This window comes from Streptomyces sp. NPDC048353, assembly GCF_055587165.1.
This window is the reverse complement of record NZ_JBVJGU010000005.1, coordinates 111,242-564,684: the sequence shown is the minus strand read 5'-3', so window position 1 is coordinate 564,684 and position 453,443 is coordinate 111,242. Positions and strand designations below refer to the sequence as shown.

The following is a 453,443-nucleotide window of genomic DNA, read 5'->3' as shown; positions in this document are numbered from 1 at the left end:
ACGTCACCTGATCGAGGACATGAGGGGGCTCGACATGCTCGACAACCCCGACTCAGTCACAGCAGAGGAATAGGACGAGATGAACGGAACGATCACCAAGCGTTGCGGATGCCGTGATCCGAAGACCGACAAGCAGCTCGGCGCAGCGTGCAAGAAGCTGGCGCAGCGAACGCACGGGGTTTGGAGCCTGGTTCAGGAACTGCCGCCACGCGAGGACGGCACCCGACGCCGCTTCCGTCGCAGCGGGTACAAGACCAAGGGCGACGCCCAGACGGACATCAACGCGCTTGCGGCGCTGCTCGACATCGCCGACAAGAAGTCCGACCCCGAGGGCCGCCGCCGCATCGCCGACTTGCTCGAAACGGTGTCGGCGAGCGGCGAGGACATCCCGGACTACGACGAGACGAAGCGGCGTTTCGCGACCGGGCAGTCTCTGACTCAGCACATGACGGTTGCCGAGTGGCTCGACGCGTGGCTCGCCGGTAAGAAGGCGCTCCGTAAGAGCGGTGAGACCCGGTACGAGGTCGACATCAGGTGCCACCTGAAACCGAGGATTGGGCACATCCGTCTCGACCGCCTCACGGTGCAGCACCTCGACGAGATGTTCGCCGGGATCGCCGAGACGAACGCCGACATTCATGACGCGAACATGCAGCGCCGCGCGGCGCTCGACGAGCTGAAAACGATCCCGTGGAAGGGAGTGGAGAACCGCGGCCGACGGAAGTTCCTCAAGGACGCCATTGCGGCGATGCCGCCGTTCCGCCGGATCACCGGACCGTCGACTCAGAAGCACGTGCGCGACACGCTGCGGGCTGCGCTGAACACCGCCATCGCACGCGGGGCGATCACCTTCAACCCCGCTTCGTACGTCGAACTCACCTCGGCCAAGCGGCCCAAGGCCATGGTGTGGACGCCCGAGCGGGTCGACGCATGGGTGCGGACCGGCGAGCGCCCCTCGGCGGTCATGGTCTGGACACCGGAGCAGGCCGGACAGTTCCTCGACTTCCTCGCCGAGTCGAAGCACCGACTGCTGCCGCTGTTCCACCTGATCACGTTCCGGGGTCTGCGGCGCGGCGAGGCGTGCGGCGTCCGGTGGGCCGATTACTCGACAGCAAGCCGCACGATGACCATTGCCACACAGCTCGTACAGGACGGATGGGAGGTCGTAGAGAGCCTGCCCAAGACCGACAGCGGCGAGCGCGTGTTCTCGATCGACGAGTACACCGCCGAGGTGCTCGAAGCGCACCGGACCAAGCAGGCCGCCGAGCGCTGCCAGTGGGGGCCCGCGTGGATCGAGTCGGGTCGGATGTTCACCCAGGAGGACGGGGAGCGGATTCACCCCGGTTGGCTGACCGACCAGTTCGAGAGGCTCGTCGACCTGTCTGGGTTGCCGCCGATCCGGCTGCACGATCTGCGGCACGTCGCCGCCTCGCTCATGCTCGCCGCCGGCGTCGACGTCAAGATTGTGTCCGAGACCCTCGGACACAGCGACAGCCGGATCACCCGAGACATCTATCAGTCGGTCATGCCCAAGGCCGCCGCCGAGGCCGCCGAGGCGACCGCCGCCATGGTCCCGCGCGGGGCGGCTCGACTGCCCGCGCAAAGGGCGGTCGAGCAGGCAAACGAGCAGGATGGCCTCACGACGGCCTCACATGAGGGTGCGAAGATCATCGCGTTCCGCCCCCGTCTCGTCGGGGCATAAGAAAAACCCCAGGTCACGGCGAGTGAGTCCTAGGGTTCCTCTAGAGCCGCCTTCGGGATTCGAACCCGAGACCTACGCATTACGAGTGCGTTGCTCTGGCCAACTGAGCTAAGGCGGCATGCCGTGCTTTCCCATGGTGGGCGCAGCGGCCTCGCCAAGTCTACACAGTTTCGAGGGGTGCTCCGACCACCCCTATGAGCAGCGCTTTCCGTCCTCGGGGGCGGTGCCTTCCAGGAGGTAGGTGTTGATCGCGGTGTCGATGCAGTCGCTGCCGCGGCCGTAGGCGGTGTGGCCGTCGCCGTCGTAGGTCAGCAGCGTGCCCGAGGCGAGCTGGTCGGCCAGGGAGCGGGCCCACTTGTAGGGGGTGGCCGGGTCGCGGGTGGTGCCGACGACGACGATCGGAGGGGCGCCGGCGGCGGTGATGCGGTGGGGGCGGCCGGTGGCGGGGGTGGGCCAGTAGGTGCAGTTCAGGGCGGCCCAGGCGAGGCCCTCGCCGAACACCGGGGAGGCCTTCTCGAAGGACGGCACCGCCCCCTCGACTGCGGCGGGGCCGGTGAAGGAGGCCGGGAGGTCGAGGCAGTTCACGGCGGCGTTGGCGAACATCAGGTTCGCGTACGAACCGTCCGGCTCGCGTTCGTAGTAGCTGTCGGCCAGGGCCAGGAGGCCCGAGCCCTCGCCGCCGACGGCCTTCGTGAGGGCCTCGCGCAGGATCGGCCAGGCGCCCTCGTCGTACATCGCGGCGATCACGCCGGTCGTGGCCAGCGACTCCCCGAGGCGGCGACTCTCCCCGGTCGGCAGCGGCTTGGCGTCGACCGTGCGGAAGAACGTCTTGAGCTTCTCGGTGGCGGCGGCGACCGACGTGGTGCCGAGCGGGCAGTCGGGCTTCGCGACGCAGTCCGCGGCGAAGGACCGGAAGGCGGTCTCGAAGCCCGCGGTCTGGTCGCGGTTGAGGTCGACGGCGGGCAGGGAGGGGTCCATCGCCCCGTCCAGGACCAGCCGCCCGGCGCGGTCCGGGAACAGCTCGGCGTAGGTGGCGCCGAGGAACGTGCCGTACGACGCCCCCACATAGGTCAGCTTCCGGTCGCCTACGGCGGCTCGCACGATGTCCATGTCCCGGGCCGTCTCGACCGTGGAGACGTGCGGCAGGACCTTCCCCGAGCGCTTCTCGCAGCCTTCCGCGAACCCCTTGAAGGAGGCTTCGAGCGCGGCCGTCTCCCGGGCGTCGTCCGGCGTCTGGTCGACCTGGGTGTACGCGTCCATCTGCGGACCGGTCAGGCACTCGATCGGCTCGCTGCGGGCGACCCCGCGCGGGTCGACGGCGACGATGTCGTACCGGGCGCGGATGGGGGCCGGGTACCCGATGCCCGCGTAGCCCTGGAGGTAGCCGACGGCGGAGCCGCCGGGTCCGCCGGGGTTGACCAGCAGCGAGCCGAGCCGCTTGCCGGGGCCGGTGGCCTTGACCCGGGAGACGGCGAGCTTGATCTCCGCGCCGTCCGGTTCGGCGTAGTCGAGGGGGGCGCGGAACGTGGCGCACTCGAACTTCGGGACTCCGCACGCGCGCCACACCGGCTTCTGGGCGTAGAACCGCTCCAGGCCGGCGACCGACGCCCTGCGGTCCGGCGCCGAGCCGGGCGCGGCCGCGTCGCTTCCGCCGGTGCAGCCGGAGAGGATCAGCGCGGCGGCCGTGAGGGCCGTGGCGGAGGTGAGGAGGAAACGCCTGGAGTCCATGCCCGGAGCGTATCCATATATATACGGAGCGTGTCCAATCGGGTCCGTTCCCTGTGGATAACCCGCCGTCCGGGATTCCGCGTCGCTTCCGCGTCTCCAAGCAGGTGCGCGGGGCGCGAAGGCCGGTGCGCGGGGCTCGGGCGCGGCTCAGTCGCGCAGCGACATCGTCATCGCCTCCACCGCGAGCAGCGGGGCCACATTGCGCTCCAGGGCGTCCCGGCAGGCCAGCACCGCCTCGATCCGGCGGAGGGTCCGCTCGGGCGTGGTGTCGCGGGCGATCCGCTCCACCGCGTCGCGTACGTCCTGGTTGGCCAGCGGCGTCCTGGCGCGCAGTTGGAGGGTCAGTACATCGCGGTAGAAGGCCGTGAGGTCGGTGAGGGCGAGATCGAGGCTGTCGCGCTGGGTTCGCGTCTTGCGCCGCTTCTGGCGCTCCTCCAGCTCCCTCATCGCGCCCGCCGTGCCGCGCGGCATCCGGGAGCCCTGTCCGCCGCCGAGGGCGGCCTTCAGCTCCTCGGTCTCCTTGGCGTCGACCTCCTCGGCGACCTCCTTGGCGTCCTCGCCGGCCGCGTCGATCAGCTCCTGGGCGGCCTTGAGGCAGCCGCCGACGTCCCCGACGCGCAGCGGCAGCTTGAGGACGACGGCGCGGCGGGCCCGAGCACGCTCGTCGGTGGCCAGCCGGCGGGCGCGGTCGATGTGGCCCTGGGTGGCCTGGGCGGCGGCCTGCGCCGCGGCCGGTTCGACGCCGTCGCGGCGGACGAGGATGTCGGCGACGGCCTCCACCGGCGGGGTGCGCAGGGTCAGATGGCGGCAGCGGGAGCGGATGGTCGGCAGGACGTCCTCCAGGGAGGGCGCGCAGAGCAGCCAGACCGTGCGCGGGGCGGGCTCCTCGACCGCCTTCAGGATGACGTTGCCCGCGCCCTCGGTGAGGCGGTCGGCGTCCTCCAGGACGATCACTTGCCAGCGGCCGCCCGCCGGCGAGAGCTGCGCGCGGCGGACCAGCTCACGGGTCTCCTTCACGCCGATGGAGAGCAGGTCCGTGCGGACGACCTCGACATCGGCGTGGGTCCCGACGAGCGCGGTGTGGCAGCCGTCGCAGAATCCGCATCCCGGGGCCCCGCCCAGGGCCCGGTCGGGGCTGACGCACTGCAACGCGGCGGCGAAGGCCCGCGCGGCCGTCGCCCGGCCGGACCCGGGCGGGCCGGTGAACAGCCACGCGTGGGTCATCTTGGACGCCTCGGGGTCCGGTCCGCCGGCGGCATGGGTGGTCACGAGCGCGTCGGCGTCCCGCGCGGCGGCGGCGAGCTGCTCCTCGACCTTCGCCTGTCCGACCAGGTCGTCCCATACGGCCATGTGCCCTCCTCAGGTACGCCCTCCATTGTGGAGCACCTGACTGACACCGGGCCCCGCCCGCCGACGGGGCGGGCACGGCACGGAGCGACGGACGCGACACGACACGACGAAGGGGACACGACGGACGCGACACGACGGAGGGGAGGGACGGAGCAGCTCCGTCCCTCCCCTCCGGACACGACACCCCCTAGCGGCGGCGCCTGCCGTCGTCCTCCTCGTCGTGCGGGCCGAGCAGCTCGTCCGCCAGCGTCGGCAGGTCGTCGAGCGGGGTTTCCTCCGCCCAGTCCGAGCGGCGGCGCGGGCGCCCCTGCTCGTCGAGCTGCGGCAGCTCGCGCGTCCGGTCGTTCGCGCCCTGCGCGCCGGCCGAGGGCTCCGCGGGCCGCTCGTCACGGAAGAACCCCGGCGGCACCCGGTCGGCCGGACCGGAGTCGCGTACGGGCGGCAGGACGGCGGTCTCGTCGGCGTCGCGTACGGGCGGGAGCACGGCGGTCTCGTCGGCTTCCCGCACCGGCCGCAGGACCGTCGTCTGCTCCTCGGGCCGGACGTCCTCCGGCTCCGGGCGCACGATCGGCGTGGGGACGGTGATCTCGTTCGGCGAGATCCTCGGCACGGTCTGCGTGACCTCGTCGGGCCGCACGTCACCGGAGGGAGCGGCGTCGGCGGGGGCGGCGTCGGCCGGGCGCGCCCCGGCACCGGAACGGGCGCCACCGACCCGCGGGTCCTCGGGCTTCACGATCGGCGTCGGCACCGTGACCTCGTTCGGCGACACCTCGGCGGCCTCCGCCGCCTCGGCCCGCCGAGCGGCCTCGCGAGCCGCCTCTTCCTTCCGGGCCGCCTCGGCCTCACGCGCCGCCTTCTCCCGGGCGGCGTCCTGCTCCGCGGCGGCGGCACGCGCGGCCTCGCGCGCGGCGGCCTCCTGGGCCGCCTTCTCGGCAGCGGCCTCTTGTGCCGCCTTCCGCGCGACGGCCTGGGCGGCGGCCTCCCGTGCGGCCTTCTCCGCCTCCTCAGCGGCGGCCTTGCGCGCCGCCTCCTCGGCGGCCTTCGCTGCGGCGGCCTCCGCGAGACGCCGGGCCTCCTCGGCCCTGACCAGCGCCTCCTCGGCCTTGCGCTGCTTCTCGCGGCGGCGCTCCTCGGCCTCCTCGCGCAGCCGGGCCTCTTCCTCGGCCTGCCTGCGGCGGCGCTCCTCCTCCTCGCGGCGGGCCTTCTCCTCGGCCTCGCGCCGCCTGCGCTCCTCCTCGGCGGCCAGCCTGGCCTCCTCGGCCCGCTGGCGTGCCTCGGCCGCCTGCCGTTCGGCCTCGCGCTGCCGCGCCTCTTCCTCCTCGCGGCGCTTGCGCTCCTCCTCCTCGGCACGGAGCCGGGCGAGCTGCTCCTGGCGCTCGCGCTCCAGACGCTCCTCCTCCGCCTTGCGCGCGGCCTCTTCCTCGGCCCTGCGCCTGGCCTCCTCCTCGGCCTTCCGGCGCGCCTCCTCCTGGGCCTTCACCTCGGCCTCGGACAGCGGCAGCATCCGGTCGAGGCGGTGGCGTACGACGGTGGTGACGGCCTCGGGCTCCTGGCCGGCGTCGACGACGAGGTACCGGCCCGGGTCGCCCGCGGCCAGCGCGAGGAAACCGGCCCGCACGCGCGCGTGGAACTCCGGCGGCTCCGACTCGAGCCGGTCCGGCGCCTCGGTGAACCGTTCCCTCGCGGTCTCGGGCGCGACATCGAGCAGCACCGTCAGGTGCGGTACGAGACCACCGGTCGCCCAGCGGTTGATGCGGGCGATCTCGGTCGGCGACAGATCGCGGCCGGCGCCCTGGTAGGCGACGGACGAGTCGATGTAGCGGTCGGAGATGACCACCGCGCCCCGCTCCAGGGCGGGCTTGACCAGCGAGTCGACGTGCTCGGCGCGGTCGGCCGCGTACAGCAGCGCCTCCGCGCGGTTCGAGAGGCCGGCCGAGGAGACGTCGAGCAGGATCGACCGCAGCCGCTTGCCGATGGGGGTCGCGCCGGGCTCGCGGGTGACGACGACCTCGTGGCCCTTGGCCCGGATCCACTCCGCGAGCGCCTCGGCCTGGGTGGACTTGCCGGCTCCGTCGCCGCCCTCCAGGGCGATGAAGAAGCCGTTCGCGGCGGGGGCCTGCACGGGGTCGGCGCCGCGCAGCGCGTCCCGCAGGTCGCGGCGGAGCGGGACGCCGGCCCGGTCGTCGGTCTTGGCGAGGACCAGGGCCGCGACCGGCAGCAGCAGCGCGCCGACGAGCATCAGGGTGAAGGCGGCGCCGCCGTGCGCGAAGACGAAGTCGCCGGAGGCGAGCCGGTGCGGTCCGATCGCGGCGGCGAGCAGGGGTGCGGCGAGGGCGCCGACGGCCATGGCGACCCGGACGACCGCCTGGAGGTGCTCGGTGATCCGGGGGCGGCGGGCGTCCTCGGTCTCCTGGTCGACGAGGGTGTGGCCGGTGTGGGCGGCGACACCGCTCGTGTATCCGACGAGGACGGCGAGGAACAGCACGGTCGCCGTGTCCGGCACGAGGCCCATCGCGAGCAGCGCGATCCCGGTGACGGTGATCGCGAGGGCGAGGAGGCGACGGCGGGACAGCGCGGGGAGGACGGAGCCGCCCGTGCGGATGCCGACGGCGGTGGCGCCGCTGAGCGCGAGGATCAGCAGCGCGAAGGTGACGGGTCCTGCGCCGAGGTCGTGGGCGTGCAGGACGGCGACGGCCGCGGCGGCGGTGACGGCTCCGGCGACGGTGGCGCAGGCGAGGACGAGCAGCGGCAGGGCGCCCGTGCGTCCCTTCTCCGCGGCGGAGCGCCGCAGGCCTTCCAGGGGCGAACGGGGCCGCGGGGTCTGTCCGCCGGGCAGCTCCATGGCGTACAGGACGGAGACGGAGGCGGCGAACAGGCCGGCGGCGACGTACGCGCCGAGGGCGGCCTGGTGTGCCGAGAACCACTCGATGCCGGTGGCCAGCAGGTTCCCGATCAGGGTCGCGACGAGCAGTACGGCGGCGGCCGCCGGGACCGCGAGGAATCCGGTGCGCAGGGTGAGCCGGCGCAGCGCGTCGAGGTGGTCGGGCAGCGGCCGGACGGCGGCGCCCTCCGGCGGCGGGGCGGGCAGCAGCGCGGGGGCCGCGCCCTCCCGGGCGATGGTCCACAGGCGCTCGGCCGCGCCGGCGACGAAGACGGTCCCGAGGAGGAACCACAGCGCCTTGTCCGGTGTCCAGACGATCCACAGCGGGGCGACGACGAGCAGCGCGAGGCGCACCCCGTCGGCGCCGATCATGGTCCAGCGCCGGTCGAGCGGGCCGGCGGGCGCGGTCAGCGCGGTGAGCGGACCGAGGAGTACGGCGCCGAAGAGCACCGCCGCGAGCAGTCTCGCGCCGACCACCGCGGCGACGGCGAACGCGGCGCCCCGGTATCCGCCGCCGAGGGCCCCTTCGGAGACCGCGGCCTGATACCCCAACAGCACCAGCACGAGGAGGGCGAGGGCGTCGCCTGTGCCCCCGACCAACTGCGCGTTCCACAAGCGGCGCAGGGGCTGATGGCGAAGAAGGGCGCGTACGGCACGCTCGCGGGAGTCCGCGACAAGGGCGACGTCGGAGTCTGGCTGCTCTGCTCGCGTCATCCGTCCACCCTATCCGGACGCCTTCACTCCCTGTGTCCCCCGCCCGAACAAACGTCGGAGAGGAGCTGAAGGGAGCCGGACGCCCACGAAACCGGCACCATGCACGGTGCACCGCGTACCCGACGCCCGGCGCCCGAATCCCGACGACCGGCAGCCGCTCGTACAGATCTCCGGGAACGCCGAAGGGGCGGAGGCATTTCGCCCCGCCCCTTCGTCATGCGTACCGCTATGTCCCGCCCGCGGCGCTACTCCGGCTTCGCCGCCGCCGTCTTCTTCGTGGCGGCCTTCTTCGCCGTGGCCGTCTTGGCCGTCGTCGTCTTCTTCGCCGCGGTCGTCGTCTTCTTGGCCGCGGTCTTCTTCGCCGTGGTCGCCTTCTTCGCGGGAGCCGCCTTCTTGGCCGGCGCCTTCTTGGCGGTCTTCTTCGCCGGGCCCTTGGCCCGCTTCTCCGCGAGCAGCTCGAACCCGCGCTCCGGCGTGATCGTCTCCACGCTGTCCCCGGTCCGCAGGGTCGCGTTCGTCTCGCCGTCGGTGACGTACGGGCCGAAGCGCCCGTCCTTCACGACGACCGGCTTCTCGCTGACCGGGTCGACGCCCAGCTCCTTGAGCGGCGGCTTGGCCGCGGCCCGGCCACGCTGCTTGGGCTGCGCGTAGATCGCGAGCGCCTCCTCCAGCGTGATCGTGAAGAGCTGCTCCTCGTCCGTCAGTGACCGCGAGTCCGTGCCCTTCTTCAGGTACGGGCCGTAGCGGCCGTTCTGCGCCGTGATCTCGACGCCCTCCGCGTCCGTGCCCACCACGCGCGGCAGGGACATCAGCTTGAGCGCGTCCTCCAGGGTCACCGTGTCCAGCGCCATGGACTTGAAGAGCGAGGCGGTCCGCGGCTTCACCGCGTTCTTGCCGGTCTTCGGGGTGTCCTCGGGAAGGATCTCGGTGACGTACGGGCCGTACCGCCCGTCCTTGGCGACGATCTGGTTCCCGCTGACCGGGTCGACGCCGAGTTCGAAGTCACCGCTCGGCTTGGCGAACAGCTCCTCCGCGTAGGCGACGGTCAGCTCGTCAGGAGCCAGGTCCTCCGGAACGTCCGCGCGCTGATGGCCCTCGGAGTCCTTCTCACCGCGCTCGACGTACGGACCGTACCGGCCGACCCGCAGCATGACGCCGTCGCCGACCGGGAAGGAGGAGATCTCCCGGGCGTCGATCGCGCCGAGGTCGGTCACCAGCTCCTTCAGACCGCCGAGGTGGTCACCGTCGCCGTTCCCGGCGTCGGCGGCGCCCCCGGACGCGGCCGCCTGGCCGCCCTCGCCGAAGTAGAAGCGCTTCAGCCACGGCACGGCCTGGGCCTCGCCCCGGGCGATCCGGTCGAGGTCGTCCTCCATCCGGGCCGTGAAGTCGTAGTCGACGAGCCGGCCGAAGTGCTTCTCCAGCAGGTTGACGACGGCGAAGCTGAGGAAGGACGGCACCAGGGCCGTGCCCTTCTTGAAGACGTACCCGCGGTCCAGGATCGTGCCGATGATCGACGCGTACGTCGACGGGCGGCCGATCTCGCGCTCTTCCAGCTCCTTGACCAGCGAGGCCTCGGTGTAGCGGGCCGGCGGCTTCGTCGCGTGGCCGTCGACGGTGATCTCCTCGGCGGACAGCGCGTCGCCCTCGGCGACCTGCGGCAGCCGGCGCTCGCGGTCGTCCAGCTCCGCGTTGGGGTCGTCGGCGCCCTCGACGTACGCCTTCATGAAGCCGTGGAAGGTGATCGTCTTGCCGGAGGCGCTGAACTCCACGTCCCGGCCGTCGGCGGCCCGGCCGCCGATCTTCACGGTGACGGAGTTGCCGGTCGCGTCCTTCATCTGGGAGGCGACGGTCCGCTTCCAGATCAGCTCGTAGAGCCGGAACTGGTCGCCGGTCAGGCCGGTCTCCGCCGGAGTGCGGAAACGATCACCCGAGGGGCGGATCGCTTCGTGCGCCTCCTGCGCGTTCTTGACCTTGCCGGCGTAGACGCGGGGCTTCTCCGGCAGGTAGTCGGCGCCGTACAGCTGCGTGACCTGCGCCCGGGCCGCCGCGACGGCGGTGTCCGAGAGGATCGTGGAGTCCGTACGCATGTACGTGATGAAGCCGTTCTCGTACAGCTTCTGGGCGACCTGCATGGTCGCCTTCGCGCCGAAGCCCAGCTTGCGGCTCGCCTCCTGCTGGAGGGTGGTCGTCCGGAACGGGGCGTACGGGGAGCGGCGGTACGGCTTGGACTCGACCGAGCGGACGCCGAACGCGGTGTCGGCGAGCGCGGCGGCGAGCGCCCGGGCGTTCTGCTCGTCGAGGTGGAGCACCTGCTCGGACTTCAGCCGGCCGTCGGCGCCGAAGTCACGGCCCTGTGCGACGCGGCGGCCGTCGACCGTCGCCAGGCGGGCGACCAGGGACGACGGGTCGGACGGGTCACCGGCGCGGCCGGTGGAGAAGGTGCCGGTGAGGTCCCAGTACTCGGCGGAGCGGAAGGCGATGCGCTCGCGCTCCCGCTCGACGACGAGACGGGTGGCGACGGACTGGACGCGGCCGGCGGAGAGGCCGCGCATGACCTTCTTCCACAGGACCGGCGAGACCTCGTAGCCGTAGAGCCGGTCGAGGATGCGGCGGGTCTCCTGCGCGTCGACCATGCGCTTGTTCAGCTCGCGCGGGTTGGCGACGGCGGCCTGGATCGCGTCCTTGGTGATCTCGTGGAAGACCATCCGGTGGACCGGGACCTTGGGCTTCAGGACCTCGAGGAGGTGCCACGCGATGGCTTCGCCCTCGCGGTCCTCATCAGTGGCGAGGAAGAGTTCGTCGACCCCGGCCAGCTGCTCCTTGAGCTTCCTGACCTGGGCCTTCTTGTCGGCGTTGACGACGTAGATCGGCTGGAAGTCGTGTTCCACGTCGACGCCGAGGCGGCGCACCTCGCCGGTGTACTGGTCCGGCACCTCGGCGGCGCCGCTGGGGAGGTCGCGGATGTGCCCGACGCTCGCCTCGACGACGTATCCGGGGCCGAGGTAGCCCTTGATCGTCTTCGCCTTGGCAGGCGACTCGACGATGACGAGTCGGCGGCCGCCCTGTGCGGTCTCGCTGGTCGGGGACAACTTCGCTCTTCTCTCCGGTCGACGCTCGGTGGCACGTACGCATGTACGGCACTGGCCCTGGCACACACGGCAGCTGCACGTCACGGTGACGCTGACGCTGTCGTCGCTGCGGAGTGTGACGGTACAACCCGCCCCCGTGTCAAACGGCGAAAGCCCGCAACGGCCACTCGAACGGTAACCCGACTCCTGGCATTCCTGCCGCCCGGACCTCCGGCCGGGCGGGGCGGGGCGCGCTCAGAGGCGGCCGAAGCACCAGACGCCGAGAAGAAGGAAGACGACTCCGAAGAGGGTGGTGAGGACGGCGGCCGTGCCCGGCGCGACCCCGTGCGCCACCGGCTCGCGGCTCAGCACCCGCGCCCCCGTCCACAGCATCAGCGCGGCCCCGAACAGCGCGAACGCCGTTCCGGCGAAGATCGCAGGCCCGCTCTCCATGGTCCGTACCCCGTTCGTCCGTCATGCCCCGGTCATCCCTGGGCAGAGGCTGGCACCTTCCGGCGTCGCGGGCGCGAATTCCGGGTGAACGACGCGGGCTCGGGTGTCGGGGTTCACGAAGATGGCCGGTACTGAACGAATGCGCGACGGGGGCGGGCTCTCTCCTCGCCGTGCCCGCACCCTCGCGGCGGCGGGGCGGATCGGCGCTCGTACGCGACGGCCGCCGTGCCGCCGGTCGCGGAGGCGGAAGCCGCTCGGGCGGCGTCGCGGGGGGAGGGGGACGCGTCGCCGGCGACGCCGGGCTCCCGGTGGGGCAAGGCGCTGAGGAGCGGCGGGAGCACCCGCCCGACCAGCGGCTTTCCGCCGCGCGGAGGCGGCATCGCGCAGTCGGGCGGGGCCCGGCGGCTGCCCGCTCCCCCGCCCACGGCGGACCGGACGTCGGACGGGAAGCGGAACGTCCGGCCGCACGCATCGGCGCCCCCGCTGCCGGTTGCGGGCCGCGGGCCGCCCTGCCGCGGGCGGCCGCGTCGTACGGAATTCCCGGGTCAAGGCCCGTCAGGCGCCGCCGCCCTCGCCGACGGGCAGCAGGAAGCCCTCCTCCACCAGGAGCCGGATCGCCTGGGGCGTCCGGTCCCGGAGCAGCACCGGGTCCTCGCCGGTCAACTGCCCGATCGCGTCCAGGATCCGGCCGGCGCTGAGCGATCCGTCGCAGACTCCCGCGAAGCCGGCCGCGACGTGGTCCACCCTGGTGGCGCGCCGCATGCCGCGGTTCTGCCGCAGCACCACGTGCTCGGGGTCTTCGGCGCCGGGCAGGCCGACCTGCTCCTGGACGACCTCGGGCGCGAGGACGAAGTGCTCGGCGAGCAGCGCCGCGTCGTCGTGGGTCCGCAGGTACTCCTGGCGTTCGAAGTGAGCGCGTACGGTCTCGCCGAGCGGCTGCTCGACCGGGTGCGGCCACTCCTCGACGACGATCGACGGCTCGACCGCGCCGGACGCGACGGCGGCGTTCCTGCGCAGGGTGATCCAGCCGAAGCCGACGGCCTTCGTCCCGCGGGCCTCGAACTCGTCCAGCCACGCCTCGTACCGCTCGGTGTACCGCCGCGGGTCCTCGCGGTGGTCGCCACTGTCCCGCAGCCACAGCTCGGCGTACTGCGTGATGTCCTGGACCTCGCGCTGCACGATCCACGCGTCGCAGCCGCGCGGCACCCAGGAACGCAGCCGGTCCTGCCATTCCTCGCCTTCCACGTGCTGCCAGTTGGCGAGGAACTGGGCGCACCCCCCGTCGTTGAGCCGCTCGCCGGCCTCCCGCACGAGCGTCCGGCACAGGTCGTCTCCTCCCATCCCGCCGTCGCGGTAGGTCAGCCGGGCGCCCGGGGAGATGACGAACGGCGGGTTGGAGACGATCAGGTCGTACGTGTCGCCGTCGACGGGCTCGAAGAGGGAGCCGGGGAGCAGTTCGGCCTCGCGGGCCCCGGAGAGGGCGAGCGTGAGCCGGGTGAAGTCGAGGGCGCGGGGGTTGAGGTCGGTCGCTGTCACCAGGGTGGCGTGCTGGGAGGCGTGCAGGGCCTGGATTCCGGAGCCGGTGCCGAGGTCGAGCGCGGAGGCCACGGGCGTACGGACGGTGATGCCCGCGAGGGTCGTGGAGGCGCCGCCGACGCCGAGGACGACTCCTTCGTCCTTGCTGCCGATGCCGCCGGCGCCGCCGACCGCGCAGCCCAGGTCGGAGACGATGAACCAGTCCTGGCCCTCGGGCCCGCCGTACGGCCGTACGTCGACGGTCGCCCGGACCTGACCGGCCGTCTCCGATGCCTCTCCGCTCGCCCCGGTGGCCCCGGGCACGGCCGGCCGGCCGGTCCTGTCGGTCTCCTCGATCCAGCCGTCGGCCAGGGCTTCCTTCAGCGGCAGCGCGGCGGCGGCGCGCTCGGCGGGGACGGTGCCCTGGAGCAGGAAGAGGCAAACGAGCGTCTCCAGCGGGGAGTCGCCGCGGGTGGCGCGCAGCGCGGGCACGGTCTCGCTGCGGGCGAGGGCGCTGTAGGCGGGGGCGCCGAGGAGCTCGAGCAGCCCGTCGGCGGTGAAGTCGGCGGCGAGCAGCGCCTCGCGCAGTCGGGCGGCGTGCGCGGGCACCGGAAGGCTGGTGGTCAGGCTGGTCGTACTCACCCGACCATTGTGACCGCCGCCACCGACAATCCCCGCCGAGACCCCGCACGCGCGCGTGGCGCTCCCCCGAACCCCCACCCGGGCGCCCACGCGCGCCACATGCGCGCCGAACGCACCGGGTGGCAGCGCCTGCTCTACTCCGCGCTCTTGCTCGCCGTCGAGGACGGCTTGGCGGTCGTGGCCGCCGTCGCGGCCGGCTTCGAGGGCTGCGAGCCCGGCTTCGCGGCCGGAGCCGAGGGCTTCGCCTTCTGGCAGCCGGGCTGCTTGGCCATCGCCGTGCCCAGCTCGCCGCCCTGCAGCTTCGCCAGCGCGTCCTGGTCCATCTTCTCGATCTTCTTCAGACCGTCGGCGATGCCCTGCAGGCCGTCCGCGAACTTCTGCTGGTTGTTCGGGTCGAGCGCGTCGACCTGCTTCTTCAGTCCCTCGTACGCCACCGCGGTCGCGTTGAGTTCCTTGATCGCGTCCTGCTGGACCTTCTCGCCGTTGTCGACGGGCGGCACGCCGGCGCCTTCGACGGCCTTGGCGAGCGCCCGGTCGGCGTCGGCGATGTCCTGGAACGCCTTCGAGTCGGCGGCCTGGATGTCGGCGGGCTTGCCGTCCGCGGCCGTCGAGATGATCAGCTGCTGGGCGTCGGCCCGCTTCTGGATCTGGGGCTTCGCCTGGTCGCAGACCGTCTTGGCCCAGTCGTTTACCTTGTCGCCGTCGTCGCTGCACCCGGACAGCGCGAGCACCAGTACCGCGCCGCCGGACAGTGCGGCCGCAAGCTTCTTGTTCACCGGATCGGTCCCTTCCAAGGCTCTCGGCCCCGGAACATACACGCCAAGCGGGCGACATCCACCTTTCGTGGGACCGGTTCATCCCTTATTGCAGCCTTTTGCACCAAGGGAGACACGCCTCACGTCTCCACAAGAAACGGCGGACGGCGCGTCAGAACACGCCGCCCGCCCTCTTCTTGAGCAGGCGTTACGGAACGACCGGCGCGTTCGAAGGGGTGTCCGACCGGTCCCCGGCGTTGTCTCCGTCACCCATGACCACCGAACGCCGCTTGGAGACGTAGACGGCACCGATGATGACGACGATCGCGAGGCCGGCGATCAGGGTCCGCACCCCGGCGCTCGCGTCATCGCCGAAGCTGAACTGCACCACGGCGGGCGCGATCAGCAGGGCGACCAGGTTCATCACCTTCAGGAGCGGGTTGATCGCCGGACCGGCGGTGTCCTTGAACGGGTCGCCGACGGTGTCGCCGATCACGGTGGCGGCGTGGGCGTCACTGCCCTTGCCGCCGTGGTGGCCGTCCTCGACGAGCTTCTTGGCGTTGTCCCAGGCCCCACCGGAGTTGGCGAGGAAGACGGCCATCAGCGCGCCCGTACCGATGGCTCCGGCGAGGTACGCGCCGAGCGCGCCGACACCGAGCGAGAAGCCGACCGCGATCGGTGCCAGGACCGCGAGCAGTCCGGGCGTGGCGAGTTCGCGCAGCGCGTCCTTGGTGCAGATGTCGACGACGCGTCCGTACTCCGGCTGTTCGGTGTGGTTCATGATCCCGGGGTGCTCGCGGAACTGCCGCCGCACCTCGAAGACGACCGCTCCCGCGGACCGCGACACGGCGTTGATCGCGAGGCCGGAGAAGAGGAAGACGACCGCCGCGCCGAGGATCAGCCCGAAGAGGTTGTTGGGCTGGGAGATGTCCATCGAGAGGTTCATCTCCGTGCCCCTGGCCCCGACCTCGGCGACCGCCGTGGCGATCGCGTCGCGGTACGAGCCGAAGAGCGCCGCCGCCGCCAACACGGCGGTGGCGATGGCGATGCCCTTCGTGATCGCCTTGGTGGTGTTGCCGACGGCGTCGAGGTCGGTGAGGACCTGCGCGCCCGCGCCCTGGACGTCGCCGGACATCTCCGCGATGCCCTGGGCGTTGTCGGAGACCGGGCCGAAGGTGTCCATGGCGACGATCACGCCGACGGTGGTGAGCAGCCCGGTGCCGGCCAGGGCGACCGCGAAGAGGGCCAGCATGATGGAGGTGCCGCCGAGCAGGAACGCGCCGTAGACGCCGAGGCCGATGAGCAGGGCGGTGTAGACGGCGGACTCCAGGCCGATGGAGACGCCGGCGAGGACGACGGTGGCGGGGCCGGTCAGCGAGGACTTGCCGATGTCCCTGACGGGGCGTCGGGAGGTCTCGGTGAAGTAGCCGGTGAGCTGCTGGATGAGCGCGGCCATGACGATGCCGATGGCGACGGCGACCAGGGCGAGGATCCGCGGGTCGCCCGCGTGAGCCGCGATCCCGGGCTCGGTGACCCCCTTGAGGTCGGCGTAGGAGGACGGCAGGTAGGCGAAGACGGCGACGGCGACGAGCGCCAGGGAGATCACCGCGGAGATGAAGAAACCGCGGTTGATGGCGCTCATTCCGCTGCGGTCGGCGCGCCGCGGGGCGACCGCGAAGATGCCGATCATCGCGGTGACCACGCCGATCGCCGGGACGATCAGCGGAAAGGCGAGGCCGAGGTCGCCGAAGGCCGCCTTTCCGAGGATGAGGGCGGCGACCAGCGTCACCGCGTACGACTCGAAGAGGTCGGCGGCCATGCCGGCGCAGTCGCCGACGTTGTCGCCCACGTTGTCGGCGATGGTGGCGGCGTTGCGGGGGTCGTCCTCGGGGATGCCCTGCTCGACCTTGCCGACGAGGTCGGCGCCGACGTCGGCGGCCTTGGTGAAGATGCCGCCGCCGACTCGCATGAACATGGCGATGAGGGCGGCGCCCAGGCCGAAGCCCTCGAGGACCTTGGGGGCGTCGGCGGCGTAGACGAGGACGACGCAGGAGGCACCGAGCAGGCCGAGGCCGACGGTGAACATGCCGACCACTCCGCCGGTACGGAAAGCGATCTTCATCGCTTTGTGCGAGACGGTCGTCAGATCCTTTTCCGGTTCACCCGGAGCGGGGGTCGCCTCGCGCGCGGCGGCGGCGACGCGCACATTGGCCCGTACGGCGAGCCGCATACCGATGTATCCGGTGGTCGCGGAGAAAAGCGCACCCACCAGGAAGAAGAGGGAACGCCCGGATCGCTGCGACCAGTCGTCGGCCGGGAGCAGCATCAGCAGGAAGAACACGACGACCGCGAAGATCGCCAAAGTGCGCAACTGCCGTGCGAGATAGGCATTCGCGCCTTCCTGTACGGCGGCCGCGATCTTCTTCATCGCGTCGGTGCCCTCCCCGGCGGCGAGCACCTGACGGACCAGCAGCTGGGCGACGAGCAGAGCCGCGAGCGCGACGGCCGCGACGACGATCACGATCGTCCGGTTCCCGTCGGTGAGTACCGCCGCGGCGAGAGAAGTGGGGTGTCCGGCCAGTTCTGGGTTGAAGAGCCCCGCCATTCGTCCTCCTTGACGTTGCGAGCTCAAGATGTGGACGGATTGTAGGGAGCGGAACCTGATCAAAACAGGGCGCCGCAAATGGAATTCCCCATTGCCTCACTCTTCCCCACCGGAAGCAGTAATGGGGCAAAAGCATGAACACATGATCCATGATCTAGAGAAATGAAAAGAGGCCCTGCTCAGCAGGGCCTCTTTTTCGGTTCTCGCCGCTTCTCACGGCCTCTCGCCTGGTCTCGCCCCTTCAGGGGAGCACAGCCGCCGAGGCCGTCGGCCAGCTCATGCGGATCACTCCGCCCTGCTCCCCGGCGCTCACCTCGACGTCGTCGACGAGCCCGCGGATTACCGCGAGGCCCATCTCGTCCTCGCCGTCCGGGTCGTCGAACTCCTCGACCGGAGCCGCGGCCCGCGCGCCGGGGACACCGGCGGCGTCCGCCGCCGCCACCCCCGCGCCCGGCACCTCGTCGCCGACCTCGATGGAGAAGCTCTTCTCCTCCTCGGTCAGCACGACCCGGACCGGGGTGGTGACGCCATGGCCGCGGTGCAGCCCGACCGCACGGGAGCACGCCTCGCCGACGGCGAGTCTGACCTCGTCGAGGACCGCCTCGTCGACACCGGCCCGGCGCGCCACCGCGGCCGCCACCAGGCGGGCCGTGCGGACATGCTCGGGCTGGGCGCTGAAGCGGAGTTCAACGGTGGCCATACGGTCCCCCTAAGAACGGTGGGCGGGCAACTCGGAGGACCGGGCCTGGCGGGCCCGGCTCTCCTTCGACCTTCTTCCGACCTCAGTCGGTGGCGTTGACGGCCTCGTCGACCGTGGTGTGGATGGGGAACACCTTGGTCAGGCCGGTGATCCGGAAAATCTTGAGAATGCGCTCCTGGTTGCAGACCAGGCGCAGCGAGCCCTCATGCGCGCGCACGCGCTTCAGGCCACCCACCAGCACGCCGAGACCGGTCGAGTCGAGGAAGTCCACGCCCTCCATGTCGACGACCAGGTGGTAGCTGCCGTCGTTCACCAACTCGACCAACTGCTCGCGCAGCTTGGGCGCGGTATACACATCAATCTCGCCACCGACCTCGACGACCGTACGGTCGCCGCTCGGGCCGGACACATTGCGAGTCGACAGGGACAGGTCCACGGATCCTCCAGCACCTTGCTATCGGGCGTTCGCCCCTCGGGTCTCCCGGGCGGAGTCGGGGGACGGATCGCCAGCCGCGATGGCATTCAATCACTTACCAGCAGCCATGCACGACGCCTTGGGAGCATTGTCCGTCACGCCAGTGACACACTCGGTGCCGATGGCCAAGAATCACCGCCCCAGTGGACCCGCCGAAAGCACGGGCAGTCGCCCGTCCCCCGGCGTGGTCCTCGACCGGCTCACCCAGGGCGAGAGCCGGGCAGCGCGCATCACTCATACGGAGCACCTGCCCGCTCGGGCGGGTCGGCATGCCGTCTGGCCGCATCGCATCCGTACGGAAGTGATCAGCGCCATCCAGGCGGCCGGCATCGAGCATCCCTGGGCCCACCAGGCGGAGGCCGCCGAGCGGGCCCTGGACGGCGAATCCGTGGTGATCGCCACCGGCACGGCGTCCGGGAAGTCACTTGCCTATCTCACCCCGGTCCTCTCCACCCTCCTGGACGGCTCGGAGGCCGCCAACGGGCGCGGCACGACCGCCCTCTACCTCGCCCCCACGAAGGCCCTCGCCGCCGACCAGCGGCGCGCCGTACGCGAGCTGGCCGCCCCGCTGGGCAACCGGATCCGGCCCGCCGTCTACGACGGCGACACGCCGGTCGAGGAGCGCGAGTGGGTCCGTCAGTACGCGAACTACGTGCTGACCAACCCCGACATGCTCCACCGGGGCATACTCCCGGCCCATCCGCGCTGGTCCTCCTTCCTGCGCTCCCTGCGCTATGTCGTGATCGACGAGTGCCACACCTACCGGGGCGTCTTCGGCTCCCACGTCGCCCAGGTGCTGCGCCGCCTGCGCCGGGTCTGCGCCCGCTACGGCGCGGACCCCGTCTTCCTCCTGGCCTCCGCCACCTCGGCCGAGCCCGCCGTGGCGGCCGGCCGGCTCACCGGCCTGCCGGTCTCGGAGGTCTCCGACGACGCCTCCCCGCGCGGCGAGCTGGTCTTCGCCCTCTGGGAGCCGCCGCTGACGGAACTCCACGGCGAGCAGGGCGCCCCGGTCCGCCGCACGGCCACCGCCGAGACGGCCGACCTGCTGACCGACCTCGCCGTGCAGGGCGTCCGCTCCGTCGCCTTCGTGCGCTCCCGGCGCGGCGCGGAGCTGATCTCGGTCATCGCCCAGGAACGCCTCGCCGAGGTCGACCGCTCCCTGGCCCGCCGGGTGGCCGCCTACCGGGGCGGCTACCTGCCCGAGGAGCGCCGGGCCCTGGAGCGGGCCCTGCACTCCGGCGAGCTCCTGGGCCTGGCCGCCACGACCGCCCTGGAACTCGGCGTGGACGTCTCCGGCCTCGACGCCGTCCTCATCGCCGGCTATCCCGGCACCCGCGCCTCGCTGTGGCAGCAGGCGGGCCGGGCCGGGCGCTCCGGCCAGGGCGCCCTGGCCATCCTGATCGCCCGCGACGACCCGCTGGACACCTTCCTGGTCCACCACCCCGAGGCGCTCTTCCGCCAGCCGGTCGAGTCGACCGTCCTGGACCCCGACAACCCCTACGTGCTCGCCCCCCATCTGTGCGCGGCCGCGGCGGAGCTTCCGCTGACCGACCCCGACCTGGCGCTCTTCGGCCCGGCCGCCCCGGACCTGCTGCCCCAGCTGGAGGCCGCCGGGCTGCTGCGGCGGCGTGCCGGCGGCTGGTACTGGACCCGTCGGGAGCGGGCCGCCGACCTGACCGACATCCGGGGCGGGGGCGGCAGCCCGGTGCAGATCGTGGAGGCCGCCACCGGCCGCCTCCTCGGCACGGTCGACGAGGCCGCCTCCCACACGGCCGTCCACGACGGCGCCGTCCACCTCCACCAAGGCCGCACCTATCTGGTGAAGCACCTGGACCTGAAGGACTCGGTCGCCCTGGTCGAGGAGGCCTCCCCGCCGTACTCCACGACCGCCCGCGACACCACCGCCATCTCCGTCCTGGAGACCGACACCGAGATCCCGTGGGGCGCGGGCCGGCTCTGCTACGGCTCCGTCGAGGTCACCAATCAGGTCGTCTCCTTCCTGCGCCGCCGTCTCAGGACCGGTGAGGTGCTCGGCGAGACCAAGCTCGATCTGCCGCCCCGCACCCTGCGCACCCGGGCCGTGTGGTGGACGGTCACCGAGGACCAGCTCGACGCCGCCCGCATCCATCCGGAGATCCTCGGCGGCGCCCTGCACGCCGCCGAACACGCCTCCATCGGCATGCTTCCGCTCTTCGCCACCTGCGACCGCTGGGACATCGGCGGAGTGTCGATCCCGCTCCACCCCGACACGCTGCTGCCGACCGTCTTCGTCTACGACGGCCATCCGGGTGGCGCGGGCTTCGCCGAGCGGGCCTTCCACACGGCGCGGGAGTGGCTGACGGCCACCCGCGAGGCGATCGCCTCCTGCGAGTGCGAGGCCGGCTGCCCGTCCTGCATCCAGTCCCCCAAGTGCGGCAACGGCAACGACCCGCTCAACAAGCGTGGCGCCGTCCGGCTCCTCACGGAACTGCTGCGGGAAGCCCCGGCAGCGCCCCCGGAGGCCCCGCCCGCGCCCTGACAGCCGGGGCGTACGGCCCCAGGCGCACCGCCGCCGTCACGTCCGCGACATCGCCCCGCACGGAACAGCGCACGAGGGAGGCGCCCTGTGCGCCCGCCACCCGGCCCGCGGCGGCGCAGGCGGCCTCCTCGCCCCACAGCGCCCTGTCGGCCGCCGCGAGGGCCGCCAGGTCGGCGGCCCCACCCGCCCGGTGCCGGGCCGACACGGCCTGCCCCAGGGCCAGCACGGCCCCGAACACCACACACAGGACGCAGGCCGCGAACGCGGTCCACACCGTCGCCATCCCCCGGTCGCCGGAGAGGCCGGATCGGGGTGGTGGGACCAGGCCGGGACGGGCGGCTCGTCGGCGTGGCGCCGGCGCCAGGCCGTTCACGACACTCCCGTCCCGGGCGTGTCGCCGAGCCTGTCCTCGGCGAGCGCCGCGGCCCCGGCCCGCAGGGTGAGACCCATCCCGCCCGGCCCGGGGGCGGGCGCCCGCACGGTCACCCGCCACAGCTCCCCGGAGCGCTCCACGGCCACCGTGGCGCCCTCAGGGGCGGCTGCCCGGGCGGCCGCCTCGGCTGCCGTCACCGGCTCCGAGCGGGCCACCGCCCGCGCTCCCGCCCGCGCCGCGTCCACGCACTGGATCTGTGCGGCGGCCGCGGCGAGCGCCCAGACCAGGGCCATGGTGAAGGCCACCAGCGCGGGCAGGGCCAGCGCCGCCTCGACCGTCACCGATCCCCGGTCCTGCGTGGAGCTCCGCGCCGGCACGCGTCCCCGGCGCCCCCTTGCGGACGTCCGGTCAGAACGGCGCATCGAGTGCCTTCCCGATGACCGACTCCAGTGCACCGGAGACCGATCCGCTCGTCACGATCTTGTACAGCACGGCGGCGAAGGCGGCGGCCGCGATCGTTCCCATCGCGTACTCGGACGTGGTCATCCCCGCGTCGGACCGGGCGGTCATACGCGCCCGCCACCAGGTGCGCAGGACCACCAGACCGCGTGCGCTCTTTCCGTTCCTCATGTCAACCCCCATATTTTTTGCTTGCGTTGCGCGTGTTCGATGCGTTGCGTGTGTTCGGCGTGTTCGGCGGGCTGGGTGGGTGCGTACGGTGTGCCGGGTGCCGCCTGCGGGCCGTCCGGCGGCGCGCCCTTCAGCTCCGCAGCAGGCCGGTCGCGAGGCCGACCACGACCGGGGCCACCCCCACCGCCAGGAAGGCGGGCAGGAAGCAGAGCCCCACGGGCGCGGTGATCAGCACCTGGGCCCGCTGGGCCCGGGCGGCTGCTCGCCGGGCGTGTTCGGCCCGCAGGCCGGCCGCGTGCCGTGCGATCGCGTCGGCGGCGGGCGCCCCGGAGGAACCGGCCCGTTCCAGAGCGCGGGCGAGCCCATCGGCGCCGGGTATCGCACCGAACCTCCGCCACACCTCGGCCGGTTCGCCGCCGAGGCGCAGCTCGGCCGCCGTACGGGCCAGCCGGTCGCCCACCGGCCCGCCCAGTGACCGGCCGACGGCCTCGGCCGCCTCTCCCGGGCCCGCTCCGGCGGAGGTGCAGGCCGCCAGCAGATCTGCGGCGAGCGGCAGTTGCCGGGCCGCCTCCTCGTCTTCGCCCGTACTCGCGGCGCGGCGCGCCGACCATTTCCGCACTCCGAAGCCCGCCCCGGCCGCCACCAGGCAGCCGACGACACCGCCGAAGAGGGCGTAGCCGACGGCGGCCGCCATGAGCGGTACGACCCAGGTGCGCACCCACGGCGAGCGGAGACCCGCGCCTCGCGGCCGGCCGCCGTCCGCCCCGGGCCCCAGCAGGGCGGCGAGCCGCTTCCGCGCCCGGCGCTCGCGGCGCCGCTCGGCCATCCCGCCGGCCGCCGCGGCGAGGGCGCCGGCCATCAGGCCCGCCATCCCCAGCCTGTGGACGAACTCCTCCGAGAACCCGGCCCCCGTCAACAGACCCGAGACGCCCGTCACGTGCCTTCACCTCCTCGTACGATCCGTGCGGCCCAGCCGAGACCGGCCGCTTCCAGGGCCCCGCCCACCGCGAGGCAGCCAAGGCCCACGGGCGTGTGCAGCAGGACATGCAGTGGCCGGGCGCCCAGTGCCGTGCCGAGCGCGAGGCCGACGAGCGGCAGGACGGCGAGGACCGTCACCGTCGCCCAGGCGCCGGCCAGTTGGGCCTTCATCCGCTCACGCTGGTCCCGGCGTTCCCGTAAGGCGGCCTCCAGCCGGTCCAGACCCGCCGCGAGACCGGCGCCGCCGTCGACGGCCACCTGCCAGCAGGCCGCCATCCCGGCGAGTCCGTCCGCCCCGTCCTGCCGGGCCGCGTGGCGCAGCGCCTCGGGCACGTCCCCGCCGAACCGGGCCGCCGCGAGCAGCGCTGCCTCCTCGCGGGGTCCCAGCGTCCCGGCGGCCCGCGCCTCGCCGAGGGCGAAGACGAGCGCCTGTGCGGGCTGCCGGCCGGCTCTCAGCTCACCGGCGACCGCCCCGCACAGTGCCACCGCTCCGTCGGCGCGCTCCTGGCGCCGTCTGCGCAGCCCTGCCGCGCGCAGTCTCCGGCCCACCAGCGGCACCGCCACGGCCCCGGCCGCCAGGGGCAGCGGCGACTCCCCGAGGAGTGCGATCGCGGCCGCCACAGGCAGACAGAGCCACTCGCGCCGGTCCCGCACCAGCCGCCGGCAGCGGGCCCCGAGCGTGCCCCACGGCACCGGGTCGAAGCGCAGAGCTCCGGTCGCCTCATCGGCCTCCTCCCTCGCCGTGCTCAGGCCCGCGAGCAACGCGGCCGCCCTGCGCCGGCCCCGCTCCCGCTCGGCGAGCCCCCAGAGCACACTCCCGGCGCAGAGGATGGCGGCTACCTGCGCCAGAACCCACGGCTCCCTCACCACCGTTCACCCCCGAGCAGCGACCGGAGCCGCCCCCAGCCCCGCTCCCGCTCGAACCCGTCCGCGTCCCAGCGCAGCGCGGGGACCGTCACCACCAGGCCCTCCCGGTTGCGTTCGAGAACGTGCACCTCGGCGATCCGCCGCCGGCCCGCCCGGTCCCGTACGAGATGGATCACCACCGAGAGCCCGGCGCCCAACTGGCTGTGCAGTGCCGCTCGGTCGAGCCCGGCCGCTGTCCCCAGGGCCTCAAGACGGGCCGGGACGTCCGCCGCCGTGTTGGCGTGGACGGTCCCGCAGCCGCCCTCGTGCCCGGTGTTCAGCGCGGCCAGCAGATCGACCGCCTCCCCGCCCCGGACCTCTCCGACCACGAGCCGGTCGGGCCGCATTCGCAGCGCCTGCCGGACCAGATCCCGCAAGGTGACCAGTCCGGCACCCTCCTGGTTCGCCGGCCGCGCCTCCAGGCGCACCACGTGCGGGTGGTCGGGGCGCAGCTCTGCCGAGTCCTCGGCGAGCACGATGCGCTCCCCCGGGCCGACCAGGCCGAGGAGGGTGGAGAGCAGCGTCGTCTTCCCCGATCCCGTGCCGCCACTGATCAGATACGAGACCCTGGCCTCGATCAGTGCCCGCAGGACGCGCTCCCCGCCGGGCGGGACGGTGCCCGCCGTCGTCAGCTCGGCCACGGAGAAGGCGCGTGGCCGCACGACCCGGAGCGACAGGCACGTCGAGCCGACCGCGACCGGGGGCAGTACGGCGTGCATGCGGGTGCCGTCCGGTAGCCGGGCGTCCACCCAGGGCCGGGCGTCGTCCAGGCGTCGGCCGGCCACCGCCGCGAGGCGTTGTGCCAGGCGGCGTACCGCCGCCGGGTCGGCGAAGGAGACGCCCGTGAGTTCGAGCCCGGCGCCCCGGTCGACCCAGACCCGGTCCGGTGCCGACACCAGGACGTCGGTCACCTCCGGATCGGCGAGGAGCGGCTCCAGCGGTCCCGTACCGACCAGCTCGCACCGCAGCGCCTCGGCCGCTCCCAGGACTTCGGTGTCGCCGAGGAGCCGCCCCTGGGCCCGCAGCGCGGCCGCGACCCGCGCCGGGGTCGGCTCGGCTCCGCTCTCGGCGAGCCGCTGCCGGACGGCGTCCAGCAGACCGGCGCCGCTCGTGGGCGTGCCCCGGCCGCTCACGACACGCCCTCCGCCGTCAGGACCCGCTCCCAGAAGTCGGCGCAGAAGCGGCCCAGCGGTCCGCGGGCCTCGCCGCCCGGCGGGGAGCCGGTGTCGAGGGCGGCCGCGAGGTCCGGGTCGTGCGGGAGCTCCCCGGCGAGCGGCAGTCGTAGGGCGTCCGCGATCCAGGCGGCGTCGAGTCCGGCCGCGTACGGCCCGCGGGTGACCACGCGGAGGTCCCGCAGCACCATGCCGGTCAGGGCGGCGACCCGGTGGGCCGCGGCGACGGCCCGCAGCTCCCCTGGCACGACCAGCAGACCGAGGTCGACCTGGGCCAGCGCCTCGGTCACCGCCTCGTCGAGCCTGCGGGGCAGGTCGACGACGACCACCCCGCCGCGTCGGCGGGCGGCGGCCAGGACGGAGCGCATCGCCTCGGGCGGCACGAGGACGGAATCGCCGCGATCCCAGCTCAGTACCCTCAGCCCGCGCACCGACGGCAGCGACTCCTCCAGGGCGCCGCCGGCCACCCGTCCCTTCGAGGCGGCGAAGTCGGGCCAGCGCCGGCCCTCCGTCCGCTCGCCGCCGAGCAGGACGTCGAGGCCGCCGCCGAGCGGGTCGCCGTCGACGAGCAGCGCGCGCCGCCCCGTCCTCGCGGCCGCCAGGGCGAGAGCGCAGGCGAGTGTGGACGCACCGGCGCCGCCGCGCCCGCCGATGACGCCGATGGTCAGCGCCTGCCTGCCGGCCCCTTCGACTCCGTCGGCGATCCGGTCGACCAGCCAGCTCTCCCCGTCGGGCAGCCGCAGGACGCACTCGGCGCCCAGCTCGACGGCCCGCCGCCAGACACGGGGGTCGTCCTGGTCCCTGCCGACCAGGATCACGCCCGGGCGGCGCGCGGCGGTGCGGCAGCGGTCCGCCGAGTCGTCGCCGACGAGGACGAGCGGGGCGTCGGACCAGCCCGCGCGCCGCTCCGGCACCGTGTGGTGCACCTCGGGGTCGGCTCCCGCTGCGGCGCACAGCCGCAGCAGGTCGTCGAGCAGCGCGAGGTCCTCGGTCACGATCAGCGGCCCGGGCCGCCGGCCCTCGTCGGAGGTCCCGCCACCGTCGTCCGGGCTCCGCGACGCCCTTATGGCCCGCGAGGTCCTCGATGTCCGGTACGCGATGGATCCCGTCACGGCCCACTCCCCCTGTCGGTGGGATCCCGTCCGCGTCGGTGGCGCGAACGGGATCGATCAGTGATTCCGGGTGTCCGTGGACTTCCCGGCAGGAATCACCGTGGGGCAGTTCCGGAAATCATGGGGATCTCGCTCAAAAACTGTGGATAACTCCGCCCCTGTGAATAACTCCGTCGCCCTCCTCGGGGCTTCCCGGAGAGCAGCGCCTCGATTACATTGAGTGACGAGGCCAGGGCATGACTGCTGCACGGCCGAGGGCCGACGCAAGGAGGAAAGAATGATCACTCGAGGGACGGAAACGCGTCCGGACATGCGACGACCCCCGCCGGGGGGGAGAGCGGGGGTCGTCTCTCCGGACCGACTCGGGGGGGGAGGAGCCGGACCGGGTTAGCACGGTCGCGAACGATCCGTGACTTCCATGGTGTACCCGAGAGCCTTCTCAGGCAAACCCACACGCCGGAGCGTACGCCGAATGGCGGGCACCTATGCTCGGGCTCGTGGAAAACCACTCGTTGCCGCGCACAGCCGCCTTCTTTGACCTGGACAAGACGGTCATTGCGAAGTCGTCGACGCTGACCTTCAGCAAGTCCTTCTACCAAGGCGGACTGATCAACCGCCGCGCCGTCCTGCGGACGGCCTACATCCAGTTCGTCTACCTCGTGGGCGGCGCCGACCACGACCAGATGGAGCGGATGCGCGAATATCTTTCGGCGCTCTGCAAAGGCTGGAACGTCTCGCAGGTCAAGGAACTTGTCGCCGAGACCCTGCACGATCTGATCGACCCGCTGATCTACGACGAGGCGGCCTCCCTCATCGAGGAGCATCACGCGGCGGGGCGGGACGTCGTGATCGTCTCGACCTCCGGTGCCGAGGTCGTGGAGCCGATCGGCGAGCTGCTCGGCGCCGACCGGGTGGTGGCCACCCGGATGGTCGTCGGCGACGACGGCTGCTTCACCGGCGAGGTGGAGTACTACGCCTACGGACCCACCAAGGCGGAAGCGATCCGTGAGCTCGCGGAGTCGGAGGGGTACGACCTCTCGCGTTGTTTCGCCTACAGCGATTCGGCGACCGACGTTCCCATGCTCGAGGCCGTCGGCCACCCGTACGCGGTCAATCCGGACCGGACGCTGCGCCGGGAGTGCACCGCCCGGGACTGGCCGGTGCTGGCCTTCGAGAAGCCCGTGCGGCTCAAGCAGCGGCTGCCCGGGTTCCGCATGCCGCCTAGGCCGGCGCTCGTCGCCGCCGCGGCGGTGGGCGCGGCGGCCGCGACCGCCGGACTCGTCTGGTACGCCAGCCGGCGGCGGCAGGCCGCTCTTGCCGATCACTTTGCCCGAATTTGAGCCGATAGTAAAGAAGTGCGGGCCAGCACTTTCCCTTCCACCCCGACAGGAGTAGAAAGGAATCAGGCCCGCGAGACCTAGGACATCCGAGAGGATCACCTGTTGAGCAAGAAGGCCCCACGGACCCAGCACTGAAGTCGAGCACCCACGCGACGTCGACCCGTCGATTACGGGCCAGCCGCACCAGGCGCAGGGCAAAGCACCCCGCCTGATGGGCACATATCGAGGACGCTTGGTAACCCGGCCGACGTGCCAGCGGCGGTACCCGACGGGTACCGCCGCAACCCTTTCCAGGGGAGCCCGCCTCAGCGCCGGCCCGGAGAAGTGCGCAGAGGCCGGCCGGTCAGGCGGCGCCGCGCTGGAGCGCCTCGCAGACCGCCGTGGATTCCCGGACCCCCAGCTCGACCGCGCGCCCGCAGTGGGCGATCCACGCGGCCATGCCCTCCGGGGTGCCGGAGAGATACCCCTCGAAGGCCGCGACATAGGCCGCGCGCCCCTGCTCCGCGTGCCCCACCTCGGCCGGGCAGATCGACTTCGGGTCCAGGCCGCTGCCGATCAGCACGATCCGCTCGGCCGCGCGCGCGATCAGCCCGTTGTACGTGGTGAAGGGGCGCAGCGCGAGGAGTTCGCCGTGCACCACGGCCGCCGTCACCAGGGCCGGAGCCGTACCGCCCGCGATAATCAGCTCCGAGAGCCCGTCGAGCCGCCCCGCGACCTCCGCGGGTTCCGGCAGCGGCGCCTCGATCAGCGGTTCGTCGACGGTCTCACCGGCCTGTCGCGGCCTGCCGACGGAGTCGGCCACCCCACCCGGGCCGCCGCCACCCGGGCCACCCCCGTCCGCATCGAGACCGTCCGCACCAGACCCGCCCGCGTCGCCCGCGGCGACCAGGTGGAGCCGGGCCAGCACCCGCAGCGGGGACTGGCGCCAGATGGAGAGCAGCTGACCGGCCTCGGAGCCCAGGCGCAGGGCCGCGCCCACCGTGCGCGCCTCGGCGTCGCCGCTGAAGTCGGTGCGTCGCCGGACCTCTTCGAGGGCCCAGTCGGCACCCGACAGCGCGGCCGAGCCGCGCGCCCCGCGCAGCGCCGCTTCGGAGGTGATCTCGTGGCTGCGGCGCCGCATCACGCGGTGGCCGTAGACGCGGTCCACGGCCTTGCGTACGGAGTCCACCGAATCGGCGACGCCCGGCAGGGAACCGAGGGCGGCCAGGGGGTCAGAGGCGTACGTACTCATAGGTAGCGAGGCTACGCGCCCGGGGCGCCCACCCCACGTTCGAGTGGTCTTCTTCACGCCTCTTGACCACGTGCCGCGATCATGCCACTACGCTAGGTGAACATGAAGATCGCTTTCGTAGGGAAGGGCGGCAGCGGCAAGACGACGCTGTCCTCGCTCTTCATCCGCCATCTCGCCGCCAATGAAGCCCATGTCGTCGCGGTGGACGCCGACATCAACCAACATCTCGGGGCCGCGCTCGGGCTCGACGAGGCCGAGGCCGAGGCGCTGCCCGCGATGGGCGCGCACCTCCCCTTGATCAAGGAGTATCTGCGCGGCTCCAACCCGCGGATCGCCTCCACCGACACGATGATCAAGACCACCCCGCCCGGCGAGGGCTCGCGGCTGCTGCGGGTCCACGAGGACAACCCCGTCTACGACGCCTGCGCCCGGACCGTCCGTCTCGACGACGGCGACATCCGGCTGATGGCGACCGGCCCGTTCACCGAGTCGGACCTCGGGGTGGCCTGCTACCACTCCAAGGTCGGGGCGGTCGAGCTGTGCCTGAACCATCTGGTCGACGGGCAGGACGAGTACGTCGTCGTCGACATGACGGCGGGCTCCGACTCGTTCGCCTCGGGGATGTTCACCCGCTTCGACATGACCTTCCTGGTGGCCGAGCCGACCCGCAAGGGCGTCTCGGTCTACCGCCAGTACAAGGAGTACGCGCGTGACTTCGGGGTCGCGCTCAAGGTCGTCGGCAACAAGGTGCAGGGCATGGACGACGTCGACTTCCTGCGCTCTGAGGTGGGCGACGACCTGCTGGTGACGGTCGGGCACTCGGACTGGGTCCGTGCGATGGAGAAGGGCCGCCCGGCCCGCTTCGAGCTGTTGGAGGCGGACAACCGGATGGCGCTCCAGGCCCTCCAGGACGCGGCGGACGACTCGTACGGCCACCGCGACTGGGAGCGTTACACCCGCCAGATGGTCCACTTCCACCTGAAGAACGCGGAGAGCTGGGGCAACGAGAAGACCGGGGCCGACCTGGCGGCGCAGGTCGACCCCGGTTTCGTGCTGAGCGAGGCCCTCCGCGCCGCTCAGCCCGTCTGATACCCCCGCCGGGCGCCCGCGGAGTCCCGCAGGCCGCCCCGCGGTGCGTTCCGTCAACTGTCGCGCTTCGCGTTCCGTCAGCCGGCGAGCTTGACGTCCGCCAGCCGGCGTCCCGTCAGCTGTCGTGCTTGGCGTTCTGCTTGACGTCCTGCTGTGCGTTCTGCTTCGCCGGGGGAACCGGCTGGGGGGCCAGGAAGGTCGCCCAGCCGCCCGGCGGGGCCTCGCCGACCTTCAGGGTCCGCATCTTCGCGAGCACCGCCGGGTCCTGGGCGTCGAGCCAGTCCGCCAGCTGGCGGAAGGACACGCACTTCACGTCCTTCTTGACGCAGACGGTGGAGATCGTCTCCTCGATGGCACGCATGTACGTGCCGCCGTTCCACGACTCGAAGTGGTTGCCGATGATCAGCGGCGCCCGGTTGCCCTGGTACGAGCGGTTGAACGCCTGCACCAGGCCGTCCCGCATCTGGTTGCCCCAGAACTGGTGCTTGGCCGGGTCGCCCTGGGTCGTACCCGACTGGTTGACCAGGAAGTTGTAGTCCATGGCCAGGGTCTGGAACGCGCGTCCCGGGACCGGGACCAGCTGCATCGACAGGTCCCACAGGCCGTTGTCCTTCTCCGGCCAGATCTGGTCGTTCACGCCGCTGGTGTCGTAGCGGAAGCCCAGCTGGCTCGCCGCCTGGACGAAGTTCTTCCGGCCCTCCAGGCACGGCGTACGGGCGCCGACCAGCTCCTTGTCGTAGTCGAAGGGAAGCGGCTGCTCGGCCTTCAGGCCGGAGTTGGTCTTCCAGTTCTTCACGAACGACTTGGCCTGGCTGATCTCGCTCTTCCAGTCGTCCACGGACCAGTTGCCGACACCGCTCTCCGGGCCGCAGAAGTGGCCGTTGAAGTGCGTGCCGATCTCGTTGCCCTCCTGCCAGGCGCCGCGCAGCTCGCGGACGGTGGCACGGATGCCCTCGGTGTCGTTGAAGCCGATGTCCGAGCGCCCGGCGGAGTGCTGCGGCGGGTCGTAGAGCTTGCTCTTCTCCTCCGGCAGCAGGTACACGCCGCTCAGGAAGTACGTCATGGTCGCGTTGTACTTCTTGCCGACCTTGCGGAAGTGCGAGAAGAGCTTCTGGCTGTCCTCACCGGCGCCGTCCCACGAGAACACCACGAACTGCGGGGGCTTCTGACCGGGCTTCATCCGCTGCCAGGTGGGCTGGTGGGGCTGGGCGCCGGTGAAGGCGGTGGAGCCGTCGCCGATCAGGCGCACCGCGCTCTCGGGAGCCGCGGCCTGGCCCTTCCGTGCGCCCGGGGCGCCGCTCGGGCCGGTCTCGCCCGAACCCGAACATCCGGCGAGGCCGGTGATCAGGGCGGTGGCGAGGGCGCCGACGGCGAGCGTCCTCCTGTGGACAGTGGTCCTTCTCCCGGCGGTCCTGCTCCCGGCGGCGTTCATCCGCCCCACCTCTCCTCGGTTCCGTGCGAGCGTCGTCTGCGAGCGACGTCAACGTCGCACCACCGCCGCCGGAGAGATGAAACGACAAGCGGAGCAATGTCGGCTCACCACTCGAACCGGTGAAACATTGCCCTGTTTGCCCCGAAAATCATGCCGCAGTCTTTACTCTCCATTACGATCCATTTACCGAGCGTTGGCACTCACTTCGAGCGCCGACGAACGACATCCCGCCACTGCACGCCGTGACCCACGGCCGCGACCCACACGTTCGTCCCGCACGAGCCGCGACCGCGCCGCCCCGGAGGAGACGGGAAGATGACCCTCCGCACACCCGACCGCACCACTGACCGCACCCCCGACCGCGCCTCCGAGCACGGTCCCGACCACCACGACGCAGGCCGCGACCCCGACGGCACCACGCCCCGGACCCGCTTCCGACGACCGCACAGCCCGCCGGGCGGCGGCCGCCGCTTCCGCGTCGCGGGCGCCGACCTCTCCGCCTCGATCGCCGTGTTCCTGATCGCGCTGCCCCTCTCCCTGGGCATCGCGCTCGCCACCGGAGCACCCCTCCAGGCCGGGCTCGTCGCCGCCGCCGTCGGCGGCCTGATCGCCGGCTGGATCGGCGGCGCGCCGCTCCAGGTCAGCGGACCCGCCGCGGGCCTCACCGTCGTCACCGCCGAACTCATCCAGATCTACGGCTGGCGCACCACCTGCGCCATCACCGTCCTCGCCGGCCTCGCCCAACTCGGGCTGGCCGCCCTGCGCGTGGCACGCTCCGCGCTCGCCGTCTCACCCGCGATCGTGCACGGCATGCTCGCCGGCATCGGCGTCACCATCGCCGTCGCCCAACTCCACATCGTGCTCGGCGGCAGCCCCCAGAGCTCCGTCCTGGACAACGTCATCGGCCTGCCCGACCAGTTCGCCGACGTCCACCCGGCGGCGCTCACCATCAGCGCGCTCACCATCGCCGTCCTGCTGATCTGGCCACGGCTGCCCGGCAACGCCGGACGCGTGCTGCGGAAGATCCCCGCCGCGCTCGCCGCGGTCGCCGCCGCCACGGCCACCGCCGCGCTCGCCGGGCTCGCCGTCCCCCGCGTCGACCTGCCCTCCTGGCGCACCCACGCCCTCCCCGAACTGCCCGTGGGCCCCGTCCTGGGCATCGCCGCGGGCGTGCTCACCATCACGCTGGTCACCAGCGTGCAGTCACTGCTCTCGGCCGTCGCCGTCGACAAGCTCGTCGCCGCCCGCGCCGACCACGGCCACGGCGTGCCGCGCTCCCGCCTCGACCGCGAACTCGCCGGCCAGGGAGCGGCGAACATGGTCTCCGGGGCGCTCGGCGGACTGCCGGTCGCCGGAGTCGCCGTCCGCAGCGCCGCCAACGTCTCGGCCGGTGCCGTCAGCCGCGACTCCACGATGCTGCACGGCCTGTGGATCGTGCTCGCCTCGCTCCTCCTCGTCCCCGTCCTCGACCTGATCCCGCTGCCCGCGCTCGCCGCGCTCGTCATGGTCGTCGGCATCCAGATGGTCAACATCACCCACATCCGCAGCGTCACCCGGCACCGCGAAGTCCTGGTCTACGCCGTGACCGTGAGCGGCGTGGGACTCATCGGCATCCTCGAAGGGGTCGCCCTCGGCATCGCCGTGGCCATCGCCGTCGCCATGGGCCGCCTCGCCAAGACCCGCGTCACCGGCGAGGAGAAGGACAGCGGCCACTTCGTACGCGTACGAGGACAGTTGACGTTCCTCGCCGTCCCCCGGCTCAGCCGGGTGCTGCACCAGATGCCCCGGGGCAGCCACGTCGTCGTCGAGCTGGACGGATCGTTCATGGACCACGCCGCCTACGAGACGCTGCACGACTGGCAGGCCGGCCACGTCCGCGGCGGCGGCACGGTGGAGATCACCGGCCCCCGCGGGGTCAAGATCACCGAACCCACCTCCGAGGCCCACGCCTGCTGCCGCCCCTGGACGCCCTGGCGCAACCACCACTGCGACGAACACCCGGCGGACACGGACGCGACCCCCCGCGCGCGGGGACATCACCTGGCGAGCGGCATCGGCAAGTTCCAGCGCAACACCGCACCCCTCGTACGCGACGAGCTGGCCCGCCTCGCCCGGGAGGGACAGCAGCCGTCCCAGCTCTTCCTCACCTGCGCCGACTCCCGCCTCGTCACCAGCATGATCACCTCCAGCGGGCCGGGCGACCTCTTCACCGTGCGGAACGTCGGCAACCTCGTCCCGCTGCCCGGCGAGGAGAGCGGGGACGACTCGGTGGCGGCCGCGATCGAGTACGCGGTGGAGGTCCTGCGCGTCGGATCGATCACCGTGTGCGGGCACTCCGGCTGCGGGGCGATGCAGGCCCTCCTCACCAGCCGGCCGGACGGCCCGTCGACCCCCCTGCGGCGCTGGCTGCGCCACGGCCTGCCCAGCCTGGAGCGGATGAGGAACCGCGGCCGGGCCTGGGCCAGGATCTCCGGACGGCTGCCCGCCGACGCCGTCGAACAGCTCTGCCTGACCAACGTGGTCCAGCAGCTTGAGCACCTGCGGGCGTACGAACCGGTGGCACGGCGCCTGGCCGACGGGACCCTCACCCTGCACGGGATGTACTTCCACGTCGGCGAGGCCCAGGCCTATCTGCTGGCCGACTCGGACGAACCCCACGGCTACGACCCCGTCTTCGACCGGGTCCTCCCCACCGCCGCCCTGGAGGCGCGCGCGTCCTGAGCCAGGGTCTCCCGTCCCGGCGCACGCGCGTCCTGAACCATCCCCCGCTCCCGGCCGTGAGAGTGGGTGGCCCCTTCTTCCCGCCGCCCGGGGAGGAGGGGCCACCGCACGCCCGCGCCGCCGCCCAATAGGTCTAAACCAATTTTCTGAAGACCCTTGTCACCCGGGCTTCTGACTGATGAGCTAGGACGCGGGACACATAGGCACATAGGACGCCCTGGGAAAGGGAGATGTCGTGAGCAACGAAAGCCTGGCCAACCTGCTCAAGGAAGAGCGGCGGTTCGCGCCGCCGACCGAGCTGGCCGCGCACGCCAACGTGACGGCGGAGGCGTACGAGCAGGCCGCGGCGGACAGGCTTGGCTTCTGGGCCGAGCAGGCGAGGCGGCTCACCTGGGCCACCGAGCCGACCGAGACCCTCGACTGGTCGAACCCGCCCTTCGCCAAGTGGTTCGCCGACGGCGAGCTGAACGTGGCGTACAACTGCGTCGACCGCCATGTCGAGGCCGGGAACGGCGACCGGGTCGCCATCCACTTCGAAGGCGAGCCCGGCGACAGCCGCGCCATCACCTACGCCGAGCTGAAGGACGAGGTCTCCCGGGCCGCCAACGCCCTGACCGAGCTGGGCGTACGCAAGGGGGACCGGGTCGCCGTCTACCTCCCGATGATCCCCGAGGCCGCCGTCACCCTGCTGGCCTGCGCCCGCATCGGCGCCGCCCACTCGGTGGTCTTCGGCGGCTTCTCGGCCGACGCCGTGGCCTCCCGCATCCAGGACGCCGACGCCAAGCTGGTCGTCACCGCCGACGGCGGCTACCGCCGCGGCAAGCCGTCCGCGCTGAAGCCCGCGATCGACGAGGCCGTCGCCAAGTGCCCGCAGGTCGAACACGTCCTCGTGGTCCGCCGCACCGGCCAGGACACCGCCTTCACCGAAGGCCGCGACGTGTGGTGGGACGACATCGTCGCCCGCCAGTCCGCCGAGCACACCCCGGAGGCCTTCGAGGCCGAGCAGCCGCTCTTCATCCTCTACACCTCCGGGACGACCGGGAAGCCGAAGGGCATCCTGCACACCTCCGGCGGATACCTCACCCAGGCCGCGTACACCCACCACGCCGTCTTCGACCTCAAGCCGGAGACCGACGTCTACTGGTGCACCGCCGACATCGGCTGGGTGACCGGACACTCGTACATCGTCTACGGCCCGCTGGCCAACGGCGCGACCCAGGTCATGTACGAGGGCACGCCCGACACCCCGCACCAGGGCCGGTTCTGGGAGATCGTCCAGAAGTACGGCGTGACGATCCTCTACACCGCCCCGACCGCGATCCGTACGTTCATGAAGTGGGGAGACGACATCCCCGCCAAGTTCGACCTCTCCAGCCTCCGGGTGCTTGGCTCGGTCGGCGAGCCGATCAACCCCGAGGCCTGGATCTGGTACCGCGAGCACATCGGCGCCGGCAAGACCCCGATCGTCGACACCTGGTGGCAGACCGAGACCGGCGCGATGATGATCTCGCCGCTGCCGGGCGTCACGGAGACCAAGCCCGGTTCCGCCCAGCGGCCCCTCCCCGGCATCGCCGCGACGGTCGTCGACGACGAGGCCAACGAGGTGCCCGACGGCGGTGGCGGCTATCTCGTCCTCACCGAGCCGTGGCCGTCGATGCTGCGCACCATCTGGGGCGACGACCAGCGGTTCATCGACACGTACTGGTCGCGCTTCGAGGGCAAGTACTTCGCCGGCGACGGCGCGAAGCGGGACGACGACGGCGACATCTGGCTGCTCGGCCGGGTCGACGACGTCATGCTCGTCTCCGGTCACAACATCTCCACCACGGAGGTCGAGTCGGCCCTCGTCTCGCACCCGTCCGTCGCCGAGGCGGCGGTGGTCGGGGCCGCGGACGAGACGACCGGGCAGTCGATCGTCGCCTTCGTCATCCTGCGCGGGACGGCCAGCGAGGACGACACTCTCGTCGCGGAGCTGCGCAACCACGTCGGCGCGACGCTCGGACCGATCGCCAAGCCCAAGCGGATCCTTCCGGTCCAGGAGCTGCCGAAGACCCGGTCCGGCAAGATCATGCGGCGGCTGCTGCGGGACGTGGCGGAGAACCGCGAGCTGGGAGACGTCACGACGCTGACGGACTCGTCGGTCATGTCGCTCATCCAGACCCAGCTGCCCGGCGCCGCCAGCGAGGACTGAGCCACCCGGCTCCCCCGAGCACCACACCCGCGCCCGCCCCGGACCGGGGCGGGCGCGCGCACGTACACGCCCCGCACGCACGCCACCGCGCCGCGCGCCCCGCCTGCCCGGCCGGGCGGGCCGCTCGCCCTACAGTGAAGATCACCGGACATCCCCGCGCCGTGGGGTGGGTAGGGTGAGGAAAGCGTCGTCGACGCGACAGGAATGACCTAGGTGCGCCGGGAAGTCTGGTCGGCATGTGGTTCGTGCTGCCCACCCGACCGGAGGTCCCCCCGTGCCCGCACCCGCCCCCGGCGACCGCAAGTTCCTCGGCCTGCTGCCGCTCCCCGAGCGGCGGATCGTGACCGACGCGCTGCGCGCCGAGACCGTCGGCGGCGTGCTGCTGCTCATCGCCGCCGTCGCCGCGCTCGTCTGGGCCAACAGCCCGCTCGCCGACAGCTACGAGTCCGTACGCGACTTCCACGTGGGCCCCGCCGCCCTCGGCCTCGACCTCTCGCTCCAGCACTGGGCCGCCGACGGCCTCCTCGCGATCTTCTTCTTCGTCGCCGGCATCGAGCTCAAGCGCGAACTCGTCGCCGGCGAGCTGCGCGACCCCAAGGCCGCCGCGCTCCCCGTGATCGCCGCGCTCTGCGGCATGGCCGCACCGGCCCTCGTCTACGCCCTGACGAACGCCGTCGGAGGCGGCTCGATGGCCGGCTGGGCCGTCCCCACCGCCACCGACATCGCCTTCGCACTCGCCGTCCTCGCCGTCATCGGCACCTCCCTCCCGTCCGCGCTCCGGGCGTTCCTGCTGACCCTCGCCGTCGTCGACGACCTCTTCGCGATCCTGATCATCGCGATCTTCTTCACCAGCGACCTGAACTACGCCGCCCTCGCAGGCGCCTTCGCCGGTCTCGTCGTCTTCTGGGTGCTGCTGCGCACGGGCGTGCGCGGCTGGTACGTCTACGTCCCGCTGGCGCTGGTCGTCTGGGGCCTGATGTACAACAGCGGCATCCACGCCACCATCGCCGGCGTCGCCATGGGCCTCATGCTGCGCTGCACCCGCCGGGAGGGCGAGGAGCACTCCCCCGGCGAGCACGTCGAGCACCTGATCCGTCCGCTCTCGGCAGGCCTGGCCGTTCCGCTGTTCGCCCTGCTCTCGGCCGGTGTAGCGGTCACCGGCAAGTCGATCGGCGACGTCTTCACCCAGCCCGTGACCCTCGGCATCGTCCTCGGCCTGGTGGCCGGCAAGACGCTCGGCATCTTCGGCGGCACCTGGCTCGCCGCCCGCTTCACCCGCGCCCGGCTCAACAGCGACCTCGCCTGGCCCGACGTCTTCGCCGTCGCCTCCCTCGCCGGCATCGGCTTCACCGTCGCCCTCCTCATCGGCGAGCTGTCCTTCGAGGGCGACACGCAGCTGACGAACGAGGTGAAGGCCGCCGTCCTGATCGGCTCGCTGATCGCGGCCGTCTGCGCGACGGTTCTGCTCAAGCTGCGGGTACGGAGGTACGAGGCGCTGCTCGCCGACGAGGAGCGCGACGAAGACGAGGACGGCATCCCGGATGTGTACGAAGAGGACAATCCGGAGTACCACCTCCGGATGGCCGCCATCCACGAACGGAAGGCAGCCGAACATCGCGAGAAGGCGCGACGGGCGGGGGCACCGCGCGATGACGCCGACCGTCCGGCATGATCTGAGGTCGGACCCGTCAAGAGAAAAGGGAGCAGCGATGAGCGACCCGGTCAACGGAGCCGAGCGCAGCCTCGGCCAGCTGGTCGCCTCGGCGACCGCCGAGATGTCCGCGCTGGTGCACGACGAGATCGCCCTGGCCAAGGCCGAACTCCGACAGGACGTCAAGCGCGGCGCGATCGGCAGCGCCGCCGGCGGGACAGCGGCCACGGTCCTGCTGTTCTCGCTGCCGATGCTGAGCTTCGCGCTCGCGTACGGCATCCACGCGTGGAGCGGCTGGCACCTCTCGGTCTGCTTCCTGCTCTCCTTCGCCGCGAACGTGCTGCTCGCGGGGCTGCTCGGGCTGATCGCCTACGGCAAGTTCAAGAAGGTCAAGCCGCCGGAGAAGTCCATCGCCTCGGCGAAGCAGACGGCCGCGATCCTGCAGAACGCGAAGCCGCACCCCCGCCCGGAGCGGGCGGCGCTGCCGGGGACGGTCCAGGACAAGGCCGTCGTTGTGGGACGCTCGTCTGCATGACCGCCCCCGAGAGCAGCGCCGGCAACGGCAACGGCAGCAGCACCGGCAGTCCCGTACGGATCGACGGGCCCTGGACCCACCGCGACGTGGCCGCCAACGGCGCGCGCTTCCACATCGCGGAGATGGGCGACGGGCCGCTGGTGCTGCTGCTGCACGGCTTCCCGCAGTTCTGGTGGACCTGGCGCCACCAGCTGCCGGCGCTCGCCGACGCCGGATTCCGCGCCGTGGCGATGGACCTGCGGGGGGTGGGCGGCAGCGACCGTACGCCGAGGGGTTACGACCCCGCCAACCTGGCGCTCGACGTCACGGGGGTCATCCGCTCGCTCGGTGAGCCGGACGCCGCCCTGGTCGGGCACGACCTCGGCGGCTACCTCGCGTGGACGGCGGCGGTCATGCGGCCGAAGCTGGTGCGGCGGCTCGCCGTCTCCTCGATGCCGCACCCGCGCCGCTGGCGCTCCGCGATGCTCTCCGACTTCGCGCAGTCCCGGGCGGGCTCGTACGTCTGGGGCTTCCAGCGCCCCTGGCTGCCGGAGCGTCAGCTGGTGGCGGACGAGGGTGCCTTGGTGGGCCGGCTGATCCAGGACTGGTCGGGCCCGGGGCTGCCGGACGAGGAGGCGATCGAGGTGTACCGGCGGGCGATGTGCATCCCGTCGACGGCGCACTGCTCGATCGAGCCGTACCGGTGGATGGTGCGTTCGCTGGCGCGGCCCGACGGCATCCAGTTCAACCGGCGTATGAAGCGCCCGGTGCGGGTACCGACCTTGCACCTGCACGGTTCGACGGACCCGGCGATGCGGACGCGCAGCGCGGCGGGATCCGGCGAGTACGTGGAGGCGCCCTACCGCTGGCGGCTCTTCGACGGGCTGGGTCACTTCCCGCACGAGGAGGACCCGGTGGCGTTCTCGACGGAGCTCGTCAACTGGCTGAAGGACCCCGAGCCGGACCGCTGAACCGGCCGCGAGGACGGGCATCGCCCGCCTCCCGCCCGTACGAACGAAGTCACGCCTCCCGAACAGCCATGTGCCGGGCGCATACTCCAATTGGCGGGCCCCGGGGCGATTACCGACCTTGGGCCCCGGGCAAACGTCGGGGTATGGGCTGGACGCACGACTACGGTGACACAGCACGCAACCGACGCTCGGCCGCTGGGCCGGGCTCTCTGGAGAGGGGTGGCCCGCAGGACCAGGGTCACTCCCATGCCGCGCGGGAGGAGATCGGCATCCCGCGCATCCTGCGCCGCCGGGCCCGTTGGGTCTCGGCTCGGCTCCGTCACACGCGCGACTGAGCGCGGACGCGCCAGGGCCGTGGGCGGCCGGCCGTTCACCGGATCGTTCCGGCCGCCCACGCCCCTGACCGTACGTCCCCCTGAGGCTCCGACGCCGTCATCGGCTCCGACGCGGGCTTCGCCTCCGGCTTCGGCTTCGCTAGAGCGCGCAGCCCTCGCTGTCCACCTGCTGGTTCGCGGCCTGGCCACGGATGATGTCCTCGCGGATCTCGTCGACCGTCAGGGCGTAGCCGGTGTTGGCGTCGTCGAGGGACCGGGCGAAGATCACGCCCGACACCTCGCCGTCGGCGGTGAGCAGCGGGCCGCCGGAGTTGCCCTGACGGACCGTCGCGTAGAGCGAGTACACGTCCCTGCGCACCTCGCCACGGTGGTAGATGTCGGGCCCCTTGGCGCTGATGCGGCCCCGGACGCGTGCCGAGCGGACGTCGTACGAGCCGTTCTCCGGGAAGCCGGCGACGATGGCGTTGTCCCCGCTGCGGGCGTCCTCGGCGGCGAAGCGGAGGGGCTGGGCGTCCAGTTCCGGCACGTCCAGGACGGCGATGTCCCGCTCCCAGTCGTAGAGCACGACCTTCGCGTCGTACAGCCGGCCCTCGCCCCCGATCTGGACGGTGGGCTCGTCGACGCCGCCGACGACGTGGGCGTTGGTCATGACGCGGCGGTCGGAGAAGACGAAGCCGGTGCCTTCGAGGACCTTGCCGCAGCTCGGTGCCGTACCGACGACCTTGACGATCGACCGCTGGACGCGGGCGGCGACCGGGCTGCCCGCGAGCGCCGGGTCCGGGGGCCGGACCTCGGTGATGGGCTCGTTGGCGAAGGGGCTGAAGACCTGCGGGAAGCCGTTCTGGGAGAGCGTGGAGGTGAAGTCGGTGAACCACGTGGACGCCTGATCGGGCATCACGCGCTCCACGCCGAGCAGCACCTTGGAGCTGCGGACCTCCTTGCCCAGGGTGGGCATCGAGGTCCGGGCGAGCGCCGAGCCGAGGAGCCAGGCGACGAGCAGCATCGCGACGACGTTGACCAGCGCGCCGCCGGTGGCGTCGAGGGCGCGCGCGGGCGACCAGGTGATGTGCCGGCGCAGCTTGTTGCCCAGGTGGGTGGTGAAGGCCTGGCCGATCGAGGCCAGGACGATGACCACGATCACGAAGACGACGGTCGCGGTGGTGCCGACCTCGGAGTTGTCCGTCAGCTGCTTCCAGATGACGGGCACCAGGAAGACGGCGACGAGACCGCCGCCGAGGAAGCCGATCACGGACAGGATGCCGACCACGAAGCCCTGGCGATAACCGATGATCGCGAACCACACGGCGGCGAGCAGTAGCAGGATGTCCAGCACGTTCACCGTCAGTAGCCTCGCAGATTCGTCTTCGGTCGCCTGGGTCAGCCTGTCATGAGCGCCAGTCGAGCGGGACCTGCTTGGCCCGGTCCCACGGTCTCTCCCAGCCGGCGAAGTGGAGGATCCGGTCGATGACTCCGGCCGTGAATCCCCAGACCAGAGCCGATTCGACCAGGAACGCGGGGCCCTTGTGGCCGCTGGGGTGGACGGTGGTCGCGCGGTTGGCCGGGTCCGTGAGATCCGCCACGGGGACGGTGAAGACCCGGGCGGTCTCGGCGGGGTCGACCACGCCGACGGGGCTGGGGGCGCGCCACCAGCCGAGGACGGGGGTGACGACGAACCGGCTCACCGGGATGTAGAGCTGGGGCAGCACGCCGAAGATCTGGACGCCGGAGGGGTCGAGTCCGGTCTCCTCCTCGGCCTCCCGCAGGGCGGCCCGCAGCAGGCCGCCGTCGGCCGGGGGGCCGTCCTCGGGGTCGAGGGCGCCGCCGGGGAAGGAAGGCTGCCCGGCGTGCGAGCGGAGCGTCCCGGCCCGCTCCATCAGCAGCAGCTCGGGTCCGCGTTCGCCCTCGCCGAAGAGGACGAGGACGGCGGACTGGCGTCCCGCGCCGTCGGCGGGCGGCAGGAAGCGGCTGAGCTGCTCGGGCTCGACCGTGCGGGCCGCCCGCTCCACCGGGGCGAGCCAGCCGGGCAGCCCGGCCCTGCTGAGCAGTCCGCCGGTCCCGACGCCGTGGGTCGGATCGGCCGCCGTCTCTTCGTCAGTGCGCGTCATAGGCACCCCCGTGTTCCCAACGCGATCGGAGCATGGCTTCGTTCCCTCCGGGCCGGGTCAGGCGTCCGCCCCGGGGGCGACGCCGGCGGCGGGCGGGGCGGGACGGCCCGGATAGTCCGGAGGCGGGTTCAGCCGCTGGCCGGGGAAGCCGCCCTTCTCGTACTTCAGGAGCTTCTCCGCCTTCTCCGGGTCGGTTTCCCCCTCGCCGTACGCCGGGCAGAGCGGGGCGATCGGGCAGGCGCCGCAGGCGGGCTTGCGGGCGTGGCAGATCCGGCGGCCGTGGAAGATCACCCGGTGCGAGAGCATCGTCCACTCGCTCTTGGGGAAGATCTCGGCGACCTCGGCCTCGATCTTGACCGGGTCGTCGCTCTCGGTCCACTTCCAGCGGCGGGCGAGCCGCATGAAGTGGGTGTCGACGGTGATGCCGGGCACGCCGAAGGCGTTGCCGAGGACGACGAAGGCGGTCTTGCGGCCCACACCGGCCAGCTTGACGAGGTCGTCGAGCCGGCCGGGGACCTCGCCGCCGAAGTCGTCCCGGAGGGCGGTGGCCAGGCCCATGATCGACTTGGTCTTCGCACGGAAGAAGCCGGTGGGCCGGATCAGCTCCTCGATCTCCTCGGGGGCGGCGGCGGCGAGGTCCTCGGGCGTGGGATAGCGGGCGAAGAGGGCGGGGGTGGTCTGGTTGACCCTCAGGTCGGTGGTCTGGGCGGAGAGGACCGTGGCGACCAGCAGCTCGAAGGGGTTGCGGAAGTCCAGCTCGGGATGGGCGTACGGAAAGACGTCGGCCAGCTCCCGGTTGATCTTCCGGGCCCGCCGCACCATGCCGAGCCGGGTCTCCGCCTTCGGGGGCGCGGTCCTCTTGGCGGGCGGGGCGCTCTTCGACGTGGCCGCGGGGGTCTTCTCGCCGGGCGGTGCGGACTTCTTGGCGGGCGCGGCCTTCTTCGTGGCCGCAGCGGGCTTCTTCGAAGCCTTCACCGCCCCCTTTTGCGGGCGGTTTGTCGCATTTGCCCGATTGGGCACACCCTGTTCGCCCACAGCGGAATCACCCTTGGCGGACACTCTCCCAGCCCCCTTGGCCTGCGCTCTCACCGGCGAGTTGGACACCCGGCCAGCCTAAGGGCCACCACCGACATCCGCCCTGGGCACGGCCGATCACGACCCAATCGGGCCCCTGACGTACGGGCGGGGCGTTCGGTACGTCAAACTTGTTGTGATTGATCGCACTGTTTTGTGCGTCCGGCATCATGGGATCAAGATCCCCTGAGCAGGTCGACATAGGAGAGAATTCGTGGACGACGTTCTGCGGCGCGCCCCGCTCTTCGCGGCGCTCGATGACGAGCAGGCCGCGGAGCTGCGCGCCTCGATGAGTGAAGCGACGCTCGCCCGTGGCGACGCGCTGTTCCACGAGGGGGACCCCGGCGACCGCCTGTACGTGGTCACGGACGGCAAGGTGAAGCTCCACCGCACCTCGCCCGACGGCCGGGAGAACATGCTGGCCGTCCTCGGCCCCGGCGAGCTGATCGGCGAGCTGTCCCTCTTCGACCCGGGCCCGCGCACCGCCACCGCGACGGCGCTGACCGAGGTCAAGCTGCTCGGCCTCGGCCACGGCGACCTCCAGCCCTGGCTGAACGCCCGCCCCGAGGTGGCCACCGCCCTGCTGCGCGCGGTCGCCCGCCGGCTGCGCAAGACCAACGACCAGATGTCCGACCTGGTCTTCTCGGACGTCCCGGGCCGTGTCGCCCGCGCGCTCCTCGACCTGTCGCGCCGCTTCGGCGTGCAGTCGGAGGAGGGCATCCACGTCGTCCACGACCTGACCCAGGAGGAGCTGGCCCAGCTGGTCGGCGCCTCCCGCGAGACGGTCAACAAGGCGCTCGCGGACTTCGCCCAGCGCGGCTGGCTGCGCCTGGAGGCGCGTGCCGTGATCCTGCTGGACGTGGAGCGCCTCGCGAAGCGCTCGCGGTAAGCACCCCCGTACGCACGCGAAGGGCCGCCCCGGTCGCACCGGGGCGGCCCTTCGCGCGTTCCGGCGAGGACCCGACCGCGGGTGGATCCGCGGCCGGGCCTCGAACGGTCCCGCGAACGGGCCCGGGAGGACCGGGCCCGTGGCGGTCTACCGCTTGGTGCCGTCCACGATCAGCGGGTTCCCGCTCGCGCCGCCGCACGGCACCGCGTACACCGGGTTCTTCGACGAGGCCTCCCGGTACGCCTCGATGCACTGGTTCATCAGGACCTTGTCGGTCAGCGAGTCGTTGAGGATCTTGTTGGCGCGCGCGATGCCCTCGGCCTCGATGCGGCGCCGGTCGGCCTCGGCCTTGGCCGTGCGGGCGGCCTCGGTGGCCCGCTCGGTGGCCTGCTGCTGCTGGATCTTGCGGTCGATCTGCCCCTGCAGGGCGTCGGACGGCTTCACGTTGCGCAGGTTGACCGTGGTGACGGCGATACCGCGGGGCGCCAGCCGCTCCTTGATCAGGTCGCCGATCTCGGCGTTGATCTTCTCGCGGTCACTGGCGTAGCCCTGCTCGCTCGTGTGGCGCGCGAAGACGTTGCGGACGATCTCCCGGCTGTCCGGGTAGACCAGCCGCTGCTGGATGGCGTCCTCGCTGCCGGCGAGCCGGTACAGCTCCACCGCCTTGGCCGGGGTCACCGCCCACTTCACCGTCACCTCGGCGTACATGACACCGCCCTGCGAGGAGCGGACCTCGACCACGTCCTTGTCGGAGAGGTTGAGGTCGACCGGGCGGGTCGAGAAGGTCGTGACGTCGGTGAACGGGGACTTGACGTGCATCCCGGACGTCATCGGAGAGCCGACCTTGCCGAAGGCGACCGGCACGCCGACCTCGTACGCGCTGATGATGTAGAGCATCGATGCCAGCAGCGAGAAGACCCCGGCGACGAGGGCGCCGAGGGCGCCCAGCTTCAGCCCCGTCGTGCCCTGCGCGCGCCCGACGAAATAGAGCACCACCGCGGTGATGAGCAGCAGGATGGATATGACGAACACAGGTGAACCCCCCGAGAGCTACGGCCAAACGTAAGCGGAGCGTAAAGCACGAACGGAAGATCGTTCTCGGGTGTGCGGGGAAGCGCCTGCCGGCCGTCAGATCAGACCGTGCTCGCCGAGGTATTCGAGCTGCGCCCGTACGGAGAGCTCGGCCGCGGGCCACAGGGAACGGTCCACATCGGCGTAGACGTGCGCGACGACCTCCGCCGGGGTCGTATGGCCGTTCTCGACCGCCGTCTCGACCTGCGCGAGGCGATGGGCGCGGTGGGCGAGATAGAACTCCACCGCCCCCTGGGCGTCCTGGAGCACCGGCCCGTGGCCCGGCAGGACCGTGTGGACCCCGTCGTCCACGGTGAGCGAGCGCAGCCGGCGCAGCGAGTCCAGGTAGTCGCCGAGCCGCCCGTCGGGGTGCGCGACGATGGTGGTGCCCCGCCCGAGGATGGTGTCCCCCGTCAGGACGGCCCGGTCGGCGGGCAGATGGAACGAGAGCGAGTCCGACGTGTGGCCCGGCGTCGGCACCACGCGCAGCTCCAGGCCGCCGACGTCGATCACGTCCCGGGCCCCGAGCCCCTCGTCGCCCAGCCGCAGCGCCGGGTCGAGCGCGCGGACCCGCGTCCCGGTCAGCTCGGCGAACCGGCCCGCGCCCTCCGCGTGGTCCGGGTGGCCGTGGGTGAGCAGCGTCAGCGCGACCCGCTTGCCGAGCCGCTCCGCCGTCCGCACGACGTGCCGCAGATGGCCGTCGTCGAGCGGCCCGGGGTCGATGACGACGGCGAGGTCGGAGTCCGGCTCGGAGACGATCCAGGTGTTGGTGCCGTCCAGGGTCATCGCGGAGGGGTTCGGCGCGAGGACGTTGTGGGCGCGGGCCGTCGCCTGCCCGGAGAGGACCCCTCCCCTCGGCTGGCCCGGCAGCGCCGCCGCGTCCGTCATCGGCCGCTTCCCCCGCTCGGGATGTGCTTGGTGAACTCGTCGTGCCCCGGCCAGCTCAGGACCACCTCGTCGCCCGCGAGGCGCGCCTGCGCGAGGACGGGGGCCAGGTCCTGCCCCTCGGCCGCGGCCAGGGCCTCCGCGGCCGTGGCGAAACGTTCCAGAGCCCGCAGGGTGGAGATCGTCGGCGGCATCATCATCAGCTCGCCGCGGTCGTACCCCGCCGCCGCGTCGGCCGGGCGGATCCACACGGTCCGGTCCGCCTCGGTGGAGGCGTTGCGCGTACGCTGCCCGGCCGGCAGCACGGCCACGAAGAACCAGGTGTCATAGCGCCGGGGCTCGAACTCCGGCGTGATCCAGCGCGCCCACGCACCCAGCAGATCCGACCGCAGCACCAGGCCGCGCCGGTCGAGGAAGTCGGCGAAGGACAGCTCGCGGGCGACCAGCGCCGCACGGTCCTTCTCCCAGTCGTCGCCGGTCGTGTCGCCGACGACGGTCTGCGCGGTCCCGCCGGCGAGCAGCACGCCCGCCTCCTCGTACGTCTCCCGGACGGCCGCGCAGACGATCGCCTGCGCCTCCCGCGGGTCCGTGACGCCGAGGCGGACGGCCCAGGTCTCCAGGGACGGCCCGGCCCAGCGGACCGGGTGCTCGTCGCGCGGATCGACCCCGCCGCCGGGATAGGCGTACGCGCCGCCCGCGAAGGCCATGGAGGCGCGCCGCCGCAGCATGTGGACGCTCGGGCCCTGACCCCGTTCCCGCCCCTGCTCCTGGTCGTGCCCCTGGCCGGGGGCCTGCTCCGGGCCCGCGGCGCCGTCGCGCAGCAGCATGACGGTGGCGGCCCGCCTGGGGGCGGCGGGGACGAGCTCGCCCGCCGCGAGAGCGCGGATGCGGTCGGGCCATTCCGGGGGGTACCACTGACCATTCGCCATGGCCGGATGGTATGCCGGGCGCCCGGGATGCACGAGAGCCGATCCCCCCGGGCGGGGGGACCGGCTCCCTGGCGGTGTCCCGACGTCCCGGCGTACCGGGACGTACACGGTGGTACGGGCGGTGTGTCAGTCCTGGAGTTCCACCTGGACCTCGACCTCGACCGGGGCGTCCAGCGGCAGGACGGCCACGCCGACCGCGCTGCGCGCGTGCACGCCCTTCTCGCCGAGGACCGCGCCGAGCAGCTCGCTGGCGCCGTTGATCACGCCCGGCTGCCCGGTGAAGTCGGCGGCGGAGGCGACGAAGCCCACGACCTTCACGACCCGCTTGATCCGGTCCAGGTCACCGGCGACCGACTTCACGGCGGCGAGCGCGTTCAGCGCGCAGGTGGCCGCGAGCTCCTTGGCCTCGTCGGCGGTGACCTCGGCGCCGACCTTGCCGGTCACCGGAAGCTTGCCGTCCACCATCGGGAGCTGGCCCGAGGTGTAGACGTAGGCGCCGGACCGCACGGCCGGCTGGTACGCGGCCAGCGGCGGGACGACCTCGGGCAGGGTCAGGCCCAGCTCGGCCAGCTTGGCCTCCACGGCCCCGCTCACGGCTTCGCCCGCTTCAGGTAGGCCACGAGCTGCTCGGGGTTGTTCGGCCCGGGCACGACCTGGACGAGCTCCCAGCCGTCCTCGCCCCAGGTGTCCAGAATCTGCTTCGTCGCGTGCACCAGAAGCGGCACAGTCGCGTACTCCCACTTGGTCATGGGGCCGACTGTATCGGCTGCCCCGCCGGACCCCTCCTCCCGGCGCCTCCCGGCACCCCCCGAGCCGGGCCGCGTGCGGCGCGCGGGGCGGGGTACCCGGGCCCCATGACCCGCCCAATCCGCCCCGTGCGCGCCCGGGGCGCAGTGCCAGTGGTTAGGCTCGACGGCGTGAGCAGGCTCCAGGTCGTCAGCGGCAAGGGTGGTACCGGTAAGACGACGGTCGCCGCCGCCCTCGCGCTCGCCCTCGCGACGGAGGGCAAGCGGACCCTCCTCGTGGAGGTCGAAGGCAGGCAGGGCATCGCACAGCTCTTCGAGACGGAGGCCCTTCCGTACGAGGAGCGCAAGATCGCCGTCGCCCCGGGCGGTGGTGAGGTCTTCGCGCTCGCCATCGACGCCGAGCGCGCGCTCCTCGACTACCTCCAGATGTTCTACAAACTGGGCAGCGCCGGGCGGGCCTTGAAGAAGCTGGGCGCGATCGACTTCGCGACGACGATCGCCCCGGGCGTACGGGACGTGCTGCTGACCGGCAAGGCCTGCGAGGCGGTCCGCCGCCGCGAGAAGCACGGTGGCCACACCTACGACCATGTCGTCATGGACGCGCCCCCGACCGGCCGGATCACCCGCTTCCTCAACGTCAACGACGAGGTGGCGGGGCTGGCCAGGATCGGCCCGATACACAACCAGGCGCAGGCCGTGATGCGGGTCCTGAAGTCGCCCGAGACGGCGGTGCACCTGGTCACGCTCCTGGAGGAGATGCCGGTCCAGGAGACCGCGGACGGCATCGCGGAGCTGCGGTCGGCCGACCTGCCGGTGGGCAACGTCATCGTGAACATGGTCCGCCCGCACGTCCTCGACGAGGCGGCGGTACGGGCGGCCTCCGGGGACCACCGGGACGCGGTCGCGAGGACCCTGGCCGAGGCGGGCGTCAGCGGCGGTACGGAGCTGGTCGGGCCCCTCCTTGAGCAGGCGGCGCAGCACGCGCAGCGCGTGGAGCTGGAGCGGGAGCAGCGGGCGGTCCTGCGCCGGCTCGACGTACCGGCGTACGAACTGCCCTTCCTGGGGGACGGAGGGGACATCGCGGGCCTGTACCGGCTGGCGAAGGAACTGCGGAAGCAAGGGGCGGGCGCGTGACGGAGACCGCGAGCACGGATGCCGCGAGCAGGGAGACCGCGGGCACGGATGCGGCGTGGACCGGTGCCGCGTGGACCGGCGCCGTGCCGTCGAACGGTCTCGACGCGGCCCCCGCCCTGGCCCTGGACCCGCTCATCGACGACCCGGGCACCCGGATCATCGTCTGTTGCGGCGCCGGCGGTGTGGGCAAGACGACGACCGCGGCGGCCCTCGGCGTACGGGCGGCCGAGCGGGGCCGGAAGGTCGTCGTCCTGACGATCGATCCGGCGCGGCGACTCGCCCAGTCGATGGGGATCGACTCGCTCGACAACATCCCGCGGAGGGTCGACGGCATCGAGGGGCCGGGCGCCGGGGAGCTGCACGCCATGATGCTGGACATGAAGCGGACCTTCGACGAGATCGTCGAGGCGCACGCGGACGCCGAGCGGGCGCGGGCGATCCTGGAGAACCCCTTCTACCAGTCCCTGTCGGCCGGTTTCGCCGGCACGCAGGAGTACATGGCGATGGAGAAGCTCGGGCAGCTGCGGGCCAGGGACGAGTGGGATTTGATCGTCGTCGACACCCCGCCGTCGCGCTCCGCGCTCGATTTCCTGGACGCGCCGAAGCGGCTGGGGTCCTTCCTGGACGGGAAGTTCATCAAGCTCCTCATCGCGCCCGCGAAGATGGGCGGCCGGGCGGGGATGAAGTTCCTCAATGTCGGCATGTCGATGATGACCGGGACGCTGGGGAAGCTGCTGGGGGGTCAGTTCCTGAAGGATGTGCAGACGTTCGTGTCGGCCATGGACACGATGTTCGGCGGCTTCCGGACCCGGGCGGACGCGACGTACAAGCTGCTTCAGGCGCCGGGGACGGCGTTCCTGGTGGTGGCGACGCCGGAGCGGGACGCGCTGCGGGAGGCGGCGTACTTCGTGGAGCGGCTGGCCGCGGAGGAGATGCCGCTGGCCGGGCTCGTCCTCAATCGCGTCCACGGCAGCGGTGCCGCCCGGCTGTCGGCCGAGCGGGCACGGGCCGCCGCGGAAAATCTTGAGGAGGGGCGCATTGTGGATCAGGGGGCAGGGAAGGCTGATGTTCGTGGCTCCCGGGTCAACTCCCCCGAGCCGTCGACCATCGCCACCGCCGCCGCACCTCCGCACGACGAGCACGACGAACGCAGCGAGCACGACGAGCAGCGTGACAAGCGCGACGAGTACGTCAGGCCCGACGAGCAGGGTGGGCCCGACGGTGATCAGCATGTGGCTGCCCCCACAGCCGACCTCGCGGCCGACCCCACGGCCGCGCGCGGCTCCGGCCGTCCCGGCGACCCCGAGAGCTTCGGGAACCCCGACGCCGAGGACCTCCGGCAGCTGACGGCGGGACTTCTCCGTCTGCACGCCGAGCGGATGCAGGTGCTCGCGCGTGAGCAGCGCACGCGGGACCGTTTCACGACGCTCCACCCGGAGGTGGCGGTCGCCGAGGTGGCGGCCCTGCCCGGCGACGTACACGATCTCGCTGGGCTGCGGGCCATCGGCGCTCGGCTCACGGCGGGACGTGTTCCTCCCGGCTGAGCCTTCTGAACGCCCGGATCACCTTCGTCCGGTACGCCTCCGTCCGGTACGTGTCCGTCCGGATCGGCTTCGTCCGGATCGGCTTTGTCCGGGTCGCTTCTCGTTCGCCGGGGGCGGTCAGCCCACCGCCGCGTACGCCTCGTACGTCGCGTCGTCCTCCATCGCCACGGGCAGCAGGCCCGCTCCGCGCTCGTATTCCGTGCGTGCGGTCTCGAGCAGTCGCCGCCACGAGGTGACGGTCGGCCGCCGGCGCAGCAGGGCGCGTCGCTCGCGCTCCGTCATGCCGCCCCACACGCCGAACTCCACGCGGTTGTCGAGGGCGTCGGCCAGGCACTCGGTCCGCACCGGGCATCCGGTGCACACCGCCTTCGCCCTGTTCTGTGCCGCGCCTTGCACGAAAAGTTCATCCGGATCGGTAGTGCGGCAGGCCGCCTGCGCACTCCAGTCAGCTACCCAGCCCATACCGGCGCCGTCCTCTCCCGAATCGAGGCTCCCCCACGGCGGTAGCGGCATATTCACCGCTGCCAGTTGGTGACGTTACGGAAGGTGGGCACAGCGCAACACCCCCTTCGGGCCCAATCTTGAATGGCCCGAACGGACTATGCGTACGCGGCAGATCACCCAGAGGAGTGACCCGAGGACATGCGGCTCCAAAGCGGCAGACCGGTACAGTTCATGCTTCTGTGCCGTGACCACAAGGGACGTCGGGTGACGCACAGGGCGGAACCGGGCACGGCTTCCCACGCTCGGGTTCGTGGGGAGGCGCCGCGCCGACGTCAGGTCCGGGTCTTGTCGTGCACCGCGCCGCCGTGACAGTCGAGAGCAGCTTAGGCCAACGCCTGTGCGCCTGTCCGGCGATTCGGAACCTCCGCGAGGTGTCGCGGCGACCCTCACGCGACCCCCTCCCGGCCCTCACCCGGCCTCCACCGGAGCCGGTGCGCCCCTCGGGCCGGATTCCTCACCGATGGGGGACCCCAAGGGCGCTTCGGGGGGATTTGACCCGTTCTTTGCGCCCTTTCCGCAGGCCGTGGACGCCCCCGCCGCCGCCGTCTCACCCTTCTCGCCGCCGTTCGAGTGTCACGGTCTGGTACTCGAACGCTCCGAGAGGCCCCGCTCCCGCTGAACGCCGCCATCGACGGATTAGGCTGCCCCCATGGCAAAGAAGCGCTCCGGCGGAGGTCTGACCGGGACCCAGCAGGCCGCCAAGTTCCTTGGTGTCAGTGTGCTCTCCGGAGCCGTCTTGGCGGGCATCGCCCTGCCCGCGGCCGGGGCACTGGGCCTGGCCGCCAAGGGCACGGTCGAGGGATTCGACGAGATCCCCTCCAACCTGAAGACCCCGCCCCTGAGTCAGCGCACCACGATCCTCGACTCCGAGGGCGGCGCCATCGCCACCGTGTACTCGCGCGACCGCAAGGTCGTGCCGCTGGAGAAGGTCTCCCCGTACATGCAGAAGGCGATCGTCGCGATCGAGGACTCGCGGTTCTACGAACACGGCGCGGTCGACCTCAAGGGCGTGCTGCGCGCGATCAACCGCAACGCCCAGTCGGGCGGCGTGGCCCAGGGCGCGTCCACGCTCACCCAGCAGTACGTCAAGAACGTCTTCGTGGAGGAGGCCGGCGACGACCCCGAGAAGGTCGCCCAGGCCACCCAGCAGACCATCGGCCGCAAGGTGCGCGAACTGAAGTACGCGATCCAGGTCGAGGAGGAGCTGGGGAAGAAGAAGATCCTCGAGAACTACCTCAACATCACCTTCTTCGGGCAGCAGGCCTACGGCGTCGAGGCGGCCTCCCAGCGGTACTTCTCCAAGCCCGCCGCGGACCTCAAGCTGGAGGAGGCCGCCATGATGGCCGGCCTCGTCCAGTCCCCGAGCCGCTACGACCCGGTCAACGACGTCCAGGAGGCCACCAAGCGGCGCAACATCGTGCTGCAGCGCATGGCCGACGTGAAGGACATCAGCCAGGCGGAGGCGGACCGGGCCATGGCCGCCCCGATCAAGCTGAAGGTGAAGGCGCCGAAGAACGGCTGCATCACCGCGGTCGACGGCGCCGGCTTCTTCTGCGACTACGTCCGCAAGACGATCCTGAACGACCCGGTCTTCGGCAAGACGTCCGAGGAACGGCAGAAGCTGTGGAACCTCGGCGGTCTGACGGTCCGGACCACGCTCGACCCGCGCGCGCAGGAGGCGGCGAACGAGGCCGCCGTCGCCAAGATCTACGAGGACGACAAGGTCGCCGCCTCGGTGGTCCAGGTCCAGCCGGGCACCGGCAAGATCCTGTCGATGGGTCAGTCCCGCCCGTACGGACTCGACCAGAAGCAGCACCAGACGACGCTCAACCTGGCCGTCGGCAGCAAGATGGGCGGCACGACCTACGGCTTCCAGGTCGGTTCGACCTTCAAGCCGATCACGGCCGCGGCGGCCCTGGAGAAGGGGCTGAGCCCGGCACAGTCCTTCGCGACGCCGTGGAAGATCACGCTGCCGATGAGCTCGTACAACACCTGCGCGGGCGGCCCGGCGGGCAGCGGCGACTGGGTCCTGCAGAACGAGCTGGAGTCCGAGGCCGGCAGCTGGGACATGACGAGCGCGCTCGGCAAGTCCATCAACACGTACTTCGCGAAGCTGGAGCAGCTGACCGGCCTCTGCGAGACGATCGAGATGGCGAAGAAGATGGGGTACGAGCGTGAGCTCGGCAAGAAGCTCAAGGAACTTCCGTCGATCACCCTCGGCGGCCAGGAGGCCACCCCGCTCGACATGGCGGCCGTCTACGCCACCTTCGCCAACCGGGGCCAGTACTGCACCCCGGTCGCCATCGAGTCGATCACGACGGCGACCGGCCAGAAGCTGAAGGTGCCGCGCAGCGAGTGCTCGCGGGCGATGAGCGAGCGGACGGCCGACACCGTCAACCAGATGCTGAAGGGCGTCGTCGAGGACGGCACCGGTACGAAGGCCGGCCTGAGCGACCGCGACAACGCCGGCAAGACGGGTACGACCAACGACCGCAAGGACGCCTGGTTCGTCGGCTACACCCCGAACCTGTCCACGGCGGTCTGGGTCGGTGACGACGTCGGCGAGAAGACGTCGATGTTCGACATCACCATCGGCGGCGAGGTCTACGACAAGGTCTGCGGTGGCTGTCTGCCGGGACCGATCTGGAAGATCGCGATGACCGGGGCGCTCAGCGCCTCCGAGACGCCGCAGTTCGCGCCGATCTCCGTACCGCGTGGCGAGAAGCCCGAGGACAAGGAGAAGGACAAGGGCCGCCAGCGTCCGGGCGGCAACAACAAGCCGGGCGGCGACGGCCGGGGCGACGACGACACCTTCCCGGGCATCACCATCCCGCCGGACCTGTTCGGCGGTGGCGGTAACGGTGGCGGCCGGGGCAATGGCAACGGTGGCGGCGGACGGTAGCCGACAGGTGTAGGGACATGAAGAAGGGCGCCCCCTCAGGGGGCGCCCTTCTCCTGTGCGGTGGGGCGTGCCGGCTGCCGGATGGGGAGCGCTGGTCAGCCCGCGAGGAGCTTCTTGACGGTGGCGGCGACACGGCCGCCCTCGGCCCGCCCGGCGACCTGCGGGTTCACGATCTTCATGACGGCACCCATCGCGCGCGGCCCCTCGGCGCCCGCGCCCTTCGCCTCGGCGACGGCGGCGGCGACGATCTTCTCCAGCTCGTCGTCGCCGAGCTGCTGCGGCAGGTACGCGTCCAGGAGGACGCCCTCCGCCTTCTCGCGCTCGGCGGACTCGGCCCGACCACCCTGGGCGAAGGCGTCCGCGGCCTCGCGGCGCTTCTTCGCCTCCTTGGCGATCACCTTCTGCACCTCGTCGTCGGAGAGCTCGCGCTTGGTCTTGCCCGCGACCTCTTCCTTGGTGATCGCGGAGAGGGTGAGCCGCAGCGTCGAGGAGCGCAGCTCGTCGCGCTCCCTGATGGCGGCGTTGAGGTCGTCCTGCAGCTTGGCCTTGAGCGTGGTCATGGGGCCAAGTGTGTCAGGTGGGACGCGTCGCCCGCCCCCGCATTACGCCCAGCGGCCTGGCCACACCGCTTCCCGCCCCGTCCCCCGGCCCTGCTGCCGCCTGTCGCGGCCGCGGGTGCCCCCTCCCCCGGCCCGGCTGCCGTCCGACTGCCGCCCGTGCGGCGACCGGAGCGGCCCGGTCTGCGACCATGGGGGGATGCGCGCACGGTACGGGATCCCCCTGAAGATCACGGCAGGCCTCACGGCGACGGCCGCGGCCGGAATCGTCTACGCGGCGGGCTTCGAGGCCCGCTCGTTCCGCCTGCGACGGGTGACCATCCCCGTACTCCCTCCGGGGATGCGGGATCTGCGGGTCCTTCAGGTCTCGGACATCCACATGGTGTGCGGTCAGCGCAAGAAGCGGGCGTGGCTGCAGTCGCTGGCGGGGCTGCGCCCCGACTTCGTCGTGAACACCGGCGACAACCTCTCCGACACGGAGGCGGTGCCGGAGGTCGTGGACGCGCTGGGGCCCCTGATGGAGTTCCCGGGGGTGTACGTCTTCGGCTCCAACGACTACTACGGCCCCCGGCTGCGCAATCCCGCCCGCTATCTCCTGGAGAAGACGCAGGGCCGGCACGGGCTGAACGGCAACGCCCCGGTGGTCGGCGCCGTCCACAACCCGTGGGAGGGCATGCGGGACGCCTTCGACGCGGCGGGCTGGGTGAACCTGACCAACACCCGCGGCCGGCTCAAGCTGCCCGACCTGGAGCTGGCCTTCACCGGCCTGGACGACCCGCACATCAAGCGGGACCGTTACGAGCGGGTGGCGGGCGGGCCCGACGCCTCGGCCGACTTCTCGCTGGCCGTGGTGCACGCGCCGTACCTGCGCACGCTCGACGCCTTCACGGCGGACGGGTACGAACTGATCCTGGCGGGGCACACGCACGGCGGGCAGCTGTGCATCCCCTTCTACGGAGCGCTGGTGACCAACTGCGACCTGGACACGGACCGGGTCAAGGGCCTCTCGACGCACACGGTCGAGGAGCGGACCTCCTTCCTCCACGTCTCGGCGGGATGCGGCACCAACCGGTTCACCCCGGTCCGCTTCGCCTGTCCGCCGGAGGCGACACTGCTGACGCTGACGGCGCGCGCCTGACCGGCTCGCCCCTCTACGGCGGCCCCGGGGGAGCCTTCCGCACCTTGATCGCTCCGGCTGCGGCGGCGGGGTGGTGATCGACCCTGTCCTGGGCAGCGCCCTGGTGGCCTGGACTCTCCGGACCACGTCCGACCTGCGGTCCGGCCCCGCGAAAACCGGATTTCGTCTCAGGGCGCGGGTGGGCTAAAGTAATCGATGTCGCCGCGACGTGAAGAACCGAGCAGTGACATCGGGGTGTAGCGCAGCTTGGCAGCGCGCTTCGTTCGGGACGAAGAGGTCGTGGGTTCAAATCCCGCCACCCCGACAGCCGAAACACCAGGTGAGGCACCTACGGATCTCCGTAGGTGCCTCACCTGTTTCCGTCTCCGTTCCCCTCCGCACGTCGCTCACTACGACCCCGCCTCGTAGGATCATCAGCCATGTCGGACACGAGCGGGGAACTCAGCTGGCTTCAGCACTGGTACAAAGCCCAGTGCGACGGTGACTGGGAACACGAATGGGGCGTGCGCATCGCGACGCTCGACAACCCTGGCTGGACCGTCCGCATCGATCTCGCGGAGACGTCTCTGGCCGGCCGGCCCCGCGCCCGCACCGACGTCCGGCGCAGCGACTCCGACTGGATCATGGTGCAGGTGTCGGATGACGCCTTCCAGGCGTCCTGCGGTCCTCTCAACCTCGGCGAAGTACTGCGTCTGTTCCGTGACTGGGCCACCTGACTGACGACCAGTCATGGAGTCATGCCCGTCTGGGCGTCCGCTCGGGGCGGGATCTTTCGGGGCTCCGTCCGTGGAGGGGCGGTGTCGGTTGTCGCGAGATCGTTTCAAGGTCGGTCGGAGGGTGCCTCGGGAGCGGGGCGGTGATCGGGTCGCTCTACTCTGGAGTGTTCCTGTCAGGTGGGCTGACCGACGAAAGGCTGGGTCTCAGGTGCTGGTCGCGGACCGATATCGGCTTCAGATGTGTATCGGGCGTGGCGGTATGGGCGAGGTGTGGCAGGCCACCGACGAGGTGCTCGGGCGTTCCGTCGCCGTGAAGTTGATGCTCGGGCACGAGGTCGACCCGTCGGCGGGCGACCGGTTCCGGCTGGAGGCGCAGACCGCCGCGCGGCTCAGTCATCCGCATGTGGTGGGGGTCTTCGACTTCGGTACGTGGGACGGAAAGCTGTTCCTCGTCATGGAGTTGGTCGACGGGCCGAGCCTCGCCTCCGACGCGGGCGCGCCCTCCGTACTGCCGCCGGAGCGGGTCGCCGTCGTCGCCGCGCACGCCGCCGCCGGGCTCGCCGCGGCGCACCGGGAGGGTGTGGTGCACCGGGACATCAAGCCCGGGAACCTCCTCGTCGACGCCGGCGGGGCCGTGAAACTCGCCGACTTCGGTATCGCCCGGTTCGTCGACGATCCGTCGGGGGCACTGACCACCACGGGGCAGATCGTCGGCACCGGCCTCTATCTCGCCCCGGAGCGCGCGCTCGGACAGCCCGCCTCGTCGGCGTCCGACGTGTACTCGCTCGGCTGCGTGCTGTACCAACTCCTCACCGGGCGGCCCCCGTTCCAGGGCGACACGGCGACGGCCCTGCTGTACCAGCACATCGACACGCCGCCTGCTCCGCCCCGGCAGCTCGGCGTGGGGCTGCCGGCCGCGTTCGAGGCGTACCTCCTGTCGATGCTGGCCAAGCAGCCGGAGCAGCGGCCCGCCGCCCGGGACATCGCCGACTGGTTCGCCTCCGGTGCCTGGCGCGAGCACCCCCAGCCCCACCCTCAGCCCCACGTCCGCCGTTCCCCTCAGCACCCGGGGCAGCGCGCGCATCAGCCGGCTCCCCGGACCGCGCAACAGGCGAGACCCGCGGCCGGAGCGCCGTCCCGGCGCCAGGCCCCTCGGCGCGGTGAGGGCGGGCTCGCCGAGCTCTCCCGGCGTCGGCCGCGCAAGACGGCCGCGGTCGCCGGGAGCATCGCCTTCGTCGTCTTCCTGCTCATCGGCATGGCGTGGCTGTCGCCGGACGACAGCAAGGCGGACACCCCGGTGGCCGACCCGACGGTCACCGCACCCCGATGACGCGCCCCGGTCCTCCTCGGTGACCCACTGACCCGAACGGGGGCCTCCCGCTGGCCCGGACGGGCGGTTTCCGGTCCTCTGAAGACATGGACACCAGGCAGATAGCACGGGCCGCCGTACCCGCCGCCGTCGCGCTCGTCCTCGGGGGCGGCGGGCCGATCGCCACCGCCGCCGATCACCCGGCCCCGCAGCCCGCCCCCGCCGGGGTCCGGTCCGGCACGGACGCCGATGTCGTCGACGAGTCGGGCCCGTCCGGAGTGGCGCTCGGCCTCGGCGCCGGCGCGCTGGCCGCCGCGGTCGCCACCACCGTCGTACGCCACCGCGGGATCAGAGGCGTCCTGAGCCGGTCAGCCCCGCCACCACCCCCAGCAGGGCCAGGAGCAGGCAGATCCCGAGATTGACCTTCCGGTAGTGGAGGAACACCGCCGCGAACTCCCTGAGGGTCGCGGTCGGCCAGAAGTAGGCGGCGGTGGGGGATCCGACCACCTGGCCGTTCACCCCCGCCCGACGGGCCATCAGAGCGGCGCGGAAGGCGTGGAAGTTGTTGGTGACGATCACGCATTCCGCGTCCGGGGCCAGCTCGTCCATCAGACGCTTGCTGAAGAGCATGTTCTCCTCGGTCGTCCGTGAGCGCTCCTCCCGGACGATCCGGTCCGCGGGGAAGCCCCGCTCCACCAGATAGTCCGCCATCGCGTGGGACTCCGGCACGCCCTCGTCCTCCCCCTGCCCGCCCGAGACGATCAGCACCGGTGGCTGCCCGCCACGGGCGGCCAGGGCGTCGTACACCTGGCGGCCCCGCTCCAGCCGGCCGGCGAGCAGCGGGGGAACGCGCGTCCCCCCGATCAGGCCGGAACCGAGGACGAGGACGAAGCCGGCGTCGCGGCGCACCCGCATGCGCCCGTAGAGGTAGGAGTACCCGATGAAGCAGGCGAAGAGGAAGGAGATGTACCCGAGGACCACGACGGTCGTCCCGACGGCGACGCCGAGGGGCTTGGAGCGCGTGATCAGGGCGGCGATCACCAGGCCTATCAGGGCGAACATGCCCAGGCCGGCGAGGAGCGAGAGGAGGTTGGAGGGGTGCCTGCCCTCCTTGCGGACCATCTTCACGCCGTTCGCGCACAGCAGTCCGGCGAGGACGACCGGGCCGAGGCAGAAGGTCAGCAGCACGACGATCATGACCGTCTCGGCCACGCCCTGCGGCGCCGCGTCGATCTCGGTGAGCAGGCCGAGGCAGAGGAAGGCGACGGCGAGGCCGAGGTACACGGCGTTGCCGAAGCGCCGCCGGTCGCGGAGCACGCCGACGCCGAAGAGCAGCAGGAAGACGGCGGCGACGACGAATGCGGTCATGTCGGAATCGTAGACAGCGGCTCCGACAACGCCGCTACCCCGACCGGCCGTTCCGAAGCCGGGACGGCACATCCGACGGAGTTATCCACAGGTTGCGGAGGGGCCGGACCGTTTGTCGGCGGGGCGGAGCATCATGGGTGCCATGACTGAGAGCAACGAGTTCGCCGAGATCCCCCGCTGGGAGCAGCGTTTCCGGGCGTCGCGCGTGTCCCTGCCCGAGTGGGCGGAGGAGGCACCGGACCGTTCGCTGTTCGTGTCCAACGCGACGGGGACGTACGAGCTGTACGCCTGGGACCGGGCGCGCGGCACGCAGCGGCAGGTCACGGACCGGCCGAACGGGACGACGGACGGTGCGCTGTCCCCGGACGGCCGGTGGATCTGGTGGTTCTCGGACAAGGACGGGGACGAGTTCGGCGTATGGATGCGCCAGCCCTTCGAAGGTGGCGCGGACGAGCCCGCGGTGCCGGGGCTCGCGCCCGCCTATCCGGCGGGTCTGGCGATCGGCCGGGACGGCACGATCGTGGTGGGCAGCTCCACGGACGAGGAGGGCTCGACGATCCATCTGGTGCGCGGCGGGGCGGAGCCGGTGGAGATCTACCGGCACCGCGAGTCCGCGGGCGTGGGGGATCTGTCGCACGACGGGACGCTGATCGCCGTCGAGCACACGGAGCACGGCGACGCCATGCACTGCGCGCTGCGCGTCCTGCGGGCCGACGACGCGTCGGTCCTGGCCGAGCTGGACGACACCAGGGGCGGCACGGTGGAGCTGGGCCTGGCGGTCCTGGGCTTCGCGCCGGTGGACGGCGACACCCGGCTGCTGGTGGGGCACCAGCGTCGGGGCCGGTGGGAGCCGCTGCTGTGGGACGTGGCGACGGGCGAGGAGCGGGACCTGCGTCTCGACCTGCCGGGGGACGTGTCGGCGGAGTGGTATCCGGACGGCTCGGGACTGCTGGTCGCGCACAGCTACGAGGCGCGGAGCGAGCTGTGGCGGTACGACATCGCGACGGGCGCGCTGGTCCGGGTGGAGACCCCGGCCGGGTCGGTGTCGGGGGCCACGGCCCGCCCGGACGGCAGTGTGGAGTACCTCTGGTCGTCGGCGGCCCGCCCGCCGGTGGTGCGCTCGACGGAGGGCGGCGTCGTCCTGGACCCGCCCGGCCCGAAGGCTCCGGAGTCGGTGCCGGTGGAGGACGTGTGGGTGGAGGGCCCCGGCGGCCGTGTCCACGCCCTCGTCCAGCGGCCCGCGGACGGCGAGGGGCCCTTCCCGACCGTGTTCGAGGTGCACGGAGGTCCGGCCTGGCACGACAGCGACGCCTTCGCCGCGGGGCCGGCGGCATGGCTGGACCACGGGTATGCGGTGGTCCGGGTCAACTACCGGGGTTCGACCGGCTACGGCCGGGAGTGGACGGACGCGCTGAAGCACCGGGTCGGGCTGATCGAGCTGGAGGACATCGCCGCGGTCCGTGAGTGGGCGGTGGCGTCGGGGCTGGCGGACCCGGCGAAGCTGGTCCTGTCGGGCGGCTCGTGGGGCGGCTATCTGACGCTGCTGGGGCTCGGCACCCAGCCGGACTCCTGGTCGCTGGGGCTGGCGGCCGTCCCCGTCGCCGACTACGTGACGGCGTACGCGGACGAGATGGAGGCCCTGAAGGCGCTGGACCGCACGCTCTTCGGGGGTTCGCCGGAGGAGGTGCCGGACCGGTTCGAGGCCTCGTCCCCGCTGACGTACGTCGACAAGGTGACGGCCCCCGTGTACATCTCGGCGGGCGTCAACGACCCGCGGTGCCCGATCCGCCAGATCGACAACTACGTGGACCGGCTGGCGGCGCGCGGCGCGGTCCACGAGGTGTACCGGTACGACGCGGGGCACGGCTCCCTGGTGGTGGAGGAGCGGATCAAGCAGGTGCGCCTGGAGCTGGCCTTCGCCGCGCGTCACCTGGGGACCCGGCCGGTCGGGGGGTGAGGTGGCTGCGTACCGTGGAGGGGTGTATCGGTTCCTGAGAACGCCCCGCTGGTGGGGGATCAACGTCTTCGTCCTGCTGGCGATCCCGTTCTGCCTGTTCATGGGCGTGTGGCAGCTGGGCAAGTTCGAGGATCGCGTCGACACGCACCAGGAGGCGGAGCAGGCCCCGGATCCGGGCACGCTGAGGACCGAGCCGCTGGAGCGGCTGCTGCCGGTGGACAAGGAGACCTCGGGCCGGCACGCGGAGGCGAGCGGCCGGTACGCCGAGCAGTTCCTGGTGCCGGACCGCGACCTGGACGGCCGCAGCGGCAGCTATGTCCTGACGATGCTGAAGACGGACGGCGGCAAGTCCCTGCCGGTGGTACGGGGCTGGCTGCCGGCCGGCGCCAAGGCACCGGCCCCGCCGTCGGGTGAGGTCACGGTGGTGGGCGCGCTCCAGGCGTCCGAGAGCGCGGGCACCAAGGGCGTGCACGCGGCGGGCGGGCTGCCGGAGGGGCAGCTCGGCATGATCAGCGCGGGAGCCCTGGTCAACGTGGTCACAGACGATGTCTACGACGCGTGGGTGACCCTCGCCGACCCCCCCGCCGGCCTGACCCCGGTGCCGGCGGCGGTCGCGGCGGGCACGTCCCTGGACCTGAAGGCCTTCCAGAACCTCGGGTACACCGCGGAGTGGTTCGTCTTCGCGGGGTTCGTGATCTTCATGTGGTTCCGCCTGCTGCGCCGCGAGGCGGAGGCCCAGCGGGACGAGCAGCTGGGACTGGTCTAGCGGAGCCCCGGGGCACGGACCGCCGCCGGACGGCTCGGCGCGGTCCGTGCCGGGCCCCCGCCAGGCCCTCGCCGGGGCCCGGCTGCGGGAGAAGCCCGCGCCTGGTGCGTCCGTGGGGCTGGGAGGGCGTCAGGAGGCGTCGAGGACGCCGGTGCGGTAGATGGTGCCCGCGCAGGCGTTGGGGATGGTCGCCGCGGCGGACGGGCCTCCGGCCTCGGCCGTGTGGCTGACCGCGACGCTGCCTTCGAGCGGGGTGCCGTCCTCGGCGCCGAGCTGTGTGGACGCCGCGTTGTTGGCGCTGTCCGTGCCCGTCGAGCCGGTGGCCCCGGTCGAGGTCCCGCCGGCGTCGGTCGGAGGGGTCGGCTCCGGCGAGTTGCCCGAGGTGGGGCAGGTCTCGGCGGGGACCCAGGCGAACTTCACCTCGTAGGCGTTGTCCGGCTGCAGGACCAGCGAGGACGCCTCCTGTGAGGGGTCGGGCAGCCCGCTCGCCGCGTCGCCTGCCGCATGGGCGACGACCGTGATCTTGGAGCGGTCGGCCGCTCCCCTGGTCTCGAAGTCGACGCTGCCGGCGCCGCTGACCACGCAGTCGGTGCCGGAGATGTTGGCGATGCGGAAGGTGCCGTAGACCTTGCCGTCCGCGTCGGGCGCGCCGGCCTGGACCGAGCTGACGCCGAGCTGGCCGGCGTCGCAGACCCGGGAGGGGTCCACCTGGGCGTCGGCGACCGGCGGGGAGCCGGGGGTCGTGTCGCCCGCCTCTCCGGTGGCCGATTCCTCGGGGGTCCCGGTCCCGGCGGCCTCGCCCTGGCTGGGGCTCGCGGTCCCGGCCGGGGGGTTCGCGCCCTTCTCGCCGCCCTCGACGCCGGTCTCGGTGCCCGTGCCGCCTTGGGCCTGTTCGCCGTGTCCGGCGTTGACGGCCTGGTCGGAGGCGGTGCCGCCGGAGTTGGCGACGTGCACGAACGCCGGGACGGCCGTACCGATCAGCACCACGGCGGCGGCGATGCCGACGACGGCCTGCCGCTTGCGGGCGCGCCGCGCGGGCACCGCCCGGCGTAGGTGGTCGAGGGCGCCGTCGGTGGGTTCGATGTCGGCGACGGCGCTCTGGAGCAGCCGCCGCAGCGCGTGTTCCTCGCCTCCGAAGGGGTCGTCGCCCCTCAGGAGGTCGTCGGCCTGCGCCATGTCGGGCCCGTCGTTCACAATCCCGTGTCCCATATCGTCGCGATCACCGTCGGGCAGCCCGCGCGCACCACCGGGCTCCGGACCGCCCCGTGCCGGGCCTTCGGAACCCGGACCGTCGGCACGCAGGCCTTCGGAACCCGGGCCTTCGGGACCCGGGCCGCCGGAGTGCGCGTCGCCGGGGCGCGTGTCCTCAGGGGGCGTGGCGCCGGTGCTCATGCCGTGGCCTCCATCGCGACGCGCAGGGCCGCGATGCCGCGCGAACCGTACGCCTTCACCGACCCCAGCGATATCCCCAGCGTCTCGGCGACCTGGGCCTCCGTCATGTCGGCGAAGTACCGCAGGACCAGCACCTCGCGCTGCCGCCGCTGGAGGCCCCGCATGGCCTTGATGAGCGCGTCGCGCTCCAGCTGGTCGTACGCCCCTTCCTCGGCGCTCGCCATGTCCGGCATCGGCTTGGACAGCAGCTTGAGTCCGAGGATGCGGCGGCGCAGCGCGGAGCGGGAGAGGTTGACGACCGTCTGGCGGAGGTAGGCGAGGGTCTTCTCGGGGTCGCGGACGCGGTTGCGCGCCGAGTGGACGCGGATGAACGCCTCCTGGACCACGTCCTCGCAGGAGGCGGTGTCGTCGAGGAGCAGCGCGGCGAGGCCGAGCAACGAGCGGTAATGGGCGCGGTAGGTCTCCGTCAGATGGTCGACGGTGGTCCCTGCGGCCACATCGTCAGCGCCGTCGCGCGGCGCGGGGATGCCGATCACTCCGGTCGTCCGGCCTCGGGTGGGCATGGGAGCGATCACCGGCATGCCGCCGGCCGGCCGCGGCCGCCGGAGCGGACGCACGACCGTGCCGCGCACGGGGACGACGACCGTGCCCCGGGCCGGAACGACCGCCGCGCCACGGAGCGGGACGACCCCTGCGATGTCGAGTAGCTCTGCCACGCCTGTTGGACACGCTTCCCCCCGTCAGGGTTGTACGCGTACGCCACCGTTTTCGACGGTGTGCCGTTTGCCGTCATGCGCACCCGTTCTTCCCCAATGCCCCGATTTCGCAGCACGTTCGCAGCGCGTTCGCAGTGCGCTCGCGGGACGCCGTAGGGGCGCACGCAGAGACGCGTCCCGCCCGACCGCGGTTGCGGCAGGGGGGAAAGGCAATCCTCGAACATCGCATCGTCCCAGTTCAAGAGCGTTGTGCTGACGCCTTGATCACAGGACGTTCACAGATTCTACGAAAACGCGCGGTCACCCGACGCCGATTTCCGGACGGTCTCGGGTCTCGTGGTCATCTTGGCGGATCACCGCTTCGGCGATCTGCAGCGCGTTCAGGGCCGTGCCCTTGCGGAGGTTGTCCCCGCAGACGAAGAACTCCAGCGCCCGCTCGTCGTCCATCGAGCGGCGCACCCGCCCCACCCAGGTGGGGTCGGTGCCCACGACGTCGGCGGGGGTGGGGAAGTCGCCCGCGGCCGGATCGTCGTACAGCACCACACCCGGCGAGGTCGCGAGGATCTCGTGGGCGCGCGCGACGGTGACGGGGCGTTCGAAGCGGGCGTGGACCGAGACCGAGTGGGCGGTCACCACCGGTACGCGCACACAGGTCGCGGCGACCGGAAGCCCGGCGAGGCCGAGGATCTTGCGGGTCTCCTGGCGGATGCACAGCTCCTCGGAGGACCAGCCGTCCTCCGCCGGGACGCCCGACCAGGGCACCACGTTGAGCGCGACGGGCCCGGGGAAGGGCCCGGTGTCGTCGCCGACGGCACGCCGTACGTCGCCGGGGTGGTGGCCCAGCTCCGTCCCGGCCACCAGCGACAGCTGCTCCCGCAGGGCGGCGACGCCGGCCTGCCCGCCCTCGCTGGCGGCCTGGTGGGCGGTCACCACCAGCTCGGCGACCCCGAACTCGGCGTGCAGGGCGCCCACGGCGACGATCAGCGCCAGCGTCGAGCAGCCGGGGCTCGCGACGATGCCGCGGGGCCGTACCCGTATCGCGTGCGGGTTGATCTCCGGCACCACGAGCGGAACGTCCGGGTCCGCCCGGAACGCGGCCGAGGTGTCGACGACCACCGCGCCCTTGGCCGCGGCGATCGGCGCCCACCGCGCCGCCACGTCCTCGGGTACGAGGAAGAGCGCGAGGTCAGCGCCGTCCAGGGCCTCCTCGCAGAGCGGGAGGACCTCGGTCTCCTCCCCGCGCACGGCCGGCCGCAAGCCGGCCGAGCGGGGGGAGGCGACGAGGCGGATCTCGCCCCAGACATCGGCGCGCTGCGACAGCGACTGCAGCAGCACGGCGCCGGCCGCGCCGGTCGCCCCGACGACGACGAGCGTCGGTTTGCCGCTCATCGGCCGGTCACCGCTCGCGCACGCGTCGATCGCCCGTCGGCGCGTGGAGCGACGCGTGCACCGGGGCACGCGCCGGCCCGTGAACCGGCAGGTGGACCGACGAGCGGGCGAGGAGGCGGACGGCCGGGGTCACCGTCACCGGTGCGTCACCGACCGGTGCCGCCGTAGACGACGGCCTCGTCCGAGTCGCTGTCCAGCCCGAAGGCGGTGTGGACGGCCGTGACGGCCTCGTTCACGTCGTCCGCGCGCGTGACGACCGAGATGCGGATCTCGGAGGTCGAGATCAGCTCGATGTTCACGCCCGCGTCGGACAGCGCCTGGAAGAAGGAGGCGGTGACGCCGGGGTTGGTCTTCATGCCCGCGCCGACCAGGGAGATCTTGCCGATCTGGTCGTCGTAGCGCAGCGACTCGAAGCCGATCGCGCCCTTCGCCTTCTCCAGGGCGTCGATGGCCTTGCGGCCCTCGGCCTTGGGAAGGGTGAAGGAGATGTCCGTGAGGCCGGTGGAGGCGGCGGACACGTTCTGGACGATCATGTCGATGTTGATCTCGGCGTCGGCGACCGCCCGGAAGATGGCCGCGGCCTCGCCCGGCTTGTCCGGCACGCCGACGACGGTGATCTTCGCCTCGGAGGTGTCGTGGGCGACGCCCGAGATGATGGCCTGCTCCACCTTGCGGTCCCCTTGCGGCTCGTTGCTGACCCATGTGCCCTGAAGCCCTGAGAAGGACGAGCGGACGTGGATCGGGATGTTGTAACGGCGTGCGTACTCGACGCAGCGGTGCAGCAGCACCTTGGAGCCGGAGGCGGCGAGCTCCAGCATGTCCTCGAAGGAGATCCAGTCGATCTTCTTCGCCTTCTTGACCACGCGCGGGTCGGCCGTGAACACACCGTCGACGTCGGTGTAGATCTCGCAGACCTCGGCGTCGAGGGCGGCGGCCAGCGCCACGGCGGTGGTATCGGATCCGCCGCGCCCCAGGGTGGTGATGTCCTTCTTGTCCTGGGACACGCCCTGGAAGCCGGCGACGATCGCGATGTTGCCCTCGTCGAGGGCGGTGCGGATCCGGCCCGGCGTGACATCGATGATGCGCGCTTTGTTGTGGACCGAGTCGGTGATGACACCGGCCTGGCTGCCCGTGAACGACTGGGCCTCGTGGCCCAGGTTCTTGATCGCCATGGCCAGCAGGGCCATGGAGATCCGCTCTCCGGCGGTCAGCAGCATGTCGAATTCGCGCCCGGCAGGGATCGGGGATACCTGCTCGGCGAGATCGATCAACTCGTCCGTCGTGTCGCCCATCGCGGAAACCACGACGACCACTTGGTGGCCGTTCTTCTTGGCGTCCACGATTCGCTTGGCGACGCGCTTGATGCCTTCGGCATCGGCAACGGAGGAGCCTCCGTACTTCTGCACGACAAGGCCCACGTGCGCTCCTCGTTCAGTGTCTGCCGCAGTCATCACTGCGGTCGGCTCAGTCTAACGAGCAGCCCGGAATCGCCGACCGTATATCACATCCTGAGATGTCCCGCTCAGGTAGTGATCACGGCCCTCGGCCCGGGCCGCCCGTGGACGACTCCCTGCCCCGGCGTCGGCCCGCTACGCGGACTTGTGGGCGGGGTCACAGACCGGACAGCCCCGGGCCGGGCCGGAATCCCGGCCCCGGAAGCCGGCCGAGGGCGGTAAGCGCGGTACGCGGGTGTCGCGCGGCTATTTCTTCACCACGCGCACGCCGATGCCGAGCGGGCCGCCGATCTCCGCCGCCATGACCCGGCCCGCCTCCTCCGCGAGGTCGTCCTCCGTGATGTCCTCGTCCGTGTCGAGGCCGTCCAGCTCGGCCAGCGGCTGGTCGAGGCGGACGTGGGAGACGAGGGACTGGAGGGCGCGCAGGGTGCCGGAGGCCGTCGGTCCCCAGTTGGAGAAGTACGAGAACTGCCACCACCACAGCGCCTCGCTGGTCCGGCCCGCGCGGTAGTGCGCCAGGCCGTGCCGCAGGTCGGTGACGATGTCGGCGAGGTTGTCGGAGATCCGGCAGGGCACGGGCGCCTTGCGGGGCTCGTACGGGTCGAAGACCTCGGAGAAGACGTCCACCGGCTCCAGGAGCATCGCGAACCGCATGCGCAGGTCGTCGACGTCCACGTCCGGGCCCGTGTCCGGCTCGTACGCCTCGTCCGGGACGATGTCCTCGTGCGCGCCGAGCCGCCCGCCCGCGAGCAGCAGCTGCGAGATCTCCAGGAGCAGGAAGGGGACGGCGCTGTCGGGCTCGTCCCCCTTGGCCACTTCCGTCGTGGCCACGATGAAGGACTCGATCGAGTCGGCGATCTGGACCGCGAAGTCGTCCGGGTCCTGCGTGATGGAGTGCAGCGTGGCGTCAGACATCGAGGGTGCCTCCCTTGAGCTCACGGACGAGCGCGGGGGCCGTGTCGGCCCGGTCGTCATACATCTAGCAGGCGCCGCCCCTCGAAGGCACGGCCCAGGGTGACCTCGTCGGCGTACTCCAGGTCGCCGCCGACCGGCAGGCCGCTCGCGAGGCGCGTGACCTTCAGTCCCATGGGCTTGATCATCCGCGCCAGGTACGTCGCGGTGGCCTCGCCCTCCAGGTTCGGGTCGGTCGCCAGGATCAGCTCGGTGACCGTGCCGTCCGCGAGCCGCGTGAGCAGCTCCCGGATGCGCAGGTCGTCCGGGCCGACGCCCTCGATCGGGCTGATCGCGCCGCCGAGCACGTGGTACCGCCCACGGAACTCGCGCGTCCGCTCGATCGCCACGACGTCCTTCGGCTCCTCGACCACACAGATGACCGTCAGGTCCCGGCGCGGGTCGCGGCAGATGTTGCACTGCTCCTGCTGTGCCACGTTGCCGCAGATCGCGCAGAACCGGACCTTCTCCTTCACTTCGAGCAGCGCGTGCGCCAGCCGGCGCACGTCGGTCGGCTCGGCCTGGAGGATGTGGAAGGCGATCCGCTGCGCGCTCTTGGGACCGACGCCGGGCAGCCTGCCCAGTTCGTCGATGAGGTCCTGAACCACGCCTTCGTACAACGGAACGCCCTTCTCGGGTCTGCTTGATTCTTACGGTAGTAGCTGCCGGGTCGGCTTAGAAGTCCGGGGCACGCATCGGAACGTCCGGCGCGGCGGTCCGGCGCGGGGACCGAGAGGCGTACGGGGTCGCCGCAGGGGCCCGCGGGGGCCGTCGCCGGGGACGTGCAGGGCCTCGTACGACGCGGTGCGTACGAGGCCCTGAGGCCCTGGGGATCCGACGCGGGACCCTGGGAGAACCCGGCGGGACGGCCGGCTCCGGACCGCGAGGGCGGGCCGGGGGCGGCTCAGAAGCCGAGGCCCGGCATGCCGCCGAGGCCCTGCGTGAGCGGGCCCAGCTTGGCCTGCTGCAGCTCCTGGGCGTTGTCGTTGGCGGCCTTGACCGCGGCCACGACGAGGTCGGCCAGGGTCTCGGTGTCCTCCGGGTCGACGGCCTTGGGGTCGATCACCAGGCCGCGCAGCTCGCCGGAGCCGGTCACCGTCGCCGTGACGAGGCCACCGCCCGCCTGCCCCTCGACCTCGGTCGCGGCGAGCTCCTCCTGAGCGCGCGCGAGGTCCTGCTGCATCTTCTGGGCCTGCTGGAGGAGCTGCTGCATGTTGGGCTGGCCACCACCGGGAATCACGGTCACTCCTGGCATTTCGCCGGATACGCGGGGCATCCGGACGGCTGACGTTCGGTAGGCCGAGCCTACGTGGTCCCCGCCCGTGACGCGGACACAACTCTTTCGAGTGAGAAACTGCGGGCTCCTCTACCTGATCAAGACGCTCTTGCGGGCGGAAATCCCGGGATTCCGGGCCCACAGCCCACCATTCGGCGGTAGGAAGGGCAGGCACCACGTGCACCGCACGTCACAGAAGGACACGAGCGTCGCCGAGCTGAACAGAGGAGTCCCGCGGTGAGCCAGCAGCCGGAGATGCAGCCGCCGCAGCCGCCGCCGGGGCAGCACGGGCAGCAGGGCCAGGAGCGGGTGGGACGACAACCAGAGGGGTCCGCCGCGTCCCGCGATCTGCTCGGGGCGCCCTTCCCGCTCGGCGACTGGGGCGAGCCCGCCGAGCGGCTGGACGAGCTGTACCGCTGGGTCGAGTCCCACGCCCTGCGCACGGCCGAGTGGTACCTCTCGGACCGCGTCCGCAAGCGCCGCTGCGCCCGCGCCCTGCGGATCGGTACGGCGCTGGGCGTGATCGCGGGCGCGGCGCTGCCGCTGCTCGACCTGACCGGGCTCGCGGCGCACGGGGTGGCCGGCTGGGGCTATCTGTCCCTGCTTCTCGCGGCGGCCTGCCTGGCCTGCGACCGCTACTTCGGACTCACGTCCGGCTGGATAAGGGACGTGGCGACGGCCCAGGCGGTGCAGCGCAGACTCCAGATGCTGCAGTTCGACTGGGCGTCGGAGAACGTACGCGAGGTCCTCGGGCCGACGGAGGGGACGGCGAGCGAGGCCGCGGAACGGTGCCTGGGGGTGCTGCGGCGCTTCTCCGAGGACGTGACGGAGCTGGTCCGGGCGGAGACGGTGGACTGGATGGTGGAGTTCCGCTCCGGCCCCGCGCCGCTGGCCCTCCAGTCGGTCGGCACGACACCGCCCCGCCAGGAGACCGGCCCCCCGGCGCCCCGCTTCCCGCTGCCCCCGGGCACCCGCCCGAACATGCCGCGCCAGCGCCCGCCCGAGCCGCGCTGAGCAGGGGGCGGGCGGGCCGAGCGCGCCGGGCTGGGACCCGGACACGCCTCGGCCGTGCGCCCCTGCCCGACCGGCCCTCGGTCATGTCCGGAAAGTCCCGCCCGGGGAGCGGATAGTGCGGGGCGGCGGGTCAGCTGAGGACGATCATGGATCCCTGGCCGAGGCTCCGCGTCGCCGCCGCGTGGAGCCCCAGCCACACATGGCGCTCCCGGGCGAACGGGCTGTCGTCGTACGCGATGGGTCCCGCCGGTTCCTCCAGCGAGGTCGGCCGCTCCGGCGGCAGCGGCGGGGCCGGCGGGTTGGCCGGGTCGATCCCGATCGCCGGCGCGACGAACTGCAGCTCGCGCAGCAGCCCCTGCGAGGACCCGAGCGGGCCGCCGCCCTCCAGGAGCTCGTCGTTGGAGAGCGGAGCCGGGAAGTCCACGGGGACGTACGCACCGGCGTGGTCGTAGTGCCAGACGAGGTGGGACTGCTGCGCGGTCGCCTCGAACATCTCCAGGAGCTGTTCGTAGTCCCCGCCCAGTTCGCCGACGGGCTCGACCGGGAGGCCGCAGATCTGCAGCAGATAGGCGCGGCGGAGGAAGTGGAGGGCGTCGTAGTCGAATCCGGCGACCGGCGCCACGTCGCCGGAGAGCCCCGGCATGTAGGCGAACACGGGGACGGTGGGCAGCCCTGACGCGGTGAGGGCCGCGTCGTAGACGGCGATCTCTTCGGCGAAGGGGTTGTCGGGGCTGTGGCACAGCACGTCGACAAGGGGGACCAGCCACAGGTCACAGGCCAAGGGAGGCTCGCTCTCCGTCAGTTGCAGGGACGGCCAGGGTAATCGGCGCCGGGCACGTCGCACACCCGCTGGTGACCTGCCCGCCGACGCCCCCGGTCAACCCGCCCGGCCGCGGACGCGCTCCGGCGGACGACCGGTCAGCGGCCCGCCTGGCGGTCCAGGCGGTCCGCCCACTCCAGCGACTGCGCGTTGTACGCCCGTACGACCGCGACCGCCGCCTCCGCGTCCCCCAGGGTGATCGCGTCGACGAGGTCCACGTGTCCGCTCCACAGCCAGCCGGGCCGGTCCTCGTCGGAGCGCAGGTAGGGAACGGAGAACACCCAGGACTGGACCCGCAGCCGGTGCAGGAAGTCGGCGATGTAGTCGTTCGCGGAGACCAGCCGGCCCAGCTCGCGCCAGTAGCGGATGTCGTAGCCGATGAGGACGTCCAGGTCGCCGGCGCGGGCCGCGCGGGCCGCCGCCTCGCCCCGGCGCCGCACGGAGACGAGGGCGACGCCGATGCCGACGTCGGGAACGGCGGCCGTGAACGGGGCCGGGGCGGGGGCGTGGCGGCGGAAGATGCCGTCGACGACGAGCATGCGGGCTTCGACCATGCCGCGGTAGTCGTCGACCGAGAACTGGTGGACGCGGAACCCGCGGTGCTGGTCGGAGTCGAGGAGACCCTGCGCGGACAGGTCGACCAAGGCTTCGCGCACCGGAGTCGCCGAGACTCCGTACTGCTCGGCGATCTGCTTGACCGTGAACTCCTGGCCGGGCTGCAGACGCCCTGCGAGGACTTCGTCACGGAGCGCGTCCGCGATCTGCCGCCGGAGGGTGTTGCGGGTGACAGCTCCGCTCGCGGCCATGATCGTCGGCCCCCTCCGTCCGGCTTCGGACACCCTAGACCAGAGGGAGGGGGACCCCGTCCGTCAGACGGTGTGCTCGTCCGCCACGCTGAGGGCCGCGTCCAGGGCGGCGAGCCCCTCCTTCGCCTCGGCCTCGGAGACGTTGCAGGCGGGGACGGCGTGCGTGCGGTTCATGTTGACGAAGGGCCACAGGCCGTTCTTCTTGGCCGCCGCTCCGAAGGCCGCCATGGGGGCGTTGGCCTCGCCCGTCGCGTTGTACGGGACGAGGGGCTCGCGCGTCTCCCTGTTCCTGACGAGGTCGAGCGCCCAGAAGACGCCCAGGCCGCGCACCTCGCCGACGGACGGGTGGCGCTCGGCGAGCTCGCGCAGGCCGGGGCCGAGGACGGTCTCCCCGATGTGGGCGGCGTGCTCGACGACCTTCTCGTCCTCCATCACCTGGAGGGTCGCGACGGCGGCGGCGCAGGCGAGCGGGTGCCCGGAGTAGGTGAGTCCGCCCGGGTAGGGCCGCTTGTCGAACGTCGCGGCGATCTCGGCGCTGATCGCGACGCCGCCGAGGGGTACGTAACCGGAGTTCACGCCCTTGGCGAAGGTCAGCAGGTCGGGCACGACGTCGAAGTGGTCGGCGGCGAACCACGCGCCGGTGCGGCCGAAGCCGGCCATGACCTCGTCCAGGACGAAGACAATGCCGTATTTGTCGCAGATCGCGCGGACGCCCGCGAGGTAGCCGGGCGGCGGGGTCATGATGCCGGCGGTGCCGGGGACGGTCTCCAGGATGATCGCCGCGATGGTGGCCGGGCCCTCGAAGGCGATGGTGTCCTCGAGGTGGGCGAGGGCGCGCTCGCACTCCTGGGCCTCGGTCTCGGCGTAGAACGGCGAGCGGTAGAGGAACGGCGCCCAGAAGCGGACGACGCCCGACGAGCCGGTGTCGGAGGCCCAGCGGCGCGGGTCGCCGGTGAGGTTGATCGCGGTGGAGGTCGCGCCGTGGTACGAGCGGAAAGCCGAGAGCACCTTGTGGCGGCCCGTGTGCAGACGGGCCATCCGGACGGCGTTCTCGACGGCCTCGGCGCCGCCGTTGGTGAAGAAGATCTTGTCCAGGTCGCCGGGGGTGCGCTCGGCGATGAGGCGTGCGGCCTCCGAGCGGACGTCGATGGCGAAGGCGGGCGCGAAGGTGGTGAGCTTCGCGGCCTGCTCCTGGATCGCGGCGACGACCCGGGGGTGCTGGTAGCCGATGTTGGTGTAGACGAGGCCGCTGGTGAAGTCGAGGTAGCGGTTTCCGTCGTAGTCCCAGAAGTACGAACCCTCGGCGCCGGCGACGGCGAGCGGATCGATCAGGCCCTGGGCGGACCAGGAGTGGAACACGTGCGCACGGTCGGCGGCCTTCACGGCCGCGCCGGCCTGGGGGTCGGGTTCGACATGAGGGGTCATGGGCCCAGGGTAAGGAAGCGCTGGTCGGAGCGGCCATGACCATCTTGTCCACCGAGACCGACCGGGACGCGACACCTTGTGAGGGGGCGCGGGGTGGCGGCGAGCGGGGGGGCGCGGGGTGGCGGCGAGCGGGGGGGCGCGGGGACGGGTCCGGCGCGGCCCAGCTCGAGCACATTGACAGAATGCTGTCATCGTGACAGTCTTCTGTCATAAGGCACGGTACCGACTTCCGCAGGAGGCCCGAGATGCCCCGCACCGTCCACCTCGCCGTCTACGACACCCTCGCCGACTGGGAGACGGGTCACGCCACGGCCTGGCTCGCCCGCACCGGCCACGAGATCCGCACCGTCGGCCCCTCCACCGAGCCGGTCACCACCCTCGGCGGTCTGCGCGTCACCCCCGACCTGGCGCTCGACGACCTGCGGCCGGAGGACAGCGCGCTGCTGATCCTCCCGGGCGCCGACCTCTGGGACACCGGCGACGCCCTCGCCCCCTTCGCGGCCAAGGCCCGCGCGCTCCTCGACTCCGGCACACCGGTCGCGGCGATCTGCGGGGCCACCGCCGGCCTCGCCCGCGAGGGACTCCTCGACGACCGCGCCCACACGAGCGCCATCTCCTTCTACCTCGCGGCCACCGGCTACCGGGGCACCGCGCACTACGTCGACACGGACGCCGTGACCGACAAGGGCGGCGACGGCGCCGGCGACCTGATCACGGCCGGGCCCACCGAACCGGTGGCGTTCGCCCGCGAAGTCCTGGCGATGATGGGCGCTTTCGACGGCGAGAGGCTCGACGCGTGGTACCGCCTCTTCCACGACTCGGACCCCGCCGCCTACGAGACGCTCACCGCGGAGCAGCCGTGAGCCGGGAGCAGCAGGACGCGCTGTCGCGGACCGCGCTCGGGGTGTTCCGGCTGAACGGCCAGTTCCTCGCCGTATCGGAGAGGCTGGCCGAGCCGGCCGGCCTCACGGCGGCCTGGTGGCAGGTCCTGGGAGCGGTGCTCCCGGAGCCGCTGCCGGTCGCCGGGATCGCCCGGACCATGGGCATCACGCGACAGAGCGTGCAGCGGATCGCGGACCTGCTGGTGGGCCGGGGACTCGCGGCGTACGAGCCGAACCCGGCCCACCGCCGGGCCAAGCTCCTGGCCCCGACGCCCGAGGGCCGGGAGGCGATCCGCCGTATCGACCCGGGGCACGCGGAGCTGGCCGCCCTGCTCTCGCGCGAACTGGGCGGCCAGGACGCCTTCGCGGAGACGGTACGGGTGCTGGACCGGCTGTCGGCGGCGCTGGAGGCGGTCAGCGCGAGCCGCCCGCCCCTTCCTCCGGAGGGGGCAGAGCCGACGCCACGTACGCCATCGCCCGGGTGAACTCCGGGTCGGTCAGCCGCCGCGCCATCTCCTCCTCGTCGACGTCCTCGATGTGGGTCTGGATCCACCACAGGTTTCCGAACGGGTCGCGGACCCGGCCGACCTTGTCGCCGAAGAAGAGGTGCGTCACCTCGGTGACCGAGGTCCCGCCCGCTTCGACGGCCCGTCGGTGGACCGCCTCCGCGTCCTCCACGTACAGCCGCACGAAGGCGGGCGTCGGGCCCCAGCCCGGCGGGCTGTCGAAGGCCATGAGCCGGCCGTTCCCGATGCGCAGTTCGGCGTGCCCGATCGATCCGTCCTCCAGGACGAACCGGCCCAGCTCCTCGGCGTCGAAGGCGCGCCGCAGATAGTCGATGAGCCCGGCGGTGTCGTCGGTGATGACCCACGGGGTGATGGTGGTGTAGCCGTCCGGGACGGCCTTGGTCTCGGTCATGTCCCCGACGTTAGGCGGGCAATAGGTCAGCTCCCGACCTCTTGGCCGCCCGATCCGCAGGCGGATCCGGAGACAGGAGGAGGAGGGGGCGGGTGATCCGCTCCCTCCTCCTCGCCACACCCCCGCGCGGCCGGGCGGGCCGCAGGCGCGGGGCGTCAGCAGTACAGGTTCGCGCCCGTCGGCACGCCCAGGATCTGGGTGAACTGCTGGTACTTGCTCACCCGGCTCTGGACCTGCGCGGGGTTCTTGCCGTCGCACTCCAGCGCGCCGTTGATGGAGCGGATCGTCTGACCGAATCCGGCGCCGTTGACCATCGCCTGATGGCCGGTCATCGTGCCCGGGCCGTTCTGGGTGTTCCAGTACCAGAGGCCGGTCTTCCAGGCGACGGCCGACTCGCGCTCGACGCGGTACGGGTTGTTGAGCAGGTCGATGCCGAGGGCGTCACCCGCGGCCTTGTAGTTGAAGTTCCAGGAGAGCTGGATGGGTCCGCGGCCGTAGTACGCGGCCTGGCCGGCGGGGCAGCCGTAGGGCTGGTTGCGGTCGCAGTAGTGCGGGTAGTTGGCGGTGTTCTGCTCGACGATATGGACCAGGCCACCGGTCTCGTGGTTGACGTTGGCGAGGAAGGCGGCGGCCTCCTGCCGCTTCACGGTGTCGCTGCCGGTGTTGGAGAAGCCGGGGTAGGCGCTGAGGGCGGCCGTCAGGCCGCTGTACGTGTAGAAGGAGTTCCGGTTCGGGAACATCTGGTTGAACTGGGCCTCGCTGACGACGAATCCGGAGGTCGGAGGCGGGGTCGTACCGCCGCCGCAGGCGCCCTCGTCGCGCCAGACGTCGGAGGTGCCGGGGCGTTCGTTCTGGGTCCACCACTTGGCGTACCAGTTGCGACCGTTGTAGGAGGCGGTCATTCCGCCGGTGTAGACGCTGGAGGAGTTCCAGCCGGCCACGCAGGCGGGGGCCGCGCCTGCCGACGCGGCGGGGAGGAAGACGGCCAGTCCGACGGCCGTACAGAGAGCGGACACGAGTATGAGCAGGCGTCGCAGCATGCGCTCGTCCTTCCGTGGGGAAGGCCCAGCGAACCCGCTTTGGTCTGGACCTGTCAAGGTCTAGACCAACATTCGTGCCAACATTCGTGACACTCGTACCGCCGGCTCTCACCGCTGGAGCACGCGCTCCAACAGGCCGGTCAGCTGCGCCCGTTCGGCCGGGGACAGCGGCTCCATCAGCTCGTCCTGGATTCCGGCGAGGACCCGGTCGAGGCGCCGCAGGTGCTCACCGCCGCACGCGGTCAGCGTGACGACGTTGCGTCGGCGGTCGTCGGGGTCGGGAGTGCGCTCGACATGGCCGCGCTCGGCGAGCTCGTTGATGACCGCGACGAGGTCGCTGCGGTAGATGCCGGTGCGACGGCTCAGGCCGGCCTGGCTGGTCGCCCCGAACTCGTCCAGCGAGACGAGCACCGTGTAGTGCCACTTACGGGCGTCCTGCTCGGCCAGACCGGCACAGACCAGGCGGTCCGCCCGCGCGGCGGTCAACGCGAGGAGACGGCTCGGCAGCGCGCGGAGCCGGGCGGGGGTCCGCCGCTCGTCCTCGCCGGGGGCGCCGTCCGCGGCGTCGGGGTTCATGCCCGCAGATTACCCCTGGCGTTAGGGGGCCGAACGATGGATCGGACGGCGGGAAGTCCCAGGAGGAGACCTCGCCCCGCGACCCCTTGAACGAGTTCGAAACCACGGTCCGCGTGCGTGGAGAGGACTGTTAGGCTCCGGCTCACCTGCGGTGGGGGCACGGCAGGGCAGTCCGGGGAGGGATCAGTGGTTCGTCATACCCTGACGCGGGGCGCGTTCGCCGCCGCGATGGGCATCGCGCTGACGATCGGCGGCGCGCTGCCGTCGGCGACGGTCGCGCGAGCGGAAGAGGCACCGTCCGCGGGGCCGGGAGCGCCCGCCGCCGCGGCAACGGACACGACCGAAGAGGTCGTCGTCCCGGCGGCCTTCAAGACCACGCCGCGCGGCGGAACGCCGTACCTGGCGGAACGGTCCCGCTACCGCGAAGCCGACGCGGCGGGCGCAGAAGGCGTGTTCCACACCGAGGAGGGCCTGGCGGGCACTCAGTGGACGCGTTACGCGGACGGGAAGACCGTCCCGGTCACGCTGCCCGACACGCCGTGGACAGCCGTCCAGGGGACCGGCTCCGACGTGCTCGCCTATCTGCGCGCGGGCGAGGTGGAACTCCGTCACGCCGACGGCACCGTGCGGACCGTCGCCCTCCCGGACGGGCTGGACGGGGGCGTCCGGGTCTTCGGTTCCACGGTCGTCGCCCACAAGATGGTCGCCAAGCCGGACGGCACCGGGCGGACCGCCACGGAGACGCACCTGCTCTCCGTGCGCCCCGACGGGACGACCCTGGACCTGCCCGTCACCGACGCGGCGGGCGACGGCTTCCTCGGAGTCCCCTACGCCGCCGACGACACCCACGTCCTCATGACGACGTACGCTCCGGGCCAGGCCGTCCAGCCGGCCCTCGTCTCCAAGGAGACGGGCCGCGTCACCCGGATCGGAGCACCGCTGCCCACCGGGGCCTACCCGATGGCGCTCTCGCCCCGCCACGTCGCCCTGCGATCCGCCGACGGCACCATCCTGCTCCTCCCGCGCTCCGACCTCGCCGCGCCGCCCGTCCCGGTGGACCTCGGCCCCGCCCTGGCCGAGTCCCAGCAGGTCGCCGTGGTCGGCGAGCAGCTCGTCTACCGCGACACCCTGGGCCGGGTCTACCGACAGCCGATCGCCGGAGGCGCAGCCGTCGAACTCGTCGCACGGTCCACACAGGCCCTTTCGACGGGGCCCGACGGCACCGCCGTGGTCATCGGCGGCAGCGGCTCGACCGACTGGGGAGTGCGCCGCATCACGGCCGACGCCGAGGGCAGGCCCGTCGCGGCCCTGGTGAAGAGGTTCACGCCGCTCACCGCGCGCATCCGGGGCATCGCCGTCACGCAGGGCCGGCTGGCCGTCGTCGACGACAGCGCTTCCGCCGCCGGGAAGGCCGGCGCACACGTCCGCACGGTGAGCGCGGCCGGAATCGGCGAGCGCGCCCGCTTCGCGGGGCAGTTGCCCGCCTGTGCCGCGGACGACACGGCCTGTGCCCGCCTCATCGGCCTCGGCGACGGGCGCTTCGCGCGCTTCTCGGCTCACGACCAGGCCTTCGACACCTACGCGGTCGCCGGGCCGGGCCGAAGCACCGTGGCCACCGGGGAGAAGGGCAGCGTCCTCACCGACGCGTCACCCCACCAGCTCCTGCACACCATCCCCGGCCCCACCGGCGAGAACGCCGTCACCGACCTGACTGCGAACACGCTCCGGAAATACCCCCCGGGAGCCACCGCTCTGCACGGCTCCGCCAACTGGGCGGCCTCCACCACCGACAAGGGCACCGTCGTCCGGCGATTCGTTCTGGACGCCGACGCGATAGCCTCCTACCCGGGCATCCTTCCCTGCGTCGCGCAGGAGCTCCAGGTGGTCGGCCGCTGGATGTACTGGCTGTGCGGACCGAACGGTCCGGCGGGCGTCCGCGACATGTGGACGGGCGCATCGCGCCCTGTCCCGTCCGGCGAGGCCCTGCTGGGCGACGGTTACGTCGTCACCCACGACAAGACCGCCGGAAAGCTCGTCCTCACCGGCGTCGACTCGTCCCGGGCCGTCAGCCGGGTCATCGGCGACCTGCCGGACACCGGCGTCTCCCAGCGCCACATCCGCTGGACCGTGGACCGCTTCGGCGGCGGGGCGGCGTACGTCGACGCCGCCGAGCGGGTCCGTCTCGTCCCGGCGGGCATCGCCACCCAGCCGTTGTCGGTCGTCGACGGAAGGGGCGCCGACGCGGTCGACGCCACCGCCGCCGCCCCGATGCTCACCACGCTCACCCTCAGCAAGCCCGTCGCGTCGTGGAACCTCAGCATCCGGCACAACGCCACCGGCGAGGTCACCGCCCTCGCGGCCGGCGGGGAGGCCCGCGAACGCATCGACATCCGGTGGAACGGCCGGGACGCCGCCGAGAACCCGATGCGGAACGGGGCGTACACCTGGACGTTCACCGCCCGGCCCGTCGACGGCGTGGGCGCCGACTTCTCGACGAGCGGCCACACGGTCCTGCGCAACGCCACTCCCACCGCCTCCGAGACCTTCACGGGCGTCACTCCGGTGCGCGTCATGGACACCCGGACCGGTCTCGGTGTCACGAAGGCCAAGATCGGCGCCCGGGGCACCGCCACCCTGACCATCGGGGGCAAGGGCGGCGTGCCGGCCACGGGGGTCACCGCCGTCGTCATGAACGTGACCGCGACGAACACCACCGCGTCCACCTACATCACCGCGTACCCGTACGGCACCACCCGGACGAGCGCCTCCCATCTCAACGTGCCGGCCGGCCGGACCGTACCGAACCTGGTCGTCGTGCCGGTCAGGGACGGCAAGGTCACCTTCTACAACCACGCGGGGACCGCGGACCTCGTCGCCGACGTCCAGGGGTACTACACCCCGGATTCCGGCGACCTCTTCCGCCCCCTGACGCCCGCGCGGCTCCTCGACACCCGCGGCGGCCTCGGCGCGGCGAAGGGCAAGCTGCCGGGCCACAGCACCCTGGCGCTCACCGTCGAAGGCAGGGGCGGCGTGCCCGCCGGGACGCGGTCGGTGGTCCTGAACGTGACCGCCGCCGGCCCGACGTCCTCGACCGTCGTGTCGGTGGTGCCGCAGGACCACACGGTCGACTGGTGGGGACCGTCACTGCTGAACACGACGGCGGGCCGCACGGTGTCGAACGTGGTCGTCGCCCCCGTGGTCAACGGCAAGGTCTACCTCTACAACCACGCCGGCGCGGTCGACCTGATCGCCGACGTGCAGGGCTACTACACGGACGCCGCCCACGGTTCGCGGTTCGAGCCGCTGGCCCCTTCCCGGGTCCTGGACACCCGCGCCGGGACCGGGGCGGCCAAGGCCAAGGTCGGTCCCGGGGGGACCGTCCAGCTCACGGTCGCCGGCAAGGCCGGGGTCTCGGCGGTCGACGTCACGGCCGTCGTGCTCAACGTGACCGCGACCAACACCACGGCGTCCACGTTCATCACCGCGTACCCCTACGGCACCACCCGCACCAGCGCGTCGAACGTCAACGTGCCGGCCGGGGAGACCGTGTCCAATCTGGTGGTCGTTCCCGTCGTGGACGGCAAGGTCACCTTCTCCAACCATGCCGGGAGCGTCGACCTCGTCGCCGACGTCCAGGGGTACTTCGCCCGGTGACCCGGGCCCGGGCCGGAGGGCGCACACGCCCGGCTGGCCCGGTGTCCCGGCCCCGGGGCACCGGAGGCGTCGAGCGCGGTCGGAGGCGCGGGGGGTTCTCAGACCAGGAGCACCAGGCGGCCGGGGCGGTGGCCCGCCTCGACGCGGCGGTGGGCCTCGGCCGCGAGTTCCAGGGGCATCACGTCCGCCACCCGGGTGATCAGGCCGCGGGAGGCCACGAGTTCCAGGATCTCCTTGAGCCGGGGCGCGTCCGGCGCCCCGTGGACCGCCGTCACCGAGATGCCCCGCTCCGCGGTCGGCATCCGTTCGGGCGAGGCCGAGATGAAGACGCCGCCGTCCTTCAGGACCGGCAGCACCGGTGCGCCGATCAGGGCCGCGTCGAAGACGCCGTCCACCCGGTCGGGGGCGGCCTCCAGCAGCTGGGCGAGCACGTCCTGAGGCTCCCCGCGGCGGACGATGTGGTCGGCGCCGAGGACCCGCAGCTCGGCCTCGTCGCCCTCGTTCGCGACCACGAGCACCCGGTAACCGGCGGCGGCCGCGTGCTGCACCGCGAACCGGCCGACCACCCCGCCCGCGCCCGTGACCAGCACGATCGAGCCGGTGGGGAGGCGCAGCATGTCGACGGCCTGCTGGGCGGTGAGCGCGGAGAGCGGCACCGAGGCCGCGGTGGTGAAGTCGACCTCGTCGGGCACCGGGGCCAGCCAGGCCGGTTCGACCTGGATGATCTCGGCGTAGCTGCCCGCGCCGGTGCGCTCCTCCGCCCAGGGCACGAAACCGGCCACACGGGTCCCGACCGGCATGCCGGGGGCGGGGTCCATCAGGGTGCCCGCGAAGTCGGAGCCCAGGACGAACGGCGGCGCCAGGTCGCCCAGGCCCGCGGCGTACTGGCCGGCGCGGATCCGCAGGTCCGCCTGGTGCACCCCGGCGGCCTTCACCCGCACCCGTACCCGCCCCGGGGCGTCGGCGACCTCCGGCTCGGGCCGGCGGGCGATCTGCAGCACCTCGGGACCGCCGTAGGCGGTCACTTCGACGACACGCATGGGGTTCCTCTCCGACGGGGCCCCCTCGTGGCCATTACACCCACGCCCCCGGCCCCCAGCAACATCAGTGCCGCCACCTGAAGGAAGGGAGAACTCCTGATGGCGTCCCGCGACACCGCCCCCGGCCTCGCACACGCGTCCGTACCGTCGCGGGCATGGAGTGGATAACCGCCGAGAACGTCGTCGCCGTGGTCACCGCCCTCATCGGTGTCCTCGTCTCGGCGGGTGTCGTGGCCTACGAACGCTTCATGCAGCGGGGCAGGCGGCTCGGCTACCGCGTCCAGCTCAACACGCCCCTGCGCGACGGCGACCAGACCGTGGGGGACATGACCGTCCGGGTCGGCGAGGTCGGCGGCACCGACGGCTCCACGCTCGTCCTGCTCCGGATCGAGAACGACGGCCTGCGCGACATCCACCACGCGGACTACGAGCGGTCCGACGGCTTCGAGGGGCTGCGGGTCACCTTCGACGACAAGACCGTGCAGGCCGTCGTCGCCACCGTCCCCCAGCCCTTCGAGCGGGTCCGGCGCCACCTGGAGGCGGAGCCGCGGCTGCGCAAGGAGGGCAACGCGGTCCTGATGCCCAAGGTGTCCCTCGGCCGCAAGCAGTACTTCAAGCTGCTGGTCCTGCTCTCCGGACGGGTGGACCTGGACGAGATCGAGCTGACCGGCACGCTCCGGGAGACCGACATCCACCGCAACCACAGCAGGAGCGTCGACGACCGGACGCCGACGTTCAGCCCGGCGGCCCGCAACATCGCCCTCGTCCTCGCGGCCTGTGTGGTCACCCTCGCCACGATCATCGTCCGCAACGAGACCCCGCCGCCGATCGGCTGCGCCCGGGGCACGCTCACGGTCACCGGCTCGACGGCGTTCGCCCCCGTGGTGCGGGAGGTGGCGAAGGAGTACGAGAAGGACTGCGAGGGCGCCACCGTCCTGGTCGACGCGCACGGCTCGACGGCGGGCATCCGGGAGCTGGCGGCGGCCGGGGCCGCGAGCGGCAAGCGCTCCCCCGCCGTCGTCGCGCTCTCCGACGGGCGGGGGCCCGGCGGCTATCCGCGGCTGCGGGAGAACAGGGTCGCTGTCTCCCTCTTCACCCTCGTCGTCCACGACGGGACGGCCGTCGACAACCTGTCGATCGAGGACGTCCGCCGCCTCTACCGGGGCGAGATCACCGACTGGAGCCGGCTGGACGGGGGCTCCAGCCGGCGGGTCCTGCTGGTCAGCAGGGACGCCAACTCCGGTACGCGCGAGGTCTTCCAGCGCCGGGTATTGGGCCGCAACGAGCCCGCGAACTCCTCGCGCGACTGCGCGACCTCGGACGACCCGGAGGCGAAGGTCCTGCGCTGCGAACTCGACAGCACCGAGCAGGTGCTGGCGACCGTGGCCCGGCTTCCCGGCGCCATCGGATACACCGAACTCCGCGCCTCCGACGGCCGGAAGGGCCTGCACCGGGTCGCCATCGACGGCCGCGTCCCCGACGTGGAGGAGATCGGCGCGTCGACGTACCCGTACCGGGAGATCGAGTACGCGTACACCTGGGGGCAGCCGGCCGCCGACTCGCTGACCTCGAGCTTCCTCGCCTATCTGAGCCGCGGCGGCGGCCAGGACGTCGTCCGCGCCCACGGCCACCTGCCGTGCGCGACGCCTCAGGGCCTGCGGGTCTGCGGGGAAGGCTGAGCGGCGGGGCGAGAACCGGTGGGGGGCCGTCTGGCATCCTCTGTCGACGTGGATCCATTGAACCCGGAAGACCCCGCCGGCATCGGCCCGTTCCGTCTGCTCGGCCGCCTGGGCGTCGGCGGGATGGGGCGGGTGTTCCTGGCGCGCTCGTCCGGCGGCCGCACGGTCGCGGTGAAGGTCGTGCACGCGGAGCTGGCCGCGCAGGAGGAGTTCCGGCGCCGGTTCGCCCGTGAGGTCGCCGCCCTGGAGCGGGTCGGCGGGACCGGGACGACGCCCGTGCTGGCTTCGGACACGACGGCCGAATCGCCGTGGGTGGCCGTCGGCTACGTCCCCGGGCCGTCGCTGCGGGCCGTGGTGGCCGAGGAGTTCGGGCCGCTTCCGGCCGCGACCGTGCGCACCCTCGCCGCCGGGCTCGCCCGGGGCCTCACCCACGTCCACGACGCGGGCCTCGTCCACCGCGACCTCAAGCCGTCCAACGTCCTGCTCACCGTCGACGGCCCGCAGATCATCGACTTCGGCATCGCCCGCGCCGTCGAGACGGTCACCGACGGCGGCCTGACCAGCACCGGCGCGGTGGTCGGCTCGCCCGGCTTCATGTCACCGGAGCAGGTCAGGGGCGAGAAGCTGACCCCGGCATCGGACGTCTTCTGCCTCGGCTCGGTCCTCGTCTACGCGGCGACGGGACACTCCCCGTTCGGTACGGCGGACAGCGGCGTCCACGCCACGATGTTCCGCATCGCCCACGACGAGCCCGACCTGACCGGTCTCCCGGCCGAACTGGCCGGCCTGGTCCGCTCCTGCCTCGCCAAGGACCCGGCCGAGCGGCCCTCGGCCGCCGAGCTGGTGGAGACGGTCGACGTCGTCGACCCGTGGCTGCCGGCGGAGGTGCTCGCCCGCCTCGGGCGGCACGCCGCCCGGGTCCTGGAGGTGGAGGCCGTCACCGCGGGCGGCGGCACGGAGGGCAGCACATCCGGAGCCGGCCCATCCGCCGACCGCACCTCGGGAGACGGCCGGGGGACGGCCGGGTCCGGGACGACCGGGGCCGGGCCCGGCGACCCGACGCCTCCTCCCGCCCCGCGGGCGCCCGAGCGGCGGCGGCGCGGCCGCCTGATCGCCGCGGGCACGGCCCTCGCCGTCGCCGCGGCGGCGACGGTGACCTACGTCGTCTGGCCGGGCCGGGACACCGGTGGGGACGGGCGGAAGAACCCCACCGGCGGGCAGTCCGGTGACGCGTCGGCCCGCCCGGCGGGGATCGTGCCGGCGGCGTTCCTGGGCGCCTGGGAGGGGGTCCAGCGCGGTTCGGCCGACCACCCCCGCGAGACCGCCCGGATCGAGATCGGCCAGGGGGCCGCGGGCTCCAAGAGCGCCGTCTACGTCCAGGTCGGCGAGGAGCGCCTGTGCATGGGCCGTTCGCGGCTCGTCTCCGCCGACGAGGACAAGGTCGTCCTCGGCGAGTCCGACGTCACCACGAGCGTCCCCGACCAGCGGTGCACCCCCGCCGCGCACCAGACCCTGACGCTGCGCTCCCCCGACGTCGTGGAGTGGTCGTCCGGCACGGTGAAGGCCACCTTCCGCAAGGCCCGCACCGGCACGGACATCGTGCCGGAGCGACTCGTGGGCCGGTGGAAGATGGAGAACGACCCGCTGATCTACGGCGAGAACCGCGACCGCTACAGCGACGAGGTGACCGTCACCCAGGGCCCCGTCGGCGCCACCGTCTTCCGCCGCGTCCACGTCTATCCCCGCCTCGACGACGAGGGCAACCCGAGGCCCGACTCGGTCAGCTGCACCTTCACCTCGATCCTCGCCGGCTCCGGCACGCCCCTGATCATCGGCCCCGGCACCACCGTGGCCGACGCCTCGGACAGCGACTGCGAGGACGCCGGGACCGCCGGCTATCTGACCGTGGACCGCTTCAAGGGCCGGGACCGCCTGCTGGTCTTCCCGATGCTGGACGGCGAGCCGGGCGAGTACTACCGCGGCTAGCGCCGTTCATGTGGGCCGGGCCGGATCAGGGGGAGGCCCTGGAAAGGCACCCGCCTCCGTGCGGAGGCGGGCGCTCCCGGCCGGTCGTCAGGCGCCGAGGAGTTCCAGGACCGCCCGGACGGAGTCGAGGACGGGCTGGCCGATCGCCCCGGCCGTGGCGGCGATGCCCGCGACGGTCATGAGGGCGCGGCGCCGGTCCTCCGGTGGCGCGTCCGCCGCGGGGGCGGCGAGGGCCGGGAGCGTCTCGTCGATGGAGTGCGCGGTCGCGGGCGGGACGGCGGCCCGCAGCTCCTGGAGGAGCTGGAGCAACTCCCGTACGGCGGCTTCGAGCGCGGGCGAGGAGGCCTGCGCGCCGACCGTCCCCGACTGGTGGTTGACCATGCCGGTGTTGTTCGTCCCGCCGTGCATGTTGACGGTGTTGCCGTAGTAGTAGTTGCTCTCGCTCATGCGCCGGCCATCCCTACGTTGCCCGTTCCGCCGTACATGTTGACGTTGTCGCCGAAGTAGTAGTTGCTGGGGGTGATCGTCAGCGTCTCCACCCGTACCTGGAACTCCGTCTCCGGGTTCTCGATGGCGTGCGCGATGGAGTGCACGAGCCGGCGCAGGTGCTCGGGGTCCTTGGCGGTGACCAGCGCGGTCGACGGGCCGGACGTCTCGACGGCCAGGACGAAATGGGACTGCGCGGTCAGGACGGTGACCATCTCCACGAGGGAGTAGACCAGGGCCGCGGCGGCGAGGAGCCAGACCCAGGTGAGGACGGACTCGGCGGTCTCCTGGCTGCCCATCGTCGCCAGCCCGCCGAGAAGGGTGAGGACGAGCGCCACCGCGAGCGTGAGCGCCACCCGCTTCACGAACCGCACGACGGCTTCCTTGCGGCGCGGGTGCAGCGTGAAGGTGTAGACGCGGGCGATGTTCTGGAGCGGATAGGCCGCCCCGCCCACCCATAACAGCCGATTGCTGATGACGATGTCGATGCCGTTCGTCCACGGCTCCGGTCCGGCGGCGGGCGCGTGCGCCGGCGGAGGCGGCGACGACGGCTGTGGGGGCGTCGCCGCCCCGATCGTGTGATCCATGATTCCCCCTCGTCGGTGAAGCCCCATTAAGGCCCCGGCGCCCCCGCGATCACAAGTTGAATTCGCGCCTCAAGGCCGCTGACCTGCGGGCTCGTTGACGCCGGGCACCACGGGGGGCGCCTGTCCGGACGGGCGAGGGCCCGCACCCCCGGGTACGGGGTGCGGGCCCTCGGCGCGCGGTGTGCGCGGGTGCGGCGGGAGGCCGCGGGTGCCGCTACAGGAACGAGTTGATCTCGATCGTCTCGGTGCGGCCGGGGCCGACGCCGATCGCGGAGATCGGGGCGCCCGACATCTCCTCCAGGGCCTTCACGTACGCCTGCGCGTTCTTCGGCAGGTCGGCGAAGGTCTTGGCCTTGGTGATGTCCTCGGACCAGCCCGGCAGCATTTCGTAGACCGGCTTCGCGTGGTGGAAGTCGGTCTGCGAGTACGGCAGCTCCTCGACGCGCTTCCCGTCGATCTCGTACGCGACGCAGACCGGGATCTGCTCCCAGCCCGTCAGCACGTCGAGCTTGGTGAGGAAGAAGTCGGTCAGGCCGTTGACGCGGGTGGCGTACCGGGCGATGACCGCGTCGAACCAGCCGCAGCGACGGTCACGGCCGGTGGTGACACCGCGCTCGCCGCCGATGCGGCGCAGCGCCTCGCCGTCCTCGTCGAACAGCTCCGTCGGGAACGGGCCGGCGCCGACACGGGTGGTGTACGCCTTGAGGATGCCGATGACCCGGCTGATCTTCGTCGGGCCCACGCCGGCGCCGGTGCACGCGCCGCCCGCGGTCGGGTTCGAGGAGGTGACGAAGGGGTACGTGCCGTGGTCGACGTCCAGGAGGGTGCCCTGGCCGCCCTCGAAGAGCACGACCTTGTCGTCGTCCAGCGCCTGGTTCAGGATCAGGGTGGTGTCGGCGACGTACGGCCGGATCTGCTCCGCGTACTGGAGCATCTCCTCGACGATCTGCGCGGCGTCGATGGCGCGGCGGTTGTAGAGCTTGGCGAGGAGCTGGTTCTTCCCCTCGAGCGCCGCCTCGACCTTCTGGACGAGGATCGACTCGTCGTAGAGGTCCTGGACCCGGATGCCGACGCGGTTGATCTTGTCGGCGTAGGTCGGGCCGATGCCCCGGCCGGTGGTGCCGATCTTGCGCTTCCCGAGGAAGCGTTCCGTCACCTTGTCGAGGGTGACGTTGTACGGCGTGATGAGATGCGCGTTACCACTGATGAGGAGCTTGGACGTATCGACGCCACGTTCGTTCAGCCCGCTCAGCTCGGAGAGCAGGACCGCCGGGTCGACGACGACACCGTTTCCGATCACCGGGGTGCACCCCGGGGAGAGGATTCCGGAAGGGAGAAGATGCAGCGCGTACTTCTGGTCGCCTACGACGACGGTGTGGCCGGCATTGTTGCCGCCCTGGTAACGCACCACATAGTCAACGGATCCACCGAGGAGGTCGGTGGCCTTTCCCTTGCCCTCGTCACCCCACTGAGCACCGAGCAGCACAAGTGCGGGCACAGGCGTACACCCCTTCCGGGCGGGGCATGTCAAGGTCAGCGGGCGTCCGCCGCCTCACCGGTGTGCCCCGGAATAGACGAAGCCCCTGGCGCAATAGCGCAAGGGGCTCTTGCACAAAGATGCTACCCGAGGAAGGACCGAGGTGTCGGCTCACGACCAGCTGCTGGTGGTCATCGACCCGGTCGCCCGCCGGAATGACGGCGAGTCCGTACGGATCGCGAAAGATGTGCTGTGTGCGGGAGCGGAGGCGAAGATCTGCCTTCCGGACAGCCCGGAGGAATTCTCCCGGGCCCTGGCGCGGCGCGGATCGCGCCGCCCCGTGGTGGTGGGTGACGACCGCGCCCTGCTACGCACGGTGACCTTGCTGCACCGGGAGCGTGAGCTCGCCGACGGGGAGCTGTCGTTCGTTCCGATCGGCGCTCCGGGTTCCCTCGAAGTCACGCACGCCCTCGGCGTGCCGCAGAGCGCGGTGGCCGCCGCCCGCGCGGTCCTGGACGGGGCGGTACGGCGCCTGGACCTGCTGGTCGACGACAGCGACGGGGTGGTCCTCGGCGACCTGTGCGTCCCGGCGGCGGCGGGTGGTCCCGCGGGCGTCGTGCCGCCCACCGTCTGGGGCACCTGCCGCTCGCTGGTCCGCACCCTGGTCGGGCCGGCCCCCGCGCCGGCGGTGGTCCGCACCCACCGGCTCCGGGTGGAGGCGGACGGGGTGCTGCTCAGCGATGTGAGCGCGCCGGTGGAGGGGGTGACGGTCCGCTCCCTCGGCGGTATGGCGGATGTCACGCTCCTCCTGCCGTCGGCGCCCTCGTTCCACACGACCGCCCGGGTGCTCACGGTCTCGGGTCCGGACTTCCGCTACCGCGCCGACTCGGTGGTGGCGGGACCCGTACGACGCCGGACCTGGACGGTCCTGCCGGGGGCGTGGGGGCTGACGCTGCCGAAGGAGGCGCGGAAGCCGCAGAACGCCCGGAGCTGACTCGGGACGAGCCGGGCCGGGGCGGGCCGGGGCGGGCCCGTGCGGGGCCTGTCCAGCGCCTTCCCGGCCCGCCCACTGCCCGACCCGTCACCTCCCCGGCCCGCCGACTGCCCGGCCCGCCGACTGACCGGCCCGCCCGCTCACACCTCCACGAGCAGCTCGTCGAAGCCGCGGATCACGTAGCCGGGCTTCCAGCGGGGTTCCGCCGCGAGCCGGAGGCCCGGGGCGCGGCGCAGCAGCTCGCCGAAGACCGCCGACAGTTCGAGCCGGGCGAGCGGGGCGCCCAGGCAGTAGTGGATCCCGGCGCCGAAGGTGAGGTGCGGGTTGTCGGCGCGGGAGAGGTCGAGGACGTCCGCCGTCGGGCCGAAGCGGGCCGGGTCGCGGTTGGCCGAGCCGAAGAGGAGGGCGACCTCCGAGCCGCGCGGGATGACCCGGCCGCCGATCTCGATGTCGTCGAGGACCCAGCGCTCGAACATCTGGAGCGGGGTGTCGTACCGCAGAAGTTCTTCCACAGCTGTGGACAACTTTCCGGGTTCCGGACGGACGTCCTCGCGCAGCAGCGTCCACCAGCCGTTGACCGTGGTGTTCACGGTGGCCTCGTGGCCGGCGTTCAGGAGCAGCACACAGGTGGAGATCATCTCCTGTTCCGTGAGGTCCTCGACCCCGATGAGCGCGGAGATCAGGTCCTCCCCCGGAGTCTTCCGGCGCCGCCGGATCAGCTCCCGCAGATAGTCGGAGAACTCGATCGAGGCCCGTACCGCCCGGTCCGCGGTCTCCGGGGACGGGTTCAGCTCGAACATCCCGCAGATGTCGGCCGACCAGGGGCGGAGCCGGTTCCGTTCCTCGTCCTCCTCCGGGATGCCCAGCATCTCGGCGATGACCGCGACCGGCAGCGGCTCCGCCACCTCGGCGAGCAGGTCCCCGCCGCCCCGGGAGACGAGCCCCGCCACCAGGTCCGCGGCCAGCCGCCCCACCATCGGCGCCAGGTTCTCCACCGTCCTCGGGGTGAACGCCTTGGAGACCAGCCGCCGGATCCGCGTGTGGTCCTGCCCCTCCAGGTCGAGAAGTCCCTGGTCGTTGAGGGTGTGGAACGGCTCGTGCGCGGCCGGGGGCGCCTCGCGGCCGAACTCCTCGTGGGTGAAGCGGTGGGTGTACGTCCGGCCGAGGCGCCGGTCCCGCAGCAGCGCCGACACGTCCGCGTAGTGGGGGATCAGCCACTGCCGGGTCGGCTCGAACCAGTGGGCCCGGCCTCGGGCCCGCAGCTCGGTGTAGGCGGGGTAGGGATCGGCGACGAACTCGGGCGACCACGGGTCGAAGGCAACGTCCATGACCGGACGCTACCCACCGCGTCCGCGCCCGGCTATCCGCCCACCCGCACCAGTCTCGCCTCGTACGCGAAGACCGCCGCCTGCGTCCGGTCGCGCAGGCCCAGCTTCACCAGGATCCGGCTCACATGCGTCTTGATCGTCGACTCGGCGACCACCAGATGGTCCGCGATCTCCGCGTTGGAGAGCCCCTGCGCGATCAGCACCAGGACCTCCGTCTCCCGCTCGGTCAACTCTCCCACCTGCGACAACGCCGGCTGCCTGGGCGTCTCGGCCGCCTTCGCGAACTCGGTGATCAGCCGCTTGGTGACGGTCGGCGCCAGCAGCGCCTCGCCGGCCGCCACCACCCGTACCCCGTCCGCCAGCTGCCGCGCGGAGGCGTCCTTCAGCAGGAAGCCGGAGGCCCCGGCGCGCAGCGCCTGGTAGACGTACTCGTCGAGGTCGAAGGTGGTCAGGACCAGCACCTTCGCGTCGGCGTCGGCGGCCACGATCTCGCGGGTGGCGTCGATGCCGTTCATCTCCGGCATCCGGATGTCCATGAGGACCACGTCGGGGTGGAGCGCCGCGACCTGGGCGACCGCCTCGCGGCCGTTGACGGCCTCGCCGACGACCTCGATGTCCGGCATCGCGCCGAGCAGCACGGAGAAGCCCTCGCGGACCATCATCTGGTCGTCGACGATCAGTACGCGGATCACTGTTCGGCCTCCTCGCGCGCCACCGGGATGAACGCCGTGACCTCGTAGCCGCCGTCCTCGGCCGGCTCGGCGGTCATCTCCCCGTTCAGCATGGTCACACGCTCCCGCATGCCGGTGATGCCGTGGCCGGCTCCCGGCGAGGGGTTCACCGGTCCGCGCGCGGGGCCGTTGACGATCCGCAGACCGAGCCCGCCGAGGACGTAGCTGACCTCGACCTTCGCCTCGGCGCCCGGCGCGTGCCGCAGGACGTTGCTCAGCGCCTCCTGGATGATCCGGTACGCGGACAGCTCGACCCCCTGGGGGAGTTCGCGTATCGCGCCGGTCACCGTCTTGCGCACGTCGAGCCCGGCGTCGCGGACGTTGGCGACCAGCCCCTCCAGGTCGGCGAGGGTGGGCTGCGGGGCGTCGGGGGCTTCGTAGTCCTCGGCCCGTACGACCCCGAGGACGCGCCGCAGCTCGGTGAGGGCCGCCACCGCGTTCTCGCGGATCGTGACGAAGGCCTGCTCCAGCTCCGGCGGCGGGTTCTCCACCCGGTAGGGGGCAGCCTCCGCCTGGATGGCGACCACCGACATGTGGTGGGCGACCACGTCGTGCAGCTCGCGGGCGATGGTCGTGCGCTCTTCGAGGAGGGTGCGGCGGGAGCGCTCGTGGGCGGTCACGGTCTGCTGCGCGGTGACCTCCTGTTCGGCCTGGCGGCGGACCTGGACGACGGTGACGACCAGCAGGGAGAGCGCGGCGACGAAGAGGAGCGGCGGTGCGTCGGTGGTGTACTCGGACCGCATGAAGAACTCGGCGAAGACCGCGTATCCGCAGGTCATCAGCCACATCCAGGCGGCGGTGCGGGGCCGGGTGCGGGCGGCGACCACCGTCATGACGGCGACGTGCGCGGCGAACATGTTCGCCGTCCAGGGCCAGCCGTCGCCGAAGCCGTCGGCGAAGCCCATGAACGGCGTGACCAGCAGCGACGCCCAGAAGGCGAGGACCGGGCGGACGAGCGTCATCAGCACGATCAGCGCCGGCACGAAGGCATACACCGTCATGATCGGCGGGGCGGAGCCCTCGGCCACCGCCGCGCCGATCAGGAAGACGACGAAGGCACAGCCCGCGACCAGCGCGTGCGGGGTCCACGCCAAGCGGGCGCGCATCCGGTCCGGGAGCCGCCGCCCGAGCCGCCCGTCCGCCGGGCTCGGCAGGAGCGGGCGGTAGGCGAAGGCGTGGCGGAAGAGGTCCTCGCGCAGCCCACCGAGCGCGCCCTGGGCCAGGCGGAACTCGGGGCTGCGGCTCTGTTCACGGGTCTGGGTCACGCCGTCCACGGTAGGCGGGCCGGGGGGCGCGGTCGTCACCAGGAATGGGGATCCTTCCGCGTCCCCCCTGAGTACTACCGGGGACTAGGGCGTGTCCGGAAAGTCCCGCCTGGCCCTGCGGGCGGACGGCGCTGCTCTCCGGACAGGGCCTAGGCGCGGAACGCGGCCGCGTGCTCCTTCGCCCAGGCGGCGAAGGTGCGGGCCGGGCGGCCGGTGACCTTCTCGACGGTGCCGGAGACGGTGCGGCCCGCCTCCGGGGTGTTGCCGTACACCTCGCGCAGGAAGTCGATCACCTGATCCGGCAGGCCCTCCTGCCGCCACCGGGAGACGGCCTGCTCCTCGGTCAGCTCGACCAGGCGGGCCTCCCGCCCGCGGGCGGCGCCGAGCGCCGCGACCTTGTCGTGGAGGGTGAGGACCTCGGGTCCGGTGACGACGTAGGACCGGCCGCCGTGGCCCTCCTCGGTCAGGGCCACCGCCGTGACCGCGCCGATGTCGGCCTCGTGGACCATGGCGCTGAGCCGGTCGGCGAAGGGCTCGCGGACCTCGTCGTCGGTCCGGATGCCGGGCGCCCACTCCAGGGCGTTGGACATGAACTCGACGGGCATCACCACCGTCCAGTCGAGGTCCTCGGCCGCCGTGACCGCCCGCTCCATCGGCGTGACCTCCCCGCCGTGCAGGACGGTCACCCGGCGTACGCCCGCCTTCCTCGCCAGCTCCAGGAGGCGCGGGCCGGTCTCCAGCGGGGTGAAGGCCGCCCCCGCGAAGGTGATGAGGTGCAGGCCGGTGACGTCCGTCAGGGCGTCGGTGAGCGAGTCGGGGTCGGCCAGGTCGCCGACGACGATCCCGACGGCCGCGGGCAGCACGGCCCGGGCCTTCGCCGCGTCCCGGGTCAGGGCGCGGACGGTGTGGCCGCGGGCGAGGAGTTCGGCGACGACATGGCGGCCGACGGTACCGGTGGCGCCGGTGACCAGGACGGTCCGGGGGCCGTCGCCGGCGGCGCCGTCGGCCGCCGGGCTCGTGGCGGGGCGGGCCGGCGGGATGTGCGTCGGGCCGTGGGGGAGGCTGTTGCTCTGGCTCTTCGTCATGCTCCGACGGTAGGAGGGCTTGCGGACATCTTCTGTCCGCAAGGTCGTTCCGTCCCTCGGCCGTCAGAACGCCAGCTGGGCGATCTCCTCCGCCACCACCGCGCACGCGTCCGCGGCCGGGTCGATCAGCGGGAAGTGGCCGACGTCCTGGAGCAGGGTGAACCCGACCGTCTCCCCCGCCTTCGCCGCCGCCTCGACGTACGCCTCGGCCACCGCCTGCGGCACGACGACGTCATCCCGGCCCTGGACGACGGTGGTCGCGATCCCGGTCGGCAGCAGCAGCGCGGGATCGGCGTACCGTGCGCGTACGTCGAATTCCCCTTCGCCGCCCATGAGTTGGGTGACGGCGTCACCGCAGACCCCGAGTTCGACCGCCCGGTCGAAGTGGGCGATCGGGGCCAGTGCCACCACTCCGCGGAGCGGCGGCGCGGCCGGCAACCGCCAGGGCGAGTCCGCCGGGACGACGTGCCGGGAGGCGGCCCACAGGGCGAGATGGCCGCCCGCGGAGTGTCCGGTGAGCACGATCCGCCGCGCGTCGGCCTGCGGCAGGTGTGCGGCGGCGAGCCGCGGTACGGCGTCGAGGGCGGCGGCCACGTCGTCGAAGGTCTCCGGCCAGCGCCCGGCGACCGGGCTCGTACCGCCCTGTCGGGGGATGTCACTGCCGCGCCGGTACTCGACGTTGGCGACGGCGAAGCCCCGGCGGGCCAGGAAGTCCGCGAAGGGGGTCAGGTGCCGCCGGTCGTACGCCGCCCGCCACGCCCCGCCGTGCAGTGCGACGACGAGCGGCGCCCGCTGCCGGCCGTCGCGGGGGGCGTAGAAGTCGACGACCTGGTCGGGGTGTTCGCCGTAGGCGGCGGACGCGTCGGGGGCGACGGCCGGGTGCGAGAAGGCCGATGCTTCTTCGGCGGCGTCGCGCGCGGCGGGGTCCGGCATGCTGTTCCAACCTCTCGGGGACGGGGCCGAATCGGCCTGACCTGCGGGGACCGTACCAGGACCGGGGCCCCCGCAGATCAGGCGTTCATCGGACCGCGGACCCTCAGCCGGCGGGCACGTCCGCGGGGATGTCCGCGAGGACCTCGGCCAGGACCCGTGCCGCCCGCTCCACGTCGGCGAACCCGACGTACAGCGGGGTGAACCCGAACCGCAGCACGTCCGGTCGGCGCAGGTCGCCGACCACCCCGCGCCGGATGCACTCCGCCATGACGGCGGGCGCCTCGGCGCAGCGCAGGGCGACCTGGCTGCCGCGCTCGGCGTGCGGTGCGGGGGTGAGCGACTCGACCCGGCCGGCCGGGACGTAGGCCCGCACGCACTCCAGGAAGAAGTCCGTCAGGGCGAGGGACTTGGCCCGCACGGCGTCGACGGAGACCCCCTCCCACACGTCCAGCGCCGCTTCGAGCGCCAGCATGGAGAGGATGTCCGGCGTGCCGACCCGGCCGCGGCGCGCGCCGTCGGCCGGCCGGTAGCCGGGGGTCATCCCGAACGGGTCGGCGTGCGAGTTCCAGCCGGGCAGCGGCGAGTCGAAGGCGGCCTGGTGGCGCTCGGCGACGTACAGGTAGGCGGGCGAACCGGGCCCGCCGTTGAGGTACTTGTACGTACAGCCGACGGCCAGGTCGACTCCGTGCGCGTCCAGGCCGACGGGCAGGGCACCCGCGCTGTGGCACAGGTCCCAGACGGCGAGGGCGCCCGCCGCGTGCAGCGCCGCCGTGATGCCGGGCAGGTCCTGAAGACGACCGGTGCGGAAGTCGACGTGGTTGACGAGCGCGGCGCTGGTGCGCGGGCCCGCCGCGTCCGCCATGTCGGCGGGGTCCACGACGACGAGCCTGCGGCCGGTCATCCGGGCCGCCGACTCGGCGATGTACCCGTCGGTGGGGAACGTGGTCGCGTCGACGAGGAGCTCGTCCCGGTCGTCACCGGCCAGCCGGACGGCTCCGACCACGGCCTTGAAGACGTTCACGCTCGTCGAGTCGCCGACGACGACCTGACCCGGGGCGGCGCCGACGAGCGGCGCCAGCCGGTCGCCGATCCGCTCGGGCGCGGTCCACCAGCCGCTCTCGTCCCAGGACCGGATGCGCAGCTCGCCCCACTCGCGAGTGAGGACGTCGGCCATCCGGGCGGGGACGTGGGCGGGCAGGGCGCCCAGCGAGTTCCCGTCGAGGTAGATGACCTCGTCGAGGGCGAACTTCTCGCGCAGCTTGCCCAGTTCGTCCTCGGCGTCGTGCCGCAGCGCCACCTCGCCCAGGGCCACGGAGGCCTGGGCCGCCGGGGCGGCGGGGGCCGTCCGTGCGGTCTCAGACATGGCTGCGCGCCGTCCACAGCTCGGGGAACACGTTCTTCTGGGCCCGCTTCTCCAGCCAGGCCACGCCCGCGGAGCCGCCGGTGCCGGTCTTGGAGCCCATGGCCCGCCGGGTCGCCACGAGATGGTCGTTGCGCCAGCGCCAGACCAGCTCGGCGACGTCGCTCAACGCCTCGCCGAGGCGGACGAGTTCGCCGTTCTGGTCGGGCTCGGCGTAGATCCCGGCCCAGACCTTCTCGATCTCGGGCACCGACTCGTACCTCTTCGAGAGGTCGCGGCCGAGGACGGCGTCCGGCACGGGCAGCCCGCGCCGGGCCAGCAGCCTGAGCACCTCGTCGTACAGGCTCGGCTCCTGGAGCGCCTTCTCCAGCTCCGCGTGGACACGGGGCGCGCCGCGGTGCGGCACGAGCATGGACGCGGACTTCTCGCCGAGCAGGAACTCCATCCGCCGGTACATCGCCGACTGGAAGCCGGAGCCCTCGCCGAGGGCGCCGCGGTAGGCGTTGAACTGGGCGGGGGTGAGCTGGGCGAGCGGCCGCCAGGAGTGGTTCAGGGCCTCCAGCTCGCGCACGGAGCGCTTGAGCGCGTCCATCGCCACGGGCACGCGGTCCTCGCGCAGCGCACGGCCCGCGGTCTCCCACTCGTGGACGATGACGGTGAACCACAGCTCCATGACCTGGGTGGTGACCAGGAAGACCATCTCGCCCGGGTCGTCGGAGCGGAGGTGCTGGAGGTGGGTGAGGACGTCCGCCTGGACATAGTCCTCGTACGGCGTGGTGCCCGCGAAGTCGAGGTTCGGGTCATCGACCGAACCGGCTCCAGAGGCATCGGGGAAGGTGGACATTTCTGTCTCCTCGATACGTATTACCGGGTAGCGGTCCGCTCCTTCCGTGTGGCAGTGGAGCCCCGGTCCCCTCGGGTCCGCGTGCGACGTCGCGCGCGTCCCCTCCGCATCATGACACGATCGGACCGCTGATGTAGCTCCCGTCTTCGTCATACGGAAACGCGTTCGACTTGCAGCCGTGGAGCCCCTTGATCTGCTGCATCATGACGGGCGCGGGTCTGCCGGGGCCGGGGCAGCCCATGTGGGTACGGAGGCCGATTTCGTGGCCGACCTCGTGGTTGATGATGAGGTGGCGGTAGTCGGCGGGCGGGCCGGCGAAGGTCGGGGAGCCCAGCAGCCAGCGCTTGAGGTTGACCACGACACCGGTCGTGGTCTCGCAGTTCAGCTCTCCGCGGGTGTTCAGGCCGCCCGCGAGGCAGAGCTTGTCGGCGGTGGCGGGGGTGGCGATCCGGATGACGAAGTCGGCGTCGTCGGTGACCAGCTGGAACCGGCCGCGGCCGTGGGCGGCCCAGCCGCGCGGGTGGGCGAGGATCTCCTGGATCTGGGCGGCGGCCTCGCGGGCGGAGAGGTCGATGCCGTCCTCGACCTGGACGCGGTAGCGGCGCAGTGTTCCGCCGGTGCCGACGGCGTCGCCGGAGGCCCGGGCGGTGGTGAAGGTGCCGGCTCCGGTGGTGGGGACCTTCGGCTTTCCGGGCGTGGGTTTCGGCTGGGGCTTGGGCGGCGGGGAGGGCTTGGGCGGGGGCTTGGGGGTGGTCTTCGCCGTCGGCGGCGCGGGCCGGGGGGCGGTGGTCGTGCTGGGCGGGTCCTGCGGCGGGGCCGCGGTGGCGGTGGGCTGGTCGCCGCCGTAGTGGGCGAGGGCGGCGCCGCCGCCGAGGGAGAGGACGACGAGCCCGAGGGCGAGCAGGATCAGCCGGCCGACGGGCCGCCGCCCGGCCCGGCCCCGGCCTCGTCGACGGCCCCGTGTTCGTCGCCGACCTGCCGCGGGTGCGGCGGCTCGTGTGCCCAAGACAGACTTCTCCCCTGCGTGTGCCGGAGTGGGGGGAGAGGGTGGGGCCTCTGCGCCGGCGGCTTGGTCCTACGGTCCACAGGATCGTAACCGCCGCTTCGAACGCGCCTCGAACGGTCATGAGCGGTCATGAGCGGATGGCCGGTTTCGACCGCCCGACCGCTGTGGGCTCGGTTCGCCTCCGGGGCCCGGGAGTCGGGCTCACGCGGCCGAGCGCCGTCGCCGCCTCCCCGGGTGCCTATGGGCGAGTGAGCCGAAGGGGCCGTCGGGGGAACGCGGCCGAGCGCCGTCGCCCCCTCCCGGGTGCCTATGGCGAGTGAGCCGAAGGGGCCGTCGGGGGAACGCGGCCGAGCGCCCTCGCCGCCTCCCCGGGTGCCTATGGCGAGTGAGCCGAAGGGGCCGTCGGGGGAACACGGCCGAGCGCGCGCAGCTCCCGAGGAACGAGGGAGCGAGCACGTACGGCCGTGTGAGTCCGACTCATAGGCCCCGGAGGCGAACCGAGCCCCAAAAAAAGGGGGCCCTCAGCCCAGGGTGTCGGCGGCCGTTTGGGAGGAGTCGCGCAGGAATGTCGAGCAGCGCTCGTACTCGTCCTTCTCGCCGATGTCGCCGGCCGCGCGTGCGAGGGCGTGCAGGGCCCGGAGGAAGCCGCGGTTCGGCTCGTGTTCCCAGGGGACGGGGCCGTGGCCCTTCCAGCCGCTGCGGCGCAGTGCGTCGAGGCCTCGGTGGTAGCCGGTGCGGGCGTAGGCGTAGGACTCGACGACTCGGCCGCCGTCGTAGGCCTCGTCGGCGAGTTGAGCCCAGGCCAGCGAGGAGGTGGGGTACTTCGCGGCGACGTCCGCCGGCGCCGTGCCGTTCGCGAGCAGTTCGCGCGGTTCGGGGTCGTCGGGCAGGTGGGTGGGCGGCGGTCCGCCCAGCAGGTTCTCGTGGAGTGCCATGGCCCCAGTCTGCCTCAGCCGGGACCTTCGCCGGCTGCCGGATCCGTCCCGGTCCTCTTGCGTTCTCCGGGTTCGAGCGGGGGTGCCGTGACCCCGCAGTGGACCCGGCAGCCGGGGTGGCAGGCGGCGGTGGGTTCGGGGGTGCGGACGGTCGCCCAGGCGAGCACGGCGCCGGCGACGAGGATGCCCGCGCACATGGGCATCGCCCGGCGGAACGTCTCTCCGAACTCTGTCGCCGAGAGGTAGGCCTCCGGGCCCATGCCTGCCAGTGCGGGCAGTGCCGCCACGGCGAGCAGGCCGGCCGCTCGGGCGGCGGCGTTGTTGATTCCGCTGGCGAGGCCTGCCCGGGAGACGTCGACGGAGGCCAGGACGGTCGCGGTCAGTGGGGCGACGAGTGCGGTCATGCCGAGGCCGAGGACGAGGAGCGCGGGCAGGACGTCGCGTAGGTAGGAGGCGTCCTCTCCGACGCGCAGCATCAGCAGCATGCCGGCGGCGCAGAGCAGGGGGCCGACGGTGAGCGGGATGCGTGGCCCGATGCGTTCGCCGAGTTCGCCCGATTTCGCGGAGAGCAGCAGCATGAGGACCGTGGTGGGGAGGAGTGCGGTGCCGGCGCCGAGCGCGCTGTAGCCGGAGACCACTTGGAGTTGGAGGGCGGCGAGGAAGAAGAAGCCGCCGAATGCCGCGTAGACGCACAGCGTTACGAGGTTGACGACGGTGAACTGCCGGGACGCGAAGATCGAGGGCGGCACCATGGGGGCGTCGCGCCGGCGTTCCACCGTGACGAATCCGGCTCCGACCGCGATCCCGAGCGCTCCGGCCCACCACGCTTCGGCGATCAGTGCGTAGGTGACGAGGGCGAGCGCGGCGGCGCCGAGGAAGGCGCCGGTCATGTCGAAGCGGCCGTGGGCGGTTTCGTCCCGTGATTCGGGGACGTGCCGGAGCGCCACCGGTACGCAGAGTGCGGCGAGCGGCACGTTCAGGAGGAAGACCCATCGCCAGCCGGGGCCGTCGACCAGCCAGCCGCCGACGAAGGGGCCGATGGCTGCCCCGACGCCGCCGAATCCGGACCACAGGCCGACCGCGCGGGCCCGGTCGTCCTTGTGGAAGCTGGCCTGGATCAGGGCGAGCGACCCGGGGGTGAGCAGGGCGCCGCCGATGCCTTGGAGCGCGCGGGCGCCGATCAGGACGCCGGCGTTGGGTGCGAGTCCGCACATCAGTGAGGCGATCGCGAACCACACCACCCCGATGACGAACACTTTCCGCCGTCCGTAGCGGTCGCCGAGTGCTCCGCCGAGGAGGATGAGGGCGGCGAGGGTCAGCATGTAGGCGTTGACGGTCCACTGGAGGGCGGCCATGTCCGCGCCGAAGTCCGCTCCGATGTGGGGCAGGGCGACGTTGACGACCGTGGAGTCGAGCAGCGCCATCCCGGAGCCGAGAACGGTGGTGAGCACGATCCATCGCCCGGTTCCCGAGGCGAGCCTGATGTCCTCCATGCCTGCATGCTGCCCCGAACGCGAGGGCCCCGCCCGCCGGACGGCGGACGGGGCCCGAGGGCGGGCGGGCGGTTCAGTGCCCGGCCGGACGGCTCAGCGCGTGAAGTTGAAGTACTTCCACGGGCCGTAGACCGTGGCGTTCACGTTGTCGCCGGCGGCGCCGTCGATGTAGGCGGATCGGACGCGGAAGCTCATCCCGGCCGCTCCGTCGCCGTCGAGGGTGACGTACGACTTGCCGTCGGAGGCGAGCCGGAAGTACTCCGAGCCGCCGTCGCGCCAGGCGCCGGCGTAGTAGTACTGCAGGTCGAGACGGGTGTGGCGGCCCTGGTAGGCGTTGTGCCACGTCGTGATCAGCGCGTCGGCCGACTGGCGGTAGGTCTGGTGCCAGACGTTGCCGAGCTTGGTCCACTTGTAGTGGCGGGAGAGCGCGGTGGTGACGCCCGCCCGGGTGTAGACGCCGGCCTTGGCCGAGGCGTAGGCGTTGCGCGCGTCACCGGCGAAGACCGCGGTGACGGTGGTGTCGCGGTTCATCCACATCGTGGCGGACAGCTTGCCCGCGGCGTTGACCGTGCCGCGCTTGAGGAGCCGCTTGGGCTCTACGCCCCACGGGTCGGCCCAGATCTCCACGGTGCGGTTCTTGTACGTCGGGCCGAGGGTGGCCGTGTACGTCACGTGGGTGCCGTAGTTGACGGTCAGGCCGTTGCGGTCGAGCTTGAGCGCGGTCGCGGTGTGCGCCACCTTGACGAGGGCCGTGCCGGAGGCGGCGGCGAGCTCCTTGCTTCCGGCGTACGTCACCTTGTAGGTGACGTTTCCGGAGGCGGTCGGGGTGTCGGTGAACGAGAACGACCCGTTCGCGGCGAGCGGCTTGGTGCCGAGGGCCTTGCCCTGCGGCGCCTCGACGTCGAAGCGGCTCACGGTGACGGACGAGCCGGTGGGCACTCCGAGCGCGGCGGTGACCGAGCCGGTCACGGTGAGCGCCTTGGCGCGCGCCGCGGTCGCCGGGGCCTTGACCGTGACGACCGGCAGGGCCTTCGTCGAGTCGTCGTAGACCCGCAGGGTCCGCGCGCCGTAGGTGTTCTCGGAGACCGCGAACAGCTTGCCGGCGTCCGGAGACCAGGCGAGGGCGCCGGGCACCAGGGTGTCGGCGCCGCTGCTGTTGCCCGTGTTCGGGAAGTCGTACTGCCGCACCGGCTTGGCCTTGCCCGGCTTGAAGACGTGGACGTCCGGGTCGTACCAGGAGGACGTGCCGCCCGCGATGCTTCCGTCGGGCGCGATGGCCACGGAGTTCGGGTAGGTGTTGCTGGCGTACTGGATCTCCTCGGACAGGTCCGAGGTGGAGAACGCCGGGTGGTGGTACGGCGCGCCGCTGGACGTGATGACCTGCTTGCCGTCCGGTGTGACGTCCAGCTCCTGGAGGCCGCCGTTGACGCTCTTGCTGGCCTTCACGGCCGGGACGCCGCTCGACACGTCGTAGACGGCCAGGGTCGTCGGCGACGAGTCCTTGTCCCCGACGGCCAGGACGTTGGGCGCCGCCGGGTCGGAGCCGAGGAGCAGCGTGCCGCCGCCGAACCACAGGTCGCCCTGGACCTGGTCGAGGACGACGACCGGCTCGGCGCCGGTCAGGTCGAGCGAGCCGACCTTGGCCCCTTCGTACGCGAACCAGAGCTTGCCGCCGGCCTGGGCGAGGGCGCCCTGCACGTCGGCGCCCACGGCGTACGACACGGCCTGTGCGGTCTGCGTGTCGACGGAGACGATCGTGTCCTTGCCGGCCACGGCCGCGTAGACGCGGGAGGAGTCGGCGGAGAGTTCGAGACTCCGGATGCCCGGCAGGTCGGCGACGGTCGTGAGGACCGTGCCGGCGTAGTCGGTCACGACCAGCTTGCCGCTGGTCGGATCGCTGATGAAGATCTTCTGGTGGACGCCGTCCACCACCATGTCGCCTATGGACGACACCGGCAGGGCCTTGGCGCTGTCGGCGCCGGCCGTCCCCGCCGTACCCGCGACGATCGCCGCGGAGCTGAAGAGAACCGCGAGCGATGTCGCGGCGGAAAGAGTGCGCTTGCGCACGATGATGTGACCCCCCAATGGTCGCCGGCCCCGTTACGTCAGGGGCCGGTGAGCGAAGAGTAGATCACCGTGCCGACAGCCCGCCTCCCGGTATCGGATCACCGGGCGGAGGGTGTCCCGGAGAGGGCGCCGGGCCGGCCGTGGTCGGGGCCGGGGCCCAGGTCAGCGGGTCCGGAGCCGTCCCGCCGCCCGCACCAGGGCGTCCACGCCCCGTTCCGCCTTGGCGCGGGGACAGCCGACGTTGAGCCGTACGAAGCCCGGGGTGCCGTAGACCCCGCCCGGCATCACCGCGACCTTCTCCGTGCCGATCAGCTCGCGCTGGAGCGCGTCCTCGTCGATGCCGAGCGGCCGCAGGTCGATCCACGCCAGATAACCGGCCTGCGGGGGCGTCCACTCCACCTCCGGCAGACCCTCGGCCAGCCTCCGGGCCACCATCCGCATGGTTCCGGCCAGATACGTCCGCAGCTCGTCCAGCCACGGCGCGCCCCGCCGGTAGGCGGCGATGTGCGCGGTCAGCGACAGCACGGCCGGTGAGGCGAGGCCCTCGCCCGTCTCCATCCGCCGGACGAACGCCTCCCGCTCCTCCGGGTCGCCGATGATCCCGTACGAACCGGTCAGTGCGGGGAAGTTGAACGCCTTGGTCGCCGAGGTCACCACGGCCCACCGGCGGCCGCGTCCCGCCTCGGCGAACCGGCTCCAGGGCAGATGGCGCCGGCCCTCGGCCACCAGGTCGGCGTGGATCTCGTCGCTGACGACGGCGGTGCCGTGGCGCTCGGCGAGGGCGGCGAACCGGGCCAGTTCGTCCTCCCGCCAGACCCTTCCGGTCGGGTTGTGCGGCGAGCAGAGCAGCAGCATCCGGCTGTCCGGGCGGGCCAGCTCCGCCTCCAGCGCCTCCTCGTCGCCGACCGGTACGCCCCGCAGCTCCCGCCCGAGCCCGGTGACGGCCTTGCGGAAGCCGTCGTAGGTGGGGCTGTGGACGACGATGCCGTCGCCGGGGGCGGTCCACATCCGCAGCAGCTGGGAGAGCTGGCTGAGCACCGAGGGCGCGTACACCAGCCGGGAGATGTCGAGCGGGGTGTCGTACCGGGAGACGGACCACTCCCGTACGGCCTCCCGGAACTCGCCGAGGCGCCAGTCGGTGTAGCCGAAGACGCCGTGGTCCACCCGCGCGCGCAGGGCGTCGAGGACGGCCGGCGGGGAGGGGAAGTCCATGTCCGAGATGGTGAAGGGCAGCAGCTCGCCGACGCCGAAGCGGTCCGCGACGCCGTCCCACTGGACGGACCACGTACCGCGCCGATCCGTCACCCGGTCGAAGTCGAACACCACGCACGCCTCATTTCCCGGTACGACGACGGATCCGGCGCCCTGTCCCGGTACGGCGACGGGCCCGGCTCCACTGTCGTGGTGCCGGGCCCGTCGCACAACCGTGCCTACTTCAGCTTCGTGCCGGTCGAGCGCAGCGCCGCGCACGCCTCGGCCACGCGGGTGGCCATGCCCGCCTCGGCGAGCTTGCCCCAGGTCCGCGGGTCGTAGGTGGACTTCTTGCCCACCTCGCCGTCGACCTTGAGCACACCGTCGTAGTTCTTCAGCACGTGGTCGGCGACCGGACGCGTGAAGGCGTACTGGGTGTCGGTGTCCAGGTTCATCTTCACGACGCCGTTCTCCAGCGCGGTGGCGATCTCCTCGGCGGTGGAGCCGGAGCCGCCGTGGAAGACGAAGTCGAACGGGGATGCCTTGCCGAACTTCTCGGCGACGCCCGCCTGCAGGTCCTTCAGCAGTTCGGGACGGAGCACGACGTTGCCCGGCTTGTAGACGCCGTGGACGTTGCCGAAGGAGGCGGCCAGGAGGTACCGGCCCTTCTCCCCGAGGCCGAGCGCCTCGGCGGTACGGATGGCGTCGTCGACGGTGGTGTACAGCTCGTCGTTGATCTCGTGGGTGACGCCGTCCTCCTCGCCACCGGTCGGGGTGATCTCGACCTCAAGGATGATCTTGGCGGCGACGGCCTTCGCCAGCAGCTCCTGGCCGATGGCCAGGTTGTCGGCGAGGGTCTCGGCGGAGCCGTCCCACATGTGGGACTGGAACAGCGGGTTGCGGCCGGCCTTGACGCGCTCGGCGGAGATGTCGAGCAGCGGGCGGACGTAGCCGTCCAGCTTGTCCTTCGGGCAGTGGTCGGTGTGCAGCGCGACCGTGATGTCGTACTTCGCGGCGACGATGTGCGCGAACTCGGCCAGGGCGACGGCGCCCGTGACCATGTCCTTGTTGTGCTGGCCACCCAGGAACTCGGCGCCACCGGTCGAAATCTGGATGATGCCGTCGCTCTCGGCCTCCGCGAAACCGCGCAGCGCAGCGTGCAAGGTCTGGGACGAGGTCACGTTGATGGCCGGGTAGGCGAACTTGCCTGCCTTCGCCCGGTCGAGCATCTCGTTGTAGACCTCGGGGGTTGCGATGGGCATTCGTCCGCTCCTTGTGATGTGCGGGTGGGTGCGTTACTTGAACCCTGACCTGGGGCGACGTCATCGTCGGGGCCCATCTTTCCAGACTCTTGTCCGAAGGCCATGACGAAGGGGTGGAGCGTTTCACGTGAAACACTCCACCCCTGCGTAAAGCCCCAGGTCAGACGCGCTTATCGAGCGCCCGGGGGCATAAGTCACGACTTCGCGTCGGTCAGCCGAGCCCGAGGTCGCCCAGGTGGTAGCCGGTGAGGTACGACAGCCCCGCCTCGGCGATCGCCCCGGCGGCGCCCCGGTCCACGATCGTGGCCACGGCGACGACCTCGCCGCCCGCCTCGCGCACCGCCTCGACGGCGGTCAGCGGCGAGCCGCCCGTGGTGGAGGTGTCCTCGACGACCAGGCAGCGCCGGCCCTTGACGTCCGTGCCCTCGATGCGGCGCTGCATGCCGTGGGCCTTCTGGGCCTTGCGCACGACGAAGGCGTCCAGGCGCTGCCCCCGCGCGGCGGAGGCGTGCAGCATCGAGGTGGCCACCGGGTCGGCGCCCAGCGTCAGCCCGCCCACGCAGTCGAAGTCCAGATCGGCGGTGAGATCGAGCATGACCTGACCGACCATCGGCGCGGCCTCGCCGTCCAGGGTGATTCGGCGCAGGTCGATGTAGTAGTCGGCTTCCAGCCCCGAGGAGAGGGTCACCTTGCCGTGCACCACGGCCTTGTCCTTGATCTGCTGGAGCAGGTCAGCACGTACGTCAGTCATGCCCACGAGCTTAGGGCCACACGAAAGGCCCTCAAGCCGCCCGCTCAGAGCCGTCGCCACGCGAAGGTCGCCGAGATCTCCAGGGGATCGATGGGGGTGACGTACCGGGGGTGGGTGTTGAGGCCGTTGGGCGGGCCGGACTGCGGCTCCACACAGACCGCCTCCTTCTGCTCGTCGTAGACGACGACCCACGGGGTGCGGCTGGTCACCTTCAGCTCCAGCCGCTCCGGCCAGGTGAGGGTGACGTCGACGCCGTCGGGCATGCCGAAGCAGTCGTCCCACGGGCCGGGCGCGGGGCCGATGCGCCGGCCGGTGGGGAGATGGTCCGGACCGCGCTCCTCCTGCCAGTCGGGGGTGAAGTCGACCCGGACGTCCTCGCCGCCGTCGCCGAGGTTCCGCAGGAACCAGGGGTGCCAGCCGGCCTGGGCCGGGAAGGAGTTCCCGATCGTCTCGACGCCGAGGGTGAGGGTGAGACTGTCCTCGGTCAGCTCGAAGAGCTGGGTGACCCGCCCGGTGTACGGCCAGGGCTCGGCGAGGTCGTACGCGAAGGCGGCCTCGCGCTCGCCGGCGCGGGCGGTCCGCCAGGCCGTGTCGCGGCCGGTGCCGTGGATGGCGTGCGGGGGCGCGTTGAGGGGCAGCTGGTGGCTGGTCGCCCCGTCCTGGAAGCGCCCGTTCGCGGTGCGGCCGCACCAGGGCACCATCGGGAAGCACCCGTACCGCTCCCCTTGGCGCAGCAGCTCGGTGCCGCCGATGCGCAGGCTTTCGATCCGGCAGCCGTTGTCGGGGTCGATGGTCAACTCGGCGTCGCCCGCCGTCAGTCGCGTCTGCTTGCTCACGCCCCCGACCCTATGCCGGGATCAGCGGCGACGGCGCAGGGCACGGCCGACGACGACCGCGGAGGCGATCGCGAGCGCGGCGGCGGGGGCGATCCAGCGCAGGGTGGCGCCGGCGGAGCCGGCGTCGGGGGCGGGGACGGGGGCGTACCGGCCGCGCGGCGGGGCGTGGTCGACCTCCTCGGCGCTGCGGCCGATCATGGTCCGGCGGGCGTGGGCGGCCTCGGCGGCAGGGGGCTCGGCGGGGTACTCGACCGGGGCGTCCTCGAAGTCGTCGCCCAGCACGGGATCGAGGGAGGGCGGCGGGACGGGGGTGTCGTAGAGGGACGGGCGGTGCGGTTCCTCGACGCCGTCGTCGACACCGTCGCTGTCGGTGTCGGCGTCGTCCTCCCCGTCGTGCCGGTCCTCGGGGCCCTCCGCCTCGGATCGGGCCTCCCGGCCCTCCGCGTCGGTGTCCGTGTCCGCTTCGTCGGGTGCGGCGTCGGCACGGAGATGGGCGACGGCGGCTGCGGCCAGGTTCTCCGCGAGCCGGTCGAGCAGCCGGGCGCCGGCCGAGGCGTGGGACTCGTCGGACAGCTCGGAGAGGCGGCCGTCCGCGGTCAGCGCCCCGCTGAAGGAGAGCGACGTGCCGTCCGTCACCGGGGTGAGCGTGAGGGTGAGGGAGAGCGTCGCCGAGCCCTTCCCGCGCACCTCCGTGCCCTCGCCTTCGGCGGAGAGGACCCCGTCGCGTTCGGCGAGCCGGAGCGCGCCCCGGTAGGTGATCGTGTGGCCGCCGGCGCGGACTTTGAGGCGGCCCGCGAGGGGGCCCGCCTCCGCGTCGGCGTCCTGCTGGAAGCCGGGGACGCAGCGCGCCACCCGGGCCGGGTCCCGCAGCGTCTCGCGGAGGACCTCGGCCGGAACCGGAACGAACACCTCATGCTCCATGGACACCGAGCCTACTCAGCCCTGGTCGCCCCGTCGCCTGTTTCGGCGGCCACGGCACGCCGCCCGCCCGCCCGGACGCGCCTCGACCGTCCCGCGCCGCCGCCCGCCGGCCGCCCCCGGACCGGTCCGCTCAGCCGCCGTAGCGCGGGTGCACGAGGGTCGACGGGGGCAGGTCGCCGCAGCGGGTCCGCTCCACCCTGCGGGCCTCCGCGGCCAGGCCGCCCGCCGTGACGGACCGGAGGCGGGGTGCGTCGGGGGCGAGTCCGAGGTCGGGCGGGTACGGGCCCGGGGCGGCGAGGAGGTATCCCCGGTGGACCGCCCGGGCCGGGTGGGTGCCGGGGCCGCGGTCGGGGCCTCCGGTGAAGCCGCCGCTCCCGCTCGCGCCGTAGGGGCGGACGGCGAAGCCGGCCGCGCGGAGCGTGGCCTCGACGGTCCAGAAGGTGCGGGGGCGGGCCGTGGCCGGGCCCGCGTGGACGACGAGCCGTCCGCCGTCGGCGAGGACGCGGGCCGCGAGGCCGTAGAACTCCTCCGAGTAGAGCTTGGTGCTGGAGGTGATCCCGGGGTCGGGGAGGTCCAGGACGATCACGTCGTACCGCTTTCCGGCGCCGGGGCCCGGGCCCGCCCCCGTCTCGCGCAGCCAGCGGAAGGCGTCGGCGTGGACCACCCGCACCCGGGGGTCGCGCAGGGCGTGTCCGTTGAGGGTGGTGAGCTGGGGGTCGGTGCGGGCGAGGCGGACGACGCCGGGGTCGAGCGCGACCACGGTGACCGAGCGGACCCCGCGGTACCGCAGCACCTCGCGCGCGGCGAGCCCGTCACCGCCGCCGATGACCAGCACGCGCGCGTGCGGCCCGTTCATCGCCGGGTGCACCAGGGACTCGTGGGGGCCGTCCTGGCCCTGCCCGCCGCCCCGGGGCCGTCCGTCCAGGTACAGCACCTGCGGTCCGCCCCGCTCCCCGGTCAGCACGACCTCCTGCATCCCGGTGCGGACGGCTACCCGCACGCCGTCGCCGTACACCGCGCGTCTGGCCGCCCGTTCGAAGTCGTCGACGAGGACGGTCGCGGTGGCGAGGACGGTGAGGACGGTGAGGTTCGCGCCGATCAGGAGCGCCCGGGACCGGGGGGTGAGATCGCGCCGGAACATCCACAGCACGAGGCCGCCGCCCGCCACGGCGTTCACCGCGCCGGTGACCAGGGCGCCGGTGAGCTGACCCAGCCAGGGCAGCAGCAGGAAGGGGAAGGCGAGCCCGCCCACCAGCGCGCCGACGTAGTCGGCGGCGAAGAGGTCGGCGACCGTCCCTGCGGCGTCGTCCTTCTCCCGCGCGCCGGGCGCCCGCGCCGACTCGGCCCGCTGGATCAGCGACATCAGCAGCGGGATCTCGGCGCCGATGAGCACCCCGATGGCGAGCGAGAACGCCACCAGGACGTACCGGGCCTCGCCGAACCAGGCGAACGCGGCGTACAGCACGAGCGCGGAGCAGCCGCCGATCAGCGCGAGGCCGGCCTCGACCAGGCCGAAGCCGACCGCCGCGCGACAGCGCAGCCGCTTGGCGAGCAGCGACCCCAGGCCCATCGCGAAGACCATCACGGACAGCACGACGGACGCCTGGGTGACCGAGTCGCCGATCAGATACGAGGCGAGCGCGACCAGTTCCAGTTCGTAGACGAGTCCGCAGGCCGCGCAGACGAAGACCACCGCGAGGACCGGATACCGCACCGCACCCGGCCGAAGGGGAGGCCGCGTCACCCTCGTGGGAGGCATGGTGACAGGCGGATCGATCATGCACGTAACGCTACGTCACACCTGTGTCGCCACCTGTCACCCACACGAGTGCACCTGACGCACCCAGGGGGCGCATCAGAGTGCGGCAGGCATACGTACGCCGATCCGGGTCCGGGTGACGACCAGCTGTCCTTCCTGGGGGTACGCGTGCCAGGTGCGCCACCGCACCTGGCCCTCGTGGCGCTGCGCCAGCATCGCCGTGAAGGCGTGCGGCGAGCCGGGGAACGTCCCCGCGAGGCCGTTGGGGTGGTCGGCGACGAGGGCGAGCAGCTCCTGGGCGCGGCCCGCGAAGGAGCCGTGCGACAGCGTCTCGACGCGCGCCGCGAATTCGTAATCCCATTCGCCCACCCGCTTGGAGACGCCCAGCGGCAGCGGCGTACTGCTGCCGGGCATACAGGCCACCGTCTCCGAGCAGCTGCGTCCCTCTTCTTCGAGAAGGACCTGATGGGAGGCGCCGAGGAGGCGCAACTGCACTGTGGCTCCGGCCAGTTCGAGATCGAGGACGGCGAGGGCGGGCAGCGGTTCGCGCCCCAGCGCCCACGCCAGGTCGGCCGCGCGCGTGTCGGTGTAGGAGGTCTTCAGGGTCGTGAGCATGGGTCGGCTCCGCAAACACGGTTTGACGGGTGGGCCGGGGGCGCCCCGGAGAGGGTTCAACGGAAGGGGGGGATCGCCGACTCGGGTCCACACACGGTCCGAGGGCTGGATGTTCTCAACAGCGAGGGAATCATGAACTGCGGGAAGCTCACAGCGTTTTTACCCAACTTGACGTGGTTTCCATCCCCTCGGGGGCCCCACGGTTCAACTGTTCAAGACGAATCGACAGCGCGCCTTCAACAAGAAGGCGTCTGGGGGACGTTGGTCCCACCAGACGCCCGGGCCCCTCGGGGCCCCTTCCGGCCGGTCAGTCGCCTCCGCCGCCCCCGCCGCAGCCGCTCCCGCAGGAGGAGCCGCACGAGGAGCCGCCGCCGTCGGAGCCGCCGCCCTCCCACCAGCTGTGCCGCCGGCCCCGCGACCGGCTCCGGCTCCGCCCGCCGAGTCCGGACAGCACGCCCAGTCCGAGGAGGAGGACCACACCCGCGATCAGCAGTACTTCCATTCGTTTCACCCCCGTGTATCCGATGTGGAGGGGGGATGCCCTTCCCCGTTCGCGCTCAAAGCGCACTTGAGGAACTCCAGAGCTTCGGCCCAGGATGGCTGCCATGACACGACCGTTGCTCAACCGCCGGCTCGCCGAGTTCGGGACGACGATCTTCGCCGAGATGTCCGCGCTGGCCGTCAGGACCGGGGCGATCAACCTGGGACAGGGCTTCCCCGACACCGACGGCCCCGAGGAGATCCGGGAGGCCGCGGTGCGGGCGCTGCGCGACGGGCGCGGCAACCAGTACCCGCCGGGGCCGGGCGTGCCCGAGCTGCGGAGCGCCGTCGCCGAGCACCAGCTCCGGCGGTACGGACTGGAGTACGACCCCGACGCGGAGGTGCTGGTCACCGCGGGCGCGACCGAGGCGATCGCCGCCGCGCTGCTCGCGCTCGTGGAGCCGGGCGACGAGGTGATCGCCCTGGAGCCGTACTACGACTCGTACGCCGCCTGCATCGCGATGGCCGGCGGGACGCGGGTGCCGGTCACCCTCCGCCCCTCGGAGGGGCGCTTCGTCCTCGACCTGGACGAGCTGCGGGCCGCCGTCACCGACCGGACCCGGCTGATCCTCCTCAACACCCCGCACAACCCGACCGGCACCGTCCTCACGCGCGCCGAACTCGCCGCGGTGGCCGAACTGGCGGTCGAACGCGATCTGCTCGTCGTCACCGACGAGGTCTACGAACACCTGGTCTTCGACGACGCCGAGCACGTGCCGATCGCGAGCCTTCCCGGCATGCGGGAGCGCACGGTCACCATCGGCTCGGCCGGGAAGACCTACTCCTTCACCGGCTGGAAGGTCGGCTGGGTCACCGCGACCCCGGCGCTGACCACCGCCGTCCGGTCCGCCAAGCAGTACCTCACCTTCGTCGCCTCCGGCCCCTTCCAGTACGCGATCGCCGAGGCGCTGCGCCTGCCCGACAGCTTCCTCGACGGTCTGCGCGCCGATCTGCTCGCCAAGCGGAACCTGCTCTCCGACGGCCTCGCGGGCGCCGGCTTCGACGTCTACCGCCCGGCCGGCACCTACTTCGTCACCGCCGACATCCGCCCCCTCGGCGCGACCGACGGCATCGCCTTCTGCCGCACCCTCCCCGAACGCGCGGGCGTGGTCGCCATCCCGACGGCCGTCTTCTACGACCACCGCGACGCGGGCGCCCCCTTCGTCCGCTTCGCCTTCTGCAAAGAGCGCCCGGTCCTCGAGGAGGCGGTGTCCCGCCTGAAGGCGCTGGGGGGCTGAGCGGTCGCCGGCGGCGGCGCCGGCAAGCCTTCGTCAGCGGGCGTTCGCCGTGGTCTCCGGCCGGGGGAGCTCGTCGAGATCGAGCGTGAAGGTGCGACCGTCGGCCAGGGGGATGGGGAGCTTGCCCGTGCCGTACTTATAGGTGTGAGCCGCGATGTAACCGGTGTCGGTCGGCTCGGTGTGAAGGACGACTTCCTGGGCGTAGGGATCCACCACGAGGTAGATCGGGATGCCGTAACGGCCGTACTTCGCGGTGCAGTCGTCGTAGTCCTTGCGTGCGGACGAGGTCGAGACGACCTCGGAGATCAGCAGGACGTCCTCGAAGCTGTAGCGCTTGCCCGCACGGCGCGCATCCTCGCGGAGGATGGCCAGATCGGGGGCGGAGTTCTCGTCGGCGGGGAAGTCGATGTAGACGTCCGAGGTGACCTTCGCATGGCGTCCGAGGGCGTGAGCGGAGTCGATCTGCAGCGATCTGATGGTGCTGGAGTGCTCTTCACTCTGCGGGGTCATGATCACCTTTCCGTCGGCCCCGAACAGAACCGTGTATCCCCTGGGGAACTCGGTGTGCACGATCGCGTCGACACTCATGGACGGCTCCTTCCCGTGTGCCGTCAGGATACGGCGGGCAGGCCGAGGCATCGAGCTGGTCGGGCGGCCCGTCTGAAGGCGCTGGGGGGCTGAGCCGGGAATCTTTCACCCGGGTGGGCCGTCGTGCGCGCGCGCCCCCTCCGTGGGGCGGTGATTGTCGGGTAGACCGATTTGTCGGGCCGACCTGATTCCCGCGCGCACGGAGGTGCACCCTGTCCGCCGAGACTCTCGACCGCCCGGCGTCCGCCGGTGTCCGCAGGAGCGTCCCGCGCTCGCGGACGGCCCTGCACCGGGCCGTTCCCGCGCTCGGGCTCTTCGCCGCCGCACGGCTCACCGGGATGCTCGTCCTGGCCCTCGGCGCCTGGCACACCGGACGCTCGCCGCGCGCGCTGCTCGCGAAGTCCTGGGACTCCGACTGGTACGTCCGGATCGCCGCCCACGGCTACGGCCGGACGCTGCACTGGCCCGACGGCGTGGTCCAGTCCGACATGGCGTTCTTCCCGCTCTATCCGGGGCTCGTCCGCGCCGTCACCGCCGTCCTGCCGGTCACCGGCGGCACCGCGGGCCTGCTGCTGTCCTGGCTCGCCGCGGGGGCCGCCGCCTGCGGCGTCTATCTGGTGGGCGAGCGGCTGTACGGGCGGCGCACCGGCGTCGTCCTGGTGCTGCTCTGGGGGCTGCTGCCCCACTCGATCGTGCTGACCATGGCGTACACCGAGCCGCTGATGACCGCCTTCGCCGCCTGGGCGCTGTACGCCCTGCTCACCCGCCGCTGGCTGTGGGCGGGCACGCTCGCGACCCTGGCCGGGCTCTCCCGGCCCAACGGGATCGCCGTCGCGGCGGCCGTCCTCGCGGCGGCGGCGTACGAGCTGTGGCGGCGGCGCGGGCGGGTGGACGCGGCGGTCTGGGCGGCCGCGGCCCTGGCGCCGGCCGGCTGGCTCTCGTACCTGCTGTGGGTCGGTGCCCGCCGCGGCGATCCGCTCGGCGGCTACTTCGCCGTCCAGTCCGGCTGGACCTCGCGCTTCGACTTCGGCGAGGGCGCCCTGCGGTTCGTACGGGAGATGCTGAAGGGGCCCACGCAGTTCGGCTTCGCGATGGCGCTGGTGATCACGGCGGCCGGTGTGGTGCTCTTCGCGCTGCTCGCGGTGGTGGAGCGGCCGCCGCTGCCCGTCCTCGTCTACACGGGCGTGCTGGTGCTCATCGCCGTCGGCGGCTCCGGCTTCTTCGAGTCCAAGCCGCGCTTCCTGGTCCCCGCGTTCCCGCTGCTGATCCCACCGGCCCTGGCACTGACGAGAGCCCGGCCGAGGGCCGCGATCGTGCTGATCACGGCCCTGGCCGGGCTCTCGTTCGGCTACGGCGTCTATCTGCTGACGCTCGCAAACATGGCGCTCTGAGTCCGCGGCGGGCCCTCGGGCCCGAAGCCCCGCGCGCGGGCCCCTCGGCGTCCGGCGGGGGTCCTACTCGGACTCGCCGGACTCCTTGTCCTCGGGGGCCTCCAGGCCGAACTGCTCCACGAGCCACTTGTCGAACTCGATGGACGCGCGGACCCAGCTGACCGTGGACGACACGAAGTGCTCCAGGGCGACGCCGGTGCCGATCAGCATCTGCACCTCGCCGATGAGCCGGAGGGTGGCGGAGCCGTCCTCCTCCTCGTGCAGGTGGGTGTAGACCTTGGGCCACAGGGTGCGGCGGTTCCAGTCGTCGATCGCGTCGAGGATCCTGACGCGGTCGTCGGCCGAGTGCGGACGGTCGTAGAACGTCCGCACGGAGAAGACCTGCTGCTCGTCCTCGCCGCGGAACATGAAGTACGTACGGAATTCCTCCCACGGCGCCGCGAGGTCACCCTCGTCGTCGACGACGTACTTCAGCTCCATCTGGTCGAGGAGCTGCTTGACCAGGTCCTGGTCGGGGACGACGGGGCCCGCCGGTCCTGCGGCCTGAGGCTGGGGCTGGCCCCCGAAATTCGGAATCGAGGACGGGTCGATGCTCACCGTGAATATCCCTTCGTACGGTTTGCCGCCATCCTCTCCCATGGCGGGCGGTCCGTGGCAAGCCCCGCCTCCCGCGATCCGCTGCGGGCTGACAAGATCTGCTCCCCCTGGCGGAGAGGCGGAGCCGGCCGCGGCCGGCCGGCCCGGGCCCCGGCCGCCCCCGTGCGGACCGTGTCAGCGGGCCGGTCCCACGATCAGACCGTCCTCGAAGCGGTCGACGCGGACCGTGTCGCCGTCCGTGATCTCGCCGGCGAGGATCTCCTTGGCGAGCCGGTCGCCGATCGCCGTCTGGATCAGCCGGCGCAGCGGACGGGCGCCGTAGGCCGGATCGTTGCCCTCGTCGGCCAGCCACTCCAGCGCCGCAGGGGTGACGTCCAGCGTGAGCCGGCGCTCGGCGAGCCGCTTGGCGAGCCGGTCGATCTGGAGCTGCGCGATCCGGCCCAGCTCGGCCTTGTCCAGGGCGGAGAAGACCACCAGGTCGTCGAGCCGGTTGAGGAACTCCGGCTTGAAGGAGGCCCGTACGACCTCCATGACCTGCTGCTTCTTCTCCTCGGCGGAGGTCAGCGGCTCCACCAGGTACTGGCTGCCCAGGTTGGAGGTGAGGATCAGGATGGTGTTGCGGAAGTCCACCGTCCGGCCCTGGCCGTCGGTGAGGCGGCCGTCGTCGAGGACCTGGAGCAGGATGTCGAAGACCTCCGGGTGCGCCTTCTCCACCTCGTCGAGCAGGACCACGCTGTACGGGCGGCGGCGCACCGCCTCGGTGAGCTGGCCGCCCTCCTCGTAGCCGACGTAGCCGGGGGGCGCGCCGACCAGCCGGGCCACGCTGTGCTTCTCGCCGTACTCCGACATGTCGATGCGGACCATGGCCCGCTCGTCGTCGAAGAGGAAGTCCGCGAGCGCCTTGGCCAGCTCGGTCTTGCCGACGCCGGTGGGGCCGAGGAAGAGGAAGGAGCCGGTGGGCCGGTCCGGGTCGGCGATCCCGGCGCGGGTGCGGCGCACGGCGTCGGAGACGGCCCGCACGGCCTCGGTCTGGCCGATCAGGCGCCGCCCCAGCTCGTCCTCCATCCGGAGCAGCTTCTGCGTCTCGCCCTCCAGGAGGCGGCCGGCCGGGATGCCGGTCCAGGAGCCGACCACGTCGGCGATGTCGTCGGGGCCGACCTCCTCCTTGACCATGGTGTCCTTGGCGGCCTCCTGCTCGGCCTCGCTGGCCTCCTCCAGCTCCCGCTCCACGGACGGGATCTCGCCGTACAGCAGCTTGGAGGCGGTGTCGAAGTCGCCGTCGCGCTGGGCGCGCTCGGCCTGGCCGCGCAGCTCGTCGAGCTTCTCCTTCAGCTCGCCGACGCGGTTGAGGCCCTGCTTCTCCTTCTCCCAGCGGGCGGTCAGCCCGCGCAGCTCCTCCTCCTTGTCGGCGAGGTCGCGGCGCAGCTTCTCCAGGCGCTGGACGGAGGCGGGGTCGCTCTCGTTCTTCAGCGCCAGCTCCTCCATGCGCAGCCGGTCCACGGCGCGCTGGAGCTCGTCGATCTCCACGGGCGAGGAGTCGATCTCCATCCGGAGCCGGGAGGCGGCCTCGTCGACGAGGTCGATGGCCTTGTCCGGCAGGAAGCGGGAGGTGATGTACCGGTCGGAGAGGGTGGCGGCGGCGACGAGGGCGGAGTCGGCGATCTGGACCTTGTGGTGGGCCTCGTACCGGCCCTTGAGGCCGCGCAGGATCGCGATGGTGTCCTCGACGGAGGGCTCGGCGACGAGGACCTGCTGGAAGCGGCGCTCCAGGGCGGGGTCCTTCTCGATCCGCTCGCGGTACTCGTCGAGGGTCGTCGCGCCGACCATGCGCAGCTCGCCGCGGGCCAGCATCGGCTTGAGCATGTTGCCGGCGTCCATGGCGGAGTCGCCGCCGGCGCCCGCGCCGACGACGGTGTGCAGCTCGTCGATGAAGGTGATGATCTGGCCGTCGCTCTCCTTGATCTCGGAGAGGACGGTCTTCAGGCGCTCCTCGAACTCGCCGCGGTACTTGGCGCCGGCGACCATCGCGCCGAGGTCGAGGGAGACCAGACGCTTGTTCCGCAGGGACTCGGGGACGTCGCCCTTGACGATCCGCTGGGCCAGGCCCTCGACGACGGCGGTCTTGCCGACGCCGGGCTCGCCGATGAGGACGGGGTTGTTCTTGGTCCGGCGCGAGAGCACCTGGACGACGCGCCGGATCTCCTGGTCACGCCCGATGACGGGGTCCAGCTTCCCTTCCCGCGCGGCCGCCGTGAAGTCCGTGCCGAACTTCTCCAGCGCCTTGTACTGACCCTCCGGGTCCGGTGTGGTCACCCGGCGCCCTCCCCTGCTCTTCTCGAACGCGTCCAGGAGGCTCGTGGCACTCGCCCCCTGCTGGGCGAGGAGTTCGCCCGCCTGACCGCCCTTCGCCGCGATCCCGATCAGCAGGTGCTCGGTGGACAGGTAGTCGTCCCCGAGCTCCTTGGCGCGCCGGTCGGCGTCGGCGACGACGGCGAGCAGCTCGCGGTTGGGCTGCGGCGGCGCGACCGTGGATCCGGTCACGCTGGGCTGGGCGGCGAGGAGCCGCTCCGCACCGGACCGTACAGCGGCCTGATCGGCGTCGACGGCGGCGAGGAGGTCGGTGATGTTCTCGTTGTCCTGGCCCGCCAGGAGCGCCAGGAGAAGGTGCGCGGGGGTCAGATCGGGATGCCCCTCGGACACCGCGCGGCTGGTGGCCGCGTTGAGGGCGTCCCGGCTCTTGTTGGTCAGTTCGGCGTCCACGTGCGGTCTCTCCTCCTGTCAAACCGTGCTGCCATCACGCATGACTCGTACAGCGTACACAAAGTTGAGTCTATTCCGCTCAAGGATAGGCTTCGCGGCATGGCGACTGACCCGAGGAACCCGGACGACTCGTACCTCAGCTTCTGGCGGGAGTACCACATGTGCACCCTCACCACGCCGCGCGCCGACGGCACCCCGCACGTCGTGGCGGTGGGCGTGACGTACGACCCCGAGGGCGGCGAGAAGGGCATCGCCCGGGTGATCACCAACAAGCACAGCCGCAAGGTGGCCAACGTCCTGGCGGCGGGCCCCGAGGGCGCGCGGGTCGCGGTCTGCCAGGTGGACAAGGGGCGCTGGGCGACCCTGGAGGGCGTGGCCCGGATCCGCACGGAGCCGGAGGTCGTCGCGGACGCGGTGGACCGTTACGCCACGCGCTACGGCCGGGTCCCGGCGCCGAACCCGGACCGGGTGGTCATCGAGATCGCGCTGACCCGCGCGATGGGCCGCGCCTGACACCGGGACCGGGCCCCGGGCGGGGGCGGGGGAACCGCGCCCGGGCAGCACAACGGCGCCATCGCGTTTCAGGTCCGCGATGGCGCCGCTGTGTGGGGGAAGCACCTGAGCGATCTACAACGACGGGGGAATCGCTCAGGCACTGCGGGGGGTGGCGGTGATGGTCTCGGGCTCGAGCAGCTGGTGGTCCCGCTGATCGAGATTGACGAAAATCATGCCGTACCGGATGGCACAGCGGACCGGTTGCGGGGCGCCACGCGGCCTCCGCAGGCACCGGTAGGCGCGGACGTCCTCGTCCTGCTCACGAGCGACGACGATCGGTTCTCCGAAGAGGGTGACCATCAACGAATCACCACGGTGGGGAATGGCCGTGACGAGATCGATGAAATGCCACCCGGATCGATAGGCCGAGGCCATCTCCCGCCGGAAGACCCGGTCGTCCGGCGGCACGGTCATGCGTCCGCGCCCGCCGGGAGGGAGTCCCACGTCGGCTCGCGCTCGACGGTCTTGACGGAGTCCCACGTGGGCTCCCCCTTGGCCGTCGGCGCGAAGTCCCACGTGGGCTCACCCGCGACCGTCGGCGTGGAGTCCCACGTCGGTTCGCCCGGGGCGGCGACAACGTTGTTCGCGGGCGGCGTGTCCCACGTCGGCTCGCCGTCGAGGGCGAGAGCGCCGAGGGCAGCCGCAGCAGCGAAAGCTATGGCGCCAAGTGCACGAACCATCCTGGTCATGGCCGATCTCCACCTCTTTTGATCATTACCTCCTCCCCCGCGAATAAGACGATGGCTCACTCCGAACCCTTCCACCAGCGATGCCAGGCATCATGTTCCTGTAATTCAGGACCCTGAGGGGGGTGCAAATGGAGCCGAAGCAGGGTGATACCGACACACGGCACGGTCCGGGCGAGCTGTGCGACGCCGGAAAACGTCTCTACGCGACCGCGCTGAGAGCCGGCAGGATCGCCCGCGCGGAGGTGGAACCGGTCCCCTGCCTGATCGAACTGTCGCTGCTGCACCCCGACCCGGACGACACGCAGTGGCTGCGGCCCATCCCGCCGTCCATCGCGCTGAACAAGCTCATACACCCCATCGAGCGGGAGATCCAGCAGCGCCGGCAGCTGGCCATCTCGCTGGCGGACACGTTCGAGCCATTCATGACGATCAACGCGCCGGACCCGTCGGCGACCCAGGCGATCACCGTCCTGGAGGGCCTCAGCCTCATCAATGCCACGCTCGACCGGGTCATCAACGAGTGCGGCGAGGAGCTGCTCACCATCCAGCCGGGCAGCGGGCGCAAGCCCGAGGTGGTGCAGGCGGGGCTGCGCCGGGTGGAGCCCCTGCTCGACCGCGGGATCCGCATGCGCACCCTCTACCAGCACACCGCGCGCCACCACTCGGCCACCATGGGGTACGTCGAGCGGATCGCGCCGTACGGGCTGGAGGTGCGCACCCTCGAGGAGATCATCGACCGGCTGATCATCGTCGACCGCAAGGTCGCCTTCGTGCCCGCCCGCTCGGACCGCCGGGTGGCGCTGGAACTGCGCCACGAAGGGCTGGTGCAGTACCTCGTCGGCGTCTTCGACCAGTTCTGGCTGCACGGCGTGCCGTGGGAGGACGAGATCCCCTACAGCCCGTCCGTGGACGGCATCGGGGGCGTCCAGCGCTCCATCGCCAAGCTCCTCGTCGAAGGCCATGTCGACGAGGCCATCGCGCGCCGCCTCGGGATGAACGTGCGCACCTGCCGCGCCCACATCGCCAAGCTCGCCGCCGCCCTGGGCAGCGGCAGCCGGGCCCAGCTGGGCTTCCTCATCGCCCAGTCCGGCATCCTCGAACAGGACGGCTGATCGTGTACGTACGGATCGACCTGGACGGCCCGGCGGGCACGCTGCGGGTGTCCGGCCACGGGCTGCCCACCGTCGAGGTGGTCCGGGCGCCCGGGACCGGGGTGAACGCCCTCGTCCCCATCGGCACCCGGGACCGGCGCGCGCTGACGCTCACCGTCGACGGCCGGCCCGCCGGGATCCGGCCGGCCCGGGGCCGTCTGCTGCGCCGGTCCTACCGCGTCGACGCGAAGGTCGCCGGCGCGCGGTACCGCCTGATCCCCTGCTCGCACGTGGACAGCCGGCTGCTGCGCGGCGGCCGCCGGCTGGGCACCCTGGAGTCCTCGGGCGACGGCCGGGTCGACACCGACTGGACGGCCCCGGCGGAGCTCCGCCCCCAGGACATCGCCGTGGGCACCGCCCTCGCCGCCGCCTTCGGCACCGGCGCGGCGCCCGCGTGGGAGACGGTCGGCGACATCGTGAGCGAACTGATCCCGTAAGGGGCGAGGGGCGGCGCGGAGGGGTCCGTACGCCCCCTGGCACGCGCGAGGCCCCTCCCGCGCCGGAACACCGGTACGGAAGGGGCCTGTGGGAAGCTACGCGGCCTGCGGGGCAGTGTGGCCTACGGGGCCGCCGGGGTCACTCGCCGCGCTTGGGGCGCCAGACCACCAGCGCGCTCGCCTGCTGGACGTCCTGGTACGGCACCAGGTCACGGCGGTACGACGCGTGCACCTGCGCCTCGCGCTGCCGCATCGCCATCGCCGCGCCGTCCACGGCCGCCGACAGCTCGGCCACCCGGGACTGGAGCGCCGCGACCTGGTTCTCCAGCTCGATGATGCGCTTGATACCCGCCAGGTTGATGCCCTCGTCCTGCGACAACTGCTGGACGGTGCGCAGCAGTTCGATGTCACGGGCCGAGTAGCGCCGGCCGCGCCCGGCCGTCCGGTCCGGGGAGACCAGACCGAGGCGGTCGTACTGCCGAAGGGTCTGCGGGTGCAGCCCGGAGAGCTGGGCGGCCACCGAGATGACGTACACCGGTGTCTCGTCGGTCAGTTCGTACGGGTTGCGGCTGCGCCCCGGTCGGATGTCCATCGCGTCAAGCTCCCTTCGCGGCCTGGAAGAGTTCTGCTCTGGGGTCCTCGCCCGCCGTCGCCTCGCGGTACGTCTCGAGGGCTTCGCGGGCCTTGTCGTCCAGTTCCTGGGGCACCGCGACCTCCACCGTCACCAGCAGGTCGCCCCGGGTGCCGTCCTTGCGGACCGCGCCCTTGCCGCGGGCGCGCATGGTCCGGCCGTTGGGCGTGCCGGCGGGCAGCTTCAGCGTCACCGCGGGGCCGCCGAGGGTCGGTACCTTGATCTCGCCGCCGAGCGCCGCCTCGTGGAAGCTGACGGGCACGGTGACGGTGAGGTTGTCGTCCTTGCGGCCGAAGACCGGGTGGGCGTCGACGTGGACGACGACGTAGAGGTCGCCGTTCGGCCCGCCCCGCTCGCCGGGCGCGCCCTTGCCGCGCAGCCGGATCCGCTGGCCGTCGGAGACACCGGCGGGGATGCGGACCTGCATGGTGCGGGAGGACTTGGCCCGCCCGCTGCCCTTGCAGACCTCGCAGGGGGTCTCGGCGATGAGGCCGCGCCCCTTGCAGTCCACGCAGGGGTCGGTGAGCGAGAACGAGCCGCTGCCGCCGCGGGAGACCTGACCGGTGCCGACGCAGGTCGGGCAGACCCGCGGGGTGCCGTTCTTGTCGCCGGTGCCCGAACAGGCCTTGCAGGGCTGCTGGGAAGACATCCGCAGGGGCACGGTGGCCCCGTCGACCGCCTCGGTGAAGCTGAGCGTCACCTCGGACTCGATGTCCTGGCCGCGGCGCGGCTGCGTGCGCGTCCCCGCGCCGCCGCCCGCGCCCCGGTTGAACAGTCCGCCGAAGACGTCGCCCAGGCCGCCGCCGAAGCCGCCGGCACCGGCGCCGGCCGGGCCCTGGGCGCCCCCGAAGAGGTCGCCCAGGTCGAAGTTGAACGTTCCGCCCGCCCCGCCCGGTCCGGCACGGAAGCCTCCGTTGCCGAACAGGGCGCGGGCGTCGTCGTACTCCTTGCGCTTCTTGGGGTCGCCGAGGACGTCGTTCGCCTCGGAGATCTCCTTGAAGCGCTCCTCCGCCTTGGTGTCGCCCGTGTTGGCGTCCGGGTGGTTCTCGCGGGCGAGCTTCCGGTACGCCTTCTTGATCTCGGCGTCGGTGGCGTCCTTGGGGACGCCGAGAACCTTGTAGTAGTCCTTCTCGACGAAGTCCTTCGTGCTCATCGACGTCCCTCCTCCCGGACGATCTTCGCGCTAGCCCCGGGGGCGTGTGACCCGACTCGGGTCACACGGTCTCCTCGGGGCCACCGCTCTCCTCGTCTGCCGACTTCTCTTCCTTCGCGGCCGGCGTCGCCCCGGGCTGGGGCTCGGCCACCGCCACGCGCGCGGGCCGGATGGTCCGCTCGCCGATTCGGTACCCCGGCTGCAGGATCGCCACGCAGGTCGTCTCGGTGACGTCCGGCGCGTACGAGTGCATGAGGGCCTCGTGGATCGTCGGGTCGAAGGGCTCGCCCTCCTTGCCGAACTGCTGGAGTCCCATCTTGGCGACGACGGTCTCCAGCGATTCGGCCACCGACTTGAACCCGCCCACGAGCTCGCCGTGGTCGCGGGCCCTGCCGACGTCGTCGAGCACGGGCAGGAGCTCGCCCAGGAGGCTCGCGACGGCGATCTCCTTGACCGTGACCCGGTCCCGCTCCACGCGGCGGCGGTAGTTCTGGTACTCGGCCTGGAGCCGCTGGAGGTCCGCGGTGCGCTCACCGAGCGCGCTGCGGAGCTGGTCCAGCTGGGCCGTCAGACCGGCTGTCTGCGCTGCGTCCCCGGCCGGGGCCGCCGAGCCCTCCTCCTGGGAGGGGGCCTCGGCGGCTTCGGCGGCGTCGTCGGATTCGGCGCCGGAGGGGACGTCGGGCTTCTCCTCGAAGCCCGGGGTCTCCTCCGTCATCAGGCAGCGCCGCCCTTCGGCTTCTCGTCGTCGACGATCTCGGCGTCGACGACGTCGTCGTCGGCCTTGGCGTCGGCGCCCGGGGCCTCGCCGCCCGCGGCCTGCGCGGCCTGGGCGTCGGCGTACATCGCCTGGCCGAGCTTCTGGGAGACGGCCGCGACCTTCTCGGTGGCCGTACGGATCTCCGCGGTGTCCTCGCCCTTGAGCTTCTCCTTCAGCTCGGCGACGGCGGTCTCGACCTCGGTCTTGACCTCACCGGGGACCTTGTCCTCGTTGTCCTTGAGGAACTTCTCCGTCTGGTAGACGAGCTGCTCGCCCTGGTTGCGGGACTCGGCGGCCTCGCGACGACGGTGGTCCTCGTCCGCGTACTGCTCGGCCTCCTGGCGCATCCGGTCGACCTCGTCCTTCGGCAGCGAGGAGCCGCCGGTGACGGTCATCTTCTGCTCCTTGCCCGTGCCCAGGTCCTTCGCGGTCACGTGCATGATGCCGTTGGCGTCGATGTCGAAGGCGACCTCGATCTGCGGGACGCCACGCGGCGCCGGCGGCAGACCGGTCAGCTCGAACATCCCGAGCTTCTTGTTGTACGCCGCGATCTCGCGCTCGCCCTGGTAGACCTGGATCTGCACGGACGGCTGGTTGTCCTCGGCCGTGGTGAAGATCTCGGACCGCTTGGTCGGGATCGTGGTGTTGCGCTCGATGAGCTTGGTCATGATGCCGCCCTTGGTCTCGATACCAAGCGACAGCGGGGTGACGTCGAGGAGCAGGACGTCCTTGACCTCGCCCTTGAGGACACCGGCCTGCAGGGCGGCGCCGATGGCGACGACCTCGTCGGGGTTCACACCCTTGTTGGCCTCCTGACCGCCGGTCAGCTCCTTGACGAGCTCGGCGACGGCGGGCATACGGGTGGAGCCACCGACCAGGACGACGTGGTCGATCTCGGAGAGCTGGATGCCCGCGTCCTTGATGACGTTGTGGAACGGGGTCTTGCAGCGCTCGAGCAGGTCGGCCGTGAGCTGCTGGAACTGCGCCCGGGTGAGCTTCTCCTCCAGGTGCAGCGGGCCCTCGGCGGAGGCCGTGATGTACGGCAGGTTGATCGACGTCTCCGTGGAGGACGACAGCTCGATCTTCGCCTTCTCCGCGGCCTCGCGGAGACGCTGGAGAGCCATCTTGTCCTTGGCCAGGTCGACGCCGTGGCCGTTGGCGAACTGCTTCACCAGGTAGTCGACGACGCGCTGGTCCCAGTCGTCGCCACCGAGGTGGTTGTCACCGTTGGTGGCCTTCACCTCGACGACGCCGTCGCCGATCTCCAGGAGGGACACGTCGAAGGTGCCGCCACCGAGGTCGAAGACGAGGATCGTCTGGTCGTCCTTGTCCAGGCCGTAGGCCAGGGCGGCCGCGGTCGGCTCGTTGACGATGCGCAGGACGTTGAGGCCCGCGATCTCACCGGCCTCCTTCGTCGCCTGACGCTCCGAGTCGTTGAAGTAGGCCGGGACGGTGATGACCGCGTCGACGACCTTCTCGCCCAGGTAGGACTCGGCGTCGCGCTTCAGCTTCTGCAGGATGAAGGCGCTCATCTGCTGCGGGTTGAAGCTCTTGCCGTCGATGTCGATCTTCCAGTCGGTGCCCATGTGGCGCTTGACCGACCGGATGGTCCTGTCGACGTTCGTGACCGCCTGGCGCTTGGCCACCTCGCCGACGAGCACCTCGCCGTTCTTGGCGAAGGCGACGACGGACGGCGTGGTCCTGGCGCCCTCGGCGTTGGTGATGACGGTGGGCTCGCCGCCTTCGAGAACGCTGACGACGGAGTTAGTCGTGCCCAGGTCGATGCCGACCGCACGTGCCATTTCGATTCCTCCAGCTGACTGACTTGAGTGGATCTGGCTCAAGGATGCACGACCGGTTCTCTCGCGTCAACAGACCTGAGTCGTGTCGGCTCAACTCTTCGCGCTGCCTTCGGCTCAAAGAGGCCCCACCGACCGCCCCTCGGGCGCGTCGCTCCCCCGGCTCGGACACCCCTCCGTGAGAGAGTCCGATACCTCACGAATATCCCACGAAAGGGTGTGGTGGGGGCATGACGGCCAAGCGCGCACTCGACCTCATGGGCGGACTCACCCTTCTGCTGCTCCTGTCCCCCCTCTTCACCCTCGTCGCGCTGTCGCTCGCCGCGCGGGCGGGCGGGGGTGCCGCCGCGCGGCCGGACGAGGGAGGGGCGCAGGGGGCCGACGGGACGGGAGTCCTGCGCCGCCGCACGATGGCCGGCCGCGACGGCAGGACGTTCCGGATACTGACCTTCCGCACCCCCGGGCCGCTCGCCGCGCTCCCGCTGCTGCTCCACGTGGTCCGCGGGGAGATGTCCCTGGTCGGCCCGTGCCCTCTGGTCCCCGCCCACCGCGAGTGCGCGGGCGAGACCCGCCGCCGGCTCTCCGTACGCCCCGGCCTCACCGGCCTGTGGCAGATCAGCGACCGCTCCGACCTGCCCTGGGAGGAGCGGGAGCTGCTCGACCTCCACTATGTGGACCATCACTGGCTGGGGATGGATCTCGCCATCCTGGCGCGTACGCTTCCAGCAGTCCGCAGACGTCGCGCGGCGACCGGAGAGGCCCCGCCGGCAAGGCTTGCCTGAGCGACACAGATCACCGCGGGCGCCGCTACAGCGGGGCGCCCCGAAGCGGTAATCTCAGCACGGACTGAATAAGTTACCGCTTAGTAGTGCCACACTCGGCAGTGTCGGCACTCCGCCTCGCAGGCCCGCCCGAGGAGCCCCAAATGCAACTCGCCGCGATCGTCGTGTCGATCGTCATCACGGTGGTGGCCGTCGCGCTGTTCGGGCGCGCCATCGCGCAGATCTACCGCTTCGTGAAGCTCGGCCAGCCCGTGCCCGCGGGCACGCGCACCGGCGACCCCACGCAGCGCACCGTCACCCTGGTCAAGGAGTTCCTCGGCCACACCCGTATGAACCGCTGGGGCATCGTCGGCGTCGCGCACTGGTTCGTGGCGGTGGGCTTCTTCTCCCTGCTGCTCACCATCGTCAACGCCTTCGGCCAGCTGTTCCAGGCCGACTGGCTGATCCCGTTCATCGGCGACTGGCTGCCGTACGAGATCTTCACCGAGTTCCTCGGTCTGATGACGGTCCTCGGCATCCTGACCCTGATCGTGATCCGGCAGCTGAACCGGCCGGGCGGGGCGGGCCGCAAGTCCCGTTTCGCGGGCTCGAAGACCGGCCAGGCGTACTTCGTCGAGGCCGTCATCCTCATCGTCGGCGTCTGCATCATGACGCTGCGCGCCCTGGAGGGCGTCCAGCACCACGTGACGAGCTGGGAGCCCGGCTTCTTCGCCTCGTACCCGCTGATCGCCGCCCTCGACGGGCTGAGCCTGGGCACGATCCAGCACCTCACCTACTTCTTCGCGGCGCTGAAGATCGTCACGTCCTTCACCTGGATGATCACGGTCTCGCTGAACACCAACATGGGTGTCGCCTGGCACCGCTTCCTCGGCTTCCCGAACATCTGGTTCAAGCGGAACTCCGACGGCTCCACCGCCCTCGGCCCGCTGCTGCCGATGACGACCGCCGGCAAGGAGATCGACTGGGAGGACCCGGCCGAGGACGCCGTCTTCGGTGTCTCCCAGGTCGAGCAGTTCTCCTGGAAGGGCATCCTCGACTTCTCCACCTGCACCGAGTGCGGCCGCTGCCAGTCGCAGTGCCCCGCCTGGAACACCGGCAAGCCGCTCTCCCCCAAGCTCCTGATCATGGCCCTGCGCGACCACGCGCACGCCAAGGCGCCGTACCTCCTCGCGGGCGGCGGCAAGGACATGGAGGGCAACGAGCAGGCGTCCGAGGAGCAGCTCAAGGACGTCCCCGCCGCCGCCCTCGCGGAGGCCGAGCGTCCGCTGATCGGCACCGCCGAGGAGAACGGCGTCATCGACCCGGACGTCCTGTGGTCCTGCACCACCTGCGGCGCCTGCGTCGAGCAGTGCCCGGTCGACATCGAGCACATCGACCACATCGTCGACATGCGCCGCTACCAGGTGATGATCGAGTCCGCCTTCCCCTCGGAGGCCGGCACGATGCTGAAGAACCTGGAGAAGAAGGGCAACCCCTGGGGCCTGGCGAAGAAGCAGCGCGTCGAGTGGACCAAGGAGGTCGACTTCGAGGTCCCGATCGTCGGCAAGGACGTCGAGGACCTCACCGAGGTCGACTACCTCTACTGGGTCGGCTGCGCCGGCGCCCTGGAGGACCGGGCCAAGAAGACCACCAAGGCCTTCGCCGAACTGCTGCACATGGCGGGCGTCAAGTTCGCGATCATGGGCGGCGAGGAGAAGTGCACCGGTGACTCGCCCCGCCGCCTGGGCAACGAGCCGCTCTTCCAGCAGCTCGGCCAGGAGAACGTCGCGATGCTGAACATGGCGTTCGGCGAGGACGACGACGACCCGGAGACGAAGAAGCCGAAGTCGGCGAAGAAGATCGTCGCCACCTGCCCGCACTGCTTCAACACGATCGCGAACGAGTACCCGCAGCTGGGCGGCGAGTTCGAGGTCATCCACCACACGCAGCTGCTCCAGCACCTCATCGACGAGGGCAAGCTGATCCCGGTGACGCCGGTCGACGGGCTCATCACCTACCACGACCCCTGCTACCTGGGCCGCCACAACAAGGTCTACACGCCCCCGCGCGAGATCATGTCGGCCGTCCCGGGCCTGCGCCAGCAGGAGATGCACCGCCACAAGGAGCGCGGCTTCTGCTGCGGCGCCGGCGGCGCGCGGATGTGGATGGAGGAGCGGATCGGCAAGCGCATCAACAACGAGCGCGTCGACGAGGCCCTGTCCCTCAACCCGGACATCGTCTCCACCGCCTGCCCGTTCTGCCTGGTCATGCTGACCGACTCGGTCAACGGCAAGAAGAACGACGGCAAGGCGAAGGAGTCCGTCCAGGTCGTGGACGTGGCCCAGTTGCTGCTCGACTCGGTGAAGAAGCCGGTGGAACAGCTCCCGGCCGAGCCGGAGCCGGAGCCCGAGCCGGCGCAGTAGCCCCGGCGCCGTACGTCTGGAGAGGACCGTCCCGCGAGCGAGCGGGGCGGTCCTCTCGTACGTACGGGCGGTGCTCCTTCCGTACGGGCGGGCCGCCCGTCTCCCGCGCCCCTGAGGCCCCCTGAGGCCCCCTAGGGGATGTCACAGCTCAGTGGCAAGGTCGGTGCTGATTGAGCCCCGCGGGGCGGGAGCGGGTACGTTCGATGACGTGGCTGGATTCAGGAACGGACGCGGCCGGGACAACCGCCCCCCGCAACAACGACCGCAGCAGGCGCCGAACGGGTACCAGGCGGCCCCGCCGCCGTACCCGCAGCAGCAGTGGCCCCCGCAGGGTCAGGGCGGACAGCAGTACGGGCAGCAGCCGTACGGGCAGCAGTACGGGGAGCCGGAGTACTTCGGCGACCCGCACGCGCAGCACCCGCAGCACGCCCAGCAGCCGCACGCGGGCACGGCGGACAACCCGGGCCACACGCGGGCGTTCAGCATCCACGACGACCCGTACGGCGACAGCGCCACCTACCAGGCGGGCGCGGCCCCCGGCCCCACGGGCCCCCGGCTGCCCTGGAAGGCCCTGCTGAGCGGCATCGTCCTGCGCCCCGCGCCGACGTTCCTGCAGATGCGGGACTACCCCGTCTGGGGCCCCGCGCTCGTCGTGACCTTCCTCTACGGCCTGCTCGCGATCTTCGGCTTCGACCAGGCGCGCGAAGAGGCCATCAACGCGACCCTGTCGACGGCGATCCCGTACGTCCTGATGACCGGCGTCGGCTTCGTCATCGGCGGACTGATCCTGGGCGTCGTCACGCACACCCTCGCCCGCCAGCTCGGCGGGGACGGCTCCTGGCAGCCGACCGTCGGCCTGTCGATGCTGATCATGTCGATCACGGACGCGCCCCGACTGCTCTTCGCGATCTTCCTGGGCGGCGAGAACGGCCTCGTCCAGGTCCTCGGCTGGGTCACCTGGCTGGCCGCCGGCGCCCTCCTCACGGCGATGGTGAGCCGCTCCCACGACCTGCCGTGGCCGAAGGCGCTGGGCGCCTCGGCGATCCAGCTGGTGGCGCTGCTGTCGATCATCAAGCTGGGCACGCTGTAAGCCGCGTACGAGAAGAGGGGCCCCGCCGTGGAGAACGGCGGGGCCCCTCTTCTCGTACGGCCGGGGAAGCCGCCTCAGGCGTCGAGGACCTGGCCCGCGCGCCGGACGACGGGCGGCTCGACCGACCAGGGGAAGTTGATCCACTCGTCGGTCTTCTTCCACACGTACTCGCACTTCACCAGGGAGTGCGACTTCTCGTAGACGACCGCGGAGCGGACCTCGGCGACGTGGTCGACGCAGAAGTCGTGGACGAGCTTGAGCGTCTTGCCGGTGTCGGCGACGTCGTCGGCGATCAGGACCTTCTTGTCGGAGAAGTCGATCGCGTTGGGGACGGGCGCCAGCATGACCGGCATCTCCAGGGTGGTCCCCACGCCGGTGTAGAACTCCACGTTCACGAGGTGGATGTTCTTGCAGTCCAGCGCGTAGGCCAGGCCGCCGGCGACGAAGACGCCGCCGCGGGCGATGGAGAGCACGACGTCGGGCTCGTAACCGTCGTCGGCGATGGTCTGCGCGAGCTCACGGACGGCGCGCCCGAAGCCCTCGTACGTCAGGTTCTCGCGTACCTCACTCATGACGACCGCCCCTCACACCTGGGTCCGATGGAAGTTCAGGAAGGAACGGGAGGCCGTCGGCCCCCGCTGTCCCTGGTAGCGCGAGCCGTAGCGCTCGCTGCCGTACGGGAACTCGGCGGGCGAGCTCAACCGGAACATGCACAGCTGGCCGATCTTCATCCCCGGCCACAGCTTGATCGGCAGGGTGGCGAGGTTCGACAACTCCAGGGTCACGTGCCCGGAGAAGCCGGGGTCGATGAACCCGGCGGTGGAGTGCGTGACGAGCCCGAGCCGCCCCAGGGAGCTCTTGCCCTCCAGGCGCGACGCGATGTCGTCGGGCAGGGTGATGACCTCGTAGGTCGACGCGAGCACGAACTCGCCGGGGTGCAGGATGAACGCCTCGTCCCCCTCCGGCTCCACCTGACGGGTCAGGTCGTGCTGCTCGACGGCGGGGTCGATGTGGGGGTGGCGGTGGTTCTCGAACACCCGGAAGAAGCGGTCAAGCCGCACGTCGATGCTCGAGGGCTGCACCATGGATTCGTCGTACGGGTCGATGCGTACCCGCCCGGCATCGATCTCGGCCCGGATGTCCTTGTCTGAGAGAAGCACGCCCCCACGATACGCAGAGGGCGCGGACCTGCCCCAATCGGGCAGGGACCCGCGCCCGGCGACCTCTCAGCGCTGCCCGAGCTCCACGGGCACCGCATGCCGCAACCGCGCACATCGCGGACACCGAACCAGCCGCCCGGGCCCGATCCGCGCGGCCCCGAGCTGCTGCAGCGGGAACGAGGCGGTACTGAACACATGCCCTTCGGCACAACGGACGACGGTGCGCTCCATCGAACCCATCAAGTCCCTTCCCCGACAAGTGGTGGACGAGACAGCCACATTAGGGGATGAACAGGACACGACTCCAGGCGGCACTCCGCAGGGGACGGCTACGTCGCGGGGGCGGGCATGGGGTACAGTGTCCGAGTCTGCGGTACCGATCTTCGGACCGCTGCGCGGATGTAGTTTAATGGTAGAACATGAGCTTCCCAAGCTTATAGCGCGGGTTCGATTCCCGTCATCCGCTCCATAGCAAAGCCCCAGGTCAGAGACCCGGGGCTTTTGTGTTGTCCAGACCTATCTAGGGCTCGCGTGCCAGATTCGTGCCAGATGCCTTGGCGCGTAGCGCCTGCACGCGGGCGTTGATCCCGGCCGCCACCTCGCGCTGCCGCTCCAGGTTCGAGTGCTGGTAGATCATGGCCGCCTTCTCCGAGGACTGGCCGGCGCGGACCATCGTGTCCTTGAGCGTCGCCCCGGACTGCGTCGAGAGCGTGTGGCCGGTGTGCCGGCGGTCGTAGAAGGTGAACCCCTCCGGCAGACCGGCCGCCTAACGCGCCTTCTTCCACTTCCGACCGAACGTCGTACGCAGGAAGGGGGCACCCCGCTCCCCCACGAAGAGCAGCCCGTCCGGCTTCTGCTCGGCGTAGAGGTACATGTGGGTCTTGAGGTCCTTCGCCATGAAGGCCGGCAGGACGATGAACCTCTTGCCCGCCTCGCTCTTGGTGTCGCCGGGCGCACGGCGGCCGGTGTTGAGCTCGGGCTCGGCGCGGCGGACCCACACGCCGACGTTGGCGAGGTCGACGTCCGAGCGCCGAAGCCCCGCCTGTTCCTCCGGCCGGGCCTGGCCGTACGCGGCGATGTAGACCATGAGGCGCCAGCGCGGGCCCATGGCCTTGGCGACGGCGTCGACCTGGTCGACAGTGGCAGTGGGCCGCTCGGCCGGGGTCTCCTTGCCCGCACCGGGAATGCGGCACGGGTTTCGCCGGATCAGCTCGTCGTCCGTGGCTGTCTCCAGGATCGCCTTGAGCAGACGGTAGGACTTCGCGACGGTCGTCGAACCCGTCGCCTTGAGTCGTCCCGCTCACCAGGTTCGGACGCGAGGCGGGGTGATCTCGTCCAGATCGACGGTCCCGAAGGTGGGGAGAAGGTGCAGCCGGAGCAGTCGTCGGTACAGCTCTTCTGTGGTCTCCTCCAGGTCGCGTTCCTCGACCCACTGGAGCGCGTACTCGGCGAAGTTCACGGCCCCGGCGTCCGGGTCCCGCCAGTCACCTTTATTGATCTCGGTCTGCTTCTCGGCGAGCCAGTCATCCGCGTCCCTCATGGTCGCGAAGGTGTTGGGCGCCGGACGCATGACGCCGTCAGGCCCCGCATACCGCGCCTGGAACCGGCCCGAGGGCAGCTTGCGGATGGCTCCGAACCGGCGCCGCCGCCCACGACTGTTGGCCATCAGGCAGCCCTCCCGAAGCGCGAGCGGACACGGGGCCGGGCGGGCTCGACGGTGTTGGCCGCGATGTACTCCTGTACGGCACTCTCCGGGATGCGCACGTGGGTCCCGACCTTCACGTACCGGATGCGCCGCTCAGCGACGAGGCGCCGGGGGAACCGGACGCTGGTGCCCAGCAGTTCGGCGACCTGGACGACAGACAGGTATCGATCACTCATCTCGTTCCCCCATGAGTTCTTCGCGGGCGATCTCGCGGTTGTGTTGGATGTCGCGGCGGATGTTGGCGGCGAGCCAGGACTCTCCCGGGGTGGCCCCGTGGCCTGCGTAGCTCCAGTGGGAGACGACGAGGACGGTGGCTTCGGGGTGTTCGTCGGGGTCGGGCAGGCCGAGGGCGGTGCGTTGCTGGGCGGCGCGGTAGTCGGCGCGGACCTGGCGTAAGGCGCCGAGGGTGGTGGAGTAGCGGCGGGATTTGGTGGAGAAGTGGCCACGGAAGCCGAGCATGTGGGCCCAGGCCCTCAGCCGTCGGTCCGGGTAGGCCGACGCCGTCATCGAGGACATGCACACCATCGCCGACGCGCTCACCACGGCATAGCCGAGGGGCAGCCAAGGGACCTGTTACAGGTTTCTCTACCTCATCAAGGCACCCACCGCGCACGGCGCGGTAGCGCGGCCCGTCGCCCGGGCCTGCGCTCCTGTCTACGCCCCGCTCCAGCCCGGCCGCCGGCCGCACGCCTAACAGCTCGGGTTGATGAGCAGCCAAAGCAGGCCTTCAAGCACGGCAACCGTCACATGGCACGCGTAGCCACGAGCACTGCCGACTGCGGCCAAGACGGGCGACCAAAGAGTGGCCAGCGGCGAGGGAAGGGTGGCCTCTTGCGCGCGGCCAGCCGACTGCCGGGCCTGACTAGGGCGGGGCGCCGTACCCTCGCCGTCACGGATGACGAGAGCGTGAGGCGACGACCGCACCACCGGGAAGGGGCGGGCGGGGAGCAGCTGCTGCCGCGATGTGGCGAAGGCCGGTGTGGTCGCTCCGCGTCGGTACCAGTATCACCGTGGCTGATGAGCGTGTCGCCTCGGCGCCAAGATCTGCGCCCGCTCCACTGCATCGCCGATTTCGACCCCTTGTGACGGCCCATCTGCCACGATGCTGAAAGCTGGTTGGGAGGAAAGTGTGAAGTCTCAGGAATCGCGCGTTTCGATCGAGTTGGTTGAACACCCCGCGTACTACCCCGAGGAGGCTTGGGACCTCGACCTTGCCCACCTCGATATGTTCACCGAAGAGGTGATGGAGGAGCTGGCAACCATCTCGTGGGCCGAGGGCAATGAGTACCCCAACTTCAACGCCGTCTCCGCGAAGACCAACCAGCTCAACTGGGGTGCCTCCGGATCCTTCACGGAGATCTTGATGCAGGTTTCCGTGGGCGCGGCGGGGGGTGCTGGCGGGACAGCTATCCACGCAGCGATCAAAATGGTCTACGAGAAGCTCAAGAGCCGATCGCAGGGGGAGTCCTGGAGCAACATTCCATCGGCAGATGAGGCCGCTAGGTTGGCGAAATCCCGGCTGCATCAGCACTACGGAGTGGCGGTCGACAAGCTGCGCATAACGGGCTCGAACGTGGACGCTGACGCGGAGCGCTACGAGATCGATTTCGTCCATGAGGACGGCAGAAAGTTCGGTGCAACAGTCGGCGCGATCAAGGGAATCCCCTCCTGCACCATCGTGCGGATGGAGTCCGCTGAGGCAGTGTTGCGCCCGCTGCCGGATCCGCAGAGCCAGGGAACCTGATCTACAAGTCTGTTCACCTCCGTTCGATGTGGGAGGTGGTGCGCGGCCGGCGCTGGCAGGTCACCCCCTGGCCATCGACGAAGCCCGGCCGTCGGTTAGGTCCCGGACGAGTCTCCGGGCCGCCCCCAGACAGGCCGGGGATGCAACCATTCCCTTCAGAGCTGGAACCCCCGGAAGCCGACCGCGCGCTTGAGACCATAGAGGCCGGCACTGACAACGGCCCTGTTCCGTGGCTGGCCGTTGAGCGGTGACTGTCTAGCTCCGGGACAACGCCGACGAACAGCGGCGGACGAGCGCGAACGTCTGCAGACCATCAACGCAGGTTAGAGGCGCACCGGCCCCAGGCCGAGCTCCGACCCGAGGCGCTTCGGGGCGAAGAGGTCGCCGTGCCATTTCCGTGCCAGGTGGGACGGGGAACCACGGATATCGATGGGTGCCGAGAAGGGACGCACGGCTCGACTCGGCACCCGTTTCCGCAGCTCACAGCGCATATCGGCCGTCAAAGATCGGTGATTCCCGAGCTTATAGCGGGGGTTCGATTCCTGTCATCCGCTCGTGAACGAAGGCCCTGGTCAGAGACCAGGGCCTTCGTCGTTGCTCCACGGGAAAATCCCGTGCCGGTTCGGTGCGCGTCTCACTAGCGTGAGCCCGTGAGCGAAGAAACGTGGGCGGGAGTGCGGGAGCGGGTGCTTCGGCTTGCCGAACACCCCAGAGCAGACCAGATCTTCGGGGCACGGGGGCATGGCTTTCGCCTCAGTCCAGTCCTGAGCGAGGAACAGATCCGAGCACTGGAAGCGGACCTGGGCGTCAGTCTGCCAGCGCAGTATCGGAGTTTCCTGCTCCGCGTCGGAAGAGGGGGAGCAGGCCCCGACTACGGCCTGATGACACCGACCATAAGCGACGGTAGGTGGCAGTGGCTCGGCATCGGGCTTGCCTTCCCCGCACAGCCGACCACCGCCGAGTTCGCCGGACGCCCCTTCGTGGCCGAGGCGCTGCGAAGCGAGCTCACCGCGATCGAGACACAGGAGCCCTCGGCGGACGCCTTCGCGACCGACGAGGAGTTCGGTCGCGCGTACGCGGCCTGGAATGCCCGTTACGAGGAGCTGTACGACGCGCAGGAGGCGGGCGCGGTGTTCCTCAGCGAGCAGGGATGCGGCTACACGTCGCTGATGGTGATGACAGGCCCGCACCGAGGTGCCATCTGGGAGGATCTGAGACCGATGGACCGAGGGATCGAGCCGACCGGGCATGACTTCGCGCACTGGTATCGAAATTGGCTTGAGATCACCGAGCAACGGCTCGGGACCTGACATGGGGGAGACGATGCAGTACTGCGAACGCCATGAAATGCACAACTGCGCAGACTGCGCTCCGCGCGTACCTCACGGCAGCGCACCCACCACCAATGAATGGGACGGCTGGCCGGCAGCCGCGATCATCATCCACGCCAGTGGCAAGGCGCACCTTCCGGGCTGCATGCACATCGTCCCGGCCGACATCCGGCCACCCCGCTACGGCTGGGTGCCCACCCCCTCACCCGGAGTATGGCGTCGTCTCACTCCCTCAAGCCCGCTCCGCGCCACCCAAGGCAACACTGGGCGGACGGCTGTGAGCCGCTGCGAGAGCTGCGACGCGACGCAATAGGGGCACCCCTTTGGTGCGCGGACCTCGGCCGGCAGTGCCCTGCCCTTTCCACCGGACCGGCTGTCCGGTGGAGGGGGCGGCCGAGCGATCACCCAATGCACCCCGGGCCCATGTACGCCAGACCGGAGCTCGGTGACAACGGGTTCCTCTTCGTACGCCTTCTGACCTCGCTGCGAATCCGACGCATCTGGCAGTACCGCGCCGTCCCGGCCTTGTCAGGGGCTGCTTAGCGTCCTCAATGGCGTTCTCCGGCCCTGACTGCCCCTGGCTTCCACCCGCCGCCGCGGACCCATGCGGTCGGTCCGGCCTGGCCGATGGAAACCGATGGTTGACGTACTAATCGTCCTCGCCGAAGCCGTACTGGATGTTCTCCTGCTTGCAAGACGGGCAGACGATGTAGGCGTGTGAGTTGTTGCCGTCTTCGTTAGGGAGGTAGCTCGCTTCGCGCGAGAGTGGCGACTGACACCACCGACACGTGCGACCGCCGCCGTTCTTGCCACGGTTCGGCGGGTCAACGAGCGTGCCGCCTTCATCGAAGTAGACCCGCCACCCGAAGCAACTGTCGTTGTGGCATTCGTACCGGCCCGAAAGCTCTCCTGAGTCGGCCCACAAGTCTTCCCCACAGTCGGGACACGACCGCCCCGAGCCGCCGCCGATGCTGCCCGACAACTTGTCGAAGAAGCCCATGGTCGCCCTCCCCTGGACGCCGCTCGTGCGGCGTTATCGCCCTTGCGCAGCATCTTGCCAGCTGGTGACTTCGGTGTCTGTGGACTCCGCCAGGGGACAGGGGCACGTGCCCCATCCGTGCCCTTCAAGGCGGTGAACAGCGGTCATCACGGGTGCGGGCGGGACCTCTCGGCAGACCCAGCAAAGGGGCTTGTCCGCAGGTCAGAGGCCATATGGGAGGCAAGAGCGGCAGTGATTCCCAGACTTATAGCGCGCGTTCGATTCCCGTCATCCGCTCGTGAACGAAGCCCCAGGTCGGCGACCTGGGGCTTTGTCGTGTGGTCCGCCGACGAGTTCCGGTCCCGCAGGGGGCGCCCCGCTGTTGAGGCACATCGGGTCGGCCGGGTCGGGGCAGAGGACTCGGCCACAGCGCATCGGGAGCGGCGGCCCCGCCCGGAAACCCTTGCGCCGGAATCCGCTCGTCCGGCCGCACGGCGGAGTAGGCTGAGGTTACCGGAAGTAACTCGTACACCCGCCGCCACGCGGACGTCGTTTCCGGCGATCAAGACACTGGGCCGCTCCGCGGAGCGGCCCGGGAATGGGTCCGCGATCATGACCGTCATCGCTCCGCCCGTCCCGGCACGTCTGACCCTGACGCCGGAGACCACCCTCGCCGGCTTGTTGGACGGCGCCTGGTGGCCCCGCTCACACGATCTCTCAGTCGAGCTTCCCTCGTTGGTCGACGCGGTGCAGGACCGCTTCGGGCGCATCACGCGCGTCACGGTGAACCCCGCCCGCTGGCCCGTCGTCCCCCACAAGGTTCCTGTCACCGGGCACACCGTGCACGTGGGCTGGTTCGCCGAACAGGATCCCGACAAGATGATCCTGCTCTCCTACGCCGTCGGCCGCTGCGACCTGCTGGTGATCCCGCCCGGGACCGAACCCGCCGCGGCAGCCCGGCTCATGACCGCTGCCGCCACCCCCGGCGGCGTCCTCACCGCCGGCGTGCTGATGTCCGGCGAAGCCGCGGCCGCCCGCCGCACGCGGGACGCCCGAAGCCGCGAGGACTCCTGGGAGACCGACGGCGGGGCCGCCCCGCCGGTCCTCCGGCACCCGGTCGTCGGGGCACGGATGATCTCCGTGCCGGGAAACGTGCGGAGGTGACGACGTGGAGATCCTGATCACGCTCGCGGCGGGAGCCCTCCTGATCGTGCTCGGCCTGTTCCTGATCCACCGGCTCAACGCCCAGCACGACGCGCGCATCGCGGCCCACCGCTTCAGCGCCCCCTTCCCGGCCGTCGCCCGGCCGCCCGGCCATAGCCCCCGCAGTGCGTCGGGACAGGCACCCACCGGCCGCAGGCGCACGGGCATCCGGCTCTGACCCAGAACCACTCCTCCGACCGAAGGCCGCGGGCGGGGCGCCCGGGACGACCCGCCCGACGGCCCGCTCCGCCTCGGCACCAACCGGCCCGGAGTCGTACGATGGAACCAGGATCAAGCACTCTCACGTGCGGCGATCCGGAAGGGCGGCCCTGGCGGAGTGAATACGCCGGGGCCGTTGTGACGACTGCCGCCGTGAGGTTCCCGCATCCGCGAACCGAGGCACACCGTGGTCCTCTCCCTGTCCTGCTGATCGTCGCGGTCGCGCTGATCATCATCGGCGCGACCGTCGACGGGATGCTGTATCTGGCATCCATCGGCACGCTCCTCCTCATCGCGGGCATCCTCCACCTCGCCGTGAGGTCGGTACCGCACCGCCGACGCACGGCGCACTGAACCCCTTTCCCGACCACGGGCCGTCCGGGCCCGAAAGCCACGCGTGGCCGGGCCGACGGGTGTCGCACGGCCACACCCTTTATCCGCTCCTGTGCGAAGCCCCGGGTCCTCGACCCGGGGCTTCGCCGTCGTCCGGACCTCTCGGGCCGTCACCGGGCCGCGTGACGGCGGGTGGAGCGGGGAGGGCACAGGGCCAGGCGGAAAAGGCCCGCCACGAACACCGCGATGCCGATGAGAGAGACCGCTACCTCGTCCTCGGCGGGCAGGACGTCGTCGGTACCGATCGAGGGGCTCCGTTTCACCAGCGCCTTGTCGTGGGCGACCCGTACGCCCTGCCAGGAGGGCGTCGCCTCCAGCCGGACAGGGCCGTGCCGGGCAGCACCGCCGTGTGCCCGCGTCCGGCAGGAGTTGGGGGCGAGCGCGGGATGTCCGCTTCGGCCATGACGGATCCGCCCGTCTGCGGATGGGACCGCCGTGGACCGTCGCGGCCCCCGCCTGTGCGGGTGAACGGGCCGCGGGCGGGACGACCGCCCCGTCATGTCACGGTGTCTCAGGACTCTCGTGGACCCACCCGTAGCCCCACGCATGTCAGCGCAAGACATGGAATCCTCTTCCCTATGAGGCCGAACGTCGCCGACCCGGACGCACGCCGGAGTGCCGGGAACACGTCGCGCGCCGCCTCTCACACGGGTGCCGGTTCCGGGGAACGGGAGGAACCGGGTTGCCGAAGTCGTCTCCGCGGCCTGTCGAGGACCGCGGTCTTCGTTCCTGGATGCGTCCTCACCACGGGCCGGCCTTGGTCCGACGGAGTTTCCACGGGCCACCGCGCGGGACGCCCGAGGCGTCGAAGACGCCTGGGAGGCCGATGGCGGGGCCCCGCCCCCGCGTCCCGTCCCCGCCCGGTCGTCGACGCACCGGATGCCCGACCCCGCCCCCTCGGACGACTCCTCCGATCGAAGGCCGCGGACGGGGCGACCGGCACGACCCCGCCCGGCATCCTCCCGCACCGTCCCGAAAGGAACACGCCGTCTTGGAATCCACCGAGAACGAGAGCCTGCCGCAGGCAGGACACGCCGAAGTCCGCGTCGTCGCAGCCACCCCCGAGGCCGCCCGCGCCGTCGCCGAAGTAATCCGCCGGTGCTTCGCCGGCACGGAGCAGCGCAGCTACCCGATCCCCGGCGGTGGCACACGGCTCCACCTCACCGTCGACACCGAGACCACTGCCGAGCCGGCCCGCTCCTGGCTCGACACCAGCCGGCCTTCCACCGGTACCGGCCCGCACGCCGAGGAACCTTAACGGTCGGCCGCACCGCGCGACGCAGCCTCGGTGGCGTTCCACGAGCGGCAGAGACACCTAGCCGCAGGTCAGCAGTGTGATGCTCGAACCGGGGGACCGCTTCCTCTGCTTCACCGACGGTCTGATCGAGGAGCACGAGAGCGGGCAGGAGCAGTTCGGCGAGGACCAGCTCATCGGCTGGGTGAACCAGTTGGAGAAGGAGGACCGAGGCGTCCGCACAGTGGCACGGGACCTGTCCCACACGCTCAAGCGGGCACGCGGCGAAGCCACCTCGGACGACGCCACTCTCGTTCTGGTCGAGTGGCGTGGCTGATCCGCCGTCGTGCCACAACGTGCCAGTAGGGGCGGTCAGCAGCGGACGACAAGGGAGCCGAGCAGGCGGCGAAGAAGCGGCTTCGGGCTAGCGTTTCCGCAGGTCAGAACGTCGGTGTCCGGACCTGTTGGGGGGCAGGTGGCGGTGGGCCTCAAGGCGACAGGGGCGGTGGGCCGGCCGTGGGGTGACCCGTGCTGCGTACGGCCTGGGTCTGGGCCAGTTCGCGCACCGTGGCCATGTCGCTGAAGGGGAGCAGCTTCTCGCCGACGATCTGGTGTGGTTCGCTGCCCTTGCCGGCGATCAGGACCGTGTCGTCGGGGCCCGCCGCGGACAAGGCGAAGGCGATCGCCTGGCGCCGGTCGGTGTAGCGCCGGAAGGGGGTGCCGGTCGCCGTGAGGCCGGGGGCGACCTGGTCCAGGATGGCCTCGGGGTCCTCGTTGCGGGGGTTGTCCGAGGTCAGGACACAGAGGTCGGAATGGGTCCCGGCGATCCGGCCCATCTCGGCTCGTTTGGTGGTGTCGCGGTCTCCGCCGCAGCCGAAGACCGTGATCACCCGGCCGCGGACGAAGCCCCGGATGGCGGCCAGGACCTTGTCCAAGGAGTCCGGCGAGTGGGCGTAGTCCACGATCACCGACGTGCCCAGCGGGGTTCGGAAGCGTTCCATCCGGCCCGGGACGGGCAGCATCCGGGCGAGCGCGTCGACCAGCGGGCCCAGCTCGTGCCCCAGCACGTGGCAGGCTGCCACCGCGGCCAGCGCGTTGGCCACCGAGAACCGGCCGGGGACGGGGATCGAGGCCGGGTAGGCGTGTCCGTCGTGGTGGAGGGCGAACCGCGTGCCCGAGGCACTCACCACGAGGTCGGTGGCCCGGTAGTCAGCCGGGCGATCAAGGGCGTACGTGGTCACGGCACCCGGCATCATCGACACGATGGACGCGCCCACCGGGTCGTCGGCATTCACCACCGCGCGTCGGCACAGGCCCTGGAAGAGCCGCAGTTTGGCGTCCCTGTAGTCCGCCATCGTCCCGTGGTCGTCCAGATGGTCCTGCGTCAGGTTGGTGAAGACCCCGACGTCGATGAACGTACGGTTCACCCGGTGCGTCAGCAGCGCCATCGACGTGGCCTCCAGCACCACGCCGGCCGCCCCACGGTCGCGCATGAACCCCAGGAGGTACTGCAGGTCGGGGGATTCCGGCGTGGTCAGCACCGAGGGCGGCATGGGGATCGGTTCGTCGCCGATCCTGCTTCCGGCGGTGCCGATCACCCCCACCCTGGCGCCCTCGGCGATCCGCAGGACGGACTCGACCATGTACGAGACGGAGGTCTTCCCGTTGGTGCCGGTGATCGCCACCATCTCCATCTGTCGCCCGGGCTCGCCGTAGTAACGGGAGGTGACCACCGCGGCGGCCGTCCTCGCGTCGGGTACCCGGACGACGCAGGTGCCCGCGGGCCATACCCCAGCCGGCAGGGCGGGTGCGCTGCTGTCGACGAGCACGGCGGCGGCGCCCCGGGCCAGGGCGGGCGAGACGGAGCCGGGGCCGCCCTCCCGGTGTCCGGGTACGGCGATGAAGAGCGAGCCCGGCGTCACCCGGTCGGCGTCGAAGGTGGTTCCCGCGGTGATCGACGTCGTGTCCGGATCACCTTGGAGAATGTGGTGCTCCTGCCCGGCCAGCAATGCGCTCAGCTTCACAATGATCCCTTCGAGGGGGCTCGGGCCCGGGCGTGCGGCCGTAGCCAGGCGGCAGTGCCGGCGGCATGCCGGGAAACTGCTGTGGTGATGTGGAGCGGAGGAGGCGGAGGCGCGATGCGCTAGCCGTGGCCAGCGGAGGAGCCGGAGGCGTGATGCGCTAGCCGTGGCCGTGCAGGGCGGTACGGCGCGTCTTGGGCGCTGCGGCGAGGGCCGCGCCGGTCGGGTCGACAGCGGTCGGAACCCCGGCGGCCGGGCGCATCTCGGAGGCGGCCTGCTGCAGGCACTGCCTCGAGGAACGTGTGCGACCCATGGGCCGAGTGTACGGCCCGCCCAGCGGCCCGAGGACCGCCTCTGCCTGCGCAGGAAGGCCACCGGCCCGTCACGGCGGCGGCCGGCCGAAACCCTCTTCGGCCACGCCGGCCGGTGTCGAGTGCTGCCTCCTCGGTCGGTGGGGGCTCAGCGACGGGTCGTCGCAACCTCCGGGTTCGTCCCGTCATCCGCTCGTGAACGAAGGCCCTGGTCACAAGACCAGGGCCTTCGTCGTTGTCCGGGGTGCTCCGGGCGTCGCCCGCCGGGGCCGGCCGGGGGCGGTCAGAACTCCAGCACCTCGCGGTCGAGCGGATAGCGCGCGTGGTGGGGGCCGTCGTACGGGGAGGGTGTGATCGGGAGGACGCCGGTCGGCTGGGTGCCCAGGTTGTCGTCCCAGAGGCGGGGTTCGACCTGTCCGACGACGCGGAACTTCCGGAAGGTGAACGGCGGGCTGTCGGTCGGGAAGAACTCGGGCGTGGTCATCACCTGGAAGTGCAGGTGCGGCGTGGTCGAGTTGCCGCTGTTGCCGATCAGACCGAGGACCCGGCCGGGTTCGACGTGGTCGCCTTCCCGGACCTTGAGCGAGCCGGGCGCCAGGTGGGCGTAGAGCAGGTAGCGGCCGGGCGCGACCTCCACGGTGACGTGGTTGCCGACGGTCTGCTCGATCGGCGGGACCGGCGGCGTGACGGGCGGCGTGTTGTCCGGGATGCCGTCCTGGACCTCCACCACCCTGCCGCCGGCCGCCGCCACGACGGGCTGCCGGTAGCTCAGGTAGCTGGTGAGCCGCGCGGGGTCGCCCTCCCAGGTCTGGCCCTGCTCGCCGACCCGGTACCAGTCGATCGCGAAGCGCTGCGGCACGTAGAAGCGGCCGTTGATCGGACCGAGGCCGCGCCGGTGGTGGGTGTTGCCGCAGCACGACTCGCTGGAGTACCAGGTGCCGGGACGGACCGGCGCGTCCAGGTTCAGCGGCGCGGTGCGGTCGGTCGGGGTGATCTGGACCGTCTCCTCGAACGGGGAGGAGCCGGAGGCGGTGAGGACGGCGCCCGAGAGGTGGTGCTCGAGGACCTTGGGCACCCGCCGGTCCTGGTCGAGGACCAGGTCGAGCCAGACGACCCACTGCTGGGAGCCCGGGATGACGGTCGGCGTCGGCCCCGGGGGCGCCGGCGTGTACCCGTCCGCACCCGGCAGCGGGTCGCCCACCGGGTTGGCGGCATCGGCCAGCGCCTGCCCGCTCAGCGCGCCCACGACCCGGTGCGTGCGGGCGTCCCGGACCTCGACCCGGTCCAGCCGCACCCGTGCGCTGCTGGGCAGCGCGTTCGTGGTGAGCAGTTCGTACGAGAGGTGCGTCTTGCCGTCCGTGGCGCGGAACGGCGCCGGTTTGGTCAGCACGGCCGCCGTCAACGGCGTGAACTGGGGGCCGGGCGACGGTGTGGTCGGGCCGGTTCCGTATCCGGGTGCCGTCGAGGCCGTCAGCATGCCGACCGCGAGCACGGCGGCGGCGAGCCCGAGACGTAGCGGGCCGCGGCCGGTGCGGTTGCGAGGGTGGCGCTCTGCCATGGTGCTCTTCCAGTCGTCGGGTCCGGGACCGTGAAGGGCACCGGCACGCCCCACGCCGAGGCGCAGGCCCATGTAATCCGGGCGAGCGACGCTCCCGGCGGACGGCGCCGGAGCCGGGCGCCGAACTACACCCGTCCAGCCGCACCGGACCGCGGAGCGGAAGCCGGCACGTGCCCCGTCCGTGCCCTCCAGGGCGGTGAGCGGCGGTCACCACGGGTGTGGGCAGAGCCTCCCGGAAGGACGTGCGAAGAGACGTGTCCGCAGGTCAGAGGCGTGTCAGTTCCGGGTGGTGTCGTCGGCCGTCTCGTCGGTGTTCTCGGTCGCGCGGGCCTTCTCGCGCATCTTGCGCACCAGGTCCGCCTTCCGGTCGGCGGCGTTCTGGCGGTCGAGGTTGCGGTGCGGGCCGTTGTTCTGGCGTTCGGCGCGGGACAGCTTCTTGCGCTGGCCGCCGCCCTGGCCGACGGGGTTGTTGATGTTCTTGCTGTCGGTCACGGGTTCTCCCGGTGGTGAGGTGCGGTGTTCTGCCGATGTCGTGGCGCCGGGGACGGGCGCGGCGACGTCCCAGGGCGTCAGCCGCGGTCCGTCACGCTCTCACTCGTCGATCGGCGTCCGGAAGAACATGACAACGACGGTACCCGCTTCCGTAGGCCCCGCATGCCCGGCGTCTCGTGCCGGGCGCGGGCGACGCGGCCGGCGGGGGCGGGGGTCGGAGCCCGACCGCGCGTGACTTGATCGACGCCGGAACACGGCCGCCGTCAGGCCCCTCGGGACCCGGGCGGAGGCGTTTCCACGTGCGAGGGGTACGGGCGACGGCCGGGACGTGTGACCGCGGTGTGACCCTTTGCGTAACACCCGGGGGGCCGGGGCGGATCGAGGCCGGGGTGATCATATGATCGCAGTCGATCGACACGGGGGATTCACGATGGCAATGGATCACGAACCGGGACTGAACCTCGCTCAGGCGGGCGGCGGTGACACGGACTTCGCCTCGACACCGGCGCAGAAGAAGGCGGCCGCCGGAACCGTCGAGACCGAGTTGGAGCCGAACACCAAGAAGGCCGCCGAGCACGCGGACGAGGCCACCGGTGCCGCGCGGAAGGGCTTCGACGGGTGGGAGACGGCCGCCGGGCTGAAGACCGTCGAGGACACCTGGAACAGGCAGGTGAAGACCCTGATGAACCGACTGGCCGCGGAGAAGAACGCGTTGCGCGGTGCGTCCGGGCTCTTCGCCGGCAATGACATCGGTGTGGGCGACCAGTTGCTCGCCCAGTCGAAGCTGAACACCCTCTAGGCGCCCGGATGCCCACCTACCACGAGATCATGACCACCGACCTCGGCCTCCTGACCACCGCCGCCTCCCAGTGGGAGGCGATGGCCGGGGAGTTGCACAAGGTCGAGAACCGCTACCGCGACACCGTCCAGAAGATCTCCATGGGCCCCGCCTGGACCGGCGTCAGCGCCGGCGTCGCGGAGGCCGACTTCGCCGCCACGCGGTACGAGTACTCCGCCGCCCAGAGCCAGGCGAAGGCGATCGCAAGCCTCCTGCGGGACGCCCACGAGAAGCTCACCGACCTCAAGAAGAAGCTGGAGAGCGCCCGCGACGACGCGAAGGCCGCCGGCATGACCGTCTCCGCCGAGGGGCGCGTCGCGTTCGACTGGTCGGCGCTCACGCCCGCCGAGCGCAGCGCGTACCGGCACGACGTCGACGGCAAGAAGGCCGTCCAGGACTCCGTCGCCTCCTGGCAGAAGCACATCGACGACCGGGTGCGGGCCGCGACCGAGGCCGACACCTCCGTGAAGACCGCCCTCGCCGCCGCCGTCGTCGACAGCAACAAGGACGCCTTCGGCAAGGGCGCCGACGGCACCCTGAACGGCTTCAACGCCCACGCCGAGGGCGACCTGGCGAAGGCCGGCGCGCCCTCGGACGACAAGGCGACGACCAAGACCGACGGCTGGAAGTCCGAGGGCAAGGCCTCGGCCACCGGGCCCGGCGCCGAGTTCAAGGTCACCGGCCCCGCCTACGGCAAGGAAGCCTCGGTCAAGGCGGCCGCCGACCTCTTCCACCTCAAGGCGGAAGGGACGACGACCAACGGGGACTGGAAGCTCTCCGGGATCGCCGACGCCTACGGAGGCGCCCGGGCCACCGCCAACTTCGGCTTCACCGAAGCGGGCCTCAACGCCAAGGCCGAGGCGTCCGCCGGGCTCCGGGGGCTCGCCGAGGGGCGCGCCGAGTACGGCCCCTACGTCGGTGCCTACGGACGCGCCGAGGGCTTCGCCGGCGCCGAGGCGAGCGCCGGTCTCAAGGCGGGCAAGGACGGTGTCGTCGTCAACGCGAAGGCGTTCGCCGGGGCGAAGGCCTCCGTCGCCGGCGGCGCCGAGGTCGCCGGCATCGGCTTCGGCGCCACCGCCGAGGGCTGGGCCGGACCCGGCGCCGAAGCCAAGTGGGGCTACGAGAAGAACGACGAAGGCGTGTACAAGTTCGGCGGCAAGGTGGGGCTCTCCCCCGCCCTCGGCGGCTCCGTGGGCCTCGAGTTCACCGTCGACCCGGACAAGGTGGGCAAGAGCGTCGGCGACGCCGCCGACGCGGTGGGCGGCGCGGTCGGGGACGGGGTCGACGCCCTCGGGGACGCCGCCGGCTCCGTGAAGAACACCGTCGGCGGCTGGCTGCCCTGATGTACTTCCCCTGGAAGGAGGGCCTCCGATGCCCCTGACACTGCCGGTCCCGATCGAGTTCCGGCTGCCCGACGGCTGGCAGCCGGCCGCGCCCCCCGAGGGCCTCGACGCCCCGGACGTGGCCTTCGCGGCGGCGTACCCGCACCCGGACCGCGGGTTCACCGCCAACATCACCGTCGCCGGCGAGGTTCCGCCGGAGGCGGCGGCCCTGTCCGATCTCGCCGACGAGTCCGCGCGGCGACTGAGCGCGTTCGTGGATCCGGTCGCCGTGGCCCGGCGCCAGGAGGTCGGGTCCCCGGACGCGCCCGCCCTGACGCAGCTGCTGACCTTCCCGGCCGTCGTCGGCGAGGTCCGGCTCGACCTCGTCCAGTCCCAGGTGTTCCTCACCTTCCCGGACGCGCACGATCCGCGCAGGCGGGCGGTGATCCGGCTGGTCCTGACCGCCACGGCGGACCAGCACGACGAGGTCGTCGGCGACTTCCGGGAGTTCGTGCGCAGCGTGCGGCCGGACACCGGGGCGGAGGCGTAGCGATGGGCTTCCTGGACGGTTACTTCGGCACCCGGCACCCGGGCCCGGGCGTCGCCCGGCGTTCCCCGCTGGAGGTGCGGTCGGCGCTGCTGGCGCTCAACGGGCCCGGCGTCCCCTTCGTCGTCCGCAACGGGACACCGAAGGAGGGCGACCTGGTGGCCGAGTGCCGCCTCCCCGAGCTGCGCGTACGCCTCTGGACCCGGATGCGTCTGGACGCGGCCAAGGGCGAGGTGCGGGCCGTCGACGAGCAGTGGGAGGTCTCGCTGACCGAACACGTCCTCGGCCAGCGCAGCCGCGGGCCCGCGAACGCCGTGTACCGGGTGTGGGGGAAGGAGACGGGGCCCGACGGGCGCGAGCGCAGGGTCGAGACGTTCCGTTTCGAGACCCGGCAGATGAAGGACCCCCTGCGCCAGACGGTCCTCGACGCGGGCTGGACCTGGCGCGGAGTGCTCTTCCGGCTCTGAGGGGCGCGGAGCCCGGGGGCCGGGCGCGGGCGCGGAGTCCAGGGGCCGAGTCCCCCGAAGTGCGCGCCCGCGCGGCCCTGTTCGTCTCCGTTCGCCTCCGTTCGTCAGCGTCGCGCGGGCCGCCACACGTCCGGGTGGTTACTGACCGTCACACGGCTTCCGGGCGTTCCGCGGCCCGCCGACCCGCCAGAGTTGATCAATGATCATCGAGCCGGCGCAGAGCCCGCACTCCTCCGACGAGACCTCCTCCTCGCCCCTCCCCGACCCCTCGCCCGGCCCCTCCCGCCGCACCCTGATCGCCGGGGCCGGTGCGGTGGCCGGGGCCGGGATCGTCCCCCTCGCCGTGGAGGCGTCCGGAGCCGCACCCGCAGCGGCCCCGGGAGCGGCGCCGGGAGCGGCCGGCGGTGCGGAGTGGGCGGCGTGTCTGACGGTCGCCCGCGCCATCCTCGTACGGGACGAGGCGGACGAGCCGCTCGTGCCCCGGTACGCCGACATCCTGCTGCGGGACGGGCTGCCCCGGTCCCGCCGTACCAAGAGCGTGCTCGTGGTCGGTGCCGGGCCCGCCGGGCTCACCGCCGCGCACCTGCTGCGCCAGGCCGGGCACCGGGTCACCGTCATCGAGGCCAACGGCAACCGGGTCGGCGGGCGGATCAAGACGTTCCGCGCCGGTGGGCACGAGCGGTCCGAGCCTCCCTTCGCCGACGCCCGCCAGTACGCCGAGGCCGGCGCGATGCGCATCCCCGACAGCCACCCCCTCGTCACCGGGCTCATCGACGGCCTCGGCCTCCGGCGCCGGCGCTTCCACCTCGTCGACGTCGACGGGAGCGGCCGCCCCGCGTACCGCACCTGGATCCTGGTCAACGGCATCCGCGTCCGCCGCGCCGACTACGCCCGCGACCCGCGCGCCGTCAACCGCTCCTTCGGCGTGCCCGCGCGCCACGAGACGGTCCCCGCCGCGCGGATCCTGCGCGACGCGTTCGCGCCCGTACGCCGGGAGATCGAGGGCAAGGAGGGCAAGGCCCTCGTCGAGGGCTGGGCCCGTGTCGTCCAGCGGTACGGCCACATGTCCATGTACCGCTTCCTCAGCGACGAGGCGAAGCTCGACGAGCGGACGGTCGACCTGATCGGCACCGTCGAGAACCTCACCTCCCGGCTCCATCTCGCCTTCATCCACAGCTTCATCGGCGCCTCGCTGATCAGCCCGGACACCGCCTTCTTCGAACTCCCCGACGGCACCGGCACCTTGGTCGACGCGCTCTACGAGCGGGTCGAGGACCTCGTACGGCTCGACCGGCGCGCCACCCGGATCACCCACGGGAACGGCACGGTCACCGTCGACACCGTCTCGGAGGGCCGCGGGCCGCGCGGTGTCGAGCGGGAGAGGTTCACCGGCGACACCGCGATCATCACCGTCCCCTTCTCGGGGCTGCGCCACATCCCCGTCACCCCCGCCCTGTCGTACGGGAAGCGGCGGGCCGTCACGGAGCTGCACTACGACGCCGCCACGAAGGTGCTCCTGGAGTTCAGCCGCCGCTGGTGGGAGTTCGACGAGGCCGACTGGAAGCGCGAGCTGGAGGCCGTACGGCCCGGGCTGCACCGGGAGTACCGGCTCGGCCGGACGCCGGACGACGGGAGCCTGCTGGGCGCCCACCCGTCCGTCCCCCGGGGCCACATCTCCGGCGCGCAGCGCGCCCACTACGCCGCCGCCCGGCACATCGCCCGCGACCAGCCCGAGGCGGCGCACGTCGTCGGCGGCGGTTCGGCGACCGACAACCCCAACCGCTTCATGTTCCAGCCGTCCCACCCCGTCGAGGGCAGCCCGGGCGGCGTCGTCCTCGCCTCCTACAGCTGGTCCGACGACGCCCTGAAGTGGGACGCCTTCGACGACGCGGAGCGCTACCCGCGCGCGCTGGCCGGTCTGCAGGAGGTCTACGGGCAGCGGATCGAGGTCTTCTACACCGGCGTCGGCCGCACCCAGTCCTGGATGCGCGACCCGTACGCCTACGGCGAGGCGTCCGTCCTCCTCCCCGGCCAGCACACCGAGCTGTTCCCGCACATCCGTGAGCCCGAGGGCGGCCTGCACTTCGCCGGCTGCCACACGTCGGTGAAGCCGGCGTGGATCGAGGGGGCGCTGGAGTCGGCGGTACGGACCGCCCTGGAGGTCCATCTGAAGGACTGACCGGCCCCGGGTGCGGGCGGCCCGGGCGGCTTCACCGGTACACGCCGCCCGGTGCCGGTACACAATGAAGGTGTGGCATACGTAGCCGTGACCGCGCTCAGCCACGACGGGCTGGTGCGCGAGCACAACGAGGACAGCCTGGCCGTCGGGCCGTGGATCCTGTGCGGGACCGTGACCGAGACGCCCCAGACCTTCGTCTTCCCGCTCGGCAGGCCGCTCGTCGTCGCCGTCGCCGACGGCCTCGGCGGGCAGCCCGCCGGCGAGGTGGCCAGCGCGCTGGTCGTCCGCCGGCTCTCCTGGCTCGGGCACGCGCTGGACGGCGAGGAAGCGGTCCGCGACGCGCTGGAGCTGTGCAACCGCGCGGTGTACGAGGCCGCCGGCGACGATCCGGGGCTGTTCACCATGGGGACCACCGTCGCCGGCGTGGTCGTCCTGGAGGACTCCCTGCTGTCGTTCAACGTCGGCGACAGCAAGGTGTACGACGCGACCGGCACGGCGCTGCGCCAGCTCAGCGTGGACGACAGCCCGCCGCCCGCCCCCGGGCAGCGCATCACGGCCGTGGTGACCCAGACCCTCGGCGGCGGCCCTGACCCCGCCCCCGTCACCCCGCACGTCTCCGCCGCCCCGCTCTCCGTCGGCGACCGGCGCCTGGTGTGCAGCGACGGGCTGACCGACCCCGTACCGGACGAGGAGATCGCCGCGCTGCTGCGGGTGCACGACGACGGCCGGGCCGCGTACGAGCTGTGGAAGGCGGCCATCGACGCCGGAGGGCCCGACAACATCACGCTCGCGCTGGTACGCGTCGGGGCATAACGCCGGGGTGGCGCCGCCGGGGGTATCCGCGTCAACGGCGGGCGTCACTCGATAGGTTGAGGGTGCACCGCTTGAGAGCGCACCGCTTGCGTGTGCGCCCCTTCCCTGATCCCCAGCGCGAGGAATCCGACGGATGGACGAGCCCGGCCTGCCGATCGAGCGTTTCGAGGAACACCGCGGGCATCTGCGGGCGGTGGCCTACCGGATGCTCGGCTCGCTCGCCGAGGCCGAGGACGCGCTGCAGGAGGCCTGGCTGCGCGTCGGTCGCGCAGACGCCGGCCAGGTCGAGAACGTCGGCGGCTGGCTGACCACGATCGTCGGGCGGGTCTGCCTCAACCTGCTCCGTTCGCGCGCGCAGCGGCGGGAGGAGCCGCTCGACCCCTACCAGCCGCCGGGCGCCTCCGGCCCCCTGGGGTCCGCCCCGGACGGGAGCAGCGGGGAGGGCGCCGATCCCGAGCAGGAGGCGCTGCTGGCCGACTCGGTCGGCCTCGCGCTCCTGGTGGTCCTGGACACCCTCACCCCCGCCGAGCGGCTGTCGTTCGTCCTCCACGACATGTTCGCCGTGCCGTTCGACGAGATCGCGCCGATGATCGAGCGGACCCCGGCCGCGACCCGCCAGCTCGCCAGCCGCGCCCGCCGTCGCGTCAAGGGCGCCGCCCCGAAGCCCGGGACGGACGGGAGGCGGCAGCGGCGGCTGGTCGAGGCGTTCCTGGCCGCCACCCGGGGCGGGGATTTCGACGCGCTGCTCCGGCTGCTGCACCCGGATGTCGTCCTGCGGGCCGACCGGTTCGTCGTCCCGAGCCCCGAGCCGATCGTCGTCGAGGGCGCCCGGACGGTGGCCCAGGGCGCGATGGCGGCCATGGGACGGGCGCGGTTCACGGGGCCGGCCCTGGTCGACGGTCTCCTCGGGCTGGCGATGGCCCGCGACGGCCGGCTGGCCCTGGTTCTCCGCTTCACGACGGCCGACGGTCTCATCACGGAGATCGACATCGTCGCCGACCCGGCGGCCCTGCCGGGACTCGACCTCGCCGTGCCGGGTCCCGACGCGCTGCCCGCTCCCGACGCGTTCGACGACTGATCCGCCGCCCCGCCCGGGGGTGCGAGAGCGGACCACCGGGGCCCCGTGCCCGATCGGATAAGAATATGGACATACCGGTCGGGCAGCCCTTCTGAAAGCGGTAAGATCCGCGCGAATCGATGCGGAGATCGGTCTCCTCCTCAGCAGGGACCGCCCGACCTTCCGAGCGCTCGCTCCCGCCGTACCGAAACCGGACCGCCGGATCACGCATCCTCCTCATCGACGTATTCACCGTTTCCACACAGGGGGAACCATTCGATGAACGTCCCGCGCCCGCCCCGCGTCTCTCTCGTCGTCCCCGTCTACAACGCCATGCCGTACCTGGAGCAGACGCTGGCCTCCGTCGCCCAGCAGACCATCGGCATGGACGCCCTGGAGGTCGTCGCGGTCGACGACGGGAGCACGGACGGCAGCGGCAAGGTCCTGGACGAGTGGGCGAAGCGGTACCCCGGACAGGTGAAGGTCATCCACCAGGAGGCCTCCGGAGGGCCGAGCCGGCCGCGGAACGTCGGGCTCGACCACGCCGAGGGGACGTACGTCTTCTTCCTCGACGGCGACGACTGCCTGGGGCCGGAGGCCCTGGAGCGGCTCGTGGCGATGGCCGAGAAGAACGACTCGGACATCGTCCTCGGCAAGCTCGTCGGGGTGAACCGGCGCGTGCCCAAGCAGGTCTTCGCCAAGAACGTCGACAAGGCGGACCTGTCGAAGGGCGACATCTACTACACCCTCATGCCGTTCAAGCTGTTCCGGCGCGAGGTCATCGAGAAGAACGGCCTCCGGTTCCCCGAGCACATGCGGATCAGCGAGGACCAGCACTTCGTCGCGCGCGCCTATCTGCACAGCACGGTGATCTCCGTCGTCGGCGACTACGCCTGCTACTACGTCGTCAAGCGCGGCGACGACGGCAACATCACCGCGCACGGCATCGACCTCGACGTCTCCCTGCGCCAGGCGGCCGAGATGGTCGAGCTGGTCACCGGCCTGACCGAACCCGGGCCGCTGCGGGACCACCTGGTCTGCCGTCATGTGCGGGTGGAGATGCTGCGCCGCTTCGACGCGGAGTTCGTCGCCGCCGACGCGAGCGAGCGGGCGGCGCTGGTCGAACTGGCCCGGCCGTACGCGCGGGAGTGGGTCACCCCGGCCGTCCTCGCGAAGCTGAGCGTCGCCGAGCGGCTGGTCGCCCACTGCCTGCGCGAGGGGCTCGTCGAGGAGCTGGCCGAGGTGGTCGCCTGGGACCTCGCGGGCCGGCCGGGCAAGACGCTGGTCCGGGGCGGCCGGGTGTACGCGGCTCCGCCGTTCCCGTCCGCCGACTCACCGGAGTACGAACGGCTCTGCGACATCACCGCCGCGACGGTGGGCGCCAGCCCGCGCCGCTGGGTGGACCGCCTCGCCTGGAAGGGCACCGTCCTCGATCTCTCGGGCTACGCCTACCTCGACCAGGTGGACACCGACGACCTGGTCACCGAGGTGGTGTTCCGCGAAAAGGGCGGCGACGGCCGGGAGTTCTCCGCACGGGCCGAACAGGTGCCCTCGCCCCACCTGACGGTCAGCCGCGGCAAGGAGACGTACGACTACGGCCGCGCCCGCTTCCGGGCCTCCGTCGATCTGGCGACCCTCGCCGACGGCGCCGCGCTCCCGAACGGCGACTGGCACGTCTCGCTGCGCTGCACCGCCCACGGGGTCACGGCGCACGGCGGGCTCGGGGCGGCGCTCAGCGGCCGGATCTCACGCCGGGCGGACGAGCACGCGCTGTCGCTGCCGGGCAAGGGGAAGCGTCTGCGCACCGCCCGTGTCGGGCCGCGCGACGGGCAGTTGGTGCTGCGGCTGCGGGCGGCCCCGTCGGCGGTGTCCGCCTATGCGGTGAGCTTCGGCTGGAAGGCCGCGCGGGCGGTACGGGCCCGCGTCCACTGGAGGTAGCCCGCCGGTGTCAGGGGGATGCCAGGGTGGTGTGGACCAGGGTGAGGATGTCGTCGTCCGTCAGGCCGAGGCCCTTCGCCTCCGACACCACGTCGCGGACGCGTTCGACCAGCCGGGCCCGGTCGGGGACCGAGGCGCCGGGGACGATCACGGCGCCGCGGCCGCGGCGGAGTTCGATCAGGCCCTCTTCGCGCAGCCGCTGGTAGCCCCGCAGGACGGTGTGGACGTTGACGCCGAGGGAGTCGGCGAGTTCCCGGGCGGCCGGGAGGCGTTCGCCGGCGGTGGCGGTGCCGTCGGCGAGGGCGCCGCGGACGCAGGCGGCGACCTGGTCGCCCAGGGGGACGGCGGAGGCGGGGTCGACCCGGAACAGCATGGTCAGAGCCTCCCACGGCGGTCGACCAGGGTGTTCAACAGGGCGGCGGCCGTCGCCGCGTCGGGGACCGTGACCGCGAACTCGCGGCCGCCCGGCCGGCGGACGACCAGCGCCTCGCCGGAGCGCAGGACGAGGCCGGTGCGGTGGGCGCGGACGCGGTAGCCCCAGCCGCCGAACTCGGCGGGCGCGTCGACTTCCCGGGCGACCGCGCTCTCGACCCCGTCGAGCGGCACGGAGAGGCGCGGCCAGGGCGCCAGCGCCGGGCGGACGGTCACGCCGCGCCGGTCGACGGTGACGCGGACCCGCGCCAGGAGCAGGGTGGCGAGGCCGGTGAGGACCAGGACCGGGGGGAGCGGCCAGGGCGCCGGATAGGCCCCCAGGGTGCCGGCCAGGCCCACCGCCGCGGCCACCGCGCCCGCCGTCGTCATCGCGCGGGAGTCCGTCGCCCGCGACCAGCCCGCGACCTCGCTCGCGCCGAGCGGCAGCCGGGGGCCGTTCCCGTCCTGCCCAGGCTGGGAGGCGGGGTCCTCCTGCGGTACGGACCGGGTCAGCGCCAGGCCGGCGAGGGCGGTGACCGCCGCCGCGCCCGCCGCGACGGTGAGGTTCACCAGCGGGGAGACGACTCCGCCCGCGTCGGTCACGTCGAGGTTGTCCCGGAGGAGGAGGGCGAAGAGGGCGGTCGTGAAGCCGGCCGTCGCCCACGCCCCCCAGAGCGCGTTCCGGCGTACGAGAACGGTCCAGCCCGCGCCGAGGCCGAGGAGCAGGCCGGCGCTGACCAGGCCGAAGGCGGTCAGCGCGGTCCAGCCGTCGGCGCGGCCGCCGCCCTGGGTGGAGAAGTGGGTGGCCAGCGGGTCGGGCAGCCGGTCGTGCCACAGGGCGAGGAGGGTGAGGTGCAGGGCGAGCGCGAGCAGGAACGGGAGTGCGGTGAGCACCCGGAGACGGGTCGGGCCACGGTTCATCGAAGAGCCTCCCTGTTGAACAACTTGTTTGCACTCTACTAGAACAAGTAAGACAGACACCAGTATGGACGGCGCCCCGGCCCGTCCCCGACCCGTCGGTGTGCGCGGGTGAGTGACCGCGCGGCGGTGGTGTGGGACGGTGGAGGTATGGCCGTACCCGTGATCCTCGACTGCGATCCCGGTCACGACGACGCGTTCAACATCATGCTGGCCGCGGCCCATCCGGCGATCGACCTGTTGGCCATCACCACCGTCGCGGGCAACCAGACGGTCGAGAGCACCACCCTCAACGCACGCCGGGTCTGCGCCGTCGCCGGGATCGAGGGGGTGCCGATCGCGGCCGGCCGGGACCGGCCGATGCACGGCGCGCCGCTGGTCTCCGAGAACATCCACGGCGACTCGGGGCTCGACGGACCCGGCTTCGGCGACGACGAGCCCGACGTGCCGCAGGACCCGCGCGACGCGCTCACGCTCGTCCGGGACACCCTGCTCGCCCATCCGGCGCCGGTGACGCTCGTGGCGACCGGACCGCTGTCGAACGTCGGAACGTTCCTGCTCGCCCACCCGGAGCTGAGCCACCGGATCGAGCGGATCGTGCTGATGGGCGGCTCGACCGGGCGCGGCAACACCACCCCGGCGGCGGAGTTCAACATCCGCTGCGACCCGGAGGCGGCGGACATCGTCTTCACCAGCGGCCGCCCGGTGACGATGTTCGGCCTCAACGCCACCCACCAGGTCCGCGCGACCCCGGAGGTCATCTCGCGGATCGCGGCGCTCGGCACCCCGCTCTCCCGGCTCTGCGTGGCGCTGCTGACCTACTTCGCCGGGACCTACCGCGAGGTGTACGGCTTCGACACCCCGCCCGTGCACGACCCGCTGACCGTGGCGCATCTGATCGACCCGTCGCTGATCAGCCTGGTGCGGGCGCCGGTCGCGGTCGAGCTGGCGGGGACGCACACCCGCGGGGCGACGGTCGTGGACCTCGACGGCGTGACGGGCCGGACGGCCAACGCGGAGGTGGGCATGGAGGTCGACGTGCCGGGCTTCTGGGACCTGATGATCGACGCCGTACGGGTCCTCGGCGACCGCCGATAGCCGAGAGCCGAACCGGTCGGACGACCCCGGAACCGTAAACGAGACGCAGCGTCTTGCCATGCCGGGTTCCCCGGTCTACAGTCGACGACACAACGAGACGATACGTCTCGTGTCGCATTGTCGTCGAACGGAAGGCCGCGCCCTTGTTCCGTGCCCATCTCACCGAGGTCGTCAAGCGGTACGACGACCGGCTCGTCCTCGACCGCGTCCACCTCTCCGTCCGCGCCGGCGAACGCGTCGGCGTCGTCGGCGACAACGGCTCCGGGAAGTCCACCCTCCTCCGGCTCCTCGCCGGCCGGGAGGCCCCCGACGCCGGCACCGTCACCGTCGAGTCACCCGGCGGCCTCGGCCATCTCGCCCAGACCCTGGACCTGCCCGGCTCCGCGCGCGTCGGCGACGCGGTCGACCTCGCGCTCGCCGAGGTGCGGGACCTGGAGCGCCGGATCCGCGCCGCCGAGGCCGCGCTGGCGCGCACGGGCGACCTGGAGGGGTACGCGGAGCTGCTCGCCGCCTACGACGCGCGCGGCGGACCGGACGCCGACCGGCGAGTCGAGACGACGCTCCGGCGGCTCGGCGAGCCCGCCCCGCTCGACCGCGACCGCCGGCTCGGCACGCTCTCCGGCGGGCAGCGCTCCCGCCTCGCGCTCGCGGCCACGCTCGCCGCCGACCCCGAACTGCTGCTCCTCGACGAGCCGACCAACGACCTCGACGACGAGGCGGTCGCCTGGCTGGAGGAACGCCTGCGCGCCCACCGGGGAACGGTCGTCGCCGTCACCCACGACCGGGTCTTCCTCGACCGGGTCGCCACGGCCGTCCTGGAGGTGGACCACACCCGCCACGGGCTGCGGCGCTACGGCGACGGCTACGGCGGCTATCTCGCCGGCCGCGCGGCCGAACGGGCCCGCCGGGAACGGGAGTACGAGGAGTGGCGGACCGAACTGGCCCGCTGCTCGGCGCTGGCCGACACGAACATCGACCGCTTCTCCGCCATCCCGCGCAAGGCACCGGCCTCCTTCAGCGGGGCCGGGGCGTTCCGGGCGCGGTCACGGGCGCACGGCGCGATGGGCCGCATCCGCGCCGCGCGGGAACGGCTGCGGCGGCTCACCGCCCACCCGGTGGCCGCGCCCCCGGAGCCGCTGCGGTTCACCGGGCGCGTGCCGGGGTCGGGAAGGGCGGTGGACCTGACCGGCGTACGGGTGGAAGGGCGGCTGCGCCTGGACGCGCTGCGCCTGGAGGCCGGGGAGCGGCTGCTGGTCACCGGGCCGAACGGGGCGGGCAAGACCACGCTCCTGCGGCTCCTCGCCGGTGAACTCGCCCCCGACCGGGGGACGGTGACCGCCCCGCGCCGGGTCGGCTTCCTGCGCCAGGACACGGCCGCCCGCGCGGACGACCCCCGTACGGTCGCGGAGTCCTTCGGCGCGGAGCGGGCCGAGGAACTCCTGGCCCTGGGCCTCTTCGCGGCGCAGGACCTGGCCACCCCGGTCCGGTTCCTGTCGGCCGGTCAGCGCCGCCGTCTGGAACTCGCCGATCTGGTCGGCCGCCCCGCGGACCTGCTCCTCCTCGACGAGCCGACCAACCACCTCTCCCCCGGCCTGGTGGAGGACCTGGACGCGGCGCTGGCCGACTACCGGGGCACTCTGGTGATCGTCACCCACGACCGCCGGGTCCGGGAGCGCTTCCGGGGCCGGCGCCTGGAACTGACCCCCTGGCCGGCCGCCCGCTGCGCGGCGTGACCGCCGGCCCCCGGCGCCCCCCGTGGCCGGGCCGGGGCCCCCGCCCCCTGCCCCGCCCGCCGCCGGGCGTCAGCCCTCCGTGCCGTCGTCCTCCAGGTCACCCTCGGTCTCCAGGAAGACCTCGCGCAGCGCCGCCAGGACCTGCGGGTCCGGCTTCTCCCACATGCCGCGGGACTCGGCCTCCAGGAGGCGCTCCGCGATGCCGTGCAGCGCCCACGGGTTGGCCTCCTTGAGGAAGGCCTGGTTCTCCGGGTCCAGGACGTACGTCTCCGTGAGCTTGTCGTACATCCAGTCGGCGACCACGCCGGTCGTGGCGTCGTAGCCGAAGAGGTAGTCGACGGTCGCCGCCAGCTCGAACGCGCCCTTGTAGCCGTGGCGGCGCATCGCCTCGATCCACTTCGGGTTGACCACGCGGGCCCGGAAGACCCGCGAGGTCTCCTCGACCAGGGTGCGGGTGCGGACCGTCTCCGGTCGGGTGGAGTCGCCGATGTACGCCTCGGGGGCCGTGCCCTTCAGCGCGCGGACGGTCGCCACCATGCCGCCGTGGTACTGGAAGTAGTCGTCGGAGTCGGCGATGTCGTGCTCACGGGTGTCGGTGTTCTTCGCCGCCACCGCGATCCGCTTGTACGCCGTCTCCATCTCCGCCCGGGCCGGGCGCCCTTCGAGACCGCGGCCGTAGGCGTACCCGCCCCACACGGTGTAGACCTCGGCGAGGTCCGCGTCCGTGCGCCAGTCGCGCGAGTCGATCAGCTGGAGGATGCCGGCACCGTACGTGCCCGGCCGGGAGCCGAAGATCCGGGTCGTGGCGCGCCGCTCGTCGCCGTGCTCGGCCAGGTCGGCCTGCGCGTGCGCCCGTACGAAGTTGGCGTCGGCCGGCTCGTCGAGCGAGGCGACGAGCCGTACGGCATCGTCCAGGAGGCCGATGACGTGCGGGAACGCGTCCCGGAAGAAGCCCGAGATGCGCAGGGTGACGTCGACGCGGGGGCGGCCAAGCTCGGCGAGCGGGATCGCCTCCAGGCCGTTGACCCGCCGGGACGCCTCGTCCCACAGCGGGCGGACGCCGAGCAGGGCCAGCGCCTCGGCCACGTCGTCGCCGGCCGTGCGCATCGCGCTGGTGCCCCACAGGGAGAGGCCCACGGAGGTCGGCCAGTCGCCGTTGTCGGTGCGGTAGCGCTCCAGGAGGGAGTCGGCGAGCGCCTGACCCGTCTCCCACGCGAGGCGGGAGGGGACGGCCTTCGGGTCGACGGAGTAGAAGTTGCGGCCGGTCGGCAGGACGTTGACCAGGCCGCGCAGCGGCGAGCCCGAAGGACCGGCCGGCACGAAGCCGCCGTTCAACGCGTGGACGGCGTGACCGAGTTCGTCGGTGGTGGACGCCAGGCGGGGCACCACCTGCTCGCAGGCGAAGCGCAGGACGTCCGCCACCTCCGGGCCGTGGGCGCTCGCGATCTCCGCGACGGCGTTCACGGACCAGTCCGCGGCCTCCAGCGCCTCGACCAGCTGCCGGGCCTTCTCCTCCGCCTCGTCCGCCGTGCGCAGGGTCGCCGCCGACTCGTCGAGGCCCAGGGCCTCCCGGAGGCCGGGCAGGGCCTGCGTACCGCCCCAGATCTGCCGGGCGCGCAGGATCGACAGCACGAGGTTGACCCGTGCCTCGCCCGTCGGCGCTCCGCCGAGCACGTGCAGACCGTCCCTGATCTGCGCGTCCTTGACCTCGCAGAGCCAGCCGTCGACGTGCAGCAGGAAGTCGTCGAAGCCGTCGTCCTCGGGCCGGTCCTCCATCCCCAGGTCGTGGTCGAGCTTGGCGGCCTGGATCAGCGTCCAGATCTGCGCGCGGATCGCCGGCAGCTTCGAGGGGTCCATGGAGGAGATCTGCGCGTACTCGTCCAGGAGCTGCTCCAGGCGCGCGATGTCGCCGTAGGAGTCGGCGCGGGCCATCGGCGGCACCAGGTGGTCGACGAGCGTGGCGTGCACGCGCCGCTTGGCCTGGGTGCCCTCGCCCGGGTCGTTGACCAGGAAGGGATAGATCAGCGGCAGGTCGCCGAGCGCCGCGTCCGGGCCGCACGCGGCGGACAGGCCGGCGTTCTTGCCGGGCAGCCACTCCAGGTTGCCGTGCTTGCCGAGGTGGACCATGGCGTCCGCGCCGAAACCGCCGTCCTCGGCGCGCGCCGCGATCCAGCGGTAGGCGGCCAGGTAGTGGTGGGACGGCGGGAGATCGGGGTCGTGGTAGATCGCGATCGGGTTCTCGCCGAAGCCGCGCGGCGGCTGGATGAGGATCAGCAGGTTCCCGCGCCGCAGGGCGGCGAGGACGATGTCGCCCTCCGGGTTCCGCGACCGGTCGAGGAACATCTCGCCGGGCGCCGGGCCCCAGTGCTCCTCGACGTGGCGGCGCAGCTCCTCGGGGAGGGTGGCGTACCAGCGCTTGTAGTCGGCCGCCGGGATGCGGACCGGGTTGCGAGCCAGCTGCTCCTCGGTCAGCCAGTCCTGGTCGTGGCCGCCGGCCTCGATCAGGGCGTAGATCAGCTCGTCGCCGTCGCCGGAGACCAGGCCCGGGATCTCCTCGACGGGGCCGAAGTCGTACCCCTCCTCGCGCAGGCGGCGCAGGAGCGCGACGGCGGAGGCGGGGGTGTCGAGGCCGACCGCGTTGCCGATCCGGGAGTGCTTCGTCGGGTACGCGGAGAGGACCAGGGCGAGCTTCTTCACGGCGTTCGGGATGTGCCGCAGGCGGGCGTGGCGCACGGCGATCCCGGCGACGCGGGCGGCGCGCTCGGTGTCCGCGACATAGGCCGGGAGGCCGTCCTCGTCGATCTCCTTGAAGGAGAACGGGACGGTGATCAGCCGGCCGTCGAACTCGGGCACCGCGACCTGGCTGGCGGCGTCCAGCGGCGAGAGCCCCTCGTCGTTCTCCTCCCAGGCGGCGCGCGAACCGGTGAGGCAGAGCGCCTGCAGGATCGGTACGTCGAGGGCGGCGAGCGCCCCCGCGTCCCACGCCTCCTCATCTCCGCCGGCCTGCGCCTCGGCGGGCTTGGTGCCGCCCGCCGCGAGGACGGTGGTGACGATCGCGTCGGCGCCCCTGAGCGTCTCGATCAGCTCGGGCTCGGGGGCCCGCAGCGAGGCGACGTACAGCGGCAGCGCGCGGGCGCCGGCGTCCTCGATCGCCTCGCAGAGGGAGTCGACGAAGGCGGTGTTCCCGCTCATGTGGTGGGCGCGGTAGTAGAGCACGGCGACCGTCGGGCCGTCGGTCCGCCTCGGCTCGCGCTCCAGGGGGCCCCAGGTGGGGGCGGCGGCCGGGGCCTCGAAACCGTGGCCGGTGAGCAGCACGGTGTCGGAGAGGAACCGGGCGAGCTGCTCCAGGTTGGCCGGGCCGCCGTGCGCGAGGTAGGCGTGGGCCTCGGTGGCGACGCCGACGGGGACCGTGGAGCTCTCCATCAGCTGGGCGTCCGGGGCCTGTTCGCCGGAGAGCACGACCAGCGGCTTCTCCGTCGCCCGCAGCGTCTGCAGGCCGTCCTCCCAGGCGCGCAGGCCGCCGAGGAGGCGGACGACGACGAGGTCGGCGCCGTCGAGCAGCCCGGGAAGGTCCCCGGGGGCGAGGCGGGAGGGGTTGGCGAACCGGTACCCGACCGGACCGCCGGCCGCGCGGGCGCTGAGCAGGTCGGTGTCGGAGTGCGACAGCAACAGAATTCGCATGCGAGCGCAGGCCTTCCTCGGGGTTGTCCGCGCCCCGGGTGGTCGTGTGGACGGCGGGAGTTCCTGACTCACCCGGCCCCCGTTCCCGGGGCGGGCTCACAGTGGCGGGACCGCGCCGGATTCTCACCGGGCTTCCTCCCCGGGGTCCTGGGACCCCATGCCGTCTGCATAGTAGATCCTGCCCGCGGCGGCCCGAAGGGTCGCCCGCGACCACGTGGGTATGCTCGCCGCCATGCCGCCCACCCCACCCACCACGCCCAACCAGGGCGAACCCGTCATACGGGACCGTGGCGACGCCTGCCCGGGGGCGCTGCGCCTGCACCCCGCCGACGACGGGCACCTGGCCCGACTGCGGCTGCCCGCAGGCGCGTTGACAGTACGTCAGGTCGAGTCCCTGGCCGTGGCGGCGGAGGAGCTGGGCGACGGGCGGATCAGCGTCACCTCGCGGGGCAACGTGGAGCTGCGCGGCCTCGGCGAGGGCTGCGGGGCCGACCTCGCGGGGCTGCTCGCCCCGGCCGGACTGCTGCCCTCCGCCACCCACGAACGCGTCCGGAACATCGTGGCCTCGCCGCTGGCGGGGATCGACGGAAACGGTTGCGGGGACGCGCGGTTGTGGGCGCGCGAGCTGGACGCGCTGCTCTGCGCGCGGGCGTGGACGGCAGCGCTTTCCGGCCGTTTCCTCTTCGCCTTCGACGACGGGCGGGGGGACGTCGGCGGGCTGGGCGCGGATGTGACGTTGTTCTCAACGGGGGCGGGGGCGCCGGGGGTCGCTGCGACGGCCGGGGCCGTCCGCCCGCCCGCTCCGCCGGAGCACGGACACGGCCCGGAGCACACGGACGACCCTAAGCACGGACACGGCCCGAAGCACGCGGACGACCCGGAGCACGGGGACGCCCCGGAGCGCGCGGGCGGCGCGCTCCTGCGGGTCGGTCGCCAGGTGTTCCGGGTCGCGGCCGCCGACGCGCCGCGCGCCGCCCTCGCGGCCGCCGACGCATTCCTCGCCGCCGCCCGTACGGCCGGGACGGGGGCCTGGCGCGTCCACGAGCTGCCCGGGACCGTCCGGCCGGACCTCGCGGGCGCGCTGGCCCGCGCGGGCGTCCCGGCCGCACCGGACACCCCGGGCGCGTGCCCGGATCCGAGCGGGCAGGGCCCGCTCCCCGGCGTGCTCGCCCACCCGGCGACCGGCCGGCACGCGGTCTCCGTCGCCGTACCGCTCGGCCGCCTCACCTCCGCCCAGTTGCGCGCCCTCGCCCCTGGCGAGGGCGGCGAACTGCGGCTCACCCCGTGGCGCGGCGCCGTCGTGACCGGCCTCGCCGACCGTACGGCCGCCGAGGCGCGGCGGGACGCCCTCGGCGACGCCGGACTGATCACCCGCGACGACTCCCCCTGGCTCGGCGTCGGCGCCTGCACCGGACGGCCCGGCTGCGCCCGGTCCCTCGCCGACGTCCGGGCGGACGCCACCCCCGGCCACGACGGCGGCCCCCCGCCCCGCCGGCTGCCCGTCCACTTCTCCGGCTGCGCACGGCGCTGCGGCCATCCGAAGGGGAGCTGGGTGGACGTGGTCGCCACCGGCGACGGTACGTACGAGGTCGACGGCGTCCCCACCCCCCGAACGCAACTGGCGGCCGCTGTGGCGACAGCCCGTACACCCACCACGAGATGAGCGAGAGCAACACGATGTTCGACTACGAGAAGGACGGCGCGGAGATCTACCGCCAGTCCTTTGCCACGATCCGCGCCGAAGCGGATCTCGCGGGTCTGCCCGCCGACGTCGGCCAGGTCGCGGTCCGGATGATCCACGCCTGCGGCATGGTCGACCTCGTCCGGGACCTCGCCCACTCGCCCGAGGTCGTCTCCCGCGCCCGCGCCGCCCTGCGCGCCGGCGCGCCGATCCTCTGCGACGCGCAGATGGTCGCCAGCGGGGTGACCCGCAAACGGCTGCCCGCCGGCAACGACGTCGTCTGCACCCTCTCCGACCCCTCGGTACCCGCCCTCGCCGCCGAACTCGGCACGACCCGCAGCGCCGCCGCCCTGGAGCTGTGGCGCGACCGCCTCGAAGGCTCGGTCGTCGCCATCGGCAACGCCCCCACCGCGCTCTTCCGCCTCCTGGAGATGATCGAGCGGGGCGCCGGCCGCCCGGCGGCCGTCCTCGGCATACCGGTCGGCTTCATCGGCGCCGCCGAGTCCAAGGACGCCCTGGCGGAGCGGGGCCGGGAGCTCGGCCTCGACTACCTCGTCGTCCGGGGGCGGCGTGGCGGCAGCGCCATGGCGGCCGCCGCCGTCAACGCGATCGCGACCGAGGCGGAGATCCAGGCATGAGCGGCACCCTGTACGGAGTCGGCCTCGGCCCCGGCGACCCGGACCTGATGACCGTCGCCGCCGTGAAGGCCATCGAGGCCGCCGACGTGATCGCCTACCACTCGGCCCGCCACGGCCGGTCCATCGCCCGCTCCATCGCCGCCGCGCACATCCGCGAGGACCACGTCGAGGAGCGGCTGATGTACCCGCTCACGGTGGAGACCACCGACCACCCCGGTGGCTACCGGGGCGCGCTGGACGACTTCTACGAGGAGGCGGCGGCCCGGCTCGCCGCCCATCTGGACGCGGGCCGCACGGTCGCCGTCCTCGCCGAGGGCGACCCGCTCTTCTACGGCTCGTACCAGCACATGCACAAGCGTCTCGCGCACCGCTACGACACGACCGTCATCCCCGGTGTGACCTCGGTGAGCGCGGCCGCCGCGCGGCTGGGGGAGCCGCTGTGCGAGGCCGAGGAGGTCCTGACGATCATCCCCGGCACGCTGCCGGAGGACGAGCTGACGGCCCGGCTCGCGGGCACCGACTCGGCGGTCGTGATGAAGCTGGGCCGGACGTTCCCGACCGTGCGGCGCGCTCTGGAGCGGGCCGGGCGGCTGGACGACGCGCGCTATGTGGAGCGGGCGTTCATGGCCGGCGAGCGGACCGAGGCACTGGCCGGGGTGGATGCGGCGACGGTGCCGTACTTCTCGGTGGCCGTGCTGCCCTCCCGTATCGACGCGGTGGCGCCCGAGGCCCGGGAGCGCGGCGAGGTCGTCGTCGTCGGCACCGGCCCGGCGGGCGCGCCGTGGCTGACGCCGGAGTCCCGCGGTGCCCTGGTCAACGCCGACGACCTGGTCGGCTACACCACCTACCTGGACCGGGTGCCGGCCCTGCGGCCCGGTCAGCGGCGCCACGGCTCCGACAACAAGGTCGAGTCCGAGCGGGCCGAGTTCGCCCTGGACCTGGCCCGGCGCGGCCGGCGGGTCGCGGTCGTCTCGGGCGGCGACCCGGGCGTCTTCGCCATGGCGACGGCGGTCCTGGAGGTGGCGTCCGAGGAGCGGTACGCCGACGTGCCCGTGCGCGTCCTGCCGGGGGTGACCGCCGCCAACGCGGCCGCCGCGGCGGCCGGTGCCCCGCTCGGCCACGACTACGCCACGATCTCCCTCTCCGACCGCCTCAAGCCGTGGGACGTGATCGCCGGCCGGCTGCGCGCCGCGGCGGAGGCGGACCTGGTGCTGGCGCTCTACAACCCGGGGTCGAAGTCCCGTACGCACCAGGTGGCGGCCGCCCGGGAGCTGCTGCTGGAACTCCGTTCGCCGGAGACGCCGGTGGTCGTGGCGCGGGACGTCGGCGGCCCCGGGCAGTCGGTGCGGGTGGTGACCCTGAAGACGCTGGAGCCCTCGGAGGTCGACATGCGCACCCTGCTGCTCGTCGGCTCCTCGCAGACCCGGGCGGTGGAGCGCGGCGACGGCCGGACGATCACCTGGACTCCGCGCCGCTACGGGTGAAGGTGCCCAGCCCCTCCGTGTCCAGGTACTCGACGGTGAAGGACGACCCGTCCGGGGTGAAGGTGACCCCGGTGAGCCCGACGGCGTTCTCGCCGGTGGTGGGGAAGCTGAACGTGTCGCCGTCGTAGTGGGTGAGGCGGTACGTCAGGGGCTTCGGCCCCAGACGGAGCGTCAGGGCGCCGTCGGCGCCGGCGACGACCTCCGCCCGGCCGTAGTAGTCGCTCGCGTACGTGCCCGCGTAGACGTCGGCGTCCCGCGCGGGGGCCGCGCCGGACGGCGGGCGGGCGTAGTCGGTGGTGGACCGGCCGGCGTCCGCCTCCTCCTCGTACAGCGCCTGGACGAGGGGCATCCAGTCGCGGGTCGGCTCGCCGTACTGCGCGATGTCGAAGAAGTCGAGGGCGACGGTGTCGGCGACGCCGACCGGGGCGGTGTTGGTCAGGACGACGATGCCGAGCCGCTCGCCCGGCAGCATCGTGACGTTGGTGTGCGCGCCCTCCGCGAACGCGCCCGTGTGGGAGAGCCGGAGCCGGGCCTGGTCGTCGTAGTTCACGTTCCAGCCCAGGCCGTAGAAGCCGGTCCTGGCCGCCGGGGCCTGGGGCGGCTGGGAGACCGACTCGGGCCGATGGGTGCGCTCCAGGGCGGCGGCGTCGATGATCCGCCGGCCGTCGAGCGTGCCGTCGCCGAGCTGGAGCCGCAGCCAGGTCGCCATGTCCCGGGCGGTGGAACTGACACCGCCGGCGGGGGCCTGGGCGTCCGGGTCCCTGACGAACTCCGGCTTCCAGACGCCGTCGACCTGGACATGGCCGTAGGCGCGGTCGGGGGCCTTCACGAAGTCCTCGAAGCGGGAGCTGGTGGAGTCCATGCCGGCCGGCCTGTAGAGGGTGTCGGCGGCGAGCTTCTCCCAGGGCACGCCCTTCTCGTCGGCGACCGCCTGGGCGGCGGCCGTCAGACCGAAGTTGGTGTAGGCGTAGCTGGCCCGGAACGGCGCGAGGGGCTCATACCGCAGGTGGGAGAGGATGTACTCCCGGTCGTAGCCGAGGTCTTCGAGGAGGTCCCCGGCGTGGTCGGGCAGGCCGCTGCGGTGGGAGAAGAGGTCGGCGACCGTCACGTGGGAGGTGACCCACGGGTCCTTGAGGCGGAAGCCCGGCACGCGCGGCGCGACGGGCTTCGTCCAGCCCTCGGTCCCCACGGCCCCGGAGACGACGGTGGAGGCGATCGGCTTCGAGACGGACGCGAGCTGGAAGACGGTGTCGGCGTCGACGGCCGGCTTCTCGCCGGCCTTCCGCACGCCGTACCCCTTCAGGTGCAGCACCTCGCCGTCATGGACGACGGCGACGGCCACCCCCGGCACTCCGGTGCGCTTCATGGCCGACCGTACGACACCGTCGAGCCGTCGCACGGCCCGGTCCACGTCCGCCCGGTCGAGTTCTGCGGGGGGCTGGGGCGGGGGCGGCGACGGACTGGGCGCGACGAGTCCCGCTCCCGCGAGCAAGCCGACGAGCCCCACTCCGAGCAGGCCACGGACGGTTCCCCTGGTTCCCATGGGTCTCATGAAACGCCGGGGGGTGCCGATTGTCGCTCCGGACGCCGCCGGAGGGTGACGGCGCGCGGGGCGCGACGACGGAGACGGGGGCCGGCCGTCAGGCGCGGGCGCGGAGCCAGGCGGCGGCCTCCGCCGGAGTGGTGGCCACCGGGACGCCGGGGGGCACGGGCGGGCGGCGGACCAGGACGACGGGGACGCCGGCCTCCCGCGCGGCACGGAGCTTCGGGGCGGTCGCCGCGCCGCCGCTGTCCTTCGTGACGAGGACGTCGACGCGGTGGCGGCGCAGCAGCTCCCGCTCCCCTTCCAGGGTGAACGGCCCCCGGTCCAGGAGGAGTTCCGCGTGGGCGGGCATCGGGGTGTCGGGCGCGTCGACGGAGCGTACGAGGAACCACTGCGGGCAGTCGGCGAACGCGGCGAGCCCCATCCGCCCGGTCGTCAGGAAGACCCGCTCCCCCAGCGCGTCCAGCGCGGCGGCCGCCTCCTCCAGCGAGGCGACCGGGTGCCAGTCGTCGCCCGCCACCGGGACCCAGCCGGGCCGGCGCAGCGCCAGCAGGGGAACATGGGCCGTGGCGGCCGCCCGGGCCGCGTTGAAGCTCATGGTCCGTGCGAAGGGATGGGTGGCGTCGATGACCGCGTCCACGGCGTGCGCGCGCAGCCAGTCGGCCAGACCCTCCGCCCCGCCGAACCCGCCGATCCGCACCTCGCCCTCCGGCAGCCTCGGCCGCGCCACCCGCCCGGCGAGGGAGCTGGTGACCCGGACCTCGGAGTGGAGCGCCCCGGCCAGGGCGCGGGCCTCGGTCGTGCCCCCGAGGATGAGTACGTGCATGGGAGTCCGTTCATGAGTTCCGTCGGCGGGCGCGAGGCCCAACTCAAGCACACGGGTCTGCGCCCGGGGTGGACGACCGGTGCGTGCGCGACGGCGGCGACGACGGCCGCGTACACCGCGCTCCTCGGCGGCGACTTCCCGGACCCGGTGACGATCACGCTCCCGAAGGGCGGCCGGCCGGCGTTCGCCCTGGCGGCCGAGGAACGGGGCGCGGACCACGCCATGGCGGGGATCGTGAAGGACGCGGGCGACGACCCGGACGTGACGCACGGCGCGCTGGTCCGCTCGACGGTGCGGCTCCTCCCGGCCGGCTCCGGCGTCGTCTTCCGCGCCGGCCCGGGCGTCGGCACGGTCACCCTGCCCGGGCTGCCGCTGGAGGTCGGGGAGCCGGCGATCAACCCCGTCCCGCGGCGGATGATGCGCGAGCACATCGCCGAGGTGGCCGCCGCGTACGGCGCGGCCGGCGATGTGGAGGTGACGGTCTCGATCGACCACGGCGAGGAGATCGCCCGCTCCACCTGGAACCCCCGGATCGGCATCCTCGGCGGGCTGTCCGTGCTCGGGACGACCGGCGTCGTGGTGCCGTACTCCTGCTCGGCCTGGATCGACTCCATCCGGCGCGGGGTGGACGTCGCCCGCGCGGCGGGCCTCGCCCATGTTGCGGGCTGCACGGGCTCCACCTCGGAGAAGACCGTGACGACCCTGTACGACCTTCCGGAGATCGCCCTGCTGGACATGGGCGACTTCGCGGGTGCCGTCCTGAAGTACGTGCGCCGCCACCCCGTGGACCGGCTGACGGTCTGCGGCGGCTTCGCGAAGCTGTCCAAGCTGGCGGCCGGGCATCTCGACCTCCACTCGGCCCGCTCCCAGGTCGACAAGGCCTTCCTCGCCGACCTGGCCCGCGCGGGCGGCGCCCCGGAGCCGCTCGCGGCCCGGATCGCGACCGCGAACACCGGCCTGGAGGCCCTCCGTCTCTGCGAGGCCGCCGCCGTGCCCCTCGGCGACCTGGTGGCGGCGCGGGCCCGGGACGAGGCCCTCGCGGTGCTCCGGGGCGCCCCGGTCGCGGTGGACGTGGTCTGCGTCGACCGGGCGGGGACGGTCGTGGGCCGCTCGGACGTACGGGGGCCGCGGGACTGAGGGCCCGGCGGCGGGGCGGGGCTCAGCGCGGCGGCGAGTGAGCCGAAGGGGCCGTCGGGGGAACACGGCCGAGCGCGCGCACGCCGAGGGCCGTCGACCCCGCCCCGTACGCCTCGGCGAGTGAGCCGAAGGGCCGTCGGGGGAACACGGCCGAGCGCGCGCAGCTCCCGAGGAACGAGGGAGCGAGCACGTACGGCCGTGCGAGCCCGGCTCAAAGGCCCCGGAGGCGAACCGAGACCGCAAAAAGGGGCTCAGCGGGCGCGCGGGTAGCCGATCTCCGCGATGTCGTCGGCGAGGGCGGCCAGGGTGGACCGCGGGTTCAGGGCGGCGACCAGCGCGTCGGTGAGGGGACGCAGGGCGAGGACCTGCCGGACGGCCTCGGCGTCGACGGGCAGTTCGAAGTACTCCCCGGCCCAGCGCGCGTACGCCTCGGCGGAGCGGTCGACGAGCAGCTCGAAGAGGAAGTCGGTGGCGTCGGTGTCGGCCCGGCCCCCGCCGGAGGGCCCGGGGCCGTCGAGGGAGGCCGCTCCGACGTGCCAGGTGCTCTCCCCCGCCAGCCGCCAGAGGCAGACCGTGACGAGGGGTTCGCCGTCGGGGTGCGCGAACGCGGGTTCCTCCACGTACGGCCGGAAGGCCTCCGGCACCCGGGCGACCGCCCGCCGCCCGCCGCTGCCGATCGCGTGGACGAAGCCCCGGAGGTACACCCCGGCGGGCGAGAGGACGAGGGAGAACTCGTCGCCCTGCCCGTCGCGCATCGAGGCCATCTCCTCCGTCGCCGACCAGCGGGCGTCGAAGGAGTGGTAGCGGTCCTCCCACTCCGGGCTGAGCACCGCGTCCAGCATCGCCAGGGCGCGGCAGTGGTCACGCAGGACGGCCGGGTCCGGCAGGCGCCGGGCTACGTCGTGTACGGTCACCCGCCCATCCAAGCGCACCCCGCGGCCCCCGGCGCCCCGTTGCCCGGGACCCGCGGGCCGGGCGGACGGACATGCGGCCCGGGACCCGCGGGCCGGCGGACCGACATGCGGCCCGGGACCCGCGACCCTAGACTCGCGAGGGCAAGGAGTCCCGATCGAAAGGGTTCGTACCCATGTCGAAGCGAGGCAACAAGCGGCGCGCCCGGAAGAAGAGGCGCGCGAACCACGGCAAGCGCCCCAACAGCTGAGGCTCCCCCGCGTACGCACGGGGCCGGTGTCACGTCGCCCGCGACGGACCTGCCGGCCCCGTTCCGCGTCCGGGCCCCGCCGTGGGAGCGCCTGGACGGCGTCAGCAGACGTGCCGCTCCCGCGCCGGGTCGTAGAGGTGGCTGTCGCGGAACTGCGTGGCCGCCAGCGTCCGGCCGACCAGGATGACGGCCGTCTTCGTGATCCCGGCCTCCTTCGTCCGGGCCGCGATGTCCTCCAGCGTCCCGCGCAGGATCACCTCGTCGGGGCGGCTGGCCATGGCGACGACCGCCGCCGGGCAGTCGGCGCCGTAATGCGGGACCAGCTCGCCGACCACACGGTCGACGTACCGCGCCGCCAGGTGCAGGACCAGCAGCGCGCCGCTCCGGCCCAGGGTGGCGAGGTCCTCGCCCTCGGGCATGGGGGTGGCCTGCTGGGCGACGCGGGTGAGGATGACCGTCTGGCCGACGGTGGGCACGGTCAGCTCCCGCTTCAGGGCCGCGGCCGCCGCCGCGAACGCCGGGACGCCCGGCACGACCTCGTACGGGATGTCCAGCGCGTCCAGGCGGCGCATCTGCTCGGCGACCGCGCTGAAGACGGACGGGTCGCCCGAGTGCAGCCGGGCCACGTCGTGCCCCTCCTCGTGGGCGCGGACGATCTCGGCGACGATCCGGTCCAGGTCGAGGTCGGCGGTGTCGACGAGCCGGGCGTCCGGCGGGCACTCGGCGAGCAGCTCGCGGGGGACCAGGGAGCCGGCGTACAGGCAGACCCCGCACGCGGCGAGCGTCCGCGCGCCGCGCACGGTGATCAGGTCGGCCGCGCCCGGGCCGGCGCCGATGAAGTGGACGGTCATTCTGCTGCTTCTCCCTTGGTTCCTGGGGTGCGGCCGGTGGCTCCCGGGGTGCGGCCGGCCGGCGGCGCTCCCCCGCTCGACGACGACGGTGCTCGGTCACGGCCCCCGCCGCCGTGCCCGGTCACGGACCACCGCTCTTGGTCACGGACCACTGGGTGACGGGCATCGCCTGGCGCCAGCCGGTGAAGCCGCCCACGGGGACGGCCTGGGCGACGGCGAGCCGGACCAGTTCCCCGCCGTGGCGGCGGTACCGGTCCGCGAGCAGGGCCTCGGACTCCAGCGTGACGGTGTTGGCGACGAGCCGGCCGCCGACGGGCAGCGCGTCCCAGCAGGCGTCCAGCAGCCCCGGGACGGTCAGACCGCCGCCGATGAACACGGCGTCGGGTGTGGGGAGCCCGGCCAGCGCCTCGGGCGCGGGTCCGGTGACGACCCGCAGGGCGGGTACGCCGAGGGCGGCGGCGTTGCGGTCGATGCGGGCCGCCCGCTCGGGTGCCTTCTCCACCGCGATCGCCCGGCAGGAGCGGTGGGTCCGCATCCATTCGATGCCGATCGAACCGGAGCCGCCACCGACGTCCCAGAGCAGCTCGCCGGGCGCGGGCGCCAGCGCGGCGAGCGTGGCCGCGCGGACGTACCGCTTGGTGAGCTGTCCGTCGTTCTCGTACGCCTCGTCCGGCAGCCCGGGCGCGGCCCCGAGCCGGAGCGCGTCGGGGGAGCGGACGCAGTCGAGCGCGACGATGTTGAGGGGGTCGACGGCCGGCGGTCCGGCCGGGCTCGTGCCGGTGGCCGTATCGGGGGCCGGGTCCTGGGGAGTGTCGCCTTGCGCGGGTCCGGCCGGGCTCGTGCCGGTGGCCGTCTCGGGGGCCGGATCCTGGGGGGTGTCGCCTTGCGCGGGTCCGGCCGGGCTCGTGCCGGTGGCCGTATCGGTGGCCGGGTCCTGGGGGGTGTCGCCTTGCGCGGGTCCGGCCGGCGGTCGGAGGGCCGGCCAGGCGTCCGCCGTCGTGTCCAGGATCCGTTCGCGGGTGGAGTCGAGCCGCTCCAGGACCCGCAGCCTGCTCCGCCCGTACCCCTTGCCGCGCAGCAGCTCCGCGACCCGCGCCGGGGTGTCCGCGCCCTCGCTCAGGACCAGCAGCCGGCGCCCGTCGTGCAGGGCGGCGGTGAGGGCGTCGAGCGGCCGGGCGACCAGGGAGACCGTCTCGACGGCCTCCATCGGCCAGCCGAGGCGGGCGCAGGCGTACGAGACGGACGAGGGGTGCGGCAGGACGTGGAGCCGGTCCGCGCCCACCGCCTCGGCGAGCGTCCGGCCGATGCCGTAGAAGAGCGGGTCCCCGCTGGCGAGGACCGCGATCCGCCGGCCCGCGTGGGCGGCGAGCAGGCCGGGGACGGCGGGGCGCAGGGGCGACGGCCAGGCGATCCGTTCGCCGGGGCACTCGGCGCCGGGCAGCAGGTCCAGCTGGCGCGGGCCGCCGATCAGGACCTCGGCGGAGCGCAGGGCGCGGCGGGAGTTCTCGGGCAGTCCGTCCCAGCCGTCGGCGCCGATCCCGACGACCGTGATCGCGCGGAGGTCCGGTGCCGCGGAGGCGGCCGGGGTCGCGGACGGGGGAACGGTGCTCACGTCGCCGAACTCTACGGGAGGCCCGCGCCGCTCCCCAGCGGCCCCCGGACGGTCCTCCGGCCGCCCCGCCCCGGCCTCTCCCACCCGGCGGAATACGGGGGAGGGGCGCACCGTTGGAGCGGATAGTTTAAGCTTCAACCACAACCGGCCGAACGTGCCGGTCCGCGAGAGGTGAGCACGATGCAGTTCGGGATCTTCACCGTCGGCGACGTCACGGCCGACCCCACCACCGGCCGCACCCCGACCGAGCACGAGCGGATCAAGAACACGGTCGCCATCGCGCTCAAGGCGGAAGAGGTCGGTCTGGACGTTTTCGCCACCGGGGAGCACCACAATCCGCCGTTCGTCCCGTCCTCCCCGACGACCCTCCTCGGGCACATCGCGGCCCGCACGGAGCGGCTGATCCTGTCCACGTCGACCACGCTGATCACCACCAACGACCCGGTGAAGATCGCCGAGGACTACGCGACCCTCCAGCACCTCGCCGACGGCCGCGTCGACCTGATGATGGGCCGCGGCAACACCGGCCCGGTCTACCCGTGGTTCGGCCAGGACATCCGCCAGGGCATCCCGCTCGCCATCGAGAACTACGCGCTCCTCCACAGGCTGTGGAGGGAGGACGTGGTCGACTGGGAGGGGAAGTTCCGCTCCGCGCTCCAGGGCTTCACCGCCACGCCCCGCCCGCTGGACGGCGTCCCGCCGTTCGTCTGGCACGGCTCGATCCGCTCCCCCGAGATCGCCGAGCAGGCCGCGTACTACGGCGACGGCTTCTTCGCCAACCACATCTTCTGGCCCAAGCAGCACACCGAGAAGATGGTCGGCCTCTACCGGCGGCGGTACGCGCACTACGGCCACGGCAGCCCCGAGCAGGCGATCGTCGGCCTCGGCGGCCAGGTCTTCGTGCGGAGGAACTCGCAGGACGCGGTACGGGAGTTCAGGCCGTATTTCGACAACGCGCCGGTCTACGGCCACGGCCCGTCCCTGGAGGAGTTCAGCCGGGAGACCCCGCTGACCGTCGGCTCTCCGCAGGAGGTCATCGAGCGGACGCTGTCCTTCCGGGAATACGTCGGCGACTACCAGCGTCAGCTCTTCCTGGTGGACCACGCGGGTCTGCCGCTGAAGACGGTCCTGGAACAGCTCGACATCCTCGGCGAGGAGGTCGTCCCGGTCCTCCGCAAGGAGTTCGCCAACCTGCGGCCGGCCGACGTCCCGGCGACCGCCCCGCTCCACCCCGCCGTACGCACTCAGGAGGCGTAAGAGACATGCAGACGCTCACGCTGGTCGCCGTGTCCGCCGGACTCGGCACACCCTCCTCGACCCGGCTGCTCGCCGACCGCCTCGCGAAGGCCGCCGAGGAGCGGCTGACCGAGCAGGAGTACGCCGTCGAGGTCCGGGTGGTCGAGCTCCGCGACCTCGCCGTCGACATCGCGAAGAACTTCGTCACCGGCTTCCCCTCGGCGCAGCTCCAGGACGCGATCGACGCCGTGACCGCGGCCGACGGGGTCATCGCGGTGACCCCCGTCTTCACCGCCTCGTACAGCGGTCTCTTCAAGTCCTTCTTCGACCTGATCGCCCCGGACGCGCTCACCGGCCGGCCCGTGCTCGTCGCGGCCACCGGCGGCACCGCCCGCCACTCCCTCGTCCTCGACCACGCGCTGCGGCCGCTCTTCGGCTATCTGCGGGCGCTCGTGGTCCCGACCGGGGTCTACGCCGCCTCCGAGGACTGGGGCTCGGGCGGCGACGAGTACACCGACGGCCTGCCGTCCCGGATCGCCCGCGCCGGACGGGAACTGGCGGACTTCGTCGCGGCCCGCCCGGCCCGGGCGGCGGAGGACGACGAGGTCGTCCCCTTCGAGCAGCAGCTCGCGGACCTGCGCCTGGACTGACGAGCGGCGCCGTACGACCGCTGCGCGCGGTGATACGGACGAACGGACGGCGCCGTACGACCGCCGCACGCGGTGGTGCGGACGAGCGGCCCCGTGAGGGCCGCCGCTACTTGCGGTTGTACAGCCGCATCGTCACCGCGCCGAACACCACCACGAACAGCGCCGACCACCCGAGCGACCAGGCGATGTCCGCGGCCGGCCAGTTGCCCGCCATCAGCTCGCGCACCGCCGTCGCCAGATGCGTGACCGGGCTGTTGTTGACGAAGGCCTGCAGCCAGCCCGGCATCGTCTTCGGGTCCACGAAGACATTGCTCAGGAAGGTGAGCGGGAAGATCACCATCATCGAGACGCCCATGACGGACTTCTCGCTGCGCAGCATCAGCCCGAACATCGTCCAGATCCACGAGAACGCGAACGAGAACACCATCAGCAGCACCACGCCCGCCAGGACGCCGGGCAGCCCGCCGGCCGGGCGGTAGCCGATGATCAGGCCGACGGAGAGCATCACCACCGAGGCGATCAGATACCGCACCACGTCCCCGAGGAGATAGCCGACCATCGGGGCCGGCCGCCAGATCGGGAGGGTGCGGAAGCGGTCGAAGACGCCCTTCTCGATGTCGGTGTTGACCGACACCCCGGTGTACATCGTGATCATCACGACGCTCATCACCAGGATGCCCGGCAGCAGGAACTGGATGTACGCCGAGACCGAGCCGGCCAGCGCGCCCCCGAAGAGGTACGTGTACATCAGCACCATCATGATCGGGAACGCGGTCACGTCGAAGAGCTGCTCCGGCACGTGCTTGATCTTGAGCATGGCGCGCCAGCCGAACGTCAGCGACGCCGACAGCGCGCTGGGCCGGGGCGGCCGCTCCTGCCCGACCAGGAGCGCGGTCAGCTCCTCGGCGCGGGGGGCCTCGAAGTCCTGCGCATCGCTCTGCTGCGTGTCCTTGCTGGTGGCGACGGTGCTCATGCCGTCGTTCCCTTCCGGTCGGTGAGGGCGAGGAACACCTCGTCGAGAGTGGGCTGGCCGAGCCCGAAGTTGTCGACCGTGATCCCGGCCGCGGCCAGCTCGGACAGCGCACGGGCGGCCTGTTCGGCGGCGCCGAGGTCGGTCCCGTGGCCGTTGACGGTGGCGGTCAGGGCGACCGGGTCCGGGTCGAGCTGGACGGAGGCGTTCAGGGCGGTGGCCAGGACCCGCTCGGCGGCCGGGCGCTGCTCCGCGTCCCGCAGCCGCACATGGACCGAACCCGAGCCCACCGACGCCTTCAGCTCGCCCTTCGTCCCCTCCGCGATCACCTTCCCGTGGTCGATGACGGCGATCCGGGAGGCCAGCTGGTCCGCCTCGTCCAAATACTGGGTGGTCAGCAGCACGGTGGTGCCCTGGGCGACGACCGCCCGGACGATGTCCCAGACCTGATTGCGGCTGCGCGGGTCGAGACCGGTGGTCGGCTCGTCGAGGAAGAGCAGGTCGGGGGTGTTGAGGATGGACGCGGCGATGTCGATACGGCGCCGCATGCCGCCCGAGTAGTTCTTGACCTGCTTGTCGGCGGCCTCCGCGAGGCCGAAGGCGGTGAGCAGCTGCGCGGCCCGCTCCCGGGCGGCGGGGCGGGCGTGGCCGAGGAGCCGGGCCAGGAGCACCAGGTTCTCGGTGCCGGTGAGGTCCTCGTCGACGGAGGCGTACTGCCCGGTGAGGCTGACCCGGCCGCGTACGGCGTCCGCGTCCCTGACCACGTCCTTGCCGAAGACCCGGGCCCGGCCGCCGTCCGGGCGCAGCAGCGTGGCGAGCATCTTGACGGCGGTGGTCTTGCCGGCGCCGTTGGGTCCGAGGACGCCGTAGACGGTGCCGGCGGGGACCCTCAGGTCGACGCCGTCCACGGCTCGGTTCGTACCGAAGACCTTGACCAGGCCCTCCGTCTCGATGGCGAGGTCGGACATGCGCTTCCCTCCGGGGGTTCGACCGTGCAGCCGCTTCCCCCAGTCTCCGACGGTCGGGCGCCCAGGTCCACCGCTCTCGCGATTCGCCACTCGGGAGGGGGACCGTGCCGGGCTCGACGTGCCGGGGTCAACGCGTCGGGGTCAACGCGTCGGGTGACCGGTCGCGTCCTCGTGGGTGTAGAAGGTGTAGAACGCCACGCAGAAGGCGCCGAAGGCGACGAACAGCGAGAGCACCACGGCCGACAGCACGCTGGCGTGGGAGAGGCTGAAGAGGAAGCCGGTCGCGATGCCGGCCAGCGCCGCCCAGGCCGCCGCGCGCGGCTCGCGCGGCAGGGTCCGCTGCCAGCGGCGCAGGGCGTAGACGGCGCCGGCGAGCGCCACGGCGGAGACCACGCCGAGCACGGCCTGCTGCCAGGTGGCGGGGCCGCCGGCGCGGGCGACGGTCGAGGTGTAGAGGCCGTAGATCACGCCCAGGACGACGGGGAGCATCAGGCCGTGGGTGTGGAGGCGACGGTGCTGCTGCTGGGGGCGGCGCCGGGTGGGCGTCGCGGCGGGTGCGGCCATGGCAGGAGCTCCTTCACTCTCGCCCCCCTCCATCCTCAAGGGCACACCCGCGACCCGTACGGCCGCAAGTGGAACCGGGGCGCGGGCCGGGGCCCGGCCCGCGCCCCCTGGGGTCAGGCAGCCGGCCGGACGGCGACCGCGTCGATCTCGAAGAGCATCCCGGGCAGCGCCAGCGCGGCGACCCCGCTCAAGGTCTGCGCGGGCAGCCGCTCCCCGAAGGCCGCGTGGAGGGCCTTGCCGAGCACCTCCAGCTTCGCGAGGTCGTGGTCGACGACGTACGAGCCGAGGCGTACGACGTCCTCGAAGCCGAGCCCCACGCCTTCCAGCGCGAGCCGCAGGTTGTCGAAGGACCGCTCGACCTGGACGGCGAAGTCGCCAGGGACGGGGGAACCGGACGCGTCGGAGGCGTACTGGCCGGCGATGAAGACGAGCTCGCCGGGCGCGGAGACGGCATGGCTGTAGCCGAAGGGGGCCGGGTCGTGCAGGGTGTCGGGGTTGGTGATCGTGCGCCGGTCGGTGGTCATGGGCGGCGGTGTCCTTCCGGTGGTGGGGGCGGGTCGCCCGGGGGCGGGAGGGGCGTACGGCGGGCGGTCGTGCGGCGGCCTCGCAAGGTCGTACGGCGGCCTCGCGAGCAATCCGCCGGTGGGCCGGTGTGCCGTCGGGCCGGTGGACCGGTGGCGGATCCGGTCGGGAGCCGTGCGTCGTCGGGGCCGGGCGTTCGCGCGGCGAGCCGCGTCGGCCGGAGTGGATCGTAGGCAGCAACGAACGGGCCCGGCAAGGCATTTGTGCCGCGCCCGCCGTCCGCTCAGGGCCCTTCGTCCGCCAGCGCCGCGAGCCGGGCGAGGGCCCCGTCGAGGTCGGCGTACGAAGGGGAGGCGAGCCCCACCCGTACCGCGTCCGGAGCCGATCCGGCGCCCACCGCGAAGGCACTGCCCGGTGTCACCGCCACGCCCGCCCGGGCGGCCGCGGCCGCGACGAAGGTCTCCGCGCGCCAGGGAGCGGGGAGCTCCCACCAGCAGTAGGCGGACCGCGGGGCGGTCCGGATCGAGTGGGCGCCGAGCCGCCGCCCGACCAGCTCTCCCCGGGCGGCCATGTCCCGCCGCTTGGCCGCCACCACCTCCTCGACGGTCCCGTCCCCCGCCCAGCGGGTCGCCGCCGCCAGCGCGAGACCGCCCGCCGTCCACGCCCCGGAGCGCAACGCCTCCGCGAGCCCCTCCCGGCGCGCCTCCGGCGCCACGAGGTACCCGACCGTCAGACCGGGGGACAGCCGCTTGGAGAGGGAGTCCACCAGGACCACGTGCGCGGGGGCGTGGGCCGCGAGCGGCGCGGGGGCCCCGGTCGGCGAGGCCGCCGGCACCCCCGACGTTTCCGGCGCCTCCGGTGACAGGAACGCCCACGTCGTGTCCTCGATCGCCGTCACCCCCGACTCCCGGAGCACCGCCGCCAGTTCGGCGCGGCGCTGGTCGCCCATGGTCAGCGACAGCGGGTTGTGGAGCGTCGGCTGGACGTACACCGCGCCGAGCGGGGCCGCGCGGTGGGCCGCCGCGAGGGCGTCCGGACGCATGCCTTCCGCGTCGAGCGCGATCGGCACGAGCCGTACGCCGAGCCGTTCCGCGACGGCCTTGACCAGCGGATACGTCAACGCTTCCACGGCCAGGCGGCCCCCCGGCGGGACGAGGGCGGAGACCGCGGCGGCGATCGCCTGCCGGCCGTTGCCCGCGAAGAGGACCGCCGCAGGGTCCGGTGCCCAGCCGCCCCGGCCGAGCAGGCCGGCGGCCGCCGCCCGCGCCTCCGCCGTGCCCACCGCCGCCACCGGCCGCGCGGTCGCCGCCGCCAGCACGTCGGGGCGGGTCAGCGACGCGAGGGCCCGGGCCATCAGCTCCGTCTGGCCCTCCGCCACCGGGTAGTTGAGCTGGAGGTCGACGGGCGCGGCCCCGGTCGCCTCCGCGAGGGCGGGCCCGGGCGGCGGCGGAGCCGCCCGTACGAACGTCCCCCGCCCCACCTCGCCGACGACCAGGCCGCGCCGGGCCAGCTCGCCGTACACCCGGATCGCCGTGGAGCCCGCGATCCGGTGGCGGCGGGCGAAGACCCGCTGCGGCGGCAGCCGGTCGCCGGGCCGCAGACGTCCGTCCGCGATCCGCTCGGCCACCCGGTCGGCGATCCTCCGGTACTCCTCCACGCTCTTCCCCTCACCCGTGATTGCACCGAGAGCAATGATTTCATTGCACCGAGCACGGACCGCTGCCTAGCCTCCGGGCATGCCTTCCGCAGAGATCAACGGACTCACGATCGGCTACGAGGACCGGGGATCGGGCCCCGTGCTCGTCCTGGTCCACGGCCATCCCTTCGACCGCACCATGTGGCGGCCACAGCTCGACCGGTTCTCCCGCACGCACCGGGTGATCGCCCCCGACCTGCGCGGTTACGGCGCCACCACCGTCGTCCCCGGCGTCACCCCGCTCTCCGTCTTCGCCGAGGACCTCGCCGCCCTCCTCGACCGGCTCGGCGTCGGGGAGTTCGTCCTCGGCGGGCTCTCCATGGGCGGGCAGATCGTCATGGAGTGCTACCGCCTCTTTCCCGAGCGGATCCTCGGCCTCGTCCTCGCCGACACCTTCCCGGCCGCCGAGACCGACGAGGGCAGGGCGGGCCGCAACGCCGTCGCCGACCGGCTCCTAGCCGGGGGCGCGGAGGCCATGCGCCACTACGCCGACGAGGTCCTCGACCGCATGGTCGCCCCGTACAACACCCATGCCGCGCCCCACGTCCACCGGATGATGTGCGCGACCGACCCGGCGGGAGCGGCCGCCGCGCTGCGCGGGCGCGCGGAGCGCCCGGACTACCGCGACCTGCTCACCACCGTGACCGTGCCGGCCCTGGTGGTCGTCGGCCGCGACGACACGTACACCCCGGTGGTCGACGCGGAGGCGATGCACGCCGCGCTGCCCCACTCCACGCTCGTGGTCGTCGAACGGGCGGCGCACCTGCCGAACCTGGAGCGGCCCGCGGAGTTCGACGCGGCTCTGGCGGAATTCCTGCGCTCACCCGTCCGGCCCCGTTGAACGATCGGTCCCGGCCGGGCGCCCGCACGATGGGCCCATGAGCCAGAACACCGCACCCCGTAAGCCCGGCACCGGTGCCGGGGCGGCCTGGGCCGCCGGCGGCACCCTCTTCGCCGGTGTCCTGATGCTGGTCATCGGCATCATGGACATCTTCCAGGGCATCGCAGGCATCGCCCAGGACGACATCTACGCAGACATCGGCGACTACGTCTTCAAGTTCAACCTGACGACGTGGGGATGGATCCATCTGATCCTCGGCATCATCCTGGCCCTCGCGGGTTTCGGAATCCTCAAGGGTTCCGAGTGGGGGCGGGTCGCCGGTCTCACGCTGACGGTCCTGAACGTCGTCGCGCAGTTCCTCTTCCTCCCCTACCACCCGTGGTGGTCGCTGTTCTCGATGGCGGTCTCGATCTTCGTGATCTGGGCGCTCGCCACGGACGACAACCTCGGCGGCAAGGGCGCGCGGGCAGCCTGACCCCCGCCCCCGGGCGATCCGACCGGGCTCTCGCGACCGTCACGGAGGCGGCCGCGGGGGCCCTCGCTCGACCTGCGCGAGGGCGGCCGATCCGCCACGCTGGAAGACATGAACCACTTCGACCGCATGGACGACGACCAGATCCTGGAGAGCATCGGCACGCTCGTCGAGGAGGAGCGTGCCCTGCGGCAGCGGATGGGTGGGCTGCTCGACGAGGAGCGAACCCGGCTCGCCGAACTCGAGGTGCAACTGGACCAGTGCTGGGACCTGTTGCGCCAGCGCCGCGCCAAGGCGGAGTTCGGCGAGGATCCCGACACGGCGGCCGTCCGCCCGGCGGCCGAAGTGGAGAACTACCGCAGCTGAGAGCCCGCGGCGCCGGGCGGCCCCGCGCCGCGGGCAGGCCCCCTGGGCCACGGGCCGCCGCTCGCGGCGCCCCACCCGAACGCCTCGCCGCGGGCCGATCCCGAAGCCCGCCGGCCCCGCCACTACGGCCTCGCCGCGGACCGGTCCCCTGGCCGCCGGACCGGAGGCCCGCACGGATCCGCCACTGCAGCCCGTCGCCGCCGGGCCGCCTGGCCGCCGGACCCGAGGCCCACACGGCCCCGGCTCTCCAGCCCATCGCCGCCCGGCCCCCTCGCCTCCGGCCCCGGCCCCGGACCCCCGCACTCCGGACCCGTCGCCGCCCGGGCTCCTGGCCGCCGGTCCCGAGGCCCGCACGGATCCGCCACTGCAGCCCGTCGCCGCCAGGGCCCCCTGGCCGCCGGTCCCGAAGCCCGCCGGACCCGCCACTACGGCCTCGCCGCGGACCGGTCCCCTGGCCGCCGGACCCGAGGCCCGCACGGCCACGGCTCTCCAGCCCGTCGCCGCCCGGCCCCCTCGCCCCCGGCCCCCGGCCCCGGACCCCCGCACTCCGGACCCGTCGCCGCCCGGTCCCGAGGCCCACGCCCCGTACGTTGGTCGCATGGCGCGCACCCCTCGGCTCACCCCGCCCCCCTGGCTCACCGCCGGACTGAAGCCGCAGGCCGCGCCCGTGCCGTGGGCCGCCGTCGGCCGCGCGTCCATCGCCCTCTCCGCTCCCCTCGCCGTCGGCATGGCCGTCGACCGGCCCGTCTACGGCGCCCTGGTCTCCATGGGCGCCCTGTCCGGCGTCATCGGCGACACCGCCGACGCGTACCGGATGCGGATCCTCAACATCGCCGTCCCCCAGCTCTTCGGCGCCCTCGGCGTCACCCTCGGCTCCCTCGTCTTCGGCCACGGCTGGGTCGCCGTCGCCGTCCTCACCCTCGTCGCGCTCGTCTCCGGGATGATCTCCTCGATCGGGGCGGTCGCCTCCGCCTCCGCTCTCGTCCTGCTCCTCGACACCGTCGTCGGCGCGGGCCTGCCCATGCCCGACCCCTGGTGGACGGCCCCGCTCCTGCTCACCCTCGGCGGGGTCCTCGTCCTCGCCCTGACCCTGCTCGGCTGGCCGCTGCGCGGCAAGGTCCCCGAACGCGCGGCCGTGGCCGGCACCTACCGGGCCGTCGCCGACGTCCTCGAAGCCGCCGGATCGGACGCGTACGAGGCCAGGCGCCAGGCCGTGACCACCTCGCTGAACCAGGCGTACGACCTCGTCCTCGCCCGCCGCGCCCGCCACCACGGCCGGACCCCCGCCCTGGTCCGCCTCCTCGCGCAGCTGAACGTGGTGATCCCGCTGGTCGAGGCCGCCCCCGCCGCGCACCAGGCGGCCCGGCGCTTCCACCGGCCGCTGCCCGACGAGATCCCGGCGGCCGTCCGCGCCCTGGCCGACGCCGTCGAGGGCGACCGTACGCGCACGGCCGTCCCGCACCTGCCCGAGCCCGCCCGACCCTCCGAGAAGGCCGTCGACCGGGCGCTGCGGCACGCGGCGAGCGTCGTCCACGAGGCGGACCCCGCCCACCTGGACGCGGCCGACCGGCTCGGCCGCCCCGCCGCCCTGGGCGTCCGCGTCCGCCGCACCACCCGGGCCGTGCTCTTCTCCGAGGCGTCCTGGCGGTACGGGCTGCGGCTCGCGCTCTGCATCGGCCTCGCCCAGGCGCTGGTCTCCCTCGTCGCCGTGCCCCGCTCGTACTGGATCGCCCTCACCGTCACCTTCGTCATGAAGCCGGACTTCGGCTCGGTCTTCTCGCGGGCCGTGCTGCGCGCCGTCGGCACGGTCCTGGGGCTCGCCGTCGCCGCGCTCGTCCTCGCCGAGGTGCCCCGGGGCTGGTGGGACGTGCCGGTGATGATGGTGCTCGCCGCGCTGATCCCGGCCTTCTCCGCGAAGGGGTACGCCTTCCAGACCGCGGCGATCACCCCGGTCATCCTGCTGCTCTCCGACCTCCTCAACCGGCAGGGCTTCGACCTGGTGCTGCCCCGGCTCTACGACTCCCTCATCGGCTGCGCGATCGCCCTCGTCGCCGGGTATCTGTTGTGGCCGGAGTCCTGGCACGCCCGGATCGGCGACCGGCTCGCGGAGGCGGTGGCGGACACCGCGACCTACGTGGCCTGCGCCTTCGGCCCGACCGGGCCACCCGCCCCGACCGGACAGCCCGGGCCGACCAGCGCGTCAGGCGAAGGGCCGCGCGAAAGGCCGCGTGAAAGGCCGGGCAGCGGCCCGGGCGAAGGGCCGCGCGAAGAACCGGCCACCGGTCCGCGCGAAGAGCCCGGCGAGGGCCCGGGCGAACGGCCAGGCGAAGAGCCCGGCGACGCCCCCGGCACCGAGGAGCGGGCGGCCGCCCGGCTGCGGGCCCGGCGGGCGCTCTACCGCGATCTGTCCGCCGTACGCTCCGAGTTCCAGCGGGCCCTGACCGAACCGCCGCCCGCCGGCGCCCTCGCCTCCGCCTGGTGGCCGCTGGTCGTGGCCGTGGAGCGGATCGTCGACGCGACCACCGCCGCCCGCGTCCGCGTCGACCACGGGGCACCGGCGCCGGACCCGGACGAGGTGGCCGACGTGGAGCGGGAGTTGCACGAACTGGCGGACAACCTGCGCCACAGCGCCGTCCTGGTGGAGGTCAGGGCCCGGCTGAACGGTGACGAGGACGGCGTGCTCGCCCCCCTGCGCCAGGAGGTGCGGGCGGCCCGGGCGATCGCCTCGCCCCGGACGGGCCCGGGCGGGGACCCGCCCGCCGCCCCGGGCGCAAGCGGAACGCCGTAGAGCCCCTCCGACGACCCCGCCGTCCGGGCCGGAGGGCACGAACTCACGCCCCGATCCGCGGGTTTCAGACCCCGTGCCGCCGCCTGAAACCGCTTGCTGCGACCCCCGGACGAACTTACCGGCGGTCACCGGGCGGAAGCCTCCCCACCGCCGTTACCGGAATCCACCGGGGCGACTACGATGCGCTCGATCGACCTTGCCCGTGCTTCCACCGGGACATCCGGCCCGGTCCGGCACGGTCACCCCGTCCTGCGCCATCTCCCCGTGCCATCCAAGGACATCGCCATGCGCACCACCACCGGCAGAGGGCTCCAGCCCAACGTCCTCGGGACCTTCGACACCATCGTCATGGCCGTCGCGGGCAGCGCACCGGCCTACTCCCTGGCCGCCACCACCGCCGTCCTGTTCGGCGCGGTCGGCCTGGCGGGCCCGGCGGCGCTCCTCTACTGCGCCCTGCCGATGCTCGGGATCGTCCTCGCCTACGCCCGCCTCGGCCGCATCGACGTCAACGCGGGCGCCGGATACTCCTGGGTGGGCCGTACCCTCCACCCCTTCCTCGGCTTCCTCTCCGGCTGGGCCCTGGTCGTGTCGACGACCGTCTTCATGGTCGCCGGCTCGCTGCCCGCCGGCGCCCTGACGCTCTCCCTCTTCGACCCCGCGCTGGCCGAGAACACCCCGCTCGCCGCCGCCGTCGGCGCCGGCTGGTTCCTCGTCATGCTGCTGGTGGTCCTGGGCGGCGCCCGGCTCACCGTACGGGCCCAGTTGTTCATGACGGGGATCGAACTGCTGGTCCTCGTCGGCTTCGTGCTGGCCGCCCTCGCCCACCGCGGCCACGCCACCGCCTTCGACTGGTCCTGGTTCGGCTTCGGCCACTTCGACGGCGCCTCCGGCTTCGCCTCGGGCGCGCTGATCGCCGCGTTCTACTTCTGGGGCTGGGACGTCACCAGCAACCTCAGCGAGGAGACGCGCGACAGCCGCCGTACGGCGGGCCTGGCCGCGCTGGTCGGCGTCGCCGTCGTCTTCCTCCTCTTCGAGGCGTGCACCATCTCGGTCAACGTGCTCCTGAGCGCCGGGCAGATCGAGGCGGCCGGGGCCAATGTCCTCGCCGTCCTCGGCCAGGAGATCTGGCCGGGCGTGGGAGGGAAACTGCTGGTCGTGGCGGTGCTGTTGTCCACGGTCGCCACCCTGGAGACCACGCTCATCCAGGTCACCCGCTCGCTGTTCGCGATGGGCCGCGACCGCACCATGCCGGCCGCGCTCGGGACCGTGCACCGCCGCTGGAACACCCCGTGGGTGGCGATCGCCGCCGTCGGGGCCGCGGCGCTGCTGATGTTCGGGGCGGCGGCCGCCGCCGGTTCGGTGAGCCGGATCCTGCGCGACGGAGTGGCCGCCATCGGCCTGCTGATCGCGTTCTACTACGGGCTCGCCGGCATCGCCGCCGTCGTCGCGTACAAGTCGGTGCTCCTCTCCTCCGTACGCCACTTCCTGCTCGGCGGGGTGTGGCCGCTGGCGGGCTCCGCGTTCATGCTGTGGACGTTCGTCGAGTCGCTGGGCGAGCTGTCGACGACCGCGCTGACCCTCGGCATCGGCGGGCTGCTGACCGGCCTGGTCCCGATGGTCGTGTACTGGCGGAAGGGGAGCGCGTACTACCGCCCCGCCCGGCTCGACGCCGTCAGCGCGCTGGCGGCGGCGGACCCCTTCGCGGGCGACCGGACACGCACCCGCCGCGCGGACGAGTCGCTCGCCACCGACTTCTGACCCCGGCGCCGGACACCGCACCCGTCCCGGCCACCGCCCGCCGACCCCCGACCCCCGACCCCCGACCCCCGACCCCCGACCCCCGACCCCCGACCCTGGAACAGCCTCACCGCCCCGCACGTCATCCCGCCTGCAGCACCGACCGCACTCACCGCACCGACCGCACCAACCGCACTCACCGCACCGAACGCCCCACCCCCCACCGCGCAGTCGAGTCTCCGAGTCTTCGAAGCACCCGCCTTCGAGTCTTCGAGTGTCGAAGGAGGAACGCCGATGCCCGTTCGCCGCCGCTCGGCCCGTGTGGCCCGCTTCACGCCCGATTTCGACCCCGACTACGGAGACCGCGCGCTCACCGAGGCCCGGCACGACATCGTTATCGGACGCTGGCAGGGCGTACGGGACCTGCTCGCGGCCACCGGTGACAACTGGCCGCGCCGGACGCACCGGCTGCGGCTCCTCGCCCACGCCGCCGCGGGCAGTTCGGCGGTCGAGGCCTGGCGGGCCGCCGAACCGGACTGCCCGGACGCGGCGGTGCTGCGCGCGGCGACCGAGGTGGTCCGGGTCTTCGACACGGCCATCGCGGCCGGCCGGGGCACCGCCGTCGACCGGGGCCGGCTCGACGCGACGGTCGACACCTGCCTGGCCGCGGCGCAGGCCGCGCCGTCGGACCCGATGCCCTGGGTCTCCCTGCTCTCCGTGGCGCGCCTCTATGAAGGGGGCGTGCCGCGCCGGGAACTGCGCCGGTGGTTCGACGAGGTCCGGCGGCGCGACCCGTACCACACCGAAGGCCACGCGCAGTTGCTGCGCTACTGGTCGGCGCGGTGGCACGGCACGCACGGGACGATGTACGACTTCGCGCGCGACGCGGCGGGCGTGGCACCGCCGGGCTCCCCGCTGCCGGTCCTGGTGCAGGTGGCCCGGGTGGAGGAGTACCGCTACATCGCCGACGGGGCGCTGGGACGCGGGCCGGTGCGCGGCTTCGACCAGCACTGGAAGCACGAACTGGCGGTGACCGAGCTGCGCCGGACGTACGCCCGCTGGATCGGCGGCCGCGAGCCGGGACGGCCGGTGGAACCGGAGGAGGTCGTCGACCTCAACTATCTCGCCCACGCGGCCTGCTACGCCGGGCAGGTGGAGGTGGCGCGGGAACTGCTCGGCATGCTCGGCCCGCGGGCGTCCTGGGTGCCCTGGTCGTACACGGGGGAGCCGGCCGAGCAGTTCGTCCGCTTCCGGGAGGGTCTGGGCGTGGTGTGAGGGGCGGACCGCCCCGCCTCCTCCCACCACGCCGGGCCCTGGCGGCTCAGACGCCGATGTCGCGGCCGTCCTTGCGCCAGACGGCGACGACGGCCGGGCGGACGATGCGGCCCGGTCCGTCGGGCCACACCGAGGCCGGCTTCTCGACGGACGCGCCGTCGATCTCGCCCGGGTGCTGGACGGCGACGACGACCCGGCGGTCCTGGATGATCGGGCCGCAGGTCTCCGCGCCCTTGGGAACCGTCAGGAACTGCTTGAGCTCACCGCGGCGCTCGCCCTGCGTGGCGACGCCGAAGAGACCGTCGTGCGAGCCGAGCTGGTTGCCGTCCGTGGAGATCCACAGGTTGCCGTGCGGGTCGAAGGCCACGTTGTCCGGGCAGGAGATGGGGGACACCTTCTCCTTCGGGAAGCCGGCGAAGTAGGTGGCCGGGTCGTTCGGGTCGCCGGCCACCAGGAAGAGACGCCAGGCGAAGCCGTCGGAGGCCGGGTCGTCCCAGTTCTCGGCGAGCTCCAGGATCTGCCCGTGCTTGTTGAGGTTGCGCGGGTTGGCCTCGTCGGCCGGGGCCTTGCCCGCCTTGCCGCGGTCGGTGTTGTTGGTGAGCGCGACGTAGACGCGGCCGGTGCGCGGGGACGGTTCGACGTCCTCGGGGCGGTCCATCTTGGTGGCGCCGACCTTGTCACCGGCGAGGCGGGTGAAGACGTACACCTCCTCGGCGGTCATGCCCTCGACGTGCGAGACGTCGCCGGTGGCGAGCGGGATCCAGACGCCGGAGCCGTCGAACTCGCCGTCGGCGGGGAGCTTGCCGGTGCCGTCGATCTGGGCGGACGGGCTGTCGCCGGTCAGCTTGGCGACGTACAGCGTGCCCTCGTCGAGCAGGGTGAGGTTGTGCGCGCGGGCGGCCCGCGAGTTCCCCTTCTTCATCCGCTTGGACGAGACGAACTTGTAGAAGTAGTCGAACCGCTCGTCGTCGCCCATGTAGACGACCGGACGGCCGTCCTCGGTCAGCCGCGGCTGCGCGGCCTCGTGCTTGAAGCGGCCGAGCGCGGTGCGCTTCTTGGGGGTGGAGTCGGGGTCGTACGGGTCGAGTTCGACGACCCAGCCCTGGCGGTGGACCTCGTTGGGCTCCTGCTTGAGGTCGAAGCGCTTGTCGAACCGCTCCCACTTGCGCTCGGTGGCGCCGGTGCCGATGCCGTACCGCTTGTCGGTGGCGCTGGAGCCGTTGGCGAAGTACTGGTTGAAGTTCTCCTCACCGTGCAGCGTGGTGCCCCACGGGGTGGTGCCGCCGGCGCAGTTGTTGAGGGTGCCGAGGACCTTGCGGCCGGTCGGGTCGGCGGAGGTGCGCAGCAGCGGGGAGCCGGCGGCGGGGCCGGTCAGTTCGAAGGCGCTGGTGGTGTGGAGGCGGCGGTTGAGCGGGTGCCGGGAGACGGGCGTGAGCCTGCCCGAGCGGTGCTCCTCCTGGACCACGACGACGGAGAGGCCGTGGGCGGCCCAGGCGATCTCCACCTGCTCGCGGGTGGGGTTCGCCGCGTCGTACCCCTTGAACATCAGGATTTCGTCGGTGTACTCGTGGTTGGCGACGAGGACCTGCCGGCCGTGCTCGCCGCGCAGCGGCAGCAGGGAGAGGAAGTCGTTGTTGTAGCCGAACTGGCCGGCCTGCGCCCTGGCGGTCTGCTTGTCGGCGTCGAAGGCCGGGGCGCCGCGGAGGATCGGCTCGCCCCAGCGGATGACGACGTTCTGGGAGTAGCCGGTGGGTACGGTCACCTGGTCGGCCGTGTTGGGCGCGACGGAGGCGAACCGCAGGCCACGGGCGCCGTCGGTGCGACCGGGGGCGCCGGGGTGTCCCGGGTGGCCGGGCAGCGGCGTACGGGCGTCGGCGACCGGCGCGTTGCCGACCGCGAGGCCGGTCCCGGCGGCGGTGGCGACCGTCACCACGGCGGCTGCGCGCATCATGGAGCGTCGGGAGAGGACGCCGGCTATGACATCGCCGACGTACTCGTTGTCGCTGGTGTTCGGCACCTCGTGGAAGCAGGCGTCGCCACAGCGGAACCGGCAGGTGAGGGCGGAACGGCCGCCTCCGTGCGGGTTGGTGCTCAGCAGCGGCAGCAGTTTGCGCACTTCGTCCTCCTCCGGCGCAGCACTGCGCCGACATGGTGTCGGGAATCCGTCCGGCGGTGACGTTATGTGTGCACATCCGCGCGGGGGCGGCGGCGGAGTGAACGACGGATGAATGCGCGGCGACCGGGGTGGCGGGGCGGGGATCGGCCCGTACGAAGGGGACGTGCGGCGGGCCTCGCGACACCGCGTGTCGGGGCGCCGGAGGCGACACACCCGGGGCCGCTAACCTTACGTGTCCGCCCTGGCCAGGGATGATTCTCCCAGTACGGACATACACCGCACCCAACTCATGCGAAAGGCCTCGCCCATGGGCATTCGGAGCTTGCTGCGCAAGGTGTTCGGACGCGATCGTGCGGACCAGCACGTCGAAACTACGGCAACCTCCGTCCCGTCCCAGACGGCGTCGGAACGCGCCACCCCCGACGAGGCCGGGTCGGTGACCCTCCCGTCCCCGACCCCGCCGGACGAGGCGGCCAAGCGGGCTGCGGACGACCTGGTGGCGGCCTCCTTCGACAACCCGAAGGTCCCCCAGGCCCGCACCTCCTCGACCCGCGAGAGCGTCCGCACGGGCGGCACGGGATCGTCGTCCGACACGCCCCAGGAGCCCGAGACCCCGACGGAGAGCACCGGGGTCCCGGCGGCGCGCGACGGGGCGGAGGCGGAGGAGGCTGCCGCCGAGGCGGAGGCGGCCCCTGCGGAGGCGGAGGCCGAGACTCCGGCCGAGCCGGAAGCGGCGGCCGACGAGGCGGACGCCACGGAGGCGCCCGAAGCGGAGGCCGAACCCGCGGAGGCAGTCGCCGACGAGCCGGCCGACGAGGCCGAGCCCGTCGAGGCCGAGGCCGACGAGCCGGCGGACGAGGCGCCCGAAGCGGAGGCCGAACCCGCCGGAGCAGTCGCCGACGAGCCGGCCGCCGAGGTCGAGCCGGAGACCGACGAAGCCGAAGCCGAGGTCACGGCCGAGCCGGAGACGGCGGACGCCGAGCCCGAGCCCGCCCCCACCGAAGCCGAAGCCGAAGCCGAGGTCACGGAGGAGCCCGAGCCCACCCCCACCGAAGCCGAAGCCGAGGCCACCTCCCCCACCCCCGCCCTGACGCTGGCAGCGGTCAAGGCGAAGGCGCCGCAGCTCGCCGATGCCTACAAGGCCGCCGGGACCGTGCTGAAGAAGCAGGGGCTGACCGGGGCGCGGGCCGCCGTGTACCTCGTCGTGGACCGGTCGGGTTCGATGCGCGGCTACTTCAAGGACGGCTCCGTCCAGCGGATCGCCGAGCAGACCGTCGCCCTCGCCGCCCACCTCACCGAGGACGCCACCGTCACCGCCGTGTTCTTCTCCACGGACATCGACGGCACGGCGGAACTCCGTCCCGAGGGCATCGAGGGCCGCATCGACGAGATCAACGCGGACCTGGGCCGTCTCGGCCGCACCAACTACCACCGCGCCGTCGAAGAGGTCCTCGCCCACCACGAGAAGACCGACCCGACCCGGCCCGCGTTCGTCGTCTTCCAGACGGACGGCGCCCCGGACCTGAAGACGGCGGCCACCGAGGCCCTCGCCCAGGCCGCCGACCGCCCGATCCACTGGCAGTTCGTGGCATGGGGCGAGGAGGACAACAAGGCCTTCGACTACCTCCGCAAGCTCACGGCCCCCCGTACCGGCACCTTCTTCGCCGGAGCGACCCCCGCCGAGACCGGGCACCCCGCGTTCTTCCGCGGGCTGCTCGCCGACTGGCAGACGCAGGACGAGGCCTAACGGCCGACGGGGCCGGCGGCCCCACCGGAGCCTGATGCGGGGCCCCGGCCGGGACCGGCTCCCGGCCCGGGGCCCCGCCCGGCGCCCGCCCCCGCGCCGGGCCGGGCGGGCCGGCCGGGCACGACGGGCAGGGTCACCGTCACGACCAGGCCGCCGCCCTCCGCCGCCCCCCGGGCGGTCGCGTCCGCGCGGCCGCCGTGGGCGGTCGCGATCGACCGGACGATCGAGAGGCCGAGGCCCGCGCCCGGGCCCATCCGGTCGCGTCCCTCGCCGCGCCGGAAGGGTTCGAAGAGACCCGGCACATCGGCGGCGGCGACCACCGGCCCGGTGTTGGCGACGGTCACCACACCGCCCGCCGCCGTCACCTCGACGGCACCCCCCGGCACGTTGTAGGCGACCGCGTTCGCGACCAGGTTCCGTACCGCCTGGGCGAGCAGCACGCGGTTGCCCCGTACGACACCGGCGCCGCCGGTACGGCAGTCGACGCCGTACGTCTCGCACTCCTCCGCGACCACCGCCCCCAGGTCCACCTCCTCGCGCTCCTCCAGTCCCCGTTCGCTCCGGGCGAGGACGAGCAGGCCCTCGATCAGCCGCTCGCTGCGCCGGTTGGTGTCGAGGAGGACCTGCGTGATCCCGGCGTCGGCGTCCAGGCCGATCTGGATCGCGGCGCGCTGGGTGGCCAGCGGCGTCCGCAGCTCGTGCGAGGCGTTCGCGATGAAACGGCGCTGGCTGTCGAAGGCGGTCTCGAGCCGTCCCAGCAGCGCGTCGATGGTGTCGCCGAGCTCCTTCAGCTCGTCGTCGGGGCCGCTCGCCGCGATCCTCTCGTGCAGGTTCCGCTCCGAGATCCGGCGCGCCCGCGCGGTCATCTCGTGCACCGGCCGCAGCATCCGGCCGGCGGTCCACCAGCCGACCGCGACCGCGCCGAACGCCATGACGACGAGCGCGAGCCACGACCACATGAGCATCTGCTCGCCGGCGGCGCGGCTGACGTCGTCGCTGAGGCGGTAGGCGGTGACGGTCTCGAACGGCGCCACCACCCGCACCCGCGCCGCTATGGCCTCCGCCTCCCCCTCCGTACCGGCGCGGGACAGCAGGTTCACCACCCCCAGCAGACAGCCGCCGAGGACGACGAAGACACCGCCGTAGACGAGGGCGATACGGGTACGGATCGTGGACCCGGCGCCCATCACGGAGCCCGCCCCACGCCCCGGCCCACGGGCCCGGCCCCCGGCCCCCGCCCTCCTCACAGGGCGTACCCCACACCCTGGACCGTACGGATCAGCGCCGGTTCGCCCAGTTTGCCCCGCAGCTTGCTCATGCAGACGCGAACGGCGCCGGTGAACGGGTCGGTGTGCGCGTCCCAGGCGCGTTCCAGGAGCTCCTCGGCGGAGACGGTGGCGCCGTCCGCCTCCAGCAGGATCTGCAGCACGGAGAACTCCTTCGGGGAGAGGTCGAGGTCACGCCCGTCCCGGGTCGCCGTCCGGCGGACGGTGTCGACGAGCAGGCCGTGGCGCTCCAGGAGCGGCGGTACGGGGCGGGCGCTGCGCCGCCGCAGGGCGCGCACCCGGGAGACGAGCTCGGGGAACTCGAAGGGCTTGCCGAGGTAGTCGTCCGCCCCGAGGTCGAGCCCTTCGACGCGGTCGTCCAGGGAGGCGGCGGCGGTGAGCATCAGGATCCTGGTCCTGGCGGTCCCGGCGACCAGGGCGCGGGCCACGTCGTCGCCGTGGACGCGCGGCAGGTCGCGGTCGAGGACGACGACGTCGTAGTCGTGCAGCCCGAGGTAGGCGAGGGCGGCGTCGCCGGTGTAGACGGTGTCGACGGCGAATCCGGCCCGCCGCAGCCCGGTGGCGATCAACTCCGCGAGGACCTGTTCGTCCTCGGCGACCAGTACGCGCATGCTCTCTTCCTCGCTGCTGTCCACGGTCCTTTCTACGCCGGGGAACGTTTCGCGAACCTCTCCGTGCACCTCTCCGCGCTCCCGGCGGTCCGCCCCGCCGCGGCCCGTACCCGCCCCGGCGGGGATTCCCTCGATGTGAGTGGATCTTGGAGGGGCCGTTAGGATTTCGGCCATGGCGGCCACTGGATCCGAGAAGCAGGGGGCGAGCGACGTGACGTCGTACTACGTCTCGACCCCCATCTACTACGTCAACGACGCTCCTCACCTGGGCCACGCCTACACGACCGTCGCAGGCGACGTGCTCACGCGCTGGCACCGTCAGCGTGGCGAGAAGGTGTGGTACCTCACCGGCACGGACGAGCACGGTCAGAAGATCATGCGCACGGCCGAGGCGAACGACGTCTCGCCCCAGGCCTGGTGCGACAAGCTCGTCGAGGAGGCGTGGAAGCCCCTCTGGGAGCACCTGAACATCGCGAACGACGACTTCATCCGGACGACGGAGAAGCGTCACACCGACCGCGTCCAGGAGTTCGTGCAGGACCTGTACGACAAGGGCGAGATCTACAAGGGCGGGTACGAAGGCCCGTACTGCGTGGGCTGTGAGGAGTACAAGCTCCCGGGCGACCTCATCGAGGCCGAGGACGGCACGAAGCTGTGCCCGATCCACAAGAAGCCGGTGGAGATCCTCAAGGAGGAGAACTACTTCTTCAAGCTGAGCGAGTACGGCCCGAAGCTCCTGGAGTTCTACGAGGCGAACCCGGGCTTCATCCAGCCGGAGTCCGCGCGCAACGAGGTCGTGAACTTCGTCAAGCAGGGGCTGCAGGACCTGTCGATCTCCCGGTCGACGTTCGACTGGGGCGTGCCGGTCCCGTGGGACGAGAAGCACGTCATCTACGTGTGGGTCGACGCGCTGCTGAACTACGCGACGGCCGTCGGCTACAACGAGAACCCGGAGAAGTTCGCGGAGACGTTCCCGGCCAACGTGCACCTGGTCGGCAAGGACATCCTCCGCTTCCACGCGGTGATCTGGCCCGCGATGCTGATGGCGCAGGGCCTGCCCGTGCCCGGCCGGGTCGCGGCGAACGGCTGGCTGATGGTCGGCGGCGAGAAGATGTCGAAGTCGAACCTGACCGGCATCAAGCCGCAGGACCTGACCTCGCACTTCGGCGTGGACGCGTACCGCTGGTACTTCCTGCGGGCGATCGCCTTCGGCAGCGACGGCTCGTTCTCCTGGGAGGACTTCACCGCCCGCTACACCTCCGAGCTGGCCAACGACTACGGCAACCTCGCCTCGCGCGTTGCGGCGATGGTCGGCAAGTACTTCGACGGCGCGCTGCCGGCGGCGACGGCCGACGGCGACGCGGAGACGGCGATCCACGAGGGCCTGGCCAAGGCGGTCGCGACGGCGGACCGGAAGATCGGCGAGGAGCTGGACTTCCAGGGCGGCATCCTGGCGATCTTCGACTTCGTGAAGCAGGTCAACGGCTACATCACGGAGCAGGAGCCCTGGAAGGTCGCGAAGGACGACTCGGAGGCGGGCCGCGCCCGCCTGGCGACGATCCTCTACACGGCGGCCGAGTCCCTGCGCGGCGTCGCGGTCCTCCTGAACCCGATCATGCCGGAGACCTCGCAGGCGCTCTGGGAGTCGCTGGGCGCGGAGGCCTCCCTAGGCGCCCTGCCCTCCCAGCCGGTCCAGGACGCGGGCACGTGGGGCGCGCTCCCGGCAGGCACGACGGTCACGAAGGGCGCGGTGCTCTTCCCGCGCCTGGAGGACCCGAAGAAGGCCTGAAGCCCCCCGCCCCCCGCCCCTCGTACGCCGACGCGCCCCGCCCCCGGAAAGACCGGGCGCGGGGCGCGTCGCGTGTGAGGTCGGCACTTTCGGCATCCTTTAGGAGGGGTTTTTGTGGCGACACCACGTCCCAGTGACAGCCGGCCCGAGCGGGAAGGCGCTGTGCTCGGACCGGACGGAGGCTTCGCGCGGACATGGCTGTCCGGCAAAAGGGTGGCCCCCTTCCCGGCAGGCAACCACCTGGACGCCGCCATGGTTCACCGCTTCGAAGCAGGGTGCCGGGCTGTGGGCACGCCGCACATGCTCGACGCCACGCCTGCGGCTGGTACTGCGCCTCCTGCGATTCTGTACACCCCGGACCTGCAAGGAGCCGTGCTGTTTCCCGCGCCGGGATACGCGCTGATGGCCGGGACCGAGGCGTTCCTGACCGCCGCGGTGCCCGAAGGAATCGATGCGGCGCGGGCTCGGTTCGGGCGCTACGCACGAGCCATGCAGGGGCGCTGGCCGTATCTCCAGACGATCGCCACCACCTACCCACCTGCGCACAGAGCGTGGTCGCGCCCCAGCGATGTCACACCGGGAACTGCTTCTGCCCGCCTTATGGCGCTGCTCAGCAGCTTCACCCAGGGAACATGCAGCGCAGGGGAGTTCGCTGACGGTTGGTGGGAAGCCCGGAGGGCCGCACATGCTCAGGGCGAACGGGCAATCGGGGACTTGGCCGATCTCCTCGATCAGGTGTTCGCGGTGCTCGAGGACTACACACCCGACCCTGAGCTCAGAGAGCCCGGCGACCTGACGGACAGCGAGCTGCGGGAGAGGATCCAGACCATCGTCCGGGACACGCAGCGAGGACCAGACGGAGGATGACTCCGTCCGCGTACACCCCGCTCCTCCCGAGCCGGTACGTCGACCCTGCCGTACGGGAGCCCCGACGCCGCCGCCCACATCGTCGCCGAACTCACGACGAACGCCGTCACCCACGGCCGCGTCCCCGGAAGGGACGCGGACTCCGGGCGCGGGCTGCTCCTTGTCGAGGCGCTCGCCGACCGGTGGGGGTGCGGTCTCGGGCCCGTCCCCCAGAAGACCGTACGGGCGGAACCCGACCTTCTGCCACCCCTGACCTGCGGAAACCACGCGGTCACCGGAGTCCGGGAACGCGGACTCCGGTGGCCCGGACTCCGGGGCGCCGGTCGGCCTCCCTGTAAAGAACGAGAGGGAAAGGAACGCACCCAACCCCACCCCTCCTCCCGCTCGGCGGCCTCTCACTCCCACGGGTGAAAAAGGCCAACTCGGCTGGCTTCGAGAGGGGTTGTTTGATCTACGCTCAGCGCGACACACCACACCTCACCGCTGACATGCGTCGGCCCCCGCCGGGACCGCTAATCCCGAGACGAGGGCCTGACCATCAAGGAAGAAGAAGACTTCCCGATGGATACCCAGAACACTAGCGTGCGCCCGCGCGCCCGGTCCCGTAACGACGGGAAAAACCACCCCACGGGGCGAGCCCGCAAGGCCCCGCGCGTGGGCGGCGTCATCCACGACAACGTCCGGCACACCACCCGCTTCACCGTGGTCGGCAACCACCTCAGCCAGCACGCCGAGCTGTCGCTGGTCGCCATCGGCCTGGCCGTCCACATCCAGTCCCTCCCGACCGGCGCCCAGGTCGACATCAACACCCTCGCCCGCCGCTTCCGCGAGGGAAAGGCCCGGATCGCCGACGGCCTGCGCGAGTTGGAGAGCCACGGTTACCTGCGGCGCACGCTGGAGCGCGGCGACGACGGCACGATCGTGACCCGTACGGTCTCCTGCAACCAGCCCGGCCGATCCGCCGCCGAGGACCCCCGGCCCCGGCCGCGACGGAACGCCGACGACCCGAAGCCGCGACCACGACGGAACGCCGAGGGCCCCAGGCCCCGGTCGCGACGGAGCGTCGAGGAGCCGGAGTCTCAACTCCCGCCCCGGCGGGCCGCCGACAAGCCGGCCCGGCGCCGCGCGCTGCCCGCCGTACCGCAGCCCGCGTACCCCGCGCCCGACCTCCTCCAGACCGCCCTGGGGGTCCTCTCCGGCCTCCGCCGCCAGGACCCCCGTCTTCTGCTCTCCGCGACGGACGCCGAGCACCTCGTCCCGGGCGTCGCCGCCTGGCTCGAACGCGACCTCACCCCCGAAGCCGTCGGGCACGCCCTGACCGCCGGCCTGCCACCGGAGCCGCTGTACCGCCCCGCGGCCCTCCTGGCCCACCGCCTCGTCGCCAAGCTCCCACCCTTACCGCCGTTCGCCACGCCGACTCCGTCCCCGAGACACCCCCTCCAGAACTGCGACCTCTGCGACCGGGCTTTCCGCGCCCCCCAACCCGGCACCTGCGCCGCCTGCACACCGCCGGAGCGGCCGCAGCCCCTGATGCCCCCTGGGGAACCCCGCCGAAACGGCTGAATGTTCGTTGCTCGCGGAAATGATCGCGTGACAGCATGCGTGGGTGGATGCGAACGGGGACGACATAGCGAGGCCGCAACGGGCGAACCACGAGAACCTTGTCCGCCTGTATGGGAATATCCCGTCTTTCAGGCATGTCCGCTTGCGCTCTATCAACCTCGACTGGCAGGGACCGAAAGTCACTCTCCGAGTGGACCTCTCAAGCTTTCCCGCAGCGACTCCTCCAGAATGGGAGGGCACGGATATCGACACCGTTCAGTGTCATCTCCAGTTCCTCGCGGTGGCGGATTTCGCGCTGGCGAGGTGGGAGCCCCCCGTCCACTCTGCTTCTTGCGACGTGTCGTCCCCAGACGAAGAGCGAAGGGTTCGAGTGCGCGTGACAGGTGTCGGTGTAGACCTCGGTTTCACCAGTAGCGCATCGGCACTGGTCGGACACGTGAGCGCGTTCAAAAAACAAGAGAACGGCATGGACGGCGGCCGTCACTTCTTCGCTCAAAAGCTTGACGGCCTGCGCCACGAAACCATCCCCGAGACCGATGAAAAGACCTTCTATGGGCGACTTTGAGTGGACAGCAGTCGTCGGATCGACGACGGAGATCTCGAACGCCTATGCATCCCCTCCTGATCTGAATGACTGCGATCTCTACTATGTGCAGATCGACGAGAGAGACACATCGGTGACGTTGGCGTTCGAGACTTCCACCCTGCCCTCGAACCCGCCCCTCGCCTGGACGAAAAGCGAGTTCAACACCGTCGAGTTCTTCGTAAAATTTACCGGCGTGACGGGACTCAAGGTCAGCGGCTGGGACTCCAGCGCTCGCGACGCGGCAGTCACCTTGCTCCCTTGCGGGGATGAGGGCCTCCGAGTGTCGGTCGAGGCGGCAGGGTCGCACCTGGAATTCATCGCGGCGGCGTCGCTCCTGACACGGGCACGCCCCTACCTCTCCGCTCGTGCGAGCGGTGGCGGCGCTGCGGAGCGCCGATGAGCCATCGTCGAGAAGGGGCGACGGAACGCTACGTCGTCGCGGGGCAAGCACGTTGGGATCCGACGGGTATCGGATCGACGATCTCGTCCGTGGAGGGGCCCTTGGGTGACGTCGCCGCGGTGTGGCTGTTCTGCGACCCGAGCCTGGAGGGTGACGCTTGGGCAACGGCCCTGCCCAGCATCCGCCGGAGGAACTTTTTCACATGGTCGGCAAAGCTGCGTCCGCCGGCCTGGCAGCCCCCGGGAGGAGACGACGAGCACACCCTCCTGTGGAGAGCGGGCAGCCGAGCGGCCACCCATCAGTTCCAGGGCCTTCCGTACGTCGAGTCCAGATACCAGGTTCTCTCGAACACAGAGCACACGGTGCGCGACTTCATCGACGGACTTGGCGCCCGAAGTTCTGGGTTCGCGTGTGCCCTGGGGGACAGCGGTGAACCGGACAGTACCTGGCTTCGATCGGCGCAGCTCATGGAGGCTCACTTCTCGCTCTCCAGGGACTTCGCGAACTCGATCGAGCTGGAATCACAGCGCCGTCGAATCGCCACCCTCTACGTGAAATTCTCCCTCGAGGCGGGACTCTTCCCCATCATCCCGCTCAACAAGCACCCCCACGGCGGGTTCGTCCTGTTCTGCCCTGTCGAGCATTACCCAGACGTACTTCGGCGCATGACAGGAGACACGATGGCGCTGGAAGGCGACCAGGCGACAACAGAGATCAACTCATTCCTCGAAGGGGGCGGAGATCTCTCCTATCTCTGAAGGGTTCCCTGAGACCGATAGACCGGTCGACACTGCGGCGAATCCCAAAGGCTCTGGATATGAACGACAGGGGTGACTACTCGCGCCTTCTTGACCTTATCCCTGCGCCTCGAAATCCCCGTCGGAAAAATTGGGTCGAGATCGAGCGCAACCTTGGGTTTGAGCTCCCCGCCGACTACAAGGAGCTCATCCGGGTGTACGGAGGAAGCAACTGGGATGACTATCTCTACGTCCTGGAACCCGGCTGCCCCAACGAGAACTACGACCTCATCGAATGGGCGCGCAATCAGGCTGAAGACCTCGAAGACCTGTGGGAGTTCGAGAAGAAGCCGGCGGAGCTGGAGGTGGAGGGGTCACGAGTTGTCCCCTGGGCGACCACGGACAACGGAGAATGCCTCTACTGGCTGGTCGGCCCGGGGTCGAACCGGATGAGTGGACAGTCATGGTGAACGAGGCACGCGGCGACCGATGGGAGCACTTCTCCGTGCCCTGCACGCAATTCCTTGCGTCCTCTCTCGACAGAGAACTGCGCTCGGCGATCCTCTCATCCTCGTTCCCCCTCGTTACACATGAGTTCCGCCGGCTCCGCGCCATTTGAGGGTCCCGGTGCTCCGCCCAACGGAAGGTCGCGCACCCGCCTGCGGGAAGGGCTCGGAATCCGAGTGGGTTTTGGGCCGCAAGCTACCTCAGATGAGAAATGATGGGGGCATCATCATGAGCGCAACACGAGAGAATGACGGGCCGGCGGCTCCTGACTGGCACCTCAAGCTTGAAGCGAGCGGCCTCACCGTATTGGGCAGATCCGTTCCAGCCGGTTTTCCCAGAGATCACGTCTGCCATCTACGCCGTGAACGGCATAGAGGTGGAGCCCATCGTGTCGATCAGCGATGAATTTCCGGACGCGAGGGCCGAGCTGGATCGCCAATGGGAATCTCAAGCAGCGAGCAAGCGGCTCGTCTCGGGCGACGGAGAATTCTACATCTTGGCCCCGGATGCCCGTGGGCACCAGATCGGGTGGATCCACGTGAGGGACGACATCGGGACGAATCTACCCTCGCGAATCGCATCCGGCACGGGCAATCCCGAATTCCTGACGGTATCGACGGACGGCCGCGTTCTGTGCGCCGTATCCTCCGAGGAATCTGAGAAGTGGATCGTGGTGCATGAATGTATTGGAGCAGGAACGTAGTGAAACACCAAACCCCTACGGGGGACAGCGGCTCACGACTGCGCGAGGCTCTCGGTCGAGAGGGTTTTGAAGAGAAGGAAGGAGGAGTACCGGACGGAGCACCGGACGCCAAAAGGGCACTTCTTGCCGTTTCGGGCGCCGATGTGCAACCAGCGGTGACGATCCTCCATAAGGATCCGAACATAAGGGCTCGAGTGGACGCTTCTTGGCACGAAGAAGCGGAGCGGCTGCGGATCTGCGATCAGAAGCGAGAGTTCCTGCTCCTCGCCACCTACCCGGGAACCTTGGCCAGGGGGTGGATCAGAGTAAGAGACGCGATCGGCACTCATGTCCCCTCTCGTATCGCCGCCGCAACAGGACACCGTGGTTTCATCGCGGTTTCCTTGGACGGACACTCTCTGTGCGCCGTCTCGGTCGAGGAGTACGAGGACTGGATTGTGACCCACTCCTTCGAGGATGCGCGTCCTGGGCATGGTTGAAAGCTGGAGAACGAGGATCCGTCCCTGCTCGGGCCCCCGGGCCCCGTCAGCCCACCCAGTCCTTCAGGGGCTCCGTGTCCAGTTCCATCCCCACCGGTTCCGGCAGCGGGACCGTCTTCCCGAAGGGGACCGTCGCACAGTCGCGTCAGCCACTCGATGATCCGCCCGTGGTCGCCGTCCGGGAGTGCCTTCTCCTGGATCCTGCCGTCGAGGAACTCCAGGCGCAGCGATTCGTTCACACGTTCGCCAAGGCGGGCGAGTTCCTCGAACCCCTCCTGCGTCAGGGCGCTCACGGCCGGCTCCTCTGGATCACAGTCGCCATGGCGGCAGCGTGGCATATGCCAAAGGCCCGGGATCCGAAGATCCCGGGCCTTCACTCGTCCGTGCGAACGCGGCCGGTGGTTACCGCCCCGCGTCCGGGTGGACCGCGTTCGTGATCGGGCGGTCGTCGACGAGCTTCTTCTCGACCGGCTTGCGGAGCTGGATGTTCAGCTCGCGCAGGCGGGACTCGTCCAGCTCCGTCGGGGCGCCCATCAGGAGGTCCTGGGCGTTGCCGTTCAGCGGGAAGGCGATCGTCTCGCGGATGTTCGGCTCGTCGGCCAGGAGCATCACGATGCGGTCCACGCCCGGGGCGATGCCGCCGTGCGGCGGGGCGCCGTACTCGAAGGCGCGGAGCATGCCCGCGAACTCCTGCTCGACCGTCTCGCGGGAGTAGCCCGCGATCTCGAAGGCCTTGAACATGATCTCAGGCTCGTGGTTCCGGATCGCGCCCGAGGAGAGCTCGATGCCGTTGCAGACGATGTCGTACTGCCAGCCGAGGACGTCCAGCGGGTCCTGGGTCTCCAGGGCCTCGAGGCCACCTTGCGGCATCGAGAACGGGTTGTGCGAGAAGTCGATCTTGCCGGTCTCCTCGTCCCGCTCGTACATCGGGAAGTCCACGATCCACGCGAAGCGGAAGACGTTCTCCTCGAACTGGCCGGCGCGCTTCGCGGCCTCGACCCGGACCGGGCCCATGATCTTGGAGACCTCGTCGAACTCGCCCGCGCCGAAGAAGATCGCGTGGCCCGGCTCCAGGCCGAGGCGCTCGGTGAGGACCTTGACGTTCTCCTCGGTGAGGAACTTGGCGATCGGGCCCGTCAGGGCGTTGCCCTCGCCGACGCGGACCCAGGCCAGGCCCTTCGCGCCGAGGGAGACCGCGAAGTCGCCGAGGCCGTCGAAGAACTTGCGCGGCTGGTCGCCCGTGTCCGGCACCGCGAGCGCCCGCACGTGCTTGCCCGCGAAGGCCTTGAACTCCGAGCCCTCGAAGACGTCGGAGATGTCGACGAGTTCGAGGGAGGTCCGCAGGTCCGGCTTGTCGTTGCCGTACTTGAGCATCGACTCGCGGAACGGGATCCGCGGGAAGGGGGAGGTGACGTGGCGGCCGCCGCCGAACTCCTCGAAGATCTCCGTCATGAGCTTCTCGATCGGCTGGAAGACGTCCTCCTGCTCGACGAAGCTCATCTCGACGTCGAGCTGGTAGAACTCGCCCGGCGAGCGGTCCGCGCGGGCGTCCTCGTCGCGGAAGCACGGCGCGATCTGGAAGTAGCGGTCGAAGCCGGAGATCATCAGCAGCTGCTTGAACTGCTGCGGCGCCTGCGGCAGGGCGTAGAACTTGCCCGGGTTCAGGCGGGACGGGACGACGAAGTCGCGGGCGCCCTCGGGGGAGGTCGCGGCCAGGATCGGGGTCGCCATCTCGTTGAAGCCGAGGGCCACCATCTTGGAGCGGATGGCGGCGATGACGGCCGAGCGCAGCATGATGTTGCGGTGCATGCGCTCGCGGCGCAGGTCGAGGAAGCGGTACTCCAGGCGCCGCTCCTCGTTCACGCCGTCGTCGGCGTTGATGGTGAAGGGGATCTGCTTGGCGGCGCCCAGGACCTCGACCGTGGCGGCCTCGATCTCGATCTCGCCGGTGGCGAGCTCCGGGTTGACGTTGTCGGCGCCGCGCGAGACGACCTTGCCGTCCACACGGACGACGGTCTCCTTGGTCAGCTTGTCGAGGGTCTCGGCGGCGGCGGTGCCGGGACGGGCGACGAGCTGCGTGATGCCGTAGTGGTCGCGCAGATCGATGAAGAGGATGCCGCCCAGGTCGCGCCGATTGTGCAGCCAGCCGCTCAGCCGGACGTCGGTGCCGACGTCAGAGGCGCGGAGCTCGCCGCAGGTGTGGGACCTGTACCGATGCATCGTCGTTCATCCAGTCTTCGAAATCGGTGGGGAGCCCGGACGTGTCCAGGCCCGTCAAGGGTACCGGGCCACCCAAGATCGCTTTTCGAATACTCTCGGTGGCGACTTGCCGTCCGATATTCATAAAGTAGGGCAATGCGCACCGAGGACGTCCTGGCCGCGATCGCGACCGGCCTGTGGCGCTGGGACAACGCGTCCGGGACCGTCACGCTCGACGCCGAGGCGGCCCGGCTCCTCGGCCTGCCCGCCGAGGCCGCCCAGCTCACCGAGGCGGCCGTACGCTCCCGCTTCCACCCCGTGGACTGGAACGAGATCGACGGGGTCGTCAACCTGGCCGTGGCGGAGGGCACCCTCGCCGAGGCCCGGCTGCGGATCATGGACGAGCACGGCCGGGTGATCCGTACCGTACGGAGCCGGTCCAAGCCGCTCGTCGAGGGCGACGACTACCAGCTCGTCGGCACCCTCCAGGAGGTCGCCGAGCCGCAGCCCGGCACCGCCGCCCGCACGCCCGTGACCGGCGACTGGCGCCGCTCCCGCGAGGCGTTCCTGCTCGACGCCGGGCGGGCGCTCGCCGAGGCCCGGTCGACCTCCGAGGTGTTGCGGGTCGCCGCCTCCCTCTCGATGCCGGGCTTCTCGCCCGACGGGCTCGCCGTCTTCGGGGTGGCGGGCGACCGGCTGACGATCATCGGCCACCACGGGCACCACGCCGGTGACGAGGGCCCCTTCAGCTCCATGTCGCTGGACACCGACTACCCGGCGGCCGAGGTCGCCAGGACCGGACGGGCGATCTACCTCCCGACACCGGAGGAGTACCTGCGGCGCTTCCCGGTGACCTGGCCGCTGGCGCAACGATTCGGCAGGCAGTCCTGGGCCTACCTCCCGCTGATCGTGGCCGGCCGCACCATGGGCGCCTGGATGGCCGCCTTCAAGCACCCCGTCGCCTTCACCCCCGACGAGCGCTCCGTCCTCACCACCGTCGCCCGCATGCTCGCCCAGGCCCTCGCCCGGGCCGGCGTCGCCGAGTCCGAACGCGAGCTGTCGCTCGGCCTCCAGCGCACGATGATGCCCGTCCTCGGCCCCGGCATCCCCGGCCTCCAGGTCGCGGCCCGTTACGTCCCCACCGGCGGCGGGCTCCAGGTCGGCGGCGACTGGTACGACATGATCCCGCTCCCCGGCGGCGGCCCCGGCTCCGGGCGCATCGCCCTCGTCATCGGCGACGTCCAGGGCCACGACGTCCGCGCCGCCGGGCTGATGGGGCAGCTGCGGATCGCCTTGCGCGCGTACGCCTCCGAGGGCCACCGGCCCGACGCCGTGCTCTCCCGCGCCTCCCGCTTCCTCTACGGCATCACCAACGGGGACGGCGGCGCGGGCGTCGGGGCCAACGGCGACGACCGCCCGCGCGGAGCCGGCGGCGGCGCCCGGGTCGGGGCCGGCATCGGGATCGCAGCCGGGTCCGGGGCCGGGACGGACGGTGCCGGGAGCGCCGCCGGTGGCGCGGCCGGCGGCGACGGGGAGGACGGGGGCGGGCTCCGCTTCGCCACCTGCCTCTACCTGGAGATCGACCCGGCCACCGGGATCGTCGACATCGCCCGGGCCGGCCATCCCGATCCGGCGGTCCTGATGGCCGACGGAACGGTCCTGCTGCGGCCCACCGCCGGCGGGCTGCCCCTGGGCATCGACCCCGACACCGACTACCCCACGACCCGGTTCACCCTGGAGCCCGGCGAGACCCTGATGATGTGCACCGACGGCCTCCTGGAGACCGGCGGCCACGACCTCGACAGCGGCTGGGAACGCGTCCGTACGCTCCTCGAACGGCACGACGGCGAGTCCCTGGAGGAGCTCGCCGACGAGCTCGTCCAGGCCGTCCACGGCCCCGGCTCCCACCACACCACCGGGCCGCTCGCCGACCGCCGCGAGGACGACATCGCGCTGCTGCTCCTCTCCCGCCAGGGCGGTGCCGTCCGCGAGGCCCCGCGCCGCACGATGATGACCGTGGCGCAGGCCGAGCCGGAACGCATCGCCGCCGCCCGCCGGCATCTGCGGCAGCTGCTGCACGACTGGTCGGACGCGGACCAGGTCGACTCGGCGGTCCTGATGGTCTCGGAGATGGTCACCAACGTCCTCATCCACACGGACGGCGACGCGCTCCTGGTCGCCGAGGTCACCTGCGACGAGAAGTCGCGCCGCCTGCGGGTGGAGGTCGCCGACTCCAGCGACGAACTCCCGCACAAGCGGCACCCGGGGGAGATGGCCTCCTCGGGGCGCGGTCTGGTGCTGATGGAGATGCTGGCGCACGCCTGGGGCGTGGACCCGCGCGGCGAAGGCAAGTCGATCTGGTTCGAGCTGAACGAGCCGCCGTCGGACGAGGGCGGCTGCCGCTAGGGACGGCGGCCTCCCGACCGTACGAGTACGGGGCAGGGCACGGCGTACGGTGCGGGGCGCGGCGTACGGGACACGGCACGGCGTACGGGAACGGCGTACGCGGCGAGTGGCCGCGCGGGGCGGGGCCGGGCGGAGGAGACTGGGAGCGTACGGCCGCCGGGGGGACCACGGAGCACGCCATGGACACCCACAAGGTCGGGAGCGACACCACCGTCCTGGCCGACAGCCTCGAAGTGCCGGGGATCGGCCACATCCCCGTCAACGCCTTCGTCCTCACCGCCGAGGAGCCGGTCGTCGTCGACACCGGGCTCTCCCTCTCCGACCGGGACTTCGTCGGCGCGGTCGGCTCGGTCGTCGACCCCGCCGATCTCCGCTGGATCTGGCTCACCCACCCCGACCGCGACCACACGGGCGGCATCTTCGACCTGCTCGTCGCCGCGCCCGGGGCACGGGTGGTGACCACCTTCATCGGCGCGGGGATCATGACCACCGAGCGGCCGCTGCCCCCGGACCGGGTCTACTTCCTCAACCCGGGCCAGTCGCTGGACGTCGGCGACCGTTCGCTGCACGCCTTCCGGCCGCCGCTCTTCGACAACCCGGCCACCGTCGGCTTCTACGACGACAGGACCCGGATCTGCTTCAGCTCGGACTGCTTCGGCGGGCCGATGCCCACCGCCGAGCTGGCGGAGAGCGGGCACGCCGGCGATCTGAAGCCGGAGGAGCTGCGGGCCGCCCAACTGCTCTGGGCGACCGTGGACAGTCCGTGGGTGCACATCGTTGACGCGGCGAAGTACCGGGCGACGATCGATCCCCTGCGCGCGATGAACCCGGACATCGTGCTCAGTACGCATCTGCCGCCGGCCGTCCGGATGATCGACGCGCTCCTCGCCACAATCGGGATGGCACCGGACTCCGACCCCTTCGTCGGGCCCGACCAGGCAGCGCTGGAACAGATGCTGGCCGGCTTCGAGCCGGGCGGGATGCCGGCCGCCACCTGACCCGCGGGGTCCCGGGCGGGGGCCGGACAGGTCTCAGGCGGGGTCCGCTTCCGAGGGTGGCGCGGTCCGCCGGTCTCCGTACCGGCCGCGCAGTTCGCCGACCACGCCGAACGCGGCGGCCGTCAGCGGGACCGCGAGCAGCATGCCGAGGATGCCGGCGACGGACGCCCCGGCCGTGATGGCGAGCATCACCACGGCCGGGTGCATCTGGACGGTACGGCTCTGGATCACCGGCTGGAGGACGTGTCCTTCGAGGACCTGGACGGCCAGGACGACCCCGAGCGCCCACAGCGCGATGACGACGCCCCGGTCGGCGAGGGCGACGAGGACGGCGACCGCGCCGGAGATGAAGGCACCGAGGTACGGGATGTAGGCGCCGACGAAGACGAGCGCGCCGAGGCCGACGGCTCCGGGGACGCGGAGCACGAGGAGCCCGATGGTGATGACCACGGCGTCGATCAGGGCGATGAAGGTGGTGCCGCGCATGAAACCCTCGACGGCCTCGAAGGCGCGGCGGCCGATCGCCTCGACGGTGTCGCCGGTGGCCTGCGGGGCGAGGGAGCGCAGGGCGCCGACCGCCTTGTCGGAGTCCCGCAGGAAGAAGAAGACGAGGAGGAGCGCGAGGACGGCGATGGCGATCATCTCGCCGACGACGCTCAGCCCGCTGATCACCCCGGAGGCGGCGGTGCCGCCGAACTTCCGCAGCAGCTCCCGGGCGTTCACGGCGAGGTCGTCCAGGGAGGTCCCGGCGGCGCCGAGGTGGCGGGTCAGGTCGGTGGCGGCCTGGCGCAGCGAGGCGACGATCTGGTCGCCGGTCTCGATGAGGGCGCTGACGACGATGTAGACGGCGCCGCCGACGACCGCGACGACGGCGACGCAGGTGAGCGCGGCGGCGAGGGACCTGCGCACCTTCATGCGCAGCAGCCGCCGGTAGAGCGGGCCGAGGAGCGCGGTGCCGAGGAGGGCGAGCAGGACGGGTGTGACGGCGGTCTTGAACACGACGCACAGCCACACCCCGACCGCGGCGACCCCGGTCAGCAGCAGGACGACGACGCACCAGGCGGCGACCCGCCGGGCCGCCTCGGGGAGGAGCGGCCGGTGCGCGGACGGCGGGGGCTCCGGCGGATGCGGCGACGGTTCGGACGGTTGCGGCACGCCCCCCAGCCGATCACGCCAGGACGGACGCCGCCCCGCGGAACGGGCCGCGCGGGTGACGCCTCGTCAGACCGAGAGGCCTGGAGGCGCGCGGAGGCCGGCGGCCGGGGGTCGGGCGGCCCCAGACCCCGAGGCCAGGGAGGGGCCAGGGAGGGCCGGGGCCCGGACGCCCGCAGCCCCGGAGGCCCCCGGACCTGCCCCCGCCCTCGTACCGCCCCCTACTCGCCCATCCCGTGCACCGCCGGGATCGTGCCGAGGCGGCCGGCCTGGAAGTCCTCGAAGGCCTGGCGCAGCTCCGCCTGGCTGTTCATGACGAACGGGCCGTAGTGGGCCATCGGTTCACGGATCGGCCGGCCGCCGAGGACGACGACCTCCAGGTCGGGCGTGTGCCCGTCCTGCTTCTCGTCCGCGCGGACGGTGAGCGAGCCGCCCTTGCCGAAGACCGCGGTCTGGCCCATGTGGACCGGCCGCCGCTCCGCACCGACCGAGCCGCGCCCGGCCAGGACGTACAGGAGGCCGTTGAAGTCCTCGCGCCAGGGCAGGGTGACCTCGGCGCCCGGCCGGACCGTGGCGTGGATCATCGAGATCGGGGTGTGGGTGATGCCGGGTCCCGCGTGGCCGTCCAGGTCGCCGGCGATGACGCGCAGCAGCGCGCCGCCGTCGGGCGAGGCGAGGAGCTGCACCTGGCCGCCGCGGATGTCCTGGTAGCGCGGGGCCATCATCTTGTCGCTCGCGGGCAGGTTCACCCAGAGCTGGAGGCCGTGGAAGAGCCCGCCGCTGACGACGAGGGACTCCGGCGGGGCCTCGATGTGGAGCAGTCCGGAGCCGGCGGTCATCCACTGGGTGTCCCCGTCGGTGATGGTGCCGCCACCGCCGTTGGAGTCCTGGTGGTCGAAGGTCCCGTCGATGATGTACGTGACGGTCTCGAAGCCGCGGTGGGGGTGCCACGGCGTCCCCTTGGGCTCGCCGGGGGCGTACTCCACCTCTCCCATCTGGTCCATCATGATGAACGGGTCGAGGTACTGGTAGTTGATCCCGGCGAAGGCGCGGCGCACGGGGAATCCTTCGCCCTCGAAGCCCGAGGGCGCCGTGGTCACGGCGAGCACGGGGCGGGGGGTGGCGTCGGCCGGGGCGGCGACGCGCGGCAGGGTGAGCGGGTTCTCGACAGTCACGGCGGGCATGGCGGGACCTCCTTGTGCGACCAGTTTAGTTGAACAATGAACTCCTGCCACCCGGAACGCGGAACGCCCGGGAGGAATTCCTCCCGGGCGCACCCGTAGCTCGCGGTCGTGTCAGCCGTACATCCGCCGCATGGCGAAGTCGACCATCTGCTCCACGGCCTTCGCGTCGAAGACCATCCGGTGGTCGCCCTCCATGTCGAGGACGAAGCCGTAGCCGGTCGGCAGCAGGTCGATCACCTCGGCGCCGGTGATCACGAAGTACTTCGACTCCTTGCCCGCGTACCGCCTCAGCTCCTTGAGCGAGGTGAACATCGGGATGACCGGCTGCTGCGTGTTGTGCAGCGCCAGGAAGCCGGGGTTGTCGCCCCGGGGGCAGTAGACCTTCGAGGTCGCGAAGATCTGCTGGAAGTCCTCGGCGGCCAGGGATCCGGTCGTGAAGGCCCGTACGGCGTCGGCGAGGGAGGGCGGCGACGGCTCGGGGTACAGCGGAGCCTGCTGGCCGTACCCGCCCTGCATGCCGGCCTGCATCCCACCCTGCATTCCGCCCTGCATCGGCTGCTGCGGAGGCGGGGCGTACTGCTGCTGTCCGCCCGGATTCTGGTCGTAGCCGTACATGGGCCACGAGCCTACTGCGTCACAGATGTACCGAGAGGGGTTGCTCTTATTACCGACGGGTAGCATCATCGGAGTCAGCGTTTTGCTACTCGCTGGTACGTGTACGAGGAACCTGCCTCCCCGATCCTTACGGAGCCGTCGCCATGGGGCACTACAAGTCGAATCTCCGCGACATCGAGTTCAACCTCTTCGAGGTCCTCGGGCGCGACAAGGTGTACGGCACCGGTCCGTTCGAGGAGATGGACGTCGAGACCGCCAAGAGCGTGCTGGAGGAGCTGACCCGCCTCTCGGAGAACGAGCTGGCCGAGTCCTTCACCGACGCCGACCGCAACCCCCCGGTCTTCGACCCCGAGACCAACACCGCCCCGGTCCCGGCGAGCTTCAAGAAGTCGTACAAGGCCTTCATGGACTCCGAGTACTGGCGCCTGGGCCTCCCCGAGGAGATCGGCGGCACCACCGCCCCGCGCTCCCTGATCTGGGCCTACGCGGAGCTGGTCCTCGGCGCGAACCCGGCCGTGTGGATGTACTCCTCCGGCCCCGCCTTCGCCGGCATCCTCTTCAACGAGGGCAACGAGGCGCAGAAGAAGGTCGCGCAGATCGCCGTCGAGCGCCAGTGGGGCTCCACCATGGTCCTCACCGAGCCCGACGCGGGCTCGGACGTCGGCGCCGGCCGCACGAAGGCGGTCCAGCAGGAGGACGGCTCCTGGCACATCGAGGGCGTGAAGCGCTTCATCACCTCCGGTGAGCACGACATGGAGGAGAACATCCTCCACTACGTCCTCGCCCGCCCCGAGGGCGCCGGCCCCGGCACCAAGGGCCTCTCCCTCTTCCTCGTGCCGAAGTTCCACTTCGACTGGGAGACCGGCGAGCTGGGCGAGCGCAACGGCGTCTACGCCACCAACGTCGAGCACAAGATGGGCCTCAAGGCCTCCAACACCTGCGAGATGACCTTCGGCGACCGTCACCCCGCCAAGGGCTGGCTGATCGGCGACAAGCACGACGGCATCCGCCAGATGTTCCTCATCATCGAGTTCGCCCGCATGATGGTCGGCACGAAGGCGATCTCCACCCTCTCGACGGGCTACCTCAACGCCCTCGAGTACGCCAAGGAGCGCGTCCAGGGCACCGACCTGGCGAACTTCATGGACAAGGCCGCGCCCAAGGTCACCATCACGCACCACCCCGACGTCCGCCGCTCGCTGATGACGCAGAAGGCGTACGCCGAGGGCATGCGCTCCCTCGTCCTCTACACCGCGGCCGTGCAGGACGCCATCCAGCTCAAGGAGGCGGCGGGCGAGGACGCGAAGGCCCTCAACGGCCTGAACGACCTGCTGCTCCCGATCGTCAAGGGCTACGGCTCCGAGAAGGGCTACGAGCAGCTCGCGCAGTCGCTCCAGACCTTCGGCGGCTCCGGCTTCCTGCAGGAGTACCCGATCGAGCAGTACATCCGGGACGCCAAGATCGACACCCTCTACGAGGGCACCACGGCCATCCAGGGCCAGGACTTCTTCTTCCGCAAGATCGTCCGCGACCAGGGCGCGTCCCTGAACACGCTGGCCGAGGAGATCAAGAAGTTCCTCGCGGTCGGCCCCGGCGGCGAGGACCTGGCGCCCGCCCGCGACGCCCTCGCCAAGGCCGCCGTGGACCTGGAGGGCATCGTCGGCGCGATGCTCACCGACCTCACCGCGACCGGCGAGGACGTGAAGAACATCTACAAGGTGGGGCTCAACACCACCCGCCTGCTGATGGCCTCCGGCGACGTCGTCGTCGGCTACCTCCTGCTGAAGGGCGCGGCCGTCGCCGCCGAGAAGCTGGCCTCCGGCGCCTCCGCCAAGGATCAGGCGTTCTACGCCGGCAAGATCGCGGCCGCGAAGTTCTTCGCCGCCAACGTCCTGCCCGGCGTCGGCACCGAGCGCGCCCTCGCCGAGGCCGTCGACGGCTCGCTGATGGACCTGGACGAGGCCGCGTTCTAGTAGCGCGCCACGTCCATCGCGGAACGGCTCGTCCCCGGGGAGGGGGGCGGGCCGTTCCGGCTTGGGGGGCGTGGGTGGCCCGAACCAGGGCCGCGGCGGTCCGCCTTTCGGGGCCCCGGCGCCGCATTCCGGGGCGTGCGTATGGTGAACCCATGACGAGCACCGCCCGCTTCGACCGCGGCCACACCGACGACCTGATGACCTTCCTGGCGGCTTCCCCGTCGCCCTACCACGCCGTGGCCAACGCCGCCGAGCGGCTTGAGAAGGCCGGCTTCCGACAGGTCGAGGAGACCGCCGCCTGGGACGGGACGACCGGCGGGCAGTACGTCATCCGCGGCGGCGCGCTCATCGCCTGGTACGTACCGGAGGGCGCCACGCCCCACACCCCGTACCGCATCGTCGGCGCCCACACCGACTCCCCCAACCTGCGCGTGAAGCCCGAGCCCGACATGGGCGCGCAGGGCTGGCGCCAGGTCGCCGTCGAGGTCTACGGCGGGACGCTCCTCAACACCTGGCTCGACCGCGACCTCGGCCTCGCGGGCCGCCTCACCCTCCGGGACGGCAGCCACCACCTGGTCAACGTCGACCGCGCCGTGCTCCGCGTGCCGCAGCTCGCCATCCACCTCGACCGCCAGGCCAACGACGGCCTCAAGCTCGACCGCCAGCGCCACATGCAGCCCATCTGGGGCCTCGGCCAGGTCCACGAGGGCGACCTGATCCGCTTCGTCGCCGAAGAGGCGGGCGTCGACGCCGAGGACGTCAGCGGCTGGGACCTGATGGTCCACGCCATCGAAGCCCCCTCCTACCTCGGCCGCGACCGCGAACTCGTCGCCGGACCGCGCATGGACAACCTGATCTCCGTCCACGCCGGCGTCGCCGCGCTGGCCGCCGTCGCCGGCCGCGAGGACCTCGCGTACATCCCGGTGCTCGCCGCCTTCGACCACGAGGAGAACGGCTCCGAGGCCGACACCGGCGCCCAGGGCCCGCTCCTCGGCAACGTCCTGGAGCGTTCCGTCTACGCCCGCGGCGGCGCCTACGAGGACCGCGCCCGCGCCTTCGCCGGCTCCGTCTGCCTCTCCTCCGACGTCGGCCACGCGGTCCACCCCAACTACGCGGAGCGCCACGACCCGACGCACCACCCGCGCCCCAACGGCGGCCCGATCCTCAAGGTGAACGTCAACCAGCGGTACGCCACCGACGGCAGCGGCCGGGCGGTGTTCGCCGCGGCCTGCGAGAAGGCGGGCGTGCCGTGGCAGTCCTTCGTCTCCAACAACGACATGCCCTGCGGCACGACGATCGGCCCGATCACGGCGGCCCGCCACGGCATCCGCACGGTCGACATCGGCGTCGCCTGCCTGTCGATGCACAGCGCCCGCGAACTCTGCGGCGCTGACGACCCGTTCCTGCTCGCCAACGCGCTGGTGGCGTTCCTGGAGGGATAGCGGCCGACAACCGGGGTAACCGATCCCAACTACCTCAGGAGGAGGCGGGATTCATGGGCCTCGGTGGCTGCATCATCCTCATCGCCGTGGGAGCGATTCTCACGTTCGCGACGGACTGGGAGGTCCAAGGGGTCAACCTCGACCTCGTGGGACTGATCCTCATGGCGGTCGGCCTCATCGGCGTCGCGACCTTCACCAGCATCGCGCGGCGCCGGCGGGCGATCGTACCGCCGGTGGCGCCCACCGTCGTGGACGACGACCCCACTCGGCGCGGCTACTGACACCGGACCGACACCGCTGTGTGCCGGTCCGCGTGAACCGGGAGACGCGAAACATCCGGGAAAGGCCCCACGCGACACGATCCGGCTCATGGATCGTCACGAGGGCCCGCCCCGGGGAAAGTTCTTCACCGGCGCCGCGACCGCCGTGCTACTCGGCACGGCGGTCGCGGCGTTCGGCATCGCCGAGTTCGACGAACGCCCGCCCTGGGGCACGGACATCGCCTACGAGGGCGGCTACCTCCAGGCCGTCCGCATCCGGAAGAACGACATGACCGGGGAGCGGACGCGCGCCCTGCTGGCCGGGGAGTGCGCGGCCATGGAGCGGCGGGGCATGGGCGGGGACCGTTCGGCCCACGACCCGGCCGCCTGGGTGGCCGGCTGCCTGGACGGCGCGGCGGACCGCCCGTCCAGGAACCAAGGCATCCTGCCCTGAGGCCACGACCCGGAGCCGGCGGCCCGCCGGACCCGTCAGGCGTCCATACCGGCCAGGATCAGCGGGAGCCGGGCGGCACCGCTCGCCGTCACCTTCACCGGAACACCCCAGTCCTGCTGGTGGACATGGCAGGCCGGGTACTCGTTCGCCGGGTCGTCGTCGCAGGACGCCGCCATCGCCGAGACGTGCAGCACGCCCTCGGTGACCTCCGGGTTGAGGTCCAGCTCGCGGAAGAGGTCCGTGCCCGTCCCCTCGCCGCCCAGCAGCAGCTCGGGCGGGGTCGAGGAGACCAGGAGCCGGGTGGAGGGACCGTACCGCTCGTCCAGCTTCTGCCCCGTCGGCGCCTGGAAGACGACGTCGAGGCGGAGCCGCCCGGGGGCGACGTCGGTCGCCTCGCGGCGGGTGCGGTGGGCCACCGACTCGACCCGTACGGCCTCCTCCGGCAGCCGCAGCCGCGTCAGCCGGTGCCGGGCGGACTCGACGACGACGATGTCGTCACCGACCAGGACCGCGTCGGCCGGCTCGCGCAGATCGGTGGCGAGGGTGGTGACCTCGCCGGTGGCCGGGTCGAAACGGCGCAGGGCGTGGTTATACGTGTCGCTCACGGCGACCGAACCGTCGGGCAGCGCGGTGACCCCCAGCGGGTGCTGGAGGAGCGCCTGGCCGGCGGCGCCGTCGCGGTGGCCGAAGTCGAAGAGGCCGGTGCCGACGGCGGTGTGCACGACGTCCGCGGTGTCGACCCAGCGCAGGGCGCTGGTCTCGGAGTCGGCGACCCAGAGCCGGTCCTCGGTGGCGGCGAGCCCGGAGGGCTGGGCGAACCAGGCCTCGGCGGCCGGGCCGTCGACGAGGCCCTCGTTGGTGGTGCCGGCGGCGACCCGCACGGTCCCGGTCTCCGGGTCGTACGTCCACAGCTGGTGGACACCGGCCATGGCGATCCACACCTTGCCCCGCCACCAGGCCACGTCCCACGGCGAGGACAGGTCGACCTCCAGGGCGGGTCCGGAGGTCGGGGAGCCCTGCCACCACTGCCGTCCGGTCCCGGCGATCAGCTCGATCGCGCCGGTGGCCGGGTCGAAGGTGCGCAGCGCGTGGTGGACGGTGTCGGCGACGACGACCTTGCCGTCGGGGAGCACGGCGAGACCCTGGGGCTCGCGGAACTCGCCCTCGCCGATGCGCCGTACGACGGTCTCGCCGTCCGGCTCCAGCTCGACGAGCTGGTGACGGGTGGAGTCGGAGACGAGCAGCCGGCCGGAGGGCAGCACGACCGCCTTCCCGGGAAACCGCAGATCCCCGGCGACCGGCTCCGGCGGCACGTACGGCCCGTCCCCGCGCCGCAGCGTCCCCTTGGCCTCGTGCTCGGCCTCCAGCTCCTCGACGAGGGTCCGCAGCGCGTTGGCGTGCCCCTCACCGGCGTGCTGGGCGACGACGTACCCCTCGGGGTCGACGACGACGAGCGTCGGCCAGGCCCGTACGGCGTACTGCTTCCAGGTCACCAGCTCGGGATCGTCGAGCACCGGGTGGTGCACCTCGTACCGCTCGACGGCGTCGACGACGGCCTGGTGCTCGGCCTCGTGCACGAACTTCGGCGAGTGGACCCCGACGATCACGAGGGTGTCGCGGTGCCGCTCCTCCAGCTCACGCAGCTCGTCCAGGACGTGCAGACAATTGATGCAGCAGAAGGTCCAGAAATCGACCAGAACGATCTTTCCGCGCAGATCGGCGAGGGTCAGCTCGGCTCCTCCGGTGTTCAGCCAGCCCCCCTTCCCGACCAGCTCGGGGGCGCGGACACGGGCACGGCGGGCAGCGGCAGGCGCGGGGGTGGGCGCCGGGGCGGCATCGTTCATGGTTCAAGCTTGCCATCCGGCCGCGCGGCCGGTCGGGCCCCCACCCGGGGCGGGCGTGAGGCGCCGTCCTCCGGGGAAGGGCTCACGGCATGAAATACCTCGTACGGGACAAAATCTTCGCCATCGGCGACGACTACTGGATCGAGGACGAGAACGGCCGCCCCGCCTTCCTCGTCGACGGCAAGGCCCTGCGGCTGCGCGACACCCTGGAGCTGAAGGACCCGGACGGGCGGGTGCTCGTCACGCTGCGGCAGAAGATGTTCAGCCTGCGCGACGCGATGACGATCGAGCGGGACGACGAGCCGCTCGCCACCCTGCGCCGGAAGCGGCTCTCGCTGCTGCGCAACCACTACCGCGTCGCGCTCGTCGAGGGCACGGAGCTGGACGTCAGCGGCCGCATCCTGGACCGGGAGTTCATCGTCGAGTACGAGGGCGAACTCCTCGCCCACATCTCCCGCCGCTGGTTCCGCGTCCGGGAGACGTACGCGGTGAACGTCGTACGGGAGGACGCCGACGCGGCGCTGCTGATCGCCGTGGCGGTGTGCGTGATCCGCATGGCCGAGCGGGAGCGGGGGGACTGACGCGAGCGGGCGGACGGCCGGGGGCCGTTCCGGCGGCCCGGCGGCCCGGTAGCCCGGCGGCCTGGGCGCCCCCGCCCCCGGAAGCCCTGTTCCCTGAAGCGCGGGCAGCCCCCGTTCCCTCAAGCCCGGCAGCCCCGTTCCCTCAAGCCCGGAAGCCCCGTTCCCTGAAGCCCCGGAAGCGCCCGCCCCCAGCAGACCCGCCCCCGCGCCGCCTCAGGCCCGGCGCGGTGCCGTCACTCCCAGGACCCGGTCCTTGAGCGCCGGGAACTGCTCCCGTGTCGTCGTCACCTTCTCCGGGTCGAGGGTCACCCGCAGGGTCTCCTCGCCCGGTCCCGCCTCGGCGAGCACCTCGCCCCACGGGTCGACCACGATCGAGTGACCGGCCTGTTCGACGCCCGCGTGGGTGCCGGCCGTGCCGCAGGCCAGCACGTAGGCCTGGTTCTCCACGGCCCGCGCCCGGGCCAGCAGCGTCCAGTGCGCGCGGCGGCGGGCGGGCCAGCCGGCCGGGACGACGAACGCCTGGGCGCCCGCGTCCACCAGCCCCCGGAACAGCTCGGGGAAGCGCAGGTCGTAGCAGGTGGCGACGCCGACGGTCAGTGCGGGCAGCGCGACCGTCACCGGCTCCTCGCCCGCCGCCATCATCACGGCCTCGCCCTTGTCGAAGCCGAAGCGGTGGATCTTGCGGTAGCGGGCGGCGAGGGCGCCTTCGGGGGTGAAGACGAGCGAGGTGTTGTACAGCGCGCCGCCGGCCGCCTCGACGACGGACCCGGCGTGCAGCCAGACCCCCGCGTCCCGCGCGGCCGCCGCCATCGCCTCGTAGGTCGGCCCGTACGCCGGGCCGTCCAGCGGCTCGGACTCGGCGGCGAAGGACTCGTACGCGAACGCCCCCATGGGCCACAGCTCCGGCAGGACGACGAGGTCGGCGGCGCCGCGTTCCTCCCGTACCAGGCCGGCCACGCGCGCGCGGCGGGCGTCCACCGGTTCGTCCGGGTCTACTGCGATCTGGATCAGCGAGGCGCGCACACTACCACCGTCCTGGCATTCGAGCCGTCAACACGGGCCTACGATCGTCACACGAAAGCACTGCCGGGGTGCCTTCGGGCAGCGTAACTTAGCGTCCGAGCCTCCCAAGCAGTCTTGTTTTCAGCCCGCGCACCGCAGAACCGCCGAGGGGTCCCGTGACCGTCCATCCCAGCCTTCAGACCTACGCCGACGCCTGGACCCACTCCATCGAAGCGATATCCGAGCTGGTGCAGCCGCTCGTGGAAGGCGAATGGAACCGCGCCACCCCGTGCCCGGGCTGGTCGGTGCGCGACATCGTGTCCCATGTGATCGGCATGGAGTGCGAGATGCTCGGCGACCCTCGCCCCATCCACTCCCTGCCCCGCGATCTCTACCACGTGCGCAGCGAGTTCGCCCGCTACATGGAGATGCAGGTCGACGTGCGGCGGCATCACACCGGCCCGGAGATGACCTCGGAGCTGGAGTACGTCCTGATCCGCCGCGCCCGGCAGCTGCGCAACGAGAACCGGCAGCCCGACCACCTGATGCGCGCCCCGCTCGGCGCCGAGCAGACCCTGGAACTGGCGTACCGCATGCGCGCCTTCGACGTCTGGGTCCACGAGCAGGACCTGCGGACCGCGCTGCGGCAGCCGGGGAACCTCGACTCCCCCGCCGCGCTGATCGTCCGCGACGTGCTCCTCGAAGCGCTGCCGAAGGTCGTCGCCAAGGACGCGGGCGCGCCGGCGAACTCGGCGGTCGTCGTCGACGTGCACGGGCCCGTCGAGTTCCTGCGGACCGTCAGGGTGGACGCCGAGGGGCGCGGTTCGGTCGACGGCGCGCCGTCGCTGGGGCCCGCGGTGACGCTGGCGACGGACTGGGAGACGTACGTACGGCTCGCCTGCGGGCGGGTCCGGCCGGCCGACGTCGCCGACCGCGTCAAGAGCGAGGGCGACCCGGAGCTGGCGCGGGCGATCCTCGACAACTTCGCGGTGACGCCGCGGTAGCAGGCCTTCCGGCGTCTTCGGTGCCGGCTCACACCGGCACGTGCACGGCCTCCACCCGGCTGGCGACCAGCCGCTCCCGTTCCCGCTTCGCGGTGCGCGCCTTCAGGCGCAGGATCTGCGCGAGGCCCAGCGCCTCGAGGACGAAGACGGAGGAGAAGGCGATCCGGTAGTTGTCGCCGGTGGCGTCGAGGAGGACGCCGACGGCGAGCAGGGTCGTCATCGACGCCACGAAACCACCCATGTTGACGATTCCCGAGGCGGTGCCCTGACGCTCCGGCGGGTTCGCCGGGCGGGCGAAGTCGAAGCCGATCATCGAGGCGGGTCCGCAGGCGCCGAGGACCGTGCAGAGGGTGATCAGCAGCCACATCGGCGCGTGGTCGCCGGGATAGGCGAGGGTCGTCCCCCAGAGCAGCGCGGTCGCCGCGACCGTGCCGAGGGCCAGCGGGGCGCGCGCCGCGTGGTGCCGGGCGATGATCTGGCCGTAGGCGAGCCCGACGGCCATGTTGGAGAGCACCACCAGGGTCAGCAGCTCGCCGGCGACCCCGCGGGAGAGCCCCTGGGCCTCGACCAGGAACGGCATGCCCCACAGCAGCAGGAACACCATGGCGGGGAACTGGGTGGTGAAGTGCACCCACATGCCGAGCCGGGTGCCGGGCTCGCGCCAGGATTCGGCGATCTGCCGGCGGACGAAAGCGGATCCGGCGTGCCGGACCGGGGCGGGCGCGTATCCCTCCGGGTGGTCCTTGAGGAAGAGCAGCAACAGGACCAGCACCACGACGCCCGCGACGGAGCTGCCGACGAAGGTGGCCGTCCAGCCCATGCCGTGCAGCGCCCGCGCGATGACGATGGTCGAGACGAGGTTGCCGGCCATGCCGAACAGGGCGGCGACCTGGCCGATCAGCGGCCCGCGGCGGGCCGGGAACCAGCGGCTGCCGAGCCGCAGCACGCTGATGAAGGTCATCGCGTCGCCGCAGCCGAGCAGCGCGCGGGAGGCGAGCGCCATGCCGTACGAGGGGGAGAGCGCGAAGCCCAGCTGCCCGACCGTGAAGAGGACGACCCCGAGGGTCAGCACCTTCTTGGTGCCGAGCCGGTCGACCATCAGGCCGACGGGTATCTGCATCCCGGCGTAGACGAGGAGCTGGAGGATGGAGAAGGTGGAGAGGGCGGAGGCGTTGACGTCGAAGCGGTCGGCGGCGTCGAGGCCGGCGACGCCCAGGGACGTGCGGAAGATGACGGCGACGAAGTAGACGGCGACGCCGACGCCCCAGACGAGGGCGGCGCGGCGGCCGCCGGGCGGGTCGCCGGGGAGGGTGACGGCGGGCCCGTGTCCGTCGCGGCTCACCGGGCGTCACCCCGGACCAGGACCTTGACCCAGCTCAGGTGCTCCCGGACACAGGCGGCGGCGCCTTCGACGTCGCCCTCCCGTATCCGTTCCAGGATCTCGGCGTGCTCGGCGATGTTCTTGGCGACGCGGTCCGGGTGGGACTGCATCACGGCGACGCCCATCCGCAGCTGCCGGTCCCGCATCTGGTCGTAGAGGCGGGCGAGGATCTGGTTGCCGGCGTACTGCACGATCTCGGCGTGGAAGCAGCGGTCGGTGACGGCGACCTCGGCGAGGTCGCCGGACTCGGCGCGGCGCTTCTGCTCCTCCAGGAGCTCTTCGAGGCGGGTGATGAGCGCGGCGGAGGCGGGCACGGCCCGGCGCACGGCGAACTCCTCGACGAGCAGCCGGGTCTCGACCACGTCGGCGATCTCCTGCGCGGAGACGGCGAGGACGAGGGCGCCCTTCTTCGGATAGAGCTTGAGCAGCCCTTCCATCTCCAGCTTCAGCAGCGCCTCCCGCACGGGGGTCCGGGAGACCCCGACGGCCTGGGCGAGCTCGCCCTCGGTGAGCAGGGTCCCGCCCTCGTAACGGCGGTCGAGGACGGCCTGCTTGACGTGTGTGTAGACGCGGTCGGCTGCGGGCGGCGCGGAAGGCATGCGCACAGCATAGATACAACAGGGGTGCAACAGGCAGGTCCGTCCGCGATGCGGACGCATGGGCGGTGCGAGGCCGGGCACGCGAACGGGGTACCCGCAGAGAAGGAGATTTCCCGTGCTCATCGTCGGCATAGTGGCCGTGTGCGTCGTCCTCGCCGTACTGGCGTTCCTCCTGCCCCGGCTCTCCCACCACCCTCAGCGCGGCACCCAGCGCACCCTCGGCCTCGGCTCCCGCGCGGGCGGCAAGGCGCCCGGCGTGCTGGGCCGTCTGTTCAGCAAGCCCTTCAACAGCAGCCAGAAGGCGGTCGGCAAGAGCGGTTCCGCGGGCCGCAAGGCGCGGGGCAAGATGCCGTTCTGAGCCGCGGGGGCCCGATGCGGTTCCACCTCGCTCGCCCGCTCCGCCCGTCGGCCACTGGGTCGTCAGGCCCCTCTATGCTGCTGGGCGGGCGGGCGCGAAGCCGCCCGCCGGTGGGCGGGGCGCGGGGGCATGGGCGACGGTCAACCGCCCGCACCGGACACGGGTGCGGGCGGAAGCGCGGACGGTACGACCACGAGCACGGGCGGCGCGATCGCGGGCACGAGCGCGAATGGCGGGCCCGCGAGCACGAACGGTGCGACTACGGACACGAGCACAAGCGGTCCGAACACAAGCGGTGCAAGCACAAGCGATGAGCCCGCGAGCACGAACGGCGCGACCACGAACGGCCCGAGCCCTTCTCCCGACCCCGCACGCGTCTCCGCGGTCCGGCGCGCACTGCGCGCGGTGCGGACCCGGCACGCGCGGGCGAGTCTCACGGACCGGCTGGCCCTGTACGCCCTGGTGATCGGCGCGCTGACGTTCCTCGCGCCCCTCGCGCAGTCCTTGTACGGCAAGGTCTTCCCGGAGCAGACCCTCGTCCTGCTGACCGACGTGGAGAGGAACCCCTGCGAGGCGGGCTGGATCCTCACGCCGGGCAACGAGTTCATCAAGCCGAAGCTCTGGGCCTCCTCCGAGGGTCAGTTCGCCCGTTGGCAGAAGGAGGGCCGCATCGTCCACGCCGATGCCGTCGTGGCCGGGGTGACCGTCCGCGGCGCCATCGCCGAGGCGGTGGCGATCCGGGACATCTCCATCACCGTGACCGGTCGGGGGGCGCCCGTGCGCGGTGTGGCCACCCAGGGCGGTGGCTGCGGGGCCGAGGACGCTCCGGAGTATCTGGTGGTCGATCTCGACGGGCTCCCCCTGAACCAGCCGGTGCCGGTCTCCTACCTCCAGCGCAGCCCGCAGCAAAAGGCGGCGCGTGAGGCGGCGGCGCTTCTGGGTGACCCCGTCACGCTGCCACGTCAGGTCACCCGAGACAGCATCTACGCCTTCTTCCTGACCGGACGTACCGCTCGCCATGACACGAGCTGGGTCGCCACCATCACGTGGTGGGACGGCGAGAGGGAGCACACCCAGCGGATCGACGATGAGGGGCGCCCGCTGCGGGTGTCCGCGGTGGTCCGATGAGTGCGTCCGCGCGCGCGGGCATCCTGTCGTGGCTGCCGGCTCGGCGGGGCCGGTTCGTACGTGCGGGACTGTACGGGGTGCTGCTGGCCGCGGGTCTGAGCGCGCTGCCGGCGCAGATCGACTGGGCGGACCGGGCCGGGCGCATGGAGTGGGACGGAAACTGGGACGCGGGAGCCAGGTTCCGCTCGCTGACCGTCTCCCCGACGATGCTGCACGGAGGGCGGACAGGCTGGGAAGCCGTCCTGCATGAGGCGCTGTGGGCGCTCGTGTTCGCGGGCGCGCTGGTGTGGGGCGCCCGGTGGCTGGCTGTGCGGGCCGCTCGGCCGCCCGCACGAGCGGTGTTGTTCTGCGCGGCCCTGACCGTGCTCGCCCCGTTCGCGAACATGGTGACGCTTTACGCTCTGGGTCTGCCGGATCTGCTGGCACAGCCGGCGCTGCGGCACGAGAGGCTGGTGGAATTGCTGTGGGACGCCCAGCGGGGATCGGCCCACGCCATGCTTCTGGGGGCGTCCGGCAGTGCGGCTGCCTATCTGGCCTGGAAGCCGGAGACGAACGGCCTGTCGGACATGGGTTCCGGTCATCCGGTGACGGTTCTGCTGCGGCTGCTGCGAGGGCCGCTCCCCACGGTTTGGCGGAGGATAGGGCTCAGCGCGGCGATGGCCTGCGGGGCTGTGGTGCTGCTCTTCCTGCTGTCGTCCGAGACCGCGCGGCGACTGCTCTCGGTGTCCACCGGCCTGCTGTGCCCTCCCGGCGCGGGAAGATCGTGCGCGGACGGCCTTGCCGGGTCGGCGCTCCCGAGGCTTCCGGACAACAGCCTTCCGAGGGTGTCGCCGGTCCTCTTCTCGTACATCCGGCTCTACGCCGTGCAGTGCTTCCTTCTCACGTTCGCCTCGTCCGTCTTCTTCCTGCGCTCGTTCGAGAGCGTCCGCAACGGTCCGGCGGCGACTCTGCTGAGCGGCTGGATCGCCTACGTGGTGGGGGCCTTCGCCTACGCCGCCACGGCGGAGGTCGGGCTGCGGGCGGGCGAGGGGCTGCCCGTGACGCTTGGCGACGTCCACGAGCTGCTCCTGCCACCGGGGTCCTTGCCCCATACCCTGCTCGCCGCTCCTTTGGTAGGGGGTGCGCTGGCGCTGTGCTCGACGGTGGCCGGTCGGATCAGGAGGCGCCGCGTCGCGCGGGTGTGAGGAGGAGAGCGCCCGTCACCGCTCAGCCGCCACGCCGGCAGGAGGACATTCCGACGGAGGCAAAGGGGCCGAGGACGCGGGAACGCCCGGCCGGTGCCAGTGGCACCGGTCGGGCGTTTCACGTGAAACAGCGGAACTCAGACGTACGGGCGTATCACGCCCAGGTGATCAGCCGCTTCGGCTGCTCCAGGATCGCGGCGACGTCCGCGAGGAACTTGGAGCCCAGCTCGCCGTCGACCAGGCGGTGGTCGAAGGAGAGCGCCAGCGTGGTGACCTGACGCGGCTTCACCTTGCCCTTGTGGACCCAGGGCTGGAGCTTGATCGCTCCGACCGCGAGGATCGCGGACTCGCCCGGGTTCAGGATGGGCGTGCCGGTGTCGACGCCGAAGACGCCGACGTTGGTGATGGTGAAGGTGCCGCCCTGCATCGCCCCGGGGGTCGTCTTCCCGTCGCGGGCGGTGGCGACCAGCTCGCTCAGGGAGCGGGACAGCTCCGGCAGGGTCTGGGCGTGCGCGTCCTTGATGTTCGGCACGATCAGACCGCGCGGGGTGGCCGCGGCGATGCCCAGGTTGACGTAGTGCTTGAGCACGATCTCCTGGTTCGCCTCGTCCCAGGCCGCGTTGATCTCCGGGTTGCGCTTGGCGGCGACCAGGACGGCCTTGGCGATGAGGAGGAGCGGGTTGACCCGCAGCCCCGCCATGTCCTTGTCGGACTTGAGCTCCTCGACCAGCTTCATCGTGCGCGTGATGTCGAAGGTCACGAACTCGGTGACGTGCGGCGCGGTGAAGGCCGAGCCGACCATCGCGGCCGCCGTGGCCTTGCGCACCCCCTTGATGGGGATACGGGTCTCCCGCCCGTCCGTCGACACGGCCGGCGCGGACGCGGCCGGGGCGGCGGAGGCGGCGGGTGCCGGGGTGGCCGCGGGCGCGGCCACCGGTGCCGGGGCCTCGGCGGGTGCCGGGGCGGCCGCCGCGTGGACGTCCTCGCGGGTGATGATCCCGTCGGGCCCGGTGGGCGTGACGGTCGCCAGGTCCACCCCGAGGTCCTTGGCCAGCTTGCGCACCGGCGGCTTGGCCAGCGGGCGGCCGGCCACCGGGCCGTGCCCGTTGAGCTGTTCCGGTACAGAGACGGGCGCGGCGGGGACCGGCGCGGCCGTCTGAACGGCGGCCTGGGCGGTGGACGCCGGGGCGGCCTTGCGGGCCCGGCGCTTGGTGGAGGTCGCGGCGACGCCGTAGCCGACGAGGACCGGCTGGCGGCCCTCCGGCTCGGCGGCCTCCTCCACGGCGGCCGGGACCGCCGCGGCGGGCGCCTCGACCGGCGCCTGGGCCGGCGCTTCGGCCTCCGGGGCCGCGCCGCCGACGTTCACCGAGATGATCACCTCGCCGACGTCGACCGTCGTCCCCTCGGGGAAGCGCAGCTCGTGCACCACGCCGTCGAAGGGGGACGGCAGCTCGACCGCCGCCTTCGCCGTCTCGACCTCGCAGACGACCTGCCCGTCGGTGACCGTGTCACCCGGCTGGACGTACCACTTGAGGATCTCGGCCTCGGTGAGGCCCTCGCCCACGTCGGGCATCTTGAATTCGCGGATCGTCACGGTGCTCTCCTCAGTACGCCAGCGAGCGGTCGACGGCGTCGAGCACGCGGTCCAGGCCCGGCAGGTACTCCTCCTCCAGGCGCGCCGCCGGATACGGCGCGTGGTAGCCGCCGACCCGCAGGACGGGGGCTTCCAGGTGGTAGAAGCAGCGCTCGGTGATCCGGGCGGCGATCTCCGCGCCGGATCCGAAGAAGACCGGCGCCTCGTGGACGACGACCAGGCGGCGGGTCTTCTCGACCGAGGCCTGGACGGTGTCGAAGTCGATCGGGGAGATCGAGCGCAGGTCCACGACCTCGATCGACCTTCCCTCTTCGGAGGCGGCCGCGGCCGCCTCCAGACAGGTCTTCACCATCGGGCCGTAGGCGACGAGGGTGAGGTCCGTGCCCTCGCGGGCGACCCGGGCCTTGTGCAGCTCGCCGGGGATGGCGTCGGTGTCGACCTCGCCCTTGTCCCAGTAGCGGCGCTTGGGCTCGAAGAAGATGACCGGGTCGTCGCTCTGGATCGCCTGCTGGAGCATCCAGTAGGCGTCGGAGGGCGTCGCGGGGGTGACCACCTTGAGGCCCGCGACGTGCGCGAAGAGCGACTCGGGGGACTCGGAGTGGTGCTCGACGGCACCGATGCCACCGCCGTACGGGATGCGGATGACGACCGGTACCTTCACCGCGCCGAGCGAACGGGCCCGCATCTTCGCGAGCTGCGTGACGATCTGGTCGTACGCCGGGAAGACGAAGCCGTCGAACTGGATCTCCACGACCGGCCGGTAGCCGCGCAGGGCGAGGCCGATCGCGGTGCCCACGATGCCGGACTCGGCGAGCGGGGTGTCGACGACCCGGTCCTCGCCGAAGTCCTTCTGCAGGCCGTCGGTGACCCGGAAGACACCGCCGAGCTTGCCGACGTCCAGGCCCATGACGACGACCTTGGGGTCGTTCTCCAGGGCCGTGCGCAGGGACTCGTTGAGCGCCTTCGCGAGGGGAAGCTTCTGAACAGCCATGATTACTCGGCCTCTCCGTTCGCGAAGGACGCCTGGTAGGCGGCGAACTGCGCGCGCTCCTCGTCGACGAGCGCGTGCCCGTCCGCGTAGACGTTGTCGAACATCGCCATGTGCTCGGGGACGGGCATGGCGCGGACGACCTCGCGGACGCGCTTGCCGAGCGTCTCGCTCTCCTTCTCCAGCTCCTCGAAGAAGGCCGCGTCGGCGTGGCCCTCGTTCTCCAGGTAGGCCTTGAGGCGCAGGATCGGGTCCTTGGCCTCCCACGCCTCGCGCTCCGTGTCGCGGCGGTAGCGGGTCGGGTCGTCGGAGGTGGTGTGGGCGGCCATGCGGTAGGTGAACGCCTCGATCAGCGTCGGACCCTCGCCGCGGCGGGCGCGCTCCAGGGCCGAGCGGGTGACGGCGAGGCAGGCCAGGACGTCGTTGCCGTCGACGCGGACGCCGGGGAAGCCGAAGCCGCGGGCGCGCTGGTACAGCGGGACGCGGGTCTGCTTCTCGATGGGCTCGGAGATGGCCCACTGGTTGTTCTGGCAGAAGAACACGACCGGGGCGTTGTAGACCGCGGAGAACACGAACGACTCGTTGACGTCGCCCTGGCTGGAGGCGCCGTCACCGAAGTACGCGATCACGGCGGAGTCCGCGCCGTCCTTGGCGATGCCCATGGCGTAGCCGGTGGCGTGCAGGGTCTGCGAGCCGAGGACGATCGTGTACAGGTGGAAATTGTTGGTGTTGGGATCCCAGCCGCCGTGGTTCACACCGCGGAACATGCCCAGCAGATTGGTCGGGTCGACACCGCGGCACCAGGCGACACCGTGCTCACGGTAGGTCGGGAAGACGTAGTCGTCGTCGCGCAGCGCCCGGCCGGAGCCGATCTGCGCGGCCTCCTGGCCGAGCAGCGACGCCCACAGGCCCAGCTCGCCCTGGCGCTGCAGGGCCGTGGCCTCGGCGTCGAAACGACGGGTGAGGACCATGTCGCGGTAGAGGCCGCGCAGCTCGTCGGCGCTGAGGTCGATGTCGTAGTCGGGGTGCTGGACGCGTTCCCCTTCGGGCGTCAGCAGCTGAACGAGCTCGGGCTCGGCGCCCTGCCCCTTCTTGACGCTCGCGCTGGCAGTGCGCTTGGTGCCGCTGCTGCGTCGCGTCGTCTTGCGCGCGGCAGTGCTGTCCACGGTCACGTGCGTGCTCCTCCGTCGGTCCGGCCACCGGGTTCGCCGGGTGGGCCTGGGGTCCCCCCTACCGGAGGTAAGGGGAGGCTCCGCCTTTTCCGACCCGCGCACGGGGTGGGTGCGACGCAGCCGGGGACAGGCGTGACAGGTGCCCCGGCGAGCGCCCTGTCATAGGCACGTTACCCAGTGCGCCGCATTCCTGCGAAACCCCGTTTGACCTGCGATTTTGCTTGGATTTCCAAGTAAATCGAGAATGACGGGAACAGAGCTGGTCAGCGCGGTGCAACGGCCGTGCGGCCGCCGGAACACGGGCACGGTATCCCGGCACCCCCGGGCACGGGAAGAGCCAATATGTGAGACTGGCCCCGTGCGCGAAGATGGAAAAATCCGGGTATTTCTGTTGGACGACCACGAAGTCGTCCGGCGCGGCGTCCACGAGCTGCTCTCCGTGGAGGACGACATCGAGGTGGTCGGAGAGGCCGGTACGGCCGCGGACGCGCTGGTCAGGATCCCCGCGACCCGTCCCGACGTGGCCGTGCTCGACGTGCGGCTGCCGGACGGCAGCGGCGTCGAGGTGTGCCGCGAGGTCCGCTCGGGAGACGACGCCATCAAGTGCCTGATGCTCACCTCGTACGCCGACGACGAAGCGCTCTTCGACGCGATCATGGCCGGGGCCTCGGGCTATGTCCTCAAGGCCATCCGGGGGAACGAGCTCCTTTCGGCGGTACGGGACGTGGCGGCCGGCAAGTCCCTCCTCGACCCGGTGGCGACCGCGCGCGTCCTGGAGCGGCTGCGCGACGGGAACAACCCGAAGGGTGACGACCGGCTCGCCCATCTGACGGAACAGGAACGCCGGATCCTGGACCTGATCGGGGAGGGCCTGACCAACCGGGCCATCGGCGAGCGGCTGCACCTCGCCGAGAAGACCATCAAGAACTACGTCTCCAGCCTGCTGTCCAAGCTCGGCATGGAACGCCGCTCCCAGGCCGCCGCGTACGTGGCCCGGATGCAGGCCGAACGCCACTGACCGACCGGGCCCGACCCGCGAGGGCCCACCCGCCAGGTCCCAACCTGGCCCGACCGCCAGGGCCCGACCCGCGAGGGCCCCGCTCCGTGCGTGACCGGACGAGATCCGGTGCGCACGCCCGGCGCACGCCCCGAGCCGCTCCGCGCCCCCGGTTCGGGACTTACGTCCCGGGCCCGGCGGGGCCGTGGCCCCTTTCCGCACCACCCCCGGTGACGGAGAGTGGAGGCCATGTCCACCGAGGAGATCCGCGCCATCGAGCTGCTGCACCGCGTGTCGTACGGGCGGGTGGCGACGAGCATGCGGGCCATGCCCTTCGTCGCACCGGCCCGGCACATCGTGGCCGACGGCCGGGTGCTGCTCCGGATGCACCGCGGGCTCGGCTACCACCGGGCCTGCAACGGCAGCGTCGTCGCCTACGGCGCGGACAACCTCACCGGCGCGGACGACCTCGCCTCCGGCTCCGACAGCCTCTGGTCCGTGCAGTTCACCGGCACCGCCCGGATCTTCGAGCCCACCGACGACCAGGCGGCCGCCTTCGGCCCCGCCCCCCGCTCCGTGGACGGAACGCCCTTCGAAGCGGTCTACATGAGCCTCGAGCCCCACTTCGTCACCGTGCACACCCTCGACCACGCGCCCCGGTCCGCCACCCCCGCGCGCCCCGAGCACTCCGAGCGCCCCAGCGGCCGCCCTCGCGCGCCCCGCCCCGAGCCCACCGACCCCCACGACGGCCCGCGACGGATCCACCACGTAGCGTGATCTACCATCTGGTGAGTGCCGCGCTCATCTGAAACGCTCGCTCCGCCTCTCGGTGCCCTGATGCGCCGCTACCGCCACGCCGGCGAGCCGCTCTCCTGCGTACCCGTCACCCAGGGCCTCCTCAACCGCGGCTACCGCCTCGCCACCACGCGGGGCGCCTACTTCCTCAAGCAGCACCTGGACGCCCCGACCGCCGACCGGGACACCATCAGCCGCCAGCACCGGGCCACCGAACGCCTGCACGCCCTGGGCCTGCCCGTCGCCCCGCCGCTCGCCGACTCCGCGGGCCGCACCGTCGCCGTGATCGGCGGCCGCTGCTACGCCCTCCACCCCTGGGTCGACGGCCGCCACCGCGACGGCGCCCAGCTCTGCGCCGCCGGATCCCGACGCCTGGGCACCCTCCTGGGCCACGTCCACACCTGCCTGGAGCAGGTGATGGGGTCCCCGCCGCCCGGCGGACAGCCCGCGGCCGGAGCGGCGTACGCGAGCGCCCGCCCCGAGGACACCGTCCGGATCATCGACGACCTGCTCCGCCTCGCCCGCGCCCGGCGCCCCCGCGACGGCTTCGACGAACTCGCCGAACACCGCCTCCTGGAACGCCGGTTACTGCTCGCCGAACACGCCCACCGCCGCCCCCCGCCCGCCGCCGCGGCCGGCTGGGTGCACGGCGACTTCCACCCCCTGAACCTGCTCTACCGGGGCGCGGAGCCGGCCGCGATCGTCGACTGGGACCGCCTCGGCGTCCAGCCGAGGGCCGAGGAGGCGGTCAGGGCCGCCGCCATCTTCTTCGTACGGCCGGCGGGCGAACTGGCCCTGCGGAAGGTACGGGCGTACGCGCGGGCCTACCGGCGCGCGGCGGGCGCGGACGGGGCCGAACTGGCGGCCGCCGTGCACCGCGTGTGGTGGGAGCGGCTGAACGACTTCTGGATACTGCGCTGGCGCTACCAGCTCCACGACCGAAGGGCCGACCCGCAGTTCCCCGCGGCGTCGGCCCTGGTGGTGTGGTGGACCCGCGAATACGAGGCGGTACGCGACGCGTTCACGGAATGAGGCCCGGCGGGGACGGATCCGCCGCCGGCGCCGTGACGGCCGGTCAGGGGGTGGTGCCGCCGCCGGTGGGCTCACCGCTGGTGCCGACCGAGCTGCCCGTCGAGGTCCCCTGGTTGGTGGTGCCCGACGTCGTCCCCTGGTTGGTGGTGCCCGAGGTCGTGCCCTGGTTGGTGGTGCCCGAGGTCGTGCCCTCCGTGGTGCCCTCGGTCGTGTTGCCCTCCGTGGTGCCCTCGGTGGTGTTGCCCTCGGTCGTGCCCCCGTCGTCCGTGCCGCCGTCCGTCGACGGGGTCGACGGATCGCCCGACGGCGTGCTCGGCGTCGTCGGCCGGTACGACGGCCGGTACGACGGCGTCCAGGTGTTCTGGTTGCCGCCCGTGGAGGTGTCCGGCTCCTGCGTCTCCGGAGTCGTCTCCTCCGACGGGGTCGGCGACTCGGATGTCGTGGAGGGCGAGGTGCTGACCGACGGCTTGTTCGTCGTACCGCCGCCGTTCCCGCCCGCCTTGTCCACGGCGTAGGCGACACCGGCGACGATCGCGATCAGCGCCAGCGCGACGAACAGCAGCATCTTGCCGCGGCCGCCCGAACGGCCGTTGCCGTACGCCCCGCCGCGGCCGGTGTCGTACCCGCCGACTCCGCCGTCGTCGGGGTTCATCGGCGGCAGGATCGGACCCTGCGAGGTCTCGTGGTGCATCGGGTGCCCGAGCGCGGTCGTCGCGGTGACCCCGCCGACCGGCGTGTGGCCGCCCTCGTGCACCTCCACCGGGCCGGTGTTCCAGGTGCCCGTGTGGCCGCCCTGCTGCTGGAGCATCTGCAGGCCGTACTGGATCAGGCCACGCATCTCCTCGGCGCTCTGGAACCGGTCGTCCGGATCCTTCGCCAGCGAGCGCATGACGAGACCGTCCAGCTCCGGCGGCGACGCCTGCGCCACGTCGGACGGCGGGACCGGCATGTCCTGGACGTGCTGGTACACCACCGACAGGGGCGTCTCACCCGTGAAGGGCGGGCGCAGCGCCAGCAGTTCGTAGAGCAGACAGCCCGTGGCGTACAGGTCGGAACGGTGGTCGACGGCCTTGCCGAGGGCCTGCTCGGGGGAGAGGTACTGCGGCGTGCCCATGACCATGCCGGTCTGCGTCATCGTCGACTGCGCGCCGTGCAGGGCGCGCGCGATGCCGAAGTCCATGACCTTGACCGCGCCGCCGTGCGTGATGATGACGTTCGCGGGTTTGATGTCCCGGTGCACGATGCCGTGCTGGTGGGAGTAGGCGAGCGCCTCCAGGACGCCCGAGACGATGATGAGGGCCTGCTCGGGGCCCGGGGCCTCGGCGCTGATCAGCAGATCGCGGATGGTGCGGCCCTCGACCAGCTCCATCACGATGTAGGGGACGGACTGGGCGCCGACGACGTCCTCGCCGGAGTCGTAGACCGCCACGATGGCGTGGTGGTTGAGGCCGGCGACCGACTGCGCCTCACGGGTGAACCGGGCCTTGGAGACCGGGTCCTCCGCGAGGTCGGCGCGCAGCAGCTTCACGGCCACGGTCCGGCCCAGGCGCACGTCCTCGGCGGCGAACACCTCGGCCATGCCACCGCGCCCGAGACGGTGGGTCAGGCGGTAGCGCCCGTCACCGACCACGCCGCCGATTCCCCAGGACTCCGCCCCGGCATCCGGCACACCGCCGCCACCTGCTTCGGATTCGGGTGCCATCAGTCCTCGCCGTCATATGTCTGCCGTGCCTTGCCGTCACGTCTATCCCGTCACGCTACAGGCTTCGTCCGACAGCACGGTCCGAGATGGACCGGCCATCCAACCCCTTCCGCGTACACCTGTGCAAATTCCAGGCGGTTCCTGTAACGCTTCCGAGACGCTTCTTGTGCTGAGGGTCACGGAACGGGCACCCGGCTTGACGTGTCGTTGCCCTGGGGCAGACTTGGCCAGGAAAATCCGGTGGAGCGCCGCCACGCGCGCGTAGGGGGAAGCACGAATGAGCCACGACGGCGCACAGGGCCGCTATGCGGGCGGTTCGGTCGCGAACGGCCGCTATCAGCTGCGCGACCTGCTCGGCGAGGGTGGCATGGCGTCGGTCTACCTGGCCTACGACAGCGCGCTCGACCGACAGGTCGCCATCAAGACCCTGCACACGGAGCTCGGCCGGGAACAGTCGTTCCGCGAGCGCTTCCGGCGTGAGGCACAGGCCGTCGCGAAGCTGTCGCACACCAACATCGTCTCCGTCTTCGACACCGGCGAGGACACCCTCGACGGCGCCGTCATGCCGTACATCGTCATGGAGTACGTCGAGGGCCAGCCGCTCGGCTCCGCCCTCGCCTCCGACGTGCGGCAGTACGGCGCGATGCCGGCCGACAAGGCGCTGAAGGTGACCGCCGACGTGCTGGCCGCGCTGGAGACCAGCCACGAAATGGGCCTGGTCCACCGCGACATCAAGCCCGGCAACGTGATGATGACCAAGCGCGGCGTCGTCAAGGTCATGGACTTCGGCATCGCCCGCGCCATGCAGTCCGGCGTCACCTCCATGACCCAGACCGGCATGGTCGTCGGCACCCCGCAGTACCTCTCCCCCGAGCAGGCCCTCGGCCGCGCCGTGGACGCGCGCTCCGACCTGTACTCGGTCGGCATCATGCTCTTCCAGCTGCTCACCGGCCGTCTTCCGTTCGACGCCGACTCGCCGCTCGCCATCGCGTACGCGCACGTCCAGGAGGAGCCGGTCGCCCCCTCCTCCATCAACCGTTCGGTGACGCCGGCGATGGACGCGCTCGTCGCCCGCGCGCTGAAGAAGAACCCGAACGAGCGCTTCCCCAGCGCCGCCGCCATGCAGGACGAGTGCCTGCGGGTGCTGTCGGCCGGCCAGACCGGCGCACCGGCGATCGTCGCGGGCGGACCGGTCAGCAGCGGCGCGGGCGTCGGCTCGGCCGTCTTCCCGCCCGTCGGCCAGACCCCGCCGCCGTCCACGCACGGGGTGCAGCACCCCTACCAGGCCCCGACCCCGCAGCCCGGACCGTACGGCGCACCCACACCGGCCCCCTCGTACGGCTACCCGCAGCAGGCCCCGGCGTACCAGACGCCCGCCCCCGGCCCGTACACGATGTCGCCGCAGCACTCGACGGCCGCTTCGCCGTCCCCCATGGGCGGCTCCGGCGGCTCGGGCGGGTCCGGGGGCTCCGGCCGGAACATGCCGTTGCTCGTCGGCGCCATCGTCGTGGCGCTGATCGCGATCGGCGGGGTCATCACGGCGGTCTCCCTCAACAAGGACGACCCGAACACCGACGCGAAGAACGACCCCACCCAGTCGGTGGCGCCCGGGCACAAGGGCCCGGACCTGACGAAGACGATCGACCCGAAGAAGTGCACGGATCCGAGCGAGTCGAGGGACGACCCGGCGAAGTTCGAGATCCCGAACCTCACCTACAAGAACATCCAGTCCGTGAAGGCGTGCATCCAGGCCGCCGGCTGGAAGATCACCAAGCAGGTGCCCGTGGACGAGGCGACCTACGGCGAGGGCACCGTCCTCGAGCAGTACCCGCCGGCGGGCGTGGACGAGACGAAGGAAGGCGCCGACTTCACCCTGTCGGTCTCGACCGGCAACCCGCCGCAGTAAGCGCGGAGCGACCCGGTTCGGGGCAGCCGGCCCCGGGCCGGGCGCGAAGACCGGCCGGACGGGGGTGCGCGAGAGCCGGCCTGGTCTCGTGCGGGGCGCCCGGACCGGGCCGGCGACCCGGAGGGCCGCTCCCTCGCCCCCCGTCCCTCGCCCGCCGTACCCGCCCGTCATCCGGTGACATCACCCGGGATGCCGGATGTGTCCCGTCATGTGACGCTGAGTTGAATCCTCGGCGGCTCGGTACGGGAGGGGGTCACACGGTGACTCCAGTACTCCGCGGGGCACGGAGACGGGCTCTCGGCCCGGTTTTCGTGTGCTCGCTGATGGTGGGTGGCGTGCCTCTCTCCTCCGCGGCCCAGACCGCGACCGCCTGGGCGGCGGGCGGGTCGATGAGCCGACCGGCGGGCGGGTCCCAGGGACCGACGGCGAGCCGGGCAGCAGGCGAGGTCGTGAGCCGGGCGCCGGGCGGGACCATGGGTTCGACAGCGAGCAGGGCGCCGGGTGAGGTCGTGAGCCGGGCGCCAGGCGGGACCACCGGTTCGACAGCGAGCCCAGCGGCGGGTGAGGCGGCGGCTTCCTCCGCGGGGCGGCAGGCGTCCCCCGGTGCGAGGGCGGTACCCCTGACCCCCTCCACCGTCTCGAAGCCCTCACGGGCCACCCCCACACCCCCCTCCTCGTCCTCCCGCCCCTCCACCCCCTCCGCTCCGACCGCCTCCTCGGCGGCCGGCCCGGGACAGGGGCACGGCGGCAAGGGACCGGGTGCCCCCGGAAGAGGCCCCGGCAAGGGGCACACCAGACCCGCCGGCACGGCCGCCCCCTCCCGCCCCGCCGCCGGAGCCGCCACCTCGCCCGGCGCTTCCGGAGCCCCCGCCCCGCCCGCCGCGACGCCCGGACCCTCCGAACCCCAGGCCCCCAGCCGGTCCGCCTCGCTCGCCGGCCGCCCGGCCGGACAAGGGCGCGAACGGCCCGGTCGCCCCGCCGCCTCCCCCGTACCGGTGCCGCTGACCCCCGGCGAGTCCGCCGACCCCTCCCGTACCAAAACCGCAACAGCCGACGGGGTCCCGCCGCTCACGGAGGACGAGGCGCAGGACCGCGAAGGGGTACCTCCGACGGACGGGGCGCCCCCGTCCGGCGCCGAGGAGAGCCTGCCCGCGGCGGCCCGGCGGGTGGGCGCGGAGACCACCTCCACCACCGTTGACCGGCAGATTCCCGTCCTCACCATGGGCGCCGGCCTCGCCCTGATGGGGCTCGGGATCGGCTTCCTCGGCATCCGGATGCGGCGCCGCTGACCCTCCGGGTCCCCCTTGAGACGGACGCCGTGAATCCGTCCGAGGTCGCTTGTCGGCGAGGGCATACTCGGTATACATACTGAGTATGTCGATCCGCCACGGGCTTCTCGCCCTCCTCGAACAGGGCCCTCGGTACGGCTCACAGCTCCGCACGGAGTTCGAGTCCCGTACCGGCTCCACCTGGCCGCTCAACGTGGGCCAGGTGTACACGACCCTGAACCGTCTCGAACGCGACGGCATGGTCACCCAGGACGGCGAGGACGAGGCCGGCCATGCGCTCTACCGGATCACCGACGGCGGACGGGCCGAACTCAGGACCTGGTTCGAGAAGCCCGTCGACCGGACCAGCCCGGCCCGTGACGAGCTGGCCATCAAGCTCGCGATGGCCGTCGGGGCGCCCGGGGTCGATATCCGCGCCGTCATCCAGTCCCAGCGCCACCACACCGTGAAGGCGATGCAGGACTACACCCGGCTCAAGGCCCAGGCCCTGCACGCGCTCGAGAGCGGGGAGAGCCGGGAGCGGGACGACGTGGCCTGGCTGCTCGTCCTGGAACAGCTGATCTTCCAGACGGAGGCCGAGGCCCGCTGGCTCGACCACTGCGAGGCCCGGCTGATCCGCCTCTCCGCGACGGCCGTCGCCGCCCGGGAGCCCGAGCCGCGACCCGCCTCGGGCGCACCCGTCGAGGACGTGCGCCCGACACCGCTGCGCTGACCCGCCACCACCCGCGGCCCCGATCCCGCACAGGTCCGGGTCCGGTGCCCCACCGCACCCACTCACCTCGGACCGCCTCTCCATCCGTTCTCACCTCGGACCGCCTCTCCATCCGCTCCGTACGCGCCCGTCCGTCACCGGGCGTCCACCCGCGTACGACCAAGGGGGACCCCTTCATGACCACCCAGAAGTCACACCAGCCACGCCAGCCACAGCAGCCACGGCAGTCACAACAGCCCGTGCTTCAGCTGCGGAACCTCACCCGCGTCCACGGATCGGGCGCCACGGAGGTGCACGCCCTGCGCGGCATCGACCTCGCCGTCTACCCCGGTGAACTGGTCGCCGTCATGGGCCCGTCCGGCTCCGGCAAGTCCACGCTGCTCACCATCGCGGGCGGCCTCGACGCCCCCACCTCCGGCCAGGTGATCGTCGAGGACACCGACATCACCACCGCCGACCGCAAGGCCCTCGCCGCCCTGCGCCGGCGCAGCATCGGTTACGTCTTCCAGGACTACAACCTCATCCCGGCCCTGACCGCCGCCGAGAACGTGGCCCTGCCCCGCGAACTGGACGGCGTCGCCGCCCGCAAGGCCCGTACCGAGGCCGTCGCCGCCCTGGAGGAGATGGAGCTCGGCCATCTCGCCGACCGCTTCCCCGACGAGATGTCCGGCGGCCAGCAGCAGCGTGTCGCGATAGCCCGCGCCCTCGTCGGCGACCGTCGTCTCGTCCTCGCCGACGAGCCCACCGGAGCTCTGGACTCCGAGACCGGCGAGTCCGTCCTCGCCCTGCTCCGCTCCCGGTGCGACGCCGGTGCCGCAGGCGTCCTGGTCACCCACGAGCCGCGGTTCGCCGCCTGGGCCGACCGGGTCGTCTTCCTGCGCGACGGCGCCGTCGTCGACCAGACCGTGCGCAGCGACGCCGACTCCCTCCTCTCCGGCCAGGCGGCCGAGCGGTGAACACCTGGCTCCATTCCTGGCGCGCCGCCATCCGCATCGCCCGCCGCGACGCCTGGCGCTTCAAAGGCCGCAGCTTCCTCGTCCTCGCGATGATCGCCCTGCCCATCCTGGGCGTGAGCGCCGCCGATCTGACCCTGCGCAGCTCCGAACTCTCCACCGAGGAGCAATTGGAGCGCGGCATCGGCGCGGCCGACGCCCGTTTCGCCGACACGCAGTACGGCGGCGTACCGATCTTCCAGTCCCCGGACGGGGAGATGCACAACCCGGCCAAGGACTACGGCGACGCGGTCTGGCCGAGCGGCTCGACCGACGTCACCAAGACGATCCCGGCCGGCTCCACCGTCCTGACCGACACCTCCGGCAGCGCCAAGCTCACGACGGTGCACGGACTGCTCCAGACCGAGGTCCGTGAGCTGAAGGCCGCCGACCCGATCGCCCGGGGCATCATGAGCCTCCAGGAAGGCCGCTTCCCGGAGAAGCCGGACGAGGTCGCCGCCACCACGCAGTTCCTGGAAGCCAGCGGTCTGACCCTCGGCTCCACCCTCTCGGCCCGCGGCTACGACCGCCCGTACCGGATCGTCGGTTCTTACGAACTGCCCGACGCCCTGAAGGCCAACGAGGTCAACGCCCTTCCGGGCGCCTTCCTCGCCCCGTATGCCAAGGCCGTCGAGAGCGCCGGTCTGTCGAAGCCGCAGTCCTCCACCACGTACCTGGTGAAGCACTCCGGTGGTTTCACGTGGAACACCGTGCAGCAGATCAACACCAAGGGTGTGGCGGTCGTCTCGCGCCTGGTCCTGCTGAACCCGCCGGCCGACTCCGAGGTTCCGCTCTTCCAGAAGGGCGGCTGGGGCGACTACCAGGTCAGTGGCAGCGCCCAGGCCGCCGAGCTCGCCGCCCTCGGCACCGTCGTCGGGCTGGCGATGCTGGAGATCTGTCTGCTGGCCGGTCCCGCGTTCGCCGTCGGCGCGCGCCGCTCGCGCCGCCAGCTGGGCCTCGTCGGAGCCAACGGCGGCGACCGGAGCCACATCCGCGCCATCGTCCTGGCCGGCGGCCTGGTCATCGGCGTCGCCGCGGCCGTCGTGGGCACGATCCTCGCCCTGATCCTGACCTTCTCCCTGCAGCCTCTCCTCGAGCAGTACATGGGGAAGCGGTTCGGCGCCTTCGACATCCGCCCGCTGGAGCTCCTCGGCATCGCCCTGCTGGCCGTCCTGACCGGCCTGCTCGCCGCGATCGTGCCGGCCGTCACCGCCTCCCGGCAGACCGTCCTCGCCTCGCTCACCGGCCGCCGCGGTGTCCGCCGCAGCAGCCGTGTGCTGCCCCTGGTCGGTCTCGGCGCCGTGCTCCTCGGCGGGGCCATCGCGCTGTACGGCTCGGTCGTCACGGACCAGTTCGCCATCGTCGCGGGCGGCAGCGCCATCGCCGAGCTGGGCGTGGTCGCCCTGACCCCCGCCCTGGTGGGTCTCTTCGGGCGGACCGGCCGCTGGCTGCCGCTGTCGCCGCGGCTCGCCCTGCGGGACGCCGTGCGCAACCGGGGCCGTACGGCGCCCGCCGTCGCCGCCGTGCTCGCCGCCGTCGCCGGCACCGTCGCCGTCTCCACGTACGCGGCGAGCGACGAGGCCGAGGCCCGCGCCGAGTACCAGGCCCGGCTCCCGTACGGGGCCGTCTCCGCGCTCGTCACCGAGGAGGGCGGCCGGGACGTCCCGGCGGTCCGTGACGCCGTCCAGCGGCTGTTCCCCGTCGACACCCGCGCCGACGTCGCACGCGTCCACGTCGGCAAGCCCACCTGTGAGCCCTACGGCGGCGAGCCGGGGTGCGGCCGCTTCGACATCGTCATCCCGAAGGCCAACGAGTGCCCGCTGTGGGGGCCGAGCGTCGACGGCAAGGACCCGGCGGACAAGTTCACCCGGGCCGAGCGCGAGAAGCTGGCCAAGGACTGGCGCTGTCTGGAGGGCGGCAACGGCGGGATCGTCGGCGCCGAAGGCGGCCTGGTCGTCGGCGACGCCAAGCTCCTGAAGGTGCTCGGCATCAAGGACGCGGCCGCCGAGAAGGCGCTCGCCGACGGCAAGATCGTCACCTTCTCCCGGGCGCAGGTCGAGCGGGACAGCACGATCTCGGTCAAGACGGTCACCGACACGGAGGCGGCCGACCGGGCCGAGCAGGAGGGCAAGCCGCTCCCCGGTGTGGTCAAGACCCTCCCCGCCCACCTGGTGACCGGGGACCACAAGGCGTACGGCCTGCAGGGGCTCATCACCCCGGCCGCGGCCAAGGCGGCGGGGTTCTCCACCGTGCCGCTCGGCTCGTTCTTCTCCACCGACCAGCTGCCCGGCACCGAGGCCCGGCAGAAGCTGGACGGCGAACTCGCCAAGATCGGCAGCGATGTCGACCTCCGCGTGGAGGAGGGCTTCGTCGGCGACACCAGCATCGTGCTCCTGTCGCTGACCGTCTTCGCGGGCCTGGTCACCATCGGCGCGGCCGGTATCGCCACCGGTCTCGCGCAGGCCGACGCCGAGGCCGACCTCAAGACCCTCGCCGCGGTCGGCGCACCGCCCCGCGTCCGCCGTACCCTCAGCGGCTTCCAGTGCGGTGTGGTCGCGGCGATGGGGGTGATCCTCGGCTCGGCGGCCGGCGTCCTGCCGGCGATCGGGCTGCGGCTCACCGAGCAGCGTCAGCAGCAGCGGTTCTTCGAGCAGGCCCTCGCGGAGGGCTGGGGCGGCTCGCTCACGCCTCCCCAGGTCACGATCGTCGTGCCCTGGGCGACGCTGCTCGCCCTGCTGGTCCTGGTACCCCTCGGCGCCGCGGTCCTGGCGGCGCTGGTGACCCGCTCCCGCGGCGCCCTGGCCCGCCGGGCCGCGACATGACCAGCGGGGTGGCCTGACCGGCGGGGGGCCTGACCGGTCCGGCGTGAGCCGATCGGTCGCGGCCGGTCCCGAGCGGTCCCGTTCGTAGCTGTTCGTCGCCGTTCGTTGCCGTGCTGTGCCCCTGTACGAGGGTGGATCACCGTCGTACAGGGGCACACCGTGTGGTGAGGCATGTGTGCGAGACAATGGCGGCATGGAGATGCCGAGGAATGAACGGTCGCAGGAGAGCCCCCAGGTCCTCATCGTGGGACAGGACGGGATGGCGCTCGGCGGCACTCAGGGTGACGACGAATCCCGCGAGGTCCCGGTGACGGAAATGGTCGAACAGCCGGCGAAGGTCATGCGGATCGGCAGCATGATCAAGCAGCTCCTGGAGGAAGTACGGGCGGCACCTCTCGACGAGGCCAGCCGCGTCAGGCTCAAGGACATCCACGCCAGCTCGGTCAAGGAGCTGGAGGACGGGCTGGCGCCCGAGCTGGTCGAGGAACTGGAGCGCCTGTCCCTGCCGTTCACGGACGAGGCCATCCCCTCCGAGGCGGAGCTGCGCATCGCGCAGGCCCAGCTCGTGGGGTGGCTGGAGGGACTTTTCCACGGTATCCAGACGGCGCTGTTCGCCCAGCAGATGGCGGCCCGCGCCCAGTTGGAGCAGATGCGCCGGGCGCTGCCGCCGGGCGCCTCGCACGACGATGACGACGACCAGGGCCCCGGCCACGCGATCCGCTCGGGCCCGTACCTGTAGGTCTGGAGGCCCGTAGGCCTGCGGGTCGGGCAAGCACAAGGGAGAGGGGCCCGGGGCACGATGCGTGCGCCGGGCCCCTCTCGCTGTCCTACGGGCCGTCAGGGCCGGTCGGCGACCAGCAGGATCTTGCCGACGTGCGTCCCGGAGTCGAGCGCACGGTGGGCCTCGGCGGCGTCCCGCAAGGGCAGCGTGCGGTCGACGACCGGACGGACCGTGCCGGCCCCGATCAGCGGCCAGACGTGCTCCCGGACCGCGGCCACGATGGCCGCCTTCTCCTGCAGCGGGCGGGCCCTCAGCGTCGTCGCCGTGATCGCGCCGCGCTTGGCGAGCAGCGCCCCGAGGTTCAGCTCGGCCTTCACGCCGCCCTGCATGCCGATGACGGCGAGACGCCCGTTGACCGCGAGCGCCTTCACATTGCGGTCCAGGTACTTCGCCCCGACGATGTCGAGGATGACGTCCGCCCCGGCCCCGTCGGTCGCCTTGCGCAGCTCCTCGACGAAGTCCTGTTCGCGGTAGTCGATCAGGATGTCCGCGCCCAGTTCGCCACAGCGCGCCAGCTTCTCCGGCCCGCCCGCGGTCACCGCGACGCGCGCGCCCACCGCCTTGGCCAGCTGGATCGCCATCGTGCCGATGCCGCTGGCGCCGCCGTGCACCAGCAGCGTCTCGCCCGGCCGCAGGTGGGCGATCATGAAGACGTTCGACCAGACCGTGCTGGTGACCTCGGGCAGTGCCGCGGCCGTGACCAGGTCCACGCCGTCCGGAACCGGCAGCAGCTGGCCGGCGGGGACGGCGACCTTCTCCGCATAACCGCCGCCGACGAGCAGGGCGCACACCTCGTCGCCGACCGACCAGCCGGACACCCCGGGGCCGAGAGCGGCGATCCGTCCGGAACACTCAAGACCGGGGTACGGCGAGGTGCCGGGCGGCGGATCGTAGAAGCCCTGCCGCTGGAGCAGGTCGGCGCGGTTGACGGCGCCGGCCACCACCTCGACGAGGACTTCGCCCTCGGCGGGCACGGGATCGGGCACCTCGGCCCAGACCAGGGCCTCGGGACCGCCGGGTTCCGGAATCGTGATCGCATGCATGGCGGCGAGGCTACTCCGGCGGACTCGTCAGCGGAGTGACGGACGCCGCCCGCACGATCGTGATCACACGGTCCGTCAACTGCAGCGGACTGGCGGCCGGATCGTCGTAGCTGAGCAGCCGGTGCCCGCGCAGCACGCTGACGACCAGGTCGCCGGTCTCGCGTACGTTCTTGCCGACCTCGGCCTTTATCACCGGCCGTTCGATCAGGTCGAGGCCCGAACCCTGCTGGATCAGGTCCTCCATCACCGCGCCCGCGCTGGGACTCAGCACGGAGAGGCCCAGCAGGCGTCCCGCCGCACTGGCGCTGGTGATCACGGCGTCCGCGCCCGACTGGCGCAGCAGCGGCGCGTTCTCCTCCTCCCGTACCGCGGCGACGATCTTCGCGCCCCGGTTGAGCTGCCGGGCCGTGAGGGTGACCAGGACCGCGGTGTCGTCGCGCTGGGTGGCGATGACGATCTGACGGGCCTTCTGGACCTCGGCGCGCACCAGCACATCGCTGCGGGTCGCGTCGCCGACCACGCCGACGAAGCCGTCGGCGTTCGCCGTCTCGATCACCTTGCCGGACGGATCGACGATGACGATCTGGTCCTTGCGCAGCCCGGTGGCGCAGAGCGTCTGGATGGCCGATCGTCCCTTCGTTCCAAAGCCGACGACGACGGTGTGGTCACGCAAGGTGGACCTCCAGCGGTTCAGCCGCCACTCCTCCCGGGTCCGTTCGGTGAGGACCTCGAGAGTGGTGCCGACCAGGATGATCAGGAAAAGCACGCGCAGCGGCGTGATCAGCAGGATGTTGACCAGCCGCGCCGAGTCGCTGTACGGGACGATGTCGCCGTAGCCGGTGGTCGAGAGGGTCACGGTCGCGTAGTAGACGGCGTCGAGGAAGTCGACGGAGTCGTCGGCGTTGTCGTGGTAACCCGCCCGGTCGATGTAGACGATCAGGACCGTCACGATCAGCACCGACAGCGCCATCAGCAGCCGCTTGCCCACCTGCCGCAGCGGACGCTCGACGACCTGCCGGGGCATCCGGATACGGGACGGCGCCATCTTCTCGTCGACATGGCGCGCCATGATGTCCCGACTGGGAAGTTTCACGTGAAACACGCTCCTTGGGACGCTCCCGCGACGGGCGTCTCCGGCCAGGGAAGGTCGAGGATCTCCAGGACGTCGCCGGGCTTCGCGCCCCCGGGCGGGACGACGGCCATGCCGTCCGCGGCCGCGATGCCACGGAGCATCGCCGGGCCGTTGTAGTGCAGGGGCACGGCCTGCTCCCCGCAGTGGACGACCGGGACGAGCCGGGTGTCGTGCGGGTGGCCGTGCACCTCCTCGCGTACCGGCGCGCGGTATGGGCCGGGCGCCGGGGCGCCTCCCAGCGCGCGCAGCAGCGGTTCGACGAGGGTGAGGAGCCCGGAGACGGCGGCGAGCGGGTTCCCGGGCAGTCCGACGAGGTACCGGACGGGACGGGCGGCCCCGTCGGGCCGGCGGGCGGTGCCGGGCCGGTCGGAGCGGGCCGGGTCGCCTTGCCGGGTCGGGAGGGTCATGCCGGGGCTGGTCGCTTCGTCGCGGCTGGTGGGTTCGTCGGCGAGGGGCTCGTCGGCGGCGGGCTCGTCGAGTCGGGCGAGGAGCATGGGGTGGCCGGGGCGGACTTTCACGCCGTCCACGAGGAGCGCGGCGCCCGCCTTGGCGAGGACGGGGTGGACGTGGTCGACGGGGCCCGCGGCCGTGCCCCCGGTGGTGATCACAAGATCGGCCTCGGAGCCGGCGACGGCGGCGTACAGGGCGTCGGCGTCGTCACCGATCCGGCGGGTGGCGAGGACCTCGGCGCCGAGCGCGCTCAGCCAGGGGCCGACCATCGGGCCGAGGGCGTCACGGATCAGGCCGTCGTGGGGGAGTCCGGCGGTGAGCAGCTCGTCCCCGAGGACCAGGATCTCCACCCGGGGCCGGGGCACGGTGCGCAGCTCGTCGTATCCGGCGGCGGCGGCGAGACCGAGCACGGCGGGGGTGACCGGCGTGCCGGCGGGCAGCAAGCGGTCGCCCGAGCGGCACTCCTGGCCGCGCGGGCGGATGTCCTGGCCCTGGACCACCCGGTGCCGGGCGTGCAGATGGCCGCCGGAGTCGGTGCGGGAGTGTTCGCTGCGGACGATCGCCGTCGTCTCGGCCGGGATCCGGGCGCCGGTGGCGATTCGTACCGCCGTACCGTCGGCCAGCGCGGCGGCGGGGGCGTCTCCGGCGAGGACAGACTCCGCCTCGCGGACCTCCCAGGGGCCGGGGCCGGCGACCGCCCAGCCGTCCATGGCGGAGGTGTCGAAGGGCGGCAGGTCGGTGAGTGCGCGCAGCGGCTCGGCGAGGACGTGGCCGAGCGCCTGTCCGAGCGGCACGGCGCGGGGCGGGCGCCCTGCCCCGGCGGCCGTTCCGGCCCGGGCGGCGACGGCCCGTGCCTCGGGCCAGCCGGTCGCGCGGTGCGGTGACTCGGGGCGCGGCTCGGCGGGCCGGGGCCGCGCGACGAGGGCGAGCGCCTCGTCGACGCCGTCGCTGTCCGGGGCGGGGGCCGCGGCCTCGTGCGGGGTCATCCGGCGGTGCCCTGCTCCGCTTCCGCGGCCCACCGGGCGGCGAGCGCCGCGGCCTTGCGGGAGGCCTCGGCGACCGCCTCGGGTGCGCCCTCGCCACGGGCGGCGGCCTGAGCCGCCGCGTAGCCGACCAGGAAGGTGGTCAGCGGCGCGGCGGGGCGGGCGACCCCGTGGGCGGCGTCACGGGCCAGGTCGAGCAGGACGCCGGTGTCGACGTCGATCTCGATGCCCAACTCGTCCTTGACTGCGGTGATCCATTCGTCCAGCACGTTCCCATGCTCCCTGATACGGGCCCGGGCCGTGGCGATGTCCTCCCAGGTGTCGCAGTCGAAGGAGGCCAGGGGCTCCGCGGTGACCCGGGTGATGCGAAGCCTTCCCGTGAGCAGACGCAAGGGGAGGCCGGTGAGGCTGCCGCGTTCGGCGGCGATGAGAGACAACTCACGCCGGAGCGGGCCGGTGCGGTACGCGGCGACCAGCGGCTGGTCCCGCCCCTCACCGTCGACGAGCAACGCGGCGTCGAAGGGCGGGACGTCGGTGGGGGACGGCGCGCCGGGGGTGCCCGGGTTCCCGGGGCCGGGGTGGCCGGGGCCGCGGTGGCCGGGGCCGAGGTGGCCGGGGCCGGAGATCGCGGGCCTGGCCGGGTGGTCGGGGGTGCCCGGGTGGTCGGGGCTGCCCGGGTGGTCGGGCCTGCCCGGGTTGTCGGGGGTGCCCGGGTCCTCGGAGGAGCCCGGCTCGTCGGGCAGGGCGTCCAGGAGACGGAGGCCGGTCTTCTCGTCGAGGAAGGGGAGGTCGGCGGAGAGGACGAGCACCCTCTCCGCGGTCACCCGGCGCAGCCCGGCCTCGAGCGCGGCCAGCGGCCCCCCGCCGGGCGGTTCCTCCCGCGCCCACTCCACGTCGCGCACGGTCTCCCGCCGGTCACCGACGACGATCGTGCGCGCGGCGCCCCGGCACCCCGCGAGCACCCGGTCAAGCAGCGCCCGTCCGCCGACCCTCACCTGCGGCTTGTCCGCACCACCCAGCCGCCTGGCGGCCCCTCCGGCCGGCACGATGGCGTCATACGCGGTCGTCATCCCAGCAGTATGGTCCGCGGCCGCCGGGATGCGCCCGAAAGATCGGCTCCATCTCACGGACGGAGACATCACCCGGGCGCCCGAGGGGCCGTACGCGCCACCCTCCGAGACGGAGAGCTCCGCCGCGCGCCGCGGCCCCGGGGGCGGGCCGGCAGGGCGCGGCCCGCCTCGTGGGCGGCGGGTCAGACGGTGCGGAGCAGCACCGCGGGCTGCTCCACGCAGTCCGCGACGTAGCGGAGGAAGCCGCCCGCCGTGCCGCCGTCGCAGACCCGGTGGTCGAACGTGAACGACAGCTGGACGACCTTCCGTACGGCGAGTTCACCCTGGTGGACCCAGGGCTTGGGGATGATCCGGCCCACGCCGAGCATCGCCGCCTCGGGGTGGTTGATGATCGGCGTGGAACCGTCGACCCCGAACACCCCGTAGTTGTTCAGCGTGAACGTCCCGCCGGTCAGGTCCGCCGGCGTCAGCGTCCCCTGCCTGGCCGCCTCCGTCAGCCTCGCGAACTCCGCCGTCAGGGACTCCGCCGTGCGGGCACCGGCGTCCCGTACGACCGGGACGACCAGGCCGCGTTCGGTCTGGGCCGCGAACCCGAGGTGCACGGACGGCAGCCGGACGATCTCCCGGGCCGCGGTGTCCACCGTGGAGTTGAGCTCCGGGAAACGGCCGAGCGCGTGCGTGCAGATCCGGGCGAGCAGGGCGAGCAGGGAGATCTTCGGACCGCCCGCCGCGTTCATCGCGGCCCGGGCGGCCAGCAGCTCGGTCGCGTCGGCGTCGACCCAGCAGGTCGCGTCCGGGATCTCGGTCCGGCTGCGGCTGAGCTTGTCGGCCACGGCACCCCGTACCCCGCGCAGCGGGATCCGCTCCGCCGTCGCCACGGCGGCGGACAGGGCGGTCGGGGCGGCCACCGGGGCCTGCGCCTTCACCGGTGCCGCCGCGGTGGCCAGGGCCTGCTCCACGTCGGCGCGCAGGATGAGCCCTTCCGGGCCCGAACCGCGCACCTCCCGCAGGTCGAGGCCCTTCTCCCGGGCCAGCTTGCGCACGAGCGGCGAGATGACGGGCACGGGCCCTTCCTGCTGCCCGGGCACTCCCGCCGCGGGGGCGACGGTGACGACGGCAGCCGGTGCGACCGGTGCCGCGGCCGCCGGGCTCGCCACCGCAGGACTCGACTGGCGGACCCTGCGCCGCCGGGCCGCCGGGCCGGCCGTGCCGTACCCGACGAGCACATTGCCGGAGTACTCCGAGGACTCGGCGTCGGCGGCCGCGCCGCCGGAACCGTTCGCCCCCGCCGACCCGTTCGCGCCGGAAGCCCCGGCGCCCGTACCCGTACCCGTACCGGCTCCGGCGTCCGCGCCGGGCGGCCCGCCGGCCGTTCCCGTCTCCGTGCCGCCGACCGCGACGGTCAGCAGCGGCGCCCCGACGGGCAGTTCGGTGCCCTCCTCGCCGAACCGGGCCGTCACCACGCCCCCGTAGGGACAGGGCACCTCCACCATCGCCTTCGCGGTCTCGACCTCGACGACCGGCTGGTCGATGGCGACGACGTCGCCGACGTTCACCAGCCAGCGCACGATCTCCGCCTCGGTCAGCCCTTCACCGAGGTCCGGCAGCTTGAATTCGAGCACCTGGGCCATCAGCTCCCCGCCTCCCACTGCAGCCGCGCCACCGCGTCCAGGACCCGGTCCACGCCCGGCAGGTGGTGCCGCTCCAGCATCGGCGGCGGATACGGGATGTCGAAACCGGCGACGCGCAGCACCGGTGCCTCCAGGTGGTGGAAGCAGCGCTCGGTCACCCGCGCCGCGATCTCCCCGCCGGGACCGCCGAACCCGGTCGACTCGTGCACGACGACCGCCCGGCCGGTGCGCCGCACCGACGCGCAGACCGTCTCGTCGTCGAAGGGCACCAGCGAACGCAGGTCCACCACCTCCAGGTCCCAGCCCTCCGCCCGCGCGGCCTCCGCCGCCTCCAGGCAGACCGGCACGGAAGGCCCGTACGTGATCAGCGTGGCGCTGCGGCCGCTGCGCCGCACCACCGCCTTGCCGATCGGCTCCACCGCCTTCGGCGCCTCGGGCGACCAGTCGGACTTCGACCAGTAGAGCCGCTTCGGCTCCAGGAAGACCACCGGGTCGTCGGAGGCGATGGCCGCCCGCAGCATGCCGTACGCGTCCTCGACCGTGGCCGGCGTGACGACATGGAGCCCCGGAGTCGCCATGTAGTACGCCTCGGAGGAGTCGCTGTGGTGCTCCACGCCGCCGATTCCGCCGCCGTACGGCACCCGGACCACCAGCGGCATCGGCAGCGCCCCGCGCGTGCGGTTCCGCATCCGGGAGACGTGGCTGATCAGCTGCTCGAACGCCGGGTAGGCGAAAGCGTCGAACTGCATCTCGACGACCGGCCGCAGCCCGTACATCGCCATGCCGACGGCCGTGCCGAGGATGCCCGCCTCGGCCAGCGGGGTGTCCGTGCAGCGGTCCTCGCCGAACTCTTTGGCGAGCCCGTCCGTGACCCGGAAGACACCGCCGAGGGCGCCGACGTCCTCTCCGAGGACGTGCACCGTCGGGTCCTCGGCCATCGCGTCGCGCATGGCCCGCTGGAGGGCCTGCGCCATGGTGGCGGGCTTGGCCGCGGCCCTGCCCGCCGTCTTCTGCGCGGTGGTCATCACGCCTCGCTCTCGGCGTCGAGTTCGGCGCGCAGCTGGGCCGCCTGCTCGCGCAGTTGCGTCGTCTGCTCGGCGTAGACGTGCGCGAACAGGTCCATCGGGTCCAGCACCGGGTCGGCGTTCATCCGCTCGCGCAGGGTGGCGGCCATCGTCTCGGCGGCCTCGGCCGCCGTCCGCTTGCCGTCCTCGTCGAGCAGTCCGCGCTCCGTCAGCTCCTGCTCCAGGATCCGGATCGGGTCGTGCGCCCGCCAGGCCTCGACCTCGGCGTCGCCGCGGTAGCGGGTGGCGTCGTCGGCGTTGGTGTGGGCGTCGATGCGGTACGTCACGGCCTCGACCAGCGTCGGTCCGCCACCCCGCCGGGCCCGGGCCACGGCCTCGGTCAGCACCTGGTGGACGGCGACGGCGTCGTTGCCGTCGACCAGCCGGCCGGGCATGCCGTAGCCCACGGCCTTGTGCGCGAGGGACGGCGCGGCGGTCTGCTTGGCGAGCGGCACGGAGATCGCGAAGCCGTTGTTCTGCACCAGGAAGACCACGGGGGCCTGCCAGACGGCCGCGAAGTTCAGCGCCTCGTGGAAGTCGCCCTCGCTGGTGCCGCCGTCGCCGACCATGGCGAGCGCGACGACGTCGTCGCCCTTGAGGCGGGCCGCGTGCGCCAGGCCGACCGCGTGCGGCAGCTGGGTGGCGAGCGGGGTGGACAGCGGGGCGATCCGGTACTCCCGCGGGTCGTACCCGGTGTGCCAGTCGCCGCGCAGCAGCGTCAGCGCCTGCACCGGGTCGAGGCCGCGGGCGACGGCCGCCAGGGTGTCGCGGTACGACGGGAAGAGCCAGTCGCGGTCCTCGAGCGCCAGGGCGGCGGCCACCTCGCAGGCCTCCTGACCGGTGGTCGAGGGGTAGACGGCGAGCCGGCCCTGCTTGGTGAGGGCGGTGGCCTGGGCGTTGTACCGCCGTCCGCGCACCAGCTCCGCGTACAGCCGGCGCAGCAGCTCGGGGTCGGCGCCGGCCATGGCGTCCGTGCCGATGACCCGGAACGGCTCGGCGTCGGGCAGCAGGGGGGCGGGGTCGGTGCGCGGCTTCCACGCCGGAGGCGGGGTCGGCCGGTAGACAGGGGCGGCAGCGGGTGGCGCTTGGACCGTCGAACTGCGCTGTTGCAACGAGTCCACCTCCTCGTGGGAGCGGGCATAAGACCCGAAGGCGGGTGGCGCGAATGTGGCGCGCCTCACCTACCGATTGTTCGGTCGTGGAGGCATTTTGGCTACAGGCACCCTCAGCCTGTGGACAATCGGTTCTCCACAGCCTGGGATAGAGACATGTCGTCCATGGGAGAGAGGCGGGGGGACATGGCGGATGAACAAATGGCCTACGAAGGAGAGCGGGGCCCGGCGGCGCGGCCGCTGGACTCGATCGACCGGTCCATCCTTCGCATCCTCCAGACGGACGGCCGCGCGTCGATACGCTCCGTGGCCGAGCGGGTCCATGTCTCCCGCGCCAACGCCTACGCCCGGATCAACCGGCTGATCGACGACGGGGTGATCCGGGGCTTCAGCGCCCGGCTGAACCACGAGCGGGCGGGCCACGGCGCCTCCGCCTACATCACGCTCAAGATCGTCCAGAACTCCTGGCGCACGGTCCGCGAACAGCTCCAGGCGCTGCCGGGGGCGGCCCACATCGCTCTGGTCAGCGGAGACTTCGACGTGCTGCTGCTCGTGCACACGCCGGACAACAGGACCCTGCGCGAGCTGGTCCTCACCAAGATCCAGTCCATTCCCGAGGTGCTGTCGACGCGCACGCTTCTGGTCTTCGAGGAGACGGACCTGGACCCCGACCACACCGGGTGAACGGGATACGCCGACCGGGCGAGGGCGGACGGTTGCGCCGACCGGGCGGGTTTGCCCGGCGTCCTGCCCGGCTCACCCGGTGTCCCGCCCGGCTCGCCCGGTGCACTGCCCGGCAGGCTCCGCATACCCGGCGGGGGGCCGGGCGGGCCCGTCCCCCGACGCGCCGCGCCCGTCCCCCGACGCGCCGCGCCCGTCCCCCGACGCCTCAGCGCGCCGTCCGCAGCCCGTCGAAGGCGAGGTGGACGACGGTGTCCACCAGTTGGTCGCGGTCGGCCTCGCCGCCCGGATGCGGCCGGTACCACTCCACCAGCGAGTTGATCATGCCGAAGAGCAGCCGGGTGGCGAGCCGGATGTCCACATCGGCCCGCAGGTCCCCGTCGGCGGCGGCCGCCTTGAGCAGGTCGGCCACTCTCTGGTCGAACTCGCGCCGCCGTTCCAGGGCCCACCGCTCGGTCCGGGTGTTGCCGCGGACCCGCAGCAGCAGCGTGACGTAGGGCAGCTCCGCCATCAGCACCTCGACGGTGCGGCGGGTGACGTACTCGACCCGCTCGATGGCCCGGCCGCGGTTCGCCCCCGGCTCGTCGAGGATGGCGAAGAGCCCGTCGAGCGCCCGGCTGACCGCCCGTCGCAGCAGCTCCTCCTTGCCGGCGACGTGGTGGTAGATCGAGGACTTGGAGATCCCGGCGGCCTTGGACAGGTGCTCCATGGAGGTGCCGTCGTAACCGCGCTCGTTGAAGATCCGGACGGCGACGGAGAGCAGCGTCTCCGGGGTGTACGTGTCGCGCTTCGCGGTGGTCACTCCGCTCCCTCCCCGTCCGCCGCGGCGTTCTCGGCGGCGACCCGGCGCCGGAGCGCCTGGGAAGGGGCGTAGCGGCCGCTCGGGTACTCCTCGTGGAGGTTGGACAGGGTCTCCAGGACCCAGTCCGCGCCCAGCTCCGCGCCCCAGGCGAGCGGCCCGCGCGGGTAGTTCACGCCCAGTCGCATCGCCGTGTCGATGTCGTCGGCGTCCGCCACCGCGCGCGTGGCGGCGTCCAGGGCGAAGTCGGCGAGCATGGCGACCGTACGGGCGACGATCATGCCCGGCACGTCCCGGATGACGCTGACCTTCTTGCCGAGGGCCTGGAAGAGGCCGACCGCATCCCGGAGGGACGGCTCGTCCACGGTCGAGGCGGGCGCGAGGACGATCCGCTCGCAGGTGGCGTAGTCGAGCGCGAGGTCGAAGTGGATGACGGGCATCGCGGCGTCGTCGGCGGCCGTGCCGTCGGCGAGGAAGAGCCGGGTCCCGCTCGGCAGCTCGATCCAGCCCGGATAGCCCTCGACCGCGTCCTGCCGGAAGTCGACGGCGACGGCCGCCGTCTCCCGCAGCAGCCGGACCAGCGGCTCGGCCTGGTACAGCTCGCCCTGCACGACCACCGAGGCGGGCGGGCCGGCGGGCGGCGCGGTGTGCGGCACCGGGGCGGCCGCGCCCTCCCCGTACGGGAACCAGCCCTGGCCGGACTTGCGCCCGAGCCGCGCCGACTCGACCAGTCGGCGCTGGGCCAGGGACGGGGTGAACTTGGGGTCCTGGTAGAAGGACTCCCAGACGGAGCGGGTGACGGCCTCGTTGACGTCCTGGCCGATGAGGTCGGTCAGCTCGAACGGCCCCATCCGGAACCCGCCGCACTCGCGCAGCGCCGCGTCGATGGTGGCCGGATCGGCCACGCCCTCCTCGTACACCCGCAGCGCCTCCGCGTAGAAGGGCCGGGCTATGCGGTTGACGATGAAGCCGGGGGTGTCGGCGCAGCGCACCGGCGTCTTGCCCCAGCTCCGCATCGTCGCGTACGCGCGCGTGGCGGCGGACGGTTCGGTGGCGAAGCCGCTGACGACCTCGACCAGGGGCAGCAGCGGCGCCGGGTTGAAGAAGTGCAATCCGACGAACCGGCCGGACAGGCGCAGCCCGCCCGCGATGGCGGTGACGGAGAGGGAGGAGGTGTTGGTGGCCAGCAGGGTGTCGTCGCCGACGATCTTCTCGAGGTCGGCGAAGAGCTGCTGCTTGACCGGGAGCAGCTCGACGACTGCCTCGACGACGAGCGCGGCGTCGGCCAGCTCGGCCGGATCGGCGGCGGCGTGCAGCCGGGCCACCGCGCCGTCGCGTTCCGCCCGGTCCATCCGGCCCTTCTCGACCAGCCGGTCCAGCCGGGCCGCGAGGGCGGCCACGGCCGCCTCCGCGCGGCCGGGGGCGCTGTCGTAGAGCCGTACGGGATGGCCTGCGACCAGGGCCACCTGGGCGATCCCCTGGCCCATGGTGCCCGTGCCGACGACGGCGACGGCGCGGCTCCGGTCGATGGCGTCGGTGCCGGCGTCCGGCACCGCCTCGCTCACATTGGCGGTCATACGACTGATCCTCCCCGATGGGTTGTCCACAGCTTCGGCAGACCCCCTTGTCCCGACCGATCGTTCGGTTACTCTAACTCTGTCCGCCTGACCCTGCCCAGCTCGACGAGGAGTTGCGCCCATGGCCGCCGCTCAGCTGACCACCGACCACCTGGCCGCGAGGCACCGGTCCACACTCGACCAGGCGCTCGACACCATCCGCACCCGTGCCTACTGGTCGCCGCACCCCGAGCACCCCAAGGCGTACGGCGAGAACGGTTCGCTGGACGCCGCCGCCGGCCTCGACGCGCACAAGGCCGTGCTCGGCCGTCGCTTCGAGCTGGACCAGCCCGGCACGGACGGCTGGACCGGCGGCGAGGTCTCGCCGTATGGCCCGGCGCTCGACATCGAGTACCCGCACGCCGACATCGACGTCCTGCTGCCCGCCATGCGCGCCGGTATGGCCGCCTGGCGCGACGCCGGGGCCGAGGTCCGCGCCCTGGTCTGCGTGGAGATCCTCGCCCGGATCTCCGCCCGCACCCACGAGTTCGCGCACGCGGTGATGCACACCAGCGGCCAGGCCTTCATGATGGCGTTCCAGGCCGGCGGCCCGCACGCCCAGGACCGCGGCCTGGAGGCCGTGGCGTACGCCTATGCCGAGCAGACCCGCACCCCCGGCAGCGCCGACTGGGCCAAGCCGCAGGGCAAGCGCGACCCGCTGGAGCTGTCCAAGCAGTTCACCCCGGTCGCCCGGGGCATCGCCCTGATGATCGGCTGCAACACCTTCCCGACGTGGAACGGCTATCCCGGCCTGTTCGCCTCGCTCGCCACCGGAAACCCGGTCCTGGTCAAGCCCCACCCGCGCGCCGTCCTCCCGCTGGCGCTCACGGTCCGCGTCGCCCGCGAGGTCCTCGCCGAGGCCGGCTTCGACCCGAACCTGGTCGCGCTGGCCGTGGAGCGGCCGGGCGAGGGCATCGCCAAGACCCTGGCCGTCCGCCCCGAGATCCGGATCATCGACTACACCGGCTCCACCGCCTTCGGCGACTGGCTGGAGACCCACGCCCGCCAGGCGCAGGTCTACACCGAGAAGGCCGGCGTCAACACCGTCGTCGTCGACTCCACCGACGACTACAAGGGGATGCTGTCCAACCTGGCGTTCTCCCTCTCGCTCTACAGCGGCCAGATGTGCACCACCCCGCAGAACCTGCTGATCCCCCGCGACGGCATCACGACCGACGCCGGCCCCAAGTCGTACGACGAGGTCGTCGCCGACCTCTCGGCGGCGGTCGGCGGGCTCCTCGGCGACGACGCCCGGGCGAACGCCCTGCTCGGCGCCCTGGTCAACCCCGATGTGAAGGCGCGCCTGGAGGCCGCTGCCGGCCTCGGCGAGGTGGCGCTCGCCTCCCGCGAGGTGGCCCACCCGGACTTCCCGGACGCCGTGGTGCGCACGCCCGTGATCGTAAAGCTGGACGGCTCCAAGCCGGACGCGGAGGCGGCGTACTTCTCCGAGTGCTTCGGCCCCGTCTCGTTCGCCGTCTCGGTGGACTCGACCGCCGACGCGCTGGAGCTGCTGCGGCGCACGATCCGTGAGAAGGGCGCGATGACGGTCGGCGCGTACACGACCGACGCGTCGACCGAGCGGGCGGTCGAGGAGGTCTGCCTGGAGGAGTCCGCCCAACTGTCGCTGAACCTGACGGGCGGGGTCTACGTCAACCAGACGGCCGCGTTCTCCGACTTCCACGGCTCCGGCGGGAACCCGGCGGCGAACGCCGCGCTGTGCGACGGGGCGTTCGTCTCCAACCGCTTCCGCGTGGTGGAGGTCCGCCGCCAGGCCTGACCCCGTGCGCCCCGCGCAGGCCGCCACCGGCCCTCGTCGGCCCTCTGGCTGCGGAAGTCCTCGCGGGCTTCCGCGGCCCGGCCCGGCCGGGCCGCCGGGGGGTCAGGCGAGGGGCGCGGTCGCGTCGATCTCGGCGTAGCGCTGCACCCACGCGTGCATGGCGATGGCGGCCGCCGCTCCGGCGTTGATGGAGCGGGTCGAGCCGAACTGGGCGATCGAGCACACCATCCGCGCGTGCTCGCGGGCCTCCTCCGTGAGGCCCGGCCCCTCCTGTCCGAAGAGCAGCACGCAGCGGCGGGGCAGTACGGTCCGCTCCAGCGGCACGGCGCCCGGCAGGTTGTCGATCCCGATGATCGGCAGGTCCTCGGCCGCGGCCCACGCGGTCAGCGACTCGGTGTCCGGGTGGTGGCGCACATGCTGGTAGCGGTCGGTGACCATCGCGCCGCGCCGGTTCCAGCGCCGCCGGCCCACGATGTGGATCTCCTTGGCCAGGAAGGCGTTCGCGGTCCGCACCACGGAACCGATGTTGAAGTCGTGGCCCCAGTTCTCGACGGCCACGTGGAAGTCGTGCCGCCGGGTGTCCAGGTCGGCGACGATCGCCTGCCGGGTCCAGTACCGGTAGCGGTCCGCGACATTGCGCCGGTCGCCGTCGGCCAGCAGCTCGGGGTCGTAGCGCTCGCCCTCAGGCCACGGCAGCGGATGCGGCCCGACGCCGACCTCGTGCGCGAAGCCGTCGTCGTACTGCGCCGGGTCGGCCGGCCCGGCGTCCTGCGCCTGCGTCGGGGTCGGCTCGGAAGGCCCGCCGGCCCCGGGAATCTCGGTGGTGCTCACCCGACGAGGGTACGGGGGACGGCTTCCTCGTCCGTACGGCGCTGCTTCGGCACCGCCCGGCCGGGCAGCCGCGACAGCAGCCGGTCGCGCCCGCGCCCCACGACCGCGCCGAGTCCCACGAGGAAGGCCGTCGGCAGGAACACCGCGTCCGCGGAGATCATCGCCAGCGAGAAGACGGGAAGCCCGAGGAGGACGGCGATGCCCGCGTGCTCCAGCATCATCGCGACCAGCAGGACGTTCTTGACCTTGCGGTTGAACAGGGCGAAGGGGAAGGCGACCTGCACGAACACGGTGCCGTAGGTCAGCGCCATCACCATGGCCCCGCTGGATCCCAGCAGGTCGGAGAGGGCGGGCCAGGGCGCGAAGTAGTCCAGCTGCAGCGGGTAGTACAGCGCCGTGCCGTCCTGCCAGCGCGATCCCTGGATCTTGTACCAGCCGGCCGTGGCGTAGATCAGGCACACCTCGGCCATGATCACGACGAGGGTGGCGTTGTGGGCGAGGTTGGCCAGCACGTCGAGCAGGGTGCGCGGCTCACCGGGGGCGTAGCGGCACACCAGCCACCACAGTGCCTGCGCCAGCCACAGCGCCCACAGCAGCACCAGCAGCCACCATTCGCCCGTCACGCCGGAGAAGGCGGTGGCGACGAGCAGGAACGCGCCGAGGACGGTCCACAGCAGCGGTCCGACGGCGTCGCCGCGCGGCGAGGGTGCGCGGCCGGACTCGTACGCCTCCCTCCTCTCGCGCTCCTGCCGGGCGGCCCGGCGCGCGTCCAGGGACCAGACCTGGGAGCAGCGGGTGAGGACGAGGTAGATCGCGGCGAGGTGGACGACGTTGTCGCCGCCGTCGCCGACGAAGATGGAGCGATTCTGCAGGGACAGCACTCCGGCCATGAAGACCACGGACACGGCACGGGTGCGCCAGCCCAGCAGCAGGAGCAGGGCGGAGAGGACGGCGAGTCCGTAGACGATCTCGAACCAGAGACGGCCGTCGGACCACATCAGCGCCGTGAAGGCGCCGTTCTCGGCGATCAGCTGCCGGCCCATCTCCCAGGACCAGGGGCCGTCCGGGCCGTACAGCTCGTGGCGGTGGGGCAGCTCGCGCAGCAGGAAGAGCAGCCAGGTGAGGGAGAAGCCGATGCGGACGATGGCGCTCTGGTACGGGCCGAGGGGCGAGGCGGTGACGCGCTGTACGGCCCGGGCGAGCCGCCGGTCGAGGGGCTCGCGGGCCTCGCGGCCGTGGGCCCCCAGGGGCGTCGAGCGGTTCACCGGCGGGCCTCCGTCCGGTCGTCCCGTGCCGCGCCGGGGACGTCGGCGGCGCTCACCTTCCACCAGGGGGCCTCGCGGTACACCGGATCGGTGTTCGTCTTCTCGCCGCTCCAGAAGGGGGCGGGGACGGCGCGAGTCGAGGAGCGGAGCTGTACCGCCTCCACGCTGCCGCCGAGATCACGCCCGTCGAGCCGGAGCATCACGATCCTGCGCATGTAGCTCTCGGAGAGCCGGCCGCGCAGCCCGTTGGGCTGGTGGTCGGCGCTGTGCGAGTTGAGGTAGAAGTCCCAGGCCCGCCGCAGCTCGTTCTGGTCGGCGTGGCTGGGCAGCAGGCTGCCGCGGATCCGCTCCGCGTCCTGCGCGGTCAGGTCGATCCAGGCGGTGGTGCGGCGGGGGCCGTTCTCGGCCGCGACCTCGGCCCGCACCTGCACGGCGATGTTCTGCTGGAGCGGGTTGGGGGCGAAGAGCTTCCAGTTCTGCTCGAACTCGGGGTACACCCAGCCGTCGACCGCCTTCCCGTGCTGCTTGGTCAGCGTGTTCGAGGGCGCGACGTGCAGGAACACCATGGCGACGTGGACGCAGGCGAAGACCCCGACGATGGCCAGGGCGACGGCGGCGACGACCTGGTACGGCATGGACAGCGACGCTATCCCGGCACCCGGCAGGGGGTCGGGCGCGGGGGCCGGGTCCCCCTCACGCACACCCTCGTCGTCGTACGCGTCCATCCCGCCCCGATCCCGATCGGCCCCACCACGTTATCCACAGGGTTGACACCATACGGGCCGCCGACCCACCATTGAAGTCACACAACCGAACGATCGGTCGGTAGGGGATCTGATGACCGCAGGGACGGCAGCGACAGCAGTGACCGCGGGCGCACAGCGCGCGCGGCCCGGGCAGGACACGGCCGAGGAAGCCACCCAGGCCGCCTATGAGGCGGTGTTCGACGCCGCCGTCGCCGCCGACGAGCGCATCGAGCCACGCGACTGGATGCCCGAGGCCTACCGCGCCTCCCTCGTCCGCCAGATCGCGCAGCACGCCCACTCCGAGATCATCGGCATGCAGCCCGAGGCCAACTGGATCACCCGCGCGCCCTCACTGCGGCGCAAGGCGATCCTCATGGCCAAGGTCCAGGACGAGGCCGGCCACGGCCTCTACCTCTACAGCGCCGCCGAAACGCTCGGCACCGGACGCGACGAGCTGCTCGACAAGCTCCACTCCGGCCGCCAGAAGTACTCCTCGATCTTCAACTACCCCACGCTGACCTGGGCCGACGTCGGCGCCATCGGCTGGCTGGTCGACGGCGCGGCCATCACCAACCAGGTCCCCCTCTGCCGCTGCTCCTACGGCCCGTACGCCCGCGCGATGGTCCGGGTCTGCAAGGAGGAGTCCTTCCACCAGCGCCAGGGGTACGAAGCGCTCCTCGCCCTCTCCCAGGGCACCGAGGCCCAGCACGCCATGGCCCAGGACGCCGTCGACCGCTGGTGGTGGCCCTCCCTCATGATGTTCGGCCCGCCCGACGACGAATCGGCCCACTCCGCGCAGTCCATGGCCTGGAAGATCAAGCGCCACTCCAACGACGAGCTGCGCCAGCGCTTCGTCGACATCGCCGTCCCCCAGGCCGAGGCCCTCGGACTCACCCTCCCCGACCCCGACCTGCGGTGGAACGAGGAGCGCGGGCACTACGACTTCGGCCCGATCGACTGGGACGAGTTCCGGGAAGTCCTCAAGGGCAACGGCCCCTGCAACGAACAGCGGCTCACCCGCCGCCGCCAGGCCCACGAGGACGGCGCCTGGGTGCGGCAGGCCGCGGCGGCCTACGCCGAGAAGCACGACCGGCGCGCCGCCGCACCCGGCGAGCACGACCACGACGACCAGCACCAGCACACCGAGCAGGACGCGCGCGGCACCCGCGCGGACCGGCAGGACGGGGAGGCACGGGCATGACCACCGACGGATGGCCCCTGTGGGAGGTGTTCGTGCGCTCGCGCCGCGGACTGTCCCACACCCACGCGGGAAGCCTGCACGCGCCCGACGCCGAAATGGCCCTGCGCAACGCCCGCGACCTCTACACCCGTCGCAACGAAGGCGTGTCGATCTGGGTGATCCCCTCCACCGCGATCACCGCCTCCTCCCCCGACGAGAAGGACCCCTTCTTCGAGCCGTCGGCCGACAAGCCCTACCGCCACCCGACGTTCTACGACATCCCGGAGGGGGTGAAGCACCTGTGAGCGACACCGCCCTGACCCCCACGGCCGCCCTCGCCCTCGGCGACGACGCCCTCGTCCTCGCCCAGCGACTCGGCGAATGGGCGGGCAACGCCCCCGTCCTCGAAGAGGACGTCGCCCTCGCCAACATCGCGCTCGACCTCCTCGGCCAAGCCCGCATCCTGCTCTCCCTCGTCGGCAACGAGGACGAACTCGCCTACCTCCGCGAAGAGCGGGACTTCCGCAACGTCCAGCTCGTCGAGCAGCCCAACGGCGACTTCGCCCACACCATCGCCCGCCAGCTCTACTTCTCCACCTACCAGCGGCTCCTCTACGCTCGGCTGGCCACCGGCGACAGCCCCCTGGCCGGCCTCGCGGCCAAGGCCGTCAAGGAAGTCGCCTACCACCAGGACCACGCCGAACACTGGACCCTCCGCCTCGGCGACGGCACCCCCGAGAGCCACGACCGGATGCAGCGCGCCTGCGACGCCCTGTGGCGCTACACCGGCGAACTCTTCCAGCCCGTCGAAGGCCTCGACGTCGACCACCAGGCCATGGAGGCCGCCTGGCTCGACTCCCTGACCACCCTCTTCGCACGGGCCACCCTCACCCTCCCGACAGGCCCCCGCCTCGGCGCATGGGCCGCAGGCGCCGGACGGCAGGGACTCCACACCGAACCCTTCGGACGGATGCTCGCCGAGATGCAGCACCTGCACCGCAGCCACCCGGGGGCGACATGGTGACCATGACGGCCCTGGAGGAGGAGCTGGCCCGGATCGCCGGCGCCGTCCCCGACCCGGAGCTGCCCGTCCTCACCCTCGAGGAGCTCGGCGTCCTGCGCGGCGTCCGCGTGCTCGGCCCCGACCGGGTCGAGGTCGAACTGACCCCGACCTACACCGGCTGCCCCGCCATCGAGACCATGTCCCAGGACATCGAGCACGCCCTCCACGCCCACGGCGTCCCCGACGTCTCCGTCGTCACCGTCCTCGCCCCCGCCTGGTCGACCGACGACATCAGCGACGAAGGCCGCCGCAAGCTCGCCGAGTTCGGCATCGCACCGCCGCGCCCCCAGGGCCCGGCCGGAGGACCGGTCCCCCTCACCCTCGCGATCCGCTGCCCGCACTGCGGCTCCACCGACACCGAGCTGCTCAGCCGCTTCTCCTCCACCGCGTGCAAGGCGCTGCGCCGCTGCACCGCCTGCCGCGAACCGTTCGACCATTTCAAGGAGTTGTAGATGCTGTCCTCAACCGCCGGACGGGCCGAGTTCCATCCGCTCCGGGTGAGCGACGTCGAGCAGCTCACGGACGACGCGGTGGCCGTCACCTTCACGGTCCCGCCCGAGCTGCGCGAGACCTACCGCCACACGCCCGGCCAGCACCTCGCCCTGCGCCGCACCGGGCGTAACGGCGAGGAGATCCGCCGCACCTACTCCATCTGCACCCCCGCCGCACCCGCCGGCGAAGACCCCACGCTGCGCGTCGGCATCCGCATGGTCGACGGCGGCGAGTTCTCCACGTACGCCCTCAAGGAACTGGCCGTCGGCGACACCGTCGAGGTCATGGAACCCATGGGCCGCTTCGTCCTCGCCCCCCGCCCCGGCCACTTCGCGGCCGTCGTCGGCGGCAGCGGCATCACCCCGGTCCTCTCCATGGCGGCGACCCTCCTCACCCAGGAGCCCGACGCCCGGTTCTGCCTCATCCGCAGCGACCGCACCGCCTCCTCCACAATGTTCCTCGACGAGGTCGCCGACCTCAAGGACCGCTTCCCCGACCGGTTCCACCTCGTCACCGTCCTCTCCCGCGAGGAACAGCAATCCGGCCTGCCCTCCGGACGGCTCGACCAGGAACGGCTCGCCGGGCTGCTGCCCGCTCTCCTGCCGGTCGACGAGATCGACGGCTGGTTCCTGTGCGGCCCCTTCGGCCTCGTCCAAGGAGCCGAAGGAGCCCTCCGCGGCCTCGGCGTCGCACGCACACGCATCCACCAGGAGATCTTCCACGTCGACGACGGCTCCGCCCCCGCGCCCGCTCCGTCCACCGGCGCCCCCGTCCACGCCACCCTGACGGCCACCCTGCACGGCCGCTCCGGCAACTGGCCCGTCCAGGAAGGCGAGAGCCTGCTCGACACCGTGCTCAGGGCCCGCGCCGACGCCCCGTACGCCTGCAAGGGCGGCGTGTGCGGCACCTGCCGCGCCTTCCTCGTCGGCGGCGAGGTCCGCATGGACCGCAACTTCGCCCTCGAGCCCGAGGAGACCGAAGCCGGATACGTCCTGGCCTGCCAGTCCCACCCCGCCACCGCGGACGTGGAGCTCGACTTCGACCGCTGACGCCCGCCCACCGCCCGCCTGCCCCTTCCCATTGCCTAGAACCTGTTCTATCTTGACGGCCCGTCAGGCGACGGGCGACGGACCGTCAAGACCGGACACCGGACAGGCAACGGAAGGGAAAGGCAGTGGACTTCACCTTCACCGAGGAACAACAGGCCGCCGCCAAGGCGGCCCGGGCGGCCTTCTCCGACATCGCACCCGACAGCGTCCCCAGCCCCGCCCTCACCCCCGGCGCCGTGGCCGACGACCTCGACCGGCAGCTCTGGGCCCGCCTCGCCGCCGCCGACCTCCTCGACCTCGTCCTCACCCCGGCCCACGGCGGCGCCGGCCTGGACGCCATCGCCCTCTGCCTCGTCCTGCGCGAATCCGCCCGCGTCCTCGCCCGCGTCCCCCTGCTCGAAACCAGCGCCGTCGCCCTGACCATCGAGCGCTACGCCGACCAGCGCCTCGCCGCCGACCTGCTGCCCCGCGTCGGCCGCGGCGAACTCGTCCTCACCGCCGCCTCCCACGGCCGCAGCGGCCACGAACCCGCCGAGCAGGCCGTCACCGCCCACCGCGAGGACACCCACTGGATCCTCGACGGTCTCCAGAGCGCCGTCCCCTGGGCCCACGGCGCCGACCGCATCGCCGTCCCCGCCCACACCCCCGAGGGACGGACGGTCCTCGCCCTGCTGCCCCGCACCCACCCGGGGCTCACCCTCGCCGACCAGTACTCCACCAGCGGCGAACTCCTCGCCCAGCTCCACCTCGACGCCGTCCGCCTCGACCCCATCGACGTCATCGACGCCGACGGCGCCTGGGAATCACTCCGCGCCGTCCTCACCACCGGAACCTGCGCCCTCGCCCTGGGACTCGGCGAAGCCGTCCTCACCATGACGAGCCGCTACACCGGCAAACGCGAACAGTTCGGCCACCCCGTGGCCACCTTCCAGGCCGTCGCCGTCCAGACCGCCGACCGCTACATCGACCTGCGCGCCATGGAAGTCACCCTCTGGCAGGCCGCCTGGCGCATCAGCACCTCGGCCGGCGGCCCGCTCCCGGCGGAAGCCGACATCGCCGTCGCGAAGATCTGGGCCTCCGAAGGCGTACGCCGCGTGGTGCAGACCGCCCAGCACCTCCACGGCGGCTTCGGCGCCGACACCGACTACCCCCTGCACCGCTACCACGCCTGGGCCAAGCAGCTGGAACTGTCCCTCGGCCCGGCCGCGGCTCACGAGGAGGCCCTGGGCGACCTCCTGGCCGCCCACCCCTTGACCTGAGGGGCACCCACCCGACAGGTCAGAGGACGAAGGCCGGGCTGCCGTTCTCCGTCACCATCGGACGCCCGGCACCATCCCAGGCGAGCATGCCGCCGTCGACGTTCACCGCGTCGATGCCCTGCTGCACCAGATACTGGGTGACCTGCGCCGACCGGCCACCCACCCGGCACATCACATAGGCGCGGCGCCCCTCGGACACCGCCTCCGTCACCTCACCGAAGCGCGCCACGAAGTCACTCATCGGCACGTGCAGGGCGTCCTCGACATGCCCGGCCGCCCACTCGTCGTCCTCACGGACGTCCAGCACCAGGGCATCGGCGGGCACGGAGGCCACGTCCACCGAGGGCAGCGGGGCGAAATTCATGGGACGTGCCTTCTCTCGTATCGACCGCTCGAACCAACCCGAACCAACGGGAAAACTACTGCACCAGCCCGGCCAGCTCCGCCTCACGCTCGGAGACCTGCCCGAGCAACTGCTCGGCGATCTCCTCCAGGAGCCGGTCCGGATCGTCGGACGCCATCCGCAGCATCGACCCGATGGCGCTCTCCTCCAGCTCCCGCGCCACCACGCTCAGCAGCTCCTTGCGCTGCGACAGCCACTCGAGCCGCGCGTACAGTTCCTCGCTCTCGCTCAGCCGCTCCTCGGCCGGCGCCGGCCCGGCCGCCCACTCCGCGGACAGCTCGCGCAGCATCGCCTCGTCGCCGCGGGCGTAGGCCGCGTTCACACGCGTGATGAACTCCTCGCGCCGCTTGCGCTCGCCGTCCTCCCGGGCCAGATCGGGGTGCGCCTGCCGCGCCAGCTCGCGGTACAGCTTGCGGGCCTCCTCGCTCGGCCGCACCCGCTTCGGCGGCCGCACGGGCTGCTCGGTCAGCATGGCGGCGGCCTCGGGGGAGATGCCGTCGGAGTCGAGCCAGTCGTGGAACAGCTCGTCGACACCCGGCATCGGCATGACGGCCGCCCGCGCCTCCCGTGCCCGCCGCAGGTCCTCCGCGTCCCCGGTCCTGGCGGCCCGCGCCTCGGCGATCTGCGCGTCCAGCTCGTCGAGCCGCGCGTACATCGGGCCGAGCTTCTGGTGATGCAGCCGGGAGAAGTTCTCCACCTCGACCCGGAACGTCTCGACCGCGATCTCGAACTCGATCAGCGCCTGCTCGGCCCCCCGCACAGCCTTCTCCAGCCGCGCCTCGGGCCGCTCCCCGGCGCCTTCGCCCGGGGCGGCGTGATCGGCGCTCGGAGCGGCTTGCTCGCCGGTCGTGTCGGCCGGGCCCGTGCCCGGGGCTGCCCCTGGGCCGGCGCCCTGGTCGGCGGGGTGGTCGGTGGCGCCGGTGTGGTCGGCGGTGGGGGCGGCCTGCCCCGCGCCGACGTCAGCCTGGTCGGCGCCCTGGGCCTCGCTCGCGGTGGGGTCCTGGCCCTGGCCCTGGTCCATGCCTGGGTTCGCGTCTCGGTCCACGTCCACGTCCTCGCTCCGGCTCGTCACCCCACCAGCCTACGGTCCTTCGGGGGCCCCTCCCCCCCTCCCTCCCCCCGCCCCACCCCTCCCCCTGCCCCTCGTGGCCCTGTCCGCCGCGCGTGGCGGTGGGCAGGGCTGTCAGACGCCCTGTTCGGCCGCGATGCGGCCGTCGCGGACCGCCGTCACCAGGTCGGCGTGGTCGGCCGTGGTGCGGTCGGCGTACGCCACGGCGAAGGCGGCTATCGCCTCGTCGAGCTCCTCGTTCTTGCCGCAGTAGCCGGCTATCAGCCGTGGGTCCGCGCTGTGGGCGTGGGCGCGGGCCAGGAGGGCGCCGGTCATGCGGCCGTAGTCGTCGAGCTGGTCGGCGGTGAGGGCGGCCGGGTCGACGCTGCCCTTGCGGTTGCGGAACTGGCGCACCTGGAAGGGGCGCCCCTGCACGGTGGTCCAGCCGAGCAGGTTGTCGCTGACGACCTGCATGCGTTTCTGTCCGAGCACCACGCGCCGCCCTTCGTGCCCCGGTTCCTGGGCGGTGAAGCCGACGTCCGGGAGGTGGGGGAGCAGGGCTGAGGCCCGTGCCTCCTTCACCTGGAGGACGAGCGGTTCTCCCCGGTGGTCGAGGAGGAGCACGACGTAGGAGCGGGTGCCGACGCTGCCGGTGCCGACGACTCGGAACGCGACGTCGTGGACGGCGTGGCGGGCGAGGAGCGGCCGGCGGTCTTCCGAGATGGTGTCGAGGTAGGGGCCGAGGGAGGCGGCGACGGCGGCCGCCTCCGCGTCGGAGACCCTGCGGAGCACGGGTGGGGCGTCGACGAAGCGGCGGCCGCCGCCTTCCGCGTCGGTGACGGCCTCGGTGGACCGGGCGGCGAATCGGGCGCTGGTGTTGTTGCGGGCTTTCTCCGACACCCGTTCGAGGGTGCCGATCAGGTCGCGGGCGTCGGTGTGGGAGACGAGTTCCTCGTCGGCGATGGCGTTCCAGGCGTCGAGGGCGGGGAGCCGGGCCAGGAGCCGCATGGTGCGGCGGTAGGCGCCGGCGGTGTCGAAGGCGGCGGCGCGGCAGATGTCCTCGTCGGCGCCCACCTCCCGTCCGGCGAGGACGAGGGAGGTGGCCAGCCGCTTGAGGTCCCATTCCCAGGGGCCTACGACGGTTTCGTCGAAGTCGTTGAGGTCGATGACGAGGCCGCCGCGGGCGTCGCCGTAGAGACCGAAGTTGGCCGCGTGGGCGTCGCCGCAGATCTGGGCGGCGATGCCGGTGACGGGGGAGCCGACGAGGTCGTGGGCCATGAGTCCTGCGGAGCCGCGGAGGAAGGCGAAGGGGCCGGCGGTCATGCGGCCGACGCGTATCGGCGCGAGTTCCGGGACCCGGTCGCGGCTCGACTCCTCCACGGCGCGGACGGCGTCGGGTCGTCCCGAGGGGAGGGAGAGCTCCTTGTGTGCGGAGCGCGGGACCTGCCGGCGGAGTTCCTTGCCGTTTTTCTTGGGGGAGTCCGTCGTGCCGGTGGCGGTGCGCCGCGCGAAGCCGGGGACGTGGGGGATGCGTCCGTCTCCGGGATCCCGGTCTCCTGGTACGGCTGTCCGGATCTCGCTCATGGAACATCCTCCCCCGACCTCGCACTCGTTCGGTGCGATGTGTCCGACATCAACTGGGGACGACGGTACCGCCGGGCTGTTCGGGCCGTCTGCCCCTGTGGACAACCGTCGCGGTGTGGACGGCCGGGCCCCTCGGACGGGGGATGTCTAGACGCCTACGGCTTCTTCCATCTCGGCCTCGGTTTCGGCTTCCGTTTCCTTCTCCGTGTGGGGGGCCGGGTGTGGGCGGCGCTTGGCTTCGGTGCGGGCGGCGAGGGTGGTGAGGGCGATTCCGGCGAGGAGCCACAGCGTGAGGGTCAGGAGGTGTCCGCCGAGGGCGTTGCCGTCGAAGTAGACGTGGCTGCGGGCGCCTTCGACGAAGCCTGCGCCGTTCCAGAAGGAGTGCAGGGAGGCGAAGAAGCCGGGCTGGAGTTCGGGCCGGTAGATGCCGCCGGAGCTGGTGAAGTTGAGCATCACGAACAGCACCATCACGCCGAGGGTGGTCCAGCGGCGCAGGAAGGTGTGGAGTCCGACGCCGATCAGCAGGATGCCTGCCGAGTACAGCCAGGACATGGCCCACAGGCCGCCGAGGCCGTGGTCGACGAGGTGGAACACCGGTCCGGCGAAGAGGGTGCCGATGAGGCTGACGGCAAGGGACATGCCGGCGGCGAGGAGGGCCCGGATCCGCATGGGCAGGACCGCTCCGGCGCCGCCGATCACGGCGACGGAGGCGTAGGAGCCGATGCTGAGGGCGACCAGCAGGAAGAAGATGCCCTGGCCGGTGGGGTCGCCGACGGAGACGGGGGCGACGTCGGTGACGGGGAGCGGGGAGCCCTGCTGGGCGGCGACCTTGGTGAAGACCTTCTCGACCGCCATGGCGCTGGTGTCGGAGGAGGCGGAGGCGACGAGGAGTTCGGGGCGCGGGCCGGGGATGTAGGCGCCGAAGCTGGTCTGGTCGCGGAGGGCGGAGACGGCGGTGTCGCGGTCGGCGAGGGTGCTGATGTCGAGGGCGCCGTCGGCCTTGTCGTGGAGGGTCTGGGCGAGGACCTGAGTGGTGGGGCCGGAGCCGACGATGTCGACGTGCAGGTCGTGGGGTTGGGGGGCGTGGAAGGCGCCGAGGTAGGCGAGTCCCATGCCGATGCACATGAGGAGCGGGGTGAGCAGGTGCCCGAGGGTGTGCCGCAGCGCACCCGGGGGCGTGGTTCCGGTGGGGGTGGGCCGGGCGGTCACGTACGTACCTCCATGGTTGGCTTTTACAACTAAGCAACCGTTGTACTATACAACTGATACGTCCGCGTGGACGAGCCCGGGAAAATTCCGGCCCTGCCGCGCAGCACTCCGGCCCCTGGCCCCGCGACCGAGGAGCGCCATGACCGACGGCGACCGCGAGAACTCCGTCGACACCATCCAGCGGGAGCTGACGGCTTTCGCCCGGCGGGCGCGGGCCGCGGCGGCCCGGCTCCACCCCGAGCTGCCGCTCGTCTCCTACACGCTGCTCGCCCATATCGTCGATCAGCGGGGCTGCCGGGCCACGGACCTCGCCGCGCACTATCTGCTGGACAAGTCGACGGTCAGCCGGCAGGTGGCCGGGCTGGAGAAGATGGGCCTGGTCGAGCGCCGCCCCGATCCGGACGACCACCGGGTGCAGGTGCTGCACCCGACGGAGGCCGGCTCGGACCTTCTCTCCTCCACACAGGCGAACCGTCTCGCCGCCTACCAGGAACGCCTCAGGGAGTGGTCCGCCGAGGATCTCGCCCGGTTCGCCGGGTACCTCCTCCGCTACAACGCCGCGGGTACGGCCGGCTTCCCCGACCCCCTCCGCTGATCGTCGGCGACGACGGCCGAACCCCCACCCCGCAGCCCTGTCCCGGTCGCGGCCCCCGTCTACAGCGCGGCGTCCCGGGCGAGCAGCGCCGCCTGGACCCGGTTCTCGCAACCCAGCTTGGCCAGGATCCGGCTCACGTACGTTTTCACCGTGGCCTCGCTCATGTGCAGGCGCCGTCCCGCGTCCGCGTTGGACAGTCCCTCGCCGAGCAGCGCCAGCACGTCCCGCTCCCGCTCGCTCAGGGCCGCGACCCGGCCCCTGGCCTCCTCCGCCCGCGCCGCCTCCCGCCCGGAGGCCAGCCGCTCGACCACGTGCCGGGTGGCGGCCGGGGAGAGATAGGCGTCCCCGGCCGCTGCGGCCCGCACCGCCCGGATCAGTTCGGCGGGTGCGGTGTCCTTGAGGAGGAACCCGGCACCCCCGTGTTCCAGGGCCCGCAGTACGTTCTCCCGCTCGCCGAAGGTCGTCAGGACGATCACCCGCGCCGAGGGGGCCGTCCTGCGCAGCTCGGGCAGGGCGGAGAGTCCGTCGAGCACCGGCATTTGGATGTCGAGCAGCACCACGTCGGCGGCGTGCGACCGGGTCGCCTCGACCGCTTCCCGGCCGTCGGCGGCCTCCGCGACCACCTCGATCTCCGGATCCGAGGTGAGGATCATCCGGATCCCCGCCCTGATCAGCGGCTCGTCATCGGCGATCACGACCCTGATGCGCTGCCTTGCCACAGCTACTCCCCAACGGCTACCGGTACGGCGCGGCCAGCGCTACCGCTTGACCTCGTAGGACTGTTTCTCGATCAGCTTGCCGTCCTTGAAGCAGAACCGGAAAACCGGCTCCGTCTCGAAGTCGTCGCCTATCTCCGAGGACATCAGGACCAGACACGAGGCCCCCTCGGGCTCGGCGGGCCCGTGGCCGGCCAGCCCCGCGGTGGTGATGGTGTCGCCGGAGGGAAGGACGTCGCGCACCTCCTTCTCGGCCGTGCCGACCTTCACCGCGTCGTACTGGCCGGGGTCGATCATCCCCTCCTGCATCGATCCCACCAGGAAGTAGAGCCCGAAGCCCGCGGCCACCATCAGCAGCACCAGCGCCGCGGCGGCGATCCCGCACCCCAGCGCGACGCCGTTCGTCTTGCTCCTGCCCCCGCGCAACGCCATCGCCAGCTCCCGCTCCGTGAACGTCCAGTCGGCCGGTCCGACCGCGACCGGTCCACCGTCGTCGAACACGGGTGCCGCCGACTGCTGCCGGAAGTCGTCGGCGACATCGACCAAAGGCGTTGCTTCCCCACCGCCGTAGGGCAGGACTCCGGCGACCCGGAAGCCGCCGCTGTCCACCGGGCCGGCGTGGACCATGCCGCCGACCAGCCGGGCCCGCTCGTGCAGCCCGGTCAGGCCCTGTCCGCCGCTGACGACGTCCCCCGGCGGGGCCGCGGCCGCTTCGTTGACGATCTCCACGACGAAGGAGTCGGGTTCGTACCGCAGCTCGACGCCTATGAGGGCGCCCGGGGCGTGCTTGTAGGCGTTGGTCAGCGCCTCCTGGACGATCCGGTACGCGGCGTGGTCGGCGGCGGGCGGCAGCGGTTGGTGTCCCCCGACCCGCCGCAGCTCGACCTGGTTCCCCGCGGCGCGTGCCGCCTCCACCAGCCCTTCGATTCCGGCGGTGCCCCGGGCCGCCCGCCCGGTCTCGTCACCGGCCCGGGCGGGCGCGAGCGCGGGTGCGGGTGGGTGCGCCCCCGGCCCGGTTTCCGGGGCCTCGATGCCGTCGCGGAGGATGCCGACGACCTCGCGCAGCTCGTGCATCGCGGTTACGGAGGCGTTCCGGAGCACGCCGACGGCCTGGCGCTGCCGGTCGGTCAGTTCGCGGTCCACTTCCAGGGCGCCGGTGTGGACGGAGATCAGCGCCAGCTGGTGGCCGAGGCTGTCGTGCATGTCCTGGGCGATCCGCTGCCGTTCCCGCAGCCGGGCCTGACTGGCCACCATGACCCGTTCCCGCAGCAGTTGGGCGTTGCGTTCCTGCAGGGCGTGCAGGAGGGTCCGGCGCTGGGTCCAGTACCGGTTGGCGAGGCCGGGGGCGAGCGTCGTCGCCAGGTAGTACAGCGTGGAGAGGAAGACCAGGGTCAACGCCCGGTGCAGGTCCCAGGACTCCAGGAGGGTGGTCGCGATGTTCAGGACGTAGGCGGCGCTGTACGCCACGAGGGCCCGTCCGGCGCCGGCGATACGGCGGCCCGCCGACCAGCCGACGAGGATCAACAGCACCAGGAAGCCGGGGAGGAGCGGCGCGAGTGCTCCGGTGACAATGAGGACGCTGGCGGGAAGCCGGCGCCTCAGCAGCGACAGCACGGCGGCGGCCAGGGCGACCCCGGCGAGCTGCCATCCCTCCCCGCCGAGCAACTCCTCGGTCCCGGCGGCCAGCAGCGCCATGACCACGGCGAGCACCGTCTCGCCGGCGGTCCTGCGCCGCGACCACATGCCGGGCGGCGCGAACCACCGCCGCCCGGCGGCGATCGCCGATCTGATCTTCGAAGACGCGTCCACGCTCGCACCCTAGGCAGTACCCGGCACCACACGCGGCTCTCTTTCGTCTCCCCCACGCACGACGAACGTCGCACCCGCGGCAGAGCGTCCGCCCGGCCCGCGCCCGGACCGCGCCCGCCCGGTTGGTGCCCGGCACCGCGGCCAACCCCGCGCCCGCATGCCGGGTGTGACGTATATAACGCGCAGCACAAACGCGGAAGCCCCGTAGGTCGATGACCTACGGGGCTTCCGTCTGGTGCGCGAGGGGGGAGTTGAACCCCCACGCCCTTTCGGGCACTGGAACCTGAATCCAGCGCGTCTGCCTATTCCGCCACCCGCGCATTGGGTGTGTCTCCCGGTCCCGCACCTTGTCAGTGCGAGCGCCTGGCGACATCTGAAGATTAGCACGGCGCAGACCGTGGATTCACATCCGTTGTTTCGGCCGCCCGTCCAGCGAACAGGGACAGACAGGGAAGCGGGAGAAGGCCGCGGGGAAGGGGGAGGAGGCCGGGGTGAGCGACGAAAGGACGGCGACCGAGGCGGCGGCGAACCGAGGACCGGACCGATAAGCCCCGAGGAGTCGAGAGACGCCGCGAAGGGGAGGAACGGGACGGACCGCCCCTCGACGGCCCCGCCGCTTCGCCCCGCTCTCCCTGTACACCCGCCGGGTGCGGGACACTGTCCACAGGCCGCCTCTACGATCCGTGTGAGAGGTGACACTCGTCCACAGGGCAGAGAAGGGGAACCAGCCGATTTCCCGACGCGTGGATACGATCAGTAAGCAGTACCAGGACGACAACGACGGAGGAGGTGCCCCATGGGAGTCATGAAGCGTTTCGAGCAGCGACTCGAAGGCCTGGTCAACGGCACCTTCGCCAAGGTGTTCAAGTCCGAGGTCCAGCCCGTCGAGATCGCGGGCGCTCTCCAGCGTGAGTGCGACAACAACGCGACGATCTGGAACCGCGAGCGGACGGTCGTCCCCAACGACTTCATCGTGGAGCTGAGCACGCCCGACTACGAGCGTCTCAGCCCCTACTCGGGCCAGCTCGGCGACGAGCTGTCCGGCTTGGTCCGGGACTACGCCAAGCAGCAGCGCTACACCTTCATGGGCCCGATCAAGGTCCATCTGGAGAAGGCGGACGACCTCGACACCGGTCTGTACCGGGTGCGCAGCCGCACCCTGGCATCGAGTTCGTCACAGTCGCAGCCGCCGGCCGGCGGCGCGGCGCAGGGCCGCGCCCCCGGGTACGGCTACCCTCCGGCCGGTGCCCCTCCGATGCCCGCGGCCCCGCCGCCGGGCGGCCCGCAGCGCCCCGCGCCCGCAGGCCGTCCCGCCGCCGGTGCGCCCGGCCCCATGCCTTCCTCCGGCGCCCCCGCGCGCCGCTGGATCGAGATCAACGGCACCCGCCACCAGATCTCCCGCCCGACCCTGGTCCTTGGCCGCAGCACCGACGCGGACGTGAGGATCGACGATCCCGGCGTCTCCCGCCGGCACTGCGAGATCCGGACCGGAACGCCCTCGACGATCCAGGATCTCGGGTCCACCAACGGCATCGTGGTGGACGGGCAGCACACCACCCGCGCTACGCTCCGCGACGGCTCGCGGATCGTCGTGGGCAGCACCACCATCGTTTACCGGCAAGCCGAAGGGTGAAGCGGGGGCAATGTCAGAGCTGACCCTGACGGTCATGCGGTTGGGTTTCCTGGCCGTTCTGTGGCTGTTCGTCATCGTGGCCGTCCAGGTCATCCGCAGCGATCTGTTCGGCACACGTGTCACGCAGCGCGGTTCGCGGCGCCAGGACGCCCGGCCGCAGCAGAACGCGCGCCAAGGGGCCGCGCCGCCCCAGCAGCGCGGCCAGCAGAGCGGGGGCGGCGGCCGCCAGCGCCGTGGCGCCCCGACGAAGCTGGTCGTCTCCGAGGGCACCCTCACCGGCACGACGGTCGCCCTCCAGGGGCAGACCATCACGCTGGGCCGGGCCCACGACTCCACGATCGTGCTGGACGACGACTACGCCTCCAGCCGGCATGCCAGGATCTACCCGGACCGGGACGGCCAGTGGATCGTCGAGGACCTCGGGTCCACCAACGGCACGTATCTCGACCGGACCCGACTCACCACCGCCACACCGATTCCGCTGGGCGCGCCGATCCGCATCGGCAAGACCGTCATCGAGCTGCGGAAGTAGTGCTACGTCATGTATGAGTGCGAGCGGAGCGAGCGGGCCGAGGCGGTCCCCACGACGGACGGCGCGGACCGGCAGGTCCGGGCCGCGTACCGGCACGGGCTCCCGACCGGAGGGTGGGCAGTGTGGCTCGAGACCGGCTGTACCCCGAGGCGGCGTCGACAGGGCAGGTGCGCATGAGTCTGTCACTGCGCTTCGCCGCCGGGTCGCACAAGGGCATGATCCGCGAGGGCAACGAGGACTCCGGTTACGCCGGGCCCCGGCTCCTCGCGATCGCCGACGGCATGGGCGGCCAGGCCGCCGGTGAGGTCGCCTCCTCCGAGGTGATCTCCACCCTCGTCACCCTCGACGACGACGTCCCCAGCTCGGACATCCTCACCTCGCTCGGCGCCGCCGTGCAGCGGGCCAACGACCAGCTGCGGATGATGGTCGAGGAGGACCCCCAGCTGGAGGGCATGGGCACCACGCTCACCGCCCTGCTGTGGACGGGCCAGCGCCTCGGCCTGGTGCACGTCGGCGACTCCCGCGCGTACCTGCTGCGCGACGGGGTGCTGACGCAGATCACCCAGGACCACACCTGGGTGCAGCGCCTCGTCGACGAGGGCCGGATCACCGAGGAAGAGGCCACCACCCACCCGCAGCGCTCCCTGCTGATGCGCGCGCTGGGCAGCGGCGACCACGTCGAACCGGATCTGTCGATCCGTGAGGTCCGGGCCGGCGACCGCTATCTGATCTGCTCCGACGGGCTGTCCGGGGTCGTGTCCCACCAGACGATGGAGGACACCCTCGCCAGCTACCAGGGCCCGCAGGAGACCGTGCAGGAGCTGATCCAGCTCGCGCTGCGCGGCGGCGGCCCCGACAACATCACGGTGATCGTCGCCGACGTCCTCGACGTCGACGGCGGCGACACCCTCGCCGGGCAGCTCAGCGACACCCCCGTGATCGTCGGCGCGGTCGCGGAGAACCAGGCCCAGCTGAACGACGGTGGGGCGATGCAGACCCCCGCCGGCCGTGCCTCCGGGCTCGGCCGGGCCGGCGGGCACCAGCAGCCGCCCGCGGGCGGCTTCGGCCCGCCCGGCAGCGGTGACGACCACGGCTACGGCGGGATGCCGCCGCAGGGCTCCTTCGGGGCCTACAGCGACGAGGACTTCGACAAGCCGCGCACCGGCCGCAAGTGGCTGAAGCGGAGCTTCCTCCTGGTCCTGGCGCTCGCCGTGATCGGCGGCGGCGCGTACGGCGGCTGGCGCTGGACGCAGACGCAGTACTACGTCGGCTCCAAGGACGAGCACGTCGCCCTGTACCAGGGCATCAGCCAGGATCTGGCCTGGGTCTCGCTCTCGGAGGTCGAGAAGGACCACCCCGAGATCGAACTCAAGTACCTGCCGCCGTACCAGCGGAAGCAGGTCGAGGAGACGATCGCCGGGGGCAGCCTCGGCAAGGCGCAGACGAAGATCCAGGAGCTGTCCCTCCAGGCCACCGCCTGCAAGAAGGCGGAGCAGCGCCGCCAGGCCGCGGACAAGGCCGCGGACCAGGCGAGCAAGCCGCCCGCGGACGGCGCCGCCGCGCCCGACACCAAGCCCACCACAGCCGCTCCCTCCCCGGGCCCCACCCTCTCGGAGGACGAGCAGAAGCTGGCCTCGAACTGCGGCAAGCAGTAAGCACCCGTAGGGGGGCCTTTCACCACCATGAGCGTTGTCACCAACACGACCACGATCGGCGCGATCGAGGCACCGAGCCGTCGTAACACCGAGCTGGCGCTGCTCGCGTTCGCCGTCGTCATCCCGGTGTTCGCGTACCTCAACGTCGGTCTGGCGATCGACGGCGAGGTGCCCTCCGGCATGCTCGGTTACGGCCTCGGTCTCGGTCTGCTCGCGAGCGTCGCGCATCTCGTGGTGCGGAAGTTCGCCCCGTACGCCGACCCGCTGCTGCTGCCGTTGGCCACGCTGCTCAACGGCCTCGGCCTGGTGCTGATCTGGCGGCTGGACCAGTCGCCGCGGATCATCGCCCGGTACAAGACCTTCAGCCCGGACGCGCCGAACCAGATGATGTACTCGGCGATCGCCATCGCGATGTTCGTGGGTGTGCTGCTGGTCCTGAAGGACCACCGGGTCCTGCAGCGGTACACGTACATCTCGATGGTCGCGGCGCTCATCCTGTTGCTGCTGCCGCTGGTGCCGGGTCTCGGCGCGGACGTCTTCGGCGCGAAGATCTGGATCCGCGTCGGCGGTTTCTCGATCCAGCCCGGCGAGTTCGCCAAGATCGTCCTAGCGGTGTTCTTCTCCGGCTATCTGATGGTGAAACGCGACGCGCTGGCGCTGGCGAGCCGCCGTTTCATGGGGCTGTACCTGCCCCGTGGCCGTGACCTGGGCCCGATCGTGACGATCTGGGCCGTCAGCCTCCTCATCCTGGTCTTCGAGAACGACCTCGGTACGTCGCTGCTGTTCTTCGGCATGTTCGTGATCATGCTGTACGTGGCGACGGAGCGGACCAGCTGGATCGTCATGGGTCTGCTGATGTCCGTCGCGGGTGCGGTCGGCGTGGCCTCCTTCGCCGGCCACGTCCAGGCCCGTGTGGACGCGTGGGCGGACCCCTTCGGCTGCGCCTCGGAGGTCGCCGCCTGTGACCAGATGTCGGAGGTGCTGATGTCCTTCGGCTCCGGCGGCATCCTCGGCACCGGCCTCGGCCAGGGCAACTCCGACCTGATCGGCTTCGCCGCGAACTCCGACTTCATCTTCGCCACCGTCGGCGAGGAGCTCGGACTGACCGGCGTCATGGCCTTCCTCCTCCTCTACGGCCTGATCATCGAGCGTGGTGTCCGCACCTCCCTCGCGGCCCGCGACCCGTTCGGCAAGCTGCTCGCCATGGGCCTGTCGGGCGCGTTCGCCCTGCAGATCTTCGTCGTCGCCGGCGGTGTGATGGGCCTCATCCCGCTGACCGGTATGACCATGCCGTTCCTCGCGTACGGCGGTTCCTCCGTGATCGCCAACTGGGCCCTGATCGGGATCCTGATCCGGATCAGCGACACCGCGCGCCGCCCGGCGCCCGCCCCCGCCCCGTCCCCCGACGCCGAGATGACCCAGGTGGTCCGTCCGTGAACAAGCCCCTGCGCCGGGTCGCGATCTTCTGCGGCCTGCTGGTCCTCGCCCTGCTGATCCGGGACAACTGGATCCAGTACGTCCGCGCCGACGAACTCAACACGCACCCGCGCAACAAGCGGGTGCAGATCGAGCGGTACGCCAACGAGCGCGGCAACATCATCGTGGACGGCAAGCCGATCACGGGCTCGGTCGACTCCCAGGATCCGTACTACCGGTTCAAGCGGACCTACACCGACGGCCCGATGTGGGCGCCGGTGACGGGGTACGCCTCGCAGGCCTACGACGCCAACCAGATCGAGAAGATCGAGGACGGCATCCTCACCGGCAACGACGACCGGCTCTTCTTCGACCGCACGCTGTCGATGTTCACCGGCGACAAGAAGAAGGGCGGCAACGTCGTCACGACGCTGAGCGGCGCCGCCCAGAAGGCCGCCTTCGAGGGGCTCGGCAAGAAGACCGGCGCCGTCGTCGCCATAGAGCCCAAGACCGGCAAGATCCTGGCGATGGCGTCCACCCCCTCGTACGACCCCTCGACGTTCGCCGGCTACTCCGGCAAGGACGAGAAGGCCTGGGTCGCGCTCGAGAAGAACAAGAACAAGCCGAAGCTGAACCGCGCGCTGCGCGAGATCTACCCCCCGGGCTCCGTCTTCAAGGTGGTCACGGCGGCCGCGGCGCTGGAGAACGGCGCGGTCAAGGACATCAACGCGCCGACGGACACCCCGGAGCCGTACAGGATCCCGCTGTCCTCGACCAACATGAAGAACCATGCGAACGGCTGCGAGAACGCCAGCCTGAACCGCGCGCTGGAAGTCTCCTGCAACTCGGTCTTCGCCAAGCTCGGTGACCAGGTCGGCCGCGACAAGATGGTCGAGACGGCGGAGAAGTTCGGCTTCAACGCCGAGCAGTTCACCCCCGTCCGCTCGGCCGCCTCCGTCTACGACAAGCAGATGGACCGCGGCGGCAACGCGCTCTCCTCCATCGGCCAGTTCAACACCGCGACGACCCCGCTCCAGATGGCGATGGTCACCGCCGCGATCGCCAACGACGGCAAGCTCATGAAGCCGTACATGATCGACAAGCTGGTGGCGCCCAACCTCGACGTGCTCAAGCAGAACGACCCGGAGGAGATGAGCCGCCCGGTCTCGCCGGAGAACGCCCAGCTGATCCAGACGATGATGGAGAACGTCGTCGAGAACGGCACCGGCGGCAACGCCGACCTGAACATGGACGGCGTCAAGGTCGGTGGCAAGACGGGCACGGCCCAGCACGGAGAGAAGAACGCCAAGCGGCCCTACGCCTGGTTCATCTCCTACGCCAAGACCGACCAGGGCTCCCCCGTGGCCGTCGCCGTCATCGTCGAGGACTCCGAGGGCACCTCCCGCGAGGACATCAGCGGTGGCGGGCTCGCCGCCCCGATCGCCAAGGCCGTGATGAAGGCGGTACTGAAGACCGGAAGCTGACCATGGGGCCGGGTTCCGGCCGGATACCGGTCAGGTATCAGGTGCCGGTCGCGGGCGAACGCCTTCCCCGCGGCCGGTAGCGTATGCGCGAACAGCACACCGCCGGACCACACACGGGTGCGGTCGGGACAGACGGAGAGGGCTGGATTAGCTATGGAAGAGCCGCGTCGCCTCGGCGGCCGGTACGAGCTGGGCTCGGTGCTCGGCCGTGGTGGCATGGCCGAGGTCTACCTCGCCCACGACACCCGGCTCGGCCGCACCGTCGCCGTGAAGACGCTGCGGGCCGACCTCGCCCGTGACCCGTCCTTCCAGGCCCGGTTCCGCCGTGAGGCCCAGTCCGCCGCCTCGCTCAACCACCCGGCGATCGTCGCGGTGTACGACACCGGCGAGGACTACGTCGACGGTGTCTCCATCCCGTACATCGTGATGGAGTACGTCGACGGTTCGACCCTGCGTGAGCTGCTGCACTCGGGGCGCAAGCTGCTGCCCGAGCGCACCCTCGAGATGACCGTCGGCATCCTCCAGGCGCTGGAGTACTCGCACCGCGCCGGCATCGTGCACCGTGACATCAAGCCGGCGAACGTCATGCTGACGCGCACCGGCCAGGTCAAGGTCATGGACTTCGGCATCGCGCGCGCCATGGGCGACGCCGGCATGACCATGACGCAGACCGCCGCGGTCATCGGCACCGCCCAGTACCTCTCCCCGGAGCAGGCCAAGGGCGAGCAGGTCGACGCCCGCTCCGACCTGTACTCCACCGGCTGCCTGCTGTACGAGCTGCTGACCGTCCGGCCGCCGTTCGTGGGCGACTCCCCGGTCGCGGTCGCGTACCAGCACGTACGCGAGGAGCCGCAGCCGCCGAGCAACTTCGACCCCGAGATCACGCCCTCGATGGACGCCATCGTCCTGAAGGCGCTGGTCAAGGACCCGGACTACCGCTACCAGTCCGCCGATGAGATGCGTGCCGACATCGAGGCCTGCCTCGACGGTCAGCCGGTCGCCGCGGCCGCGGGTCTCGGCGGGGCGGCGTACGGCGGGGGTTACGGCGGCTATCCGCCGGACGACCAGCCGACGGCGGCGCTGCGGCAGACCGACGCGGGGCAGACGTCCATGCTGCCTCCGGTGAACCCGGACAACGGCGGCTACGGCTACGACGACCGCCCGGCCCGGCGCGGCCGGCAGAAGAAGTCGAGCACCTCGACGATCCTGCTGATCCTCGCCGGCATCCTGGTCCTGGTCGGCGCGATCCTCATCGGCGCTTCCGTGTTCGACGGCAAGGAGGGCACGGACCAGGTGGCCGTGCCCCAGTTCGTCGGCAAGACGCTGCAGGAGGCGGAGGTCCTCGCGACCAACGCCCAGGTGAAGGTGGCGCAGTCCGGCTCCGAGCGCTGCGACCAGCCGAAGGGGACGATCTGCCGGCAGACCCCGGCGGCCGACGGCACGGCGAAGATGGCCGTCAACGAGACGATCTCGGTCGTGGTCTCCGAGGGCGCCCCGCAGATCGAGGTGCCGGACGTCACCGAGAAGTCCCAGGAGAGCGCGGAGGAACAGCTGCGCGCCAAGGGCTTCCAGGTGAAGGTCGTGAAGGAGGAGTCCGACGAGGAGCCGGGCCGGGTCCTGAGCCAGAACCCGACCGGTGGCTCGAAGGCGGAGCAGAACACCGAAGTGACGATCACGGTGGCGAAGAAGAAGCAGACGCCGCTGCCCGACGTCACGACGAAGTCGTACGACGCCGCCGTCCAGCAGCTCACCACCCTCGGGTTCACCAACATCGCCCGCCAGGACGTGGACTCGGACCAGCCCGCGGGCACGGTCATCGAGCAGACCCCGCAGGCGAACACGGACCAGGCCAAGGACGTCCAGATCACGCTGAAGGTCTCCAAGGGCCCGCAGCAGCCGCAGCCGGCCACGATCCCGGGCGGTCTGGCGGGCAAGAAGTACCAGGAAGTGAAGCAGCAGCTGGAGGCGCTGGGTCTGGTCGTGGCGCCGCAGGGCTCCGACAAGGACAACGCGGTGGTCCTCGGCACCAACCCGCCGGAGGGCAGCCAGGTCACCGCGGGCCAGACGATCACCGTCTTCACGACGGGCGGCAACGACGGCAACGGCTTCTTCGACTAGGAACCAAACCCGGCCGGCGCGCCACGCGCCGGCCGGTACACGCGAGAGGCCCCGGCATCCGAGGAGGATGCCGGGGCCTTCGTGTGTCGTCGCCGGGCCGGTGTCAGCGCAGTTCCGCCGGCGGGGTGCGGTCCCGGTCCACCTTCTCCGTGCGCTCCAGTTCGCCCCAGACGATGTAGCGGTAGTCCGAGGTGTACATCGGGGTGCACGTCGTCAGCGTGATGTAGCGGCCCGGCTTCTTCTTCCCCGACTCCTCGGGGACCGGCTGGATGACGTCCACGTTGTACTTCGTCGTCTCCGGCAGGGTCTTGTAGACCTTGTAGACGAACCAGGTGTCCTGGGACTCGAAGACGATCGAGTCGCCGTTCCTCAACTTGTGGATGTTGTGGAACTTCGCGCCGTGCCCGTCGCGGTGCGCGGCGAGCGAGAAGTTGCCCTGCTTGTCCTGCGGGAGGGCGGACGTGACCGGGTCGGTGTAGTAGCCGGCGACGCCGTTGTTCAGGGTGGCGCTGTCGGTGCCCTGCTTGACCAGTATCTCGCCGTCGCCCATGGCCGGTACGTGCAGGAAGCCGATGCCGTCCTTGGTGTCGAGGGCGCCGGGGCCGCCGGCCCAGCGGTCGCGGACCTGCTCGCCGTCCTGGTCGGCGGCGCGGTCGGCGAGGACGTTGGTCCACCACAGCGAGTAGACGACGAAGAGGCCGAGCACCAGACCGGCGGTGATGAGGAGTTCACCGAAGAGGCTGATGATTCCGGCGATCCTGCTGCGCGCACGTGCTGCCACTACGTCGTCCCGTCTGGAGGAATGGGGTCTCAGCCTACGAGCGCGTCCGGTTTCCCCTTGCTGCGCGGGCGTTCCTCGACCATCTTGCCCCACACGATCATGCGGTACGTACTGGTGAATTCGGGGGTGCAGGTGGTCAGCGTGATGTACCGGCCGGGGCCGGTGAAGCCCGATCCCTGGGGCACGGGATCGATGACGGCGACGTTCGACGGCGAGGTCTGCGGCAGGATGCTCGCCATCTCGTACGTGTAGTACGCGTCCTGGGTCTCGACGACGATCGGGTCGCCCGGGTTCAGCTGGTTGATGTAGCGGAACGGCTCGCCGTGGGTGTTGCGGTGCCCGGCGACGGCGAAGTTGCCCTGCTTGGCGGAGGGCATCGCCGTCTTCAGGCTGCCCTCGGCGTAGTGGCCGACCATGCCCCGGTCCAGGACCTTGGGCTTGTCGATGCCCTCGGCGATGGGGACGACCACGTCCAGCTTGGGGATGTACATGATGGCGAAGCCCTGGCCGGGTTCGAAGGCCTCCGGGGCGCGGCCCTTCGTCCAGGCGTCCTCGATCTGTTCCTTGGCCCGGTCGGTCTGCTGTCCGGCGCGGACGTTCGTCCACCACAGCTGGTAGGTGACGAAGAGCAGCATGACGACGCCGAAGGTGATGAAGAGCTCGCCGACCACGCGGCTGGCGACGACGCCGACGCTCTCCTTGCGGGCGCGGGCCGCCCGTCGGGCCTCGACGCGCGAGAGGGGGGCGGTGGGCGCGGTGGTGGCGGCCGGAGCGGGGGCCGCCCCGCGTCTCCCCTTGCCCTTGCCCTTGGCGGCGCGCCGGCGCTCGGCGCGCCCGGGGCCCGGGTCGGGGGCGGGCGCGGGCTCTGCCGGGGCGGGTTCCGGATCGGCGTCGACGGACGGCAGGGCCATCGTCTCGCCGTAGGTCTCGTACGCCGATGCGGCCGGGGTCTCGTAGGACGCCTCGTAGGGCGTTTCGTACGGCGTTTCGTACGGCTGCTGCGGCGCGCTTCGGGGAGCCTCGTACGGAGTGGCCTCGTACGGGCCCTGGAAGGGGGTCTCCTGGGACGCGTGGGGCGGCTGGGGCTCCTGGGCGGGGGCGTACGCCGTCGTCCCGTAGGAGGCCTGGTAAGCCGTCTCGTCGTACCGGGGCGCGGATATCGGGTCGCCCAGCGGATCGCTCAGCGGGTCACTCAGCGGGTCGTACGGGGGATGGCCCGGCGCGCCGGGCCCCGGTGCGTACTGCTGCGGGGGTACGGGGACGGGTTCGGGCCCGTGTTCCGGCTCCTGCGGGTTCGTCACCCGGAACCACGGCGACCCCGTCGTCACGCGACGGCCTTGCCCACCACCGGCGCGAGCCCCGCCGACCGGCCGACCGCCCCCTTGTCGCCGCACCGCTCCAGCCAGTTGGCGAGCATCAGGTGGCCGTGCTCGGTGAGCACCGACTCGGGGTGGAACTGCACGCCCTCGACGTCCCGTTCGCGGTGGCGCAGGCCCATGATGATGCCGTCGTCGGTCCGGGCGGTGACCTCCAGCTCGGCCGGCAGGCGGGCGGGCTCGGCGGCGAGCGAGTGGTACCGGGTCGCGGTGAACGGCGAGGGCAGGCCGGTGAAGACGCCGCCGCCCGCGTGGTGGACGAGGGAGGTCTTGCCGTGCAGCAGCTCCGGGGCGCGGTCGACGACGCCGCCGTACGCCACGGCCATCGACTGCATGCCCAGGCAGACGCCGAAGACGGGCACCCCGGTCCGGGCGCAGTGGCGGACCATGTCGACGCAGACCCCGGCCTGTTCGGGCGCGCCGGGGCCGGGGGAGAGCAGGACGCCGTCGAAGCCGTCCTGGGCGTGGCCCAGGGCGACCTCGTCGTTGCGCACCACTTCGCACTCGGCGCCGAGCTGGTAGAGGTACTGGACGAGGTTGAAGACGAAGCTGTCGTAGTTGTCGACGACGAGAATCCGCGCGCTCACTGGCCGTCCACCGTCACATCGTTGAACGGAAGCAGAGGCTCCGCCCAGGGGAACACATACTGGAAGAGGGCGTAGACGACCGCGAGGGCCAGCACGAGGGAGAGGATCCCCCGCACCCACGCGTTGCCCGGCAGATGCCGCCAGATCCAGCCGTACATGCCGTCCACTGCCCCTTCCGTCCGTCAGGAGACCAGAGTACGGGGCGATGGCCCCCGCGAGGGGTCAGCCGTGCAAAGCGGGTGGCTCGTCCGGCTGCGTCGGGGGCCGGGCCGGTCCGGCGTGCGTCACAGCACGGGCGGCCTGCCCCGCGTCACGGGCTGGGTGGCGTCCAGGTGCGCCCAGACGATCAGGCGGTGGCTGCTGCCCCACTCCGGCTCGCAGGTGGTGAGGGTGAGATAGCGGCCGGGGCCGTCGAAGCCGGACGCGCGGGGCACCGGGTCGATCACGCGGGTGTCGGTCGGCACGGTCCGGTGGGGTGCGCGGGCGACGCGGTACGTGAACCAGGTCGTGCCGTCGGTGAGGACGACCGGGTCACCCGGACGCAGCCGGGGGACGTCCTTGAACGGATCTCCGTAGGTGCGGCGGTGGCCGGCCACGGCGAAGTTTCCGGTCTCGCCGAGGCGGGCGGTGGAGGCGTAGTGGCCGAGGCCCTTCTTCAGGGTGGCGGTGGCGGTGCCCTCCAGGACGGGCCACTCCCACTTCTCGCCGAAGCGGGGGATGTACATGACGGCGAGGCCCTGGCCGGCGGTGTAGGGCCGGGGGGCGGGCGGTGCCGGGGTGCCCGGGCCGGTGTCGGGGGCGGCCGGGAGGGGCTGGTCCACCCAGGCGCGCTGGAGGAGCTCGACCTGGTCGGCCGTGTCGCCGTGGGCCTTGACGCCGGTCCAGAACAGCACGTGGACGACGAAGAGCAGGATCACCGTCCCGGCGGTGACGCACAGCTCGCTGAGGGTTCTCACGACCAGTCGTACGGACAGCCCCACCCGGCCCTCCCTGCGGTCGGCTCGTGGTCGGTCAGCTCACCGGCTTCGCGTAGTGGAGGTCCACTGTGCCGGAGTAGCCGGGGAGAGTCATCGCCCGGTGCTCGTCCACTTTCCAGCCGAGGCCGTAGGCCTTCACGTAGAGCTGGTAGTTCTGGATGGCCGGGGAGTCGGTGAGCGCCTTGTTCAGGGCGTCCCGGTCACCCACAGCGGTGATCTTGTACGGCGGGGAGTAGACCCGGCCCTGGAGGATCAGGGTGTTGCCGACGCAGCGGACGGCGCTGGTCGAGATGAGGCGCTGGTCCATGACCTTGATCCCCTTGGCGCCGCCCTTCCACAGGGCGTTGACGACGGCCTGGAGGTCCTGCTGGTGGATGACGAGGTCGTTGGCCTGGGGATCGGGGTAGCCGGGGGCCGCCTGGGCGTTCGGCGGGGCATCATTGAGGGTGACGGTCAGTCCGGGGCCGGAGGTCTCGGTGGTCCCGGCGGCCGCCTCGAGGGCGCGCAGCCTGGCGTCCTCGGCCTTGGTGGAGCCGTCGTCGCGGGCGGCGAGGGCGTCGACCTGGCGGCGCACGGCGGCGGTCGACTCGTCGAGGCCGGCGTTCTTGTGGCTGCGTTCCTCGATCAGGTCGGAGAGCCTCAGCAGGGAGGCGTCCGTGCGGATGTTGGTGCCCTTGGCGGTGTTGAAACTGGTGACGAAGATCAGACCGGCGAGGGCGAAAACGGCAGCGGTGAGGACCCGGACGGGCCGCCACTGGGATGATCGGCCCGGCCCGGTGGGAGAGTCGGCGGAATTGCTCAACGTACCCTGATCCCCTTCGGCGCCGCGGAAGCACTACGCTAACGGACGCCCGGGGGACGCAGTGGTCCTCCTACGTCACATCCCGGCGCCAGCCACAGTTCCCTGCGCGGTCACGCAGCGCATCGACAGGAGAGTCCCTCGTGCCGAAGTCACGTATCCGCAAGAAGGCCGACTTCACGCCTCCGCCCGCCAAGCAGGCCACCAACATCAAGCTGACCAACCGCAGCTGGGTGGCACCGGTGATGCTGGCGCTGTTCCTGATCGGGCTGGTGTGGATCGTCGTCTTCTATGTCACCGACGGCACGCTGCCGGTGAAGTCCCTCAACAACTGGAACATCGTCGTGGGCTTCGGCTTCATCGCGGCCGGGTTCGGCGTCTCCACCCAGTGGAAGTAGCCCTTCCCGGGTCGGCCGTCAAGCCTTGCCCTGAGGTTATCCACAGCGTTGTGCACAGCACTGGATAACTTACGAAGATCTGTGGATAACCCATCGGTAGGTTGACGCCGGTGTGACTGCGCCGCCTCCTTCACGGAGGGTGGCAGGCCCCTCGCTCTGAGAAGAAAGCCGCAGCTCAGAGACGAGGGGCACAGTTGTTCCCCAAGAAACACACATCGAAGGCCACCGCCTGTGGATAACTCTGGGGAAAGTTCGCCCGCGCGGCTCATCCACAGCCGTCACCGCTCAGGTGAGCGCCACTGAGCGGGCCAGGACCAGCCCCAGATCGATGGCGAGCACCACTCCACAGGCCGCGTACTGCACCAGGGCCCGGCGGGTCCGGGGCGCGTGCACCAGGCCGTAGGTCACCAGGGCGCCGCCGACCAGGCCGCCGATGTGCGCCTCCCAGGAGATGCCCGGGCGGGTGAAGGTGAGCAGCAGCGACAGCGCCGTGAAGAGGATCACCGGCCGCATGTCGTACCGCCTGCGCCGGGCCAGCACCACCCACGAGCCGATCAGGCCGAAGACGACGCCCGAGGCGCCCAGTGACGGCTGGTTCGAGGCGGCGACGAGGAAGGCCAGCGCGGAGCCGGAGAGGCCGGAGAGCAGGCACAGCACGGCGTAGCGGATCCGCCCCAGCTCCGGTTCGACGATCCCGCCGATGATCCACAGACCCAGCATGTTGAAGACGAAGTGCGGGATCTCCTGGTGCAGGAACGTGGACGTCACCAGCCGGTACCACTCGCCGTCGGCGACCCCCACCACCTCGCCGAGCGCCGGGTTGTACGCGTACCCGATCAGCGACAGCTCGTCCACGAGACGGTCGCCCGCCACCTGGACGGCGATGAAGAGGGCGAGGTTGATCGCGATGAGGATCTTCGTGACCAGACGCCCGTCGGAGGCCACCCGCCCGCCGGCCAGGGTGCGCGGCTGGTTGGCGTCGGGCGCGTGGCCCGTGCCGGAGCCGTTGCGCACGCAGTCGGGGCACTGGAAGCCGACCGACGCGGAGACCATGCACTGGGGGCAGATCGGCTTCTCGCAGCGGGTGCAGCGGATGCCCGTCTCGACGTCCGGGTGACGGTAACAGCGCGGCGGGCCGGACTCCGGCTCCATGGGGTCCCTCCCGAGGACAGGGCGGCTGGGGCGTGCGGACCACGTGCGACGGCGGCGACGCACGGCACCGCCCCGCCCTCCTGACGGACGGGCGGGGCGAAAAGGTTCCCGGGGGGCCGGGGTTCCGGGCGGCCGCGGCTCCGGCGCGTGCGGCCCGGCTCCGGGCGGCGCGCGCCGCGGGGGGGCGGTCTCCGGGCGGCGCGGCTCCGGGCGGCCGGCGGGTCAGCTCTGGCGCTTCTCGATCACGACGGACTCGATGACCACGTCTTCGACCGGGCGCTCGGTGCGCGGGTTGGTCTCCGTGGTGGCGATCGCGTCGACGACCTTCTTGCTCGCCTCGCCGCTCACCTCGCCGAAGATGGTGTGCTTGCGGTTGAGCCAGCTCGTGGCGCCGACCGTGAGGAAGAACTGCGAGCCGTTGGTGCCCGGCCCGGCGTTGGCCATGGCCAGGAGATAGGGACGGTCGAAGAACAGCTCGGGGTGGAACTCGTCGGCGAATTCGTAGCCGGGGCCGCCGGTGCCGTTCCCCAGCGGGTCGCCGCCCTGGATCATGAATCCCTTGATGACCCGGTGGAAGACCGTGCCGTCGTAGAGCCGGTCCGTGGAGACCTGGCCGGTGGCCGGGTGGGTCCACTCGCGCTCGCCCTGCGCGAGTTCCACGAAGTTCCGGACCGTCTTCGGGGCGTGGTTCGGCAGCAGCCGAATCTGGATGTCGCCCCTGTTGGTCTTCAGAGTGGCGTAAAGCTGCTCGGCCACGGTCCGCCTTCCGTCGTTCTCCTCTGGGTCTCCCCTGGCGGTCCGATCCTCGCATGCCCCGGATGCCCGCTCGGGCATGCCGGACCTGGATCCGGCAGGCATGATTTCGAAAAGGGTGGAAAGGCGAAAAAGACCGCCGCCGAGTAGGAGGATCCCGTGACCCGGATGGACAGCGTGCGCACCGCGACCGATTCGGCCAAGGACAGCGTGCTGCACGCCGCGGAAGTGGTGGCGCCCTATGCGACCACGGCCAAGGACCAGGCCGTGGTGTACGCGGGCACAGCCAAGGACCACGCCGCGCTCTACGCGCACGAGGCACGCCTCCGGCTCGCGCCGAAGGTGGAGAAGGCCGCGCGTCAGGCCCGTAAGCAAGCGCGTGTGCAGTACGACTCCCGGGTGGCACCGCACGTGCCGCCGCGGGTCGACGCCGCCGCGCATCGTGCCGCGGTGCGGACCCGCAAGGCCGCCCGTCAGGCGGCCGATTACACCGTTCCGCGTGTCGAGCACGCGGTCGCCGTGACCGGTCCTGTCCTCGACGAGGCCGGCACGCGCTCCATCGCCGCCTGGGCCGCGCTCCGCGGTCAGGTGACGCCGAAGGAGATTCAGAAGATCGTGAGGAAGCACGAGCGTCGGGCGAAGGCAGGACGCCTCGCCAAGGGGCTCGCGGTTCTGGGTGTGCTGGCCGGCGGCGCCTACGCCGCCTGGAGGTGGTGGGACAAGCAGGCCAACCCGGACTGGCTGGTCGAACCGCCCGCGCCTACCGAACTCGACGAGGAGTCGGTGCTGTCGTCCGTCGACGGCGGCAAGACTCTCGACGACAAGCTGGCGGCCAAGCAGGCGGCGGCCGACGCGGCGGACGCCGCGGCGGAGGCCGGAACGGCCGAGGACGAGACCACGGACCGCGACGAGCGTCCCTGACCCGGGAGCCGTACGGGTTCCGGGGAAGACCCGGGACCGGCGGTCCCACGACGACGGACACACGAACCGGCACGGACGTAGGGCGTGGGGAGCGAACCGTCTCCCCGCGCCCTACGCGGCCGAGGCAAGGGCCAGGCCCGACAGCTCCGACTGCTGCGCGGCCGGGTCGTTCTCGGCCTGGGTGCCGGTGCGCCGCTGACGTACCGAGGGCGAGGAGCCGTGCGCTTCCGCGCCGATGCGCTGCTTGATCGTGGGCGGCAGGGAGCGGTCCCGCACCGGGCTCCACCGATGCGTGCGCTGCGCCGGTACGGACGCGAGGGCCCGCGCGCCGGGGGCGGTGGCGGTGCCGGGCGCGGCCGGCTCCTCCGGCTGCTGCACGGAGGGGGCCTGCGCGGCGGTGGCGGTGCTCGCCAGGCCGACGGAGGCGAGCAGGGCGAAGAGTACGGAGATGAAGGTGGTCCAGAACTGCTTGACCTTGGCGGTGGCCATGGCCCCTCGCTTTCGTGACGTTCGCGGATGACGCTCGGGCCGCGTGCCCGGGCGGGTTGGTCGATGAGGTGCTGGGACGGCGTTCTCGGGTGGCGCATTTCAGGTTGCGCGCTTTACATACCTTCCTCATGATGTGTACGCACTGCCGGAATCCACGGAGCGACGCCGACACCGCGCAGTTCTTCCGATGAACACCACCCGTACGGCTCAGAGCGCGGCGCCCGCCTCCGCCGGTGACCGCCGTTCGCCCGCCCGCGCCCGGGACCGCTCGGCCCACCGCACCGCGGGCCCCGTGGCGGCCCCCGCGGCCAGGAAGACCGCGCCGAACACCAGCCAGCCGGGCACGCCCCAGGTGATCAGCAGCGTCGTGACGAGCAGCGGCCCGAGCGTCCGGGCGACCGGGACGCCGGAGCCGTAGAAGCCCTGGTACTGCCCGATCCGGTCGGCCGGGGCGAGGGCGAAGCCGATCTGCCAGGACCCGGCCGAGTGGCGCATCTCCGCGGCGACCTGGAGGACGGCGGCCAGGACGAGGACCGCGATCACCGTCCACGGGCCGAGCCCGGCGGCCGTCGTCGCGAAGACGCCGCAGGCGGCGCACATGACGACCCCGGAGCGGGCCACCGCGCGCGTGGCGCCGGGAAGGTCGGTGACCTTCCTTGCCGTAGGGACCTGAAAGAGCATCACGGCCGCGGTGTTGAGGACGAAGAGCGCCGAGACCGTCCAGCCCGGTGCGGAGGTCCGCTCCACGATCCACAGCGGCAGGGCCAGGCTCAGCAGCGGCAGGCGCAGGAGCAGCAGCGCGTTGAGGAGGGTCAGCAGCGCGTACGGGCGGTCGCGCAGCACCCGCGGAGACGGCTCCTCGCCGGCGGCGTTCGTGCGGGCGGGCGCGGGGAGCACGAGGGGCAGGCCGCGCAGGAGGAGCGCGCAGGCCAGGAAGGACAGCGCGTCCAGGGCGAACACCGCGAGGTAGGCGGGGCGGGTGCCGGCGTGCAGGGCGAGGCCGCCGACGCCGGCGCCGACGGCGAGTCCGGCGTTGACGGTCGACTGGAGCCTGGCCAGCGCCTCCGTACGGGCCGCGGGCTCGACCAGCCCGGCGAGCAGCGCCTGGCGGGCGGCGGCGAGGCCGCTCTGGGCGGTGGCGTAGACGACGGCGGCGACCAGGAACGGCACGAAGGCGCGGACGACGAGGAACGAGGCGACGGCGACGGCGGTCGTCAGCGCCAGGAGAACCGCCGTACCCCGCGGCCCGCGCCGGTCGGCGAGGTGCCCGAGCGGCGCGCCGGCGACCGAGCCGACCGCCCAGGCGAGGGTGAGCCCGAGGCCGATCTGGGAGGTGGAGAGCCCCACGATCCGGGTGAAGTAGAGCGCCGAGGAGACGTAGAAGGCGCCGTCGCCGATCGAGTGGCAGAGCTGCGCGACGAGGAGCGCCCGGGGCGCCCGCGCGGGTCTGTGCGGGCCCCGGGGAGCGGGAGGGGAAGCGTGTGCCATGGACACGACGCTAGGGGCGGGTGGCCCAGCCGTTCTGGTCCATTGCGCCCTGGGGAAAGCGGGCCACTTCCGGCGTCCGCGAGCCACCGCCGCGGGGTGCGGACGGCTGCGCGGCCGCCCCCTCACACCCTCGCCGCGGCACCACTTCCCACCGGTGACCCGCGGCTTCACCCCCGCGAACCGCTCCCGCGCGGCCTGCCCGTTTCGCCCGCCGACGGCCGTAAGACAGCCCTCGGACGGACGTCACCGACCGCCCGCACGCCCGGCGGCCCAGGCACGCAAAACACCCCTTCGAACCGCGTTTCCGCAGGTAGGGAGGGGTGTGAAGAGTGGAGCCTAGGGGAGTCGAACCCCTGACATCTGCCATGCAAAGACAGCGCTCTACCAACTGAGCTAAGGCCCCGGAACGAGAACAGAGTACCGGGTCTCCCCCTGTATCTCGCAAAAGGATTGGGACTCCCGGTCGGCCACCACGCTCCGTAAGATGCTGCCCGAGGTTCGCAGTGGCGAACCGCAGGGATGGGGAGAAGTAATGGACGCAGCGCAGCAGGAAGCCACGGCAAGAGCCAGAGAGCTTCAGCGCAGTTGGTACGGAGAGCCGCTGGGGGCGCTCTTCCGTCGGCTCATCGACGATCTCGGGCTCAATCAGGCCAGGCTCGCGGCCGTGCTCGGACTGTCCGCGCCCATGCTCTCCCAGCTGATGAGCGGTCAGCGGGCCAAGATCGGCAACCCCGCCGTCGTCCAGCGCGTCCAGGCCCTGCAGGAGCTCGCCGGCCTGGTCGCCGACGGCAGCGTCAGCGCGGCCGAGGCCACGGACCGGATGGACGAGATCAAGAAATCGCAGGGCGGCTCGGTGCTGACGGGCACCAGCCAGACCACCAACAGCTCGGGCGCGCCGACCGTGCGCCGCGTGGTCCGGGAGATCCAGTCGCTGCTGCGTTCGGTGGCGGCGGCGGGCGACATCATCGATGCCGCCGACTCCCTCGCCCCCGTCCACCCGGAACTGGCAGAGTTCCTCCGGGTGTACGGCGCCGGGCGCACCGCCGACGCGGTCGCGCACTACGAGTCGCACCAGAACTGACGCGGGTCCGCCCCCGGCCGGGGCCGTGGTGCTCGCACCGTGGCCGCGGCCGGTACGGCGGAACCGACACGGCACGAGGGCACGACGGGCACGGAAGCACGACGGGCACGAGAGCACGACGGGGAGCGGGCGCAGAGCGATGGGTGAGGTCTTCGCTGGTCGGTACGAGCTGATCGACCCGATCGGACGCGGCGGGGTCGGCGCGGTGTGGCGCGCCTGGGACCACCGGCGCCGCCGCTATGTGGCGGCCAAGGTGCTGCAGCAGAGCGACGCCCACACGCTCCTGCGGTTCGTGCGCGAGCAGGCGCTGCGGATCGACCACCCCCATGTCCTCGCCCCGGCCAGCTGGGCCGCGGACGACGACAAGGTCCTGTTCACCATGGACCTGCTGGCCGGTGGTTCGCTGGCGCATGTGATCGGCGACTACGGCCCGTTGCCACCGCGTTTCGTCTGCACCCTGCTCGACCAGCTGCTGGCCGGCCTGGCGGCGGTGCACGCGGAGGGGGTCGTGCACCGTGACATCAAGCCGGCGAACATCCTGCTCGACGTGACCGGGACCGGGCGGCCGCATCTGCGGCTGTCCGATTTCGGCATCTCCATGCGCAAGGGCGAACCCCGCCTGACCGAGACCAACTACGTGGTGGGGACGCCGGGTTACTTCGCGCCGGAGCAGATGATGGGCGCGGAGCCGGACTTCCCGGCCGATCTGTTCGCGGTGGGTCTGGTCGCGCTCTATCTGCTGCAGGGCCGCAAGCCCGACTCACGGGCCCTGATCGAGTACTTCATGGCCCATGGCACCCCGGGCGCCCCCGAGGGCATTCCGGAGCCGCTGTGGCAGGTTCTCGCCGGTCTGCTGCAGCCGGACCCGCAGGCGAGGTTCCGGACGGCCACGGGGGTGCGCAAGGCGCTCACCGCGGCGGTGGAGATGCTGCCCGAGGCGGGTCCTGACGAGGAGCCGGTGGAGGTCTTCGACCAGATCGGCCCGCTGCCGGCCGGTTTCGGCCCGCACGGCCCCGAGAAGCCGGCGCCCCAGGACCCGGCGCTCCCGGCCCCGCAGGCCCCCGTCACGGCGCCCCAGGACCCGGCGCTCCCGGCCCCGCAGGCCCCCGTCACGGCGCCCCCGGCCCCGGTCGCCGGCGCCGCCGCACCCGTACCGGACCACACCCCCGGACCCGTACCCGCACCCGTCCCCACGCCCGTGCCCGTGCCCGTGCCCGCGGAGCAGCCGTCGCACCGGCCGTCGCCGGGCGCTTCCGAGACGGGCAGCTTCCATCTGCCGCCGCCTCCGCAGCCGGCTCCCGGGCCTGCGGCGCGCGTGGACGTCGCCCGGGCGCCGACGGCCGCCGGGCCGTATGCGCAGCCCTTCACCGTCCCGTACACCGCTCACGTCCCGCCCGCCGCCGCGGGCGGCCGGCTCCCGGACGCTCCCCTTCCGCGCGCCGCCGAGCGGCGGCCGGGACCGCCCCCGAAGGTCGCGGTCCCGGTGCTCTTCCTGGCGCTGGTCTGCTTCGCGGTTGGGATCTGGGCCCTCACCCAGGCCTGACGCCCCCCTCGCCCCTCACCAGGCCGTCGGCGGCCCGAACCCCGGCGGACCGCCCGGAGGGCCGTCCTGCGGCGCCTGAGCGGCCGCCCGGCGCCTGCCGAGGACCGTCCACACGCCGAGGACGAGCAGCAGGACCGTCCCGGACCCGATCCCGGCGGCGGCGACCAGCCGCATGCTGTCGCTCTTCTCCGCCTGGGGCCCGCTCTGCCCGCTGGCCGCCGCGTCCCGGTCGTCGTCGGTGACCTGGAACGGCCCGGCGTCCCCGGTGTACGCGGGACCGGACGTCGCCGTACCGGTGACGTTCACCCGCAGGGTCAGCGGCACCGGCTTGTCGCCGTACGCCTTGGCGACCTCCGGGCTGAGGGTGGCCGAGAGGTGGTACCAGCCGGCGAACCGCAGGGCGTTGGTGTAGCTGTTGGAGGCGTAGCGGTTCTCGTACGCCACCGGCCGGTGCGGGTCGAGCGACAGGGTCGCCGGTCCGCCGGAGTAGCTGACGGTGTCCTCGTCGACGTGGCCCCGGGCGGGGTTGTCGAGCGACAGCACGAGCGCGTTGCCGATGTACGTGTCCCCGGAGGGGCTCGTGCCCAGTTCGGCGCTGGCGTGGATCTGCTGGCCCCAGCCGACGGGCACCCGGTAGAAGAGCGTCTGGCCGGGCTTGATGTCGGTACGCCACTCGCCCTGGCGCAGCGAGGTGGCGTCGTGGAAGCCGGCGCCGCCCTGGCGCTTCTGCGGGCCGCCCGCGGGCGGCGGGGGCGTGGACGACGGCCAGCTCTCGGGCAGCTCGGTGGGGCCGGTCCGCCGCACGCCGGGCTCGGTGAGGTAGCGGATCTCCAGGTCCCAGTCCTCGGGCGTGGAGGGGGCCTTGGAGGTGCGCTCGACGAGGACGTAGTACGCGCCGGCCTGCCGGCAGGTGGAGCTGTCCGGATCGATCGTGCGGTGGGCGTAGGCGGTGACGGGGCGGGTGAAGCCGCCGGAGCCGAAGGTGGCGTCCTGGTAGCCGCACTGGCTGCCGGAGCCGTCCCGCATGCTCACCTTGATGCCGTCGCCGTACTCCGCCTTGGCGCCCGACCTGGGGACGGCGACCACGGAGACGTACGCGTTCTGCTGGGTGTCGAGATCGACGCGGTAGTAGAGCTTGCCGTCCTTCTTGATGGTGTCCCGGTACGTCCCGCCGGGCTTGAGCTGCTCGGCGTCCAGGTTGGAGGCCGCGCCCCGTACGGGCTGCGCGGTGTCGTCGAAGGTGTACGCGCTCCCGCCGGCGGCCCATGCCTGTCCGGGCAGCGCACCGGCCGCGCACACCGCGGCGACCAGGGCCCCGACCGCCCGCACGAACGCCGTCCGCCGACCGGTCCCCCGCACGGCCACCGACCGTACGGTCGCCGTCCGCTGCCCGGCCCGCCGGTCCCCGCGCCGACCGCCCCACCCGCGCCGCGTCTTCGCACGCTCCACGCGCTTCTCCTCGTCTCCCACCCGCCGCCACCGTTGACCGCGACCGCTCAACTTTGCTCTCGCAAGCTAGTGATTCGCGGGGGTGAACTCAAGGGGCTGCCCGTCACGGTCCCGACACAGCACGAAGCCCCGGCCGCTCAAGCGCGGCCGGGGCTTCGTTCACTGACGGTCTTCGTCTCACACACCCGAACCTGCGGGCACGGAGTCGGTCGCCTCCGTCCACAGATCCTGCTCGGCGCGATCCGCCTGGATCTGGCGGTACACGAGGAGCCCGCCGATGGCGGCCAGTGCGACCAGGAGAAGCTTCTTCACCGCGCGACCTCGTCTTTCGTTGACGTAGGAGACTTCTGACGCCCACTCTACACATCGACCGATACCGATCGGTGACCTACTCTCCGGTCTCCCGCCTTCCCGGCGGAAGCGATTCCTCACCGCGGCGGTTCAAGCCCGCGCCCGCCCTGGTCGGACCGCGTTCCCGCCCCCGCCCGCACGCCAGTCGGGCCCGCCCGCCGTCTCGCACGCCGAAGGCCCCCGACCGTGATCGGTCGGGGGCCTTCGTACTACTGGTGGGGCTAACAGGATTTGAACCTGTGGCCTCATCCTTATCAGGGATGCGCTCTAACCAACTGAGCTATAGCCCCGCCGCGCTCTGCGGTGTATGTCCCGCGCGCTGACCTCTGAAGATTAGCGCACCTGGGGGCCAGTCCCAAAATCGGTTCCGGGCGGCCCCCAGGCGGCTCACTCGTCTTCCGCCAGCGTGAGCTCGACACCGCCGACGAAACCGGCCGACAGGTTGTAGATGAACGCGCCGAGCGTCGCCAGCGCGGTCATCAGGACCACGTCGATGACCGCGATCACCGACGTGAACATGAGGACCCGCGGCAGCGACAGGAACGACTGCAGGTCGAAGCCGTTGTCCTCGTTCGAGCCCGTGGCCTCGCTGATGGTGCCGCCGACGGTCGAGAAGACGCCCATGGCATCCATGACCATCCACAGCACCGACGCGGCCACCACCGTGCAGATGCCCAGCGCGATGGAGAGCAGGAAGCTCACCTTCATCACCGACCACGGGTCGGCCTTGGCCACCCGCAGCCGCGCCTTGCGCGTGCGGGGCGTGGTCTTCGCCCCGGTACGCGGCCGGCGCACGGCCGCCGCGTCCTGGCCGCCCGCGCCGCCGCCCGTACCGCCGGCGCCCGGCGCCTGAGCGCCGTACGCCTGCGGCGGGTGGTACGGCCCGCCCGGCTGCTGCGCTCCCGCGCGTTCGCCGGGCAGCGGCCCGTTGTACGTGTCGTACGAGGGCTTGGGCCCTCGAGTGTCCGTCACCGCAACCCCCTGGGAGTCCGTGGTGGAACCACGGGTACCGTCCGCTCCAGCACCAGCAGAAGCTCCGGCAGCCGCCGATCCGGCGCCCGTGGCTCCACTCACGCTCTACTCCTCGTGCTCCCCGGCCGAGGGCTCGCTGCCCTCGGCTGCCTCCGCCGCGGCAGCGACCTCGGCACTGTCCGTGTCCGTGTCCTCGACCTCGGCGACACCTTCGGCGCCGTCGATGCCGTCGGCACCGTCGACCTCTTCGGCCTCGCTGCCGGCCTCGGCGTTACGTGCGATGCCGACGACGGCATCGCGCTTGCCCAGGTTGATCAGCTGGACGCCCATGGTGTCACGGCCGGTCTCCCTGACTTCGTTGACTCGCGTGCGAATCACACCACCGGAGAGCGTGATGGCGAGGATCTCGTCTGTCTCCTCGACCACCAGCGCGCCCACGAGCGAGCCGCGGTCCTCCACGATCTTGGCGGCCTTGATGCCGAGGCCACCGCGACCCTGGACGCGGTACTCGTCGACGTTGGTCCGCTTGGCGTACCCACCGTCGGTGGCGGTGAAGACGAACGTACCCGGCCGGACGACATTCATCGAGAGCAGCTCGTCCCCTTCGCGGAAACTCATGCCCTTCACACCGGAGGTGGCGCGGCCCATCGGACGCAGCGCGTCGTCGGTCGCGGTGAACCGGATCGACTGCGCCTTCCTGCTGATGAGCAGCAGATCGTCCTCGGCGGAGACCAGCTCCGCGCCGATCAGCTCGTCGTCGGCGCCCGCCTCCGTCTCCCGGAGGTTGATCGCGATGACACCGCCGGCACGGGGCGAGTCGTAGTCCTTCAGCGCGGTCTTCTTCACCAGGCCGGCCTTGGTGGCGAGCACCAGGTAGGGCGCGGCCTCGTAGTCGCGGATCGCCAGGATCTCGGCGATCTGCTCGTCCGGCTGGAAGGCCAGCAGGTTGGCCACGTGCTGGCCGCGGGCGTCCCGGCCGGCGTCCGGGAGCTCGTACGCCTTGGCGCGGTAGACCCGGCCCTTGTTGGTGAAGAAGAGCAGCCAGTGGTGGGTGGTGGAGACGAAGAAGTGGTCGACGATGTCGTCCTGCTTCAGCTTCGTGCCGCGCACACCCTTGCCGCCGCGCTTCTGCGAGCGGTAGTCCTCGGTCTTCGTACGCTTCACATAGCCGCCACGCGTGATGGTGACGACGATGTCCTCCTCGGCGATCAGGTCCTCGATGGACATGTCACCGTCGAAGGGCACCAGCTTGGAGCGGCGGTCGTCGCCGAACTTCTCGACGAGCAGCGCCAGCTCCTCGCTGACGATCTGCCGCTGACGCTCCTCGGAGGCGAGGATCGCGTTGTACTCGTTGATCTTGGCCTGGAGCTCGTCGTGCTCGGCGACGATCTTCTGGCGCTCCAGGGCGGCGAGCCGGCGCAGCTGCATCTCGAGGATGGCGTTGGCCTGGATCTCGTCGATCTCCAGCAGGCCCATCAGGCCCTCGCGCGCGACCTCGACGGTGTCGCTGCGCCGGATGAGCGCGATGACCTCGTCGATGGCGTCGAGCGCCTTGAGCAGACCGCGCAGGATGTGCGCCCGCTCCTCGGCCTTGCGCAGCCGGAAGCGGGTCCGGCGGACGATGACCTCGATCTGGTGCGTCACCCAGTGGCGGATGAACGCGTCGAGCGAGAGGGTGCGCGGCACGCCGTCGACGAGCGCCAGCATGTTGGCGCCGAAGTTCGTCTGCAGGTCGGTGTGCTTGTACAGGTTGTTGAGGACGACCTTGGCGACGGCGTCGCGCTTGAGCACGATCACGAGGCGCTGGCCGGTACGGGACGAGGTCTCGTCGCGGACGTCGGCGATGCCGCCGATCCTGCCGTCCTTGACGAGGTCGGCGATCTTCTGCGCGAGGTTGTCGGGGTTGGTCTGGTACGGAAGCTCCGTGACCACCAGGCACTGGCGATTCTGGATCTCCTCGACCTCGACGACCGCGCGCATGGTGATGGAGCCGCGGCCCGTGCGGTAGGCCTCCTCGATGCCCTTGCGGCCCACGACCAGCGCGCCGGTCGGGAAGTCCGGGCCCTTGATCCGCTCGATGAGCGCGTCGAGCAGCTCCTCGTGGGTGGCCTCGGGGTGCTCCAGCGCCCACTGGGCGCCGGCCGCGACCTCGCGGAGGTTGTGCGGCGGGATGTTGGTCGCCATGCCGACCGCGATGCCGGCGCTGCCGTTGACCAGCAGGTTCGGGAAGCGGGCCGGCAGGACCGTCGGCTCCTGGTTGCGGCCGTCGTAGTTGTCCTGGAAGTCGACGGTCTCCTCGTCGATGTCCCGGAGCATCTCCATCGACTGCGGCATCATCTTGCACTCGGTGTACCGCATGGCGGCGGCCGGGTCGTTGCCCGGGGAACCGAAGTTGCCGTTGGAGTCGACGAGCGGCATCCGCATCGACCACGGCTGGGCCAGGCGGACCAGGGCGTCGTAGATGGAGGAGTCGCCGTGGGGGTGGTAGGTGCCCATGACGTCGCCGACGACGCGGGCGCACTTGTAGAAGCCCTTCTCGGGCCGGTAGCCGCCGTCGTACATCGCGTACAGCACGCGCCGGTGGACGGGCTTGAGGCCGTCCCGTACGTCGGGCAGCGCGCGGGAGACGATGACGGACATCGCGTAGTCGAGGTACGAGCGCTGCATCTCGGTCTCGAGCCCGACGGGCTCGATCCGCAGCACCGGCTCTTCTTCTTCGGTCGTGACAGGGGGGTTCTCGTCGGCCATTGCTGGTCGTCAGTCCTTTCGTACGGTCAGCTGAGACCGACTCAGATGTCGAGGAAGCGAACGTCCTTGGCGTTGCGCTGGATGAAGGAGCGCCGGGCCTCGACGTCCTCGCCCATCAGCACCGAGAACAGGTCGTCGGCCTGGGCCGCGTCGTCCAGCGTGACCTGGCCGAGCACACGGTGGTCCTGGTCCATCGTGGTGATGCGCAGCTCTTCGGCGTTCATCTCGCCCAGACCCTTGAAGCGCTGGATCGAGTCCTCGCGGATCCGCTTGCCGTTCTGCTTGCCCAGCTCGACGAGCGCGTCGCGCTCCCGGTCCGAGTACGCGTACTCGAAGTCGTCCCGGCCCCACTTGATCTTGTAGAGCGGCGGGCGGGAGAGGTAGACGTGACCGGCCTCGACCAGCGGACGCATGAAGCGGAAGAGGAAGGTCAGCAGCAGGGTGTTGATGTGCTGGCCGTCGACGTCGGCGTCCGCCATCAGGATGATCTTGTGATAGCGGAGCTTCTCGATGTCGAAGTCCTCGTGGACTCCGGTGCCGAAGGCCGAGATCAGCGCCTGGACCTCGGTGTTCTGGAGGATCTTGTCGATCCGCGCCTTCTCGACGTTCAGGATCTTGCCGCGGATCGGCAGGATGGCCTGGTACATCGGGTTGCGGCCGGACTTGGCCGAGCCGCCGGCGGAGTCACCCTCGACGATGAAGATCTCGCACTTGGTGGGGTCGTTCGACTGGCAGTCGCTCAGCTTGCCCGGCAGGGAGGCCGACTCCAGCAGGCCCTTGCGGCGGGTCAGGTCGCGGGCCTTGCGGGCCGCCACGCGCGCGGTGGCCGCCTGGATCGACTTGCGGATGATGTCCGCGGCCTCGACGGGGTTGCGGTCGAACCAGTCGTTGAGGTGCTCGTGGACGATCTTCTGGACGAAGGTCTTGGCCTCGGTGTTGCCCAGCTTCGTCTTCGTCTGGCCCTCGAACTGCGGCTCGCCCAGCTTGATGGAGATGATCGCCGTCAGGCCCTCGCGGATGTCCTCGCCGGTGAGGTTGTCGTCCTTCTCGCGCAGCAGCTTCTTGTCGCGCGCGTACCGGTTGACCAGACCCGTCAGTGCGGCGCGGAAGCCCTCTTCGTGCGTTCCGCCCTCGTGGGTGTGGATGGTGTTCGCGAAGGAGTACACGCCCTCGGTGTACTGCGAGTTCCACTGCATCGCGATCTCGACCGAGAGCATGCGCTCCTTGTCCTCGGCCTCGACGTCGATGACGGTGGGGTGGATCAGCTCGCCCTTGCGGGAGTTGAGGTACTTCACGAAGTCGACGATGCCGCCTTCGTAGTGGTACTTGACCGTCCTCGCCGGCTGCTCCTCGGCCGCCTCGGCGTCGGGGTCGTCGGCGCCGACCGTGGCCTTCGCGGACTCGCGCTCGTCGGTGAGCGTGATCGTCAGGCCCTTGTTGAGGAAGGCCATCTCCTGGAAGCGGCGCGAGAGCGTCTCGAAGGAGTACTCGGTCGTCTCGAAGATGTCCGGGTCGGACCAGAACGTGACCGAGGTGCCGGTCTCGTCGGTCTCCTCGCGCTGGGCGAGGGGGGCGGTGGGGACGCCCATCTTGTAGTCCTGCGTCCAGCGGTGGCCGTCGGTCTTGACCTCCACCGAGACCTTGGTGGAGAGGGCGTTGACGACGGAGACGCCGACGCCGTGCAGACCGCCGGAGACCGCGTATCCGCCGCCGCCGAACTTGCCGCCCGCGTGCAGGACCGTCAGCACGACCTCCAGGGCCGGCTTGCCCTCGGACGCCACGATGCCGACGGGGATGCCGCGCCCGTTGTCGACGACGCGGACGCCGCCGTCGGCCAGGATCGTCACGTCGATGGTGTCCGCGTGGCCGGCCAGGGCCTCGTCGACGGAGTTGTCGACGACCTCCTGCACCATGTGGTGCAGTCCCCGTTCACCGGTCGAGCCGATGTACATGCCGGGTCGCTTGCGGACCGCGTCCAGACCCTCGAGGACGGTGATCGCGCTGGCGTCGTACGACGCAGCGTTGGCGGACGGAGTGTTCTCGTTGGGGTTGCCGGAATCGGCCACGAAGCGCCCTTTCTGGCACAGCACAAGCCGTTCTCCGGGCATACGGGAGCGGCTGCGTCGTTCGACTTGTTCCGCGGGGTGGCGGGATTACCCACCAGTCTACCGGTAGCGCTGACACGAGTGGGGGTTTGCCGGTACCTGAGTCCGCATGTGCCGCCCTGAGCGGGAGCGAGACGACTCCCCATATCCGGACGGGGGCTCCAAAGGGCTCTGACGGCCACCCAGCGCTTCGGGCGGTGACCGGTTGTGGGCAACCGATCGGGTGGGGTCCCGGGCGGGGGGTGTGCGGGCGCCGCCGGGGTGGCATACGGGGCGGGCCAGCGGCGTGGAGGGGGCGAAGCGGGGGGCCACGGCGGGCGCGCGCGTGCGCGCGTAGGGAGGGGGTGTGGGGGCCGCCTGGGGCCGGGGTAGGGCGGTGCGGGGCGCATGGGCGGGGCGGGGCGAGGTACGGGTGGGGTGCGTGTGTACGAAGGGCCTGGGCGCGAGGGACCTGTGTACGAGCGACTGGGGCCGAAGCAGGGGCCGTACCGGAGAAGCCTCCCGGGGCCGCGGGCGCGAGGCGGCCCGCCGAGGCGTGCACATCGCGGGCCCGCACGCCCCGACCCCGCGCCCCCGGTCGCCGGCGTCGCGCCTCAGCCGTACGTGTCGCCGGGTCCCACGGACCCCGGTGCCCGGAGCGGGCCGTACCCCTTGCGCGGGCCGCCCGGGCCGAGGACCTTGATCGCGCGGACCGTGCCGTGGCCCAGGTCCTCGTTCAGCCGGGCCACCAGGCGCGGCGCCAGGAGGCGGAGCTGGGTCGCCCACGCCGTCGAGTCGCACTGCACGGTGAGCACCCGCTCCTCGGGGTCGTCGTCGTACTTCAGCGGCTCGCAGTGCTTGGCCAGGTCCTCGCCGACGATCTGCGGCCAGCGGCCCATGACCCCGCCCACGGCCGCCGGGGCCTCCCAGCCGCGTTCGGTGATCAGCCGGTTGATCGCGGAACCGAGCGCCATCGGGTCGCGCCCGTCGGCGTGCGCGCCGGACCGCAGGCCGCCGCCCCGCCGGGCCTGCTTCTTCTGCTGGGCGGCCGCGCCCCGCGCCTTCGCCTGCTCCTTGGCGGCGCGCAGCGCGACCCGCGCCAGGTCGACGCCGGACGGCTCCGGGGTCTTCGCTCCCGCCTGGGGGGCCTCGCCTTCGCTGCCGCTCACAGCCGCTCCACCAGGCCCTCCGCGACGCCGTAGCGCGCCCCGGCCAGCACTCCCGGGACGTCGTCGTCCACCGCCGCCGTCACCAGCACCTGCTCGCCCGGCGCCACCAGCTCCGCGAGCCGTTCCCGGCGCCGCGCGTCCAGCTCGGCGAAGACGTCGTCGAGCACCAGGACCGGCTCGTTGCCCTCCGCCCGCAGCAGGTCGTACGAGGCCAGCCGCAGGGCCAGCGCGTACGACCAGGACTCGCCGTGGCTGGCGTACCCCTTCGCCGGCATGTCGCCGAGCTTGAGCAGCAGCTCGTCCCGGTGCGGTCCGGCGAGGGTGACCCCGCGCTCGATCTCCTGTTTCCTGACCTCGGCGAGCGCCCCGAGCATCTGCTCGTACAGCTCCTCGCGGGTGTGGCCGGGTCCCGGCGCGGACGGCCGGTACTCCAGCAGAATCGGTCCGCCGCCGGGCGCCAGCTGCTCGTACGCCTTGTCGGCGAGCGGCTGCAGCACGCCGATGAGGTCGAGGCGCTGAGCCAGCAGCTCGGCACCGGCCCGGGCGAGGTGCTGGTCCCACACCTCCAGGGTCGACAGGTCCATGCCACGGCTGCCGTGGCGGCGGGCCATGGCGGCGGACTTCAGGAGCGTGTTGCGCTGCTTGAGCACCCGGTCGTAGTCGGCGCGCACGCCGGCCATGCGCGGCGCGCGCGCCGTGATCAGCTCGTCGAGGAAGCGCCGGCGCTCGCCGGGGTCGCCCTTCACCAGGGCGAGGTCCTCGGGCGCGAACAGCACGGTCCGTACGATCCCCAGCACATCACGGGGTCTGACCTGCGAGGACCGGTTGATACGGGCGCGGTTGGCCCGGCCGGGGTTGAGCTCGAGCTCGACCAGCTGGGAGCGCTCGCCCTGGGTGACCGCGGCCCGGATGATCGCCCGGTCCGCCCCCATGCGGACGAGGGGCGCGTCGGAGGCGACACGGTGGCTGCCGAGAGTGGCGAGGTAGCCGACGGCCTCGACGAGATTGGTCTTGCCCTGGCCGTTCGCCCCCACGAAAGCGGTGACGCCCGGGTCGAGCGGGACCTCGACCCGGGCGTAGGAGCGGAAGTCGGCCAGCGACAGATGCGTGACGTGCATGGTGGGCGCCGACCTTCCCCGGCAGCTGTGCACCGCCGGGTGCACAGCCTGTGGATTACTTCGTGGACTCGACCGCGTGGCCGCCGAACTGGTTGCGCAGCGCGGCGATCATCTTCATCTGCGGGGAGTCGTCCTGACGGGACGCGAACCGCGCGAACAGCGACGCGGTGATCGCGGGCAGCGGCACGGCGTTGTCGATGGCCGCCTCGACGGTCCACCGGCCCTCGCCGGAGTCCTGCGCGAAGCCGCGCAGCTTCTCCAGGTGCTCGTCCTCGTCCAGCGCGTTGACGGCCAGGTCGAGCAGCCAGGAGCGGATGACCGTGCCCTCCTGCCAGGAGCGGAAGACCTCGCGCACGTCGGTGACGGAGTCGACCTTCTCCAGGAGCTCCCAGCCCTCGGCGTACGCCTGCATCATCGCGTACTCGATGCCGTTGTGGACCATCTTGGCGAAGTGGCCGGCGCCGACCTTGCCGGCGTGGACGGAGCCGAACTCGCCCTCGGGCTTGAGCGCGTCGAAGATCGGCTGGACCTTCGCCACGTTCTCGGCGTCACCGCCGTACATCAGGGCGTAGCCGTTCTCCAGGCCCCAGACGCCGCCGGAGACGCCGCAGTCGACGAAGCCGATGCCCTTGGCGGCGAGCTCCTCCGCGTGCTTCTCGTCGTCGGTCCAGCGGGAGTTGCCGCCGTCCACGACGATGTCGCCGGGGGAGAGCAGCGCGCCCAGCTCGTCGACGGTGGACTGGGTCGCGGCACCGGCCGGGACCATCACCCACACGACGCGCGGACCCTTGAGCTTGCCCACAAGCTCTTCGAGGCTGGGGACATCGGCGAGGTCCGGGTTGCGGTCGTATCCGATGACGGTGTGGCCTGCGCGGCGGATGCGCTCGCGCATGTTGCCGCCCATCTTGCCGAGACCGACGAGACCGAGCTCCATCAGAGATTCCTTAAGCGTCGTGTGCGGTTCGTACCCGGGTCCGAGCCTACGCCCGGACCCGGTTGCACACCTGTGGGGTCGGCCGCTCAGTCGACGGCCGTCAGCCCGACAGACGCACGGGCATGATCAGGTACTTGTACGCCTCGTCCGCCTCCGCGTCGACCGCGGGCTTGCCGCTCAGCAGGGCGGGCTTGGTGGAGGTCGTGAAGGAGAGCTGGGCGACCGGGGAGTCGATCGCGCTCAGGCCGTCCAGCAGGAACGTCGGGTTGAAGGCGATCGAGATGTCGTCGCCGTCCAGCTGCGCGTCCACGCGCTCCACAGCCTGTGCGTCGTCGCTGGAGCCGGCCTCCAGGATCAGCACGCCCTGCTCGAAGCTGAGCCGCACCGGGGTGTTGCGCTCGGCCACCAGGGCCACGCGCTTGACGGCCTCGACGAACGGGGCGGTCTCGATCACCGCGATCGAGTTGAACTCGGTCGGGAACAGCGTCCGGTACTTCGGCAGGTCGCCTTCGAGGAGCCGGGTGGTGGTGCGGCGGCCGGCGCCCTCGAAGCCGATCAGGCCCTCACCCTTGCCGGAGCCGGAGAGCGCCAGCGTGACGGTGTCACCGCTGGTGAGCGCCTTGGCGGTGTCCAGGAGGGTCTTGGCGGGCACCAGGGCGACGGCGGAGGCGTCCGGGGACTCCGGCTTCCACAGGAACTCGCGGACCGCGAAGCGGTAGCGGTCGGTGGAGGCCAGGGTGACCGTGTCGCCCTCGATCTCGATGCGCACACCGGTGAGGACGGGCAGCGTGTCGTCGCGGCCGGCGGCGATGGCGACCTGGGCGGCGGCGGAGGCGAAGATCTCGCCGGGGACCGTGCCGGTGGCGGTGGGCATCTCCGGCAGGGCCGGGTACTCCTCCACAGGCAGGGTGTGGAGGGTGAAGCGGGAGGAGCCGCAGACCACGGTCGCCCGTACACCGTCTGTGGAGATCTCGACCGGCCGGTTGGGCAGGGCGCGGCAGATGTCGGCCAGCAGGCGGCCGGAGACGAGGACGGTGCCGTCCTCCTCGACCTCCGCCTCGACGGAGACCCGGGCCGAGACCTCGTAGTCGAAGCTGGAGAAGCTCAGCGCGCCGTCCTCGGCCTTCAGCAGAAGGCCCGCGAGAACGGGCGCCGGCGGACGGGCCGGAAGGCTGCGGGCCACCCAGGCCACCGCCTCCGCGAGTACATCGCGCTCCACCCGGATCTTCACCGGAACCGCCTCCTGCTGTTGCTGGCTCTTCGTCGACTGCGGGAACCAGTCTGACGCACGCCACCGACACTCGGTGCGGCTCGGGGTCAAGTCGCGACGAGAGGTCGCCGACGGTCCGGCCTCGAGTTGTGCACAGGTCCCACTTCGAAGCGGATTCCGGGCTAACTCTAGGTGGAAGTAGTAGTAGGGCCTGTGGAAACCGTGGATAACCCTGTTTTCGCAGGTCAACACCGATTTTTTGTCCACCGGCCCTGTGGGCGACGCCCGTGGACAACCGGGGCGTTCTGTGGACGCCCGAAAGTTCTGCACACCCGGTACACAGGCAGCCCGGGGTTCTCCCCAGTGATGTCCCCAGCTTTACCCGCGTTCCCCACAGCCCAACCGCACCCCTCGGTGTGACCGCTTTCACTCGACGCGGTGAGCGGGGGTGTTGCGTTGCCGAACAGTGGACAGCGGTGTGGAGAAGCTGTGGGCAACCCTCGGCGGCCTGTGGGTTGGCGGTGGACAACCCCGACGGGCCCCTGTGGACGAAAGATCTGTCCACAGGCTGTGGATCACGGTTGCCAACAAATCCCCAAGGGTCTGACCTGGTGTGATGATCTCCCACTTGCAGCGTCTGTGGACATGATCCGCATAACTTGGTGGTCCCCACCCTGTGGACGGAAGATCATCCCGCAATCTGTGGAGAACCGGCGTCCCGCCCTTGGTATTCGAACAGCGGCGCCTTCGCACCGGCGCCCCGGAAGCCGGCAGAACCTCACGCGAGAGCGAAAAAGCCCTTTCGGGGGCGCCCAGAACGGCCCCGGAGCACACCGACGCGCCATCCCCAGGCGAGCGCAGGGCGGCGCAGGACGGCGTAGGAGGACCCGGGAAGGAGCGGCTCGAGTCACCGAGGCCGGTGTCCCCGAATCCCCGAGTCCGCGAGTCCCCGGGGACACCGGCCGGACAGCACGAAGGGCGCCCCGGGAGGTGTCCCGGAGCGCCCTGGGGCCCGTCCGCGCGAGCGCGGATAGGGCCCGTCAGCCGTTCTTGATGCGGTTGGTGAGTTCGGTGACCTGGTTGTAGATGGAGCGCCGCTCGGCCATCAGCGCGCGGATCTTGCGGTCCGCGTGCATCACCGTCGTATGGTCACGGCCGCCGAACTGCGCGCCGATCTTCGGCAGCGACAGGTCCGTGAGCTCCCGGCAGAGGTACATCGCGATCTGGCGGGCCGTCACCAGCACCCGGCTGCGTGACGATCCGCAGAGATCCTCCACGGTGAGACCGAAGTAGTCGGCCGTCGCCGCCATGATCGCGCCGGCGGTGATCTCCGGAGCGGCGTCCTCGCCCCCCGGGATCAGGTCCTTGAGCACGATCTCCGTCAGCCCCAGGTCCACCGGCTGCCGGTTCAGGCTCGCGAACGCCGTGACCCGGATCAGCGCGCCCTCCAGCTCACGGATGTTCCGCGAGATCCGGGAGGCGATGAACTCCAGGACCTCCGGCGGGGCGTTGAGCTGCTCCTGGACCGCCTTCTTGCGGAGGATCGCGATCCGCGTCTCCAGCTCCGGCGGCTGCACATCGGTCGTGAGACCCCACTCGAACCGGTTGCGCAGCCGGTCCTCCAGGGTCATCAGCTGCTTGGGCGGCCGGTCCGAGGAGAGGACGATCTGCTTGTTCGCGTTGTGGAGCGTGTTGAAGGTGTGGAAGAACTCCTCCTGCGTCGACTCCTTGCTCGCGAGGAACTGGATGTCGTCGACCAGCAGGATGTCCACATCGCGGTAGCGCTTGCGGAAGGTGTCGCCCTTGCCGTCGCGGATCGAGTTGATGAACTCGTTGGTGAACTCCTCCGAGCTCACGTACCGCACACGCGTCCCCGGATAGAGGCTCCGCGCGTAATGACCGATGGCGTGCAGCAGGTGCGTCTTGCCGAGGCCCGACTCCCCGTAGATGAAGAGGGGGTTGTACGCCTTCGCCGGAGCCTCGGCCACGGCGACGGCGGCCGCGTGCGCGAAGCGGTTCGAGGAACCGATGACGAAGGTGTCGAACAGGTACTTGGGGTTGAGGCGTGCGTGCTGCTCGCCGGGGGCGCCGGACGCCCCGCCCTGCCCGGAGGACGAGCCCGGGCGTCCCACGCCGGGACCGCCGCCGCCCGGACCCGGGACCGGACCGCCGGGACGCGGGCCCTGGCCGGACCCCGGCCCCTGCGGGTCGACGAGCCCGTCGCGCTCGGGCCGCTGCGGCTGGTCGTAGGAGGACGGCCGCTCGTCGTAGCGCGGCTGCTGGGACTGGGGGTGACGGGGCCCGGCGTACGGCTCCCGCTCCTGGTAGCCGCCGAGCCGGGGCTGCTGCCAGGAGTGGTCGTCCCCGACCCGCGGCCAGGCACCCGGGTCGGGCCGCTGCTGCTGGTAGTCCGGGTAGGCGGGACGCGCGGTCGGCAGCCCGTCGTCATGCGCGGGCCGGTGGCCGTAGCCGTCGTACTTCTCGTACCCGTCCGCGGGCGGCCGCTCGTCGTAGCGACCCTGCTGCGGGGACTGCTGCTGCTGGTGGTGGATCGGCGGTGCCGGCGGGCTGGGCTCGCCCACCGAGTCGTCGACGGTGATCGCGATCCGGATGGGCCGGCCGCACTCCCGGCTGAGCGTCTCGCTGATCAGCGGCGCCAGGCGTCCTTCGAGCACCCGCTTGCCCCACTCGTTGGGGACGGCGAGGAGCGCGGTGTCGGCCACCAGAGCGAGAGGCTGGCAGCGCTCGATCCACTGCTTGTCCTTGGGCTCCATGCCCTGCTGGCCTTCTCTGAGGAGGTGCTCGAGCACGCGTGGCCACACTGCGGCAAGATCGGCAGGTACGTCAGCCACAGGGCACGCTTCCTCGCAGGTCCCACGAATGTGTGGTTCTCGGGACGGTGGGTCGATGTCCGTCAGGACAGGTAAGGACAGAACGGAAAGTTCTGGAGTCCGGCCACGGTAGTCGCGGCGGCTGACGTGGTTCAAGTTGTTGTCCACAGCCTGTGCACAATGGACCCCGGCGATGGGCCGGTTTGACCGGATGGCGTAGCCGCGCGTACCGTGACCAGGTCGAGTTGTCGATGGCTGCTGCCGCCTGCCTCCGATGGGCAAAGATCACGGTCTGTGATCGTGAAGCGGTGCACTCGGGCGTATTGCGAGCTACTCGTGGGCGCACGGTGACAGCCAGGCGATGTCCCGCCACCACACGAATCATTTCTGGAGCCCCCGAGTGAGCAAGCGCACCTTCCAGCCGAACAACCGTCGTCGCGCGAAGACCCACGGCTTCCGCCTGCGCATGCGCACGCGTGCCGGTCGCGCCATCCTGGCGAACCGCCGTGGCAAGGGTCGCTCGAGCCTGTCCGCCTGATCCGCGTAACAAACAGGTCATGACGTGCTGCCTACCGAGAATCGGCTGAGGCGGCGCGAGGACTTCGCAACCGCGGTACGCCGAGGGCGCCGGGCCGGTCGCCCGATCCTCGTCGTCCATCTACACAGCGGTGCAACGGACCCGCACGCGCCTGGGGAGAGCGCTCCCCCGACGCGTGCGGGTTTCGTCGTGAGCAAGGCCGTGGGCGGCGCCGTCGTACGCAACCAGGTGAAGCGACGACTGCGCCACCTCGTCCGCGAACGGCTGTCCGAGCTGCCCCCCGGTAGCCTGGTGGTCGTACGGGCGTTGCCCGGAGCCGGCGACGCCGATCACGCACAGCTGGCCCGAGACCTGGACGCCGCTCTTGAGCGGCTCCTGGGAGGGGGCACGCGATGAAGTACCCGCTGCTGGCTCTCATCAAGCTGTACCAGTGGACAATCAGCCCGCTCCTCGGGCCCGTCTGCCGGTACTACCCGTCGTGTTCCCACTATGGATGCACGGCCATCGACCGGCATGGCGCGATCAAGGGCACTGCCCTGACCGTCTGGCGCATTCTGCGGTGCAATCCGTGGTCGCCCGGCGGCGTGGACCACGTGCCTCCGCGCAAGCGGCCTCGCTGGCACGAAATGCTGCGAAACGCACTGCGCGGCGACAAGGGCGGGTCCACCGCCGAGACGAGCCCGGCCGCAGAGACCTCGCCCAATGCTCAAGGAGCCTGATTAGTGGACACGATTGCCAGTTTTTTCAGCTTCATCACCACACCTGTCTCATGGGTGATCGTCCAGTTCCACAAGCTGTACGGGGCGATCTTCGGCCCTGACACAGGTTGGGCCTGGGGTCTGTCCATCGTGTCCCTGGTGGTGCTGATCCGGATCTGCCTGATTCCGCTGTTCGTCAAGCAGATCAAGTCGACCCGGAACATGCAGGCGCTCCAGCCGAAGATGAAGGCGATCCAGGAGCGCTACAAGAGCGACAAGCAGCGTCAGTCCGAAGAGATGATGAAGCTGTACAAGGAGACGGGCACCAACCCGCTCTCCTCGTGCCTGCCCATCCTGGCCCAGTCGCCGTTCTTCTTCGCGCTGTACCACGTGCTGTCCAGCATCGCCTCGGGCAAGACGATCGGTGTCATCGACCAGCCGCTGCTGGAGAGCGCCCGTCAGGCGCACATCTTCGGCGCCCCGCTTGCGGCCACCTTCACCGACAGTGCCGAGAAGGTCGCCTCCCTCGACGCCTCGATCACGTCGGTCCGCATCGTCACCGCGATCATGATCATCATGATGTCGGCCTCGCAGTTCTACACGCAGCGCCAGCTGATGATGAAGAACGTCGACCTCTCGGTGAAGACGCCGTACATGCAGCAGCAGAAGATGCTCATGTACATCTTCCCCGTGATCTTCGCCGTGATGGGCATCAACTTCCCCGTCGGTGTCCTCGTCTACTGGCTGACCACCAACGTGTGGACCATGGGCCAGCAGATGTACGTGATCAACCAGAACCCGACTCCGGGCAGCGCGGCGCAGGACTCCTACCTCCAGCGACTGCTGAAGAGCGTCACCTCCCACGGTGAGGTCCGCGGCCGGCGCCGGAAGAACATCGTCAAGGCCATCGTCGCCAAGGGCAGTGACCGCAACGAGAACGAGCGCCGCTTCTTCGCGGGCCTGGCCAAGGCCGGCTTCGCCGCCCAGGCCGACGGCACCGTGATCAAGAGCGACACCATCGCGGCCGAAGCCGAGGGCGGGCCGGCGGCCCGGCGTCAGCAGCCCAAGCGCCAGACCAAGGCGAAGCGCCAGGCAGCCGCCCAGGCCCCCGCGACGAAGAGCGCCGAGGACGCCGCCGACACCCCGGCGGACGCCGAGGAGCCCAAGACCTCGCTGGAGAAGAAGCCGCAGGGTTCCGCCGCCGATCAGGCCAAGGACTCGGCGCAGGGTGACAAGCCCGCGCGCCCGAGCCGTGCCAACTCCGGTGCCACCCGTCAGGCAAAGTCCGGTCAGCGCAAGGGCCAGCAGCGGCCCAAGCACCCGTCGTCCAAGAAGTAGAAGGAGTCGATCCGTGACGGAAGGCACCACCTCCGCCCCCGCTGAGGGTGGCGACACCCTGACCCGCCTGGAGCAGGAGGGCGAGATCGCGGCCGACTACCTCGAAGGTCTCCTCGACATCGCCGATCTCGACGGCGACATCGACATGGACGTCGAGGCCGACCGGGCCGCGGTCTCGATCATCAGCGACTCGAACAGCCGCGAACTGCAGAAGCTCGTGGGCCGCGACGGCGAGGTGCTGGAGGCCCTCCAGGAGCTGACCCGCCTCGCCGTGCACCGGGAGACCGGTGACCGCAGCCGTCTGATGCTCGACATCGCCGGCTTCCGCGCCCAGAAGCGCACCGAGCTCGCCGAGATCGGCGCCAAGGCGGCGGCCGAGGCGAAGTCGACCGGGGCCCCGGTCAAGCTGGACCCGATGACACCGTTCGAGCGCAAGGTCGTGCACGACGCGGTCGCGGCCGCCGGTCTGAGCAGCGAGTCCGAGGGCGAGGAGCCGCAGCGCTTCGTCGTCGTTCTCCCTGCCTGACCCCCTCGTCGTAGAGTCGGCCCCGTCTGCTCGCAGGCGGGGCCGATCTTTGTCAGCCTGATAACAGCCACCACAGTGCGCTCGCACGTACGCGTGCGGTACGGAAGGACGGTTCCCCGTGACGGAGGCAGCGGAGCTTCCCCCCGCGCCTGAGCAGGCGCGGACGGTATTCGGTGAGTACTACGCGGAGGCCGTCCGGTACGCGGAGCTCCTCGCGGACGCGGGCGTCAAGCGAGGGCTGATCGGGCCCCGCGAGGTCCCTCGCCTGTGGGAGCGCCACCTGCTGAACTGCGCGGTGCTCTCCGAGGTGGTCCCCGAGGGCGTCACCGTCTGCGATGTCGGCTCGGGCGCCGGCCTGCCCGGCATCCCGCTGGCGCTGGTCCGGCCTGATCTCAAGATCACGCTCCTGGAGCCGTTGCTGCGCCGCACCAACTTCCTGCAGGAGGTCGTGGAGCTGCTGGGCCTGGACCATGTGACGGTCGTCCGCGGCCGGGCCGAAGAGGTCCTCGGCAAGCTGTCGCCGGTGCACGTGGTGACGGCCCGGGCCGTGGCCCCGCTGGACCGTCTGGCCGGCTGGGGCGTTCCCCTGCTGCGTCCGTACGGCGAGATGCTGGCCCTCAAGGGGGACACCGCCGAGGAGGAGATCATCGGCGCCCGTGCCGCCCTCTCCAAGCTCGGTGTGGTGGAGACCTCGGTGCTCCAGGTCGGTGAGGGGATCGTGGATCCTCTGTCGACGGTCGTCCGGGTGGAGGTCGGGGAAAGCCCCGGCGGTGTGCGGTTCGCCGCCAAGCGGGCCAAGGCCGCCCGCCCGAGCCGTACGCGTCGTCGCCGCTGACCCCTCAGTGGGGCGCAACTGATCCTAAAAAGCTGCCATACGTACGTATTTCGGAGTGTCGAGCGGTCCCGGGTCGACGGCGCGTGCATCGTGTTTCACGTGAAACGTCGCTCACTGCTGCAGGGGATCATCAGCCGCGGTCGCGCGGCCGCCACGCCCTGGGACCGCAAACCGCCGGTGAAGCCCCCCTCAAGGGTGAGGGGGTTGTCCACAGAGGTGGAATCGTCCACAGAACCACGGGCCTCGCTGGTTCACGACCCCGAAAGCATGGCAGGCTCTGTCCATCGCGAGCCTGAAGCCGAGGAGAGTGAATCCTTGCGGTCCAACGCCAACATCGCGGGACCGATGACCGATCCGGTCCCCGGTCCCCGAACCGAATCGGCGGGGGAGGATGTTTCACGTGAAACACCGCCCCCGATGGACGACACCCCCATTGGCCGTGCTGCCCAATTGGCGGTAGAGGCACTGGGACGTGCCGGAGAGGGCCTGCCTCGGCCTGCCCAGACACGCGTGATGGTGGTCGCCAACCAGAAGGGCGGCGTCGGCAAGACGACCACGACGGTCAACCTCGCCGCTTCGCTCGCACTGCACGGCGCCCGGGTCCTGGTGATCGACCTCGACCCTCAGGGCAACGCGTCGACGGCCCTGGGCATCGACCACCATGCGGAAGTCCCCTCGATCTATGACGTCCTCGTGGAGAGCAGGCCGCTCTCCGAAGTGGTACAGCCCGTCCCGGACGTCGAAGGCCTCTTCTGCGCCCCCGCCACCATCGATCTCGCCGGTGCGGAGATCGAGCTGGTGTCGCTGGTGGCGCGGGAGAGTCGACTCCAGCGAGCGATCCAGGCGTATGAGCAGCCGCTGGACTACATCCTGATCGACTGCCCGCCCTCCCTCGGCCTGTTGACGGTCAACGCGATGGTGGCGGGCGCCGAGGTCCTGATCCCGATCCAGTGCGAGTACTACGCGCTGGAGGGACTGGGCCAGCTCCTGCGGAACGTCGACCTGGTGCGGGGGCACCTCAACCCCACGCTGCATGTCTCGACGATCCTGCTCACCATGTACGACGGCCGCACGAGGCTCGCCTCCCAGGTCGCCGACGAGGTGCGGAGCCACTTCGGCGAGGAGGTGCTGCGGACCAGCATCCCGCGGTCGGTACGCATCTCGGAAGCACCGAGCTACGGACAGACCGTGCTCACCTACGACCCGGGCTCCAGTGGTTCGCTGTCGTATCTCGAGGCTGCCCGTGAGATCGCGCTGCGAGGGGTCGGCCTCCACTACGACGCCCAGCAGGCCCACACGGGTCACCAGAACAGCCAGCGCAACATGTCGGAGGGGATCCAGTGAGCGAGCGACGTAGAGGATTGGGGCGTGGGCTCGGTGCGCTGATCCCCGCTGCTCCCCAGGAGCGCCAGGCGCCGGCCGTCGGTGCGGGACAGGGATCGACCTCGCCGGGGGCCATCCCCTCCATGGCGTCCGAGCGTGGGGTGGCCGCCGCGAAGGTCGCGACCCTTCCGCAGAGCCCGTCGTCCCCGGACTCGGTGGTGCCGACGGTCGAGCCCGAGCCGACCCCCGAGGTGGACTCCCCTGCCGGAGCCCACTTCGCCGAGCTGCCGCTCGACTTCATCACGCCGAACCCGCGCCAGCCTCGTGAGGTCTTCGACGAGGACGCACTGGCGGAGCTGGTCACCTCCATCAAGGAGGTCGGTCTGCTGCAGCCCGTCGTCGTGCGTCAGCTCGGAGCCGAGCGCTACGAACTGATCATGGGAGAGCGTCGGTGGAGGGCCTGCCGGGAGGCCGGCCTGGAGCGCATCCCCGCGATCGTGCGCGCCACGGACGACGAGAAGCTTCTCCTGGATGCCCTCCTGGAGAACCTCCACCGGGCTCAGCTGAACCCGCTGGAAGAGGCCGCCGCCTACGACCAGCTGCTCAAGGACTTCAACTGCACGCATGACCAGCTGGCCGACCGGATCGGCCGTTCACGGCCCCAGGTCTCCAACACGCTCCGGCTGCTGCGGCTCTCGCCCCCGGTCCAGCGCCGGGTCGCGGCCGGTGTCCTCTCGGCCGGCCATGCCCGCGCGCTGCTCTCGGTGGACGACCCGGAGACGCAGGACAAGCTGGCGTACCGGATCGTGGCCGAGGGGCTGTCGGTCCGGGCGGTCGAGGAGATCGTCACGCTGATGGGTTCGGAGCCCACGTCCACGACCAAGCCCAAGGGGCCGCGGGCGGGGGCCCGTGTCTCCCCGGCGCTCACGGACCTGGCCGCCCGGCTCTCGGACCGCTTCGAGACCCGGGTGAAGGTGGATCTCGGTCAGAAGAAGGGCAAGATCGTCGTCGAGTTCGCATCGGTGGACGATCTCGACCGGATCCTCTCGACCCTCGCCCCCGGCGAGGGCCGCGTTCTCGACCAAGTCCACTCCGAGCAGGGCGAGGAAGATACCGAGGGCTGATCCGTCCCCGGCTTCTCCCCAGGGCGGGCCGTGTTCCGGTGAAGCCGGAACACGGCCCGCCCTTTGCCTGCGGACGGTATCGCCCTGATCGCCCCATCGATACGATTCTGAGAGGGCGTATCCGTGCTGCGTCGGTCGAGGGAAGGGAGGAACAGCCGTGGGGCGTCGGCTCGTACCGCTCACGCTGGACAACCTTCCGGATCTCCCCCAGCGGTGTCGCTCCTGTGTCTTCTGGGAGCTCGACCCCGTCAGCGGCGAGGCCGCGGTGGAGTCGGGACGGCCGGAGCTGGAGAAGGAAGCCTGGATCTCCGCCGTGCTCCTGGAGTGGGGATCGTGCGGCCGCGTCGTCTATGTCGATGACGTGCCCGTCGGCTTCGTGCTGTACGCCCCGCCGGCCTATGTGCCGCGCTCTCTGGCTTTTCCCACCAGCCCGGTGTCGCCGGACTCGGTGCAGCTGATCACTGCCCTGATCATGCCCGGCTACCAAGGGCAGGGGCTGGGTCGGACGATGGTGCAGACCGTCGCCAAGGATCTGCTGCGGCGGGGCTTCAAGGCGATCGAGGCGTTCGGAGACGCCCACTGGAAAGAACCGGCTTGTGTGCTGCCGGCGGATCACCTTCTGGCCGTGGGGTTCAAGACCGTCCGCCCCCACCCGGCTCACCCGCGGATGAGGCTGGAGCTGAGAACGACGCTCTCCTGGAAGGAGGACGTCGAGCTGGCACTGGACCGACTCCTCGGCGCGGTCCAGAAGGAACCGGCGCTCCGCCCTCTGTAGGACGACCGCGATGCACCTCTGACAGACGAACGGCCCGCCCCCAGAGGGACGGGCCGTTCGTGTTTCACGTGAAACGAAGGCGTCAGGCCTTGGTCGCCTCGTCGGAGACGAACTCCTCGAGGTCACGGAGGATCGCGGCCTTCGGCTTGGCACCGACGATGGTCTTCACGACCTCGCCGTTCTGGTACACGTTCAGCGTCGGGATCGACATGACGCCGTACTTGGCAGCCGTGGCCGGGTTCTCGTCGATGTTCAGCTTCACGACCTCGATCTCACCGTGCTCGGCGGCGATGGCCTCAAGCGACGGGGCGATCTGGCGGCAGGGACCGCACCAGGCGGCCCAGAAGTCCACCAGGACGGGCTTGTCGCTCTTGAGGACATCGTCCTCGAAGGAAGCGTCGGTCACGTTCTTCAGGGCGCCGGCCACGGCGACCTCCTTAACTTCGCGGGGTGTGGGGTGGGGGATGCGGGGAGGGTCAGACCGCGGGGGTCTTCTCCGGCTCGGCGAGCTTCTCGCTGTCGGCGAGGGCAGCCAGGAAGCGCTCGGCGTCGAGTGCGGAGGAGCAGCCCGTACCGGCGGCGGTGATCGCCTGACGGTAGGTGTGGTCGACCACGTCACCCGCGCCGAAGACACCGGGGAGGTTGGTCCGCGTCGACGGAGCCTCGACCTTGAGGTAGCCCTCTTCGTCCAGCTCCAGCTGCCCCTTGAACAGCTCGGTACGCGGGTCGTGGCCGACGGCGATGAAGAGGCCGGTGACCGGGAGCTCGCTGGTCTCGCCCGTCTTGGTGTTCCGCAGGGTGAGGCTGGAGAGCTTCTGGTCGCCGTGGATCTCCGCCACCTCGCTGTCCCAGGCGAACTTGATCTTCGGGTCAGCGAAGGCGCGCTCCTGCATCGCCTTGGAGGCGCGCAGGGTGTCACGGCGGTGGACGATGGTGACGGACTTGGCGAAGCGGGAGAGGAACGTCGCCTCCTCCATCGCGGTGTCGCCGCCGCCGACGACGGCGATGTCCTGGTCCTTGAAGAAGAACCCGTCGCAGGTGGCGCACCAGGAGACACCGCGACCGGAGAGCGTGTCCTCGTTCGGGAGCCCGAGCTTGCGGTGCTGGGAGCCGGTCGTCACGATGACGGCCTTGGCGCGGTGCACGGTGCCGGCGGTGTCGGTGACGGTCTTCACGTCGCCGGTCAGATCCACGGCGACGACGTCGTCCGGGACCAGCTCCGCGCCGAAGCGCTCGGCCTGGGCGCGCATGTTGTCCATCAGGTCGGGGCCCATGATGCCGTCACGGAAGCCGGGGAAGTTCTCCACGTCGGTCGTGTTCATCAGTGCACCACCAGCGGTGACAGCACCCTCGAAGACCAGCGGCTTCAGCGACGCACGCGCCGTGTAGAGCGCAGCGGTGTAACCCGCGGGCCCGGAGCCGATGATGATCACGTTACGGACGTCGCTCACGGGTTTCTTCCTCGTCTCTGCAGACTGCCTACTGCTACGGGGCGATCGGGTCGGTGACTCTCACCCCACCCAACGGATCCTACGGGTCGAGCATTCCCGAATTCGCCCCGCGGCACAGCGGTACGTCAGGAGCGAGGGTAGGAGTCCGTCAACAAGACCTTGGCCTTGTCCGCTCCGCCGCCGTCCGCGCAGGACGCGTCCAGCACGAATGCCTGCACCTGAGTGGGGTCCGCCCGGTCCGGGAGAACGAGGAGGTAGGCCGCCGTTCCCTGGTAGTCGCCCTTCTGGAAGGCGAGAGGCGCGTCCGGATGACCGGTGCCGGCCTTGACGCACGCGGGGATGGCTGCGGCGAGCGTGCGCTTGGGAGTGTTGCCGCCCTCGGCGGACATCGACTCGGGGCTGCCGTCCTTGGGGGCCCTCAGGGTGGCGTCCGGCTGCAGCAGGGCCTGGACCCGTGTCTCGACCGGCTCGCCGTCGAAGCGGGACGCGGCCGTGTCGCTGACCGCTGCGTCGCTCCGCTTGTCGCCGGAGTCGCCACTGAGCGTCTGGACGCCGCCTTGGACGAAGAAGAGGCTCAGCCCCAGGGCGACGGCGCCGAAGGCAGCCCCAAGGGCCGCGGTCCGGCGACGGCCGGCCTTTCCCGGACGGCCGGGTCCGGTGGCGGCCCGAGGACGCCCGGCGGGCCGGTCCCCGCCCGAGCCCGCTGGAGCGGTAGCGGGCGACTTCTGGGGTGCGGTCGCTGTTTCACGTGAAACATGGTCGTCCGCGTCGGGAGTCGTGGCGTCGAGCAGGGCCTCGGCCGCAAGGGCGGCGTCGATACGGCCGGCGATGTCAGCAGGCATCCGGGGCGGACCCGGCAGCGTTCCCAGCAGCCCGCGGATCTCCTCCAGGGAGGTGCGTACATCCGCACAGAGGGGGCAACCGTCGATATGCCGCCGTACGACCGATGTGCGGGACGGCGAGAGCAGCCCCTCGTTGAGGTCGGAAATCTCCGAGACGTCCGGGTGCTGGGTCGTGTCGGTCGAGGATGTCACGCGCGCCCACCTCCGCCCTTCACAGCAGCCGGACCGTTCGGTCCGGTATCCCTTGGCCCCGCCACCGGTGGGACGGATGTCCCCGGCGTCCGGTTCCTTCCCCGCTCGGCTGCCTCGTTACCCACCGTGCCGGCGCGCAGATGAGTGACCATGGGCAGCAGTTTCGCCCGGCCCCGTGCGCACCGGCTTTTCACCGTTCCGGCAGGCACCTCCAGGATGCGGGCGGCTTCGGCCACGGGGTATCCCTGCATGTCGACGAGGACGAGGGCCGCTCGCTGGTCCTGCGGGAGTTTGGCCAGGGCGGCCAGCAGCTCCCGGTGAAGGTCCTGGCGCTCGGCGGGCGCCTCGGCCGACTCGGCGGGCTCGAGAAGCTGCTCGAAGCGGGCGGTGTCGTCCATGGGAGACGTCTTGCGGGAGGCGGCTTTACGGGCACGGTCGAGACAGGCGTTCACCGTGATGCGGTGGAGCCAGGTCGTGACCGCGGACTGGCCGCGGAAGGTGTGGGCGGCCCGGAAGGCGGAGACGAGGGCGTCCTGGACGGCGTCAGCGGCTTCCTCGCGGTCCCCCAGCGTCCGCAGCGCGACGGCCCAGAGGCGGTCGCGGTGGCGCCGTACGAGCTCACCGAAGGCGTCCGGTTCACCGGCCACATGCCGCGCCAGGAGTTCCTGGTCGTCCATGTCGCCGTATATGGCGTCGTCCAACGGTGAGCCCCCTCCCCTTCGGCCGTCAGCTGGTGATCTTGATGTCTGAGATCTTGCCGCGGAAGTTGCCCTCGCTGCTGGCGGGCAGCTTCGTCAGCCAGATCAGAACGTAGCGCGTCGTCACCGGCTTCGGGGCCTTCAGGGTCACGCTGGTTCCGGAGCCGGACACCTGGGTGGCGAAGCCGTCCGGTGTGGTTGGTGCGGTGGTGTCCCCGGCCGGAGCGGTCCGCAGTTCCACCGAGGTCTGTCCCACGAAGGAGAGCTCGACGGAGCCGACCTGCTGAGCCGTCCCCAGGTCGAGCACCATGCCCACGCCCTCCTTGAGTTCCCCGAAGTCCGCGCTGTAGTAACCGTCGGTGTTCCAGAAGCTGCTGGGGTCGCCGTCGTAGGCGTTCTTTATGCCCTCGGGCTTCTCCGAGCCGCTGCCCAGCGGATCGAAGTCGTGGGCGTCGACGATGGCGACGGGCTTGCCGACCGCCGGTGCCTTCTCGTCGTCCGTGGAGTCCTGCGGCTGAGTGTTCTGCGGGGTGTCGGTGCCCTTCTTCTGGTCGAGCAGCCGGTCCGCGATCTGCCAGCTGCCCAATCCCAGGGCGGCGATGAGCAGCGCGGAGACGGCCCACTTCAGGGCCCTGCCCGTGCGGCTCTCCAGCGGAGCGGGCGGCACGACCACCGGCGGCGGGACCGGGGCGCCCGGGCGCTGCGCCGGGCGGCCGTACGTGCCCTGCTGGTAGGTGGTGCGCTGGTACTCCGGCGGGGTGGGGAACGCGGGCTCCGGCGGGCGGATGCGGGGCATGGCGGCCACGGCCTTGGCCAGCTCGTCCGGGGTGGTGCAGGGCGGCTCCTGGCGCGAGGCCGTGGCCCCGTCGTTGGCGAGGGCTCGCATGGCGATCTCGGACAGGCCGCGATGGACCCCGGCCCGTACCTGGTCGGGAGCGAGCAGGCCCACGCCCTTGGGAAGGCCGGAGAGCCCGTGGGCGTCGCTGTCGTACGGCCAGCGCTGGGTCAGCGCGGCGTACAGCAGGGCTCCGATCGCCTCGGTGTCGGTCCGCTGGGGCCGTTCGGCGCTGATGCCCCGCAGGGCGGCGTTCACGGCGAGGCCGCGGATCCGGTACTGGCCGGTGGAGCTGCGCAGTACGGCGCTCGGGGTGAGGCGGAGGTGGGCGAGGCCTTCGCGGTGGGCCGCGGCCATCGCCTGGGAGACCTGGCTGACGAGCTGATAGGCGTCGTGCGGCTCCAGCGGGCCGACCGCGAGGAGCGCGGTGAGTTCCGTGGAGTCGGGCAGCCACTCGTGCACCACGTACACGAGGTCGTTCTCCTCGACGGCGTCGAGGACCTGGACGAAACGGGGGTCGCCGAGGAGCGCCGCGGAGCGGGCCGCCGCGAGCACCGAACGGGCTCGTGGGTGGTCCGCGGGCAGGAGGTGGACGCCGACCGCCCGCCGCAGTTTCTCGTCGACGGCACGCCAACTGCTGAAACCGTCCAGACGGGTGACGCACTCCTCCAGGCGGTAGCGCCTGGCCAGTTTGTGGCCGCTGTGCAGCTCGGGTGTCTCGATGGAGGGCTGTTCGCCGTTCTGCCGATCGTCGGCCTTGTTCTCCGCGTTTTCGGCGGAGTTCTCCGCCTTCGCCTGCGCTTTCGCCACCCCGTCGGTCGCGGCCTTGCCCGCCTTGGCGGTCAGCGGGTCGTCACCGCTGTTGTCGGCCACGTCGACGGCAGCCGTGCTACGTTCCGCCACCGTCGTTCCTGCCTCCCCATCCGTTGCGCCACATCCAACAGCCAAGCCAATTGTGCCCACAGTCGGCCGCTCTGCACGACACGCGGCGGCCGACGATGGTTGTGCGGGACGGATCTCCTACCGTCCGAGGCGTCCCCGGACCATACCGACCATGGAGTTCAGCTCGGCGATCCGCATCCGCTTGGCCGCCACGAAGAAGACGCCGAGCAGGACGACACCGCCGACCACGAGGGCCGCGAGCGAGCCCAGAGCATCCTCGCCGAGAACCTTCAGGAGGCCGAACCCGACCGCCCCCGCCACGATCGCGGCGGGCAGGGAGGCCAGGCAGAGCCGCGCATAGGTTCGCATGACATGGGCGCCGTCCAGGTCCCCGCCCAGGCGGTTGCGCAGCCGGCGCCAGGCGACGCCGACCCCGACGGCGTAGGCGAGACCGTAGGAGGCGGCCATGCCGACGACGGCCCACTGGGCCGGCAGAACGAAGTAACAGGCGGCCGAGGCAGCCGCGTTGACGGCGGCGACGATGACCGTGTTGTAGAAGGGCGTCCGGGTGTCCTCGTAGGCGTAGAAGCCGCGGAGCACGACGTACTGCACCGAGTACGGGATCAGTCCGAGGCCGAAGGCCATGAGGATGAAGCCCATGCTCTGGGCGGCCTGGACACCGCTGGAGGCGTAGAGCAGGGTGCACATCGGGACGCCGAGGGCGAGGAAGGCGAAGGAGACCGGGACGATCGCGACCGCGGAGTTCCGCAGTCCCTGCGAGATGTCGTCACGGACGGCGCCGGGGTCGTCGTCGTGGGCCGCACGGGAGATGCGGGGCAGCAGCGCGGCCATGACCGAGACGGTGATGATGGCCTGCGGCATGCCCCAGATCAGCTGGGCGTTGGAGTAGGCGAGGAAGCCCGCGCCGCTCTTGCCCGACGCCTCGCCCGCGGCGGTGGCGAGCTGGGTCACGACCAGCACACCCGCCTGGTTGGCGAGGACGAACAGCACGGTCCACTTGGCGAGCTTGACCGTCTTGCCGAGGCCGTGGCCCTTCCAGTCGAAGCGGGGCCGGAACCGGAAGCCCGTCTCGCGGAGGTAGGGGATCATCGCCAGCGCCTGGACGGCCAGGCCGAGAAGGGTGCCGATGCCCAGCAGCCGGATGCCGTCCTCCGGGATGGTCTGCACACCCATCTGGGACTCGGCGGAGGTGCCGTAGACCCAGATGAAGAGGCCGAAGGTGACGATCATGACGATGTTGTTGAGGACCGGGGTCCACATCATCGCGCCGAACTTGCCCCGGGCGTTGAGGATCTGACCCATCACCACATGGACGCCCATGAAGAAGATGGTGGGCAGGCAGTAGCGGGCGAAGGTGACGGCGACGCTGTTGGCGGCGGCGTCGTCGGCGATGGTGTTGGACATCAGCCGGATCAGCAGCGGGGCCGCGAAGACGGCGAGCGCCACGATCGCGCCGAGGGCCACCATGACGAGGGTGAGCAGGCGGTTGGCGTACGCCTCTCCGCCGTCCTCGTCGTTCTTCATCGCGCGGACCAGCTGCGGAACGAAGACGGAGTTGAGGCCCCCGCCGACGGTGAGGATGTAGATCATCGTCGGGAGGGTGTACGCGATGGTGAAGGTGTCGCCAAGGAGGGCGGCGCCGAGGGCGCCGGTGATCACGAGGCTGCGGACGAAACCGGTGAGGCGCGAGACCAGGGTCCCGGCCGCCATCACCGCGCTCGACTTCAGCAGCCCGGAGGCACGGCCGGACTTCTTCGGGGCGGGGGCGGGCATCGGATGCGGCTCCGGAGCGGGCGGAGGCACCTGTCCGGGGGCCTGCTGGTCCCGGTAGAGGTGCGCGAAGGCGTCCGGCTCGGGGCCCTCCTCGCCGGCCCGGGTGACGAGGTCGTCCACACCGGTGAACTGGACCGTGCGGGCGTCGTCGCCGTAGGGCAGGTGGCGCGAGGGACCGTCGGGCTCGGGCGCCGGGGTCTGTGCCCACACCCTCGGGTCCGGGGCATACGCGGGCGCGGCCGGCTGCTGGTAGAGCGGCTGGGGTTCCTGATAGGTGCCCGGGGGCGGCGGGGGGTGCGCGGCCCGGTCGTAGAGCGCCTCGTTCACCGGGTCCTGGGCGGAGAGGTCCTGGGCCTGGTAGGGGTCGTGCGCGTAGGCGTCCTGGACGTAGGGGTCCTGCCCGTAGGGCTCCTGGGCGTAGGGATCGGGACTCGGCTGCGGGGGAGGCGGAACCGGCGCCCCGCCTGGGCCCGGGGGCGTCCCGCCGGACGGCTCGGTGCCGCCCGCGCCCTGGCCGCGGTCACCGTCGTACGGCGCGTTCATGGTTACCCCACCTCATCGTCCCCGGCCGACCGGCCACGACATCGCTCAACGGTCCACTTTCTCACCCGGGCCCGACCGGTCGCCGCTTTCGGGACCGGTGTCCGGCGTCGGGTCACTCGGCTGCCCGGGATCGTCGCCCTCCGGGGGTTCCGCTTCGGCGTTGCCGGCGGCCGCGCGCTTGCGCTGGGTGTACATCCGTACGCCGGCGAGGACGAGCAGCAGCACACCACCGGCGATGACGAGCATCACGGTGGAGGTGATCTCGGAGACCTTCACCGTGAAGGTCATCGGCTTGCCGTACGGCTTGCCGTCCTCGGTGAAGAGCTGGGCCTCCATCGGGACCGGACCGTTGGCGTTGGCCGATGCGGTGAACTTCACCGACTGGCTGTGTCCGCCGTTGATCTTCACCGGACGTTCGGAGCTGACGGCGCCGTCGATCTGCAGACGAGTCTTGTTGCTGGAGGTCAGCCGCAGCACCAGATGATCCACGCCCTGCAGCAGCTTGTTCTGCACGGTGACGGGGATGGTGGCGCTGCGTCCGGAGAGCATGAGGTCCGACTTGTCGATCAGCTGCACCTCTTCGGTGAGGGCCCGGAGGTAGTCGCGGACCTCGATCCGGTACAGCGAGGCCGCCGGTGCCTCGCCCCGCCAGGACGTCGACATCTCCCGGCTGATCGCATTGCCGAAGGGGGTCACCACGCGGTCCGGCTGGCTCAGGATGACCTTGAAGTCGTCGAGCGCGTCGCGCGTCTCCTTCATGTCGCGGAAGGCCTGGACCGGCAGCTCCTGGGCCCGCAGGCGCTGCGGGTAGCGGGAGGCGCTGGGCACCTTGGTCACGGAGTCCGGATCCGGCTTCGTCGCGGCAGCCGTGATGAGGTCGGAGGGCTGCGTCCAGCGCTGGGCCGCCAGCCCGCGGAGCGCGGTCGCCATGCTCTGCGCCTGGGCGGTCGTCGGGATCCGCTGGGGGGCGACCACGACGCTGCGCTGCTCGTCGGGCTGTTCCAGGGTGACGGCGAGCGACTGGGCGAGGAACTCCTGCACGGCGCGCGTGGCGGATCCGGTGCGGATCAGATCGCCCTCGAAGGCGGTCGAGAGGGACGCGTCGCTGACGACCGCGGTGGTGCCGCCGCCGACGGCGCGCGCGGCCGTGGGGGTGTAGGGAAGGTCGTCCCGGAAGCTGTCGCTGCGGGCGATGACCTTGTGGGCGCCGGCCGAGGTCGCGACGTCCATGATCGAGGGATCGACGGCTCCGTCGACGGGCCAGGCGAAGTCGGTGGAGGGCGTCACGTGGAGCGTGGTCTCCACGGTCGTCTGCGCCAGTTCCGTGGCCAGCCGGAGGTGGCTCAGCGAGCCGGGGACGTCCTTGCCGCGGTGGGCCAGGGAGGCGATGTCGGGGTCGGCGAACGGCAGGGCGACGACCTTGCGGTCGGCCACCGCCTTCTCCAGTTGGTCGAGCCATCGCTCGGCGAGCGCCTGGTTCGTGCCGGGCACCGTCGCGGCGCCGCTCTTGACGCGGTAGCTGCCGGTCATGGCGTCGACGGTGGCGAGCAGGTCCGGGTCGATGACCCAGGTGACCGGGAGGTCCTTGCCCAGCGCGACCATCTGCTCGAGACGCCCGCCGGGGGCGAGCTCGGCGGCCAGGTCGTCGTTCTCGAAGACCGGCGTCTGCTGGTCGTCCGAACCCGTCTCCGCGGACACCCGGGCCGAGGAGATGAGGGGCCAGAGGTAGGTGAGCTGGGTCCTCTTCTCGGTGGCCTCGGGCTGGTAGGGCAGGAAGGTCCGCTCGATGCCGAGGACGCGCCCACTGGGCTGGGCCGGCGTCCGGCCGGTGAGGGAGACCCCCAGCTGATAGACGCCGCCGTCCTTGAGCCCGAGCTTGTCGACCGGGACGGAGAGCTTGAACTCGTGGCTGAGTCCGGCTCCCAGGCGGGGGATCTTGAGGGCGTAGGTGCCGCCGAGAGGCGCCGGGTCGTCGCCCGGCCGGAAGCCGGTGCGGTCGGAGACCTGCTCGATCTGGCTGCGGCTGGTCATCCGGGGCCCGACGCGGAGGTCGACGGTGGCGTCGGTCACGGCCTGCTTGCTCTGGTTGGTGACCGTGCCGGAGACCGTGAGGGTGTCGCTCTCCAGCGGCGCGCTCGGCGAGAGCGTGTCGAGGGACACACTGACCGTCTTGGATCCGCTCGGCTCCTCGGCCGCCGCTGCCGGGGGCGCCACCGGGCCCGCGAGGATTCCGGCCAGGAGGGGCGTTCCGGCGATCAGGGAGGCCGCACGCCGCAGCCAGCGGCGGGCAGGTGAGGGACCGGTCCCCTGGATGTCTGCCGCCTCGGCCACGCGTTCGCCCGTCCTCGTCGTATCAGTGGTGTCGGTGGTTCCCGGTTGCTGTGTCCACGCATGGTAACGAGGCACGCTGTGGCCAAGTGCCGGGGAGTGCTCCAGGTGATCGCCGCGAGGGCGGGGGCCCCGGTGAAAACGGGGGCGCCGGGGCGAGCCGGGGCACGTACCCTTTTCTGTTGTGCCGAACGCCAACGAAGACACCCCGACTGCACTGAGCCAGGTGCAACGCCGCGCGGTCAGCGAACTGCTGCGTGTGTCCCCTGTCGCCGACGACCTCGCGCTCCGTTTCCAGGAGGCCGGGTTCAGCCTCGCGCTGGTCGGCGGCTCGGTACGGGACGCGTTGCTCGGCCGGCTCGGCAACGACCTCGACTTCACGACCGATGCCCGCCCCGACGATGTGCTGAAGATCGTCCGGCCCTGGGCGGACGCGGTCTGGGAGGTCGGCATCGCCTTCGGCACGGTCGGCTGCCAGAAGAGCGGCTACCAGATCGAGGTCACGACGTACCGCTCCGAGGCGTACGACCGCACCTCGCGCAAGCCCGAGGTCTCCTACGGCGACTCCATCGAGCAGGACCTCGTCCGGCGCGACTTCACGGTCAACGCCATGGCGGTGGCGCTCCCGGCGAAGGAGTTCATCGACCCGCACGGCGGCCTCGAGGACCTCGCCGAGCGGGTGCTGCGGACGCCCGGCACGCCCGAGGAGTCCTTCTCCGACGACCCGCTGCGCATGATGCGCGCCGCCCGCTTCGCCGCCCAGCTGGACTTCGAGGTGGCGCCCGAGGTTGTCACGGCGATGACCGAGATGGCCGGCCGCTTGGAGATCGTCTCCGCCGAGCGCGTACGTGACGAGCTCAACAAGCTGCTCCTCTCGACGCACCCGCGGAAGGGCCTCGGTCTGCTCGTCGACACGGGACTCGCCGATCACGTGCTGCCCGAGCTGCCGGCGCTGCGGCTGGAGAGCGACGAGCACCACCGCCACAAGGACGTCTATGAGCACTCCCTGACGGTGCTCGACCAGGCGATCGACCTGGAGGAGGACGGTCCGGACCTGGTGCTGCGGCTGGCGGCTCTGCTCCACGACATCGGCAAGCCGCGTACCCGGCGCTTCGAGAAGGACGGTCGGGTTTCGTTCCACCACCACGAGGTAGTCGGCGCGAAGATGACCAAGAAGCGCATGATCGCCCTCAAGTACTCCAACGACATGATCAAGGACGTCTCGCGGCTGGTGGAGCTGCACCTGCGCTTCCATGGCTACGGGACCGGAGAGTGGACCGACTCGGCGGTGCGCCGCTATGTGCGGGACGCCGGCCCGTTGCTCTCGCGGCTGCACAAGCTGACCCGTTCCGACTGCACCACGCGGAACAAGCGCAAGGCGGGTGCGCTCTCCCGTGCGTACGACGGTCTGGAGGAGCGCATCGCACAGCTCCAGGAGCAGGAGGAGCTGGACGCCATCCGCCCCGACCTGGACGGCAACCAGATCCAGGAGCTGCTGGGGATCCGGCCCGGTCCCGCTGTCGGACGGGCCTATCAGTTCCTGCTGGAGCTCCGGCTGGAGAACGGCCCCATGGCGCGTGAGGCGGCCGTGGCCGCGCTCAAGGAGTGGTGGGCGGCACAGGACTGAGTCGACGCGGTCGATGTTTCACGTGAAACATCGACCGCGTCGGGTGGTCGCGGGGGGTCGGCGGTGGGCGGGGTCATGTTTCACGTGAAACATGACCCCCTTGCTATGCCCGGCGTCGGCAGCGACGCAGGAGCAGGAGCGCGGTCACGGCGTAGACCCCCGCGACCATGACGACGAGCGGCACCGAGGCGCCGTCCGGCGGAAGCATGAGCGCCGCCACCCCGGCGGCGCCGACGAAGGCGACGTTGTAGAGCACGTCGTAGAGCGAGAAGACCCGCCCGCGGAAGCCGTCGTCGACCGACGTCTGGACCACGGTGTCCGTCGCGATCTTGGTGCCCTGGGTGATGAGGCCCAGGACGAAGGCGGCGATCAGCAGGGGGACCGGTTCGAAGGAGAGGCCGAGGGCCGGTGCGAGGACGGCGGCCGATCCGGTGCAGGCGGCCATCCATCCGAAGGGGCCGAGGCGTCCGACGGCCCAGGGCGAGATCACCGCTGCCGCGAAGAAGCCCGCTCCGGAGATTCCGAGTGCGAGGCCGAGCAGGGCGAGCCCTTCGGACTCCGTGGAGCTCCAGGCGTACCGGCAGAGCATCAGTACGGCGACGGTCAGAGCGCCGTAGCAGAAGCGTACGAGCGTCATGGCGGCCAGCGCGTGGGCCGCGGGACGCCGCTCGGCCAGGTGTCGTACGCCGCTCAGCAGTCCGCGTGCCGTCGATGCGAGGGCGACGGAGAGCCGTGGCTGTACCAGCTCAGCGTCGGGCCCGAGGAGGTCGCGGGGCATTCGGAGGGAGGCGAGCGCCGCACAAAGATAGAGGACAGCCCCCAGCGCCACCACGGCGGCGTCGGAGTCCGCCGAGGCGAACCGCACCGCGAAGGCCAGTCCGCCGCCCAGGGTCGCGGCCAGAGTGCCGGCGGTCGGAGAGAGGGAGTTGGCCACGACGAGCCGCTCGGCGTCGACGACCCTCGGCAGCGAGGCGGAGAGCCCCGCCAGGACGAAGCGGTTCACGGCCGTCACCGAGAGGGCGGAGGCGTAGAAGAGCCACTCCGGCACGGAGGCGAGCATCAGCAGCGCCGTACCGCAGGCGAGCACCGTCCGGAGCAGGTTTCCGTAGAGGAAGACCTGTCGGCGGCGCCACCGGTCCAGGAGGACGCCGGCGAAAGGGCCGATGAGGGAGTACGGGAGCAGGAGCACGGCCATGGCCGAGGCGATGGCGGCGGGAGAGGTCTGCTTCTCCGGGGAGAAGACGACGTACGTGGCCAGCGCCACCTGGTACACGCCGTCGGCGCACTGGGAGAGCAGGCGGACGGCGAGCAGGCGGCGGAAGTTCGTCAGGCGCAGGAGTACGCGCAGATCACGTACGACGGACATGGCAGCAAGACTCACATACGCGGAGGGTCCCCGAGCACAGCCCGGGGACCCTCCGCGTCGTGCGGGCGGTGCTTAGCGCTCGACCTCGCCCTTGATGAACTTCTCGACGCTGGCGTAGGCCTCGTCGTCGAAGTACTGAACCGGCGGGGACTTCATGAAGTACGAGGACGCGGAGAGGATCGGGCCGCCGATGCCCCGGTCCTTGGCGATCTTCGCGGCACGCAGGGCGTCGATGATGACACCGGCGGAGTTCGGGGAGTCCCACACCTCGAGCTTGTACTCGAGGTTCAGCGGAACGTCACCGAAGGCGCGGCCCTCGAGGCGGACGTACGCCCACTTGCGGTCGTCCAGCCAGGCCACGTAGTCCGACGGGCCGATGTGGACGTTCTTCTCGCCCAGCTCACGGTCGGGGATCTGCGAGGTGACGGCCTGGGTCTTGGAGATCTTCTTGGACTCCAGACGGTCGCGCTCCAGCATGTTCTTGAAGTCCATGTTGCCGCCGACGTTGAGCTGCATCGTGCGCTCAAGACGGACACCACGGTCCTCGAACAGCTTCGCCATGACCCGGTGGGTGATGGTCGCGCCGACCTGCGACTTGATGTCGTCGCCGACGATCGGGACGCCCGCCTCGGTGAACTTGTCCGCCCACTCCTTGGTGCCGGCGATGAAGACCGGAAGGGCGTTGACGAAGGCGACCTTGGCGTCGATGGCGCACTGCGCGTAGAACTTCGCGGCGTCCTCGGAACCCACGGGCAGGTAACAGACGAGAACGTCGACCTGCTTGTCCTTGAGGACCTGGACGACGTCGACCGGCTCCTCGGCCGACTCCTCGATCGTCATGCGGTAGTACTTGCCGAGACCGTCGAGGGTGTGGCCGCGCTGGACGGTGACGCCCTTGTTCGGCACGTCGCAGATCTTGATGGTGTTGTTCTCGCTGGCGCCGATGGCGTCCGAGAGGTCGAGGCCGACCTTCTTGGCGTCGACGTCGAACGCGGCGACGAACTCGACGTCACCGACGTGGTACTCGCCGAACTGGACGTGCATCAGGCCGGGCACCTTGGCCGCCGGGTCGGCGTCCTTGTAGTACTCGACGCCCTGCACCAGCGAGGCGGCGCAGTTGCCCACGCCGACGATGGCTACGCGAACCGAACCCATTTCCGGTTGCTCCCTGTGTAATCGTGGAATCCCTGCATGGCGCAGGGGTTCACTTGGCGGTGTCGTCGGACGGATCCGGCCGGGTACTGCCCCCGTGCCGGGGCAGGCCGCCCGTTTCTCCAGAATCGTTGTCCTGCTGAGCGGCGCCCTCGGGGGCGTCGGGGCCGGATCGCTGATCCCGCCCCGCCCGCTCGCTTTCGATGAGCTCGTTCAGCCAGCGCACTTCGCGCTCCACGGACTCCATTCCGTGGCGCTGCAGCTCAAGCGTGTAGTCGTCGAGGCGCTCGCGCGTGCGGACCAGAGAGGCGCGCATCTTCTCGAGGCGCTCCTCCAGCCGGCTGCGGCGGCCTTCCAGTACCCGCATCCGCACCTCGCGCTCCGTCTGCCCGAAGAAGGCGAAGCGGGCGGCGAAGTGCTCGTCCTCCCAGGTGTCCGGGCCGGTGTGGGAGAGGAGCTCTTCGAAGTGCTCCTTCCCCTCCGCCGTCAACCGGTAGACGATCTTCGCGCGGCGCCCTGCGAGTGAAGCGGCGAGAGCGTCCTCGGGGGCGCTGCCCGGCTCCTCGATCAACCAGCCGTTGGCGACCAGCGTCTTGAGGCAGGGGTAAAGCGTCCCGTAGCTGAAGGCGCGGAAGATCCCCAGCGAGGTGTTGAGCCGCTTGCGCAGCTCGTACCCGTGCATGGGGGCTTCCCGCAACAGACCGAGGACGGCGAACTCGAGAATTCCTGAGCGCCTGCTCATCCGTCGCCTCCTCCGCCCTCGGGACTCTATATGCCGTACTGATGTATCGACTCGATACATCCCGACGATAGAACGGTGGTCCGGATGCGACAAGGGGGACTGCCGTGACCGGCGTCACATCATCAATTCACAGCAAGCGATCTGCCTGATTTGGGGTGAACTTCGGCCCTAGGCGGGTTTTGGCCGTGCGTAGTCTGTGCGGCATGCAGACCACCGGGAACCGAGCGATGCCGAGGGGCGTCAGTGCTCCGGGTGACGTGCTGCGGTGCGGAGGTGCCTCCCATGGGGCTCGTCCGCGCGTATTTCGGGGGGACCGGAACTCAACTGCCGCTTCCAGGCGTACGCGCCTGCCCGAGGAGTAGTCGTTCGATGAGCGAGCACCGTCGCAAGATGCCGCAGTCGCAGCCGCCCAGTGGCGGCCGCGCGGCGGCCCGACGAGCTGCCCAGCAGCCGACGGGCCGTAGGTCGGCCCAGGCGCGGGATGACAGTACGGGAGCCTCTTCGTACGGGTACGAAGAGGACCGACCTTACGGCGGACGGGCCGAGGCCCGCCGTGCCGCACAGCGGGGAGGCGGCCGTCGGCGTGCCCCCGACGGCGGCGGTCCGGCCGGTCCCGGCGGTGGCCGACGTGGCGGCGGGGGCGGCGGCGAGGGCGGCGGCCCCGGACGGGGCCGGGGCGGTGGCCGTCCGCCGGGCAAGAAGAGGCTGATCGACTACCCGCGGTACGGCAAGTACGGCTGGCGTCGCTGGATGCCCTCGTGGAAGCTCGTGACAGGGCTCTTCCTGGCGTTCTTCGGCAGCCTGATGGGTGCGGCGGCGATCGGCTACGCCGTCGTGGGCGTGCCCAACGAGGACCTGGCAGCCAAGGCGCAGAACAACGTCTACTACTGGTCCGACGGCTCCCAGATGGCCGCGACCGGCGGCGAGGTCAACCGCCAGATCATCGGCCTCGACCAGATCCCCCGGCACATGCAGGACGCGGTCATCTCCGCCGAGAACAAGACGTTCCGCGACGACTCGGGCGTCGACCCGATGGGTATCGCGCGCGCCGTGTGGAACATGGCCAAGGGCGGCGAGACCCAGGGCGGCTCGACCATCACCCAGCAGTACGTGAAGAACAACCTGCTCGCCGACCAGTCGCAGACCCTGAGCCGAAAGGTGAAGGAGCTGTTCATCTCCATAAAGGTCGGGACCGACATGGAGAAGCCCGAGATCATGGCGGGCTACCTGAACACCGCGTACTACGGACGGGGTGCCTACGGCATCCAGGCCGCGGCCCGTACGTACTTCGGCAAGGACGCCCGGCACCTCAACGTCAGCGAGTCGGCCTTCCTGGCCTCGCTGCTCAAGGGCGCGACCTACTACGACCCGGCGGGCTCGCGCGAGATCGACCCGGCCGCGACGCCGGAGGCGAACCTCAAGCGCGCCAACGAGCGCTGGGGCTGGATCCTCGACGAGATGGTCAAGGACGGAAGCCTCCCGGCGGAGGAGCGGGCGAAGTACCCGAGGTTCCCGAAGGTGCAGCCGCCGAAGAAGAACGCGGCGCTGACCGGCCAGATCGGCTACCTGGTCAGCACGGCGAAGGCCAACTTCATCAACAGCTACCCGGACATCGACGAGAAGAAGCTCGCCGAGGGCGGCTACGAGATCCACACGACCTTCGACAAGAAGAAGGTCAACGCGCTCGAAGCGTCGATCAAGAAGGTCTACGCCGAGCACATCGATCCGAAGAAGCGGCCGAAGACCGACACGCACGTCCAGTTCGGCGGGGCATCGGTGAACCCCAAGACGGGCGAGATCGTCGCCATCTACGGCGGTACGGACGCCACCAAGCACTTCACCAACAACGCCGACCAGACCGGCGCCCAGGTGGGCTCGACCTTCAAGCCGTTCGTGCTGGCCGCGGCGATGGAGTACGGCGTACGGGACCCGCGCAAGGGCAAGGTCCAGGACGCCTCCACCCGCACGATCGTCGACCCGGACAAGAGCCGCTACTCCGGCAAGAACAAGCTGCGGATCAAGAACTACGACGGCACCGTCTGGCACAACGAGAACGGCGAGGAGTGGCTCCAGGTCAATGACGACGACGCGAGCTACCAGGAGATGAGCCTGCGCGAGGCGATGATCCGCTCGGCCAACTCGCCGTACGTCCAGCTCGGCATGGACATCGGCATCGACAAGGTCCGCGAGACGGCCGTCAAGGCCGGCCTGCGCGAGAGCTCGCTGGTGAAGGCCGATGTGCCGTCGTTCTCCCTCGGTATCTCCGACCCGAGCGCGATCCGCATGGCCGGCGCCTACGCGACCTTCGCGAACAACGGTGAGCGCAACGACGTCTTCTCCGTCAAGCAGGTCAAGAAGAAGGGGGCGGTCATCTACGAGCACAAGGCCAAGCCCGAGCGCGCCTTCTCGACCGCCATCGCGAGCAACGTCACCGACGTGCTGCGGGACGTGGTCGAGAACCCGAAGGGAACCGGCCGGAAGGCCGCCATCGAGGGCCGTGACGTGGCCGGCAAGACCGGTACCACCGACGGCAACAACTCCGCCTGGTTCGTGGGCTACACCCCGCAGCTCTCGACGGCGATCGACATGTACCGGTTCGACGACGACGAGACGAACACCAAGCGCAAGTTCGAGTCGATGTTCGGTACGGGCGCCCAGCCCAAGATCCACGGCTCGTCGTTCCCCTCGCGGATCTGGAACGACTACATGACCGATGCCCTCAAGGGCACGGAATCCGAGTCGTTCCCGGAGCCGGAGAACCTCGAGTCGGCCGAGCCCGTCTTCGGTGGCGGCCTCACCAGCCCGACGCCGACGCCTTCGACGACCCCCTCCCCCACCCAGTCGTCCCCCACCCCTTCGACGACGCCGTCCTCCACGCCGAGCAAGTCGCCGGACCCGGAGGACTCCTGCAGCGTGTGGGACTGGCCGTGCGACACCGCCGGCGGAGAGAACGGCGAGACCACCAAGGGCAACGAGAACCAGGGAACCACCCAGGGCGGCGGGAACACCGGGGGGACTCCCACGCAGCCCACACCCTCGGCCAGCGACGGCGAAAGCGGCGGCGGCCGGCCGGCCGGGGGAGCCAACGGCTGGCTCGGCGGCGGCGACTGATCCGCTCGCCGGCAGGCGCCCTGAGGGCCGCCGCACCCGCTCCGTACCTCCGTACGGTGCCGGGCGCGGCGGCCCTCGCCGTTTCCGCGGGCGGGTACGGCAGGATGTCCCCATGCCGAGCCTCCAGAAGACGACTCCGCCGCGGGACCGGGCGGTGGTGTGCCCTACGCGGCGGGACGACGTCGCCGCCGCGGGCAGCGAGCTGATCGGCGGGCCGGCCGGCCGGTTCGCCCGGTTCGGCACGAGCGCCCTCACGCCGGTCCGGGTGATCGCCCTGGTGGCCATCGGGATGTTTGCGCTCGGCATGGTGCAGAAGGTCCCCTGTTACGACTGGGCCTGGTTCCGCGGCACCACCTCGCAGTACACCCATGCCTGCTACTCGGACATCCCTCACCTCTTCGTGGGGCGGGGCTTCTCCGAGGGGCTGATTCCCTACTTCGACCGGCTGAGCGGCGACATAGAGTTCCTGGAGTACCCGGTCCTGACCGGCCTGTTCATGGAGGTCGCGGCCTGGCTGACGCCCGACGGCGCCGACCTGATGCACCGCGAGCAGACCTACTGGATGATCAACTCGGCCATGCTCCTGGTCTGCGCCGCCGTCCTGGCCGTGTGTGTCGCCCGGACGCACCGCCGCCGCCCCTGGGACGGGCTGCTCGTCGCCCTGGCACCCGCGTTCGCCCTGACGGCCACCATCAACTGGGACCTGCTCGCCGTCGCGCTGACGTCCGTCGCCGTGCTGATGTGGTCACGCGGCCGGAGCCTCGCCTTCGGCATCTTCATCGGCCTGGCCACCGCGGCGAAGCTGTACCCCGTGTTCCTGCTCGGCGCTCTGCTGCTGCTCTGCTGGCGGGCCGGGAAGTGGCGGGAGTACGGCGCCGCCCTGCTCGGCGCGGGCGGCGCCTGGTTCGCGGTGAACCTGCCGGTCATGCTCCTCGCGCCCGAGGGGTGGAAGCAGTTCTACACCTTCAGCCAGGAACGAAACGTCGACTTCGGGTCGGTGTGGCTGCTGCTCAGCCAGCGGACCGGCGAGCCCATCACGCCCGAGACGGCCAACGTCTCCGCGGCGCTGCTCATGCTGCTGGCCTGCGGCGGGATCGCCGCCCTGGCCCTCACCGCTCCGCGCCGGCCCCGCTTCGTCCAGCTCGCCTTCCTGGTCGTGGCGGCGTTCGTCCTGGTCAACAAGGTGTACTCGCCGCAGTACGTGCTGTGGCTCATCCCGCTCGCGGCGCTGGCCCGGCCGCGCTGGCGGGACTTCCTGATCTGGCAGGCGTGCGAGGTCATGTACTTCCTGAGCATCTGGATGTACCTGGCCTTCACCACCAGCGGCAACAAGCAGGGCCTGCCGACGGACGGCTACCACTTCGCCGTCGTGCTGCACCTGCTCGGCACGCTCTTCTTCTGCGCGGTCGTCGTCCGCGACATCCTGGCGCCCGAGCGGGACGTCGTACGGCAGGACGGCTCCGACGACCCCTCCGGGGGCGTCCTGGACGGCGCCGAGGACGTTTTCGTCATGGGCAGGGCGGCGCATCCGGCCCGCCACGCGGCCTCGATGGTGGAAGGCCCGCGGGTGGAGTGGGGCATGGCCCGGGAGTAGGGCCGCGAAAGCCTGCGGGCCGCCCGCCCGTACGGGCAGGCGGCCCGGAGGCTCAGCGCGTGCGTGGATCCCTGATCAGCGCTCGACGAGACGGTCGAACTGGGTCGTGGTGTGCCGCAGATGCGCCACCAGCTCGTCCCCGACCTTCGGCTCCTGGGCGTCGGCCGGCACGAACAGGATCGACACCTGCATGTGCGGCGGCTCGGCGAACCAGCGCTGCTTGCCCGCCCAGACGAAAGGAGAAAGGTTCCGGTTGACGGTCGCGAGGCCCGCGCGGGCCACGCCCTTCGCCCGGGGCATCACGCCGTGCATCGCCTTGGGGGCCTCCAGGCCCACGCCGTGGGACGTACCGCCCGCGACGACCACCAGCCAGCCCTCGGAGGCGGCCTTCTGCTGGCGGTAGCCGAACCGGTCGCCCTTGGCGACGCGGGTGACGTCCAGGACGGCGCCGCGGTACTCCGTCGCCTCGTGGTCGCCCAGCCACAGCCGGGTGCCGATGCGGGCCCGGAACCGGGTCTGCGGGAACTGCTGCTGGAGCCGGGCCTGCTCCTCGGCGCGCAGGTGGCTCACGAACATGGTGTGCAGGGGCAGCCGGGCGGCCCGCAGGCGGTCCATCCAGCCGATGACCTCCTCGACCGCGTCGGTGCCGTCCGTGCGGTCCAGGGGGAGGTGCAGGGCGAAGCCTTCGAGCCGTACGTCCTCGATGGCGGCGTGCAGCCGGGGAAGGTCCTCCTCGCGGACGCCGTGGCGCTTCATCGAGCTCATGCACTCGATGACCACGCGGGCGCCCACCAGAGCGTGCACACCGTCCACGGAGGAGACGGAGCGGATGACCCGGTCCGGCAGCGGCACCGGCTCCTCGCCGCGGCGGAACGGCGTGAGGACCAGCAGGTCGCCGCCGAACCAGTCCTTGATCTTCGCCGCCTCGTACGTGGTGCCGACCGCGAGCATGTCCGCGCCGAACCGCGCGGCCTCGTCGGCCAGCCGCTCGTGCCCGAAGCCGTAGCCGTTGCCCTTGCAGACCGGGATCAGACCGGGGAACTGGTCGATCACGGTCTTCTGGTGCGCCCGCCAGCGCGCGGTGTCGACGTAGAGGGAGAGCGCCATGGCCGGCCCGGAACCTTTCTGGTGGCTGCGGTGTATCAGAGGTATGTACGACACCGACGAGATTACGTACGAGACTACGCAACCGTCGGGGGAGGCGTCAGCGGCGCGACATGTAGATGTCGAGCGCCTTGTGGAGCAGCTTGTTCAGCGGGAAGTCCCATTCGCCGACGTACTCCACCGCCTCGCCGCCGGTGCCGACCTTGAACTGGATGAGGCCGAAGAGGTGGTCGGTCTCGTCGAGCGAGTCGGAGATGCCGCGCAGGTCGTAGACGGTGGCGCCCATCGCGTAGGCGTCGCGGAGCATCCGCCACTGCATCGCGTTCGAGGGCCGGACCTCGCGGCCGATGTTGTCGGAGGCGCCGTAGGAGTACCAGACGTGGCCGCCGACGACCAGCATGGTGGCGGCGGAGAGGTTCACGCCGTCGTGCCGCGCGAAGTACAGCCGCATGCGGTTGGGGTCCTCGTTGTTGAGGACGGTCCACATGCGCTGGAAGTAGGAGAGGGGACGCGGCCGGAAGTGGTCGCGGACCGCGGTGATCTCGTACAGACGCTGCCACTCGGCGAGGTCCTCGTAGCCGCCCTGGACGACCTCGACACCGGCCTTGTCGGCCTTCTTGATGTTGCGGCGCCACAGCTGGTTGAAGCCCTTGAGGACGTCGTCCAGGGAGCGGTTGGCCAGCGGCACCTGGAAGACGTACCGGGGCTGCACGTCGCCGAAGCCGGCGCCGCCGTCGTCACCCTGCTGCCAGCCCATCTTGCGCAGCCGGTCGGAGACTTCGAAGGCACGCGGCTCGATGTGCGTGGCCTCGACGTCCTTCAGCCGCTTGACGTCCGGGTCCTGGATGCCGGACTTGATGGCGGCCGAGTCCCAGCGGCGGATGACCACCGGGGGGCCCATCTTCACCGAGAAGGCGCCCTGCTGCTTGAGGTGGGCCAGCATCGGCTGCAGCCAGTCCTCGAGGTTCGGCGCGTACCAGTTGATGACCGGGCCCTCGGGCAGGTAGGCCAAGTAGCGCTTGATCTTCGGCAGCTGACGGTAGAGCACCAGTCCCGCTCCGACGATCTCGCCGGACGGGTCGAACCAACCCAGGCTCTCCGAGCGCCACTCGGTCTTCACATCGGCCCATGCCGGAACCTGGCAGTGGCTCGCCGACGGGCGGCTCTGGATGAATGCCAGATGCTGCTCACGGCTGATGGTCCGAAGGGTCAGGCTCATGCGGGGCGCTCCTCGGCAGGTGTGTCCCCATCGGTTCAGGGGCTCCGGCTCTCGCGCCGAAGCCTACTGCGACCGAGGAGCGTCCCGACTGGCCTGTGGATCGTGGCTGGAGGTCGAGTCATCAGCCGCCGAAGAGGCCGCCGTGGGCCATGCCGAGGTAGAAGCCCACGGCTGAGGCGCCGAGCCCGACGATCAGCGCGAACCGCTCCCTCGTCGTGACGGAGATGAACTGCCCGTACGCGCCCGTCAGGATCCCGATCAGGCCTGCCCAGGAGCTCAGCAGGTGCAGGTGGTGGAACATCGCGGTGACGAAGGCGAGGACGCCCAGGACGAGCGTCACCGCCAGCAAGGTGTCCTGGAGGGGGTGGGGCTTGCCGTCGGTGGCGAGAAGGGAGTGTCCGGGTTCGCGTCGCATTGCCTGTGCCATGGGGCACCTCCTGGCGTGCCTGCCGGAAGGCGGCGCCGTGTGGCGCCGCCCACATCCGATGTGTACAGATTGCGTCCCCTCACCACCGGATTTCAACCGGAAGCGGGTGGGCGGGTACTCTGTACGGTCTGCACCGGTGTCTGCCCATGCCCACTCGGGCCTGGCGGCACTCCTCACTCGCTGAGGGGGCTGTCAGTGGTCACCGATACCGTTGCGCACGCATCACGACCCTCCTGCCACGGAACGACCGTGGCCGCTGAGTCCAAAGGAGGTGGGTTCTACATGCGTCACTACGAAATGATGGTCATCCTCGACCCCGATCTCGAGGAGCGCGCTGTCTCCCCGCTGATCGAGAACTTCCTCTCCGTCGTCCGTGAGGGCAACGGAAAGGTCGAGAAGGTCGACACCTGGGGCCGTCGTCGTCTCGCCTACGAGATCAAGAAGAAGCCCGAGGGCATCTACTCGGTCATCGACCTGCAGGCCGAGCCTGCGGTCGTCAAGGAGCTCGACCGCCAGATGAACCTGAACGAGTCGGTCCTCCGGACCAAGGTCCTCCGTCCCGAGACCCACTGAGCACCTAGCTCAGAGGTCATCGGGTTCGAGTAGCAGTAAGCAGCCAGAAGCAATCCCGCCGAGAGGTTCACCCATGGCAGGCGAGACCGTCATCACGGTCGTCGGCAATCTTGTCGACGACCCCGAGCTGCGCTTCACCCCGTCCGGTGCGGCGGTCGCGAAGTTCCGTATCGCGTCCACTCCCCGCACCTTCGACCGTCAGACCAATGAGTGGAAGGACGGCGAGAGCCTCTTCCTCACCTGCTCGGTCTGGCGTCAGGCGGCGGAGAACGTCGCCGAGTCGCTCCAGCGAGGCATGCGCGTCGTCGTGCAGGGCCGGCTGAAGCAGCGGTCCTATGAGGACCGTGAGGGCGTCAAGCGCACGGTCTACGAGCTGGACGTCGACGAAGTCGGCCCCAGCCTCAAGAACGCCACGGCCAAGGTCACCAAGACCACCGGTCGCGGTGGCCAGGGTGGTTACGGCGGGGGTCAGCAGGGTGGCGGCGGCGACTGGGGCGGCAGCTCCGGTGGTGGCCAGCAGGGTGGTGGCGGTGCTCCCGCCGGCGACCCGTGGGCGACCAGCGCGCCGGCCGGCGGCCAGCAGCAGCAGGGCGGCGGAGGCAGCTGGGGTGGAAACTCCAGCGGCGGCGGCTACTCGGACGAGCCCCCCTTCTAGGGCACTGCCCTGGGAGTGGCTCGTATCCCCACTTCTTGATCACACAGGAGAAACACCATGGCGAAGCCGCCTGTGCGCAAGCCTAAGAAGAAGGTCTGCGCGTTCTGCAAGGACAAGACCGCGTACGTGGACTACAAGGACACGAACATGCTGCGGAAGTTCATTTCCGACCGTGGCAAGATCCGTGCCCGCCGCGTGACCGGCAACTGCACGCAGCACCAGCGTGACGTCGCCACGGCTGTGAAGAACAGCCGTGAGATGGCGCTGCTGCCCTACACGTCCACCGCGCGATAAGGGAAGGGTGACCGACAAATGAAGATCATCCTGACCCACGAGGTCTCTGGCCTCGGTGCCGCCGGCGATGTCGTCGATGTCAAGGACGGTTACGCTCGCAACTACCTGGTCCCGCGTGGTTTCGCGATCCGCTGGACCAAGGGTGGCGAGAAGGACGTGGCGCAGATCCGCCGCGCCCGCAAGATCCACGAGATCGCGACCATCGAGCAGGCCAACGAGATCAAGGCCCGCCTCGAGGGCGTGAAGGTGCGTCTGGCCGTTCGCTCCGGCGACGCCGGCCGTCTCTTCGGCTCCGTGACCCCGGCCGACATCGCCTCGGCGATCAAGTCCGCGGGTGGCCCCGACGTCGACAAGCGTCGCGTCGAGCTCGGCTCGCCGATCAAGACCCTGGGCGCGCACCAGGTGTCGGTGCGTCTGCACCCCGAGGTTGCCGCGAAGCTCGGCGTCGAGGTTGTCGCTGCGTAACGCTGCTCTCAGCAGTAAGGAAGGGCCGCACCCCTGAGGGTGCGGCCCTTTCGCTGTTTCACGTGAAACAGGGCGTTTCACGTGAAACATTCAGCGGGTGGCGCCGATGACGATCCAGCGGCCGGAGCGGGAGCGTCCCCAGAGCGTCACCAGCCGGACCGTCATCATCAGGGTCATGGCCCACCAGAGCGCGGTCAGACCGCCGCCGAGGGTGGGGATCAGAAGCGCGACCGGGGCGAACACCGCCAGGGTCAACAGCATGGCCCAGGCGAGATAGGGCCCGTCGCCCGCGCCCATGAGGACGCCGTCGAGGACGAAGACCACGCCACAGATCGGCTGGGAGAGCGCGACGACCAGCAGGGCGGGCAGAAGCGTGTCCTGGACGGTGGTGTCGCCGGTGAAGAGCGGGATGAACACCGGCCGGGCCACCACGATGAGTGCTCCGAGGACGACACCGGACGCGATGCCCCACTGGACCATGCGGCGACAGACCTGTCGGGCGCCCTCCGCGTCGCCGGCGCCGAGGTAACGGCCGATGATGGCCTGCCCGGCGATGGCGATCGCGTCCAGGGCGAACGCCGTCAGGCTCCACAGGGACAGGATGATCTGGTGGGCGGCCACATCCGCGTCGCCCAGCCGGGCCGCGACCGCGGTGGCGATCAGCAGGACACCGCGGAGTGAGAGCGTGCGGACGAGGAGCGGGGCTCCTGCCTGGGCGCTGGCGCGGATGCCGGCGGCGTCCGGGCGCAGGGAAGCGCCGTGGCGACGGGCACCGCGGACGACCACCACGAGATAGGCGGCGGCCATGCCGCACTGGGCGATCACGGTGCCCCAGGCGGAGCCGGCGATCCCCAGGCCGGCGCCGTACACCAGCCCCACGTTCAGGACCGCGTTGGCGGCGAAGCCGGCGATGGCCACGTACAGCGGTGTACGGGTGTTCTGGAGGCCGCGCAGGACACCCGTGGCGGCCAGGACGACGAGCATGGCGGGGATGCCGAGGCTGGAGATGCGGAGGTAGGTGACCGCGTAGGGGGTGGCGGTGTCGGAGGCGCCGAAGAGCCCGACCAGCCAGGGGGCCGTCGGGAGGGCTATGGCGACGACCGCGGCGCCCAGCAGGAGTGCGAGCCAGATGCCGTCCATGCCCTGGCGGATCGCGGCGGGGAGGTCGCCGGCTCCCACCCGGCGGGCGACGGCGGCCGTAGTCGCGTAGGCGAGGAAGACGAAGACGCTGACGGCGGTGGAGAGCAGGGCTGCGGCGATGGCCAGACCGGCGAGCTGGGGCGTCCCCAGATGGCCGACAATGGCACTGTCCACCATGAGGAAGAGGGGCTCGGCGACGAGGGCGCCGAAGGCCGGCACGGCCAGCGAGATGATCTCTCGGTCGTGGCGTCGGCGGGCAGCCTTGGGTGTCGCGGTGGCCTGGGTCATGCGCTCCAATCTAATCTTCCACAGGTAAGTGATGCAATGCCTTAGAGATCCTTACCGTGACGGGGCGGAGGGCTCCAGGTGTGCGCCGTTTGTTCTGATCTTGATCCGTGAGGAAAAGTTTTTCTCCCCCACAGCCCGTGGATGAGAAACGCGCAGGTCAGGGTGGTGGGCGCGGGTGGGGTATGAGTTTGTCCACATGGCTGTCCCCCGGTCCGTGCACAGGTTCTGTGGAGTTCTCCACAGCATCTGGTCCTTCACCCACAGGCCCTGTGGATAACCAGATTGGCTGACGGTGCCCGCGGGCCTACCGTGGTCCGGCGCCCGACGCGCTTGAAGCGGAGTCAACGCCTCTTGTTTGTCCGAGCCGTGGCGTAAGAAAGAGTGGCACGGCTAGGTCCGCCGGAGCGGACGGGAGGAGGTGGCTGGGTGAGCATTCCCGAGCCCTTGGACGACCCCTGGACGGACAGCGGCCCCAGTGACCGGCTGCCCGTCGCCCGCCCCCGCGGCGAGGGCCGTGGACGGGGCAGGGGCCGCGACGACCAGCACGACCGCGGCGACGACGGCGGTCCCTGGGACAGTGGTCTCTCCGGCTTCGAGCGGGTCCCTCCGCAGGACCTCGACGCCGAGCAGTCCGTGCTCGGCGGCATGCTCCTCTCCAAGGACGCCATCGCGGACGTCGTGGAGATCATCAAGGGCCATGACTTCTACAAGCCCGCCCACGAGACGGTGTACGCCGCGATCCTCGACCTGTACGCCAAGGGCGAGCCGGCCGACCCGATCACGGTCGGCGCTGAGCTCACCAAGCGCGGCGAGATCACCCGCGTCGGCGGAGCCTCGTATCTGCACACGCTCGTCCAGTCGGTGCCGACGGCGGCGAACGCCGCCTACTACGCGGAGATCGTCCACGAGCGGGCCGTGCTGCGCCGCCTCGTGGAGGCGGGCACGAAGATCACGCAGATGGGATACGCCGCCGACGGCGACGTCGACGAGATCGTGAACTCCGCCCAGGCGGAGATCTACGCCGTCACCGAGCAGCGGACCACCGAGGACTATCTGCCGCTCGGCGACATCATGGAGGGCGCGCTCGACGAGATCGAGGCGATCGGCTCCCGTAGCGGCGAGATGACCGGTGTGCCGACGGGCTTCACCGACCTGGACCAGCTCACCAATGGCCTCCATCCCGGTCAGATGATCATCATCGCGGCTCGTCCCGCCATGGGTAAGTCGACCCTCGCGCTGGACTTCGCCCGGGCCTGCTCCATCAAGCACAACCTGCCGAGCGTCATCTTCTCCCTCGAAATGGGCCGCAACGAGATCGCGATGCGCCTTCTCTCGGCGGAGGCCCGGGTCGCACTGCACCACATGCGCTCCGGCACCATGACCGACGAGGACTGGACCCGCCTGGCCCGCCGCATGCCGGACGTCTCGCAGGCCCCGCTGTACATCGACGACTCCCCGAACCTTTCGATGATGGAGATCCGCGCGAAGTGCCGCCGGCTCAAGCAGCGCGCGGGCCTCAAGCTCGTCGTCATCGACTATCTGCAGCTGATGCAGTCGGGTGGCTCCAAGCGGTCCGAGAGCCGCCAGCAGGAAGTCTCGGACATGTCGCGAAACCTGAAGCTCCTGGCCAAGGAGCTGGAGCTGCCGGTGATCGCCCTCTCCCAGCTGAACCGTGGTCCCGAACAGCGCACCGACAAGAAGCCGATGGTCTCCGACCTCCGTGAATCCGGCTCCATCGAGCAGGACGCGGACATGGTCATCCTGCTGCACCGCGAGGACGCCTACGAGAAGGAGTCCCCCCGCGCGGGCGAGGCGGACATCATCGTCGGCAAGCACCGAAACGGCCCTACGGCGACGATCACGGTGGCCTTCCAGGGCCACTACTCCCGCTTCGTGGACATGGCCCAGACCTGATCGACCGCCCTGTAGGGTCTCAAATCCAGCTTCATAATCTCAGCGCCCGCTGCATATGGATGGCATTTATGCAGCCATCATGAGACTCGCAGCTCGGATCGTTCACTCTTATGGGTGGCGTGAGGGACGACCTCTCCATGCGGGGAGTGAACGCTGACACCTTGGCTACACGGGCAGTCACTCGTGGGCTGGGGGTGCGGTGGACGTCGCTGCGACGGTGAGTATCCGTCATCAACGTGGTGCTCTCGTAGAGGACCAAGACTGGCGTACGGTGCCTGCCGATCTCCTGCAGTCGGCTTGTCCGTGGCGGACGTTCCGCTGGCACAAGGGTCAGAAGCACTACTCCGGCACTTACTGGTCGGCGACGATGCGGGATCACGTGATCTACGAGTCGCGACTGGAGCTGTCGCGGTTGCTCTTCGCCGACTTCGATCCGGCCGTACGCGGCATCGTGGCCCAGCCCTTCTTGCTGAAGACGGTGTTGGAAGGGAAGGTCCGTCGGCACATACCGGACTATCTCCTCCTCACCGAGCAGGCACCGGTGGTCGTCGACGTCAAGCCGCTGCATCGGCTGTCCAAACCAGAGGTGGCGATCACCTTCGATTGGACCCGGCAGGCGGTGGAGTTGCGGGGGTGGAAGTACGAGGTCTGGAGCGAGCCTCCGGCCGTGGAGCTGGAAAACATCCGGTTCCTGGCGGGCTTCCGACGGGACTGGCTGTTCAGCCCAGAGGTCCTGGAAGACCTTCGGGGAGCTGAGCTCGATGGTGTCTCTCTGAGGCAGGGCGCGCGCTGTCTGCCGAATCGTCCGGAGCCCCAAGTCCGCTCTGCCATCCATCATTTGCTCTGGATGCAGTCTCTCGTTACCGACCTCAATCGGCCGCTGGGCCCTTCACACGTTCTGAGGTGGGTGGCATGAGTAGAGCAGGGGCTCGGGTCGGGGTCGGTACGCGCTTCCGCTACGACGGGGAATCCGTCGAGGTGGTGGAGATGGCTGCGACCACGGCAGGCAACGAAGTGGTCTTGAAGGATGGCCGGGGGCGATTGCTGCGCCTGTCACTCAAAGAACTTCTGTTCTCGGACCGTGCCGCTGTAAGTCCAGACGGCCCGGGACCGTCAGCCGACGACGAAGAGGAGATCGCTTCGGTCGTACTTGGGCAGCTCGACAGCTCTGCACGGGCGAAAGTCCTTGAACGCGCTGAGCACGTCCGGGAGGTTCTGACGGGATACCGGTCTGGAGCTCCGGAACTGGCACGCGATGGTGAGCCCCGACCGGCCTATCGCCCGGAGCAACCGTGGGAGGCTCGATACACGGCAAAGGCGGCTGAGCTGGGTGTATCACCTCGTGCCGTGAAGCAATGGGTCTCTGACTTTCGTCGTGGCGGAGAGGCCGGGCTCGCGCCGAAGAAGACAACAGAAAGACCCCACTCAGGAGTTGATGATCGGTGGGTGGAGACCGCGGTAGAGGTGATGGTCGAGCACACCGACCAGTCGCGGCCGTCGCGGACGATGGTGATCGAGCGGACCCGGGCTCGGGTAATAGCGCGGTTCGGTGAGGGGGTGGTGCGGCAGCCGAGCCGGGCGACGGCCTTTCGCCTTCTGGAGGAGCTGGAGCGACGCCATCCGCTGTTCCGGCTGAGTACGAAGCGGAACCGGGATATCGCCGGTCGGCCGGAGGGTCCGTACGGGAAGCTGCGGTCGACGCGTCCGGGTGAGTATCTGCTGATGGACTCCACCCGCTTGGACGTCTTTGCGTTCGACCCGTTGACGCTGAAGTGGGTTCAGGCCGAGTTGAGTGTCGGGATGGACTGGTACTCCCGCTGCATCACGGGGATCCGGCTGACTCCGGTCTCGACGAAGGCGGTGGATGTCAGTGCGGTGCTGTTCCAGTCGTTTCGGCCGCGGCTGGCGGGGCGGGACTGGCCGCGGCACGCGGTCTGGCCCGAGCATGGCATCCCCCGCACCGTCCTGGTCGATGTCGAAGGCGCCACCGGGCCCGGGGCTGGCCTCGCCGCCTTTGGTTCCCGAGACGCTGGTCGTCGACCACGGCAAGGTCTATGTCTCGGAGCACCTGACCAGTGTCTGCCGACGGATGGGCATCTCCATCCAGCCGGCCCGGCTGCGGACGGGCCGCGATAAGGGGCCGGTCGAGCGCTACTTCCGGACTTTGCGGGAGGGGCTGCTGCAGGTGCTGCCCGGCTATAAGGGCCCCGACATCCACTCGCGGGGTGAGAGCCCGGAGGACGACGCGTTCTTCTTCCTCGACGAGCTTGAGGCGATCATTCGGGAGTGGACCGCGGCGGTCTATCACTGCCGGCCGCATTCCAGTCTGGTCGATCCCGGTCTGCCGGGTCTGCGGATGTCCCCAGCGAAGATGTTCGAGCATGGCGCGGGCGGGTTACATCGAAGCGCCCCGCGACCGGGACCTGGCTTACGAGTTCCTGCAGACGAAGTGGCGCACGGTCCAGCACTACGGGGTCGAGATCGGCCGCCGCCGTTACAGCGGCCCCGGCCTGCCCGAGCCGGGAGTCCGTAGCCCCTACGACAGTCCGGTCAAGAACGGCTGGCCTTTCCAGGTGGACCCCGACGACATCACCCGGATCTACTTCCGCGATCCGGCTACTCGGGCCTGGCGCACGCTGGTCTGGGAGCACGCGCCATCGGCCGAGATGCCGCTGAGCGAGGACGCGTTGACGTTCGCCCGGCAGCTGGCGGCCTCGAAGTATCGCTTTCCTGACGACCGGCTTGCCGTCGCTGATCTGTTGGAGCGGTGGAATCTCGGGCTGGGCACCACGATCGCCGAGCGGCGCATGGCCCTGCGGCTCTCGCGCGAGCAGGCCGCCATCGAGCTTCCGCAGAGTGAGGCGGAGACGGTCGTCTCGCTTCCGTCCGTACGCAAGGCCCTCGGCAAGGACGAGCAGACCGCGGAACTGCGGGAGCCCGACGTGGTGACGGAGACCGGGGATGACGACGAGGCCGATCTGGAGGACCTCGCCGGGGAGGACGACTTCTACGCCGATGCCCTGGAGGACGTGTGAACGACGGCACCGTTCCGCAGCCAGGCAGTCTTGCCTTGTCGCGGAAGGAGGACTTCAAGGCGTTCGCAGAGAGCCCTCGCCGCAGCCGGCCCGACCTGCTGACCCGCAAGCAGCTGAAGTCCCTGCCCACACAGGCGCGGGCGGACTACGACCGTCAGCGCCGGCAGTGGCACGCGAAGATCGGCCCGGTCAAGACGCCGCAACTGACAGAGCTCCATGAAGACCTATGGGACATCGTCGACAGCAACGAGCAGGACGGCGACAAGGCCAAGGGAGCGGTGGCCGTCGACGCGTTCCCGGGTCTGGGCAAGACGACCTCGGTGCTGGCCTTCGCCCGCGACTTCCACCAGCGGGAGATCGAGGAGTCGGGCGCGTTCACGAGCCAAGGGCACGAGCGGATCCCGGTCTGCCGGGTCGGGCTGACCGGGAACACCGGAATGAAGGATCTCAACCGGGCCATGCTGGAGTTCTTCGGCCACCCCGGACAGATGCGGGGGACCACCGCCCAGTTCGGACGGCGGGTGCTGGACTGCGTGCTGTCCTGTGATGTCCGCCTGGTGGTTCTGGACGATCTGCACTTTTTGAAATGGGGACAGAAGAGCGGCATCGAGGTGAGCAACCACCTGAAGTGGATCGCCAACGAGTTCCCGGTGACGTTGCTGATGGTGGGGGTCGAGCTCGCGAAGAAGGGCCTGTTCGGCGAAGGAACGAACGGGCGCGACACCGCTCTGGCCCAGACCGGCCGCCGCACCACCCGCCTCGGGCTTCGTCCGTTCACCATCGATATGGAGGCCGGGCGCCGGGAGTGGCGGCAGATGCTGCTGGCCCTCGAACAGCGAGTCGTGCTCACCGACAAGCATCCCGGCATGCTCGCGGACGACCTGTCGGACTACCTCTTCGCCCGCAGCACCGGACACATCGGCTCGCTGATGACGCTGATCAACCGCAGCTGCCAGCGGGCGGTCCGCACCGGCGCCGAACGTCTTGACCAGGAGCTCATGGACCGGGTGAAGAACGACGAGGCATCCGAGGCCGCTCGCCTCGAACTGCAGGCCGCGCTGGAGAAGAAACGGCTGACCAGCCGCCCGCGGCCCCGGAGCCGGCGACCCGCATGAGAACGCCGGCCCGCACCCTGCCGATCCGGCTGGCTCCACTGCCCGGCGAGGCCTTGGACTCATGGCTGGAGGCGATAGCAAGACGGATGGACACCGCGCTCGGTGATGTCCTGCTGCACTTCGGCTTCCCGGTCCGGCACCGGGCCGGAAACCAGTTCAGGGGCATCCCGGCAGACTGGACGATCGTCCTCGACGAGCGGTTGGCCGCCGCTGTCGCACACGCCACCGGGACGTCCCCGGAGACAGTCGCTGCTGACCCTGGCTCATTACGACGGACGGGCCCTCCACCTGAGTGCCGGGGGCCGGGCCGTGTCACGGCACGTCCTTTGGGGCCGCGGAGGGGGATCCCGGTTCTGTCCGGAGTGCCTTCATGCCACTGGTGGGCGATGGCAATTGTCCTGGAGGCTCGGTTTCTCCTTCGCCTGCACCCGGCACCGCAGGCTGCTGGCGGACTGCTGCCCGCACTGCGGGAGGGTGCCGCGGCAGCGGCCCCGTTCCGGCCGGTCCGTCCCCCGGCCTGAACTCTGCGGCAATCCACCGACCCGCCCCACCCGCCCGTTCTCGGCGGGCTGCGGCACCGATCTGACCCGCGCTTCGACGCTCCTCCTGCCTCCTGGTCATCCGGTTCTCACGGCGCAGGACCGAGTGATGGAGATCATCGACGGGGCAACGGCAGCTTTCGGCCCCTACCGAACCTCTCCCCAGCCGGCCTCGGCGGTGCTGGCCGACATCCGGGCCCTGGGCATACGCGTCCTGAGCGACCTGCCCGCAGCTGTCCTACGAGAACAGATCCCGGCTGACATCGCAGAAGCTCACCTCAGCACCGATGCGGTCTCCCCGCACACCGGACAGGCCATGGAACGTCCGGGGTTCATGGCCCCGTCCCGAGCCGCGGACACGGCCGTCGCGGTCACCATGGCCCTGAGCATCCTGGAGCAACCAGGAATCCACCCGGCCGGCGAGGCCCTGCGGAACCTGCTGGAAGCAGTACGCGAGGAACTCACGCAGATCTCGGCGACCAGCATCGACAGCTGGGGCAGGGGCATCAGCCCGGTGCTGCAGTCCGTGCACCTGGCGGCCCTCGCCCCTTCCCTCCGCCCCAGCGAATACGTCCGCTACCGCATCATGACCGAGACCCCCCGCCGGCCGACCCGGACCACTCGGGACATCGAGCAGCGAGCCAGGAAGATCCCCACGATGTTCTGGCCGCCCTGGACGATCCGCCTCGCACCACCTGAAGGAATCCATGCGCGCGCTCTGGCTCCCGTTCTCGCCGCCCTGTTGCTCATTCCCGACAGCCGCACATCCCTGGACCAGGCAGCCGGGCTGATCGGTGACGTCATTGACGGCACTGAGGTGTCACGCCTCCTCCAGGAAGTCGACGACCTTCCGCAATGGCCGGACATCGCCACTGCTCTGGACCGGCTCGCGGACTACCTCGGTGCCAACAGCACCCCCCTCGACTACGGTCGGCGCCGACTCCTCGACTACACCGGCCTGCTTCCTCATGACCGCTGGCTGGAGATCTGCCGCCGCACCGGAACACCACCGGGAACCGGACGGCGCGAACGCATCGCACGCAGCCAGCTCTTCCAACGTCTCAGCGGCCTGCCCGCCGAGTCTGCCCCCAACGACCTGGGCGGGCCCGACAATGCAGAGTTCCGGGCGACGTCCCTGCGGTTCACCGCGCTTCAGACCCCTGAATTCGTGCATGCCCTCCAGCAGGAAGCCCTCACCTTCCTGGCCTCACACCACATCCACGACGAGCCCATGACCTGGCAGCCGCCCGCCACCCTGCTGGCAGGGCTCTCCCTTCCCGGCCCCGACCCGGCACACGTCGACCTACCCCGCCTGCACCAGCTTGTCCGCGAACGCCAGCACCCCGTTCAGCACGCCGCCCAGGTCCTGGGCATGACCGTCGAGGCCATCCGGCACGTCCTCGACAAACATCCAGCCCCTGCACCCCCGCTGACGAAGAGCACCGCCAGGGCCACCGGCCGCATCCGGCAACAGGCCCGGCAAGCCATTCCGGCAGAGCGCTTCACCCGGCTCTACCTTGACGAGCGCCGGTCCCTCCAGCAGATCGCCACCCTCACCGGCTTCTCCCGCAGAGTGCTGACCGACCTTGCCAAGGAGTACGGCATCCCGCTCCGCGAGGGCCCCAAGGACTACAAGCGCCGCGGCACTGTCGAACGGGCCTGGCTCATCGAGCAGTACGTCCACCGCCGCCGGACCCTGCCGGACCTCGCCCGAGAAGCTGGCATGAGCACCGCGAACATGGCCCGCTGGGCCAAGACCCACAACGTTCCGCTGCGACCACGCGGAGGGTCCAGTCACAGCCAGGCACTTCGGGCAGTCGACCAGGCCAGCCGAGCACCAAGCATCCTTCGGCCGGCACTCGGCGGCCATGGGGCCAGCGAACGGTTGAGCCGATTCGCGGCTGCATCTCCCTACCCCAGCCTCGGTGCCGCAGCGAGCGGCCTCGGCCTCAACACGTTCACCCTTGTCGCACAGATCAACCGGATCGAACGAGAACTCGGTGGACCACTCCTGGTCCGGGCGGAACGAGGTAGGCCCATGACGCTCACTCCCCTGGGGAAGAACGTGCTCAAGGCCATTCGAAAGATGCAGGACAACACGATGCCCTGAGACGCGGCATGATCATTCCGGGTCGGCAATGCGTCGGAACACCCCGTCCAACTCGCCGGAGGCCACGAGCCCGGCAATCACGCGCACCATGCTGCCGATGCCGGGATTCCGCACGATCAGCCCGTCCGCGCAGAAGAAGCACTGCCCGGAGACCGCCTCTCCGCTCGCCTCCCAGCTCCGCATGAGCCGATCCACCTCGGCGAGAGTGAAGATCGTGGAACTCCAGCGCGACCCGTCGGCAAGGTGAACCTCGGCATCGACGTTGCAGACCTCTTCGATCGCCTCGTCCGGTTCCACGAGGAAGAGCACCTGGAAGCCGGCGGCCCGAACCCGGTAGTAGGGAGCCTCCCAGTCGGCATCAGAAGCCCGACCCTCGGACGCCGGGCCCGCCTGTTGCGGCATCGACGTCGTCACTGAAGTTCCTCACCCGGCGGTATGAAGGCGTCGGCGCTGTCGGCGTCCACCGCATGCCCCTGAGCATCGACTGTGATGGCAGTCGCCCGGCCCTGCGAAGTGATCAACCAGGCCAGCACCTGCTCCGTGAGAGGTGATCCACCCGGCCCTTCATCCGTCCAGTGTGCCCGCCATCCCCCACCGGGTATCGCGGCGACCACCTGATCGGCCCGCTCCAAGTGGGAGAAGTCCACGTAGTCCGTGACCTGGCGCAGTGCCCCTCGTTGCGGGTCGACCACCAAGGCTGTACCGGTTGCGGGATCCCATCCCTCCACGCGCACCATGCGACCGATCTCGGTCTCAGTGCCATTGAAGATGGCAGTCCATCCGGTCTGATTGAAGTATCGGAGTTGCATGGCGTCGTGATCCCGGAGGTCCGGCGACCTGCTCGACCTCCGTGTCGTGGAAGCCGTGGTTATCAAGAAACCAGCAGGCCGGTGATACTGATGTCAAAGACCCGACGGACTGTGGAAGCGGACCCAGACACTCCTGTAGGGCTCACGGAGCTTGTGGCCGACCAGCAGGCAGCCGGGCCAGCGTTGCTGCCACAGATCCGTCAGAAGCACCCGCACATCTCCAGTCAGTGGAGCCGCGACTAGCTCCCCAAGCAGGGGAGGCCGCCGAGTAGGCGAGAGAGAGTGCGGTCAGTGGATTGCTGCTTTTCTATCCTGGTGCACACATTCACTCGTTGGGGGATTCCGTTGCCAGCGGGATACCGCACCGCCAGCAGTCGTTCGCGTGGTCGTCCTGGCAGACGTAGCCGATGGCACCATCCACGCACCATTCGGCGGCCTCCTCGGAAAGCAGGTCGGGCCCGGCAAGGAGCAGCCGACGAAATTCCGTGGTATCCGCAATGTCGGCCGGCCGGTTGGTGAACCACTCGTTGAACCAAGGCTTGTCCTGGTATATGCCCCAGTGCGCCTTCTCCCGGTCGCCGACAGCCGTAAGGAACCGATCGACGATGCGCCCCCAACTCGGTGCTCCGAACCAGCCGTTGTCGGACGCACAGAAGGATTCGATCAGGGTTCGCAGGCCGAACTCCTTCTCGTGAAGGCAGTACCTTCGCCCCCATGAGATCGCGACCTGCGCCATCTCCGCGAGTTCTTCTCGCGGATCAACCTCGTGCGCCGAGTCGTCAGGGTTGTGGCAGGCCAGCCCGAGCTCGAGTACGGACTGCCCTGTCGGTAGAACCCGGGACGGGTTGACGATCGCGAGACCGAGACCGATCCAGTCGACATGGTCGAACGACAGCATCGAGCGCACGAGTCGGGTGGTTGCCGTGTTGATCCGCATCATCGTGCCGTCGTGCAGCGGACTCTTCCCGGCATGCCAGTTCTCGACGGGTGTGTTGCGCCACACGGCGAGCGTGATGCGGGTGGCAGCGAGCCACAGCAGGGCGTCGTCGTCGAGGTGCCCGAACCGCTTGGCACACTCCTGGGCGCCGTAGGTGATCAACTCTTCCGGTTTCGGCCACCTGTGGCTGTCGGGCCCTTCAGGCGCGTACTCATAGTCGTCGGCGTACTCGTCAAGGATCGCACTCAACTCGGTTGCGCTGTAAGCCTCGCTGTACTCGGATCCGTCCGGCCCCTCGACGGTGTACATGTCGTGGTCCCAGGAGACGTACACGTCGCCCCAGAGCACGACGTCATCGCACTCGCTGGCGTTGTCCGTGACAACCGGCCTGATGGTGATCGGGGCAGTACGCCCGTCGGTTCGCTCGCCGTCCTTCTCGGCGGCCCAAGCGGTGATGACCCCGAGCGGCTTCGGAAGGAGAGGACCGACCTCGGTGATGCTGAACGGTTCGTCGTCGTCATCGGTGTCGAACCGGCTGTTGACGAACCCGACCGCCTCGGAGGGCGTGCTGACGATGGACTGGCTACCACTCTCGTTGTCAACCACTCGCCACAACGGGCTGTTCTTCACGGTGCTCTCCGATCGCGGTGAGTGCACCCGGGGTGGGTGCGATGCGCCGGGTCGCTCGGCACTGACACCAACCTATGGGCTGATCAACCCATCCGTAGTCCCGCAGGTACTTGTCGGCGATGACGTTCGGTACGTTCGCGTGCAACCTGCTTTTCGCGACCGCGGCCACACAGCACAGTCCAACAGCGGAGGAGGCGAAGATGGCGCTGAACAAGAAGGGTTCCCGGCGCATAACCGTCGACGGAATCGAGTACCGCTGGCGGATCCGCAGGAAGCCCTCCTACATGCAGGGGCTCTGCTGGACACCGATGACCTACGCGGTCGAAGCGGCCAGCGGCAGCCAGCCGGGCACGACCTTGATCGTCACCAGCGGCCAGGCCCATCCCAGCAACTGGGTGGGCGTCGAGACGGAGCCCATTCGCCCAGCACACGTTGCTGCCAGCATTCGAGCGGCACGGGATCAAGGCTGGGATCCCACCCGGGGCGGCTCTCCTTTCCAGCTCGATCGATCCGCAGGATTCATCGCCCAGTCATGAGGCGAAGCGGAGCAGCGCGGTGCACCTGGCCCGTCATCATGGCCTGGTGACCACCTGGATGCGCTGCTACTGGGACGAGGAAGACACCTGGTTCTACTTCGAGGTCGACGCCGAAGGCTGGGTGATCCGGCAGGTCGAACTCGAAGGGCCTGAGCTGACCCCGATCGCAGCTGCCTCCCTCGCCGAGTGGCAGCGGGCCCGCGACGCAGGCCGCCTCGACGAGTACGACAACAGGTTCGGGATCACAGCCGAACAGCCCGTCTCCGAGTGGGAAGGCCACGATCCGGAGCAGCTGACCTCCGACGGGTTCGAGGAGGTCTGGAACTCCGCCCGTCGGCAGATCGCAGCCCGGCCGTCATGAGATCGGACGGGCGGAGGAGGAACTACAAAGGCTGTTGATCGTTGACAGTGCCGGCGACTGCTGGTCCGCAGTTCACCGGAAGCCCGCCCACCACCAAAGCGACCGCGTGCTCAGCGGTGTCCGCCTCACCGATCACTCTTCCTCGTGAAGGGCCGCAGACTCGATATCGTCCGTCGCTCAGCGGATCGATGAACGGCACGTCCCATGAGTACGGGAACCCAGTGCAGGTTGTGAAATGAAGCGACCAGTGGCTGGTGAACGGAAGCAGCTGGCGCAGCTGTGGTTCGGCATGCGCAAGCTCGGCAACCTTCAGCGTCCGATGGGCGAGCTCCCGGCGGCCCAAATCTCGGCGCAGGCCTTCAAGGAGCAAGCGCCACTTCACCGCGACCGCCTCGGCCGGACCCTTTTCATGGGCTTCGGCCAGCTCGGTGACCTTGACGAATGGGCTCACCTCGCGGATCTCTTTGAGCCTCAGGCCGTTCCGCCATGCCTCCAGGGCCCGTGCCATCTCGCCCAAGTCCTGAGTCGCGCCCGAGACCAACTGCACCCCCATGGACCAACCGCTGAAGATGAACCACCGCTCCACAGACCCCAGGCTGATCCAGCACGCCTCACGGTCAACCACCGTGCTCTCGACGCCTGCCGTCCGGAGCGGGTTCGAATCATCCACAAGAACCCTGCCTAGGGAGAGACCGAGCTCAGCAGCCACGGCTTCCAGCGCTCCGGCGAAGCTGCCGGCGGACGCCAGGTCTGGATACAAGGGAGCGTCGGCCGGGAGTGGCTCGTGCCGGGCAGGGGGTGTCGCGTTCGAGGTCACCGAGGCAGTCTCCCTCGTGCTGAGGAATCTGCCACGTCCGTGAGATTGATCAAGCTCGTCACGCTGTGAGACTCAAAGAGAAGCTGCAGGTCAACGCGATGCTCTATGACACGAACTGCGGGATCCTACACGCCCTGTGCGGTCTCGACGTTCGTGTCGGAATCTCACGGTCGATGTCGGTCAGCGTCTCGTCTCGTACCTGGTCAGGATCACGCCGCCGGGAAGCGTCCGCGTCTCCACCAGGTTCAGGTTTACCCACCTGTCCAGCGCGGTGAAGAACGGTGTGCCGCCGCCCACCAGGACCGGCGCGGTGGCCAGCACGTACTCGTCGATCAGCCCGGCCCGCATGGCCGCCCCGGCGAGCGTCGCGCCGCCGATGTCCATGGGGCCGCCGTCCTCGGCCTTGAGCCGGGTGATCTCGGCGACCGCGTCGCCGGTGACCAGGCGGGTGTTCCAGTCGGTCTTGTCGATCGTCGAGGAGAACACCACCTTCGACATGTCCCGCCAGCGGCGCGCGAACTCGATCTGAGCCGGCGTGGCGTCGGGCTGCTGGTCGCCGGTCGGCCAGTGGGAGCTCATCGTCTGCCACAGCCTGCGCCCGTAGAGCGTCAGGTCGGTCGCCTGCAACTGGTCGGACCAGAACTGGAACAGCTCGTCGCTCGGCACGCTCCAGCCGATGTCGTCGCCGGGCGCGGCGATGTAGCCGTCCAGGGACAGGTTCATGCCGTAGATCAATTTCCGCATGGCACCAGCCTTCCGTGCGTCGGTCCCACGCGTACGGACCGGCGCGCGCGGGGAAACTCCGCGATGCCACGGGTCGAGGGGAACCGCCACCGGTCTGGAACCAGGTCGGTGCGATACGCCGCTTGGGTGCAAGCGCTGCCAATGCGCCCCTACGGCGAGACGGTCCTGGCAGCGGCAGGCACCGTCATCATGGATCGGTGCTCACATGGATGCGCTGCTACTGGGACGAGGAAGACACCTGGTTCTACTTCGAGGTCGATGCCGAGGGGTGGGTGGTGCGGCAGATCGAACTCGAAGGGTCCGAACGGCGCCCGGTCGCAGCAGCCTCCCAAGCCGAGTGGAAGCGGGCTTTCGAAGCAGGCCGCCTCGATGAGTACGACAGCAGGTTCGGGATCACAGCCGAGCTGCCCGTCTCGGAATGGGAGGGCCACGACCCCGAGCCGCTGACCTCCGCGGAATTCGAGGAAGTCTGGGGACTTGCGCGTCGGGAGATCGCCCACCCGACCTGACTCTTCGCCCGCCCCCAGGGCGCCAGGCGGCTTTGGGCTCCTGAGTCCGGCCGCGGCCCCGAGGCGGCGCGCCGGGTGGGGGAATGGGGTCGACTTCCGGGGGGCCGGGGGCGTTGGATCGTCTGTATGACCTCATCTTTTGAAGCGCTGTTGCCCAGCACCGAGCGTGCCCTCGCCCATCGTGTGGCGGTCGCCCAGGCCGATGGACGGGCGCCGTCGTTCGTCGGGGCGGTGGGGCGGGAGGGGGCGATGGTCTGGAGTGGAGCGCGCAGTTGTGTCGACGGGCACGCCCCGGACGCCGATACGCAGTACCGGATCGGCTCCCTCACCAAGGTGTTCACCGCTGTCCTGGTCATGCGGCTGCGGGACGAGGGCCTGCTGGATCTGAACGATCCGCTGGAGAAGCACCTGTCCGGAATGGAGCTGGGGAACGCGGTCGGCGAGGTGACGATCGCGCAACTGCTCGGGCACACGGCCGGTCTCGGGGCCGAGACGCCCGCGCCGTGGTGGGAGCGCACGCCGGGGGCGTTGCGGCCGGAGCCGGCCGACGTTCTGGGGGAGGAGCCCCTGCGCCATCCCGTCGGGCGGATCCATCACTACTCCAACCCCGGCTACACCCTGCTGGGTTCGCTGGTCGAAGCGGTCCGGGGGGTGACCTGGGAAGAGGCGCTGCGCCGCGAGATCCTGGAGCCGCTGGGGCTGAGCCGCACGAGCGCGCAGCCGATCGCCCCCCACGCCGGCGGCTGGGCGGTGCACCCCTGGGCCGATGTGATGCTCCCGGAGCCGTCCGAGGACCTGGGGCTGATGGCGCCGGCCGGACAGCTCTGGTCGACGGCCGAGGACCTCTGCCGCTTCGCCGGGTTCCTTGCCCACGGCGACGACCGGGTGCTGGGTGCGGCCACGGTCGAGGAGATGCGTACGCCGGCCGCGCCGCCCGGAGCCGGGGAGTGGGAGGGCGGCTACGGTCTCGGCGTCCAACTCCTCCGCCGCGACGGCCGGACGTTGTTCGGGCACACCGGTTCGCTGCCGGGCTTCGTCGCCGGGCTCTGGGTGAGCGCGGAGGACGGAGTGGCGGCGGTCGCGCTCGCCAATGCCACCTCCGGGCCTCTGACGTCCGCTGTCGCCGCCGATCTCGTACGGATCGTGGCGGAGGCCGAGCCGCGGTTCCCCGAGCCGTGGAGGCCCCTTCCGGCGGCCGAAGTGGACCAGGAGCTGCTGGCGCTGACCGGTCCCTGGTACTGGGGGACGTACGCCTACGGGCTGCGGCTCGGCGCCGGCCGGAGTGTGGTCCTGGAGCCGCTGCGCGGCGCGGGGCGGCGGGCGACCTTCCGTGCGCTGCCCGAGGGCGGCTGGATCGGGCTCGACGGCTACTACGCGGGGGAGACGCTGCGGGCGGTGAGGCGCCCGGACGGATCGGTGAGCCACCTCGATCTGGCGTCCTTCGTCTTCACGCGGGAGCCGTACGAACAAGGGGACGCGGTACCCGGCGGAGTGGACGAGGCAGGGTGGCGCGGCCTCTGAGGGCAGGGCCCGTGCCTCGATGAGCGGCTGTGCGCGGATGTTTCACGTGAAACGGGGCCGCCCCGAGGCACCGGGCCGGCCCCGTCTCCGTGTGCCGCGGCCGCCGTGCGGTTCACCCTTCGGCACTCCGTCGCCGCGCCGCTCTCAGAGGTTCATCTTGAAACCCAGGTGGGACGCTTCGAAGCCGAGCCGCTCGTAGAAGCGGTGGGCGTCCGTGCGGGTGGCGTCGGAGGTCAGCTGGACCAGCGCGCAGCCCTGGCGCCGGGATTCCTCGACCGCCCAGGTGATCAGCTCTGTTCCGAGGCCACTGCCGCGCTCGTCGGAGTGAATGCGCACAGCTTCGATGATCGAACGGATCGTGCCCTTGCGGGAGAGCCCGGGGATGACGGTGAGCTGCAGGGTGCCGACGGTCCGCCCGCCGCGCGCGGCCACGACCAGGTGCTGGTTCGGGTCCAGGGTGAGCCGCTCGAAGGCCGCGGTGTACGGGGTGAGGTCGTCGGGGGATTCGCGCTGGGCGCCCAAAGCGTCGTCGGCGAGCATCGCGACGATGGCGGGGATGTCCTCCGCAGTCGCGGGGCGTATCTCAAGATCGCTCATGGATCGCAGGCTACGCCCCACGGGCGTCGTGGCTCCGGCGAGACCGTGGAGCCGGCGGCGTCAAGGGTTCGCCCGGCCGGGGCCGCGCGTGTGTCTACCGGGTGGCCCGCCGGCTACACGGGGACGCTCAGGCCTTCGACCACGCGGACCAGCGGGACCAGCTCGGGGTTCTGTGCCGCCTGGTCGAGGGCTTCCCGCAGGGCGCGGTCGTTGGTGGGCCGGGCCTCTTCGAGGAGCTTCAGGCCGGCTTCGGTGACGTCCGTGTAGATGCCGCGCCGGTCGGTGGCGCAGAGGTACCGGGTGAGCAGGCCGCGGTCCTCCAGGCGGGTCACGAGCCGGGTCGTGGCACTCTGACTGAGGACGACCGCGTCCGCGACCTGCTTCATCTGCAGATGGCCCCCCGGGCCGCTGTGCTGGCGGCTGAGGACATCAAGGAGCGAGTACTCGCGCACGCTCAGACCGTGCTTGCCCTCCAGCTCCTTCTCGATGTGCGACTCGATCCGGCCGTGCAGCAGCGAGAGGGCGCACCAGCCCTGGGAGAGGGCGGTGAGTGCGGGGTCGGTCGCGGTCATGTTCTCTCTCCTCGTTCCCTGAGCGGCTTATCCCAGAGTAGACGATGAGTGCAAAAGCCCGCGCATGCAAGTAGTAGCGATGTGACCCGACCGCGTCATCCGGCTGCCACCGTCAGCGGGGCGAAGCGCCGGCTCCAGTCGCCCGGGAGGTCGGGCAGCGCACGGGTCATCACGGCGTTGAAGGCGATCGGCTCCAGGCCGTTCGCCTTGACCCAGCGCAGCAGGGAACCGTGCCGCACGTCGATGTCCGTCCGGAGAGGGCGGTCGCTGGCCGTGGCGAGCGAGGCGATGAGGGCCTGGGCGGTGGCGGAGTCGCGGGCGATCAGCGGGCCGATGACATGGGTGTCCATGTTGGGCCAGGCGGCGGCGAAGCCCACGATCTCGCCGTCCGTCTCGGCGACCCGGAGATGGTCCGCGAAGGCCGGGAGGCGGGTGATCATATGCGTGCGGTCGAGCCCGAAGATCTCGGCGTCCAGACGGAGGACGGCTTGGAGGTCGTCCGCCGTGGCCGGGCGGGTCGGTACCTCGGGGGACGGCTCCATGAACGTGAAGCGGCCGCGGACCATCTCCGCGTTGCCCGTGACGGCGAAGCCCAGCTCTTCGTAGAGCGGCCGGCCGTGCGGGGTCGCGTGCAGGGTGACCGGGGTGTCGCCGAGTTCCGTCAGGACGTGGTGCATCAGCCGGCGTCCGACGCCCTGACGGGCGTGGCGCTCGGCGACCAGGACCATGCCGATGGCGGAGAGCCCCGGACCGTACGAGGTCACCACACAGGCGGTGACCAGCCCCTTGCCGCTCGGGTCGTCGATGCCGTATCCGGTCCCGGCGGCGAGCAGCAGACCCCACTTGTGCTCCTCGCGCGGCCAGCCCCGGTCTTCCGAAAGGTCGGCGCAGGCGAGGAGATCGCTGGAGGTGAGGTGCCGGATGGGGAGCTGGTCGAGCGGCGGGAGCGATGTCGGCATGGTGCTCAGGCTGGCCGACCCGATGATCGTTCGTCCAGCCCTTTCCGAGAAGTGGCCGATACCCGCAGCCGACGGCCTCGTCGGGTCAGCCCCCACGGCTTCAGCACCGAGATCGCCGTCATGAAGAGATAGGCGACCGTCGACACGGTGGGCGCGGCGATCAGGCTGCTATCGGGGGTTCCGGCGGTGGCCGCGTGCTCGATCTCGGGCCGTAGCGCGAAGACGGTCGCGGCTGCCGTCACCATGGTGATCCAGAATTTGATCCAGACCCAGCGGTGGCGGGCCAGGCCCCAGGGCGTGCCGAGGGACAGCACCAGACCGCTCACCAGGGTGCCGAGGGCGACCGGGACCAGCAGCCAGTCCGCGAAGACCTTCATGGCGCGGTATGCCGCCTGCGTCAGCGACGGGTCGCCGGTCGTGTAAGCGGTGATGCCCAGTGTCAGCAGTCCCACGCTGAGCCCGAGCCAAGCCACCGATACGGCGACATGGAGGACGAGGAGAGCCCGCCGTGCGGGTCGCTGGAGATGTTTCACGTGAAACACGGTGCCCGGGAACCTGACCGGCCCGCGTCTGACCGTGGGAGTAACCGCACCTACTAGCCTCGGCGTACATGACGACTTCTCCGGGCAACGGACCCCGGCTGCATCTCTTCGATCTGGACGGCACTCTGATCCGCGGGTCGGCGGCCGCCGTGGAGATCTCGCGGCAGCTCGGCTTGAGCGAAGAGATCGCCGCGCTGGAAGAGGGGTTCCTGGTCAAGGGGCTCACCCCCGACGAGTTCGCGGTGCAGGCGCGTGAGCTGTGGTCCGAGCTGACGGCGGAACAGGTCACGGCCGCATTCGAGGGAGCGCCCTGGTTGGACGGCATCCGTGAGGTCTGGGCGGACCTCAAGGCTCAGGGGGATCGCTGCGCCGTCATCTCCCTCTCACCGGACTTCTTCGTCGAGCGCCTGCTGGAATGGGGCGCGGATGCCGCCTATGGCTCACGCTGGCCCGCCGTTCCGTTCACCCAGCCGATCCATCGGCCGGGGATCCTCAACGCCAGAGCGAAGGTGAGCATCGCCCACCGGCTCTGCACGGAGTTCGGTGTGTCCCTCGAGGAGTGCGTCGCCTATGGAGACTCGATGTCCGACGCGGCGCTCTTCGGGGTGGTGTCCGAGACGGTGGCGGTGAACGCGGACCATCATCTGGCGCACCTCGCCCGGCACAGCTACGCGGGGCCCGATCTGCGGGAGGCCTACGCACTGGTGCGAAAGAGGGCAGCCTAACCGGAACCCGGGCGTGCCTGCCCGAGAATCGCACTCTCTGTCCGGATCGACGGTCGGCGCTGCCATGCTGCGGCGACACCAGCCGAATGCGTGAGGGCGAGGCACACGATGGACGCTGCGACCACCACCCGCGGCGCTGACGAGGGGATACGGCCCCACATACCGTCGGGGCCCTCTCCCGACGCCCGACTCGTCCGCCGCACGCTGGCCGAGATCGCGCCCGTCGCCGACAAGGTGACCTCGTACTTCTACGCGCTGCTCTTCGTCCGCCACCCCGATCTGCGCGCGATGTTCCCCGCGGCCATGGACACCCAGCGCGACCGTCTGCTCAAGGCCCTGCTGACGGCGGCCGAGCACCTGGACAACGCCCCCGTGCTCACCGAGTACCTCCGGAATCTCGGGCGCGGCCACCGCAAGTACGGCACACAGGCCGCCCACTACCCGGCCGTCGGTGAGGCCCTCATCGGGGCGCTGGTGCAGTACGCGACCACGACCTGGGACGCCGAGACCGAAGCCGCCTGGATCCGCACCTACACCACGATCTCCCGGATCATGATCGACGCGGCGGCCGAGGACGAACGGCAGGCGCCGCCCTGCTGGCGCGCCGAGGTCGTCGCGCACGATCTGCGGACCCCCGATGTCGCGGTGATCACGCTGCGCCCCGACCAGCCGTACCCCTTCCGTGCGGGGCAGTACACGACCCTGGAGACGGCCTGGTGGCCGCGTGTCTGGCGGCACTACTCCTTCGCCTCGGCGCCTCGCCCCGATGGACTGCTCTCCTTGCACGTCAAGGCGGTCCCGGCCGGCTGGGTCTCCCAGGCGCTCGTGCACCATGCCCGCCCCGGCGATGTGCTGCGGCTCGGGCCGCCCGCCGGGTCGATGACGGTCGACCACTCCACCGACCACGGTCTGCTCTGCCTGGGCGGTGGTACGGGGATCGCACCCATCAAGGCGCTCGTGGAGGATGTCGCCGAGCACGGGGACCGGCGCCCCGTCGAGGTCTTCTACGGAGCACGCAGCGACCACGACCTCTACGACATCGACACCATGATGCGGCTCCAGCAGACCTTCCCCTGGCTGTCGGTGCGGCCGGTCACCGAGGACCAGGGGCGGCTGCCGGAGGCCGTACGGGGCCACGGCCCGTGGAACGGCTACGACGCGTACCTCTCCGGCCCGCTCGGCATGATCCGCAGCGGAGTACACGCCCTCCGGGGCGTGGGCATCCCCGCCGACCGGATCCGACACGACTCGCTGGAGGACCTCGTCGCGGTGCCGTAGGCGGCCCTGCCCGGCGGTCAAGGTGCCGGGAGGGCACTCCGCCGGCGGTCAGCCCAGGTCAGGCGCGTGCATCGCGCGGACGCCCTCGATATTGCCGTCCAGATAGTGCCGCAGGGACAGCGGGACGAGGTGGACGGCCGCGATCCCGACCCGGGTGAACGGCACGCGGACGATCTCGTACTCGCCGCACGGCTCCTCGACCTCGGGGCCGTGGCGCAGCGCGGGGTTCATCGACTCGAGACGGCAGACGAAGAAGTGCTGGACCTTCACTCCGGAGACCCCGCCGTCGACGATGTGCTCGACGGTGTCGACGAAGCAGGGGACGACATCGGTGATCTTGGCGCCGAGCTCCTCGTCCACCTCGCGGTGGAGGGCCTCGACGACGGTGGTGTCCGACGGCTCGACCCCGCCACCAGGCGTCAGCCAATAGGGATCCACCCCGGGCTTCGTGCGCTTGATGAGAATGAGGTCGTTGCCGTCGAGCAGGATGGCGCGTGCGGTGCGCTTGACCACGGGACGTTCGGTCATGGGAAGAAAATGGCCCGCCAGGGCGGTCCTGAAACTCACCAGCCCCCGGCGGCTCGCAGGAGACACTCGTGAGCGCGCGCGATCGGGGGCAGGGCGAGGGTGCCGGTGCGGACGACCAGGAAGTAGGTCCGTAGCGGAGGCACCGGCGGATCGAGCAGCGCCACCAGCCGTCCGCTCTCCAGGGCGTCCTCGCACAGATAGCGGGGCAGCACCGCCAGTCCGGCCCCGGCGGCCGCGGAGTCCAGGACGGCCCGCAGGTCGGGCGCGACGACGGTGGCGGCCTGCGCCGGTTTGCCCTCGAAGACGGCGGCCCAGTAGCGCGAGACGAACGGCAGCGACTCGTGGACCTCCACCACCGGCAGCTGTTCCAGGACCACCGCTCCCGTGCGTAAGAGCGTCTCCGGCGAGAGCCGGGCGGCCCAGCGCGGGGCGGCGACCAGGACGTGTTCCTCGTCGCAGAGCGGGGTCGAGGTGAGGAGCCCGCCCCGTGGGCGGGCGGTGGAGATCGCCAGATCGTGGTGCCCGGCGGCGAGCCCGTCGAGCACGTCCTCGGCGCTGGCCAGGAAGGAGGCGCGCACGGCGAGGCCCTGGGAGACGAGGGGCGTGAGCGCCGGCAGGGCTCGCGCCGCGGTGAACTCCGGCGGCCCGGCGAGGTGCAGGGTCCGGACCCCCTTCTCCTCGTCCAGGTCGCCCTCGGCGATCTCGACGAGGGCGTCCAGATGCGGCGCCGCCCGGTGGGCGAGCTCGTCCCCGATGGTGGTGGGGGTGACACCGCGGGCCTGACGAAGGAACAGCGGGCGGCCCAGCTGCCGCTCCAGCGTACGGATCTGGCTGGTGACGGCGGGCTGGGAGAGCCCGAGCAGGGCCGCGGCGCGGGTGAAGGAACCGGCCCGGTGCACCGTGACGAATGTGCGCAGCAGCGCCAGATCCATGTCAGCCCCCTCCCGGCTCGGTGGCCCTTCGACTCGCCGTCGTGATCAGGCGTCGGCTGATGGCGCCTCAGGACCGTCCAACTATAAATATGTCGATAGGTCTCTGTCGCTCCCGTGATTGGACACTGACGCAGAGTCAACTAGCCTTGTTCAGGCGGGTTCTCCGCGCGTGGAACAGGGGTGTTCCGAGCCACGAGGGGGGAGGCTCGGAGCACCTCGTTCCGTCCTTGCGGAGGTCAGACCGCGTCCTTGCCGACCAGGTCGAGGGCGCGGAGGACGTCCGCGATCAGATCCTCCGGGTCCTCGGCGCCGACGGAGAAGCGGATGAAGCCCTCTGGGACGGCGTCGCCGCCCCAGCGGCCGCGCCGCTCGGCGGTGGAGCGGACCCCGCCGAAGCTGGTGGCATCGTCCACCAGGCGCAGTTCGTCGAGGAAGCGGTCGGCTCGACTCCGGTCGGGCAGGACAAAGGAGACCACGGAGCCGAAGCGCCGCATCTGCGCGGCCGCCACCGTGTGCGAGGGATCGTCGGGCAGCCCGGGGTAGCGCAGCCCGCTCACGTCGCCGCGCGTGCGCAGCGCCTGCGCGAGAGCGAGGGCGGAGGAGCACTGCCGGTCCAGACGCAGCTGGAGGGTGGCCAGGGAACGGTGGGCGAGCCAGGCCTCCATCGGCCCGGGGATCGCGCCGACGATCTTGCGCCAGCGCCGTACCTCCGCGGCCCGGCGGGGATCGCGGCAGCTGACGTGGCCGAGCAGGATGTCCCCGTGCCCCGTCATGCCCTTGGTGTCGCTGGCGACGGAAAAGTCCGCGCCGAGCTCCAGGGGCCGCTGGCCGAGGGGGGTGGCCAGGGTGTTGTCGACGGCGACCAGCGCTCCGGCCTCGTGCGCGGCGCGCGTCAGCCGGCGGATGTCGCAGACGTCGAGCCCGGGATTGGACGGCGTCTCGATCCACAGCAGCCGCGCCCCTTCCAGCACGGAAAGCTGGGCGTCGCCGCCGGTCGGGGCGGTGCGGACCTCGATGCCGTACGCCCTCAGCTGCTCGTGCAGGAGGGGCAGTGCCTGATATCCGTCGTCCGGTACGACGACCGTGTCGCCGGCCTTGAGCTGGGAGAACAGGACGGCGGAGATCGCGGCCATGCCGGAGGCGAAGACGAGCGTCTCGACGTCCGGCTCCCCCGGAGCCTCCAGGTCGCCGAGGGCGCGCTCCAGATGGGTCCAGGTGGGGTTCTCGTCCCGCCCGTAGGTGTAGGGGCCGGTCGGGTCGCCGGGCAGGTGGAAGTGCGCTGCGAACACCGGCCCCGGCAGAGTCGGTTCGTACTTCACGGGCTCGGGAAGCCCGGCCCGGACCGCCCGGGTGCCGTCGCCCATTCCGTCGGCCCGGTCCCCGAAGGCGCCGATCCGGCCCGCCCCGCTCGAATCCTCGGCCCCGCCCACCCCATGGGTCCCGCTGTCCGCGCCACCGTCGTTCGTTCCGCTGTGCATGCCGCCCGTTCCTCCGCCTTCTCGCGTACGGCGGAGAGCAGGCACCACGCCCGCCGCCGCCACCACCATGTTCCGGTACCGCTGCCCGCGCTCAGTCTCCGTCGGGCAGCACGACGTTCAGCGCCCACGAGACGACGGAGATGATGAGGCCGCCGAGGACGGCGGTCCAGAACCCCTCGACATGGAAGCTGAGGTCGAGCCGGTCGGCGAGCCAGGAGGTCAGCAGCAGCATGAGGGCGTTGACCACCAGGGTGATCAGGCCGAGCGTGAGGAGGAACAACGGAAGCGTCAGCAGCTTCACGACCGGCTTGACCAAGAAGTTCACCAAGCCGAAAACCAGCGCGACGAGGATGAGCGTCAGGGCCTTCCTGCCGGTGCTGTCTCCGGTCAGGGTGATGTCCTGGAGCAGCCAGATCGCCACCCCCAGGGCGCCCGCGTTGGCGATCGTCTTGACTACGAAATTCTTCATGTGTCTGATCGTGGCAGACACGATCGAGCCAATGGCAGGGGCGGACGCACGATGAAGGCATTCCGGCTGGACGAACTGGAGGCGGAGCGCGCCGCCAACGACGGCGCCTACCTCCAGTTCCTGCGCGAGCGGAACATGTCGGTCGGTCTGTACGCCTTGGACGCGGGCGCGCTCGACCCGCAGCAGCCGCACGCGCAGGACGAGGTGTACTTCGTCGTCAGCGGCCGGGCCGCGATCACCGTCGGGACGGAGACGACGCAGGTGGCCCGCGGCAGCGTGGTCTACGTCCCGGCCGGAGTGGCGCACAAGTTCCACCACATCACCGAGGACCTGCGGGTGATGGTGGTCTTCTCCCCGCCGGAGAGCTGACCCCGGAGCGCCGGGCCCTCGAAGGGCCGCACCCCCTAGGGGGTGGATCAGGGGAGAGCGGGGGCTGTGAGGCCCCCGTGCACCCCCTCCCCGCCCCTAGCATCGGAAGCGTCCGGTGCAGAGTGCGCAGAACGGACTCTTTCGGAGATGAGGTAAGGACAATGGCCGTACGGGAGATTCTCGCGGGGATGCCCTGGTGGGTGAAGTGGGTGGCCATACCCGTCATCGCCCTGTTCGTCTTCGGCGGTCTGATCACCAGCATCGCGGCCTTCGTCATCGGCCTGCTCTTCAAGGTGCTGGTCTTCGTCGCCCTCGTCGCCGGACTGGTGTACGTGGTACGGAGGTTCATGTCCTCCTCGACGTCCCGTGAGGACTGGTAGCACCGGCTACCCGCCGGTATGAACGGGCGCCCGGGCGTTAGCCCGGGCGAGGGAACGCCCTGGTAGAAACCGCGTCGGTGCCCGAAGGCTGCCATTAGAGTGGAATTCTCTGCCGCCCCGGGGAATCAGGCGTAGGCCTCCAGTCGTGACCCGCGCGCTCTGTCCCGGGCGGGTCCGCCAGCGGGCCCCACCGAATCCCAGGCCGCGGCGGGCGCGCGGGGGCGGCCCCCGCGAGCGGGTGCAGGCCACCCGTCGACACGCCTGGGGGTGACCTTTGGCCACGGCTTCGCAGACCGCTGTTCCTACCCTGATCGGCTCGGTGCAGCGGGCGCTGAGACTCCTGGAGGCCGTGGGCTCCCACGAGGACGGGGCGCCCGCCAAACAACTCGCGCGCGAGGCGGGGCTCCCGCTTCCCACCGCGTACCACCTGCTCCGCACCCTGACGCACGAGGGCTATCTGCGCCGCGAGAAGGGCGTGTTCGTCCTGGGCGACGCCGCCGGCCGACTAGCCGGAGGCGGAGTTCTGCAGAATCGTCGCACCAAGATCGAAGACTCACTGGCGCACTGGCGCGACGAGATCGGCGTCCCCGTCTACTTCGCCGTCTACCGCGAAGGCGAGATCGAGCTGGTCGCCGTGGCCGACACCCCCACCGCCCCTGCCGTCGCCGAGTGGGCCGACTTCCGGGAGACCGGTCACGCCCATGCGATCGGCCAGTGTCTGCTCAGCCAACTCGATCTGAAGAGCCGTCAAGACCACCTTGAGCGCCATCCGGTGGAAACCATCACTCCGTATACGGTGCGTAACGATCGGGCGCTTTTGGAGCGTTTGGGCGGTATGGGGCGAATGGAACCCCTGGTGGAGCGTCAGGAATATGCGCTCGGCACGGTCTGCGCCGCGATCCCCATCACGGCGGGCTCCACGGCGGCCGCCATGGCCATTTCTCTCCCCCTCCACCAGGAAGAACGGTTGCTGCCCGCAGTCGACCGACTACGCAGTGAGATCGGAAGGCTCTTCAGCTCCTTCGCGTTCTCTATCAGTATCTGAAAAATTACTCCTTGTGATCTGCTAGCGCTTGCAGCACGATTGCGTCAAGAGGGCCATGGGGATCATTCCTGGCCGTTTTGATCGCACCTTTCAGCAGCTGTCTCTACCCAACTGCTTCATCCACTGCGGGGTACATGATGCGAGAGTCGGTTCAGGCCGAAGTCCTGATGAGCTTCCTCGTCTCCGAGGAGCTCTCCTTCAGAATCCCGGTGGAGCTGCGCTATGAGACCCGGGATCCGTACGCGGTGCGCATGACCTTCCACCTCCCCGGGGACGCCCCCGTGACCTGGGCGTTCGGACGGGAATTGCTGCTCGACGGCATCAACAGCCCCAGCGGTGACGGCGATGTCCGGATCGCGCCGACCGCCCCGGAGGCCCTGTCGGACGTCTCCATCCGGCTCCAGGTCGGCGGCGACCGCGCCCTGTTCCGCGCCAGCGCTCCCCCGCTGGTCGCCTTCCTCGACCGTACGGACAAGCTCGTCCCGCTCGGTCAGGAGCGGACCCTCGGTGACTTCGAGGACAACCTGGAGGCGGCCCTCGGCCGGATCCTCGCGGAGGAGAACGCCGGCTGAGGCGGGGTCACCCCCGCTCCCGCCCCCGCCGTCGCGCCGCCCCCCGCTCCCGGTTTGCCGCCTGCGGTGGTCACGTACGGTCACTTCGCGCGGCGGCGGCGGCCGCCCTTGGCCGGCCGCCTCCGCGGGAAGCCCGACGCGCCACCCGCCGAACCGGCCGGGTCCGCCAGGCCGGCCGGGCCCGGCACACCCGGCCCGCTCGGCCGGTCGGCGGAGACCACCAGCGCCGCGAGGGCGGTCGTGACCGGCACCGAGGCGACCAGGCCGATCGACCCCACCAGCGTCCGGACGATCTCCTCCGCGACCAGCTCGCTGTTGGCCACCGCCCCCACGCTGCTCTGCGCGATGGAGAACAGCAGCAGCAGGGGCAGGGCCGCGCCCGCGTACGCGAGGACCAGCGTGTTCACCACCGACGCGATGTGGTCGCGGCCGATCCGGATCCCGGCCCGGTACAGCGCGCGCGGCCCCATGCGCGGATCCGCCTGGTGCAGCTCCCACACCGCCGACGTCTGGGTCACCGTCACATCGTCGAGCACGCCCAGCGAGCCGATGATGATGCCGGCAAGCAGCAGACCCGACATGTCGATGTCCGGGTACAGGCCGTGGATCAGGCCGGTGTTGTCGTCCGTGTTGCCGGACAGCGACGCCCAGCCGATGAAGAGCGAGCCCAACAGCCCGATCAGCAGCAGGGAGATCAGGGTGCCGAGCACCGCGACCGAGGTGCGGGCGGAGAGGCCGTGACACATGTAGAGCGCGATCAGCATGATCGCGCTCGACCCGACCACGGCCACCACCAGCGGATTCGAGCCCTGCAGGATCGCCGGCAGGATGAAGAACGTCAGGATCACGAAGCTCACCGCGAGCGAGATGAGCGCCATCAGACCGCGCAGGCGGCCCACGAGCACCACCGCGACCGCGAAGATCAGGGCGAGCACCGTCAAGGGGACCTTGCGGTTCACATCGGTGACCGAGTACTGCAGATCGCGCGGCGCGTCGGGGGCGTACGCCACGACGACGCCCTGCCCCTCGCTCAGTTGCCGGGGCGCGTCCGGCTGCACGACCTCGACGAACCTACGGCCCTGATCGTCCCCGCTGGTGACCTCGACCGTGGCCTTCGCGCACTGCCCCTGCTGGGCGTTGACCGCCTCGCGCCCCTGCGGCGTGGAGACGTCGCCGGTCGGCGGCACCTGCGCGGCGTTCACGTCCTTGCAGTCGACCCGCTCCACCGAGACGACCCTGCCCTGCTCGGTCTGCCGGTCGAAGCCGACGCCGGTGCGCTCGTGCGCCGGGGCGCCACCGGGCCACAGCACCGCGAGCCCGACGACGACAGCGGTGGCGAAGGGGATCAGGACCGCCGCGATGACCTTCCGCAGATGCCGGGAGACGGGCGCGGCGGGGCCATGGCTGTGCGTGTGCGCGGGGGCGTGTCCGTGGTGTCCGTGCCCGGCAGCGCCGCCGCCGTCTCCGTCGCCGTCGTCGGGGGGGCCGGGGGTCTGCTGCGAGGAAGTCACCGACCGATCATCGCAAGAACGGCGGGGGCCCACTGTTCAGCACGCCCGGGTTGCCGCTAGCGTGGTGGCACCTTTGCACACGCGGGAGCTCGGAGCACCGGGCTGAGAGGGCGCTGATCACCGTACGCACGCAGTGACGTGCGTACGGGAAGAGGCTGCGCCGACCGCCGAACCTGTTACCGGGTAATGCCGGCGTAGGGAGATCGGTCTCATGACCATTCAGGATGCACGCACGCCTGCCACCAGCCAGGACGAGCGCAAGCCGGGCTGGCACAAGGGGTACGTCGAGGGCTCGCGCCCCGACCTCCGCGTGCCGGTCCGCCAGGTGCACCTCACCAACGGCAAGGACGTGACGCTGTACGACACGTCCGGCCCGTACACCGACCCCACCATCGACACCGACGTACGGCGGGGCCTTCCGCCGCTGCGCGAGAACTGGATCATCGGCCGGGGCGACACCGAGGAGTACGCGGGCCGCCCGGTCCGCCCCGAGGACGACGGGATCAAGCACACCTCGCCGCGCGGCGGGCTGAAGAACCTCGACGCGGTCTTCCCGGGCCGTCCGCGCCAGCCCCGCCGGGGCCGTGCCGGCCAGGCGGTGACCCAGCTCGCGTACGCCCGCCGGGGCGAGATCACCCCGGAGATGGAGTACGTCGCCATCCGCGAGAACGTCTCCCCCGAGGTCGTCCGGGAGGAGATCGCGGCGGGGCGCGCCGTCCTGCCGGCCAACGTGAACCACCCGGAGATCGAGCCGATGATCATCGGCAAGAGGTTCCTGGTGAAGGTCAACGCCAACATCGGCAACTCCGCCGTCACCTCCTCGATCGAGGAGGAGGTGGAGAAGATGACGTGGGCGACCAAGTGGGGCGCCGACACGGTCATGGACCTGTCCACCGGCCGGAACATCCACACCACCCGCGAGTGGGTGCTGCGCAACTCCCCCGTGCCGATCGGCACCGTCCCGCTCTACCAGGCCCTGGAGAAGGTCGGCGGCCGGGCCGAGGAGCTGACCTGGGAGGTCTACAAGGACACGGTCATCGAGCAGGCCGAGCAGGGCGTCGACTACATGACGGTCCACGCCGGCGTGCTGCTGCCGTACGTGCCGCTGACCGCCCGCCGCAAGACCGGCATCGTCTCGCGCGGCGGCTCGATCATGGCCGCCTGGTGCCTGGCGCACCACAAGGAGAACTTCCTCTACACCCACTTCGAGGAGCTCTGCGAGATCCTGGCGGCGTACGACGTCACCTACTCGCTGGGCGACGGGCTGCGGCCCGGCTCGATCGCGGACGCCAACGACGACGCGCAGTTCGCCGAGCTGCGCACGCTCGGCGAGCTGAACACGATCGCCAAGCGCCACCAGGTGCAGACGATGATCGAGGGCCCGGGGCACGTCCCGATGCACAAGATCAAGGAGAACATCGACCTCCAGCAGGAGATCTGCGAGGAGGCGCCGTTCTACACCCTCGGCCCGCTGACCACGGACGTCGCGCCCGCCTACGACCACATCACCTCCGGCATCGGTGCGGCGATGATCGCCTGGTGGGGGACGGCGATGCTCTGCTACGTCACCCCCAAGGAGCACCTGGGCCTGCCGAACCGCGACGACGTGAAGACCGGTGTCATCACGTACAAGATCGCGGCGCACGCGGCGGACCTCGCGAAGGGGCACCCGGGGGCGCAGGAGTGGGACGACGCGCTGTCGGACGCGCGGTTCGAGTTCCGTTGGGAGGACCAGTTCAACCTGGCGCTCGACCCGGACACGGCCCGGGAGTTCCACGACGAGACGCTGCCGGCCGAGCCGGCGAAGACCGCGCACTTCTGCTCGATGTGCGGTCCGAAGTTCTGCTCGATGAAGATCTCGCAGGACATCCGGCGGCAGCACGGCGGCGATCTGAAGCCGGACGAGATCGAGGCCGGGATGGCGGAGAAGTCCGCCGAATTCGCCGCTGCCGGCAACCGGGTGTACCTCCCGCTGGCGGAGTGACGCCGGGCCCCCGCCGCCCCCGAGCCGGGTAGGGGGCGGGGCGGGGGCGCCGTGGGGGTCAGTCCGGGATGGTCTCGGGCGGGCCGAAGTCGGGGCTGGAGAAGTCCGGGCTGCTGTACGTCGGGCGGGTGGCCGATCCGCCCTCGCCGGGGCTGGAGAAGTCCGGACCGCTGTACCCGACCTTGGGGATCCTGGAGACCGGGCGCGGCCTGGCGGTCGGGGCCGGGCGGCCGGCACCGGGGTCGGCCAGCGCGGCGCGCAGGAACGGCAGGATGCCCCGTTCCAGCAGCGCGTGCCGCCAGGCCTCCCTGGCCCGCGACAGCTCGGTCCCTTCGGCGGTGCCCGGGTCCGCCGCGCCCACCTCGGTGGCTCTGTTGCGCAGCGCCGTGACGAGCAGTCCGGCGGCCGCGCAGAGCAGCCCGGCCGCGGCGACGGCGCCGAAGAACCATCCCGCCGTCAGCAGGGTGTCGGCGAACTGCAGGGTCGGGGCCAGGACTTTCAGTACGGCCCCGACCAGCAGGAAGATCACCGCCGCGGTGCCCGCCAGCACGGGCGCGAGGACCGTGACGATCGCGACGACGCCCGCTCCCGGGCCGCCGCTCGCCCCGTCGCCGTCCGCCGCGAGGACGGCGCCCATGACGCTCGTACCGCCGGGTGACCGTCCCTGCTCACGTATCTTCACGAAGTGGTCGTATTCGGGTGCGGCCGCGGCCGTGATGAGCGCGGTCGCGCTCAGCGCCATGGCGCGCAACTGTGCGGTCGTGAGCCGCTTCCCGACCTCGGCGAGATCCGGGCGTTCGTGCGCGTGACGCAGTGCCTCGTCGAGGGTGCGCTCGTACTCGGCGCGGTCCTCGGTCAGCAGGTGCGGAGCCACGTTCATGTGCATCCCCCGATGCTCCGTAGGGCCGGACCGCCCGGGGAAGAACGCCGGGCAGTGGGGCGGAAACGGAGGAGAGCCTGCTACGGATGAGCCGATGGTATTCCGGTTCCGCGCCACCGTGACAGGGGGTTTCCCGAAATCGCCTGGCCCGGATGCGCAGGGTTATACCTCAGCCGTTCAGGGGGAGTTGGACGACCAGAAGCTTTCCGGCCATGGTCACACCGCCGTCCATGGCGATCGCCAGGCCGTCGGCGTAGACGTGCGGTCCGTCGACGGTCGGGTCCGAGCCGCCCTCGCCGTCCTCGGTGCCCACCTGGCCCAGGAGGTACGGGATGGGGCTGTGGCCGTGCACGACGCGGCGGCCGCCGTAGGTGCCGAGCAGCTCCCGCACCGCCTCCGGGCCGCCGTCGTCGCGGAAGGCGAAGCGCTTGGTGAACTTCCGGAACAGGTCCCAGACCTCGTCGGCGTCGTTGCGGTTGATGATCTCGTGGACGGTCTCGTTGACGTCCTCGATGGTGCTGCCGTAGTCGAGGTACGCGGTGGTGTCGGAGTGCAGGAGGAGGTGTCCGTCCTCCTCCACCACGGCGTCGAGCCGGGACATCCACTGGAGGTGGACGTCCTGGAGGCGGTCCATGTCGTACTTCTGGCCGCCGTTGAGCAGCCAGGCGGCCTGGAAGGTGGCGGTGCCGGCGCCGGAGTTGACGGGAGTGTCGGCGAAGCGCTTGGCGCCGATGAGCAGCAGCTCGTGATTGCCCATCAGGGCCTTGCAGTAGCCGCCGGCGGCGGCCGCCTCGGCGGAGAGCCGCATGACGAGGTCGATGACACCGATGCCGTCGGGTCCGCGGTCGGTGAAGTCTCCGAGGAACCAGAGGCGGGCGTTGCCCGCGGCCCAGCCGCCGTTCTCGTCGATGAGGCCCTTCTCGCGCAGCGCGGCGACGAGTTCGTCGAGATAGCCGTGGACGTCGCCGACGACGAAGAGCGGGCCCGGGCCCTCGCCCGCCGCCGGAGCCGGTGCGGGCGCCGGAGCCGGGTCGACCTGCACCTGGACGGTGTCGCCCCGGTTGATGACCGGGAGGTCGCGCTCGGTGGGGGTGTAGCCCTCGGGGAGGTCGCCCTCCGGGAAGGCGTTTCCGGGGTGGCCGCCGGGCACGGCGGGCACCGGGGGGGACGCGGGGACGTCGGGAACGGAGGCGGCGGGGCCGTCCGCGCGGGACGCCACGACGGTGCCGAGGTGGAGCGTGCGGTCGAGCGGGGCGCCGGACATGCCGACGCCGCTTCTCGGCGCTCCCGGCGCGGGTGCCACCGCGATCTGCGCCACCGGGGCCTGTGCCACTGCTGTCGGTGCCACCGCGGCCGGCGCCGCGGGGAGCCCCGGAGCGTCGGCCGGAGGTTCCGTGGCATGGCCCTGCACGGGCACCCGGGCGTACGGCGGTACGCGGAAGTCACGCAATGTCGCCGTGCGCACCACGGGTTCCTGCCCGGCCCCCTGAGTCATCGACCCCTCCACCACCGTCGCGATGCCCTGCACATCGCGGACCGGCCTGGTCGGGGTGGTCCGCGGTGTCGTGCGCCCATCATAGGAATGAGGGTCCTCCTGTGTGACGCACCAGGGGTGGTGAATCCGGGTCCACTCCGGGTTCACCGGTTGTTTCGCCCGAATTGAGAAGGTCCAGGCCAGGGTTCGAGCCGGGCCGGTCCTCGGTTTGGGCCGGACATCGGCGCGTACGCGACGTTTCCCGGACCTCCGAGGACCGGCTCGGCGGCTCCCCCGGCCTCTCTTCGCGGCCCTCCCGGCCCGCTTCCGGACCTTCCCCGTCCCTCTCTCAGTCCTTCTCGTTCTGGGAGGGGGAGCGGGGCGGGCTGACGGTCGTCCGGGGGGAGCGCCGCTGGGAGGAGGTCCGGACGATGAGTTCGGTCGGTATCACCCGCTCGACCGGCCCGTCGGCATCGCTCCCCTCGATGGCGTCGATGAGCAGCTGGACGACCGCCGTACCGATCCGGCGCGGCTTGAGCGAGAGGGTCGTGATGGGCGGTTCGGTGGTGGCGTACACGGTCGATTCGCTGCAACAGACCAGCAGCAGGTCGTCCGGTACGCGCAGTCCGTAGCGGCGTGCGGCCGCCAGGAGGTCGGTTCCGTTGGGGTCGAAGAGGCCGTACACGGCGTCGGGGCGGTCGGGGCGGGCGAGCAGCCGGTCGGCCGCGACGGCGCCCGCGCACGGATCGTGCGCCGGATAGGCCTCGTAGACGGGGTCCTGTCCGACCCGTTCGCACCAGTTGAGGTACGCGGTGGTGGAGAGGCGGGTGTACGTGTCGGTGGTGGTGCCGGTCAGCAGCCCGATCCGGCGGGCGCCGGCGGCGGCGAGGTGGTCGAGGAGGTCGAGGACGGCGGCTTCGTGGTCGTTGTCGACCCAGGCGGTGACCGGGAGGGTGCCGGCGGGGCGCCCGTCGGAGACGACGGGCAGGCCCTGGCGGACCAGTTCGGTGACGACCGGGTCGTGGTCGGAGGGGTCGATGACGACGGTGCCGTCGAGGGCGACGTTCGACCAGACGTCATGGCGGGAGGTGGCGGGGAGGATGACCAGGGCGTAGCCCCGGGCGAGCGCGGCCGAGGTCGCGGCTCTGGCCATCTCCGCGAAGTACGCGAATTCGGTGAAGGTGAAAGGTTCATCCCCGTAGGTCGTCACGGTCAGGCCGATGAGGCCCGACTTGCCGGTACGGAGCGTGCGGGCCGCCGCGGACGGGCGGTAGCCCAGCCGGTCTGCGACTTCGCGAACGTGGCGGCGGGTGGCGTCCGGTAGCCGGCCCTTGCCGTTGAGCGCGTCGGAGACAGTCGTGATGGAGACCCCGGCGGCGGCGGCCACATCCCGGATGCCCGCTCTGCCCTGCCGGCTTCCCCGGGTCTGTGCCCGGCTCACCTGGTGCTTCCCTGCTGCTGTCATGGCGAGCCGATAGTAGGGCGAGGGCGGGTGGGTGGGCCGGTCGCATATTCACTCGTTGACAGGCACGTTTCTGCAAGATCGAAAAAGGTCAATTGCCTTGGAAAGAAAGAGAGTTAGGGCGTCTGGCGGTGGATCTATGGTTGTCGACGGGCATGAGCCTGCCACCGGGGCGAGGTCTCGAAGAGGTCTCAACTCACCTCTACGGGGGATGCGCGCCACGGCGCTCGCCACCGGCGCGCGCCACCCGGCCCCGCGCTCCCTCTGTTTTCCACAGCTCAGGGATGAGGTTGTCCACAGCCCATTCGCAGCGGAGGCGAATCCTCATAAGGTGAGGAGCATTGGTGGTACGGACGGTCGAGGAGGACCACAGTGAGTGCAGTGAGCGAGACCGGCGGGGCCGGCGGGACGAGTGCGGGCGGCCCGAGGCTGCGCGCCGCGCTGGACGGCATTCCGACGTACAAGCCGGGCAAGCCGGCCGCCGCGGGCGGCCCGGTCGCCTTCAAGCTGTCCTCCAACGAGAACCCGTACCCGCCGCTGCCGGGTGTCATGGAGAGCGCGCTGGCCGCGGCGGCCTCCTTCAACCGCTACCCCGACATGGCCTGCACCGGCCTGATGCAGGAGCTCGCCGACCGTTTCGGCGTCCCCGTCTCGCACCTGGCCACCGGGACCGGCTCGGTGGGGATCGCGCAGTCGCTGATCCAGTCGACGGCCGGCCCCGGTGACGAGGTCATGTACGCCTGGCGGTCCTTCGAGGCGTACCCGATCATCACGCAGATCAGCGGGGCGACCCCGGTGCAGGTGCCGCTGACCGAGGGCGAGGTGCACGACCTCGACGCGATGGCCGAGGCGATCACCGACCGGACCCGGCTGATCTTCGTCTGCAATCCGAACAACCCCACGGGTACGGCCGTGCGCCGGGCCGAGCTGGAGCGGTTCCTGGACCGGGTGCCCTCCGACGTCCTGGTGGTGATCGACGAGGCGTACCGGGAGTTCGTCCGCGACGCCGACATCCCGGACGGCATCGAGCTCTACCGCGACCGTCCGAACGTGGCCGTGCTGCGCACGTTCTCCAAGGCGTACGGCCTCGCGGGGCTGCGGGTCGGTTTCGCGGTCGCCCATGAGCCGGTGGCGGCGGCGCTGCGCAAGACGGCGGTGCCGTTCGGGGTGAGCCAGGTGGCGCAGGACGCGGCGGTGGCCTCGCTGCGGGCCGAGGACGAACTGCTCGGCCGGGTCGGCTCGCTGGTGGCGGAGCGCGAGCGGGTCCACGCCGGGCTCGTGGCCCAGGGCTGGACCGTGCCGGACACCCAGGCGAACTTCGTCTGGCTGCGGCTCGGTGAGCGGACGGTGGACTTCGCGGCGGAGTGCGAGCGGCACGGTGTGGTGGTGCGGCCGTTCGCGGGTGAGGGCGTGCGCGTCACGATCGGTGAGTGCGAGGCGAACGACCTGTTCCTGAAGGCGGCGGAGGGCTTCCGCAAGGAGAGCTAGCCGACGGGCGGGGGTGACTCACCCGGCCGGGGCGGGGCGGGAGGCCCTCAGTCGGTCACCAGCTCCACCCGGATCGGGTCGCCGTCCCTGACGGTGGCCAGGACGCGCGGGTCGGCGTCGAGCGAGCCGAGGACGTTGCACGGGGCGGCGAGCCGGCACTCGTCGCCCCGGGAGATCGGGGTCGGGCCATAGGGGAGCGCGAGCGCGTCGCCCTCCGTCCAGAAGGCGACGGTCCCCGGCTCCACCACCTGTCGCGCGTCGGACTCGACCACGGTGGAGACCGGTGTGTCGAAATACACTTCCTCGCCCCAGGTCCGGGCGGTGGAAGTGATCGGAAGAACCCCCACGAGCGCCTTGCTCGTGGGGGTTTCGTCGATGGTGGCCGTGGTGTGACCGGCGGGCCAGGAGAGACGGATACGAAGGGTCATACCCCAGATTCAACAATATGTTGAAGGCGGAGGGAAGGGGTGACCTTCGAGTAGGGCACCCCCCGTACTCATACGGATTTCGTATGAGTCATAATGCTTGTGAATGTGAACGCGTTCACAAGCGTGTCACGGTTCATCCCGGGATGGGTGGGATTAAAGGGGCAGGTCGCCTCCGTGACCACGGCGATGTAAGGAGAAGACGACGTGGACCTCGCTCTGGCGCCAGAGACTCTGGCGCGTTGGCAGTTCGGCATCACCACCGTCTACCACTTTCTCTTCGTCCCCCTGACGATCTCCCTCGCCGCGCTCACCGCCGGTCTTCAGACGGCCTGGGTACGTACGGAGAACGAGAAGTACCTCAGGGCCACGAAGTTCTGGGGCAAGCTCTTTCTGATCAACATCGCGATGGGTGTGGTCACCGGCATCGTGCAGGAGTTCCAGTTCGGCATGAACTGGTCCGACTACTCGCGCTTCGTCGGCGACGTCTTCGGCGCCCCGCTCGCCTTCGAGGCCCTGATCGCCTTCTTCTTCGAGTCGACCTTCATCGGTCTCTGGATCTTCGGCTGGGACAAGCTGCCGAAGAAGATCCACCTCGGCTGCATATGGATGGTGTCGATCGGCACGATCCTCTCCGCCTACTTCATCCTGGCGGCGAACTCCTGGATGCAGCACCCGGTCGGCTACCGCATCAACGAGGAGCGCGGCCGGGCCGAGCTCACCGACTTCTGGCTCGTGCTCACCCAGAACACCGCCCTCACCCAGTTCTTCCACACCATGACGGCCGCCTTCCTGGTCGGCGGCGCCTTCATGGTCGGCATCTCCGCCTTCCACCTGGCGCGGAAGAAGCACGTCCGGGTGATGCGCACCTCGCTGCGGGTCGGCCTGATCACCCTGATCATCGCCGGGCTCGGCACGGCCATCAGCGGCGACATGCTCGGCAAGGTGATGTACAAGCAGCAGCCGATGAAGATGGCCGCCGCCGAGGCGCTCTGGGACGGCGAGGCGCCCGCACCCTTCTCGATCTTCGCCTACGGCGATGTCGACGAGGGCCACAACAAGGTTGCCATCGAGGTCCCCGGCCTGCTGTCCTTCCTGGCCAACGGCGACTTCACCTCGCACGTCCCGGGCATCAACGACATCAACAAGGCCGAGCAGGAGAAGTTCGGCCCCGGCGACTACCGCCCGAACATCCCCGTGGCCTACTGGGGCTTCCGCTGGATGATCGGCTTCGGTATGGCCTCGCTCTCCCTCGGCATGCTCGGCCTCTGGCTGACCCGCAGGAAGTTCCTCCTCCCGCCGGGGCTGCGGACGGGTGAGGACGAGGTGCCCCATCTCGTCCTCTTCCGGAAGGCGCTCAGCCCGAAGCTCAGCCGGTGGTACTGGCTGGTCGCCCTCTGGACCATGGCCTTCCCGCTGATCGCCAACTCCTGGGGCTGGATCTTCACCGAGATGGGCCGTCAGCCGTGGGTGGTCTACGGCGTGCTGCGCACCAAGGACGCGGTCTCACCCGGCACCACGCAGGCCGAAGTGCTCACCTCGATGATCGTCTTCACCCTGCTGTACGCGGTGCTCGCCGTGATCGAGGTCAGGCTGCTCGTGAAGTACGTCAAGGCCGGACCGCCCGAGCTCACCGAGTCCGACCTCAATCCGCCCACCAAGATCGGCGGGGATCAGCGCGACCCCGACCGGCCCATGGCCTTCTCGTACTGAGGCTGAGGAGATCGAGGCATGGAACTCCACAACGTCTGGTTCGTACTCATCGCCGTCCTCTGGATCGGCTACTTCTTCCTCGAAGGCTTCGACTTCGGCGTCGGCGTCCTCACCAAGCTGCTCGCCCGGGACCGCACCGAGAAGCGGGTGCTGATCAACACCATCGGCCCCGTCTGGGACGGCAACGAGGTGTGGCTGCTGACCGCCGGCGGTGCGACCTTCGCCGCGTTCCCCGAGTGGTACGCGACGCTCTTCTCCGGCTTCTACCTGCCGCTGCTGCTCATCCTGGTCTGCCTCATCGTGCGCGGTGTCGCCTTCGAGTACCGGGCGAAGCGGCCGGAGGAGACATGGCAGCGCAACTGGGAGCAGGCCATCTTCTGGACCTCCCTGATCCCCGCCGTGCTGTGGGGCGTCGCCTTCGGCAACATCGTGCGCGGAGTGAAGATCGACGCGCGGATGGAGTACGTCGGTACGGTCACCGACCTGCTCAACCCCTACGCCCTCCTCGGCGGTCTCGTCACGCTGACGCTCTTCACCTTCCACGGCGCGGTCTTCGCGGCGCTCAAGACGGTCGGGGACATCCGCCTCCGGGCGCGGGCACTGGCCCTCAAGCTGGGGCTCGTCACCGCCGTCCTCGCCCTCGGCTTCCTCTCCTGGACCCAGGCCGACAAGGGGGACACCGGGAGCCTTGTCGCCATGGTCGTCGCGGTGGTGGCGCTGGTCGGAGCCGTCCTCGCCATCAAGGCCGGGCGCGAGGGCTGGTCGTTCGCCCTGTCGGGCGTCACGATCGCGGCGGCGGTCGCGATGCTCTTCCTGACGCTCTTCCCGAACGTCATGCCGTCGTCGCTCGACCCGGCGTGGAGCCTTACGGTGACGAACGCGTCGTCGAGCCCGTACACGCTGAAGATCATGACGTGGTGCGCGGCCGTGGCGACACCGCTGGTGATGCTCTACCAGGGCTGGACCTACTGGGTGTTCCGCAAGCGGATCGGCACGCAGCACATCGCCGACGCTGCTCACTGACACCGCTCATGAGTGGGAGATGTTTCACGTGAAACCGATCGATCCGCGTCTGCTTCGCTACGCCCGGGCCACTCGCCGCTTCCTGGCGGCGGTGGTGGTGCTCGGCCTGTTCGGAGCGGCGCTGGTCGTCGCCCAGGCGATGCTCATCGCCGACGTGGTGGTGGGGGCCTTCCAGCAAGGCCGGTCGGTCTCCGATCTCACCACCCCGCTGCTGCTGCTCGCCGGTGTCGCCGGAGGGCGGGCGTTGGTCTCCTGGCTCACGGAGCTGGCCGCTCACCGGGCCGGCGCGGCGGTCAAGTCCGAGCTGCGGGGCCGGCTGCTCGCGCGCGCGGCCGAGCTGGGGCCCGGGTGGCTGAGCGGTCAGCGGGCGGGTTCGCTCGCCGCCTTGGCCACGCGGGGAGTGGACGCGCTCGACGACTACTTCGCGCGCTATCTGCCGCAGCTGGGGCTCGCGGTGGTGGTTCCCGTGGCGGTGCTGGCGCGGATCGTCACCGAGGACTGGGTCTCGGCGGCCGTCATCGTCGTCACCCTGCCCCTCATCCCCCTCTTCATGATCCTGATCGGCTGGTACACCCAGGCCCGGATGGACCGGCAGTGGAAGCTGCTGTCCCGGCTCTCGGGGCACTTCCTGGACGTGGTGGCGGGACTGCCGACGCTCAAGGTCTTCGGACGCGCCAAGGCGCAGGCCGAGTCGATCCGCGCCATCACCTCGGAGTACCGCCGGGCCACGATGAGGACGCTGCGGATCGCCTTTCTGTCCTCCTTCGCGCTGGAACTGCTGTCGACCCTCTCGGTGGCGCTGGTCGCCGTCGGGATCGGGATGCGGCTGGTCCACGGCGATCTCGATCTCTACACCGGCCTGGTGATCCTGATCCTCGCCCCCGAGGCGTATCTGCCGATCCGGCAGGTCGGGGCGCAGTACCACGCGGCGGCGGAGGGGCTGGCGGCCGCCGAGGAGATCTTCGAGGTCCTGGAGACACCGGTCCGCACGAGCGGTACCGCCGCCGTGCCCGCGGGGTCCCCGCGCTTCGAGCTGTCGAGCGTGACCGTCCGGCACGAGGGGCGCACCGAGCCGTCATTGGACCGCGCGTCGCTGATCGTGGCGCCGGGCGAGACCGTGGCCCTGGTGGGGCCGAGCGGGATCGGCAAGTCCACCCTGCTCGATGTCGTACTGGGGTTCACGGAGCCCGAGCCGGGCGGAGCGGTATGGGTCGGGGATGCCGAACTCGGTTCGCTGGACCTGGAGGAGTGGCGGTCGCGGATCGCCTGGGTGCCCCAGCGGCCGTACCTCTTCGCGGGGACGATCGCGGAGAACGTCCGACTGGCCCGCCCCGACGCCTCCGACCAGGCGGTACGGGAGGCCCTGCGGGATGCGGGGGCGGACGGGTTCGTCGACGGACTCCCGGCCGGGATGGACAGCGTGCTCGGCGAGGACGGGGCAGGCCTCTCGGCCGGTCAACGGCAGCGCCTCGCCCTGGCCCGGGCGTTCCTGGCCGACCGGCCGCTGCTGCTCCTGGACGAGCCCACGGCCGCGCTGGACGGGGAGACCGAGGCGGCCGTGGTCGACGCGGTGCGGCGCCTCGCGGCCGGCCGGACGGTGCTCCTGGTGGTACACCGCCCTGCTCTCCTCGCGATCGCGGACCGCGTGGTGTCGCTGGCCCCGACCGCTCCCGAGCGGGCGGCTGAGGCGCTGACCGACCGGAGCGCGCCCGGTACCCGGGGCGGAGACCAGGGCGCTGGTCGGACCCCCGATGACCTCAAGGCCCTCGACGCGCGCGACGGCAGCGTCCGTGCTCAGGGCGACGGCTCGGGCGATGCGGCCGGTCCGGAGACCCAGGGCCGTGGGCCGGTCGGCGCCCGGGACCACGGTCAGGAGGGAGGCAGCGGTGGCGATCGGGTCCGTCTCCTGCGACGGGTGCGCGCCATGGCAGGGGAGCTCAGGGGCCGGATGGGGCTCGCGCTGCTGCTCGCCGGCCTGGCCCTGGGATCGGCCGTGGGCCTCATGGCCGTGTCCGGCTGGCTCATATCCCGTGCCTCCGAACAGCCGCCCGTGCTCTATCTGATGGTGGCCGTCACCGCTACGCGCGCCTTCGGCATCGGCCGGGCCGTGTTCCGGTACGCCGAACGGCTCGTCTCCCACGACGCCGTGCTGCGGATGCTCGCGGAGCTGCGGGTCTCCGTCTACCGGCGCCTGGAGCGCATCACCCCGGCCGGCCTGCGCCGCACCCGGCGCGGCGATCTGCTCTCCCGGCTCGTCCAGGACGTCGACGCCCTCCAGGACTACTGGCTGCGCTGGCTGCTCCCGGTGGGAGCGGCCCTCCTCGTCGGGGCCGGCTCCGTCGGCTTCACCGCCTGGCTGCTGCCCGAGGCCGGGGCCGTCCTCGCCGTCGGACTGCTGACCGCGGGGCTGGCGGTCCCGCTGCTGAGCGGCGCCCTCGCCCGCCGGGCCGAGCGGCAGCTCGCCCCCGCCCGCGGCACGCTCGCCACCGGCGTCGTCGACCTGCTGCGCGGCTGCGCCGAACTCACCGTCGCCGGGGCGCTGCCCGACCGTGTCGGCCGGGCCAGGGACGCCGACCGTACGCTCACCTCCATCGCCTCCCGGCAGTCCGCCGCCACCGCTCTGGGCGCCGGGCTCTCCGCGCTCGCCTGCGGTCTCACGGTCGCCGCGGCCGCCGTCGTCGGGATCCAGGCCCTCCGCGACGGGCGCCTGGACGGCGTCAACCTCGCGGTGGTCGTCCTCACCCCGCTCGCCGCCTTCGAGGCCGTCACCGGCCTCCCGCTGGCCGTCCAGTACCGCCAGCGCGTCAAGCGGAGTGCCGAGCGGGTGTACGACGTGCTCGACGCCCCCCTCCCCGTACACGAGCCGGAGCACCCCGCCGAACTGCCGCTGAGCGCGTTCCCCCTCGAACTCACCGGCCTCCGCGCCCGGTACGCCGGGCAGGAACGGGACGCGCTCACCGGCTTCGGACTGACCCTGGAGGCCGGCCGCCGGGTGGCCGTGGTCGGCGCGTCGGGCAGTGGGAAGACCACCCTGGCCCAGGTGCTGCTGCGGTTCCTGGACGCCGACGACGGCACGTACCGCCTCGGCGGGGTGGACGCCGCTTCGCTCGACGGTGACGACGTCCGCCGCTTCGTCGGGCTCTGCGCCCAGGACGCCCACACCTTCGACAGTTCCCTGCGCGAGAATTTGCGGCTGGCCCGCCCCGACGCGACCGACGACGAGCTGCGGGCCGCGCTCCGCAGGGCCAGGCTCCTGGACTGGGTGGACGGGCTGCCCGACGGCCTCGACACCATGGTCGGCGAGCACGGCTCGAAGCTCTCCGGCGGACAGCGGCAGCGCCTCGCCCTGGCCCGGGCGCTCCTCGCCGACTTCCCGGTGCTCGTCCTCGACGAGCCGGCCGAACACCTCGACCTCGCCACAGCCGACGCGCTCACCGACGATCTGCTGCTGGCCACCGAGGGCCGTACCACCGTCCTGATCACCCATCGCCTGCGCGGCCTCGACGCCGTCGACGAGGTGCTGGTCCTGGACGAGGGGCGTACCGTGCAGCGCGGCCCGTACGCGGAGCTGGTGGGCGTCGAGGGGCCCCTGCGGCGGATGCTGGAGCGGGAGCGCGAGAGCGAGCTGTCGCTCAGCGGAGGCGCCGGCTGACCGAAGCCCTCCTCGTATCCGAGCGGCCGACTTTTCTCGCCAAATCGGACTTACTAGGCTCAAGGTCATGACCGCCGCCGTGCCCGATCCCCCGGATCCCAAGGCTCCTCCCGTCCCGTCGGTGCCCGCGCGCCCGGCGGACCCCGGGGAAGCCGATTCCCTGGAGGCCGCGAACCGGGCCACCCGCAGTCTGCAGGGCCTGTCGACGGAGCTCACGGCCCGCGTACCGCAGCTGCTCGAGGCGATGCGCTCGGTCGGCACCGGCCTGGAACTCCGCTCCACCCTCGACCGGATCTGCGAGACGGCGGCCGAACTCGCCGACGCCCGCTACGCCGCCATCGGGGTCGTCGACGAGGAGAACGACGGCCTCTCCGAATTCGTCACCCACGGTGTCGACGAGGACACGGCCCACCGCATCGGCCGCCGGCCCGACGGCCACGCCGGGCTCCTCGGCGCACTGATCCAAGAGCCCCGGACGATCCGGCTCGGCGATCTCTCCGCCGACCCGCGCTCGGCCGGTTTCCCGCCCGGCCACCCCCCGATGAAGAGCTTCCTCGGCGTCCCGATCCGGGTCCAAGGAGAGATCTTCGGCAATCTGTACCTCTCCGAGAAGACCCACGGCGGCGAGTTCGACGAAGCCGACGTCCACATGGTCCGGGTCCTCGCCACCGAGGCGGGGATCGCCATCGGCAACGCCCGCCTCTACGAAGCCGCCCGGCAGCGGGAGCGCTGGATCGACGGTTCGGTCGCCGTCACCACCGCCCTGCTCTCCGGCGGCGACGCCGACGAGGCCCTGACCGTGGTGGCCGAGCAGGCCCGCAGACTCGCCGACGCGGCGGCCGGGATCATGCTGCTGCCCGCCGGGGACGGCGGCCTCGAGATCGTCGCCGTCTCCTCCGACACGCCGTCGACGTCCCTGGGCGTGGTGATCCCGGCGGAGAGCCCGGTGGTGGAGAGCCTGCTCACCGGAGAGGCGGTGTTCCTGGACGACGCCGCCACCGACCCCCGGATGATCAGCCGGCTGGCGGCACGGTTCGGGCCCAGCATGCTGCTGCCGCTGCACAGCGGGGGCCGCGTGCTCGGCGCGCTCGCGATGCCCCGGGCCCGGGGCGCCCGGCCGTTCACCGAGGCGGAACGGACGCTGGCGACCCAGTTCGCCTCTCAGGCGGCGCTCGCCCTGATGATGGCCGACGCCCAGCGCGACCGGGAGCGGCTCGCCGTCTACGAGGACCGCGACCGGATCGCCCGGGACCTGCACGACCTGGTCATCCAGCGCCTCTTCGCCACCGGGATGATGCTGGAGGGCGCCCAGCGCAGGTCGGTGGTGCCGGCGGTGCGGGACGGGGTCGGCAAGGCCGTGGACGAGCTGGACGTGACCATCCAGGAGATCCGTACCGCCGTCTTCGCGCTCCAGCAGGGCCCGGCCGAGGCTCCCTCGGGCCTGCGGACCCGGGTGCTGCGCGAGATCAACATGGCCGCCGTGCCCCTCGGTTTCACTCCCGGTCACCGTTTCCTCGGTCCGCTCGACTCCGCGGTCGGTGACCTCACCGGCAAGAACCTCATTGCGGCCCTCAGGGAAGCCCTGTCCAACGCGTTCCGGCACGCCGGGGCCGCGCGGATCGAGGTCGTCGTCGACGCGGGCGCCGAGCTCCCCGACGGGAGCGCCGGGGTGCGGCTGACGGTGGCGGACGACGGCATCGGCCTCCCGGAGGGCGGGCGGCGCAGCGGTCTGCGCAATTTGGCGCGGCGCGCCGAGTCACTGGGCGGATCGAGCTGGTGCGAGCCGGGCATCGGCGCGTCGGGCGGCGGTACGACGGTGGTGTGGCAGGCCCCGCTGTAGAGGGGCCATGGCCGTACCCGGGGCGCGGTCTCGTCCTGCGGCCGACCCCGGGGCCGTGGTGCCGGCGCCCGTCGCGGGCGGGTGTCAGTCGTCGAGGGTGCCCGCGAGGATCCGTTCGATGATGACGGCGACTCCGTCCTCGTTGTTGGCGACGGTACGGCCGGAGGCGGCGGCGATCACGTCGGCGTGGGCGTTGCCCATCGCGTACGAACGGCCGGCCCAGCCGAGCATCTCGATGTCGTTGGGCATGTCGCCGAAGGCGACGACCTCGTCGGCGGAGATCCCGCGTTCGGCGCAGCACAGGGCCAGGGTGGAGGCCTTGGAGACGCCGAGGCCGCTGATCTCGAGGAGGGCGGTGGGGCTGGACCGGGTGATCGAGGCCAGGTCCCCGGCCGCCACCCGGGCCACGGTGAGGAACCCGTCCGGTTCGAGCTCGGGGTGCTGGGCGAGCAGCTTCAGGACGGGGGCGGCGGCGCCGGGCTCCTCTTCGTAGAGGAGCTTCTCGGCGGTGGCGATGGTCGCGCCCGGGTCGAGGAAGAAGGGCGGGTAGTCCGGCTCGTAGTGGATGCCGGTGGTGAGCTCGACCGCGAAGGTGGTGCCGGGCGCGGCGTCGCGCAGGGTCCGTACGACCTCCAGCGCGACCGGCCGGTCCAGGGGCCGCACCTCGATGAACGTGCCGCCGGAGTGCAGATCGACGACGGCCGCGCCGTTGGCGCAGATCGCGAGGCCGTGGCCGTGGACGTGGTCGCTGACGACGTCCATCCAGCGAGCCGGACGGCCGGTGACGAAGAAGACCTCGATACCGGCCCGCTCGGCGGCGGCCAGGGCCGCGACCGTACGCTCCGATACGGATTTGTCGTCGCGCAGCAGCGTGCCGTCGAGGTCGGTGGCGATGAGCCGGGGGGCCGGGGCGGCGGGGCGCGGAGCGTGGGGTGAGGTCACCGATCCATTCTTCCGTACGGCGTGCACGGGCGTGCGGGAGGGCGCACATCTGAGTGGCCCGCCCGCGCACCCCGGTCCGCCCGCGCGCCCCGGCCGACGACTGGGCGGCGGTCGGGCCGGGCGGCCGTACCCCGGCGTCTTCGGCCGTCGCCCGCCGGCGGTCAGCCGAGCTGAGCGACGGCTTCCGTGGCGATGCGCTCGAAGACCTGCTGGTCGGCGGCGAAGTCGGAGTCGGGGATCGGCCAGTGGATCACCAGCTCGGTGAAGCCCAGCTCCTGGTGGCGGCCGGCGAAGTCGACGAAGGCGTCCAGCGAGGCGAGCGGACGCCCACGGTCCGGGGTGAAGCCGGTGAGCAGGACCTTCTCCACCTCGGCCGTGTTCCGGCCGATCTCCGCGCAGGCCTTGCCGAGCTTCTCGATCTGGCCGCGCAGGGCGTCCACCGACTGCTCGGGGGTCCCCTCCTCGTAGAGCTTCGGGTCGCCGGTCGTCACCCATGCCTGTCCGTGCCGGGCGGCGAGCTTCAGACCGCGCGGACCGGTCGCCGCCACCGTGAAGGGGAGCCGGGGGCGCTGGACGCAGCCCGGGAGGTTCCGGGCCTCGACGGCGGAGTAGTGGGTGCCGTGCTGGGTGACCGCGCCTTCGGTGAGGAGGCGGTCGAGGAGGGGGAGGAACTCGCCGAACCGGTCGGCCCGCTCGCGCGGTGTCCAGGCCTCCTGGCCGAGCGCGGTGGCGTCGAAGCCGTTGCCGCCGGCTCCGATGCCCAGGGTGACGCGGCCGCCCGAGATGTCGTCCAGGGAGATCAGTTCCTTGGCGAGGGTCACGGGGTGGCGGAAGTTCGGTGACGTGACGAGTGTGCCCAGGCGCAGCCGTGTGGTGGCGGTCGCGGCGGCCGTGAGGGTCGGCAGGGCGCCGAACCAGGGGCCGTCGCGGAAGGTCCGCCAGGACAGGTGGTCGTAGGTGTACGCGGCGTGGAAGCCCAGCTCCTCGGCGCGCAGCCAGCGGTCGCGGCCGCCGTCGTGCCAGCGGTGGACGGGCAGGATCACGGTGCTCAGGCGCAAGGTCATACCCACGAGCCTACGGCCGCCGCGGCGGCCGGCCGGTGGGGGCCGCCCGCCTTCCGTCACCCCTCGGGCGGGGGACTCCCGGCGCAGCGACTTCCGGCTCAGCGACTTCCGGGCGAACCGGACTCTGGCGCTCAGCGTTGTCGGGGGCGCACCGGACTGCGGGCTCAGCGGTGTGGGGGCCTGCGGAATCCCGGGCTCAGCGGTGTCCGGGGCTCAGCGGACTCTCGCACTCAGCCATGGGCTGAGCGTTCCGGTAGGGACGAGCTCCTTGTACGTCTCGTCGCCGGGCAGGGGGACGATCAGCCACCATCCCGGCGGGAAGAACCGGCCCTTCACGGAGGCGAGGCCGTCGTGGACGGAGCGCAGGAAGGCGGGGACGGAGTCGCGGGGGACGTCCTCGAACTCGATGCCCTCGACGGTGATCTTCGCGTCGTCCTCGGGGTAGAGCCGCACGGTCACGGCGGGGGCGCCGCCGAGCTCGACGAACGCCTCGTGGGGCAGGGAGCCGTCCGGGTCGAGGACGGTGAAGGCGCCGGCGGAGGTCCGGCGGGAGGTCTGGTCGGCGCCGATGTCGTCGGTGACACGTATGTCGAGGCCGTGGGTGCGGGCGATCTCGCGGATCGCGGCGACGGCGGCCTCGGTGGTCGGCAGATGCGGGTGTCCCATACGACGATCATGCCGCAGTCGCCTCGAACAGCCGAGGGTTCCCGGTGTCCGGGGTGCCGGTACGCCTCACTCCGGCAGGCGCAGGAACTCCGGCGGCACCGCGTCGGTCAACCAGACGCCGTTGGCGCTGACGTGGAACACGTGGCCGGCCCGGTGCATCGCGCCCGCGTCCACGCTCAGGACGAGGGGCCGGCCGCGCCGGGCGCCGACGCGGGTCGCCGTCTCGCGGTCGGGGGAGAGGTGGACGTGGTGGCGGGCCATCGGCCGCAGGCCCTCCGCTCGAATCGCGTCCAGCCGGGCGGCGACCGTACCGTGGTAGAGGTACGCGGGCGGTTCGGCGGCCGGGAGGTCGAGGTCCACCTCGACCGTGTGGCCCTGGCTGGCGCGGATCCGCGTTCCGTCGACCGCGAAGCGCTTCTTGTCGTTACTGGCGACGACATGGTCCAGCTCGGCGCGGGTGATCGGGAAGCCGTGCTCGGTGGCCGCCCGCAGCAAGGCGTCGATCTCGGTCCAGCCGTGCGCGTCGAGGACCAGGCCGATCCGTTCCGGTTGATGGCGGAGGTGCTTGGAGAGGTACTTGGACACCTTCACGGTGCGTCTCTCGTCGAGGGGTGCGTTCATGGCGTCAGGATGCCGGAGAGTGGCCCACGTCACCATCGAATTGTGGTGTCGAGGTTTGCTCCACAGCCAACGTGGTTTATCCACAGCGGAATTGACGATTCTGTGGACAACTCCTCGTGGAATCCCAGGTACTTGCCCGACTCAGGCCTTATGTGCGGGGTTTACCGAAAGGGCGTCCAATGCCCGTGTCTGCACCTCGCGTTCGGTGGCGGCCGTGATGAAGGCGGCGACGTTCTCCGGGCCAACCAGGCGTTGTACGGCCCGTATCGTCCCGGACGGCAGAGCCACCTGCCGGGGCTCTTCGTCCCTTACCGGAGCCGGGTCCGCCGACAGGTGGTGCTGGAGGTGGCGGGTAGCGAACAGGCGCATCGCGCGCGCGAGTTCGGCGTCGACCGTCTGTTGCGCGAGGGGCCGCAACCGCCGGACCATCGTCGCCGCCTCCGCCGCGTCCGCGTCCGTCGGAGGCCGGTGCTCCAGATAGCGGGCGAAGACGTGCTCCGTGGTGAACTCCAGGAAACGGGAGGCGATGTGCTCGACCTGGACCCGAAGTTCCCTCAGATGCCCGGAGATAGCGGTGAGCGGAACCCCGGCGGCATGCAACTCGGCGGCCACGGCCAGCTCTTGAGGGCTCGGGACGAGGAACTCGTCGTCCCGGCCGGGGATCCGCTCCAGGACACCCAGCTCGATCGCCTCGCGGACCGCGTCCTCGTCGGGCTCCCCGCCGAACGTGGCGTCCAGCTCGGCGCGGGAGATCCGGTCCGCCTCCTCGTCCGTCCACGGCCCGTCGACCTCCGCGACCAGGCCGAGGACGCCGCCGAGCCCCCGCCCCGCGTCCCAGGCCTCCAGCAGCTCCTTGATGGAGGCCAGGGTGTAGCCACGGTCCAGCAGGTCGGCGATCTGTCGCAGCCGGGCGAGATGGGTGTCGCCGTAGACGTTCGACCGGCCGCGACGCTCGGGGCGGGGCAGCAAACCGCGATCCTGGTAGGCGCGGATCGTGCGGACCGTGGCCCCGCTGTGGTGCGCCAGGTCCTCGATCCGGTACTCGGCCGGGGACGGCTGCCCGCCCCCGCTCCCCGACTGCGCTGATCGCTCCGACACGCCCGCTCCCGCCGCTCGCTTTACCGCCTGCCGCCCATCCCTCGGAGGCCCGCCTGCGAGGGATGGTACGGTCCGCCGCCCCTCGCTCAGGCCGGCGGCTCCAGCCGGGCTATCGCCCGCAGGGCCCCGGGCGCGAAACGGGACAGGAAGTGCGCCCCCCGCGCCTCGGGAGTGACCGGGACGACGGCCTGGTCGCGCACCACCGCGCGCAGGATCGCGTCCGCCACCTTCTCCGGCGGATAGTTGCGCAGGCCGTACAGCCGCTGCGCCTTCTTCTGCCGGCGCTTCTGCTCCTCCTCGCCGGCGCCGGCGAACCGTGCCGTCGCGGTGATGTTGGTGTTGACGATTCCGGGGCAGATCGCCGAGACCCCGATGCCCCGGTCCGCCAACTCGGCCCGCAGGCACTCGCTCAGCATGAGCACCGCCGCCTTCGACGTGCTGTACGCGGGCAGGGCGCGGGACGGCTGGAACGCGGCGGCGGAGGCGGTGTTGACGATGTGGCCGCCCTGGCCCCGCTCGGCCATCTGCCCGCCGAAGATTCGGCAGCCGTGGATGACGCCCCACAGATTGACGTCGAGGACCTTCTTCCACTCCTCCGCGGTGGTCTCGAAGAACGAGCCGGTCAGACCGATGCCGGCGTTGTTCACCAGGACGTCGACGACGCCGTGGTCGCTCGCCACCCTGGCGGCGAGCTTCTCCATGGCCTGCTCGTCGCTGACGTCCACGGTCTCGCCCCAGGCCCCCGGGGCGCCGATCAGGCGGGCCATCTCCGCCGTCCTGGCGGCACCCTCCCCGTCCCGGTCGACGGCGATCACCCGCGCCCCCGCCTCGGCGAACGCGAAGGCGGTGGCCCGGCCGATGCCGCTGGCCGCGCCGGTCACCAGGACCAGCTGTCCGCCGAACCGCTCCGCGTACTCCGGCCGCACCCCGCTCGCCGCCGCACTCTTCGGCGCCTTGGCGGCCGGGTCCTCGTTCGCCTCGACGAACTCGCGGATCCATGAAGCCAATTGGTCGGGCCTTGTGCGCGGCACCCAGTGCTTGGCCGGCAACGAGCGCCGGGTCAGGTCCGGCACCCAGGCTCCCAGGTCGTCGTAGAGCCGCTCGGAGAGGAACGCGTCCCCGGTCGGGGTGATCAGCTGCACGGGTGCGTGCGCGTACGCGTCGGCGCGCGGCCGGCGCAGCCGCGCACGGACGTTGTCGCGGTAGAGCCAGGCGCCGTGGGCCGCGTCGGTGGGCAGGGACGGGGTCGGATAGTCCCCCGTGGGGACCTTCTCGACGCGCCGCAGGATCGCCGGCCACCGCTTGCCGAGCGGCCCGCGCCAGGCCAGCTCGGGCAGCACGGGCGTATGGAGCAGGTAGACGTACCAGGACTTGGCTCCCTGGCCGAGGAGTTGGCCGACCCGGCGCGGGGTGGGCCGGGCGACGCGCTGCTTGATCCAGTGCCCGAAGTGGTCGAGGGACGGGCCGGACATCGAGGTGAAGGAGGCGATCCGGCCCTCGGTGCGCGGCACGGTCACGAACTCCCAGGACTGCACCGAACCCCAGTCGTGGCCGACCAGGTGGACGGGCCGGTCCGGGCTCACCGCGTCGGCGACGGCCAGGAAGTCGTCCGTCAGCTTCTCCAGCGTGAACCCGCCGCGCAGCGGTGCCGGGGCGGTGGACCGGCCGTGGCCCCGGACGTCGTACAGGACCACATGGAAGCGCTCGGCGAGGCGCCGCGCCACCTCCGACCAGACCTCCTTGGAGTCGGGGTAGCCGTGCACCAGCAGGACGGTGGGCCGGCTCGTGTCGCCCAGTTCGGCCACACACAGCTCGATCCCGCCCGTACGGACCCAGCGCTCGCGCGCCTCTTCGAGACTCACCTTCACGCCGCCCCCTCCTCAGCCCAGCGCCGCACGTGCGGCAGGTCGTCGTCCAGCCAGAACGCGCTCTGCTCGGGATCCCTGGAGTCGGTGACCACCAGGATCTCCTCGAACTTCGCGCCCGTCCCCCGGAATCCGAGGTGCGGCTCGACCGCCCACAGCCCCGGCCGGGGCGGGTGGTCGGAGAACGTGTACGGCGACCAGAGCGGCGACCAGCCGTCCCGGTGACCGTGGATCGCGTCGCTCGCGAGGCCCTTGAGCGACTGGGTGCCGAAGCCGAAGAGCGTGGGGGACCAGCGGCGCTCCCGCACCCGGTCGATCTTGTGGGCGATCACGCCGAAGGGATACGCCCGGTGCCGGTTGGCATACCCCTGGCGGACCATGAGCCGGTCCACGTCCTCGTAGATCTCCCGCAGGGTGCGGCGCTCGCGCACCTCGCGCAGGATCAGCTCGCGGTGGGCCCTTAGATCGCTCAGCAGCTTGTCGTGCAGCGGGTTGAGGCCCAGGCAGCCGGAATAGCCGATGTCGGCGGTGTACCCCTTGTACACCGGGGCCATGTCGAGGATGAAGGGCATCCCCGCCTCCAGCCGCCGGTCGGTGGGGAAGAACTGGAGCGGGATCCTGAAGTCGACGAAGGCCGTCCGGTCCCCGAACCAGGCGAACGGGCGGTGGAACCAGTCCCGCACCCCCCGCTCGCCCAGCCACTCCCGCTGCATCCGGGCGGCCTCCCGCTCGGTCACCCCCGGCCTGAGCTGGGCCGCGACCGCTTCCGCGCAGGCGTAGGAGAGGCGCTGCACCTCCCGGAACCCCCGCAGGTCCGCGGTCGCTCCGACTGTCACTGCTGAGGTCATGCCATGCGTCCGTCCCGTGTGAGCGTATGCGTGCGCTACGCGGCCGTAACTTGACACTGATGAATGTGACAATGCCCGGCGGCTGCGTCAAGGGCCCTGCGCAAGCCTGTGGAAAACCGTCCGTCCCGGGACGGACGAACGACTTTGGTCTCGGCTCCCCTACGGGCACGTACGACTGGAGTCGGATACGGACCGAGCCGTTGGGCTGACGACCGGCTGTGGTGTGCACCACTACCGTCGAAGCGTGACTGTGATCGCTACCGAAAGCCTCAGCAAGCGGTTCCCCCGGGTGACCGCTCTCGACCGGCTCTCCCTGGACATCGGGCCCGGTGTGACCGGACTGGTGGGTGCCAACGGAGCCGGCAAGTCCACGATGATCAAAATCCTGCTCGGCCTCTCCCCCGCCACCGAGGGAACCGCCGCCGTGCTCGGCATGGACGTCGCCACCGACGGCGCCCGGATCCGCGAGCGCGTCGGATACATGCCCGAGCACGACTGCCTCCCGCCCGACGTCTCGGCCACCGAGTTCGTCGTCCACATGGCGCGCATGTCGGGGCTGCCCCCCACCGCCGCCCGTGAACGGACGGCCGACACCCTGCGCCACGTCGGCCTGTACGAAGAGCGGTACCGCCCCATCGGCGGCTACTCCACCGGCATGAAGCAGCGGGTGAAGCTCGCCCAGGCGCTGGTCCACGACCCGCAGCTGGTCCTCCTCGACGAGCCCACCAACGGCCTCGACCCCGTCGGCCGCGACGAGATGCTCGGCCTGATCCGACGGGTCTGGACCGACTTCGGCATCTCCGTCCTCGTCACCTCCCACCTCCTGGGCGAGCTGGAGCGCACCTGCGACCACGTCGTCGTCATCGACGGCGGACGGCTGCTGCGCTCCAGCTCCACCAGCGACTTCACCCAGACCACCACGACCCTCGCGGTCGAGGTCACCGACTCCGACAGCCACCCCGACGGCACGCACGCCCTGCGCGCGGCCCTCGCCGCCGCGGGCGTCACCCTCCACGAGGGAGTGGAGGACGGGCTGCCCGGCGCCGGACACATCCTCCTCGTGGAGGCCGCCGGCGAGGAGACCTACGACCTGGTCCGCGACACCGTCGCCGACCTGGGCCTCGGTCTCGTCCGCATGGAGCAGCGCCGGCACCACATCGCCGAGGTCTTCCGTCCGCAAGGCTCCCCGGAACAGCAGCAGGAGGTGCCGGCGCGATGAGCACCCAGGCCCAGTCCCCCGAGACCACCCAGATCCACAACATCGGCTACCGCTCCTACGACGGACCGCGCCTCGGCCGGGCGTACGCCCGCCGGGCGCTCTTCTCGCAGTCGCTGCGCGGAGCGTACGGACTCGGCCGCAGCGCCAAGTCCAAGGTGCTGCCGATGATCCTCTTCGCGGTGATGTGCGTGCCGGCGCTGATCATCGTCGCCGTGGCCGTCGCCACCAAGATGAAGGACCTGCCGCTCGACTACACGCGGTATGCGATCTTCACCCAGGCCGTGATCGGTCTCTACCTCGCCGCCCAGGCACCGCAGTCCGTCTCCCGCGACCTGCGGTTCAGGACCGTCCCGCTGTACTTCTCGCGCCCCATCGAGCGGGCCGACTACGTCCTCGCCAAGTACGGCGCGATGGCCTCGGCGCTCTTCGTCCTCACCGCCTCCCCGCTGGTGATCCTCTACGTCGGCTCGCTGCTGGCCAAGATGGACTTCGCCGACCAGACGCAAGGGTTCGGCCAGGGCCTGGTGTCGGTGGCGCTGCTGTCCCTGCTCTTCGGCGGCATCGGCCTGGTCATGGCCGCGCTCACCCCGCGCCGCGGCTTCGGTGTGGCCGCCGTCATCGCCACCCTGGTGATCTCGTACGGCGCCGTCTCCACCCTCCAGGGCATCGCCTACGGCACGGACAACCTCGGCGCCATCAAGTGGCTGGGTCTCTTCTCCCCGGTCACGCTGATCGACGGTGTGCAGACCGCCTTCCTCGGGGCCACCACCTCCTTCCCCGGAGGGGAAGGCGTGGGACCGACCGCCGGTGCCGGCGTGGTCTATCTGCTGGTCGTCCTCGCGCTGATCGCCGGCTCGTACGCCGTCCTGATGCGCCGCTACCGAAAGGTCGGGCTGTGACCACGTCCCGCCGTCTCCCCTCACCACCCTTCCAAGGAAACGGGCCGCGCCCATGACCACTCTCTCCATCGACCACACCTCGCGGTGGTTCGGCAACGTGGTGGCCGTCAACGACGTCACCATGACGATCGGCCCGGGTGTCACCGGCCTCCTCGGTCCCAACGGCGCCGGCAAGTCCACCCTCATCAACATGATGGGCGGCTTCCTCGCCCCCTCGACCGGCACCGTCACCCTCGACGGAGAGCCGATCTGGCGCAACGAGTCCGTCTACCGGCAGATCGGCGTCGTCCCCGAGCGGGAGGCGATGTACGACTTCCTCACCGGACGCGAGTTCGTCGTCGCCAACGCCGAACTGCACGGCCTCGGCGACGCGGAGGCCCGGCGGGCGCTCGCCACGGTCGAGATGGAATACGCGCAGGACCGCAAGATCGCCACGTACAGCAAGGGCATGCGGCAGCGCGTGAAGATGGCCTCGGCCCTCGTCCACGAGCCGTCGGTGCTCCTGCTCGACGAGCCGTTCAACGGCATGGACCCGCGCCAGCGCATGCAGCTCATGGACCTGCTGCGCCGGATGGGGGCCGAGGGCCGCACCGTGCTCTTCTCCTCCCACATCCTGGAGGAGGTCGAGCAGCTCGCCTCCCACATCGAGGTGATCGTCGCCGGACGGCACGCCGCCTCGGGCGACTTCCGCAAGATCCGCCGCCTGATGACCGACCGGCCGCACCGCTATCTCGTACGGTCCAGCGACGACCGGGCGCTCGCCGCCGCACTGATCGCCGACCCGTCCACGGCCGGCATCGAGGTCGACCTGGCGGAGGGCGCGTTGCGCATCCAGGCGGTGGACTTCGGGCGCTTCACGGAGCTGCTGCCCCGGGTCGCCCGCGGCCAGGGGATCCGGCTGCTGACGGTCTCGCCGTCGGACGAGTCCCTCGAATCCGTCTTCTCGTACCTCGTAGCGGCCTGAAAGGAGCCTGACCGATGTACAACCCCACAGTCGCCCGGCTCACCTACCGGGCCCTGCTCGGCCGCCGGCGGGCGCTGATCCTCTTCGCGCTGCCCGCGATGCTGCTCGTGATCGCCGGCGCGGTCCGCGCCTTCAACGGCGCCGACGACCAGATCGCCGCCGACGTCCTGGGCGGGTTCGCGCTCGCCACGATGGTCCCGCTGATCGGCGTGATCGCCGGAACGGGCGCGATCGGCCCGGAGATCGACGACGGTTCGATCGTCTATCTGCTGTCCAAGCCGGTGAAGCGGCCCACGATCATCTTCACCAAGCTGATCGTGGCCATCGCCGTCACGATGGCCTTCTCGGCCGTTCCCACCTTCATCGCGGGCATGATCCTCAACGGAAACGGCCAGCAGGTCGCGGTGGCGTACACCGTCGCCGCCCTGGTCGCCTCCATCGCCTACAGCGCGCTCTTCCTGCTGCTCGGCACGGTCAGCCGGCACGCGGTCGTCATCGGCCTGGTCTACGCCCTGGTCTGGGAGGCCCTGTTCGGCTCCCTGATCGCGGGGGCGAAGACGCTCAGCGTCCAGCAGTGGGCGCTGGCGGTGGCCCAGAAGGTCAGCGGCGAGGGCCTGGTCTCCTCCGAGGTCGGCCTGCCGGCCGCGGTGGCCCTCCTGGTCGGCGTGACGGTCCTCGCGACCTGGTACGCGGGCCAGAAGCTGAGGACGCTGAAGCTGGCGGGCGAGGAGTAGGCGAGCAGCCCGCCAGGAGCGGGGAGCGGGCGCCGGCCGGTTCAGACCGTCCGGTCCCGCGCGGCCAGCAGCCCGATCCCCAGGGCCGCCGCGCAGACGCCCAGCACCAGTGCGATCGGCACCGTCCAGGAGCCGGTCGCCTGGTGCACCGCCCCCGCGGCCAACGGCCCGGCGGCGGCGAGGAGATAGCCGACGGTCTGGGCCATCCCGGAGAGCCGGGAGGCGGTCACCGCGTCCCCCGACCGCAGCACGATCAGCGTGAGGGCCAGGCCCACCGCCCCGCCCTGCCCGACCCCGAGCACGGCGGACCACAGCCACGCGCCCTGCACCGGGGCGACCAGCAGCCCGGTGTAGCCGGCCGCGACCAGGGTGGTGACGAGAACGACCAGCGGACGCTGACCCCGCATCCGCCCCGCCAGGAGCGGCACGGCGAAGGCGCCCGCGACCTGGATCAGGTTGTTGAAGGCGAAGACGACGCCCGCCGTCCCCCGACTCATGCCGTGGTCCGTGAAGATGGTCGGCATCCAGGCGATCAGGACGTACGACCACAGCGACTGCAGGCCCATGAAGAGGGTCACCTGCCAGGCCAGCGGAGAACGCCACACGCTCCGGGACGGCGCCCCGGCGCGAACCTCCCCCTCGACCGGCCCGGCCCCCGCCCGCACCGGTCCGCCCGCCCCCGCTCGTACGCCCGCCCCGGCCCGGACCTCGTGGCCCGTACGGCCCCGGGCGATCAGGACCTGCGGCAGCCACGCCAGCGCCGCGACGGCCGCGAGGAGCGACCAGAAGGCGAGCGAGGCCTCCCAGCTCCCGCCGAAGGCCCGCTCCAGCGGCACCGAGGCGGCCGCGACCAGGGTGGCGCCCGCGATCATCGCGCCCGTGTAGACCGAGGTCATGGCCGCGGCCCGGTCCGGGAAGTCCCGCTTGATCAGGCCCGGCATCAGGACGTTGAGCAGGGCGATGGCCGTGCCGACCAGGACACCGCCGCCGTACAGCGCGTACACGGACGGCAGGACGCGCACCAGGATGCCGGCGCCGAGCAGCAGCAGCGCGGCGAGGAGCACCGGTTCGGCGCCGAAACGCCGGCCGAGCCAGGGGGCGACGAGCGCCCCGGCCCCCAGGAAGAGCACCGGCACGGAGGTGACCAGCGAACTCGCCGTGGAGGAGAGCCCGAAGGCCGCCGATATCTCGCCCACCAGCGGCGACACGCTCGCCAGGGCCGCCCGCATGTTGAGCGAGGCGAGCACGATCCCGGCCATCAGCAGCGCGGGGTGGGCGAGCAGCGCCCGCCGCGCCGCCGCCGCCGGGGGCGAGGGCCGGACGGCTGCCTCGGCGTCGACGAGCAGGGGGGCTTCGGGGCGTGACAAGAGCGTTCCTTCTTCGTACGTACGGCAGTTCAGCGGGCGCCGGGCCGGCGGGCGGCCCCCGGCCCGGACACCACGGACCTCCGGGCGCGCGGCCGGCGGCCGGCGCGAGGGCCTTCGGCGCACCCCGGCTAGCGGGGGTGTGTCAGCGCGGTGACGGTCTCCATCGGCACGCGCAGCAGTTCGCGCGCCCCGGCCTCGGCCGCCGTCGGATCGCCCGCCTCGATCGCCCGGACCACGGCCTCGTGGGCGTCGATGTCGACCGGCGGCATCGCGCGGTCGCCCAGCGCCTCCACCAGTACCTCGTGCACCTGGGTGGAGAAGAAGCGGTACACCTCGACGAAGGCGGGGTTGTGCGTGGCCTCCACGACGGCCAGGTGGAAGGCCATGTCCGCGTCGGCGGCGCGGTCGCCCTCCTCGCGCAGGGTGGTCAGGGCCGCCCGCAGTCGCAGCAGATCGTGGGTGTCCCGCCGTGCCGCCGCGAGCCGGGCGGCCTCCGCCTCCAGGGCGACCCGCAGTTCCAGGACGTCCCGCGCACCGGCATGGCGCATTCCGTGCAGCACGGCGGCCGGGTCGGCGGCCGACCTGACAAACGTGCCGTTGCCCTGACGGGATTCCAGGAGGCCCGCGTGGACGAGTACGCGTACCGCTTCGCGGACGGTGTTGCGGCCCACGCCCAGCTGTCCGGCCAGCTCGTGTTCGGTGGGAATGCGGTCGCCGACGGCCCACTCGCCCTCTGCGAGCTGGGCACGGAGCTGCTCGACCACGGAGTCCACCAGCGAGGTCCGGCCCGCCGTTCTCAACGCCATCACTACCCCTATTCGCCCGGTTGCCCAGTCATCCTACAACTCACTCAGTGCAGCGCCCGGGATTACTGTGGGCTCGTACGCGGACACGAACACCCTCACCTCTCCGGGAGTCAGTCATGTCAGACCGCTTCGACGTCGTCGTACTCGGAGCCGGCCCCGGCGGCTACGTCGCGGCCATCCGCGCCGCTCAGCTCGGCAAGCGGGTCGCGGTCGTCGAAGAGAAGTACTGGGGCGGTGTCTGCCTGAACGTCGGCTGCATCCCCACGAAGGCCCTGCTGCGCAACGCCGAACTGGCCCACATCTTCACCCACGAGGCCAAGACCTTCGGGATCAAGGTCGACGGCTCGGTCTCCTTCGACTACGGCGAGGCGTTCCGCCGCAGCCGCACGGTCGCGGACGGCCGGGTCAAGGGCGTCCACTTCCTGATGAAGAAGAACAAGATCACCGAGTTCGACGGCCGCGGCACCTTCCTCGACGCGAACACCCTCCAGGTCGCCGCCTCGGACGGCACCACGCAGACGATCACCTTCGACCACTGCATCATCGCCACCGGCGCCACCCCCCGCCTGCTGCCCGGGACCTCCCGCAGCGAGCGCGTGGTCACGTACGAGGAGCAGATCGTCGCCGACGACCTGCCGCAGTCGATCGTCATCGCCGGCGCCGGCGCGATCGGCATCGAGTTCGCGTACGTCCTGCACAACTACGGCGTGAAGGTCACCATCGTCGAGTTCCTCGACCGGATCGCCCCGCTGGAGGACGAGGACGTCTCCAAGGAGCTGGCCAAGCAGTACCGCAAGCTCGGCATCGACGTCCTGACCTCGACCCGCGTCGAGACGATCGACGAGTCCGGGCCGCAGGTCCGCGTCACCGTCACCGGCAAGGACGGCGCCCAGAAGGTCCTGGAGGCCGACAAGGTCCTGCAGGCCATCGGCTTCGCCCCGAACGTCACGGGCTACGGCCTGGAGAACACCGGAGTGGCGCTCACCGAGCGCGGTGCGATCGAGGTCGACGGCCGCTGCCGCACCAACGTCCCGCACATCTACGCCATCGGCGACGTCACCGCGAAGCTGATGCTCGCGCACACCGCCGAGGCCATGGGCGTCGTCGCCTCGGAGACCCTCGCGGACGCCGAGACCATGGAGCTCGACTACCCCATGATCCCGCGCGCCACCTACTGCCAGCCGCAGATCGCCAGCTTCGGCTGGACCGAGGCGCAGGCGCGGGAGAAGGGCTTCGACGTCAAGGTCGCCAAGTTCCCCTTCACGGCGAACGGCAAGGCGCACGGCCTCGGCGACTTCACCGGCTTCGTGAAGATCATCAGCGACGCGAAGTACGGCGAGATCATCGGCGCCCACCTGATCGGGCCGGACGTGACCGAGCTGCTGCCCGAGCTGACCCTGGCGCAGCAGTGGGACCTGACCGTCCACGAGGTGGCGCGCAACGTGCACGCGCACCCGACGCTGGGCGAGGCCGTCAAGGAAGCGATCCACGGCCTGGCCGGCCACATGATCAACTTCTGAGGCGTTCTCTCAGGAGAAATCCACCCCAGGGTGGTAGGTACGGATACGTGCCGAGCGAGACCTTCCCGGGTGGCGAACCGTCCCGACCGATCAGGTCGTGGGTGCGTTCGTCACCCGGCACGCACCTCTGGCTGCTGATCATCGCGGTCACCGGCATCGTCATCGCGCTGTCCTCCGACGGCCTGGAGCACTATCTGCTCCACCGCAACAGCAGCAACCTCCACCAACTCGCCCACCACCCGCTCCAGGCACTGCTCGGCAGCGCGTTCTGGATCGAGAACCCCGCGGCGCTGCCGCTGTACGCACTGCTCTTCGAGGTCTGCCACGCGCCCGTCGAACGGTGGCTTGGCACCGGGCGATGGCTGTTCATCGTCGCCACCGCGCACATCGCGGCCACCCTCATCAGCCAGAAGATCGTCCTGGAGGCGATCCGGGACCACGACGTGCCGCGCAGCATGGCGCACGTGGTGGACATCGGGGTGAGTTACGGGATCGCGGCCTCGGCGGGAGTCCTGACCTACCGGCTGGCCCGCCCGTGGCGGTGGCTCTACCTCGCCGCGGTGGTGGCGTTCTTCGCCGTGCCGCTGGCCACGCAGCACACGTACACCGATCTCGGCCACGCGATCTCGCTGGTCATCGGCCTCGCCTGTCTGCCGCTGACACGCGGAAAACCGGTGGCCGCCGCGCGCAGACCTCCCGCACACTGAGGGCGCGGGGGACGCTCCGCCGGGGCGGTCGCTTCGAGCGCGCGGTTCGTCCGCGCGGACCGCCCCCTCCGCACGTCCGTCTCCGGAACCGCCTCGTCGGGGGCCGGAGCCTTGTGGGCGACCGGAGACGGCTCGCTCCTCGGCGGCCGCCGTCTTCGGGGCCGCCGGGGAGCGTTTCTGCGTATCCGGGGTCTGGCGCTAGGGCGCCAGCAGGCGCTCCAGGACGACCGCGATGCCGTCGTCCTCGTTCGACGACGTCACCTCGTCCGCCACCGCCTTGAGCTCCTCGTGCGCGTTCGCCATCGCCACGCCCCGGGCCGCCCACCCGAACATGGGGATGTCGTTCGGCATGTCGCCGAACGCGATGGTCTCCGCCGCCTTCACGCCCAGCCGACGGGCCGCCAGCGACAGCCCGGTCGCCTTGCTCAGGCCGAGCGGAAGGATCTCCACGATCCCGGCGCCGGCCATGACGACGTCCACGAGGCTGCCGACGGTCTCGCGCGTGACCCGCGCCAGCTCGTCGTCCGACAGCGTCGGATGCTGGATGTACACCTTGTTCAGCGGGGCCGCCCACAGCTCCGACGGATCCTCGTACGGGACCGACGGCAGCGCGCCTTCCAGGAGGCGGTAGCCGGGGCCCACGAGCACCTGGCCGTCCAGGCCGTCGCGGCTGGCGGCGAGCGCCAGCGGGCCGACCTCGGCCTCGACCTTCGACAGCGCGAGGCCGGCGAGCTGCCGGTCGAGCGTCAGCGAGGTCAGCAGCCGGTGTTCGCCCGCGTGATAGACCTGCGCGCCCTGACCGCACACGGCGAGACCGTCGTAGCCGAGGTCGTCGAGGATGTGCCGGGTCCAGGGCACCGACCGGCCCGTGACCACGATGTGCGCCGCCCCCGCCGCCACCACGGCGGCGAGAGCGTCACGCGTACGTTCCGAGACGGACTCGTCGCCGCGCAGCAGCGTGCCGTCCAGGTCCGTCGCGACGAGCCGGTAGGGGAAGGCACTCACTGGGAGATCGGCTCCAGCACCTCACGGCCACCGAGGTACGGACGCAGGACTTCCGGTACGCGCACCGAGCCGTCGGCGAGCTGGTGGTTCTCCAGGATCGCCACGATCGTGCGCGGGACGGCGCACAGCGTGCCGTTCAGCGTCGCCAGCGGCTGGACGACCTTCTTGCCGGCGCGCTCGTCGCGCATCCGGACGGAGAGCCGCCGGGCCTGGAAGCCGTCGCAGTTGGAGGCGGAGGTCAGCTCGCGATACTTGCCCTGGGTGGGGATCCACGCCTCGCAGTCGAACTTGCGCGAGGCGGAGGAGCCCAGGTCGCCGGTGGCCACGTCGATGACCTGGAAGGGCAGCTCGAGGCTGGTCAGCCACTGCTTCTCCCACTCCAGGAGCCGCTTGTGCTCGTTCTCGGCGTCCTCCGGAGCGACGTACGAGAACATCTCGACCTTGTCGAACTGGTGGACGCGGAAGATGCCCCGGGTGTCCTTGCCGTACGTGCCCGCCTCGCGGCGGAAGCAGGGGGAGAAGCCGGCGTAGCGCAGCGGCAGCTTGTCCGCGTCGATGATCTCGTCCATGTGGTACGCGGCGAGCGGCACCTCGGACGTACCGACCAGGTAGTAGTCGTCCTTCTCCAGGTGGTACACGTTCTCCGCGGCCTGGCCGAGGAAGCCGGTGCCCTCCATGGCGCGGGGGCGGACCAGCGCCGGCGTCAGCATCGGGATGAAACCGGCCTCGGTGGCCTGCGCGATCGCGGCGTTGACGAGCGCGAGCTCCAGCAGCGCGCCGACACCGGTGAGGTAGTAGAAACGCGAGCCGGAGACCTTGGCGCCCCGCTCGACGTCGATGGCGCCCAGCGCCTCGCCGAGCTCCAGGTGGTCCTTGGGCTCGAAGCCCTCGGCCGCGAAGTCGCGGACGGTGCCGTGCGTCTCGAGGACGACGAAGTCCTCCTCGCCGCCGACCGGGACGTCCTCGTGGACGATGTTGCCGAGCCGGAGGAGCAGGGCGCGCGCGGTCTCGTCGGCCTCGTTCTGCTCGGCCTCGGCGGCCTTGACGTCGCTCTTGAGCTGCTCGGCCTTCTGGAGGAGTTCGGCGCGCTCCTCGGGGGTGGCCTTGGGGATCAGCTTGCCGAGCGCCTTCTGCTCGGAACGGAGCTCGTCGAAGCGGACGCCGGACGACCTGCGCCGTTCATCGGCGGAGAGCAGGGCGTCGACGAGTTCGACGTCCTCTCCACGGGCGCGCTGGGAGGCGCGAACACGGTCGGGGTCCTCACGGAGCAGGCGAAGGTCAATCACCCCACCAGGCTACCGGTGCGGGCTCGCGGCACCCCACCCGATATCCACGAGCGTGTCGCTTTGCCCTTATTGCGAAGATTGGGAAATGCTCGCCCTATTCGTCAATAAACGGGGTCCGAGCCCCCGAAAAGGGGCGGATCGCCGGGTCGTGCTTGACCGAACGGCACTGTCCGCCGCCGCACTTCTCCACAGGAATCATGGCCTCACGCAAGTTATCCACAGGCTGTGCGGGAGATCTGTGGATCGTCAAGGAGATCATCCGGAAACGGGCATCTGGGATCCGGAATTCCTCGATCAAACCCCACTCACACACTCATTCGGGTGGGAATTCCTCGCCCTAAAGAGTTGATCAAGAGAATAGGGGTGACACGGGCCGACATCGCGGTCTGTGGACGGATCTGGAATGGCTAGGGCGATTTGTCGACCGTGTCCACCGGTCATGTCGACTTGTCCCCAGGTCGAGAACGACCCCTGTGGATAACTTCTGTGGGTAAGTAAAAAGTATGCAGGTAGGACTAGTGGTCCGTGCCTGTGGATGAGCGCCTCCGGCCCGAGAGACGTCAGGCCATCATCGACTCAGGCCCGACCGTCCTGGGCCCTCGCCAGCCAATCGGAGGCCGCCATGAAGTCCGCATCCGACGTCCCGGGCCGCAACCCCCGTACGTCCCCCACCGCGACACCCGCCCTCGGGTACGAACCGAGGAACCGCACCTTCGGGCACATCCGCTTCAACCCCATGAGCGCCTCGCCGACGCGCCGGTCCGAAATATGGCCCTCGGCGTCCACGGCGAAGCAGTAGTTGCCGATACCGGCACCCGTCGGGCGGGACTGGATCAGCATCAGGTTGACCCCGCGGACCGCGAACTCCTGAAGCAGTTCGAGCAGCGCACCGGGATGGTCGTCGCCCAGCCACAGCACGACCGACGTCTTGTCCGCACCCGTCGGCGCCGCCGGCCGGGCCGGCCGGCCCACCAGGACGAACCGGGTCTCCGCGTTCTCCGCGTCGTGGATCTCGGTGACCAGCGGCTCCAGGCCGTAGGTCGCCGCCGCGAACTCGCCGGCGAACGCCGCGTCGAACCGGCCCTCCTGCACGAGCCGGGCCCCGTCCGCGTTGGAGGCCGCGGACTCCCACCGGGCATCGGGCAGATGGGCGCCCAGCCAGTTCCGCACCTGCGGCTGGGCGACCGGATGGCCGGTGACCGTCTTGATCTCGGAGAGCAGAGTGCCCGGCCGCACCAGCAGCGCGAAAGCGATCGGAAGGAGAACCTCGCGGTAGATCATCAGCGGCCCGCCGGAAGCCAGCTCGTCCAGGGTGGCGGTGACCCCACCCTCCACCGAGTTCTCGATCGGTACGAGAGCGGCCGCGGCCTCCCCGTTGCGCACGGCGTCCAGCGCGGCCGGGACCGACACCATCGGGACGAGCTCCCGGGTCGCGGCCTCGGGCAGCGTACGCAGCGCGGCCTCCGTGAAAGTGCCTTCGGGACCGAGATACGTATACCGGGTGGCTGACATACGGTCACCCTAATGGGCGGGCGCGGCCGCCGCCGCGCCCACACGGAGGGGGCAGGGAGGCGGGACGGGGGGCGGGGCGGGCCGGGAGGAGGGGGAGGGAGGGGGTGGGGGGGAGGGTGGCCCCCCCTGTGCGGGGTACGACTACAGAACCTGTGCGGGTTACGACTCCAGGAGCCGCTGGCCCACGTACTCCCCCTCGCCCGCCCCGCCCGGTACCGCGAACAGCCCGCTCGCCTCGTGCCTGAGGAAAGGGGACAGCGCGTCGCCCCGGTCGAGCTTGCGCTGCACCGGCACGAAGCCCCGTAGCGGATCGGCCTGCCAGCAGATGAAGAGGAGCCCGGCGTCGGGCGTCCCGTCCGGGCCGATGCCGTCGTGGAAGGAGAAGGGCCGGCGCAGCATCGCCGCTCCGCCGTTCTGTTCGGGGGCGGAGATCCGGGCGTGGGCGTTGTCCGGGATGACCAGTGTGCCGTCCGGGCCGACGGCGTTCAGGTCCAATTCGGTGGTCTCGCTACCGCCGGTCAGCGGGGCGCCGTCCGACTTCCGCCGTCCGATGACCTTCTCCTGCTTGTCCAGGGTCAGCTTCTCCCAGTCGTCGAGCAGCATCCGGATGCGCCGGAAGACGGCGTACGAACCGCCCGCCATCCACTCCTGCGCCGCTCCGGACCCGCCGGAACTTCCGGAACCGCCCGTCGCGCCTGCCCCGTTCCCGGTGGCCGCACCGTTCTCCGGGACGAAGATCCGGCGGTCGAAGTCGGGCTCGGAGGGCTTGGGGTTGCCGGTGCCGTCCACCTGGCCCATGAGGTTGCGGGCGGTCATCGGCCGCGGGGTGGCGCCCGCAGAGCGGTTGAAGCCGTTCATCTGCCAGCGGATCTTCGCCGCCGCGCCCGCGTCCTTCTGCAGCGCGCGCAGGGCGTGGAAGGCGACCAGTGCGTCGTCGGCGCCGATCTGTACCCACAGGTCGCCCTCCGAACGCTTCGGATCGAGGGCGTCGGCGGAGAAGGGCGGCAGCGGGTCGAGCTGCGTGGGGCGGCGCGCGGTGAGTCCCGTACGGCCGAAGAAGGAGTGGCCGAAGCCGAAGGTGACGGTGAGGGAGGAGGGGCCGGCGTCCAGGGCGACACCGGTGTCGTCGGTGGGGGCCTTGCCTTCCATCAGTGTCTTGGCCGTCGCCGACCAGCGGCGCAGCAGGGCGGCGGCCTCCTTGCGGCCCGCTCCGGGGGCGAGGTCGAAGGCGACCAGGTGGCCCCGTGACTGAAGCGGAGTGGTGATCCCCGCTTGATGTTTCCCGTGAAACATCACCTTCGTCGCTCCGACGCTGGTCAGCGCCCGGGAGCCGTCCGGGCCCGAACCCGAGGCGCCCGAACCCGAACCGTCGCCCGAGGCGGCCGCGTACACCCCGGCGCCGCCGGCGGCGCCGAGCACGAGCCCGGCGGCCCCGGCCGCGCCGACCGTGCCGAGCATCCGGCGCCGGGAAATCTCCAGCTTGTCTTCGTCGGTCACGTGGCTCAGCCGATCTTCACGTTCTTGTCGATGGTGGTCTGGTCGATGTCGGAGGTACGGACCGTCACCTGGATCTGCCATTCGCCGGGCATCGGGATCTGGACGCCGTTGGCGCTCCAGTGTCCGGTCTGGATGCGGTCGGGCAGGACGGGCAGCGGGCCGACGTTCTTCTCCTTGAGGGTGAAGGCGACCTTCACCTCGGGGACGTCGAGCGGGCGGCCGTTGGGCCGGTCGACGTAGATGTGGAGCGCGTTGGCGCCGGTGCGGCCGGGGTTGAGGCTGAGTCGTACCGTGCCCTTGCCGTCCACGCCGCCGGTGTCGAAGGGCAGCCGGATGTCGACGGGCCGGTCGGGGACGGCCGGGGAGCCCGCTGCCGTGGAGGAACGGCCGGCCTCTTCCTCGGTGCGGCCCGGCTCGGTCGAGGTCAGCACGGTGGTGACGGCCAGGAGTACGACGGCGACGGCCGCCTCGGTGAGCACCGAGCGGCGCAGGCCGGCGCGCTCGGGGTCGGCGTCCCGGTCCCGCTTGCGTCGGGCGGTGGCGACGGCGGCCTGCTGCCGGGCGAGCTGGGCGGCGCGCGCGGGGTCGACGGCCTCGGTCCCCGCCTCGGTCGTCGTACCGCCCTCGGTCGTCGTACCGCCCTCGGTCGTCGTACCGCCCTCGTCCTCGCCCTCACCCTCGGCCCGGTTTCCCTCTCCTTCTTCGTCCTCGGTCATACGGTCGGTCGTGGGGTCGTCGGTCGTCGCGGGGGCGCCGAGGCGTTGGGTCCAGCGGCGGGAGACCCAGGCGATGCCCAGGAGGACGGCGATGAGTCCGATCTTGACCAGGAGCAGGCGGCCGTACGAGGTGCCGGTGAGGGCGGTCCAAGAGCCGACCTGGCGCCAGGACTGGTAGAGGCCGGTCGCCGCCAGGGCGATCACCGAGCCGAAGGCGACCTTGGAGAAGCGCTCCACGGCGGCCCGTTCGATGTCGGGGGTCCGGTAGAGCGCGACGAGCAGCGCCAGGAGTCCGCCCAGCCAGGCGGCGACGGCCAGCAGGTGCAGGATGTCGACGGGCATGGCGATCCCCGGCTGGAGGCCGGTGGAGGCGTGTTCGGCGAGCGCCCAGGTGGCGGCGATGCCGGCCGCGACGACGGTGCCGCCGATGGCGAGGCCGAAGGTGAGGTCCTTCTTCTCCTTCTCGTCCGTCCGCTTGGTGTACGCCCCGAAGAGCACGGCGACGAAGAGCGCGGCCGCTCCCAGCAGCATCAGCCGGGAGATCAGGGCGGCGCCGGTCTTGGTCTCCAGGACGTTCTTGAGGCCGGCGAGGTCGAAGGCGTCGGCGAGCTCTCCCGACCCGGTGTACGGGTTGCGCAGGAGCAGCATGGCGAGGGTGGCTGCGGTCAGGGTCAGCCAGCCCCGGACCACGAGTTTCTGCACCGGTCGGATGCCGGCGCCGCGCGGCCAGCAGGCGAGGACGAAGGCGCCGCCGCCGACGAGGACGATGAATCCGCCGTACGAGAGGTAGCGGGCGATGCCGTAGAGGGCGCCGACGAGGCCGCCGCCGGCCTGTTGGTCGGGGAGGGCGACGGAGGTCTGGGAGGGGGCGCCGACGGAGAAGGTGAAGGCGCCCGCGATGGGGTGGCTGTCGGCGGAGACGGTCTGCCAGGCGACGGTGTAGGTGCCTTCGGGCAGGCCGGAGCGGAGGCCGACGCCGTACCGGACGATCGAGGCGCTGCACAGGTCGCGGATCTCGCCGGTGTCGACGCGTTTGCCGGTGGGGTCGAGGACCCGGATCGAGTCGTCGCTCATGGCGACCTGTTCGGAGAAGGTGAGGTTGACCTCCTTGGGGGCGGTGGCGACCACCGCCCCGTCCTGCGGGTCGCTGCCGGTGAGCGCGGCATGCGCGGACGCGGGCGCGGCGGCGGCGAGCAGCGTGCCCAGGAGCGCGGCCGCGATGAGCAGCAGCCGGGTCAGGGCGGTTCCGAGGCGCGGGGCGGTGGCTGGCATGGGTGTCAGTCCCTCGACTGGCTCAGTGCTGCTGGGGGTTGTGGGTGGCGGCCTCGACGGGGAGGTCGACCTTGATGGGGTCGGACTTCTCGAAGTGCAGCTCGATGCTGACCTTGTCGCCCTTCTTCGGCTTTTCCTTGATGCCCATGAACATGATGTGGTTGCCGCCGCGTTCGAGGTTCAGCTCACCGTTGGCGGGGATGTCGAAGGACGTCACCTGCCGCATCTTCTGGTTCTTCGTCTCGTGGATCTGGACGTCGTCGGAGAGGGGGCTGGTGACGGAGGTGAGCTTGTCCGCCGTGGCGCTTTCGTTGGTGATGGTGAGGAAGCCGCCGGCCATGTCCATCACGGGTTGCGGCATGAAGGCGCCGGTGACCTTCAGTGCGGGCTTTCCGTCGGTGCCGGCGGAGCCGCCGGCGCTGTCGGAGTCGCCGGTGGAGCACCCGGTGAGCGCCAGCCCGGCGGACAGCGTCAGGGCGGCGACCAGGGTGGTGGTACGGGTGGTGCGGGTGAAGCAGGCGTTGCGGGTGGTGCGAGTGGTACGGGTGGTGCGGCGGGTCACGGGTTCTCCCCCTTGATGATCTTCGGCAGGTCCTTGGCGTAGTCGTCCACCGTGGTGTCCTCGCCGTAGAGGACGTATCCCTGGTCGGTGGTGGGCGAGAACGCGATCACCTGGGCTCCGTGCATGGAGACGACGGAGCCGTTCTCCTTCTTCGGCGGGTCGATGCCGATGCCGATCTGGCGGGCGCCCGCCTGGATCGTGGAGAACTCGCCGGTGAGGCCGATGAAGGAGGGGTCGCCGGCGGCGGGCAGCCACTTGCCGAGTTCGGCGGGGGTGTCCCGTTCGGGGTCGGTGGTGATGAGGACGACCTGGAGCTTGTCCTGGTCCGCCTTGGGGAGCTGCTTCTTGGCGACGGCGATGTTGCTCATCGTCAGCGGGCAGACGTCGGGGCAGTGGGTGTAGCCGAAGTAGATGAGGGTCGGCTTGCCCTTGGTCCGTTCGCGCAGGTCGAACGGCCGGCCCTTGGTGTCCGTGAGGACGAGGTCCGGTTTGGCGAACGGGCGGTCGAGGACCGTCGCCGCCTTGTTGGTGTCGACGTCGGAGGAGACCTCGGCGACCGGCGCGGTGCCGGCGCCGGTCGTCTTGTCGTCGCCGCCGGCGAGGCCGACGGCGGCCGTCACGCCGAGGGCGGCGACGATGGCGACGGCGGCGGCGATCAGCGGAGCCCGCTTGCCGGGCCGCGCCGGCTCGTCGTTCCGTCCGGCGTCATTCCCTCCGGCGTCGTTCCGGCCGGTGCCGTTCCGCTCGGCGTCGTCCCGCGCGTTGTTCTTCTGGACAGACATCGTTTCTCTCTCGGGAAGAGGATCGGGCCCTGGCGTCAGGCGGAGCGGCGGCGTCCGGCGAGCACGCCGAAGGCGACGCCCGCGATGCCGACGAGGATGCCGACGATGCCGAGCACACGGGCGGTGGTGTCGCTGGAGGCAGAGTCCGCGGCCTCGGCGTGGGCGGTGTCGCCCGCCTTCTCGTCGTGCCCGGCCTTGTCCTCGGCGGCGCCGTCCTTCTTGTCCTCGGCCTTGCCGTCGGCGGCGGACCCGCCGCCGTGGTGGTCGTCGGAGGCGGCGGACAGCTTCAGGACGGGAGCCGGGTTCTGCGGCTCGGCCGCGCCCTCCTTCGGCTCCTCGATCCAGCGGACGACCTCGTTGTTGTCGTACGTCTGGATGGCCTTGATGACGAGCTGGTCGGTGTCCTCGGGCAGTCGTCCGAGCGAGAGCGGGAACTGCTGGAACTGGCCGGGGCCGATCTTCGAGCCGCTGGCGGTCCAGGTGACCTTGGTGACGGCCTCGGTGATCTTCTTACCGTGCAGCTCCAGCGGCTTGGCGAGCTTGGCCTTGGTGACGACCGGCGTCCAGCCCGGCACCGGCTGCGGCATCACGGACGCGAGCGGGTGGTCGGCGGGGAAGTTGACCTCGACCTTGATGGTGGAGGCGTTGTCGCGCTCGTTGGGGACCTTGACGTTGACGGTGGCGTAGCCGCCCTTCTGGGCCTCGCCCTGCGGCTGGACGCCGACGTGCGCGGAGGCGGTGCCGGAGAGCAGCACGACGGAGGAGAGGGCGATGCCGCCGGCGAGGGCGACGCGCGCGGCGTTGCCGGGGGCGAGGCGCGAGAGGCGAGAGGTGGGGGCGATACGGGAAACGCTCATGGTGAGGACACTCCAGCTGAGGAGGAAGGGTCGGGACCCGGCGCCGAGAAGTACGGAGAGCCGGGCCTGCGCGTTCGACGGACGACCCGCCCAGGGCCCGCTCCAGGCCCGCTCGGGACCCGCTCCGGGAGAGCGGGCGGTGAGCGAGTGACCGAGCGGGTGACCAAGAGACTGATCGCGCGCGTCGACGGGCGAGCGGTCGGGCGAGCGGTCTGCGTCAAGCCGGTTCAAGCCGGGGTAAGCCGGTTCAAACCGGGCCAGGCCACGTCGGGCTGCGTCAGGCAGCGAGGACGAGGACGAGGACGCCGGCACGGGCGTCGGCCGGCGGGCCGCGTCGGATCACCGTGTGCTGGAGGGCCTCCGCCACCGGCGGCGGATCGTCGGCCGCGGTACGGACGGGGCGGCGCGGCGCGGCCGCCGGGGCGCCGGGAAGACCAGCGAGCAGCGCCCGTACGAGAGTGAGCGCGGCGCGCAGGGAGGTGACGAGGGCGGCCTGGGCCAGCTCCGTCGCTCCCTCCGCGGAGAGCTGCCCGAGCCGGCGCAGGGCCAGGTCGCCGCGGCGCAGCAGCCAGCCCATGGCGAGCGCGGCGAAGAGGTGACCGAGGGCCATGGGGAGGGTCGGCAGGAGTCCGGTGGTCTGCGGGACGCCGGCCGCGAGATGGGCGGCGGCGTGCGTACGGCCGGAGGCGGTGGCCGGGTCGAGTCCGGCGTCGGTGACGATGCGGGTCGCGTCGGCGGGGCTGAGCGAGGCGGCGCCGGCGCCGCAGACCAGCTTGGCCGCCATCCGGATCAGGGCGTCGTTCGCCTCGGGGCCGAGGCCCCTGCCCGGTACGGCGCCGGCGCCGAAGGGGCGCTGTCCGAGGGCGAAGAGAGTGTGCAGGCCGAGCTGCCCGAGGGTCAGTGACCCGACGATCGCGGGGAGGGAGCGTTCGCGGCCGGTGAAGAGGACGACGAACGCGAACACGCACAGGAACCCGACGGCCACGCTCCACAGGGCGATCCCCGCGCAGGCGGCGAGGGCGTGGCCCAGGCCGGACAGCACGACACAGACCGCGGCGAACACCGCGGCCCGCAGCAGCTGGGGGGCGAGCGTGGGGGCAGACATGGCGGGCCCATCATCGCACCAGGCACCCCACCGCCATGCGGCAGGTCCGGAAGATCACCCTTGGGCGTCTTGGGGCGACATACACCGGGCCGCGGCGTGCGTGCATCCGCCGAACGAGCGCTGTTGTGGTCCCGAGGGGCTTACGGAGGGTTGGCGGAGGCAATAGGTAACGGTATGTCGAGCCGCGGCCGGGAGGCTGGAGCATGAGCATCTGGTGGTCTCTGCATCTGCGGCGCGAGGCTGCGAGCGTTCCGCTCGCCAGGCGGCTGCTGTTGGGGACGATGGAGACGGCGGGGGTCGATCCGGACATCTCCTTCGAGCTGTCCGTGGCCCTGACCGAGGCGTGTGCCAACGCCGTCGAGCACGGCGGGGACCGGGGGGCGGGGGACGCTTCGGAGGAGTACCGGGTCACCGCGTATCTGGACGGGGAGACCTGTCGTATCGAAGTGGCGGATTCGGGGCCCGGTTTTCCGGCGGGGCAGCCGGCGATGGTCCGGCGGGCGGCGCAGGACGCGGAGAACGGCCGGGGGCTGCGGCTGATCGAGGAGCTGGCCGATCACGTCCACTTCGGCAACCGCACGACCCGGGGCGGGGCCGTCGTCAGCTTCGACAAGATCGTGAAGTGGCGGGCGGACGCTCCCCTGGCACTCACCTGACCCGCGGGGGCCACCCGAGCGGCCTCCGTACACCGCAGCGCAGTGCACCGCGAAGCCCGGACAGCGAACCTCCGTACACCGAAGCCGCCAGGACAGCGCAAAGCGCCGTACACCTCAGCCCCGTACGCCGAAGCCCAGGACAGCGGAAAGCCCCCGCCGGTGATCATCGGCGGGGGCTTTCCGGTGTCGGGCGCGGGTGTCAGGCCTTCAGGCCGGCCATCCACGCCTCGACCTCGTCGGAGCGGCGCGGCAGCGAGTCCGAGAGGTTCGCGTTGCCGTCCTCGGTGACGAGGATGTCGTCCTCGATGCGGACGCCGATGCCGCGGTACTCCTCCGGCACGGTCAGGTCGTCGGCCTGGAAGTACAGTCCGGGCTCGACGGTCAGGCACATGCCGGGCTCCAGCGTCGTGTCGACGTAGGCCTCGGTGCGCGCGGCGGCGCAGTCGTGGACGTCCATGCCGAGCATGTGGCCGGTGCCGTGCAGGGTCCAGCGGCGCTGGAGGCCGAGCTCCAGGACGCGGTCGACCGGGCCCTCGACGAGGCCCCACTCGACGAGCTTCTCGGCGAGGACGCGCTGGGCGGCGTCGTGGAAGTCGCGGTAGGCGGCGCCGGGCTTCACCGCGGCGATGCCGGCTTCCTGCGCTTCGTACACGGCGTCGTAGATCTTGCGCTGCAGCTCGGTGTACCGGCCGTTGATGGGCAGCGTGCGGGTGACGTCGGCGGTGTAGAGCTCGGTGGTCTCCACGCCGGCGTCGAGCAGCAGCAGGTCGCCGGAGCGGACCGGGCCGTCGTTGCGGACCCAGTGCAGGGTCGTGGCGTGCGGGCCCGCGGCGCAGATGGAGCCGTAGCCGATGTCGTTGCCCTCGACGCGGGCGCGCAGGAAGAAGGTGCCTTCGATGTAGCGCTCGCTGGTCGCCTCGGCCTTGTCGAGGACCTTGACGACGTCCTCGAAGCCGCGGGCGGTGGCGTCGCAGGCCTTGCGGAGCTCGGCGATCTCGAAGGCGTCCTTGACGAGTCGCGCCTCGGAGAGGTGGACGCGCAGCTCCTCGTCGCGCTCGGCGGTGACCTTGTCGGTCAGCGCGGTCTCGATCGCGGCGTCGTGGCCGCGGACGACGCGGACCGGGCCGGTGGCCTCGGCGAGGGCGGCGGGCAGCTCGCGCACGTCCTTGGCGGGGACGCCGAGGAGCTGCTCGGCCTCGGTGAGGGAGTGGCGGCGGCCGACCCACAGCTCGCCCTGGCCGTCGAGCCAGAACTCGCCGTTCTCGCGGTCCGAGCGCGGCAGGAGGTAGATCGTCGCGGTGTGACCGCCGGCCTTGGCCGGCTCCAGGACGAGGACGCCGTCCTGGGACTGGTCGCCCGTGAGGTAGGCGTACTCCGTGGAGGCGCGGAAGCTGTACTCGGTGTCGTTCGAGCGGGTCTTCAGGTTGCCCGCCGGGACGACCAGGCGCTCGCCGGGGAAGCGCGCGGAGAGCGCGGCGCGGCGGGCGGCGGTCTGCTCGGCCTGGGGGATCGGCCGCAGGTCGTGCAGCTCGGTGTCGGCCCAGCCCGACTTCATGTTCTCGGCGAGCTCGTCGGAGACGCCCTGGTACAGGCCGTTCTTGCGCTGCTTGATCGGCTCCTCGGTCTCTTCCGGGGTTTCCGGGGTGAGCTCCTCGGCCACGGGTCTGCCTCCTCTTGGTACGACACTGAACCCCCACCATCGTACGGTCGTACGGAAGGGGGACCAGGGTCGAAGGACCCGTTACCGGAGACTTCCGCCGGTTACCGGCCGGTCGGCGTCCACGGCGGCACGCGCCCCGTTAGCCGACCCGGGGGCCGGGGGGCCTGGTGGCCGGGGGCCCGGGGTGGGCCGCCCCGGGCGGTCCGGCGCGCGGGCCCTAGTCGAACCGGGCCGCGAGGAGGACGACGTCCTCGCCTGCCGGGCCGTTCGGGGGCGTCGTGTGCCGGGAGGACGGGCCGGTCGCGGGCGTTCCGTGCGGGGCGTCGTCGGGCAGCATGCTCCGCAGGATGTGGTCGGCGATGGCGCCGGGGTCGGCGCGGTCCGCCTTCGGTACGCCGGCGGCGGCGGCGTGCAGCCGGGCGAAGGCGCGGTCCATGGGGTCGCCGGTGCGGCGGAGCAGCCCGTCGGTGTAGAGGAGCACCGTTTCTCCGGGCGCGGGGGAGAGTTCCACGCTCGGGGCCTCCCAGCAGGCGAGCATCCCGAGCGGCGCGGAGAGCGAGGTCTCGACGAACTCGGTGCGGTGCTCGCCGATGATCAGCGGCGGGGTGTGTCCGGCGCCCGCGAGGATGATCCTGCGCTGCGCCGGTTCGGCGTAGGCGAAGAGGGCGGTCGCGGAGCGGGCCGGTTCGGTCAGCCGGAGCAGGAGTTCCAGATCGGAGAGGACGGCGACGGGGTCCTCGCCCTCCATCACCGCGTACGCCCGCAGGGAGGCGCGCAGCCGTCCCATCGCGGCGAGGGCGCTCGGGCCGGTCCCGGAGACGGAGCCGACGGCGAGTCCGAGGGCGCCCTCGGGCAGCGGGAGCGCGTCGTACCAGTCGCCGCCGCCCTGGGGGCCAGTGCGGTGGCGGGCGGCGAGCCGGACGCCGGGGACGCGGGGGAGACGGCTCGGCAGGAGCTCCTCGGCGACGGTGGCGACCTGGACGCGGGCGCGCTCCAGCTCCAGGAGGCGGGCGAGGTGCTCGGTGGCGTACCGGCCGTAGAGGCCCACGAGATGGCGCTGGCGTTCGACGGGTTCGGCGGGTTCGTCGTACAGCCAGACGACGGCGCCGAGCTTTCCGGCGGCCTCGGTGGCCAGCGGCAGGGCGTAGCTGGCGGCGTAGCCGAGGCGGGCGGCGACCTCGCGGTGGCGGGGATCGAGCTCCGCCTCGCCGAGCAGGTCGGGGACGGCGATCGGGCCGGGGGCGGCGACCGGGTCGGGGAGGCCTTCGAGGATCCGGCCGTAGGAGGTGGCGCTGCGCGGCACGGTCTCGATGGTGCCGAGTTCGGCGTGGGCGAGGCCGAGTCCGACGGTGGAGGCCGGGCCGAGTCCGTCGGCGGGTTCGAGGACCGCCATGCCACGGCGGGCGCCGACGAGGGTGGCGCCGGCGCGGAGGAGTTCGTTCAGGGCCTCGTCGAGGGAACCGGTCCTGACCAGGCGCTCGGTGAGTTCGTGGAGGGTGGTGAGGTCGGAGACCCAGGAGGCCAGCCGGTCCTGGATCAGCGCACCGGGCGGAAGGGGCGCGGCGGGCGGAGGGGGCACGACAGGGGCACCCGGCAGGGGCGCAGTGTGCGTGGGGGACGGAACCGTGGAATCGATTCCAGCCACTTTCGGCAGGTGAGGGGCGCTCATAGCAGTCGGCTTCCCGACCGGTGCGTTTCGCGCAATAGCATCGCAAACCCCCATGTCATTCTGCGCCGCTATCCATGCATCCACATGTACACGCACAAGAGGAGCGATGTCCAGCATTGTCCCCACGGGACTTGTGGTGTCTGTGGGGTCGTGCAGAAGGGTTGAACTGCGGGGGAAGTTGGCCGAAAATAACCCACGGCGTGCACCTTTCGCGGTCGACTGGCGTCGTTTGAAAGCGCGTCATTCCGATCGTGACGGGTACGTAAACGGTGACAGTCAGGGGCAGTTGGACCTGCCCTGGAACCTGACGCGGAGCCCGGGCGTCTTCATCGCCGCAGGCCGCACCCTCCCCGTATGGCGGGGAACGTGTTTCGAGTGGCCCGAGTGGATGGCGAGCTGCGGCTCGGTCCGTCCCGCCCCGCCGACGCGGGGCGGTGAACCGCCGACCTTGTACGCACTGATACGCACTTATACGCACAGTGAAGTGATCTGCACATGGTGTGATGTGGATTCGGCGTTCAACGGAAAGGAACGAGCGCTCATGCGCGAGATCCTCGGAAGGCGACGCAGGCTCCGGTTCCGGCGCAAGGAGAGGACCGCCCAGCTCGACGCGGCGCTCACCTGCGCGCTCGCATGGGACTGGCCCGTCCTGCCCGGCGTGGGACTGAAGGCGACGACGCGGACAACGACGCGAACGACGACACGAGCGGCGAAGCGAACGGCGACATGGACGACGGCGGCCGACGCGGCCGCCTCCGAAGGCAGTGCCGCCTCCGCAGGCGATGCCTCCTCCGACGGCACCGCCGCCGACGGATCGAGAGAGGTGACGGGCTGCGCGTGCCCGGATCCCGACTGCGTGGTGCCCGGCGCGCACCCCTTCGACCCGGGGCTCCTCGCGGCCACCACCGACGAACGCATGATCCGCTGGTGGTGGACACGGCGGCCGGACGCCCCGGTGCTCCTGGCCACCGGCGGCGGCGCGCCGTGTGCGGTGAGCCTGCCGGCGGTGGCGGGAGCGCGGGCGCTGACCGCCCTCGACGCGATGGGCATGCGGCTCGGCCCCGTGGTGGCGACGCCGACCCGATGGTCGCTGCTGGTCGCCCCGTATAGCCTCGAACGGCTCGGTGAACTCCTCTACGCGAAGGACAGCGTGCCCAGCTCGCTCCGCTTCCACAGCGAAGGCGGCTACCTCCTGCTGCCGCCGTCGGTCGCGGGCACGGGCCAGGTCCGCTGGGAACGCGCACCCCTGGCCGGGTCCGCCCGGCCGTGGCTCCCGGACGTGGAAGCGGTGGTGGACGCCCTGGTCGAGGCCAGCACGGGCGCGCCGGGGGGCGGCAGCAGGCTCGCGTACTGACACGGGGGCGGCGGGCGGCGAGGCCGGGGGCCGACCGGGCGGGTCGGCCCCGGCCACCCCCGCCCACCCCCCCCGTCCACTACCTCCGGGCCTCAACCCCGTCCACTACCTCCGGGCCTCAACCCCGTCCACTACCTCCGGGCCTCGCCCCCGCCACCCCTCTCCCCTGTCACCCGTACGGGTGCGAGGCGGCCCGACTTGTACGGAAACGGGCGCGGGGCGGGTCGTGCGCTCGCGATACGCCGATATCTTCGGCCCACCGTTCACGAGTCGCAGTCAGCCGGGCAGGTGGGTCCCATGAATCTCCGCATGATCGGGCTCGGGGCCGTCGTGGTGTGCGCCGCGCTGCTGCCGCTGGCCGCCCTGGCGGGACCGGCGGCCGGCCCAGGACCCGCCGAGGACGCCAAGCCGAAGGCCGGCGGCGGCCTCCTCGGGGGCGTCCGCGCCGGCGAGGGCCGCGAAGCCCGGGACGCCCGGGACGCCGAAGGCGGCGTCGACGGAGGCGACGCGGGAACCGGCGGCGACACCTCGGGCCCCGCGGACACCACGGACGCCGCCCACACCACCGGTATCGCCCCCGCCCGGGTCCCTCCTCCCCCGGCGGCCCCCGGCGCCCCGTCCGCCCTCGGCGCCGATGCCCGGGCCGACGCCGGGCCGCCGCCCGTACGCACCTCGCGGTGCGGCCCCGAGCTGACCTCCCCCGACGGGATCGAGGCGCAGACCTGCGTCATGGCGGAGGGCGCCGACACCTGGGCGCGTACGTACTACCGCAACACCACCGGCCGCGAGCTCGTAGCCGTACTCACTCTGATGGGCCCCGGCGGGCGGACCGTACAAGTGCGCTGTGCCATCACGGCGCAGGACGAACCGGGGGCGTGCGAGACGCCCAAGGAGCGCGCGAGGGGCGCGGCTTCGGCATATTCGGCGGTGGCGGAATTCGCGGGAGCGGGAGAGGGCGCCAGTACGCCGCTGCTTCTGCGCTCCGGGAGCAACCCGGCGGGGCCGGGCGGCAGTTGAGCCGGCGGGCCGTCGGGCGGCCGGGCGCGGGCATGAGAAAGGCCCGATCGCTGGCGACGGGGGATGCACCAGCGACCGGGCTTCTAGAACGGTAACAAGAGATCTGCTGTTAGCAAATTCGATCTCGGTTATTCGGACAGTGATTTTCCGGCCCGCGAGGGGAGTTGTGGCGGAGGTCACGGCCGATGACCGACTGATCGGTCTGTCAGTCACCACCGCCACCCGGGTCATCAGCTGAGAGTGACCTGACGGTTGGTGAGACCGCCGCGGGCGCGGCGCTCCTCCGGGGTGAGCGGGGCGTCCGAGGCGAGGGCCCCGGCCAGTCGCTCGGCGAACTCGGCGGCCGGCTTCTCGCAGTCCTCGGCCCGCATCGACGTGGGCAGGTCCCACACCGGGACCATCAGGCCGTGGGCGCGGAAGGAGCCCACGAGGCGGGTGTCGTCGCCGAGCGAGGAGGTGCCGGCGGCGTGGAGGCGGGCGAGGGCGTCGAGGAGCTTCTCCTCGGGGTGCGGCATGACCCAGCGGAGGTGGTTCTTCTCCGGGGTCTCGCACCAGTACGCCGAGTCCACACCGGTCAGTTTGACGGTGGGGATCGCGGCGGCGTTGGCGCGCTCGAGGGAGGCCGCGACCTCGGGGTTGGTGTTGTCGGCGGATTCCGGAATCCAGAATTCGAAGCCGGTGTGCACGACCGGCGCGAAATCGCCCTTCGGGTCGAGCAGATCCTGCAGGCGCGGGCCTTCGGCGGGAACTCGGCGGGCGGCGACCGGTGTGCCGGGCTCCGCTTCCAGGGCGCGCTGGAGGGTGTCGGCGAGATCGCGGGCGAGGTCGCCGGAGGACGAGTCGTTCTGCAGGGCGAGCAGGACGGAACCGTCGTCGCGGCGCAGCGCCGGCCACGCCATCGGCAGCACGGTCGCCAGGGTGACCGAGGGGACGCCCTCGGGCAGCCCGCCCTGCAGCGTCAGGGGGACGGTGGCGGCGGGAACCAGTTCGCGCAGCGCGACCCAGTCGCACTCGCCGGGCAGACCCTCGAAGGGGCGGTGGACCAGCTCGGTCACGGCGTGCGCGGCGGCACGGCCGTGACACGCCTTGTAGCGGCGGCCCGAGCCGCACGGGCACGGTTCGCGCGCGCCGACGACCGGGACCTCCCCGTTCGTGACCTGTGCCTTGCCGGCCTTCGTCTGGGGGCGCTTCTTGGCCATGGTGTGGCTTTCTCCCGGTAGCGGCGGTGCGGTGGCGCAGCGCCGTGCGCGGTGCACGGCTCTGTGTCGGGCGAGCCTAGCCGCACGGACGCGCTACGGGCCTCAGGCTTCGCCCTCGCACTGCCTTGCCGGTGGTACGGCGGCTCGTAGGGCCGTTAATACGGCGGCTGTTACGGCCGCGCGCGCGGGGCTGGTACGGCTCCGCCGGGCACCGTCTGACCGCCCCTGGCCCCTTCTGACCGCTCCGGGCGGCCCCTGCCCGGGCATCACCGCGCCGCCAGGTCGAGGCGGCGCGCTTCCGTTCCGTCAGTCCAGGTCGAGGCGGCGCGGGTCCGTTCCGTCAGTCCAGGTCGAGGCGGCGTGGGTCCGTCCCGTCAGTCCTGGTGGAGGCGGTGCGGGTCCGTCCCGTCAGTCCTGGTCCAGGCAGCGCTGGCCCGTCTCGTCAGTCCAGGTCGTCGTACGAGTCCAGGAAGTCGAAGCCGGAGCCGCCGCCGACCCGCGCCGCGAAGTCCTCGCGGCGGTGGCCTTCGGTGACGACCACCCAGACGGTGACCTCGCCGGTCGCGCTGTCCCGTACGCCCCAGTCCTGGGCGAGCGAGCTGATGATGTTCAGCCCGCGGCCGCCGCGCGCGGTGACCGAGGGCGTCGACGGGACAGGCCGTGTGGGACCACCGCCGTCCGTGACCTCGACCGTCAGGCCGCCCGCGCCGTCCATGCTCCAGGCCGCGCGCACGTCTCCGTCGCCCACCTCGGCCCGCCCCAGCGGCCTGCCGTGCCGGCAGGCATTGCTGAGCAGTTCGGAAAGGATCAGTACCGCATCGTCGACGACCGATTCCGACATTCCGCTGCGGCTCAACTGCTCCCGCATACGGTGTCGCGCCTTGCCCACGCCCGCAGGGCCATGGGGAACGGCCATGCTCGACGACGTGGGCACTTCCTGTGCCACCACCAACGCCACCCCCGAGACCTCCTTTGCCCCACGCCACGGTGTGGATGCCCCAATGGACTGGACCGGAAACCGGCCGATACGCGTGCGGTGACGCACTCGTGACGATCGCGTACGGTCCGAACGCGCCGGTGCACTCCCTGTAAGAGGCGATACGGGAGAGGAAAGGGATTAAAGGCGGCCCAACTGGGACAGGACCTGCTTCGGCCGATTCGTGATGATCGCGTCGACACCGAGGCGCTCGCAGAGCTCGACGTCCTCGGGATCGTCGACCGTCCACACGTGGACCTGGTGGCCCGCCTTCTGGAGCCGCATGATCACGGCGGGGTGGTGGCGGACGATCCGGATCGAGGGCCCCGCGATCCGTACGCCCGCCGGCAGCCGGCCGTCGCGCAGCCGCGGGGTGACGAACTGCGTCAGGGCGACGGTGGGCAGGTGGGGCGCCGCGGCCGTGATCCGGTGCAGCGAGCGGGGCGAGAAGCTCATGACGCGGACCGGGGACTCCTCCGGGGCGGACGGTTCGTCGAGTCCGAACCGCTTGAGCAGCTGGAGCAGCCGTTCCTCGACCTGGCCCGCCCAGCGGGTGGGGTGCTTGGTCTCGATGGCCAGCTCGACGCGCCGGCCCGCGTCGGAGACCAGCTCCAGGAGGCGTTCCAGGGTGAGGACGGAGGTGAGTCCGGAGTCCTTCCAGTCCGGGCTCTCGCCCGCCTCCTCGCGGCCCTTCCAGATGCCGAAGTCGAGCGCGGCGAGATCGGCGAGTTCGAGGGCGGAGACGGCTCCGCGGCCGTTGGAGGTGCGGTTGACGCGCCGGTCGTGGACGCAGACGAGGTGGCCGTCGGCGGTGAGCCGGACATCGCATTCCAGGGCGTCGGCGCCGTCCTCGATGGCCTTCACATAGGCGGCGAGGGTGTGCTCCGGGGCGTCTTCGGAGGCTCCGCGGTGGGCGACCACCTGGGCGGGGCCGCGGTCGGTGTGCTGCCGTGCGTGGGTCACCGCGTCATGGTGCCATTGGCGGAGCGGCGGTATCGGCTCGGGTCCGTTCTGTCCATAAATAAAGAAATACGAGCGGACGCACAGCTCCGGCTTACAGTGGCCTGACGTCCCGTGGGAAAAGCTGTTCGCACACAGAGCCCGCATCCACCCGCGCAGTAAACGAGGAGAGAGCTGTGAGTACCGAGAACGAGGGCACGGCGGTTCCGGCGGACCCGACTGCCCCGTCCGCCCCTCCCACGCCTCCCGCCCCTCCCGTACCGCCTGCGTCGGCGGTGGACGCGTCAAAGCCGGCAGCGGTGCCGGAGACGGCTCCGGGCCCCTCCCCCCGGCCCGAGCCCGCGACGGCGCCGCTGCCCGTGACCCCACCGGCGGAGGCGCCGCGGGCGCACGGCCCGGCGCCCACGGGAGCCCACGGCCAGGAATCCGGAGCCCCGCACGGCCACGGCCAGGAATCCGGAGCCGCGCACGGTCAGACGCCCCACGACCCCCACGACCCCTACGCGGCGACGGGAGCGCACGGCCAGGCGCCCTACGGCACGACCCCGGCCTCCGCGGGCGCGGGCGCGGCGGGTGGCTGGCCTCCGCCGCCGCCGAACGTTCCGTCCTGGGGCGCCGGTGCGGCGGTCCCGCCCGCCCCGGCGCCGCGCAAGCGGGCCGGCGGCCTGGTGGCGGCGGTCCTCGTCGCCGCGCTGGTGGCCGGCGGTGTCGGCGGCGGCATCGGCTACTGGGCCGCGGAGCGCGGCGACGGCGGCAGCAGCTCGACGACGGTCTCGGCGGGCGACTCCCCGGCCGCTTTCAAGCGCGATCCGGGCACGGTCGCGGCGGTGGCGAACAAGGCGCTGCCCAGCGTGGTCACCATCCAGGCGAAGTCCGGCGCCGACACCGGCGAGGGGCAGGGCGAGGGCGGCACGGGCACCGGCTTCGTCTACGACAAGGAAGGCCACATCCTCACCAACAACCACGTGGTGGCCTCCGCGGCGGAGGGCGGCACGCTCTCGGCCACCTTCTCCAACGGCAAGACGTACGACGCCGAGGTGGTGGGCCGGGCCGAGGGCTACGACGTGGCCGTACTGAAGCTGAAGGAGGCCCCGGAGGGGCTGACTCCGCTGCCGCTGGGCAACTCCGACAGCGTGGCGGTCGGCGACTCGACGATCGCGATCGGCGCGCCCTTCGGGCTGTCCAACACGGTCACCACCGGCATCATCAGCGCCAAGAACCGCCCGGTGGCCTCGGGCGACGGCTCCAGCGGCAAGAACTCGTACATGAGCGCCCTGCAGACCGACGCGTCGATCAACCCGGGCAACTCCGGCGGTCCGCTGCTGGACGCGAGCGGCGCGGTGATCGGCATCAACTCGGCGATCCAGTCGACCGGCAGCGGCTTCGGCCAGTCGCAGGCGGGCTCGATCGGCCTGGGCTTCGCGATCCCGGTCAACCAGGCGAAGAACGTGGCCGAGCAGCTGATCAGGTCGGGCAAGCCGGTCTACCCGGTGATCGGCGCGACGGTGAACATGACCGACAAGGGCGAGGGCGCGACGATCGCCGCCCAGGGCACGGGCGGTACCCCGTCGGTCACCCCGAACGGCCCGGCGGCGAAGGCGGGCCTGAAGGCGGGCGACGTGATCACCGGCTTCGGCGACCGCCAGATCGACAGCGGCCCGACCCTCATCAGCGAGATCTGGACCCACAAGCCGGGCGACGCGGTCAAGCTCACCTACGAACGCGACGGCAAGACCTCCACGACCACGGTCACCCTCGGCGAACGCACGGGCGACAACTGACCGGCTAGGCTGTCCCCCGCGCCGCTTCCGTAGGAAGCGGCGCGGGGTGGGTTGCCCGAGCGGCCTAAGGGAACGGTCTTGAAAACCGTCGTGGCAGCGATGTCACCGTGGGTTCAAATCCCACACCCACCGCCACGTGAAACGGCCCCTGACCAGAGAAACGGTCGGGGGCCGTCCTCGTGCTTGCTGCCCGTTCGGCACCGTGGTTCCCCGTCGGTTCCCGCTAGATCGGGCACGGGAGGGGCACGGTCACCTTCTGATCCGTAGCTCTAGCGGGATCGGCTAGTGACGGTTATTCCGGCCGCTGTGAGGCCCTGGAGACGACGGGGTATGGGGCGGGGCCGGTTGCTGGGGTGCGGTACGGAGCTGCTGTACAGCAATCGGGCGAGAAGCCTGTCCCGCCGGCCCCTCATTGACCATGACGCGTAGCCGCACCGTCCGGCACGTCTGTGATACGTCGGGCGGTGACCAGATACCCCACGAAGCGCACCCCCGGCTGCGCCTTCGCCCGCCCGTCCGCCGCCTCGATCGGAACCAGAACGGTCGTACCTGGCACGGGGTGGTAGATGTTGGACGTGCTGCCCGCGGGCACCTCGTAATGGCAGTGCACCTCATCGACCGACAACACCTCCAGCCGGACGGGCGCATGCCCCTCGTCCCGCCCGTGATGCTCTTCGCAGAAGTCAATTCTTGCCGCGCGCTCATCACCGACCATGTCGGCGTAGTCCTCCGGATCGACCTCCAGGAGCGTCCACGAGACAACATCCCCTGGCGCGAAGCTCTCTCCGCAGCACTGGATCTGCCAGTCATCGACCCAGATCGTCAACGTCATGACGCCATTGTCCGCCGAGCGACCTGAGCCCATCAGCGACCTCGTGCATGATCTACAACACCCGCTTTAGGAGAGCGGGAGCGCGGGTGGGCACCTGACCTGCACGGATGCTCGGAGAGCTGATCGACGGCTCAGGACCCGCTAACGCCCCCCGTTCCCCGTGACTCCCCGCTCGATCTGGCACGGATGTGGCACGACCGCTCTTCGTTCCGAAGTAACTCGACTGGCCACACATCCTTGGGCCGGTGGCCGTGCGTCTATCAGTTAGAAAGGAGGTTCGAGATCGCCGCGGCCATCGCTGTGTGGCCCCCAGTCCCACGGCTCCTCCCGGAGAGGTTCAATGTCGGTGACGTCGTGGTCCCATGCTTCGAGCGCCTTCCAGGCAACGCGCCGGTTAGGGTCTTCGCTGCTGGTGGCTAGGATGCGGCGCGCGTGCACGGTGAGGTGATCGCGGTACTGGGCGAGCGCGGGGTGTTCAGCGAGGATGAGCACGGCGAGGCCGGCGGCTTCGCGCACGTCCTCGTGACTGTCCTCCAGAAAGGGCGCGACGGCTCGATAAAGCATCGGGCGCAGGTCTCGGAAGGCCGCCAGTGGGGTGTCGTGGGTGAGGAAGCCAGGGAAGTACTGCTCGGTGCGGTCGACAATCTCGTCGGAGGCGCCGTAGGCCGTGGAAACCAACCAGTTCAACAATGTCGCGCGGATGGGGACGTTGCGATACGGCCGGAGGGTCATGGCCGCCGGGTGGGTGAGGATGCCGGCGACATACATGGCGACGGGGGCGGTGGCTTCATAGATGCTGTTCTGGTGGCCGACCAGCTCACTCAGCTCCGACAAAGCGGTGACCTGAACCTTGGGATCAGGCTCCAGCAACCGTGCCAGGACCTTGGGAAGGCACTCACCGTTCCCGAAAGCCGTCTGGAGCGAACTCCAATCAGTCTCCGCTAGGACTGCCTGGTAGGACGGCAAGTCAGGCTCGCGGGGCGCGCCGCTCTTGGAGCTGCTGTGGTTCACCGGCCAAACCTAGACCAGACTTCTGACACGATTTCCGTCCGGGCCAGTTACTCGCTCTGCCGCCCCTGCGCAGGCGGCCTGCTGCATATGTGACATGTCCCCAGTTTGGAAGATCCCGTACGTGGATTCCGGCTGAACTGCACGTTCGCTGACCTGGGGCGGAGTCGCGAGCGTGCCGTGACTATCCGTGGTTCCCCCTGGCTTCCCGGCGGATCGGGCATGTTAGGGGCACGAGAGGGGCACGGCTACCGACTGAGAGCCTCAGCGAGGTCCAGAAACAGGGATATGCCAAAGATGGCGACAGCTACGGTCCCGGCCACCAACAGGGTCACGATCAACGCGATCGCCATCGTGATCCGTGTGCGTCTCACGGCCGACCTGTATTCGCTGTCGTCATCCCAGTCCTGATCGTGCATGGCGACCCCCTTGGCAGGCACCGTACAAGAGGCCGTTGGAGCGGCTTTGGGGGCCTGACGACACGCTCATCAGCCACGGTGACACCGGTATTGCTCGCCGTCCTCTGGACGCCCGGCTTGGCCGCAGTCGGCAGCGCTCGTGGCTACGCATGCCATGTGACGGTTGCCGTGATTGAAGGCCTACTTCTGCTGCCCATCAACCCAAGCTGCCAGGCGTGCGGACGGCGGCCGGGCTGGAGCGGAGCGTAGACAGGAGCGCAGGCCCGGGCGACGGGCCGCGCGCACCGCACCGTGCGCGGTGGGTGCCTTGATGAGGTAGAGAAACCTGTAACAGCTCGCCCTTAGACGCGGGCGAAGATCACCGTTGCTATCGTCGTGCGGCTTGGAGCGGGGCCATCGCTCCAGGTTGATGTCGCTGCGCTCGGCGTCGCGGATCTGGTCGATGAGATTGGCTGTGCCGTGGTGCTCCAGCACGTTGAGACAGGTGAACTAGTCACCAAGGGCGAAGGTGTTTACGAACCGGGACGCGCCGTCGGTCAGGAGGGCTGCCCGCTCCAGCTGCGCGAGGGGGATCTGACTTGTGAGGGCTTCGCCCGGTGCCTCGGGCTCCGCAGCGGCTACCCAGTACCTGCCCGGCCGGTTGCGCATCGCTCTCTCGGCCTCCACCAACGCGGTGTGCGCCCCCTCCCCTCCGGCCTCGGTTCGGTCGTACGCAGGGCGGCCCGCACACGAGTACCGATGGGGCACGTAGGGGGCGCGACGACGATGGCGAAGGCTCCACCGGTGTCCCCGCGCGCCGCTGACCTGCGGCGGAGCCATCACCCGCCTTGATCGGCGAAAGGTCTTGAAAACCGTCGTGGCAGCGATGTCACCGTGGGTTCAAATCCCACACCCACCGCCACGTGAAACGGCCCCTGACCAGAGAAACGGTCGGGGGCCGGTCTCGCGCCCGCTGCCCGTCCCGCACCGTAGTTGGCCGTCCGCTCCCGCTGGATCGGGCATGCGTGGGGCACGGCCATGACCGCTCATCAGCAGGTCTTCTCTCCGGTGGTGATCTCCCGGCTCACGCGGCCGGCTGCTGGCTACGCTGCCTTCATGCCCGATCCGAAGGTCACCGCCCCTGACAGCAGCGGGCTCATCCCGCTCGTACCCCCGCCGGCCGGACCCGTGGATGCCACCGGTGACTGGGCCGCCGTAGAGGCAGGGATCGGCACCCGGCTGCCCGACGACTACAAACGGCTCGTCGAAACCTATGGCTGGGGCGAGTTCTGTGACGTCCTCTACCTTCGGACGCCCTTCGGCACCAGGCGGCACAACGGCATCACATGGCAGAGCGCCCGCCTCTCGGCATCTCCCGGGTGGGACAGCGAGCGCTACCCGTACCCGCTGCACCCGGCTCCGGGCGGGCTGCTGATCTGGGGCACCACCATGGACGCCGACCGGCTGTGCTGGCTCACCCAACGTGCCCCCGAGGAATGGCCTGTCGTGGTGTGGAGCAGTGAGGGCCGGTACGAGACGCACTCCGTGGGCGCGGCCGAGTTCATCAAGGGCTGGACCGCCGGACGTCTCAGTTCCGGCGTGCTCGGAGACATGGAACCGGGCCTGGCGCCGTGGTTCAACGCCTTTCGCAGCCGCACCCACAGGTGTCTGCGCCTGTCCGAGGGCTCGCTCTCCCATCCCGAGCGCCTGCGGATCCTGCGCGAGGCCCTGGCCCCTACCGCCGACCGGGGCTCATGGCGCTCTGAGCGCGACGATTCGGGGCAGGACCACTTCGCGACCGTCGACACCGACTGGCTGCTCACTTACGACGCTTCCCACCCTCACCAGATCCGGATCGCCTTCCCACCCGAACACCACGGCCTGGTCCGACAGCGTCTCTTCGCTGCCGTTCGTCTCATGGGGTGCGAGGTACGTCGGATCACGACCGCGACCGGGACGACGCCCCTGCCGACGTGGGAGACGATCACGGACGAAGAGCAGCGGGGACGGGTCGACTGACACGTGAGCCGGGCCGGGATCGAGCGCGAGGTCGGCGTAGCGCGCCCGCCGATTCGGTGGCAGGCCCTCCCCACGGGCCGCGGGTGCTCCAAGGCCGGGTTCGGGGAGGGCACAGTAGGGTCCCGCGCATGGGGAGTCGTGTGGGGTTGGCGGGGCTGCGGGTGCCGCGACAGCGGGGGGTGGGGGAGGGACCCGGCGGGGTCGCCGTGCCCGTCCGGGGGCGGCGGCGGGGGGTCGCGTCGGTTCTGTTGTGTTTCGTGGTGTGCTGCGGGCTCGGGCTGCAGTCGTGGACGGCGCTGCGGGTGACCGGGTTCGATCTCGGGATATTCGACCAGGCCGTACGCGCCTACGCGCACTTCGAGCTGCCCCGGTCGCCGATCAAGAACGTGCACCACGAGTTCCCGCCCGACTTCTCCCTCCTCGGCGACCACTTCACCCCGCTCCTGGCGCTGCTCGCGCCCCTCTACTGGCTGTGGGACGACCCGCGGACGCTCATCGTCGCCGAGGCCGCGCTCTTCGCCGCCGGGGTGCCGGTCGTCCGGCGGATCGCCCGGCACTGCTTCGCCGGGGCCGCCCCCGGCGTGGTGCGGCGGGCGGCCGATCTCGGCGGGCTCGTGTACGGGTTGGGGTGGCCGCTGCTGAACTCCTCGTACACCGGCTTCCACGAGGTCGCCTTCGCGGTCCCCGTCACGCTCCTCATGCTGGAGCGCGGCCTGGCCCGCCGCTACGGCGCCGCGGCCCTGTGGGCGGTCGTGCTGTGCCTGACCAAGGAGGACATGGGCCTGGTGGCGGGGGCGTTCGGCCTCCTCCTGGCGGTACGGGCCCACCGCGCCGGCGACCGCGCCGGGCGCGCCGTGGGGGCCGCGCTCGCCTTCGCCGGGCCGGCCCTCTCCGCCCTCGTCATCGTCTGGTTCCTGCCCGCCATGGGCAGCCCGCCCGGCTACTACTGGTCCTACGGCCGTCTCGGCGCCGACCCCGGTGCCGCACTGGCGCACGTCCTGACCGAACCCTGGCTGGTCCTCCAGGTCGCCGTCACCCCGGTCATGAAGATCGCCATGCTGGCCTGGATCCTCGGCACCCTGGCCCTCCTCCCGGCCGGCTCGCCCACCTTCCTGCTCGCCGTGCCGCTGCTGGCCGAACGGATGCTGTCCGACAACCCGAACCACTGGCCGGTGATCAACCACTACGACGCCTTCCTGTGGCCGATCCTCGTCACGGCGGCCCTGGAGACCCTCGCCCGCCTCCACCGCCAAGGCCCCCGCCGCCGCCCGCTCGTACGGTGGTCGGCGGGCGCCGCGGTCGTCCTCAGCTCGGCCGCGGCCGTCGCCCTCGGGCTCGGTCTCCTCGTCAACCCCGGTTCCTGGCAGCCCCGCCCCGACAAGCGCGCCCTGGCCGTGGCCGCCGAGCGCATCCCCGACGGCGCGACCGTGGAGGCGGACAACACCGTCGTCCCGCGGCTCTCCGCCCGCACGGACGTGGTCCTCGTCGACGCCACCCCGCGCGGCGCGGACTGGGTGCTCCTCCGCGTCGACGAACGCACCTTCCCCTTCGCCACGATCGACGAACAGCGCCGGCGCGTCGCCCTCCTCCTGGACCACGGCTACCACCCCGTCCTGCGCCAGGACGGGGTGGTGCTGCTGCGGCGCGTCGAGACCGTTCCCGTCCCCGGCACCCGGCTCCCCGGGCCGGACAGCCGGCCCGTCCGCGAGAAGGTCCCCTCCGACGTGGGCAGCGGTCTGTTCCAGCGGTAGAGCGCCCGGCCCCCGGGGGCCTCCCGAGGCCCATTCCGCCGGTGACCTTGACAGGGGTCGCTTATCTGACGGACAGTCAGAAACCTCGTCGCTGACCCGGGAGGTCCGTCGCCGTGCACCTCGCCCCGACCGAGCGGCAGCTGCGGCTGCGCGCCGAACTCCGCGCGTACTTCCGCGCCGTGATGCCCGACGGCCCCCCGCCCGCCACCGACACCGCCGCCCAGCGGACGCTGCTGCGCCGCATGGGCGCCGACGGCATGCTGGGGATCGGCTGGCCCGAGGAGTACGGCGGGCAGGGCCGCGGCCCCGACGAGCAGTTCGTCTTCTTCGACGAGGCGTACCGGGCCGGCGCCCCCGTCTCCATGGTCACCCTGAACACCGTCGGTCCGACCCTCATGAAGTACGGGACCCAGGAGCAGAAGGCCGCCTTCCTGCCCGCGATCCTCCGCGGCGACGTCGTCTTCGCCATCGGCTACAGCGAGCCCGAGGCGGGCACCGACCTGGCCGCCCTGCGGACCCGCGCGGTACGGGACGGGGACTCCTGGCGGATCGACGGCCAGAAGGTCTTCACCTCGAACGCCCAGAACGCCGACTGGATCTGGCTCGCCTGCCGCACCGACCCCGAGGCGCCGAAACACCGGGGCATCTCCATCGTCCTCGTCCCGACGGACGCCCCCGGCTTCTCCTGGACCCCGATCGAGACGGTCGGCGGGCTGACGACGACGGCGACGTACTACGACGGCATCCGCGTGCCCGCCGGGAACCTCGTCGGGGAGGAGAACGCCGGCTGGAGCCTGATCACCAACCAGCTCAACCACGAACGCGTCGCCCTCGCCGCGATCGGCATGCAGGCCGAGGACTTCTTCGCCGCCGCGCTCCGCCGGGCCCGCGTCCCCGACCCCGCGACCGGACGGCGGCGCGTCGACGAGCCGTGGGTACGGATCCGCGCGGCCGAGGCGCACGCCCGGCTGGCGGCCACCCGCCTGCTCAACTGGCGCCTCGTGGCCGACGTGGGCGCCGGGCGGCTCGCCCCGGGGGACGCGAGCGGAGTGAAGGTCGCCGGCACCGAATCGGCGGTCGAGGTCTACCGCGTCTGCCAGGAGATCGCGGGCGCCCCGGGCCTGGTCAGGGCGGGATCCCCCGGATCGTGCGACGGCGGCGAGCTGGAGCGGATGAACCGGGCCGCGCAGATCAACACCTTCGGAGGGGGCGTCAGCGAGGTGCAGCGCGAGATCGTCGCCACGATGCGGCTCGGCATGGGACGGACCCGCGGGGGAGGCGGTCACCGATGAGCACGGGCCCCGAGGACGGTCTCCCCGACCTGAGTGCGCGGCTCGCGGCGTACGAAGGGCGGGTCGCCGCCTCCGCCGGCGTCGGCAAGGACCCCGTCAACGAGCCGATGATCAGGCACTGGTGCGAGGCCATGGGCGACACCAGCCCGGCGTACCGCGGACCGGACGCCGTCGCGCCGCCCACCATGCTCCAGGCGTGGACGATGGGCGGCCTCTCCGGGCACACCGACCGCTCCGAGGCGTACGACGAGCTGCTCGCCCTCCTCGACGGCGCCGGATACACCTCCGTCGTCGCCACCGACTGCGAGCAGGAGTACCTGCGCCCGCTCCGGCCCGGCGACCCGATCACCTTCGACGCCGTCATCGAGGCGGTGTCGGAGCGCAAGACCACCACGCTCGGCACCGGCTACTTCGTGACGACCCGCATGGACGTCCGTACCCGCGGCGAACTCGCCGGCACCCACCGCTTCCGCATCCTGAAATACGCCCCCCGGAGCCGTGCGAACCGCCCGAACCCCCCGACTCCCCGTACGGAATCCTCGGCCGCCGCCCCCGCGCGGCGGCCGCGGCCGGTGGTCAACCGGGACAACGCCGGCTTCTGGGAGGGCGTCGCCGCGCACCGGCTGCTCATCCAGCGCTGCACGGCGTGCGCGGTCCTGCGGTTCCCCTGGCTGCCCGGCTGCCACGCCTGCGGCTCGCAGGAGTGGGACACCGTCCGGGCGGGCGGAGCCGGGACCGTCTACTCGTACGTCGTCATGCACCACCCGCCGTTCCCCGCCTTCGACCCGCCCTACGCCGTCGGGCTCGTCGAACTCGCCGAGGGCGTCCGGATCGTCAGCAACGTCATCGGCGTGCCCTACGACAAGGTCCGGATCGGGATGCCGGTCCGCCTGGAGTTCCTGCGGGTGGACGCGGAGCTGGAGCTTCCGGTCTTCCGGGCGACGGCGGAAGGCGAGGGCTGACATGGACTTCACCCCCACGGAGGAGCAGGCGGCGGCCGCCGGGCTCGCGGCGCGGATCTTCGGCGACCTCGCCACGCACGAACGGCTCGCCGCCGCCGGTACGGGCTCGGACGCCGAGCTGTGGAAGGCGCTGTGCGCGGCCGGGCTGCCGGAGGCGGTCGAGGAGACCGGGCTCCTCGGCCTCGTGCTGCTGGCCGAGGAACAGGGGCGGACGACCGCCCAGACGCCGTTCACGGCGAGCTGCGTGTACGGACTCCTCGCCGTCGCCCGCCACGGTACGGACGAACAGCGCGCCCGCCTGCTGCCCGGCCTCAGGGACGGTACGACGGTGGTGACCGGGGCCTTTCCCGCCACCGGTGCCGTACGCGCCGGCCCGGACGGGCGCCTGTCCGGCGAGGTGGGCTGGGTCCCCTGGCTGCGGGACGCGACGCACGTCCTCGTACCGGACGGGGAGCACACGCTCTGGCTGGTTCCCGTCACCGAAGCGACCGGTGGAGTTGGTGGAGTGAGCAGGGCCAGTGCGACCGATGGGGTCGGTGTGGTGAGTGGGGCCGGTGGGACAGGTGTGGTCTGTGCGACCGGTGAGGCGGCCGAGGGGAGGCGTACGGCCGAGGTGACCGTGACGCCCGTCGACCTCACCGCCCCCTGGGCCGCGGGCCGTCTCGTCCTGGACGGCGCCCGCGCCGAACGCCTCGGCGACCCCTCGGGCCGAGCCCCCGCCTCAAGCTCCGCACCCCCTGGCCCGCCGTCCGCCTACGACGACGTGCTGACCATGGCCCGGATCGCCTTCGCGGGGCTGCAGGCCGGGGTCTGCGCGGGGTCGCTGGCCCGGGCGGTGGCGTACACCTCCGTACGGGAACAGTTCGGGCGGCCCCTCGCCACCCGCCAGGCGGTACAGCTGCGGGCCGCCGACGCCCACATGGACACCGAGGCGATCCGGGTCACCGCCTACGAGGCGGCCTGGCTCCACGACCACGGCCACGACCAGGGCCGACACCACAGGCAGTCGGCGGCGGAGCAGGCGCTGACGGCGGCCTGGTGGGCGTCGGAGGCGGGGAAGCGGGTCGTGCACGCGGGGCAGCACCTGCACGGGGGCATGGGGGCCGATCTCGACCACCCGGTCCACCGGCACTTCCTGTGGGGCAGGCAGCTCGACGCGTACCTCGGCTGCGGTACCGAACTCCTCGCCGAGCTCGGCGACCTCCTCGCGAACGGAGACCCGACATGAGGGCAGGGGACGAACTGCCTCCGCTGGAGATCCCGATCACCCGCACGCTGATCGTCGCCGGGGCGGTCGCCTCGCGCGACTACCAGGACGTGCACCACGACGCCGAGCTGGCGCGGGAGAAGGGCTCCCCGGACGTCTTCATGAACATCCTGACCACCAACGGCCTGGTCGGGCGGTACATCACCGACCACTTCGGACCCGGCTGCGTCCTCCGGAAGGTGGCCATCCGGCTGGGCGCCCCCAACTATCCCGGCGACACGATGACGCTGACCGGCACGGTCACGGAGGTCGACGGCGCCACAGCCCGGGTGCGGGTGACCGGCGCCAACGGCATCGGTCACCACGTCACCGGCACCGTGACCCTGACCGTGGCCGAGGTCCCCTCCGGTCCGTCCTCCTCCGGTCCGTCCTCCTCCGGTCCGTCCTCCTCCGGTCCGTCCTCCTCCGGCCCGTCCTCCTCCGGCCCGTCCCCCTCCGCACCGTCCTCCTCGTCCGGAGGGGCGGTATGAGCGTCCGCCGGGCCGACACCCTCGGGGGCCGCGCCGCCATCGCCGGGATCGGGGCGACCGAGTTCTCCAAGGACTCCGGCCGCAGCGAGCTGAAGCTCGCCGTCGAGGCCGTGCACGCGGCACTCGACGACGCCGGGCTCTCCCCGGCGGACGTCGACGGCATGGTCACCTTCACCATGGACACCAGCCCGGAGATCACCGTCGCCCAGGCGGCCGGCATCGGCGAGCTGTCCTTCTTCTCCCGCGTCCACTACGGCGGCGGGGCCGCCTGCGCCACCGTCCAGCAGGCCGCCCTCGCCGTCGCCACCGGTGTCGCCGAAGTCGTCGTCTGCTACCGCGCGTTCAACGAACGCTCGGGCCGCCGCTTCGGCTCCGGAGTCCAGCGGCGGGAGCCCTCCGCCGAGGGCGCCGCGCTCGGCTGGCAGCTCCCCTTCGGGCTGCTCACCCCGGCCTCGTGGGTCGCGATGACCGCCCAGCGGTACCTGCACGCGTACGGGCTGACGCCGGAGGCCTTCGGCCATGTCGCCGTCACCGGTCGACGGCACGCCGCCCGCAACCCGGCCGCCTATTTCCACGGGAAGCCGATCACCCTCGCCGACCACGCCGCCTCCCGCTGGATCGTGGAACCCCTCCGCCTCCTCGACTGCTGCCAGGAGACCGACGGCGGCCAGGCGATCGTCGTCACCTCCGCCGAACGGGCCCGCGGTCTGCGCCGTCCCCCCGCGCTGGTCCTCGCCGCCGCCCAGGGCGCGGGCCGCCGCCAGGAGGCGATGACCAGCTTCTACCGCGACGATCTGACCGGGCTGCCGGAGATGGGGGTGGTGGCCCGGCAGCTGTGGCGGACCTCCGGGCTCGCTCCGGACGACATCGATGTCGGGATCCTCTACGACCACTTCACGCCGTTCGTCCTGATGCAGTTGGAGGAGTTCGGTTTCTGCGGGCCGGGCGAGGCGGCGGACTTCGTGGCGGCGGACGCGCTGCCGCTGAACACCCACGGCGGGCAGCTCGGGGAGGCGTACCTGCACGGCATGAACGGCATCGCGGAGGCGGTACGGCAGGTCCGCGGTACCTCCGTGAACCAGGTGCCTGGCGCGGCCAGGACGCTGGTCACGGCGGGCACCGGGGTTCCCACATCCGGGTTGATCCTGGGCACGGACGGCTGAGGGGGCGGCCTGAGCGGTGGCCGCCCGGGGCGGGTGGCTCTTCACTCGCCCCATGGACTGCTCTCAGGACGTGACGGGGCCTCACCACCGGGCCGTGCGGGCGCGCGCGCTGGTCCCGGCCGTGGTGGCCGCGCTCACCGCGGCCGTGCTCGCCGCCCCGGCGACGACCCCCGCGAAGAACCCCACGAGGAACGGCACGGCGCCCCCGGCGAACGCCTCCGTGACGGCCCCGGAAGCCCCGGCGGCGCCGGGCGCGCCGGGAGCAGCCCCGGCCGCCCCCGGAGCCGTGGCCCCCGGCCGCGCCGCGCTCAGCACCTTCGTGGGCAAGGCCTTCGACACCTGCGAGGCGCCCTCCCTCGCGGTGATGAAGGCCTGGCGCGCCTCGCCGTACCGCGCTCTCGGCATCTACTTCGGCGGCCGCGGCCGCGGCTGTCTCACCCAGCAGCACCTCACCCCCGCGTGGGTCTCCGAGGTGCACGCGCTCGGCTGGCGGCTGCTGCCGCTCTTCGTCGGCTCGCAGGCTCCGTGCGTCTTCGCCGAGCACAAGAAGGACGTCCCCATCGGCCGTACGCCGTGGACCCAGGGCACCGTCGAGGGGGCGGACGCGGTCAGGGCGGCCCGCGCGCTGGGCATCGGGCCGTCCAGCCCGCTCTACCTCGACATGGAGGCGTACAAGATCACCGACCTGGCCTGTGCCGACACGACCCTCCTCTTCGTCCGGGCCTGGAACCGCGAGGTCCGCCGCCTCGGCTATCTGCCCGGCTTCTACAGCAGTGTCGACAGCGGCATCCGCCACCTGGAACAGGAGCGGAAGGCCGGGACCCCGGACCTGCCGGCGGTGCTGTGGTTCGCCCGCTGGAGCGGCGCACCGGCGCTGTACACGGAGCCCCTGCTGCCGTCGACGGCCTGGCGGGAGTACGGACGGATCCACCAGTACGCGGGCAACGTCACGGAGTCGTACGGCGGCAGCCGGATGGCGATCGACCGCAACGCGGTCGACGCCCCCGTCGCCGAGATCCTCCCCTGACTCCCGGGGCCCCGGCCCCGGCTCCGCCCCTGATCCAGCCGCCCACCCCGCCCCCTCCCCGGCCCCTGTCCGGCCTCTCCCCAGCCCCGGGGTCCCGCCCCGCCTCCTCCCCGACCCTTACTCGGGCAGGGCACGGGCTCCACCTTCAGGAGGTCCAGCTGTCCCCACCCCTACAACCTGAGGCGGAGTGCGGTTCGCGACCTGGGGCCGATCCCCCGGCAGCTCCCCGCTCCTAGCGTGGAGTCATGACTCCGCCACCTTCTGGCCCCGTCTGCGCCGGCGCCTCCACGGCCGCCCGGGGGGCCGCCGTGACCATCGGCTACCCGTCCTTCTCCTCGTACGTACGGGCCCGTGGCCCCGTACTGCTGCGCACCGCCCGCTCGCTGACCGCGAACCCGTCGGACGCCGAGGACCTGCTGCAGACCGCGCTGGCCAAGACCTTCGTCGCCTGGGAGCGGATAGAGGACCACCGCGCCCTGGACGGTTACGTCCGCCGCGCGCTGCTGAACACCCGTACGTCGCAGTGGCGCAAGCGCAAGGTCGACGAGTTCGCCTGCGACGAGCTGCCGGAGCCGGTCGGGCTGCCCGAGCCGGACCCGGCCGAGCGGCAGGTCCTGCACGACGCGATGTGGCGTGCGGTGATGAAGCTTCCCGACCGTCAGCGGGCGATGGTGGTCCTGCGGTACTACGAGGACCTGAGCGAGGCGCAGACGGCCGAGGTGCTGGGCGTCTCCGTCGGCACGGTGAAGAGCGCGGTGTCCCGGGCCCTCGGCAAGCTCCGCGAGGACCCGGAGCTGTCCCCCGTACGGTGAAACCCTCACGGGTTACCGCAGGTACGAAGCCTGCCGGCGGACCGGCGCCAGCGATCGCTGGCAATTTCCCTACTCCCGGGTAGTGACATACCGAGTGGTATGTGAGCAGAATCCTCACACCCTTACTGCCACGTAGCGCCCACCGGGAGGACGCCGTGCTGAGCACCATGCAGGACGTACAGCTGACCGTGACCCGCATCCTCAAGCACGGGATGACGATCCACGGAAAGTCTCTGATCACCACCTGGACCGGTGAGCCCGAGCCGCAGCGCCGCACCTTCGCGGAGACGGGGGCACGCGCGACCCAGCTGGCCAACGCCCTGCGGGACGAGCTCGGAGTCACCGGCGACCAGCGGGTCGCGACGCTGATGTGGAACAACGCCGAGCACGTCGAGGCGTACTTCGCGATCCCCTCCATGGGCGCGGTCCTGCACACCCTCAACCTGCGGCTTCCCCCCGAGCAGCTCGTGTGGATCGTCAACCACGCCGCCGACCGCGTGGTGCTCGTGAACGGCTCGCTGTTGCCCCTCCTGGCGCCGCTGCTGCCCCACCTGCCGACCATCGAGCACATCGTGGTGTCGGGCCCCGGCGACCGTTCCGTCCTCGACGGCGTGGCGCCCCGCGTGCACGACTACGACGAGCTGATCGCCGGCCGCCCCACCACCTTCGACTGGCCCGAGCTGGACGAGCGCTCCGCCGCGGCCATGTGCTACACCTCCGGCACCACCGGCGACCCCAAGGGTGTCGTCTACTCCCACCGCTCCATCTACCTGCACTCGATGCAGGTGAACATGGCCGAGTCGATGGGGCTCACGGACAAGGACACGACGCTCGTCGTCGTCCCGCAGTTCCACGTCAACGCCTGGGGCCTGCCGCACGCCACCTTCATGACCGGCATCAACATGCTCATGCCGGACCGGTTCCTCCAGCCGGCCCCGCTCGCCGACATGATCGAGCGTGAGAAGCCGAGCCATGCCGCCGCCGTCCCCACCATCTGGCAGGGCCTGCTCGCCGAGGTCACCGCCCACCCGCGCGACCTCTCCTCCATGCGCCAGGTCACCATCGGCGGCGCGGCCTGCCCGCCCTCGCTCATGGAGGCGTACGACAAGCTCGGCGTCCGTCTCTGTCACGCCTGGGGCATGACCGAGACCTCCCCGCTCGGCACCATGGCGCACCCGCCGGCCGGGCTCTCCGAGGAGGAGGCGTGGCCGTACCGCGTCACCCAGGGCCGGTTCCCGGCCGGTGTGGAGGCCCGTCTCGTCGGCCCCGCCGGCGAACACCTGCCCTGGGACGGCGAGTCGGCCGGTGAGCTGGAGGTCCGCGGCACCTGGATCGCGGGCTCGTACTTCGGCGGGATCGACGGTGAGGCGATTCGCCCGGCGGACAAGTTCAGTGAGGACGGCTGGCTGAAGACCGGCGACGTCGGCGTGATCAGCCCCGACGGCTACCTCACGCTCACCGACCGCGCCAAGGACGTCATCAAGTCCGGCGGCGAGTGGATCTCCAGCGTCGAGCTGGAGAACGCGATCATGGCGCACCCGGAGGTCGCCGAGGCCGCCGTCGTCGCCGTGCCGGACGAGAAGTGGGGCGAGCGCCCGCTCGCGACCGTCGTCCTCAAGGAGGGTTCGACGGCCGACTACGCCTCCCTCAGGGCGTTCCTCGCGGAATCGGTCGCCAAGTGGCAGCTCCCGGAGCGCTGGGCGATCGTGCCGGCCGTGCCGAAGACGAGCGTGGGCAAGTTCGACAAGAAGGTGATCCGCAAGCAGTACGCGGAGGGCGAGCTGGACGTGACACAGCTGTAGTCCGGAAGGACGGCCGACCGGCCGGACGGCGGGCGGGGGGGGGGGGGGGGGGGGGGGGGGGGCGGGCGCCCCCCCCCCCCCCCCCGCCCCCCGGCCCGGGCCGGGGGGCGCCGGCCCCCCCCCCCCGGCGCCCGGCGGGCCGGGGGGGGGGGGGTGGGGAGGAGGCTTCGGCCTCCTCCCCACCGCCCGTTCTCCCGTTCCGTATGCCGGTACGGGAGGGCGCCTAGTTCGTCCCTATCTTCGCCAGCAAATCCACGATCCGGGCCTGTACCTCGTTGCTCGTGGACCGTTCGGCCAGGAAGAGCACCGTCTCGCCGGACGCCAGCTTCGGCAGCTCCGCCTCGTCGAGTCCGGCGGAGGTGTAGACGACGAGCGGGGTGTGGTTCAACTGGCCGTTCGCGCGCAGCCAGTCGATGATCCCGGCCCGGCGGCGGCGGACCTGCATCAGGTCCATCACCACGAGGTTCGGCCGCGTCTGGGTGGCCAGTGCGACCGCCTCGGTGTCGGTCGCGGCCCGCGCCACCTGCATCCCGCGCCGCTCCAGGGTCGCGGCGAGCGCCACCGCGATCTCCTCGTGCTCCTCGATGAGCAGGACGCGGGACGGGTGCTGCTCGCTGTCGCGGGGCGCCAGCGCCTTCAGGAGTACGGCGGGGTCGGCGCCGTAGGCCGCTTCCCGGGTCGCCTGGCCGAGCCCGGCGGCGAGCAGGACCGGCACCTCGGCGGCGACGGCGGCCCGGCGCAGCGACTGCAGGGCGGTGCGGGTGATCGGGCCGGTCAGCGGGTCGACGAAGAGCGCGGCCGGGAAGGCGGCGATCTGGGCGTCGACCTCCTCGCGGGAGTGGACGATCACCGGGCGGTAGCCGCGGTCGCTGAGCGCCTGCTGCGTGGCGACGTCCGGCGCGGGCCAGACCAGCAGCCGGCGCGGGTTGTCGAGCGGCTCCGGGGGCAGCTCGTCGTCGACGGGCTGCGGCAGCGGCCTGTTCGCGACCTCGACCGCGCCGCCGGGGCCGTCCAGCGGCTCGGGGCCCTCGGCGGAGCCCGCGGCGGGCGCCCCTATGGCGTACGCGCGGCCCTCGGGGGCGGCGGGGGCGCGCTTCGGCGCGGGAACGGCGGGCTGCGGGTGCGGCCTGGCCCCCGTCTCCGAGGCGGCGGCGGGGCCCGCGGCGGCGCCGCCTGCCGGGGCCGGCGTCGGCCGGTCGCCGTCGGGCGGTGTGGCGAGCTTGCGCCGCCGCCCCGAGCCGTTGGAACCGTTCGTGCCGTTCGCGCCGTTGGTCCCCGCCCCTGCGCCCGTGCCGGGGCTGGTGCCGGTACCGGTGGTGGTGGTCTGGTTCGGCGCGGCCTGCTGGGCGGCCAGTTGCTGGGCCGCGATCTGCTGGGCGAAGGGGACGCCCTGACCGAGCGTCCGGACGCTGAACGCCCGCCCGCCCAGGGACCGGTCCTTCGCGGCCGGTTCGCCCGGCGCCGCGTCCTGCGGTGCCGGTGCCTCGGCGGGCAACGGCTGGGCCGCCGGCAGCGGTACGGAGCCGGTCTCGGGACCGGCCTCCTGCAGCGGGACCGAGGAGACCGGGGAGGCCGGGGAGTGCGAGGCGTCCGGGGCGCCCAGGGTCCCGGCCGGGGCCTCCGGGGCGGGGGCGGCCGCCCGGCGCCGGCCGGTGGGCTCGACGGGCGGGTGCGGCTGGGGCTGCGCGTGCGGGTGGACCTGCGGGGACGTGGAATCACCGTCCGGGGCGGCGGACCGTGCAGCGTCGTGCTGCCCCTCGTCGCTCACGAGGAGGGGGGCCGGGGCCGCCACGGGCCCCGGCTGGGCCTGGACCTCCTGGCCCGTACCGACGCCCGTGCCGATGCCTGTGCCGGTGCTCGTACCGACGCCCGTACCGACACCCCTACCGGTGCTCGCGTCCGTACCCATGCCCGCGCCGGGGCCGGGGCCCGGGCCCGCGTCCAGGTCCGTGCCCGCGTCCAGGTCCGTGTCCGGGTCGGCGTCCGCCGGGGGCAGCGCGAACGGGGTGCGCGGTCCGGCCTCGGCCGCCGCCGCCCGCTCCTGTGCGGCCGCGAGCGCGCGCCGCCGACGTCCGGTGGGCTGCGCCGAGGCGGCCTCCTCCGGGCTCGCCACGGCGGGCAGGGCCCGGGCCAGGGCGGGAGCGGAGGAGGCGGCGGCGGAAGCCTCCACCGGGACGCCCTGCGGGGGCACGGTGTCCCCGAGCGCGGCACGGCCCTGTGCGCTCTCGGCCGCGGTCACCACGGAGCCCTCGGCGGGCCGGCCGCGCCGCCGGCCGGTGGGCCCGGAGACCTCACCGGCCGAGCCCGGCGCGGAGTTCGGGCCGGCGTGCGGGGCGGTGCCCGGTGCCGTCCCCGCGTTCTGGGCCGGGATCAGGTCGGCGGGAGATCCCGTGACGGAACCGGCGGGGGCCCCGGCCGGCGCCGCCGTCTCCGTACGGCCGCGGCGGCGCCCCGTCGGGCCGGGAGCGTCCTCAGGAGCGACCGAACTGTCGAGGAAGGCGTCGGTGGACGCCCGCCGGGCGCGCCGACGGCCGCCGCCCTGGGTCTCGGAAGCCTGCGCGGGCAGCGCGAGCTGCCCCGCCTGGGGCCGCTGCCCGGAGGCCGCCTGCCCCGCGTGCCCCGGGGCGGTCCCCTGGGCGGGCTGCAGCTCCGGCCGCCCGTGAGCCGGGGCCTGCCCCTGAGCCGAGATCTGACCCTGAGCCGAGATCTGCCCCTGCCCTTGACTCTGGGCCGGGGTCCGGGGGGCGGGCGGCGAGGCGACCGTCCCCTTCCCGGCGCCGAGCGGCACCTCGAGGACGTACGCGCTGCCGCTCGTCCCGGGCACCTCGTGCGTCTGCACCACACCGCCATGCGCCGCCACGATCCCGCGCACGATGGGCTGGTGGACCGGGTCGCCGCCGGCGTACGGGCCGCGCACCTCGATCCGTACGACATCGCCGCGCTGCGCGGCCGCCACCACGATCGTCGAGTCGGCGTAGCCGGCCCCCGGGACGACCCGGGCCTTGCCGGTCGAGTCGACCCCGGCCACGTCCGCGACGAGGTGCGCGAGCGCGGTCGCGAGGCGTCCCGCGTCCACCTCCGCCTCGATCGGCGGCGCGTGCACCGCGAACTGCACGCGGCCCGGCCCGATGAGTTCCACGGCCCCGTCGACCCCGGCGCTCACGGCCGAGTCGAGCGGCACGACGCTCTTGTCCAGCGCCTCCGTCCCGGCGTCGAGCCGCTGGTAGCCGAGGACGTTGTCGACGAGCGTGGTCATCCGCGCGTACCCGGCGGCCAGGTGGTGCAGCAGCTGGTTGGCCTCAGGCCACAGCTGGCCGGCGTCATCGGCGGCGAGGGTGGAGAGTTCGGTGCGCAGCTCCTCCAGGGGCCCGCGCAGCGACTCGCCGAGGACGGCCGTCAGCTGCTCGTGCCGGGCGGCCAGCGCCTCGTGGCGCTCCTCCCGCTCGGCCAGCTCGGCCTCGTACCGCTCCTTCCGCTGCTCCAGTTCGGCGGCGTGGCGCTCGGTGAGGGCGGCGAGTTCGGCGGTGTTCTTCTCGACGAGCTGTTCGTACGGCCGGCGGTCGGTGAAGGTCATGACGGCGCCGACGAGCTGGTCGCCGTCGCGCACCGGCGCGGTGGTCAGGTCGACGGGCACCCGCGAACCGTTCTTCGCCCACAGCACCTGCCCGCGGACCCGGTGCTTGCGCCCGGACTTGAGCGTGTCGGCGAGCGGCGACTCCTCGTACGGGAACGGCTCGCCGTCCGGCCGGGAGTGCAGGATCAGCGGGTGCAGCTCCTTGCCGCCGAGGTCGCTGGCGCGGAAGCCGAGGATCTGTGCGGCGGCGGGGTTGACGAGGACGACCCGTCCGTCGGTGTCCGTGCCGACCACGCCCTCGGCTGCGGCGCGCAGGATCATCTCGGTCTGGCGCTGCGAGCGGGCCAGTTCGGCCTCGGTGTCGAGGGTGCCGGTGAGGTCGCGGACGACGAGCATGAGCAGCTCGTCGCCGGTGTACCCGCTGTACGAGTCGTAGGCCTCGCGCCCGTCCTCGAGGCTGGCGCTGGTCACCTCGACGGCGAACTCGCTGCCGTCGGTCCGGCGGGCGATCATCCGGGTCGGCTTGGTGCGGCCCCGCTCGTCGGTGCCCTCGGGCAGCCGCATGGAGCCGGGGATCAGCCGGGAGTCGAAGCCGGGCAGAAGATCGAGCAGCCCGCGCCCGACGAGCGCGGTGCCGGGGGTCTCGAACATGCCGAGGGCGATGGTGTTGGCGTTGACGACCGTGCCGTTGCAGTTGACGAGCACGAGGCCGTCGGGGAGGGCGTCAAGTATGGCTGCGAGGCGAGCAGCGCCTCGGGATGGCCTGCTGCTCACGACGACGCTTCCTCCCTGACCCACTGCACCTTGCCCGGCGGCTGGCCGGCCCCATCTTGCCTCTCGGGCCGCGGCCTGTCACTGAAGGAGTCTAAGGGCAGGCCCGGTGGGCGGGGGGCGAGGTCGCATGCCACCGGCAGGATCCGAACGTCATTCTCACGCGATCGCCGCACGTCATCACGGCGTCCGGGCCCCGCGAGCGCCGGTCGTACGCGACCGGTCGTGCGCCCCCCGCCGTGCGGGAACAGGTGAACGGCGGGCCGTGGAGGCGGTGGTGCCGGGCCGGTCAGCGCACCCGGGGCAGGATGGGCTCCAGGTTCTCCCAGCGGGCGATCTCGCATCCGTCGGCCCGGGAGAAGTCCGCGTCGACGCGCCGGCCCTGCCAGGTCCCCTCGACGTGGGCGACGGCGGGGCCGCCGTACTGCTGGGTGCAGAAGCGGTCCTTCCCGACGGGCGCGAACGGGTCCCGGCCCTCGTCGGCGAGCTGCCCGAGCCGCCGGCAGGCGTTGTGCGCGGCGGGGTGGTCCCCGCCGGCCTCGCCGCCGCACTCCAGCTTGAAGGTGCCGTCGGCCTCGCGGTGGCCGCTCTTGGCGATGGTGACGGTGAGGGCGTCGGGCGCCGAGAGCAGCGGCAGCGGTGGCAGGGGCCCGGTGAGGAGGGCGGGGACGGCGGTGGCGGGGGTGGTGCCGGCGAGGGTCGCGACAGCGGTGGCGACGGTCGCGAAGACGAGGCGGCGCAGCATACGAACTCCAGGATGGCGGGCGAGGGGCTTACGGGATGGGCCCCGTCTCCTCTAACGCTCCGTACGCCCGTTCGTTGCGCAGCCGGGGGCGGGTGGGCGGCGCGGCGAAGGGGGGAAGGGCTTTGCTCTCCGGCCCGGAGGGCTAGTACGGTGAGAAGCGATTGGTGACACCCGGCTCGCCTGTGTCATCATCTGCACGCACCATCCGCGCCCGCGCGGAGGTGCATGGAGGCGTCGCCTAGTCCGGTCTATGGCGCCGCACTGCTAATGCGGTTTGGGTCTTAAAGCCCATCGAGGGTTCAAATCCCTCCGCCTCCGCCCCACCCGAAGCCCCGGCCCCCACGGCCGGGGCTTCGCCCGTTCCGGGCCCGCCCCGCTGCCCTCTGCCGAAGCTTTTCGGTCCCGAGGCGCCGCCGCGCCGCCTCACCCACCTGGCGCACGCCGATCCCTGCAGAATGGCGTTTCAGCAGGTCAGAGGGGGTGTGACTAATGGATTTCGCGCTACGGCGCAGGTCATGTAATGTTGTTCCCGCAACGCCGACCGGCAAGAAAAAAGCCGGGAAGCACAAGCACTCGTAGCTTAACGGATAGAGCATCTGACTACGGATCAGAAGGTTGCAGGTTCGAATCCTGCCGAGTGCACACAGCTCAGAGGCCCCCTGGACATCGTCCAGGGGGCCTCTGACATCAGCGGGTGACATCAACGTCCACGAGCAGGCCGATCAAGCAGCCGGCGACTTCCCGGCCGCCTCGCCCTGTTTCTCGTCGGCGTCGTCAAGGCCCAAGGCGTCGTCCATCCGATCGGCTGCCGCCCTGAGCGTCGTCTGTCACGCATGGCGCACGACGACTCCATGCTTCTGGGATACCGCAGCTTTCCGAGCCCATCTTGTCCGACTGTTGAGCCGCCTACGCTTCATGTCGTGATGAACTCAGAGGACGACCAGACGGTCCGTATGCGACGAGAACTGGCTGGCTACGCCGCGCGTAGTGACGAAGGGTTGGACAACTTCCTCGGTCACATAAGGCACCGCATAGAAGCAGCTCGGCAGAGGGGGGTGAACGTGCCTGAGACCCTTTCCGAGCGGGTGGGCCGGCTGTCCGACAGGCGTGGATGGCCGCCATTGAGCTGATCCAAGGCTGCTGCCGCTTTGGCGTAGTGAGCCACCCCCCCCCACCCGGCGCCTCGCGGCTTCCTCGCACCCTGACCCCGCCCATGGCGGCGAGTTCAGAGGGCCTATGGCGCAACCACCCGCTCGACCCATGCACCCGAACTCGTTGCCCTGGTCGTTGTCCGGTTCGCTCATGAACACCGCCGTTCACAGCGCGCACGCACCCTGCATGAGCTGCCACGCGTACGCACCGCAGTGGGATTGTGCCGAGTGCACAGCAGGCCAGAGGCCCGGACGAGAGTCCGGGCCTCTGGCGTTTCCGGGGGGCGCCCCGGTGGGGTCAGGTCAGGGTCAGGGTCGCGAGGGCCGGGGCGGCGTAGAGGAGGGGGAAGGGGATGTGGGTGTACGAGCGGGCGCGGAGCACCGTCAGGGCCGCGCCCGTGAAGTAGAGGACCAGGCCGATCGCGGCGATCGCGCCGATGTAGGGGAGGAACAGGCCCGCCACGAGGCCGGCGGCTCCCGCCGCCTTGGCCGTGCCGAGCCAGGGCCACCAGGAGCGCGGGACGCCGTAGTCGGCGAGCGGCTCCACGACCCACTGGGCCTTCAGGAAGACCGAGGCGGCGGAGAAGCCCGCCATAACGGCGGCGATGATCGTGACGACGACGTACGTGGTGGACATCCGGTGCTCCTCGGGTGGCGGGCGCCGGTGCGTTCGCTCCGGCGTCTCGGTGGGTCCGTCACCGCACTGACACCCGGCGCCGCGCGAGTGTGACAGCCTCCGCGAAGTTTTTTCTGCACGCCTGACCCCGCTGCCGCCGCCCCCACAGGGGCGATAAGGTCGGAAGATCCTTTTGTCGTTCTTCTTGGGGGGTCCCACATGGCGCTGTTCGGAAACGCGCACGCGATCGATCCGGCGCAGGCGCAGCAGGACTACGCACGGCTGCTCGGCCAGGGCGAGCAGATCCACGCCGCGTACCTGCTGATCCGCGACACCATCTTCTTCACCGACCGGCGGCTCGTCCTCGTCGACAAGCAGGGCATCACCGGCAAGAAGGTGGAGTACCACTCGATCCCGTACCGGAGCATCACGCACTTCGCCGTCGAGACCGCCGGCACCTTCGACCTCGACGCCGAGCTGAAGATCTGGATCTCCGGCAACTCCGTGCCCGTCCAGAAGACCTTCACCAAGGGCGTCGACATCTACGAGGTGCAGGCCATCCTCACCCAGTTCGTGGCGCGGTAGTCCACCCGCCCCGAGCGAAAGAGGAAGGCCCCCTGGTTCCCAGGGGGCCTTCCTCTTTCGGGTGAACATCCCCGCATTTGCATGTCAGTTGAATATGCCATCGGCCTAGCTTCGGTAACGGAGGTGAGGCTCGATGGACGAGCAGCTCGAACAGCGGGACGCGATCGACGTCGACGACTTCGTATACGCGGCCACCGGAGCGCGTATCCGCAGGATGACGATGCCGGACGGGACGCACTGGTTCCCCGCGGTCGACGTGGCGGGGAGCCTCGGATACGCCGACGCCCGCGACGCCCTCCGCTCCCACGTCCCCCCGCAACACGCCACCCCGCTCGCCGATCTCGTACGCATCGCCGCCGGATCCACGCGGCCCGCCGACGACGGCGCGCAGACCGGCCCGGACGCGCCGGCCCCTGCCGAGGAGCCGCCCGGGCACGCGGGACGGGGAGAGCAGGCAGGGGCCGCGCGGGCGATCGCGGCCCAAGGGCTCAAGCGCTCCATGCGAATGGTGAACCTCCAAGGGCTCGTCCAACTCGTCAACGGCTCCTCCGAACCCACCGCCGGCCCCTTCCAGGCCTGGGTCGGCGACCTCGTCGCCACCATCCAGCGCGACGGTTCGTACGCGCTCGAACCCGCCCCCGCCCACCCCGGCTGCGTCATGCCCCAGGAGATCGTCGACATCATCGTCCGGCTCGAAGAGCGGACCCTGCGGCTCGGCGAGGAGTTCGCCGCATGGGAAGAGGGCGGCGGCGCGGACGCCGCCGAAGGGCTGGCCCCGGGGCACGACGGCGTAGAACGCGGTGGGGAGCGGGACGCGCTGCTGCGCGAGGCCCGCCGCGTCCAGCGGGACACGGCCCGCGCCCTCTCCCGTATCGCCGACTCCCTCGAACGCCGGCCCTTCCCCGCCCAGCGCACCCGCCCCCCGATGACCCCCCAGGAACTCCTCGACACCTGGCACGCCGACCGCCTCCCCGTCACCGGGGACGTACGCGCCGTCGCCGCCTACCTCGCCCCCGCGCTCGTCCGCGGCGGCGCGCGGTACCGGCTGGAGGAGATCGCGCGGCGCACCGGCCTCACCGTCGACCGGGTCCGGGACAGCGTCGACCTGCTCGTCGGCCGCGGGTGCGTGCGGCAGACCCGCTCCTCCGCCGACGGCGCGCGGATCTTCCTGCTGCCCGAGTGACGTGACGCGTCCGTCCACCGGCGCGCGTGGCGCAGACTGGAGACCGAGACCGAGACCGAGACCGAGACCGAGAACGAGAACGAGAACGAGCCCGAGACCGAGACCGCGTTCGAGAAGGACCAAGGGCCTGGGGCGAGGGCAGGGCGGAGGGCAAGGGCGTGGTGTGGCGGAGCGCCGGCATGACGTGGGGCGGAGGCGCGCCCGGCCTCCGGTGGGCCGGCGGGCGGGTCTCCTCCCTCGCCTACGGGCAGCCGCTCGCCTTCCGGGCCGTCGACGGCCGGCGCTGCCCCGGGGCCCGGGGCAACCCGTGCCCCCTCGCCGCGACCGTTCCCGCGCGGAGCACCGGCGGCCTCTGCGCCGAGTGCGCGCGGCTCGACCGGCTGCGTTCGGTCGCCGCCGACACCGTCGCCGACGATCCCCGGCCCTACCGCGTGTACCTCGCCTGGTTCGGCCCCGGCATGACCAAGGTCGGCATCACCGCCGAAGCCCGCGGCGACGCCAGGCTCCTGGAGCAGGGCGCCGTCACCTTCGGCTGGCTCGGGCGCGGCCCGCTCATGGCCTGCCGACGGACCGAGGAAGTCCTCCGGCACGCCCTGAAGGTGCCCGACCGGATCCCGTACGCGCGCAAGCGGGGCGTACGGCACGACCTGCCGCCCGCCGCCGAGCGCGCCGGGCAGGTCGAGGAGCTGTACGGGCACGTCGTGGCCCTGCCCCGCTGGGCCGAGACCCTGGAACCGGCCGCCCTGGAGATACGCGACCACGCGGACGCCTTCCGTCTCGACGGGCTCCCCGCGCCCTCCGGGACCGTCGCCGAACTCGTCGAAGGCGGTGTCGTCGCCGGCCGCCTCCTCGCCGCCGCCGGGCCCGACCTGCACCTCCTCGACTCCGCGGGGCGCTGCCTCGTCCTCGACACCCGTCTCCTGCACGGCTGGGGGCTCGCCTCGGCCGACCCCGACGCCCCCGTCTCCGTACCGGTGGCCGAAAACAGGGCCGAACCCCCGGACCAGGCCGGGCTCTTCTGACACCCAGGGCAGGGGCGGCGCCCCCTGAGGCCGTCGACGGCCCCTCCCTCTCCTGGACACACCCGCCCCTCCCGGCCCAGGCTGATCCACATGACCCGGACCCCGAGCACCCGGCCGCCGAGCGCCGACGGCACCGCCCCCGACCCCGAGCCCGCTCCCGACCCCGAGCCCGCTCCCGACCCCGAGCCCGCTCCCGACCCCGAGCCCGCTCCCGGCCCCGCGGACGATCCGCGGCGGTTCGTCGACGCGCTCGGGCTGCCCGGGCTGGTCGACGTCCACACCCACTTCATGCCGCAGAACGTCCTCGACAAGGTCTGGGCCTACTTCGACGCCGTCGGCCCGCTGACCGGCCTGGAGTGGCCCATCACCTACCGCGAGGAGGAGGACCGCCGCGTCGAACTGCTCCGCGGCTTCGGCGTCCTCGCCTTCACCTCGATGCTCTACCCCCACAAGCCGGGCATGGCCGGCTGGCTCAACGGCTGGGCCGCCGACTTCGCCGCCCGTACCCCCGACTGTCTGCACACCGCCACCCTCTATCCCGAGCCGGAGGCCGCCGGATACGTCGACCGGGCCGTCGCGTCCGGCGCCCGGGTCTTCAAGGTGCACCTCCAGGTCGGCGGATTCGACCCCAACGACCCGCTCCTCGACGCCGGTTGGGGTGCCCTCGCCGACGCGGGCGTACCGGTCGTCGTCCACTGCGGCTCCGGCCCCACTCCCGGCGCGCACACCGGCCCCGGCCCCATCGGGAAGGTGCTCGCCCGCCATCCCCGCCTGCGGCTGATCGTCGCGCACATGGGCATGCCCGAGTACACCGAATTCCTCGACCTCGCCGAGCGGTACGAAGGCGTCCACCTCGACACGACCATGGCCTTCACCGACTTCAGCGAACGCCTCGCGCCCTTTCCCGCCGCCGAGCTGCCGCGCCTGCGCGCCCTCGGCCACCGGATCCTCCTCGGCTCCGATTTCCCGAACATTCCCTACCCGTACGTCCACCAGCTCCACGCCCTCGAACGGCTCGGCCTCGGCGACGACTGGATGCGGGCCGTCCTCCACGACAACGCGGCGAAGCTGTTCGACCTCCCCTAGACGAGGCCCGTCCCTGCCGTTCTCAGCCAATTCACAGGGAAGCGCAAGGGTGCTCTCAGCCCCTCCGGCCAGCGTGGCAGCATGACCGCGACCACGCCTCGACGGCGCACCGAACTGATCCGGCCCGACGGCTCGGCCGTCCGCGTCCTCGTCGTGGACGACGAGGCGCCGCTCACCGAGCTCCTCTCCATGGCCCTGCGGTACGAGGGCTGGCGGGTGCACAGCGCGGGCGACGGGGCCGGCGCCCTGCGGGCCGCCCGGGAGTTCCGGCCCGACGCGGTGATCCTGGACGTGATGCTCCCCGACATGGACGGCCTCGCCGTCCTCGGCGGACTGCGGCGCGAGCAGCCCGACGTGCCCGTGCTCTTCCTCACCGCCAAGGACGCCGTCGAGGACCGGATCGCCGGGCTGACGGCGGGCGGCGACGACTACGTCACCAAGCCGTTCAGCCTGGAGGAGGTCGTGGCCCGGCTGCGCGGCCTCATCCGGCGCTCCGGCGCCGCGCCCGCCCGCAGCGACTCCCTCCTCGCGGTCGGCGACCTCACCCTGGACGAGGACAGCCACGAGGTCACCCGCGGCGGCACGTCGATCCACCTCACCGCCACCGAGTTCGAGCTGCTGCGCTACCTCATGCGCAATCCGCGCCGGGTGCTCAGCAAGGCGCAGATCCTCGACCGGGTGTGGTCGTACGACTTCGGCGGCCAGGCCAACGTCGTGGAGCTGTACATCTCCTACCTCCGGCGGAAGATCGACGCGGGGCGGTCCCCGATGATCCACACCCGGCGCGGGGCCGGATACCTCATCAAGCCGGGGGAGTAGCCCCGGTGGGCGGTTTGCGCCGACGCGGTATCGGACGCGGTGTCGGACGCGGTGTCGGACGCGGTATCGGACTCGGTATCGGACACCCCCGCCGCCTCCGCAGGATCCGCCGCCTCCGCGGGCTTCGCGCCGTGCGCGGGCCCTGGTCCCTTCGCACCCGGCTGGTCGTCTCCGCCGTCGCCCTGATCGCCGTCGTCGCCGCCGTGATCGGCACGGTGACGACGTTCGCCTTCCGCTCCTACCTCTACGACCAGGCGGACACCCAGCTGCGGAACGTCGCGAACCGGGCCGCCGGCCGGCCGGTCAGCCTCGGCGACCTGCCCGGCCTGCCCGGTCTGCCCGCGAAGGGGCCCCACGACCCCCTCGGCTTCGTCGTCGGGCCCGGCGCCCCGCTCGGCACGCTCGGGGCGGTCGTCGTCGACGGCGAGCTGGGCGCCGCCGGGCTGTCCGAACCGCCCGAGCAGGGCGCGTACGGGCCGGCGTACAAGGTGCGCGCCCTCGGCGCCGCCCAGCGCGCCGCCCTCGCGGCCGCCCCCCGTGACGGCGCGCCCCACACCGTCGAACTCCCCGGCCACGGCGGCGCCTACCGTGTCCAGTACGCCACCGGGGAACGCGGCGACTACCTCGTCGGGCTGCCCCTGAACGAGGTCGAGGAGGCCCTCTCCACCCTGATCCTCGTCGAGTTGAGCGTCACGGGCGCCGGACTGGTCGCCGCCTCCCTCGCCGGCGGCGCGATGGTCGGGATCGCGCTGCGCCCGCTGCGCCGGGTCGCCGCGACCGCCACCCAGGTCTCCGAACTTCCCCTCCACAGCGGCGAGGTGGCCCTACACCAGCGGGTACCGGACGCGGAGGCCGATCCCCGGACCGAGGTCGGCCAGGTCGGCGCGGCCATCAACCGGATGCTCGACCACGTCCACTCCGCGCTCCACGCCCGGCAGCGGAGCGAGACACGGGTACGGCAGTTCGTCGCCGACGCCGGTCACGAGCTGCGGACACCGCTGGCCTCGATCCGGGGCTACGCCGAGCTGACCCGGCGCGGCGGCGAGGAGTGCGGCCCCGACACCCGGCACGCGCTCGGCCGGATCGAGTCCGAGGCGGTACGGATGACCGGCCTGGTGGAGGACCTGTTGCTGCTCGCCCGGCTGGACGCGGGACGCCCGCTGTCGTACGAGGCCACGGAGCTGGTCCCGCTGGTGGTGGACGCCCTGAGTGACGCCCGTGCGGCCGGCCCCGAGCACCACTGGCGGCTCGTCCTGGGCGAGTGCGCGGCGGGGCCCGGGCGGGAAGGGGAGCCTCGCCCCGGCTCCGCCCGGGCCCCTTCCGCCCTCGTCGTACGGGCCGACGGCGCCCGGCTGCACCAGGTCCTGGTCAACCTCCTCGCCAACGCCCGTACGCACACCCCGCCCGGCACCACCGTCACCGCCCGCGTGCGCGGGCTCGGCGGACGGGTCCTGGTCGAGGTCGAGGACGACGGGCCCGGGGTCCCCGCCGCGCTTCTTCCGCACGTCTTCGAGCGGTTCGCCCGCGGGGACGCGTCCCGCTCCCGCCAGGCGGGCAGTACGGGGCTCGGCCTGGCGATCGTCCGGGCGGTCGTGCGCGCGCACGACGGCGAGGTGAGCGTCACCAGCGTCCCCGGCCGCACCGTCTTCACCGTCGCGCTCCCCCGCCCCGCCCCGAGCACGCCCGCCGGCTCGCCGGCCCCGGACCACGGCTCACGGGCCCCGGACCACGGCTCACAGGCAAAGCACAGGCTCATCACACGGCCGTGACAGCCGCCCCGGCGAGGGTCGGTCCATGCCAACCCAACCGATCACGGGGCCGACGCCCGGGGCCCTGCCCGCCAGGGAGCACCTTCCCGCCGATGCGGCCGGGCGGCCCGTCCTGGACGTGGTGATCCCCGTCCACAACGAGGAGAAGGACCTGGAGCCGTGCGTGCGGCGGCTCCACGACCACCTCTCCCGCACCTTCCCGTACGGCTTCCGTGTCACCGTCGCCGACAACGCCTCCACCGACCGCACGCCGGCCGTCGCGGCCGCCCTCGCCGCCGCGCTGCCGGAGGTGCGCTCCGTACGCCTGGAGCAGAAGGGCCGCGGCCGGGCGCTGCGTACCGTCTGGTCGCGGTCGGACGCGCCCGTCCTCGCCTACATGGACGTGGACCTGTCGACCGACCTGAACGCGCTGCTGCCGCTCGTCGCCCCGCTGATCTCCGGCCACTCCGACCTGGCGATCGGCTCCCGGCTCACCCGCTCCTCGCGGGTCGTCCGGGGGCCGAAGCGGGAGCTGGTCTCGCGGGCGTACAACCTGATCCTGCGCGGTTCGCTCGCCGCCCGGTTCTCCGACGCGCAGTGCGGGTTCAAGGCGATACGGCGGGAGGTGGCGCAGCGGCTGCTGCCGATGGTCGAGGACACCGGCTGGTTCTTCGACACCGAGATGCTGGTCCTCGCGGAACGGGCCGGGCTGCGGATCCACGAGGTGCCCGTCGACTGGGTCGACGACCCGGACTCCACCGTCCACATCGTGCGGACGGCGGCCGACGACCTGAAGGGGGTCTGGCGGGTGGGCCGGGCGCTGGCGACCGGTTCGCTGCCGCTCGACCGGCTGGCCCGGCCCTTCGGCGACGACCCGCGCGACCGGGGGCTGGCGGGCGTGCCGGGCGGTCTGGCCCGCCAACTCGTCGGGTTCTGTGCGGTCGGCGCGCTGTCCACGCTCTTCTATCTGGCGCTGTACTCGGCCTTCCGGCTGGGCACCGGCCCGCAGGTCGCTAACGCCGCCGCCCTCCTGGTCTCGGCGGTCGCCAACACCGCCGCCAACCGGCGGCTCACGTTCCGGGTACGGGGGAGGGGCGGCGCCGTCCGCCACCAGGCCCAGGGGCTCGTCGTCTTCGGCATCGGCCTGGCGCTGACCAGCGGTTCGCTCGCCGCGCTGGGTGCGGCGACCGGCGACCCGGCCCACTCCACGGAACTGGCCGTGCTGATCACCGCCAACCTGGCGGCGACCGTCCTGCGGTTCCTGCTCTTCCGGCTCTGGGTCTTCCCGGACCGCCGCACGGACCCGCGCCCAGACCCGCACCCACCCGCGCACCCGCCCGTCCCGGCCCCCGCCCCGGCTCCCGTCCCTGACCCCCTTCCTGACGCCGGAAGCACCTCTCCCACCCCTTCCGACACCTTCGCGAGGAACTCCCGATGACCACCGCCCAGGTGACCGACCCTCATGCCCCGCCCCCGGCGCCCGTCGGTGTCCGCCCCCTGCTCCGAGGCGGGCTCGGCCGCCTCTGGCGAGGGCGGGCCGAGGACGCCGCCTGGGTGCGGCCGGCTTTCCTCGCGCTGCTGGTCCTCACGGCCGGGCTCTACCTCTGGAACCTCGGCTCCTCCGGATACGCCAACTCCTTCTACTCCGCCGCCGTCCAGGCCGGCAGCCAGAGCTGGAAGGCCTTCTTCTTCGGCTCCCTCGACGCGGCGAACGCCATCACCGTCGACAAGCCGCCGGCCGCGCTGTGGCCGATGGCCCTGTCCGTCCGTCTCTTCGGGCTCGGCTCCTGGCAGATCCTGGTGCCCGAGGTGCTGCTGGGGGTGGCGACCGTCGCCGTCCTCTACGCGGCGGTACGGCGCCGGTTCGGCGCGGGCGCCGGGCTGATCGCGGCCGGCGCCTTGGCCCTCACGCCCGTCGCCGCGCTGATGTTCCGCTTCAACAACCCGGACGCGCTGCTCGCGCTGCTGATGACGGTCGCCGTCTACTGCGTCCTGCGGGCGTTGGAGAACGGCGCGGCCACGTGGCTGGTGTGGGCCGGGGTGGCCTTCGGCCTCGCCTTCCTGGCCAAGACCCTCCAGGCGTTCCTGATCCTTCCGCCGCTGGCGGTCGTGTACGCGGTGTGCGCGCCGGGCGGCCTCGGCCGCCGGTTCGGCCGGCTGGCCCTCGGCGGGCTCGCGATGATCGTCTCCGCCGGGTGGTGGGTGGCCCTGGTCGAGCTGTGGCCGGCGTCCTCCCGCCCGTATATCGGCGGCTCGCAGACGAACAGCTTCCTGGAGCTCACCTTCGGCTACAACGGGCTCGGGCGGATCAACGGCAACGAGACCGGCAGCGTCGGCGGCGGTGGCCGTGGGGGCGGGCCGGGTGGCGGCTGGGGCGAGGCCGGGATCGGGCGGATGTTCGGCGACTCCGTCGGCGGACAGGTCTCCTGGCTGCTGCCGGCCGCGCTGCTCCTGCTCCTGGCCGGTCTGGTGGTCACCTGGCGGGCGCCGCGCACGGACACGGCCCGCTCCGCGTTCCTGGTGTGGGGCGGTGCGTTGCTGCTGACCATGGCCGTGTTCAGTTTCATGGGCGGGATCTTCCACGAGTACTACACGGTGGCCCTGGCTCCGTACATCGCGGCGCTCGTCGGCATGGGCGTGAGCGTGCTGTGGGAGGAGCGGACCTCGTTCCTCGCCTCGGCGGCGCTGGCGGTGACGACCGGTGCGACGGCGGTGTGGGGCTGGACGCTGCTGGGCCGTACGCCCGACTGGCTGCCGTGGCTGCGCTGGACGGTGCTGGTCGCGGGCGCCGTGGCGGCGCTCGGGCTGCTGGCCGCGGGCCGGGTCGGGCGGCCGATCGGGCTGGCGTGCGCGGGGCTCGGGGTGGTGGCCGGTCTGGCCGGGCCGGGCGCGTACACGCTGGAGACGCTGGGCAGCGGGCACCGGGGCTCGATCGTGACGGCGGGCCCGGCGGGCGGCGCCATGGGCGGCCTGCGCGTTGTCGAGGGCGGCGCCCCGGGGGCCACTCCGCCGGGCGGTCCGGATGGCGGCCAGGACGGCGGCCCCGGCGCCCAGCCGGGTCAGGGCGGTCAGGGCGGTCAGGATGGCCAGGGCGGCCGGACGGGCCGGCCCGGTCAGGCGCCCGGTGGCGCCCCGCCCCAGGGCATGCCCGACGGCGGCGCGGTCCGCCCGGGCATGGAGCGCTTCGCCCGGGGCGGCGGGGGCGGTGGCCTGGGCGGTCTGCTCAACGGCGCGAGCGTCGGCGCGAAGGCCGAGGCGGCGCTGCTGGCGGACGCCGACGACTACACCTGGGTGGCGGCGACCGTCGGGGCGCAGAACGCCGCCAGTTACCAACTCGCCACCGGAAAGCCGGTGATGGCGATCGGCGGCTTCAACGGCAGCGACCCGTCGCCGACCCTCGCGCAGTTCAAGCAGTACGTCGCCCAGGGGAGGATCCACTACTTCATCGGCAGTGGTGACGCGGCCGCCGGCGGACGGACGGGCGGCGGCCCGGGCGGCGGCAACTCCGAGATCGCGGCCTGGGTCGCGGCCACCTTCGGGAAGGTCACCCTCGACAACGCCACCTTCTACGACCTGACCGGCGCGAAGCAGCCCGGGGCGTAGCCGGCGACGGAGGTCGGCGCCGCAGCGCCGGAGAGTCGCCGCCCAGGGCCGCCAAGGGCCCCTCGACGGCCCCGCCGCCAAAAGCGCTGTACAGCGTAGAAGAGCCCTTGTACGGTGTACGAGTCTGAGTCTCGTACACCGTACAAGGGGGAACCATGACGGCGACGACCGCCGAGAACCAACCCGCCGGAAAGACCACCGGCGGTCACCCGCAGCGCTGGCTGATCCTGGGCGTCATCTGCCTCGCCCAGCTCACCGTGCTGCTCGACAACACCGTCCTCAGCGTCGCCATCCCGTCGCTGACCTCCGAACTCCACGCCTCGACCAGCGACATCCAGTGGATGATCAACGCGTACTCGCTGGTCCAGTCCGGGCTCCTCCTCACCGCCGGCAACGCGGCCGACCGCTACGGCCGCAAGAAGCTCCTCGCCGCGGGACTCGCGCTCTTCGGACTCGGCTCGCTCGCCGCCGGACTGGCCGACTCCACCACCCAGCTCATCGCCGCCCGCGCCGGCATGGGCGTCGGCGGCGCGCTGCTCATGACCACCACGCTCGCCGTCGTCATGCAGATCTTCGACGACTCCGAGCGGGTCAAGGCCATCGCCCTTTGGGCCACCGTCGGTTCGCTCGGCTTCGCCGCCGGACCGCTGATCGGCGGCGTCATCCTCGACCACTTCTGGTGGGGAATGATCTTCCTCGTCAACATTCCGGTCGCGGTCGTCGGCCTGATCGCCGTGGTCAGGCTGGTGCCCGAGTCGAAGAACCCGCAGGGCGAGCGCCCCGACCTCGTGGGCGCGCTCCTCTCCACCATCGGCATGACCGCCGCCGTGTACGCGATCATCACCGGCCCCGAGCACGGCTGGACCTCCGCCGAGGTGCTGACCCCGGCCGCGATCGGTGCCCTCGTCCTCGGCGCCTTCGCCCTGTGGGAGCTGCGCGTCCCGTACCCGATGCTGGACATGCACTTCTTCCGCAACCAGAAGTTCGTCGGCGCCGTCGCCGGCGCGATCCTGGTCATGTTCGGCATGGGCGGCTCGCTCTTCCTCCTCACCCAGCACCTGCAGTTCGTCCTCGGCTACGAACCGCTCGAAGCCGGACTGCGGATGGCCCCCCTCGCGCTGACCGTCGTCGCGCTCAACCTCACCGGCGTCGGCCCGCGGATCGTCATGAAGCTGGGCACCCCGCCCACCGTCGCCGTCGGCATGACCCTGGTCGCGGCCGGTCTCGCCTCGATCGCCCTGATCGGCGGCGGCACCGACGGAAGCTACTGGGGCATGCTCACCGGGCTGATCCTGATGGGCACCGGCCTCGCCGTCTCCAACCCCGCCATGGCCAACGCCATCATGAGCGCGATCCCGCCGGAGAAGGCGGGCGTCGGAGCCGGGGTCAACGGCACCCTCGCCGAATTCGGCAACGGCCTGGGCGTCGCCGTCCTCGGAGCCGTGCTCAACGCCCGGTTCGCCGCGCTCGTCGCCGTCACCGCCACCTCCCTGCCCGCGGCCCTCGCGGCGGCCGGCACCGAGGCCGAACGGCGGCAGATCTCCGACGCGTTCGCCTCCGGCCTCCAGACCAGCCAGCTGGTCGGCGCGGTCGCGGTCTTCGCGGGCGGTCTGCTGGCCGCGGCCCTGCTCGCCCGCGCCGAGCGGTCGGAGAAGAAGACGACCGCTGCATAGCATGGGCGTCGACGCCGACCGAGGAGGAACGCGATGGTGAAAGCGGCCGACCGGGCCCGGAACCCGGCGCGTTCCAGCGTCTGGATGGAGAACAGGGCCGCCCGCCCGGGGGGCGGCCCCGCCGGGCTCGACCGCGACCGGATCGTGGCCGCCTCGATCCGCATGCTGGACGAGGAGGGGCTCGCCGGACTCTCGATGCGCAAGCTCGCCTCCGAGCTGGGCGTCACGGCCATGTCGCTCTACTGGTACGTGGACACCAAGGACGACATCATCGAGTTCGCGCTCGACGCCGCCTACGCGGACATCGACCTGGCGCCCGTCACCGCCACCGACGACTGGCGCGACCGGCTCCGCGCCCTGGCGCTCGGCTACCGCCGGATGCTGGTCCGCCACCCCTGGGTCTCGACCTGTACCGCCCTGTACCTGAACGTCGGGCCGAAGGCGCTCGCCGTCGGCACCGCGATCCAGGACGCCGTCCGCGCGACCGGCCTCCCGGTCCGCGGCCAGCCGGGCGCCCTCGCGGCCGTCTTCCAGTTCGTCTACGGATACGGCACGGTCGAGGCCCTCTTCGCCCGGCGGTCGGCCGAGGCGGGCATGACACCGGACGAGTTCTACCGGGAGTCGGTGGCCGCCTTCCGGGACGAACCGCAGTTCTCCGAGCCGATGGCGAAGATGAAGGAGCTCTTCGCCGAACGCGCCTCGCACCCCAGCGTCGACGACATCTGGGACGGGGACTTCGCCTACGCCCTCGACATCATGGTCGCCGGCATCGAGACGATGGTCGCCCGCGAGGCCGCCGCGGACCCCGGCGACGGCGCAAGGGCCTGACGCGAGCCCCCCGCCGCCGTACGTACGTCGGCCGGGGGGCTGCCCAGCAGGCCCCCGGCCCGAGCGGCCGGAGCGGCCCGAGCGGCCCGTGAGGCCGGAGCTTCGGCCTGACGTGTCAGGCTCCGCCCCTCACGCCTCCCGTACCGCCTGGATGTCCAGCGTCACCCGCAGCGTCGTGCCGATCGCCGCGATGCCCGCCGACACCACCTGGTTGTAGTTCATTGCGAAGTCCTCCCGGCGCAGCTCCGCCTCCGCGCGGAACGCCGCCCGCACCCCGCCCCAGGGATCCGCGCCCGTCCCCAGATACGTGAGGTCCAGCGGGATGTCCCGGGTGATGCCCCGCAGGGTCAGCGCGCCGTCCACGGTCCACCGGTCCGGGCCGGCCGCCCGGAGCGCCGTGCCGCGGTACGTGATGTCGGGGAAGCGGTCCACGTCCAGGAAGTCGGCGGACCGCAGGTGCTTGTCCCGCAGCCCGTTGCCCGTGTCGACGGAGCCGGCCGCGATGACCGCCTCCACCCGGGACGCCAGGACGTCGGGCGCGATCTCGATCCGGCCGGTGAACTCGGTGAACCGCCCGTGCACGCTGGAGATCCCCAGGTGCTGGGCGACCGCCCCCACCGACGAGTGCGCCGCGTCCAGCGTCCAGGCTCCCGGCGGCGGCAGCTCCGTCCCGCCCGCGCGGGCCAGGACCACCGTGCCGACCTCCGCGCGACCGGCTCCGCCCACCAGCGCCGTCCGCGCGTCGGGGGCGTAGCCGAGCGCCGTCACCACCACGGTGTACGCCCCGGCGGCCAGCGCGGTCTCCGCCCGGACGACGCCGTCCCCGTCGGCCACCGCGCGGAGGACCTGGCGGCCCGAACCGTCCGTCACGGTCACCACCGCGTGCTCGACCGGCCACCCGTCCCGGCTCCGTACCTGTGCGTGCAGTCCCATCCGTACCCTCAACTCTTCCGGAAAACAGCGGGGCGGCAGGCCGTCCCTGCCTGCCGCCCCGGACCCGGCCGCGCCTCCGCTCAGGGGCCCGGCCGGGGGTCGGTCACTCGCCCGGGTGGGCGAGTTCGATGTCGTGGCCGTCGACGCCGGAACCGCTCACGGTCAGCCGCCCCGCCACCGGCGGGTAGCCGGTCGCGATGAGGGTGTACTCGCCGGTGTCCAGGTCCGCGAAGGCGTACCCGCCGTCCGCGTCCGTCGTCGCCGAACCGGCCACGTTCCCGGCCGCGTCGACCAGGGTCACCCGGGCGTCCGCCAGCGGCCGGTGGTCGCGCCCGGCGCGGACCGTGCCGTGGAGGACCGCTCCCGCCGCCAGGGCGACGTCGAGCCGGGTCACGCCCTGGCCGCCGATCTCGGCCGGCATGGCCTGCGGCCGGAACCCGGTCGCGGTGACCGCGACCGTGACCGCGCCCGGGACCAGCTCGGCGAAGCCGAAGCCGCCGTCCGCGCCGGTCTTTCCGGTGGCCAGGACCTCGCCCCGCACGTCCGTGACGACGACCATCGCGCCGTCCACCGGGGCCCCGTCCGCGGCGGCCCGCACCGAGCCCGCGAGCCCGCTGGTGCCGGTCAGGAGCACGTCGTGGGTGAGCGGTCCTTCGTGCACGACCACGGTGGAGGCCTGCGGCTGGAAGCCGTCGGCCGACGCGATCAGGACGTACGAGCCGGCGCCCGGCGCGTCGAAGGCGTAGCCGCCGCCCGCGCGGACGACCGAGCGGCCGAGCTGCTTCCCGCCGAGCGAGATCAGGGTGACCGTGGCACCGGTGACGTCCGTGCCCTCGGCGGTACGGACGGTCCCGCTGACGGTCAGGCCGGTGACCGGCGCGACCTCGTCGACCTCGGCGGACTCGCCGGACTCCATGGGCTCTCCGTTCTCCACGATCTGGACGAACGCGGCGTCCGCCACGGTCGCCACGGTGTCCACGGACCCGCCGGCGGCCGGCGTGGGGGCCTCGGCGGGCGTCTTCCGCGCCGCGTGGGCGCCGCTCTTCAGCGCCACCTCCTTGATGAACAGCGTCACCAGGAAGGCGAGCAGCGCGAAGGGGGCCGAGTAGAGGAAGACGTCGGCGACACCGTGCCCGTACGCGCTCTCCATGACGGTACGGATCGGGGCCGGCAGCTTGTCCATGTCGGGGATGCCGCCGCCACCGCCCTGCCCGGCCAGGCCCGCGGCCTTGGGGCCGAGGTCGGCGAGGCCGTCCTGCACGTAGGTGGAGACCCGGGTGGCCATGATCGCGCCGAGCGCCGAGACGCCGACCGCACCGCCGAGGGAGCGGAAGAAGGTGACGACGGAGGAGGCCGAACCGAGGTCGGCCGGGTCCACCTGGTTCTGCGTGCAGAGCACCAGGTTCTGCATCATCATGCCGATGCCGAGACCCATGACGGCCATGAAGACCGCGATGTGCCAGTACTCCGTGTCGTAGCGGATCGTGCCGAGCATCCCGAGGCCGCCGGTCACCAGCACACCGCCGCTGACCAGCCACGCCTTCCACCGGCCGGTCTTGGTGATGACCATGCCGGAGACGGTCGAGGAGACGAACAGGCCGGCGATCATCGGGATGGTCAGGACGCCGGACATCGTCGGCGACTCGTTGCGGGCCAGCTGGAAGTACTGGCTGAAGAAGACCGTGCCCGCGAACATCGCGACACCCACGAAGAGCGAGGCGAGCGAGGCGAGGGTGATGGTCCGGTTGCGGAACAGCCGCAGCGGGATGATCGGCTCGCTCGCCTTGGTCTCGACGAGCACGAAGAGCCCGCCGAGGACGATCGCACCGCCGACCATGGCGGCCGTCTGCCACGACATCCAGTCGTACTTGTCACCCGCGAAGGTCACCCAGAGCAGCAGCAGCGACACGGCCGCGCTGATCACCAGGGCACCCGCCCAGTCGACCTTGACCTGGCGCTTGACGACGGGGAGCTTCAGGGTCTTCTGGAGGACGAGCAGCGCGATGAGCGCGAACGGCACGCCGACGTAGAAGCACCAGCGCCAGCCGAGCCAGTCGGTGTCGGTGATGACGCCGCCGAGCAGCGGGCCGCCGACGGTCGCGACGGCGAAGGTCGCGCCGAGGTAGCCGCTGTACCGGCCGCGCTCACGCGGGGCGATCATCGCGGCGAGGATGATCTGCGACAGGGCGGTCAGACCGCCGACGCCGATGCCCTGGACGACCCGGCAGGCGATGAGCATGCCGGTGTTCTGCGAGAGACCGGCGACGACCGATCCCGCGACGTAGATGACCAGAGCTATCTGGACGAGCAGCTTCTTGGAGAAGAGGTCCGCGAGCTTGCCCCAGAGCGGGGTGGTCGCGGTCATCGAGAGCAGGGCCGCGGTGACGACCCAGGTGTAGGCGGACTGGCCGCCGCCGAGGTCGGTGATGATCTCGGGGAGCGCGTTGGAGACGATCGTCGAGGACAGGATGGCGACGAACATGCCGAGCAGCAGCCCGGAGAGCGCCTCCATGATCTGGCGGTGCGTCATCGGGGCACCGTCCTGGGTGGCCTCCCCCTGCTTGGCGAGACCGGCCCGCACACCGGCGTCTGGTGTGGTCGTAGCCATGTAAATCCTTTGTTCTCAAGCGTGGTGGGCCCGGCAGTCCCCGAAGGAGTCGCGGAGGCGGGCGAGCAGTGTGGTGAGCAGTTCGACGTCGGTGTCGGACCACCCCGCGAGGTTGCGGGCGAGCAAGTCGGTCAGCCGCCGGTCGAGATCGGCGAGCGTGGCCTCGCCCGCGGGGGTGAGGTGCAGGAGGCGGGAGCGCTTGTCCGCGGGGTCGGGCAGGCGCTCGACCCAGCCGCGGTCCACGGTGTGGGCCACATGGCGGCTGCTGACCGACATGTCGACGGCCATCAGCTCCGAGACGCGGCCCATCCGCATGTCCCCGTGGTGCTGGAGGAGGGCGAGCACGATCGCGGAACCGCTCGGGCACTCGGCCGGCAGCGTCCGCGCGAGACTCCGCTTGACGACACCGATGGCGCCGACCTGGCGGGCCAGGTCCTCGTAGCGATTGCGCGCCTCGGTGGCGTCACCGGCCGTGTCCGTGTCCGTGGTCGTGTCCGTGGTCATGGGCACCCCTACATCTTGTTGCTTAGGGCAACCATAGAGATGGATGGTTGCTCCAGGCAAACTAAATCGGTCAAACGGCGCTAAAGAATCGGCAAAGGTGGCAGCCGTGCGGGGGATCGGTGCCGGAAAGGGCATGCGGGGGTACGGGGCTTGGGCCGGGAACCCCGGGTTCGCTAGGGTCCTGCCCCATGGCACACAACCCCCAAGCCCCGCACGGTCAGGGCCCCGCTCCCGAGGGCAACTACGACCCCTCGGGCAGCACGCAGATGTTCCGCGCCTTCGTCGACGAGGGCACCCCGCAGCGCCGCCCCCAGCCGGCCCCGGCCTCCGGCCCGCGCGTCGGCCTCATCGTGGGCGTGGTCGCGGTGATCGCGATCCTGGCGGGAGTGGCCTGGCTGGCCCTGGGCTGAGGAGCGATTTTTCGGGGGTGCCGGGTCCTGTGCGCTCGGGGGTCCCCGGCGGGGCGGCCCCGTGGGCTGCTGGGTCGGCCGCCCTCGTTCCGAGTGTGGCGCCCTCCGGCGGCGCCTCAAGGGCGCTCCTCGTCCCTCGTCGCGTCGGCTGCGCCGATTCCGCTGCGCTCCACCCTTGACCCACCGCCTCCGGGCGCCTTTTCGCACTCGAAGGGCGGCCGGGGGCGTGGCCACGCGGGGGCCAGCCACTCCACCCACGCTCCCGCGGGCGCCGAACCCGGCCGAGCCGCATTCCGCCGCTCCGCGCGCCCCAGGGCCGGCCGACGCAGCAGCTCAGAGGGACGTCAGGAACGACTCCCAGACGGACCGCTCGAAGACGAGGGCGGGGCCTTCGGGGGCCTTGCTGTCACGTACGGGGACGAGGCCGGGGAACCCGGGGGCGACTTCGAGGCAGTTGCCGCCGTCGTTGCCGCTGTGGCTGCTCTTGACCCACGTCGCCGCGCTGAGATCGTCCCTCTGCATGGTGATCGAACCCTTTCATCACGTCGCTGATGAGAGCGGCAGACTCGAGGGCTGACAGGACGTCGGCCCGCAGCACATCATAGTTCTGGCTGTGCCGCTCGAAAGCGGCCGGATCATCGGTCAGATGGCCGCGACTCAGTGATTCCGAATAGACCCACCGGTCACCTCCCGGGAGCGTGATCAGCGACATCGAGGTCGTGGGGCGGACCAGCGGACGCGCGGCGGGCGCGACCTGGATCCAGATGTTGGGGCGCTGCCCCACGGCCAGCAGGTGCGCGTGCTGGTCGCGCATGACGGCCGCGTCGCCGACGACGTTCCGCAGGCAGCTCTCGTCCAGGACCGCGATGTACACCGGGCCGTCCTCGGCCAGGAACCGCTGCTGGCGGCTGAGTCGAGCCCGCACCCGCTCCTCGGCCTCGTCGCCCGTGGCGATCTGGGCGAGCAGCGCACGGGCGTACCCGGGCGCTTGGAGGAGGCCCGGTACGACGTCCGTCTGGTACTCGCGAAGCGTCACCGCCTTCGCGTCCATCTCCGCCCTCCGCCGGAACCAGTCCGGGTGCTCCACCTCCGGGTACCAGTCGATCCGCCCCCAGAGCCGCAGTAACACCCCTCCCGTGTACAGCAGTTCGTCGCACGCCTTCGCGAAGGTGTCCTGCGGCACCCGGGTCCCCGCCTCGATGCGGGCCACCTGGGAGCGGTCGCACGGGATCCGGCGGGCGAGGGCGTCCTGGGTCAGCGCGGCCGACTCCCGGTAGTGCCTGAGCAGTTCGCCGAAGACGCCCGCCGTCGTGGCCGCCGCGCCTCCCGTACTCCCCGTGCCCGCCGTGGCGTTGCGTCGAGTCACTCCGTCCGTCCCCCCTCGTGACAGTGGCCCCTTGGCACGCGTCGAGCGTTGTGGGCGCCCTTCCCATTGAGCAACGCTGAGGGCACGGAGAGTAGTCGCCCGATCGGGTGAGGAGCTGAGGAGCCGTGGAATGGCGGGGCACATGGAGGGCGGTGGGCTGGTGTACGACCCGGTCGCCCGCAGGGTGGGCGAGTACCGGGGTACGGCCGGGCCGTACGCGATGCTGCGGCCCGTCGGCGGTGGGCGGGAGTGGCAGGCCGATCCGGAGCGGGTGCGGCCCGCGACGTCGGCCGAGCGGTTGAGCGCGGGCGTGCGCGCGGCGAACGAGCGGGCGGGTGCGGACTGTGCGGAGTGCGCCGAGCTGGCCGAGGGGCGGACGGCGGCGCGGCTGCGGTTCGACTGGAGTGCGGAGACGGACGCGAACGTCCTGCTGCGGCGGCATCGGGGCGATGTCCACCCCCC

397 protein-coding genes, 9 tRNA genes, 6 pseudogenes and 1 riboswitch (2 of these 413 running past the window's edge) are annotated in these 453,443 nt (G+C 71.7%); of the genes and pseudogenes, 190 read left to right on the top strand and 222 right to left on the bottom strand.

Annotated elements, in window-relative coordinates; all coding sequences use genetic code 11:
* Both ACZ6RC_RS21210 and ACZ6RC_RS21205 read left to right on the top strand, forming a co-directional pair.
* On the top strand, positions 1 to 73 hold the 3' end of the coding sequence (locus ACZ6RC_RS21210) for a helix-turn-helix domain-containing protein (RefSeq protein WP_469585377.1). Its footprint begins 638 nt before the window's first position; 73 of the gene's 711 nt are visible here — the last part of the coding sequence; its start codon lies beyond the left edge, outside the window; the stop codon is at positions 71 to 73.
* Positions 74 to 79: 6 nt separating this feature from the next.
* Entirely contained in the window at positions 80 to 1,702 is a 1,623-nt protein-coding gene (locus ACZ6RC_RS21205; RefSeq protein ID WP_469585375.1) for a tyrosine-type recombinase/integrase, read from the top strand.
* Between the two features lie 44 nt (positions 1,703 to 1,746).
* Here ACZ6RC_RS21205 and ACZ6RC_RS21200 read toward each other — a convergent pair.
* The 11 genes from ACZ6RC_RS21200 to ACZ6RC_RS21150 all read right to left on the bottom strand — a co-directional run bounded on the left by ACZ6RC_RS21200 (position 1,747) and on the right by ACZ6RC_RS21150 (position 18,549).
* Positions 1,747 to 1,820 (bottom strand) — tRNA-Thr (locus tag ACZ6RC_RS21200).
* A gap of 74 nt (positions 1,821 to 1,894) precedes the next feature.
* Complete coding sequence (locus tag ACZ6RC_RS21195) at positions 1,895 to 3,430, bottom strand: alpha/beta hydrolase (protein WP_469585373.1); 1,536 nt, start codon at positions 3,428 to 3,430, stop codon at positions 1,895 to 1,897.
* Between the two features lie 147 nt (positions 3,431 to 3,577).
* The gene (locus ACZ6RC_RS21190) at positions 3,578 to 4,780 is read right to left on the bottom strand and encodes a DNA polymerase III subunit delta' (protein WP_469585371.1); all 1,203 of its coding nucleotides are present in this window, start codon (positions 4,778 to 4,780) and stop codon (positions 3,578 to 3,580) included.
* 187 nt (positions 4,781 to 4,967) lie between these two features.
* Positions 4,968 to 8,375 carry a dTMP kinase gene (gene tmk / locus ACZ6RC_RS21185; protein WP_469585368.1) on the bottom strand — a complete coding sequence of 1,136 codons (3,408 nt, stop codon included), beginning with the start codon at positions 8,373 to 8,375 and terminating at the stop codon, positions 4,968 to 4,970.
* Between the two features lie 245 nt (positions 8,376 to 8,620).
* Positions 8,621 to 11,464, bottom strand: a complete 2,844-nt coding sequence (topA, locus tag ACZ6RC_RS21180) for a type I DNA topoisomerase (protein ID WP_453618377.1) — start codon at positions 11,462 to 11,464, stop codon at positions 8,621 to 8,623.
* Between the two features lie 234 nt (positions 11,465 to 11,698).
* Positions 11,699 to 11,896, bottom strand: coding sequence for a hypothetical protein (locus tag ACZ6RC_RS21175; RefSeq protein ID WP_391140323.1), 198 nt, complete (start codon positions 11,894 to 11,896; stop codon positions 11,699 to 11,701).
* A gap of 555 nt (positions 11,897 to 12,451) precedes the next feature.
* Complete coding sequence (locus ACZ6RC_RS21170) at positions 12,452 to 14,053, bottom strand: DUF7059 domain-containing protein (protein ID WP_469585364.1); 1,602 nt, start codon at positions 14,051 to 14,053, stop codon at positions 12,452 to 12,454.
* Between the two features lie 134 nt (positions 14,054 to 14,187).
* Positions 14,188 to 14,829: a small secreted protein gene (locus ACZ6RC_RS21165; RefSeq protein ID WP_391140320.1), complete on the bottom strand. Its 642-nt coding sequence runs from the start codon at positions 14,827 to 14,829 to the stop codon at positions 14,188 to 14,190.
* A 187-nt stretch (positions 14,830 to 15,016) separates the two neighbouring features.
* Entirely contained in the window at positions 15,017 to 17,413 is a 2,397-nt protein-coding gene (locus ACZ6RC_RS21160; protein ID WP_453618373.1) for a sodium-translocating pyrophosphatase, read from the bottom strand.
* A gap of 241 nt (positions 17,414 to 17,654) precedes the next feature.
* Positions 17,655 to 18,113 (bottom strand): ATP-binding protein, encoded by a 459-nt coding sequence (locus ACZ6RC_RS21155; RefSeq protein ID WP_391140317.1) that lies wholly within the window; start codon positions 18,111 to 18,113, stop codon positions 17,655 to 17,657.
* Between the two features lie 82 nt (positions 18,114 to 18,195).
* Positions 18,196 to 18,549, bottom strand: a complete 354-nt coding sequence (locus ACZ6RC_RS21150) for an STAS domain-containing protein (protein WP_137988538.1) — start codon at positions 18,547 to 18,549, stop codon at positions 18,196 to 18,198.
* A 79-nt stretch (positions 18,550 to 18,628) separates the two neighbouring features.
* Between ACZ6RC_RS21150 and ACZ6RC_RS21145 the strand changes: the two genes are divergently transcribed.
* The gene (locus tag ACZ6RC_RS21145) at positions 18,629 to 21,106 is read left to right on the top strand and encodes a DEAD/DEAH box helicase (RefSeq protein WP_469585359.1); all 2,478 of its coding nucleotides are present in this window, start codon (positions 18,629 to 18,631) and stop codon (positions 21,104 to 21,106) included.
* Here the strand turns inward: ACZ6RC_RS21145 and ACZ6RC_RS21140 are convergent.
* The 7 genes from ACZ6RC_RS21140 to ssd form a co-directional block, all read right to left on the bottom strand.
* Positions 21,048 to 21,389: an Rv3654c family TadE-like protein gene (locus ACZ6RC_RS21140; RefSeq protein ID WP_391140313.1), complete on the bottom strand. Its 342-nt coding sequence runs from the start codon at positions 21,387 to 21,389 to the stop codon at positions 21,048 to 21,050. The genes ACZ6RC_RS21145 and ACZ6RC_RS21140 overlap by 59 nt on opposite strands.
* 86 nt (positions 21,390 to 21,475) lie before the next feature.
* Positions 21,476 to 21,820 (bottom strand): TadE family type IV pilus minor pilin, encoded by a 345-nt coding sequence (locus ACZ6RC_RS21135; protein ID WP_469585355.1) that lies wholly within the window; start codon positions 21,818 to 21,820, stop codon positions 21,476 to 21,478.
* 67 nt (positions 21,821 to 21,887) lie between these two features.
* Positions 21,888 to 22,109, bottom strand: a complete 222-nt coding sequence (locus ACZ6RC_RS21130; RefSeq protein ID WP_469585352.1) for a DUF4244 domain-containing protein — start codon at positions 22,107 to 22,109, stop codon at positions 21,888 to 21,890.
* Between the two features lie 130 nt (positions 22,110 to 22,239).
* Positions 22,240 to 22,980 carry a type II secretion system F family protein gene (locus ACZ6RC_RS21125; protein WP_469585766.1) on the bottom strand — a complete coding sequence of 247 codons (741 nt, stop codon included), beginning with the start codon at positions 22,978 to 22,980 and terminating at the stop codon, positions 22,240 to 22,242.
* A gap of 62 nt (positions 22,981 to 23,042) precedes the next feature.
* Complete coding sequence (locus ACZ6RC_RS21120; RefSeq protein WP_469585349.1) at positions 23,043 to 23,954, bottom strand: type II secretion system F family protein; 912 nt, start codon at positions 23,952 to 23,954, stop codon at positions 23,043 to 23,045.
* The gene (locus tag ACZ6RC_RS21115; RefSeq protein WP_469585346.1) at positions 23,951 to 25,126 is read right to left on the bottom strand and encodes a TadA family conjugal transfer-associated ATPase; all 1,176 of its coding nucleotides are present in this window, start codon (positions 25,124 to 25,126) and stop codon (positions 23,951 to 23,953) included. Before ACZ6RC_RS21115 ends, ACZ6RC_RS21120 begins: the two co-directional genes overlap by 4 nt.
* Positions 25,123 to 26,232 carry a septum site-determining protein Ssd gene (gene ssd / locus ACZ6RC_RS21110; RefSeq protein ID WP_469585763.1) on the bottom strand — a complete coding sequence of 370 codons (1,110 nt, stop codon included), beginning with the start codon at positions 26,230 to 26,232 and terminating at the stop codon, positions 25,123 to 25,125. Before ssd ends, ACZ6RC_RS21115 begins: the two co-directional genes overlap by 4 nt.
* Positions 26,233 to 26,762: 530 nt before the next feature.
* Between ssd and ACZ6RC_RS21105 the strand changes: the two genes are divergently transcribed.
* Positions 26,763 to 27,617, top strand: a complete 855-nt coding sequence (locus ACZ6RC_RS21105) for an HAD family hydrolase (RefSeq protein ID WP_469585342.1) — start codon at positions 26,763 to 26,765, stop codon at positions 27,615 to 27,617.
* Positions 27,618 to 27,960: 343 nt separating this feature from the next.
* On the opposite strand, the gene ACZ6RC_RS21100 is transcribed toward ACZ6RC_RS21105, so the two are convergent.
* Positions 27,961 to 28,848, bottom strand: coding sequence for a Fic family protein (locus ACZ6RC_RS21100; protein WP_469585339.1), 888 nt, complete (start codon positions 28,846 to 28,848; stop codon positions 27,961 to 27,963).
* A 102-nt stretch (positions 28,849 to 28,950) separates the two neighbouring features.
* On the opposite strand from ACZ6RC_RS21100, the gene ACZ6RC_RS21095 reads away from it, so the two are divergent.
* Complete coding sequence (locus tag ACZ6RC_RS21095; protein ID WP_469585337.1) at positions 28,951 to 29,937, top strand: ATP-binding protein; 987 nt, start codon at positions 28,951 to 28,953, stop codon at positions 29,935 to 29,937.
* Positions 29,938 to 30,052: 115 nt separating this feature from the next.
* On the opposite strand, the gene ACZ6RC_RS21090 is transcribed toward ACZ6RC_RS21095, so the two are convergent.
* Entirely contained in the window at positions 30,053 to 31,369 is a 1,317-nt protein-coding gene (locus tag ACZ6RC_RS21090; protein ID WP_469585335.1) for a polysaccharide deacetylase family protein, read from the bottom strand.
* Between the two features lie 315 nt (positions 31,370 to 31,684).
* Between ACZ6RC_RS21090 and ACZ6RC_RS21085 the strand changes: the two genes are divergently transcribed.
* The 6 genes from ACZ6RC_RS21085 to ACZ6RC_RS21060 all read left to right on the top strand — a co-directional run bounded on the left by ACZ6RC_RS21085 (position 31,685) and on the right by ACZ6RC_RS21060 (position 39,752).
* Positions 31,685 to 34,090, top strand: coding sequence for a SulP family inorganic anion transporter (locus ACZ6RC_RS21085; RefSeq protein WP_469585332.1), 2,406 nt, complete (start codon positions 31,685 to 31,687; stop codon positions 34,088 to 34,090).
* Positions 34,091 to 34,325: 235 nt separating this feature from the next.
* Entirely contained in the window at positions 34,326 to 36,281 is a 1,956-nt protein-coding gene (acs, locus tag ACZ6RC_RS21080) for an acetate--CoA ligase (RefSeq protein ID WP_391140232.1), read from the top strand.
* Between the two features lie 274 nt (positions 36,282 to 36,555).
* Positions 36,556 to 37,953: a Na+/H+ antiporter NhaA gene (nhaA, locus tag ACZ6RC_RS21075; RefSeq protein WP_469585328.1), complete on the top strand. Its 1,398-nt coding sequence runs from the start codon at positions 36,556 to 36,558 to the stop codon at positions 37,951 to 37,953.
* Between the two features lie 37 nt (positions 37,954 to 37,990).
* Entirely contained in the window at positions 37,991 to 38,467 is a 477-nt protein-coding gene (locus ACZ6RC_RS21070; RefSeq protein ID WP_391140229.1) for a phage holin family protein, read from the top strand.
* Entirely contained in the window at positions 38,464 to 39,417 is a 954-nt protein-coding gene (locus tag ACZ6RC_RS21065; protein ID WP_391140228.1) for an alpha/beta fold hydrolase, read from the top strand. The genes ACZ6RC_RS21070 and ACZ6RC_RS21065 overlap by 4 nt, the downstream gene beginning before the upstream one ends.
* A gap of 143 nt (positions 39,418 to 39,560) precedes the next feature.
* Positions 39,561 to 39,752, top strand: coding sequence for a hypothetical protein (locus ACZ6RC_RS21060; protein ID WP_391140227.1), 192 nt, complete (start codon positions 39,561 to 39,563; stop codon positions 39,750 to 39,752).
* Between the two features lie 139 nt (positions 39,753 to 39,891).
* Here ACZ6RC_RS21060 and ACZ6RC_RS21055 read toward each other — a convergent pair whose 3' ends face one another.
* From ACZ6RC_RS21055 to nth, 3 genes are read right to left on the bottom strand one after another with little or no spacing between them, the layout of a single operon-like run.
* Positions 39,892 to 41,091: a MarP family serine protease gene (locus ACZ6RC_RS21055; protein WP_391140226.1), complete on the bottom strand. Its 1,200-nt coding sequence runs from the start codon at positions 41,089 to 41,091 to the stop codon at positions 39,892 to 39,894.
* A 46-nt stretch (positions 41,092 to 41,137) separates the two neighbouring features.
* Entirely contained in the window at positions 41,138 to 41,857 is a 720-nt protein-coding gene (locus ACZ6RC_RS21050; RefSeq protein WP_453618354.1) for an NUDIX hydrolase, read from the bottom strand.
* A 57-nt stretch (positions 41,858 to 41,914) separates the two neighbouring features.
* A complete protein-coding gene (nth, locus tag ACZ6RC_RS21045) occupies positions 41,915 to 42,832 on the bottom strand; it encodes an endonuclease III (protein ID WP_469585321.1) in 918 nt (305 codons plus the stop codon).
* 313 nt (positions 42,833 to 43,145) lie between these two features.
* Between nth and ACZ6RC_RS21040 the strand changes: the two genes are divergently transcribed.
* Positions 43,146 to 43,820, top strand: a complete 675-nt coding sequence (locus tag ACZ6RC_RS21040; RefSeq protein WP_391140222.1) for a Crp/Fnr family transcriptional regulator — start codon at positions 43,146 to 43,148, stop codon at positions 43,818 to 43,820.
* 147 nt (positions 43,821 to 43,967) lie between these two features.
* Here ACZ6RC_RS21040 and ACZ6RC_RS21035 read toward each other — a convergent pair whose 3' ends face one another.
* The 5 genes from ACZ6RC_RS21035 to ACZ6RC_RS21015 all read right to left on the bottom strand — a co-directional run bounded on the left by ACZ6RC_RS21035 (position 43,968) and on the right by ACZ6RC_RS21015 (position 47,454).
* Complete coding sequence (locus ACZ6RC_RS21035; protein ID WP_469585318.1) at positions 43,968 to 44,852, bottom strand: prohibitin family protein; 885 nt, start codon at positions 44,850 to 44,852, stop codon at positions 43,968 to 43,970.
* Between the two features lie 96 nt (positions 44,853 to 44,948).
* The gene (locus ACZ6RC_RS21030; protein ID WP_469585314.1) at positions 44,949 to 45,779 is read right to left on the bottom strand and encodes an MBL fold metallo-hydrolase; all 831 of its coding nucleotides are present in this window, start codon (positions 45,777 to 45,779) and stop codon (positions 44,949 to 44,951) included.
* The gene (locus tag ACZ6RC_RS21025) at positions 45,776 to 46,705 is read right to left on the bottom strand and encodes an NUDIX hydrolase (RefSeq protein WP_469585310.1); all 930 of its coding nucleotides are present in this window, start codon (positions 46,703 to 46,705) and stop codon (positions 45,776 to 45,778) included. Before ACZ6RC_RS21025 ends, ACZ6RC_RS21030 begins: the two co-directional genes overlap by 4 nt.
* Positions 46,706 to 46,831: 126 nt before the next feature.
* Positions 46,832 to 47,299, bottom strand: a complete 468-nt coding sequence (locus ACZ6RC_RS21020; protein WP_391140217.1) for a RidA family protein — start codon at positions 47,297 to 47,299, stop codon at positions 46,832 to 46,834.
* On the bottom strand, positions 47,296 to 47,454 hold the full coding sequence (locus ACZ6RC_RS21015; protein ID WP_344089422.1) for a DUF4177 domain-containing protein: 159 nt from the start codon (positions 47,452 to 47,454) through the stop codon (positions 47,296 to 47,298). The genes ACZ6RC_RS21020 and ACZ6RC_RS21015 overlap by 4 nt, the downstream gene beginning before the upstream one ends.
* A 168-nt stretch (positions 47,455 to 47,622) precedes the next feature.
* Here ACZ6RC_RS21015 and bagA point away from each other — a divergent pair, with 168 nt between their 5' ends.
* Both bagA and bagB read left to right on the top strand, forming a co-directional pair.
* The gene (gene bagA / locus ACZ6RC_RS21010; RefSeq protein WP_453618345.1) at positions 47,623 to 48,585 is read left to right on the top strand and encodes an ATPase BagA; all 963 of its coding nucleotides are present in this window, start codon (positions 47,623 to 47,625) and stop codon (positions 48,583 to 48,585) included.
* A gap of 83 nt (positions 48,586 to 48,668) precedes the next feature.
* Positions 48,669 to 50,129, top strand: coding sequence for an ATPase BagB (gene bagB / locus ACZ6RC_RS21005; protein ID WP_453618488.1), 1,461 nt, complete (start codon positions 48,669 to 48,671; stop codon positions 50,127 to 50,129).
* Between the two features lie 117 nt (positions 50,130 to 50,246).
* Here bagB and ACZ6RC_RS21000 read toward each other — a convergent pair whose 3' ends face one another.
* On the bottom strand, positions 50,247 to 50,591 hold the full coding sequence (locus ACZ6RC_RS21000) for a WhiB family transcriptional regulator (RefSeq protein WP_026058363.1): 345 nt from the start codon (positions 50,589 to 50,591) through the stop codon (positions 50,247 to 50,249).
* Positions 50,592 to 51,282: 691 nt separating this feature from the next.
* Here ACZ6RC_RS21000 and ACZ6RC_RS20995 point away from each other — a divergent pair.
* Positions 51,283 to 53,535 carry a transglycosylase domain-containing protein gene (locus ACZ6RC_RS20995; RefSeq protein ID WP_391140214.1) on the top strand — a complete coding sequence of 751 codons (2,253 nt, stop codon included), beginning with the start codon at positions 51,283 to 51,285 and terminating at the stop codon, positions 53,533 to 53,535.
* A gap of 95 nt (positions 53,536 to 53,630) precedes the next feature.
* Here the strand turns inward: ACZ6RC_RS20995 and ACZ6RC_RS20990 are convergent, their stop codons facing one another.
* Entirely contained in the window at positions 53,631 to 54,095 is a 465-nt protein-coding gene (locus ACZ6RC_RS20990) for a GatB/YqeY domain-containing protein (protein ID WP_391140212.1), read from the bottom strand.
* Positions 54,096 to 54,291: 196 nt separating this feature from the next.
* On the opposite strand from ACZ6RC_RS20990, the gene ACZ6RC_RS20985 reads away from it, so the two are divergent.
* From ACZ6RC_RS20985 to ACZ6RC_RS20970, 4 genes are all read left to right on the top strand, one after another.
* The gene (locus ACZ6RC_RS20985) at positions 54,292 to 55,230 is read left to right on the top strand and encodes a metallophosphoesterase (protein ID WP_469585303.1); all 939 of its coding nucleotides are present in this window, start codon (positions 54,292 to 54,294) and stop codon (positions 55,228 to 55,230) included.
* A gap of 230 nt (positions 55,231 to 55,460) precedes the next feature.
* Positions 55,461 to 55,534, top strand: a tRNA-Pro gene (locus tag ACZ6RC_RS20980).
* A gap of 115 nt (positions 55,535 to 55,649) precedes the next feature.
* Positions 55,650 to 55,946 (top strand): immunity 53 family protein, encoded by a 297-nt coding sequence (locus ACZ6RC_RS20975; protein WP_391140208.1) that lies wholly within the window; start codon positions 55,650 to 55,652, stop codon positions 55,944 to 55,946.
* 208 nt (positions 55,947 to 56,154) lie between these two features.
* Complete coding sequence (locus ACZ6RC_RS20970) at positions 56,155 to 57,276, top strand: serine/threonine-protein kinase (protein WP_469585300.1); 1,122 nt, start codon at positions 56,155 to 56,157, stop codon at positions 57,274 to 57,276.
* Positions 57,277 to 57,603: 327 nt separating this feature from the next.
* On the opposite strand, the gene ACZ6RC_RS20965 is transcribed toward ACZ6RC_RS20970, so the two are convergent.
* Positions 57,604 to 58,623, bottom strand: a complete 1,020-nt coding sequence (locus ACZ6RC_RS20965; RefSeq protein ID WP_469585295.1) for a YdcF family protein — start codon at positions 58,621 to 58,623, stop codon at positions 57,604 to 57,606.
* A 133-nt stretch (positions 58,624 to 58,756) separates the two neighbouring features.
* Between ACZ6RC_RS20965 and ACZ6RC_RS20960 the strand changes: the two genes are divergently transcribed.
* Both ACZ6RC_RS20960 and ACZ6RC_RS20955 read left to right on the top strand, forming a co-directional pair.
* Positions 58,757 to 60,580 carry a S9 family peptidase gene (locus ACZ6RC_RS20960; protein WP_469585292.1) on the top strand — a complete coding sequence of 608 codons (1,824 nt, stop codon included), beginning with the start codon at positions 58,757 to 58,759 and terminating at the stop codon, positions 60,578 to 60,580.
* A gap of 22 nt (positions 60,581 to 60,602) precedes the next feature.
* A complete protein-coding gene (locus tag ACZ6RC_RS20955) occupies positions 60,603 to 61,346 on the top strand; it encodes an SURF1 family protein (protein ID WP_469585289.1) in 744 nt (247 codons plus the stop codon).
* 129 nt (positions 61,347 to 61,475) lie between these two features.
* Here ACZ6RC_RS20955 and ACZ6RC_RS20950 read toward each other — a convergent pair whose 3' ends face one another.
* The 7 genes from ACZ6RC_RS20950 to ACZ6RC_RS20920 all read right to left on the bottom strand — a co-directional run bounded on the left by ACZ6RC_RS20950 (position 61,476) and on the right by ACZ6RC_RS20920 (position 68,488).
* Positions 61,476 to 62,540 carry a hypothetical protein gene (locus ACZ6RC_RS20950; RefSeq protein WP_469585285.1) on the bottom strand — a complete coding sequence of 355 codons (1,065 nt, stop codon included), beginning with the start codon at positions 62,538 to 62,540 and terminating at the stop codon, positions 61,476 to 61,478.
* 194 nt (positions 62,541 to 62,734) lie between these two features.
* Positions 62,735 to 63,454: a SigE family RNA polymerase sigma factor gene (locus ACZ6RC_RS20945; protein WP_391140198.1), complete on the bottom strand. Its 720-nt coding sequence runs from the start codon at positions 63,452 to 63,454 to the stop codon at positions 62,735 to 62,737.
* A gap of 300 nt (positions 63,455 to 63,754) precedes the next feature.
* Entirely contained in the window at positions 63,755 to 64,843 is a 1,089-nt protein-coding gene (locus ACZ6RC_RS20940) for an aspartate-semialdehyde dehydrogenase (RefSeq protein ID WP_469585282.1), read from the bottom strand.
* Positions 64,844 to 64,989: 146 nt separating this feature from the next.
* Positions 64,990 to 66,261, bottom strand: a complete 1,272-nt coding sequence (locus ACZ6RC_RS20935; protein ID WP_391140195.1) for an aspartate kinase — start codon at positions 66,259 to 66,261, stop codon at positions 64,990 to 64,992.
* Between the two features lie 282 nt (positions 66,262 to 66,543).
* Positions 66,544 to 67,212, bottom strand: a complete 669-nt coding sequence (locus tag ACZ6RC_RS20930; RefSeq protein ID WP_391140193.1) for a DUF5063 domain-containing protein — start codon at positions 67,210 to 67,212, stop codon at positions 66,544 to 66,546.
* Positions 67,213 to 67,268: 56 nt separating this feature from the next.
* Positions 67,269 to 67,868: a recombination mediator RecR gene (recR, locus tag ACZ6RC_RS20925; RefSeq protein WP_469585277.1), complete on the bottom strand. Its 600-nt coding sequence runs from the start codon at positions 67,866 to 67,868 to the stop codon at positions 67,269 to 67,271.
* A 284-nt stretch (positions 67,869 to 68,152) separates the two neighbouring features.
* Entirely contained in the window at positions 68,153 to 68,488 is a 336-nt protein-coding gene (locus ACZ6RC_RS20920; protein ID WP_356888579.1) for a YbaB/EbfC family nucleoid-associated protein, read from the bottom strand.
* A gap of 291 nt (positions 68,489 to 68,779) precedes the next feature.
* Between ACZ6RC_RS20920 and ACZ6RC_RS20915 the strand changes: the two genes are divergently transcribed.
* Positions 68,780 to 69,538 carry an SLATT domain-containing protein gene (locus ACZ6RC_RS20915; RefSeq protein ID WP_469585760.1) on the top strand — a complete coding sequence of 253 codons (759 nt, stop codon included), beginning with the start codon at positions 68,780 to 68,782 and terminating at the stop codon, positions 69,536 to 69,538.
* Between the two features lie 130 nt (positions 69,539 to 69,668).
* Here ACZ6RC_RS20915 and ACZ6RC_RS20910 read toward each other — a convergent pair whose 3' ends face one another.
* The 3 genes from ACZ6RC_RS20910 to ACZ6RC_RS20900 all read right to left on the bottom strand — a co-directional run bounded on the left by ACZ6RC_RS20910 (position 69,669) and on the right by ACZ6RC_RS20900 (position 72,589).
* A complete protein-coding gene (locus ACZ6RC_RS20910; RefSeq protein WP_391140191.1) occupies positions 69,669 to 70,319 on the bottom strand; it encodes a hypothetical protein in 651 nt (216 codons plus the stop codon).
* Between the two features lie 137 nt (positions 70,320 to 70,456).
* The gene (locus ACZ6RC_RS20905; RefSeq protein ID WP_391140189.1) at positions 70,457 to 71,164 is read right to left on the bottom strand and encodes a GntR family transcriptional regulator; all 708 of its coding nucleotides are present in this window, start codon (positions 71,162 to 71,164) and stop codon (positions 70,457 to 70,459) included.
* Positions 71,165 to 71,227: 63 nt separating this feature from the next.
* On the bottom strand, positions 71,228 to 72,589 hold the full coding sequence (locus ACZ6RC_RS20900) for an aspartate aminotransferase family protein (RefSeq protein ID WP_453618328.1): 1,362 nt from the start codon (positions 72,587 to 72,589) through the stop codon (positions 71,228 to 71,230).
* A 245-nt stretch (positions 72,590 to 72,834) separates the two neighbouring features.
* Between ACZ6RC_RS20900 and ACZ6RC_RS20895 the strand changes: the two genes are divergently transcribed.
* Together ACZ6RC_RS20895 and ACZ6RC_RS20890 are read left to right on the top strand one after the other, a co-directional pair.
* Complete coding sequence (locus ACZ6RC_RS20895) at positions 72,835 to 73,452, top strand: DJ-1/PfpI family protein (RefSeq protein WP_469585272.1); 618 nt, start codon at positions 72,835 to 72,837, stop codon at positions 73,450 to 73,452.
* Complete coding sequence (locus ACZ6RC_RS20890; RefSeq protein WP_391140184.1) at positions 73,449 to 73,955, top strand: MarR family winged helix-turn-helix transcriptional regulator; 507 nt, start codon at positions 73,449 to 73,451, stop codon at positions 73,953 to 73,955. Before ACZ6RC_RS20895 ends, ACZ6RC_RS20890 begins: the two co-directional genes overlap by 4 nt.
* Here the strand turns inward: ACZ6RC_RS20890 and ACZ6RC_RS20885 are convergent.
* The 3 genes from ACZ6RC_RS20885 to ACZ6RC_RS20875 form a co-directional block, all read right to left on the bottom strand.
* Positions 73,885 to 74,388: a VOC family protein gene (locus ACZ6RC_RS20885; protein ID WP_391140183.1), complete on the bottom strand. Its 504-nt coding sequence runs from the start codon at positions 74,386 to 74,388 to the stop codon at positions 73,885 to 73,887. The two genes, ACZ6RC_RS20890 and ACZ6RC_RS20885, sit on opposite strands and share 71 nt — an antisense overlap.
* Positions 74,389 to 74,543: 155 nt before the next feature.
* Positions 74,544 to 75,428, bottom strand: a complete 885-nt coding sequence (locus ACZ6RC_RS20880; protein WP_453618321.1) for a glycoside hydrolase family 19 protein — start codon at positions 75,426 to 75,428, stop codon at positions 74,544 to 74,546.
* A 108-nt stretch (positions 75,429 to 75,536) separates the two neighbouring features.
* Positions 75,537 to 76,004: a MarR family winged helix-turn-helix transcriptional regulator gene (locus tag ACZ6RC_RS20875; protein WP_469585269.1), complete on the bottom strand. Its 468-nt coding sequence runs from the start codon at positions 76,002 to 76,004 to the stop codon at positions 75,537 to 75,539.
* Between the two features lie 186 nt (positions 76,005 to 76,190).
* On the opposite strand from ACZ6RC_RS20875, the gene ACZ6RC_RS20870 reads away from it, so the two are divergent.
* Entirely contained in the window at positions 76,191 to 79,658 is a 3,468-nt protein-coding gene (locus tag ACZ6RC_RS20870; protein WP_469585266.1) for a hypothetical protein, read from the top strand.
* Between the two features lie 98 nt (positions 79,659 to 79,756).
* On the opposite strand, the gene ACZ6RC_RS20865 is transcribed toward ACZ6RC_RS20870, so the two are convergent.
* On the bottom strand, positions 79,757 to 80,698 hold the full coding sequence (locus ACZ6RC_RS20865; protein WP_453618316.1) for an NADP-dependent oxidoreductase: 942 nt from the start codon (positions 80,696 to 80,698) through the stop codon (positions 79,757 to 79,759).
* A 155-nt stretch (positions 80,699 to 80,853) separates the two neighbouring features.
* On the opposite strand from ACZ6RC_RS20865, the gene ACZ6RC_RS20860 reads away from it, so the two are divergent.
* Positions 80,854 to 82,377, top strand: a complete 1,524-nt coding sequence (locus tag ACZ6RC_RS20860; RefSeq protein WP_469585260.1) for a PstS family phosphate ABC transporter substrate-binding protein — start codon at positions 80,854 to 80,856, stop codon at positions 82,375 to 82,377.
* 48 nt (positions 82,378 to 82,425) lie between these two features.
* Positions 82,426 to 84,363 (top strand): serine/threonine-protein kinase, encoded by a 1,938-nt coding sequence (locus ACZ6RC_RS20855; RefSeq protein ID WP_469585257.1) that lies wholly within the window; start codon positions 82,426 to 82,428, stop codon positions 84,361 to 84,363.
* 87 nt (positions 84,364 to 84,450) lie between these two features.
* Here ACZ6RC_RS20855 and ACZ6RC_RS20850 read toward each other — a convergent pair whose 3' ends face one another.
* From ACZ6RC_RS20850 to ACZ6RC_RS20840, 3 genes are all read right to left on the bottom strand, one after another.
* Positions 84,451 to 84,810 (bottom strand): hypothetical protein, encoded by a 360-nt coding sequence (locus ACZ6RC_RS20850; protein ID WP_469585254.1) that lies wholly within the window; start codon positions 84,808 to 84,810, stop codon positions 84,451 to 84,453.
* Positions 84,807 to 85,436 carry a DUF6232 family protein gene (locus ACZ6RC_RS20845; RefSeq protein WP_469585251.1) on the bottom strand — a complete coding sequence of 210 codons (630 nt, stop codon included), beginning with the start codon at positions 85,434 to 85,436 and terminating at the stop codon, positions 84,807 to 84,809. Before ACZ6RC_RS20845 ends, ACZ6RC_RS20850 begins: the two co-directional genes overlap by 4 nt.
* 214 nt (positions 85,437 to 85,650) lie before the next feature.
* A complete protein-coding gene (locus ACZ6RC_RS20840) occupies positions 85,651 to 86,934 on the bottom strand; it encodes an adenylosuccinate synthase (protein WP_391140173.1) in 1,284 nt (427 codons plus the stop codon).
* Between the two features lie 142 nt (positions 86,935 to 87,076).
* Here ACZ6RC_RS20840 and ACZ6RC_RS20835 point away from each other — a divergent pair, with 142 nt between their 5' ends.
* Positions 87,077 to 87,907 (top strand): diacylglycerol kinase family protein, encoded by an 831-nt coding sequence (locus ACZ6RC_RS20835; protein WP_391140172.1) that lies wholly within the window; start codon positions 87,077 to 87,079, stop codon positions 87,905 to 87,907.
* Positions 87,908 to 88,047: 140 nt separating this feature from the next.
* On the opposite strand, the gene ACZ6RC_RS20830 is transcribed toward ACZ6RC_RS20835, so the two are convergent.
* From ACZ6RC_RS20830 to ACZ6RC_RS20740, 19 genes are all read right to left on the bottom strand, one after another.
* Positions 88,048 to 89,235 carry a cytochrome P450 gene (locus ACZ6RC_RS20830; protein WP_391140171.1) on the bottom strand — a complete coding sequence of 396 codons (1,188 nt, stop codon included), beginning with the start codon at positions 89,233 to 89,235 and terminating at the stop codon, positions 88,048 to 88,050.
* 32 nt (positions 89,236 to 89,267) lie between these two features.
* Positions 89,268 to 89,927, bottom strand: coding sequence for a response regulator (locus tag ACZ6RC_RS20825; protein ID WP_391140170.1), 660 nt, complete (start codon positions 89,925 to 89,927; stop codon positions 89,268 to 89,270).
* Positions 89,924 to 91,270: a sensor histidine kinase gene (locus ACZ6RC_RS20820; RefSeq protein ID WP_469585245.1), complete on the bottom strand. Its 1,347-nt coding sequence runs from the start codon at positions 91,268 to 91,270 to the stop codon at positions 89,924 to 89,926. Before ACZ6RC_RS20820 ends, ACZ6RC_RS20825 begins: the two co-directional genes overlap by 4 nt.
* A gap of 110 nt (positions 91,271 to 91,380) precedes the next feature.
* Positions 91,381 to 92,316, bottom strand: a complete 936-nt coding sequence (locus ACZ6RC_RS20815; protein WP_469585242.1) for an NmrA family NAD(P)-binding protein — start codon at positions 92,314 to 92,316, stop codon at positions 91,381 to 91,383.
* Positions 92,317 to 92,379: 63 nt separating this feature from the next.
* Positions 92,380 to 93,249 carry an alpha/beta hydrolase gene (locus ACZ6RC_RS20810; RefSeq protein ID WP_391140167.1) on the bottom strand — a complete coding sequence of 290 codons (870 nt, stop codon included), beginning with the start codon at positions 93,247 to 93,249 and terminating at the stop codon, positions 92,380 to 92,382.
* A gap of 103 nt (positions 93,250 to 93,352) precedes the next feature.
* On the bottom strand, positions 93,353 to 94,612 hold the full coding sequence (kynU, locus tag ACZ6RC_RS20805) for a kynureninase (protein WP_469585239.1): 1,260 nt from the start codon (positions 94,610 to 94,612) through the stop codon (positions 93,353 to 93,355).
* Entirely contained in the window at positions 94,605 to 95,453 is an 849-nt protein-coding gene (locus ACZ6RC_RS20800; protein WP_391140165.1) for a tryptophan 2,3-dioxygenase family protein, read from the bottom strand. Before ACZ6RC_RS20800 ends, kynU begins: the two co-directional genes overlap by 8 nt.
* 109 nt (positions 95,454 to 95,562) lie before the next feature.
* Entirely contained in the window at positions 95,563 to 96,459 is an 897-nt protein-coding gene (locus ACZ6RC_RS20795) for a DUF3152 domain-containing protein (RefSeq protein WP_453618304.1), read from the bottom strand.
* 521 nt (positions 96,460 to 96,980) lie between these two features.
* Positions 96,981 to 97,394 carry a DUF3151 domain-containing protein gene (locus ACZ6RC_RS20790; protein WP_391140163.1) on the bottom strand — a complete coding sequence of 138 codons (414 nt, stop codon included), beginning with the start codon at positions 97,392 to 97,394 and terminating at the stop codon, positions 96,981 to 96,983.
* Positions 97,395 to 97,408: 14 nt separating this feature from the next.
* Entirely contained in the window at positions 97,409 to 98,887 is a 1,479-nt protein-coding gene (locus tag ACZ6RC_RS20785; RefSeq protein ID WP_469585232.1) for an MFS transporter, read from the bottom strand.
* A 93-nt stretch (positions 98,888 to 98,980) separates the two neighbouring features.
* A complete protein-coding gene (locus ACZ6RC_RS20780; protein WP_469585229.1) occupies positions 98,981 to 100,954 on the bottom strand; it encodes a YncE family protein in 1,974 nt (657 codons plus the stop codon).
* A 162-nt stretch (positions 100,955 to 101,116) separates the two neighbouring features.
* A complete protein-coding gene (locus tag ACZ6RC_RS20775; RefSeq protein ID WP_469585757.1) occupies positions 101,117 to 102,277 on the bottom strand; it encodes a MalY/PatB family protein in 1,161 nt (386 codons plus the stop codon).
* Positions 102,278 to 102,384: 107 nt separating this feature from the next.
* The gene (gene fbaA, locus ACZ6RC_RS20770; RefSeq protein WP_391140160.1) at positions 102,385 to 103,407 is read right to left on the bottom strand and encodes a class II fructose-bisphosphate aldolase; all 1,023 of its coding nucleotides are present in this window, start codon (positions 103,405 to 103,407) and stop codon (positions 102,385 to 102,387) included.
* Between the two features lie 211 nt (positions 103,408 to 103,618).
* Positions 103,619 to 104,158, bottom strand: coding sequence for an orotate phosphoribosyltransferase (pyrE, locus tag ACZ6RC_RS20765; protein ID WP_469585223.1), 540 nt, complete (start codon positions 104,156 to 104,158; stop codon positions 103,619 to 103,621).
* Positions 104,159 to 104,202: 44 nt separating this feature from the next.
* A complete protein-coding gene (locus ACZ6RC_RS20760; RefSeq protein ID WP_469585220.1) occupies positions 104,203 to 104,994 on the bottom strand; it encodes an aldose epimerase family protein in 792 nt (263 codons plus the stop codon).
* A 21-nt stretch (positions 104,995 to 105,015) separates the two neighbouring features.
* Positions 105,016 to 105,915: an SRPBCC family protein gene (locus ACZ6RC_RS20755; protein ID WP_469585217.1), complete on the bottom strand. Its 900-nt coding sequence runs from the start codon at positions 105,913 to 105,915 to the stop codon at positions 105,016 to 105,018.
* A gap of 130 nt (positions 105,916 to 106,045) precedes the next feature.
* Positions 106,046 to 107,695 (bottom strand): polyamine aminopropyltransferase, encoded by a 1,650-nt coding sequence (locus ACZ6RC_RS20750; RefSeq protein ID WP_469585214.1) that lies wholly within the window; start codon positions 107,693 to 107,695, stop codon positions 106,046 to 106,048.
* Between the two features lie 75 nt (positions 107,696 to 107,770).
* Positions 107,771 to 108,289: a DUF2617 family protein gene (locus tag ACZ6RC_RS20745; RefSeq protein WP_391140155.1), complete on the bottom strand. Its 519-nt coding sequence runs from the start codon at positions 108,287 to 108,289 to the stop codon at positions 107,771 to 107,773.
* A gap of 307 nt (positions 108,290 to 108,596) precedes the next feature.
* On the bottom strand, positions 108,597 to 108,791 hold the full coding sequence (locus tag ACZ6RC_RS20740; protein ID WP_391140154.1) for a hypothetical protein: 195 nt from the start codon (positions 108,789 to 108,791) through the stop codon (positions 108,597 to 108,599).
* Between the two features lie 94 nt (positions 108,792 to 108,885).
* Between ACZ6RC_RS20740 and ACZ6RC_RS20735 the strand changes: the two genes are divergently transcribed.
* Complete coding sequence (locus tag ACZ6RC_RS20735) at positions 108,886 to 110,067, top strand: pyridoxal phosphate-dependent aminotransferase (RefSeq protein ID WP_469585210.1); 1,182 nt, start codon at positions 108,886 to 108,888, stop codon at positions 110,065 to 110,067.
* A 33-nt stretch (positions 110,068 to 110,100) separates the two neighbouring features.
* On the opposite strand, the gene ACZ6RC_RS20730 is transcribed toward ACZ6RC_RS20735, so the two are convergent.
* Entirely contained in the window at positions 110,101 to 110,655 is a 555-nt protein-coding gene (locus tag ACZ6RC_RS20730) for a Uma2 family endonuclease (protein WP_469585207.1), read from the bottom strand.
* Positions 110,656 to 110,867: 212 nt separating this feature from the next.
* Here ACZ6RC_RS20730 and ACZ6RC_RS20725 point away from each other — a divergent pair, with 212 nt between their 5' ends.
* Positions 110,868 to 112,046 (top strand): glycosyltransferase family 39 protein, encoded by a 1,179-nt coding sequence (locus ACZ6RC_RS20725; RefSeq protein WP_453618482.1) that lies wholly within the window; start codon positions 110,868 to 110,870, stop codon positions 112,044 to 112,046.
* Between the two features lie 63 nt (positions 112,047 to 112,109).
* Here the strand turns inward: ACZ6RC_RS20725 and ACZ6RC_RS20720 are convergent, their stop codons facing one another.
* Both ACZ6RC_RS20720 and clpB read right to left on the bottom strand, forming a co-directional pair.
* Positions 112,110 to 112,643 (bottom strand): type III secretion system chaperone family protein, encoded by a 534-nt coding sequence (locus tag ACZ6RC_RS20720; protein ID WP_391140150.1) that lies wholly within the window; start codon positions 112,641 to 112,643, stop codon positions 112,110 to 112,112.
* A 174-nt stretch (positions 112,644 to 112,817) separates the two neighbouring features.
* Positions 112,818 to 115,403 (bottom strand): ATP-dependent chaperone ClpB, encoded by a 2,586-nt coding sequence (clpB, locus tag ACZ6RC_RS20715; RefSeq protein ID WP_469585202.1) that lies wholly within the window; start codon positions 115,401 to 115,403, stop codon positions 112,818 to 112,820.
* 99 nt (positions 115,404 to 115,502) lie between these two features.
* Here clpB and ACZ6RC_RS20710 point away from each other — a divergent pair, with 99 nt between their 5' ends.
* A complete protein-coding gene (locus ACZ6RC_RS20710; protein WP_469585199.1) occupies positions 115,503 to 115,916 on the top strand; it encodes a pyridoxamine 5'-phosphate oxidase family protein in 414 nt (137 codons plus the stop codon).
* Between the two features lie 135 nt (positions 115,917 to 116,051).
* Here the strand turns inward: ACZ6RC_RS20710 and ACZ6RC_RS20705 are convergent, their stop codons facing one another.
* Both ACZ6RC_RS20705 and ACZ6RC_RS20700 read right to left on the bottom strand, forming a co-directional pair.
* Positions 116,052 to 116,372 carry a (2Fe-2S)-binding protein gene (locus tag ACZ6RC_RS20705; protein ID WP_329118791.1) on the bottom strand — a complete coding sequence of 107 codons (321 nt, stop codon included), beginning with the start codon at positions 116,370 to 116,372 and terminating at the stop codon, positions 116,052 to 116,054.
* Positions 116,369 to 116,647, bottom strand: coding sequence for a hypothetical protein (locus ACZ6RC_RS20700; protein WP_391140147.1), 279 nt, complete (start codon positions 116,645 to 116,647; stop codon positions 116,369 to 116,371). Before ACZ6RC_RS20700 ends, ACZ6RC_RS20705 begins: the two co-directional genes overlap by 4 nt.
* A gap of 128 nt (positions 116,648 to 116,775) precedes the next feature.
* On the opposite strand from ACZ6RC_RS20700, the gene ACZ6RC_RS20695 reads away from it, so the two are divergent.
* Both ACZ6RC_RS20695 and ACZ6RC_RS20690 read left to right on the top strand, forming a co-directional pair.
* A complete protein-coding gene (locus ACZ6RC_RS20695) occupies positions 116,776 to 117,759 on the top strand; it encodes a helix-turn-helix transcriptional regulator (RefSeq protein WP_391140146.1) in 984 nt (327 codons plus the stop codon).
* Between the two features lie 2 nt (positions 117,760 to 117,761).
* On the top strand, positions 117,762 to 118,235 hold the full coding sequence (locus tag ACZ6RC_RS20690) for a hypothetical protein (RefSeq protein WP_391140145.1): 474 nt from the start codon (positions 117,762 to 117,764) through the stop codon (positions 118,233 to 118,235).
* A 139-nt stretch (positions 118,236 to 118,374) separates the two neighbouring features.
* Here the strand turns inward: ACZ6RC_RS20690 and ACZ6RC_RS20685 are convergent, their stop codons facing one another.
* The 4 genes from ACZ6RC_RS20685 to dnaK form a co-directional block, all read right to left on the bottom strand.
* A complete protein-coding gene (locus ACZ6RC_RS20685; protein ID WP_391140144.1) occupies positions 118,375 to 118,827 on the bottom strand; it encodes a heat shock protein transcriptional repressor HspR in 453 nt (150 codons plus the stop codon).
* Between the two features lie 4 nt (positions 118,828 to 118,831).
* Positions 118,832 to 120,019 carry a molecular chaperone DnaJ gene (gene dnaJ / locus ACZ6RC_RS20680; RefSeq protein WP_391140143.1) on the bottom strand — a complete coding sequence of 396 codons (1,188 nt, stop codon included), beginning with the start codon at positions 120,017 to 120,019 and terminating at the stop codon, positions 118,832 to 118,834.
* A gap of 61 nt (positions 120,020 to 120,080) precedes the next feature.
* Positions 120,081 to 120,734 carry a nucleotide exchange factor GrpE gene (gene grpE, locus ACZ6RC_RS20675; RefSeq protein WP_469585191.1) on the bottom strand — a complete coding sequence of 218 codons (654 nt, stop codon included), beginning with the start codon at positions 120,732 to 120,734 and terminating at the stop codon, positions 120,081 to 120,083.
* Positions 120,734 to 122,578: a molecular chaperone DnaK gene (gene dnaK, locus ACZ6RC_RS20670; protein ID WP_391140141.1), complete on the bottom strand. Its 1,845-nt coding sequence runs from the start codon at positions 122,576 to 122,578 to the stop codon at positions 120,734 to 120,736. Before dnaK ends, grpE begins: the two co-directional genes overlap by 1 nt.
* A 227-nt stretch (positions 122,579 to 122,805) precedes the next feature.
* Between dnaK and ACZ6RC_RS20665 the strand changes: the two genes are divergently transcribed.
* From ACZ6RC_RS20665 to ACZ6RC_RS20655, 3 genes are all read left to right on the top strand, one after another.
* A complete protein-coding gene (locus ACZ6RC_RS20665) occupies positions 122,806 to 123,357 on the top strand; it encodes a sugar transferase (protein ID WP_469585188.1) in 552 nt (183 codons plus the stop codon).
* A gap of 143 nt (positions 123,358 to 123,500) precedes the next feature.
* Positions 123,501 to 125,759 carry a (Fe-S)-binding protein gene (locus ACZ6RC_RS20660; RefSeq protein ID WP_391140139.1) on the top strand — a complete coding sequence of 753 codons (2,259 nt, stop codon included), beginning with the start codon at positions 123,501 to 123,503 and terminating at the stop codon, positions 125,757 to 125,759.
* A 208-nt stretch (positions 125,760 to 125,967) separates the two neighbouring features.
* Positions 125,968 to 126,849 carry a Yip1 family protein gene (locus ACZ6RC_RS20655; protein ID WP_391140138.1) on the top strand — a complete coding sequence of 294 codons (882 nt, stop codon included), beginning with the start codon at positions 125,968 to 125,970 and terminating at the stop codon, positions 126,847 to 126,849.
* 74 nt (positions 126,850 to 126,923) lie between these two features.
* Here ACZ6RC_RS20655 and ACZ6RC_RS20650 read toward each other — a convergent pair whose 3' ends face one another.
* Both ACZ6RC_RS20650 and dcd read right to left on the bottom strand, forming a co-directional pair.
* Positions 126,924 to 127,421: a phosphoribosyltransferase gene (locus ACZ6RC_RS20650; RefSeq protein WP_391140137.1), complete on the bottom strand. Its 498-nt coding sequence runs from the start codon at positions 127,419 to 127,421 to the stop codon at positions 126,924 to 126,926.
* Positions 127,422 to 127,433: 12 nt separating this feature from the next.
* On the bottom strand, positions 127,434 to 128,009 hold the full coding sequence (dcd, locus tag ACZ6RC_RS20645) for a dCTP deaminase (RefSeq protein WP_391140136.1): 576 nt from the start codon (positions 128,007 to 128,009) through the stop codon (positions 127,434 to 127,436).
* A gap of 395 nt (positions 128,010 to 128,404) precedes the next feature.
* Here dcd and ACZ6RC_RS20640 point away from each other — a divergent pair.
* Positions 128,405 to 128,478, top strand: a tRNA-Gly gene (locus ACZ6RC_RS20640).
* Between the two features lie 51 nt (positions 128,479 to 128,529).
* Here the strand turns inward: ACZ6RC_RS20640 and ACZ6RC_RS20635 are convergent.
* The 3 genes and pseudogenes from ACZ6RC_RS20635 to ACZ6RC_RS20625 all read right to left on the bottom strand — a co-directional run.
* Positions 128,530 to 129,675: pseudogene (locus tag ACZ6RC_RS20635) on the bottom strand (tyrosine-type recombinase/integrase).
* Complete coding sequence (locus ACZ6RC_RS20630; RefSeq protein ID WP_469585181.1) at positions 129,675 to 129,890, bottom strand: helix-turn-helix domain-containing protein; 216 nt, start codon at positions 129,888 to 129,890, stop codon at positions 129,675 to 129,677. Before ACZ6RC_RS20630 ends, ACZ6RC_RS20635 begins: the two are co-directional and overlap by 1 nt.
* Positions 129,883 to 130,209, bottom strand: a pseudogene (locus ACZ6RC_RS20625) (replication initiator); the annotation flags it as partial. The gene ACZ6RC_RS20630 and the pseudogene ACZ6RC_RS20625, both read right to left, overlap by 8 nt.
* A gap of 634 nt (positions 130,210 to 130,843) precedes the next feature.
* Between ACZ6RC_RS20625 and ACZ6RC_RS20620 the strand changes: the two are divergent.
* Positions 130,844 to 131,458, top strand: a complete 615-nt coding sequence (locus ACZ6RC_RS20620; RefSeq protein WP_469585178.1) for a hypothetical protein — start codon at positions 130,844 to 130,846, stop codon at positions 131,456 to 131,458.
* Between the two features lie 650 nt (positions 131,459 to 132,108).
* The gene (locus ACZ6RC_RS20615) at positions 132,109 to 132,768 is read left to right on the top strand and encodes an SMI1/KNR4 family protein (RefSeq protein WP_469585175.1); all 660 of its coding nucleotides are present in this window, start codon (positions 132,109 to 132,111) and stop codon (positions 132,766 to 132,768) included.
* A 670-nt stretch (positions 132,769 to 133,438) separates the two neighbouring features.
* Here ACZ6RC_RS20615 and ACZ6RC_RS20610 read toward each other — a convergent pair.
* Positions 133,439 to 133,789 (bottom strand): hypothetical protein, encoded by a 351-nt coding sequence (locus ACZ6RC_RS20610; protein ID WP_469585173.1) that lies wholly within the window; start codon positions 133,787 to 133,789, stop codon positions 133,439 to 133,441.
* A 591-nt stretch (positions 133,790 to 134,380) separates the two neighbouring features.
* Between ACZ6RC_RS20610 and ACZ6RC_RS20605 the strand changes: the two genes are divergently transcribed.
* The 3 genes from ACZ6RC_RS20605 to ACZ6RC_RS20595 all read left to right on the top strand — a co-directional run bounded on the left by ACZ6RC_RS20605 (position 134,381) and on the right by ACZ6RC_RS20595 (position 135,544).
* Positions 134,381 to 134,932, top strand: coding sequence for a DUF5994 family protein (locus ACZ6RC_RS20605; protein ID WP_469585170.1), 552 nt, complete (start codon positions 134,381 to 134,383; stop codon positions 134,930 to 134,932).
* Positions 134,933 to 134,936: 4 nt separating this feature from the next.
* Positions 134,937 to 135,149 (top strand): hypothetical protein, encoded by a 213-nt coding sequence (locus tag ACZ6RC_RS20600; protein ID WP_469585167.1) that lies wholly within the window; start codon positions 134,937 to 134,939, stop codon positions 135,147 to 135,149.
* A gap of 194 nt (positions 135,150 to 135,343) precedes the next feature.
* Positions 135,344 to 135,544: a hypothetical protein gene (locus ACZ6RC_RS20595; RefSeq protein WP_469585163.1), complete on the top strand. Its 201-nt coding sequence runs from the start codon at positions 135,344 to 135,346 to the stop codon at positions 135,542 to 135,544.
* Between the two features lie 149 nt (positions 135,545 to 135,693).
* Here the strand turns inward: ACZ6RC_RS20595 and ACZ6RC_RS20590 are convergent, their stop codons facing one another.
* Positions 135,694 to 135,846, bottom strand: a complete 153-nt coding sequence (locus ACZ6RC_RS20590) for a hypothetical protein (RefSeq protein WP_469585160.1) — start codon at positions 135,844 to 135,846, stop codon at positions 135,694 to 135,696.
* Positions 135,847 to 136,574: 728 nt separating this feature from the next.
* Here ACZ6RC_RS20590 and ACZ6RC_RS20585 point away from each other — a divergent pair.
* Both ACZ6RC_RS20585 and ACZ6RC_RS20580 read left to right on the top strand, forming a co-directional pair.
* A complete protein-coding gene (locus ACZ6RC_RS20585) occupies positions 136,575 to 136,841 on the top strand; it encodes a hypothetical protein (protein ID WP_453615810.1) in 267 nt (88 codons plus the stop codon).
* A 61-nt stretch (positions 136,842 to 136,902) separates the two neighbouring features.
* Positions 136,903 to 137,154, top strand: a pseudogene (locus tag ACZ6RC_RS20580) (SpoIIE family protein phosphatase); the annotation flags it as partial.
* Between the two features lie 151 nt (positions 137,155 to 137,305).
* Here ACZ6RC_RS20580 and ACZ6RC_RS20575 read toward each other — a convergent pair.
* From ACZ6RC_RS20575 to ACZ6RC_RS20560, 4 genes are all read right to left on the bottom strand, one after another.
* The gene (locus tag ACZ6RC_RS20575) at positions 137,306 to 138,841 is read right to left on the bottom strand and encodes a UDP-N-acetylmuramoyl-L-alanyl-D-glutamate--2,6-diaminopimelate ligase (protein WP_469585157.1); all 1,536 of its coding nucleotides are present in this window, start codon (positions 138,839 to 138,841) and stop codon (positions 137,306 to 137,308) included.
* A 157-nt stretch (positions 138,842 to 138,998) separates the two neighbouring features.
* Positions 138,999 to 139,151: a hypothetical protein gene (locus ACZ6RC_RS20570; protein WP_391140128.1), complete on the bottom strand. Its 153-nt coding sequence runs from the start codon at positions 139,149 to 139,151 to the stop codon at positions 138,999 to 139,001.
* Between the two features lie 281 nt (positions 139,152 to 139,432).
* Positions 139,433 to 140,707, bottom strand: coding sequence for a M23 family metallopeptidase (locus tag ACZ6RC_RS20565; RefSeq protein WP_469585151.1), 1,275 nt, complete (start codon positions 140,705 to 140,707; stop codon positions 139,433 to 139,435).
* Between the two features lie 276 nt (positions 140,708 to 140,983).
* Positions 140,984 to 141,199, bottom strand: coding sequence for a DUF6243 family protein (locus ACZ6RC_RS20560; protein WP_391140126.1), 216 nt, complete (start codon positions 141,197 to 141,199; stop codon positions 140,984 to 140,986).
* 436 nt (positions 141,200 to 141,635) lie between these two features.
* Between ACZ6RC_RS20560 and ACZ6RC_RS20555 the strand changes: the two genes are divergently transcribed.
* The 8 genes from ACZ6RC_RS20555 to ACZ6RC_RS20520 all read left to right on the top strand — a co-directional run bounded on the left by ACZ6RC_RS20555 (position 141,636) and on the right by ACZ6RC_RS20520 (position 150,360).
* The gene (locus ACZ6RC_RS20555) at positions 141,636 to 141,998 is read left to right on the top strand and encodes a hypothetical protein (protein ID WP_453615818.1); all 363 of its coding nucleotides are present in this window, start codon (positions 141,636 to 141,638) and stop codon (positions 141,996 to 141,998) included.
* 8 nt (positions 141,999 to 142,006) lie between these two features.
* Positions 142,007 to 143,380, top strand: a complete 1,374-nt coding sequence (locus ACZ6RC_RS20550) for a hypothetical protein (protein WP_469585147.1) — start codon at positions 142,007 to 142,009, stop codon at positions 143,378 to 143,380.
* Between the two features lie 28 nt (positions 143,381 to 143,408).
* Positions 143,409 to 143,909: a hypothetical protein gene (locus ACZ6RC_RS20545; RefSeq protein ID WP_453615824.1), complete on the top strand. Its 501-nt coding sequence runs from the start codon at positions 143,409 to 143,411 to the stop codon at positions 143,907 to 143,909.
* Positions 143,910 to 143,911: 2 nt separating this feature from the next.
* Positions 143,912 to 144,373, top strand: coding sequence for a hypothetical protein (locus ACZ6RC_RS20540; RefSeq protein ID WP_469585140.1), 462 nt, complete (start codon positions 143,912 to 143,914; stop codon positions 144,371 to 144,373).
* A gap of 199 nt (positions 144,374 to 144,572) precedes the next feature.
* On the top strand, positions 144,573 to 146,552 hold the full coding sequence (locus ACZ6RC_RS20535) for a flavin monoamine oxidase family protein (RefSeq protein WP_469585137.1): 1,980 nt from the start codon (positions 144,573 to 144,575) through the stop codon (positions 146,550 to 146,552).
* 72 nt (positions 146,553 to 146,624) lie between these two features.
* Positions 146,625 to 147,365 (top strand): PP2C family protein-serine/threonine phosphatase, encoded by a 741-nt coding sequence (locus ACZ6RC_RS20530; RefSeq protein ID WP_469585134.1) that lies wholly within the window; start codon positions 146,625 to 146,627, stop codon positions 147,363 to 147,365.
* A gap of 133 nt (positions 147,366 to 147,498) precedes the next feature.
* Positions 147,499 to 148,443 carry a sigma-70 family RNA polymerase sigma factor gene (locus tag ACZ6RC_RS20525; protein WP_469585131.1) on the top strand — a complete coding sequence of 315 codons (945 nt, stop codon included), beginning with the start codon at positions 147,499 to 147,501 and terminating at the stop codon, positions 148,441 to 148,443.
* Between the two features lie 258 nt (positions 148,444 to 148,701).
* Complete coding sequence (locus ACZ6RC_RS20520) at positions 148,702 to 150,360, top strand: glycosyltransferase family 2 protein (protein WP_469585128.1); 1,659 nt, start codon at positions 148,702 to 148,704, stop codon at positions 150,358 to 150,360.
* 10 nt (positions 150,361 to 150,370) lie between these two features.
* Here ACZ6RC_RS20520 and ACZ6RC_RS20515 read toward each other — a convergent pair whose 3' ends face one another.
* Positions 150,371 to 150,733: a GntR family transcriptional regulator gene (locus tag ACZ6RC_RS20515; protein ID WP_391140117.1), complete on the bottom strand. Its 363-nt coding sequence runs from the start codon at positions 150,731 to 150,733 to the stop codon at positions 150,371 to 150,373.
* 2 nt (positions 150,734 to 150,735) lie between these two features.
* The gene (locus tag ACZ6RC_RS20510) at positions 150,736 to 151,692 is read right to left on the bottom strand and encodes a hypothetical protein (RefSeq protein ID WP_469585124.1); all 957 of its coding nucleotides are present in this window, start codon (positions 151,690 to 151,692) and stop codon (positions 150,736 to 150,738) included.
* Positions 151,693 to 151,839: 147 nt separating this feature from the next.
* On the opposite strand from ACZ6RC_RS20510, the gene ACZ6RC_RS20505 reads away from it, so the two are divergent.
* Both ACZ6RC_RS20505 and abc-f read left to right on the top strand, forming a co-directional pair.
* A complete protein-coding gene (locus ACZ6RC_RS20505) occupies positions 151,840 to 152,787 on the top strand; it encodes a nucleoside hydrolase (protein ID WP_469585121.1) in 948 nt (315 codons plus the stop codon).
* A gap of 143 nt (positions 152,788 to 152,930) precedes the next feature.
* Positions 152,931 to 154,520, top strand: a complete 1,590-nt coding sequence (gene abc-f / locus ACZ6RC_RS20500) for a ribosomal protection-like ABC-F family protein (RefSeq protein WP_469585118.1) — start codon at positions 152,931 to 152,933, stop codon at positions 154,518 to 154,520.
* A 69-nt stretch (positions 154,521 to 154,589) separates the two neighbouring features.
* Here the strand turns inward: abc-f and cobN are convergent, their stop codons facing one another.
* Positions 154,590 to 158,201, bottom strand: coding sequence for a cobaltochelatase subunit CobN (gene cobN, locus ACZ6RC_RS20495; protein WP_469585116.1), 3,612 nt, complete (start codon positions 158,199 to 158,201; stop codon positions 154,590 to 154,592).
* 38 nt (positions 158,202 to 158,239) lie between these two features.
* Positions 158,240 to 158,378: riboswitch (cobalamin riboswitch) on the bottom strand.
* 43 nt (positions 158,379 to 158,421) lie between these two features.
* Between cobN and ACZ6RC_RS20490 the strand changes: the two genes are divergently transcribed.
* The 3 genes from ACZ6RC_RS20490 to cobJ are packed head-to-tail and all read left to right on the top strand — an operon-like array spanning position 158,422 to position 162,004.
* Positions 158,422 to 159,864 (top strand): cobalamin biosynthesis protein CobG, encoded by a 1,443-nt coding sequence (locus tag ACZ6RC_RS20490; RefSeq protein ID WP_469585754.1) that lies wholly within the window; start codon positions 158,422 to 158,424, stop codon positions 159,862 to 159,864.
* Positions 159,861 to 160,520, top strand: coding sequence for a precorrin-8X methylmutase (locus ACZ6RC_RS20485; RefSeq protein WP_391140111.1), 660 nt, complete (start codon positions 159,861 to 159,863; stop codon positions 160,518 to 160,520). Before ACZ6RC_RS20490 ends, ACZ6RC_RS20485 begins: the two co-directional genes overlap by 4 nt.
* Complete coding sequence (gene cobJ, locus ACZ6RC_RS20480) at positions 160,517 to 162,004, top strand: precorrin-3B C(17)-methyltransferase (protein WP_391140110.1); 1,488 nt, start codon at positions 160,517 to 160,519, stop codon at positions 162,002 to 162,004. The genes ACZ6RC_RS20485 and cobJ overlap by 4 nt, the downstream gene beginning before the upstream one ends.
* Here the strand turns inward: cobJ and ACZ6RC_RS20475 are convergent.
* Both ACZ6RC_RS20475 and ACZ6RC_RS20470 read right to left on the bottom strand, forming a co-directional pair.
* Positions 161,976 to 163,547 (bottom strand): serine hydrolase, encoded by a 1,572-nt coding sequence (locus ACZ6RC_RS20475; protein WP_469585112.1) that lies wholly within the window; start codon positions 163,545 to 163,547, stop codon positions 161,976 to 161,978. The two genes, cobJ and ACZ6RC_RS20475, sit on opposite strands and share 29 nt — an antisense overlap.
* A gap of 97 nt (positions 163,548 to 163,644) precedes the next feature.
* Positions 163,645 to 164,373 (bottom strand): cobalt-precorrin-6A reductase, encoded by a 729-nt coding sequence (locus ACZ6RC_RS20470; RefSeq protein WP_469585109.1) that lies wholly within the window; start codon positions 164,371 to 164,373, stop codon positions 163,645 to 163,647.
* A 12-nt stretch (positions 164,374 to 164,385) separates the two neighbouring features.
* On the opposite strand from ACZ6RC_RS20470, the gene ACZ6RC_RS20465 reads away from it, so the two are divergent.
* Positions 164,386 to 165,510, top strand: a complete 1,125-nt coding sequence (locus tag ACZ6RC_RS20465) for a cobalt-precorrin-5B (C(1))-methyltransferase (protein ID WP_453615857.1) — start codon at positions 164,386 to 164,388, stop codon at positions 165,508 to 165,510.
* Positions 165,511 to 165,761: 251 nt separating this feature from the next.
* Here the strand turns inward: ACZ6RC_RS20465 and ACZ6RC_RS20460 are convergent, their stop codons facing one another.
* Positions 165,762 to 166,424: a hypothetical protein gene (locus tag ACZ6RC_RS20460; RefSeq protein ID WP_391140106.1), complete on the bottom strand. Its 663-nt coding sequence runs from the start codon at positions 166,422 to 166,424 to the stop codon at positions 165,762 to 165,764.
* A gap of 173 nt (positions 166,425 to 166,597) precedes the next feature.
* Here ACZ6RC_RS20460 and ACZ6RC_RS20455 point away from each other — a divergent pair, with 173 nt between their 5' ends.
* Positions 166,598 to 166,672, top strand: coding sequence for a 50S ribosomal protein bL37 (locus ACZ6RC_RS20455; protein WP_391140459.1), 75 nt, complete (start codon positions 166,598 to 166,600; stop codon positions 166,670 to 166,672).
* A 101-nt stretch (positions 166,673 to 166,773) separates the two neighbouring features.
* Here the strand turns inward: ACZ6RC_RS20455 and cobM are convergent, their stop codons facing one another.
* Together cobM and cbiE are read right to left on the bottom strand one after the other, a co-directional pair.
* Positions 166,774 to 167,523 carry a precorrin-4 C(11)-methyltransferase gene (gene cobM, locus ACZ6RC_RS20450; protein ID WP_453615860.1) on the bottom strand — a complete coding sequence of 250 codons (750 nt, stop codon included), beginning with the start codon at positions 167,521 to 167,523 and terminating at the stop codon, positions 166,774 to 166,776.
* A 121-nt stretch (positions 167,524 to 167,644) separates the two neighbouring features.
* Complete coding sequence (gene cbiE / locus ACZ6RC_RS20445) at positions 167,645 to 169,135, bottom strand: precorrin-6y C5,15-methyltransferase (decarboxylating) subunit CbiE (protein ID WP_469585105.1); 1,491 nt, start codon at positions 169,133 to 169,135, stop codon at positions 167,645 to 167,647.
* A 180-nt stretch (positions 169,136 to 169,315) separates the two neighbouring features.
* Between cbiE and ACZ6RC_RS20440 the strand changes: the two genes are divergently transcribed.
* Together ACZ6RC_RS20440 and ACZ6RC_RS20435 are read left to right on the top strand one after the other, a co-directional pair.
* The gene (locus ACZ6RC_RS20440; RefSeq protein ID WP_469585101.1) at positions 169,316 to 170,392 is read left to right on the top strand and encodes an LLM class flavin-dependent oxidoreductase; all 1,077 of its coding nucleotides are present in this window, start codon (positions 169,316 to 169,318) and stop codon (positions 170,390 to 170,392) included.
* Between the two features lie 5 nt (positions 170,393 to 170,397).
* Positions 170,398 to 171,021: an FMN reductase gene (locus tag ACZ6RC_RS20435; RefSeq protein WP_391140102.1), complete on the top strand. Its 624-nt coding sequence runs from the start codon at positions 170,398 to 170,400 to the stop codon at positions 171,019 to 171,021.
* 106 nt (positions 171,022 to 171,127) lie between these two features.
* Here ACZ6RC_RS20435 and ACZ6RC_RS20430 read toward each other — a convergent pair whose 3' ends face one another.
* The 5 genes from ACZ6RC_RS20430 to ACZ6RC_RS20410 all read right to left on the bottom strand — a co-directional run bounded on the left by ACZ6RC_RS20430 (position 171,128) and on the right by ACZ6RC_RS20410 (position 175,702).
* A complete protein-coding gene (locus tag ACZ6RC_RS20430; RefSeq protein WP_391140101.1) occupies positions 171,128 to 171,994 on the bottom strand; it encodes an ABC transporter permease in 867 nt (288 codons plus the stop codon).
* Positions 171,991 to 172,959, bottom strand: a complete 969-nt coding sequence (locus ACZ6RC_RS20425) for an ATP-binding cassette domain-containing protein (protein ID WP_391140100.1) — start codon at positions 172,957 to 172,959, stop codon at positions 171,991 to 171,993. Before ACZ6RC_RS20425 ends, ACZ6RC_RS20430 begins: the two co-directional genes overlap by 4 nt.
* Positions 172,960 to 173,100: 141 nt before the next feature.
* A complete protein-coding gene (locus ACZ6RC_RS20420; RefSeq protein WP_469585095.1) occupies positions 173,101 to 173,523 on the bottom strand; it encodes a hypothetical protein in 423 nt (140 codons plus the stop codon).
* 113 nt (positions 173,524 to 173,636) lie between these two features.
* Positions 173,637 to 174,047 (bottom strand): RidA family protein, encoded by a 411-nt coding sequence (locus ACZ6RC_RS20415; RefSeq protein WP_469585091.1) that lies wholly within the window; start codon positions 174,045 to 174,047, stop codon positions 173,637 to 173,639.
* 281 nt (positions 174,048 to 174,328) lie between these two features.
* Complete coding sequence (locus ACZ6RC_RS20410) at positions 174,329 to 175,702, bottom strand: aminotransferase-like domain-containing protein (RefSeq protein ID WP_469585088.1); 1,374 nt, start codon at positions 175,700 to 175,702, stop codon at positions 174,329 to 174,331.
* A 79-nt stretch (positions 175,703 to 175,781) separates the two neighbouring features.
* On the opposite strand from ACZ6RC_RS20410, the gene ACZ6RC_RS20405 reads away from it, so the two are divergent.
* The 6 genes from ACZ6RC_RS20405 to ACZ6RC_RS20380 all read left to right on the top strand — a co-directional run bounded on the left by ACZ6RC_RS20405 (position 175,782) and on the right by ACZ6RC_RS20380 (position 183,220).
* Positions 175,782 to 176,582 carry an alpha/beta fold hydrolase gene (locus ACZ6RC_RS20405; protein WP_469585085.1) on the top strand — a complete coding sequence of 267 codons (801 nt, stop codon included), beginning with the start codon at positions 175,782 to 175,784 and terminating at the stop codon, positions 176,580 to 176,582.
* A gap of 37 nt (positions 176,583 to 176,619) precedes the next feature.
* Positions 176,620 to 177,057 carry a DUF7144 family membrane protein gene (locus ACZ6RC_RS20400; RefSeq protein WP_391140096.1) on the top strand — a complete coding sequence of 146 codons (438 nt, stop codon included), beginning with the start codon at positions 176,620 to 176,622 and terminating at the stop codon, positions 177,055 to 177,057.
* Between the two features lie 126 nt (positions 177,058 to 177,183).
* Complete coding sequence (locus tag ACZ6RC_RS20395; RefSeq protein ID WP_391140457.1) at positions 177,184 to 177,420, top strand: DUF2630 family protein; 237 nt, start codon at positions 177,184 to 177,186, stop codon at positions 177,418 to 177,420.
* 598 nt (positions 177,421 to 178,018) lie between these two features.
* The gene (locus ACZ6RC_RS20390) at positions 178,019 to 180,208 is read left to right on the top strand and encodes an FUSC family protein (RefSeq protein WP_469585080.1); all 2,190 of its coding nucleotides are present in this window, start codon (positions 178,019 to 178,021) and stop codon (positions 180,206 to 180,208) included.
* Positions 180,209 to 180,493: 285 nt separating this feature from the next.
* A complete protein-coding gene (locus tag ACZ6RC_RS20385; protein ID WP_469585077.1) occupies positions 180,494 to 181,966 on the top strand; it encodes an APC family permease in 1,473 nt (490 codons plus the stop codon).
* 273 nt (positions 181,967 to 182,239) lie between these two features.
* Entirely contained in the window at positions 182,240 to 183,220 is a 981-nt protein-coding gene (locus ACZ6RC_RS20380) for a hypothetical protein (protein ID WP_469585074.1), read from the top strand.
* A 46-nt stretch (positions 183,221 to 183,266) separates the two neighbouring features.
* Here the strand turns inward: ACZ6RC_RS20380 and ACZ6RC_RS20375 are convergent, their stop codons facing one another.
* Entirely contained in the window at positions 183,267 to 185,336 is a 2,070-nt protein-coding gene (locus ACZ6RC_RS20375; protein ID WP_391140092.1) for a PhoX family protein, read from the bottom strand.
* Positions 185,337 to 185,643: 307 nt separating this feature from the next.
* Here ACZ6RC_RS20375 and ACZ6RC_RS20370 point away from each other — a divergent pair, with 307 nt between their 5' ends.
* The gene (locus ACZ6RC_RS20370; protein WP_469585069.1) at positions 185,644 to 187,083 is read left to right on the top strand and encodes a VWA domain-containing protein; all 1,440 of its coding nucleotides are present in this window, start codon (positions 185,644 to 185,646) and stop codon (positions 187,081 to 187,083) included.
* On the opposite strand, the gene ACZ6RC_RS20365 is transcribed toward ACZ6RC_RS20370, so the two are convergent.
* On the bottom strand, positions 187,080 to 188,270 hold the full coding sequence (locus ACZ6RC_RS20365) for an ATP-binding protein (RefSeq protein WP_453616432.1): 1,191 nt from the start codon (positions 188,268 to 188,270) through the stop codon (positions 187,080 to 187,082). The two genes, ACZ6RC_RS20370 and ACZ6RC_RS20365, sit on opposite strands and share 4 nt — an antisense overlap.
* A gap of 56 nt (positions 188,271 to 188,326) precedes the next feature.
* The gene (locus ACZ6RC_RS20360) at positions 188,327 to 188,980 is read right to left on the bottom strand and encodes a response regulator transcription factor (protein WP_391140089.1); all 654 of its coding nucleotides are present in this window, start codon (positions 188,978 to 188,980) and stop codon (positions 188,327 to 188,329) included.
* Between the two features lie 172 nt (positions 188,981 to 189,152).
* On the opposite strand from ACZ6RC_RS20360, the gene metG reads away from it, so the two are divergent.
* The 9 genes and pseudogenes from metG (at position 189,153) to ACZ6RC_RS20315 (ending at position 196,132) form a co-directional block, all read left to right on the top strand.
* Entirely contained in the window at positions 189,153 to 190,769 is a 1,617-nt protein-coding gene (metG, locus tag ACZ6RC_RS20355) for a methionine--tRNA ligase (RefSeq protein WP_469585066.1), read from the top strand.
* Between the two features lie 114 nt (positions 190,770 to 190,883).
* Positions 190,884 to 191,636 (top strand): colicin immunity domain-containing protein, encoded by a 753-nt coding sequence (locus tag ACZ6RC_RS20350; RefSeq protein ID WP_469585063.1) that lies wholly within the window; start codon positions 190,884 to 190,886, stop codon positions 191,634 to 191,636.
* Positions 191,637 to 192,197: 561 nt separating this feature from the next.
* Complete coding sequence (locus tag ACZ6RC_RS20345) at positions 192,198 to 193,199, top strand: helix-turn-helix domain-containing protein (protein WP_469585060.1); 1,002 nt, start codon at positions 192,198 to 192,200, stop codon at positions 193,197 to 193,199.
* 43 nt (positions 193,200 to 193,242) lie between these two features.
* Positions 193,243 to 193,572, top strand: a pseudogene (locus ACZ6RC_RS20340) (Imm50 family immunity protein); the annotation flags it as partial.
* A gap of 3 nt (positions 193,573 to 193,575) precedes the next feature.
* Positions 193,576 to 193,764: a hypothetical protein gene (locus ACZ6RC_RS20335; RefSeq protein ID WP_469585779.1), complete on the top strand. Its 189-nt coding sequence runs from the start codon at positions 193,576 to 193,578 to the stop codon at positions 193,762 to 193,764.
* On the top strand, positions 193,751 to 194,185 hold the full coding sequence (locus tag ACZ6RC_RS20330) for an Imm50 family immunity protein (protein WP_469585057.1): 435 nt from the start codon (positions 193,751 to 193,753) through the stop codon (positions 194,183 to 194,185). Before ACZ6RC_RS20335 ends, ACZ6RC_RS20330 begins: the two co-directional genes overlap by 14 nt.
* 101 nt (positions 194,186 to 194,286) lie before the next feature.
* A complete protein-coding gene (locus ACZ6RC_RS20325; protein WP_469585054.1) occupies positions 194,287 to 194,943 on the top strand; it encodes a hypothetical protein in 657 nt (218 codons plus the stop codon).
* A 59-nt stretch (positions 194,944 to 195,002) separates the two neighbouring features.
* Positions 195,003 to 195,392, top strand: coding sequence for an SMI1/KNR4 family protein (locus tag ACZ6RC_RS20320; RefSeq protein ID WP_469585051.1), 390 nt, complete (start codon positions 195,003 to 195,005; stop codon positions 195,390 to 195,392).
* Positions 195,393 to 195,790: 398 nt separating this feature from the next.
* Positions 195,791 to 196,132 carry a hypothetical protein gene (locus tag ACZ6RC_RS20315; RefSeq protein WP_469585049.1) on the top strand — a complete coding sequence of 114 codons (342 nt, stop codon included), beginning with the start codon at positions 195,791 to 195,793 and terminating at the stop codon, positions 196,130 to 196,132.
* A gap of 325 nt (positions 196,133 to 196,457) precedes the next feature.
* Here ACZ6RC_RS20315 and ACZ6RC_RS20310 read toward each other — a convergent pair whose 3' ends face one another.
* Together ACZ6RC_RS20310 and aspS are read right to left on the bottom strand one after the other, a co-directional pair.
* The gene (locus tag ACZ6RC_RS20310) at positions 196,458 to 196,904 is read right to left on the bottom strand and encodes a hypothetical protein (RefSeq protein WP_469585046.1); all 447 of its coding nucleotides are present in this window, start codon (positions 196,902 to 196,904) and stop codon (positions 196,458 to 196,460) included.
* 109 nt (positions 196,905 to 197,013) lie between these two features.
* Positions 197,014 to 198,831, bottom strand: coding sequence for an aspartate--tRNA ligase (gene aspS / locus ACZ6RC_RS20305; RefSeq protein WP_469585043.1), 1,818 nt, complete (start codon positions 198,829 to 198,831; stop codon positions 197,014 to 197,016).
* A gap of 135 nt (positions 198,832 to 198,966) precedes the next feature.
* On the opposite strand from aspS, the gene ACZ6RC_RS20300 reads away from it, so the two are divergent.
* On the top strand, positions 198,967 to 201,216 hold the full coding sequence (locus ACZ6RC_RS20300; protein WP_469585040.1) for an ATP-binding SpoIIE family protein phosphatase: 2,250 nt from the start codon (positions 198,967 to 198,969) through the stop codon (positions 201,214 to 201,216).
* Between the two features lie 179 nt (positions 201,217 to 201,395).
* Positions 201,396 to 202,214, top strand: coding sequence for an MBL fold metallo-hydrolase (locus ACZ6RC_RS20295; RefSeq protein WP_453615907.1), 819 nt, complete (start codon positions 201,396 to 201,398; stop codon positions 202,212 to 202,214).
* A 33-nt stretch (positions 202,215 to 202,247) separates the two neighbouring features.
* On the opposite strand, the gene ACZ6RC_RS20290 is transcribed toward ACZ6RC_RS20295, so the two are convergent.
* The 3 genes from ACZ6RC_RS20290 to ACZ6RC_RS20280 form a co-directional block, all read right to left on the bottom strand.
* Positions 202,248 to 203,258 (bottom strand): AI-2E family transporter, encoded by a 1,011-nt coding sequence (locus ACZ6RC_RS20290; RefSeq protein WP_469585751.1) that lies wholly within the window; start codon positions 203,256 to 203,258, stop codon positions 202,248 to 202,250.
* A gap of 329 nt (positions 203,259 to 203,587) precedes the next feature.
* Positions 203,588 to 204,550: a pirin family protein gene (locus ACZ6RC_RS20285; protein WP_391140079.1), complete on the bottom strand. Its 963-nt coding sequence runs from the start codon at positions 204,548 to 204,550 to the stop codon at positions 203,588 to 203,590.
* 111 nt (positions 204,551 to 204,661) lie between these two features.
* Positions 204,662 to 205,165, bottom strand: a complete 504-nt coding sequence (locus ACZ6RC_RS20280; protein WP_391140078.1) for an SseB family protein — start codon at positions 205,163 to 205,165, stop codon at positions 204,662 to 204,664.
* 143 nt (positions 205,166 to 205,308) lie between these two features.
* On the opposite strand from ACZ6RC_RS20280, the gene ACZ6RC_RS20275 reads away from it, so the two are divergent.
* The 4 genes from ACZ6RC_RS20275 (at position 205,309) to ACZ6RC_RS20260 (ending at position 209,294) form a co-directional block, all read left to right on the top strand.
* A complete protein-coding gene (locus ACZ6RC_RS20275) occupies positions 205,309 to 207,138 on the top strand; it encodes an acyl-CoA dehydrogenase (protein WP_391140077.1) in 1,830 nt (609 codons plus the stop codon).
* Between the two features lie 152 nt (positions 207,139 to 207,290).
* Positions 207,291 to 208,580, top strand: coding sequence for a M18 family aminopeptidase (locus tag ACZ6RC_RS20270; protein WP_469585035.1), 1,290 nt, complete (start codon positions 207,291 to 207,293; stop codon positions 208,578 to 208,580).
* Positions 208,581 to 208,633: 53 nt separating this feature from the next.
* Complete coding sequence (locus ACZ6RC_RS20265) at positions 208,634 to 208,861, top strand: DUF6458 family protein (RefSeq protein WP_391140075.1); 228 nt, start codon at positions 208,634 to 208,636, stop codon at positions 208,859 to 208,861.
* 88 nt (positions 208,862 to 208,949) lie between these two features.
* Positions 208,950 to 209,294, top strand: coding sequence for a hypothetical protein (locus tag ACZ6RC_RS20260; RefSeq protein ID WP_391140074.1), 345 nt, complete (start codon positions 208,950 to 208,952; stop codon positions 209,292 to 209,294).
* Positions 209,295 to 209,329: 35 nt separating this feature from the next.
* Here the strand turns inward: ACZ6RC_RS20260 and ACZ6RC_RS20255 are convergent, their stop codons facing one another.
* A complete protein-coding gene (locus ACZ6RC_RS20255) occupies positions 209,330 to 211,138 on the bottom strand; it encodes an NHL domain-containing thioredoxin family protein (protein ID WP_469585031.1) in 1,809 nt (602 codons plus the stop codon).
* A gap of 89 nt (positions 211,139 to 211,227) precedes the next feature.
* On the opposite strand from ACZ6RC_RS20255, the gene ACZ6RC_RS20250 reads away from it, so the two are divergent.
* Positions 211,228 to 211,719, top strand: coding sequence for an LURP-one-related/scramblase family protein (locus tag ACZ6RC_RS20250; RefSeq protein WP_453615922.1), 492 nt, complete (start codon positions 211,228 to 211,230; stop codon positions 211,717 to 211,719).
* Positions 211,720 to 211,932: 213 nt separating this feature from the next.
* Here the strand turns inward: ACZ6RC_RS20250 and ACZ6RC_RS20245 are convergent, their stop codons facing one another.
* Entirely contained in the window at positions 211,933 to 212,742 is an 810-nt protein-coding gene (locus tag ACZ6RC_RS20245) for a carbon-nitrogen family hydrolase (RefSeq protein WP_469585029.1), read from the bottom strand.
* A gap of 155 nt (positions 212,743 to 212,897) precedes the next feature.
* On the opposite strand from ACZ6RC_RS20245, the gene ACZ6RC_RS20240 reads away from it, so the two are divergent.
* Positions 212,898 to 213,725: a maleylpyruvate isomerase family mycothiol-dependent enzyme gene (locus ACZ6RC_RS20240; RefSeq protein WP_453615924.1), complete on the top strand. Its 828-nt coding sequence runs from the start codon at positions 212,898 to 212,900 to the stop codon at positions 213,723 to 213,725.
* 28 nt (positions 213,726 to 213,753) lie between these two features.
* Here ACZ6RC_RS20240 and ACZ6RC_RS20235 read toward each other — a convergent pair whose 3' ends face one another.
* The gene (locus tag ACZ6RC_RS20235; protein WP_469585025.1) at positions 213,754 to 215,067 is read right to left on the bottom strand and encodes an MFS transporter; all 1,314 of its coding nucleotides are present in this window, start codon (positions 215,065 to 215,067) and stop codon (positions 213,754 to 213,756) included.
* Positions 215,064 to 215,705 carry a GntR family transcriptional regulator gene (locus tag ACZ6RC_RS20230; RefSeq protein ID WP_453615929.1) on the bottom strand — a complete coding sequence of 214 codons (642 nt, stop codon included), beginning with the start codon at positions 215,703 to 215,705 and terminating at the stop codon, positions 215,064 to 215,066. Before ACZ6RC_RS20230 ends, ACZ6RC_RS20235 begins: the two co-directional genes overlap by 4 nt.
* Positions 215,706 to 215,820: 115 nt before the next feature.
* Here ACZ6RC_RS20230 and ACZ6RC_RS20225 point away from each other — a divergent pair, with 115 nt between their 5' ends.
* The 3 genes from ACZ6RC_RS20225 (at position 215,821) to ACZ6RC_RS20215 (ending at position 218,375) form a co-directional block, all read left to right on the top strand.
* On the top strand, positions 215,821 to 216,063 hold the full coding sequence (locus ACZ6RC_RS20225; protein WP_391140067.1) for a DUF6411 family protein: 243 nt from the start codon (positions 215,821 to 215,823) through the stop codon (positions 216,061 to 216,063).
* Between the two features lie 405 nt (positions 216,064 to 216,468).
* Positions 216,469 to 217,191: a hypothetical protein gene (locus ACZ6RC_RS20220; RefSeq protein WP_391140066.1), complete on the top strand. Its 723-nt coding sequence runs from the start codon at positions 216,469 to 216,471 to the stop codon at positions 217,189 to 217,191.
* The gene (locus tag ACZ6RC_RS20215; protein ID WP_469585019.1) at positions 217,188 to 218,375 is read left to right on the top strand and encodes a hypothetical protein; all 1,188 of its coding nucleotides are present in this window, start codon (positions 217,188 to 217,190) and stop codon (positions 218,373 to 218,375) included. The genes ACZ6RC_RS20220 and ACZ6RC_RS20215 overlap by 4 nt, the downstream gene beginning before the upstream one ends.
* A gap of 154 nt (positions 218,376 to 218,529) precedes the next feature.
* Here ACZ6RC_RS20215 and ACZ6RC_RS20210 read toward each other — a convergent pair whose 3' ends face one another.
* The 3 genes from ACZ6RC_RS20210 to pdhA (ACZ6RC_RS20200) are packed head-to-tail and all read right to left on the bottom strand — an operon-like array spanning position 218,530 to position 222,129.
* A complete protein-coding gene (locus ACZ6RC_RS20210; protein WP_469585747.1) occupies positions 218,530 to 219,948 on the bottom strand; it encodes a dihydrolipoamide acetyltransferase family protein in 1,419 nt (472 codons plus the stop codon).
* 31 nt (positions 219,949 to 219,979) lie between these two features.
* Positions 219,980 to 220,960: an alpha-ketoacid dehydrogenase subunit beta gene (locus ACZ6RC_RS20205; RefSeq protein WP_391140064.1), complete on the bottom strand. Its 981-nt coding sequence runs from the start codon at positions 220,958 to 220,960 to the stop codon at positions 219,980 to 219,982.
* 2 nt (positions 220,961 to 220,962) lie between these two features.
* Entirely contained in the window at positions 220,963 to 222,129 is a 1,167-nt protein-coding gene (gene pdhA, locus ACZ6RC_RS20200; RefSeq protein WP_391140063.1) for a pyruvate dehydrogenase (acetyl-transferring) E1 component subunit alpha, read from the bottom strand.
* A gap of 358 nt (positions 222,130 to 222,487) precedes the next feature.
* Between pdhA (ACZ6RC_RS20200) and ACZ6RC_RS20195 the strand changes: the two genes are divergently transcribed.
* The 3 genes from ACZ6RC_RS20195 to ACZ6RC_RS20185 all read left to right on the top strand — a co-directional run bounded on the left by ACZ6RC_RS20195 (position 222,488) and on the right by ACZ6RC_RS20185 (position 224,953).
* The gene (locus tag ACZ6RC_RS20195) at positions 222,488 to 223,147 is read left to right on the top strand and encodes a response regulator (protein ID WP_391140062.1); all 660 of its coding nucleotides are present in this window, start codon (positions 222,488 to 222,490) and stop codon (positions 223,145 to 223,147) included.
* Between the two features lie 228 nt (positions 223,148 to 223,375).
* Entirely contained in the window at positions 223,376 to 223,903 is a 528-nt protein-coding gene (locus ACZ6RC_RS20190) for a pyridoxamine 5'-phosphate oxidase family protein (protein WP_469585015.1), read from the top strand.
* 15 nt (positions 223,904 to 223,918) lie between these two features.
* On the top strand, positions 223,919 to 224,953 hold the full coding sequence (locus ACZ6RC_RS20185; protein WP_453615938.1) for a phosphotransferase: 1,035 nt from the start codon (positions 223,919 to 223,921) through the stop codon (positions 224,951 to 224,953).
* 43 nt (positions 224,954 to 224,996) lie between these two features.
* Here ACZ6RC_RS20185 and ACZ6RC_RS20180 read toward each other — a convergent pair whose 3' ends face one another.
* Positions 224,997 to 226,655 (bottom strand): protein kinase domain-containing protein, encoded by a 1,659-nt coding sequence (locus tag ACZ6RC_RS20180; protein ID WP_469585010.1) that lies wholly within the window; start codon positions 226,653 to 226,655, stop codon positions 224,997 to 224,999.
* 277 nt (positions 226,656 to 226,932) lie between these two features.
* Here ACZ6RC_RS20180 and ACZ6RC_RS20175 point away from each other — a divergent pair, with 277 nt between their 5' ends.
* From ACZ6RC_RS20175 to ACZ6RC_RS20150, 6 genes are all read left to right on the top strand, one after another.
* Entirely contained in the window at positions 226,933 to 228,561 is a 1,629-nt protein-coding gene (locus ACZ6RC_RS20175) for a protein kinase domain-containing protein (RefSeq protein ID WP_469585007.1), read from the top strand.
* 995 nt (positions 228,562 to 229,556) lie between these two features.
* Positions 229,557 to 229,850 carry a hypothetical protein gene (locus ACZ6RC_RS20170; protein WP_469585004.1) on the top strand — a complete coding sequence of 98 codons (294 nt, stop codon included), beginning with the start codon at positions 229,557 to 229,559 and terminating at the stop codon, positions 229,848 to 229,850.
* A gap of 85 nt (positions 229,851 to 229,935) precedes the next feature.
* Complete coding sequence (locus tag ACZ6RC_RS20165; protein WP_391140057.1) at positions 229,936 to 230,562, top strand: PadR family transcriptional regulator; 627 nt, start codon at positions 229,936 to 229,938, stop codon at positions 230,560 to 230,562.
* Positions 230,563 to 230,738: 176 nt separating this feature from the next.
* Positions 230,739 to 231,518 (top strand): ABC transporter ATP-binding protein, encoded by a 780-nt coding sequence (locus ACZ6RC_RS20160; protein ID WP_469585000.1) that lies wholly within the window; start codon positions 230,739 to 230,741, stop codon positions 231,516 to 231,518.
* Positions 231,515 to 234,376: an FtsX-like permease family protein gene (locus ACZ6RC_RS20155; protein ID WP_469584997.1), complete on the top strand. Its 2,862-nt coding sequence runs from the start codon at positions 231,515 to 231,517 to the stop codon at positions 234,374 to 234,376. The genes ACZ6RC_RS20160 and ACZ6RC_RS20155 overlap by 4 nt, the downstream gene beginning before the upstream one ends.
* Positions 234,377 to 234,569: 193 nt before the next feature.
* Complete coding sequence (locus ACZ6RC_RS20150) at positions 234,570 to 235,115, top strand: bacterial proteasome activator family protein (protein ID WP_391140054.1); 546 nt, start codon at positions 234,570 to 234,572, stop codon at positions 235,113 to 235,115.
* A gap of 98 nt (positions 235,116 to 235,213) precedes the next feature.
* On the opposite strand, the gene ACZ6RC_RS20145 is transcribed toward ACZ6RC_RS20150, so the two are convergent.
* From ACZ6RC_RS20145 to pdhA (ACZ6RC_RS20115), 7 genes are all read right to left on the bottom strand, one after another.
* Positions 235,214 to 236,200: an NAD(P)H-quinone oxidoreductase gene (locus tag ACZ6RC_RS20145; protein ID WP_469584993.1), complete on the bottom strand. Its 987-nt coding sequence runs from the start codon at positions 236,198 to 236,200 to the stop codon at positions 235,214 to 235,216.
* 10 nt (positions 236,201 to 236,210) lie between these two features.
* Positions 236,211 to 237,293 carry a potassium channel family protein gene (locus tag ACZ6RC_RS20140; protein ID WP_391140052.1) on the bottom strand — a complete coding sequence of 361 codons (1,083 nt, stop codon included), beginning with the start codon at positions 237,291 to 237,293 and terminating at the stop codon, positions 236,211 to 236,213.
* The gene (locus tag ACZ6RC_RS20135; protein WP_469584989.1) at positions 237,290 to 238,768 is read right to left on the bottom strand and encodes a molybdopterin molybdotransferase MoeA; all 1,479 of its coding nucleotides are present in this window, start codon (positions 238,766 to 238,768) and stop codon (positions 237,290 to 237,292) included. The genes ACZ6RC_RS20140 and ACZ6RC_RS20135 overlap by 4 nt, the downstream gene beginning before the upstream one ends.
* Positions 238,765 to 239,835: a DUF6457 domain-containing protein gene (locus tag ACZ6RC_RS20130; RefSeq protein WP_469584986.1), complete on the bottom strand. Its 1,071-nt coding sequence runs from the start codon at positions 239,833 to 239,835 to the stop codon at positions 238,765 to 238,767. Before ACZ6RC_RS20130 ends, ACZ6RC_RS20135 begins: the two co-directional genes overlap by 4 nt.
* A 182-nt stretch (positions 239,836 to 240,017) precedes the next feature.
* Positions 240,018 to 241,466, bottom strand: coding sequence for a dihydrolipoamide acetyltransferase family protein (locus ACZ6RC_RS20125; protein ID WP_469584982.1), 1,449 nt, complete (start codon positions 241,464 to 241,466; stop codon positions 240,018 to 240,020).
* A complete protein-coding gene (locus ACZ6RC_RS20120; protein WP_469584980.1) occupies positions 241,466 to 242,491 on the bottom strand; it encodes an alpha-ketoacid dehydrogenase subunit beta in 1,026 nt (341 codons plus the stop codon). Before ACZ6RC_RS20120 ends, ACZ6RC_RS20125 begins: the two co-directional genes overlap by 1 nt.
* Positions 242,491 to 243,651 (bottom strand): pyruvate dehydrogenase (acetyl-transferring) E1 component subunit alpha, encoded by a 1,161-nt coding sequence (gene pdhA, locus ACZ6RC_RS20115; RefSeq protein WP_469585745.1) that lies wholly within the window; start codon positions 243,649 to 243,651, stop codon positions 242,491 to 242,493. Before pdhA (ACZ6RC_RS20115) ends, ACZ6RC_RS20120 begins: the two co-directional genes overlap by 1 nt.
* Positions 243,652 to 243,828: 177 nt before the next feature.
* Between pdhA (ACZ6RC_RS20115) and ACZ6RC_RS20110 the strand changes: the two genes are divergently transcribed.
* Complete coding sequence (locus ACZ6RC_RS20110; RefSeq protein WP_391140047.1) at positions 243,829 to 244,326, top strand: Lrp/AsnC family transcriptional regulator; 498 nt, start codon at positions 243,829 to 243,831, stop codon at positions 244,324 to 244,326.
* A 205-nt stretch (positions 244,327 to 244,531) separates the two neighbouring features.
* On the opposite strand, the gene ACZ6RC_RS20105 is transcribed toward ACZ6RC_RS20110, so the two are convergent.
* Entirely contained in the window at positions 244,532 to 245,125 is a 594-nt protein-coding gene (locus ACZ6RC_RS20105) for a TetR/AcrR family transcriptional regulator (protein ID WP_391140046.1), read from the bottom strand.
* On the bottom strand, positions 245,122 to 246,699 hold the full coding sequence (locus ACZ6RC_RS20100) for a 3-hydroxyacyl-CoA dehydrogenase (RefSeq protein ID WP_469584975.1): 1,578 nt from the start codon (positions 246,697 to 246,699) through the stop codon (positions 245,122 to 245,124). The genes ACZ6RC_RS20105 and ACZ6RC_RS20100 overlap by 4 nt, the downstream gene beginning before the upstream one ends.
* A 121-nt stretch (positions 246,700 to 246,820) precedes the next feature.
* On the opposite strand from ACZ6RC_RS20100, the gene paaN reads away from it, so the two are divergent.
* Complete coding sequence (gene paaN / locus ACZ6RC_RS20095) at positions 246,821 to 248,515, top strand: phenylacetic acid degradation protein PaaN (RefSeq protein WP_469584972.1); 1,695 nt, start codon at positions 246,821 to 246,823, stop codon at positions 248,513 to 248,515.
* A 102-nt stretch (positions 248,516 to 248,617) separates the two neighbouring features.
* Here the strand turns inward: paaN and ACZ6RC_RS20090 are convergent, their stop codons facing one another.
* From ACZ6RC_RS20090 to ACZ6RC_RS20080, 3 genes are read right to left on the bottom strand one after another with little or no spacing between them, the layout of a single operon-like run.
* On the bottom strand, positions 248,618 to 249,346 hold the full coding sequence (locus ACZ6RC_RS20090; RefSeq protein WP_469584969.1) for a TrmH family RNA methyltransferase: 729 nt from the start codon (positions 249,344 to 249,346) through the stop codon (positions 248,618 to 248,620).
* Positions 249,343 to 250,611: an HTTM domain-containing protein gene (locus ACZ6RC_RS20085; RefSeq protein WP_469584966.1), complete on the bottom strand. Its 1,269-nt coding sequence runs from the start codon at positions 250,609 to 250,611 to the stop codon at positions 249,343 to 249,345. The genes ACZ6RC_RS20090 and ACZ6RC_RS20085 overlap by 4 nt, the downstream gene beginning before the upstream one ends.
* Complete coding sequence (locus tag ACZ6RC_RS20080; RefSeq protein ID WP_469584962.1) at positions 250,608 to 251,336, bottom strand: DUF5819 family protein; 729 nt, start codon at positions 251,334 to 251,336, stop codon at positions 250,608 to 250,610. The genes ACZ6RC_RS20085 and ACZ6RC_RS20080 overlap by 4 nt, the downstream gene beginning before the upstream one ends.
* 112 nt (positions 251,337 to 251,448) lie before the next feature.
* Here ACZ6RC_RS20080 and paaA point away from each other — a divergent pair, with 112 nt between their 5' ends.
* The 6 genes from paaA to ACZ6RC_RS20050 all read left to right on the top strand — a co-directional run bounded on the left by paaA (position 251,449) and on the right by ACZ6RC_RS20050 (position 256,400).
* The gene (paaA, locus tag ACZ6RC_RS20075) at positions 251,449 to 252,558 is read left to right on the top strand and encodes a 1,2-phenylacetyl-CoA epoxidase subunit PaaA (RefSeq protein WP_469584959.1); all 1,110 of its coding nucleotides are present in this window, start codon (positions 251,449 to 251,451) and stop codon (positions 252,556 to 252,558) included.
* Complete coding sequence (gene paaB, locus ACZ6RC_RS20070; RefSeq protein WP_365713201.1) at positions 252,555 to 252,842, top strand: 1,2-phenylacetyl-CoA epoxidase subunit PaaB; 288 nt, start codon at positions 252,555 to 252,557, stop codon at positions 252,840 to 252,842. Before paaA ends, paaB begins: the two co-directional genes overlap by 4 nt.
* The gene (paaC, locus tag ACZ6RC_RS20065) at positions 252,839 to 253,561 is read left to right on the top strand and encodes a 1,2-phenylacetyl-CoA epoxidase subunit PaaC (RefSeq protein ID WP_469584954.1); all 723 of its coding nucleotides are present in this window, start codon (positions 252,839 to 252,841) and stop codon (positions 253,559 to 253,561) included. The genes paaB and paaC overlap by 4 nt, the downstream gene beginning before the upstream one ends.
* The gene (gene paaD / locus ACZ6RC_RS20060) at positions 253,555 to 254,052 is read left to right on the top strand and encodes a 1,2-phenylacetyl-CoA epoxidase subunit PaaD (protein WP_469584952.1); all 498 of its coding nucleotides are present in this window, start codon (positions 253,555 to 253,557) and stop codon (positions 254,050 to 254,052) included. The genes paaC and paaD overlap by 7 nt, the downstream gene beginning before the upstream one ends.
* Positions 254,053 to 255,141, top strand: coding sequence for a 2Fe-2S iron-sulfur cluster-binding protein (locus ACZ6RC_RS20055; protein WP_469584949.1), 1,089 nt, complete (start codon positions 254,053 to 254,055; stop codon positions 255,139 to 255,141).
* A 125-nt stretch (positions 255,142 to 255,266) separates the two neighbouring features.
* On the top strand, positions 255,267 to 256,400 hold the full coding sequence (locus ACZ6RC_RS20050; RefSeq protein WP_469584946.1) for an acyl-CoA dehydrogenase family protein: 1,134 nt from the start codon (positions 255,267 to 255,269) through the stop codon (positions 256,398 to 256,400).
* Positions 256,401 to 256,419: 19 nt separating this feature from the next.
* Here the strand turns inward: ACZ6RC_RS20050 and ACZ6RC_RS20045 are convergent, their stop codons facing one another.
* From ACZ6RC_RS20045 to ACZ6RC_RS20030, 4 genes are all read right to left on the bottom strand, one after another.
* Positions 256,420 to 256,764 carry a rhodanese-like domain-containing protein gene (locus tag ACZ6RC_RS20045; protein ID WP_391140036.1) on the bottom strand — a complete coding sequence of 115 codons (345 nt, stop codon included), beginning with the start codon at positions 256,762 to 256,764 and terminating at the stop codon, positions 256,420 to 256,422.
* Between the two features lie 55 nt (positions 256,765 to 256,819).
* Positions 256,820 to 257,824, bottom strand: a complete 1,005-nt coding sequence (locus ACZ6RC_RS20040) for a J domain-containing protein (RefSeq protein WP_469585743.1) — start codon at positions 257,822 to 257,824, stop codon at positions 256,820 to 256,822.
* Between the two features lie 162 nt (positions 257,825 to 257,986).
* Positions 257,987 to 259,435 (bottom strand): DUF2252 domain-containing protein, encoded by a 1,449-nt coding sequence (locus ACZ6RC_RS20035; RefSeq protein ID WP_469584942.1) that lies wholly within the window; start codon positions 259,433 to 259,435, stop codon positions 257,987 to 257,989.
* 147 nt (positions 259,436 to 259,582) lie between these two features.
* Positions 259,583 to 260,560, bottom strand: a complete 978-nt coding sequence (locus ACZ6RC_RS20030; RefSeq protein ID WP_469585740.1) for a hypothetical protein — start codon at positions 260,558 to 260,560, stop codon at positions 259,583 to 259,585.
* Positions 260,561 to 260,783: 223 nt separating this feature from the next.
* Here ACZ6RC_RS20030 and ACZ6RC_RS20025 point away from each other — a divergent pair, with 223 nt between their 5' ends.
* Complete coding sequence (locus tag ACZ6RC_RS20025) at positions 260,784 to 261,239, top strand: MarR family winged helix-turn-helix transcriptional regulator (protein ID WP_469584939.1); 456 nt, start codon at positions 260,784 to 260,786, stop codon at positions 261,237 to 261,239.
* 59 nt (positions 261,240 to 261,298) lie between these two features.
* Here ACZ6RC_RS20025 and ACZ6RC_RS20020 read toward each other — a convergent pair whose 3' ends face one another.
* The 3 genes from ACZ6RC_RS20020 to ACZ6RC_RS20010 form a co-directional block, all read right to left on the bottom strand.
* Positions 261,299 to 261,958 carry a response regulator transcription factor gene (locus ACZ6RC_RS20020; protein ID WP_469584936.1) on the bottom strand — a complete coding sequence of 220 codons (660 nt, stop codon included), beginning with the start codon at positions 261,956 to 261,958 and terminating at the stop codon, positions 261,299 to 261,301.
* 39 nt (positions 261,959 to 261,997) lie between these two features.
* Positions 261,998 to 263,698, bottom strand: coding sequence for a sensor histidine kinase (locus tag ACZ6RC_RS20015; RefSeq protein WP_469585737.1), 1,701 nt, complete (start codon positions 263,696 to 263,698; stop codon positions 261,998 to 262,000).
* 299 nt (positions 263,699 to 263,997) lie between these two features.
* Positions 263,998 to 264,084, bottom strand: a tRNA-Leu gene (locus ACZ6RC_RS20010).
* 476 nt (positions 264,085 to 264,560) lie between these two features.
* Here ACZ6RC_RS20010 and ACZ6RC_RS20005 point away from each other — a divergent pair.
* The 6 genes from ACZ6RC_RS20005 to pknB all read left to right on the top strand — a co-directional run bounded on the left by ACZ6RC_RS20005 (position 264,561) and on the right by pknB (position 272,602).
* Positions 264,561 to 265,397 carry an FhaA domain-containing protein gene (locus ACZ6RC_RS20005; RefSeq protein WP_391140030.1) on the top strand — a complete coding sequence of 279 codons (837 nt, stop codon included), beginning with the start codon at positions 264,561 to 264,563 and terminating at the stop codon, positions 265,395 to 265,397.
* A gap of 10 nt (positions 265,398 to 265,407) precedes the next feature.
* A complete protein-coding gene (locus ACZ6RC_RS20000) occupies positions 265,408 to 265,929 on the top strand; it encodes an FHA domain-containing protein FhaB/FipA (RefSeq protein ID WP_391140029.1) in 522 nt (173 codons plus the stop codon).
* A gap of 173 nt (positions 265,930 to 266,102) precedes the next feature.
* Positions 266,103 to 267,584 (top strand): Stp1/IreP family PP2C-type Ser/Thr phosphatase, encoded by a 1,482-nt coding sequence (locus tag ACZ6RC_RS19995; RefSeq protein WP_391140028.1) that lies wholly within the window; start codon positions 266,103 to 266,105, stop codon positions 267,582 to 267,584.
* A 27-nt stretch (positions 267,585 to 267,611) separates the two neighbouring features.
* Positions 267,612 to 269,021 (top strand): FtsW/RodA/SpoVE family cell cycle protein, encoded by a 1,410-nt coding sequence (locus ACZ6RC_RS19990; protein ID WP_469584928.1) that lies wholly within the window; start codon positions 267,612 to 267,614, stop codon positions 269,019 to 269,021.
* Positions 269,018 to 270,484, top strand: a complete 1,467-nt coding sequence (locus ACZ6RC_RS19985; protein WP_453616012.1) for a peptidoglycan D,D-transpeptidase FtsI family protein — start codon at positions 269,018 to 269,020, stop codon at positions 270,482 to 270,484. Before ACZ6RC_RS19990 ends, ACZ6RC_RS19985 begins: the two co-directional genes overlap by 4 nt.
* A gap of 153 nt (positions 270,485 to 270,637) precedes the next feature.
* Positions 270,638 to 272,602, top strand: coding sequence for a Stk1 family PASTA domain-containing Ser/Thr kinase (pknB, locus tag ACZ6RC_RS19980; RefSeq protein WP_391140025.1), 1,965 nt, complete (start codon positions 270,638 to 270,640; stop codon positions 272,600 to 272,602).
* 103 nt (positions 272,603 to 272,705) lie between these two features.
* On the opposite strand, the gene ACZ6RC_RS19975 is transcribed toward pknB, so the two are convergent.
* From ACZ6RC_RS19975 to ACZ6RC_RS19950, 6 genes are all read right to left on the bottom strand, one after another.
* Positions 272,706 to 273,383: a class E sortase gene (locus ACZ6RC_RS19975; RefSeq protein WP_469584924.1), complete on the bottom strand. Its 678-nt coding sequence runs from the start codon at positions 273,381 to 273,383 to the stop codon at positions 272,706 to 272,708.
* Positions 273,384 to 273,412: 29 nt separating this feature from the next.
* Positions 273,413 to 274,711 (bottom strand): class E sortase, encoded by a 1,299-nt coding sequence (locus ACZ6RC_RS19970; RefSeq protein ID WP_469584920.1) that lies wholly within the window; start codon positions 274,709 to 274,711, stop codon positions 273,413 to 273,415.
* Positions 274,708 to 275,346: an aminodeoxychorismate/anthranilate synthase component II gene (locus ACZ6RC_RS19965; protein ID WP_391140022.1), complete on the bottom strand. Its 639-nt coding sequence runs from the start codon at positions 275,344 to 275,346 to the stop codon at positions 274,708 to 274,710. The genes ACZ6RC_RS19970 and ACZ6RC_RS19965 overlap by 4 nt, the downstream gene beginning before the upstream one ends.
* Positions 275,343 to 275,513 (bottom strand): hypothetical protein, encoded by a 171-nt coding sequence (locus tag ACZ6RC_RS19960; protein ID WP_391140472.1) that lies wholly within the window; start codon positions 275,511 to 275,513, stop codon positions 275,343 to 275,345. The genes ACZ6RC_RS19965 and ACZ6RC_RS19960 overlap by 4 nt, the downstream gene beginning before the upstream one ends.
* A 117-nt stretch (positions 275,514 to 275,630) precedes the next feature.
* Complete coding sequence (locus ACZ6RC_RS19955) at positions 275,631 to 276,320, bottom strand: class E sortase (protein ID WP_469585734.1); 690 nt, start codon at positions 276,318 to 276,320, stop codon at positions 275,631 to 275,633.
* Between the two features lie 37 nt (positions 276,321 to 276,357).
* Positions 276,358 to 277,125 (bottom strand): DUF881 domain-containing protein, encoded by a 768-nt coding sequence (locus tag ACZ6RC_RS19950; RefSeq protein WP_391140021.1) that lies wholly within the window; start codon positions 277,123 to 277,125, stop codon positions 276,358 to 276,360.
* 140 nt (positions 277,126 to 277,265) lie between these two features.
* On the opposite strand from ACZ6RC_RS19950, the gene crgA reads away from it, so the two are divergent.
* On the top strand, positions 277,266 to 277,520 hold the full coding sequence (crgA, locus tag ACZ6RC_RS19945; protein WP_356887205.1) for a cell division protein CrgA: 255 nt from the start codon (positions 277,266 to 277,268) through the stop codon (positions 277,518 to 277,520).
* A 285-nt stretch (positions 277,521 to 277,805) separates the two neighbouring features.
* On the opposite strand, the gene ACZ6RC_RS19940 is transcribed toward crgA, so the two are convergent.
* Together ACZ6RC_RS19940 and ACZ6RC_RS19935 are read right to left on the bottom strand one after the other, a co-directional pair.
* A complete protein-coding gene (locus tag ACZ6RC_RS19940) occupies positions 277,806 to 278,672 on the bottom strand; it encodes a rhomboid family intramembrane serine protease (RefSeq protein WP_391140020.1) in 867 nt (288 codons plus the stop codon).
* 222 nt (positions 278,673 to 278,894) lie between these two features.
* A complete protein-coding gene (locus ACZ6RC_RS19935) occupies positions 278,895 to 279,428 on the bottom strand; it encodes a peptidylprolyl isomerase (RefSeq protein WP_391140019.1) in 534 nt (177 codons plus the stop codon).
* Between the two features lie 156 nt (positions 279,429 to 279,584).
* Between ACZ6RC_RS19935 and ACZ6RC_RS19930 the strand changes: the two genes are divergently transcribed.
* Entirely contained in the window at positions 279,585 to 280,346 is a 762-nt protein-coding gene (locus ACZ6RC_RS19930) for a DUF5324 family protein (RefSeq protein WP_469584914.1), read from the top strand.
* Positions 280,347 to 280,457: 111 nt separating this feature from the next.
* Here the strand turns inward: ACZ6RC_RS19930 and ACZ6RC_RS19925 are convergent, their stop codons facing one another.
* The 3 genes from ACZ6RC_RS19925 to ACZ6RC_RS19915 form a co-directional block, all read right to left on the bottom strand.
* Positions 280,458 to 280,835 (bottom strand): DUF6344 domain-containing protein, encoded by a 378-nt coding sequence (locus ACZ6RC_RS19925; protein WP_469584911.1) that lies wholly within the window; start codon positions 280,833 to 280,835, stop codon positions 280,458 to 280,460.
* 207 nt (positions 280,836 to 281,042) lie between these two features.
* Entirely contained in the window at positions 281,043 to 282,323 is a 1,281-nt protein-coding gene (locus ACZ6RC_RS19920) for an MFS transporter (protein ID WP_469584908.1), read from the bottom strand.
* 330 nt (positions 282,324 to 282,653) lie between these two features.
* Positions 282,654 to 282,726 (bottom strand) — tRNA-Ala (locus tag ACZ6RC_RS19915).
* 129 nt (positions 282,727 to 282,855) lie between these two features.
* On the opposite strand from ACZ6RC_RS19915, the gene ACZ6RC_RS19910 reads away from it, so the two are divergent.
* Both ACZ6RC_RS19910 and ACZ6RC_RS19905 read left to right on the top strand, forming a co-directional pair.
* On the top strand, positions 282,856 to 283,404 hold the full coding sequence (locus tag ACZ6RC_RS19910; protein WP_391140015.1) for a helix-turn-helix domain-containing protein: 549 nt from the start codon (positions 282,856 to 282,858) through the stop codon (positions 283,402 to 283,404).
* 139 nt (positions 283,405 to 283,543) lie between these two features.
* Positions 283,544 to 284,947 carry a serine/threonine-protein kinase gene (locus ACZ6RC_RS19905; protein WP_469584905.1) on the top strand — a complete coding sequence of 468 codons (1,404 nt, stop codon included), beginning with the start codon at positions 283,544 to 283,546 and terminating at the stop codon, positions 284,945 to 284,947.
* 15 nt (positions 284,948 to 284,962) lie between these two features.
* Here the strand turns inward: ACZ6RC_RS19905 and ACZ6RC_RS19900 are convergent, their stop codons facing one another.
* The 11 genes from ACZ6RC_RS19900 to dnaA all read right to left on the bottom strand — a co-directional run bounded on the left by ACZ6RC_RS19900 (position 284,963) and on the right by dnaA (position 299,834).
* Positions 284,963 to 286,276: a hypothetical protein gene (locus ACZ6RC_RS19900; RefSeq protein WP_469585731.1), complete on the bottom strand. Its 1,314-nt coding sequence runs from the start codon at positions 286,274 to 286,276 to the stop codon at positions 284,963 to 284,965.
* Positions 286,277 to 286,573: 297 nt separating this feature from the next.
* On the bottom strand, positions 286,574 to 286,708 hold the full coding sequence (locus ACZ6RC_RS19895) for a DLW-39 family protein (RefSeq protein WP_003958712.1): 135 nt from the start codon (positions 286,706 to 286,708) through the stop codon (positions 286,574 to 286,576).
* Positions 286,709 to 286,960: 252 nt separating this feature from the next.
* Positions 286,961 to 287,037: transfer RNA gene (locus ACZ6RC_RS19890), tRNA-Ile, on the bottom strand.
* A 97-nt stretch (positions 287,038 to 287,134) separates the two neighbouring features.
* The gene (locus tag ACZ6RC_RS19885; protein ID WP_453616037.1) at positions 287,135 to 287,719 is read right to left on the bottom strand and encodes a DUF3566 domain-containing protein; all 585 of its coding nucleotides are present in this window, start codon (positions 287,717 to 287,719) and stop codon (positions 287,135 to 287,137) included.
* Between the two features lie 105 nt (positions 287,720 to 287,824).
* A complete protein-coding gene (gyrA, locus tag ACZ6RC_RS19880) occupies positions 287,825 to 290,467 on the bottom strand; it encodes a DNA gyrase subunit A (protein WP_391140012.1) in 2,643 nt (880 codons plus the stop codon).
* Positions 290,468 to 290,508: 41 nt separating this feature from the next.
* Positions 290,509 to 292,575: a DNA topoisomerase (ATP-hydrolyzing) subunit B gene (gene gyrB, locus ACZ6RC_RS19875; protein WP_453616040.1), complete on the bottom strand. Its 2,067-nt coding sequence runs from the start codon at positions 292,573 to 292,575 to the stop codon at positions 290,509 to 290,511.
* Between the two features lie 590 nt (positions 292,576 to 293,165).
* Positions 293,166 to 293,720 carry a DciA family protein gene (locus ACZ6RC_RS19870; protein WP_391140010.1) on the bottom strand — a complete coding sequence of 185 codons (555 nt, stop codon included), beginning with the start codon at positions 293,718 to 293,720 and terminating at the stop codon, positions 293,166 to 293,168.
* Entirely contained in the window at positions 293,717 to 294,838 is a 1,122-nt protein-coding gene (gene recF / locus ACZ6RC_RS19865) for a DNA replication/repair protein RecF (RefSeq protein WP_391140009.1), read from the bottom strand. Before recF ends, ACZ6RC_RS19870 begins: the two co-directional genes overlap by 4 nt.
* A 55-nt stretch (positions 294,839 to 294,893) precedes the next feature.
* On the bottom strand, positions 294,894 to 295,772 hold the full coding sequence (gnd, locus tag ACZ6RC_RS19860) for a phosphogluconate dehydrogenase (NAD(+)-dependent, decarboxylating) (protein ID WP_391140008.1): 879 nt from the start codon (positions 295,770 to 295,772) through the stop codon (positions 294,894 to 294,896).
* Between the two features lie 100 nt (positions 295,773 to 295,872).
* Positions 295,873 to 297,003, bottom strand: coding sequence for a DNA polymerase III subunit beta (dnaN, locus tag ACZ6RC_RS19855; RefSeq protein ID WP_391140007.1), 1,131 nt, complete (start codon positions 297,001 to 297,003; stop codon positions 295,873 to 295,875).
* Positions 297,004 to 298,022: 1,019 nt separating this feature from the next.
* On the bottom strand, positions 298,023 to 299,834 hold the full coding sequence (gene dnaA, locus ACZ6RC_RS19850; RefSeq protein ID WP_469584895.1) for a chromosomal replication initiator protein DnaA: 1,812 nt from the start codon (positions 299,832 to 299,834) through the stop codon (positions 298,023 to 298,025).
* Between the two features lie 379 nt (positions 299,835 to 300,213).
* Here dnaA and rpmH point away from each other — a divergent pair, with 379 nt between their 5' ends.
* The 9 genes from rpmH to ACZ6RC_RS19805 all read left to right on the top strand — a co-directional run bounded on the left by rpmH (position 300,214) and on the right by ACZ6RC_RS19805 (position 306,970).
* Positions 300,214 to 300,351, top strand: a complete 138-nt coding sequence (gene rpmH, locus ACZ6RC_RS19845) for a 50S ribosomal protein L34 (protein WP_003967884.1) — start codon at positions 300,214 to 300,216, stop codon at positions 300,349 to 300,351.
* 24 nt (positions 300,352 to 300,375) lie between these two features.
* Positions 300,376 to 300,747, top strand: coding sequence for a ribonuclease P protein component (rnpA, locus tag ACZ6RC_RS19840; RefSeq protein WP_469584893.1), 372 nt, complete (start codon positions 300,376 to 300,378; stop codon positions 300,745 to 300,747).
* Positions 300,744 to 301,070, top strand: a complete 327-nt coding sequence (gene yidD / locus ACZ6RC_RS19835; protein ID WP_469584890.1) for a membrane protein insertion efficiency factor YidD — start codon at positions 300,744 to 300,746, stop codon at positions 301,068 to 301,070. Before rnpA ends, yidD begins: the two co-directional genes overlap by 4 nt.
* Before the next feature lie 3 nt (positions 301,071 to 301,073).
* Complete coding sequence (gene yidC / locus ACZ6RC_RS19830) at positions 301,074 to 302,387, top strand: membrane protein insertase YidC (protein ID WP_391140004.1); 1,314 nt, start codon at positions 301,074 to 301,076, stop codon at positions 302,385 to 302,387.
* A 13-nt stretch (positions 302,388 to 302,400) separates the two neighbouring features.
* The gene (locus ACZ6RC_RS19825; protein ID WP_391140003.1) at positions 302,401 to 302,913 is read left to right on the top strand and encodes a Jag family protein; all 513 of its coding nucleotides are present in this window, start codon (positions 302,401 to 302,403) and stop codon (positions 302,911 to 302,913) included.
* Between the two features lie 118 nt (positions 302,914 to 303,031).
* Positions 303,032 to 303,748 (top strand): 16S rRNA (guanine(527)-N(7))-methyltransferase RsmG, encoded by a 717-nt coding sequence (rsmG, locus tag ACZ6RC_RS19820; RefSeq protein WP_391140001.1) that lies wholly within the window; start codon positions 303,032 to 303,034, stop codon positions 303,746 to 303,748.
* Positions 303,749 to 304,015: 267 nt separating this feature from the next.
* Positions 304,016 to 305,092: a ParA family protein gene (locus ACZ6RC_RS19815; RefSeq protein WP_391139999.1), complete on the top strand. Its 1,077-nt coding sequence runs from the start codon at positions 304,016 to 304,018 to the stop codon at positions 305,090 to 305,092.
* Positions 305,089 to 306,195 carry a ParB/RepB/Spo0J family partition protein gene (locus ACZ6RC_RS19810; RefSeq protein WP_391139996.1) on the top strand — a complete coding sequence of 369 codons (1,107 nt, stop codon included), beginning with the start codon at positions 305,089 to 305,091 and terminating at the stop codon, positions 306,193 to 306,195. The genes ACZ6RC_RS19815 and ACZ6RC_RS19810 overlap by 4 nt, the downstream gene beginning before the upstream one ends.
* Before the next feature lie 157 nt (positions 306,196 to 306,352).
* Positions 306,353 to 306,970, top strand: coding sequence for a GNAT family N-acetyltransferase (locus tag ACZ6RC_RS19805; RefSeq protein ID WP_391139994.1), 618 nt, complete (start codon positions 306,353 to 306,355; stop codon positions 306,968 to 306,970).
* Between the two features lie 82 nt (positions 306,971 to 307,052).
* On the opposite strand, the gene trxA is transcribed toward ACZ6RC_RS19805, so the two are convergent.
* The 7 genes from trxA to ACZ6RC_RS19770 all read right to left on the bottom strand — a co-directional run bounded on the left by trxA (position 307,053) and on the right by ACZ6RC_RS19770 (position 316,538).
* Entirely contained in the window at positions 307,053 to 307,397 is a 345-nt protein-coding gene (gene trxA, locus ACZ6RC_RS19800; RefSeq protein WP_391139992.1) for a thioredoxin, read from the bottom strand.
* 49 nt (positions 307,398 to 307,446) lie between these two features.
* The gene (trxB, locus tag ACZ6RC_RS19795) at positions 307,447 to 308,421 is read right to left on the bottom strand and encodes a thioredoxin-disulfide reductase (protein ID WP_391139990.1); all 975 of its coding nucleotides are present in this window, start codon (positions 308,419 to 308,421) and stop codon (positions 307,447 to 307,449) included.
* Positions 308,422 to 308,546: 125 nt separating this feature from the next.
* Positions 308,547 to 309,455 (bottom strand): hypothetical protein, encoded by a 909-nt coding sequence (locus tag ACZ6RC_RS19790; protein WP_469584882.1) that lies wholly within the window; start codon positions 309,453 to 309,455, stop codon positions 308,547 to 308,549.
* A complete protein-coding gene (gene sigM, locus ACZ6RC_RS19785) occupies positions 309,452 to 310,132 on the bottom strand; it encodes an RNA polymerase sigma factor SigM (protein ID WP_453616443.1) in 681 nt (226 codons plus the stop codon). The genes ACZ6RC_RS19790 and sigM overlap by 4 nt, the downstream gene beginning before the upstream one ends.
* 49 nt (positions 310,133 to 310,181) lie before the next feature.
* Entirely contained in the window at positions 310,182 to 311,891 is a 1,710-nt protein-coding gene (locus tag ACZ6RC_RS19780) for a protein kinase family protein (RefSeq protein WP_469584879.1), read from the bottom strand.
* Positions 311,892 to 312,008: 117 nt separating this feature from the next.
* Positions 312,009 to 314,207, bottom strand: a complete 2,199-nt coding sequence (murJ, locus tag ACZ6RC_RS19775) for a murein biosynthesis integral membrane protein MurJ (protein ID WP_469584876.1) — start codon at positions 314,205 to 314,207, stop codon at positions 312,009 to 312,011.
* A 45-nt stretch (positions 314,208 to 314,252) separates the two neighbouring features.
* The gene (locus tag ACZ6RC_RS19770) at positions 314,253 to 316,538 is read right to left on the bottom strand and encodes a DUF6049 family protein (protein ID WP_469584873.1); all 2,286 of its coding nucleotides are present in this window, start codon (positions 316,536 to 316,538) and stop codon (positions 314,253 to 314,255) included.
* A 181-nt stretch (positions 316,539 to 316,719) separates the two neighbouring features.
* Here ACZ6RC_RS19770 and ACZ6RC_RS19765 point away from each other — a divergent pair, with 181 nt between their 5' ends.
* Entirely contained in the window at positions 316,720 to 318,162 is a 1,443-nt protein-coding gene (locus tag ACZ6RC_RS19765; RefSeq protein ID WP_469584869.1) for a CCA tRNA nucleotidyltransferase, read from the top strand.
* A 103-nt stretch (positions 318,163 to 318,265) separates the two neighbouring features.
* Here ACZ6RC_RS19765 and ACZ6RC_RS19760 read toward each other — a convergent pair whose 3' ends face one another.
* From ACZ6RC_RS19760 to ACZ6RC_RS19750, 3 genes are all read right to left on the bottom strand, one after another.
* Positions 318,266 to 319,528 carry an MFS transporter gene (locus tag ACZ6RC_RS19760; protein ID WP_469584867.1) on the bottom strand — a complete coding sequence of 421 codons (1,263 nt, stop codon included), beginning with the start codon at positions 319,526 to 319,528 and terminating at the stop codon, positions 318,266 to 318,268.
* A gap of 72 nt (positions 319,529 to 319,600) precedes the next feature.
* The gene (locus ACZ6RC_RS19755) at positions 319,601 to 320,683 is read right to left on the bottom strand and encodes an inositol-3-phosphate synthase (RefSeq protein ID WP_453616078.1); all 1,083 of its coding nucleotides are present in this window, start codon (positions 320,681 to 320,683) and stop codon (positions 319,601 to 319,603) included.
* 49 nt (positions 320,684 to 320,732) lie between these two features.
* Positions 320,733 to 321,422: a PadR family transcriptional regulator gene (locus ACZ6RC_RS19750; RefSeq protein ID WP_391139975.1), complete on the bottom strand. Its 690-nt coding sequence runs from the start codon at positions 321,420 to 321,422 to the stop codon at positions 320,733 to 320,735.
* A gap of 369 nt (positions 321,423 to 321,791) precedes the next feature.
* Here ACZ6RC_RS19750 and ACZ6RC_RS19745 point away from each other — a divergent pair, with 369 nt between their 5' ends.
* Positions 321,792 to 324,533, top strand: coding sequence for a transglycosylase domain-containing protein (locus ACZ6RC_RS19745; RefSeq protein WP_469584863.1), 2,742 nt, complete (start codon positions 321,792 to 321,794; stop codon positions 324,531 to 324,533).
* 112 nt (positions 324,534 to 324,645) lie between these two features.
* Positions 324,646 to 326,127: a glycosyltransferase family 87 protein gene (locus tag ACZ6RC_RS19740; RefSeq protein ID WP_453616083.1), complete on the top strand. Its 1,482-nt coding sequence runs from the start codon at positions 324,646 to 324,648 to the stop codon at positions 326,125 to 326,127.
* 75 nt (positions 326,128 to 326,202) lie between these two features.
* Here ACZ6RC_RS19740 and ACZ6RC_RS19735 read toward each other — a convergent pair whose 3' ends face one another.
* The 3 genes from ACZ6RC_RS19735 to ACZ6RC_RS19725 form a co-directional block, all read right to left on the bottom strand.
* On the bottom strand, positions 326,203 to 327,234 hold the full coding sequence (locus ACZ6RC_RS19735) for an alanine racemase (protein WP_391139969.1): 1,032 nt from the start codon (positions 327,232 to 327,234) through the stop codon (positions 326,203 to 326,205).
* Between the two features lie 97 nt (positions 327,235 to 327,331).
* Positions 327,332 to 328,450, bottom strand: coding sequence for a lipid II:glycine glycyltransferase FemX (locus tag ACZ6RC_RS19730; protein WP_391139967.1), 1,119 nt, complete (start codon positions 328,448 to 328,450; stop codon positions 327,332 to 327,334).
* 121 nt (positions 328,451 to 328,571) lie between these two features.
* The gene (locus ACZ6RC_RS19725; RefSeq protein WP_453616086.1) at positions 328,572 to 328,877 is read right to left on the bottom strand and encodes a hypothetical protein; all 306 of its coding nucleotides are present in this window, start codon (positions 328,875 to 328,877) and stop codon (positions 328,572 to 328,574) included.
* A gap of 282 nt (positions 328,878 to 329,159) precedes the next feature.
* Between ACZ6RC_RS19725 and rpsF the strand changes: the two genes are divergently transcribed.
* From rpsF to rplI, 4 genes are all read left to right on the top strand, one after another.
* A complete protein-coding gene (gene rpsF, locus ACZ6RC_RS19720) occupies positions 329,160 to 329,450 on the top strand; it encodes a 30S ribosomal protein S6 (RefSeq protein ID WP_159689873.1) in 291 nt (96 codons plus the stop codon).
* Between the two features lie 73 nt (positions 329,451 to 329,523).
* Positions 329,524 to 330,105, top strand: coding sequence for a single-stranded DNA-binding protein (locus ACZ6RC_RS19715; RefSeq protein WP_453616087.1), 582 nt, complete (start codon positions 329,524 to 329,526; stop codon positions 330,103 to 330,105).
* Positions 330,106 to 330,162: 57 nt separating this feature from the next.
* On the top strand, positions 330,163 to 330,399 hold the full coding sequence (gene rpsR / locus ACZ6RC_RS19710; RefSeq protein ID WP_005315025.1) for a 30S ribosomal protein S18: 237 nt from the start codon (positions 330,163 to 330,165) through the stop codon (positions 330,397 to 330,399).
* 18 nt (positions 330,400 to 330,417) lie between these two features.
* The gene (rplI, locus tag ACZ6RC_RS19705) at positions 330,418 to 330,864 is read left to right on the top strand and encodes a 50S ribosomal protein L9 (RefSeq protein ID WP_391139961.1); all 447 of its coding nucleotides are present in this window, start codon (positions 330,418 to 330,420) and stop codon (positions 330,862 to 330,864) included.
* Positions 330,865 to 330,954: 90 nt separating this feature from the next.
* On the opposite strand, the gene ACZ6RC_RS19700 is transcribed toward rplI, so the two are convergent.
* Positions 330,955 to 332,292 carry an MATE family efflux transporter gene (locus ACZ6RC_RS19700; RefSeq protein ID WP_469584853.1) on the bottom strand — a complete coding sequence of 446 codons (1,338 nt, stop codon included), beginning with the start codon at positions 332,290 to 332,292 and terminating at the stop codon, positions 330,955 to 330,957.
* A 426-nt stretch (positions 332,293 to 332,718) separates the two neighbouring features.
* Here ACZ6RC_RS19700 and dnaB point away from each other — a divergent pair, with 426 nt between their 5' ends.
* The 7 genes and pseudogenes from dnaB to ACZ6RC_RS19665 all read left to right on the top strand — a co-directional run bounded on the left by dnaB (position 332,719) and on the right by ACZ6RC_RS19665 (position 341,005).
* A complete protein-coding gene (dnaB, locus tag ACZ6RC_RS19695) occupies positions 332,719 to 334,206 on the top strand; it encodes a replicative DNA helicase (RefSeq protein ID WP_391139957.1) in 1,488 nt (495 codons plus the stop codon).
* 271 nt (positions 334,207 to 334,477) lie between these two features.
* Positions 334,478 to 335,122 carry a TnsA-like heteromeric transposase endonuclease subunit gene (locus ACZ6RC_RS19690; RefSeq protein WP_469584850.1) on the top strand — a complete coding sequence of 215 codons (645 nt, stop codon included), beginning with the start codon at positions 334,478 to 334,480 and terminating at the stop codon, positions 335,120 to 335,122.
* 71 nt (positions 335,123 to 335,193) lie between these two features.
* Positions 335,194 to 336,342 carry a helix-turn-helix domain-containing protein gene (locus ACZ6RC_RS19685; protein ID WP_469584846.1) on the top strand — a complete coding sequence of 383 codons (1,149 nt, stop codon included), beginning with the start codon at positions 335,194 to 335,196 and terminating at the stop codon, positions 336,340 to 336,342.
* 245 nt (positions 336,343 to 336,587) lie between these two features.
* Entirely contained in the window at positions 336,588 to 337,241 is a 654-nt protein-coding gene (locus ACZ6RC_RS19680) for a Mu transposase C-terminal domain-containing protein (protein ID WP_469584843.1), read from the top strand.
* The gene (locus ACZ6RC_RS19675; protein WP_469584841.1) at positions 337,238 to 338,356 is read left to right on the top strand and encodes an AAA family ATPase; all 1,119 of its coding nucleotides are present in this window, start codon (positions 337,238 to 337,240) and stop codon (positions 338,354 to 338,356) included. The genes ACZ6RC_RS19680 and ACZ6RC_RS19675 overlap by 4 nt, the downstream gene beginning before the upstream one ends.
* A gap of 105 nt (positions 338,357 to 338,461) precedes the next feature.
* Positions 338,462 to 338,743, top strand: a pseudogene (locus ACZ6RC_RS19670) (hypothetical protein); the annotation flags it as partial.
* A 261-nt stretch (positions 338,744 to 339,004) separates the two neighbouring features.
* On the top strand, positions 339,005 to 341,005 hold the full coding sequence (locus ACZ6RC_RS19665; RefSeq protein WP_469585727.1) for a LysR family transcriptional regulator: 2,001 nt from the start codon (positions 339,005 to 339,007) through the stop codon (positions 341,003 to 341,005).
* A 12-nt stretch (positions 341,006 to 341,017) separates the two neighbouring features.
* Here the strand turns inward: ACZ6RC_RS19665 and ACZ6RC_RS19660 are convergent, their stop codons facing one another.
* The 3 genes from ACZ6RC_RS19660 to ACZ6RC_RS19650 form a co-directional block, all read right to left on the bottom strand.
* The gene (locus ACZ6RC_RS19660) at positions 341,018 to 341,419 is read right to left on the bottom strand and encodes a hypothetical protein (protein WP_469584835.1); all 402 of its coding nucleotides are present in this window, start codon (positions 341,417 to 341,419) and stop codon (positions 341,018 to 341,020) included.
* Positions 341,416 to 341,814: a hypothetical protein gene (locus ACZ6RC_RS19655; protein ID WP_469584833.1), complete on the bottom strand. Its 399-nt coding sequence runs from the start codon at positions 341,812 to 341,814 to the stop codon at positions 341,416 to 341,418. The genes ACZ6RC_RS19660 and ACZ6RC_RS19655 overlap by 4 nt, the downstream gene beginning before the upstream one ends.
* A gap of 325 nt (positions 341,815 to 342,139) precedes the next feature.
* The gene (locus tag ACZ6RC_RS19650) at positions 342,140 to 343,381 is read right to left on the bottom strand and encodes a hypothetical protein (RefSeq protein ID WP_469584831.1); all 1,242 of its coding nucleotides are present in this window, start codon (positions 343,379 to 343,381) and stop codon (positions 342,140 to 342,142) included.
* 200 nt (positions 343,382 to 343,581) lie between these two features.
* Between ACZ6RC_RS19650 and ACZ6RC_RS19645 the strand changes: the two genes are divergently transcribed.
* Entirely contained in the window at positions 343,582 to 343,917 is a 336-nt protein-coding gene (locus ACZ6RC_RS19645; protein WP_469584827.1) for a hypothetical protein, read from the top strand.
* Between the two features lie 58 nt (positions 343,918 to 343,975).
* Positions 343,976 to 344,278: a hypothetical protein gene (locus ACZ6RC_RS19640; protein WP_058942078.1), complete on the top strand. Its 303-nt coding sequence runs from the start codon at positions 343,976 to 343,978 to the stop codon at positions 344,276 to 344,278.
* A gap of 22 nt (positions 344,279 to 344,300) precedes the next feature.
* On the opposite strand, the gene ACZ6RC_RS19635 is transcribed toward ACZ6RC_RS19640, so the two are convergent.
* Positions 344,301 to 345,095 (bottom strand): DUF6193 family natural product biosynthesis protein, encoded by a 795-nt coding sequence (locus tag ACZ6RC_RS19635; protein ID WP_469584824.1) that lies wholly within the window; start codon positions 345,093 to 345,095, stop codon positions 344,301 to 344,303.
* 180 nt (positions 345,096 to 345,275) lie between these two features.
* Positions 345,276 to 345,839, bottom strand: a complete 564-nt coding sequence (locus ACZ6RC_RS19630) for a dihydrofolate reductase family protein (protein ID WP_469584821.1) — start codon at positions 345,837 to 345,839, stop codon at positions 345,276 to 345,278.
* 209 nt (positions 345,840 to 346,048) lie between these two features.
* On the opposite strand from ACZ6RC_RS19630, the gene ACZ6RC_RS19625 reads away from it, so the two are divergent.
* Both ACZ6RC_RS19625 and ACZ6RC_RS19620 read left to right on the top strand, forming a co-directional pair.
* On the top strand, positions 346,049 to 346,348 hold the full coding sequence (locus tag ACZ6RC_RS19625; RefSeq protein ID WP_469585724.1) for a hypothetical protein: 300 nt from the start codon (positions 346,049 to 346,051) through the stop codon (positions 346,346 to 346,348).
* Between the two features lie 126 nt (positions 346,349 to 346,474).
* Complete coding sequence (locus ACZ6RC_RS19620; protein WP_469584817.1) at positions 346,475 to 347,869, top strand: serine hydrolase domain-containing protein; 1,395 nt, start codon at positions 346,475 to 346,477, stop codon at positions 347,867 to 347,869.
* Between the two features lie 144 nt (positions 347,870 to 348,013).
* On the opposite strand, the gene ACZ6RC_RS19615 is transcribed toward ACZ6RC_RS19620, so the two are convergent.
* The 4 genes from ACZ6RC_RS19615 to ACZ6RC_RS19600 form a co-directional block, all read right to left on the bottom strand.
* Complete coding sequence (locus ACZ6RC_RS19615) at positions 348,014 to 348,466, bottom strand: GNAT family N-acetyltransferase (RefSeq protein WP_469584813.1); 453 nt, start codon at positions 348,464 to 348,466, stop codon at positions 348,014 to 348,016.
* 113 nt (positions 348,467 to 348,579) lie between these two features.
* On the bottom strand, positions 348,580 to 349,038 hold the full coding sequence (locus tag ACZ6RC_RS19610) for a MarR family winged helix-turn-helix transcriptional regulator (protein WP_391139951.1): 459 nt from the start codon (positions 349,036 to 349,038) through the stop codon (positions 348,580 to 348,582).
* A 95-nt stretch (positions 349,039 to 349,133) separates the two neighbouring features.
* Positions 349,134 to 349,997 carry a GNAT family N-acetyltransferase gene (locus ACZ6RC_RS19605; protein WP_469584809.1) on the bottom strand — a complete coding sequence of 288 codons (864 nt, stop codon included), beginning with the start codon at positions 349,995 to 349,997 and terminating at the stop codon, positions 349,134 to 349,136.
* Positions 349,998 to 350,002: 5 nt separating this feature from the next.
* Positions 350,003 to 350,530 carry a DUF2269 domain-containing protein gene (locus ACZ6RC_RS19600; RefSeq protein WP_469584806.1) on the bottom strand — a complete coding sequence of 176 codons (528 nt, stop codon included), beginning with the start codon at positions 350,528 to 350,530 and terminating at the stop codon, positions 350,003 to 350,005.
* Positions 350,531 to 350,607: 77 nt separating this feature from the next.
* On the opposite strand from ACZ6RC_RS19600, the gene ACZ6RC_RS19595 reads away from it, so the two are divergent.
* The gene (locus tag ACZ6RC_RS19595) at positions 350,608 to 351,264 is read left to right on the top strand and encodes an HAD family hydrolase (protein WP_469584803.1); all 657 of its coding nucleotides are present in this window, start codon (positions 350,608 to 350,610) and stop codon (positions 351,262 to 351,264) included.
* Between the two features lie 108 nt (positions 351,265 to 351,372).
* The gene (locus ACZ6RC_RS19590; protein WP_469584800.1) at positions 351,373 to 352,542 is read left to right on the top strand and encodes a globin domain-containing protein; all 1,170 of its coding nucleotides are present in this window, start codon (positions 351,373 to 351,375) and stop codon (positions 352,540 to 352,542) included.
* Positions 352,543 to 352,590: 48 nt separating this feature from the next.
* Here the strand turns inward: ACZ6RC_RS19590 and ACZ6RC_RS19585 are convergent, their stop codons facing one another.
* The 4 genes from ACZ6RC_RS19585 to ACZ6RC_RS19570 form a co-directional block, all read right to left on the bottom strand.
* A complete protein-coding gene (locus ACZ6RC_RS19585) occupies positions 352,591 to 353,070 on the bottom strand; it encodes an NUDIX domain-containing protein (RefSeq protein ID WP_391139943.1) in 480 nt (159 codons plus the stop codon).
* A gap of 35 nt (positions 353,071 to 353,105) precedes the next feature.
* Positions 353,106 to 354,002 carry a LysR family transcriptional regulator gene (locus tag ACZ6RC_RS19580; protein ID WP_469584795.1) on the bottom strand — a complete coding sequence of 299 codons (897 nt, stop codon included), beginning with the start codon at positions 354,000 to 354,002 and terminating at the stop codon, positions 353,106 to 353,108.
* A 236-nt stretch (positions 354,003 to 354,238) separates the two neighbouring features.
* Positions 354,239 to 355,366 carry a cystathionine gamma-lyase gene (locus tag ACZ6RC_RS19575; RefSeq protein WP_469585722.1) on the bottom strand — a complete coding sequence of 376 codons (1,128 nt, stop codon included), beginning with the start codon at positions 355,364 to 355,366 and terminating at the stop codon, positions 354,239 to 354,241.
* Positions 355,367 to 355,571: 205 nt separating this feature from the next.
* Positions 355,572 to 355,949 (bottom strand): phage holin family protein, encoded by a 378-nt coding sequence (locus ACZ6RC_RS19570; protein WP_391139939.1) that lies wholly within the window; start codon positions 355,947 to 355,949, stop codon positions 355,572 to 355,574.
* A 51-nt stretch (positions 355,950 to 356,000) separates the two neighbouring features.
* On the opposite strand from ACZ6RC_RS19570, the gene ACZ6RC_RS19565 reads away from it, so the two are divergent.
* The 4 genes from ACZ6RC_RS19565 (at position 356,001) to ACZ6RC_RS19550 (ending at position 358,315) form a co-directional block, all read left to right on the top strand.
* Positions 356,001 to 356,318, top strand: a complete 318-nt coding sequence (locus tag ACZ6RC_RS19565; RefSeq protein ID WP_391139937.1) for a cupin domain-containing protein — start codon at positions 356,001 to 356,003, stop codon at positions 356,316 to 356,318.
* Between the two features lie 161 nt (positions 356,319 to 356,479).
* On the top strand, positions 356,480 to 356,698 hold the full coding sequence (locus ACZ6RC_RS19560; protein ID WP_391139935.1) for a DUF5326 family protein: 219 nt from the start codon (positions 356,480 to 356,482) through the stop codon (positions 356,696 to 356,698).
* A 274-nt stretch (positions 356,699 to 356,972) separates the two neighbouring features.
* Positions 356,973 to 357,743, top strand: a complete 771-nt coding sequence (locus ACZ6RC_RS19555) for an IclR family transcriptional regulator (RefSeq protein WP_391139933.1) — start codon at positions 356,973 to 356,975, stop codon at positions 357,741 to 357,743.
* A 137-nt stretch (positions 357,744 to 357,880) separates the two neighbouring features.
* Entirely contained in the window at positions 357,881 to 358,315 is a 435-nt protein-coding gene (locus ACZ6RC_RS19550; RefSeq protein WP_391140447.1) for an SsgA family sporulation/cell division regulator, read from the top strand.
* A gap of 80 nt (positions 358,316 to 358,395) precedes the next feature.
* On the opposite strand, the gene ACZ6RC_RS19545 is transcribed toward ACZ6RC_RS19550, so the two are convergent.
* Positions 358,396 to 359,826 carry a YibE/F family protein gene (locus ACZ6RC_RS19545; RefSeq protein ID WP_469584783.1) on the bottom strand — a complete coding sequence of 477 codons (1,431 nt, stop codon included), beginning with the start codon at positions 359,824 to 359,826 and terminating at the stop codon, positions 358,396 to 358,398.
* Positions 359,827 to 360,037: 211 nt separating this feature from the next.
* On the opposite strand from ACZ6RC_RS19545, the gene thiC reads away from it, so the two are divergent.
* Positions 360,038 to 361,810 (top strand): phosphomethylpyrimidine synthase ThiC, encoded by a 1,773-nt coding sequence (gene thiC / locus ACZ6RC_RS19540; protein ID WP_469584780.1) that lies wholly within the window; start codon positions 360,038 to 360,040, stop codon positions 361,808 to 361,810.
* A gap of 58 nt (positions 361,811 to 361,868) precedes the next feature.
* Here the strand turns inward: thiC and ACZ6RC_RS19535 are convergent, their stop codons facing one another.
* The 3 genes from ACZ6RC_RS19535 to ACZ6RC_RS19525 form a co-directional block, all read right to left on the bottom strand.
* Positions 361,869 to 362,696 carry a hypothetical protein gene (locus tag ACZ6RC_RS19535; RefSeq protein ID WP_469584777.1) on the bottom strand — a complete coding sequence of 276 codons (828 nt, stop codon included), beginning with the start codon at positions 362,694 to 362,696 and terminating at the stop codon, positions 361,869 to 361,871.
* Between the two features lie 163 nt (positions 362,697 to 362,859).
* Positions 362,860 to 364,185: a metallophosphoesterase gene (locus ACZ6RC_RS19530; RefSeq protein WP_453616113.1), complete on the bottom strand. Its 1,326-nt coding sequence runs from the start codon at positions 364,183 to 364,185 to the stop codon at positions 362,860 to 362,862.
* A 328-nt stretch (positions 364,186 to 364,513) separates the two neighbouring features.
* On the bottom strand, positions 364,514 to 365,629 hold the full coding sequence (locus tag ACZ6RC_RS19525) for a LacI family DNA-binding transcriptional regulator (RefSeq protein ID WP_453616116.1): 1,116 nt from the start codon (positions 365,627 to 365,629) through the stop codon (positions 364,514 to 364,516).
* A 378-nt stretch (positions 365,630 to 366,007) separates the two neighbouring features.
* Between ACZ6RC_RS19525 and hisC the strand changes: the two genes are divergently transcribed.
* Entirely contained in the window at positions 366,008 to 367,114 is a 1,107-nt protein-coding gene (hisC, locus tag ACZ6RC_RS19520) for a histidinol-phosphate transaminase (RefSeq protein WP_469585719.1), read from the top strand.
* 47 nt (positions 367,115 to 367,161) lie between these two features.
* On the opposite strand, the gene ACZ6RC_RS19515 is transcribed toward hisC, so the two are convergent.
* Positions 367,162 to 367,542: a cyclophilin-like fold protein gene (locus ACZ6RC_RS19515; protein ID WP_469584773.1), complete on the bottom strand. Its 381-nt coding sequence runs from the start codon at positions 367,540 to 367,542 to the stop codon at positions 367,162 to 367,164.
* 204 nt (positions 367,543 to 367,746) lie between these two features.
* Here ACZ6RC_RS19515 and ACZ6RC_RS19510 point away from each other — a divergent pair, with 204 nt between their 5' ends.
* From ACZ6RC_RS19510 to ACZ6RC_RS19495, 4 genes are all read left to right on the top strand, one after another.
* The gene (locus ACZ6RC_RS19510; RefSeq protein WP_391139923.1) at positions 367,747 to 369,252 is read left to right on the top strand and encodes a cytochrome ubiquinol oxidase subunit I; all 1,506 of its coding nucleotides are present in this window, start codon (positions 367,747 to 367,749) and stop codon (positions 369,250 to 369,252) included.
* Between the two features lie 18 nt (positions 369,253 to 369,270).
* Positions 369,271 to 370,275, top strand: coding sequence for a cytochrome d ubiquinol oxidase subunit II (gene cydB / locus ACZ6RC_RS19505; RefSeq protein ID WP_469584770.1), 1,005 nt, complete (start codon positions 369,271 to 369,273; stop codon positions 370,273 to 370,275).
* Between the two features lie 19 nt (positions 370,276 to 370,294).
* Positions 370,295 to 373,927, top strand: a complete 3,633-nt coding sequence (gene cydD / locus ACZ6RC_RS19500) for a thiol reductant ABC exporter subunit CydD (RefSeq protein WP_469584767.1) — start codon at positions 370,295 to 370,297, stop codon at positions 373,925 to 373,927.
* A gap of 67 nt (positions 373,928 to 373,994) precedes the next feature.
* Positions 373,995 to 375,767: a sensor histidine kinase gene (locus ACZ6RC_RS19495; protein WP_469584764.1), complete on the top strand. Its 1,773-nt coding sequence runs from the start codon at positions 373,995 to 373,997 to the stop codon at positions 375,765 to 375,767.
* 84 nt (positions 375,768 to 375,851) lie between these two features.
* On the opposite strand, the gene ACZ6RC_RS19490 is transcribed toward ACZ6RC_RS19495, so the two are convergent.
* The 7 genes from ACZ6RC_RS19490 to ACZ6RC_RS19460 form a co-directional block, all read right to left on the bottom strand.
* Positions 375,852 to 376,709, bottom strand: coding sequence for an HAD hydrolase family protein (locus ACZ6RC_RS19490; protein WP_391139915.1), 858 nt, complete (start codon positions 376,707 to 376,709; stop codon positions 375,852 to 375,854).
* A 161-nt stretch (positions 376,710 to 376,870) separates the two neighbouring features.
* A complete protein-coding gene (locus ACZ6RC_RS19485) occupies positions 376,871 to 377,773 on the bottom strand; it encodes an LLM class flavin-dependent oxidoreductase (protein ID WP_469584757.1) in 903 nt (300 codons plus the stop codon).
* A 213-nt stretch (positions 377,774 to 377,986) separates the two neighbouring features.
* Entirely contained in the window at positions 377,987 to 378,439 is a 453-nt protein-coding gene (locus tag ACZ6RC_RS19480; RefSeq protein ID WP_469584754.1) for a hypothetical protein, read from the bottom strand.
* Positions 378,440 to 378,505: 66 nt separating this feature from the next.
* Positions 378,506 to 379,060, bottom strand: coding sequence for an RNA 2'-phosphotransferase (locus tag ACZ6RC_RS19475; protein WP_469584751.1), 555 nt, complete (start codon positions 379,058 to 379,060; stop codon positions 378,506 to 378,508).
* A gap of 141 nt (positions 379,061 to 379,201) precedes the next feature.
* The gene (locus tag ACZ6RC_RS19470; protein WP_453616131.1) at positions 379,202 to 380,158 is read right to left on the bottom strand and encodes a MerR family transcriptional regulator; all 957 of its coding nucleotides are present in this window, start codon (positions 380,156 to 380,158) and stop codon (positions 379,202 to 379,204) included.
* 86 nt (positions 380,159 to 380,244) lie between these two features.
* The gene (locus ACZ6RC_RS19465; protein ID WP_469585717.1) at positions 380,245 to 382,020 is read right to left on the bottom strand and encodes an SDR family oxidoreductase; all 1,776 of its coding nucleotides are present in this window, start codon (positions 382,018 to 382,020) and stop codon (positions 380,245 to 380,247) included.
* 2 nt (positions 382,021 to 382,022) lie between these two features.
* Complete coding sequence (locus ACZ6RC_RS19460; protein ID WP_391139907.1) at positions 382,023 to 382,871, bottom strand: M24 family metallopeptidase; 849 nt, start codon at positions 382,869 to 382,871, stop codon at positions 382,023 to 382,025.
* A 250-nt stretch (positions 382,872 to 383,121) separates the two neighbouring features.
* Between ACZ6RC_RS19460 and ACZ6RC_RS19455 the strand changes: the two genes are divergently transcribed.
* From ACZ6RC_RS19455 to ACZ6RC_RS19440, 4 genes are read left to right on the top strand one after another with little or no spacing between them, the layout of a single operon-like run.
* A complete protein-coding gene (locus tag ACZ6RC_RS19455; RefSeq protein ID WP_469585714.1) occupies positions 383,122 to 384,090 on the top strand; it encodes an ABC transporter ATP-binding protein in 969 nt (322 codons plus the stop codon).
* Positions 384,087 to 384,989, top strand: coding sequence for an ABC transporter permease (locus tag ACZ6RC_RS19450; RefSeq protein ID WP_453616134.1), 903 nt, complete (start codon positions 384,087 to 384,089; stop codon positions 384,987 to 384,989). Before ACZ6RC_RS19455 ends, ACZ6RC_RS19450 begins: the two co-directional genes overlap by 4 nt.
* A 52-nt stretch (positions 384,990 to 385,041) precedes the next feature.
* Positions 385,042 to 385,953 carry an ABC transporter ATP-binding protein gene (locus ACZ6RC_RS19445; protein WP_391139903.1) on the top strand — a complete coding sequence of 304 codons (912 nt, stop codon included), beginning with the start codon at positions 385,042 to 385,044 and terminating at the stop codon, positions 385,951 to 385,953.
* A gap of 14 nt (positions 385,954 to 385,967) precedes the next feature.
* The gene (locus tag ACZ6RC_RS19440; RefSeq protein ID WP_391139901.1) at positions 385,968 to 386,687 is read left to right on the top strand and encodes an ABC transporter permease; all 720 of its coding nucleotides are present in this window, start codon (positions 385,968 to 385,970) and stop codon (positions 386,685 to 386,687) included.
* 41 nt (positions 386,688 to 386,728) lie between these two features.
* Here ACZ6RC_RS19440 and ACZ6RC_RS19435 read toward each other — a convergent pair whose 3' ends face one another.
* Entirely contained in the window at positions 386,729 to 388,054 is a 1,326-nt protein-coding gene (locus tag ACZ6RC_RS19435; RefSeq protein WP_469584744.1) for a CynX/NimT family MFS transporter, read from the bottom strand.
* A 128-nt stretch (positions 388,055 to 388,182) separates the two neighbouring features.
* On the bottom strand, positions 388,183 to 388,860 hold the full coding sequence (locus ACZ6RC_RS19430; protein WP_469584739.1) for a FadR/GntR family transcriptional regulator: 678 nt from the start codon (positions 388,858 to 388,860) through the stop codon (positions 388,183 to 388,185).
* A 116-nt stretch (positions 388,861 to 388,976) separates the two neighbouring features.
* On the opposite strand from ACZ6RC_RS19430, the gene lpdA reads away from it, so the two are divergent.
* Positions 388,977 to 390,380, top strand: a complete 1,404-nt coding sequence (gene lpdA / locus ACZ6RC_RS19425) for a dihydrolipoyl dehydrogenase (protein WP_469584736.1) — start codon at positions 388,977 to 388,979, stop codon at positions 390,378 to 390,380.
* Positions 390,381 to 390,427: 47 nt separating this feature from the next.
* Complete coding sequence (locus ACZ6RC_RS19420) at positions 390,428 to 391,087, top strand: rhomboid-like protein (protein ID WP_469584733.1); 660 nt, start codon at positions 390,428 to 390,430, stop codon at positions 391,085 to 391,087.
* A 198-nt stretch (positions 391,088 to 391,285) separates the two neighbouring features.
* Here the strand turns inward: ACZ6RC_RS19420 and ACZ6RC_RS19415 are convergent, their stop codons facing one another.
* The 9 genes from ACZ6RC_RS19415 to ACZ6RC_RS19375 all read right to left on the bottom strand — a co-directional run bounded on the left by ACZ6RC_RS19415 (position 391,286) and on the right by ACZ6RC_RS19375 (position 401,681).
* Entirely contained in the window at positions 391,286 to 392,092 is an 807-nt protein-coding gene (locus ACZ6RC_RS19415) for an HAD family hydrolase (RefSeq protein WP_469584730.1), read from the bottom strand.
* Positions 392,089 to 393,378, bottom strand: a complete 1,290-nt coding sequence (gene serS / locus ACZ6RC_RS19410) for a serine--tRNA ligase (RefSeq protein WP_453616150.1) — start codon at positions 393,376 to 393,378, stop codon at positions 392,089 to 392,091. Before serS ends, ACZ6RC_RS19415 begins: the two co-directional genes overlap by 4 nt.
* 576 nt (positions 393,379 to 393,954) lie before the next feature.
* Positions 393,955 to 394,890: a prephenate dehydratase gene (pheA, locus tag ACZ6RC_RS19405; protein ID WP_391139887.1), complete on the bottom strand. Its 936-nt coding sequence runs from the start codon at positions 394,888 to 394,890 to the stop codon at positions 393,955 to 393,957.
* A 159-nt stretch (positions 394,891 to 395,049) separates the two neighbouring features.
* Positions 395,050 to 396,348 (bottom strand): iron uptake transporter deferrochelatase/peroxidase subunit, encoded by a 1,299-nt coding sequence (efeB, locus tag ACZ6RC_RS19400; RefSeq protein ID WP_469585711.1) that lies wholly within the window; start codon positions 396,346 to 396,348, stop codon positions 395,050 to 395,052.
* A 44-nt stretch (positions 396,349 to 396,392) separates the two neighbouring features.
* Entirely contained in the window at positions 396,393 to 398,375 is a 1,983-nt protein-coding gene (locus tag ACZ6RC_RS19395; RefSeq protein ID WP_469584725.1) for a copper resistance CopC/CopD family protein, read from the bottom strand.
* A gap of 22 nt (positions 398,376 to 398,397) precedes the next feature.
* Entirely contained in the window at positions 398,398 to 398,862 is a 465-nt protein-coding gene (locus ACZ6RC_RS19390; protein WP_469585708.1) for a copper chaperone PCu(A)C, read from the bottom strand.
* Between the two features lie 71 nt (positions 398,863 to 398,933).
* Entirely contained in the window at positions 398,934 to 399,593 is a 660-nt protein-coding gene (locus tag ACZ6RC_RS19385) for an SCO family protein (RefSeq protein WP_391140442.1), read from the bottom strand.
* Between the two features lie 161 nt (positions 399,594 to 399,754).
* On the bottom strand, positions 399,755 to 400,576 hold the full coding sequence (locus ACZ6RC_RS19380; RefSeq protein WP_469584720.1) for a YcnI family copper-binding membrane protein: 822 nt from the start codon (positions 400,574 to 400,576) through the stop codon (positions 399,755 to 399,757).
* A gap of 277 nt (positions 400,577 to 400,853) precedes the next feature.
* Positions 400,854 to 401,681, bottom strand: a complete 828-nt coding sequence (locus ACZ6RC_RS19375; RefSeq protein ID WP_469584717.1) for a hypothetical protein — start codon at positions 401,679 to 401,681, stop codon at positions 400,854 to 400,856.
* Positions 401,682 to 401,884: 203 nt separating this feature from the next.
* Between ACZ6RC_RS19375 and ACZ6RC_RS19370 the strand changes: the two genes are divergently transcribed.
* The gene (locus ACZ6RC_RS19370) at positions 401,885 to 402,337 is read left to right on the top strand and encodes an ATP-binding protein (protein WP_469584715.1); all 453 of its coding nucleotides are present in this window, start codon (positions 401,885 to 401,887) and stop codon (positions 402,335 to 402,337) included.
* Positions 402,338 to 402,536: 199 nt separating this feature from the next.
* Here ACZ6RC_RS19370 and ACZ6RC_RS19365 read toward each other — a convergent pair whose 3' ends face one another.
* Positions 402,537 to 403,997, bottom strand: coding sequence for an aminopeptidase P family protein (locus tag ACZ6RC_RS19365; RefSeq protein ID WP_469584712.1), 1,461 nt, complete (start codon positions 403,995 to 403,997; stop codon positions 402,537 to 402,539).
* Positions 403,998 to 404,214: 217 nt separating this feature from the next.
* Complete coding sequence (locus ACZ6RC_RS19360; RefSeq protein WP_469584709.1) at positions 404,215 to 405,783, bottom strand: PP2C family protein-serine/threonine phosphatase; 1,569 nt, start codon at positions 405,781 to 405,783, stop codon at positions 404,215 to 404,217.
* 424 nt (positions 405,784 to 406,207) lie between these two features.
* On the opposite strand from ACZ6RC_RS19360, the gene ACZ6RC_RS19355 reads away from it, so the two are divergent.
* Together ACZ6RC_RS19355 and ACZ6RC_RS19350 are read left to right on the top strand one after the other, a co-directional pair.
* Positions 406,208 to 407,020: a bifunctional DNA primase/polymerase gene (locus ACZ6RC_RS19355; RefSeq protein WP_469584706.1), complete on the top strand. Its 813-nt coding sequence runs from the start codon at positions 406,208 to 406,210 to the stop codon at positions 407,018 to 407,020.
* A 297-nt stretch (positions 407,021 to 407,317) separates the two neighbouring features.
* Positions 407,318 to 408,037, top strand: a complete 720-nt coding sequence (locus tag ACZ6RC_RS19350; RefSeq protein WP_469584703.1) for a hypothetical protein — start codon at positions 407,318 to 407,320, stop codon at positions 408,035 to 408,037.
* Between the two features lie 230 nt (positions 408,038 to 408,267).
* Here ACZ6RC_RS19350 and ACZ6RC_RS19345 read toward each other — a convergent pair whose 3' ends face one another.
* The 3 genes from ACZ6RC_RS19345 to ACZ6RC_RS19335 form a co-directional block, all read right to left on the bottom strand.
* The gene (locus tag ACZ6RC_RS19345; protein ID WP_391139868.1) at positions 408,268 to 409,236 is read right to left on the bottom strand and encodes a DUF5926 family protein; all 969 of its coding nucleotides are present in this window, start codon (positions 409,234 to 409,236) and stop codon (positions 408,268 to 408,270) included.
* A 442-nt stretch (positions 409,237 to 409,678) separates the two neighbouring features.
* Positions 409,679 to 410,281: an ATP-binding protein gene (locus ACZ6RC_RS19340; RefSeq protein ID WP_453616172.1), complete on the bottom strand. Its 603-nt coding sequence runs from the start codon at positions 410,279 to 410,281 to the stop codon at positions 409,679 to 409,681.
* A 72-nt stretch (positions 410,282 to 410,353) separates the two neighbouring features.
* Complete coding sequence (locus tag ACZ6RC_RS19335) at positions 410,354 to 411,175, bottom strand: glycerophosphodiester phosphodiesterase (RefSeq protein WP_453616175.1); 822 nt, start codon at positions 411,173 to 411,175, stop codon at positions 410,354 to 410,356.
* Positions 411,176 to 411,348: 173 nt separating this feature from the next.
* On the opposite strand from ACZ6RC_RS19335, the gene ACZ6RC_RS19330 reads away from it, so the two are divergent.
* Positions 411,349 to 412,953, top strand: a complete 1,605-nt coding sequence (locus ACZ6RC_RS19330; RefSeq protein WP_391139864.1) for a S1C family serine protease — start codon at positions 411,349 to 411,351, stop codon at positions 412,951 to 412,953.
* A gap of 45 nt (positions 412,954 to 412,998) precedes the next feature.
* Positions 412,999 to 413,088, top strand: a tRNA-Ser gene (locus ACZ6RC_RS19325).
* 274 nt (positions 413,089 to 413,362) lie between these two features.
* On the opposite strand, the gene ACZ6RC_RS19320 is transcribed toward ACZ6RC_RS19325, so the two are convergent.
* Together ACZ6RC_RS19320 and ACZ6RC_RS19315 are read right to left on the bottom strand one after the other, a co-directional pair.
* On the bottom strand, positions 413,363 to 413,785 hold the full coding sequence (locus ACZ6RC_RS19320) for a DUF6578 domain-containing protein (protein ID WP_469584699.1): 423 nt from the start codon (positions 413,783 to 413,785) through the stop codon (positions 413,363 to 413,365).
* 264 nt (positions 413,786 to 414,049) lie between these two features.
* Positions 414,050 to 414,796 (bottom strand): hypothetical protein, encoded by a 747-nt coding sequence (locus tag ACZ6RC_RS19315; protein WP_469584696.1) that lies wholly within the window; start codon positions 414,794 to 414,796, stop codon positions 414,050 to 414,052.
* Between the two features lie 1,511 nt (positions 414,797 to 416,307).
* Between ACZ6RC_RS19315 and ACZ6RC_RS19310 the strand changes: the two genes are divergently transcribed.
* From ACZ6RC_RS19310 to ACZ6RC_RS19265, 10 genes are all read left to right on the top strand, one after another.
* Positions 416,308 to 417,210: an SMI1/KNR4 family protein gene (locus ACZ6RC_RS19310; RefSeq protein WP_469584693.1), complete on the top strand. Its 903-nt coding sequence runs from the start codon at positions 416,308 to 416,310 to the stop codon at positions 417,208 to 417,210.
* Positions 417,211 to 417,512: 302 nt separating this feature from the next.
* On the top strand, positions 417,513 to 418,961 hold the full coding sequence (locus ACZ6RC_RS19305) for a DUF2079 domain-containing protein (RefSeq protein WP_469584690.1): 1,449 nt from the start codon (positions 417,513 to 417,515) through the stop codon (positions 418,959 to 418,961).
* Between the two features lie 113 nt (positions 418,962 to 419,074).
* Positions 419,075 to 420,253 (top strand): acyl-CoA dehydrogenase family protein, encoded by a 1,179-nt coding sequence (locus tag ACZ6RC_RS19300; RefSeq protein ID WP_469584688.1) that lies wholly within the window; start codon positions 419,075 to 419,077, stop codon positions 420,251 to 420,253.
* Complete coding sequence (locus ACZ6RC_RS19295; RefSeq protein ID WP_469584685.1) at positions 420,250 to 421,215, top strand: bifunctional MaoC family dehydratase N-terminal/OB-fold nucleic acid binding domain-containing protein; 966 nt, start codon at positions 420,250 to 420,252, stop codon at positions 421,213 to 421,215. The genes ACZ6RC_RS19300 and ACZ6RC_RS19295 overlap by 4 nt, the downstream gene beginning before the upstream one ends.
* 1 nt (position 421,216) lies before the next feature.
* A complete protein-coding gene (locus tag ACZ6RC_RS19290; RefSeq protein WP_469584682.1) occupies positions 421,217 to 422,443 on the top strand; it encodes an acyl-CoA dehydrogenase family protein in 1,227 nt (408 codons plus the stop codon).
* Complete coding sequence (locus tag ACZ6RC_RS19285) at positions 422,440 to 422,952, top strand: MaoC family dehydratase (protein WP_469584680.1); 513 nt, start codon at positions 422,440 to 422,442, stop codon at positions 422,950 to 422,952. Before ACZ6RC_RS19290 ends, ACZ6RC_RS19285 begins: the two co-directional genes overlap by 4 nt.
* On the top strand, positions 422,949 to 424,115 hold the full coding sequence (locus ACZ6RC_RS19280; RefSeq protein ID WP_469584677.1) for a lipid-transfer protein: 1,167 nt from the start codon (positions 422,949 to 422,951) through the stop codon (positions 424,113 to 424,115). The genes ACZ6RC_RS19285 and ACZ6RC_RS19280 overlap by 4 nt, the downstream gene beginning before the upstream one ends.
* A gap of 52 nt (positions 424,116 to 424,167) precedes the next feature.
* Positions 424,168 to 425,142 carry a DUF1906 domain-containing protein gene (locus tag ACZ6RC_RS19275; protein ID WP_469584675.1) on the top strand — a complete coding sequence of 325 codons (975 nt, stop codon included), beginning with the start codon at positions 424,168 to 424,170 and terminating at the stop codon, positions 425,140 to 425,142.
* A gap of 245 nt (positions 425,143 to 425,387) precedes the next feature.
* Entirely contained in the window at positions 425,388 to 425,954 is a 567-nt protein-coding gene (locus tag ACZ6RC_RS19270; RefSeq protein ID WP_391139845.1) for a SigE family RNA polymerase sigma factor, read from the top strand.
* Between the two features lie 155 nt (positions 425,955 to 426,109).
* A complete protein-coding gene (locus ACZ6RC_RS19265) occupies positions 426,110 to 427,756 on the top strand; it encodes a long-chain fatty acid--CoA ligase (RefSeq protein WP_453616194.1) in 1,647 nt (548 codons plus the stop codon).
* A gap of 223 nt (positions 427,757 to 427,979) precedes the next feature.
* On the opposite strand, the gene ACZ6RC_RS19260 is transcribed toward ACZ6RC_RS19265, so the two are convergent.
* Both ACZ6RC_RS19260 and ACZ6RC_RS19255 read right to left on the bottom strand, forming a co-directional pair.
* Entirely contained in the window at positions 427,980 to 432,104 is a 4,125-nt protein-coding gene (locus tag ACZ6RC_RS19260; protein ID WP_469584670.1) for a PAS domain-containing protein, read from the bottom strand.
* A 286-nt stretch (positions 432,105 to 432,390) separates the two neighbouring features.
* Positions 432,391 to 432,846 carry an SSI family serine proteinase inhibitor gene (locus ACZ6RC_RS19255; protein ID WP_469584667.1) on the bottom strand — a complete coding sequence of 152 codons (456 nt, stop codon included), beginning with the start codon at positions 432,844 to 432,846 and terminating at the stop codon, positions 432,391 to 432,393.
* A 227-nt stretch (positions 432,847 to 433,073) separates the two neighbouring features.
* Between ACZ6RC_RS19255 and ACZ6RC_RS19250 the strand changes: the two genes are divergently transcribed.
* Together ACZ6RC_RS19250 and ACZ6RC_RS19245 are read left to right on the top strand one after the other, a co-directional pair.
* A tRNA-Ser gene (locus ACZ6RC_RS19250) sits at positions 433,074 to 433,164 on the top strand.
* A gap of 251 nt (positions 433,165 to 433,415) precedes the next feature.
* Positions 433,416 to 433,488, top strand: a tRNA-Arg gene (locus ACZ6RC_RS19245).
* A gap of 807 nt (positions 433,489 to 434,295) precedes the next feature.
* Here the strand turns inward: ACZ6RC_RS19245 and ACZ6RC_RS19240 are convergent.
* Positions 434,296 to 434,634 carry a DoxX family protein gene (locus ACZ6RC_RS19240; RefSeq protein WP_391139839.1) on the bottom strand — a complete coding sequence of 113 codons (339 nt, stop codon included), beginning with the start codon at positions 434,632 to 434,634 and terminating at the stop codon, positions 434,296 to 434,298.
* A 198-nt stretch (positions 434,635 to 434,832) separates the two neighbouring features.
* Here ACZ6RC_RS19240 and ACZ6RC_RS19235 point away from each other — a divergent pair, with 198 nt between their 5' ends.
* The 10 genes from ACZ6RC_RS19235 to ACZ6RC_RS19190 all read left to right on the top strand — a co-directional run bounded on the left by ACZ6RC_RS19235 (position 434,833) and on the right by ACZ6RC_RS19190 (position 447,160).
* Positions 434,833 to 435,198: a PH domain-containing protein gene (locus tag ACZ6RC_RS19235; RefSeq protein ID WP_391139837.1), complete on the top strand. Its 366-nt coding sequence runs from the start codon at positions 434,833 to 434,835 to the stop codon at positions 435,196 to 435,198.
* A gap of 133 nt (positions 435,199 to 435,331) precedes the next feature.
* A complete protein-coding gene (locus tag ACZ6RC_RS19230; protein WP_469584663.1) occupies positions 435,332 to 436,381 on the top strand; it encodes a BRO-N domain-containing protein in 1,050 nt (349 codons plus the stop codon).
* 179 nt (positions 436,382 to 436,560) lie between these two features.
* The gene (locus tag ACZ6RC_RS19225) at positions 436,561 to 437,403 is read left to right on the top strand and encodes a DUF2797 domain-containing protein (protein ID WP_469584660.1); all 843 of its coding nucleotides are present in this window, start codon (positions 436,561 to 436,563) and stop codon (positions 437,401 to 437,403) included.
* 90 nt (positions 437,404 to 437,493) lie between these two features.
* A complete protein-coding gene (locus ACZ6RC_RS19220) occupies positions 437,494 to 438,489 on the top strand; it encodes an amidohydrolase family protein (RefSeq protein WP_469584657.1) in 996 nt (331 codons plus the stop codon).
* A gap of 81 nt (positions 438,490 to 438,570) precedes the next feature.
* Positions 438,571 to 439,308: a response regulator transcription factor gene (locus ACZ6RC_RS19215; RefSeq protein ID WP_391139829.1), complete on the top strand. Its 738-nt coding sequence runs from the start codon at positions 438,571 to 438,573 to the stop codon at positions 439,306 to 439,308.
* A 131-nt stretch (positions 439,309 to 439,439) separates the two neighbouring features.
* Positions 439,440 to 441,077 carry a sensor histidine kinase gene (locus tag ACZ6RC_RS19210; protein WP_469584651.1) on the top strand — a complete coding sequence of 546 codons (1,638 nt, stop codon included), beginning with the start codon at positions 439,440 to 439,442 and terminating at the stop codon, positions 441,075 to 441,077.
* A gap of 25 nt (positions 441,078 to 441,102) precedes the next feature.
* Positions 441,103 to 442,494 carry a bifunctional glycosyltransferase family 2/GtrA family protein gene (locus ACZ6RC_RS19205; RefSeq protein WP_469584649.1) on the top strand — a complete coding sequence of 464 codons (1,392 nt, stop codon included), beginning with the start codon at positions 441,103 to 441,105 and terminating at the stop codon, positions 442,492 to 442,494.
* A complete protein-coding gene (locus tag ACZ6RC_RS19200) occupies positions 442,491 to 444,659 on the top strand; it encodes an ArnT family glycosyltransferase (protein ID WP_469584645.1) in 2,169 nt (722 codons plus the stop codon). Before ACZ6RC_RS19205 ends, ACZ6RC_RS19200 begins: the two co-directional genes overlap by 4 nt.
* Positions 444,660 to 444,814: 155 nt before the next feature.
* Positions 444,815 to 446,332 (top strand): MFS transporter, encoded by a 1,518-nt coding sequence (locus ACZ6RC_RS19195; RefSeq protein WP_469584642.1) that lies wholly within the window; start codon positions 444,815 to 444,817, stop codon positions 446,330 to 446,332.
* A gap of 33 nt (positions 446,333 to 446,365) precedes the next feature.
* Positions 446,366 to 447,160, top strand: coding sequence for a TetR/AcrR family transcriptional regulator (locus ACZ6RC_RS19190; RefSeq protein WP_469584639.1), 795 nt, complete (start codon positions 446,366 to 446,368; stop codon positions 447,158 to 447,160).
* A gap of 129 nt (positions 447,161 to 447,289) precedes the next feature.
* Here the strand turns inward: ACZ6RC_RS19190 and ACZ6RC_RS19185 are convergent, their stop codons facing one another.
* From ACZ6RC_RS19185 to ACZ6RC_RS19175, 3 genes are all read right to left on the bottom strand, one after another.
* Positions 447,290 to 448,093 carry a YceI family protein gene (locus ACZ6RC_RS19185; RefSeq protein ID WP_469584635.1) on the bottom strand — a complete coding sequence of 268 codons (804 nt, stop codon included), beginning with the start codon at positions 448,091 to 448,093 and terminating at the stop codon, positions 447,290 to 447,292.
* Positions 448,094 to 448,196: 103 nt separating this feature from the next.
* Entirely contained in the window at positions 448,197 to 450,623 is a 2,427-nt protein-coding gene (locus ACZ6RC_RS19180) for an MFS transporter (RefSeq protein ID WP_469585705.1), read from the bottom strand.
* 93 nt (positions 450,624 to 450,716) lie between these two features.
* Positions 450,717 to 451,205 (bottom strand): MarR family winged helix-turn-helix transcriptional regulator, encoded by a 489-nt coding sequence (locus tag ACZ6RC_RS19175; protein WP_391139814.1) that lies wholly within the window; start codon positions 451,203 to 451,205, stop codon positions 450,717 to 450,719.
* A 188-nt stretch (positions 451,206 to 451,393) separates the two neighbouring features.
* On the opposite strand from ACZ6RC_RS19175, the gene ACZ6RC_RS19170 reads away from it, so the two are divergent.
* Positions 451,394 to 451,615: a hypothetical protein gene (locus ACZ6RC_RS19170; RefSeq protein WP_391139812.1), complete on the top strand. Its 222-nt coding sequence runs from the start codon at positions 451,394 to 451,396 to the stop codon at positions 451,613 to 451,615.
* A gap of 333 nt (positions 451,616 to 451,948) precedes the next feature.
* Here ACZ6RC_RS19170 and ACZ6RC_RS19165 read toward each other — a convergent pair.
* Positions 451,949 to 452,053: pseudogene (locus tag ACZ6RC_RS19165) on the bottom strand (DUF397 domain-containing protein); the annotation flags it as partial.
* Positions 452,022 to 452,981 carry a helix-turn-helix domain-containing protein gene (locus tag ACZ6RC_RS19160; protein WP_469584631.1) on the bottom strand — a complete coding sequence of 320 codons (960 nt, stop codon included), beginning with the start codon at positions 452,979 to 452,981 and terminating at the stop codon, positions 452,022 to 452,024. The pseudogene ACZ6RC_RS19165 and the gene ACZ6RC_RS19160, both read right to left, overlap by 32 nt.
* A gap of 130 nt (positions 452,982 to 453,111) precedes the next feature.
* Here ACZ6RC_RS19160 and ACZ6RC_RS19155 point away from each other — a divergent pair, with 130 nt between their 5' ends.
* Positions 453,112 to 453,443, top strand: partial view of a hypothetical protein gene (locus ACZ6RC_RS19155; RefSeq protein WP_469584628.1) — the 5' portion only. 13 nt of this gene lie beyond the right edge of the window; the window shows 332 of its 345 coding nt (coding positions 1-332); its start codon is at positions 453,112 to 453,114; its stop codon lies beyond the right edge, outside the window.

Bases quoted from the DNA above. Each gene is read 5' to 3' on its own strand.
- ACZ6RC_RS21205 (WP_469585375.1), top strand. From the start codon at position 80: ATGAACGGAACGATCACCAAGCGTTGCGGATGCCGTGATCCGAAGACC.
- ACZ6RC_RS21195 (WP_469585373.1), bottom strand. From the start codon at position 3,430: ATGGACTCCAGGCGTTTCCTCCTCACCTCCGCCACGGCCCTCACGGCC.
- ACZ6RC_RS21190 (WP_469585371.1), bottom strand. From the start codon at position 4,780: ATGGCCGTATGGGACGACCTGGTCGGACAGGCGAAGGTCGAGGAGCAG.
- tmk (WP_469585368.1), bottom strand. From the start codon at position 8,375: ATGACGCGAGCAGAGCAGCCAGACTCCGACGTCGCCCTTGTCGCGGAC.
- ACZ6RC_RS21175 (WP_391140323.1), bottom strand. From the start codon at position 11,896: ATGGAGAGCGGGCCTGCGATCTTCGCCGGAACGGCGTTCGCGCTGTTC.
- ACZ6RC_RS21160 (WP_453618373.1), bottom strand. From the start codon at position 17,413: ATGGCGGGGCTCTTCAACCCAGAACTGGCCGGACACCCCACTTCTCTC.
- ACZ6RC_RS21155 (WP_391140317.1), bottom strand. From the start codon at position 18,113: ATGGCCACCGTTGAACTCCGCTTCAGCGCCCAGCCCGAGCATGTCCGC.
- ACZ6RC_RS21145 (WP_469585359.1), top strand. From the start codon at position 18,629: ATGGCATTCAATCACTTACCAGCAGCCATGCACGACGCCTTGGGAGCA.
- ACZ6RC_RS21140 (WP_391140313.1), bottom strand. From the start codon at position 21,389: ATGGCGACGGTGTGGACCGCGTTCGCGGCCTGCGTCCTGTGTGTGGTG.
- ACZ6RC_RS21130 (WP_469585352.1), bottom strand. From the start codon at position 22,109: ATGAGGAACGGAAAGAGCGCACGCGGTCTGGTGGTCCTGCGCACCTGG.
- ACZ6RC_RS21125 (WP_469585766.1), bottom strand. From the start codon at position 22,980: ATGGCGGGCCTGATGGCCGGCGCCCTCGCCGCGGCGGCCGGCGGGATG.
- ACZ6RC_RS21105 (WP_469585342.1), top strand. From the start codon at position 26,763: ATGCTCGGGCTCGTGGAAAACCACTCGTTGCCGCGCACAGCCGCCTTC.
- ACZ6RC_RS21100 (WP_469585339.1), bottom strand. From the start codon at position 28,848: ATGAGTACGTACGCCTCTGACCCCCTGGCCGCCCTCGGTTCCCTGCCG.
- ACZ6RC_RS21095 (WP_469585337.1), top strand. From the start codon at position 28,951: ATGAAGATCGCTTTCGTAGGGAAGGGCGGCAGCGGCAAGACGACGCTG.
- ACZ6RC_RS21090 (WP_469585335.1), bottom strand. From the start codon at position 31,369: ATGAACGCCGCCGGGAGCAGGACCGCCGGGAGAAGGACCACTGTCCAC.
- ACZ6RC_RS21085 (WP_469585332.1), top strand. From the start codon at position 31,685: ATGACCCTCCGCACACCCGACCGCACCACTGACCGCACCCCCGACCGC.
- ACZ6RC_RS21070 (WP_391140229.1), top strand. From the start codon at position 37,991: ATGAGCGACCCGGTCAACGGAGCCGAGCGCAGCCTCGGCCAGCTGGTC.
- ACZ6RC_RS21065 (WP_391140228.1), top strand. From the start codon at position 38,464: ATGACCGCCCCCGAGAGCAGCGCCGGCAACGGCAACGGCAGCAGCACC.
- ACZ6RC_RS21060 (WP_391140227.1), top strand. From the start codon at position 39,561: ATGGGCTGGACGCACGACTACGGTGACACAGCACGCAACCGACGCTCG.
- ACZ6RC_RS21050 (WP_453618354.1), bottom strand. From the start codon at position 41,857: ATGACGCGCACTGACGAAGAGACGGCGGCCGATCCGACCCACGGCGTC.
- ACZ6RC_RS21030 (WP_469585314.1), bottom strand. From the start codon at position 45,779: ATGACGGACGCGGCGGCGCTGCCGGGCCAGCCGAGGGGAGGGGTCCTC.
- ACZ6RC_RS21025 (WP_469585310.1), bottom strand. From the start codon at position 46,705: ATGGCGAATGGTCAGTGGTACCCCCCGGAATGGCCCGACCGCATCCGC.
- ACZ6RC_RS21015 (WP_344089422.1), bottom strand. From the start codon at position 47,454: ATGACCAAGTGGGAGTACGCGACTGTGCCGCTTCTGGTGCACGCGACG.
- ACZ6RC_RS21000 (WP_026058363.1), bottom strand. From the start codon at position 50,591: ATGGGCTGGGTAGCTGACTGGAGTGCGCAGGCGGCCTGCCGCACTACC.
- ACZ6RC_RS20995 (WP_391140214.1), top strand. From the start codon at position 51,283: ATGGCAAAGAAGCGCTCCGGCGGAGGTCTGACCGGGACCCAGCAGGCC.
- ACZ6RC_RS20990 (WP_391140212.1), bottom strand. From the start codon at position 54,095: ATGACCACGCTCAAGGCCAAGCTGCAGGACGACCTCAACGCCGCCATC.
- ACZ6RC_RS20985 (WP_469585303.1), top strand. From the start codon at position 54,292: ATGCGCGCACGGTACGGGATCCCCCTGAAGATCACGGCAGGCCTCACG.
- ACZ6RC_RS20975 (WP_391140208.1), top strand. From the start codon at position 55,650: ATGTCGGACACGAGCGGGGAACTCAGCTGGCTTCAGCACTGGTACAAA.
- ACZ6RC_RS20965 (WP_469585295.1), bottom strand. From the start codon at position 58,623: ATGACCGCATTCGTCGTCGCCGCCGTCTTCCTGCTGCTCTTCGGCGTC.
- ACZ6RC_RS20960 (WP_469585292.1), top strand. From the start codon at position 58,757: ATGGGTGCCATGACTGAGAGCAACGAGTTCGCCGAGATCCCCCGCTGG.
- ACZ6RC_RS20940 (WP_469585282.1), bottom strand. From the start codon at position 64,843: ATGAGCGGCAAACCGACGCTCGTCGTCGTCGGGGCGACCGGCGCGGCC.
- ACZ6RC_RS20930 (WP_391140193.1), bottom strand. From the start codon at position 67,212: ATGTCTGACGCCACGCTGCACTCCATCACGCAGGACCCGGACGACTTC.
- ACZ6RC_RS20915 (WP_469585760.1), top strand. From the start codon at position 68,780: ATGCAGCCGCCGCAGCCGCCGCCGGGGCAGCACGGGCAGCAGGGCCAG.
- ACZ6RC_RS20905 (WP_391140189.1), bottom strand. From the start codon at position 71,164: ATGGCCGCGAGCGGAGCTGTCACCCGCAACACCCTCCGGCGGCAGATC.
- ACZ6RC_RS20900 (WP_453618328.1), bottom strand. From the start codon at position 72,589: ATGACCCCTCATGTCGAACCCGACCCCCAGGCCGGCGCGGCCGTGAAG.
- ACZ6RC_RS20895 (WP_469585272.1), top strand. From the start codon at position 72,835: ATGCCCCGCACCGTCCACCTCGCCGTCTACGACACCCTCGCCGACTGG.
- ACZ6RC_RS20885 (WP_391140183.1), bottom strand. From the start codon at position 74,388: ATGACCGAGACCAAGGCCGTCCCGGACGGCTACACCACCATCACCCCG.
- ACZ6RC_RS20880 (WP_453618321.1), bottom strand. From the start codon at position 75,428: ATGCTGCGACGCCTGCTCATACTCGTGTCCGCTCTCTGTACGGCCGTC.
- ACZ6RC_RS20875 (WP_469585269.1), bottom strand. From the start codon at position 76,004: ATGAACCCCGACGCCGCGGACGGCGCCCCCGGCGAGGACGAGCGGCGG.
- ACZ6RC_RS20865 (WP_453618316.1), bottom strand. From the start codon at position 80,698: ATGCGTGTCGTCGAAGTGACCGCCTACGGCGGTCCCGAGGTGCTGCAG.
- ACZ6RC_RS20860 (WP_469585260.1), top strand. From the start codon at position 80,854: ATGGAGTGGATAACCGCCGAGAACGTCGTCGCCGTGGTCACCGCCCTC.
- ACZ6RC_RS20850 (WP_469585254.1), bottom strand. From the start codon at position 84,810: ATGAGCGAGAGCAACTACTACTACGGCAACACCGTCAACATGCACGGC.
- ACZ6RC_RS20845 (WP_469585251.1), bottom strand. From the start codon at position 85,436: ATGGATCACACGATCGGGGCGGCGACGCCCCCACAGCCGTCGTCGCCG.
- ACZ6RC_RS20830 (WP_391140171.1), bottom strand. From the start codon at position 89,235: ATGGACGTTGCCTTCGACCCGTGGTCGCCCGAGTTCGTCGCCGATCCC.
- ACZ6RC_RS20815 (WP_469585242.1), bottom strand. From the start codon at position 92,316: ATGACGAAGAGCCAGAGCAACAGCCTCCCCCACGGCCCGACGCACATC.
- ACZ6RC_RS20810 (WP_391140167.1), bottom strand. From the start codon at position 93,249: ATGCCGGACCCCGCCGCGCGCGACGCCGCCGAAGAAGCATCGGCCTTC.
- kynU (WP_469585239.1), bottom strand. From the start codon at position 94,612: ATGTCTGAGACCGCACGGACGGCCCCCGCCGCCCCGGCGGCCCAGGCC.
- ACZ6RC_RS20800 (WP_391140165.1), bottom strand. From the start codon at position 95,453: ATGTCCACCTTCCCCGATGCCTCTGGAGCCGGTTCGGTCGATGACCCG.
- ACZ6RC_RS20790 (WP_391140163.1), bottom strand. From the start codon at position 97,394: ATGGCACTCCACGAGAACCTGCTGGGCGGACCGCCGCCCACCCACCTG.
- ACZ6RC_RS20785 (WP_469585232.1), bottom strand. From the start codon at position 98,887: ATGGAGGACATCAGGCTCGCCTCGGGAACCGGGCGATGGATCGTGCTC.
- fbaA (WP_391140160.1), bottom strand. From the start codon at position 103,407: ATGCCCATCGCAACCCCCGAGGTCTACAACGAGATGCTCGACCGGGCG.
- pyrE (WP_469585223.1), bottom strand. From the start codon at position 104,158: ATGACTGACGTACGTGCTGACCTGCTCCAGCAGATCAAGGACAAGGCC.
- ACZ6RC_RS20755 (WP_469585217.1), bottom strand. From the start codon at position 105,915: ATGGAGCATGAGGTGTTCGTTCCGGTTCCGGCCGAGGTCCTCCGCGAG.
- ACZ6RC_RS20750 (WP_469585214.1), bottom strand. From the start codon at position 107,695: ATGATCGATCCGCCTGTCACCATGCCTCCCACGAGGGTGACGCGGCCT.
- ACZ6RC_RS20745 (WP_391140155.1), bottom strand. From the start codon at position 108,289: ATGCTCACGACCCTGAAGACCTCCTACACCGACACGCGCGCGGCCGAC.
- ACZ6RC_RS20740 (WP_391140154.1), bottom strand. From the start codon at position 108,791: ATGGAAGTACTGCTGATCGCGGGTGTGGTCCTCCTCCTCGGACTGGGC.
- ACZ6RC_RS20735 (WP_469585210.1), top strand. From the start codon at position 108,886: ATGGCTGCCATGACACGACCGTTGCTCAACCGCCGGCTCGCCGAGTTC.
- ACZ6RC_RS20730 (WP_469585207.1), bottom strand. From the start codon at position 110,655: ATGAGTGTCGACGCGATCGTGCACACCGAGTTCCCCAGGGGATACACG.
- ACZ6RC_RS20710 (WP_469585199.1), top strand. From the start codon at position 115,503: ATGGCGACTGACCCGAGGAACCCGGACGACTCGTACCTCAGCTTCTGG.
- ACZ6RC_RS20705 (WP_329118791.1), bottom strand. From the start codon at position 116,372: ATGACCGTGCCGCCGGACGACCGGGTCTTCCGGCGGGAGATGGCCTCG.
- ACZ6RC_RS20700 (WP_391140147.1), bottom strand. From the start codon at position 116,647: ATGACCAGGATGGTTCGTGCACTTGGCGCCATAGCTTTCGCTGCTGCG.
- ACZ6RC_RS20695 (WP_391140146.1), top strand. From the start codon at position 116,776: ATGGAGCCGAAGCAGGGTGATACCGACACACGGCACGGTCCGGGCGAG.
- ACZ6RC_RS20685 (WP_391140144.1), bottom strand. From the start codon at position 118,827: ATGGACATCCGACCGGGGCGCAGCCGCAACCCGTACGAACTGACCGAC.
- dnaJ (WP_391140143.1), bottom strand. From the start codon at position 120,019: ATGAGCACGAAGGACTTCGTCGAGAAGGACTACTACAAGGTTCTCGGC.
- grpE (WP_469585191.1), bottom strand. From the start codon at position 120,734: ATGACGGAGGAGACCCCGGGCTTCGAGGAGAAGCCCGACGTCCCCTCC.
- dnaK (WP_391140141.1), bottom strand. From the start codon at position 122,578: ATGGCACGTGCGGTCGGCATCGACCTGGGCACGACTAACTCCGTCGTC.
- ACZ6RC_RS20665 (WP_469585188.1), top strand. From the start codon at position 122,806: ATGACGGCCAAGCGCGCACTCGACCTCATGGGCGGACTCACCCTTCTG.
- ACZ6RC_RS20660 (WP_391140139.1), top strand. From the start codon at position 123,501: ATGCAACTCGCCGCGATCGTCGTGTCGATCGTCATCACGGTGGTGGCC.
- ACZ6RC_RS20650 (WP_391140137.1), bottom strand. From the start codon at position 127,421: ATGAGTGAGGTACGCGAGAACCTGACGTACGAGGGCTTCGGGCGCGCC.
- ACZ6RC_RS20630 (WP_469585181.1), bottom strand. From the start codon at position 129,890: ATGAGTGATCGATACCTGTCTGTCGTCCAGGTCGCCGAACTGCTGGGC.
- ACZ6RC_RS20610 (WP_469585173.1), bottom strand. From the start codon at position 133,789: ATGGGCTTCTTCGACAAGTTGTCGGGCAGCATCGGCGGCGGCTCGGGG.
- ACZ6RC_RS20605 (WP_469585170.1), top strand. From the start codon at position 134,381: ATGACCGTCATCGCTCCGCCCGTCCCGGCACGTCTGACCCTGACGCCG.
- ACZ6RC_RS20570 (WP_391140128.1), bottom strand. From the start codon at position 139,151: ATGGGTCGCACACGTTCCTCGAGGCAGTGCCTGCAGCAGGCCGCCTCC.
- ACZ6RC_RS20565 (WP_469585151.1), bottom strand. From the start codon at position 140,707: ATGGCAGAGCGCCACCCTCGCAACCGCACCGGCCGCGGCCCGCTACGT.
- ACZ6RC_RS20555 (WP_453615818.1), top strand. From the start codon at position 141,636: ATGGATCACGAACCGGGACTGAACCTCGCTCAGGCGGGCGGCGGTGAC.
- ACZ6RC_RS20550 (WP_469585147.1), top strand. From the start codon at position 142,007: ATGCCCACCTACCACGAGATCATGACCACCGACCTCGGCCTCCTGACC.
- ACZ6RC_RS20545 (WP_453615824.1), top strand. From the start codon at position 143,409: ATGCCCCTGACACTGCCGGTCCCGATCGAGTTCCGGCTGCCCGACGGC.
- ACZ6RC_RS20540 (WP_469585140.1), top strand. From the start codon at position 143,912: ATGGGCTTCCTGGACGGTTACTTCGGCACCCGGCACCCGGGCCCGGGC.
- ACZ6RC_RS20535 (WP_469585137.1), top strand. From the start codon at position 144,573: ATGATCATCGAGCCGGCGCAGAGCCCGCACTCCTCCGACGAGACCTCC.
- ACZ6RC_RS20525 (WP_469585131.1), top strand. From the start codon at position 147,499: ATGGACGAGCCCGGCCTGCCGATCGAGCGTTTCGAGGAACACCGCGGG.
- ACZ6RC_RS20520 (WP_469585128.1), top strand. From the start codon at position 148,702: ATGAACGTCCCGCGCCCGCCCCGCGTCTCTCTCGTCGTCCCCGTCTAC.
- ACZ6RC_RS20515 (WP_391140117.1), bottom strand. From the start codon at position 150,733: ATGCTGTTCCGGGTCGACCCCGCCTCCGCCGTCCCCCTGGGCGACCAG.
- ACZ6RC_RS20510 (WP_469585124.1), bottom strand. From the start codon at position 151,692: ATGAACCGTGGCCCGACCCGTCTCCGGGTGCTCACCGCACTCCCGTTC.
- ACZ6RC_RS20505 (WP_469585121.1), top strand. From the start codon at position 151,840: ATGGCCGTACCCGTGATCCTCGACTGCGATCCCGGTCACGACGACGCG.
- cobN (WP_469585116.1), bottom strand. From the start codon at position 158,201: ATGCGAATTCTGTTGCTGTCGCACTCCGACACCGACCTGCTCAGCGCC.
- ACZ6RC_RS20490 (WP_469585754.1), top strand. From the start codon at position 158,422: ATGCTCGCCGCCATGCCGCCCACCCCACCCACCACGCCCAACCAGGGC.
- ACZ6RC_RS20485 (WP_391140111.1), top strand. From the start codon at position 159,861: ATGAGCGAGAGCAACACGATGTTCGACTACGAGAAGGACGGCGCGGAG.
- cobJ (WP_391140110.1), top strand. From the start codon at position 160,517: ATGAGCGGCACCCTGTACGGAGTCGGCCTCGGCCCCGGCGACCCGGAC.
- ACZ6RC_RS20475 (WP_469585112.1), bottom strand. From the start codon at position 163,547: ATGGGAACCAGGGGAACCGTCCGTGGCCTGCTCGGAGTGGGGCTCGTC.
- ACZ6RC_RS20470 (WP_469585109.1), bottom strand. From the start codon at position 164,373: ATGCACGTACTCATCCTCGGGGGCACGACCGAGGCCCGCGCCCTGGCC.
- ACZ6RC_RS20465 (WP_453615857.1), top strand. From the start codon at position 164,386: ATGAGTTCCGTCGGCGGGCGCGAGGCCCAACTCAAGCACACGGGTCTG.
- cobM (WP_453615860.1), bottom strand. From the start codon at position 167,523: ATGACCGTCCACTTCATCGGCGCCGGCCCGGGCGCGGCCGACCTGATC.
- ACZ6RC_RS20440 (WP_469585101.1), top strand. From the start codon at position 169,316: ATGCAGTTCGGGATCTTCACCGTCGGCGACGTCACGGCCGACCCCACC.
- ACZ6RC_RS20435 (WP_391140102.1), top strand. From the start codon at position 170,398: ATGCAGACGCTCACGCTGGTCGCCGTGTCCGCCGGACTCGGCACACCC.
- ACZ6RC_RS20430 (WP_391140101.1), bottom strand. From the start codon at position 171,994: ATGAGCACCGTCGCCACCAGCAAGGACACGCAGCAGAGCGATGCGCAG.
- ACZ6RC_RS20425 (WP_391140100.1), bottom strand. From the start codon at position 172,959: ATGTCCGACCTCGCCATCGAGACGGAGGGCCTGGTCAAGGTCTTCGGT.
- ACZ6RC_RS20420 (WP_469585095.1), bottom strand. From the start codon at position 173,523: ATGGCCGCACCCGCCGCGACGCCCACCCGGCGCCGCCCCCAGCAGCAG.
- ACZ6RC_RS20415 (WP_469585091.1), bottom strand. From the start codon at position 174,047: ATGACCACCGACCGGCGCACGATCACCAACCCCGACACCCTGCACGAC.
- ACZ6RC_RS20405 (WP_469585085.1), top strand. From the start codon at position 175,782: ATGCCTTCCGCAGAGATCAACGGACTCACGATCGGCTACGAGGACCGG.
- ACZ6RC_RS20400 (WP_391140096.1), top strand. From the start codon at position 176,620: ATGAGCCAGAACACCGCACCCCGTAAGCCCGGCACCGGTGCCGGGGCG.
- ACZ6RC_RS20395 (WP_391140457.1), top strand. From the start codon at position 177,184: ATGGACGACGACCAGATCCTGGAGAGCATCGGCACGCTCGTCGAGGAG.
- ACZ6RC_RS20390 (WP_469585080.1), top strand. From the start codon at position 178,019: ATGGCGCGCACCCCTCGGCTCACCCCGCCCCCCTGGCTCACCGCCGGA.
- ACZ6RC_RS20385 (WP_469585077.1), top strand. From the start codon at position 180,494: ATGCGCACCACCACCGGCAGAGGGCTCCAGCCCAACGTCCTCGGGACC.
- ACZ6RC_RS20380 (WP_469585074.1), top strand. From the start codon at position 182,240: ATGCCCGTTCGCCGCCGCTCGGCCCGTGTGGCCCGCTTCACGCCCGAT.
- ACZ6RC_RS20370 (WP_469585069.1), top strand. From the start codon at position 185,644: ATGGGCATTCGGAGCTTGCTGCGCAAGGTGTTCGGACGCGATCGTGCG.
- ACZ6RC_RS20365 (WP_453616432.1), bottom strand. From the start codon at position 188,270: ATGGGCGCCGGGTCCACGATCCGTACCCGTATCGCCCTCGTCTACGGC.
- ACZ6RC_RS20360 (WP_391140089.1), bottom strand. From the start codon at position 188,980: ATGCGCGTACTGGTCGCCGAGGACGAACAGGTCCTCGCGGAGTTGATC.
- metG (WP_469585066.1), top strand. From the start codon at position 189,153: ATGGCGGCCACTGGATCCGAGAAGCAGGGGGCGAGCGACGTGACGTCG.
- ACZ6RC_RS20345 (WP_469585060.1), top strand. From the start codon at position 192,198: ATGGATACCCAGAACACTAGCGTGCGCCCGCGCGCCCGGTCCCGTAAC.
- ACZ6RC_RS20330 (WP_469585057.1), top strand. From the start codon at position 193,751: ATGGGCGACTTTGAGTGGACAGCAGTCGTCGGATCGACGACGGAGATC.
- ACZ6RC_RS20320 (WP_469585051.1), top strand. From the start codon at position 195,003: ATGAACGACAGGGGTGACTACTCGCGCCTTCTTGACCTTATCCCTGCG.
- aspS (WP_469585043.1), bottom strand. From the start codon at position 198,831: ATGCATCGGTACAGGTCCCACACCTGCGGCGAGCTCCGCGCCTCTGAC.
- ACZ6RC_RS20300 (WP_469585040.1), top strand. From the start codon at position 198,967: ATGCGCACCGAGGACGTCCTGGCCGCGATCGCGACCGGCCTGTGGCGC.
- ACZ6RC_RS20295 (WP_453615907.1), top strand. From the start codon at position 201,396: ATGGACACCCACAAGGTCGGGAGCGACACCACCGTCCTGGCCGACAGC.
- ACZ6RC_RS20285 (WP_391140079.1), bottom strand. From the start codon at position 204,550: ATGCCCGCCGTGACTGTCGAGAACCCGCTCACCCTGCCGCGCGTCGCC.
- ACZ6RC_RS20280 (WP_391140078.1), bottom strand. From the start codon at position 205,165: ATGTACGGCTACGACCAGAATCCGGGCGGACAGCAGCAGTACGCCCCG.
- ACZ6RC_RS20275 (WP_391140077.1), top strand. From the start codon at position 205,309: ATGGGGCACTACAAGTCGAATCTCCGCGACATCGAGTTCAACCTCTTC.
- ACZ6RC_RS20270 (WP_469585035.1), top strand. From the start codon at position 207,291: ATGACGAGCACCGCCCGCTTCGACCGCGGCCACACCGACGACCTGATG.
- ACZ6RC_RS20265 (WP_391140075.1), top strand. From the start codon at position 208,634: ATGGGCCTCGGTGGCTGCATCATCCTCATCGCCGTGGGAGCGATTCTC.
- ACZ6RC_RS20260 (WP_391140074.1), top strand. From the start codon at position 208,950: ATGGATCGTCACGAGGGCCCGCCCCGGGGAAAGTTCTTCACCGGCGCC.
- ACZ6RC_RS20255 (WP_469585031.1), bottom strand. From the start codon at position 211,138: ATGAACGATGCCGCCCCGGCGCCCACCCCCGCGCCTGCCGCTGCCCGC.
- ACZ6RC_RS20250 (WP_453615922.1), top strand. From the start codon at position 211,228: ATGAAATACCTCGTACGGGACAAAATCTTCGCCATCGGCGACGACTAC.
- ACZ6RC_RS20230 (WP_453615929.1), bottom strand. From the start codon at position 215,705: ATGCCTTCCGCGCCGCCCGCAGCCGACCGCGTCTACACACACGTCAAG.
- ACZ6RC_RS20215 (WP_469585019.1), top strand. From the start codon at position 217,188: ATGAGTGCGTCCGCGCGCGCGGGCATCCTGTCGTGGCTGCCGGCTCGG.
- ACZ6RC_RS20210 (WP_469585747.1), bottom strand. From the start codon at position 219,948: ATGCCCGACGTGGGCGAGGGCCTCACCGAGGCCGAGATCCTCAAGTGG.
- ACZ6RC_RS20205 (WP_391140064.1), bottom strand. From the start codon at position 220,960: ATGGCTGTTCAGAAGCTTCCCCTCGCGAAGGCGCTCAACGAGTCCCTG.
- ACZ6RC_RS20190 (WP_469585015.1), top strand. From the start codon at position 223,376: ATGTCCACCGAGGAGATCCGCGCCATCGAGCTGCTGCACCGCGTGTCG.
- ACZ6RC_RS20180 (WP_469585010.1), bottom strand. From the start codon at position 226,655: ATGGCACCCGAATCCGAAGCAGGTGGCGGCGGTGTGCCGGATGCCGGG.
- ACZ6RC_RS20175 (WP_469585007.1), top strand. From the start codon at position 226,933: ATGAGCCACGACGGCGCACAGGGCCGCTATGCGGGCGGTTCGGTCGCG.
- ACZ6RC_RS20165 (WP_391140057.1), top strand. From the start codon at position 229,936: ATGTCGATCCGCCACGGGCTTCTCGCCCTCCTCGAACAGGGCCCTCGG.
- ACZ6RC_RS20160 (WP_469585000.1), top strand. From the start codon at position 230,739: ATGACCACCCAGAAGTCACACCAGCCACGCCAGCCACAGCAGCCACGG.
- ACZ6RC_RS20150 (WP_391140054.1), top strand. From the start codon at position 234,570: ATGGAGATGCCGAGGAATGAACGGTCGCAGGAGAGCCCCCAGGTCCTC.
- ACZ6RC_RS20145 (WP_469584993.1), bottom strand. From the start codon at position 236,200: ATGCATGCGATCACGATTCCGGAACCCGGCGGTCCCGAGGCCCTGGTC.
- ACZ6RC_RS20135 (WP_469584989.1), bottom strand. From the start codon at position 238,768: ATGACCCCGCACGAGGCCGCGGCCCCCGCCCCGGACAGCGACGGCGTC.
- ACZ6RC_RS20130 (WP_469584986.1), bottom strand. From the start codon at position 239,835: ATGACGACCGCGTATGACGCCATCGTGCCGGCCGGAGGGGCCGCCAGG.
- ACZ6RC_RS20125 (WP_469584982.1), bottom strand. From the start codon at position 241,466: ATGGCCCAGGTGCTCGAATTCAAGCTGCCGGACCTCGGTGAAGGGCTG.
- ACZ6RC_RS20120 (WP_469584980.1), bottom strand. From the start codon at position 242,491: ATGACCACCGCGCAGAAGACGGCGGGCAGGGCCGCGGCCAAGCCCGCC.
- ACZ6RC_RS20110 (WP_391140047.1), top strand. From the start codon at position 243,829: ATGGCGGATGAACAAATGGCCTACGAAGGAGAGCGGGGCCCGGCGGCG.
- ACZ6RC_RS20100 (WP_469584975.1), bottom strand. From the start codon at position 246,699: ATGACCGCCAATGTGAGCGAGGCGGTGCCGGACGCCGGCACCGACGCC.
- paaN (WP_469584972.1), top strand. From the start codon at position 246,821: ATGGCCGCCGCTCAGCTGACCACCGACCACCTGGCCGCGAGGCACCGG.
- ACZ6RC_RS20080 (WP_469584962.1), bottom strand. From the start codon at position 251,336: ATGGACGCGTACGACGACGAGGGTGTGCGTGAGGGGGACCCGGCCCCC.
- paaA (WP_469584959.1), top strand. From the start codon at position 251,449: ATGACCGCAGGGACGGCAGCGACAGCAGTGACCGCGGGCGCACAGCGC.
- paaB (WP_365713201.1), top strand. From the start codon at position 252,555: ATGACCACCGACGGATGGCCCCTGTGGGAGGTGTTCGTGCGCTCGCGC.
- paaD (WP_469584952.1), top strand. From the start codon at position 253,555: ATGGTGACCATGACGGCCCTGGAGGAGGAGCTGGCCCGGATCGCCGGC.
- ACZ6RC_RS20055 (WP_469584949.1), top strand. From the start codon at position 254,053: ATGCTGTCCTCAACCGCCGGACGGGCCGAGTTCCATCCGCTCCGGGTG.
- ACZ6RC_RS20045 (WP_391140036.1), bottom strand. From the start codon at position 256,764: ATGAATTTCGCCCCGCTGCCCTCGGTGGACGTGGCCTCCGTGCCCGCC.
- ACZ6RC_RS20040 (WP_469585743.1), bottom strand. From the start codon at position 257,824: ATGGACCAGGGCCAGGGCCAGGACCCCACCGCGAGCGAGGCCCAGGGC.
- ACZ6RC_RS20035 (WP_469584942.1), bottom strand. From the start codon at position 259,435: ATGAGCGAGATCCGGACAGCCGTACCAGGAGACCGGGATCCCGGAGAC.
- ACZ6RC_RS20030 (WP_469585740.1), bottom strand. From the start codon at position 260,560: ATGTGCATCGGCATGGGACTCGCCTACCTCGGCGCCTTCCACGCCCCC.
- ACZ6RC_RS20025 (WP_469584939.1), top strand. From the start codon at position 260,784: ATGACCGACGGCGACCGCGAGAACTCCGTCGACACCATCCAGCGGGAG.
- ACZ6RC_RS20015 (WP_469585737.1), bottom strand. From the start codon at position 263,698: ATGTGGTCGCGGCGCAGGACCGCCGGCGAGACGGTGCTCGCCGTGGTC.
- ACZ6RC_RS20005 (WP_391140030.1), top strand. From the start codon at position 264,561: ATGGGAGTCATGAAGCGTTTCGAGCAGCGACTCGAAGGCCTGGTCAAC.
- ACZ6RC_RS20000 (WP_391140029.1), top strand. From the start codon at position 265,408: ATGTCAGAGCTGACCCTGACGGTCATGCGGTTGGGTTTCCTGGCCGTT.
- ACZ6RC_RS19995 (WP_391140028.1), top strand. From the start codon at position 266,103: ATGAGTCTGTCACTGCGCTTCGCCGCCGGGTCGCACAAGGGCATGATC.
- ACZ6RC_RS19990 (WP_469584928.1), top strand. From the start codon at position 267,612: ATGAGCGTTGTCACCAACACGACCACGATCGGCGCGATCGAGGCACCG.
- pknB (WP_391140025.1), top strand. From the start codon at position 270,638: ATGGAAGAGCCGCGTCGCCTCGGCGGCCGGTACGAGCTGGGCTCGGTG.
- ACZ6RC_RS19940 (WP_391140020.1), bottom strand. From the start codon at position 278,672: ATGGAGCCGGAGTCCGGCCCGCCGCGCTGTTACCGTCACCCGGACGTC.
- ACZ6RC_RS19925 (WP_469584911.1), bottom strand. From the start codon at position 280,835: ATGGCCACCGCCAAGGTCAAGCAGTTCTGGACCACCTTCATCTCCGTA.
- ACZ6RC_RS19920 (WP_469584908.1), bottom strand. From the start codon at position 282,323: ATGGCACACGCTTCCCCTCCCGCTCCCCGGGGCCCGCACAGACCCGCG.
- ACZ6RC_RS19910 (WP_391140015.1), top strand. From the start codon at position 282,856: ATGGACGCAGCGCAGCAGGAAGCCACGGCAAGAGCCAGAGAGCTTCAG.
- ACZ6RC_RS19905 (WP_469584905.1), top strand. From the start codon at position 283,544: ATGGGTGAGGTCTTCGCTGGTCGGTACGAGCTGATCGACCCGATCGGA.
- gyrA (WP_391140012.1), bottom strand. From the start codon at position 290,467: ATGGCCGACGAGAACCCCCCTGTCACGACCGAAGAAGAAGAGCCGGTG.
- gyrB (WP_453616040.1), bottom strand. From the start codon at position 292,575: ATGCCCGGAGAACGGCTTGTGCTGTGCCAGAAAGGGCGCTTCGTGGCC.
- recF (WP_391140009.1), bottom strand. From the start codon at position 294,838: ATGCACGTCACGCATCTGTCGCTGGCCGACTTCCGCTCCTACGCCCGG.
- gnd (WP_391140008.1), bottom strand. From the start codon at position 295,772: ATGGAGCTCGGTCTCGTCGGTCTCGGCAAGATGGGCGGCAACATGCGC.
- yidD (WP_469584890.1), top strand. From the start codon at position 300,744: ATGAAGTACCCGCTGCTGGCTCTCATCAAGCTGTACCAGTGGACAATC.
- ACZ6RC_RS19815 (WP_391139999.1), top strand. From the start codon at position 304,016: ATGGCAGGCTCTGTCCATCGCGAGCCTGAAGCCGAGGAGAGTGAATCC.
- sigM (WP_453616443.1), bottom strand. From the start codon at position 310,132: ATGGACGACCAGGAACTCCTGGCGCGGCATGTGGCCGGTGAACCGGAC.
- murJ (WP_469584876.1), bottom strand. From the start codon at position 314,207: ATGAACGCGCCGTACGACGGTGACCGCGGCCAGGGCGCGGGCGGCACC.
- ACZ6RC_RS19760 (WP_469584867.1), bottom strand. From the start codon at position 319,528: ATGTCCGTCGTACGTGATCTGCGCGTACTCCTGCGCCTGACGAACTTC.
- ACZ6RC_RS19755 (WP_453616078.1), bottom strand. From the start codon at position 320,683: ATGGGTTCGGTTCGCGTAGCCATCGTCGGCGTGGGCAACTGCGCCGCC.
- ACZ6RC_RS19750 (WP_391139975.1), bottom strand. From the start codon at position 321,422: ATGAGCAGGCGCTCAGGAATTCTCGAGTTCGCCGTCCTCGGTCTGTTG.
- ACZ6RC_RS19745 (WP_469584863.1), top strand. From the start codon at position 321,792: ATGAGCGAGCACCGTCGCAAGATGCCGCAGTCGCAGCCGCCCAGTGGC.
- ACZ6RC_RS19740 (WP_453616083.1), top strand. From the start codon at position 324,646: ATGCCGAGCCTCCAGAAGACGACTCCGCCGCGGGACCGGGCGGTGGTG.
- ACZ6RC_RS19735 (WP_391139969.1), bottom strand. From the start codon at position 327,234: ATGGCGCTCTCCCTCTACGTCGACACCGCGCGCTGGCGGGCGCACCAG.
- ACZ6RC_RS19730 (WP_391139967.1), bottom strand. From the start codon at position 328,450: ATGAGCCTGACCCTTCGGACCATCAGCCGTGAGCAGCATCTGGCATTC.
- ACZ6RC_RS19725 (WP_453616086.1), bottom strand. From the start codon at position 328,877: ATGGCACAGGCAATGCGACGCGAACCCGGACACTCCCTTCTCGCCACC.
- rpsF (WP_159689873.1), top strand. From the start codon at position 329,160: ATGCGTCACTACGAAATGATGGTCATCCTCGACCCCGATCTCGAGGAG.
- ACZ6RC_RS19715 (WP_453616087.1), top strand. From the start codon at position 329,524: ATGGCAGGCGAGACCGTCATCACGGTCGTCGGCAATCTTGTCGACGAC.
- rpsR (WP_005315025.1), top strand. From the start codon at position 330,163: ATGGCGAAGCCGCCTGTGCGCAAGCCTAAGAAGAAGGTCTGCGCGTTC.
- rplI (WP_391139961.1), top strand. From the start codon at position 330,418: ATGAAGATCATCCTGACCCACGAGGTCTCTGGCCTCGGTGCCGCCGGC.
- ACZ6RC_RS19700 (WP_469584853.1), bottom strand. From the start codon at position 332,292: ATGACCCAGGCCACCGCGACACCCAAGGCTGCCCGCCGACGCCACGAC.
- ACZ6RC_RS19685 (WP_469584846.1), top strand. From the start codon at position 335,194: ATGGCTGCGACCACGGCAGGCAACGAAGTGGTCTTGAAGGATGGCCGG.
- ACZ6RC_RS19680 (WP_469584843.1), top strand. From the start codon at position 336,588: ATGGCGCGGGCGGGTTACATCGAAGCGCCCCGCGACCGGGACCTGGCT.
- ACZ6RC_RS19665 (WP_469585727.1), top strand. From the start codon at position 339,005: ATGGAGATCATCGACGGGGCAACGGCAGCTTTCGGCCCCTACCGAACC.
- ACZ6RC_RS19655 (WP_469584833.1), bottom strand. From the start codon at position 341,814: ATGCAACTCCGATACTTCAATCAGACCGGATGGACTGCCATCTTCAAT.
- ACZ6RC_RS19645 (WP_469584827.1), top strand. From the start codon at position 343,582: ATGGCGCTGAACAAGAAGGGTTCCCGGCGCATAACCGTCGACGGAATC.
- ACZ6RC_RS19640 (WP_058942078.1), top strand. From the start codon at position 343,976: ATGCGCTGCTACTGGGACGAGGAAGACACCTGGTTCTACTTCGAGGTC.
- ACZ6RC_RS19630 (WP_469584821.1), bottom strand. From the start codon at position 345,839: ATGCGGAAATTGATCTACGGCATGAACCTGTCCCTGGACGGCTACATC.
- ACZ6RC_RS19625 (WP_469585724.1), top strand. From the start codon at position 346,049: ATGCGCTGCTACTGGGACGAGGAAGACACCTGGTTCTACTTCGAGGTC.
- ACZ6RC_RS19620 (WP_469584817.1), top strand. From the start codon at position 346,475: ATGACCTCATCTTTTGAAGCGCTGTTGCCCAGCACCGAGCGTGCCCTC.
- ACZ6RC_RS19615 (WP_469584813.1), bottom strand. From the start codon at position 348,466: ATGAGCGATCTTGAGATACGCCCCGCGACTGCGGAGGACATCCCCGCC.
- ACZ6RC_RS19610 (WP_391139951.1), bottom strand. From the start codon at position 349,038: ATGACCGCGACCGACCCCGCACTCACCGCCCTCTCCCAGGGCTGGTGC.
- ACZ6RC_RS19605 (WP_469584809.1), bottom strand. From the start codon at position 349,997: ATGCCGACATCGCTCCCGCCGCTCGACCAGCTCCCCATCCGGCACCTC.
- ACZ6RC_RS19595 (WP_469584803.1), top strand. From the start codon at position 350,608: ATGACGACTTCTCCGGGCAACGGACCCCGGCTGCATCTCTTCGATCTG.
- ACZ6RC_RS19590 (WP_469584800.1), top strand. From the start codon at position 351,373: ATGGACGCTGCGACCACCACCCGCGGCGCTGACGAGGGGATACGGCCC.
- ACZ6RC_RS19585 (WP_391139943.1), bottom strand. From the start codon at position 353,070: ATGACCGAACGTCCCGTGGTCAAGCGCACCGCACGCGCCATCCTGCTC.
- ACZ6RC_RS19580 (WP_469584795.1), bottom strand. From the start codon at position 354,002: ATGGATCTGGCGCTGCTGCGCACATTCGTCACGGTGCACCGGGCCGGT.
- ACZ6RC_RS19575 (WP_469585722.1), bottom strand. From the start codon at position 355,366: ATGGGCGACGGCACCCGGGCGGTCCGGGCCGGGCTTCCCGAGCCCGTG.
- ACZ6RC_RS19570 (WP_391139939.1), bottom strand. From the start codon at position 355,949: ATGAAGAATTTCGTAGTCAAGACGATCGCCAACGCGGGCGCCCTGGGG.
- ACZ6RC_RS19565 (WP_391139937.1), top strand. From the start codon at position 356,001: ATGAAGGCATTCCGGCTGGACGAACTGGAGGCGGAGCGCGCCGCCAAC.
- ACZ6RC_RS19560 (WP_391139935.1), top strand. From the start codon at position 356,480: ATGGCCGTACGGGAGATTCTCGCGGGGATGCCCTGGTGGGTGAAGTGG.
- ACZ6RC_RS19550 (WP_391140447.1), top strand. From the start codon at position 357,881: ATGCGAGAGTCGGTTCAGGCCGAAGTCCTGATGAGCTTCCTCGTCTCC.
- thiC (WP_469584780.1), top strand. From the start codon at position 360,038: ATGACCATTCAGGATGCACGCACGCCTGCCACCAGCCAGGACGAGCGC.
- ACZ6RC_RS19535 (WP_469584777.1), bottom strand. From the start codon at position 362,696: ATGCACATGAACGTGGCTCCGCACCTGCTGACCGAGGACCGCGCCGAG.
- ACZ6RC_RS19530 (WP_453616113.1), bottom strand. From the start codon at position 364,185: ATGACTCAGGGGGCCGGGCAGGAACCCGTGGTGCGCACGGCGACATTG.
- ACZ6RC_RS19525 (WP_453616116.1), bottom strand. From the start codon at position 365,629: ATGACAGCAGCAGGGAAGCACCAGGTGAGCCGGGCACAGACCCGGGGA.
- ACZ6RC_RS19515 (WP_469584773.1), bottom strand. From the start codon at position 367,542: ATGACCCTTCGTATCCGTCTCTCCTGGCCCGCCGGTCACACCACGGCC.
- cydB (WP_469584770.1), top strand. From the start codon at position 369,271: ATGGAACTCCACAACGTCTGGTTCGTACTCATCGCCGTCCTCTGGATC.
- cydD (WP_469584767.1), top strand. From the start codon at position 370,295: ATGTTTCACGTGAAACCGATCGATCCGCGTCTGCTTCGCTACGCCCGG.
- ACZ6RC_RS19495 (WP_469584764.1), top strand. From the start codon at position 373,995: ATGACCGCCGCCGTGCCCGATCCCCCGGATCCCAAGGCTCCTCCCGTC.
- ACZ6RC_RS19485 (WP_469584757.1), bottom strand. From the start codon at position 377,773: ATGACCTTGCGCCTGAGCACCGTGATCCTGCCCGTCCACCGCTGGCAC.
- ACZ6RC_RS19480 (WP_469584754.1), bottom strand. From the start codon at position 378,439: ATGGGACACCCGCATCTGCCGACCACCGAGGCCGCCGTCGCCGCGATC.
- ACZ6RC_RS19475 (WP_469584751.1), bottom strand. From the start codon at position 379,060: ATGAACGCACCCCTCGACGAGAGACGCACCGTGAAGGTGTCCAAGTAC.
- ACZ6RC_RS19460 (WP_391139907.1), bottom strand. From the start codon at position 382,871: ATGACCTCAGCAGTGACAGTCGGAGCGACCGCGGACCTGCGGGGGTTC.
- ACZ6RC_RS19450 (WP_453616134.1), top strand. From the start codon at position 384,087: ATGAGCACCCAGGCCCAGTCCCCCGAGACCACCCAGATCCACAACATC.
- ACZ6RC_RS19445 (WP_391139903.1), top strand. From the start codon at position 385,042: ATGACCACTCTCTCCATCGACCACACCTCGCGGTGGTTCGGCAACGTG.
- ACZ6RC_RS19440 (WP_391139901.1), top strand. From the start codon at position 385,968: ATGTACAACCCCACAGTCGCCCGGCTCACCTACCGGGCCCTGCTCGGC.
- ACZ6RC_RS19430 (WP_469584739.1), bottom strand. From the start codon at position 388,860: ATGGCGTTGAGAACGGCGGGCCGGACCTCGCTGGTGGACTCCGTGGTC.
- lpdA (WP_469584736.1), top strand. From the start codon at position 388,977: ATGTCAGACCGCTTCGACGTCGTCGTACTCGGAGCCGGCCCCGGCGGC.
- pheA (WP_391139887.1), bottom strand. From the start codon at position 394,890: ATGTCAGCCACCCGGTATACGTATCTCGGTCCCGAAGGCACTTTCACG.
- efeB (WP_469585711.1), bottom strand. From the start codon at position 396,348: ATGCTCGGCACGGTCGGCGCGGCCGGGGCCGCCGGGCTCGTGCTCGGC.
- ACZ6RC_RS19395 (WP_469584725.1), bottom strand. From the start codon at position 398,375: ATGCCAGCCACCGCCCCGCGCCTCGGAACCGCCCTGACCCGGCTGCTG.
- ACZ6RC_RS19380 (WP_469584720.1), bottom strand. From the start codon at position 400,576: ATGAGCGTTTCCCGTATCGCCCCCACCTCTCGCCTCTCGCGCCTCGCC.
- ACZ6RC_RS19375 (WP_469584717.1), bottom strand. From the start codon at position 401,681: ATGTCTGCCCCCACGCTCGCCCCCCAGCTGCTGCGGGCCGCGGTGTTC.
- ACZ6RC_RS19370 (WP_469584715.1), top strand. From the start codon at position 401,885: ATGAGCATCTGGTGGTCTCTGCATCTGCGGCGCGAGGCTGCGAGCGTT.
- ACZ6RC_RS19360 (WP_469584709.1), bottom strand. From the start codon at position 405,783: ATGCTGGACATCGCTCCTCTTGTGCGTGTACATGTGGATGCATGGATA.
- ACZ6RC_RS19355 (WP_469584706.1), top strand. From the start codon at position 406,208: ATGCGCGAGATCCTCGGAAGGCGACGCAGGCTCCGGTTCCGGCGCAAG.
- ACZ6RC_RS19350 (WP_469584703.1), top strand. From the start codon at position 407,318: ATGAATCTCCGCATGATCGGGCTCGGGGCCGTCGTGGTGTGCGCCGCG.
- ACZ6RC_RS19345 (WP_391139868.1), bottom strand. From the start codon at position 409,236: ATGGCCAAGAAGCGCCCCCAGACGAAGGCCGGCAAGGCACAGGTCACG.
- ACZ6RC_RS19320 (WP_469584699.1), bottom strand. From the start codon at position 413,785: ATGACGTTGACGATCTGGGTCGATGACTGGCAGATCCAGTGCTGCGGA.
- ACZ6RC_RS19310 (WP_469584693.1), top strand. From the start codon at position 416,308: ATGCCCGATCCGAAGGTCACCGCCCCTGACAGCAGCGGGCTCATCCCG.
- ACZ6RC_RS19295 (WP_469584685.1), top strand. From the start codon at position 420,250: ATGAGCACGGGCCCCGAGGACGGTCTCCCCGACCTGAGTGCGCGGCTC.
- ACZ6RC_RS19290 (WP_469584682.1), top strand. From the start codon at position 421,217: ATGGACTTCACCCCCACGGAGGAGCAGGCGGCGGCCGCCGGGCTCGCG.
- ACZ6RC_RS19285 (WP_469584680.1), top strand. From the start codon at position 422,440: ATGAGGGCAGGGGACGAACTGCCTCCGCTGGAGATCCCGATCACCCGC.
- ACZ6RC_RS19280 (WP_469584677.1), top strand. From the start codon at position 422,949: ATGAGCGTCCGCCGGGCCGACACCCTCGGGGGCCGCGCCGCCATCGCC.
- ACZ6RC_RS19275 (WP_469584675.1), top strand. From the start codon at position 424,168: ATGGACTGCTCTCAGGACGTGACGGGGCCTCACCACCGGGCCGTGCGG.
- ACZ6RC_RS19270 (WP_391139845.1), top strand. From the start codon at position 425,388: ATGACTCCGCCACCTTCTGGCCCCGTCTGCGCCGGCGCCTCCACGGCC.
- ACZ6RC_RS19255 (WP_469584667.1), bottom strand. From the start codon at position 432,846: ATGCTGCGCCGCCTCGTCTTCGCGACCGTCGCCACCGCTGTCGCGACC.
- ACZ6RC_RS19240 (WP_391139839.1), bottom strand. From the start codon at position 434,634: ATGTCCACCACGTACGTCGTCGTCACGATCATCGCCGCCGTTATGGCG.
- ACZ6RC_RS19235 (WP_391139837.1), top strand. From the start codon at position 434,833: ATGGCGCTGTTCGGAAACGCGCACGCGATCGATCCGGCGCAGGCGCAG.
- ACZ6RC_RS19230 (WP_469584663.1), top strand. From the start codon at position 435,332: ATGGACGAGCAGCTCGAACAGCGGGACGCGATCGACGTCGACGACTTC.
- ACZ6RC_RS19225 (WP_469584660.1), top strand. From the start codon at position 436,561: ATGACGTGGGGCGGAGGCGCGCCCGGCCTCCGGTGGGCCGGCGGGCGG.
- ACZ6RC_RS19220 (WP_469584657.1), top strand. From the start codon at position 437,494: ATGACCCGGACCCCGAGCACCCGGCCGCCGAGCGCCGACGGCACCGCC.
- ACZ6RC_RS19215 (WP_391139829.1), top strand. From the start codon at position 438,571: ATGACCGCGACCACGCCTCGACGGCGCACCGAACTGATCCGGCCCGAC.
- ACZ6RC_RS19205 (WP_469584649.1), top strand. From the start codon at position 441,103: ATGCCAACCCAACCGATCACGGGGCCGACGCCCGGGGCCCTGCCCGCC.
- ACZ6RC_RS19200 (WP_469584645.1), top strand. From the start codon at position 442,491: ATGACCACCGCCCAGGTGACCGACCCTCATGCCCCGCCCCCGGCGCCC.
- ACZ6RC_RS19195 (WP_469584642.1), top strand. From the start codon at position 444,815: ATGACGGCGACGACCGCCGAGAACCAACCCGCCGGAAAGACCACCGGC.
- ACZ6RC_RS19190 (WP_469584639.1), top strand. From the start codon at position 446,366: ATGGTGAAAGCGGCCGACCGGGCCCGGAACCCGGCGCGTTCCAGCGTC.
- ACZ6RC_RS19185 (WP_469584635.1), bottom strand. From the start codon at position 448,093: ATGGGACTGCACGCACAGGTACGGAGCCGGGACGGGTGGCCGGTCGAG.
- ACZ6RC_RS19180 (WP_469585705.1), bottom strand. From the start codon at position 450,623: ATGACGCACCGCCAGATCATGGAGGCGCTCTCCGGGCTGCTGCTCGGC.
- ACZ6RC_RS19175 (WP_391139814.1), bottom strand. From the start codon at position 451,205: ATGACCACGGACACGACCACGGACACGGACACGGCCGGTGACGCCACC.
- ACZ6RC_RS19170 (WP_391139812.1), top strand. From the start codon at position 451,394: ATGGCACACAACCCCCAAGCCCCGCACGGTCAGGGCCCCGCTCCCGAG.